The following is a 454,621-nucleotide window of genomic DNA, read 5'->3' on the forward strand; positions in this document are numbered from 1 at the left end:
TTCGTCTTTCCGACCGACCCCGGAGACGAGTTTCCGCACAACGATCTGGCGAAGGTCCTGCTGACCTACGATCCCGACATGCCGACGGAACTCATGAACGGCCTCTATTACATCGACGAGGCCGCCTCGGATGAAACCCTCGAATGGCTGCTTGAACGCGCAGCCGAGGAGGGAATCGCGATCTCGCCCACCGCCAAGCCGACGACTGCCGATGTGGCAGTGCAGATCCACCTCGCACGGCCCGGCGTCCTGGAGGCAAGAACCGTCCGGGCGATCGCCTTCAACAAGTCGGCGTTCCAGTACTATCCCGGCAGGCATGGCGACGGTCGCGAGCTTCCGGATGTTACGGAAACGCATCTGGCGCACATGACGGAGATCATGAACCCTTGGTTCGACGAACGCCTGAAGGGTCGCGGCGTGCGCGCCTTCGTCTTCCGGCGGGAACAGAAGTTCTGGCTGGTAATTCGGCACGGCAAGGCGGCAGTCCGTGAAGGCAAGCACGAGGAGGATGGCGAGTCCGGCGCCGCCTTCTACCGCCCGCAGAAGCATGACGTCCTCATCTACGACGCTGCGCTGGATCTGCTTGGCATCAACGCGGAGACCAAGGGCGAGCGCGACGTCTACCGCAAGACACTCGGCCAACTGGTATTCGGGCGGGTCAACTATTTCGGAGAGGGCGATGTGTTCACCCTTGCGCCGATCAGGACGGTCGGCCCCGACATCCTCAAATGCGGCGATGTCGACGGCGTGACCCGCGTCCGGCTTCTGGAAGTCGTGCGCGTGATCCCGGGCGACCCTCCTCAGATCGACATCAGGCGCTCGTCGCACCTTTACCAGTCTCTCGGCACGCATTGGCAGGAAGCACTGTCACGCGGCAAGATCACCTCGGCCAAGTTCGGCTTCCTGTTCGAAGACTCGAGCCGTGAACGCGGCGTTCACATCCGGCTCGACTCCGCGCGTTATGACCGCGATTCGGATGCGGAACGGGTCGAGGCCTGGCTCCGCGAGCGCGGGTTCTTCGACATCAACCGCGAAATGGACGTGATCGATGAGGACGAGCCGGTTCTGGCAAGCGCTTGAAACCCTTGGCGGCGCGGCTCCTCAGCGTGACTGGGTGCAGGTCCTTGGCGACGATTGGGCGATCGCCGGGGCATTGCTGCACAGGACCGGCGACCTTGCCGAAGATCTCGTCTGCCCAAGGTCGAGCGAAAACGGGTGCCTCCGGCAACTGGTGCGGATGCCTGATGGCCGGTACCGCGCAGAATGCGGCGATGTTCCGCGCCGCTGCGATACCTTCCGACTCGAGAAGGACGAAGTCCGGATCCTCGCGCTTCACCATGGCAGGCTCGTCGCCGCCCTGATCCGCGCCTTCGACTTGCAGGATACGACGCCTGGATCAGCTCCGGCATTCGTGCAGCCGCTCGGGCGCTACGATGTGCGATCAGGCGTCGGGTTCGCCCTGTTTCTCGGCCTCGCGGAGCGGGAAAATCCGCTTCGCTTTGTCGACCTCGCGCCCGTCTTTCGCACGCCGGGCCCGAAAGCGGTGCTGATCCCGCATGCGTCGGCCGTTGATCCCGACCTGGCATCGCGGCTGGCAGAAGCAGAGGCGCGTGTTTTCCTTCTTGACGATGTCGTTGTCTGGGATCAGCGAACCACGCTCACAGCACGATTCGATCCCAAGGTAATCTTCAGAGACCTGATCGCGAAACTGCCGGGCTCCGACGATGACGAAACGGCGCCGCCGGCAGTGGCGCTGCCCTCTGGCACACATTGGTCGTCGATCCAGATCGCGTTCGAGAATGACGAGCTGTTCAATCTGAGCGCGCCAGGCGTCCAGCGGGCGGTTGCGCCTGCGGACATCGGCATGGCGGACAAGCGTACAGGAAAGGCGCGGCTTCCGTGGGAGTGGCTACGCAGTTTCGCGCTTCATAACGGCCGAATGCCGGTGGGCAAGAGCAGCGCGCAGAAGCACAAGCAGTTCGTTAGCGAGCGACTCTCGGCTTTCACAGGGATCGCTGAGGATCCGATCGAGGATGATTCCGGCCATTACCTCGCGAAGTTCCGCATCGATGGCGGGGGGCTGAGGCAGGGCGTCGCCGGACGGTCCCGACGAAATTTCGTCGACGACAACTGACCCTTCCCGAACTTTTTTCGCCCCACTCAACCCCATGAAACCGCAAGGTTTCGTGGGGTTTTCCGTTTTACGATCACCCTGATTTCGAGGCCCTCCAACGAATTTTCGCCGGTGCCAGGCACTCGGGCCGCGTGCCCGTCCACCTGGACGAAGGCGAAACTTCATGGAGCGTTTCCACCCCATTTGCGACGCGCGCTCGCGCGTCTCCCGCAACATCACCATTCGCGCCGAACGGCTGGCCCGCTCGGGCTCCGTCCCCGGAATGGATGCCGAGGACATCAAGCAGGATCTGCGGCTGCATCTCTATCGCCGGGACGAGAAGTTCGACCCGGCTCGCGGTCAGTATGACACCTTCGCCGACCGCGTGCTGGCGAACCGCATCGCCACGCTGGCCGCGCCGACCGAACGGCTGCGGGCCGAGCGGGCTTGGATCGACTTCGACAGTCCCGCCGAGGGGCGCGGTGATGACGAGATGCTGCCGCTCGCGGAAACGCTGCCCGACAGCGCGATGCCGCATGCCGCCGTCACACGCGCAACGGACGAGGCGTTCGGCCTGGTGCGAGATGTCCAGCGGCTCCTCGCTGGCCTGACCCCGACCTGCCGCGCCCTTGCGCTGGCCCTGATCGACATGTCGCCGACGGAAGCGGCCGAAGCCCTCGGGATCCATCGCAGCACAGTCTACGCCCGGCTTACCATGATCCGGAAGGCCGCCGAGGCGCTTGATCTCGCGGCATATCTCGGCACCGCCCCGACAGTCTCGGAGGCTCGCCGGTAGGTGACAACAGGACCGGCGATGACCCGGTCCCCCAGTTTCATGCCGGGCCCTCGGAGGAATGCAACACCCCCACGCGGGGAAACACTCCGACCGCAAGCTCCAGGGCGGCGTCAGGCCCGGCAGCAGTCTTCCCGACGACCCCTGGACAGCAACCGACGACAACACGGAGCGTCACCATGTTCAAGAATACCCCTCTGAAGCGCCTGCGCGAACTGCGCTGGCTGGAAATGCTTCCCGACAACATCGACGTCCCGGCGGTTTTCGACAGGCCGGACCAGGTCGTGCCGATCGAACGCGCCACGGTTGACGAGATCGAGTTTGCCCTTGTCGCTCTGGCACGGCAGCAATCCGATCTCTACCGCCTGACCGGCGCTCTGGGTGACGTGCTGAAGATGGCGCGCCGCCAGGGCGCCTGTGGTGCCGACATCGCCATCTCGGCCGCGGCGCGCGATCTGGAGGGCGGCAAGTGAGCGCCCCCTTCGGCGCCGGGCCGCTCCGGATCATCACCGCCGACGAACGCCTGCGCGAAGCGCGCGGCATCAAGGGGGTGCTCACGGGCACCTCCGGTATCGGCAAGACCACGCAACTGCTGACCCTCGATCCGCAGCGCACGCTGTTTCTGAACCTCGAGGCGGGCGAACTGGCCGTGCAGGGCTGGCCCGGCGACGAAATCCGCATCCGTGACTGGGAGGTCGCCCGCGATCTCGCTGCCTGGATCGGCGGCGCCAACCCGGCCATGCGGGACGACCAGTCCTATGGGCCGGGGCATTTCGCGCGGGTCTGCGCGGCCTTCGGCCCGGCCACCCAGCTCGACAAGTACGACACCGTCTTCGTCGACAGCATCTCGGTTGCCTCGCGTATCTGTATGCAGTGGTGCAAGGGCCAGTCCCAGGCGCAGTCCGACCGGACCGGCAAGCCCGATCTGCGGGCCACCTACGGGTTGCTCGGCCAGGAGATGATCGGCTGGTTGACGCATCTGCAGCACACGCCCGCCAAGAACATCTGGCTGGTCGGGTTGCTGGACCGCAAGCTCGACGATTTCGGCAAGCCCTTCTTCTCGATGCAGATCGAGGGCTCGAAGACCGGGCTCGAACTGCCCGGCATCGTCGACGAGGTCATCACCCTGACCGAGCTGCGCCCCGAGAAGGGCGAGGCGTTCCGCGCCTTCATCTGCACCACCATCAACGATTTCGGCCTGCCTGCGAAGGATCGCAGCGGGCGGCTGTCGATGATCGAGCCCGCCCATCTCGGACGGGTCATGGCGAAGATCCGCGGTCCGCGTCCCGAGGGCGCCGCCCGTCTGAACTTCGACCTGCCGGCGGCCGCGACCGCACCCAATCCCCTGACGACGCAAGGAGCATGACCATGGTGAGCGACATGGATTTCAACGGCGCGGACACGCAGGACGCCGCGTTCGACCTCATCCCAGCCAACACGCTGGTCAAGGTCTGCCTGACCATCCGCCCCGGTGGCGCGGGGCCCGAGGGCTGGCTCACCCAGAGCAAGACCAGCCCGGCGCTCTACCTCAACACCGAGGCGGTGGTGATGGAGGGGCCCTTCGCGCGGCGTCGCGTCTACACGCGCATCGGGTTTCGCGGGAAGGCGGCGGGCGGTCCGGGCGACGACACTTACGGCAATCGCGGCCGCGCCATGATCCGCGGCATCCTCGAATCCGCCCGGGGCGTGCGCGCCGACGACCAGTCGAACGCTGCCCGGGCGGCGCGGATGATCCGCAGCCTCGGCGAGTTGAACGGGCTCGAGTTCGTGGCCCGCATCGGCATCGAGCGCGACAAGGACAAGCCCGAGGACAGCGGCCGCAACGTCATCAAGGCGGCCATCGGCGCCGACCATGCCGAATATGCGCGCCTGATGGGCAGCGTGCCGCAGCCGCCGCAACAGGTTCAGTTCACCGCGACGGGCGCCCATCTGTCGAACACCGGCATGGGCCAGTCCGGCGCGCCGTCCTCCGGCTCCGCGCCCTTCTGGGCGCGCTGAGGAGGACGGTCATGATCCCACGCGATTATCAGAGGGCGGCAGTCGATGCCGCCCGCGACCGCACCACCACCCACGGCAACACCATGCTGGTCCTGCCGACCGGGGCGGGCAAGACGGCCATCGCCGGTTTCTACATCGGTGAGGAACTGGAACACCGGCGACACGACCGCGTCCTGGTGCTGCAGCACACCGACGAGTTGATCGATCAGAACCGGACCTCCATCGGGGCAGTAACCGGAATGACCACCTCGGTGGTCAAGGCCGAGCAGGACGATTGGAGCGGCCGCATCGTCTTCGGCAGCGTCCAGACGCTCGCCCGCGCCAACCGGCGCGAACGCATGGCGCCAGTCTCGCATCTCGTCATCGACGAATGCCACCGTTCGGCCGCGCAGAGCTATCAGGCTGTTATCGACGCCGCACGGGAACTCAACCCCGAGATCAGGCTGCTCGGGCTTTCGGCCACGCCGGGTCGTGGCGACGGGCGCAGCCTGCGCCGCACCTTCAGCAATGTCGGCTATCACCTGAAGATCGGCACCCTGATCGGGCGCGGTCTCCTGGTGCCGCCGCGCACCTATACCATCGATCTCGGCGTCGAGGACGAACTGGCCGGGCTGGAGGCCACTGCGGGCGATTACGACATGCGCGCCGCCGACAAGGTGCTGAACCGCTCGGTGCTGAACGAGGCGGTGGTCGAGCACTGGCAGGCGAAGGCGGCGGACCGGCGCAGCATCTTCTTCTGCGCCACGGTCGGCCATGCCGATGCGGTGGCAGAAGCCTTCCGCGCCGCCGGCGTCACGGCCGAGACGATCTCGGGCGACATGCCCTCGCGGGTGCGCGCCGATCTTATCGCCCGGTTCGACCGGGGCGAAGTGCAGGTGCTGACGAACTGCATGGTCCTGACCGAAGGCTTCGACAGCCAGCCGGTTGGCTGCATCGGCATCCTGCGCCCGATGCTGCACAAGGGCACCTTCATCCAGGCGGTGGGGCGCGGCCTGCGCCGTGTCGATCCCGCGCGTTTCCCGGGCGTCGTGAAGACCGACTGCATCGTGCTCGATTTCGCGGGCGCCGCGCTCCGGCACGGGTCGCTCGAACAGGAGATCGACCTCGACGAGGACGATCCCGAGCCCGGCCAGGCCCCGTGGAAACTCTGCCCGACCTGCGAGGCGGAACTGCCGCTCGGCGCCTCGGTCTGCGATTTCTGCGGACATGTCTTCACGCGCGAGCGTGGCGAGGCCCGGCTGCTCACCGCCTTCGACATGATGGAGATCGACCTGCTGGAACGGTCGCCATTCGCCTGGTGCGACCTGCATGGCGACGGCCAGGCGATGATGGCGAGCGGGTTCAATGGCTGGGCCGGCGTGTTCCACGACGGCACGCTCTGGCATGCCCTCGGACAACCGAGGAGCAAACCGATCCGACCGCTCGCCATCGGCACCCGGGTGCAGGCGCTCGCCGCCGCCGACGACTTCCTGCGCGCCACTGAGACCGGCACCGCCTCGATCAAGAGCCGCCGCTGGCTGAACGATCCTGCCACGATGAAACAGATGGCGCTGCTGCAGCGCGCGGGGCACGAGGCGGACGGGCTGGATTTCAGCCTGTCGAAATACGCCGCCAACTGTCATCTGAACTTCCGCTGGAACCGTGGGGCGATCACCGCCGCGGTTCTGGGCCGGGCGGAGCGGTCGGCCGCATGAAACGCCCCAATCCGCTGCCGCCCGACCTGATGACGCCCGCCGAGCGCCGCACCGAGCTGTGCGGCCTGCTGGCACTGGGGCTGGTCCGGCTGCGGATGCGGGAGGCGGGCGAAGTATCTGACGATACAGGAGAAAGTTGCCTACACTATCCACCCGACCAATGCCGTCATGCAACTCCAACGCACCGGAGAACCGCATGACGACCCACGATCCCATCCCCGCGCGCCTGGCCGCGCTGAAATCCACCCCGACGCCCGAGCTGAAAGCGCAGTGGCGCGATCTGTTCGACAGCGAGCCGCCGCCGTTCAATCGCCGCTACCTTGAATCCCGTCTGGCCTACCGCATTCAGGAACTGGCCTATGGCGGGCTGAAGCCGGAGACGATCCGGCGGCTGGAGCGGCTGGGCGAGGAACTGGATGGCGGCGACCGGGCGAAGCGCAGCATCCGCGCCGACCGCGACCGCCCTATCACCGGCACGCGCCTCCTGCGTGAATGGCAGGGCGTCGAGCAGGTGGTCACCGTCACCGCCGACGGCTTCGAGTGGCAGGGGCGGCCCTACAAGTCGCTGTCCGCCATCGCGCGAGCCATCACCGGCACGCGCTGGAACGGCTGGGTCTTCTTCGGACTCAGGAACTACAGGGGGAGGAGATGACGAAGCCGCCCGAAAAGTCCAAGGTCGTCCGCAAGCTGCGGTGTGCCGTCTACACCCGGAAGTCCTCCGAGGAAGGGCTGGAGCAGGAGTTCAACTCGCTCCACGCCCAACGCGAGGCCTGCGAAGCCTATATCGCCAGCCAGCGGTCCGAGGGCTGGGTTCTTGTCCGCGATCAATATGACGACGGCGGCATCTCGGGCGGCACGTTGGAGCGCCCCGGCCTGAAGCGGTTGCTGGAGGATATCGAGGACGGGCTGGTCGACGTGGTCGTGGTCTACAAGATCGACCGCCTCAGCCGCTCGCTCGCCGACTTCGCCAAGTTGGTCGAGGTCTTCGACCGGAACGGCGTGACGTTTGTTTCCGTGACCCAGTCCTTCAACACGACCACGTCGATGGGGCGGCTGACGCTGAACATCCTGCTGTCCTTCGCCCAGTTCGAGCGCGAGGTGACGGCCGAGCGCATCCGCGACAAGGTCGCCGCGAGCCGGAAGAAGGGTATGTGGATGGGGGGCGTGCCGCCCTACGGCTACCGGGTGGAAAACCGCAAACTGCTGGTGGACGAGGAAGCCGCCGCGCACGTCCGCTGGATCTTTGCCCACTTCCTCGAGATCGGGTCGGGCACGGAGCTGGCGAGAGAGATCACGAAACGCGGCATCCGAACGCCGCGCGGCAACCGGATCGACAAGAAATACATCTACCGGATGCTGAGCAACCGCGCCTACATCGGCGAGGCGGTGCACAAGGGCGACAGCTACCCCGGCGAGCACGACGCCATCATCGACAGCGAGACATGGGACCGTGTCCACGCCATCCTGCAGGAGAGCCCGCGCAAGCGCGCCGCGCGGACCCGCGCCGAGACGCCCGCGCTGCTGAAGGGGCTGCTGTTCGGGCCCGATGGCGCGGCCTTCTCGCCAACGCACACCCGCAAGGGCGACAGGCTTTACCGCTACTACGTCAGCCAGACCGTGCTGAAGCACGGGGCCGGATCATGCCCGGTCGGTCGCGTGCCGGCGGGGGAGATCGAGGCCGCGGTCATCGACCAACTCCGTGTCGTGTTCCGACAGCCAGAGATTGTTGCGGGGACTTGGAAGGCGGCGCGTGCCCACGCCGACGGCGTCTCCGAGGCCGACGCACGCGCGGCATTGCAGCAGCTCGACCCGCTGTGGGACGAACTCTTCCCTGCCGAGCAGGCACGCATCGTGACATTGCTGGTCGAGCGTGTCGACATCGGCACAGGCGGGTTAAACGTCCGGCTCCGGATTGACGGCCTCGGAGGGCTCGCGCGCGAGATGCTATCTGGCAGCATCGGAGCAGCGGCATGACCCGCGCGACGGCGGTCCCCGAGACGGTGACAATCCACGTGCCATTCCGCATCGTGAAGCGCGGCGGGCGCAAGGAGATGCAGCGACCCTCAGACACCCAAGCGCGCGGGCGGCCGGACGATACGCTCATCAAGGCGCTTGCGCGCGCGTTCCGCTGGAAAAGCATGCTCGACAACGGTGACTTTGCCACGGTAGCCGACCTCGCCGCACAGGAAGGCATTGCTGTCTCCTACCTCACGCGCGTGCTTCGGCTGACGCAGCTTGCACCCGATCTCGTCGAGGCGATACTCGACGCACGGCATCCACCGGGCCTGACGCTTCAGTCGCTGCGAGTGCAGATCCCTGATGACTGGTCGAGGCAGCGCGAGTCCTTGCTGCCAGGGACGGAATAAGGCTTGCGGCATCAGTCGGCCACGCTGTAGCTTCTCCGAGCCGTTGTCAGGCGAAAGAGCTGCCAAACCAAAGAATTGCGCGTTGATCTGAGCCGAGTTCTTTGACAAGCCGTTTGCTGCGCGATGGCATGTCGAAACCGGGCGAAGTAGATTGCGCATGAACGAAGCCGATACCTGCAGAAAGTTCGTCGTCCCGAAACTGCAGGAAGCAGGCTGGGATGATCGCCCGCACGCGATAAACGAGCAGAGAACTTTCACCGACGGCCGGGTCGTGTTTGTCGGTGGCAAGGCTCGCCGCGGAAAACAGAAGCGTTCAGACTATCTTCTCCGATATAATCCGGATTTCCCGATCGCCGTCGTTGAGGCCAAATCCCGCTACCGGCACGCCGCGGAGGGGCTCCAACAAGCCAAGGAATATGCGGAAATACTTGGTCTTCAATTCGCGTATTCGACCAACGGGATCGAGATCGTCGAGTTTGACTACACGACCGGCATCGAGCGAACCATTGCTGATTTCCCAGCGCCTGATGACCTCTGGGCTCGGCTCCGCCGTGCCGAGGGCATTGTCGACGACCAGGTGGCCGAACGGCTGCTGACGCCCACCTTTCCAGACCGAGCCAAACCGCTTCGCTACTATCAGGAGATCGCCGTGAACCGCGCCGTACAGGCGGCGCTTCAGGGCAGGAAGCGGGCATTGCTCACACTGTGCACCGGAGCGGGCAAGACTGCCGTCGCCTTCCAGATCTGCTGGAAGCTGTGGTCGGCACGCTGGAATTCCAAAGGGGTGAACCGGAACCCGAAGATCCTGTTTCTCGCTGATCGCAACGTCCTGGTCGACGATCCGATGGCAAAGGATTTCGGCCCGTTTGGCGACGCCCGTCACAAGGTAGCTGGCGGCGTGGCGGTCAAGAGCCGCGACATGTATTTCGCGATCTACCAGTCCATCGCGCGTGACGAGAACCGTCCCGGCCTCTACCGAGAGTATGCGCGCGACTTCTTCGATCTCATCATCATTGACGAATGCCATCGCGGCAGTGCGCGCGACGACAGCAACTGGCGGGAAATTCTCGAGTGGTTCGAGCCCGCAACGCAGATCGGGATGACAGCGACGCCGCGGCGAGAGGACAACGTCGACACCTACAACTATTTCGGCGATCCGCTCTATGAGTACAGCCTCGCGCAGGGCATCGCTGACGGCTTCCTGGCCCCGTATCGCGTCCATCGCGTCATATCGGACTACGACGCTGCCGGCTGGCGTCCAACGCGGGGTGAACTTGATCGCTATGGTCGCGAGATCCCCGACGCCGAATACTCGACGCGGGACTTCGAGCGGGTCGTGGCGCTGCGTGCACGAACGCAGGCCATTGCGAGACATCTGGCGGGCTTTATGGCCGAGACCGACCGCTTCGCCAAGACCATCGTCTTCTGCGTCGACCAGGAACACGCGCTCGAGATGCGGCAGGCGCTCGCCGCCCTGAACACCGATCTCGTGAAGGACCATCCCGACTACGTCTGCCGTGTGACGTCCGACGAAGGCGATGTGGGAAGCGCGCACAGGGCGAAGTTTCAGGACGTCGAGACCCAGACGCCGGTCATTCTCACCACGTCGCAGCTTCTCACGACCGGAGTGGACGCCCCGACCTGCAAGAATGTCGTGCTCGCGCGGGTCGTGGGCTCGATGCCCGAGTTCAAGCAGATCATCGGACGGGGCACCCGCCTCAGGCCCGACTACGGCAAGCTCGCCTTCAACATCATCGACTACACCGGAACCGCGACGCGCATGTTCGCCGATCCCGCCTTTGACGGCAATCCCGTCCGCGAGGACGAAGCAGTCATCAATGCCGACGGCGACATCGTGGAAGAGCGCGAGATCGAAGACGTGGCGCCGGATCCGGACGATCTTCCTGAAGGACCCGATATCCCGGATGGACCCGTCGAGTTGGGGGACGAAGGCGAGAACGGGCCCCGCAAGTTCTATGTCGACGGCGGCGAGGTAGCGATTGTCCGGCACCTCGTGTACGAACTCGATTCCGATGGGCGGCAGCTCGCCTGCCGCCAGCTTACCGATTACACCGGCGACAAGGTTCGCACGCTCTATCCCAATGCGTCGGAACTGCGCACGGACTGGCTTGACCCCGAACGCCGGGCGGAAATCGTCGAGCGGCTCGAGGAGAAGGGCATCGACCTAGACTCATTGGCTGATGCAGTCGGAAAGCCGGAGGCCGATCCGTTCGATCTCCTTTGCCATCTGGCATATAACGCGCCGCTGCGAACCCGGCGCGAGCGCGCAGACCGTCTGCTGAGAGAGCAGGACGAGTTTCTGGACCGCTTCGGGCCGGATGCCCGCGAGGTCTTGGATGCCGTGCTTGAAAAGTATGCCGAACATGGCAGTGCCCAGTTCAAGCTACCCGACATCCTCGAAGTGCCCCCGTTCAACGAGTGGGGCAACGTCATCGAAATCGCCGCCCGCTTCGGCGGGGGCAAGGAGCTGCGCAGCGCCGTCACCGAGCTGCAGCGTCTGCTCTACACCGCTTGAATTGAAGGAGATCCAACTTGGCCAAAACCGCCCGTAAGAAGGCTGAGCCGAAGCAACTGACCACTGCCCAGCGTCTCGACAGCATCATCAAGTCCGCCCGCAAGATCATGCGGAAGGACAAGGGGCTGAACGGCGACCTCGATCGGTTGCCGATGCTCACCTGGATCATGTTCCTGAAGTTCCTCGACGACATGGAGCGGATCGAGGAGGGACGCGCGGAGCTCGCAGGCAAGGACTATCGCCCGATCATCGAGGCTCCTTATCGCTGGCGCGACTGGGCTGCGGATGCGGATGGCATCACAGGCCCGGACCTCCTGTCGTTTCTCGTTTCCGAGATGACGGAGCGTCCGGACGGCACCCGCGGCCCGGGACTCTTCGCCTATCTCCGAGGCTTGCGCGGCGACAATGGGCGGCGAGAGCGGCGCGACGTGATCGCCACGGTCTTCCAGGGCTTCGCCAACCGCATGGAAAGCGGCTACCTGCTGCGCGACGTGGTCAACCTGATCGACGGCATCCATTTCGACTCTTCGGAGGAAGTCCATACCCTTGGCCGCCTCTACGAGACGCTGCTGCGAGAGATGCGCGACGCGGCGGGGGACTCGGGCGAGTTCTACACGCCCCGCCCGGTCGTGCGGTTCATGGTTGAGGTGACCGATCCCAAACTGGGCGAGACCATCCTCGACCCGGCATGCGGAACCGGGGGATTTCTGACCGAGGCCTTCCAGCATCTCGAGCGCCAGGCAGACACGGTCGAGAAGCGGCGCATCCTGCAGGAAGACAGCTTCTTCGGTGGCGAGGCCAAGTCGCTGCCGTTCCTGCTGTCCCAGCTCAACCTCCTGCTGCACGGCCTGCACGCCCCGCGCATCGACCCCGGCAACGCCCTTCGTTTCCGCCTGGCCGAGATCGGCGAGGATCAGCGGGTCAATGTCATCCTGACCAATCCGCCATTCGGCGGCGAGGAGGAGGCAGGCATCCTCAACAACTTCCCCGAGGACCGGCGCACGGCCGAAACGGCGCTGCTGTTCCTGCAACTGATCATGCGGCGGCTGAAGCGGGCCGGGCGCGGGCGGGCCGCGGTCGTCGTTCCGCATGGCACGCTGTTCGGCGATGGCATCTCGGCGCGGATCAAGGCGGATCTGCTCGAGAAGTTCAACCTGCACACGGTGGTCCGGCTGCGTGAGGGGGTGTTCGCGCCCTATACGGACATCCCGGCCAACCTGATCTTCTTCGACACGACCGGACCGACGAAGGACATCTGGTACTACGAGATGCCGCTGCCTGAGGGCCGCAAGAAGTACTCGAAAACTGCGCCCATGGCCTATGAGGAGTTTGCGGACTGCCTCGCCTGGTGGAAGAAGCGCGAGCCGAACGAGCGCGCCTGGAAGGTCTCGGCCGCTGACCTGGTCCAGCGAGATGCGCAGGATCGCATTGTCGCCTGCAATCTGGACATCAAGAACCCGCATTCCGCAGAGGTCGTAGATCACCGTGCGCCGGCGGAGATCGCGGATGCGATCATCGCACAGGAGCAGCGGATCATCGAAATTATGGACGAGATCAAGGCCGTGCTAGCGGAGCGAGTGTGATGCGCGACAAGAGTGTTCCGCTGTCCGAAGTTCTGCGGCTTGATATAGATGCAGTCGATATTGATGCGACAACAACTTACGAAATGTCTGGCGTCTACGGCTTTGGGCGAGGGCTTTTCCATCGTGAGCCGCTGCGCGGATCGGAGACAACCTACAAGCGTTTTCACCAGCTTTCGGTCGGGCAGGTCGTCTTAAGCCAGCTCAAGGGCTGGGAAGGTGCGATCGCCGTCGTTGACCCAGAAAATTCTGGACGCTTTCTCTCGACCCAGTTCCCCACATTCCGGTGCGACGAGGAACGGGCAATTATCGCCTATGTGGGATGGTTCCTTAAGTACGCTCCCAATTGGCATGCACTACGTCGGAAGTCTCGCGGTATGGGCGCGCGCCGCGACACTATTTCTCCAGAAAAGTTCCTGTCGCTAGAGATCCCGCTGCCGTCCCTCGACGATCAGCGCCGCATCGTCGAAAAGCTCGACAGGGTCGCGGCACTGGTGGACGAACGCCGCAACGCCATCGAGGAGGCCGAGCGCGAAACGCAGGCGCTGCTGCTGAAAGCCTTCCAGCGCGCCATCGATGGCGCCCCCCTGCGCCCCATGGCCGAGGTCGCGCCGCTGGTGCGCAGGCCGGTCGAGATCGATCTTGACGCGAGCTATCCCGAGCTCGGCGTCCGTTCGTTCGGCCGCGGTACTTTTCACAAGCCCGATCTGCTGGGCGCGGACCTGAGCTGGCAAAAGCTCTTCCTTGTTCAGCAAGGCGACCTCGTGTTCAGCAACATCAAGGCTTGGGAGGGGGCGTTCGCGGTGGCTGGCCCCGACGACCATGGGCGGGTCGGCTCGCACCGCTACCTGACATGCGTTCCCACTCAGGGGCTCGCGACAGCCGATTTCATCTGGTTCTACCTCCAGACCTCTGAAGGTCTCGGTAAGGTCCAATCCGCATCGCCTGGAAGTGCCGACAGAAACCGCACTCTGGGGCAAGGAGCGCTGGAGGCGATCACTGTCCCGACGCCACCGATCGGCCGCCAGCAATGGTTCGACCGTCTTCATGCGAAGGCGCACGAAGCCCGCACCATCCGCGCCAACACCGCGCAGGATGTGGAGGCCCTGATCCCGGCCATGCTGCACGAGACATTTGGGAGGCAGCATCAGGCGGCGTGAAAATCAGCCGGCCTATTTGTCCGACGCCGTTCCGGTCCAGAGTCTTGTATCTGGGCTCGGCGTCCGTTTGCCATTTGGGAGGTCGAAACGCAGCAAGCCGGCCTTTCGGTTAGTCGTCGCGATCTTGTTGAGATGTGTGGTCCGCACCGGCACTAGCTCCATCACCTCACTGGCAAGTGGCCCGAACGCGATCCCCGGTCTCTGTGACACCGTCTGCAACAGGAGTTCGGTCGCCCAACCGACATGAGCAGAGCATCCGACCCCGTCGCGATCGGTCTCGAACGCGATGATCTGGTCCTCTGGAAACAGCTGCGACTGCCTGCTTTCCTCGGTCTGGATGGCGTGGCGCGTGCGGACAGCTTCCTTCTCCACCTTTTCTTGAACGGTCCGGAAAACCTCGACGCCGATCCCACTATGAGTGCCAAGTATGAGCCGCATCTTGATGCGATCCTCACGCGGCTTTCGGATAGCCATATCGGTCAGGTAGGTGGCGACCCGGGCCTCCTTCATCTTGGCCTTCAGGAGCTGCAGGATCTTGGTCTCGTTCGAGCCCTCCGGCATCGCCTCGAATGCATCCTTCCAAGCAGGATCCGCTAGGAAACGACCGACGGATGCCGCAACTCCATCCCAGCCAGCGTGCCTGTTCACCTCTTCAGCCATGAAGTTGAAAAGGAATTCGCCGTTCAGGCTCCGCAGGAACTCAAAAACCTTGGCGGATTCAACATTCCAGCCGGTTGGATCGATGAATGTGAAGGTGAAGCCGTCCCGGCAGGCAGTGCGTATGCCGTCGAGGTTGTCTTCGAACTGGCCTGAGAACACCTGAATGTCGAACTCCGGCTTCTGGGCTGCGAACTCCCGCAATTTCGCGACGGATACAGGGTTCCGTTCGCAGAACCGAAAACGGACCTTGAGGCCGGGACGTCCCATATCGAGCAAAGATCGCCGAACCGTTTCCAATGTTTCGATGGCCTGAGAAAACGAGGCGTCGGAATACCTGTTAGTGTCAGATACCCGCCAAGGGCCCGCGAAGGCGTCCACGAAGTTGAAGACCGGCGATCTGCCTTGGAACAGCTTGTAGGCTGCGGACTCGAGATAATTGTTGAGAAACAGATGCTTGATGAAGGACTGCTCGCGCCCGTGATAGTTTTCTATCCTGGGCGGCATCAGGCATCCTCGGGCTGCAGGGCGCGAATGATAGGTTCGGGAACGATCTGCCAGGGAAAACCATTCCACTCTTCACCGTCGAGAAGGCGCCCGCCGGATTTCGGTCTTGCACCGCCCCACTGCTTGAAGAAGAACGCCACATCGTCACGGTCACAGATGTCCCGTATCTGGCGGGCCCAGCTTTCGTCCATGGGCCGAGCCCGGGGCCCGCTCTCCCCCCCGACGATGGCCCAAGCGACGCCCTGCAGATCGACATCCCCGACCGGTCCGAGCAGCGGCTCGAACGAGATGAAGCGCGCGTCGGAATTGATCTGCTTCAGGTGCTCGATCCGGCTCGCGTGCGCGGCGTCCTCGACAGAAACGCCGAGCCAGATGTGCCGAGGGATCGGCCCTCCATCATACCGCTTCCGAACGTAGTTGCGCATGAGCGAGCTGCGCTTGGTCAGCACCTGGTAGACGTGCCAGTCCGCCAGCTCCATGGCGTCGAACACCGCGTCGATGAATGTACGGTCGATGTCCTTGTGGAACAGGTCGCTCATCGAGTTCACGAAGATCATCCGCGGCTTTTTCCAGAGCACGGGCTGCTTCAGCCTCGACGGCCAGAGTGTCAGGTCAAAGCCCTGCTCGTAGGGGTGTCCAGGGATTCCACGCCAGCGCTCTGCGAACCGCTCGGCGTAACAGTTGTCACAACCGGGACCGACCTTGGTGCAGCCCGTCACCGGGTTCCACGTCGCGTCCGTCCATTCGATGTCTGACTTCTGGGCCAACTGCTCGCCTCACACTTTTTCACAACGGTAACACGCGGTTGACTCAGCACAAAGCACGAACAGCGGCTGAGGTGAGATTGGTCCCAGCCGCAGCCGAACCAGCGCGCAACGGGCGGCGTTCGATCTCTGTTCCATCCGCCATCCAGATGAATTTTCCAAATCGCGTGCATCACGGACTTCGAAAGATCAATTGAAAGCAATGATTTAAAGCTGTTCACCGAAAGCGCGGCGGTTAACAGGTCCGGAGAATATCGGCCCGGAGAGAACGCGTGGCCGCCCTTCGGGGCGTAGGCCGGTTAACAGCCCCTCCTGCATAACCTTCGAAAACAACGGAAAAATCCGGCGGCAGCCGGATGGGGAGAACGCTTTCGCAGGGGCAAGTGGCGGAGGCGGTGGGATTCGAACCCACGGTGGGCGTTGACCCACGTCGGTTTTCAAGACCGGTGCAATCAACCACTCTGCCACGCCTCCGACGGGTGTCGCTTATCTGTTGCGCGAAATTGGCGCAAGGGGCGGGCAGGGGGTGGCATCTTGCGTGCTGCCGGGCGCAGGATCGGCGGCATTTCCTCGCGCGCCTTTCCGCGCTTGCCCGTGCCTCGGGTTTTGCCTAATCCGGACCCATGTTCGAGTGGATCAGCGATCACAGCACGTTCGTGCAGGCCTCGGTCGGTATCGTGACCGCGCTGGTCTGGGTGATCTATCTGCATATTCTGGTCTCGGGGCTGCGGCGGCAGCGGCGGTCCGAGATCCTGATCACGCTGGCGGGGGCGCGCGATCTGTCGGGGCGGATCCTGGTCAGCAATCTGGGCTTCGAGCCGATCTATATCCTCGACATCCTGCTGCGCAGCCGGGCGGAGGCGGATGAGCGGACCGTATCGGTCGCCGAGCGCACCGAGGTGAGGTTCGAGGATCGCACCTCGTCCGATCAGGTGACGTTGCAGATGCCTTTGAAATCGGGGGATTTCGTCGATATCGGCCAGTTCGAGACGCTGTTGCGGCGGGCGCGTCCGTCAGCGTCGCAGCATGGGGATGCCAGCGATCTGACGCATGTGGAAATCACCGTCGTCGCGGTCACGGCGGCCACGACCAGTATCGTCGCGGCGCGGCGCGGGTTCGGGATCGAGCGTTCCGGAAAGGATAGGATCAGCCTTCGCGCCGACAGCCTGTATGCGCGGCAGATCAGGCGCCGGCGGGAACGCCGCCGCATCGAGCGGCAGCTGGAAGACCTGCTTTGAATGTGCGGGGACGCAAAAAACCCGGCCCATGGGGGCCGGGTTGTTTGGGTCAGGTCGGGGCGGTGTTTCTGCCCCGCAGTCGAGTCTCAGTTCTCGTATTCGGGAAGCTGTTCCATCTCTTCCTTCGTCATACCGACATAGGCGCGCACATCGCCACCCTCATCGCGCATGATCTGAAGATCCTCGACCGGCAGGGCGACGCGCTTGGCGCCGATGCCCAGGAAGCCGCCGACATCGACGATGGCCTGCGAGACGGTGGTGCCGTCCTCGTTGAGGACCAGGTCCTCGATTTCGGCAATGCTTTCGTCGTTGGCACCATAGAGCGACGCACCGGTCAGATCCTCGGCGGTCAGGTCTTCCAACGCCACGGCGGTATAGCCTTCGCGCGGGGTGACCATGGTGTTGTCGGCATCGGCCTGTTCGGCCGCAGGAACCGGTGCGACGGCCGGATCGGTCGTGGCCGTATCATTGGTTACGACGGTGGCGTTGTCGGTTGCCGTGTCATTGGTGACGACGGTGGCGTTGTCGGTTGCCGCCGCGTCGGTCGCGGCTGCCTCGGTCTGCTCATCCATATAAGCGGGCGCCTGCTCCAGCGCCTCGCGGGACGAGGGCAGGACGATGAAATAGTCGTCCGGATCTTCGGTGCCTTCGTCGGTCATGAACTTCAGCTGGTCCATGTTCACGGCCACGCGCTTTTCGCCCATGCCCAGGAAGCCGCCGATGTCCAGCAGGACGGAACTGACCGAGCCGTCGCGCGACAGCACAAGGTCGTTCACCTCGCCCAAATCTTCCCAATCGGCCTGTGCGCCATCGACAGCGTCCATGTCGGCCGCGGTTTCGGCCTCGGAGGTGTAGATGCGCGATCCGATGAATTCGCTGGCCAGAAGGTCATTGGCATCCATCGTGCGATAGGCGTTGCCCGCATCCTGCGCCAGGACGGGGGCGGCGGTCAGCATCAGGGCGGCAATAGAAGTTGTCAAACGCATGTCGAAGCATCTCCGTATTGTGTTTCGGTGTCGGGGTCTAAACGCGGTCGGGTGACAGAGGTTCCTTGGATTTCGCAGTCTCGTGGAGGGGGGAAGCAGGAACTTGTGTCATCGTCGCGATCGGCAGGTTTTGCCGGCGCGCGCGGTTGCACCGGCGTCGGTCAGTCGGGCGCAGCGGACCCTTCGGAACGGTCGGCGCCCGTTGCGGGCAATTCCTGCGTCAACGTGCGGTTCACGGCGATCAGACGCCAGGCGTCGTCCTCGCCGCCAATCCGGCGTGCCTGATCCTCGGGCAGGGCGCGTCCGGAATCTGGCTCGACGCTGGCGCGGACGAAGCGGCCAGTCTCGCGGATCTTGACGGTCATGCCGGATGCGTTCCGTTCCAGATGCTGTCCAAGACGGTCCACCAGGGGGTGAATGTCGGGGCTGTCCAGCTTGCGCGGCGCGCCGTCCAGCAGTTCCGCGACCGAGATGCGCATGGCGCGCAGCCCGTCGCGCAGGATGTCGATGGCGATGAAGCCCGCCGCGGCCGCGTCGGCCCACCAGAAGCCGAACCCGATCCCCACGATCCCGGCGATGCCGGCCGCGCCCGTCTTCCAGTCGGCGGCGTTCATCTGGGCGTCGGTGTGCAGGATCTTGTCCATGGCCTTGTGCGCGAGCGGCAGCTTCTTGTGGCCCAGGATCACGGGCGGGATGATGGAATAAATCAGCGCGGCGATCATCAGCCAGCCCAGCCAGACATCCAGTCCCAGGAACTGCACATTGCCGATGGTCGGGTGTTCGCGCAGCAGCAGCGCCGAGCCGGAATCGTAGATCAGGAACGCGCCCATCCCGCTAAGCGCCGTCGCCGACAGAAAGAACCCCAACGAGCCGACCCGGTGAAACCCATAGGGATAGAACCGCGTCGGCGGTTTCGTTTCGATCTTGCGGGTGATCAGGAACAGGATGGGCGGGATCAGGCTCAGCGTGTCCTCGATCCAGGCGGTCTTCATCGCCTGGCTGGACCCCATCGCGAAGTACATGACGACGATGATGCTCAGCAGGAAACCAAGGCTCCACCATTCCAGACGTTCGGCGCGGTCCAGCGTCTTGCGGATGTCGTCGGGGATATCCTTCATGGTGCGACCTCTTGCAGCGCGCGGTTCACGGTGACCAGAAACGCGTTCTCGCCCCGGCGCAGCGCCAGGACCTGCTGTTTCGTCTTGCCGTTCAGGGTCAGCGTGCCGACCGGATCGCTTAGCGCGACGGAGTGGCGGAACGGCGTATCTTCGGGAATCTGGCCTGCGACGATGTGCAGCCGACCCTGTTCCAGAAGGACGAACAGGCGGTGCGGATCATCCTGCACGACCTGCAATTCGGCATCGAAGGCGCGGGCGATCTGGTCGATGGCGCCTTTGTCCGCATCCTGCAACTGCGTCAGCGCCCCGACCTTCAGCACGGCACCGCGCACCTCGTCGCTGGTTCCTTCGGGATCGGCGGGGAATTTGCACGCCGCCAGCGACAGCAGCAGCAGAAACGTCAACAGTCTGGATGTTCCGCGCATCGCCGCCTTCCCGTGCCGTGGTCCTGCCCACAACCTTGGAAGCCGCGAACGGTTGCACCGGCCGCGCAAGAAAAAGCCGGGAACCCAAGGGGATGTCAGCCGTTGGCGATCAGGGCAGGCGCAACCGGCCTGCATATTGAAGGGAGAATCCGACCATGCACAGCATCATCTATATCGTCGGCCTTGTGGTCATCGTTCTGGCAATCGTGGGCTTTGTTCTGTGAGCGGAAGACAGTTTCACGTCATAAGCGCCCCGTGACGGGCAAAGACTGAAAAAAGGTGCTGCGCAGCGCGTTTTCCCCAGAATGACAACCTCGCCGGACAAGATGTGTCGTCCGGCGAGATTGAATTACTGAAGAATGGCAGCGCGCAGGGCGTCAGACGATCTGCATGCTGTGCGAGATGTTCTTGACGATCATGTAGTTGTCCAGACCCTCGATCCCGCCTTCGCGGCCATAGCCGCTGGACTTGACGCCGCCGAACGGGGTTTCGGGCAACGACGCCTCAAGCGTGTTGAACGAGACATTGCCCGCCTCGATCTCGTCGGTCATGCGGTCGATATAGTCGGCGCGGTTGGTGAACCCATAGGCGGCCAGACCGAAGGGCGTCGAGTTCGCCTTGGCAATGGCTTCGTCCAGCGACGAGACGGGGTTGATCACGGCAAGCGGGCCGAACGGTTCTTCCTGCATCACCCGCGCATCGTCGGGGACGTTGACCAGCACTGTGGGTTCGAAGAAATAGCCCTTGTTGCCGATCCGCCCGCCGCCGGTGCGGACCTCGGCGCCCTTGGCCCGCGCATCCTCGACCAGATCGGACAGCGCCGGCACGCGGCGTTCATTGGCCAGCGGACCCATTTCGATCCCGGCTTCCATGCCGTTGCCGACCGTGGTCGCGGCGGCGCGTTTCACGAAATTCTCGGCATATTGGTCGAAGATGCTGTCATGCACGAAAAAGCGCGTGGGCGAGGTGCAGACCTGCCCGGCATTGCGATATTTGCGCACGGCGCTGGTGATCGCCGCGCGTTCCACATCGGTATCCTCGCAGACGATCACGGGCGCATGGCCGCCCAGCTCCATCAGCACGCGGGTCATGTTTTCCGATGCCAGCGTGGTCAGGTGGCGACCCACGGCGGTCGAGCCGGTGAAGGCCACAAGGCGCACCGGGTCCTGCCGGATCAGGTGATCCGAAATCGTCGCCGGCGTGCCGAAGACCAAATTCAGCACCCCCGGCGGCAGCCCGGCATCGTGAAAGGCGCGCACGATGTGCAGCGCGCCGGCAGGGGTTTCCTCGGCCGCCTTGAGGATGATCGAACAGCCGGTCGCAAGCGCGCCCGCGATCTTGCGGCAAGGCTGGCTCATCGGGAAATTCCAGGGCGACAGGCCCAGCACCACGCCGATCGGCTGGTGATGCACGACATAGCGGACGCCGGGCGCGGACGGGATCACGCGGCCATAGGTGCGCACCGCCTCGCCCGCGTCCCATTCGATGAACTCGCTGCCCCGGATCACCTCCAGCCGCGCCTGCGTCAGCGGCTTACCGTGTTCGGCGGTGATGGACCGCGCAATCTCTTCCTGCCGTTCGCGCAGAAGGGCGGCGGCCTTCAGCATGACATTCGCCCGGTCGCGCGGGGCGGTGTTGCGCCAGATGCGGAACCCGTCCTCGGCGGCGGCCAGCGCATCGTCGAGATCCGCGATCTCGGCGTGGGGCAGGCGTCCGATCTCTTCTTCCGTGGCGGGGTTCACGACCGGAAGATGGTTTTCCGTGTCACGCCATTCGCCCCCGATATAAAGCTTCAGATCCGGATAGGAGGTCATGTCAATCTCGCTTGCCCAAATGTTCTGTCGGACCGATGACACATGCTGGCGGGCTTGCGATCAAGTGAATTGGCGAAATACAGATATCGGCTTGCGTTATACCGCGTGGGATATCGGGCTATTCGCGTTGCTGCGCGGTCGATCTGAGAAGGTCCAGAAACGCCATCCCCGCCGGCGACAGGCTGTCTTCGCCGCGATGGGACACCCCCACCGGACCCGCGCCAAAAGGCACCGTCCAGTTGATCTGCGCCAGCAGCCCGGCTGCGACATCCAGCGCCGCGACATCGGCGGGCATCAGGCCCAGAACCTCGTTTCGTCGCAGCAAGGCCCGATTGGTCAGGAACGAGACCGATTCGATTGTCAGCTTCGGCGCCGATTTCCCCTGCCGGATGAAGAACTGATCGACCTGACGCCGCAACGTTGTCTCGTTCGGGGGCAGGATCCAGCCGAATTCGTTGATCTCGTCGGGGGTGACCACCGGCTTGCCGGCCAGCGCGTGATCGGGGCCGGCCACCATCACCACGCGTTCATCGAAGAATTTTTCCTGCACGACGGTCGAGCGGTGGCGATAGACGGGCAGGCGGCCCACGACCATGTCGATCTCGCCCGAGATCAGCGCGGGCATCAGGATCTCGTTGGTGCCCTCGACGATCTTGATGGCGACGTTCGGCCGCTCGGCCAGCAGACGCGCCACCGCCACCGGCAGCAGCGACGGCGAGGCCGCAAGCAAGGTGCCGATCACCACCCGCCCGCTGCTGCCTTCGTTCAGATCGTCCAGTTCCTGTGCCGCGTTCGACACCTGCGCAAAGATCAGCTTGCCGTGCCGGATCAGTGCCTCGCCCGAGACGGTCGGGATGACGCCGCGATTGGTGCGGCGCAGCAATTCGACCTCGAAATCCAGTTCCAGATCCTGGATCATCTTGGTGGCCGCGGGCTGCGATATGCCCAGCTCCTGCGCGGCGTTGCGGATGTTTCCGTGGCGGCCCACCGCCACCAGCAGCCGCAACTGCCGCAGTTTCAGCCGGGTCAGCGCGCGCTCGACGATGCGGGATTGCGGCGAGGCCATCGGCGCGCCCCTCAGATGACGATCGTGGCGCGTTGCCGTTCGATGGCGGCCACCACGCTCATCGCGGCCAGGGCCGAGCTGCGCGGACTGTCGGGCAGGGGGGTTCCCTCGATGCGGAACGAAAAGCGGCCAAAGGCACCCGAGGCGTGAATCTCGTGGATGTTCGCGCTGATGCCGGGGTCGGCGATCAGGCGCACCTGGGTGGCGTCGAACCCGGTGCCCGCCAGCGCCACCGCCGCCGCCACATTGGCGTTCTTGGGGTATTCGGTGGCGGCCCTGCGCGCGTCGCCCGCGAAATGTTCGGCGGCTTTGGTCAGACCATCCAGGTCCAGCGCCGTTTCGGCCGGCGATCCCTTCCATCCCGCCGGCGGCTTGCGCCCGATATAGGTCACCTCATCCAGCCCGCCGATCCGCGCGGCCTGAAGACAGTCCAGCGCGCCGATGGCGCCGCTGGCCAGATGCAGCCGCGCACCGCCCTGCTGCGCCGCGTCTTCCAGCCTGTCGTGCAGGTCGCGATCCGCCAGCGCCCCAAGCGAGACGCTGACAAGGTCGATCCCCGCCGCAAGGATCGCGGGCCCATGCGCGGCAAGCCCGGCGTGCCCGGCGCAATCCACCATCAGATCGAGTCCCTCCGGCAGATCCCGCGCCTCCGTCACCTGCATCGCATCCGCGTCCTGCCCGTCCAGCGCGCGCCGTGTGCGCATCAGGAACACGGCCGGCCGAATGCCCCGCGATCCAAGCTGCGCCGACACATATCCGGCGATGGCACCGTGTCCGATCAGGCCAATCTTCATCCTCGCCTCCCTTTTCCCACCATCCTTTCATCACCGCGAAAACCGCAAAAGGCAAATCTTCCGCGCTCCGGTATGCATTTTTTCGATACCGACTTCGTCGCAGAACATTTGGCTTCGACGCCAAGTCCTGACTGAATGCCCGCAAACCCGACCTGCCGTCCCGACAGGTCCGACCGATGCAATCGAACAGGAAGGCGGCTGCCATGAACTATGCCAAGCACGAAGCCAAGGCCCATGCGCGCGAGACCATGCGCGGAATCTGGGCCGCCGCGCTGAACCCCTTCGATGCGGATCTGCAACTGGATGAGGCCGGGCTGCGCAGCAATATCCGCCACTGGATCGACGATCTGGGGATTCAGGGGCTGTTCATCGCCGGCAAGCAGGGCGAATTCTGGTCGATGTCGCTTGACGAACGCAAGCGCAACATGACCCTTGCGGTCGAGGAATGTGCCGGCAAGGCGGGCACGATCATGTCGATCTCGGACCAGAACGTGGACACGGTGCTGGAACTGGGCCGTCATGCCCAGGATTGCGGGGCCGATTATGTCGTGGTCCATGCCCCGATGCTGAGCTTCTGCACCGAGCGCGACGAGGTGCTGTACAACTATTACAAGCATCTCTGCGACCGGCTGGATATCGGCATCGCCATGTGGAGCCATCCCGACAGCGGCTATCTGATGGAACCCGAAACCTGCGCCCGCATTGCCGAGTTGCCCAACATCATGGCGATCAAATATTCCGTCCCCAGAGAGATGTATGCCCGCCTGACCCGGATGGTCGGAGACAAGATCCTGGTCTCGACCTCGTCCGAGGTCGAATGGCTGGACAATATCGAGGAGCTGGGCTGGCAGCTGTATCTGTGCTCGTCCCCGCCCTATCAGTTGCAGACCAAGAACGACCGGCGGATGCACGAATATACCGAACTGGCCTTTGCCGGCAAATTCGACGAGGCGCGGCGCGTCCGCGACAGCCTGAACCCCGTGCGCGAGGCGATCCACCGGACGAAACCCGGCGGCAAGCCCACCGCGCATGGCAAATACTGGCAGGAATTGCTGGGTCAGGTCGGCGGACGGGTGCGCCATCCGATGCTGGAACTGACCGAGGCGGAAAAGGCCGCGACCAGCGCCGCGTTCGAGGATTGCGGCCTGACGCTGTAACTCCGCCGCGGCGGGGGACGAAAGGGTGACCGGCGAGATTTTCGCCCTGCTGGCGGCAATGGCCTATGGCATCGCCGGCGTCACCATTGTCAAGGGCCAGGCGACGGCGCGCGGCGATAACGGCCTGTTCCTGTCGGTCATGGCCACCGCCCTGCTGACATGGACGCTGTGGCTGGGCTGGGGCGAGGTGCCGCTGCACCGCCTGTCCGAGCCGGGCCATCTGCGCGCGCTGGCGATCTTTGCCTTGGCCGGTCTGTTCTCGACCGTGCTGGGCCGGCTGACCATGTATCGCGCGACCGAACGCATCGGCGCGGTGCGCGCCAGCCTGCTGCGGCGGCTGACGCCGGTTTTCGCGCTGTTCTGCGCCTTTCTGCTGCTGGCCGAGATCCCCGATGGCCCGACGCTGGCCGGCGGCGCGATCATCATGGTCGGCGTGCTGTGGTATTGGCGGTCGCCGGCGGGCAAGTCCGCGCGGCTGTTCGATGCGGGGATGGTGCTGGGCACCGCCTCGGCCTTCTTCTATGCCTTTGCCTATACGCTGCGCAGCCTTGGCCTTGACACGCTGCCCGATGCCGCCCTGGGCACACTGACCGGCGCGATTGTCGGTGGCGTGTGGTTTCTTGCGGCCGCGTTCGTGCGGCGCGGTGCGGTGGCCGGTATGCGGTATCTGCTGCGCGATTGCGGCGTCTGGCACGCAGCCACCGCCGTGGCGCTGAGCGTGGGGCAGACGCTGCAGTTCTTTGCGCTGAAATTCACCTCGGTCACCGTCGTCGCCGTTCTGGGCACGCTGGAGGTCTTTTTCTCGGCGGTCCTTGTCCTTGCCTTCTTTCCGGGCGAGACGATCCCGCGCCGGCGTCTGGTCCTTGCGGGCACCGCCGCCGCCATCGGCACCGCGATCCTGTTCGCCTGACGTTTGGGTATCAGCAATCGTGATATCCATTTTCGGCGAATCCCCTTATTCTTATCGCCCCGCCTGACCTAGGCTGGGCGTTGCGGGATATCGGAACGCGCGCCCGCCCAACTGATCCAAGGGAGGCTTCGATGGCTGATCATCCGACACTGAAACCGTTCAATTTCCAGAAATGGGTCGCCGAGAACGAGGACAAGCTGAAACCGCCGGTCGGCAACCAGCTTCTTCACAAGGAAGGCGACATGATCGTCATGGTCGTCGGCGGGCCGAACACCCGCGTCGATTTCCACGACGACCCGGTCGAGGAGTGGTTCTTCCAGCTGAAGGGCGACATGATGCTGAAGATCGCCGATGGCGGCAAGATCTATGACGTGCCGATCCGCGAGGGCGAGGTGTTCCTGATGCCGCCCCACACCCGCCACGCGCCGCAGCGGCCGCAGGAAAACTCGCTTGGCATCGTGGTCGAGGCGCCGCGCCAGCCGGGAATGGTCGAAGGCTTCGAATGGTATTGCTTCGAATGCGGCGGACGGGTGCACCGCGAAGAGGTCACGCTGGACGGGGCCGAAGGGATCGTCAGCGCGCTGCCCAAGATCTATGACGCCTTCCACAACAGCGAAGAGGCCCGCACCTGCCCGAATTGCGGCACCGTGCATCCCGGCAAGGGCAAGCCGCCCGAAGGCTGGGTCCAGCTTTGATCGCCGCCAAGACGCGCTTGTGCGACAGGCAAACCATCGCAGGGGGAACAAGATGAAACACTTTGCCACCGGACTGAAATACTGCGTCGTCGCCCTGGCGTTCGGCGCGACCGCAAGCGTTGCGGCTGCGAATGATTTCAGGCTTGGTCTGATCACGCCGCCGCCGCATATCTGGACCAAGGCCGCCCAAAGCTTTGCCGAGGACTTGGCCGAGGAAAGCGGCGGTGCGCACAGCGTCACCGTCTTTCCGGCCAGCCAGCTTGGCAACGAGGCCGAGATGCTGCAACAGCTTCAGACCGGCGCGCTGGACATGGCGTTCATGACCGTGGCCGAAGTGTCGAACCGGGCGCCCGATCTTGGCGCCTTCTATGCGCCCTTCCTGGCGCAAGATGTCGGCCACGCCGGACGCATCCTGCGCAGCGACGTGGCGAAAGACCTGCTGGAACAGTTGCCCGGCAAGGTCGGGGCGGTCGGCACGGCCTTCGGCATGGGCGGTCTGCGCCAGATCGTCAGCCGGGGCGAGGTGAACTCGGTGCAGGATCTGGCCGGATCGAAGACGCGGATCACGCCATTCGCCCCGATCCTGGATTTCTACAACGCGATCGGCGCGGCTCCGACGCCGATGCCGCTGCCCGATGTCTATGACGCGCTGGCCAACGGCCAGGTCGATGCCATCGACATGGACGCCGAACTTATCTGGGCGCTGAAATACTATGAACACGCCGACACGATCCTGCAATCGGACCACATGATGTTCCCGATGGTCGGTCTGGTATCGGGCCGGGTCTGGGCCGACCTGTCGGAAGAGGACCGCACCATGATCGCCGAGCTGATGGCCCGGCACGTGGACAGCACCATCGACACCTATGTCGAGGCCGAACCCGTCTGGCTGGAGGATCTGAAAGGCACCGGCAAGACCTACAAGATCGTGGACGAGGAGTTCTTTGCCGATGCGGTCCAGAAATGGAACGAGATCTGGTCGCAGAAATCCGCGGCCCTCGACGATCTGCGCAACGTGTCCCGGGAAACCGCGAACTGACACCGCGACCGACGGCGGCAATCGCGCCGCCGTTTCGGCCGGGCCTGCAGGGAGAACCCGATGCTGGGGAAACTGTCCGCCGGTTGGGCGCGGATCGAGCTTGGCGCGGCGGCCATTCTGGCCGTCGCGATCACCATCCTGATCCTGCTGAACGTCGTCACGCGCAGCCTTGGCGCGGCGCTGTTCTGGACCGATGAGCTGGCCATCTATGCGATGGTCTGGATGACCTTTCTGGGCGCCTCCGCCGCGGTCCATCACGGCAGCGCCGTGGCCGTCACCATCGTGACCGACGCCCTGTCGCCGGGCCTGCGCAAGATCGCCGTCAGGCTGGTCGATCTGATCGTGCTGGGCTTTGCGCTGATGATGATCTGGTTCTGCTGGCAGTGGTTCGCGCCCGACATGCTGCTGCGCAGCGGCTTTGACATCGGCGCGTTCCAAAGCGAGACGTTCAAGTTCATCTATTCGGAACCGACCACGACACTGGGCATCCGCAAGGTCTGGGTCTGGATCGTGGTGTGGCTGTTCTCGGCCGGTGCGACGCTGCATGCGGTGGCAAACCTGTCGCGGCCGGCCGACCGCGTCAACGTGGAAGCAAGCTGATGACCCCTGTCCTTTTCCTGGTGCTGCTGCTGCTGTCGGTCCCGGTCGCGCTGGTTCTTGCGCTGACCGCCATCGGATATATCTGGGCCAGCGGAAACACGGTCCTGTATGACAGCTTCGCGCAGAAGATGTTCGCCGGGATCGAGAATTACGGCCTGCTGGCGATTCCGCTGTTCATGCTGGCGGGTGAGTTGATGAACGAGGGCGGGATGACGCGCCGCCTGATCAACGCGGCGCGGGTCTTTGTCGGCGGATTTCGCGGCGGGCTGGCCTATATCAACCTGCTGGCCAACATGTTCATGGCGGCCATCATCGGCTCGGCCACCGCCCAGATCGCCGTCATGGCGCAGGCGATGGTCCCGCAGATGGAACAGGAAGGCTATGATCGCGGGTTCGCGGCCGCGACCACGGCGGCGGGCGGGCTGCTGGCCCCGATCATCCCGCCGTCGATGATGTTCGTCATCTTCGGCGTCCTGGCCCAGATCCCCATCGGCGACATGTTCCTGGCTGGCATCCTGCCCGGCCTGATCCTGGCATTCGCAGTGGTGTGCGTCATCGCCACGATCGGTTTCGTGCAGGGGTTTCCGAAGGGCGAATGGTTCACCGCGTCCGAGGCGGCCTCGGCGCTGCTGTATTGCCTTCCCGCCACGCTGATCCCCATTGCCATCGTGGGCGGCATCCTGCTGGGCATCGCGACGCCCACCGAATCCGCCGCCGTCGCATCGCTGATCGCGTTTCTGGTCGGCTGGCTGGTCTATCGCGAGTTGAAACCGTCCGCGCTGTTCGGCGTGTTCCGGCGCACGGCGGTGAACGCGTCGATGATCATCTTCATGATCGCTGCGGCCAATGTCTTTGGCTGGGTCATCATCTACGAGGCGCTGCCGCAGAAGCTGGCCGCCTATATCACCTCGGTCACCAGCGATCCGTTCGTGTTCCTGCTGATCATCAACGTGATGCTGCTGTTCGTGGGCATGCTGATCGACGGCATTGCCGCGCTGATCCTGCTGACCCCGATCCTGCTGCCCATCGCCATCGCGCATTACGGCATCAGCCCGTTCCATTTCGGCGTCGTCGTCTGCCTGAACCTGGCTCTGGGCCTGCTGACCCCGCCGGTCGGCGTCGGCCTGTATATCGCGGCGGCGATGAGCAAGACGAACCCCGGACAGGTCCTGAAATCGCTGTGGCCGTTCCTTGTGGCCGTCGCGGCGGTGCTGCTGCTGCTGAGCCGGTTCCCGGTGTTGTCGACGGCGTTGATCTGACGGCGGCGGGGCCGGGCGGTCCGGACGGCGCGTCGTCAGCGGGCCTTCGGGCCACCGGCCGGCGCGCCTGCCGTCACGCGATCACTCCGCGCTTTCCGCGTGCTTTTTCCACGCCGACCGCAGGCTCATCACCAGGATGCCTATGATGGCCAGCACCAGCACCGCCGAGATCGGGCGGTCGAAGAAGTCCATCGGCGACTGGATGCGCGCCATGGCGCTGCGGAACTTGGCCTCCATGATGCCGCCAAGCACCATCCCCAGAATGATCGGCACGATGGGCACGTTCAGACGCTTCAGGATCGCGCCGAACAGGCCGAACGCCGTCGCGATCAGGCAGTCGGTGATCGAGTTGCGCAGCGAATAGACGCCCACGAAGGAAAACATCAGCACCAGAACGCCGATGATCCGGTTCGGGATGCTGATCACGCGGACCAGCAGCCTGGTGGACATCAGCAGGAACGCCAGCGCGAAGATGTTCAGCACCAGCAGCGCGATATACAGCGCAATGACGAAATCCATCCGTTCCGCCAGAAGCTGCGGGCCGGGGACGACGTTGTGGACATAGAACACGGCCAGCATCATCGCCGTCAGCGCCTCGCCCGGCACGCCAAGCGCCAGCAGAGGGATCAGCGCCGCAGCCGGCACCGAATTGTTCGCCGATTCCGACGCGATCAGCCCTTCGGGCGATCCGTCGCCGAACTGTTCGGGCGTTTTCGAGGTTCTCTGGGCATAGGAATAGGCCAGGAACTGCGACACGAACTCGCCCACGCCGGGGATGATGCCGACGCCGACGCCGAAGGCCGACGACACGCCCGCAATGCGCTTGTGCTGCCAGACCTCGCGCATGGCGCTGAAGACGCTGCCGCGGACCTTCTGCGGTTCCACATGATCGTCCGACCCCGACAGCAAAAGGAACGCCTGGCTCAGCGCGAACAGCCCCAGCACCACGACCACCAGATTGACCCCGGAACTGAGCCAGGACTGGCCGAACGTGAACCGCTGCGTATAGTTGATCGGCTCCATCCCGACGGTGTTCAGCAGGATGCCAAAACAGGCCATCATCCCGGCGGCAAAGACCTGACCGCGATGCGACAGGATCACCAGGATGACCCCGAACAGCGCAGCAAGGAAAATCTCGCGCGAGCCGAACATCGGCGCGACCTTTGTCAGCACCGGCATCAGCACGACAAGGCTGACGATGGACACCATCGCCCCGAAAAAGGACGCCGAATAGGCCAGGCCAAGCGCCCGTTGCGCCTGCCCCCGGCGCGTCATCGGATAACCGTCATAGGTCGTCAGCGCATTGACGGCCGTGCCGGGCGTGTTCATCAGGATCGCCGGAATCGCGCCGCCATACATCGACGAGCCGTAGATCCCCAGCAAAAGCGAAAGCCCGACCAGCGGATCGAAGATGAACGTGGTCGGCAGCAGGATCGCGATGGCGACCGCGGGTCCCACGCCGGGGATCGCGCCGATGACGACGCCGCCGACGGACCCCACCAGCAACGCGACCAGCACGGCCGGTTGCAACAAAAGCCCCAGGGCTGGCAGCACTTGGTCCACGGCTGTCCCCTTACAGATAAACGATGAAGAAATTGCGCCAAGCGGGCGGCAAAAGCTCGTAGATCGCGCCGCCCGGCACGTTCACCCGCAGACCGACCTTGAACAGCAAGACGATCAGGATGCCCGACAGCGCCGCAAGCAACAGCATGCGCGGGCTGCGGTAACCGCTGCGCCAGAACAGCCCGACCGCGATCAGGATGCTTGACGGAAGATAGCCCAGTTGCGGCACCAGCAGCACGAAGGCCAGAAACCACGCCGCATATTCCACGAATCCCAGCCAGACCCGCAATTCTGCCAGCCGCCCCGGAATCCGCGGCGACAGGACCGAGCCAAGCAGGTTGAAGGCGGCGAAAACGACCATGCCGAACACGCCGACCGCCGGCCACAGCGTCGGCTGCGCAGACCACACCGTCCCTTCGGCCGGCGTGGTCTGAAAGGGAAAGCTGACAAGCAGGAAAAGCGAGAAGAGAAGCATCGCCGTGGCGAAGACGAAATCGCCCCGCCGCCTTTCGCGGCGGAAAAACTTCAGGAACCCGGTGGCGTTGCTGGGCATGACGTCTTCTCCTCCCCCAAGGCCGCGTTACTGCAGCAGCTTCTCGATCGTGGCCAGCGCCGCCTTGTCCGACGCGATCTGGGCATCGGCCTCTTCCTTCGTCTTCCAGCGGATCAGCGCGCCGGTCTGTTCGGCAATGTCCTGCATCCGCTGCGATTCGACGGCTTTCTTGCCCACCTCGGTGATCTTGTCGCGGATGTCCTGCGGCGTGTCCTTGTGCACGAACAGACCGTTCCACAGCGACAGGTTCAGGTCCGGCACGATCTCCGCGACCGCCGGGGCGTCGGGGGCGACGGGCAGGCGGGTATCGCCGAACGCCGCCAGCACATTCACGCTGTCGATGCAGGGCAGGATCGTCTGGACGGTCACCGTCATCACATCGACATCACCCGAGGCAAGCGTGTTGCAATCCAGCGCATCGAACGCCGCGTTCGAGGCGAATTCGATGCCCGTCGTCGCGGCCAGCGCGAATGTCGCCCGCGTCGGCAGAAGTTTCGATCCGAAATGCCCGAACACGACCGGATTTTCCTGCGAATATTCCGCCAACCCCTCGACCGAATCGAAGGGCAGGTCGCCGCGCGAGGCAATCACGAACGGATAGGTCAGATAGATGCCAAGCGGCTCGAACGGGTTGGGGTTCAGCTGCGGAATCCCGACCTGGTCGCCAAAGGCCGGGATCGCGTTGACCAGCGCGCCGATCGTATAGCCATCGGCGGGTTGCTGGGCGAAATAGACCGCGCCGGGGAACGGCCCGCCGCCGCCGCCGGGCTTGTTCAGCACCGCCGAGGCCACGCCGTAGGTCGCCTGAAACTCATCGGCGATGATCCGGGTGGTGATGTCGGCCAGATCGCCCGGCGGCCAGGGCACGACGAACGAGACGGGTTTTTCGGGATATTCCGCCTGTGCCGACAGCGGCGCAAGCAGCGCGATGGCGGCGGTGGCCACCGTTCCAAGGATATGCAGTTTCATGGTTCCTCCCAGTTTTCTGCGAATGGTCGTTACTCCGTCAGGACCTGCCTTTCGGGGATTTCATGGCGCGTTCGACATCCTGTTCGTCCCAGAAACCGATCCAGATGCCTTCATCCTTCTCGATCTCGGTCAGCTGATCGACGCGCGCATCCGTCATCGTGGTGCGGGTGCGCAACTGCTCCATCCATCGGAACAGCCGCTTTTCCAGCCGGTCGCGCAAACCGCGCGACGCCGGGTCGTTTCCGATATCGACGAATTCCTGCGGATCGGCCTGAAGATCGAACAGCATCGGCCGGTGGCCCGTGACGTGGACCAGCTTGTAGCGTCCATCGAAGACCATCACCGCCCGGCAGTCGGAAATATCGCGGCCAAGAAGGGTCCGGGCCTCGCGAAAGGCGAAATCGTATTCGGAAATCGCCGCGTCCCGCGGCCATTCCGTCGCTCCATGCACAAGCGGCAAAAGCGAACGCCCCTCAAGGATGTGGTCGGGCACCTCGCCGCCCGCCGCCTCGATGAAGGTCGGCACAAGATCTATCGCTTCGACCAGATCGGCGTTGACCCGGCCGCGGGTCGCGTCGGCGCGGGCGTCCGGATCGACGACGATCAGCGGAACGCGGACCGACTGTTCGTGAAACAGTTCCTTTTCGCCAAGCCAATGATCGCCAAGATAGTCGCCGTGGTCCGAGGTGAAGACGATCAGCGTCTCATCAAGGCGGCCCGTCGCCTCAAGATGCCGCATCAACTCGCCGATCTGGTCGTCGATCTGGGTGATCAGCCCCATATAGACCGGGATGACCGTCCGGCGCACATCGTCGCGCGACATGCATTTCGACGTGCGGTGCGCCTGATACGCCGCCAGCAGCGGATGGGGGTCCACACGCTCGGCCCGGTCGCGTATCGCGTCAGGCACATCCTCGGCCGAATACATGTCGTGATAGGGCGCCGGCGCGATATAGGGCCAGTGCGGCTTGATATAGCTGAGATGCAGACACCAAGGCGTGTCGCCGGCCTTGTCGATGAATTCCATCGCGCGGCGGGTGGTATAGTTCGTCTCGGAATCCTCCAGCCGGACGCGCGCGGGATGTCTGGCGTTCTTCATCAGCCAGCCCGACAGAAGGGTGCCGTCCGCGTCCTCGGCGGCGGCCGCCCAGTCCTGCCACGGGTTTTCACCCTCATACCCTTCGTCGGCCAGATAGCGGTTGTAATGCGACGGCATCTTGCCGCCGGTCGGATGCACACCGTCCAGCCGGTCCCAAACCTCGAACCCGCACTCGGACAGCAGCGCGCCGATGCCTTCCGTCTTCGACAGCCCCAGCCGCTGCATCCCCTCAAGATCGGCGGTCATGTGGGTCTTGCCGCACAGCGCCGTGCGCAGGCCCAGGGGGCGCAGATATTCGCCCATCGTCCGCTCACCCACCTTCAGGGGCACCATATTCCAGGTCGAGCCGTGGCTGCGGACATAGCGCCCGGTGTAAAAGCTCATCCGGCTGGGGCCGCAGATCGGCGATTGCACATAGGCCCGGTCGAAGCGCAGCCCGCGCGCGGCCAGCGCGTCGATATTGGGCGTGCGGATCGACGGATGGCCGGTGCAGCCCAGATAATCCCATCTGAGCTGATCGCACATGATGAACAGGATGTTCCGCGCAGTCATGTCACCAGCGAGCGTTTCTGGAACCGTTCCTCTTTCCAGCGTTCTTCCTTCAGGATGCGCTCCAGCGTGTCCACGGCACCCATGATGTCATCCTCGCCGATGAACAGGGGCGTGATGCCGAAGCGCATGACATCGGGGGCGCGGAAATCGCCGATGACGTTTTCGGCGATCAGGGCCTGCATGCAGGCATAGCCCTGGCCGAAGGCGAAGGACACGTGGCTGCCGCGCGCCTGCGGGTCGCGCGGGCTGACAAGACGCAGATCGGGGCAGCGGGATTCGACCTCGCGGATGAACAGTTCCGACAGTTCGACCGAACGGCGATGCAGCGCGTCCATGTCCACCTGGTCCCAGATATCAAGCGCCGCCGACAGCAGCGCAAAGGCGGCAATCGAGGGCGTGCCGATCCGCATCCGTTCGATCCGGCCCGGCATCGGACGGTAATTGACATCGAAGGCGAACGGCGCCTCGTGACCGTACCAGCCGGACAGGAACGGCTCGACCGTCTCAAGCAGCCGTGGCGCGACATGGATGAAGCCGGGCGCGCCCGGACCGCCATTGAGGTATTTATAGGTGCAGCCGACGGCGAAATCCGTGTCCAGCCCGCCGACATCGACCGGCACCGCGCCGGCCGAATGGGCCAGGTCCCAGACCACCACCGCGCCCACCGAATGGGCCTTGTCGATGATCGCCTTCATGTCGTGGCGACGGCCGGTGCGGTAATCCACCTCGGTGATCATCACCACCGCGACCTCTTCGGTGATGTTGTCCAGCACCGCTTCGGGATCGGGGGTGCGCAGCTGGTATCCCGCATCTTTCAGCCGGATCAGCCCCTCGACCATGTAAAGATCGGTCGGGAAATTGCCGTTGTCGGACAGGATGACCTTGCGGTCGGGCACCAGCGCCATGCCGGCAGCCACCGCCTGAAAGACCTTGATCGACAGCGTGTCGCCCACCACCGTCGTGCCCGGCTGGGCGCCGATCAGACGCCCGATCCGATCGCCAAGCGTGTTGGTCTGCATGAACCAGTTCTTGGTGTTCCAGCCCTTGATCAGCTCGGTCCGCCATTCGTCGTTCAGAAAGCGCGTCATCGCCTCGACCGACGCGGACGGCATGGGACCAAGGGAATTGCCGTTCAGATAGATCATGCCCTCGGGCAGGTCGAACTGGCGTCGTGTTTGTGAGAAATCGGACAAGTTACGCTCCTCGCTTCGCAATGTCGTTTCGGACCTCGGCCCGTCATCCGGTTCGCCGCGGCGCATGCCGGATCGTCGCCATTGATCCGCCACGCCCGGGCGGCGGTCAATCGACGATCGCAGTCCTGCGGATGTCGCGTGTCGCAGCCGGTTCGGTCCTTTACCTTCTTTTCTACGCAAGGCAGACGCGCCGCGCGACAGATCATCCGCGAACTGGACATTCGAAAAACCGATAGCGGGCGTGTTGGCGTTTGCTTTGTAGCGAATTTGAGAGCGCGCCATCGCCGACATTTTCCCCCGATTTCAGGGATTGTTCGTCGCCAGCCGCCGATCATATCCTGCCGCTCAGGCCAAGGTGGGGCATCCTGGAAATGCTCGGCAATCAGGGAAAGCTTTAGGGAGAAGTAACCATGTCTTTCAGTTTTGTGCGCCGGTCGCTGATCCTGACAAGCTGTCTTTGCGCGACCGCCGCGCTGGCCGAGGGGCAGGGCGGCGCGGCTGATCCCGCCGATATCCGCGACCCGATCCTTCAGCGCTGGTTCGACCTCACGCCGCACAATCCTCCGGCCTCGCCGGAACCGGGCGTCGATTACGGCATGATCGGGCAGGGCGGCGCTTTCGTTGCGCCCACCGCCTCGCCGCTGTCGGACTCCGCCCCCGGCTTTCCCGGCCAGCTTGCGGGGTGGGACCAGAATTCCTATGCCAAGAATGTCGATGTGCTGGCCTTCTATCCGACCGTCACATCGCCCTGGCACGCCTGGGCCAATGTGGTCGACATGGACGGCAAGCGGTATCTTTACGCCCATGACCGCGATTACATGCGCATCCTTGACATCACCGACCCGGCCCACGCGGTCGAGGTCTACAGCCAGGGCGGCGTCTGGGGGCCGGACGGCTCCAGCGAGGAGTTCGACAGCACGAACGTAACCGACTATTTCGGCGGAATGACGGTCGCCTGGCGCGAGGATCTGCAAAAACACGTGCTGGTCGCCTCGTACGAGGTCGGGCGTTTCGGCGTGATGGGCCGCAAGACCGAGGATCCCGACGGGGTCGATCTGGTGCGCAACTACACCTCGCTGAAGGGATTTCGGGTCTATCAGATGGACGGCCCGACCCCGGACGACTGGACCCTGATCGCCGAGCGGACGACCGACCTGACCGATCCGGATGCGCCCGTCGGCCGACAGCAGGGATCGGGCTCTCTGGATGCGCCGGCATGGACCGGGGGGCGATACATGATCCTGTCCGCCGCGCCGGACGACAGCTTCGCGCTGACGGAATATCCCGATTACCTGCACTCACCCGGTTTCCAGATCTGGGATATGAGCGATCCGTCCGACCCCATATTCGTCAGCCAGCTTTCGGTGCCGGGCCAGGACATCGACGATCCGCAGGACGTGGCGGCCTATCTGGAAAATCCGCGCGCGGGTAACCGGACGTCGTGGATGGGCTCGCGCAACCCGCTTGCCCTGCCGACCCCCATCGAGGATGGCGGCAGGATCGGTTTCGGCGGCATGGGCGGTCTTGGGTTCTGGACCTTCGATGTCAGCGATCCGACCGATCCGGTCGTGCTGGGCGATCTTCAGGTCGCGCCCAGCTTTGCCGGGACCGAGTTCGACAATGTCGATGTCAGCCAGTATGCGCGCACGCGGCACGTCTTCTCGAACGGCTATCCGATGAACTCGAACTGTTACGAGCCCTACAAGGACATCTTTTCGATCGATGTCAGCGATCCCGAAAATCCGGTCGTCGCGGCCACGTTCCCGCGCCCGACCCCGCCCGCAGAGGCGTCATTTTCGGATTATTGCCAGCGGCGCGGCAGTTTCGGTCCGAAGCGATCCGGAGGGATGGACCAGCCCGGACGCGGACGCGACGGGATCGCGGTCTATGCCTTCTACAACGCGGGCATCCAGATCTTCGACGTCGCCGACCCGGCCAACCCCACCATCGCCGGCTATTACGTTCCGGGCTTTCCGTCGCCCGACGAGGTGCCGGAATGGGTAAACGATAACGCTGTCTTTGCCGTCTTCGTCGAATACGACCGCAACATCATCTGGGCCTTTGCCATCAACGGGGTCTATGCGCTGACGTCCCCCTTGCTGGGCGAACCGGCGACCGGGCTGCCCGACACGCCATGGCCGCCCCGCAACGGATGACGCGGGGCACGGGGCGCGGACCGGGGCGCGGCTGGAAATGTCGGTAATCACAAGGGAACGCGCAGGCGCTGCGGCGCGGGGTTTTTCGGGGCACCGAAACAGATCTATTGCGGGCATCGCTGCCACGCGGCAAGCCGGCGCATCCGCCATCCCAAGCCCTGCCCGGTCTGCGGCGTCACCTTCATGCGTATCTGACGGTTCAGGTGACATGCTCACCGTCCTGCGCAACCGGGCTGTCACGGGCGAAGCTGAAGGGCTGAGACGCGCAACCCGTTCCCCCAGCGTTCCCCCAAAAAGAAAAAGGACCTGGCGAGCGTACGCCAAGTCCTTGAAATTGATGGCTCCGGCGGTAGGGATCGAACCTACGACCAATTGATTAACAGTCAACTGCTCTACCGCTGAGCTACGCCGGAACACGCGGCCCATATAGCAATGCGTCCGGGAGGCGTCCAGAGGCATTGCCAGGATTTTTTCACAAAGCCTCGAAGCGGCTCTGGGCCGTGAATTCGCCCGCCGGGCGGACCGCGCCGAGCGTCGCCAAGGCTATCAGATGGGCCAGCACGTTGCGGGCGGCGGCCGGAAGAAGGTGGGGCGGGATGTCATAGATCCGGCGCGCAAGTCCCGCGGCGTCGTCGGGCGCGGCGCGCAGCGCGGCAAGGATCTGGGCGGTGCGGGCGCGCCGATGGGCTGCCAGTTCCTCGATGCGCTGCATGGGGTGCTCGACCGGCTCTCCGTGCGCGGGCAGCAGCCGGCGGTGCGACAACGCGGCGATACGGTCCAGCGATCTGAAATAATCGGCCAGATCTCCGTCCGGCGGCGAGATGATCGTGCTGGACCAGCCCATGACGATGTCGCCGCAGAACAGCTGGTCGTCCCACAGAAAACACAGATGGCCGCCGCAATGGCCGGGCGTGTGCAGGGCGATCAGACGCCAGTCGGGCCCCTCGATCAGATCGCCGTCGCGCAGAAGGCGGTCGGGACGGAACTGCATGTCCAGCCCCTCGCCGCCGCCCACAAGCCCGCCTTCGGCCAGACGCGTCATCACGGCCGAACGTCCCGACAGCGCGTCGCCGAAGGCCAGGACCGGCGCGCCCGTCATCCGCGACAGGGTCGCGGCGCCGGCGCTGTGGTCGCGATGGGCGTGGGTGACAAGGATATGGCTGATCGTGCCCTCGGCCGCCTCGACCAGCGCGGCCAGATGCGCCGGATCGTCCGGGCCGGGGTCGATCACCGCGACCTCGTCCGTGCCGATGAGAAAGCTGTTGGTGCCCGCACCGGTCAGTGGCGACGGGTTCGGGGCCAAGATGCGACGGGGCTCTTTCGTCGGGGTGCTCATGCCGCTAGCCTAAGGGGCGGCAAGCAGGGTTTCCATGTCCAACGGCGGCGATGCGACTTTTCCCAGATGGCTGTTGCCGCGCGGCCTTTACGGCCGCGCGGCGCTGATCCTGTTCCTGCCGGTTGTGGTCGTGACGCTGGTCGTCAGCGTGATGTTCCTGCAGCGCCATTTCGAGGGCGTCACGCGGCAGATGACCGCCAGCATGGCGCGCGAGCTGAGCTTTGTCGCGCAGCAGATGGAACAGGCCGAGACGCCGGGCGCGGCGTTGTCGGCGGGGCAGGCGGTTGCCGTCCCCCTTGGTCTGACGCTGCGGTTGCCGGCGCCGGCGCAGGCGGGCGATCGGCGGCTGTTTTACGATTTTTCCGGCCGCGTGGTGATCGAGGAACTGCGCGAGTCGCTGCCGGCGGTGACCGCCATCGACCTTGCGACCGACGACAAGCGCGTGGCGGTGACGATGGCGGGCCGTCACGGCCCCTATTCGCTGGCGTTCGAGCGCAGGCGGGTCAGCGCGTCGAACCCGCATCAGCTGCTGGTGCTGATGGCCTTTACCTCGCTGCTGATGACCGGCATCGCGACGGTCTTTCTGCGCAACCAGCTGCGGCCCATCCGCCGGCTTGCCCACGCGGCCGAGGAATACGGCAAGGGCCGGATGATCCCCTATCGCCCCGGCGGCGCCATCGAGGTGCGCAGCGCCGGCACCGCGTTTCTGGACATGCGCAACCGGCTGGAGCGGCAGAACGAGCAGCGCAAGATGATGATGTCGGGCATCAGCCACGATCTGCGCACACCGCTGACGCGGCTGCGGCTGGGGCTGTCGATGATGACGCCCGACATGCCGCCCGACGCCGAGGAAATCGCCGCGATGGAGGCCGACATCGCCGAGATGAACCGGATGGTGGACGGGTTTCTGGACTATGCGCGCGACGACGCCGCCGACAGCCCGCCCCAGTCGGTGCCGGTGATGGGCTTTCTGCAAGGCATCGTCGCGGACGCACAGCGCGCGGGCCAGGCGGTGTCGATCGTCCGGCTGGAGGGTGAGCGGGATGGACACGCGACCTTCCGCCCCGACATGTTCCGCCGCGCCGTCGAAAACCTGATCGGCAATGCCGTGCGCTATGGCAGCCGCGCGGAGCTGGACGCCACGTTGGGGCCGCGCAGCCTGCGCGTGGGGATCGAGGATGACGGACCCGGCATCCCGGACGACGGGCTTGAGACCGCGATGCGGCCCTTTACCCGGCTTGATCCGGCGCGCAACCGCAACAGCGGGCAGGGGACGGGGCTGGGGCTGGCGATCGCGGCCGATGTCGTGCGCGCGCATGGCGGCCAGCTGCGCCTTGGCCGAGGCCCGCGTCTGGGCGGATTGCGCGCCGAAATCGTGATCCCGCGCTAGGCCGCCGGTACCGTCTTTGGTGCCGGTCCGGCAAGGCGATGAAATATGTGGTATTATCCGGGTCGTATTGAATGCGCACGTCCGCGCCCCTAGATTGACGCGACGCAGGGGCCGTGCGTCGCCATGACGGGGCCACGGCTTCGGGCAGGAAAGGAACGCAAAGCATGAACGAATTCGCTTCTCAGACCTATCCGGTGCTGCCTTTGCGCGACATCGTGGTGTTTCCGCACATGATCGTGCCGCTTTTCGTGGGGCGCGACAGGTCGGTGCGCGCGCTTGAGGCCGTGATGGAATCGGACGGCCCGATTCTGCTGGCCGCGCAGATGGACGCATCGGTGGACGAACCCGCCGAGGAAGGCATTTACCGCACCGGCGTGCTGGCCAATGTCCTGCAGCTTCTGAAGCTGCCCGATGGCACCGTCAAGGTGCTGGTCGAGGGCCGCGAGCGTGTCGAGATCACGGGCTTCGTGCCCAATGAGGACCATTTCGAGGCCACCGCCATCGTGCTGGAGGAAAGCGCCGGCGACGAGGCCACGATCACCGCACTGGTCCGCACCGTCGCCGAAGAGTTCGAGCGTTACGTGAAGGTGCGCAAGAACATCCCCGAAGAGGTGGTCGCCGCCGTTGCCGAGGCGAAAGAGCCGGGCAAGCTGGCCGATCTGGTCGCGGGCCATATGGGGATCGAGCTGGACCGGAAACAGGATCTTCTGGACACGCTGGACGTCTCGGCCCGGCTGGAAAAGGTCTATTCCCACATGCAGGGCGAAATGTCGGTCCTGCAGGTCGAGAAAAAGATCAAGTCGCGCGTCAAGACCCAGATGGAGAAGACGCAGCGCGAATACTATCTGAATGAGCAGATGAAGGCCATTCAGAAGGAACTGGGCGACGGCGAGGATCAGAACGAGATCGCCGAACTGGAAGAACGGATCGAACAGACCAAGTTCAGCAAGGAAGCCCGCGAAAAGGCTGAATCCGAACTGAAGAAGCTGAAGTCGATGTCGCCGATGTCGGCCGAGGCCACGGTCAGCCGCAACTATCTGGACTGGCTGCTGGCGCTGCCCTGGGGCGTGAAGTCGCGCACCAGGAAGGATCTGGGCCGCGCCGAACAGGTTCTGGACGCCGATCATTACGGTCTGGAAAAGGTCAAGGAACGGATCGTCGAATATCTGGCGGTGCAGTCGCGCAGCCAGAAGCTGAAAGGCCCGATCCTGTGCCTGGTCGGACCTCCGGGCGTGGGCAAGACCTCGCTTGGGCGGTCGGTCGCGCGCGCGACGGGTCGGGAATTCATCCGCATCAGCCTGGGCGGCGTGCGCGACGAGTCCGAGATCCGGGGCCACCGTCGGACCTATATCGGCAGCATGCCCGGCAAGATCATCCAGGCGCTGAAGAAGGCCAAGACCACGAACCCGCTGATCCTGCTGGATGAAATCGACAAGATGGGGCAGGATTTCCGCGGCGACCCGGCCAGCGCGATGCTGGAGGTGCTGGACCCCGAACAGAACTCGACCTTCGTGGACCACTATCTCGAGGTGGAATACGATCTGTCGAACGTGATGTTCGTGACCACGGCCAACAGCTATAACATGCCCGGACCGCTGCTGGACCGGATGGAGATCATTCCGCTGGCCGGCTACACCGAGGATGAAAAGCGCGAGATCGCCAAGCAGCATTTGCTGCCCAAGCAGATCAAGGCCAATGGCCTCAGGAAGGGCGAGTTCAGCATCACCGACGAGGCGCTGACCCATGTGATCCGCTATTACACCCGCGAGGCGGGGGTGCGGTCGCTGGAACGTGAAATCGCCAAGCTGGCGCGCAAGGCGGTGACCGAGATCCTCAAGGGCAAGGTTCAGTCCGTCGAGGTGACGCCCGAAAAGGCCGAGGAATATCTGGGCGTGCGCAGGCATCGCTATGGCCTGGCCGAGAAAGAGGATCAGGTCGGCGTGGTGACGGGTCTGGCCTGGACCTCGGTTGGCGGCGATCTGTTGCAGATCGAGGCGTTGCGCCTGCCCGGCAAGGGTCGGATGAAGACCACCGGCAAGCTGGGCGACGTGATGAAGGAGTCGATCGACGCGGCCTCCAGCTTCGTCCGCTCGGTCGCGCCCGAAATCGGGGTGAAACCGCCCGAATTCGACAAGCGCGACATCCACGTCCACGTCCCCGAAGGGGCGACGCCCAAGGACGGGCCGTCGGCGGGGATTGCCATGGTGACTTCGGTCGTATCGGTGATGACCGGCATCCCGGTACGCAAGGACGTCGCCATGACCGGCGAGGTCACGCTGCGCGGCAACGTGCTGGCCATCGGCGGGCTGAAGGAAAAGCTGCTGGCCGCGCTGCGCGGCGGCATCAAGACGGTGCTGATCCCGGCCGATAACGAGAAGGATCTGGCCGAGATTCCGGACACGGTGAAAACCGGGCTGAAAATCATCCCGGTCGGCAATGTCCGCGAGGTGCTGAAACACGCGCTGGTGCGGATGCCCGAACCCGTCGAATGGGACGAGGCCGCCGAGGAGGCCGCCGAAGCCGCGCGCGTGGCGGCAAGGCAGTCTGCCGGATCGGGCGGCAGCGCCGTGGCGCATTAAACCGCGCGGGCGCAGCCCGACACCGATATGAACGACTCGACCGAACCCGACTCGCTCCGGTTCGGTCTTTTATTTGGCGATTGCATGCCGATTTATGGTTGACGCAACGTCATTAGGGTTTCACCCTTAACTAATGTTAACAAATTGGTTGGGGGAAAAGCCATGAAGATCCGGTCTGCGGACAATGCCCGCGGCAACGCCAGATCCGACGGCCGCTCGGCCGACCCGCAGCCGGCGCAGGTGGTCCAGAAAAAGGAATTCGTCGACCGCGTGGTGGCCGCGACCGGTGCCCGCAAATCCGATGCGCGCCCGATCATCGAAGCCACGCTTCAGCAACTGGGCGAGGCGCTGTCCGCCGGCCATACGCTGGCCGTGCCGCCATTGGGCCGCGCGCGGGTCAATCTGGAAAAGGACATGCGCGGCGGCGACGTGATCACCCTGCGGCTGCGGCGCAAGCGCGCAGCGCTGAGCGGATCGGGCCAGACCCTTCCCGATGCCGGGAAATAGCCGATTTGGCCTTGCATCGCCGCGCGGCTGACGCTAGAAGCCCGTCCACCGGGTGATTAGCTCAGCGGTAGAGCGCTTCGTTCACATCGAAGATGTCAGCGGTTCAAATCCGTTATCACCCACCATCATTCACCGACGCGCGCGTCGCGCCTTCGCATCGGGCCGCCCCTGACTGGCGGACCCGTTGCAAACCGGGCCGGATCGCGCGCAGGATCTCGGCATGTTTCCCGATCTTTACCTGATGCGTCACGGAGAGACCGCCTGGAACGCGGAAGGACGGTTGCAGGGGCGGCTCGATTCCCCTCTGACGCAGCTTGGATACAGGCAGGCCGCCATGCAGGCGGACTTGCTGAGCGGCGTCGAAGGGCTGCGCGTCAGCAGTCCGCAGGGCCGCGCGTTGCAGACGGCGCGTATCGTCTTTGGGGATCGGCCCTTCCGCACCGATGACAGGCTGGCCGAGATAGACATCGGCACATTCTCGGGCCAGCTTCTGACCGATCTGCGCGACCGCGAACCGTCAATTTTCAGCGGCGGGCGGCTGGCATGGTATGATCGCGCGCCGCAGGGCGAACGTCTTGAGGGTCTGCTGCGGCGTGCCGGCTCGTTTCTGGCCGAGCTTCGCGGCCCGACCCTGATCGTCACCCATGGCATCACCCTGCGCATGTTGCGGCTGATCGCGCTGGATCTGCCGCTGGACCGGCTGGCCGAAATGCCGGTCGAGCAGGGCGCGATCCATCTTGTCCGGCAGGGAACCCATCGCATCCTGCGCGGTCATGCACCATGCTGTCCCGAAAGGGCTGGACAACCGGACCCGAGCGGATAGAAACGCCGACGAACGGGCGGTTAGCTCAGCTGGTAGAGCGCTTCGTTTACACCGAAGATGCCGGGGGTTCGAATCCCTCACCGCCCACCAGATATTCAATATCATCAGGTCTGAGATTGCGCGGATTTTTGAGTTTGGCCGCTGTCGACGGCAAAATTGTATGCTCGTTTATTTCGATTTTTCATCAATAACATTTAATTCGCATTCGCGCGGCGTCGGCCAAAAGTTATTCTAAGAGAACCCATCGACCAATTGATCAGAGCAGGTTTTTCGAATTCGTGAAGTCATGGATCCATGGGTCAAGGCTTGGTTCGGCACCCGACCGCAGATCCCGCCACCGCCCCGGCCATGCCCGATTCGCAAGCAGCAAAGATGACGCTGCGGCAGGTCTTGTTCCGCGCGGGAATTCACATTCGTTTATTCACGCGCAAATAGACCATAACCATCCAGACTAATCGAGCTTATAGGTCGATTTTGGCAGATGGCTGCCGGCACGCGGCGGCGAACGGTGAAAAATCGCCTATCTGGGGGATGTGAAATGCCCCGCCCTTGCATCGTATCGCGGCCGTCTCATAGGTTGCCCGCCGACGGTTTGGCGCTCTGTTACCATTAGCATGATCTTAAGATGTTCCGGTCAGACATGACGGCGTCGAGCAACAATGCAATCGACCGATTCGCGGCCGTTCGGCCCGGATTGACAAGCCTGTTTTGGGAAGGTCGCGGACAATGGCAAGGGACGAGATGACGACATCGAACACTGGCGGGGCAGGGGCGTCGCACTATGAGACGGGTCTGTTGGGAGAGTTCTTCAAGGGCGGTTCATTCCGCAGCCTCTTCGACGCGCTGGACAGGATGCAGGGGCGCGCCGACGCCGTGTTCGTGTCCGACGGGATCGACTATGAGCAGATGGGCGGGACGCTGCGCGACTTTCTGGGCGCAGATGCCGACACGCTGAGCGACGCGGATGCCGCGGAGGTCGAGGACCAGTTCGCCCTGCGTCTGTCGGGCGAGGTCTATCTTGAGGCCGGATCGCACCGGTTCTACGCGATGACGGATGACGGCTTTCGCCTGACCATCGACGGGCAGGTCGTGACGGAATACGAAGGTGCGCGCGCCTCGGACGTCAGCCAGGGGACGATTCGGATCGCCGAATCCGGATGGTATTCGATCAATGTCGATTATTTCGAGGCCTGGGGTCACTCGGAACTGCGGGTGGGCCACAGCGTCAATGGCGGTCCGTTGGGATATATCGACGAAGGCGCGCTGCGCCACAGCGTCGGCACCGATGTGGAAGAGCCGTCCAACGCGGCGCCGCAGGCGAACGATGACGGCGGGTTGACGGTCGCGGCCGGTCAGGTGCTGACGATCCGGATCGCCGATCTGCTGGCCAATGACAGCGACGCGGATGGCGATGCGCTGTCGCTGGTGCGGTTGACCGACGTGACCAACGGCACCGCCGAAATCGTGGGGGATGAGATCCGCTTTGCGGCCGGCGCGGAGGGCAGCGGCGGTTTCCGCTACGCGGTGTCGGACGGGCAGGGCGGCCGGGACAGCGCCAATGTCTCGATTGCGGTGACGGATGCCGGCGATCCCCCGACCGAGCCTGCGCCGAACGCCGCCCCGCGTGCGCGCAACGATCAGCGCACGATGGAACAGGGCGGCACGCTGCGCATCGATGCGCTGGCCAATGACAGCGATCCGGACGGCGACACGTTGACCATCTCTCGGCTTGGACGGGCCGAGCATGGCAGTGTCCGGCTGAACGACGACGGGACGGTGACCTATGTGCCGGATGCCGGTTTCTCGGGTCAGGACAGCTTCGTCTATACCGCCAGCGACGGGAACGGCGGACGGAATTCGGCCCGCGTGACCATCGATGTGAATGGTGGCAACATGTCGCCCGAGGCCGTCGATGACGGCGGCTTTTCCGCGATCGAGGGGCAGGCGCTGATCATCCCCATCGCCGATCTGCTGGCCAATGACAGCGATCCCGACGGCGGCAGCCTGTCGATCGAGCGGCTGACCAATGTCCAGAACGGCACCGCGCAGATCGTGGGCGACCAGATCCGGTTTACCGGCGACGACGACGGGGCGGCAAGCTTTGACTATGTGCTGTCGGACGGGCAGGGCGGAACCGCACGCGCGACCGTCTCGCTTGAAGTGACCGAAGCCGAGGATGACGGCGACGACGATCAGGAACCGGGTCCGGGACCCGACACCGGCGGCAGCGACGGCGAGGGCGGTGATGGTGGACACGGTCACGGCTCGTTCGAGCCGATCGACCCGCCGCAGACGCCCGCCGAGATCGCCCGGTTCGTCGAGACAGTGATGAACATGCCGGAAGCCGAAATGTCCGGCCCGCCCGAGGCGATGGCGGGACACATGGCCGCGCTGAACCTGGTGGATCGCGGCGAATCGACCCATGTTGCTGTCAGTCACGGCGACTGGAACGACGCTTCCACCTGGCATAACGGCGAAATCCCCGGCGAGGGCGCGCGGGTTTTGATCCCCGAGGGCATCTCGGTCGGCTACAGCGCCGAAAACGACGCCTCGATCTTTACCGTGCGTGTGGACGGCGAACTTCACTTTGCCACCGATCAGGACAGCCGCCTGCTGGTCGACACTCTGGTCGTGTCGCCCACCGGCCGGCTTGAGATCGGCACCGCCGATCATCCGGTCGAGGCCGGCACCAATGTCGATATCGTCTTTGCGGATAACGGCGACATCAATGTCGGATGGGATCAGGCGCTGCTGTCGCGCGGGATGATCGCCTTTGGCGAGGTCGATATTGCCGGGCAGGAAAAAAGCTCGCACCTGAAGGTTCAAGTCGATGCCATGGCCGGCGATACCGCGCTGACCCTGGCCGAGGAGCCAAGCGGCTGGCAGGTCGGCGACAAGCTTGTCCTGACCGGCACCTATCAGCAGGGTTTCTACTGGAACAACGACACCCGGGCGATGGACTTTGCCGAAAGCCAGGATGAAGAGGTCACCATCACCGCCATCGACGGCAACACCGTCACGCTGAACCGGCCGCTGATTTTCGATCACGATACGCCGCGTGACGATCTGAAGGCCTATGTCGCGAACATGACGCGAAACGTCACCTTCTCAAGCGAGGGGGGAGACGATCTGCCGGTGCATCAGCGCGGTCATGTGATGTTCATGCATAATGACGACGTGGACGTGCGGTATGCGGGCTTCGACGATCTGGGCCGCACCGACAAGGCGGAATTCGCCGGTCCGCCCAGTGCGTTCGGCGGGGTCGGCAATCTGTCGCCCGACACCAATCTGGAAGCGCGCTATCCGTTCCATATCCACGAGGCCGGACTGGACGACATCGAAAATCCCGCCATTGCGATCGGCAACGTGGTCGATGGCTCTCCGGGGTGGGGGTTCGTGCAGCATTCGTCCAATGCCAACCTGACCAACAACGTCGCCTTCGATGCCTGGGGTGCAGCCTTTGTCGCCGAAGACGGCAACGAAACCGGGACCTGGCTGCGCAACATCGCCATCAAAAGCCAAGGCTGGTCCTATGGTGACTGGGCGGTCAAGGAAAGCCCGATCGACGGCAACTCCGCACGAACGGGCGACGGGTTCTGGTTCGGCGGCCGGCTGGTCGAGGCCGCCGAGAATGTAGCGGCAAACACCACCAACGGCTTCGTCTGGCTGCAACGTGGTGACCGCGACAATATCGATCCCGCAACGACCCACCGTCCCGAGATCGGCTATGGTCAGGATGAACTGCGTCCGGACAAGCATCCGATCCAGGGATTCCGGGACAACGAGGCTTTCGGCACCAATACCGGGCTGATCGTCGTCAAGGCCTCGCCCGATCAGGGCCATGACGTTCGCAGCGTGTTCGACGGTTTCCTGAACTGGGAAACCCGCGAAGGTGCCGCCGTCAGCTATACCAGCCATTACACGTTCCTCGATTTCGATCTGGTCGGACAGCGCCCCGAATCCGGTCTTGGCTGGGATTATGCCTATCACGGTGTTACCCTCGGCACGAACGCCATCGACATGGTCTTCAACGGCATTCGCATCGAGGGGTTCGACCACGCCTTCAACCTGGCCGACAACATTGATGTGGAGACGCGCAGGGCGGGCGATTTCCACAACACCGTCATCGACGGGGATTTCCGCAACATCCGCAACGAGGATATCAGGCAGGAGTTTGACGGTCAGTTGCAGTTGCTGCAGGGATCCGATTTGACCGAGGGACGGATGCAGTTCCGTCTGACCGCGGATCGGATCATCTCGGATGCCGACCACATGTTCTTCAACGGCATCAAGACGGATTCCATCGGTGAGATTGAACGATCCTTCGTTCTGGAGGAACAGGGTCTGTGGGGCTGGGACAAGGAGCATTATCTGAATACCAACGGCTTCTGGCGCCTGCCCGACGGAACGCCTGTCGCCCTGGTCGAGGATTTCGTCGCGGACCGCGCCACGGGCGAGTTGACCAAGCAGATGCTGGTGTTCGAACTGGATTATTCGGACCGCGGGCTGGAAAGCCGCTATCCGTTCAACGGTGTGGTCGATCTGGGCGGGCCGGCGGTGACGGCGCGCGACGACAGCGCCACGACGATGATGAACACGGATATCCGCATCGACCTGACCGCCAATGACAGCGATCCCGATGGCGGTCGCGTGGTTGTCAACGGTCTGGTCAATCCCGTTCATGGCGATGTCTTCATGCAGGATGACGGGACGGTTCTGTATCGCCCCAACGAGGGCTTTACCGGTGTCGACAGGTTCTCGTACTGGGCGGCCGACGAGGAAGGAAACTTCAGCCGCGCCGACGCCGTGGTGACGGTAGAACCCGGCAACGACCTGCTGCATCAGGCGATGCAGAGCGACATGTTCGACCTCTGACCATCGCGAAATCTGTTGTGACAGGGCCCGGCGCGCGTGATGTGCGCCGGGCCTTGCCGTTGATGCGTCCACAAACCGGCTTCGGCAAGCCGCACGGCACCCGCGCGGCGTGATCGTCAGTTCAGCCGGCTGCCATCCTGTGGCGAGAAATACGAAACCTTCGACAGATCGAAGGCCAGCGGAAAGCTGCGCTTGGCCGCGACCGCGCTTTCGGCGCGCAGGCGTACGGTCACCGGCGTTCCGCCCAGATGGGTTACGGCATAGGTGTCCGCGCCTGCCGGTTCGACCACGTCGATCATCACCTCGCCGCCCGCGCCGTGCAGATCCTGGGGCAGATGCGCCTGTCCGGTCGCCTCGTGGATATCCTCGGGGCGGACGCCCAGGATGATCTGCGAAGGCAGGTCGCGGGCGATCGGATCGGTGATCACCAGCGGGTCGGACCCGTCGCGGTCGATCTCGATCCGGGTCGTTCCGTCCTCGGTCCGGGCGCGCGCCGGGATCAGGTTCATTGCCGGGCTGCCCATGAAGTCGGCCACGAACATGTTCGCGGGCCGGTTATAGATCTGGGACGGTGTGCCGACCTGCTGGATCGTGCCGGCCTTCATCACCACAATGCGCGTCGCCAGCGTCATCGCCTCGATCTGGTCGTGGGTGACATAGACGATCGAGGCGTTCAGATCCTGATGCAGCTTCTTGATCTCGGTGCGCATGCTGACGCGCAGCTTGGCGTCCAGGTTCGACAGCGGCTCGTCGAACAGGAACAGCCGCGGGTCGCGCACCAGCGCGCGGCCCATCGCCACGCGCTGACGCTGTCCGCCGGACAGTTGCGCGGGCTTGCGGTTCAGCAACGGCTCGATCTGCAACTGTCCCGCGACCTCGGCCAGTTTGCGCGCCTGCGTTTCCTTGTCGACACCGCGCACCTGCATGCCGAAGGTAATGTTTCTGGCCACGCTCATCGTCGGGTACAGCGCATAGGACTGGAACACCATGGCGATATCGCGATCCTTGGGCGATACGCCGGTCACGTCGCGCCCGCCGATGCGGATGGTGCCGCCGCTGATCGGCTCCAGCCCGGCGATGCAGTTCAGCAGCGTGGATTTGCCGCATCCGGACGGGCCGACCAGAACCAGAAAATCGCCCTCGTCGATGCTGACATTGATGTCGTGCAGGACGCGGGTGTCGCCATAGGATTTGTGCAGATGGTCGATTTCAAGAACCGGCATGGGATCAGCCTTTCACGGAACCGGCGGTCAGACCGCGGATGAAGTATTTTCCGGCGACGACATAGACCAGCAGCGTGGGCAGGGCGGCGATGATCGCCGCGGCCATGTCCACGTTGTAGGCTTTCACGCCGGTGGTCGAATTGACGATGTTGTTCAGCGCCACGGTCACGGGCTGGCTGCCCGGCCCGCTGAAGCTGACCCCGAACAGGAAGTCGTTCCAGATCTGGGTGAACTGCCAGATCACCGACACGGTGACGATCGGCAGCGACAAGGGCAGGAAGATGGCAACGAAGATGCGAAAGAACCCGGCGCCGTCGACCTTGGCCGCGCGCACCAGCTCTTGCGGGATGGTGACGTAATAGTTGCGGAAGAACAGCGTGGTAAAGCCGATCCCATAGATGACATGGACAAGGATCAGCCCCGGAATCGTGCCGGCCAGACCCAGCAGCCCCAGCATCCGCGCCATCGGCATCAGCACGACCTGGAACGGAATGAAGCATCCGAACAGGATCGCCGCAAAGAACAGGTTCGCGCCCGGAAAGCGCCACTGGGCGAAGACATAGCCGTTCAGCGCGCCGATCGCGGTCGAGATGACCACCGCCGGAACCGCCATCAGGACGCTGTTCCAGAAAAACGGGCGCAGGCCCTGGCACTGGGTGCCGGCGCAGGTGCTGGACCACGCCTCGATCCAGGGCTGGAAGGTCAGCGCGCGCGGCAGCGCCAGCAGGCTGCCGGTGCGGATTTCCTCGAGGCTTTTCAGCGAGGTGGTCACCATCACGAACAGCGGCATCAGATAGAACAGCGCGAACAGGATCAGGATCGCATAAAGGCTCCAGCGCAGCATGATGTCAGTTTTCACGGCGCGGCCTCAATTCGCTGTAAAGATAGGGCACGACGATGGCGAAGATGACCATCATCATGATCATGGCGCTGGCCGCCGCCTGCCCCAGATCGCCGCGCGAGAACGCCATCGCATACATGTAGGTCGCCGGCAGGTCCGTGGCATAGCCCGGCCCGCCATTGGTCAGCGCGATGACCAGATCGAACGCCTTGATGGCCAGATGCGCCAGCACGATGAAGGCTGACAGAAAGATCGGCGCCATCGTCGGGATGATGATCGCGGTATAGATGCGCCGGGTCGGGATGCCGTCGACCTGTGCGGCGCGGATGATCTCGGTATCGACGGATCGCAGCCCGGCCAGAAACAGCGCCATTACAAACCCCGATGCCTGCCAGACGGCCGCGATCACGATGGTATAGATCGCCATCTCGGGGCGGATCAGCCAGTCGAAGGAAAAGTTCTGGAACCCCCACCCGCGCACCATTTCCTGGATGCCGAGGCCGGGGTTCAGGATCCATTTCCACGCCGTTCCGGTCACGATCAGCGACAGCGCCATCGGATACAGATAGATGGTGCGCAGCACGCCCTCGGCCCGGATCTTCTGGTCCAGAAAGATCGCCAGCATCAGCCCGATCAGCATCGAGATCGCGATGAACAGGCCGCCAAAGATGAACAGGTTGTTCATCGCCACATCCCATCTGGGCGAGGCGAACAGCCGCGCATACTGGCCAAAACCGTCGATCTCGTATCGCGGCATCAGCCGGGATCGGGTCAGGCTGACCCACGCCGTCCAGCCGATAAACCCATAGACGAAGATCAGGATCGCGACGAAGGACGGCGCAAGCACCAGCTTGGGCATGTTGCGTTCAAGCCATTCCATGTCCGAAATTTCCTTGGGAAATGCCTGCGGCGGCGCATCGCCGCAGGCGGTTGTCGGTGATTACATCTGCGACGCGGCGACGGCGTCGGCCAACTGCTGCACCGCGTCCTCCGACGACATGTCGCTGTTGAAGAAGTTCGTCACCACATCGGTGACGGCCCCCGCCTGCGCCCCGCGCAGCGCCATGCCATGAGCATAGGACGGCAGAAGAGAGCCGTCCTGCGCGTCCTCGGTCATGTCCTTGCTGGACTGCTTGGCGCACTCGTCGAACTCGTCCAGCGCGACGTCGGTGCGGGCGGGAATCGAGCCCTTGTTGAGGTTGAAGGTCTTCTGGAACTCGGGGCCCATGATCAGCTTGGCCAGCAGTTTCTGGCCCTGCTGCCGGTCCTCGCCATCGACGTTGAAGAAGGCAAAGCTGTCCACGTTGTAAAGGAACCCCTGACCCGGCGTCGGCCAGCAGACGAAATCGACGCCCGGCTGCTTGCCGGCCGCCAGGAATTCGCCCTTGGCCCAGTCGCCCATGATCTGGAACGCGGCCTCTCCGTTCATCACCATCGCGGTCGCCAGGTTCCAGTCGCGGCCCGAGAAATTGTCATCGACATATCCGCGCAGCGTCCGCAACTCGTCGAAGACGGCCTTCATCGTGTCCGATGTCAGCGCCTCGGGGTCCAGATCGATCAGCGCCTTGCGATAGAAATCCGGCCCCTGCGCCAGCACGATGGTTTCGAACACGGTCGCGTCCTGCCAGTTCTGGCCGCCATGGGCCAGCGGCGTGATGCCGGCCTGCTGCAGCTTTTCGGCGGCGGCGTTGAACTCGTCCCAGGTGGTCGGCATCTCGATGCCGTTATCGTCCAGGATCTGCTTGTTGCCCCAGATCCAGTTGACGCGGTGGACGTTCACCGGCGCGGCGCACCACTGGCCTTCGCATTTCATGTGCTGGGCGATCTGGTCGGGCAGCGCCGCGGCCCAGTCGTTTTCCTCGGCCACGTCGGAAATGTCGGCAAGGCCGGTTTCCTCATACCATTCCTGGATCGCCGGCCCTTTCAGCTGGACGGCGGTGGGGGCGTTGCCCGACAGCACCCGCGCGCGCAGGGCGGTCATGGCCGCATCGCCCGCGCCGCCCGCCACCGGCATGTCGGTCCAGGTGCCGCCTTCGGCCTTGAACTGATCCTGCAGGACGGCGACGGATTTTGCCTCGCCGCCCGAGGTCCACCAGTGCAGGACCTCGGCCGTGGGCTCTGCCGCGACAGGGCCTGCAAGCATCAGGGCGGTCGAGGCCGCCAGAACGGATTTCATGTACATGGATCCTCCCAGATCGTTGTTGCACGGACATTGGCTGTCCGCGTCGCGGCCATCATGCCAAATTCGACGCCTCGACCACAACGCGGATCAGCGATGTGCAGCACAGTTTTCCGCCCGCGCGTGGCGATCGGCCGCGAAAACAGGGATCTTGGGGTTGTTTGTCAGGAGGATTTGCTGTTGCGCAGCACCAGTTCCAGGTAATCGCGCAACACCACCGCATTGTTGTGGTCGCGGTCCCGGGCCGCGAACAACAGCGTGACCGTGCCCTTGCGGACCCAGTCCAGACATTCATCGACCGCGTCGCGATTGTCCTTCAGCTCGGACATATAGCGGTTGCGGAACTCGGCCCATTTGTCGGGGTCGTGGTTGAACCATCGTCTCAGCTTGTCGCTTGGCGCGACCTCTTTCACCCACGCGTCCAGCGCCAGATCGTCCTTGCTGATCCCGCGCGGCCAGATGTGATCGACCAGCAGGCGCGCGCCGTGAAAGTTGCCGGCGTCGTCATAGGGGCGGGCCAGATGGATGTTGTGGTCAGAGCCTGTCATCGATCCTCCTGCAATGTCGTGGGGTGCGCGGGCCGATCCGGTGGCAAGGAAAACGCGGCCGGGCATTTATCAGATGCAAATCTTCTGCTAATAGGTATTCTGTATACCGATTCAGATCAACGGTGCGGCGATGCGGCTGACCTCTTTCACCGATTACGGATTGCGCATCCTGATGCGTCTGGCCGCGCAATCGGGGCAGGTGCTGTCGACCGCCGAACTGGCCAGCGACCTGCATCTGTCGCGCAACCACCTGTCGAAGATCGTGCAGCACCTGTCCCGCCACGGCATCGTCGTCACGCAGCGTGGCGGCGGCGGCGGTGCGGCGCTGGCGCTTCCGGCGGATCAGGTGCGGCTTGGCGATGTCGTCAGGCTGCTGGAAGACGGACAACCGCTTGTCGAATGTTTCGCGGCAGGTGGCGGGGAGTGTTCGCTGGACGGATGCTGCCGGCTGAAATCGCGGCTGCGCCACGCCGAGGCCCGGTTTCTGGACGATCTGAACCGATCCACCATGGCCGATATCGCGCTGAAGAAAACGGAGATGGCATGACCCGCGCCGAAACCAACCCGCCACCCGTCCGGATCGCCTTCGACAACGGATCGCCGGTCGTCGATGCGGACGCGATCGCGCCCTTGCTGGGGATCGAGGTGGACGAGTTGCGCCGCGGCCTGCAGCAGGGCCAGATCACCACCGGGGTCGAACGGGGCGAGGCCGAGGATGAGGGCCGGTTCCGGCTGACATTCGTATCGGCACAGTGGCGGCTGCGGCTGACCTGCGACGCGGACGGCAATGTTCTGTCGGTGTCGCGCGTGCAGCGCGGGGCACCGACTCGGTTGACCCCGCACGATTGAGAGGACAGGATGCAATCGACCTGTTCATGCAGCAGCAAGCCTGCAACCAGACGGCGAATGACGAGCGGAGGGTGACTGGATGGGTGTTCTCGTCTTTCTGATCCCGGTGACGATCGCGATGGGTCTTATCGGGCTGTTCGCGTTCTTCTGGAGCCTGCGCAGCGGGCAATACAACGATCTCGACGGCGATGCCACGCGCATCCTGAACCCCGATGAGGACCGGCCGCTGGTCCCGACCTCGCCTGCACCACCCAAGGAGAAGCAGTCATGATCGCCAATCTGACCCGCAACGAGCGTCAGGGCGCGCTGATGATCTCGATCTCGGTCCTGATCGTGGGGCTGGCGATGGCCGCGCTTGGCGCCGGCGATCTGATGGGGATGCAGGGCTGGGTGGTGATCCTGTTCGCCGCCGTCATGTGCACCATCGTGCTGCGCGGGCTGGACGCAGACGAGCCGACCGAGGATCGCGCCGCCAGCTATTACGACGATCCGACCAAGGTGGGGATCGTGATCTCGCTGATCTGGGCGGTGATCGGGATGGGAGTCGGGGTCTGGGTCGCCTCGATGCTGGCCTGGCCCAATCTGCGCTTCGACGCCGCCTGGTCCAGCTTTGGCCGGGTGCGCCCGGTGCACACGTCGGGGGTGATCTTCGGCTTTGGCGGCAATGCGCTGATCGCCACCTCGTTCCACATCATGCAGCGGACGTCGCGGGCGCGGATGCCCAATCAGGTGCTGCCGTGGTTCGTGCTGTTCGGCTTCAACCTGTTCTGCATCGTCGCCGCCAGCGGCTATCTGATGGGGATCACCCAGTCCAAGGAATATGCCGAGCCGGAATGGTATGCCGATATCTGGCTGGTCGTGGTCTGGGTGGCGTATTTCGTGCTGTATATCCGCACGCTGGCCCGCCGGAACGAGCCGCATATCTATGTGGCGAACTGGTATTACATGGCCTTCATCCTGGTCATGGCGGTGCTGCACATCGTCAACAACCTTGCCGTCCCGGCCAGCTTGACCGGGGCCAAAAGCTATTCCGCGTTTTCGGGCGTTCAGGACGCGATGACGCAATGGTGGTACGGCCACAACGCGGTGGCGTTCTTCCTGACCTCGGGCTTTCTGGGGATGCTGTATTATTTCCTGCCCAAGCGCGCGGGACGGCCGATCTATTCCTATCGCCTGTCGATCCTGTCCTTCTGGGGCATCGTGTTCTTCTATATCTGGGTCGGCTCGCACCACCTGCATTACACGGCGCTGCCGCATTGGGTGCAGACGCTTGGGATGACGTTCTCGGTCATGCTGCTGGTGCCGTCATGGGCGTCGGCGGGCAACGCGCTGATGACGCTGAACGGGGCCTGGCACAAGGTGCGCGACGACGCCACGCTGCGCTTCATGATGGTCGCGGCGGTGTTCTATGGCCTGTCCACGTTCGAGGGGTCGTTCATGGCGATCCGTCCCGTGAACGGCCTGTCCCATTACACCGACTGGACCGTGGGTCACGTTCATGCCGGCGCGATGGGGTGGGTTGCGCTGATCACGTTCGGGTCGATCTATGCGCTGGCGCCGCTGCTGTGGCGGCGCGAAAGCATGTATTCCTGGAAGGCGGTCGAATGGCATTTCTGGCTGGCTCTGGCCGGGACGGTGATCTACGTCTTCGCGATGTGGAACAGCGGCATCATCCAGGGGCTGATGTGGCGCACCTATTCGGAAAGCGGCACGCTGCGCTACTCCTTCGTCGATTCGCTGGTCGCGATGCATCCCTATTACATGGCGCGGGCCTTTGGCGGGCTGCTGTTCCTGATCGGCGCCGTCATCGGGCTGTGGAACGTGGTCATGACCATCCGGCACGTCCCGCGCCGGACGCCCGAGCTGGATTATCCCACCGGTTCCGAGGCGAACGAACCAGCCGTCCCGGCGGAGTGACAAGACCATGAACCGCGTTCTGAAAACACTTCTTCGGCCCTTCGCCCGCTTTTTCGAGTTTCACGCCCGCACCCATTACCGGGCCGAGCGTCATTCGATGGCGCTGACCGCGGGGATCATCGCCGCCGCCGGCGTCGGCGGCTTTGTCGAGATCGCGCCGCTGTTCACGATTGCCGACACGGTGGAGACCGCGCCCGACATGCGGCTGTATACGCCGCTGGAACAGGCGGGGCGCGACATCTATATCCGCGAAGGCTGCTATCTGTGCCACAGCCAGATGATCCGCACCCTGCGCGACGAGGTCGAGCGATACGGTCCCTATTCGCTGGCCGTCGAAAGCAAATACGATCACCCGATGCTGTGGGGGTCGAAGCGAACCGGCCCCGATCTGGCCCGGCTTGGCGACAAGTTCTCGGATGACTGGCATGTGCGGCATCTGATCGACCCGCGCGATCTGGTGCCGGAATCGGTGATGCCGCAATATGCGTTCCTGCAGAACGCCACGCTGCAAACGCGCGATCTGCCGGACCGTCTGGCCGCGCTGCGCGCCGTGGGCGTGCCCTATACCGACGAGATGATCGCGGCCGCCTCGGCCGACGCCAGCGGACAGGCCCGCCCCGATACCGAGGGCGCGGACGGGGTTCTGGAACGCTATGGCGAGGAGACCGCGATCCGCGTGTTCGACGGCCGGCCCGAACTGGTGACCGAGATGGACGCGCTGGTCGCCTATCTTCAGGTGCTGGGCAAGCTGACCGATCTGGCCCACGAAACCCAACCCGTCGCAGAGGAGTAGGCCATGCAGATCTCGCACGAGTTGCTGGTGGGCATCGCCAAGTCGTTCGGCCTGTTCTATCTGATCGCGCTGTCGATCGGGATCACGGTCTATGCCTTCTGGCCGTCCTTGGGCAAACGCTTTGACCGGGCGGCGAAAAGCATTCTGGACGATGAGGACGGGCCATGTCGGTAAAGGATCGCGACCCGCTGACCGGCCACAAGACGACCGGGCACGAATGGAACGGCATCACCGAACTGAATACGCGCGTGCCCCGCTCGATCTGGTTCTTTGTGATCGTCACCCATCTGTGGGCGCTGATCGTCTGGATCCTGCTGCCGACCTGGCCTCTGGTGACGACCTATACCAAGGGCATTCTGGGCGTCGATCAGCGGCAGGAGGTCGAGGAAGCCGTGATCGCGGCCAATCAGGCGCGGTCGGACTGGGCACAACAGATCGACGAGCTGGATGCCGAACAGATCATGGCCGAACCGGCGCTGTCGGCGCGGGTGCGGGCGACCGGGCACCAGCTGTTCGGCGACAACTGTGCCGGCTGTCACGGCCGCGACGCGGCAGGCGGGCCGGGCTTTCCCAGCCTGATCGACGATGCGTGGCTGTGGGGCGGCGACACCGACACGATCATGGAAACGCTGCGGGTGGGCATCAACGCGCCCCATCCCGAAACCCGTTACGCCGAGATGATGGCCTTCGGCCGCAACGGCATTCTGGACCGCGAGCAGATCCGCGTCGTGGCCGATTACGTCCAAAGCCTGTCGGGCGCGCAGGTCGCGCCGGCCCGGCTGGAACAGGGCGCCCAGATTTTCGCCGACAACTGCGCAAGCTGTCATGGCGAGGACGGGACGGGCAGCACCGATCTGGGCGCCCCGAACCTGACCGACGATTTCTGGATCTATGGCGGCGACGACCAGTCGCTGTTCACCACCATCCATGACGGCCGCGCCGGCTGGATGCCCGCATGGGAAGGCCGGCTGACCCTGACCGAACGCAAGATCCTTGCCGTCTATCTTCAGCAACTGCATCAGGAGGCGCGACAGTGACCCAAGGCGTGAAACCGCGCGGCTTCGCACCTTCGCGCGCCGTGGCGCTGACGGCGGCGTTTCTGGTCGCGGTGGTGTTCGTGGCCGCCAATGCCCATCTGGTCCTTGTCTCTGTCCGTTCGCAACCCGAATGCGCCCTGCAACCCCTTCAGGAAGGCGCCGCCAGCTATCGTGCGGCGAAACCATCATGCTAGGTGACCGCGACGACGCCCCGCCCCCGCCCGACAACCCGGACGCCCACGGCGCGATCCCCAAGGTCGTCCCGCCGCTGCCGCGCGAGAACAAGCGGGCGCGCAACCTGCCCTGGCAGACCGCGTTCCACTGGCTGCGCGCCGGGTGGTCGGATCTGTGGCACAACCCGGTGCCCAGCCTGCTTTACGGGATCGCCGTGTTCGTCGTCTCGGCGCTGATCGTGTGGCTGCTGTTCCGGTTCGATCTGGAATACGCGCTGCTGCCCGCTTTGGCCGGTTTTCTGGTCGTCGGTCCGCTGGTCGCCAACGGGCTTTACGAAAAAAGCCGTCAGCTGGAACAGGGGGACGACGTCACCTTTACCCAAATGCTGTTCGTCAAGCCCGCGGCAGGTCACGCGGCACTGTTCATGGGGGTGCTGCTGCTGGGGCTGTTCATGCTGTGGCTGCGGGCGGCGGTGCTGATCTGGGCGCTGTTTTTCGGCATCGCACCCTTTCCCGGCATGGACGAGATCATCTCGACCCTGTTCCTGACCCCGACGGGCTGGGGGCTGCTGCTGGTCGGCGGGGCCGTGGGGGCGCTGTTCGCGGCCTTCGCCTTTGCGATCAGCGTCTTTGCAGTGCCGATGCTGCTGGTCGAACGGACCGATGCGATGTCCGCCCTGGGCATCAGCATGGCGATGGTCTGGAACAACCGCGCGGTGATGATCGCGTGGGGCGCCATCGTGATGGTGCTGTTCGGGATCGCCATCGTGACCGCCCTGGTCGGTCTGATCCTGATCTTCCCGGTGCTGGGCCACGCGACCTGGCACGCCTATCGCGCGATCCGCGCCGACGACCGGCAGGAGGGCGAGACCGAGCGGATGTTCGTCCGCCCCGCCTGACGCCAGCCCCGCCTGATTCCTGCCCCGATCGGCGGCGCGATGACGGATCAGCGTTCCAGAACCAGCAGATCGCCCTCGAAACTGACGCGGGCGAAGGTCCGCAAATAGGACATGCCCAGAAGCGAGCCGCTCAGATCCGCGCCGATCACCCACGCCCGGACATTGCGGTCCACGATATCGCCGATGGCCAGTTCGTCGATGGTGACGGGGGCGGTCTCGACCTCGCCATTGGCGGTCATGGCCCGGCCGATATAGGCCAACGAGTCGGGGTCGATCCCGATGCGGCGCGCGTCGGGCGGCGCCAGGGCGATGCTGGATGCGCCCGTATCCACCAGGAATCGCACATCGACGCCGTTCAGCTGCGCGGTCAGATGGAAATGCCCGTCGCGGCCGACCGGAATCTCGATCCGTCCGCCCTGCACGATCTGCTGGCGCGTGCCGCCGTCCAGCCACAGATTGGCGGCAAAGATCGCGCCGGCGAAGATGACGACCCACAGCACCAGTTGCCGCAGCGCCTGACCCCCGCGGCCCGACAGCTCGAACAGCATCGCGCCGCCGATGACCACCAGCAGCAGGACGTAATAGGCAAGCTGCATCCCCTCGTCGCCGCCCATCAGAACAGACCCGATCCCTTCAGCCCGTCGATGACGAACTGGACCGACAGCGCCGCAAGCAGCATCCCCAGAAGGCGGGTGACGACCATCGTCCCGGTCCGCCCCAGCACGCCCGCGATGGGCGTTGCCAGATGGAACAGCACGATGGCGATGGCCAGCACCGACAGCATCACCAGATGGATCATCACCAGATGCGCCCAGCCCGGCTGCTGCCCGGCCAGCAGGATCATCGTGGCCAGCGACCCCGGCCCCGCCAGAAGCGGCGTGGCCAGCGGAAAGACCGACGGATCGTCGTCGACGGTGTCGTCATGGGCCTGCCCCTCGCGCCGCTCGGTCCGGCGTTCGAACAGCATGTCCAGCGCGGTCAGCAGCAACAGGATGCCGCCCGCGATCCGGAAGGCCGAGATCGAGATGCCGATGCCGTGCAGGATCGCCTCGCCGGCCAGCCCGAACAGGGTCAGCAGGATCGCGGCGATGACGACCGCGCGCAGCCCGATCCGGTTGCGCTGCACGGCCGTGCGACCGGGGGTCAGCGCGATGAAGATCGGCGCAAGGCCGATCGGGTCGATCACCACGAACAGCGTCACGAAGGCGGTGATATAGGGGGCCATGTCCATCCGGCCCTTATCGCCCGGTCCGCGGGCGCTGCCAAGACAAACGGCGGAAGCGGGCCGAAAACGCTTGCGTGATCGGACATTCGGGCTTTGCAATCCGCGCGGCGACGTCCTAAATCTGTCGCGCGGACGGTGGTTCCGTCCGGCAAGGGAGTTTCGCATGCTGAACAATATCGGCCTTCCCGGCCTTCTTCTGATCGCAATCGTCGTGCTGGTCCTGTTCGGACGCGGCAAGATCTCGTCGCTGATGGGCGAGGTCGGCAAGGGCATCACCGCGTTCAAAAGGGGCGTCAAGGACGGCACCGAGGAAATCGAAAGCGCGGTCGACGACGACGACACGCGCAACGTGCCCGGCGAAAAGGCGCGCGACGTGACGCCGCACAGCACCGACCGCAGCTGACCGGACAAGGGCGCCGCGCATCATGTTGGATATCGGCTGGACCGAGCTGCTGCTGATCGGCATCGTGGCGCTGATCGTCGTCGGTCCCAAGGATCTGCCGCATCTGTTCCATGCGTTGGGCCGGTTCACCGCCAAGGCGCGCGGCATGGCGCGCGAATTCACCTCGGCGATGGAGGATGCGGCCAAGGGATCGGGGCTGGACGAGGCATCCAACAGCATCCGCGACCTGAAATCGCTGACCTCGAAGAAATCCCTGGGGCTGGATGCGCTGGACCGCGCCGCCGAGCGGTTCGAGAAATGGGACCCCAAGGTTCCTGACGCGCGCACCAAGCCGGTCAGGGACCCCGCCGCCCCGGCCAAGCCTGCCGCAGATGGAGAAACCCCGGCCAGCCCGACGCCCACCAGCCCGACCCCTGCCAGCACGACGCCCGACAGTCAGACATCTTCCGGCGCGACGCCAGACGCCGGCGATGCGGCGGCGCTGCCGCAGGGTGCGGTGGGCGACGAGGCTGCGGTCGCGCCCGCATCGGCGCCGGGCACACGGCGTCTGCGCGCGGTGCGTCGCAGCGACATGAAGGACGATTGAATTGGCCAGCCATATCCCCCAGGACGACGATCTCGACGACAGCTCGGCCCCGCTGATCGAACATCTGGCGGAGCTGCGCACCCGGATCATCTGGTCGCTGCTGGCGTTCATCGTCGCGATGGTGCTGTGCTATACCGTCTGGAATCCGATCTACAATTTCCTGACCCGGCCGATCTGCCACGCGCTGGAACTGCGCGGGCAGGAATGCGGCCTGATCCTGCTGAAATTGCAGGAGGGTTTCTTCGTCGCCATCCGCATCTCGCTGCTTGGCGGCTTTGCGCTGGCCTTTCCGATCATCGCCTTCCAGATGTGGCGCTTCGTGGCGCCCGGCCTGTATCGCAACGAGAAAAGCGCCTTTCTGCCGTTCCTGATCGCCTCGCCCGCGATGTTCTTTCTGGGCGCGGCCTTTGCCTATTACGTCATTCTGCCGATGGCCTATGATTTCTTCCTGGGCTTTCAGCAGGGTCCGCTGACGCTGCCCGACGACGGCACGGGGGCCGAGGCGCCGCCGGTGGACGATCCGATGGCCGCGATCGTCTTTCAGGGCTCGGTCGATGAATACCTGTCGCTGACGACCAAGTTCATCCTGGCGTTCGGCCTCAGCTTTCAGTTGCCGGTGCTGCTGACGCTGATGGGCAAGGCCGGGCTGGTCACGGCCGAGGGGCTGGCGTCGGTGCGCAAATACGCGGTCGTCGCGATCCTGATGCTGGCCGCTGTCGCCACCCCGCCCGACGTGGTCAGCCAGGTGGTGCTGTTCGTCGTGGTCTACGGCCTTTACGAGATTTCGATCCAGCTGGTCCGCCGCATCCAGAAACGCCGCGAGGCCGAGCTGCGGGCACAGGGGCTGTGGGTCGATGACGATGTCGAGGAAAAGGATGACCTATGACGCGCCGCGCATGAAGGACCGCGCTGATCCTGACGATGCGCTGGCCCGGATCGCGGAGGCGCTGGAACGTCTGGCCCCGCCGCCCGCGCCGGTGCCCAGCTTTACCGAGGCCACGGCCTATGTCTGGCATCCCGATCCCGACCGCCTGCACCCGGTCCGGTCCGTCAACCGCGTCGATCTGGTGCAGCTGATCGGCATCGACCGGGCCAGGGACACGCTGCTGACCAACACGCTGCAATTCGCGCGCGGATACGGGGCCAACAACGCGCTTTTGTGGGGCGCGCGGGGGATGGGCAAATCCTCGCTGGTCAAGGCCGTGCATGCCGAGGCGGTGTCGCAGGGATTGCCGCTGGTTCTGGTCGAGATCGCGCGCGAGGATCTGGCTTCGGTCGGACGGCTGCTGGACATTCTGGGCCGCGCGACGGACCGGCGGTTCCTGCTGTTTGCCGACGATCTGTCCTTCAGCCATGACGACACGCAGTACAAATCGCTCAAGGCGGTGCTGGACGGCGGCATCAGCGGCCGCCCGCCCAACGTGATCCTGTATGCCACCTCGAACCGGCGCCACCTGATGCCGCGCGACATGATCGACAACGAACGCTCGACCGCGATCCAGCCCGGCGAGGCGGTCGAGGAGAAGGTGTCGTTGTCGGATCGCTTTGGCCTGTGGCTGGGATTTCATCCCTGCTCGCAGGATGAATATCTGGCGATGGTGCAGGGTTATTGCGCGGCCCACGATCTGGACATCCCGGCCGAGGAATTGCGCGCCCAAGCCATCGAGTGGCAGGCCACGCGCGGCGGCCGGTCGGGCCGCGTGGCGTGGCAGTTCTTTACCGATCTGGCCGGGCGGTACGGCATCGCGGTCTGAACCCCGACGCGCGGCTTGCCTTGCCGCACCGCGCGGGCTTTGATCGCGATCATGACTCAGCGTGGCGCCACTCATGTCCTGACCGGAACCCGGATCCGCGAACGCCGTCTGGCGCTGTCGCGGCGGCAGGCCGATGTCGCGCGCGCGGCCGGGATCTCGCCGGCCTATCTGAACCTGATCGAACATAACCGCCGGCCCGTGGGCACCGATCTGGTCCGGCGTCTGGCCGAGGTGCTTGAGGTTCCGTCCGAGGAACTGGCCGAGGGCCGCGAAGAGGCGCGCATCGCCGCGCTGCGCGAGGCCGCGGCCCGGCTGCCGCAGGCCGCGCCCGGACCGCCGCCCGAACTTGACCAGGCACCGGAATTTCTGGCCCGCTTTCCGGGCTGGGCCGAGGCGCTGATCGCGCTGTCGCGGCGGTCCGAGGCGCTGGAACGGCAACTGGTGACGCTGTCAGACCGGATGCGGCAGGACCCCTATCTGCTGACCACGCTGCACGAAATCCTGTCGGCGGTGACCTCGGTCCGCTCGACCGCGTCGATTTTGGCCGAGGAACGCGACATCCCCGATGACTGGCGGGGCCGGTTTCACGGCAATCTGGATCAGGACAGCCAGCGCCTGTCGGCCACCGCGCAGGCGCTTGTCGCTTATCTGGACAGTTTCGAGGCCGAAGACCCGATCTTCACCCCCCAGGAAGAGGTCGAGGCGTGGATCGCCGCCGGCGCGCCGCCCATCGACGAGGCCGGCGATCTGGCCTCGGACGCGGCGCGGCTGCTGGCCGGCGCGCATCTGGCCCGGATCGAGGAAGACCGTGCCCGTCTGCCGGATGCGGACTTGACCGCCGCGTCGGCCGCGACGTCCGATCCGATGCAGATGGCCGCCGGTCTGGGCCAGCCGCTGGATCTGGTCATGCGGCGACTGGCGCAGCTGCGCCCGCCGGGGTTTCAGCGTGCGGGCCTGCTGGTCTGCGACGGCTCCGGCGCGCTGACGCTGCGGCGGCCGGCGCCGGGCTTTCCGCTGCCGCGCCCCGGCGATGCCTGTCCGCTGTGGCCGCTGTATCAGGCGCTGGCCGCGCCCCAGACCGCGATGTCGCATGTCGTCGTCGCACCGGAAGGGCGGCGGTTCGCCACGCTCAGCTTTGCCACGCGCAGCCAGCCCGGCGGGACGGCGGGGCCGGTTCTCAGCCGGGCGCAGATGCTGATCCTGCCGGCCGACGGCGCGCCCTCCGGGGTGGCGGTGCCCGAAATCGCCATCGGCCCGTCCTGCCGCATCTGTCCCCGCACCGATTGCGCGGCGCGGCGCGAACCCTCGATCCTGCTGGCACGCTAGCGGGCGGTGCCGCGCGACGGGGCAATGTTTCTTTGACAGCCACGCCGAATCCGGCACATCATCCATGTCAATCCGCAAAGGGGGGAGGCGGGGCAGGACGATGCTGGACATCCTGATGATCGAGGACGAACCGAACATCGCCGAGGCCGTGCGCTTCATCCTCGGCCGCGACGGCTGGAACCTGTCGCTGCACGCCGACGGTCAGGGCGGGATCGAGGCGATCCGCCGCCATCGTCCGCGGCTGGTGATCCTTGATCTGATGCTGCCGCACCGGTCCGGCGCCGAGATCCTGGCCGATCTGCGGCAAGAGGACGATGCCGGGCTGGCCGCGACGCCGGTCCTGATGCTGACCGCGCGCGGGCAGACGACCGACGGCGCGGCGCAGGCGGATGCGGTGCTGGCCAAGCCGTTTGCCAATGACGAACTGCGCGCGGTCGTGCGCCGGATGCTGGCGTGAGGCAGATGCCCGCGCGGCGGGGCGTGGCGTTGGGAATCAATGCGGCAAGGAGGCACCTGATGGCCCAACAGCCGCTGTTTCTGGAACGCGCGTCCTTTCGCCGCCGGCGTCTTGGCGATGCCGCCCGCGTCCTGCCGGTCGCCGCGCTTCTGGCCGTGCTGCTGCCGGTCTGGTGGATCCCGGCCGAGGTCAGCTTTGCCGCCGGTGCGGCGTGGTTCTTTGGGCTTTGGGCATTGCTGATCGTCGCGATCTGGGCCTTGCACCGCGCCCTTCTGCGCGCCGAGGCGGCCACCGCGCGGGCCGAGGCGCAGGCGGCCGAGGCAGGCGCCGCCCCCGCCGCCGCGCCGGAGGGGCGCGACGATGCCGTTTAGGGCGCTGGTCGCGGGCTGCATCGCCTATGCGGTGCTGATGTTCGCGGTCGCCTATGCGGCCGACCGCGCGGCCGCGCGGGGGCGCGTGCGCTGGCTGGATCATCCGCTGATCTATACGCTGTCGCTGTCGGTCTATTGCTCGGCCTGGACGTTTTACGGCGCGGTCGGTTATGCGACCCGGTCCGGGCTGGAATTCGCGACGATCTATCTGGGACCGACGGTCGTGTTCGCGGGCGCGTGGTGGCTGCTGCGCCGGCTGGTGCGGCTGGCGCGGATGCATCACGTGACCTCGATCGCGGATCTGATCTCGGCCCGGTTCGGCAAGTCGAACCCGCTGGCCGCGCTGATCACCCTGATCTCGGTCATCGCGGCCACGCCCTATATCGCGCTGCAACTGCAATCGGTCAGCCTGTCCTTTCAGGTCTTCGCGACCGAGGCCGCCGATGGCGCCGCGTTGCAGGCCGGGTCGGGCGCCACCGCGCTTGGCGTGGCGGCGGGGCTGGCGCTGTTCACGATCCTGTTCGGCACCCGCAACCTGGCGGCGGACGAACGTCACCACGGCGTCGTCACCGCCATCGCGCTTGAGGCGGTGGTCAAGCTGCTGGCCTTTCTGGCGTTGGGCGTGTTCGTCGTCTGGGGGCTGGCCGACGGGCCGGCCGACATGCTGGCGCGGATCGCGCGCTCGGCCGAGGACCCGGCCATCGCCGAAGGCTGGCGGTTGCGTCCCGACCGCTGGACCGCGCTGATCGTCGTGTCTGGCGCGGCCGTCGTCACCCTGCCGCGCATGTTCCAGGTGATGGTCGTCGAGGCGGCGGACGCGCAGCGCCTGCACGTCGCGGGCTGGGCGTTTCCGGCCTATCTGTTCGCCATGTCGCTGTTCGTGCTGCCGATCGCGGTGATGGGCCGCGAGTTGCTGCCCGCCGACGCCAACCCCGATTTGTTCGTGCTGACGCTGCCTGCATCTGCCGATCAGGGTTTGCTTGCATTTCTGGTGTTTCTGGGCGGTTTCTCAGCCGCCACATCAATGGTCGTGGTCTGCGCCATCGCGCTGTCCACGATGATCTCGAACCACTGGATCGTGCCGGGTTGGCTGGCGCTGCGGCGGCGACCGTCGGGCGAAGAGACCGAGAATCTGCGCGGCTTCGTGCTGAACGCGCGCCGGCTGTCGATCCTGGCCGTGGTCGGCGCGGGATGGGTGTATCACGAGGCATCGGGGGGCGCGGCGGCGCTGGCCTCGATGGGGCTGGTGGCGTTCACGGGCATGGCGCAGGTGCTGCCGGCGATGCTGGGCGGGCTGTTGTGGCGCGGCGCCAATCGCGGCGGCGCGTATGCCGGGTTCGGGGCGGGGTTCGCCTTGTGGATGATCCTGATCTTCCTGCCCTCCATCGGCGTCGGGAACCCGCCCACTGTGTCGCCGCAGGTGGATTCGCTGGCTTTCAGCATTTTCGTATCCTTGACCGCCAATACGCTGATCTTCATAGGATTTTCGATCTTTGCCTTTCCCGACCCGGTCGAACGTCTTCAAGGCCTGACCTTCGTCAGCGCGGTCGAGCCGATCCGCCACAGCCGCACCATGCGGGGCGAGGATCGGGCCGAACCCCTGCTGGCCATGACCCGCCGCGTCTGGGGCAGCGACGCGGCGCTGCGCTTTTTCCAGGCCGAGGCTGCGGCGCAGGGGAAATCCGGGTATCTGCCCGATCTGACGATGGATTTCGTGACCCGGCTGGAACGCCGGCTTGCCGGTTCCATTGGCGCGGCCACGGCCCATGCGATGGTCGAACGGGTCGCGGGGGGCGGGGCGCTGACCGTGTCGGACCTGTTGCAGGTCGCCGACGAGGCGCAGCGCGCCAAGCAAGAGGCGCAGCGCCTGGAATCCGCCACGACCGAACTGGCCCGCACCGCCACGCAGCTGCGCGAGGCGAATGACAAGCTGACCGCGCTGTCGGTGCAGAAGGACGCGTTTCTCAGCCAGATCAGCCATGAATTGCGCACGCCCATGACCTCGGTCCGCGCGTTCTCCGAGATTCTGATGACGCCGGATCTGTCGGAACAGGATCGCGCGCGGTTCGCCGGCATCATCGCGACCGAGGCGGGCCGGCTGACCCGGTTGCTGGACGATCTGCTGGACCTGTCCGTGCTGGAAAGCGGGCGCGCGCAGCTGAGCGTGTCGGTGGCCAATCTTCACGACCTGATTTCGCGCGCGCTGGACGCGGCCTCTGCCACCCGGCCGGAACGGGTCTTCACCATAGACCGCGACATGCCGGCCGAACATGTCCCGGTGATGACCGATACCGACCGGCTGTTGCAGGTCCTGATCAACGTGATCACCAATTCGCGCAAATACTGCGACGCAGCCCGTCCGGCCCTGAAGATCCGTGTGCAGCGACCGGCCTCGGGCGGCGCGCAGATCGACATCATCGACAACGGCAGCGGGATCGAGGGGTCGCGGCAGGCGCTGATCTTCGAGAAATTCTCGCGCCTGAACGATCCGTCCCGCGCGGGCGGCGCCGGGCTGGGCCTGGCCATCTGCCGCGAGATCATGGAGGTTCTGGGCGGCGGCATCACCTATCTGCCGGGTCAGGGCGGGGCGGCATTCCGCATCACCCTGCCGCGCAGACCGCCCGCCGGGGCCGCCGTCGCGCAGGATCAGGCGCAGCCGTAAGGGTTTCGTAAACCTGTCTTTGCCAGATTGGTCCGCGCAGAAGGCGATTCGGATCGGGCATGGCACAGGACGGCACAGCGGCGGCAGGCAGGGACACAGGGCCGGGGGGCGGCGTGCTGCGCCGGATGCTTGCCGCACGCCGTGAGGATCGGGACAGGCAGGGCCGCGCGCCGCAGATGCCGCAACCGGTGCCGCCGACGCCCGCGCGTGCGGCGGCGACCGCCGTGGGGCGGGCCGCCGACCGCCTGTACGGGCTTGGCGTGCAGCCCATTTCGGTCACGCCGGGGGCGCTGACGCTGGCGGAGCTGCCCGAACTTCTGCCCGCACCGGCGCTGCTGGTGGTGTTGCAGGGGCAGGGCGATCTGGTGGGCGCGATGGCCCTGTGTCCGCAGGCCGTGACCGCGCTGATCGAGATCCAGACCCTGGGCCGGATCACCGCCCGCCCGGTCGAGGCGCGCCGCCCGACGCGCAGCGACGCGATGCTGTGCGCCGATTTCATCAACGCGCTGATGTCCGAACTGGCGTCCGAGATGGCCGGCCTCGACGGGTTCGAGGGGATCGCGGGATACCGCTATGCCAGCTATCTGGACGACCCGCGGCCCCTTGCGCTGATGCTGGAGGACAGGCCCTATCGCAGTCTGTGCTTCAAGCTTCGTCTGGGCGGGGCAGAGACGCGCGAGGCCGCGATCTTCCTTGCCCTGCCGCAGCCTTCGGCGCCCGAACGGACGGTGCCGGCCAGCCGCGACCCGGATGCGGGGCGCACGGAAGCGCCTGCCGCCGCAACCGCGCAACCGCCCGCGCCGGACGTGCAAGCGGTCGCACTGGGCGCGACGGTCGGCGATGCGCCGGTCGATCTGGTCGGCGTGCTGTGCCGCCGCCGCATCACGCTTGGCGAACTTCGCGGCTTGGTGGACGGCAAGCTGCTGCATCTGCCCCGCGTCAGCCTGTCCGAGGCCCGGATCGAGACGCCGGGCGGGCAGTTGCTGGCCGTGGGCAAGTTCGGCGAGGCCGAGGGTTGTCACGCGATCCGCCTGCGCGACCCTGCCGCGCCGGTGTCGCAGACTGCGCCATCCGGACCGGCGGCCACCGCCGCGCCGCCCCCACCGCCGACCGGACCAACGACCGGACCCGAGCCGCCGATGGACGATCTTGATGGGCCGGACTTGTTCAGACATGATGACCCGCATGAGGGCGCCGGACGCGACGGGACGGCGCCCTGATCGGCCCCACAGTGTCAAAAGCGTCGCACCCCACCGGGCAGAGGCGCTTTTCCCTTGAAATCGCCGGCTTTGAGACGCATCTAACCACCGTCCCGAATCCTGCGGGGCGATTGCAACGGAGTGACCATGGCCAAGGAAGAAATGCTCGAATTTCCCGGCGTCGTGAAGGAACTCCTGCCCAACGCGACGTTCAAGGTCGAGCTTGAAAACGGTCATGAGATCATCGCGCATATGGCAGGAAAGATGCGAAAGAACCGCATCCGCGTTCTGGCCGGCGACAAGGTTCAGGTCGAGATGAATACCTATGACCTGACGAAAGGGCGGATCAATTACCGCTTCAAGTGACCCGGCGGACGCTTCGCCGGGACAGACGATGACGCTGGACCCATTTCCACCGTCGCTTGTATTGGGATCGGCCAGCCCGCGCCGGCTGGATCTGCTGGCGCAGATCGGGATCGTTCCCGCCGCATCGCGCCCAGCCCATATCGACGAAACCCCGCGCAAAGGCGAATTGCCGCGCGACTATATCCGGCGGATGGCGCTGGAAAAGGCCGAGGCGGTGGCCATCGGCGCGCACGAGGCGCTGCTGACGGCGGACACGACTGTATCGGTCGGGCGGCGGATTCTGGGAAAACCCGAAGATCGTGACGAGGCTGCGCGTTTCATGCGGCTGATGTCGGGTCGGCGGCATGTCGTGCTGACCGCCGTCGCCCTGCGCCATGGCGGGCGGACGCGGTGCCGTCTGGTGCAGACGACGGTGCGCATGCGGTCGCTGTCGCAGGCGGATCTGTACCGTTATCTGGATGCCGGCGACTGGCGCGGCAAGGCAGGCGGATACGCCATCCAGGGTGCCGCCGCCGCGTTCATCCCGTGGATACAGGGGTCGTTTTCGGCGGTCGTCGGCCTGCCGCTGGCAGAAACCGCCGCCATGCTGGCCGCCATCGGCGTCCTGCCGGATCACGTCAAGGGGTCCCCATGCTAGGCCGGCAAGTCGTTCTGGGCCGACTTTTCGATGCGCCCGCCGCCGCGCTGATGGTCGATGGTCAACTGGTCGATCTGAACGTCGATCCCGGCGCCGTGACCCCATTGGCGCCCGGCGCGATCTGCCGCGGCGTAACCGAGCGGCTGATGAAGGGGCAGGGCGGCGTCTTCGTGCGGCTTCCGGGCGAGCAGCGCGGATATCTGCGCGGCCGGTCCGGCCTGCGCGAGGGGCAGCCCATCCTGGTGCAGATCGCCGGGGTGGCCGAGGACGGCAAGGCTATCCCGCTGACGCGCCGGGTCCTGTTCCGGGGTCGTTTCGGGCTGGTGACGCCGGATGCGCCGGGCATCAACGTCTCGCGCCGGATCCGCGACGACGATCTGCGCGGCCAGTTGCAGACGATCGGTCAGAACGCGCTGAAAGGCCGCGCATACGGGTTGATCCTGCGCAGCGCCGCCGCGTCGGCCGAAGCCGCGGCGATCGAGGACGAGCTTGCCACGATGCTGGATCTTGCCGACCGGATCATGGCTGAGACCGCCGGCCCGCCCGAATTGCTGCTGGACGCCCCGGACCCGTGGGAACAGGCTTGGCTGGACTGGGCCGAGCCAGAGCCGGACACGGTCGAACAGGGCGATGACAGTTTCGACACGTTCGGCGTCAGCGAGGCCGTCGACCGCATCCTGTCCGACCGGGTCGAGCTGCCCGCCGGCGCCAGCGCCTTCATCCAGCCGACGCGCGCGCTTGTCGCCGTCGATGTCAATACCGGCCGCGACACCACTCCGGCCGCCGCGCTGAAGGCCAATATCGCACTGGTGCGCGACCTGCCGCGCCAGCTGCGCCTGCGTGGACTTGGCGGCCAGATCGCGGTCGACTTCGCGCCGATGCCCAAACGCGACCGCGCCACGCTGGATCAGATCCTGCGCGCGGCCTTCCGGGGCGACGCGACCGAAACCACATTGATCGGATGGACGTCCATGGGTCTTTACGAAATCAGCCGCAAGCGCGACCGGATTCCCCTGGCGCAACTGGCCGGGCAGGGGGTGCGCTGATGGCTGCGTGTCCGATCTGCGGCAAGGACAGCGTGCCCGCCTATCGTCCGTTCTGTTCCAAACGCTGCGCCGATGTCGATCTGGCGCGCTGGCTGCGCGGCGACTATGTCATTCCCGGCCCGCCCTTGGACGATGTCCCGGCGGACGACGATGAACGGGGCTGAAAAATCCGCGTTTTGGGTCTGGACAGGCCGCATCGTCAGCCGTAAACACCGCCCCATGCACGACATCCTTTGGACGTCACGTGTGCCCGGATAGCTCAGTTGGTAGAGCAGCGGATTGAAAATCCGCGTGTCGGTGGTTCGAATCCGCCTCCGGGCACCACTCAAGTCTTCGAAGTTAGAGGGCTTTATCGACGAATACGTCGCAGAGGACACCCCCCATTCGCCGTTTATAAAGGTCAGGGTCACGAAAGCGCTTGTCTCTTTCAGCGCCTCACCCGTTCCCTCATGTTCCATACCAGATCGCTGCGAAGTTCCCGGCCGATGGGATGGCCGCCGATGGGATGCCCCACGTGGTCCTGGTTGCTCATCCTGCAGTGCGCATCCAGCGCGTCCTCGACCGAGCGGACCAAGGCCCAGCCGAAGCCCTGCGCCTTCACCATGTTCCGAAATGCTCCTGCACCAGGCTGGTGCGCTTTTCACTTCTGGCGTTGCCGGCCGCCTTGCCGCCGCTGCCGATCCCATTAGCGGATGGTGGATGACGGCATCGCGCGGCAGCACGACGCGCAGGGTGGAAGCGATGGCGCGCTGGACATCGGCCCTGGGGGTGCGGCGGGTCATCCGGGTCGGCCCGGCCTCGGACCCGGCCAGCGACATGGGCACGCAGATCGACAAGGGCAATGTCGAGCGGATCGACCGCATCGTCGAGGACGCCATTGCCAAGGGCGCAAAGTCCATCGTGCGCGGCGGCCCGGCGACCGAGGGCGATCTGGCCAAGGGCGCCTTCTATCAGCCCGCATGAACGGTCTGGCGGTGATGGACGACTTCGTCGAAGACAAGCACATTACCCTGTCCCAGGGTGTGATGTTCCCGCCAGAGGACAGGCCCAGGGGCCGTATCCAGATCTCTGTGGGCGACGGGTGCGGCCGCGGTCGAATGGACGATGTCCAGCACCGGCCTTTAATAGAAAGGCGCTCCAAACATTATCTTGTCACGGAAAATTTCAGAATGTTATGGTTTTTTCGTAACGGAGCGCCGGCCTGCGCGCCCTGCGAACAGGAGAAAGAAATGCACGGATTCATCAAGATTGGCATCGCGGCATCGGCTGTGGCTCTAACGGCAAACGATGTGGCGGCGCAGGAGTATACGCTTCGCCTGCACCACTTTCTTGGCGCACAGTCCTCTGCTCAGACGAGGATGATCGAGCCGTGGGTCGAGGCCGTAGAAGCGAACTCGGACGGACGTGTAGAGATCGAGATCTTTCCGTCCATGACCCTGGGCGGTCGGCCGCCGGAACTGGTCAGCCAGGCGCGCGACGGCATCGTCGACATTATCTGGGCGATCAACGGTCAGACCCCTGGCCTCTTTCCGCGCACCTAGGTGATCGAGCTGCCGACGGTCTACGAGAACGACCCGGTGGCTGCAAATCTCGCCATGTACGACATGTTCGACGATTATCTGGCAGACGATTACCGCGGCCTTGAGGTAATGTTTCTTCATGTCCATGCCGGCCAGGGTATTCATATGGCCGACACAGAGGTGCGCCGGCCGGAGGACATGGCGGATGCCAGTCTGAGAATTCCGTCCCGCACCGGCGCCTGGGTGATCGAGGCGCTGGGGGCCAACCCGGTGGCCATGCCCGTGACCGAGTTGCCGCAAGCCCTGTCCAAGGGCGTCGTCGACGGCGCGCTCATCCCGTGGGAGATCATCCCGGCGCTGAGCATCCAGGATCAGACCCAGTACCAGATCGAAGGGGCCAACCAGACCCGCTTCGGCACCAGCACCTTTCAGCTGTCGATGAACCAGGCCCGGTGGGACTCCTTCCCGGACGACATCAAGCAGGCCTTCCGCGACGCGTCTGACCGAGAATGGGTCGGCGAGATGGGTCGGGTCTGGCGCGAGGTCGACGATCTCGGGATCCAGGTCGCCATCGATGCCGGCAACACGCATGTCGTCCTGTCCGAGGAAGAGACTGCGGCCTTCGCCGATCGGCTCTCCACCGTGGTCGATCGCTGGACAGAGGACGTCAGCGGCGATGGCATCGACGGGGCGGCCCTGGTTGAGGCGGCCCGCGAGGCCATCGCGCGGAACACGGATAAGTGAGCGGGGAGGGCGCGCCGATACGCCGGGTCGGACCTCTCGGGTTGGTTGAAAGGCTGATCGACGGCTGGGCGCTCGTCGGAGGGCTCGTACTGCTGGCTGTGATCATCATCAACCTTGCCGCCGTCATCGGCGCCGCGATCGGGCGGCCCCTGCCGGGCGATTTCGAGCTGACCGAGATGGGGGTCGCGATCGCTGTCTTCGCCTTCCTTCCCTATTGCCAGTTGCGGGACGCCAACGTGACAGCCGACATCTTCACCATGGGCGCGGGTCCGCAGCTTATCGCTGTGCTGAAGGCCTTCGCAGCACTGGTGGCTTCCGGGTTCGCGGTGATCCTGCTCTGGCGCATGTCGGCCGGACTCGTCGATATGCGCGAGTACGGCTACGCTACGGCGATCCTTCAGGTGCCGATCTGGCTCGCCTTCGTGCCGATCCTCGTCTCGCTGGCCCTTCTCACGGCGGCCGCGCTGATCACGCTATTCGATTCAGTATCGACGGTGCGGGAGGGTTCGCATGCCTGATCCAATCACCCTTGGCTTCATCGCGCTGGCACTTCTCGTCGTGTTGATCGCGCTTCGGATGCCGATCGCCTATGCTATGATTATCGTCGGCGGCGGCGGCATTGCCGTAGTCAACGGGCTGTCGCTGCTCTTGAGCCAGCTCAAGACATTGGCATACGGCCAGTTCTCGGTATACGACCTGACAGTCGTACCGATGTTCATTCTGATGGGCGAACTGGCGGTGGTGGCGGGACTTAGCCAGGCACTGTTCCGCGGCGCGAACGCGTGGCTCGGATGGATGCGTGGCGGCACAGCAATGGCGGCGATTGCGGGCTGCGCAGGCTTTGGGGCGGTGTGCGGTTCCTCGCTTGCGACCGCCTCGACGATGGGCAAGGTCGCCTTGCCCGAGTTGAAGCGCTACAACTACTCCGGTGCCCTCGCCACTAGCACCCTGGCTGCGGGAGGTGTCCTTGGCATTCTGATCCCTCCCTCGGTTATTCTGATTATCTATGCCATCATCGTTGAAGCGAACATCGTGACGATGTTTGCGGCGGCACTTCTACCCGGCATCCTCGCAGTGCTGCTATTCCTCGCCACCATCGCGATCTACGTCGCGATCTGGCCGGGTGCTGGTCCCAAGGGCGGCGCCGCCGACCGGGCCGAGTTCCGTGCTGCTACGCTAGGCCTCCTGCCGGTGGTGGGCATATTCGGAATCGTGCTGGGCGGCATCTATGGGGGTCTGTTCAATCCGACGCCCGCCGCCGCCGTCGGCGTCGCGCTGGTCACGATCTACGGACTGGCGCGCGGTCGGATCCGGCTCGCCACGATGAAAGCCGCGCTCTTCGCAACTGCCGCGACCTCGGGGATGATCTACCTGATCTTGCTCGGCGCGGAGCTGATGAAGATTTTTATGAGCCGCATAGGGTTGCCCCAGCAGGCCGCCGCATGGATCATAGAATCCGGCCTCGCGCCGATGATGGTGCTGGTGCTGATCCTTGTGGTTCTGATCGCTCTCGGCTGCCTGCTGGACAGCCTGTCGATGATCCTTCTCGTTATCCCCTTCTTCTGGCCGATGCTGATGGAGATCAACGGCGGGCTCTATCAGGGCGCGGAAGGCGCGGGCTTCGGAATGTCGACCGACGACCTGAAGATATGGTTCGGAATACTGGCACTGATCGTGGTTGAGCTGGGGCTGATCACGCCGCCCGTCGGGATGAACGTTTTCGTCATCTCGGCACTGGCAAAGGACACGCCGATGATCGAGACCTTCAAGGGGGTCGCACCATTCTTCCTGGCAGAAATCCTGCGCGTTATCCTCCTTCTTTCCTTCCCCGTCATTTCTCTGTGGCTGCCGCACTTGCTTGGAGGCTGAGAAGCTTATTTATGTCAGTCCTTCCGCAGGTGGTCTGCGCACCGTTCGATCCGGAGGAACAGCGGGGCGACCTCAAGATTGACTGCATCATACCGGATTTCGGGACGTCCGGCCTGGCCCCCGGAACGCTGGCACCGGATATCGACCTCGACGGCCGCGATCCGGTGCTTGGGACGGGCACCATTTAACCCCGGTGTCTCCCGCTCGCTTATGCAGGTTCGGCGCGGATGTCGTCGCGACGACAGCGGCTTACGCATCTGTGTTCCGCCGGCAGGGACTCGCGACCGAAACACGGCCGCAAATCCCCGCCCTAATCGGTTCAGCGCCCCTGCCGACGGGCGATGAAGGCCAGCTTCTCGAACAGCGCCACGTCCTGCTCGTTCTTCAGCAACGCCCCGTGCAGGCGCGGCAGCATTTCTGCGGGGTCGCGCTTCAGATCCTCGGGGTCCAGATCCTCGGCCAGGATCAGTTTCAGCCAGTCCAGCAATTCGCTGGTCGACGGCTTCTTCTTAAGGCCGGGCGTTTCGCGCAATTCGAAGAACTGGGTCAGCGCAGTGTCCAGAAGCCGCGGTTTCAGACCCGGATAGTGAACGTCGACGATGGCTTTCAGGGTCTGCGCGTCCGGAAACCGGATATAGTGGAAAAAGCACCGCCGCAGGAACGCATCGGGCAGTTCCTTTTCGTTGTTCGAGGTGATGATCACGACCGGTCGATGGCGCGCGCGGACGGTTTCGCCGGTCTCGTAGACGTGAAACTCCATCCGGTCCAGTTCCTGCAACAGATCGTTGGGAAACTCGATATCGGCCTTGTCGATCTCGTCGATCAGCAGGACGATCCGGCGTTCGGCGTCGAACGCCTGCCACAGCTTGCCCTTGCGGATATAGTTGCTGACGTCGTGCACGCGGCTGTCGCCCAACTGGCTGTCGCGCAGCCGGCTGACGGCGTCGTATTCATACAACCCCTGCTGCGCCTTTGTCGTGGATTTCACGTGCCATTCGATGATCGGCATGTCCAGGCTGGCGGCGACCTGCCGGGCCAGTTCGGTCTTGCCGGTCCCCGGCTCGCCCTTGACCAGCAGCGGCCGTTGCAGGGTGATGGCGGCGTTCACCGCGATCGCCAGTTCGGGCGGCGCGACATAGTCGTCGGTCCCCGTGAATTGCATGAAAACTCTCCTTATCCGCGAAAAGCTTGGCGGACATTCACTCTCAGGCTTGTATCGCGGTTTGGTTATCGGTCAAACGCAGAAATAGCGTGTTCTGCCCTAGTGACAAGCCTCACATCATACTTTAAGGGGGCCGCAAGGTGCCGGATCCATGACCCCGCCCGGCGCCGCCGGAGGACCCATGAAAACGCAGACCTTCCTTCCCCAGGACTATCGACCCGCCGAAAGCGAGCCGTTCATGAACGAACGGCAGCTTGAATATTTCCGACGGAAGCTTGAGGTCTGGAAGCAGGAATTGCTGGATCAGTCGGCCGAAACGCTGGAGGGGTTGCAGGACAGTGCCCGCGCCGTTCCCGATCTGGCCGACCGCGCCAGCGAGGAAACAGACCGCGCGCTGGAACTGCGCACCCGCGACCGCCAGCGCAAGCTGGTCAGCAAGATCGACGCGGCGCTGCGCCGGATCGAGACCGGCGAATACGGCTATTGCGAACGGACGGGCGAGCCGATCAGCCTCAGGCGGCTGGACGCACGGCCGATTGCCACGATGACGCTGGAGGCGCAGGAAAAGCACGAACGCCGTGAACGCGTGCATCGCGACGACTGATCGCGCGGGCGCCCGCGTATTGTCGCAGGGGCGGGCGCGACCGTGACGGCGGCGCTGCGGGGTCGCACGATCGTGATCGTGGGCGCGGGCATCGCCGGGCTGACCGCGGCCATCGCCCTGGCGCGGCGCGGCGCGCAGGTCACCGTGCTGGAACGCGCGGCGGCGATCCGCGAGGTCGGGGCAGGCTTGCAGCTCTCGCCCAACGCGATGCGCGTTCTGGATGCGCTTGAGCTTGGCCCGGACGTGGCGCGCGTGTCGCTGCGCAGCCAGGCGGTCGTGCTGCGCGACGCGTCCGGAGCGCGGGTCGCGCGTCTGGATCTGATCCGGCATCGCCCGGACGCCCAGTTCCGCCTGATCCACCGCGCAAGGCTGATCGAGCTTCTGGCCGCAGCCGCGCGCCGTGCGGGGGTGCGGATCGCCACGGATCACGCCGTCACCGACCGACCCGACGCGCCGCTGGCGATCGGCGCGGATGGGCTGCGCAGCGTCATCCGCCCCTTGCTGAACGGGCGCGAGGTGCCGTTCTTCACCCACCAGACCGCATGGCGCGCCGTGATCCCCGACCATGGCGCCGCGCCCGAGGCGCAGGTCTTCATGGGCCCGCGCCGCCATCTGGTCAGCTATCCGCTGGCCGGACAGCTGCGCAACATCGTCGCCGTGCAGGAACGCCATGACTGGCACGACGAAGGCTGGTCGCATGCGGACGATCCGCGGAACCTGCGCGCCGCCTTCGCAGATTTCGGCGGACCGGTTCCCGGCTGGCTTGCAGCCATCGACAAGGTGCATGTGTGGGGCCTGTTCCGCCACCGCGTCGCCGAAGGCTGGCAGGACGGGCAGAGCGCGCTGATCGGGGACGCGGCACATCCGACGCTGCCGTTCCTCGCCCAAGGCGCGGCAATGGCGATCGAGGATGCGTGGACGCTGGCCGCCTGCCTCGATGCGGACCCGGATCAGCAGGCCGCGCTGGCCCGGTACGAGGGCCTGCGCAAACCGCGCGCCACCCAGATCGTCGCGGCGGCCAACGCCAATGCCAAAAATTATCACCTGACCGGGCCGAAACGCCTGGCCGCCCACGCGCTGCTGCGCACCGCCGACCGGCTTGCGCCGCAGCGTCTTCTGGCGCGCCTCGACTGGCTCTACGACCACGACCCGACCGCCGTGCTGGCCTAGGCGCGCCCGTCCTCGCCCTCTTTCCAAATACCTTGCAGGGGGTCCGGGGGACGCAAAGTCCCCCGGCGGTCGCGGGACGCAAAGACACCGCCAACCGGACGCACCGACGCGAAAGGGTCAGGCGGCCTTTTCGACCGCGGCGACGATGTCCTCGACCACCTCGCGCAGCACCGTCTCGTCCTCGGCTTCGGCCATCACGCGGATCAGCGGCTCGGTGCCGGATTTGCGGATTAGGACGCGTCCCGACCCGGCCAGCCGCGCCTCGGCCCCCGCGATGACCGCGCGGACGGCATCGGCCGACAGCGGATCGGCGCCCGCCGCATAGCGCACGTTCTTCAGCAGTTGCGGGACCGGCTCGAACTGGCTGGACAGCCGGCTGGCCTTGTCGCCGGTCTCGGCCATCGCCGCCAGGAACTGCATCGCCGCGATCAGCCCGTCGCCGGTCGTGGCGTAATCGGTCATCACGATATGGCCGGATTGTTCGCCGCCCAGGTTGAACCCCGCCTCGCGCATCTTTTCGACCACATAGCGGTCGCCGACCCGCGTCCGTTCCAGCCGCAGGCCGCGCCCGTGCAGGAAATGCTCAAGCCCCAGATTCGACATCACCGTCGCCACCAGCGCCTCGCCCCGCAGCCGCCCCTGCGCCGCCCAACGCGCGGCCAGCAGCGCCATGATCTGGTCGCCATCGGCCATGCGTCCGGTCTCGTCGATGATCAGGACACGGTCGGCATCGCCGTCAAGGCTGATGCCCAGATGCGCGCCGTGTTCCAGGACGGCGGCGGCGCAGGCCTCGGGGTGGGTCGATCCGACGCCGTCATTGATGTTGAAGCCGTTCGGCTCGACGCCGATGGCGATCACCTCGGCGCCCAGTTCCCACAGCACCTCGGGCGCCGCGCGATAGGCCGCGCCATGCGCGCAATCCACCACGACCTTCAGCCCGTCCAGCCGCTGGCCGGCCGGGAACGTGGTCTTTGCGTACTCGACATATCGGCCGCGCCCGTCGTCGATCCGCTTGGCGCGGCCGATATTGTCGGGCTGCGCCGGCTCGATCTCGCCGGCCACGATGGCCTCGATCTCGGTTTCGGCGTGATCGGACAGCTTGAACCCGTCGGGGCCGAAGAACTTGATGCCGTTATCCTCGGCCGGGTTGTGGCTGGCCGAGATCATGATTCCCAGATCCGCCCGCATCGAGCGGGTCAGATAGCCCACTGCCGGGGTCGGCACCGGCCCCAGCAACAGCACGTTCATGCCGGTGCTGGTCAGCCCCGCCGTCAGCGCGTTTTCCAGCATATAGCCCGACAGCCGCGTGTCCTTGCCGATCACGACACGGTGCCGGTTGCGCCCGTCGCGGCGAAAGAACCGCCCCGCCGCCGCCCCCAGGCGCAGCGCCATCTCGGCGGTCATGGGATGGAAATTGGCGCGCCCGCGCACGCCGTCGGTTCCGAAAAGCTTCCTGCTCATCTGTCTGCCTCGTCGTTTCTGTTGACGGCCTGCCACAGCCGCAATCCCTGCGCGATCTGCGCGACGTCGTGAACCCGGTGGATCTGCACCCCCTGCGCCACCGCAGCCAGCGTCAGCGCCAGCGAGCCGGGCACCCGGTCGGGCGGGGCGTCGGCCCCGCCGATCGTGCCCACGAACCGCTTGCGCGACACGCCCAGAAGGATCGGGCAGCCCAGCCCGTGATACAGCGAGATCCGCCGCAGGATCGCCAGATTATGCGCCAGCGTCTTGCCAAATCCGATGCCCGGATCGATCACGATTTGTGACCGCGCGATCCCCGCCGCCTCGGCCCGCGCGATCCGCGCCGCCAGCGCGTCATAGACATCCAGCAGCACGTCGTCATAGCGCGGATGGTCCTGCATCGTCCGGGGCAGGCCCTGCGCGTGCATCAGGCAGACCGGCACGCCGGCCGCGGCCACCACGCCGCCCAGATCGGGGTCGAAATCGAAACCGGACACGTCGTTGATCATGCCCGCCCCGGCACGCAGCGCCGCCCGCGCGACCTGTGCCTTGCGCGTATCGACCGACACCGGCACGCGCCCGACCGCGCCGCGCAGCACCGGACGGATGCGGGCGATTTCCTCGGCCGCACCGATCTCGGCCGCGCCGGGCCGGGTGGATTCGCCGCCGATATCGAGAATGTCCGCGCCGGCCCCGACCAGCATGTCGGCTTGTGCGTGCGGGTCATAGCTGCCGCCGTCGGAAAAGCTGTCCGGCGTCGCATTGACAATCCCCATCAGACGCGGCCGGTCCAGATCAAGCCCCATCAGCGGCGCGCGCGGCGCGGTCAGCGCGGACAGCACCGCGGGCGGGGCATCCGCGACCGGTTCCGCGGTCTGGCCGCGCCGCAGCATCTCGAATTCGGAAAACCGGATGGCCCCCCCGGCCAGCCGCCATCGTCCGCCTTCCAGGCGCGGGACGGGGCGGTAATAGACGTCCGGTTCCATCATCGGCGCGGGACTTTTCATGCGCGGGTCACGGTGGCGGTGAGTGCCGCAGGCGCGGCGGGCAGGGTTTCGCCCGGGGGCAGCGCGAAGGCGATCCGGCGCACCGGCATCCATCCGGCCAGCCAGAAGGCCAGCGCCGCAGGCGTCTCACCTGCGTCGGGTGCGTCGGCGGCCAGTCGGGCGGGCGCCCAGATGACGGGACGGGCGTCGCGGGCGGCGGCCTCAAGCTCGGTCCGCGTCTCGGCGATGTCCAGCCCCAGCCGGTCGGCCAGCGCCCATGCCGACTGGTCCAGCGCCAGCAAGGCGATGCGGCGCTGCGCGACTGTCTGCGGTGCAGGGGCTCCGGAGGATGTCGCGGGCACCACGACCAGCGCACCGTCGGGCAGGGCGGCGGGCGCGCCCCAGACCAGAATCTCGAGCGGCAGATCGGGGGGCTGCGCGGGCACACGCGCCGACCTGCGGCTGATGGTGATGCCAAGCGCGCCGGGGCCGCGATCCAGCTTTTCGACCGTCACCTCGATCCGGGCGGCGGCGGGGTGGGCCAGAACCTCGGCGGCGATGCGTTCGGCCAGCGTCTCGACCAGGGCATAGCGTCGGTCGGCCAGTGCCGTCTCGACCGCCTGCGTCAGCACGTCATAGGACAGGATGCGGTCGACCTGATCCTCGCTGTCGCTGACAGGATGGCGCAGATCGACCGTCAGCCCAAAGCGCAGCCGCTGCTGGCGGCCGCGTTCCGACGGGAAGGCGCCGATATCGGCGCTGACGACATGATCGCGCAGGTGGATGCGGTCTGGCTGGTCCATGACCGCCATTCACCCCAAATCCGTCCGGCAGGCAAGACCGTGCGGCGCGGCGCGCCCTTCAGTTCGAGGCGACCCGCTGTCCGCGACGATAGAAGATGTGGCGACCGATCTGCACCGTACGCTGGAAACGGCTGGACCAGGCCGGGCGCACCGCCGGCGTGTGGAAATAGGTCGCGCCGCCGGTCAGCACGCGCGGCGCGCCCGACAGCGCAGCCTCGGCGATGTTGCGGGCGCGCATATAGGCGCCCTTGTTGCGGATCGATTTGCGCCCGCCGATCGTATAGCTGAACTGGCTGGGCTGGTTCACGACGCCGCAGACGGTCGGCGGAAAGGCGCGGCTGTCCACGCGGTTCAGAATCACCTCGGCCACGGCGGCCTGACCCTTCTGACCTTCGCCCCGCGCCTCGTGATACAGCGCCTCCGCCAGGCAGTTGACGTCATCGGCGGAAAATTGCGGCGTCGAGCGTGCAAGAAATACCTGTTCCGGCCCGTTTTCGATCTTCACAGGTTCGGCACCCGCGTATAGAAGCGGCTTCGGACGCGGCAGTTTCATCGGATGCGCGGCTGCGCCGAACATGGCGGCCTCGGCCGAAAACAAGGACCCGTTCCCCCCGGCGGCGGCCTTGTCGGACATAAAAGCGGTGGCGGCGGCGGCGCACAGGCAGATGGGCACCAGCCGCGAAAGCAGCGTGTTCATGGTCATTCCTATAAACGGATCACGTTGACAGGTCGTGAACGGCACCCAAACCGCGAGCAGATGGCCTGGCACCGAAGGACAGGGGTGTGTTTAGGTTTTCCGGGAACCGTTGCGCTACGGGACTTGTCCGTGATCGGACGGTTCAGGCCGTTTGACCCCGTTTCCGGCAGGATCTTGCCGAGGGTTTCGGCGCGAACCGGCGAAATTCGGCGGCCCGCCCGTGGAAAAGGTCCGGTTCGGACCTGAAATCAACAACTTGCAGTTGCGAAAAAATGCTGCACTGCGCGAATCGCCCGGCGCGGCGAGGCCGGGCTCAGTCGGCCGGGCTTCGGTCGCCCTGACGTGACCGGATCGCGGCCTGCGCCCCGGCCAGCCGCGCGACCGGCACGCGGAACGGCGAGCACGAGACGTAATCGAACCCGGCCTTGTGGCAGAAGGCGATCGATTCTGGGTTGCCGCCATGTTCGCCGCAGACCGAGATGGTGATGCCGGGGCTTTGTTCGCGCGCCCGCTGCGCCCCGATCAGCAGCAATTCACCGACCCCGTCCTGATCCAGGATATGGAACGGGTCCTCGGCATAGACGCCCTGACCGACATAGATGCCCATGAACCGCCCCGCATCGTCGCGCGACAGGCCATAGGTCATCTGCGTCAGGTCGTTGGTGCCGAAGGACAGGAAGGCCGAATGGGCGGCGATGTCGCCGGCCCGCAAGGCGGCGCGCGGCGTTTCGACCATCACCCCCAGGCGATAGGTGAAATCGCTGTGGCGTTCGTTGCGCACGGCGGCGGCGACCGCATCGACGCGGTTCTTGACCAGTTCGACCTCGCGCATGGCGCTGACCAGCGGGATCATGATCTCGGGCACGACGGGCGCGCCGGTGCGGCTGGCATCCACCGTCGCCTCGAAGATGGCGCGGGCCTGCATGTCATAGATTTCGGGAACGGTGATCCCCAGCCTGACCCCGCGCATCCCCAGCATCGGGTTGAATTCGGACAAGGCATCGACCCGGCGGGTCACGTCCGACAGCGGCAGGTCCAGCGATTCCGCCAGCTCGTGCAGCCCTTCGCGATCATGCGGCAGGAATTCGTGCAGCGGCGGATCGAACAGCCGGATGGTGACCGGCAGCCCCGCCATGGCCTGAAACAGCGCCGCCAGATCCTTGCGCTGCATCGGCAGGATGCGTTCCAGCGCCAGACGCCGATCCTCGGGCGTGTCGGCAAAGATCATCTCGCGCATGGCCGGCAGGCGGTCGTCGTCGAAGAACATGTGTTCGGTCCGGCACAGCCCGATCCCCTGGGCGTGGAACCGGCGCGCGGTCCGCGCATCCTCGACCGTGTCGGCATTGGCCCGCACGCCGATGCCGCCGGCCTCGCCGGCCCATTCCATCAGCTGCGCAAAGGCGTCGTCCAGCGCCGGTTCCAGCAGCGAGGCCGCGCCCGCCAGAACCTCGCCCGAGGTGCCGTCGATGGTGATCTCGTCGCCCTCGCGCAGCGTCCGGCCGCCGACCTGCATGATCCGGCGCCGGCTGTCGATGCCCAACCCGGTCGAGCCGACGATGCAGGGCAGGCCCAGCCCGCGCGCGATGACCGCCGCGTGGCTGGTGGTGCCGCCGCGTTCGGTCAGCACCGCGACCGAGGCGTGCATGCCGCGAATATCCTCGGGCACGGTTTCGCGCCGGACCAGCACGCAGGCCTCGCCGCGCGACGCCGCGGCCTGCGCGGTGGCCGAGTTGAAAACGATCCGTCCGGTCGCGGCACCGGGGCTGGCATTGATGCCGCGCGCGACGACCTCGCGCGGGGCGCGCGGATCGACCTGATAATGCAGCAGATCGCTGAGCGCGCGCGGCTCGACCCGCATCAGCGCCTCGTCGGGGGGGATGATCCCCTCGCGCGCAAGGGCGACGGCGATGCGGACGCTGGCGCGCGAACTGCGCTGCACCCGCGCGGCGTCGATGATCGAGATGCGGCCCTCGGTCACCACGAACTCGATCTTCATCTCTTCGCGCAGGCGTTCGCGGGCGGCGACGCCGAAGCGCACCAGATCGGCAAAGATGTCGGGCGCCGCATTTTCAAGCGAGGGGCCGCGATCGTCGCAGGTCAGATACAGCGTCTCGGCCCCCTTGCCGACGGCGCCGCCGTGATGCTGGCCGCGGAACCGGCCGGTCACGCGCGGCATGCCGGTGACCGAATCGATGAACTGGATCGTGCCCGACCCCGACAGACCCGGCCCCATCGCCAAAGCCATTTCCTGCACCACCAGCCCAAGCGACGCCGCGGCCGGGGCACCCTTGGCCTGACGCAGCAGCCGCGCCGTAGGCCCGTCCCACGCCCGCGCCATCGAGCGCAGCACCTCGGCCAGTTGCCGGTAGGGGTCCTGGGGAAAATCCTCGTCCATCTCGTCGCGATAACAGCGCAGCGCGTCGGCCAGCGCGTTCTCGCCGTGCTGGGCGAACATGTCGGGGTCCAGCCGCGCGATATTGGTCGCATAGCTTTGAACGAAATGCAGATAGATCGCATCGGCATTGTCGCGGCCGATGCGCTTGGCCAGCCGGGCGTGCACCTGATCGTTGATGCCCACGTTCAGCACCGTGCCCGGACCGCCCCATTCCGGGCTGACCGCCGAGGGTCGCACGCTGACCAGCCCGTCGCGGCTGTCGAACAGGCCTTTCAGCGACGCCGTCGGCACCTGCTGGCCGGCCGCGATGGCCTGCACCGCCTGGACCGATATGGCGTGGCTGCGCGGCACCGGCAGGTCCATGCGGATCAGCCGTTGCAGGCATTTCGCGCGCCAGCCATGTCGCGACGTGTCGATTCCGGCCGAAGGCGTGATTTCGGTGACGTCGCTGGCGTTCTGCATGTCCATGGGGGCGCAGGATAGGCGCGCGCGGCGTCTTGCCGCAAGTGCGAAAAAGGGGCCGCGCGGGCCCCTTTTGCCGTCTTTCCGACAGGTTGCCGCGACGTCTATTCCTCGATCATGACCTTGGCCATGTAATCGGGTGCCTCGACCGCGCCGTTCTGGTCTTCCGCGCCCGTCTTGATCGACGTCAGCACGTCCCACCCGTCGATCAGCTGGCCCACGACGGTATATTGTCCGTCAAGGAAGGTGGCCGGGGCAAGGTCGATGAAGAACTGGCTGTTGGCGCTGTTGGGGTCCTGCGACCGGGCCATGCCGACGGTGCCGGGCTGGAACGGAATGTCGCTGAACTCGGCCTTCAGGTCGGGCAGGTCGGACCCGCCCATCCCGGCCATCGCCGTGTCGCCGCCCTGCTTGCCATACTGGACATCGCCGGTCTGGGCCATGAAGCCGTCGATCACGCGGTGGAACACCACCCCGTCATAGGCGCCCGACTTCGCCAGCTCGACCAGCCGCTCGACATGGTTCGGCGCCCGGTCGGCCAGCAGATCCAGCGTGATCGTGCCCTTGTCGTTGCCCTCGGCGTCGGCGACCTGGATGACCATGTTCGGCCCCGGCCCGTCCTCGTGCTGGGGCGCGGGAACCTGTGCGTGGGCGGTGACCCCGCCGAACGCGGCGAATGTGGAAATCAGGACCAGCTTACGCATCGGCGGCCACCTTGACCGAGATCATCCGGTCCGGAGAGGCGGGCGGTTCGCCCCGCGCGATCTTGTCGACATGTTCCATCCCGTCGATCACCCGCCCATAGACGGTGTACTGCCCGTTCAGGAAATGATTGTCCTTGAAGTTGATGAAGAACTGGCTGTTGGCGCTGTCGGGGTTCTGCGACCGCGCCGCGCCCAGGGTGCCGCGATCGTGCGGCAGCTTGGAAAACTCGGCCGGAAGGTCGGGCAGGTCGGACCCGCCGGTGCCCGCGCGGCCGGGATTGTAGTCCTTTTCCATGTTCGCGTGTTCGACATCGCCGGTCTGCGCCATGAACCCGTCGATCACACGGTGAAACGCCACGTTGTCGTATTTGCCGGCGCGGGCCAGTTCCTTCATCCGTTCGGCGTGCTTGGGCGCCACGTCGGACAGCAGCTCGACGACGACGGGGCCGTCCTTCAGCTGGATGATGACAGTGTTCTCGGGATCCTTGATCTCGGCCATACGGCCCTCCTTTGCCACGTTTGCCCAAGGTCTAGGGGGTCTTGCGCCCAAGGGCAACGCGCAACCGCCCCGCTGCCGGATCACGCCATCGTCAGCGCAGGGTCGGCACGAGGTCGGCACGGGGGCGGCTGTTGACGAAGCCCGCGCCATGCGGGACAAGCGCCGGGCGATGCCCCCCTCAGCCCGAAAGGACGCGACATGGCCCAGTTCAAGACAATCGACGACATGGATCTGGACGGGAAGGTCGTGCTGACCCGCGTCGATCTGAACGTCCCGGTCGAGGACGGGCGCGTGACCGATGCGACGCGGATCGAAAAGATCGTGCCGACGATCCGCGACATCCAGCAAAAGGGCGGCATCCCGGTGCTGCTGGCCCATTTCGACCGGCCCAAGGGACAGCGCGTGGACCGCATGAGCCTGAAGCAGGTGGTCCCGGCGCTGGAGCAGGCATTGGGACAGGACGTGGTCTTTGCCGATGACTGCATCGGCGGACCGGCCAAGCGCGCCGTGGCCGCCTTGCAGCCGGGCGATGTCGCGCTGCTGGAAAACACCCGCTTTCACGCCGGGGAAGAGGCGAACGATCCGACCTTTGCCGCCTCGATGGCCGCCTTGGGCGGCGCCTATGTCAACGATGCATTCTCGGCCGCCCATCGCGCCCATGCCTCGACCGAGGGGCTGGCGCGGCTGTTGCCGGCCGGCGCAGGGCGGCTGATGGAGGCCGAGCTGAAGGCGCTGGACGCGGCCCTGGGCACGCCGCAGCGGCCGGTGATGGCGGTGGTGGGCGGGGCCAAGGTCTCGACCAAGCTGGACCTGCTGACGAACCTGATCGAGAAGGTCGACCATCTGGTGATCGGCGGCGGCATGGCCAACACCTTTCTTGCCGCCAGGGGGATCGAGATCGGCACCTCGCTGGCCGAACGCGACATGGCCGACACCGCCCGCGCGATCATGGACAAGGCCGACGCGCGCGGCTGCGCGATCCATCTGCCGCTGGACATCGTGGTGGCCCGGCAGTTCAAGGCCGGTGCGGAAAGCCAGGTGCTGCCGGTCGATCAATGTCCTGCCGACGCCATGATCCTGGATGCCGGCCCCGATACGGTCGCGGCCATCGAGGGCGCGATGGAGGCGTGCCGGACCCTGATCTGGAACGGCCCGCTTGGCGCGTTCGAGATCGAACCCTTCGACCGTGCGACCAACGCCGCCGCGCAGGCCGCAGCCCGGCTGACGCGCGAGGAACAGCTGGTCTCGGTCGCGGGGGGCGGCGACACGGTCGCGGCGCTGAACCGCGCCGGCGTGGCGGGCGATTTCACCTTCATCTCGACCGCGGGCGGCGCCTTTCTGGAATGGATGGAGGGCAAGGACCTGCCGGGCGTTTCGGTGCTGCTGGAATAGGCGGGTCGCACGACCCTTGCGACGCGGCGCGGCTGTTAGCGTCACCAGCGTTGTCACCGGCCCTGCGCATGCTATTCAGCCGGCATCACAAAGGAGATGTTGTCATGCAGATGACCGATACGGTGCGGCGGATTCTGGCCAATTACGAGGGCGAGACGCCGGGTGTGAAGGCGCAGCTGGCGCGCATGCTGATGACCGGCAAGCTGGCCGGCACCGGCAAGATGATCATCCTGCCGGTCGATCAGGGCTTCGAACACGGCCCGGCCCGCAGCTTTGCCCCCAATCCGGCCGGCTATGACCCGCATTACCATTACCAGCTTGCCATCGACGCGGGGCTGAACGCCTTTGCCGCGCCGCTTGGCATGATCGAGGCGGGCGCCGACAGCTTTGCCGGTCAGATCCCGACCATCCTCAAGGTCAACAGCGCCAACAGCCTGATGTCGGACAGCGCCGGCAAGAACCAGGCGATCACCGCCAGCGTGGACGACGCGCTGCGTCTGGGCTGCGCCGCCATCGGCTTTACCATCTATCCGGGCAGCGACATGGCGCTGGAGATGTTCGAGGAGATCGTCGAGATGCGCCGCGAGGCCGCGGCCAAGGGCGTGGCGACCGTGATCTGGTCCTATCCGCGCGGCGAGGCGATCACAAAGGACGGCGAGACCGCCATCGACATCGCGGCCTATGCCGCCCAGATCGCGGCGCTGATCGGCGCGCATATCATCAAGATCAAGCTGTCCACCGACCACCTGATGCTGCCCGAGGCGAAAAAGGTCTATGAGGACAAGCAGATCGACGTCTCGACCCAGGCAAAACGCGTCGAACATTGCATGCAGGCGGCCTTTGCGGGTCGCCGGATCGTGGTGTTCTCGGGCGGGGCGGCCAAGGGCGCGGATGCGGTCTATGACGATGCCCGCGCGATCCGCGACGGCGGCGGCAATGGCAGCATCATCGGACGCAACAGCTTTCAGCGGTCGCGCGAGGATGCGCTGGACATGCTGGGCAAGCTGGTCGACATCTACAAGGGTGCCTGATCCGGCGGACGCGCCCTCAAGGGCGCGACGCGACATGCGCCTTACGGCGCGGTGACAGGGGGCGCGTGCGCCCCCTTTTGCGTCCGTGCGCACGCAATTCACCCCCATGGGTATCGGGACAAGCAAGAAGGTCGGTTTCGCGCCTCGGTGCGGCGCTTTGCGTGTGTTGGCGACGGGCGGGGACGCGGTAAGCCGGGCAGGCAGCAACGAGGTCAGCCATGGCGGACGAACCCCTTGTCATCTTCACGCCCTCGGGCAAGCGCGGGCGCGTGCCCTCGGGCACCCCGGTTCTTGAGGCGGCGCGGCGTCTGGGCGTCGATCTGGATTCGGTGTGCGGCGGGCGCGGGATCTGTTCCAGATGCCAGATCGACCCCGGCCGGGGCGCCTTTCCCAAGCATGGCGTCACCGTGACCGAACAGGCATTGTCGCCCTTCAACGAGGTCGAGGCGCGATACGACCGGATTCGCGGCCTGAAGCCGGGGCGGCGACTGGGGTGTCAGGCGCGCATCCTGTCGGATGCCGTGATCGACGTGCCGCCCGAAAGCCAGCTGCACCGCCAGGTCATCCGCAAATCCGCGGCCGAGCGGGTGATGGCGATGGACCCGGTCGTGCGGCCGTTCTTTGTCGAGGTGCCCGAGCCCGATCTGGCCGATCCCACCGGCGATTTCCAGCGCCTGTCGCAGGCCCTGTCGGCGCAATGGGGGATCGAGGGTCTGCGCGCCGATCTGCCGGTTCTGGCCCGCATCCAGCAGGTGCTGCGCAAGGCGGGCTGGAAGGCGACGGCGGTGGTGCGCCAGGACGGGCAGGGCGCGCCGCTGCTGATCGACCTGCTGCCGGGATTGCTGGAGGGGCCGCTGTTCGGGCTGGCCATCGACCTGGGATCGACGACGATAGCGGGGCATCTGGTGGCGCTGGATGACGGGCGGGTTCTGGCCTCATCAGGGCTGATGAACCCGCAGATCCGCTTTGGCGAGGATCTGATGAGCCGCGTCAGCTATGCCATGATGAACGAGGGCGGGGCGGCCGAGATGACGGACGCCGTGCGCGCGGGGCTGGGCCAGCTGGCGCAGACGCTGGCCGATGAGGCGGCGGTCGCGCCGGCGCGGATCGTCGATGCGGTGATCGTCTGCAACCCGGTCATGCATCACCTGATGCTGGGGATCGACCCGGTCGAGCTGGGGCAGGCGCCGTTCGCGCCGGCGACCTCGGATTCGATGACCGTGCCTGCGCCCGACATCGGGCTGGGGATCGCCGCAGCCGCCCGCGCCTATGTGCTGCCGATTATCGCCGGCCATGTCGGCGCGGACGCGGCCGCAGTGGTGCTGTCCGAACAGCCGCAGAACGCGGACGCGCCGGTGCTGATCGTCGATGTAGGCACCAATGCAGAGATCGTGCTGGGCGACCGCAGCCGGGTTCTGGCCTGTTCCTCGCCCACCGGCCCGGCATTCGAGGGCGCGCAGATCAGTGCCGGCCAGCGCGCCGCGCCCGGCGCGATCGAACGGGTGCGGATCGACCCGGCGACGAAGGAACCGCGCATCCGCATCATCGGCGTCGATCTGTGGTCCGATGAGCCGGGCTTTGCCCAGGCCGCCGCGACGACCGGCATCACCGGCATCTGCGGGTCGGGGATCATCGAGGCGGTGGCCGAGATGCGGATGGCGGGCATCGTCGATGCCAGCGGGCTGATCGGCGCGGCCGACCGGACCGGCACGGCGCGCTGCGTGCCGCAGGGGCGCACCCATGCCTATGTGCTGCATGACGCGACCGATTCGGGCGGGTCCCTGATCGCGGTCACGCAGGGCGATATCCGGGCGATCCAGCTAGCGAAATCGGCGCTGCATGGGGGGGCGCGGCTGCTGATGGATGAATTCGGCATCGACCGGCCCGACCGGATCGTGCTGGCCGGCGCGTTCGGGGCCCATATCTCTCCGCTGCACGCGCTGGTTCTGGGGATGATTCCGGATTGCCCGCCGGACCGGGTGACCAGTGCGGGCAACGCGGCCGGGACAGGCGCGCGGATCGCGCTGTGTTCGCGGGCAGCACGCGCCGAGATCGAGGATCAGGTGACCCGCATCACCCGGGTCGAAACCGCGATCGCGCCGCGCTTTCAGGAACATTTCGTCGCGGCGAACGCCATTCCGCACGCGACCGACCCGTTCGCGGCGCTGGCCGAAACCGTGACCCTGCCCGATGTCGCCTTCAATTCCGGGGCCACAGCCGACCGCCCACGTCGCCGCCGACGCTAGCGGCGCAGCCCGGTCCGCTTCAGCAATCCCTTGCGCTTCGCCTCGTAATAGTAGCCGCGCGCATACCACCCGACCGCATCGTCCGGATCGCCCTCGGCCACCAGCCACGCGCCGCGCAGATATTTGACGCCAAAGCGCAGATTGGTGTCGGCATCCAGAAGCCCCGCGGCCGGGCCGCGATAGCCCATCGTCTGCGCGGTCTGCGGCAGGATCTGCATCAGGCCGTAATAGGGACCGTTGCGCGCCTGGGGCCGGTGGCGCGATTCGCGGATCACGACGCGCTGGATCAGCGTGACCGGAACGTCATACTGCCCGGCCCAGAAATTGATGCGCGATCGCAGATAGGGCGTCTCGTTCGGATACAGCCCCGTGGCGGCCGGGCTTTCCGCACGCTTGCCGCCCGCGCCGCAGGCCGCAACCGCCAGCGTCGCCAGCAACGCGCCGCGCCGGCCCATCTTCGGTGTCGAAATATCCCGGGGGCGCGGGGGCAGCGCCCCCGCATCCGTGTCAGACATGGATCGCGCCGTCGCCGCAGGCCAGTGCCGCCTCGCGCACAGCCTCGGACGTGGTCGGATGGGCGTGGCAGGTCAGCGCCACATCCTCGGCCGAGGCGCCGAATTCCATTGCCACGCAGACCTCGTGGATCATGTCGCCGGCATTGGGTCCGATGATGTGGCAGCCCAGGATACGGTCGGTCTCGGCATCCGCGATCAGCTTGACGAAACCGTCGGCCTGCAACATCGCCTTGGCGCGCGCGTTGCCCATGAACGGGAATTTGCCGATCCGCAGCTTGCGGCCCGACTCCTTCGCAGCCTCTTCGGTCAGGCCCACGCTGGCGACTTCGGGGGTGGTGTAGATCACGCTAGGAATGACGTCATAGTTGACGTGCCCGTGCTTGCCGGCGATCACCTCGGCCACCGCCATCCCCTCATCCTCGGCCTTGTGGGCCAGCATCGGGCCGGGCACGCAATCGCCGATGGCATGGATACCGGGCACGCTGGTGGACCAGTCCTTGCCGATCTTCACGAAGCCACGCTCGGTCGTCTCGACGCCCAGCTCTTTCAGGCCCAGCCCCTCGACCGTCGGCAGCCGGCCGGTCGCGACCAGCACGCAATCGGCAGTGATCTGGTGTTCGCTGTCGTCCTTCTTCAGCGTATGCGTGACCGTCGCCTTGCCGCGCGACACCGAGGCACCCTTGACCGCCGCGCCAAGGACGAATTTCAGACCCTGCTTGGACAGGATCTTCTGGAACTGCTTTTGCACCTCGCCGTCCATGCCGGGGGTGATGGTGTCCAGATACTCGACCACCGTCACCTCGGTCCCCAGCCGCGCATAGACCGAGCCCAGTTCCAGCCCGATCACGCCGGCGCCGATCACGACCATGGTCTTGGGGATCTTCGGCAGCGTCAGCACGCCGGTGGAATCGACGATCACGCCGCTGCCGTTATCGACCTCGACCCCCTTCAGGGGCGCCGGGACCGAGCCGGTGGCGATCACGATATGCCTGGTTTCGTGAACCTCGTCGCCGATCTTGACCTTGCCCGCCTCGGGGATGCTGGCCCAGCCTTTCAGCCAGTCGATCTTGTTCTTCTTGAACAGGAATTCGATGCCCTTGGTGTTGCCGGCCACGGTTTCCGCCTTGTAGCCCTGCATCTTGGTCCAGTCGACCTTGACCCGGCCGCCGGTCAGGCCCATCCGATCGAAATTGTGGCTGCTTTCGTGCAAAAGGTGGGTGGCATGCAACAGCGCCTTGGACGGGATGCAGCCCACGTTCAGGCAGGTTCCGCCAAGCGTGTCGCGGCCGTCGACACAGGCGACCTTCAGGCCAAGCTGCGCGGCGCGGATGGCGCAGACATAGCCGCCCGGTCCGGCGCCGATCACGATCAGATCATAGGTGGACATCGCATTCTCCTTCTTGTCCCTCGGGTTCCCGCGGCCTGCGCCGCCTTACGTCTCGCCCGGTCGAATTTCCGTCGCCGCACCGCCCGGATCAGACCAGGGCGGCCAGCAGCATCAGCAGCGTGGCGGCAAAGCCCACCGCCCAGATCAGCGAACGCCACGGCGTCCATCCCAGCACATAGGCCGGGACATAGACGATGCGCGCGATCAGGTAGGCCCAGGCGCAGGCGGCCGTGAACCCGGTCGATTGGGCGCTGACGGCGATGATCAGCGCGGCCGGTGCGAACAGGGTCAACCCCTCGAAATGGTTCAGAAAAGCGCGGCGCAGACGACCGGCGCTGACCGACAATTCGCGCGGCGGATCGGTGTCGCGCGGGCTGGCCATGTAGTCGGTGCCGATCTGCATGTTCGCGGGGATCGCGATCGACACGAACTGCGCGCATTGCAGCAGGCAGGCCAGCGCCAGGACGGTCAGTTCCGGGGTCATCACGCGGTTTCCACAAAGTGAAAGCTGGTGTCGGTCACGCCGGCCTGGCTGTTGAACACGCCGGCCGCGCCATTCAGATAATCGCGCGCCGCGGCGGGGTTGCCGATATTGAACAGCGCCCAGGCGCTGGTGCCGCTTTCGCGCCAAAGTTGCAGCAAGGACAGGCCGTTATGGCCGCGATCCTCGGCATCTTCGTCGAAGGCGGTCTTGAAGGTCGCATAGTCCTTGACGGTGTAGTGGGCGATCATCTGCATGGGATCTTCCTCTGGTTCAGGACGGGGTTGTCATGGCGTCGCGGATGATGCGGTCATTCGTGGCCGCGCTGCAACAGCGGCGTGCGTTGCGTGATGCGCGGCGTCGGGGGCCGCAGGCGAAACCGCCAGCAAATGCGGGGTTTCGGGCCGCACGAACCATGCACCGGGGCGGCGCGGGATGTGCACAGGGCGTACACAGCCTGCGGGCGTTGCGCGGCATTGCGCGCCAAAGGACCGGCGGCATCCGCGATGCGCATCACCTCCGCGGACGGTCGCCCCCGGACGCATTTTCGCGCTGTCGATTCGGGACCCCTCATGGACGATATGCCCTCGATCGTGGAATGGCCGCCGACCCGGACACGCGGACCGGGTCGGCGGCCAGCCCGGATCACAGATCCATCAGCAGGCGGCGCGGGTCTTCCAGCGCCTCTTTCACGCGGACGAGGAAGGTCACCGCGCCCTTGCCGTCCACGACCCGGTGGTCATAGCTGAGCGCCAGATACATCATCGGCCGGATGACGATCTCGCCGCCGACGACCACGGGGCGGTCCTGGATCTTGTGCATGCCAAGGATCCCCGATTGCGGCGGGTTCAGGATCGGCGAGGACATCAGCGAGCCATAGACGCCGCCATTCGAGATGGTGAACGTGCCGCCCTGCATGTCGTCCATCGACAGCTTGCCGTCGCGGGCGCGGGTGCCCAGATCGCCGATCTCCTGCTCGATCTCGGCAAAGCTGCGGGCGTCGGCATCCTTGACGACCGGCACGACAAGGCCCTGCGGCGTGCCCACCGCGACGCCCATGTTGACATAGTTCTTGTAGACGACATCGGTGCCGTCGATCTCGGCGTTGACCTCGGGCACCTCGCGCAGGGCGTGGCAGCACGCCTTCACGAAGAAGGACATGAAGCCCAGCTTGACCTTGTGCTTCTTTTCGAACGCATCCTTGTATTCGCTGCGCAGCGCCATGATGGCCGACATGTCGGCCTCGTTATAGGTGGTCAGCATCGCGGCGGTGTTCTGCGCGTCCTTCAGCCGGCGGGCGATGGTCTGGCGCAGGCGGGTCATGCGCACCCGTTCCTCGCGGTCGGCCTGATCGGCCGAGGCGGGGGCGGCGGGGGCGCGTGCGGGCGTGTCGTCGCCGGATTTGGCCTTGGCCACATCCTCTTTCATCACGCGGCCGTCGCGGCCCGATCCCTGCACCTGATCGCGGTCGATGCCCTTTTCGGCCATCGCCTTGCGGGCGGCGGGCGAATCCTCGATATCTTCGCGTTCCTTGCGCTGGTCTTCCTCGCTGCGCGGCTTCATTTCCTCGGGGCCGGCATTCTTGGCCTTTTCCTCGGGGGCGGCGGGGCGGGGCGCGTCGCCGCTTGCGCCTTCGGCGATGACGGCGAGCTTTGCGTTGGCCTCGACCGTCGCGCCTTCTTCGGCGACGATTTCGGACAGAACGCCCGCGGCCGGTGCCGGAACCTCGACCGAGACCTTGTCGGTTTCCAGTTCGCACAGCATCTCGTCGGCCTCGACCTGATCGCCGACCTTCTTGAACCATGTCGCCACGGTCGCCTCGGTCACGCTTTCGCCAAGCGCCGGCACCATCACGTCAACGGATTTCCCGCTCATGTCCTTCTGTCCCTCCGGGCTTTTGTCGGCCTTCTGGTCGGCCTGCGGTTTTTCGGTGGCTTTCGGCGCGTCGCCGCCGGTTTTTTCCTGGGCGTTGTCGTCGTCGGCCTCGTCGTCGGCGGATTTGCCGCCGCCGGAGGTGTCGCCGGTGGCCTTGCCGGTTTCGTCGATCTGGGCCAGCAGCGCATCGACGCCGACCGTCTCGCCCTCGGCCGCGACGATCTCGGCCAGGGTGCCGGCGGCGGGGCTGGGAACCTCGACCGTGACCTTGTCGGTTTCCAGCTCGCACAGCATTTCATCGACCTCGACGGCATCGCCCGGCTTCTTGAACCAGGTGGCGATGGTAGCCTCGGTGACGGATTCGCCCAATGCGGGCACGCGGACTTCGGTGGTCATCGGATCATCCTTCGATATCGAGGGCTTCGTTCACCAGCGCCTCTTGTTCGGATTTGTGGCGCGAGGCGAGGCCGGTGGCGGGCGAGGCCGCGGCGTTGCGGCCGACATAGCGGGCGCGGCGATGTTTCGCGTCAAGCCGTTCCAGCACCCATTCCAGATAGGGTTCGACAAAGGTCCAGCCGCCCTGGTTGCGCGGTTCTTCCTGGCACCACACCATCTCGGCCTGGGTGAAGCGGCCCAGCTCTTCCAGCATCGCCTGGGCGGGGAACGGGTAGAACTGTTCCAGACGCAGCAGGTAGATGTCGGTGATGCCGGCCTCGTCGCGCGCCTTCAGCAGGTCGAAATAGACCTTGCCCGAACAGATCACCACGCGCCTGATCTTGTCGTCGGCGACCAGGTCGGTGTCGGAATTGCCGCGCTGCGCGTCGTCCCACAGCAGCCGGTGGAAGGTGCTGCCGGTCTGGAAGTCTTCGGCCCGGCTGACGGCCAGCGGGTGGCGCAGCAGCGATTTGGGCGTCATCAGCACCAACGGCTTGCGGAAGCCGCGATGGATCTGGCGGCGCAGGATGTGGAAATAGTTGGCCGGCGTCGTGCAGTTGGCGACGATCCAGTTGTCTTCGGCGCACATCTGCAGGAACCGTTCCAGGCGGGCCGAGGAATGTTCCGGGCCCTGACCCTCGTAGCCGTGGGGCAGCAGCATCACCAGACCCGACATGCGCAGCCATTTCTTTTCGCCCGAGGAAATGAACTGGTCGAACATGATCTGGGCGCCGTTGGCGAAGTCGCCGAACTGCGCCTCCCACAGGGTCAGGGTGTTCGGCTCGGCCAGCGAATAGCCGTATTCGAAGCCCAAGACCGCGTATTCCGACAGCATCGAGTCGATCACCTCATAGCGGGCCTGACCCTCGGCGATGTTGTTCAGCGGGTAATAGCGATCCTCGGTCTTCTGGTCGATGATGGCGGAATGACGCTGGCTGAACGTGCCGCGGATGCTGTCCTGTCCCGACAGGCGGACGCCGTGGCCCTCGATCAGCAAGCCGCCGAAGGCCAGCGCCTCGCCGGTGGCCCAGTCGAACCCCTCGCCGGTTTCGAACATCTTCTTCTTGGCTTCCAGCAGGCGGCCCACGGTCTTGTGCAGGTTCACGCCGTCGGGAATCTGGGTCAGCGCCCGGCCGATCCGGGTCATGTCCTCAGGCGGCAGGCCGGTTTCGCCGCGGATATATTCCGCGCCCTCGCGTTCGAAGCCCGACCATTTGCCGTCCAGCCAGTCGGCCTTGTTCGGGCGGAAATCCTTGCCCAGCTCGAACTCTTCGTTCAGGTGGGCCTGGAAGGCGGCCTTCATGTCGTCGATCTCGCCCTCGGGCATCAGCCCGTCATTGACCAGACGTTCGGTATAAAGTTGCAGCGTCGTTTTGTGCGACTTGATGCGGTGATACATCGCCGGGTTGGTGAACATCGGCTCGTCGCCCTCGTTGTGACCGAAGCGGCGATAGCAGAAAATGTCCAGCACCACGTCCTTGTGGAATTTCTGGCGGAACTCGGTGGCGACGCGGGCGGCATGCACCACCGCCTCGGGGTCGTCGCCGTTGACGTGGAAGATCGGCGCCTCGACCATCAGCGCGATGTCGGTCGGATAGGGCGAGGTGCGGCTGAAATGCGGCGCGGTGGTGAAGCCGATCTGGTTGTTCACCACGATATGGATGGTGCCGCCGGTGCGGTGGCCGCGGATGCCCGACAGTTGCAGACACTCGGCCACGACGCCCTGGCCGGCAAAGGCCGCGTCGCCGTGCAGCAGCACCGGCAGGACCGAGGTGCGTTCGACCATGTCGCCCAGCTGGTCGCCCTTGGCGCGGGCCTTGCCCAGCACGACCGGGTTCACGGCTTCGAGGTGGCTGGGGTTGGCGGTCAGCGACAGGTGCACGATGTTGCCGTCGAATTCGCGGTCGGAGCTGGCGCCCAGGTGATATTTCACGTCGCCCGACCCGTCCACGTCCTCGGGCTTGAAGCTGCCGCCCTGAAATTCGTGGAAGATCGCGCGATAGGGCTTGCCCAGCACGTTGGCCAGCACCGACAGCCGGCCGCGATGGGGCATGCCGATGGCGATGTCCTGCACGCCCAGGGCGCCGCCGCGCTTGATGATCTGTTCCATCGCCGGGATCAGCGCCTCGCCCCCGTCAAGGCCGAACCGCTTGGTGCCCATATACTTGACGTGCAGGAACTTTTCGAACCCCTCGGCCTCGACCAGCTTGTTCAGGATCGCGCGGCGTCCGTTCTTCGTGAACTGGATCTCCTTGCCGTAACCCTCGATCCGTTCCTTCAGCCACGCGGCTTCCTCGGGGTTCGAGATATGCATGTATTGCAGCGCGAAGGTGCCGCAATAGGTGCGGTCCATCAATTCGCAGATCTGGCGGATCGTGGCGACCTCGAGGCCCAGCACGTTGTCGATGAAGATCGGCCGGTCCAGATCGTCGGGCCCGAACCCGTAGGTCGCGGGGTTCAGCTCGCCGTGATCGGGCACGTCGCGCAGGCCAAGCGGGTCCAGATCGGCGTGCAGATGGCCGCGGATGCGGAAGGCGCGGATCAGCATCAGCGCGCGGATGCTGTCCAGCACCGCCTGACGCATCTGGCCGGTCGACATCTCGACGCCCTTGTCGCCCGCCTTGCGGGCGATCTTGCGCATCGCGGCGTCGGCCTCGGCCTTGCTGGATTGCGGCCATTCGCCGGTCAGCGCGGCCAGATTGTCGTCCGACGGCATCGGCGGCCAGTCGGCGCGCGCCCAGCTGGGACCCTCGGCCTCGCGCAGGGCATCGTCCTGGGAATCGCCCAACGACCGGAAAAACCGGTCCCAGGCCTGATCCACCGCCTCGGGGTCCTTTGCCCATTGGCCGTGAAGCTGTTCGATCCAGGCGGCGTTATGGCCCTGAAGGAAGGACGAATCGTGGAAATCTGCGTTCTTGGGTTGCTCGGTCATGGGCTTATCCCCCGGTTCAGGGTCAAGATGAGGTCAGGCACAAATGATGTCGATGATGGCGGCGCCGGGATCGGCGGCGGGATCGAGGCGGGGCACGCGGTCGATGCGGGCGACGGCGCGGCTTTCCAGACCGCACAGCGCGCGCGCGGCGCCCCGATCGGCATTGGCGGGCGCGCGCGCCGGGTGATAGATCACGCGCCAGCCGAAATCGCGGCGCGCGACGGTGCGGACGGATTCGGGCGGCAGGGTGCTGGCCTGATGCAGGTCGGTGGTGGCGGGGATGCCGCCGCGCAGCACCAGTTCCGATGAACGGTCGCCGCACGCGCCGAGGGTCAGCAGCGCGGCCAGCGACAGGGGCGCGGCGCCGCCGCAGCCGCGCGCCGGTCGCGCCTGGGCGCCGGGGGCCGGATCGGTCGGGGGGTGCTGCTGAGCCAATTCCTGCCTCGCGCGAAGGGGGGTTCCGCGCCCCATATTCTGGCCGGGGGCGCGGGGTGTCAAATCATCAGCCGTCGATCGCCTTCAGAACGGCCTCGCCCAGACCCGCCGGGCTGTCGGCCACCACGATTCCGGCCTTCTTCATCGCCTCGATCTTGGATTCCGCGTCGCCCTTGCCGCCCGAGACGATGGCGCCCGCATGGCCCATGCGCCGTCCCGGAGGCGCGGTGCGGCCGGCGATGAAGCCTGCGGTGGGTTTCCATCTGCCCTTCTTCTTCTGGTCGGCCAGAAATTCCGCCGCCTCTTCCTCGGCCGAGCCGCCGATCTCGCCGATCATGATGATCGATTCGGTCTCGTCGTCGTCCAGGAACATGCGCAGCACGTCGATATGTTCCATGCCCTTGATCGGGTCGCCGCCGATGCCCACGGCGCTGGACTGGCCCAGCCCGACATCGGTGGTCTGCTTCACCGCCTCATAGGTCAGCGTGCCCGACCGCGAGACGACGCCGACGCTGCCGCGCCGGAAGATGTTGCCGGGCATGATGCCGATCTTGCATTCGTCGGGCGTCATGATGCCGGGGCAGTTCGGCCCGATCAGGCGGCTTTTGGTGCCCTGCAGCGCGCGTTTGACGCGCATCATGTCCAGAACCGGGATGCCTTCGGTGATGCAGACGATCAGCGGGATTTCTGCGTCGATGGCCTCGAGGATCGAATCGGCGGCGAAGGGGGGCGGGACATAGATCGCGCTGGCGGTCGCGCCGGTCTTTTCCACCGCCTCGTGGACGCTGTTGAAGACGGGCAGGTCCAGATGTTCGGTGCCGCCCTTGCCGGGCGTCACGCCGCCGACCATCTGCGTGCCGTAGGCGATCGCCTGTTCGGTGTGGAAGGTGCCCTGAGATCCGGTGATCCCCTGGCAGATGACTTTGGTGTCTTTGTTAACGAGAACGGCCATTAACCCAAATCCTTATCTGTTTTCGGCTGCAAGCAGCATGGTGCCGCGCATGAAGCCCAAGTCTTGATCGGGGAGCACCGCAATCCGAACGGGGGTGCCCTTGAATATTCCATCCCAAGCCACGCCTGCGCGCATCGCCGTATTTTCCAGCGGAATCTGATCCGCTTGGGTGGCTTGCAGCCAAGGCTGGGCCAGTTGCACACCTTGATCCGCCGTCATGTTCTTGAAAGAGACGCCGCAACCTGTGTGGCGCGAGGCTGGTGTCGTCGCGAAGGCAATGAGGTGCCGATTATCCTTGCTAAGGATACGATAGCCCGAAGCCATTCCTTCAAACCTGTAGCCTTTCTCTTTCAGACCATCCTGAAAAGCCTTGCTGTCAGGCATCGTGGCTTGGCAAAGCCGGACCACCTCGGACGCGCTTGTCATCAGCGACATGCTCTCATCCGCCTGTCCAGATAACGCCGAAGTTGTATTCGCGGTGGGACTGGAGACGGATGCAGACTGCGACGGAGTGCTATCGCACGCGGCCAACAAGACGGCGCAGGTCGATGCAGTAAATATGACGGACAGCTTCACCCCCGCACCGCCTTCACGATCTTTTCCGCCGCGTCCGACAGATCGTCGGCCGAGGTGACGTTCAGGCCGCTGCTTGCGATGATCTCCTTGCCCTTGTCGACATTCGTGCCTTCCAGCCGCACGACCAGCGGAACCTGCAATCCCACCTCTTTCACCGCGGCGACGATGCCTTCGGCGATGATGTCGCAGCGCATGATGCCGCCGAAGATGTTGACCAGGATGCCTTTGACGTTGTCGTCGCTGGTGATGATCTTGAACGCCTCGGTCACCTTTTCCTTGGTCGCGCCGCCGCCCACGTCCAGGAAGTTGGCGGGTTCGGCGCCGTAAAGCTTGATGATGTCCATCGTGGCCATCGCCAGACCCGCGCCGTTGACCATGCAGCCGATCTCGCCGTCCAGCGCGATATAGTTCAGGTCGAACTTGGACGCGGCCAGTTCCTTGGAATCCTCCTCGGTCTCGTCGCGCAGGGCCATGATGTCGGACTGGCGATACAGCGCGTTGTTGTCGAAACCCATCTTGGCGTCGAGGCATTTGAGGTTGCCGTCGGTGGTCACGATCAGCGGGTTGATCTCCAGCATCTCCATGTCCTTTTCGATGAACATGCGATACAGGTTGCGCACCAGCGCCACGCATTGCTTGACCTGCTGGCCCTTCAGGCCAAGCGCGAAGGCCACGCGGCGGCCGTGGAAATCGGACAGGCCCGACGCCGGATCGACGCTGAAGCTGACGATCTTTTCGGGGGTGGTGGAAGCCACCTCCTCGATGTCCATGCCGCCTTCGGTCGAGGCCACGAAGCTGACGCGGCTTGTGCCGCGATCGACCAGCAGGGCCAGATACAGCTCACGCTCGATATCCGAGCCGTCCTCGATATAGATGCGGTTGACCTGCTTGCCGGCGGGGCCGGTCTGGTGCGTGACCAGGGTGCGGCCCAGCATCTGGCGGGTCAGTTCCTCGGCCTCGGCCACGGATCTGGCCAGCCGGACGCCGCCCTTTTCGCCGGCGGCGGCTTCGGTGAAGTGGCCCTTGCCGCGGCCGCCGGCGTGGATCTGCGCCTTGACCACCCACAGCGGACCGTCCAGTTCGCCCGCCGCCGACTTGGCCTCGTCGGCCTTGGTCACCACCCGGCCGTCGCTGACCGGTGCGCCATACTGACGCAGCAGCGCCTTGGCCTGATATTCGTGAATGTTCATCGCGACCCCCTTGTTCGGTTCGACAGATCTGGCCGTGTCTTGGCACACTCCGCCATGGTGGAGAAACGTTTTCCCGGTAAAATCGTCAAAACAGGCGCGAACTCGCGCAATGTGATCACAGTCTGAAAATCCGTGATCACGAACCGCGCGGCCCGGGTGCGGGCCGCTTGATTCGCCCGACGGGCGCGGCGCGGCAACGCAAACGGCGCGCCGGAATCCGGCGCGCCTGGCGGTGTTTCGGGCCGAAGACCGATCAGTTCAGCGAGTTGTCGATGCCCTTGCAGGCCTCGACAAGTCCCTTCACGGCCTCGATGGACTTGTCCATCATCGCCTGTTCGTCCTTGTCCAGCTTGATGTCGATGACCTTCTCGATCCCGCCGGCGCCGATCACCGTCGGCACGCCGACATAGGTGCCCTTCAGCCCGTAGGCGCCGTCGACATGGGCGGCGCAGGGCAGAACGCGCTTCTGGTCCTTCAGATAGGCCTCGGCCATCTCGATCGCGGCGGTGGCGGGGGCGTAGAAAGCCGAGCCGGTCTTCAGCAGGCCGACGATCTCGGCCCCGCCGTCGCGGGTGCGCTGCACGATGGCGTCCAGGCGGTCCTGCGTGGTCCAGCCCATCTTGACCAGATCGGGCAGCGGGATGCCGGCCACGGTCGAATAGCGGGTCAGCGGCACCATCGTGTCGCCATGTCCGCCCAGCACGAAGGCGGTCACGTCCTTCATCGAGACGTCGAATTCCAGGCTGAGGAAATGGCGGAAACGGGCCGAATCCAGCACGCCGGCCATGCCGCAGACCTTGGCGGCGGGCAGGCCCGAGAATTTCTGCAACGCCCAGACCATCGCGTCCAGCGGGTTGGTGATGCAGATGACGAACGCGTCGGGGGCGTGCTTGGCGATGCCCTCGCCCACGGATTTCATCACCTTCAGGTTGATGCCCAGCAGGTCGTCGCGGCTCATCCCCGGCTTGCGCGGCACGCCGGCGGTGACGATGCAGACATCGGCGCCCGCGATGTCGGCGTAATCGTTCGTGCCTTTCAGCGCGGCGTCGAACCCTTCGGCAGGGCCGGATTCCGCGATGTCCAGCGCCTTGCCCTGCGGCGTGCCTTCGGCGATGTCGAACAGGACGACGTCGCCCAGCTCCTTCATCGCGGCCAGATGTGCCAGCGTGCCGCCGATCTGCCCCGCACCGATCAGTGCGATTTTGGGTCGGGCCATGGGTAACCTCCGATTGCGTGGCTTGAATGTTGCGCGGTGGTTAGAACTTCGCGCAACGAATCGCAAGCCTTCCGCGATGTGCGGAAACATCCGGCGCGCCGGGATCGGCAAACAGGTCGCAGATCGGGCGATGCCGCAGCGCGGCGAAAACCCTCTTGCCATTTCTGGCGCGGCGCGGCAGCTTCGCGCAAGAAAATTGCCCGGAGGTTGTCATGGCCCGCCCATATCGGTCCGTCCTTTACATTCCCGCCGCCAATGAACGCGCCATGGAGAAGGCGCGGACGCTGCAAGCCGATGCGATCATCTTCGATCTCGAGGATGCCGTCGCCCCGTCCGAAAAGGCCACGGCGCGCGACGCGCTGGCCCGCGCGCTGAAATCCGATTACGGCCCGCGCGCCCGGATCGTGCGCATCAACGCGCTGGACAGCGACTGGGGACGCCAGGATGCGGCGGCCTGCGCGGGATTCGCCGGGCAGGTCGATGCGGTCCTGGTGCCCAAGGTGGACGGCGCCGCCGGGCTGGACCGGATCGCGGCGCTGCTGCCCGACACGCCCTTGTGGGCGATGATGGAGACGCCGCAGGCCATGCTGAACGCGGCCGAGATTGCCGCCCATCCGCGGCTGGCCGGGATGGTGATGGGCACCAACGATCTGGCCAAGGAACTGAACAGCCGCTTTCGCGCCGACCGGCTGCCGATGCAGGCGGGGCTGGGCCTGTGCCTGCTGGCCGCGCGCGCGCATGGCAAGGTGATCGTGGACGGCGTCTTCAACGCGTTCCGCGACGAGCACGGGCTGCGGGCGGAATGCGAACAGGGCCGCGACATGGGGTTCGACGGCAAGACGCTGATCCATCCCGCGCAGCTGGCCACGGCAAACGAGGTCTTTGCCCCGACCGACGCCGAAATCGAGATGGCGCGCCGCCAGATCGAGGCGTTCGAACAGGCCGCCGCCGAAGGCAAGGGCGTGGCCGTGGTGGATGGCCGGATCGTCGAGAACCTGCATGTCGCCACCGCGCGCGCCACGCTGGACCGCGCGCAGGCGATTGCGGCCATGGCGGGATAAGGGCAGGGTGGGGCCGGTCGGCCCGACAGCCCCTCACCCCGATCGAAAGGAAGTCCGATGCTGATCCTGATCCTTGGCGTTGCCCTGTGGTGGGCGCCGCATCTGTGGAAACGCGCCGCACCCGCGCAGCGCGCGCAATTCGGCGACAAGGGCAAGGGGCTGGTCACCGGTGCCCTGATCCTGTCGGTCCTGCTGATGATCTGGGGCTACAGGATCGCCGATGGACCGGTCTGGTGGGGGCCGTCGCCGGCGCTGGTCGGCATCAACAACCTGCTGATCCTGATCGCGTTCTATCTGTTCGCCGCCAGCGGCATGAAGACGCGCGTGACCGCGTGGACGCGGCATCCGCAGCTGATCGGGTTTTCGCTGTGGGCGTTCGCGCATCTGCTGGTCAACGGCGATCTGCCGTCGCTGGTGCTGTTCGGCGGGCTGCTGGTCTGGGCGCTGGTCGAGATGGCGGTGATCAACCGTACGCCATGGACGCCGCCCGCAGGCCCGTTCCCGGTGCGCAAGGAGATCATGGCCGCCGCCGGCGCGATCATCGTGACGCTGATCGTGGGTGTGATCCACGGCTGGCTGGGCCCGTGGCCGTTCGGGGGCTGACATGACCACGATCTATCGCTGCATCACCGACGACGACACCTCGAGCTTCTGCCACCGGGTCAGCGAGGCGCTGTCGCGCGGATGGAGGCTGCATGGCAGCCCCTCGATGGCCTTCGATCCGGTCAAGGGCGTGATGCGGATGGCGCAGGCCGTCACCAAGGACATTCAGGCCGAATACCATCCCGACATGAAACTGGGCCAGCAATAGGGGGCCGCCATGACCAAGACCAATCCCGGCCGCTTCTTCGAGGATTACAGCATCGGCCAGGTGATCCGCCACGCCGTGCCCCGGACGGTCGCGGAAGGCGAACGGGCGCTGTATCACGCGCTGTATCCGGCGCGGCACGCGCTGTATTCCAGCGACGATTTCGCGGGCCGCTGCGGGCTGGAGGGCAGCCCGATGGACGACCTGATCGCGTTTCATGTCGTCTTCGGCAAGACGGTGCCCGATATCAGCCTGAACGCGGTCGCGAATCTGGGCTATGCCGAGGGGCGGTGGCTGCGTCCGGTCTGGCCGGGCGACACGCTGCGGTCGGAATCCGAGGTGATCGGGCTGAAGCAGAACAGCAACGGCAGATCGGGCGTGGTCTGGGTGCGCACGCGCGGGCTGAACCAGATGGATCAGACGGTGCTGGACTATGTCCGTTGGGTGATGGTGCGCAAGCGCGACGCGGACGCCCCGGCGCCCGAAACCGTGGTGCCGGAACTGGCCTCGGCGGTGGACCCCGCGGATCTGGTGGTGCCGGAGGGGATGAACTTTGAGTCCTATGACTTTGATCTTGCGGGCGAGAAACATCGTTGGGGCGATTATCGGACCGGCGAGCGGATCGACCATGTGGACGGCATCACCATCGAAGAGGCCGAACACATGCTGGCCACGCGATTGTGGCAGAACACCGCCAAGGTACATTTCGACGCCACCAACCGCGAGGATGGCAGGCGGCTGATCTATGGCGGTCATGTCATCAGCATGGCGCGCGCGCTGTCCTTCAACGGGCTGGCCAATGCGCAGATGATCGTGGCGCTGAACGGCGGGGCGCACGCCAATCCGTGCTTTGCCGGCGACACGGTGCGCGCCTGGTCCGAGGTGCTGGACAAGGCGGAAACCGGCGCTCCGGGCGTCGGCGCGCTGCGCCTGCGGCTGGTCGCGACCAAGGGCGACAGCGGCGCATTTCCGCTGCGCGGCGAGGATGGCAAATACCTGCCCGAGGTTCTTCTGGATCTGGATTACTGGGCGCTGATGCCGCTGTAGGCGGGCCGGCGGCTGCGGTCGCGAATCGGGACCGCCACGGCGGGCGGGGTGGATCGTGGCGGAACCGCAAATGGCGCATGGGTTGGGCCGGTTCGCGGACCGTCGCAACCCCGCGGCGGATGTGATCACGGCTGGCAGTCGCGTGATCACAAAAGGCGAAATCCGGCTGTTTTGCATCTGGGGACTGGTAACTGCCGGTGACAGGTGGCACAAAAGCCGCCAGAAGATGCGCCAATCGCCAGCCCGCGAGGCCAGCCCAACAGCCTCCGGGTCGCGTCAGAACCGACAAAGGAGGGCCGCATTATGGCCGATGTGAACCGGGGTGACCGGCCGCTTTCCCCCCATCTTCAGGCCTACAGGCTGCCGATCCCGGCCATAGCCTCGATCATGACGCGGATCACCGGTCATGCGCTGGTCGTGGGCATCCTGCTGATCGTGTGGTGGCTGATCGCCGCCGTCACCGGCCCGCGCGCCTTTGCCGCCGCCGATTGGGTGGTGCGGTCCTGGCTGGGCTTTCTGATCCTGACGGGATCGGCCTGGGCGCTGTGGTTCCACACGCTTTCGGGCATCCGGCACCTGTTCTACGATGCCGGCTACGGGCTTGAGATCGACGAGGCGAAAACCGGCTCGTGGGTGATCATCATCGGGTCGGTCGTGCTGACGCTGCTGACCCTGATCCTGTTCTTCATCGGCTGAGGCGAGTGACCGACATGCGCTTTATCACCCCCCGTAAAGCCGCCGCAGGTCTGGGCAGCGCCCACAGCGGCACGATGCATCACTGGGCCATGACCGTCACCGCCTGCGCGCTGATCCTGCTGACGCCGGCGTTCCTGCTGGTCGTCGGCAGCGCCATCGGCCTGCCGCGCGAGGCGGTCGTGGTCTATTTCGGCCGCCCCTATCCGGGCATCGTCACCGCGCTGTTCGTGATCGTGGGCATGGTCCATTTCATCAAGGGCACGCGGATCATGATCGACGACTATTTCCGCGGCACGGCGCGCAAGGGCGCGATCATCATTTCGGTCATCTTCGGCTGGGCCGTGATCGCGGTCGCGGTCTTCGCGCTGGCGAAGATGGCCTTCATCACCATCGCGATCTGAGGGAAACATGGCTGCTTACGAAATTCAGACGCATGATTATGATGTCGTGGTGGTGGGTGCCGGCGGCGCCGGGCTGCGCGCGACACTGGGGATGGCGGAACAGGGGCTGCGCACGGCCTGCGTGACCAAGGTGTTCCCGACCCGCAGCCACACCGTCGCGGCGCAGGGCGGCATCGCCGCCTCGCTGTCGAACATGGGGCCGGACAACTGGCAGTGGCACATGTACGACACCGTCAAGGGCAGCGACTGGCTGGGCGACACCGACGCCATGGAATACCTGGCGCGCGAGGCGCCCAAGGCGGTCTATGAGCTGGAACATTACGGCGTCCCGTTCTCGCGCACCGAGGAAGGCACGATCTATCAGCGACCGTTCGGCGGCCACACGACCGAGTTCGGCGAAGGCCCGCCCGTGCAGCGCACCTGCGCCGCCGCCGACCGCACCGGCCACGCGATCCTGCACACGCTGTACGGCCAAAGCCTGAAGCACAACGCCGAATTCTTCATCGAATATTTCGCGCTGGACCTGATCCTCACCGACGGACGCTGCACCGGCGTCGTCTGCTGGAAACTGGATGACGGCAGCATCCACGTGTTCAACGCCAAGACGACCGTGCTGGCCACCGGCGGCTATGGCCGCGCCTATTTCAGCGCCACATCGGCCCATACCTGCACCGGCGACGGCGGCGGCATGGTCGCGCGCGCGGGCCTGCCCCTGCAGGACATGGAATTCGTGCAGTTCCATCCCACCGGCATCTACGGCTCGGGCTGCCTGATCACCGAGGGCGCGCGCGGCGAGGGCGGGTATCTGACCAACAGCGAGGGCGAACGCTTCATGGAGCGTTATGCGCCGACCTACAAGGACCTGGCCAGCCGCGACGTGGTCAGCCGCTGCATCACCATCGAGATCCGCGAGGGGCGCGGCGTGGGCGAGGACAGCGACCACATGCACCTGAACCTGATGCACCTGCCGCCCGAGGCGCTGCACGAACGCCTGCCCGGCATCAGCGAATCGGCCAGGATCTTTGCCGGCGTCGATGTCACCAAGGACCCGATTCCGATCTTGCCGACGGTTCACTACAACATGGGCGGCATCCCGACGAATTACTGGGGCGAGGTTCTGAACCCGACCCAGGACGATCCGGACGCGGTCTTTCCCGGCCTGATGGCCGTGGGCGAGGCCGGCTGCGCCAGCGTGCACGGCGCCAACAGGCTGGGATCGAACAGCCTGATCGACCTGGTGGTGTTCGGCCGCGCGGCGGCGATCCGCGCCGGGCAGGTCGTGGACCGCGAGGGCGGCGTTCCCGCCACCAACCAGGCCGAGGTCGACCGCGCGCTGGACCGGTTCGACAGGTTCCGCCACGCCGATGGCGGCACCCCCACGGCCGATTTGCGCGACCAGATGCAGCGCACGATGCAGCAGGATGCCGCCGTGTTCCGCACCGACGAGACGCTGGCCGACGGGGTCGAGAAGATGCGCGCCATCGCCGCCAAGCTGGACGATCTGCACGTCACCGACCGCAGCCTGATCTGGAACTCGGACCTGATGGAAACGCTGGAGCTGACCAACCTGATGCCCAACGCGCTGGCCACCATCTTTGCCGCCGAGGCGCGCAAGGAAAGCCGGGGCGCCCACGCCCACGAGGACTACCCCGAGCGGGATGACGCCAACTGGCGCAAGCATTCGCTTGCCTGGGTCGAGGGGAACGAGGTTAAACTGGACTATCGCCCCGTCCATGTGGACCCGTTGACGACACAAGACGAGGGCGGGATCGACATGACCAAGATTGCTCCGAAAAAGAGGGTTTACTGATGCGTTTGAACAAGACTGCCGTTTTCGCGGCCGGGCTGCTGGCATTGGCCGGCTGCGTGGCGCCGATGCCCGTGACCGCGCCGGTTCCGACCGCGCCCGGCGCGACCCCGGCGCCGACGGTGCTGGATGCCGCCTCGCGGCAGGTGGCGCGCGGCGTCATCAATTCCGAGATGCAGAAACGTCTGCCCGGCGTGAATGTCGCGCCCTATACCGATTGCGTGGTGAACAACGCCACCACCGCCGAGATGATCGACATCGCCCAGATGTCGCGTTCGGGCGCGACCGGCACCGCCGACAGCGTGGCGGCCATCGTTTCGCGTCCGGCCACCACCCAGTGCATCGCCGGCGCGGCGCAGTCCGCCTGATCCGGTGCGCGCGCGGGCAACCCTGCTGGTGCTGCTGCCGCTGATCGCGGCGGTGCCGGCCTGCGGACCGGTTCCGGTCGCGCAGGCCGAGGCCAGTTGCCTGCGCGACGCCGAACTGGCCGCAAGGCCGCGCGGCAGCGTCACGATGGGCGTGGGCGCGGGGCGGGGCGGGTTCACCGGCGGTTTCGGTCGGGTCGAGGTGGACATCTCGTCCGACTATGTCGCCGGGCGCGATCCGTCGGACGTGTTCAACCGCTGCGTCGTGCGGCGGTCGGGCCAGATCCCGACGCGGCCGCTTTACGACCAGCCCGGCTGGCGGGGCTGACATGGCGGCGGTTCAGGACAGGGTTGGGGCGCAAGGCAGGGGGGCGCGTCGGATCATCGTGCATCCGGGCGTCCACAAGACCGGCAGCACCGCGATCCAGCGGCATCTGCAACGCAACGCCGATCTGCTTGCCGGCCGGCTGATCGTGCGCACCCCGCAAGAGGGGACGCCGATGCGGCCCCTGGGCCGCGCGGCGCTGGCCTTCAGCCTGTCGCCGTCGGCCGACACCGAAACCGCGCTGCGCGTCGCCTTCGAGGACGTGCTGGAGACGCTGCCGCCCGGCGATGTCCCCGCCATCGTCAGCCACGAGAATCTGGCCGGCGCGATGCCGGGCAAGGGCGGCGAGACGGGTCTGTATCCGGCGCTGCCGCGTATTGCCCGCGCCATCCTGAGCGCGGCGGGGCGCAACCGGGTCGAGTTCGTCTGCTATGTCCGCGAGATGGCCGAGTGGCGTCCCAGTGTCTGGGCGCAGGTAGTGCGGACCGAAGGGTATCCGCGCGGCTATCGCGCCTTCACCCAAGAAATCGCCGGCCTGCCGGGCTGGGGCGATCTGCAACGCCGGCTGACCGAGGCGGTCGGGGCCGACCGGCTGATTATTTGCGCCACGGCGGATGAGACCGACCGGGCCCGCCCCGGCCGCCAGCTGTTGTCCCATGCCGGGCTGTCGGCGGCCGAGATCGACGCGCTGCGCCCGCTGGAGGGGCCGGCGAACGAGAGGCTTTCATCGTCCGCGACCGAGTTCGTGCGCCGGCTGAACACGCTGGAGATCCATCCGCATGCGCGGCGCCTTGTCTCGGACCTGGTCGCGCGCAGCCAGAACCTGTTTGCGGCCGACGCGCCGCGCGAAGGCACTTCCTGAAAGGAGCACCCCATGGTCCAGTTCACCCTGCCCAAGAACAGCCAGATCCGGGTCGGCAAGACCTGGCCCCGGCCCGAAGGCGCCACCAACGTGAAGAAATTCCAGATCTATCGGTGGGACCCCGACACGGGCGACAATCCGCGGATGGACACGTATTTCATCGATCTGGACAAATGCGGCCCGATGGTCCTGGACGCGCTGATCAAGATCAAGAACGAGATCGACCCGACCCTGACCTTCCGCCGGTCCTGCCGCGAGGGGATTTGCGGGTCCTGCGCGATGAATATCGGCGGCGGCAACCATCTGGCCTGCATCTATGGCATCGACGAGATCGAGGGCGACATCGCCATCTATCCGATGCCGCATATGCCGGTGGTCAAGGACCTGATCCCCGATCTGACGCATTGGTATGCCCAGCATGCCAGCATCAAGCCGTGGCTGATCACCAAATCGCCGACGCCCGGCAAGGAATGGAAACAGTCGATCGAGGATCGCAAGAAGCTGGACGGGCTGTATGAATGCGTCATGTGCGCGTCCTGTTCGACCGCCTGCCCGTCCTATTGGTGGAACGGCGACCGGTATCTGGGGCCGGCCACGCTGCTGCACGCCTATCGCTGGATCATCGATTCGCGCGACGAGGCGACCGGAGAGCGGCTGGACGATCTGGAGGATCCGTTCAAGCTGTATCGCTGCCACACGATCATGAACTGCACCAACACCTGCCCCAAGGGGCTGAACCCGGCCCGGGCCATCGCCTCGATCAAGCATATGCTGGTGGAACGGTCGGTCTGACATTCGGCGGGGCGTTGCGTCCCGCGACCGCCGGGGGGCTGTCTGCCCCCCGGACCCCCCGAAGGTATTTGGAAAGAGGGCGAGGGCCGGTGGTCCTTGCCCTTGTTGCGCGGCGGTGTTCGCGCGTCAGCCTTCGATCCGGCTGAAATCGGCGATCCGGCGGCCGGCCTCGCGGATGCGCGACAGCAGGTTCAGGCGGTTGCGGCGCAGGATCTGGTTGTCGGCATTGACCTGCACGGTGTCGAAGAACGCGTCGATGGGGGCGCGCAGGCGTGCGATGGCCGACATGGCGGCGGGGAAATCCTCGTCCGCGATGGCCTGGCGGATCGCCGGTTCGGCGGTGTCGAGCGCGGCGAACAGGGCGCGTTCCGCGTCGGTTTCGGCGAATTTCGGATCGGCGCCGAAGCTGTATTCGACGCCGTCCTTCTCCTCGGCTTGCGCCAGGATATTGCCGACGCGCTTGAGTCCCTGGGTCAGGTTCTGCCCGTCCTCGGTCGCCAGCATGTCGTTCAGCGCGGTGGCGCGGTTGGTGACGAGCACCAGATCGTCATTGCCGGGCTGTGCGAGAACCGCGTCGATGATGTCGTGGCGGATGCCCTGGTCGCGGAGATGGACCTTGAGGCGGTCGTGGAGGAAGGAGAGGAGATCCCAGCTCAGTTTATCGAAGCGAATGATTTTATCTTCATCTAGTATAAAACCTTCCACTGCATCTACATCGTCAACCCAAGCGATATGATGATGCGATATTATGTGCTTACATTCCTGTAGATCTAAGATAATGCGTTCACTCGGATCGTAACGTCCCTCGCTGACCTCCTCGTAAGTTGGTGAGCGATTAAATTCTTTCCAACTCTCGACCTTTAGCGATTGCCCGTCAACGTCGGTCTCGTAGTAATCGAGGTAGAGCAACTCGTTTGCCGCTGCGCGATCCGCAAAGACATTTTTAAAGGCGTTCTCAAACTGCGAGCATAAGTTTAGGTTTGCTTTGAGATCCGTCAGCAAGCGAATAACCCCCAACGCCGCCCGCCGCAGCGCATAGGGGTCCTTCGATCCGGTGGGCCTTTCGTCGATTGCCCAGAACCCGGTCAGCGTGTCGATCTTGTCGGCCAGCGCGACGGCGACCGAGACGGGGGCGGTCGGCACCGCGTCCGAAGGTCCAAGTGGCGAATAATGATCGCGGGCGGCGTCGGCCACCGTTTCGGGGTACCCGGCGGCCAGCGCGTAGTATCGGCCCATGATGCCTTGCAGTTCCGGAAACTCGCCGACCATGGCGCTTTGCAGGTCGAGTTTCGCGATGCGGGCGGCCTGTTCGGCCTGATCGGGATCGGCGCCGACCAGTGGGGCGATTTCGCGCGCCAGCGCCGCGATGCGTTCGATGCGTTCGGCCTGGCTGCCCAGCTTGTTGTGGAAGGTCACGGACTTCAGGCCCTCGGCCCAGCTTTCCATCCCCGCCTTTGCCTCGCGCAGGTCGTTTTCCCAGAAGAACGCCGCGTCCGACAGGCGGGCGGCCAGAACGCGCTGGTTGCCGGCAAGGATCGCGCGGCCGTCGTCGGGCGTCTCGATATTGGCGACGGTCACGAACCCCTCGATCCGGCCGGTTTTCGGATTGCGGGCCGAGAAGAATTTCTGGTGTTCCTTCATCGAGGTTTGCAGCACCTCGGGCGGCAGGTCCAGAAAGCGGTTTTCGATCACGCCCATCAGCGGCACGGGCCATTCGACCAGCCCCGCCACCTCGGACAGCAGCGCATCGTCGGGCACGATCTGCCAGCCGCGGGCAAAGGCCAGGCTGTCGGCCTCTTGCCGGATGGCGTCGCGCCGCTCGGTTGCGTCCAGCATCACGCGGGCGCGGCGAAGCCTGGTCGCGTAGTCGTCGAAGCCGGTCACGCCGAACGCATCGGGGGCCATGAAGCGGTGCCCGCGCGTGGTGTCGCCCGCCCGGATGCCGTCCACGGTCAGCGGCACGATATCCGTGCCGGAGTCGTCGGTCAGTATGCACAGGATGTGATGCAGCGGGCGGACCCACCGCAGCGATCCCGCGCCCCAGCGCATGGATTTCGGCCACGGGAAATTGCGGATGGTCGCGTCCAGCACCTCGGCCACGATGTCGGCGGCGGGGCGGCCGGGTTTCTCGATCAGCGCGAACCAGACCTGCCCCTTCTTGTCGTCGCGCGCCTCGAGCCGGTCGCGGGTCAGCCCGGTCGCGCGCAGAAAGCCTTGCAGCGCCTTTTCGGGCGCGTCGGTGCGCGGCCCCTTGCGTTCCTCGCGCGTGGTGGGGCTGTGGGCGGTCAGCTCCTCGACCGTCAGGGTCAGGCGGCGCGGCGTGCTGAACGCGCCCGCGCTGGCATAGGTCAGGCCCGCCTCGACCAGCCCGTCGGTCATCAGCCGTTTCAGATCGTCGGCGGCGCGGGCCTGCATCCGGGCGGGAATCTCCTCGGAAAACAGTTCGATCAGCAAATCGGGCATCAGTCCATCACTCCGCGTTCCGGGGTCTTGTCGTTGAATTGGTGCCAGCCATAGGCGCGCCCGTCGGGATAGATCGCCAGCACCCGGTCCACGTCGGGACGGATCTCGGGCTGGGCCAGCACGGCGCGTGCGGCGCCGCGTTCCAGATCGGCGCCGATGCGGGCGGCGTCATAGCAGTCGAACCAGCCCGGACCGTTCAGCGGCGTGGCGTCCGCGAACGGAACCGCGTCGGCGGGCAGATTGCCTTGCAGGCGGAAACAGGCGCGCCAGCGGATGGGCGAGCTGTCGGCGTCGATGCCCTCGAACCCGATCATGTCCAGCGGCACCGAGCCGTCCGCGGTCCGGATCGAGACGGCGGCGGCGGGGCTGGCCGGGTCGATGCGGTCGTAAAACCCGTATTGCTGCGCATACCAGACGCCCGCGCCGGTCGCGACGCCGGCCAGCAGCAGCGCGATGACGGCGATCCTGCCCCGGTTCACGCCAGCGCCCCCGCCGCATCGGTGGTCAGGAACAGATCCGCGCAGCCCTTGGCCAGCGCCCGGACCCGGCCGATATAGGCCTGGCGTTCGGTCACGCTGATGACGCCGCGCGCATCCAGCAGGTTGAAGATATGGCTGGCCTTGATCGCCTGGTCATAGGCGGGATGGGCCATCGGGATGCGGCGTCCGGCGCTGTCGGTGTCGGCGGCGTCAAGGATGCGGGCGCATTCGGCCTCGGCGTCCTGAAAGTGCCGGAACAGCGTGTCGGTGTCGGCCTGATCGAAGTTCCAGCGCGAATATTCCTGTTCGGTCTGGCGAAAGACATCGCCATAGCTGAGCGGGATCGGCGCGTCGGGATCGTTGAAGGGCATGTCCATGACATGTTCGACGCCCAGCACATACATCGCCAGCCGTTCCAGCCCATAGGTCAGCTCGCCCGAGACGGGGCGGCAGTCATGGCCGCCGACCTGCTGGAAATAGGTGAACTGGCTGACCTCCATCCCGTCGCACCAGACCTCCCACCCAAGGCCCCAGGCGCCCAGTGTCGGGCTTTCCCAGTCGTCTTCCACGAAGCGCACATCATGGGTCAGCGGGTCCAGCCCGATGGCCCGCAGGCTGCCCAGATACAGGTCCTGCAGATCGGGGGGCGAGGGTTTGATGATCACCTGATACTGGTAATAATGCTGCAACCGGTTCGGGTTCTCGCCATAGCGGCCATCGGTGGGGCGGCGCGAGGGCTGGACATACGCCGCGGCCCATGGCCGCGCGCCCAGGGCGCGCAGCGTGGTGGCGGGGTGAAAGGTGCCCGCGCCCACCTCCATGTCATAGGGTTGCAGGATCGCGCAGCCCTGTTCCGCCCAATAGGTTTGCAGGCGCAGGATCACCTCCTGAAAGCTGCGGGGTCGGTTGGGGCTGGTCATCGGGCCATCCTTTTGCATAGATCGGGCACAGCGTTGGCGCCTTCTAGGCGCGGCATGGGACAGGGTCAATAAAGGCCCGCGGGACAGGACCGGCGGACGGGCCGGGAAAGGGTGTGGAATGCGGCGTTTCGGTATCATGGTTCTGGCGGCGATCCTGCCGGTTCAGGGGCTTGCGCAGGACGCCGTGATCCGGATCGAGGCCAAGCGCGGTGCCGAGGCCGCCCGTCAGGCGGCGGCGGGCTGGGGCGCACGGTTCGACGATGTGGTGACGTTTCCACTGGCCGGCGGATGGGTGGCCATCGGTCTTGGCCCGCTGGACCCGGACGAGGCGCAGGCGCGGCTGGCGCGGCTGAAGGCGTCGGGCATGGTGCCGGCCGACAGTTTCGTTGCCACGGCGCCGGGTTTGTCTGCGCCGACGCCGTTCGAGGCCGGGGCCGCCGCAGAGGCGAGCGGCGATGCGGCCGATGCGCCGGAGGACGAGGGCGAGGCGGCGCAGGCGGCGCCCGATGCGGCGGCGCCGGGCAGCTATCTGCGCCTGCAATCGCTGCAATCGCGGTCCGAGGCCGAGACGGCGTTGCAGGAATGGCGTGCCGATTTTCCTGAGGCGGGGCTGTGGTCGCTGCCCGGCGGCTGGTTCGCGATCGCGCTTGGTCCGCTTGATCCGGCGGCGGCGCAGGACTGGCTGGCCGCGTTCAAGGCCAGCGGCGATCTGCCGGGCGATGCCTTCACCTCGGACGCGGCCCGGATGGGCACGGCCATCGACGCCGGGAAGGCGCCGGATCTGCCCGCCGGTCCGGCCCGGCCCGCGCCGCTGCCGCCGCTGGATCAGGTGCAGCGCGCGCTGCGATGGGCGGGCCACTATGACGGGGCCATCGACGGCAAGGACGGGCCGAAAACGCGCGAGGCCATCGCCGCCGAGGTGGCGGCGCTGCGCGTCTCGCCCGATGCGGGAACGGCCATGCAGGCGCTGATCGACCGGCGCGAGGCGTGGCGGCGCGAGATGGGGCTGAGCACGCTGAAGGACGAGGCGACGGGCCTGTCGGTCAACGCGCCCATGGACCGGCTGCAATTCGACCGGGCCGAACGGGCGCTGTCGATCTATGGCCCCAAGGACGGGTCGGGCGCGGCGCTGATCCTGTTCAGCCAGCCCGGCGGGCAGCAGGAATTGCTGGATCTGTCGGGGCTGGTCACGGCCCTGGGCTGGGTGCCCCAGCCCGAGCGGACGATCGAAAACGGTCATGTGCTGCTGGAGGGTGCCAACGACAACCATCGCAGCCGCGCCGAAGGCTGGGTGCGCAACGGACGGGCCGAAGGTTTCGTGCTGATCTGGCCCGCAGCGCAGGCCGAGGATCAGGCCCGCCTGGCGGCCGAGTTGTCGGACAGTTTCGAACGCTTCGCGCCGGCGGCCAACGATGCGGCGGCCACCGCGCCGGCGACGCCCACCGAACCCTGATGGGGGGCGCGGATGCGAACCCGCCGCCTCAGCCGCGCCAGAAGCGGGGCAGCAGCAGGACCAGCACCGAGACCAGTTCCAGCCGCCCCAGAAACATCCCGAAGCTCATCATCCACTTGGCGGCGGCGGGAAACTCGGCGACCGATCCGTTGGCGGTGATCTCGGGTCCCCAGGCGGGGCCGACATTGGCGATGGCCGTCCACGCGCCGGTCAGCGCCGTTCTGGGGTGCAGCCCGGTCAGCGACAGCCCCACGATCAGCAGCCCGAAGGTCAGCATGAACAGCGTGAAGAAGGCCATCACCGAATCCACGACATCCTTGTTCAGGGGCCGCCCCTCGTATCGCAGCGGATAGACGCGATGGGGCGAGTGCATGCGGCGCACCTGCGCGCGCACCGCCTCGAACAGCACCAGATAGCGGAACACCTTGACCGAACACCCGGTCGATCCGGTGCAGCCGCCGATCAGCCCGCACACGATCAGCAGCGCGAAGGGCAGATGTCCCCAGGCCAGCATGTCGGTCGAGGCATAGCCGGTGCCCGAGAAGGTCGAGATCGTGTTGAACACCGTCTCGCGCACGACCTCGAGCGGATGCATGTCCTGATGCATGTAAAGCAGGCGATAGATGATGATGATCGTGCAGGCATAGAAGATCCAGCGCAGATAGGCGCGGATCTGCGTGTCCTGCCACATCGGCACGAAATTGCCCTGCATCGCCTGAACCATGCGGATGAACGGGATCGAGGCCAGCACCATGAAGACCGAGGCGGCCCATTCCGGCGCGCCCAGATAGGTTCCGAAACTGGCGTCATAGTTGGAAAACCCGCCGGTCGAACAGGTGGTCAGCGCGTGGACCACCGCGTCGAACCCGTTCATGCCCAGCATGATATAGGTCACGATGCAGGCGCCCGTCAGCAGCAGATAGACGCGCGTCATCTCGGCCGCGATCTCTCCGGCGCGGGGCAGGACCTTGCCAAGCGTGTCGAAACCTTCGGACCGAAAGAACTGCATGCCGCCGACCTTCATCACCGGCAGGAACACCATGGCGACGACGACGATCCCCAGCCCGCCCGACCATTGCAGGATCGCGCGCCACAGATGCGTGCCGCGCGGCAGGCTGTCCAGATCGGGAAAGGCCGTGGTGCCGGTGGTGGTCACGCCCGACATCGCCTCGAAATAGGCATCGGTGATGGTGGCGTGCGGCTGACCCAGCACGAAGGGCAGGGCGCCGAACACCGGCAGCACCGCCCACAGCCCCGAGGTCAGCAGAAACGCCTGCTGGATGTTCAGCGAATCGTATCTGCCGCGCGTCGCCACCGCCATCAGCAGCCCGATCACCACGGTCAGCATGCCGGTTTCCAGGAACACGAACCAGTGCGGGTCGTCGTGCCACCAATCCACCAGCATCGGCAGCGCCATCCCCGCGCCCATGGCGGCGACGATCTTTCCAATCGGGTGAACTACCGGGCGCAAGTCGATCATTGCGCCTGCTTGCCGTGCGGTCCGGCAAGCGTCAAGCGCGCGCGTGGTCCGGGCGCGGTTCGCGATGCCGCTGTTGCCGCGATGCCGGGCGAATCCGCGCCCCGCGACGCGACGGCGCATTGACGCCAGAGGCGGGGGGCGCAAGACATCGCGGATGACCTCGCCCCGCCAGACCGAAGCAACGCTGTCGGCGCTGACCGCGCCGCCGCGCCGCCGCCTGCGCCGGGCGGCGGCCGCCGCGGTGCTGGCCGAGGCGTTGTGGCTGCCGCAGGCCGCGCTGCTGGCATGGGCGCTGGCGGCGATGGCGACAGGGGCCGCGCTGCAGACCGGCTGGGCGATCCTGGGGGTCGCGGGTCTGGGCTGCGCGCGCGCGGGCCTGGGCATGGCCGGCGCGGCGCAGGCCGAGATTGCGGCCGATGCGGTGATCGGGGCGGCGCGGGCCGAATGTCTGGAACGCGCCGACCGGCGCGCGCCCGAGGCGGACGCGCCCTCTTCGGCGGCGACGGCGGCGCTGATCGTGGACAAGCTGGCGATGCTGCGGCCCTGGCTGCTGCGCTGGCATCCGGCGCGGGCGCGGGTTGCGGTCGTGCCGCTGCTGATCCTTGCCGTCAGCTTTGCGATCTCGTGGATTGCGGGGCTGATCCTGGCCATCAGCGGGCCGCTGATCCCGGTCTTCATGGCGCTGATCGGGCTGGCGGCGCGCGATGCCTCGGCCCGGCAGATGGACGAGATCACCAGCCTGAACGCGCTGCTGGTGGACCGCCTTGGCGCACTGGTCGATATTCGCCTGCTTGAGGCGCGCGAGGCGATGCTGGAAGATTTCCGCGCCCGCGCCGACCGGTTGCGCGCCCGCACCATGCGGGTGCTGCGGATCGCGTTCCTGTCCAGCGCGGTGCTGGAGCTGTTCGCCGCGCTTGGGGTCGCCATGATGGCCGTCTATGTCGGGTTCTCGTTGCTGGGCGCGCTGAATTTCGGCGCCTGGGGCGCGCCCATGACGATGGGCGAGGGGATCTTTCTGCTGCTGCTGGCGCCGGCGTTTTTCCAGCCGCTGCGCGATGTGGCCGCCGCCTGGCACGACCGGATCGCGGCGCAGGCGGTGGCGGCCGATCTGCTGGCCGACCGGGCCGTGCCGGTCGCCCGCATCCTCGGTCAGGGCGGACCGGCCCTGCCGCTGTCGGGCACGATCACGGTGCGGGGTCTGGCGATACGGGACCTCCGCTTTCCCGATCTGGACATCGCGCCGGGCGAGGCCGTGGCGCTGACCGGCCCGTCGGGGGCGGGCAAGACGACGCTGCTGCTGGCGCTGGCCGGCATGATCCCGTCGCATGGCGCGATCCGCGTGGGCGACGTGGCGCTGACCGACGCCACCGCCGACAGGTGGCGCGCGGGCATGGCGATGATTCCGCAGCGGGTCCATTTCCTGGATTTCACGCTGCGCGAGAACCTGTCGGCCGACGCCCCTGACGACCGGATCGCCGCCGCGCTGGATCTGGCGCAGGCGGCACCCATCGTGGCCCGCCTGCCGCAGGGTCTGGGCACCCGGCTTGGCGAGCAGGGCGCCGGCGTCTCGGGCGGCGAGGCGCGGCGGCTGACCATCGCCCGCGCGGCGCTGCGCGCGCCCGCCGTGATCCTTGCGGATGAGCCGACCGCCGATCTGGACGACGCGACCGCCGCGCAGGTGATCGCGGGGCTGCGCCGCCTGCACCGGCAGGGCGCCACGCTGATCGTCGCCTCGCACGACCCGCGCCTGATCGCCGAACTGCCCCGCCGGATCGAGGTGCGGGGATGATCGCGCTGCGGCACATCCTGTCCCTGATCTGGACCGAACAGCGTCGCGCGATGCGCCGCGGGCTGGCGCTGTCGGTGCTGGTGACGCTGTTCGGGGTCGGCCTGCTGGCGCTGTCGGGCTGGTTCATCGTCGCGGCGGGCATCGCCGGGCTGGCCGGGATGGGCGCGACATTCGACGTGTTCCGCCCCTCGGCCGGGGTGCGGTTCCTGGCGATGGCGCGCACCGCCGGACGTTACGGCGAACGGCTGCTGACGCATGACGCGACGCTGAAGGCGCTGACCAGCCTGCGGGTGCGGCTGCTGGACGGGTTGTCGGGCGCGGAGTTCGGCCTGCTGTCGCGGCTGCGCGGCGGGCAGGCGCTGAACCGGCTGACGCTGGATGTCGATGCGCTGGACGGGCTGGCGATCCGGCTGGTCTTTCCGGCGCTGGCCGGCGTCATCTCGGCCCTTGTCGCGCTGATCGCGCTGTGGTGGCTCGTCGCGCCGCCGATCGCGCTATGGGTGGTGGGCGCGCCGGTTCTGGGCGGGCTGGCGGTGCTGGGCCTGTCGGCACGGGCCGCGCTGCCGCACTCGGTCCGGGCCGAGACGCGTCAGCAGGATCTGCGCGCGGGCGTGATCGACCATTTGCGCGGGCGTGCGGTGCTGGCCGTGTCGGGCCGTCTGCCCTCTGCGCGCGCCGCCCTGCTGGACCTCGACCGCGACGCCCGCAGCGCCGCGATGGCGCAATCGCGGATCGAATGGCGGGCGGCGGCGATCCTGCAGGCGGTGACGGCCGTGGCGTTGTCCGGCACGCTGCTGATCTGCGCCCGGCATGTCGCATCGGGTCGGATCGGTGCGGCGCAGGCGGCACTTGCGCTGTTCGCGACGCTGTCGCTGGCCGAGCTTTCGGCGGGGCTTCTGCGCGGGGCGGTGGAACTGGGCCGGATGCGCGATGCGGCGCGCCGGGTGGTCCCGCTGCTGGCAGCCACCGCGCCGCCGCCAGCGCCGCCCGCGCGTCCGGGCGCGGGGGTGCAGGCCACATCGCTGTCGGTCGCGGCGCAGCCCGGTCTTGCGCCGCTGATCGCGGATCTGGATCTGCATGTGCGCCCCGGCGAGACGGTGGCGATCACCGGCGCCAGCGGGCGGGGCAAGACGGCGCTGCTGAACACGCTTGCGGGGCTGGTGCCGCCGTCTGCGGGCCTTGTGCGGATCGGCGGCAGGCTGGGCTATCTGACGCAGCGACCGGCGCTGATCGCCGGATCGGTTCGTGACACGCTGGCGCTGGCCGCGCCGCAGGCGGGGGATGCGACCCTGCGGCAGGTGCTGGATCTGTGCGCGCTGGACGTGGCGCTGGACCGGCAACTGGGCGAGGGCGGCAGCGGCCTGTCGGGCGGTCAGGCGCGGCGTCTGGCAATGGCGCGGGTGCTGATCCGGCGTCCGGATGTCCTGCTGCTGGACGAACCGACCGAGGGGCTGGACCGCGCCGCCGCGGCGCGGATGATGGCGGGGATGCGCCGCTGGCTGCCCGACGCCGCGGTGCTGATCGCCGCGCATCGCGATCTGGACCTGGCGGCGGCCGACCGGACCCTGCGGCTTTAGCCTGACGGCGCTGGCGCCGGCGCGGGTCCGGCCACCCGCCTCTCAGCGTTTTTCGTAGAAGGCGTTGCCGCCCGCGACCAGCACATAGTGCATGTTGTCATAGGGAAAGCGCAGCCCGGCGGTGTGGAAGAACTGGGCGTTGGCGATGCGCGGATGGCGTTCGCCGCGCAGCACCGCGAGGGCGGCCTGACGGACCAGCGGCCGCGAGCGGTCGTTCATCTTGCGGCTCATCACGCCGGGGGCGAACTGGTTCTTCTGGGCAACGACCCCGCAGACCGAGTTCGGAAAGCGGCTGGACCGGACCCGGTTCATCACCACGTTGCCGACCGCGATCATGCCTGCGCGGTCGGAGCGATTGGCCTCGAAATAGATCGCGCGTTCCATGCATTCCAGTTCGGAATGACGGCCGCCCGTGCCGCAGCCTGTCAGCATTGCCAGCGCCACCGCGCACAGCGCCGCGCGCCGTCCCGTTATCGGAAATCCCATCTGCCTGCCCCTTGTTGCCGCCATTCGCGGCGTTCTTGTTGCCCGTGGATACAAGACTAGCAAAGCCGGGGGGCCGGCCGCAACGGCGGCCTGCGCCGGCAGGCAGGGGTCACGCCACCAGCGAGGGGGGCCGGGCCTGTTCGTCGTCGCCGCTGCCGTCGTCGGGCAGCCCCTCGCGCGACAGCAGGACGGCGACCGGGCGCAGCCAGGGGATATGGGCGCAGACGATCATCAGCGCGACCATGATCGGGACCGCCAGGAACATCCCCGGCACGCCCCAGACCGCGCCCCAGAAGGCAAGGCTGAGGATGATGCCGAAGCTGGACAGGCGCAGCGTCTGGCCCAGAAGCATCGGGTCCAGCACGTTGCCGATCACGAACTGCACCAGCGTGCAGGCGATCCCGACCAGCAGCGTCAGCGTCGTGTCGCCGCTGAGCACGAAGACCAGGATCGCGGCGATGGCCGTGGCGACGATCGAGCCGACCGAGGGGATGAAGTTCAGGATGAACGTCATCAGCGCGACCGCGCCGGCCAGTTCAAGCCCGGCAAGCCGGAAGATCACCCAGACCGCGCTGGCCGTCACCGCGCTGACGCCGGTCTTGACGACCAGATAGCGGTTCACCCGGTGCATGATCGACGAGATGATGCGCCGCACCTGCGCCGCCTGCGCCGGATCGCCGGTCAGCCGCTCGATCTTGGCCGGAAACCAGACCTGTTCGGCGAACATGAAGCCGACGAACAGGATCACCAGCACGCTGCCCGACAGCACGCCCGACGCCTGACCCGCCAGCGACCGCATCCAGCCGGTGATGTTGAAATTGGCCAGCGCGGTCATCATCCGTTCCTGCGCGTCCGGCCCCAGCCATTCGGTCAGCGTGGGCAGCGCCGCCTGCGCCTGTTCGGCATAGGCGATGGCGGTAAAGACGACCTCGTTCACCTGGGTGACGATGGTGGTCGAGACCCATAACAGCCCCAGCGCGATGGCGATCAGCGCCAGCGTCGTGGCCAGCCAGTTCGGCACCCGCAGCCGCGACGAGATCGCGAAGATCGCGTCCGAGGTCAGCGAGAACAGGATGATCGCGATGGCCAGCGAGATCAGGATGAAGCGCGCCTGCACCAGCATGAACAGCAGCAGTGCAAACGCGATGATGCCCAGAAACCCGGTCTGAAGCCGTTCGCGCAGTACCGCATCGCCTGACTGGTGATCCAAAGGTTTCCCCGTCGCTTTCACCCGATTCGGGGCGGCGCGGATCGTCGTCCGGCCGCCCGTCGATTGATCCTAACCGTCCGTGCCGTCGCTGTCGCCGATTTCGGCATTCGCCTGTTCGGCGATCCGGGCCACGGACACGACCACCTCGCCGTTGGCGGTATTGAACACCCGCACGCCGCCGGCGCTGCGCGAACGGAAGCTGATACCCTCGACCGGCACCCGAATCGACTGGCCGGTGGACGTCGCCAGCATGATCTGGTCGTCCATCTCGACCGGGAAGCTGGCCACCAGCGGACCGCCGCGCATGGCCCGGTCCATCGCCATCACGCCCTGGCCGCCGCGCCCGCGCACCGGATAGTCGTGGCTGCTGCTGATCTTGCCCGCGCCCTTGGCGGTGATGGTCAGGATCAGGTCCTCGGCCGCCGACATCTGCGCATAGCGTTCCTGCGAGATGCTGCCCTCGGCCACCGCCTCCTCGTCCTCGTCGGCCTCGGCGCCGTCGTCCAGCGCACCGGCCACTGCCCGGCGCATCTTCAGATAGGCGGCACGCTCGGCCGGATCGGCGTTGAAATGGCGGATCACCGACATGCTGACCACCTTGTCGCCGCTGGCCAGCCGGATGCCGCGCACCCCGGTCGAGCCGCGGCTTTGGAACACGCGCACCGCCGTCGTCGGAAAGCGGATCGCGCGTCCCTGCGAGGTGAACATCATCACGTCGTCATCCTCGGTCGCCATGCGCACGCCGATCAGGCTGACGCCCTCGGGCAGCTTCATCGCGATCTTGCCGTTGCGCATGATGTTGGTGAAATCCGACAGCGCGTTGCGCCGCACATCGCCCTGATCGGTCGCGAAGATGACCTGATAATTGTCCCACTCCGCCTCGGGCGCGTCCATCGGCAGCAGCGCCGCGATCGAGACGCCGGGTTCGATCGGCAGGATGTTCACGATCGCCTTGCCCTTGGCGGTCCGCCCGCCAAGCGGCAGACGCCACGTCTTCAGCCGATAGACCATGCCGTCGGTGGTGAAGAACAGCAGTTCGGTATGGGTGTTGGCGACGAACAGCGTGGTGACGACATCGTCTTCCTTGGTCGCCATGCTGGACAGACCCTTGCCGCCGCGCCGCTGCGCGCGGAATTCGGCCAGCGCGGTGCGCTTGATATAGCCGCCCGAGGTGATCGTCACGACCATGTCCTCACGCTCGATCAGGTCCTCGTCCATCATGTCGCCGGACCATTCGGTGATCTCGGTCCGGCGCGGCACCGCGAACAGTTCGCGCACCTCGCGCAGCTCGTCCGAGATGATCGCCAGAATGCGTTCGCGCGAGGCGAGGATCGCCAGATAGTCGCGGATGGCGTCGGCCAGGGTCTGCAACTCGTCCGTGACCTCCTTGACGCCAAGCTGGGTCAGGCGTTGCAGGCGCAGTTCCAGGATGGCGCGGGCCTGGGTTTCGGACAGGTTATAGGTGCCGTCGTCGTTGACCGGATGCAGCGGATCGTCGATCAGGCGCAGATATTCGACGATGTCGTGGGCGGGCCAGCGCCGTTCCATCAGCCGCTGCCGCGCCTCGGCGGCATCGACCGAGCTGCGGATCGTCGCCACGACCTCATCGACATTGCTGACCGCGACGGCCAGACCGCACAGCACATGGCTGCGTTCCCGGGCGCGGCGCAATTCATGCGCGGTGCGGCGGGCCACCACCTCTTCGCGGAAGCTGATGAAGTAGGTCAGGAAATCGCGCAGCGTCAGCTGTTCGGGCTTGCCGCCGTTCAGCGCCAGCATGTTGCAGCCGAAATGGGTCTGCATCTGGGTAAAGCGGAACAGCTGGTTCAGCACCACCTCGGGCGTGGCGTCGCGTTTCAGTTCGATCACCACGCGCACGCCTTGACGGTCGGTCTCGTCCTGCACACCCGAGATGCCCTCGATCCGCTTTTCCTTGGCCAGTTCCGCGATCCGTTCGATCATCGTGGACTTGTTCACCTGATAGGGAATCTCGTCGATGACGATGGCGAAACGGTCCTTGCGCGGCTCCTCGATATGGGTGCGGGCGCGGATGATGACGCTGCCGCGCCCTTCCAGATAGGCCTTGCGCGCGCCCGACCGGCCAAGGATCAGCGCGCCGGTGGGAAAGTCGGGGCCCGGAATGATCTCCATGATCCGCTCGGACGTCAGGTCGGGGTTCTCGATCAGGGCCAGCGTGGCGTCGATGACCTCGCCCAGATTATGCGGCGGAATGTTCGTGGCCATGCCGACGGCGATGCCGCCCGCGCCGTTGACCAGCATGTTCGGAAACCGCGCCGGCAGCACCGTCGGTTCGCGGTCCTTGCCGTCGTAATTGTCCTGGAAATCGACCGTGTCCTTGTCGATATCGGCCAGCAGGAAATTCGCCGGCTTGTCCATCCGCACTTCGGTATAGCGCATCGCGGCGGGCGGATCGCCGTCCATGGAGCCGAAATTTCCCTGCCCGTCCAGAAGCGGCAGCGACATCGAAAAATCCTGCGCCATCCGCACCAGCGCGTCATAGATCGCGGCATCGCCGTGCGGGTGATACTTGCCCATCACGTCGCCCACCGGCCGGGCCGATTTGCGATAGGGTTTGTCGGCGGTGTTGCCGGTCTCGTTCATCGCGTACAGGATGCGGCGATGCACCGGCTTCAGCCCGTCGCGCAGATCGGGGATCGCGCGGCTGACGATCACCGACATGGCGTAATCCAGATACGAGGTGCGCATCTCGGACGAAATGTCGATGACGGGCCCGTCGTGATGCATCACGACGCGGGCCGTCCCCCCGCTTCCGTCATCGGGATCGGGGGTTTCGGGCAGATCGTCTTCGGGGGTGTCAGCCACGGGATTTCCTCAACATCTTGTTGGGCTTCGGTATAGCCGACAGGGATGCTGGGGGCAATCTTGCGCCCGGCTTTTTACGCCTTGCGCGGCCCGTCCGCGGCGCGTGTGGCGGCCAGTCCCCAGATCACGGCCAGCGCCGCCGAAAAGACCGCGTTCCAGCCCGCCATCGACAGCCCCAGAAACGACCACGCCACCTCGTCGCAGCGCACGACGGCGGTGCCTTGCAGCCGTTCCAGCGCGGCGCGCGGCGACAGTTGCGCGATGTCGCCGACCCCGCCGGAACAATGCGCGGGCCCGGCCCACCACCCGATCTCGACCCCGGTGTGATAGAATGCCAGCCCCGCCGCCACCGCCGCCGCGACCATTCCCAGAACCGCGAACAGCCGCACCCGGCCGGTCAGCCACAGCAGCACCGCGATGGCCACGGCGGCCACATGCGGCCAGCGTTGCAGGATGCACAATTCGCAGGGCACATAGCCCGCCGCCTGAAACCCCAATGCGCCGATCAGCAGCGCCGCCGATCCGGCCCCGGCAAGAACGCCGTATTCACGTCCCGTCATAGATACCTCAAAGCGATGAAACCCCCGATCAGGGCAACCATGAACAGGGTGAAGACCAGGCCCAGCCGCTCCTCGATGAAGATGCGGATGGGCGGGCCGAACCGCCACAGCAGACCGGCGACGATGAAGAACCGCCCCGCCCGCCCCAGCACCGAGGTCAGCAGAAACAGCGGCAGCGGCAGCCCGACCGCGCCCGAAAAGATCGTGATGACCTTGAACGGGAACGGCGTCAGCGCCGCGAACAGCACCGCCCAGCCGCCATATTCGGCAAATCTGGCCGCCAGATCCTGCCATGCCGCCTGCTTGCCATAGGCGGTCAGCACCCATTGCCCGACCGTATCCATCAGCGCAGCGCCGATCCAGTATCCCAGAAGCGCGCCCAGCACCGACCCGGCGGTTGCGACCAGCGCGATCGCCATGGCACGCGCCCGCTGCGCCAGCACCATCGGGATCATCAGCACATCGGGCGGGATCGGAAAGACCGAGCTTTCGATGAAACTGACCCCGAACAGGGCCGCCATGGCATGACGATGGGCCGCAAGTCCCATGGTCCAGTCGTAAAGCCTGCGCAGCATGGGCGTCCCTTCCTGTTCCCGTCGCCGTGGATGGACCGGCCTTGGCACGCGGTCAAGCGCCTGACGCGGGCTTCGCGCGGCCGTGAACGGCGCGGCCCCGCCACCAAGGCGGGAACCGGGCGCGGTTTCGCCGTGTTTGCCTGAAGACCGGCGCCTTCGGCGCGGACAGGACAAGGGTGCTGACGGCATGCAGTGGCGAGGCAGACGCGGAAGCGGCAATATCGAGGATCGGCGCGGCATGGGCCGGGCCGGGGCCGGGGGGATCGGCATTGCGGGGATGCTGGCCGTGCTGGCCTTCGGCTATTTCTTCGGCATCGACATCACGCCGGTGGTGCGGGGCATCGACGGCAACCGGCCGCCAGAGAACGCGCCGCTGTCGGAACGCGACCGGCAATACGGCGATTTCGTGTCGGTCGTCCTGGCCGACACCGAAGAGGTCTGGAGCGCGGTTTTGCCGCAACAGGCCGGGCGCGACTATGTCGATCCGACGCTGGTGCTTTACAGCGGCGTGGTGCAATCGGCCTGCGGCGGGGCATCCTCGGCCATGGGTCCGTTCTACTGCCCGAACGATCAGAAGGTCTATCTGGACACCGATTTCTTCGATCTGATGGCGCAGAAGATGGGGGCAGGCGGTGATTTCGCCTATGCCTATGTGATCGCCCACGAAATCGGCCACCACGTCCAAAACCTGACCGGCACGCTGCAACAGGTGAACGCCGCCCGCAGCCGCGCAAGCGAGACGGATTCGAACCGCCTGTCCGTGCTGACCGAGCTTCAGGCCGACTGCTATGCCGGGATCTGGGCGCGGCAGGCCGATCAGCGATTTGGCACGCTGGAAGAGGGCGATCTGCAAGAGGCCATCGCCGCCGCGCAGGCGGTCGGCGACGATGTGATCCATTCAAGCGCCGGTCGCACCCCGATGCCCGACAGTTTCACCCATGGCAGCGCGGCGCAGCGGCAGGAATGGCTGATGCGCGGCTTCCGCTCGGCCGATATGGCGCAATGCGACACGTTCGGTCGGGCGCGCGGATGATCCGGCCCTGACCGGCCTGAAACGGAGGATGAGATGATGACCGTTCTGTTCCTGCTGACGATCCTGATGGCCGCCGCCGTGGCCCTTGCGGCACCGGCGCGGCGGCCGCACCGGGTCACCGCGCGCCCGCCCCGCGCCTGAGTTGCATCAGCGCGGCAGACGCATGCCGCGCCCGTGATCCAGCGTGGCCCATTCCGGCCACCAGCCCAGTTTTTCCAGCACCACCAGCCCGATCGCGAAGGCCACGATCGCCAACACCAGCCTGACCATCCGCGCGCTTGGCGGATGGCGGGCCCATTTCGAGGCGCGAATCAGCCAGATCAGGTTGTTCATTGCCCGCTTGCCCTGCTATCCAGTCGCGGCAACAGACAACGCCATGCGCCGAAACTCAAGAGCCCCCCTTGCCCCATCACCAGGACAGCCGCGATCTTCCCTATTCAGCCCGGCAGATGCATGACCTTGTCGCGGATGTCGAACGATATCCCGAATTCCTGCCGTGGAACAGCGCGGCGCGAATCCGGTCGGACACGGTGCGCCCGGATGGCGCGCGCGAAATCGCCGCCGATCTGGTCATCAGCTTCAAGGTCTTTCGCGAACGCTTCGGCAGCCGTGTGGTGCTGTGGCCGGCCGACCCCGAGACCGGCGCGCTGAAGATCGACACCGAATATCTGGACGGCCCGTTCAGATACATGCGCAGCGGCTGGACCTTCACCGACGGGCCCGGGGGCGGCTGCCATGTCGAGTTCTTCGTGGATTTCGAATTCCGCAACGCGATCCTGCAAAAGCTGATCGGCGTCGTCTTTCACGAGGCGATGTCCCGTATCGTCCGCGCGTTCGAGGAACGCGCCCGCGCCCTCTATGGCCGTCCCTGACCCCGGAAAGGAACCCCGATGTCCCTCACCGACCCGCAACCCGCGCCCGATCTGACACCCGCCAAGATCGTTTACGGGCTTTACGCCGTGGGCTATGCCGTGGCGATCACGGCGCTGGCCGGCGTCGTCTATGCCTATCTGTCGCGGGGCAGGGACGCGCTGCTGGACAGCCATCTGACCTTCCAGATCCGCACCTTCTGGATCAGCCTGGCCATCGCGCTTCTGGCGATGGTGACGATGATCGTCGGGATCGGGTTCCTGATCTGGGCGTTTCTGGCGGTCTGGGGCCTGATCCGGGTAATCTCGGGCTTTCTTCTGGCCAATGACGGCAAGCCGGTCAGCGGCACGAAATACTGGGGCATGATGGCGTATTGACGCGCCCGCGCCTCGCCCTCTTTGACAAATACCTCGGGGGGCGTCGCGGAACGCGACGGGGGACAGCGCCCCCCTTCTTCGCCTCAGCCCAGGGCCGACCGCAGCGCCTCGGCCCGGTCGGTGCGTTCCCAGCTGAACGCCGTCGCACCCGCCAGCGCATAGGGGTCGCGCCCGAAATGGCCATAGCTGGCGGTCGGGCGATAGATCGGGTGCAGCAGGTCCAGATCGCGGATGATCGCGAAGGGGCGCAGGTCGAACACCTCGCGCACCGCCGCCACGATCCGGTCGTGATCGACCGTCTCCGTGCCGAACGTGTTGAGGCTGATCGAGGTCGGCCGCGCCTCGCCGATGGCATAGCTGACCTGGATCTCGCAGCGTCGGGCCAGACCGGCGGCGACGATGTTCTTGGCAACCCACCGCCCGGCATAGGCGGCCGAACGGTCCACCTTGGACGGGTCCTTGCCCGAAAATGCGCCGCCGCCATGCCGCGCCATGCCGCCATAGCTGTCGACGATGATCTTGCGCCCGGTCAGGCCGCAATCGCCGACCGGGCCGCCGATGACGAACTTGCCGGTTGGGTTGATGAAGTATTTCGTGTCCGCCGACAGCCATTCGCCGGGCAGCACCGGCTTGATGATCTCCTCGATCACCGCCTCGCGCAGATCGGCCAGCGCGATTTCGGGGTTGTGCTGGGTGGACAGCACGACCGCGTCGATGGCCTCGGGCCGGCCGTCGCCGCCATAGCGCAGCGTCACTTGCGATTTCGCATCCGGGCGCAGCCATGGCAGCGTGCCGTCGCGCCGCACCCGGGCCTGACGTTCGACCAGACGATGCGCATAGGTGATCGGGGCGGGCATCAGCACGTCGGTTTCGTCGCTGGCATAGCCGAACATCAGCCCCTGATCGCCCGCGCCCTGATTTTCCAGCGTGTCGCGGTCGACGCCCTGATTGATCTCGGGCGATTGCTTGCCGATGATGTTGATGACCGAACAGGTCGCCCCGTCAAAGCCGACATCGGACGAGGTATAGCCGATATCGTTGATGACCCCGCGCACGATGGATTCCAGATCCACCCAGGCCGATGTCGTGATCTCGCCCGAGATGATGGCGACGCCCGTCTTGACCATCGTTTCGCAGGCAACGCGGGCGCGCGGGTCCTCGGCCAGGATGGCGTCAAGGATGGCGTCGCTGATCTGGTCGGCGATCTTGTCGGGATGGCCCTCGGACACGGATTCCGAGGTGAACAGCGAATATTCGGTCATGGGATCAATACCGGTAATGATCTGATTTGAAAGGCCCGTCCTGCGCCACGCCGATATAGTCGGCCTGCTCGCGCGACAGTTGTGTCAGCTTGACCCCGATCTTGTCCAGATGCAGACGTGCGACCTTTTCGTCCAGCGCCTTGGGCAGGATATAGACGCCGGGCTTGTAGTCGTCGCCGTTCGCCCACAGCTCGATCTGCGCCAGCACCTGGTTGGTGAAGCTGGCCGACATCACGAAGGACGGATGCCCGGTGGCGTTGCCCAGATTCAGCAGCCGTCCCTGCGACAGCAGGATGATCCGGTTGCCCGACGGCATCTGGATCATGTCTACCTGGTCCTTGATGTTGGTCCATTTGTGGTTGCGCAGGGCGGCAACCTGAATCTCGTTGTCGAAATGGCCGATATTGCCGACGATGGCCATGTCCTTCATCGCCCGCATATGTTCCAGACGGATCACGTCCTTGTTGCCGGTAGTGGTGATGAAGATGTCGGCGCTGTCGGCCACATCCTCCAGCGTCACCACCTCGAACCCGTCCATCGCGGCTTGCAGCGCGCAGATCGGATCGACCTCGGTCACCTTCACCCGCGCGCCCGCGCCGCGCAAGCTGGCCGCGCTGCCCTTGCCCACGTCGCCATAGCCGCAGACGACCGCGACCTTGCCGGCCATCATCACGTCGGTGGCGCGGCGGATGCCGTCGACCAGCGATTCCTTGCAGCCGTATTTGTTGTCGAACTTGGACTTGGTGACGCTGTCGTTGACGTTGATCGCGGGGAAGGGCAGCAGCCCCTTCTTGTGCAGATCATAGAGGCGGTGCACGCCGGTGGTGGTTTCCTCGGACACGCCGCGGATCGCGTCGCGCTGGCGGGTGAACCAGCCGGGGCTTTGGGCCAGACGTTTGCGGATCTGGGCGAACAGCGCCTCTTCCTCTTCGCTTTGGGGGGTGGCGATCAGGTCTTTCTCGCCATTCTCGACCCGCGCGCCCAGAAGGACATACAGCGTCGCGTCACCGCCATCGTCCAGGATCATGTTGGCGGTGCCGTCCGCCTCCCCGTCGCCCGCGAAGCGGAAGATGCGGTCGGTATAGGACCAGTATTCCTCAAGCGTCTCGCCCTTGACGGCAAAGACCGGCACGCCGGTTTCGGCAATGGCCGCCGCGGCGTGGTCCTGGGTGGAATAGATGTTGCACGAGGCCCACCGCACCTGCGCGCCAAGCGCCGTCAGCGTCTCGATCAGCACGGCGGTCTGAACGGTCATGTGCAGGCTGCCGGCGATGCGCGCGCCCGACAGCGGCTTGCTGTCGCAGTATTCCTCGCGCAGGGCCATCAGCCCCGGCATTTCGGTTTCGGCAATATCCAGCTCCTTGCGGCCATAGGCGGCAAGGTTGATGTCTCGGATGATGTAATCGGTCACGGAATCCGGTCTTTCGTCGTTCTGGGGTCGGACCGGTGATAGCCCAAGCGATATGAAACGGAAAGTGCGTTCGGGATCGCCAGATTCTGCGCCATCGTGACAGGATCGAAACGGCCTGTCGCGGGGTCGATGAAGCTGCGGCAGGACCCCAGACCTGCCGCAGCCCGGAAAGCCGACCAGGCGGGCCGTCTTTCCAACCGTCGCGTCCCTTTCGCCTTGCCGGCCGGCGGTCAGGGCCGCGGATCGGGGCGGCGGATCGAGCCTCTGGCGATCCGCCGGACGAAATCGTGCAGGGCCAGTTTCGCGGCCTCCATCGGCGGCAATTCGGGATACCACTCGCCCATGCGCTGATCGACCACCATGCGCGCCAGCCCATAGGCAAAGGTCCGCGACGACAGGACCATCAGGCGGATATCCTCATCCGGGGGCAGATGCCCGGCATCCTGCGCGCGTTCCAGCATCCGCGTCATCAGTTCCGACAGCGAGTTCAGATAGCGGCGCAGCTGCGGGGTGCCAAGCGTGTCCAGAATGTTCTGGTCCGACAGCATCTTGAACTGCATCGCATAGGTGTCGGCCCATTCGATATATGCCTCGCCCAGAGAACAGAACTGCCCGACCGCATCTTCGGGGTCCACCTTGACGACCGATTTGACGCAGGTGTCCATCAGCCGCACCAGCGCAAGCTCTCCGGCGGCGATCAGCACCGCCTCGGCATCGGGAAAGATCTTGGCGACATTCTCGACCGGCTCGTCCAATGCGGCGGCGATCTCGTCCATCCGGGGCCGAACGGCCTGCCGTTCGCGCAGCAGGTCCAGCGCCGCGGCGATGGTCCGTCCGTGAAGCCCGACACCTTCGCTGGCGTCGTGATGCGGGGTCACTGCGCGCGGCCCGTCAGGGCGCGCAATGCCATCCGTCTCCGCAGGCGCGGCGATCGGCATGGGAAATCCTTTCGTGAAGTTCTGCAGTCGGCCGCCATCCGGACAAGAGGAACGTCCCGCCGCGACAGGATCGCGGGCACGAGGATCGCAAGCGGGCGCGCTGCGCGCCGGCGACATGGCGGACCGGACAGGCGCAGACAGCCGCGCGCGGGTTGCGCGCGGACGTCGTTCGGCCGGTCTGTCAGCGGGGTCATCGAACGCTGCTCCGTCATGGGTGGCATGACGACGTTAGCACGAAGAAGAACCGCGGCGAAACGAGACAATCGGTCAGGCGGGATTTTTTCCGCCTGAACCGGTCGGTCTTGCCACTTCCGGGGCTCAGTCCCCGGCGCGGGCCTGCCGCTTGCGTTCATGCGGGTCCAGAAAGCGTTTGCGCAGGCGGATGTTGCGCGGCGTCACCTCGACCAGCTCGTCGTCGTTGACATAGGCGATGGCCACCTCCAGCGACAGCCGCACCGGCGGGGTCAGGCGCACCGCCTCGTCCGTGCCCGAGGCGCGCACGTTGGTCAGCTTCTTGCCCTTCAGCGGGTTCACTTCCAGATCGTTGTCGCGGCTGTGTTCGCCGATGATCATGCCCTGATACACCTGTTCCTGCGCGCCGATGAACATCTTGCCACGCTCTTCCAGGTTCCACAGCGCATAGGCGACGCTGACGCCGTCCTCCATGCTGATCAGCACGCCCTGCCGGCGGCCCTGGATCGGCCCCTTGTAGGGCGCCCAGCCATGAAAGATGCGGTTCAGCACGCCGTTGCCGCGCGTGTCGGTCATGAATTCGCCGTGATAACCGATCAGCCCGCGCGACGGGACATGGGCGACGATCCGGGTCTTGCCGACGCCGGCCGGCCGCATGTCCACCATCTCGCCCTTGCGGTCGCCCGTCAGCTTTTCGATCACCACGCCGGTATAGTCGTCGTCGACGTCGATGATGACCTCTTCGACCGGCTCCATCCGCTGGCCGTCGCGGTCCTGAAAGATCACGCGCGGGCGGCTGATCGACAATTCGAACCCCTCGCGGCGCATGTTCTCGATCAGGACGCCCATCTGCAATTCGCCGCGCCCCGACACCACGAAGGCGTCGCCGCCCGGCGTGTCCTCGACCTTGATGGCGACGTTCGATTCCGCCTCTTTCATCAGCCTTTCGCGGATGACGCGCGACTGCACCTTGCTGCCGTCGCGCCCGGCCAGGGGCGAATCGTTGATGCCGAAGGTGACGCTGATCGTGGGCGGGTCGATGGGCTGCGAGGGCAGGGCGGTTTCGACCTCGGGGGCGCAGATCGTGTCGGCGACGGTCGCCTTGGCCATGCCGGCCAGGGTCACGATATCGCCCGCCTCGGCCAGGTCGATGGATTGCTGGGTCAGGCCGCGAAACGCCAGGATCTTGCTGATGCGGAACTGTTCGATCCGCTGGCCGTCGCGCGACAGCGCCTTGACGGTGTCGCCGGCGCGGGCGCGCCCGGCCTCGACCCGTCCGGTCAGCAGACGGCCCAGGAAATTGTCGGCGCCAAGCGTCGTGGCCAGCATCTGGAACGGCTCGTCCACACGCGCGATCTGGGCGGGCGGCGGGACGTGGCGCAGGATCATGTCGAACAGCGCCGACATGTCCTTGCGCGGGCCGTCCAGTTCCGTATCCGCCCAGCCCCCGATGCCCGAGGCGTAAAGATGCGGGAAATCAAGCTGTTCGTCGCTGGCGTCCAGATTGGCGAACAGGTCGAACACGTCGTTCAGCGCGTGATCGGGTTCGGCGGCGGGCTTGTCGACCTTGTTCAGCACCACGATGGGCCGCAGCCCAAGCGCCAGCGCCTTCGAGGTGACGAACTTGGTCTGCGGCATCGGGCCTTCGGCGGCATCGACCAGCAGGCAGACGCCATCGACCATCGACAGGATGCGTTCGACCTCGCCGCCGAAATCGGCGTGACCGGGCGTGTCCACGATGTTGATGCGGGTGCCTTTCCATTCCACGCTGGTCGCCTTGGCCAGAATGGTGATGCCGCGTTCGCGTTCGATGTCGTTGCTGTCCATGGCGCGTTCGGCCACGGCCTGATTTTCGCGGAAAGAGCCGGATTGCCGCAGCAGCTGATCCACCAGCGTCGTCTTGCCGTGGTCAACATGGGCGATGATGGCGATGTTGCGAGTATCCATGAAACCTTCCGTGCATTTCGCGGCTGCCCTAACGAAGTGACGGCGGAATGACCAGACGCAATCGCGTGCGCCGACCCGGCAGGGCCATGCGACGCAGCGACGGGTCGTGTTGTCGGCTTCGCCTTCAGCCGAAGACCGACCAGCCCATGTGTTGCGCCAGCCTTTCGGCCGCCAGCGTCGCCATCTGCGAGTTGCCATAGACGTTCAGCCCCGGCGACCAGATCGCGACCGAGGCGCGCCGGGGCGCGATCAGCAGGATGCCGCCGCCGACCCCGGACTTGCCCGGCAGGCCGACGCGGAACGCGAAATCGCCCGAGCCGTCGTAATGGCCGCACAGCATCATCAGCGCGTTCAGCCGCCGCGCCTTGGCGGGCGCGATCACCGACGGCGCGCCGGGCAGCCCGGCGATCGCGCGGCCGGCGCGGGCCAGTTGCACACAGGTCATCTCGATGGCGCAATGGTGGATATAGGTGCCCAACGTCTCTTCCGGCGCATTCTTCAGATTGCCGAAGGATTTGAGATAGTTGACGAGTGCCGCGTTGCGCCAGCCGGTCTCGGTCTCGGACTGGGCCACGGTCTTGTCGATATGGATGTCGTCGTCTTCCGCGGCGGCGCGCAAGAAATTGATGATTTCGGACAGGGTGTCGCGCGGCGTCCGCCCGGTCAGCAGCTCATCGGTGGTGACAAGCGCGCCGGCGTTGATGAAGGGGTTGCGCGGGCGGCCATGTTCCCGCTCCAGCAGCAGGATCGAATCGAAACGCGCGCCCGAGGATTCCCGCCCGACGCGCGTCCAGATCTGTTCGCCGATGCGGCCCAGAACGCAGGCCAGCGAAAACACCTTCGAGATGGACTGGATCGAGAAACGCTTGTCCGCATCGCCCGCCGTCACCACCGATCCGTCCGCCAGGGCCACGGCGATGCCGAACTGGGCCGGGTCGATCCGCGCCAGTTCGGGGATGTAGTCGGCCGGCGCGCCCCAATCGCCGTCGGCACGGATTTCGCGGTCCAGCCGGATTAGGAATCGCCCCAGATCGGTCGTCATGTCGCCTCGTCCCCTGCGCAGCCGCGCGCGGCAGGCTTTCGCCGGCGGGGCGCGCAAGGGCGGGGTCGGACGCCGCTCAGCGCAGACCCAGGAAGGACAGGATGAACAGCACGACCACGATCAGGCCGACGATATAGATGATGGAATTCATGGAAGATTCTCCTTGCTGGTATGGTCCGGCGATCGCGGCCGACATCTTGTGGATGGACAACGATCTGATCCGGGTCCGGTTCCCGCCGCAGGATCGTGCCGCGCGTCAAGGTCGCGGCAGCCAGTCCAGCCCGGTCTCGGTATGGCGGGCGGGGTTGTATTCGGCGCTGATCCAGCCGCGATACCCGCCATCCTCCAGCGCCGCGAAAAACGCCGGATAGTCGATGTCGCCCATCGAAGGTTCGTGCCGGCCGGGCCAGCCGGCGATCTGGACATGGCGGACCAGCGGCGCGACGCGCTGCCATGCGGCCATCACGTCGCCCTCGATCATCCGGGCGTGATAGGCGTCGAATTGCAGCCCCAGATTGGGCGCGTCGATCTGCGCGATGATGTCCGCCGCCAGATCGAAATCCGACAGGAAGTAGCCGGGAAAATCGGTCCGGTTGATCGGCTCGATGGTCAGGCTGGCATGGGGGGCGCGCTGCACTGCCCAGGCCAGATTGGCGATCAGCGTCGCGCGGGCCTGCGCGCCTTCGGCGACGCCCGACATCACATGGATATGGCGCGCCCGCAAAGCCTGCGCAAAGCGCAGCGCGCGGTCGAAATCGTGGCGGAACCGGTCTTCCTGACCGGGCTGGGCGGCGAACCCGCGCGGCCCGCCGGCCCAGTTCGGCGGCGGCGTGTTGATCAACACCATCTCCAGCCCGGCCGAGACCGCGGCCCGCGACAGTTCCCGCGCCGGGATGTCATAGGGAAACAAGATCTCGACGCCCTGAAACCCCGCGTCGGCTGCGGCCGCGAACCGGTCCAGCATCGGCAGTTCGGTGAACAGCATCGTCAGATTGGCTGCAAATCGCGCCATTGCCCCTGTCAGACCTCCAGCGGAAAGAACTGGCCGCAGGACCGGACGCCCGCGCGCCCGTCCGGGCCTTCGTCGGCGGCGGCGGCCAGACGGTAAAATGTCTTGCGGTCGATCAGCGCCTCAAGCCCGGCGCGGACATGGACATAGGGGCGGGGGCGGTCCGCATCGCCGCGCACGACGATGGGATGGTCCGCGTCCGCCACCACCTCGTCGCCCACATTGGTGACGAAGGTGATCCGGTCCGCGTCAATTTGGGCATCGGTGGCGATGAAGGGCGCGTCCTCAACCCGGATGCCGACCTTTTCGACGGGCGTGACCAGGAAGAACCTGTCACCCTCGCGCTTCAGGATTGTGGAAAACAGCCGCACCATCGCCGGGCGCCCGATGGGCGTGCCCTGATAGAACCATGTGCCGTCGGCGCGGATCTGCATGTCCAGATCGCCGCAGAAGGGCGGGTCCCACAGATGCACCGGCGGCAATCCCCCCTCTTTCGCGGCCTTGCCGGCCGCCCGGGCGATGCCCTCGGCACTCACGCTTTTGTCACTGTGATCGGCCATTCTGTGTGGTCGCCCCCTGCCGAGTTCCTTATGCTTCGGTGTAAAGCAGCAGAAGGGCATTGTCATGGCTTCGGATGAAAATCTGGTGCACGAGGTCGAGGCGCTGGCCGGACGGCTGGCAGACGCGCGCGCCAGCATCGAGGGACGTTTTGTCGGCCAGCACGCGGTGGTCGAACAGGCGCTGGCCGCGATCCTGTCGGGCGGACATGCGTTGCTGGTGGGTCAACCGGGACTGGGCAAGACGCTGCTGGTCGATGTGCTGGCCACCGTCATGGGGCTGGACAGCCAGCGCATCCAGTTCACGCCCGATCTGATGCCCGCCGATATCCTCGGTTCCGAGGTGCTGGACGTGCTGGCCGACGGCACCCGCGCCTTCCGCTTTATCGAGGGGCCGGTCTTCACCCAGCTTCTGATGGCCGACGAGATCAACCGCGCCAGCCCGCGCACCCAATCGGCGCTGTTGCAGGCGATGCAGGAACGCGAGGTCACCGTCAGCGGCCAGCACCGGCCATTGGGCCGCCCGTTCCACGTGCTGGCCACGCAGAACCCGATCGAGCAAGAGGGCACCTATCCGCTGCCCGAGGCGCAGCTGGACCGGTTCCTGTTGCAGATCGACGTCGATTATCCCGACCGCCAGACCGAACGCGACATCCTGCTGGCCACGACCGGGATCGAGGACGGCGCCGCGCACGCCATTTTCGACGCCGGCGAGCTGATCGCCGCGCAGCGGCTGATCCGGCAGATGCCGGTGGGCGCCACGGTGGTCGAATCGATCCTGGATCTGGTGCGATCCTTCCGCCCCGGCGCGGACGAGGCGTCGGGTCTGGTCGCCGATACGCTGGTCTGGGGGCCGGGGCCGCGCGCGGCGCAGGCGCTGATGCTGGTCACGCGCGCGCGCGCCGTGCTGAACGGCCGTTTCGCGCCCACGCTTGAGGATGTCGAGGCGATGGCCGCGCCGGTCCTGCGGCACCGCATGGCGCTGTCCTTCGCCGCCCGCGCGCGCGGCGAGACCGTCGATGCCGTCATCGACCGCGTCGCGGCCGAGCGTTCCGGCAGCCGGCAGGCCGCATGAGGTCATCTTGAGGTCCAGCCCCGCCGAACTTCGCGCCCGCGCCGACGCCGCCAGCGCCCATCTGCCGGGGCTGGTGCTGTCGGCCGAACGGCTGGCCGCGATGGTCGCGCCGGGCGCGCATGGGCTGCGCCGCGCCGGTCCGGGCGAGGATTTCTGGCAGTATCGTCCCGCCCATCCCGGCGACACCGCGCGCAGCATCGACTGGCGCCGCTCGGCCCGGTCGGATGCGCAGTTCGTCCGCGACCGCGAGGCGCAGACTGCGCAGGCGGTGGCGCTGTGGGTCTCGGCCGGGCAGGGCATGGATTACAGCGGCGCGCCCGACCGCCCGTCCAAGCGGCACCGCGCCGATCTGCTGGCGCTGGCGCTGGCGATGGTGCTGCTGCGCGGGGGCGAAAAGGTCGGGCTGCTGGATCAGCCGCCGCGCGCGGGCCGGGCGCAGGCCGACCGCATCGCGCAGGGGCTGACCATGGCCGCCGCCGCGCCCGACGACAGCGACGCGCCCTCGGCCGATCTGCTGCGCCCGAACCGGCGGGTGGTGATCCTGTCGGATTTCCTGACCGATCCGGCATGGGTGCAGACGCTGCTGGCGCGCGCCGGCGCGCTGGGGGTGCGGGGGGTGCTGATGCAGGTGCTGGACCCGGATGAGGAGAACTTCCCCTATTCCGGTGCGGTGCTGTTCCGGTCGCTGACCGGGCGCGTGCGCCATGACAGCCGCGATGCGGCGGGGCTGCGCGACGCCTATCTGGCGCGGCTGGCCGAACGCCGCGACTGGCTGCGGGCGCAGGCGCAGGGCGCGGGCTGGACGTTTGGGCACCACGCCACCGACCATGCCCCGGCGCTTGCGCTGGGCTGGCTGTATCAGGTTCTGGGGGGCTGATGCTGGTTCTGGGTCCGCTTGGCTTTGCCGCGCCCTGGGTGCTGACCGCGCTGGCCGTCCTGCCGCTGCTGTGGCTGATCCTGCGGGCGATGCCGCCCAGCCCGCGCCGCGTTTCCTTTCCCGGCGTCGCGCTGCTGCTGGGGCTGTCCGACCGTACGCCCGAGGCGCGGCGCACGCCGTGGTGGCTGCTGTTGCTGCGGCTGCTGGCGGTCGCGGCGCTGATTTTGGCCTTCGCCGGGCCGGTGTGGAAACCGGTGGTGCGGGAACGGGCGGACGGGCCGCTGCTGGTGGTGATGGATGCGGGCTGGGCGGCGGCACCCGGCTGGGCCGCGCGCCAGACCCGCGCCGAACGCGCCCTGTCCGAGGCCGCGGCGCAGGGCCGGCCGGCCGCGCTGCTGCTGGCCGACGGGCAGGGCGGGCCCGGACCGCTGCGCTTTGCCGCCGCCGACACGTTGCTGGCGGGGCTGCGCGCCGCGCGCCCGGTGGCGTGGCCCACCGCGCTGCCCGACGATCCGCAGGCGGCGCTGGCGGAACTGCCCGACGGTCGGCTGTCCACCCTGTGGATCGCGGACGGGCTGGATCACCCCGGCCGGGCAGAATGGCTGTCGGCGCTGCGCGACCGCGGGGCCGTCACCGTCGTGCCGCCCGCCCGCGCCCTGCGCACGCTGAGCCTGGATGAGGGCGACACGCCGTCGCTGACATTGCGCACGACCGACGACGCGGCGGCGGCGATCTTGGCGATCGGCCCGGACCCGCAGGGCATCGAACGCGATCTGGCCCGGCTGGTCCCCGGCGCGGCGCGGACCGAGGGCGGGATCGCGACCCGGCCCGTCGCGCTGGACCTGCCGCCCGAACTGCGCAACCGCGTCACCCGCTTCCAGATCGAGGCCGAGGATCATGCCGGCGCCGTCGTGCTGGCCGACGACCGGGTCAGGCGGCGCAAGGTCGGGCTGGTGGGCGATCCCGACCGTCAGGCCGAAGGCCAACAGCTTCTGTCGCCGCTGTATTACCTGCGCCGGGCGCTGGCCCCGACCACCGATCTGGTGGAAGGGGGGCTGGGCGACGTGCAGAACGCCGCGCCCGATGTCATCGTCGTCGCCGATCAGGTCGAGATGGCCGAGATCGGCGAACTGGCCGAATGGGTGAACGAGGGCGGTCTGCTGATCCGCTTTGCCGGCCCGCGCATGGCCGGATTCGACGGCCTCATTGACGAGCCGCTGCTGCCCGTGGCCCTGCGGCAGGGCGGGCGCGATATCGGCGGCGCGCTGAGCTGGGGCGATCCGCGCGGGCTGGCGCCCTTTGACGGCGACGGCATCTTCGCCGGGCTCAGCGCGCCCGAGGATGTGGCGATCCGCGCGCAGCTGATGGCGCAACCCGCGCCCGAACTGGCCGAACGCACCATCGCCGCCCTGTCTGATCGCACGCCGCTGGTGACGCGCGACCGGCTGGGGCAGGGGCAGATCGTGCTGTTCCACGTCACCGCGAACGCCGAATGGTCGAACCTGCCGCTGTCGGGCCTGTTCGTCGAGATGCTGGACCGGCTGATCGCCACCGCCCGGGTCTCGGCCGTGGATGAGGCGGCGGACGACCGCGAACAGCCGTTCTGGACGCCCGAAATCGTGCTGGACGGGTTCGGACGCGCCGCCCCCGCGCAGGGGCTGGCGCCGCTGCCCCAGGCCGATCTGGCGCTTGGGCCGGGGGTGGGGCGGCCGGCGGGCATCTATGCCGCGGGCGAACGGCGCGTCGCGCTGAACGCCGGGGGCGACTTCACGCTGGCCGAATGGCCGGGGGCAACGGTGGAAAGCGCCGCGCAGGCGCCCGGCCGCGATCTGAAGGGCGTGCTGATCGCCGCCGCCGCGCTGATCCTTGCGCTGGATGCGTTGGGATCGGCGGCGCTGGCGCGGGGCGGGCGGGTCGCGGCGGTGCTGCTGGTGGCGCTGATGGGCATGACCGGCGGATCGCGCGCGATGGCGCAGGATCTGAACCCCGAACTGATCCGCGCGGCCGACGAGGTCGCGCTGGCCTATGTCGAGACCGGGGACGAGGAGGTGGACCAGATCTCGTACGAGGGGCTGCGGGGGCTGTCGCTGTCGCTGCGCCAGCGCACCTCGGTCGAGCCCGGCGCGCCGGTGGCGATCGACCTGGACCGCGACGATCTGTCGGTGCTGACCTTCCTCTACTGGCCCGTCACCGCCGACCAGCCCGCGCCGTCGCCGCAGGCCTATCTGCGGCTGAACCATTTCCTGCGCTCGGGCGGGATGATCCTGTTCGACACCCGCGACGGCGACGTGGCCGGGGTCGGCGGGCCGGACATGTCCGACGCGCTGCGCCGTCTGGCCGCCCCGCTGGAGGTTCCGCCGCTGGCGCCGGTGCCCGACGATCACGTCCTGACCCGCAGCTTTTACCTGCTGGCGGATTTTCCGGGCCGCTGGAAGGGCAATCCGGTCTGGGTCGAGGCGCCCCCCGCCGGGGCCGAGGCCATCGAGGGCGTGCCGTTCCGGCAGCTGAACGACGGCGTCAGCCCGGTCGTGATCGGTGCCAACAGCTGGGCCGAGGCCTGGGCGGTCGATGACAACGGCTTTCCGACCTTTCCCGTCGGCCGCGGGTGGGAGGGAGAACAGCAGCGCGAGATGGCGTTTCGTTTCGGCATCAACCTGGTGATGTATGTGCTGACCGGAAACTACAAATCCGATCAGGTCCACGTGCCCGCGCTGCTGGACCGTCTGCGCGTGGAAGAGGAGCTTGGCCCATGATCGCCGACGCCGCCGCGCTGCGCTTCGATCCGTTCCTGCCATGGTGGGTGGTGATCGCGCTGGCGGGGCTTGCCCTGCTGGTCGCGGGGTTCGCGCTGTGGCGGGGTCTGCGCGGATGGGCGTGGCGCGGTCTTGCCGGGCTGGCCGCGGCGCTGGCGCTGGCCGGCCCCGCGCTGGAAATCGGCAGCCGCGCCGGGCTGAGCGATATCGTGGTGCTGGTGGACGACCGCTCGGCCAGCCAGAACCTGCCGGAACGCGCCGGCCAGACCGACGCCGCCATCGACGCCCTGTCGCGGCAGATCGCGGATCTTCCCGACACCGAACTGCGCCGCGTGACGGTGGGCGACGATCCGGACGGCACGTTGCTGGCCACCGCCATCGCCCGCGCCGTCGCCGCCGAACCCGACGCAAGGCTGGCCGGGGTAATCGCGGTGACGGACGGGCAGATCCACGACCCCGCCATGCTGCCCGCCGCGCTGCCCGCGCCCTTCCACGTCCTGCTGACCGGGCGTCCGCAGGACTGGGACCGCCGGCTGGTGATCGAGGAAGCCCCGGCCTTCGGCCTGATCGACCAGCAGGTCCAGATCCGCCTGCGGATCGAGGATCAGGGCGCCGTGCCGCCCGCGATGCAGGGCCGGTCGGTCAATCTGCGCATCACCGTCGATGGCGAGGATGAACAGGTCTTCGCGGTCCCGGTGGGTCAGCCGCTGACCCTGCCGCTGACCCTGGCCCATGCCGGGCAGAACGTCGTCCAGATCGCCCTTGACGCGCCCGATCCCGGCGATGGCGAGGACGAGTTGACCGACCGCAACAACAGCGCGGCCATCAGTATCAACGGCGTGCGCGACCGGCTGCGCGTCCTGCTGGTCTCGGGCGAGCCGCATGCCGGCGAACGGACCTGGCGCAACCTGCTGAAATCGGATGCGGCGGTGGATCTGATCCATTTCACCATCCTGCGCCCGCCCGACAAGTCGGACGGCGTGCCGGTGAACGAATTGTCGCTGATCGCCTTTCCCACGCGCGAACTGTTCCTGCAACGGATCGACGATTTCGACCTGATCATCTTCGACCGCTATCGCGTGCGCGGCATCCTGCCGCCGGATTATTTCCAGAACATCGTCCGCTATGTCCGCGATGGCGGCGCGATCCTGGTCGCCGCCGGACCCGAGATGGCCAGCGTCGAAAGCCTGAACCTGTCGCCCTTGGGTCCGGTCCTGCCCGCGCGGCCGACCGGGCGGATCATCGACGACCCCTTCACGCCGCAACTGACGCAGGACGGGCGCCGGCATCCCGTGACCGCCGGCCTGCCCGACGCCCCGGATGACGAGGGGGAGGGCGGATGGGGCCGCTGGCTGCGCATGGCCGAGGTCGACCCCGATCCGGCAGCGCAGGTGGCGATGACCGGAGCCGAGGGCAAGCCGCTGCTGATCCTGAAACGCGAGGGCGAGGGGCGGGTCGCGCTGCTGACCTCGGATCAGGTCTGGCTGTGGGGTCGCGGCTTTGAAGGCGGCGGCCCGCAGCTGGAAATGCTGCGCCGCATCGCGCATTGGTCGATGAAGGAACCCGAGCTTGAGGAAGAGGCGCTGCTGGCCGATGTCTCGGGCGGGATGGATGTCCGCTTTACCCGCCGCACCATGCAGGACAGCGCCGGACCGCTGGTGATCACCCGCCCGGACGGCGAGACCGAGGAACTGGCCCTGACGCAGGCGGGGCCGGGCCGGTTCGCGGCCGACTGGACCGCGCCGGAACCGGGGCTGTACCGGTTGCAGGACGGCGATCTGCGCCGGGTGCTGGCGCTTGGCCCCGCCGCGCCGCGCGAGTTCGAACAGACCGTGGCCAGCGGCGAGGCGCTGTCGCCGCTGGTCGAGGCGACGGGCGGCGCGGTCGTGCGGCTGTCGGATGGCGTGCCCGATCTACGCACCGTGTCCGCGGGCCGCAGCGCGCATGGGCGCGGCGTCGCCCGCGACTGGATCGCGATCACCCCGCGCGAGGCCGCGACCGTCACCGGGCTGGAACGCCGCCCGCTGCTGCCGGGCTGGGCCTGGCTTGTCCTGATCGCCGGGCTGATCCTGACCGGCTGGCTGTCCGAGGGACGCGCCGGACGCCGCAATACGGGCAGCGGCGCGCCGCCGAACCCCGCGCCCGGGCCGCAGGCGGGCGGCTGACAAGCTTGCCAAGCCGGGGCGGCATTGCTAACCCGACGAAAATCGCCGAAGGATCGCACATGGCCGACGCAACGCGCACCCCCGCCCCTTATACCGAGGCCGATCTGGCGCTGATCAAGCGGATCATCCCTCATCGCTATCCGTTCCTGTTCATCGACAGGGTCCGCGACATCGTCCCGCACGAGGGCGGGATCGGGATCAAGAACGTCACCTGCAACGAGCCGCATTTCCAGGGCCATTTCCCCGACGAGCCGGTGATGCCCGGCGTCACCATCATCGAGGCGATGGCCCAGACCTCGGCCGTGGTGGTGGGCATCAGCATGAACATCATCGACAAGCCGCTGGCGACCTATTTCATGGGCATCGACAAGTGCAAGTTCCGGCGCATGGTGGTGCCCGGCGACGTGCTTGAACTGCACTGCAAAGCGGTGCGCGGCGGCGGCAAGATCTGGAAGTTCGAGGGCCGGGCGCTGGTCGGCGGCCAGCTTTGCGCCTCGGCCGAGTTCACGGCGATGATGGCGCTGAAGGCCGATGACTGACACCCGCATCCACGCCAGCGCGGTTGTCGAGGCGGGCGCCCGCATCGGCGCGGGCGTCGAGATCGGACCGTTCTGCGTGGTCGGCCCGCAGGTCAGCCTGGGCGACGGCGTGGTGCTGAAATCGCATGTGGTCGTCACCGGCGACACGCTGATCGGCGACGGCACGACGATCTTTCCCTTCGCCTCGATCGGAGAGGTTCCGCAGGACCTGAAATTCCGCGGCGAACATGTGCGGCTGGAAATCGGGGCGCGCAATCGAATTCGCGAATATGTCAGCATGAATCCGGGGACCGAGGGCGGCGGCGGCGTCACCCGGATCGGCGATGACGGGCTGTTCATGGCGGGCAGCCATGTGGCCCATGATTGTCAGGTCGGCGACCGGGTCATTCTGGTCAACAACGCCTCGGTCGCGGGCCATTGTCATCTGGGCGACGACGTGATCGTGGGCGGGCTGTCGGGCGTGCATCAATGGGTGCGGATCGGACGCGGCGCGATGATCGGCGCGGTGACGATGGTGACCGCCGACGTGATCCCCTACGGGCTGGTGCAGGGGCCGCGCGGCCATCTGGACGGGCTGAACCTGATCGGGCTGAAACGCCGCGGCGCCAGCCGGGCCGACATCGCCGCGCTGCGCGGCCTGCTGGCGCGTCTGGGGCAGGGCTCGTTCCGCGACGCCGCCCGCGACTGCGCCGGCGCTGACGTGACTGCGATGGAACGCGACGTGCTGGATTTCATCCTCGGCCCGTCCGACCGTTCCTTCCTTGCGCCGAGGCCGGCATGAGCCGGATCGCCGTGATCGCGGGGCAGGGGCGGCTTGCGCCCGCCGTGATCGCCGCGCTGGACGATCCGCTGGTCTATGCGCTGGACGGGTTTGCGCCGCCCGAGATCGCCGCGACCCCCTTCCGGCTGGAACGGCTGGTGCCCTTCATCGACGATCTGCTGGCGGCGGGCGTGGGCCGGGTGGTCTTTGCCGGCGCGGTCCGGCGTCCGCGCCTTGACCCCGAGGCGTTCGATCCGCGCACGGCGCAGCTGGTCCCGCGGATTCTGGGCGCCATGCAGTCGGGCGACGACGCCGCGCTGCGCGAGGTGCTGAAGGTGTTCGAGGAAAGCGATCTGGCCATCTGCGGCGTGGGCGAGGTGATCCCCGACCTGATCCCCGAACCCGGCGTTCTGGCCGGCGATCCGACCGGGGCCGACCGGCGCGACGCCGCGCGCGGGGCCGAGATCCTGTCAGGCACCGGACATTTCGACATCGGACAGGGCGTCGTCGTGGCGCAGGGGCTGTGCCTGGCCATCGAGACGCTGCCGGGCACCGAGGCGATGCTGGATTTCGCCCGCCTCCATGCCGGGCTGCGCCCCGATCCGAACGGCGCGCGCGGCGTGTTTTTCAAGGCGCCCAAGCCCGGTCAGGACCGCCGGGTCGATCTGCCCACCATCGGCCCCGACACCATTGCGCAGGTCGCCGCGGCCGGGCTTGCGGGCATCGCCTGGCAGGCCGGCGGCGTGATCGTTCTGGACCGGGACGAGACCGTTCGCCGCGCCGAGGCGGCAGGGGTGTTTCTGTGGGCACGGGAATGATCCTGCCTGCGTGGCGGCAAGAAATGCTGGCGTCTTGCGCCCCGGTCACATACCCATAGGGCGACGCAGCAACCGGAAGGCGAGCATGAAGTTCTTCCTGATCGCGGGCGAACCGTCGGGCGACCAGTTGGGCGCGGCGCTGATGGCCGGGCTGCGGACGCTGTCGGCCGATGTGGAATTCTGCGGCATCGGCGGTCCGCTGATGCAGGCGCAGGGCATGGACAGCCTGTTCCCCATGGACGAGCTGAGCCTGATGGGCATCTGGGAGGTGATCCCGAAATACCGGCACCTGAAACGGCGCATCGCCCAGACCGCGCAGGCGGTGACGAAAGCCGCGCCCGACGCGCTGATCACCATCGACAGCCCCGATTTCTGCCTGCGCGTGGCCCGCGCGGCGCGGGCGCAGGACCCCGATCTGCGCACGATCCACTATGTCGCGCCCTCGGTCTGGGCGTGGCGCGCGGGGCGGGCGCTGAAAATGGCGCAGGTGATCGACCATGTGCTGGCGATCCTGCCGTTCGAGCCGCCCTATATGCAGGCGGCGGGGATGAGCTGCGATTTCGTCGGCCATCCGGTGGCCACCGCCCCGATCGGCGGCCCGAACGAGGCCGGGCTGTTCCGCGCCGCACACGGCATCGCCGCCGATGCGCCGGTGGTGCTGTGCCTGCCCGGATCGCGCAAATCCGAGGTCGAACGGCTGGCCGGCCGCTTTGACGAGGCACTGATGCGGCTGCGCGACCGCGTCCCCGAGATCCGGGTGGTGCTGCCGACGGTGCCGGGGGTGGCGCATATGGTGCGCGACATGGCGCGGCGCTGGCCGTGGACGCCGGTCGTGGTCGAAGAGCCGGACGAAAAGATCGCGGCCTTCGCGGCGGCCGATCTGGCGCTGGCGGCCTCGGGCACGGTCAGCCTGGAACTGGCGGCCAACCGGATCCCGATGGTGATCGGCTATGACATGGCGCCGATCAGCCGGCTGCTGGTGCGGCTGCTGCTGAAGACCGATACGGTGACGCTGGTCAATCTGGTCAGCGACACCCGCGCCGTGCCCGAGTTTCTGGGCCGCGATTGTCAGCCGGGACCATTGGCCCACGCGTTGCAGAACGCGCTTGAGGACATGACCGCGCGCAAGGCGCAGCTTGACGCGATGGACCTGACCATGGACCGGCTTGGCAAGGGCGGCGAGGCGCCGGGGCTGCGCGCCGCACGTTCGGTCCTGGGGGCGGTCAGAGAACCGCGGTCACCATGATCTCGACCTTGTAATCCGGGGTGGCCAGCTTCGCCTCGCCGGTGGCGCGGGCCGGGGCATGGCCGGGTGCGACCCATGCGTCCCAAACCTTGTTCATGGCCGCGAACTCGGCGGCGATGTCGGACAGCCAGATCTGGACCGAAACGATGCGCGTCTTGTCGGTGCCGGCCTTTCGCAACAGCGTGTCGATCTGCGACAGGATCGCGCGGGTCTGATCCTCGGCCGGCTTGCCCGGCGCGCCCGTCTGTCCGGCCAGCCAGACCATGCCGCCGGCGACGACCGCCTGGCTCATCCTCTGGCCCGATTCGATGCGTTTGATGTCGGTCATGTCGTCATACTCCGTTGAACAGGCGCCAGAAGAAGATCGCCGTCATCCCGAACCCGACCCCCGCGATCAGCAGGCGCAGCGCGTGGCGCGGAATCCGGCGGGCAAGCGGCGCCCCGGCATAGCCGCCGGTGATGGTTCCCGCCGCCATGATCGCGGCGGACACCCACACGATCTTGCCACCGATGGCGAAGACTGCAAAGGCGATCACCGACAGCGCGAAGGACAGCCAGCTTTTCAGCCCGTTCATCTGGTGCAGATCGCTCATCCCCCACATGGCGAAGACGGCCAGCATGATGATCCCCAGACCGCCGTTGAAATAGCCGCCATAGATCGACATCGGCAGCAGCGTGCCCAGCCCGAACGGCGTGACCACCGACCGCCAGCGCGAGGCATAGGTGCGGATCGGCCCGGACCAGTAGAAGACCACCGTGGCGACCAGCAGCAGGAACGGCACCAGCACCGAGAACGCCGCGTTCGAACTGACCAGCAGCAGCCCGCAGCCCACGGTCCCGCCGATCACGGTCCACACCGTGAGCTTCAGCATCGGCGCATCCTGGATCGCCGCGATGTCGCGGCGAAACCCAAGCGTTGCGGCCAGATAGCCGGGCAGGGCGGCCACGGTCGAGGTCGCGTTCGCGGCCACCGGCGGCACGCCCAGAAAGACCAGCATGGGAAAGGTGATGAAGGTCCCGCCGCCGGCGATCGTGTTCAGGATGCCGCCCAGCACCCCGGCGAAGAAAAGCAGGGCGATTTCAAGCATCCGGACCTTCCGAACTGGCAGGAGAGTGGAGCGGGTGAAGGGAATCGAACCCTCGTCGTAAGCTTGGGAAGCTTCTGCTCTGCCATTGAGCTACACCCGCGACGGGGATGTGATTACTGCGTCATCGGGCAAGCTGCAAGGCCAAAGCGATGCGGCAGGGGCGCGTCACGATGTGCGGGCGCGCATCCCGGCGCGGTGAAGCCCCTTGTTCGATATGCGCGGCGCGGTCTATCCTGCGCGCCGGCAGAAGGAGATTTCCATGGACACCCCGATTTCCGGCGAACCGCGTCTGACCTCGCTGTCGCATGGCGGCGGCTGCGGCTGCAAGATCGCGCCGGGCGTGCTGGCCGGTCTGCTGCGCGGCACCTCGATGCTGCCGGTGCCCGAGGCGCTGATCGTCGGCATCGAAACCTCGGACGACGCCGCGGTCTATCGGCTGAACGACGATCAGGCGCTGGTGGCGACGACCGACTTCTTCATGCCCATCGTGGACGATCCGCTGGATTTCGGACGGATTGCCGCCACCAACGCGATCAGCGACGTCTATGCCATGGGCGCGGTGCCGATCATGGCGCTGTCGCTGGTCGGGATGCCCATCGACGTGCTGTCGCCCGAAACCATCGCCCGGATTCTGGAGGGCGGGGCCGCCGCCTGCCGCGACGCGGGCATCCCCATCGCCGGCGGCCACACCATAGATTCGGTCGAGGCGATCTATGGCCTGGTGGCGATGGGTCTGGTGCACCCCGATCGCGTCAAGCGCAATTCGGGGGCAAGGCCGGGCGATGTGCTGATCCTTGGCAAGCCGCTTGGCGTGGGCGTGATGTCGGCGGCGCTGAAGAAGGGGGTTCTGAGCCAGGACGGCTATCGCGCGATGATCGCGGCCACCACGCGGCTGAACACGCCGGGGCCGGACCTGGCGCAGATCGACGATGTCCATGCGATGACCGACGTGACCGGGTTCGGGCTGGCCGGACACGCGCTGGAAATGGCGCGCGGATCGGGCTGCGACATCCGGCTGGACTGGGGGTCGGTGCCGCTGCTGGCGGGGGCGCGCGATCTGGCGGCGCAGGGCCATGTCACCGGCGCCTCGGGCCGCAACTGGGTCAGCTATGGCAACGACGTGTCGCTGCCCGACGGGTTCGCCCGGATCGAGCGCGCCCTGCTGTCGGACCCGCAGACCAGCGGCGGACTGCTGGTAGCCTGCGCGCCCGGCAGCGCCGACCGGGTTCTGCGCGTCTTTCGCGATCATGGCTTCGCCGAGGCCGCCGTCATCGGCGAGGCGGTCGAGGGCGCGGGGCGGCTGGTGCTGTCCTGACCCGGACCGCCCGCGCGGGCGGCGGCGGTGGAGGGGTATTTGGGCAAAGAAGAAGCCGTCAGCGATAGCCCTGCGCCTGCAATTCGAACAATTCGCGATAGCGGCCGTCGCGGGCGACAAGCTGGTCATGCGTGCCCTGATCCTGCACCCGTCCCTGTTCGATCACGATGATCCGGTCGGCCATCCGGACGCTGGAAAACCGGTGCGAGATCAGCAGGGCGGTGCGGCCGCTGGACAGATCGCCGAAGCGCTGGAACACCTCGAACTCGGCGCGGGCGTCCAGCGCGGCCGTCGGCTCGTCAAGGATCAGGATCTGCGCGTCGCGCATATAGGCGCGCGCGATGGCCAGTTTCTGCCATTCGCCGCCCGACAGATCCAGCCCGTGGGCAAAGCGTTTGCCGACCATCTGGTCATAGCCTGCCGGCAAGGTGGCGATTACCCGATCGGCCAGCGCCCGTTCGGCGGCGGATTCGATGCGGGGCCGGTCGTCGCGCGCCTCGATCCGGCCGGCGGCGATGTTGTCGGCCGCCGACATGGCATAGCGCACGAAATCCTGAAAGATCACCCCCACCGCCGCGCGCAGCTGATCCAGGTCGTAGTCGCGCAGATCGCGCCCATCCAGCAGCACCCGCCCCTCGGTCGGGTCGTAAAGCCTTGCCAGCAGCTTGACGATGGTGGTCTTGCCCGCGCCGTTTTCGCCCACCAGCGCGACCGTCTCTCCGGCGGTCAAGTGGAACGACAGATGGCGCACGGCCCACCGTTCCGCCCCCGGATAGCGGAACCCGACCCCATCGAAGGTGATGCCCTGCGTGATCGGCTGCGGCACCGGCCGCGCATCGGGGCGCGAGGCGATGGCGGGCCGTTCGTCGAAAAAGCGATACAGATCGTCCAGATACAGCGCCTGCGCCGCCATGTTCGAGAATGAGGACAGCAACCCCTCGATCAGCCCGCGCAGCCGCAGGAAGCTGCCCGACAGGAACGTCAGATCGCCAAGCGACAGCGTGCCGGTCAGCGTGCGCCCCAGGATCCACAGATAGGCCCCGTAATAGCACAGCGTGCCGATTCCGGTCAGCGCCGCCATCGCCACCAGTTGCCGCCGGTTGATCGCGCGGTTCTCGGCGTAAAAGCGTTCGGCCAGTTCCAGATAGCGGTCGCGCAGAAACGCGTTCAGGCCGAAGATCTTGACCTCCTTGGCGGAATCCGAGGTGGCGCCGATCATCCGCAGATAGTCGCGTTCGCGCCGTTCGGGCGCACGACGCCAGTTCATCTGGTATAGTTCGGCGTTGAAATGCATCTGCCCGATCAGCGTCGGGATCAGCGCCGCCAGCAGCAGGGCGACCAGCCACGGGTTATAGGCGATCAGCCCCGCGCCGAAGGTGATGACGGTCAGGCTGTCCTGCAATTGCTGCATCACCTGATTGACCAGCGGGATGCGGCCCATCGTCTGGCGGCGCGCCCGGTCCAGCCGGTCCTGAAACCCCGCATCCTCGAAACTGGCCAGATCCAGCGCGGCGGAATGATCCATCAGCCGGATCGACAGCGAGATGACCAGCCGTTCCTGCAACAGGCTGTCGGCATAGGTCACCAGCCGGCCGAGCAGATCGGATGCCAGCGCCAGCCCCAGCTCGGCCAGGACCAGCAGCGTCAGGGGGTGCACCAGACCCGATTCCCACCATCCGGCCAGCGTGTCGGGGCGGGCATCCAGCGCGATCAGGCGCACGACCTCGTCGATGATCAGCTTGCCGATCCACAGCATCGCGACCGGCATCACCGCGCGCACCAGCCGCAGCGCGATCATCGTGCCGGCCAGCACCGGGCTGGCCCGCCAGACCATCGCAAGGAACGGCGGGATGTTCTTCAGCGCCGCCCAACGCGCGGCATAATCGGGCGCGTCGGGACGGGCCATCGTCAGGCGGTTTCGGTCTGGCGGGCGCGGGCGATTTCGGCCTCGGTCAGCGGGCCGGGGAAATGGCACGCCGTCTTGCGGTCCGCGCCTTGCAGCGCCGGCACCTGTTCGGCGCACAGGGACTGGGCGCGCGGGCAGCGGGTGCGAAAGACGCAGCCCGACGGCGGGTTCAGCGGCGAGGGCAGATCGCCCGACAGCGGCACCACCGTCGCCGCCGGGTCATGGGCGGGATCGGGCACCGGCACCGCCGACAACAGCGCCTGCGTATAGGGGTGCTGCGGATCGGCATACAGCGTGTCGGTCGGGCCGACCTCCATCACCTTGCCCAGATACAGCACCATCACCCGGTCGCTGATATGTTTCACCACCGACAAATCATGGGCGATGAAGATCAGCGCAAGCCCCAGTTCGCGTTGCAGCCGGATCAGCAGATTGATCACCTGCGCCTGGATCGAGACATCCAGCGCGCTGACCGGCTCGTCGCAGATGATCAGCCGGGGTTCCACGATCAGCGCGCGGGCGATGCCGATGCGCTGGCACTGGCCGCCGCTGAATTCGTGCGGATAGCGGTTGATCTGGTTGGGCAGCAGCCCGACCTTTTCCATCATCGCCTTGACGCGATCCTTCACCTCGGCCGATTTCAGGCCGGGGTGATGGGTCTTCAGCGGCTCGGCGATGATCTGGCCCACCGTCATGCGCGGGTTCAGCGAGGCCAGCGGGTCCTGAAACACCATCTGGATCTCGCGCCGATATTTCATCATCTGCCGGGGCGACAGCCCGACCAGATCGCGCCCGTCGATCCATTCGGCCCGCCCCCGCGCCGGGACCAGCCCGATCAGGGCGCGCGCCAGCGTGGATTTGCCGCACCCCGATTCGCCCACGACGCCCAGTGTCTCGCCGGGGTTCAGGCTGAAATCGACGCCGCCCACGGCATGCAGGTTTCGCGGCGCGGACCACGGCATCGCCCCGTCGCGCCCGATCTGAAAGGTGACGCGCAGGTCCCGCACGTCCAGCAGCGGCTTAGTCATGGTCATCCACCTTGGCTGGGGTTCCGGCCATGCCGGCACCGGCGACGGCGGCACGTGGAATGGCCTGATCGATGGTCTGGTCCGACACGGCGGGTTCGACATCCGTCAGCGGCCGGGTCTGGCGCCGGGCCCGCACATCCTCCAGCGGCGCAAAGCAGGCGCGGGCGCGTTCGGGGGCGAACCCTTCCAGCGGCGGACGTTCGGTCGCGCATTCCGGCCGGCGATAGGGGCAGCGCGGCTCGAACGCGCAGCCGGCGGGCGGGCGCGTCATGTTGGGGGGCGAGCCGGGGATGGCGGACAATTCGTCGCCCTTCTGGTCGATCCGCGGGATCGCGTGCAGCAGGCCCTGGGTATAGGGATGCGCGGGATCGTGAAACAGCGGCCCGGCCGGTCCCGTCTCGCGGATGCGGCCGCCATACATCACGGCCACGCGTTCGCACGACCCGGCGACCACGCCCAGATCATGCGTGATCAGGATCATCGCCATGCCGAATTCCGATTGCAGATCGGCCAGCAGCGCCATGATCTGCGCCTGCACCGTCACGTCCAGCGCGGTCGTCGGCTCATCCGCGATCAGCACCTGCGGACGGCACAGCAGCGCCATCGCGATCATCACCCGCTGGCGCATGCCGCCGCTGAACTCGTGCGGATACAGCCGGATGCGGCCTTTCGCGTCGGGGATCTTGACCGCATCCAGCATCCGCACCGATTCGGCCACCGCCTCGCGACGTGACATGCCCTTGTGCAGGGTCAGAACCTCGGCCATCTGGTCGGCCACCCGCATGTATGGGTTCAGCGAGGTCATCGGGTCCTGAAAGATCATCGCGATCTTCTCGGCCCGGATGCGGTTCAGGACGCGGGCCGGGGCGTTCAGGATCTGCTGGCCGTCGAACCGGACGCTGCCGGTGGCGCGGCCGTTCTTGGCCAGAAGCCCCATGACCGCAAAGGACAGCTGCGATTTGCCGCTGCCCGATTCGCCGACGATGCCGACGGTTTCACCCGGATCGACGGACAGCGACACACGGTTGGCCGCCTGCACCTCGCCGTCATTGGTGGCAAAGCGGACGGACAGATCGTCGATTTCCAGCAACGCCATCTTAACGGTCCTTCGGGTCAAGTGCGTCGCGCAGGCCATCGCCCACGAAGAAAAAGCCGAACAGCGTGATCACGAAGAAGAACAGCGGAAAGGCCAGCTGCCACAGCGTGCCGTAATTCATCGTCCCCGCCCCTTCCGAGATCAGCGCCCCCCACGAGGTCAGCGGTTCCTGCACGCCAAGACCCAGGAAGCTGATGAAGCTTTCGGTCAGGATCATCAGCGGCACCAGCAGCGTGGCATAGACGGCGACCACGCCCAGCAGGTTCGGGACGATATGGCGCAGGATGATCTTCCACGCGGGAACGCCGGTGGCGCGCGCCGCCTCGATGAATTCGCGGTTCTTCAGCGACAGGGTCTGGCCGCGCACGATGCGCGACATGTCCAGCCAGGAAATCAGGCCGATGCCCAGAAACAGCATCGCAATGGATCGCCCGAACATCACCAGCAGCAGGATCAGCACGAACATGTAGGGGATCGACATCAGGATATCGACGGCGCGCATCATGACCTGATCGGTGCGCCCGCCCACATATCCCGCCGTCGCCCCGTAAAGCGTGCCCACGATCACCGCGATGGTCGCGCCCACGATCCCGACCATCAGGCTGATCTGGGTGCCCTGCACGGTGCGCGCGAACAGGTCGCGGCCCAGATCGTCGGTGCCGAAATAATGGCCGTTCTGGATCGAGGGCTGGCCCATCGTGGCGACCTGACCCATGACGTTGAAATCCAGATCCTCGTTCGACCAGACCGCAAGCTGGTCGCCGAACAGCGCAAACAGCGCCACCAGAACCAGGATCACCATGCCCGCCATCGCGGCCTTGTTGCGCAGGAAACGCTTGCGCGCATCGGCCCATGGGCTGCGGCCCTTGACCTCGTCCTGCGACATGCGCGCGGCCAGCGATTGCATCTTCTGCTGTTCGATCACCATGGCTTAATACCGGATTTTCGGGTCGATCCACGCATAGAGGATATCGACGACAAGGTTGAACAGGATGGTCAGCGCCCCGACCAGGATCGTCACGCCCATCATCACCGCATAGTCGCGGTTCAGCGCCGAATCGACGAAGGCCTTGCCGATCCCGCCGGTCGAGAAATAGATGTCGATGACGACCGATCCGGTGATCATCGACACGAAGACTGGACCCAAATAGCTGATCACCGGCAGCATCGCCGGTTTCAGCGCGTGGCGCATGATGACGCGGCGTTCGGGCATCCCCTTGGCGCGGGCGGTGCGGATATGGTTGCTGCCCAGCACCTCCAGCATCGAGGATCGGGTGATCCGCGCGATCGAGGCCATATAGCTTGTGCCCAAGGCGATCACCGGCATGACCCAGAAGCTGGGATCGTTGAACGACCAGCCGCCGCCGGGCAGCAGCCGGTACCACAGCGTGAAGATCAGCACCAGGATCGGCGCCATCACGAAATTCGGCAGCACCTGCGCCCCGATCGAGACGCCGACGGCCATGTAGTCCCAGAAGCTGTTGTGCCGGATCGCGGCGATCACCCCCAGGGCGACGCCGATCAGCACGGCAAGCGCGAAGGACAGCGTGCCATAGGTCAGCGTGACCGGAAATCCGGCGGCGATCAGCTGATTCACCGTCCGGTCGGGATAGACGAAGCTGGGGCCGAAATCGAAATGCACGACGATGCCGTAAAGATAGTTCCAGATCTGCCGCCACAGCGGCTGATCCAGCCCGTATTTCGCGTTCAGGTTCGCCAGAACCTGCGCGGGCAGTTCGCGTTCCTGCGTGAACGGCCCTCCGGGCGCCATGTGCATCAGGAGGAAGGAAAAGACGATCAGCAGCAGCAACGTAGGAATCGCCACGGCCAGCCTTCGCACGATGTATGCCAACATCGGGTACAGCCTTTCTGTGCAGGATACGGGGGCGGCCGGCCTGTCGGGATGCCGGAAGGGACGGACCCTTCCGGCAGGACAGGGCGCGGCCTTATTCGGCGGTGCGATACATGTCCTTGGCGTACCAGGTGTTCATCACGTTCTCCAGCGGCACGCCCTTCAGCGTGGGCTTGAACATCTGCGCCTTGGCATAGTGATAGACCGGCACAAGTCCCATGTCCCCGATCAGGATCTGCTCGGCCTGACGGTACAGTTCGGCCGGGTTTTCGGCGGTGGCCGATTCGGACAGAAGCCGGTCGTAATCGGCGTTCGACCACTTGCCGTTATTGTAGCCATCGGTGCGGAAGTAATCGAGATAGGTCGAGGGTTCGTTGTAATCCGCGCACCACGCATAGCGGGCCACCTCGAAATCCTGGTTCTGCAAACGGTCGGTGTGCACCTTCCATTCATAATTGGCCAGCGACGCCTGAACGCCGATCGCCTTCCAGAACTGCTGCACGGCGACGGCCAGCTTCTTGTGATCCTCGGACGTGTTGTACTGGATCGTCAGCTTCAGCGGGTTGTCCGGGCCATACCCTGCCTCGGCCAGCAGTGCCTTGGCCTTCTCGATCCGCTCGGGCTGGGTCCAGTGCGACATCTCGATATCGGGGGCCTCGAAACCCTCGGTCGCCCAGTGGGTCCAGTAATAGGCCGGTTCCTGCCCGCCCTGCAGGATCTTGTCCACGATAATGTCGCGATCCACGCCATAGGCAAGCGCCTGACGGACCTTCAGATCCTTCAGCGCCTCGGGGCCCTTGTCGGACAGGTTGAACAGATAGGCATAGGAACATGACCACGGCACCGTCACGGTCTGGTCGGGATATTCCTCCTTCAGGCGCGGAAACTGGCCGGCGGGCAGCGAATCCATCCAGTCAAGCTCGCCCGCGAGATAACGGGTCAGGCCGATATTCTGGTCGTTCACGGTGACGAATTTCACCGTCTCGATGATGGTGTTGTCGGCGTCCCAGTACTGGTCGTTCTTCACCGCCGTCGCCACGACGCCAAGATCGTGGTCCTGCAGCACATAGGCGCCGTTGCCGACCATCTTGCCGGGCTGGGTCCAGTTGTCGCCCTCGGCCTCGATCACCTTCTGGGGGACCGGATAGGTGGTGGCGTGCGACAGCGTCTTCAGGAAATAGGGCGTCGGCTTGGACAGCGTCACTTCCAGCGTCTTGTCATCGACGGCCTTCACGCCAAGTTCTTCGGGCGACTTGTCGCCCTTCACCACGTCAGAGGCGTTGGCGATGTTCATCAGTTCGATGAACCACGCATATTCGCTGGCCGTGGCCGGATCGGCGGCGCGGCGCCACGCATAGACGAAATCGCCCGCCGTGACCGGGTCGCCGTTCGACCAGTTCGCATCGCGGAGATGGAAGGTATAGGTCAGCCCATCCTCGCTGACCTCGTGGCTTTCGGCGGCGCCGGGGATCATCGCGCCGGCCTCGTCCTCGTTCATCAGGCCTTCGAAAAGCTGCCGGATCATGTCCGAATCCGTACGTGTCGTGGTCAGCTGCGGGTCCAGCGACTTGATCGCGTCCAGGATCCAGTAGTTCAGGCCCTGCTGATCGGCCAGGTTCTCGCCCTCTGCGGGCTGCGCGGCAAAGGCGGGCGCGGCCAGCGCGGCGGCCAATGCGGTCGTCACGATGAATTTTCTCATCGTCAACTCCTCCAGGTTGAATGTCGGCGTCTTGTGCACCGGAATGGGGCGAAGTTAGCCAAACTGCGGCCGAGGTAAAGACGGATTGCCGCTTTCCTCGCCTGCCGGCTTGTGGAACAGATGCCGGCGATGAGCCGGGATGGACATATCACGCTGGTGACGGGCGGGGCGCGGTCGGGCAAATCGGCGCTGGCCGAAAGGCTGGCGGCGCGGCACGGCACGGCGCGGATCTATGTGGCCACGGCGCAGCCGGGCGATGCCGAGATGGCCGAACGGATCGCCCGGCATCGCCGCCGCCGCGGCGCAGGCTGGCGGACCGTCGAGGAACCGGTCGATCTGGCCCGCGCGCTGCGCGAGACGGACGGGCAGGGGGTGCGGCTGGTCGATTGCCTGACGCTGTGGCTGTCGAACTGTCTGGGGTCCGAAGATATCGACGCGCTGATCGCCACCCTGCGCGCGCAGGCGTCGCCCGTCGTGCTGGTCACGAACGAGCTGGGGCAGGGGATCGTGCCCGACAACGCGCTGGCGCGCCGGTTCCGCGACCGCCACGGCTGGATGAACCAGGCAGTGGCCGATGCCGCCGACGAGGTCTGGATCTCCATCAGCGGCCAGCCGCTGCGCCTGAAACCTGCACGAGGGAACGAGGATGACGGAATTTGACCCGACGGCGGCCCAGGCCGCACGCGAACGTCAGGACAGCCTGACGAAACCGCCCGGATCGCTTGGCCGGCTTGAGGATCTGGCGATCTTCATGGCCGGCTGGCAGGGGCAGGCGCGGCCCCGGCTGGACCGCGCGCAGGCGCTGGTCTTTGCCGGTAATCACGGCGTCGTGGCCCAAGGGGTCAACCCGTTCCCGGCCGAGGTCACGGCGCTGATGGTGCGCAACTTCGCGGCGGGCGGGGCGGCGATCAACCAGCTTTGCAAGATCGCCGGCGCCAGCCTGTCGGTCGTGCCGCTGGATCTGGACCGGCCGACCGACGATTTCACGCAAGGCGCGGCGATGTCGCCCGACGAGGTCGCGGCGGCGATGCATGCGGGGGCCGATGCGGTGGACAAAGACGCCGACATCCTGATCCTGGGCGAGATGGGGATCGGCAATTCGACCGTGGCGGCGGCGCTGGCGGCGTCGGTCTTTGGCGGCCGGGCCGAGGATTGGGTCGGCCCCGGCACCGGCGCCGAGGGCGAGGTGCTGGACAACAAGCGTCGCGCCGTCGCAGCCGGGCTGGCGCGTCACGAACCGGTATCGGCCCGCACGACGCTGGCCGCCTTCGGCGGGCGCGAACAGGCCGCGATCTGCGGCGCGGTGCTGCGCGCGCGCGAGTTGGGCCTGCCGGTGATCCTGGACGGCTTCATCTGCACCGCCGCGGCGGGCGTGCTGATCCGCGACGACGCGGACGCGCTGGCCCATTGCCTGATCGGCCATGAAAGCGCCGAACCCGGTCATCGCCGGCTGATCGCCTCGCTGGGGATGCAGCCGGTGCTGTCCCTGGACATGCGGCTGGGCGAGGGGACGGGAGCGGCGGTCGCGCTGATGGTGCTGCGGGGCGCGATTGCCTGTCACGACGGCATGGCCACCTTCGCCGAGGCCGGCATTGCCTGAGCGCGCGGCGCAGCTGCTGCTGGCGCTGGTGTTTCTGACGCGGGTTCCGCTGGCGCATCTGCTGCCGGCGCGCCGGCTGCGCCTGTCAGGCAGCGCATGGGCCTTTCCAATCGTGGGCGCGGCGGTCGGCGGGCTGGCCGCGCTGCCGCTGCTGTGGTCCGGCCCGCCTTTGCTGATGGCGGTGCTGTCGGTGGCGCTGTCCGTCTGGCTGACCGGCGCGCTGCACGAGGATGCGCTGGCCGATCTGGCCGATGCGGCGGGCGGGCGCGATGCCGAATCCCGGCTGGCGATCATGCGCGATTCGCGGATCGGCAGCTTCGGCACGATGACGCTGCTGCTGGTCACCGCCGCACGAATCGCGTCGCTGAGCGTGCTTGGCCCGTGGCACCTGATCGCCGCCTCCGCCGGCGGGCGCGCGGGTATCGTGCTGGCGATGGCGCGGCTGGCGCCTGCGCGGCGCAACGGGCTGGGCCGGGATGCGGGCAGGCCGGGCACGCGCAGCGTCGCCGCAGCCGGGCTGATCGCGCTGTTGCTACTGTTTCCCGCGGGACCGGCTGCGTGGGCCGCGCTGGCGGCGGGGCTGACAGCCAGCCTGCTGGTGATGCGCCGGGCGCGGATCTGGCTGGGCGGCCAGACCGGCGACGTTCTGGGCGCAACCTCGGTCCTGACGGAAACCGCGATGCTGGTGGCGTTCGCGACATTCGGCGCACGCTGAGACCGGATTTTGTTGACGCAGCACCCGCCTTTCGCGCATACCCGCGGCGGATAAAAGACCGGCCGGCGCGGCCGGCAAGGCGCGACCCCGCGCGCCGTGATCGAGGGAGGATCTCATGGGCGGCCTTCTGGCCCTGTCTCGCGGCATCGACCGTATCAACACCGTCATCGGTCGCAGCGCGTCGTGGCTGATCCTGCTGGCGATCTTCGTCAGCGCGACCAACGCGGTCATCCGCAAGATCTTCAGCATCTCGTCGAATGCCTGGCTTGAGTTGCAGTGGTATCTGTATGGCGGGGCGTTTCTGCTGGCCGCCGCCTATACGCTGCTGGAGAACGAACATATCCGGATCGACATCCTGTATGGCACGCTCAAACGCCGGACCCAGCACTGGATCGACCTTCTGGGCACGATCTTTCTGCTGATGCCGGTGGTGATGGTGACGCTGTGGTTCGTCTGGCCATGGCTGCTGCGCAGCATCAATTCGGGCGAGATGTCGATGAACGCAGGCGGCCTGATCCTGTGGCCGGCCAAGACGCTGCTGTTCGTGGGGTTCCTGCTGCTGTTTCTTCAGGGCATTTCCGAAATCATCAAGAAGATCGCGGTGATGCGCGGGTTGATCGACGATCCGCACCCGCCGACCAGCCATCACGCCCCGATCGAGGTGGACGAGAATCTGCGGGCGCTGACCGGCTTCGACTATGACGAACAGGCGCCCGAAACGCGGCGCGACGACCTGCGCAAGGATGACCGCACATGATGGAACTCATTGCGCAGAACATGGCGCCGATCATGTTCGTCTCGCTGATCGTCTTCCTGCTGCTGGGCTATCCGGTCGCCTTCGCCCTGGGGGCCAACGGGCTCTTGTTCTTCGTGATCGGGGTCGAACTGGCGCCGCTGTCGAACGGGTCGATCAATCTCAGCTGGCCGCTGCTGCGCGCGATCCCCGACCGGTTCTTCGGAGGGGTCGTCGCCAACGAGACATTGCTGGCCGTGCCGTTCTTCACCTTCATGGGCATCGTGCTGGAGAAATCCGGCATGGCCGAGGATCTGCTGGACACGATCGGCCAGCTTTTCGGCCCGGTGCGCGGCGGTCTGGCCTATGCCGTCATCATCGTCGGCGCGCTGCTGGCGGCGACGACCGGCGTGGTCGCGGCCTCGGTCATCGCGATGGGGCTGATCTCGTTGCCGATCATGCTGCGCTATGGCTATGACAGGCGGGTGGCGGCGGGGGCGATCACCGCGTCGGGAACGCTGGCGCAGATCATTCCGCCGTCGCTGGTGCTGATCGTGCTGGCCGACCAGCTTGGCCGTTCGGTCGGCGACATGTACAAAGGCGCGCTGATCCCCGGCCTGATCCTGACCGGGATCTATCTGGGCTATATCTTCGTGCTGTCCATCGTGCGGCCCGATTCCGTTCCCGCCCTGCCCAAGGAGGCGCGGACCCTGGGGTCGGGTCTGACCTCGCTGCTGGTGGCGCTGGCGGCGGGTGTCGGGGTGTTCTGGCTGTCCTGGAGATGGCTGTATCCCACGCAGGGCAACGATGCCGACATTCTGGCCGCGGCAATCGCGGTGATCGCGGTCTATCTGGTGGCGCTTGCCGACCGGTCGCTGAAGATCGGGCTGATGTCGCGCCTGGCGCAGCAGGTGGTGATCGTGCTGATCCCGCCGCTTGCGCTGATCTTTCTGGTGCTGGGCACGATCTTTCTGGGCGTCGCCACCCCGACCGAGGGGGGCGCGATGGGCGCGGTCGGCGCGCTGGCCCTGGCCGGCGTCAAGCGGCGGCTGAATCTGGGCGTGATCAGTTCGGCGCTGGCCTCGACCACGCGGCTGTCGGCCTTCGTCATGTTCATCCTGATCGGCGCGCGGATCTTTTCGCTGACCTTCTATGGCGTGAACGGCCATCTGTGGGTGGAACATCTGCTGACATCGCTGCCGGGCGGCGAATACGGCTTTCTGGTCGCTGTGTCGCTGCTGGTGTTCCTGCTGGCGTTCTTCCTCGACTTCTTCGAGCTTGCGTTCATCATCGTGCCGCTGCTGGCCCCCGCGGCCGAGACGCTTGGGATCGACCTGATCTGGTTCGGCGTCATTCTGGGCGTGAACATGCAGACCAGCTTCATGCATCCGCCCTTCGGCTTTGCGCTGTTCTATCTGCGATCCGTGGCGCCGCAGGCCCCCTATACGGACCGCGTCACCGGCCAGACGATGCAGCCCGTGAAGACCAGCCAGATCTATTGGGGCGCGGTGCCGTTCGTGTTCATCCAGATCGTGATGATCGCGGTGGTGATCACCTTCCCGCAGCTGGTCATGCACTACAAGGGCGCGCCGATCGAGGCGTCGGGCGCCCGCATCCAGATCCCCTCCGGGGGTGAGGGCGGACTTGGCGGGCTGGGCGGCTTTGGCGGGTTGGGCGGCTCGCCCTTCGGTCAGGCGCCGGCGGGCGGCGAGCAGGGCGGCACCGGGGCGACCCCCGACATCGGCCTGGGCGGCTTGGGCGGTCTACCCAATTTCGGCGCGCCGGCCGACGGACCCGCCGAACCCGCGCCCGGAACCCAGGCCGCGCCGGCGGGCGAAGCCGAGGGTGCATCCTCCGGCAATTCCGGCGGGCTGGGCCTTGACGGTCCCCCGCCCGGACTTGGCGGCGGCAACTGACGACGACAGGGCGCAGCCTGCGCGTCGAAAGAAAACGGCCGCCGCGATCCCTCGCGGCGGCCTTTCTGCATCCGGCGGGCGCGCCTTACTGGCTGCCGCCCGGTTCCAGCTTGCCGTTGCGCTGCTGGATCATCATGAACGTGTCGAACGTGTATTCCGCCGTCTGGGCATAGAGATACCAGTCGTTGCGATAGGGCAGCATCGCCTCGTACTGTTTCTTGAACCACTCGTTCTCGTTCGACAGTTCGGCATAGACCTCGTTCGCGGCCTCGAACGCGGCGTTCATCACATCCTCGCTGAAGGACCGCAGCTGCGCGCCGGCGCCGACCAGTTCCTTCAGCGCGGTCGGGTTCTTCATGTCGTATTCGGCCAGCATGTTCTGGTCGACCGCCTGACAGCAGGACCGCAGCAGCGACTTGTAGGTGTCGGGCAATTCGTCCCACTTGGCCTTGTTGATGAAGAAGCTGACCGACGGTCCGCCCTCCCAGAAGCCGGGGTAATAGTAATACGGCGCAACCTTCTGGAATCCCAGCTTGTTGTCGTCATAGGGACCGACCCATTCGGCGGCGTCGATGGTGCCCTTCTCCAGCGAGGGATAGACGTCCCCGCCGGCCAGTTGCTGCGGCACGACGCCCAGCTTTTCGACCACCCGGCCGGCCAGCCCGGAAATCCGCATCTTCAGCCCCTGAAGATCGGCCAGCGTGTTGATTTCCTTGCGATACCAGCCGCCCATCTGCACGCCGGTATTGCCGCCCGGAAACGCGATCAGGCTGTATTGTTCCAGAAATTCGTTGTAATTCTCGATCCCGCCGCCGTGATAGTTGTAGGCCGCCTTGGCGCGGGCCGAGAAGGTGAAGGGCAGATCGGCGCCGCAGGCGAAGGCCGGGTCCTTGCCCCAGTTGTAATAGCCCACCGAATGCGCGCATTCGACGGTGCCGTCGGTGGCGGCGTTGATCGCGTCCAGCCCCGGCACGATTTCGCCCGCGGCGAATACCTGGATGTTGAACTTGCCGTCGGTGGCTTCCTTCAGCCTAATCGACAACTCGTCTCCGCCGCCGAAGATCGTGTCCAGCGATTTCGGAAAGGACGAGGCCAGTCGCCAGTTGATCGTCGGCGACTCCTGCGCGATGGCAGGCGCGGCCAGGGCCGTGCCGGCCGCCGCCGCCGCCCCGCCGACCGAGGCGCGGGTCAGAAAGGAACGCCGATCCAGGCTTTTGGAATCTTTCATGTAATCTCCTCCAAGCGGGTCGGATGGGGCGTGTGCCCCGACGATTTTCCGCCCTGCATGGCGCCGCAGTTTAGCCACTGTTCGACATCTGTCGAGGGGGCAGCGCGGTCAGAGTTTCCGCTTTTTCACCTGCCTTCACGTCACCCGGGCGCAACGCGGTCCCGGTCCCGACGCAGGACAGGCGCCGGGGCCGGACCTTTCAGCGCAGGATCGACCGGCCGGCGTATTCGGCCGTCTCGCCCAGCATTTCCTCGATCCGGATCAGCTGGTTGTATTTCGCCAGCCGGTCCGACCGCGCCAGGCTGCCGGTCTTGATCTGGCCGCAATTCGTGGCGACCGCCAGATCCGCGATGGTGGCGTCCTCGGTCTCGCCCGAACGATGGCTCATCACGCTGGTAAAGCCCGCGCGATCGGCCATGCGCACCGCGTCCAGCGTTTCCGACAGCGTGCCGATCTGGTTGACCTTCACCAGCAGGCTGTTGCCGCAGCCCCGCGCGATGCCGTCGGCCAGACGCGCCGGGTTGGTCACGAACAGATCGTCGCCGACCAGCTGCACCCGGTCGCCAAGCCGGTCGGTCAGCAGCTTCCAGCCGTCCCAGTCATCCTCGGCGCAGCCATCCTCGATCGACAGGATCGGATAGTCGCCGCACAGCCCCGCCAGATACTCGACGTTCTCGGCCGGCGACAGCGATCTGCCCTCGCCCGTCATCTCGTATGTGCCGTTCCTGAAATATTCGGTCGCGGCGCAGTCCAGCGCCAGCATGATGTCGTCGCCGGGCCGGAAGCCCGCCTTTTCGACCGCCCGCAGGATGAAATCCAGCGCGTCGCGGGTGCTGGACAGGTTCGGCGCAAAGCCGCCCTCGTCGCCGATGCCGGTCGACAGACCCGCCGCCGACAATTCCTTCTTCAGCGTGTGGAAGATCTCGGACCCCATGCGCACGGCCTCGCGGATGTTCTCCGCCGCGACCGGCATGATCATGAATTCCTGGATGTCGATGGGGTTGTCGGCATGTTCGCCGCCATTGATGATGTTCATCATCGGCACCGGCAGGATGCGCGCCGCCGTGCCGCCGACATAGCGATACAGCGGCTGCATGCAGTCCTCCGCCGCAGCCTTCGCCACCGCCAGCGACACGCCGAGGATGGCGTTCGCGCCCAGGCGGGCCTTGTTCGGAGTGCCGTCCAGATCGCACATCAGCGCGTCGATGGCGCGCTGTTCGGTGGCATCCTCGCCGATCAGGTTTTCCGCGATCTCGCCGTTCACGGAGGCCACCGCCTCCAGCACGCCCTTGCCCAGGTAACGCGCCGCATCGCCATCCCGCTTTTCGACCGCCTCGTGCGCGCCGGTGGACGCGCCCGAGGGCACGGCCGCGCGGCCCATCGTGCCATCCTCCAGCGTCACATCGACCTCGACTGTCGGATTGCCGCGACTGTCCAGAATCTCGCGGGCGAAAATGTCGATAATGGCGCTCATCGGGTCCTCCGTTGCCTTGGGTCAGCGCCTACATAGCGGCGCGCCGCACAGGCCGAAAGCCGCAATCTGTCAGGGCACCACGATCTCGGCCCAGATCGGCAGGTGGTCCGACGCCTCGCGCGCGCCGGCGCCGGTGAATACGCCGTGGCGGCGCAGGGTCAGGTGCTGCGACATGGCGATCCGGTCCAGACGAAAGCGCGGCATCGGCGCGGGGTACGAGGGGCCGGGCGCGATCACCCGGAACCCGGCCAGCGATTCAAGCCCGCGATCGTCGCGCCATTCGTTGAAATCGCCCAGCAGGACGATGTTGTCGTCGGCGATCCGCGACGCCTGCGCCGTGATCCGTGCCAGCTGCGCCCGGCGCGACGACCGCGCCAGCCCCAGATGAACCCCGATGACGGTCAGCGTCGGAAACCGCAGAACCAGCGCGCCGCGCGGCTCGATCCCAGGCAGGGGCAGGCGCCGGACCACCGCCTCGTCGGCCAGATCGGGTCGCATCAGGATGGTCTGCCCGTGCCAGCCAAGCGAGTTCGCGCCGGTGCGCCCGGTGATGTCGGCGGGCACCAGCCCGGTGGTCCGCGCGATCAGCGCGCGTGGCAGCGCCTCGGGCCGCGCGCCATAGCGGAAATCGACCTCTTGCAGCGCGATGATGTCGGGCTTCAGCGCGGCGATGACGGCCAGATTGCGTTCGGGCGCGTGCGGGCCGGTCAGCCCGCGACATTTGTGCAGGTTATAGCTTGCAATTCGCAGCACCGTCATCGCCCCGTCCGCCTCGCACTCTTTCAAAATACCTTGGGGGGAATCCTCTGCAAGAGGATGGGGGGCAACGCCCCCCTTTGCCTCGGTCCCGGCCGGAATTGCGGCCTCAGGTGCCGCAGAAGGTCTGGCGGACCGCCTCGTCGGGGCGCGGGGCGCGGGCCAGGTCGCGCCACTCGGGGCGATCCTCGCGCGGATGGGTGACCGCCTCGAACAGGCGCTGGAAGGGCGCAAGATCGCCGTCGACGGCGGCGCCGATTGCCTCTTCCACGCGGTGGTTGCGCGGGATGCGGCGCGGGTTGGCATGTGCCATCAGCGCCGGGTCGGGGTCCTGCGCCTGCCAGTCCTGCGCCCACAGGTCGAACGCCTCGCGGTCGCTGAACTCGTCGCGCGCGGTGCCGTCGGCAAGCCCCGCGAAGACGCGGGTGAAATCCGCCCGCTGGGCGGCCATCATCGACAGCAGGCGTTCGGCCAGATCCTGGACCGGCGCGGCCTCGGTCAGGCCCAGCTTTTCCCCGAACAGCCGCAGCCACGCCGCCTGATACAGCGGCGCGAAGGCGTGGACGGACCGGGTCGCCGCCTCGACCGCCGCCTCACGCTCGCCCATCAGCGGAATCAGGCAGGTGGCGAACTGCGCCAGGTTCCAGACCGCGATCTGCGGCTGCTGCGCCCAGGCATAGCGGCCCATCTGGTCGATGGACGAGAACACGGTATCGGGATGATACACATCCATGATTGCGCAGGGACCATAGTCGATGGTCTCGCCCGAAATGGCCATGTTGTCGGTGTTCATCACCCCGTGGATGAAGCCAAGCGCCATCCAGCGCGCAATCGTCTCGGCCTGCCGCGTCACGACATGATCCAGCAGCGACAGCGGCCCGGTCGCCTGCGGATAATGGCGTGCGATGACGTGATCGGTCAGCGCGGCCAGCGCGTCCTCGTTTCCGCGCACGGCGAAATACTGGAAGGTGCCCACGCGGATATGGCTGGACGCAACGCGGGTCAGCACCGCACCGGGCAGGCCGTCATCGCGCCAGACCGTCTCGCCGGTGGTCACGGCGGCCAGGGCGCGGGTCGTGGGCACGCCCATCGCGTGCATGAATTCGCTGACGACATATTCGCGCAGCACCGGACCCAGCCACGCGCGCCCGTCCCCGCGCCGCGAGAACGGCGTCTTGCCGCTGCCCTTCAGCTGGATGTCGAAACGCGCCCCGTCCGGTGCGACCACCTCGCCCAGCAACACCGCGCGCCCGTCGCCAAGCTGCGGCACGAAGCCGCCGAACTGATGGCCGGCATAGGCCTGCGCGATGGGCTCGGCCCCTTCGGGCATGGTGTTGCCGGCAAACATCGCCACGCCCGCCGGACCTTGCAGCCAGTCGGCGTCAAGCCCCAGACGCCGGGCCAGATCGGCGTTCAGGGCCAGCAACGCGGGCTGGCTGACCGGCGTCGGCCGGACGCGGGCGAAAAAGCCGTCGGGCAGGCGGGCATAGCTGTTGTCGAAATGGATCATGGCGGCCTCCTGCCTTTCATCTAGGCACCGGGCGCGTCCACGAAAAGGGCCGGCTGCGCGGAAGGCGGGGCGAATGCGGGACCATGCGCGCCCGCCGCGGCACTTGCACGATCATCTTCGCGCGCGTATCGCATCCCCCTGAACAGGAGCTGCGCCATGAAATTTCTCGACCTCGCCAAAGTCCATATCCGTTCCGGCGGCGGCGGCGCGGGCTGCGTGTCGTTCCGGCGCGAGAAGTTCATCGAATATGGCGGCCCCGACGGCGGCGATGGCGGGCGCGGCGGCGATGTCTGGGCCGAAGCCGTCGAGGGGCTGAACACGCTGATCGATTTCCGCTATCAGCAGCATTTCTTCGCCAAGTCCGGCCAGCACGGCATGGGCAGCCAGATGACCGGCAGATCGGGCGACGACATCGTGCTGAAGGTGCCGGTGGGCACCGAGATCCTGGAAGAGGACGAACAGACGGTGATCGCCGATCTGACCGAAGCCGGCCAACGCGTCCTGCTGGCCCGCGGCGGCAACGGGGGCTGGGGCAATCTGCATTTCAAGACCTCGACCAACCGCGCGCCGCGCACCGCCAATCCCGGCCAGCCGGGGGTCGAACGCACCATCTGGCTGCGGCTGAAGCTGATCGCGGATGCGGGGCTGGTCGGGCTGCCTAATGCCGGCAAATCGACCTTTCTGGCGGCGGTGTCGAACGCAAGGCCGCGCATCGCGGATTATCCCTTCACCACGCTGCATCCCAATCTGGGCGTCGTCGGCATCGACGGGCGCGAATTCGTCATGGCCGACATTCCCGGCCTGATCGAAGGCGCCAGCGAGGGGCGCGGCCTGGGCGATCAGTTTCTGGGCCATGTCGAACGCAGCAACGTGCTGCTGCACCTGGTCGATGGCACGTCCGAGGATGTGGCGGGCGATGCCCGCACGATCCTGACCGAACTTGCCGCCTATTCCCCGGTGCTGATGGACAAGCCGCGGGTCACGGCGCTGAACAAGATCGACGCGCTGGACGATGCGACCATCGCCGAACGCAAGGCCGCGCTGGAGGCCGAGATCGGCGGCCCGGTCCACGCGATGTCTGGCGTGGCGAAGCTGGGCGTGCCCGAGGTTCTGCGCGCCCTGTGGTCGCGCATCGCGCCGACCCGCGTCCAGGACGACGGCCAGGCCGAGGCGACATGGCAGCCCTAGCCCCGTCGCTTGCCACCGCCCGAAGGCTGGTGATCAAGATCGGCTCGGCCCTGTTGGTCGGGGCGGACGGGCTGAATGCCGTCTGGCTGCGCGGGCTGTGCGACGATGTGGCCGACTGGCGGCGGCGGGGCGTCGATGTGGTGCTGGTCTCGTCCGGATCGATCGCGCTTGGGCGGCGGGTGCTGGATCTGGGGCCGGGCGCGCTGCCGCTGGAACAGGCGCAGGCGGCGGCGGCGGTCGGGCAGATCCGGCTGGCCCGCGCCTATGAGGACGCGCTCGCGCCGCACGGGGTCAAGACCGCGCAGATCCTGCTGACGCTGGAGGACAGCGCCGACCGGCGGCGCTATCTGAACAGCCGCGCGACCTTGCAGACGCTGCTGATGCTGGGCGTCGTGCCCATCGTGAACGAAAACGACACCGTCGCCACCGACGAGATCCGCTATGGCGACAACGACCGGCTGGCCGCGCAGATCGCCGTGACCTGCGGCGCCGATCAGCTGCTGCTGCTGTCGGATGTGGACGGGCTGTATACCGCGAACCCCAAGACCGACCCGGACGCGCGCCACCTGCCGGTGATCGAACATCTGACGGCCGAGATCGTGGCGATGGGCGGCGATCCGGTCTCGGGCCTGTCGCGCGGCGGCATGAAAACCAAGCTGATGGCCGCGCGCACGGCCATTGCCGGCGGCTGCGCGATGGCGATTGCCGAAGGGTCGGTCATGCGGCCGCTGTCGGCGGTGGCGGGTGGCGCGCGTGCCAGCTGGTTCTTGCCCGACGGCGATCCGCAGGCGGCGCGCAAACGCTGGATCGCGGCGATGAAGCCCAAGGGCACGCTGATCGTGGATGACGGCGCGGCCCGCGCCCTGCGCAGCGGCAAGTCGCTGTTGCCTGCGGGGGTGCGCGACATCATCGGCGAATTCGGGCGCGGCGATCCGGTGGCCATCGCCGCGCCGTCCGGCGAGACGCTTGGCCTTGGCCTGACCCGTTACACCGGCGACGAGGCGCGGCGGATCGCCGGCCACCACTCGGCCGAGATCGAGGCGATCCTGGGCTATCCCGGCCGCGCCGCATTGATTCACCGCGACGACATGGCGATCTGATGGCACATCTGGAAATCACCTATTGCATCGGCTGCAACTGGCTTCTGCGCGCCGGCTGGTATGCGCAGGAATGTCTGTCCACCTTCGGCACCGGGCTGCGCGTGACGCTGATCGCCGATGATACCGGCGGCGTCTTTCGCATCGCGCTGGACGGCCAGCAGATCTGGGACCGCAAGGCCGATGGCGGGTTTCCCGAGATCAAGGCGCTGAAGCAGGCGATCCGCGACCGCATCGACCCTGAGCGGTCCCTGGGTCACAGCGACACCAGATAAGGCGGCCCGCGCCGGCGCGCGCTGCGGCCCGGTTCAGGATCGCGCCACGCTGTTTGCGCCCCGTGACTGCCGCGCGTGGGCACCGTCGCGCGCCAGCACGGCCGCGTCGGGCCCGGGCGGGGGCAGGGACAGGACCGCGTCGCGCAGCTGCGCAATCGCCGCATCGCTGTTGCGCGACAGGGTGGCGGGGTCGATGGGGCGGCCCACGGTGATGCGATAGGGCTGACGCGCCTTGTTCAGCACCTCGTTGAACAGGGTCACGTCGCGCAGCGTCGGGTGCAGCCGGTCCAGCAGATAGAACAGCGCCGAGTTGCGCGCCCGGATCCGCAGCGGAATGACCGGCACGCCGAACTTGCGCGCGATCATCGCCGCGCTGGCCATCCAGGGCCGTTCGTGCAGCGTCAGGCCGCGCCGCTTGGCCAGCCGGCCCGAGGGAAAGATCAGCCCGATCCGCCCGGCGGCCAGCGCGGTGCGGGTGTAATCCATCGTCGCCTTGGTCTTGGCATGGCTGCGCTTTTCCTGCCGCCATTCGACGCCGGCGATCAGCTCCTCGGTCTGGGGCAGGACGCGGATCATGTCGTGATTGGCATAGATGAACAGATCGTCGCGCAGCGGCGCCATGACGGCGTGCATCACGATCCCGTCCGCGATCCCGGTCGGATGGTTCGACACGATCAGCGCGGGGCCGGTCGCCGGGATGTGCTGCATCCCCTGAACCCTCACATCGCGCACGATCAGGTCGGACATGCGGCGCATGATCTCGGGCATGGGCAGGTCGCGGAACTCGGCCGCAAGCTCGATCGTGCGGGGATAGCGCAACAGCCGCAGCATCACCTGCCGCGCCGCGCGGTGATGGGCGCGGTCCGAATACAGCCACGGCGCCCGCTCGGCGATCAGCGGGTCCAGACGGGCCTGCATCTCGGCCCTTGCGTCGGCGTATCGGTCACTCATCCCGCCCATCCTGCCTTGCGCCGCGCAGCCCCGCAAGCCGCGCCGTGCGCGCGCCTCATGCGGCGTCCCTGTCGCCGGCGGCGATCATGCGCGACACCATTTCGCGCAGATTGCGGCTGATGTCGGGCATGGCCGCGATGCGCTGCAACGCCGACAGCGCCCGGTCGCGCCGCCCCTTGTCGTAGCGCGGCCAGGTTTCGAACGCGGTGGACATGCGCGCGGCGATCTGCGGATTGGCGCCGTCCATCTTCATCAGCCAGTCGGCGGTAAAGTCGTAGCCCGATCCGTCGGCGGCGTGAAAACCGGCATGGTTCGCCGCCAGCCCGCCCAGCAACGCGCGGAACCGGTTCGGGTTCTTCCAGTCGAAATCGCGCCGCGCGGCCAGTTGCGTCGCCACCGCGACCGCATCCTGGGGCGGGGCGGCCATCACCTGGACCGAGAACCACTTGTCCATCACCAGCCGGTTGTCGCCGAACCGGTCGTGCAGCGCCTGCAACGCGGCCTGCCCGCGTCCGCGCCGGATCAGGCAATTCAGCGCCGCCATGCGTTCGGTCATGTTCCCGGCGGTGCCGAACAGAACCTCGGCCCGGTCGCCCCGGTCGATCCGGTTCAGCAGCCCAAGCGCCGCGATCCGCAGCGACCGCCGCGCGGCCGCGTCCGCATCGGGCGAATAGGGACCGGGCACCTCCATGGCGTCGTAAAGGCGGGCCAGCAGGTCGGCATGGGCTTCAGCCACGCGCCGGGCCAGATCCTCGCGCGCGGCGTGGATGGCGTCGGGATCGGGCGTGGCGCCGCGCGCGGCAAGCGCGGTTGCGATCTCTTCCTCGCCGGGCAGCATCAGGCACAGCGCCCGGAACGCGGGATCGGCGTCCCGGTCGGCGGCCAGACGACCGATGGCGTCGATGAAATCCGCACCGGCATCGCCCCCCTGCGCCAGCGACATCAGCGCCGACATCGCCAGATCGCGCCCCGCCTCCCACCTCGCGAAGGGATCGGTGTCGTGGGCCAGCAGAAAGGCGCGGTTGCGGTCGTCGATCGGGCGATCCAGAATCACCGGCGCCGAAAATCCGCGCAGCGCCGACACCACCGGCCGCGCGCCCAGCCCGTCGAAGGTAAAGCTCTGCCGCGCCTCGGTCATCTCCAGCATCCGGGTCGGCTGAACCTCGTCGCCGTTCGGGCCGATCAGCCCGACCGCAATCGGGATCACGCGCGGCGGCTTGTCGTCCTGTCCGGGCGTCGGCGGCGTATGCTGGGTGAAATTCAGCGTCAGGCGACCGCCCCTGTCGCCCGCGTCCCAGTCCTCGGTCATCGTCAGATGCGGGGTGCCGGCATCGGTGTACCAGCGTTTGAACTGGGTCAGATCGCGGCCGGTCGCATCCTGAAACACGGCCAGCCAGTCCTCGATCGTGGCGGCCTCGCCGTCGTGGCGGTCGAAATACAGATCCAGCGCGCTGGCATAGCCGTCATCGCCGACCAGCCGTTTCAGCATCCCGATCAGTTCGGCGCCCTTTTCATAGACGGTGGCGGTGTAGAAATTGTTGATTTCCTCATACCGCTCGGGCCGGACCGGATGGGCCAGCGGCCCCTGATCCTCGCGGAACTGGCGGGCGCGCAGGGTGTGCACATCCTCGATCCGCTTGACCGGGGCGCTGCGCATGTCGGCGGTGAACTGCTGGTCGCGAAAGACCGTCAGCCCCTCTTTCAGGCACAGCTGGAACCAGTCGCGGCAGGTGATCCGGTTGCCGGTCCAGTTGTGGAAATATTCATGCGCGATCACCGCCTCGATCCGTTCGTAATCGGCATCGGTCGCGGTTTCCGGGCTGGCCAGAACCAGTTTCGAGTTGAAGATGTTCAACCCCTTGTTTTCCATGGCCCCCATGTTGAAATCGTCGACCGCGACCATGTTGAACACGTCCAGATCGTATTCGCGGCCATAGACATCCTCGTCCCATCGCATCGACTTGATCAGGGACTGCATGGCGAAACCGGCGCGGTCCTGATCGCCCGGACGCACCCAGACATTCAGATCGACCCGGCGTCCGGATCGCGTCGTGAACCGGTCGCTGACCGCCACCAGATCGCCCGCGACCAGCGCGAACAGATAGGCGGGCTTGGGCCAGGGGTCGTTCCATTCGGCAAACCCGTCGCGGATCGCGACCGGGTTGCCGTTCGACAGCAGCACGGGCTTGTCCGACCTGATCGTCACGCGGAACGGTGCCATCACGTCGGGACGGTCGGGATAGAAGGTGATGTGCCGGAACCCTTCGGCTTCGCACTGGGTGCAGAAGATCCCGCCCGAGATATACAGCCCCTCGAACGCGGTGTTCGCGGACGGGTCGATCCGGACCCGCGTGGTCAGCGCGAAGGGCGCATCGGGCAGGGCAGCGGCGGCAATGGTCAGCGATTCGCCGTCGCGGCGGACATGGGCGGGGTCGGGCGCGCGACCGTCGATGTCCAGCGACAGCAATTCGACCCCGCGCCCGCCGTCCAGAACCAGATCCTCGACCGCCTCGCGCGGACGCAGCGACAGGGTCGCCGTCACCTCGGTCGCGTCGGGCGACAGCGCGAAATCCAGCACCGTCTGGTCGAGGATGAAGGGATAGGGGCGGTAATCGGCAAGATATTGCGCATTCGCGGCTTGGGTCGACGACATGACACCCTCGGGCTGAAAAAGCGGTATGGCGGACGGAACCTGATCCGTGCAGCCTGTGTTAGTCGCCTGACAGCCGGGTCGCAAGACAGGCCGTGTTTCGTCTAAGCGATTGACAGGAACGCCGGGCTGCACCAAGGGATGGAACGCTAACCCGGTGTTCTCAAAAGTCTTTATGGAGGCCAGCTATGACCTATGACCCCAACGACCCCAAACGCACCAATCCGGTGGACAGCGATCCGGCCGCGCCCAAGGAAACCTATGTCGAACCGGTCGAGCGGCGGTCGTCGCCCTTGCCGCTGATCATCGGCGTGCTGTTGGCGCTGGCGCTGGCGTATTTCGTGCTGCAACGCTTCATGACCGACGATCCGGTCACGGTCGAAGGTGACACCACCACCGTCACCACCACGGAAGAGGCCGACACCGACGCGACCGATCCGGCCACCGTCACCACGACGGAAGAGGCCGACACCGCCGCGACCGAGCCGGCCACCGACGATGCGGTGGTGATCGAGGAATCGATCGAGACCATCGACACCACCGGTGACGACGCGGCCGCCGAGGCCGATGCCGCCGCGACGGACGCGGAAGCTGCCGCCGACGACGCCGCAGCCGAGGCCGAGGATGCAGCAGACAGCGCCGCGACCGCGACCGAGGATGCCGCCGACGACGCGGCCGCCGCGACCGAGGATGCGGCCAGCGACGCCGCAGCCGCAGCCGACGACGCCGCCGACAGTGCCGCAGCCGCAGCCGATGACGCGGCCGACGCGACGGGCGAGGCGCTGGACGACGCGGGTCAGGCGATCGAGGAAACTGCATCCGATGCGGCGACTGCGGCCGACAACGCGGCCGAGGATGCCTCGGAGGCGCTGGACGATGCCACGACCGAGGAACCTGCCCCGGCAGCGGACGATGCGGCGACCGAATCGACCACCACGAACTGAGGGACAGGGCCGGAGATCTGGCCAGGTCGGGCCGCGCGAGATCATCGCGCGGCCCCTTTTCATGCCGGGCGCGTTCAGGCCGATCCTGGCCTGCATCCGGGATATGATCGCGCGCCGCAACGCGGTCTTGTGAAAGATTGTTGCGCGGTGCTATGCAGACACAACCGCGAACAGAAGACATGGGGGGCATTCACGCCATGAAGATTGGCGCATTGAAGGAAAGTTCCGAAGGCGAGGCACGGGTGGCGATCACGCCGTCCTCTGCGACGCATCTTCAGAAACTGGGTCACGAGGTCTTCGTGCAAAGCCATGCCGGATCGGCTGCCGGCTTTTCGGACGAGGATTATCGCAAGGCCGGCGTGACCATCAAGGACAGCGCCGCGGATCTGATCGGGACCGTCGATGTCGTGGCCAAGGTGCGCCAGCCATCCGACGGCGAGATCGAACAGATGCGCGAGGGGCAGACCCTGATCTCGTTCTTCTATCCGGCGCAGAATGCCGATCTGCTGGAAAAGGCCCGCCAGCAGGGCATCACCGCCATCGCCATGGACATGGTGCCCCGCATCAGCCGGGCGCAGAAGATGGACGCGCTGTCGTCCATGGCCAATATCGCCGGCTATCGCTCGGTCATCGAGGCGGCGAACAATTTCGGCCGCTTCTTTACCGGGCAGGTGACGGCGGCGGGCAAGGTGCCGCCGGCGAAGATCCTGGTGGTGGGCGCGGGCGTCGCCGGGCTGGCCGCCATCGGCACCGCGACCAGCCTCGGTGCGCGCGTCTATGCCTTCGACGTGCGCCCCGAAGTGGCCGAGCAGATCGAATCGATGGGCGCAGAATTCGTCTATCTCGATTTCGAGCAGCAGACGACCGACGGCGCCGAGACGGGCGGCTACGCCGCGCCCTCCAGCCCCGAGTTCCGCGAAGCGCAGCTGAAGAAATTCCGCGAGCTTGCGCCCGACATGGACGTGGTCATCACCACCGCGCTGATCCCCGGGCGGGACGCGCCGGTCCTGTGGACCCGCGACATGGTCGAGGCGATGAAGCCCGGCAGCGTGATCGTCGATCTTGCCGCCGAAAAGGGCGGCAACTGCGAACTGACCGTCGCCGACGAACGCATCGTGACCGAAAACGGCGTGATCGTCATCGGCTATACCGACTTTGCCAGCCGGATGGGCGCCCAGGCGTCCGAGCTTTACGGCAACAATGTCCGTCACTTCCTGACCGATCTGACGCCGAAGAAAGACGGCGTGATCGACCACAACATGGATGATGACGTGATCCGCGGCGCCACCGTGACCCACGATCACGACATCACCTATCCACCGCCCAAACCCAAGGTCGCGGCCATCGCCGCGCAGAAGCCCAAGGAAAAGAAACGCGAACTGACCCCCGACCAGCGCCGCGCACAGGAAGTCGCGGCCTTCAAGGCGGAAACCAGATCGCAGGTGACGATGCTGGTGGCGGGCGCGGTCGTGCTGATGCTGATCGGCCTTGTGGCTCCGGCCAGCTTCATGTCGCATTTCATCGTCTTCGTGCTGGCCTGTTTCGTCGGCTTCCGCGTCGTCTGGAACGTCGCCCATTCGCTGCACACCCCGCTGATGGCGGTGACGAACGCGATCAGTTCGATCATCGTGCTGGGCGCGCTGATGCAGATCGGATCGGGGTCGGCCTGGGTCGTGATCCTTGCCACGCTGGCGGTGCTGATGGCGGGGGTGAACATCTTCGGCGGCTTCCTTGTCACCCGGCGCATGCTTGCCATGTTCCAGAAATCGTAAGGGAGAGGACGTATGGAATACGGATTCACCACCGCCGTCTATGTGGTCGCCGCGATCCTGTTCATCCTCTCGCTTGGGGGATTGTCGGGACAGGAAAGCGCCAAGCGCGCGATCTGGTACGGCATCGTCGGCATGGCGCTGGCGGTGCTGGCAACCCTGTTCGGGCCGGGCGCGGGCAACTGGTTTCTGTCGATCCTGATGCTGGCCATCGGCGGCGCGGTCGGATGGGTGATCGCCAAGCGCGTCCAGATGACCGAGATGCCGCAGCTTGTCGCCGCGATGCATTCGCTGGTCGGTCTGGCCGCGGTCTTTGTCGGCTTCAACGCCCAGATCGAGATGGGCCGCGTCGTGCGCGCCCGCGCCGACGGCCTGACGCATGAATTCATCGGCTTTGCCGCCGCGCTGGCCGACAAGACCCCGGCCGAGATCGCGATGCTGAAGATCGAGGTGTTTCTTGGCATCTTCATCGGCGCGGTGACCTTCACCGGGTCGGTCGTGGCCTTCGGCAAGCTGGCCGGCCGTCTGGATGGCAAGCCGAAAAAGCTGCCCGGCGGGCACATGCTGAACGCCGGTGCGGTGGCATTGTCGCTGATCTTCGGCCTTCTCTACTTCACCGGCGTCGGGCCGGCCGTCTTCTGGCTGATCCTGATCACGCTCTTGGCCTTCTTCGTCGGCTATCACCTGATCATGGGCATCGGCGGGGCGGACATGCCGGTCGTGGTGTCGATGCTGAACAGCTATTCCGGCTGGGCGGCGGCGATGATCGGCTTTACCCTGTCGAACGATCTGCTGATCGTCACCGGCGCGCTTGTCGGCTCGTCCGGTGCGATCCTCAGCTATATCATGTGCAAGGCGATGAACCGCAATTTCGTCAGCGTGATCCTGGGCGGCTTTGGCGGTGAGACCGGACCCGCCGCCCAGATCGAGGGCGAACAGGTCGCCATCGACGCCGATGGCGTGGCCGCCGCGCTGAACGATGCCGACAGCGTGGTGATCGTGCCGGGTTACGGCATGGCGGTGGCGCAGGCCCAGTCGGCCGTTAGCGAGCTGGTGCGCAAGCTGCGCGCGGCCGGCAAGCAGGTGCGTTTCGCCATCCACCCGGTCGCGGGGCGGCTGCCCGGCCACATGAACGTGCTGCTGGCCGAGGCCAAGGTGCCCTATGACATCGTGCTGGAGATGGACGAGATCAACGACGATTTCCCCAACACCGATGCGGTCATCATCATCGGCAGCAACGACATCGTGAATCCGGCCGCGCAGGACGATCCGAACAGCCCCATCGCCGGGATGCCGGTGCTTGAGGTGTGGAAGGCCAAGCAAGTCTTCGTGTCCAAGCGCGGGCAGGGCACCGGCTATTCCGGGATCGAGAACCCGCTGTTCTTCAAAGAGAACACGCGCATGTTCTATGGCGATGCCAAGGATTCGGTGAACAAGCTGCTGCCGCTGCTGGATTGACATGCGCGCAGGGGGCGCGTTCCGGCGTCCCCTGCGCATCCCGCTTTCCCTTCTTCCAAGGTTGATTCATGCGCCTGACCCTGACCATCGCCGCCCTGCTGACCCTGTCGGCCTGCGGCGTGCCCTTCGTTCCGTTCATCTGAAGTCCGGGGATTGCCGCCATGTGGAAGACGCTGACGATGTTCGGCCTCGGCCATTGCTCGACCTGCCAGAAGGCGCAGGCCGCGTTGCAGGAACATGGCTGGAGCGTCGATTTCCGCGATGTCGCCAGGGACCCGCTGTCCGACACGGAGCGCGCAACGCTGGTCGAGGAATTCGGCGACAAGATCGTCAACCGCGCCAGCCTGACCTGGCGCGCCATGTCGGATCAGGAACGCGCCGCCGATCCGGTCCGGATGATGGCCGACAAGCCCAGTGTGATGAAACGTCCGGCCATCGTCGCCGGCGATCTGCGCCTGCTGGGCTGGACGGCGAATGTGAAACGGGCGCTGGACGTGCCGGTCTGACCTGCCCGCCGGATCAGCCCTTGCGGCTGGCCAGCGACGCCAGCAAGGGCTGAACCGGGCTCAGGTCATAGCCGGCATCGGCGGCGATTTGCAGGATTTCGGCCTCCGGCCGCTTGCCCGCCTGACTCAGCGCCCACAGGACGGTGCTGCGATGCCCCGACCGGCAATAGGCGACAACCGGACCCCGCCCGCCCGCGGCCTCGGTGAAATCGGTGATCAATTGCGGCGTGATCTGGCCGGGATGAAACGGCAGGTAATGATAGCTCATGCCCGCCTCCAGGGCCGCCTTTTCCATGGCGTCGTGATCGGTTTCGGCATCGACCTCCTGATCGGGGCGGTTGTTGATCAGGATCCGAAATCCGGCCGCCGCCAGCTCGGCCACCTCATCGGGCCGGATCTGCGCCGAGACGGCGATGGACGGGCTGAGCTGTCGCAGATCCATGACGGGCCTTTCGCTGACGGACGCTGTGCCCCGATTGCAGCGTTCTCACGCGATTTGTCAAGTTTGCAGGGGTGGTTCTGCTGCGGCGGATGCGGCAAGCTGCGGGCGCCGACCGGGGATCAGGTGCAGTGAAAGAAGGGGGTGGCGGAGACGAAGGGATTCGAACCCTCGAGGCGGTTTCCCGCCTGCACCCTTAGCAGGGGTGTGCCTTCGACCACTCGGCCACGTCTCCGCCGATCCGTATAGGGAACGGGTTCGGGGGAGGCAAGGGGTTTTGAAAGCGGCAGGGGCGTGTGCGTTTTCGGGCGCCGAGGCGGCGGATTGGCTGAAATATCTGTCGGCGCCGCGACCGCCCGCGCTTGATGGAACACGGCCCTCCTCGAGTATCAAACCTGCCCCTCTTGCGAATGATTGGCAGTTGCAATTCCTGTCGGACCTACTATTCATGTTGCAAATGACTCGCAACAAGATGGGACTGGCACGGCGATGGATGGAGGGAGAAAGGTCATGGGCGCGATTGTCAGGAAGGGCCTGCGGGGCGCGGGACTGGCGCTTGCGCTGGCGTTGATGGCGGGGCCTGCGGGCGCGGCAGAGGAACGGATGAAGGTCGTGACCACGTTCACGGTGCTGGCGGACATGGCGCAGAACGTGGCGGGTGAGGCTGCCGATGTCGTGTCGGTGACGAAGCCGGGGGCCGAGATTCACGGATATGAACCCACGCCGCGCGACATCGTGCGGGCGCATGATGCCGATCTGATCCTGTGGAACGGGCTGGATCTTGAACTGTGGTTCGAACAGTTCCTGTCCAATCTGCGCGATGTGCCGTCGGTGACACTGACCGACGGCATCGATCCGATCCCGATCGCGGCGGGCGCCTATGAGGGCAAGCCCAATCCGCATGCCTGGATGGGCCTGGGCAACGCGCTGATCTATATCGACAACATCGCCGCAGCCTTTGCGCAGCACGACCCTGGGAATGCGGCCGTGTATGCGGACAATGCCGCATCCTACAAGGATCGGTTGCGCGCGACGCTGGAACCCCTGCGCCAGCGCATCGCCGCCATCCCCGAGGGGCAACGCTGGCTGGTGACCTGCGAGGGGGCGTTCAGCTATCTGGCGCGGGATTTCGGCATGAAGGAACTGTATCTGTGGCCGATGAACGCCGATCAGATGGGAACGCCGCAACAGGTGCGGGCGGTGATCGACGGCGTCCGGAACAACGACATTCCGGTGGTGTTCTGCGAAAGCACGGTCAACACCGCGCCCGCCGAACAGGTCGCCCGCGAAACCGGCGCGCGGTTCGGGGGCGTGCTGTATGTGGACAGCCTGTCCGAACCCGACGGCCCGGTGCCCAGCTATCTGGATCTTCTGCGGGTGACGGCGCAGACCATAGCCCACGGGCTTGCGGGCGACGGGGAATAGGCAGACATCATGGGGCAGGGGACGACCCTGCCACGCCGGGAATGTCCGGCAGAAAGTTCGCGATGAAAGATTACGACCAGAGGGCGATGGCGACTGAACCGGGCGGCAGCGACAAGGCCGACGGGATCGAGGCGGTGGATGTGACCGTCACCTATCGCAACGGCTATACCGCGCTGCGCAACGCCACGTTCGCGATCCCGCGCGGCACGATCACCGCCCTTGTCGGCGTGAACGGCGCCGGCAAATCGACGCTGTTCAAGGCGATCATGGGTTTCGTGCCGGCGGCCAGAGGAACGATCCGCCTTCTGGGGCTGGAGGTGAAAGAGGCGCTGAAACGCAACCTGGTCTCCTATGTCCCGCAGGCCGAAGAGGTCGACTGGACCTTTCCGGTGCTGGTCGAGGACGTGGTGATGATGGGGCGCTATGGCCATATGGGCTTTCTGCGCCGCCCGTCGCGCACCGACCGCGCGGCGGTGGATGTCGCGCTGGAACGCGTCGGCATGCAGGATTATCGCAAGCGCCAGATCGGCGAATTGTCGGGCGGGCAGAAAAAGCGTGTCTTTCTGGCCCGCGCGCTGGCGCAGGACGGGCAGGTCATCCTGCTGGACGAACCCTTCACCGGCGTCGATGTGAAGACCGAGGAACAGATCGTCGCCCTGCTGCGCGATCTGCGCGAAGAGGGGCGGGTGATGCTGGTATCGACCCATAATCTGGGCACCGTGCCGGAATTCTGCGACCGCACCGTGCTGGTCAAGGGCACGGTTCTGGCCTATGGCCCGACCGAGACCACGTTCACGCGCGAGAATCTTGAACTGGCCTTTGGCGGCGTGCTGCGGCATTTCACCCTTGGCGGCGCGGATCTGCACGACGACGACGACGCGCGCAAGCTGTCGATCCTCAGCGATGATGAACGCCCCTTCGTTCAATACGGCAACGAGACGCGCATCACCGAGGAGCGGAAATGACCCTGCTTCTGGAACCCTTCACCTATGGTTACATGACCACGGCGATGTGGGTGTCGGCGCTTGTGGGCGCGGTCTGCGCCTTCCTGTCCGCCTATCTGATGCTGAAGGGCTGGTCGCTGATCGGGGACGCGCTGTCGCATTCCGTCGTGCCGGGCGTCGCCGGGGCGTATATCCTTGGGCTGCCCTTTGCCCTGGGTGCGTTCATTTCAGGCGGGCTGGCGGCGGCGGCGATGCTGTTTCTGTCCGACCGGTCGGGGCTGAAGGTGGATGTGGTGATCGGCATCATCTTCACCTCGTTTTTCGGGCTGGGGCTGTTCATGGCCTCGGTCAACCCGATGGCGGTCTCCATCCAGACGATCACCATGGGCAATATCCTGGCCATCACGCCGGAAGATACGCTGCAACTGGCGATCATCGGCGTGGTCTCGCTGGCGGTGCTGCTGCTGAAATGGAAGGATCTGATGGTCGTGTTCTTCGATGAAAGCCATGCGCGGTCCATCGGGCTGCGGCCCGGCCTGCTGAAGGCGGTGTTCTTCGTGCTGCTGTCGGCCAGCGTCGTCGCGGCCATGCAGACCGTGGGCGCGTTTCTGGTGATCGCGATGGTGGTGACGCCCGGTGCCACGGCCTATCTGCTGTGCGACCGGTTTCCGCGGCTTCTGATCACCTCGGTCGCGATCGGGGCGGTGACAAGCTTCGTGGGCGCCTATGCCAGCTATTTTCTGGACGGCGCGACCGGCGGGATCATCGTGCTGTTGCAGACGCTGATCTTCGGGGCGACCTTCATCCTGGCGCCCAAGCACGGTCTGCTGGCGGCGCGGCGCAAGGCGGCGGCCGCGCTGCGGCAGGAGGTGGCGCCATGATCGAGGCGGCGCTGGTCCCGTTCCAGTTCGGCTTCATGCAGAACGCGTTTCTGATCGCGGTGATCGTGTCGATCCCGACCGCGCTGCTGTCCTGCTTTCTGGTGCTGAAAGGCTGGGCGCTGATGGGCGATGCGGTCAGCCACGCGGTGCTGCCGGGGATCGTGCTGGCCTATATCGCCGGCATCCCGCTGATCGTCGGTGCCTTCATCGCGGGGATGCTGACCGCGGTGGCCACGGGATATCTGGCCGAAAACAGCCGGATCAAGCAGGACACGGTGATGGGCGTCGTCTTTTCGGGCATGTTCGCCCTGGGGATCGTGATCTATGTCTCGATCCAGACGAATGTGCATCTGGATCATATCCTGTTCGGCAACATGCTGGGGGTCGAGCCGCAGGATTTGTGGACGGCGGGCAGCGTGTCGGTTCTTGTGTCCGCGGCGCTGATCCTGAAATGGAAGGACTTCCTGTTCCATGCCTTCGATCCCGCGCAGGCGCGGGTGTCGGGCCTGTCGGTCAACCTGCTGCATTACGGCTTGCTGGGCATCCTGTCGCTGACCATCGTGGCGACGCTGTCGGCCACGGGACTGATTCTGGCGGTGGGGCTGCTGATCACGCCGGGGGCGGTCGCGTTCCTGCTGGTGCGCAGCTTTGCCGCCATGTTGCTGGTCGCGGTGATCGTCTGCATGGGGTCGATGCTCGCCGGGGTCTATCTCAGCTTTTTCCTCGACAGCGCGCCGGCGCCGACCATCGTTCTTCTGCTGACGCTGATCTTCGTGCTGGCGCTTGTCCGCAAATCCCTGCGCACCCGGCGCGCCTCGGCCACGGTCTGACCAAACGCGCGCGCGATCCGGCCGGTGCGGACCGCTTAACCCATTCGGTAAACCGCGTGCCATTTCGCCGGCAAAGCCTTTGCCAAGCTTCCGGATTGCGGTTACAAGCTGACAAAACTCAAGACAGAGGCAGTCCGACATGGCAGAGGACATCGAAATAGACATCGACGATCTTGAACGTCGCATGAAGGGCGCGATGGAAAGCATGCGACACGAATTCGCGTCGCTGCGCACCGGCCGCGCCTCCGCCTCGATGGTCGAGCCGGTGCAGGTCGAGGCGTATGGCCAGATGACCCCGATCAACCAGCTTGGCACCGTCAACGTCCCCGAGCCGCGCATGGTCACGATCAACATCTGGGACAAGGCGATGGTCGGCAAGGCCGAGAAGGCGCTGCGCGAAAGCGGTCTGGGCATCAACCCGCAGACCAACGGCACGATCATCATGCTGCCGATCCCCGAACTGAACGAGGAACGGCGCAAGGAACTGACCAAGGTCGCCGCCCAATACGCCGAAAGCGCGCGGGTTGCGATCCGCAACGTCCGGCGCGACGGCATGGATCAGGTGAAGAAGGCCAAGGCCGACGGCATGTCCGAGGATGACCAGAAATTCTGGGAAACCGCCGTGCAGGAGCTGACCGACCGGATGATCGCCAATGTCGATGCCGCGCTTGAAGCCAAGCAGGCCGAGATCATGCAGGTCTGAGAGGGATGATGCCCGCCGAAACCGCACAGGCCCTGACGACGGGCGGCACCGAACAGCGGCCGCGACATGTCGCGATCATCATGGACGGCAATGGACGATGGGCGACCGAACGCGGCTGGCCGCGTCTGGTCGGGCATCGGCGCGGCGCCGAGCGCGTCAAGCAGATTGTCCGCGCCTGTCCCGATCTGGGCGTGAACTGGCTGACCGTCTATGCGTTCTCGACCGAGAACTGGAAACGCTCGACCGAAGAGGTGCTGGGTCTCATGAAGATCTTCCGCCGCTATATCGAGCGTGAGGCCGAGGGTTTGTCGGCCGAGGGTGTGCGGCTGCGCTTTATCGGCGGTCGCGACCGGCTGGACCCCAAATTGCAGGCGCTGATGACCTCGATCGAGGCGCGCACGGCCGGCAATTCGCGCCTGAACCTGACCGTCGCGATCAATTACGGCGGCCGGGACGAGTTGACCCGCGCCGCCCTGCGCCTTGCCCAGAAGATCGCCCGCGACGAGATCGCGCAGCCCGGCCAGGACGATCTGTCCGCCTGTCTGGACACGGCCGGACAACCCGATCCCGATCTGGTGATCCGCACCTCGGGCGAGACGCGGACATCGAATTTCCTGCCCTGGCAGGCGGCCTATGCCGAATACGAGTTCACGCCGACGCTGTGGCCCGATTTCACGCCCGATCATCTGGCCGAGATCCTGGACCGTTTCGGACTGCGCGAGCGACGCTTCGGGGGCACATGACGCCGCGCCCGTCAGTTCCCCCCGCATCGGCGGGCAAATGGGCGGATCTGTCGCGGCGCGTCGCCTCCACGGTGGTCCTGCTGGGAATCGGCGTTCTGCTGGCCTTTGCCTCGGGGATCTGGCTGCGCTTGGGCATGTCGCTGATCGCGGCGGTGACGTTCTGGGAACTGGCCGCGATGACCGGCTGGCGCCACCCGGAAATGCATCTGACCGCGTTCGGCCGCTGGCGTCCGATCATGCTGGCGCTGATCGCGGGGCTGGCGCAGTTTTCGGCGCTGGTGTCGTTTCACCCGTTGGGCATCGTCCTGCTTGTCCTGCCGATCCTGGCGGGTCTGCCGGGCGCTGCGGCGCGCGACCGGGTCGTCTATACGCTGTTCGGGATCGCGATCCAGCTTGTCGCCTATGGTCTGGTCGGCTTCCGCGAAGAGTTCGGCCTTGCCTTCGTGCTGTGGCTGATGGGGATCGTGATCGTGTCCGACACCGCCGGCTATTTCTTTGGCCGGATGCTGGGCGGCCCGAAATTCTGGCCCTCGCTGAGCCCGAAGAAGACCTGGTCCGGCACCGTGGCCGGCTGGATCGGGGCGGCGATCCTGGGCACGCTGTTGTGGCTGTCGGATCACGGCGAAGTCGCGCTGATCTGGATTTCGCCGCTGGTCTGCTTTGCCGGGCAGATGGGCGATATCGCCGAAAGCTGGCTGAAGCGGCGGGCCGGGGTCAAGGACAGCTCGAACCTGATTCCGGGGCATGGCGGGTTCATGGACCGGTTCGACGCGGTGACGGGGGCGGTGCTGGCGACGATGCTGATCGGGCTGCTGACCAGATTGCCGGTGGTGAACTGAGACATGCGCAGGATTTCGATCTTCGGGGCGACCGGATCGGTCGGGGCGAACGGCGTCGATCTGATCCGTCGTGCGGGTGGACCTGACGCCTATCGCACGGTCGCGCTGACCGGCGGGCGCAACATTGCTCGTCTGGCCGCGATGGCGCGCGATCTGCGGGCCGAGATCGCGGTGACCGCCCATGACGAGTTGCTGGACGATCTGCGCACGGCGCTGGCCGGCAGCGATGTGCAGGCCGCAGCCGGGGCGCAGGCGCTGCGCGAGGCTGCGTCGCGTCCGGCTGATTGGGTTCTGTCGGCAATCGTCGGATCGGCCGGGCTGATGCCGGGTCTGGTCGCCCTGTCGCAGGGCGGCGTCCTGGCCCTTGCCAACAAGGAATCGCTGGTCTGCGCCGGCCCTTTGATCCGTCGCGCGGCCGTGCAGGGCGGGGCCACGATCCTGCCGGTCGATTCAGAACATTCCGCGATTTTTCAGGCGCTTGGGTCCGAACCTCTCGACGCGGTCAAGGATGTGACCATCACCGCGTCCGGCGGGGCGTTCCGCGACTGGCCGCTGGAACGGCTGGCGGCGGCCACCGTCGCGCAGGCCTCGACCCATCCCAACTGGGCGATGGGCCAGCGGATCACCATCGACAGCGCGTCAATGTTCAACAAGGCGATGGAAGTCATAGAAACGAAAGAGTTTTTCGGCCTTCGTCAGGACCAGATCGCGGTCCTGATCCACCCGGAATCCATCGTTCACGCCATGGTGAACCATGTCGATGGCGGCAGCATCGCGCATCTTGGCGCGCCCGACATGCGCCACGCCATCGGCTATGCGCTGAACTGGCCCGACCGCGCGCCGCTGCCGGTTGCGCCGCTGGATCTGGCGCGCATCGGCAGCCTGACCTTCCGCGCGCCCGACGAAACGCGCTGGCCGGCGCTGCGTCTTGCTCGCGAGGTGATGGCGGCGGGCGGGATGGCCGGCGCGGTGTTCAACGCCGCCAAGGAACAGGCGCTGGACGATTTCATCGCCGGTCGCATCGGGTTCACGCAGATGGCGCCGCGCGTCGAACAGACGCTTGAGGCCCTGTCCGGCCGCGACGGCTTTGCCCGCGCGCCCGAGGATCTTCAGACGGTGCTTGACTGGGACGCCGCAGCACGACAAGAGGCCGCCGCATGACCGATCTGATCCCGCAATTCGGCGGCACGCTGTATACGCTGGCAGCCTTTCTTGTGGCGCTGGCGGTGATCGTGACCGTGCACGAATACGGACATTACATCGTCGGCCGCTGGTCGGGCATCCGGGCCGAGGTGTTCTCGGTCGGGTTCGGGCCGCAACTGGCGGCCCGCCGCGACCGGCGCGGCACGCTGTGGCAGATCGCCGCGATCCCCCTGGGCGGCTATGTCCGCTTCATGGGCGACGCCAACGCGGCCAGCGCCGGCACCGGCCGGCCGGTCGATCCCGCGCATCGCCGGCAGACGCTGGCCGGCGCGCCGTTATGGGCGCGGTTCTCGACCTTGCTGGCGGGGCCGGTGTTCAACTTCATCCTGTCGATCCTGATCTTCGGCGGCTTTGCCATGGTTCAGGGCCTGCCGACCGACCGCGTCGAGGTGGGGCGCATCGCGCCCTCGCCGCCGGGCATCGTCAACGAACTGCAACCGGGCGACCGCATCCTGGCCATCGGCGATCAGCCGGTCGACACCTGGGCCGATATCGGACGCGCCGCGCAGAACCTGCCCGTCGCGCCGCAGCAGGAATGGCGCGTGCAGCGCGGCGGCGACGATCTGGTGGTGCAGGGCCCCGATCCGATGCCCGCGCGGATCAGCGGCGTCGCCCCGCGCGGCGCGGCCGCCGATGCCGGGCTGATGGCCGGCGATGTCGTGATCGCCATCGAGGATCGGCCGATCACCCGGTTCAGCCAGATGCGCGATCTGGTCGAGGCCGCGCAGGGCCAGCCCCTGCTGCTGCAGGTGTGGCGGCCCGGCCAGGGCGTGGCCAGCTATACGCTGGTTCCCAAGGAACAGGACCTGCCGGCGGCGGATGGCGGATACGAGAAACGCTGGCTGATCGGGGTGACGGGGGGCGAAAGCTTTTTCGCGCCCGCCACCCGCCGCGCCGGCCCGGCCGAGGCGCTGTGGCTGGGCGCGGCGCAGACCTGGGACATCATCGCCTCGTCGCTGTCGGGGCTGTGGGCGATGATCACCGGCCAGATCGGCAGCTGCAATCTGGGCGGTGCGATCAGCATCGCCGAAAGCACCGGACAGGCGGCCAGCGCCGGCGGCGCCAGCTTTCTGTGGTGGATCGCGGTGCTGTCGGCGGCGATCGGATTCCTGAACCTTCTGCCGATCCCGGTTCTGGATGGCGGCCATCTGATGTTTTATACATGGGAGGCCGTGACCGGGCGCCCGCCATCGGACCGGGCGCTGAATCTGCTGACCGCAATCGGCATGGCCGCCGTGCTGACGCTGATGATTTTCGGGCTCACCAACGATCTTTTCTGCCCCTGAGGCGCGATGCGCTTTTGACAGGACAGGCAGATTGAGGCACAAGATTGACGCAAAAGAACGCGCCCAAAGGGCGCCACAGGCTGGAACATAAAAGGGGCGGCAATGACACGCAAACTGGGCAAGGGCGCGGTGGCGCTGATGACGGCGCTGACGATCTCGGTGCCGGCGGGGCTGCTGATGCCGCAGCTTGCGGCAGCCTACGTCTTCAACGACGTGCGGATCGAGGGGGCGCAGCGGATCGAGCCGGCGACGATCCTGTCCTACGCCGATATCGCGCGCGGACAGGACGTGTCGGCGGGCGAGCTGAACGACGCCGTGCAGCGCCTGCAGGGGTCGGGCCTGTTCGAGACGGTCGAAATCGTGCCGCAGGGCGGTCTGCTGATCATCCGGGTCAGCGAATATCCGACGATCAACCAGATCAGCTTCGAGGGCAATCGCCGCATGAATGACGCGGATCTGGCCCAGATCGCGCAAAGCCAGTCGCGCCGCGTCTATCAGCCCAGCCTTGCCATCACCGATGCCCGGAACATCGCCCAGGCCTATGCCACGCAGGGCCGTCTGGCCGCCCGCGTCGATCCCAAGATCATCCGCCGCAGCGACAACCGGGTCGATCTGGTGTTCGAGATCCGGGAAGGCGACGTGACCGAGATCGAGCGGATCAGCTTTACCGGCAACCGCGCCTTCAGCGACCGGCGGCTGCGCCAGGTGCTTGAGACGAAACAGGCCGGCATCCTGCGGACCTTCATCCGCGCCGACACCTTCGCGCCCGAACGCATCCCGCTGGACGAACAGCTGCTGACCGATTTCTATCGCTCGCGCGGCTATGCCGATTTCAGGGTGCAGGCCATCGCCCCCGAAATCGCCCGCGAACGCGATGCGTTCTATATCACCTTCAACATCCAGGAAGGTCCGCGCTATCGCTTTGGCCGGGTCACCACGATCTCGGAAATCGCCGGCGTCGATGCCTCGGCCTTTGCGGCGCAGAACCGGGTGGATCGCGGCGATGTCTATAACCCCGCCGCCATCGACAACACCATCCGCCGGATGGAAACAGTGGCCATCCAGCAGGGGCTGAACTTCGTCAATATCGAACCGCGCGTCACCCGCAACCCGTCGAACCAGACGCTGGACCTGACCTTCGCGCTGACCCGCGGCCCGCGCATCTTCGTCGAACGCATCGACATCGAGGGCAACACCACGACGCTTGACCAGGTCATCCGCCGCCAGTTCACCGTCGTCGAGGGCGATCCGTTCAACCCGCGCGAGATCCGCAACGCGGCCGAGCGGATCCGGGCACTGGGATATTTCGCGGACGCCCAGGTGAACAGCCGGCAGGGCAGCAGCGAGGAACAGGTGATCGTCGACGTCAATGTCGAGGAACAGCCGACCGGGTCGCTGTCCTTCGGCGCATCGTATGGCGTCAATGCGGGCATCGGCGTGAACGCGTCGCTGAACGAGACGAACTTTCTGGGGCGCGGCCAGACACTGGGCTTGCAGATCTCGACCGCCGAAGGCGACCGGGCGGGCAGCATCAACTTTGTCGAGCCGTTCTTTCTGGGCCGCGACCTCAGGTTCGGCTTTCGCGCCGGATACCAGGAAACCGAAAGCCTGAATTCGGATTACGACACCCGGTCGATCAACCTGCGGCCGTCGATCGAATTTCCCATCTCGGCGAATGGCCGGCTGGAACTGCGCTACAGCCTGGCGCAGGACCGGCTGTCCAATGTCGAGGAAGACAGCTCGGTCCTGTTGCAGGACGAAGAAGGTGAGCGTGTGACCTCGGCCCTTGGCTACAGCTATACCTGGGACACGCGGCTGACCGGGCTTGATCCGCTGACCAGCTACAAGCTGCGTTTCGCGCAGGATTTCGCGGGCGTGGGCGGCGACACCAAGACCGTCACCACGGCGGCGCTGGCGGGCCTGGAAAGCAACGCCTGGCGCGAAGAGGTGACGCTGCGCGCCGAGATCGAGGCGGGGGCGATCACCGCCTATGACGATTATTCGACCTGGATCCTCGACCGGTATCGCGGCGGCACCAAGATCCGCGGGTTCGAGCCCAACGGCATCGGTCCGCGCGACCTGTCGGCGGTGAACCAGGACGGGCTGGGCGGCAACTACTTCTGGGCCGCGCGCGCCGAGGCGCAGTTCCCCGTCGGCCTGCCTGAGGAATACGGCATCACCGGCGGTCTTTTCGCCGATATCGGTTCGGTCTGGGGGCTGGACAACACCACCGGCAGCGACGGAAGCGAGGTCGATGACAGCATGTATGTCCGCGCCGCGGTCGGGGCCTCGATCTTCTGGACCACGCCCATCGGTCCGCTGCGGTTCAACTTTTCAAAGGCGATCCGTAAGGAAGATTACGACGAGGATCAGAACTTCGATCTGACGATCTCGACGCGGTTCTGATGGCGCGGCCGGGGCTGTCTGCCGTTTCCCTGCTGTTGCTGGCGGCCGCACCCTTCGCGGCCCCCGCGCAGCAGCCCGGCGCGCCGCCCGTGGTGCCCGATCTGGCCGAACCGGGCGCCGATGCGTCGCCCGACCGGCAGGCGCCGCCGTTCCGCCCGAACCGGCAGCCGCAGGCGCAACCGTCCGATGCGATGCCGATGCGGACCATCGAAAGCGCCGAGGATGCGCCGCGCTATGTCATCGCGCCGGTGCTGACGGTCGATCAGGAACGCCTTTTCGCCGAATCGGCCTGGGGCCAGCGGGCGCAACGTCAGGTCGAGGCGGCGGGCCAGAAAATCTCGGACGACAACGAACGCCTCGCCGCACAGCTGTCCGCCGAAGAGGCGCAGCTGACCGAACGCCGCGCGACGCTGGACGCGGCCGAGTTCCGCCGTCTGGCCGAGGCGTTCGATGCCCGCGCAACCGCCGTGCGCCGGGAACGCGCGCAGGCGGTGACGGACCTGAACGCCCGCGCCGACGCCGACCGCACGGCATTTTACAAGGCCGCCCTGCCCATCATGGGCGACATGATGCAGCAGCGCGGCGCGGTCGCGGTGCTGGATCGGCGCACGGTATTTGTGTCGCTGGATGCCATCGACATCACCCCCGATCTGATCACCCGGCTGGACGAGACACTGGGCGACGGCGCCGATCTTCCCACCGCCGTCCTCGCCCCCGACACCGATACCGGCAGGCCCGCGCCCGACGCGCCGCAGGACGATACGCCCGCCGCGGGGGACTAGGGCAGGCGCGCGATCCGCTCGTGCATCAGGGCGAACAGGCCGTCGCGATCCAGATTTCGGATGAACAGCGCATTCGCCGGCCGGTCGGTGACGCGCCACCAGTCGGCCACGGTCATGCCGGTGGTGAACTCTCCCTGCGTCTCGATCTCGACATTGATCTGGCGCCCCTCGAACAGATCGGGGCGGATCAGCCACGCGACCGCGCAGGGATCGTGCAGCGGCGCGCCGAGACTGCCGTATTTTTCCCTGTCGAACCGCTCGAAGAAATCGGTCCAGCTTGCCACCGCCGGGCCGCAGCGGCCGGGCAGGGCGCGCATCGCCTCGACCCACGCGCGGTCGGTCAGCGCCTGATGCGTCGCATCCAGCGGCAGCACCACCAGCGGCACGCCGGAGGCAAAGACGATCCGCGCCGCCTCGGGATCGACATAGATGTTGAACTCGGCCGCCGGGGTGATGTTGCCCACCTCGAAATAGGCGCCGCCCATCAGCACGATCCGCCGGATACGGGCGGCGATGTCGGGCGCGCGTTGCAGCGCCGTGGCGATGTTCGTCAGCGGCCCGATCGGCACCAGCGTGACGGTGCCTTCGGGCTGGGCGCGCAGCGTCTCGACGATGAAATCGACGGCGTGGCGCGGTTGCAGTTGCAGGCGCGGTGCGGGCAGCGCGATGCCGTCCAGACCGGTTTTCCCGTGCACATGTTCCGCCGTCACCAGGGGACGCGACAGCGGCGCGTCGCAGCCGGCAAAGACCGGCACCTCGGTGCGGCCAGACAGCGCGACGATCTGGCGCGCGTTCCGTTCCGTCAGCGCCAGCGGCACGTTGCCGGCGACGGCGGTGATGCCCAGAACCTCAAGCTCGGGGCTGGCCAGCGCCAGCAGGATCGCCACGGCGTCGTCCTGGCCCGGATCGGTGTCGATGATGATCTTGTCGGCCATGCGCGCCCCCCCTCTGTCCTGTCCGTCGTTCTGCGACGCCTGCAAAAAGGGCGCAAGCCGAAAGCCCGCGCCCTTCTTCTTTGTCCAAATACCCCGGGGGAATCGCCGTCAGGCGATGGGGGCCGCGCCCCCGGCCCCCATCCCCGCCAGGCTCAGCCGTCGAAATTCACCTCTTCGATCAGCGTCAGCGCCTGCGGACGCAGTTCCGAAATCTCGCTCAGCGCGACGTTGTCCGGCGTGAACTCGCCCCAGCTTTTGACCAGTTCGGACCGCTCGACATGATCGGAGACCGGGAATTCATAGTTGGTTTCGGCATAGATCCGCTGCGCCTCGTCGCTGACCAGAAACTCCATCAGCTGCAGCGCGGCCTCCTTGTTCGGCGCGGCCTTGGTCATCGCCACGCCCGAGACGTTCACATGCGTTCCGCCATCCTCGAAGGTGGGGAACACGATCCGCACCGATTCCGCCCATTCCTTCTGTTCGGGGTCTTCCAGCATCTTGCCCATGTAATAGGTGTTGCCCAGGCTGATGTCGCATTCCCCGGCCCAGATCGACTTGACCTGAGCGCGGTCGCTGCCCTCGGGCTTCTTCGCCAGATTGCTCTTGATGCCTTGCAGCCATTCCTTCGTCTCTTCCTCGCCGTGATGGGCCAGATAGGCGGCGGTCAGCGCGACGTTGTAATCGTCCGAGAAGGGGCGGGTGCAGATGCGGCCCTGCCATTTCGGATCGGCCAGATCCTCATAGGTCGTGACCTCGCCATCGGCCACGCGTTCCTTGCTGGCATAGACGATGCGGGCGCGGGTCGTCAGACCGAACCAGTGGTTGTCCGCGTCGCGCAGTTCTTCGGGAACGACCTGCATCGCCTCGTCCTCGACCGGCTGCGTGACGCCGGCGTCCTTCACCTCGCCCAGACGGGCGACATCGACGGTCATGATCAGGTCGGCCGGGCTGCGATCTCCCTCGGCCTGCAACCGTTCGACCATGCCCTTGTCCACGAAGGCGGTGTTGACGGTGATGCCGGTCGCTTCGGTGAAGGCGTCGGTCAGCGGCTTCAGCAATTCGGGCTGGCGGTGGGAATAGATGTTCACGTCTTGCGCAAGCGCCGGCAGCGCGGTGGCACCAAGCAGCGAGGCGAGGATGATCGAACGCATAGTTGACTCCTTCGGTCAGAATTTCAGGGGTTTTGTGCCAGCCCGTCACGGCGCGGTCAATATCCGACAGAAAAAATCAGGCTGGGGCAAGATTGACCGGACCGGCCCGGCAGGATACGGGCGCAGCCATGGCACGCGCACCCCTTCTTCAATTGACAGATATTTCGCTGACCTTCGGCGGCAACCCGGTTTTCGACGATCTGTCGCTGACCTTGCAGCAGGGCGACCGGGTCGCCTTGGTCGGTCGCAACGGGTCGGGCAAATCGACGCTGATGAAGGTGATGGCCGGCTTGGTCGAGCCCGATCGCGGAGAGGTGGTGCTGACCGCCGGCGCGCATGCCGGCTATATGGAACAGGACCCCGACCTGTCGGGGCACCGGACGCTTGGCGATTTCGCGCGCGCCGGGCTGGACGAGGCCGAGGGATACCGCGTCGAGATCGCGGCCGAGGGTCTCAAATTCGATCCCGACCGCCCCGTCGCGACCGCGTCCGGAGGAGAGCGTCGGCGCGCCGCACTGGCGCGGCTGCTGGCCGAGGCGCCGGAACTGATGCTGCTGGACGAGCCGACCAACCATCTGGACATCGAGGCGATCGGCTGGCTGGAAGACCAGCTGAACCAGACCCGCGCCGCCTATGTCATCATCAGCCACGACCGCGCCTTCCTGCGCCGCCTGACGCGGGCGACGCTGTGGATCGACCGGGGCGAGGTGCGCCGCCAGGAACGCGGTTTCGAACATTTCGAGGATTGGCGCGAAGCCGTCTGGTCGGCCGAGGACGACGCCCGCCACAAGCTGGATCGCAAGATCAGGGCCGAGGCGAGATGGGCCGTCGAAGGCATCAGCGCCCGGCGCAAGCGCAATCAGGGCCGGGTGCGCGCGCTGGCCGCGCTGCGCGCCGAACGCCGCGCGCAGCGTGCCCGTCAGGGCGTGGCGGCGATGGCGCTGGATTCGGGTGCGCAATCGGGCAAGCGCGTGATCGAGGCCACCGGCATAGCGAAGTCCTTCGGGGATCGCGTGATCCTGAAGCCGTTCGATCTGCGCGTGCAGCGCGGGGACCGGGTGGCCTTCGTGGGGCCGAACGGCGTCGGCAAGACGACCCTGATCCGGATGCTGATCGGCGAGGTTCCGCCCGATCAGGGCACCGTCAGACTGGGCACCAATCTGGACATCGCGGTCTTCGATCAGGCGCGCGCGGCGCTGAATCAGGATCAAACCCTGTGGGAGGCGCTGACCGGCGATTCCGAGATGCGCGTATCGGGCCGCGCCGATCAGGTGATGGTGCGCGGCCAGCCCCGGCACGTGGTCGGCTATCTCAAGGATTTCCTGTTCGACGAATCGCAGGCCCGCGCCCCGGTCCGCAGCCTGTCGGGCGGCGAAAAGGCGCGGCTGCTGCTGGCGCGGCTGATGGCCAGACCGTCGAATCTGCTGGTTCTGGACGAGCCGACCAACGATCTGGATGTCGAGACGCTGGATCTGTTGCAAGACCTGCTGGGCGATTACGACGGCACGGTGCTGCTGGTCAGCCATGACCGCGATTTCATCGACCGGGTGGCGGACACCACCGTCGCGATGGAAGGCGATGGCCGCGCCGTCGTCTATGCCGGCGGGTGGAGCGATTATCGCGCGCAGCGCGGCGAGGCGTCGCCGCCCGCCCCGGCCCCTGCGCCGACCCGGCCCGCAGCGGCGAAGGAATCGCCCGCGTCCGCCAAACCTGCCCGCGCCGGTCTCAGCTTTACCGAACGGCACCGGCTGGAGGAATTGCCCGACCTTATCGACCGGCTTGAAGCCGAGATCGCGAAGCTGTCGGAATTCCTGGCCCAGCCCGACCTGTATCAGACCGCGCCCGACAGGTTCCGCAAGGCGACCGAGGCGCTGGCCGAACGTCAGGCGGCGCTGGACGCCGCGGAAGAGGAATGGCTGACGCTGGCGGACAAGGCCGGCTGACGCCCGCGCTGCGGTTCAGATCGCGCGCGCGGCATGGTTTTTCAGCCAGCCATGGGCAAAGGCCATCTTCCTGCGGATGGGCGGCGTCAGCACAAAGGGATACAGATCGTTATTGTCCAGCGCGCGGTTGATGCCGTTGATGGCGATGGCGACCTGCGCGGCGATGGTCAGCAGATATTCGGCATCGTCGTCGGCATAGGCCGAATAATCCGCCGGCACGCCGTCCATCGACAGACCCGCGCTGACGAAGCTGTCGGTGAAATCGACCATGTGCAGCAGATGCGCCACCGTCTCGGCCCAGTCCTCGTGCGGGTGGGCGGTCGCGTATGCGGTGATGAAATCCTGGCCCGGGTCCTGCGGCGCGGCATAATGGCGCTGCAAGGCGGCGGCATAGTCGGCGCGTTCGTCCCCGAACAGGCGGCGGAACGCGTCGCAGAAACCGGGGCAGCGCGACAGCCGGTCGAACAGGAAATGCGCCAGTTCGTGCCGGAAATGCCCGACCATCGACCGGTATTGCTCGCCCATCTGGTGCCGGCGCTGGACCCGGATCAGCTCATCCGCCTCGGTCACGTTGATGGTGATGTCGCCGCCGGCATGGCCCATGACGATCTGCGCGGCCCGCTGCCCGCCGGTGTTTTCGGACAGCATCAGAAAGCGCGGACGCCCGCCGGGATCGGCGTCGGTGAACCAGCCCCAGTTGGACAGATTGGCCAGCACCCATCGCTTGGCGCGCTCGGCCCGCGCCAGCAGCATGCGGTTGTCGCCGATGGCCAGCGCCGGCACGATCTGCGACATCCGGCACGACCGGCACAAGGGCGTGCCCGGATCGGTCGCCCAGTTGCACTGGATGCTGTCGCGGTTGGCACATGACAGGGCGTCCCCTACCATCTTGCGCGCTTCGGGATCGTAATGCAGCGCCGCGCCGCAGGCGCAGGACAGATTGTCGAAATAGACCTGGTTGCCGCAGGTCGGACAGGTGAAGTTCTGCACGCGGACGTCCTTGCATGTCGCGGCAGGGAATGATCGGCAGACAGGTCCGGTTCCGCCTGATGCGGCGAAAAGCGGGGGCGGGTGGACAACGCCTGTCTTGACTTGTCCGCACCGATCCGCCATATCCACGCGACCGGCCGGGCAGACGCCCTTGGCCGGTGTATCATTTCAATGACATCCCGGTCCGCGGGATGCGCTGTCCGAAGGCGGGGTCGCCCCGAAACGCCGGTGAAAGCCGGGGCCGAAGGACGCGGAAAGCGAAGGAAGACGAAGCGATGTTCGCGGTTCTGAAGACTGGCGGCAAGCAATACAAGGTTCAGGCCGGCGACGTCCTGCGCGTTGAAAAGCTGAATGCCGCGGCTGGCGATAAGGTCCAGTTCAACGAGATTCTGATGGTGGGCTCGACCCTGGGCGCGCCGCTGGTCGAGGGGGCCTGCGTGCAGGCCGAGGTGATCGACCAGATCAAGGCCGACAAGGTGATCACCTTCGTCAAGCGTCGCCGCAAGCACGGCTCGCAGCGCACCCGTGGCCACCGCCAGCAGCTGACCCTGCTGCGGGTGACCGATGTTCTGGAAAAGGGCGCGGACCAGACCGGCGTCAAGGTCGCCGCCGGCGCCCGGTCCAAAGTCGAAGCCGAAGCGTAAGGAGGCTGAACCATGGCACATAAGAAAGCAGGCGGTTCGTCCCGCAACGGTCGCGATTCCGCCGGCCGCCGTCTTGGCGTGAAGCTGTTCGGCGGTCAGGAGGCGATCGCGGGCAACATCATCGTGCGGCAGCGCGGCACCAAATGGTGGCCCGGCCAGAATGTCGGCATGGGCAAGGATCACACCCTGTTCGCGCTGACCGACGGTCACGTGACCTTTTCCAAGGGTCTGAAGGGTCGCACCTTCATCTCCGTGATTCCAGCGAGCCTGGAGGCCGCCGAGTAACCCGGAATTAACATTTCGATGTTAGCAGGGGGACCGGCGGAAGCCGGTCCCCCGATCTGTTTCAAAGTCCTGTTTTCCGGGGAGGGAAAATGGTCATGTCTGCACCCATGCGGGAGGGAACGCGCCTGGACGATCTGAAGATCGATTCCGGCATCCTCAATCAACCCGTGATCGAAACCGAACGCTTCGTCCTTCGCCCGCTGCGTCCGTCCGATGCCGGCATGATCGCGCATTACACCTCGGATCGGCGCGTGGCCGAGGGCACGCGCGCCATTCCCCATCCGTTGCCGCCGGGCGCGTCCGAAGGATTCGTGGCGCGCGCCCTGTCCGCCGACCGGACCGAGGATGTGTGGGCGATCGACGGCACCGGGCATCAGCTGGCCGAATTGCTGGGCGTGATCTCGTTGACCCGGATGGAGGGCGATCAGTCCGAGCTGGGGTTCTGGATCGGGGCCGGTTTCTGGAATACCGGCTTTGCGACCGAGGCGGTCGAGGCGCTGGTGGCGGCGAACCCGCACGGATCGCGCACCCTGTTTGCCGAGGCGTTTCAGGACAATCCCGGCTCGGCCCGGGTGCTGACGAATTGCGGTTTCGTCTATCTGGGCGATGCGGAAAGCTGGTCGGTGGCACGCGAGGCGCGTGTGCCGACCTGGACCTATCTGCGCAAGATGGGCTGAGCGCGCCGGACGCGAAGAAAAAGGGGGCTGTCTGCCCCCTCTTGGCCTGCGGCCAATTCACCCCCGAGGATATTTGCGCACCGAAGAGGTGCGGGGGCGGAAATTCGCGGCGCGTCGATTGCATTCGGCCGCCGACTGCCTAACTGGGATGCATGAGCATTCCCTATTCCGTTCTTGATCTTGCGCCGGTTCCCGAGGGTTTCGAGGCCGGCGATGCGATCCGCAACACGCTGGATCTGGCCCGTCACGCCGAGGACTGGGGCTATCACCGCTATTGGATGGCCGAACATCACAACATGCCGGGCATCGCCAGTTCCGCGACCGCCGTGCTGATCGGGCTGGTGGCGCAGGCCACGCGCCGGATCCGGGTGGGCGCTGGCGGCATCATGTTGCCCAACCACGCGCCGCTGACCGTGGCCGAGGCGTTCGGAACGCTGGCGACGGTCTTTCCCGATCGGATCGATCTGGGGCTGGGTCGCGCGCCGGGCGGCGACGGTGCCGTCATCCGGGCGTTGCGCCGCGATCCGATGGCCGACAGCTTTCCCGACGACGTGGTCGAATTGCTGGACTATCTGGGTCCCCCGCGCCCGGGCGCGGCGGTGCGGGCCTTGCCGGGCGAAGGCACGCAGGTTCCGGTCTGGATCCTGGGCAGCAGCCTGTTCGGCGCGCAGTTGGCCGCGCATCTGGGGCTGCCCTATGCCTTTGCCAGCCATTTTGCGCCGGGCGATCTGGCGCAGGCGCTGACGCTGTATCGCGACCGGTTCCGCCCCTCGCCCTGGGCCGCGCAGCCGGTGACGATGATGGCCGTGAACGTGTTCGCCGCCGACGATGCCGACGAGGCCCGGTTCCTGCGCACCACCATGCAGCTTGCCTTTGCGCGGCTGCGGACGGGGATGCCGGGCAAGCTGCCCCGGCCGACGCGCGATCTTGACGCCGAGATCGGCCCCCAGATGCGCCGCGCGGTGGATCAGGCGCTGCGGATCAGTGCGGTCGGCGACAAGGCGCAGGTGCGCGACCAGCTTGGCGCGCTGATCGACAGCCACAGACCGGACGAGGTGATCCTGACCGGCCAGATCCACGATCATCAGGCACGGCTGCGCAGTTTCCGGATCGCGGCCGAGGCGATGAAGCAGCTTTAGGGCAGCAGCACCCGCGTCAGGATCGGGAAGGCCGCGATCACGAACAGGCCGATCACGCTGGTCAGCAGAAAGGGCAGGGCCCCGCGCGCGACCTTTTCCAGCGGCAGGCGGGTGATATTGGCCGCGACGTAAAGATTGATGCCCACGGGCGGCGTGATCAGGCCGATGGCAAGGTTGACCATGACCAGCACCCCGAACCAGACCGGGTCCCAGTTCAGTTCGCGCATCACCGGCAGGAAGATCGGCAGGCAGATGAACATGATCGTCACCGCGTCCATGAACATGCCGGCGATCAGCACGACCAGCATGATCACCGCAAGGATCACCCACTGGTTCGAGGAGAGGCCCAGAAGCGCGCCGGAATAATGGCCGATCAGGTCGTCGACGGTGACCACCCACCCGAACAGCCCGGCATAGGCCACGACCAGCATGACCACCGACGATCCCGCGGCGCTGTCGGCAAGACATTCGTAAAGTCCGCGCAGCGACAGCGTCCGATAGATCACGCCGCCCACGGCGAGGGCATAGACCGAGGCGACGATGGCGGCTTCGGTCGGGGTGAAGATGCCGGAATAGATCCCGCCCAGGATCACCACCGGCGTCATCAGGCCCCAGAAACTGTCGATGAAGGACCGGCCCAGTGCATGCGCGTATCCCAGACCGGGATAGGGTTCGGGGCTGAGGGCGCGGGTCGCCGTCGCCTCGCGCACGCGGCCGAACGGCAGCGCACACAGCATCAGCGCACCGCACAGGATGCCGGGCAGGATCGCCGCGATGAACAGATCGGCGATGGAGGTTTCGGCCAGCACGCCATAGATCACCAGCCCGATCGAGGGTGGAATCACGATCGACATCGCAGCCCCGGTGCAGACCAGCCCGGCGGCAAAGGCGCGGCTGTAGCCGTCCTCTTCCATCGAACGGATGATCATCGGGCCGATGGCCGCGACCGATGCCGGGCCCGATCCGCTGACCGCGCCCCAGAACAGGCACACGACAGTGCCCACAAGCCCCATCCCGCCGGGCAAACCGCCGACCAGCACCCGAAAGAAGCGGATCATGCGGTCGGCGATGCCCAGCCGTCCCATCAGATTGCCGGCGAGGATGAAGAACGGGATCGCCAGCAGCGAGAACTTGCCGATGGCGGCGGTCAGCAGATCGCCCACCAGATCGAGGCCGAAGCCCAACTGCCACATCGCCGCCAGCGCGGACAGCCCAAGCGCAAAGGCGACCGGCACGCGCAGGACCAGAAACAGGAAGAACAGTCCGACCATCAGGCTGCCGGCGCCGATGTCAGCCATCGACGCCCCGCAGCGCCGCCTGCAGGAACCGGATCAGCACCAGCGCGAAACCAAAGGGCAGGGCGGCCGAATACCACCACAGCGGCATACCCAGCCCATAGCTGCGCATGCCGGTGCCCATCTGGTTCGCGACAAGCTGCCAGCAGAACCAGACCGAGGCCGCCAGCAGGATCGTCGACAACAGCGTGGCGGTGACGATCACCGCCCGCCGCAGGACGGCGGGCAGCATGTCGGTAATCAGTTCGACGGCCAGATGCTGCCCCCGCCGCGCCGCGATGGCCGCACCGAACACTGTCAGCAGCACGAAGCCGCCGGTCAGCAATTCCTCGGTCGCCGCCAGCGAGCGGTTGGTGCCATAGCGCACGACCACATTGGCAAAGCCAAGCGTCGTCATGGCCAGCAGCAGCAGCGAACAGACGATCTTCTCGAACTGATCCAGAAAGCGCATCTACTGCGCGTTCACTTCGTCGGTGAACAGTTTCACGATATCGGCGCCGATCTGGTCGGACCATTTGTCGAAGCTGGGCTTGGTCGCCTCGCGGAAGGCGGCCAGTTCGTCCGGGGACAGCTCATACACCTCCATCCCCTGTTCCTTCAGGAATTCCAGCCCGTCTGCGGTCGCCTCGCGGCTGATGCGGATCTGATATTCCATCGCCTCGTCGGCAGCTTTCTGGAAACTGGCCTGCGTCGCCTCGTCAAGCCCGTCCCATTTCGCCTTGCTGATGCCCAGAAACAGCGGGTCATAGCTGTAATGCCAGGGCGTGATGTATTTCTGCACCTCGTAGACGCGCTGCGGGATGATGACCGCGCCAATCGGGTTTTCCTGCCCGTCCACCACGCCCTGTTGCAGCGCGGGGAAGGTTTCGGACCATTGCATCTGCTGCGGATTGGCGCCCAGATCGTTCATTACGTCGATATACATCGGACCGGCCACACGCATCTTCAGGCCCTTCATGTCGTCGGGCGATGTGATCGGACGCTTGGAATTGGTGACTTCGCGAAAGCCGTTTTCGCCCCAGGCCAGGACATGGATGCCGTGGCTTTCCATGATCTCTTCCATCCGCTCGCCGGCGGCGCCCTGCGTGGTGCGATCGACCGCGTCATAGTCGGGATACAGATAGGGCAGCGAAAAGGCCGCCATCTCGGGCGCAAGCGGCGTCACGTTGATGGCCGAGGTCAGCACCATGTCGATGGCGCCGCGACCGGTCATCTCGGCCTGTTTCATCTGATCGCCGCCCGACAGCTGCGCGTTGGGAAAGACGCGGACGTCATAGGCGTCGCCGGTTTCCGCCTTCAGCAGTTCCGCGAATTTCTCGGCCCCCTGCTGCCAGGTCGTCGTGTCGCCGGTATTGTGCGACAGGCGCAGCGTTTCGGCGGCGGCGGGCAGGGTCAGCGCAAGCGCGGTTGTCAGCCCCAGGGCCAGCTTCAAGAACATGGATCCTCCTCCCATTCCACGATGCGGCACTGTGGCCGCTTTGGTCGGGTGCATGTTTACGGATGAAGCAAAGCCATGCAATAAGATTCGACGGTTTGTCCGGCAGGAACACGGCGAGAGTCTTCCACATCATGGAAACCCCAATTGAACAGGGAACCCAAAGCATCGGCCGCGCGGTCGCGGTCTGGCGCCGGATTGGGCAGGCTGCGCAGTCCGGTCTGTCCTTGGGCGAACTGGCGGCTGCGACGGGCCTCGCCAAGCCGACGGTGCGGCGGATGCTGGTCGCGCTGATCCGCGAGGGGTTGATCGAACAGGACAGCGACAGCCGCAGGTATTTTCCGGGTCCCGAAACCTATGTCGCGGGGATGCTGGCCGCGCCGCGTTTCGGGCTGATGCGGATTGCCCAGCCCGCGCTGATCCGGCTGGCGCGCGCCAGCGGCGACACCTGTTTTCTGACCGCGCGGCGCGGTCTGTATTCGGTCTGCCTGCTGCGCGAAGAGGGCAGCTATCCGGTGCGCACCCATGCGTTGCAACCCGGCGACGAACATCCGCTGGGGATCGGGGCCGGCTCGCTGGCAATCCTTGCGGCGCTGCCCGATGACGAAATCGACGCGGTCCTGCCGCAACTGGTGCCGCTGCTGGCCGCGCCACGCTATGCCGCCCATGACGCGTCGATGCTGCGGCAGGCCGTCGCGCAGGCGCGCCAACGGGGATTTGCCCTGAACCCGGGCCTTGTCGTGGCGGGCAGTTGGGGCATCGGCGTGGCGATCCGCCACCCGATGGGCCACATCGCCGGGGCCTTGTCGCTGGCCGCCATCGACCAGCGGCTGACGCCCGACCGTCAGGCCGAGATGGCGGCCCTGCTGCGGGCCGAGGCTGCGCGCGCCGAAACCGACCTGAACGATCTGCTTGCGAGGAAAACATGACCGATCTGCCCCCCGCGCCGCAAGGACGCATCATCGGCTGGGCGCATACGCGTTTCGGCAAATCCGACGCCCCCGATGTCGAGACGCTGATGGCCCAGGTGACGGGGGCGGCGCTGGACCATGCCGGCATACCCGCAGACCGGATTGACGGGATCTTCGCCGGCGTCTTCAACGGCGGTTTTCAGAAACAGGGCTTTGCCGGTGCGCTGGTCGCGCTGGGCCATGACGGGCTGGCCCATGTGCCCGCCGTGCGGCTGGAAAATGCCTGCGCCACAGGATCGGCCGCGATCACCGCCGCACTGGATTTCATCGGGTCCGGCAGGGGGCGGGTCGCGCTGGTCGTGGGGGCCGAGAAGATGACCGCGACGCCCGGAGGCGAGATCGGCGACATCCTCTTGGGCGCCAGCTATCGCGCCGAAGAAGGCTGCACACCGGGCGGCTTTGCGGGCGTGTTCGGCCGAATCGCGGGCAGCTATTTCCAGCGCCATGGCGATGTGTCGCGCGAACTGGCGATGATCGCGGCCAAGAACCACGCCAATGGCGCGCTGAATCCGTTTGCGCATATTCGCAAGGATCTGGGTTTCGATTTCTGCAACACGATCAGCGACCGCAATCCGCGTGCGGCCGGTCCGCTGCGGCGGACCGATTGTTCGCTGGTGTCCGACGGGGCCGCGGCGCTGGTGATCGCCCATCCCGACACGGACGCGCCGCGCGCCATCGGGTTCCGGGCACAGCGTCAGGCCAACGACTACCTGCCGATCTCGCGCCGCGACATCCTGGAATTTGCGGGCGCGCGGCGGGCCTGGGCACAGGCGCTGGAACAGGCGGGGATCACGCTGGACGATCTGTCGCTGGTCGAGACGCATGACTGCTTCACCATCGCGGAATTGCTGGAATACGAGGCAATGGGCCTGACCCGGCGCGGCCAGGGCGGCCGCGCCATCGCCGAGGGTGTGACCGCGCGCGGCGGAAGCCTGCCGGTGAACCCCTCGGGCGGGCTGAAATCGCGCGGCCATCCGATCGGGGCAACCGGCGTGTCGCAGCATGTCATGGCGGCGATGCAGCTGACGGACGAGGCCGGCGGGATGCAGGTTCCGGGCGCGGCGCTGGCCGGGGTGTTCAACATGGGCGGTGCGGCGGTGGCCAATTACGTCTCGATCCTCGAGAGGGTGAAATGACGCCCTATTCGACGCGCACGATGAACCTGGGTCATCTGGTGGACCAGACCGCGCGCCGGCTGCCCGACCGTCCGGCGATGATCCGGGGCGACCGGCGGTGGTGCTGGGCGCAGATGCGGGCGCGGGTCGATGCGATGGGCCGGATGCTGGCGCGCGACCATGGGATCGGCAAGGGCGACCGGGTGCTGGTTCAGTCGCCCAATAATCACCAGATGTGGGAAAGCCTGTGGGCTTGCCTGAAGCTGGGGGCGATCTGGGTTCCGGCGAATTTTCGCGGCACGCCCGACGATCTGCGTTGGATGGCGGAACTGTCCCGGCCCCGCCTGCTGATCTGCGAGGCGGCGTTTCCCGACCACGCCGCGATCTGCGATCTGCCGGCATTGGCCATCGGGCAGGCCGCGTTCGGACCGGATATCGACGCGGCGCTGTCCGGTCACGACGATTCGCCCCTGCGCCCGGCCGATATCGACCGCGACGATCCGGCATGGCTGTTCTTTACCTCGGGATCGACGGGCAGGCCCAAGGCGGCGATCCTGACGCACGGCCAGATGGGCTTTGTCATCGCCAACCACCTTGCCGATCTGATCCCCGGCACGACCGAAGACGACGCCTCGCTGGTGGTCGCGCCGCTGAGCCATGGGGCGGGGGTGCACCAGATGCTGCAGGTCGCGCGCGGTGCGGCGACGATCCTGCCCGAAGGCGCGTTCGAGCCGTCAGAGATCTGGCGGCTGGTCGAGCGGCACCGGGTCAGCAACATGTTCACCGTGCCCACCATCGTGAAGCTGCTGACCGAAGATCCCTCCATCGACCGGCACGATCGCTCCAGCCTGCGCCATGTCATCTATGCCGGCGCGCCGATGTACCGGGCCGACCAGATCCGCGCGCTGGAACGGCTGGGGCCGGTGCTGGTCCAGTATTTCGGTCTGGGCGAGGTGACGGGGTGCATCACCGTCCTGCCCGCGCGGCTGCACGACGCGGCCGAGGGCTGGGCGTTGCAGGGATCGTGCGGCTTTCCGCGCACCGGCATCCAAGTCGAAATCCAGGACGAGAGCGGACACCCGCTGCCGCCCGGCCAGACCGGAGAACTCTGCGTGACCGGCGGCGCGGTCTTTGCCGGATACTGGAACAACCCGGCGGCCAATGCCGCGTCCTTCCGCGATGGCTGGTTCCGCACCGGCGATCTGGGTCACATGGACGAGCGCGGATTTTTCTATCTGACCGGGCGCGAAAGCGACATGTTCATCTCGGGCGGGTCGAACATCCATCCGCGCGAGATCGAGGAAAAGCTGCTGCTGCACCCCGACGTCGCGGAATGTGCGGTGGTGGGCATGCCCGATCCGACATGGGGCGAGATCGGCGTGGCGATCTGCGTCACGCGCGACGGGTCCAGCCCCGATCTGGCGGCATGGCTGGCGCCGAGGATCGCACGCTACAAGCTGCCCAAGCGGTTTCTGTTCTGGGACGGTCTGCCGAAATCGGGCTATGGCAAGATCACCAAGAAGCTGGTGCGCGAGGAATTGACGCGCCGAGAGGCGGCGACCGGCGATGGCTGACACGCTGCGCCATCCCGGACCGCCGGCCGAGCCACGGCTGATGCTGTCGCCGACGCGGGCCGAATGGCGTCGCATCACCTTGCCGGCCGACATGCCGATGGACCGCGCCATCGCGCAGGCCCTGGCTGGCGCCGACAGCGCCTGGATCAGTTTTCAGGACGCGCAGGGCGATCTGCGCTTTGTCTGGCCGGAACGCGCCAGCGACGGCCTGCATGCGGCGTGGTATTCGACGCCGCGCGCGTTGACCGGGGCGCGGATCGCGCGGGCCGGGATCGTCTGGGGGTTGCGCGACGGCCAAGGGTTTGGGCATTGCCACGGGTGCTGGGGCGACACGATGGGGCATCTTCTGCTGGATGCCTCGGTTCTGGCACGTCCGGTGCAGGCCGAGGCATGGATCTTTCGCGATGCGCGGTTCAAAGCAGGCGACGATGCGGAAACTGCATTCACCCTGTTCAAGCCGCATGGCGGATGCGACGGCATGGCGCAGGCAGCCTTGCTGCGGCTTGCGCCGCATGTCGAGCTGGTTCCTGCGCTGATGACGGCCCTGACCCGGCTTGGCTGGGACAGCGCGCAGGCGATGGGGCTGGGCAGCCTGAATGTGGCGCGGTTTTCCGACGGCACGGTGCTGGACAGCCACGCAACCGAATTCCTGATCCGGCCGGGCCGCATCAGCGTATCCGCGCCGTCGGTGGCGGTGGATATCGTCGGCATCGGCGGGGTGCGCGCGGCGGGCGTGCTGGCCGAGACCGGCAACCGGATCTGCGTGACCGCCGAGTTGATCCTGATCGATCAGCGGGAGTGATTGCGTCCCGCGACGACTGGGGGACTTTGCGTCCCCCAGACCCCCTGCAAGGTATTTGGAAAGAGGGCGAGGACGGGGCAGCGGCGGTCCCTGAACGACCGGCGCGGCAGCCTTGCTTTGGCGAGGAACCCCGACTGGACAGAAACACAACGGCCGGCAGGGCGCTGCCTGCCGGCCGTCTGTTGTGTCACGATCCGGGTCCTAGATCAGCTTTCCCATCGCCACCGCCGTGTCCGACATGCGGTTCGAGAAGCCCCATTCGTTGTCGTACCAGGTCAGGATGCGGCACAGCCTGCCTTCCATCACCTTGGTCTGGTCCATGTGGAAGACCGAGCTGTGGGGGTCGTGGTTGAAGTCGACCGAGACCAGTTTCTCGTCGGTATAGCCAAGGATGCCCGACAGCCTGCCGTCGGCGGCGCTGCGGATCGCCTGGTTGATTTCCTCGACCGAGGTGTCGCGGCTGGCCTCGAACACCAGATCGACGACCGAGACGTTGGGCGTCGGCACGCGGATGGCGACGCCGTCCAGACGGCCTTTCAGTTCGGGCAGGACCAGACCCACCGCCTTGGCGGCGCCGGTCGAGGTCGGAATCATCGACAGGGCGGCGGCGCGGGCGCGATACAGGTCCTTGTGCATCGTATCCAGCGTCGGCTGATCGCCGGTATAGCTGTGGATCGTGGTCATGAAGCCGCGGTCGATCCCGATGGCCTCGTTCAGGACCTGCGCCACGGGTGCGAGACAGTTGGTGGTGCAGCTTGCGTTCGAGACCACCACATCCTCGGCGGTCAGCGTGTCGTCGTTCACGCCGAAGACGATGGTCTTGTCGGCATTCTCGCCCGGGGCCGAGATCAGCACCCGCTTGGCGCCGGTGTCCAGATGCGGCTGGCATTTCTCCTTCGAGGTGAAAAGCCCGGTGCATTCCAGAATGACATCGACATCGCCCCAGGGCAGTTCGGCCGGGTTGCGGATCGCGCTGACCTTGATCGGGCCGCGGCCGACATCGATGCTGGAGTCCGCGACCTTCACCTCGGCCGGAAAGCGGCCATGCACGCTGTCATAGCGCAGCAGATGGGCGTTGGTCTCGACCGGACCCAGATCGTTGATCGCGACCACCTCGATATCGGTGCGGCCCGATTCGACGATGGCCCGCAGCACGTTGCGCCCGATGCGACCGAAACCGTTGATGGCGACTTTGACAGCCATGGTTATCTCTCCCGACCAGATGACGTTGCGCCTTCCTCTAGCGTGGCCTTGGGTCCGATGCAAATGCCTGTTCCGGCGGGGCGCGCAATTCGCCGGTCCTTGTGCCGTGCTGCCCCACGCGGCGCGCGCGCGGGGCTCGGCTTAGCGCCAGAAGCTGAGATATTCGACCGAGCGGTCCAGCGCCCGGCCGGCCAGCACCGGCAAGTCCAGATGCAGCCAGAACCGGTCCGCCGCCAGCAGCAGGACGATCAGCACGGCGATGGCGATGGCGATGCGGTTGGTCATGGCACCTCTTTGCGGCATTTATCCCGCAGCGCCGGGCGGCAGGCAAGATGCCCGACGCCGGATCAGTCATCGGCCTCGTCGTCGACGGGCTGGATCAGCGTCAGATCGCCCGCCTCTTCCAGCCGGCGGATGGCTGCGACGATGTCGGTCTTGGCATCCTCGATCTCGCGCGGGCGCAGCCGGCCCAGTGCTTCCATCTCTTCGCGCAACCCGTCGGCCATGCGTTGCGACAGGCCCGACAGGATGAACTGCGCGGCAGCCGCGTCGGCCGGATCGGGGGCCGATAAAGCGCGCAGCAGCACCGGCTGTTCGATGTCGCGCACGATGCGGGCGATGTCGCGGTTCTGGACCCGGTCGGGGATGTGGCTGAAGATGAAGATCGCGCGGCGGACGCCGCCGGCAAAGCCTGCATCCTGTTGGTCCAGCGTGTCCAGCACATCGTCGCGCAGATCGGCGGTGGCGAAATTCAGGATCGCGCCGACGCGGTCGGCGGCGGGCGTGTCGATGGCGGGGCGGGGCAGGCTGTCGGCCGCCTGCAACAGCACCAGCCCGACACGGTGCAGCGCCTGCGGCGTCACATCCGCGGTCAGCGCCATCGCCCGCGCCACCGCGCGCGCCCGGTCGCGGGTCAGCGCGCCAAACATCTCGGACGCGCGGCCGACCGGCAGTTTCGACAGCATCAGGGCCACGATCTCGACCGATTCCGATCCGGCCAGAGCGTGCAGGCTGTCCTTGGGCAGGGCGGCGACGCGCGGCCACGGATCGCCGCGCCCCGACATGGCCGCCAGACGCCGTAGGCGATCGGTGCTGTCCTCGGACAGCTTGCCGCCCAGCATCGCCAGCGTGCCGTCCAGATCGCCGGGAAAGATGACGCCCACCGCCTCAAGCCCGTCGCAGAATTCGGCGATGACCGCGTCGCGGGTCTGCCGGTCGACCAGTTCCATGCCGGCCATTTCCTCGGCCAGCAGGGTCTGCGCGTCGCTGTTCAGCCGCGACAGGCTGACGGCGTCGTCATCGTCCAGCAGAAGGCGGACGATCACCGCCGCCTTCTGCCGCTGGCTGAGCGCGGTCTGCCCGGGCATCCTGTGTCCTCCGATCGCCGTAGCGTTCTTGTCGCCGGCAATCTGGCAGAACTTTGCTAATGCGACGTTACCTGGGCTGACGATTTCCCAGGAGGGAATTCAAAGCGGATCGGATTCGAAGACCCGCGCGAAGATCCGGTCGACATGGCGCGTGTGATAGCCAAGGTCGAACTGCTCTTCGATGCGGGCCGGCTCAAGCACCGACGTCACCTCGGGATCGGCCAGCAGTTCCTGTTTGAAATCCTTGCCTTCCTCCCAGACCTTCATGGCGTTTCGCTGCACCAGGCGATAGGCATCCTCGCGCGAGACGCCGGCCTGCGTCAGCGCCAGCAGCACGCGCTGGCTCATCACCAGACCCTTGAAGCGGTTCATGTTGGCCAGCATGTTTTCGGGATAGATCACCAGCTTGTCGATCACCCCCGCCAGCCGGTTCAGCGCAAAATCCAGCGTGATCGTCGCGTCGGGCGCGATGCCGCGTTCGACCGAGGAATGGCTGATGTCGCGTTCGTGCCACAGCGCCACATTCTCCATCGCCGGGATCACGGCCATGCGGATCAGGCGGGCCAGCCCGGTCAGGTTCTCGGTCAGGACCGGGTTGCGCTTGTGCGGCATTGCCGAACTGCCCTTCTGGCCGGGGCTGAAGAATTCCTCGGCCTCCAGCACCTCCGTGCGCTGCATGTGGCGGATCTCGATGGCGATGTTCTCGATGCTGCTGGCGATCACGCCAAGCGTGGCGAAGAACATGGCGTGACGGTCGCGCGGGATGATCTGGGTGCTGATCGGTTCCGGCCGCAGCCCCATCCGTGCGCAGACATGTTCCTCGACCGCCGGGTCGATATTGGCGAAGGTGCCGACCGCGCCAGAAATCGCGCCGGTCGCAACCTCGTGCCTTGCGCGTTCCAGCCGCGCGCGACCGCGCGCCATTTCGGCGTAGAACCGGGCAAAGGTCAGGCCCATCGTCGTCGGTTCGGCGTGGATGCCGTGGCTGCGGCCGATGCGGACCGTGTCCTTGTGTTCATGGGCGCGTCGCTTCAGCGCATCCAGAACCTTGTCCATATCGGCCAGAAGAATGTCGGCGGCGCGCACAAGCTGCACGTTCAGCGTGGTGTCCAGAACGTCGCTGCTGGTCATGCCCTGATGGACGAAGCGGGCCTGATCGCTGCCGATATGTTCGGCCAGATGGGTCAGGAAGGCGATCACGTCGTGCCGGGTCACCGCCTCGATCTCGTCGATGCGGGCGACGTCGAACCGGACATCTTTGGCCTTCCACACCGCCTCGGCATTCTCGCGCGGGATGACGCCCAGATCGGCCTGCGCGTCGCAGGCATGCGCCTCGATCTCGAACCAGATGCGGAACCGGGTTTCGGGCGACCAGATCGCGGTCATCTCGGGGCGGGCATAGCGAGGGATCATGGCAGGCTCCTTGTCGTTGGCGCGGGCATAGCCGTGCTGCGGCGCAGGGGCAAGATTTCATCCCGGCAGGCGGTCCGCGCGCGGAACATTCCCTTGCGTTGGCGGGTTTGTCGCGTGACAGATACGCCAAAGCCGGAGGCGAGACAGATGCATTCCACCGATGACGACATTCACAACCTGACCGAGGCCGACCGCACCAGCCATACAAGGTTCGGACCGCGCCCGGTGCCCAAGGGCCACAAGACCGCCAGCCCCTATCCGCATCGCCCGATGCGATCCAGTCGGATCATCCCTTCGGCTCCGATGTCGCCCGACGGGCGCGAGGCCTATCCCGCGCCGGGGCTGAGCGCCAAGATCATCGTGTGGGGCGGTGTGGCGCTTGGCGTGGCCGGGCTGACGGCGGGCGGGCTGATGGCCGCGCGCAAGCTGGCCGGGTCAGACGACGAGGACCGCACACGGCGGCACGATTATCGCCGCCGCGATACCGCGCTGGCACCGCAATTCGCCGAACTGGACGAAGACGATCAGGAACGCCTGCGCCGCCGCGTCCGGGCGCGTGCGCGCGACGAGGATCGCCGCGCCGCGAAGATGCGGGCCGGTGCCGCCGGGCGCCGTTCGGCATCGCAGGGCAATATCGCGCGCGAGTTGACCGATACCGCCAACGACCTGTCCGGCAGCCTGAACAACGTCGCGCAATCGCTGGTCGCCGCCTTCCACGGGTTTCGCAGCGTTGCCGCGCAAGCCAATGGCATCGTGTCGGAATTCGTGGCGACCGCCGATCAGCTGCGCAACCTGATGGATCGCGGCCGCCCGTCCGAACCCGATGCGGCATCGCCGCCACGGGATGGCAGGGAACACCGGACCCACCGGTTGTAGGCGGGAAATCCGACGCGCTAACCTGCGCGTCGAACCACAGGCGAGAGAATTCAGAATGGCGGAAAACAACGCTCCGGGCGTCTATCGGGCGCTGTTCGGAGAGCTTGACGACGACACGAGGCGCCGATTTGGCCTGCCGGTGCCCGACCGCACGTCCGCGAGGGACGAACAGACGATGTCGCGGGACCCGAAACGGAAAAAGCCCGTGTCGCTGTGGCAGTTGCGCGGCGGCGATGTGGTCGCCATCGTCAAGTCCACCGTGCAGCAGATCGGCGAGGATCGGGTGACGGCGGTCGCCGGGGGCGTGACCTTTTTCGGGCTTCTGTCGCTGTTCCCGGCGATCACCGCCTTCGTGTCGATCTATGGTCTGGCCGCCGACCCGGCGACGATCACGCGCCATCTGGACATGCTGGACAAGCTTCTGCCGCAGGGGGCGCTGGACATCATCCGCACGCAGGTCGAATCCATCGCATCCTCGCCCGACGCGGCGCTGTCGATGGCCGGGATCGTGGGCCTGCTGGTCGCGATCTATTCCGCCAATGGCGGGATGAAGGCGCTGCTGTCGGCCCTGAACGTGGCGTTCTTCCAGACCGAGACCCGGGGGTTCCTGCGTCTGAACCTCGTGGCCATGGGGTTCACCCTTGGCGGGCTGGTGATGCTGGCGCTGATGCTGGGCGTGGTCGCGGTCATCCCGATCCTGTTGCAGTGGATTCCGCTGCCCGAGGACAGCCGGAACCTGGTGTCGCTGCTGCGCTGGCCGATCCTGTTCGTGGTGCTGCTGCTGGCGCTGGCGGCCGTCTATCGGTGGGGGCCGGCGGTGCCCAACTCGCGCTGGCGCTGGATCTCGCCCGGTGCGCTGTTCGCGGGGGTGGCGCTGGTCGTCGCGTCGATGCTGTTCAGCTGGTATGCATCGAATTTTGCCAATTACAACGAAACCTATGGCTCGCTTGGCGCGGCGATCGGCCTGATGATGTGGCTGTGGCTGAGCGCCACGATCATCCTGATCGGGGCCGAACTGAATTCCGAGATCGAACGCCACATGCGCCGCATGGCCGGCGTCGAATCGCCCGGACCCAGGGACGCCGTGAGCGGGGGAGGCGCATGACCGGTTCGCCCTATATCCCGCTGATTCTGGCAATCGCGCTGGAGGTGGTGGGAACCTCGTTTCTGCAAAGATCGGCGCAGTTCACCCGTCTGTGGCCGACCGTCGGGATGGCGGTGTGCTATCTGGGCAGCTTCTATCTGCTGTCGCTGACGCTGCGGATGCTGCCTTTGGGCGTCGCCTATGCGATCTGGAGCGCGTTGGGCATCGTGCTGGTCGCGCTGATCGGGCTGCTGATGTTCGGGCAGCGGCTGGATCTGCCTGCGGTGATCGGGCTGGCGCTGATCGTGGCCGGGGTGGTCGTGATAAACCTGTTTTCGAAGACCATCGGACATTAAGACCGTCGGCCATTAAGACCGTCGGCATTAACGCTCGGTCAGTTTCAGTTCGATCCGGCGGTTCTGCGCGCGACCCTCGGCAGTGTCGCCCTCGGCCACGGGGCGGGTGTCGGCGAAACCCGCCGCGGCCAGACGGTTGGCGGGAAAGCCCAGCTCGTCGATCATGTAGCGCACGACCGCCAGCGCGCGACCCTGGCTGAGTTCCCAGTTGTCGCGATACCGGCCCGTTCCCGACAGGGGCGTGCTGTCGGTGTGCCCGTCCACGCGGATGATCCAGTCGATGTCCTGCGGGATGTCATCCGCAATTTCGGACAGCATCCGGGCGACGCCGGCGATCTGGTCGCGCCCGGCCGGCGACAGCGTCGCCTCGCCCGGTGCGAACAGCACTTCGGACTGGAACACAAAGCGGTCGCCCACGATCTGCACGCCTTCGCGTCCCGACAGGATTTGCGAAAGCCGACCGAAGAATTCCGACCGGTATCGCGCCAGATCGCGCGCCTCTTCCTCGGCCTTCAGGCGCGCCTCTTCCTCCAGCGCCAGGCGGCGGTCCTTTTCCTCGGCGGCGCGCAACAGCGCGGCGTTCAGTTGCTGACCCAGATCCTCGACCCGCAATTCCGCCTCGCGCTGGTCCTCGCCTGCGGTTTCCAGCAGCGCCTGAAGCGATCCCAGCTGCGCGGTCAGCGAGGCGACCTGTTCGTTCAGCAGCGTGACGCGGCGCTGGCTGTCTTCCGACAGATCCTGCTGTTCGGCAAGCCGTTCACGCGCGGCGGCCAGCAGCGCCGCCTGACGCTCGGCCTCGGTGGCGCTGGCGGCGGCTTCGTCTGACAATTCGTCGCGGGCGGTTTCGGCTGCGGCCAGCAGGGTCAGCGTTTCCTCGGCCTTCCGGCGGCTTTCCTCCAGCGCCAGCGTCATCGCCGTCAATTCGCTGTCGGCGCGTTCCAGACGGTCGCGCAGGGTCCGCGCCGCCTCGGCCTCGGCCAGCCGTGCGGCTTCGGCCTCGGTCAGTTGCGACTGCGCCTGCGCCAGATCCGATTCCAGCGTGGCGATCTGTTGGCCTGCCCCTTCGTTGCGGGCCTGCAAATCCGCGATCAGCGCCTGCAACGCCTCGCGCCGCGCGGCGGCCAGTCGGGCCTGTTCGGCCTGGGCGTCGATCTCTTCGCGGGCCGAGGCCACCGCCAGTTCGGCGGCCGAGGCGCGGTCGCGCTGTGCGTCCAGTTCGCTCTGCAAGCTCTGTGCCTGCGCCTCGGCCCGCTCGCGGTCGGCGGCGCGCGCGGCCATTAAAGCGGCCACCCCGGCCTCGAAATCGGTCAACCGGGACCGGGCCCGTTCCAACTGGTCGCGGTTGGCCTCAAGCTGGTTGTTCAGCCGGATGATGCGGGCGGCGCGGTCGCGGGCCTCGGCCTCGGTCTGGGCCAGCGCCTCTTCGGCAGAACGCGCGCGGATGGCCTGATCGGCAAGCCGGTCTTGCAGGTCTTCCTCGCGCCCCTCGGACGCGGTCAGGGCATCGCCAAGTGCTGCGACCTGTCGGCCCAGATCGCGCAATTGCCGTTCCTGACGCGAGATGGTCGTGTCCTGATCGGCAATCGTGTCGTCCTTGGTGCTGATCTGTTCGCGCAGCACCGACTGCACGATCATGAAGATCGTCAGGACGAACATCAGCACCATCAGCAGGGCCGTCATCGCATCGACGAAACCCGGCCAGATCGTGGACGAGAAACGGTTTCCCGACGAGGCGCGGTGCAACGCCATCCTAGCGCCGGTCCCGCGCGATCAACGGGTCTTGCAGCAGATCGTCGCGGAACGGATCGCCGAACCGCGCGGCCCGGACCGCCCGCGTCAGGACAAGGATGTCCGAGCGCAATTCGGCCACCATCTCGTCGCGGCCCTCGTTCAGATCGGCGACCAGACGGGACAGCGCGGCCTCGATCCCCGACAGGTCGGGCGGGGGCGCGGCGGGCTGATCGGCGCGCAGCCGCGCCAGTTCCAGCAACCTGTCCTGCCCGTCGGCCATGCGGTTGATGCCTTCGGTCAGCGTGGCGATCCGGGCGACCGACGCATCGCCCTCGGCCTCGACCCGATGCGCCAGCGCCTGGATCGCCTCGGCCATGACCACCACACGCTCATCCGCCATCGCGGCGGAGTCGTCGCGCGCCTGATCGCGTTCGGCGTGGAACTGCTGCAGACGGTCCATCTGCGCGCCCATCTGCTCCAGAAACCCTGTCAGCGCCACCTGATCAACCGCGTCGCTGTCCGGTCCTGCCAGGCTGATGCGGGTGAATCCCGACATCCATTCCTCAAGCTCGCGATAGAAGCGATTCTGCCCGTGGGTGACGAACAGCTCCAGCAGCCCCACCACCAGCGATCCGGCCAGACCCAACAGCGAGGACGAGAACGCCGTCGCCATGCCGCCAAGCTGCGCCTCCAGCCCCGACATCAGCTTTTCGAACACGTCGATGCCGGATTCGCCGCTTTGCGGCGCCAGCGCGCGTATCGTGTCGACCACCGCCGGAACGGTCGTGGCGAGGCCATAGAACGTGCCCAGAAGACCAAGGAAAATCAACAGGTTCGCGAGGTATCGCGTGATATCGCGCAACTCCTCGATCCGGGTCGCGACCGAATCGAGGATCGAGCGGGCCGAGCCGGTCGAGATCACGCCGCCCGCCGGACCGCGCGTTCCCAACAGCGCGGCCAGCGGTGCCAGCAGCCGGGGCGGAACGTCGCTGTCGGCCGCGCCGCGCGCGGCGACCCCCTTTTCCACCGCGTTGCGGCGTCGCCCGGCAAAGCGTTCGATCCAGCTGACCGAGCGGACCAGCTGCGCCACCTGCCAGAAACAGGCCAGGATCCCCAGGGCAAAGACCGTCAGGATCAACCCGTTCAGCCAGCGATTGGCCATGAAGATCGGCAGGATGCGGCCATAGGCCACGATTCCGCCCGCCAGAACCAGCGCCAGCACGGTCAGCATCAGCAGGATCTGCCGCACAGGTTGCGAGAAATGCAGCGCCGCCGGGGGCGGTGCGCCGGCGCCGGCGCGCGTGGCCCTGATCCGCCGCGTCGGCAGATGCAGCCGTCCCTGCGGTGTGCGTGTCGTGCCGTCGCGGTCGTCCGGCTGCTGGTCGCTGTCTGGATCGCTCAAACGTCCGGGTCCCGTGATCGTGGCCGACATCGTGATGGGCCGAGTGTAGGGTGCGGCTTGCCGCTTGCCAAGCGATCCGGACCCCTAGCTTGCCGCGTTCTGGTGCCGCTGCGCAAGCAGCCTGCGCACGTCGTCGGACAGCTGGTCCAGCATCTGGTCGGCCAGACCTATTTCGGCCAGATGGCGGGCGGTATTGAACAGGTAATCGGCGTTCGGGCCGCGGCCGCCGGCGGCGTGCGCAATGATGCGCGCCTGTTCGTTGACGCACAGCGCACCGGCATATTGCCAGTGATCGCGCCGCATCACATAGGCGACGGCCTGAACCTGCCGCCCGTCCTCAAGCGACAGCGGCAGGGTCATCTCGCGATAGGCGTCGGTGTCCAGTTCGCGGTCGCGCAGATACGCCATCACCTCGTCATGGCTGTCGTCGGGAATGCGCAGCGCAAGGCCGCTGCAGATCGCGCCGCGTTCGCGGTCCAGACCCAGCACCAGACCCGGCGCCTCCTCGGTGCCGCGATAGCGGGTCGAGCGCAGGCAGAACTTGCGGGCATAGCCGGTCAGCCGCGCCTTGACCGTTTCGGCCGGTTTGAAACCGGGGTCCCACATCAGCGAGCCGTACCCGAAAACCCAGATCGTCCTGTCCATCGCCGCCAAACCTTTCCTCGGGCCGGAAACTAGGACACCGGCCGGGCAGAGAAAAGCCCCCGCGTGACGCCGCATGCAGGCCGGGCGCGAATCGTGCGGCGGCGGCGTGCGACAGGGGCGGCGGGTCAGGGCTTGGGGGTCATGGCCACGCGGCCGAAATCGGGGGCCTCGGTGTCCTGTCCGGCCTCGATGATGCCGCGACGGATCGCCCGCGTGCGGGTGAAATAGTCGAACAGCTGCTGGCCGTCCTCCATCCGGATGGCGCGTTGCAGCATGAACAGCTCCTCGGTGAAGCGGCCCAGAATGTCCAGCGTGGCGTCGCGGTTGTGCAGGAAAACGTCGCGCCACATGGTCGGATCGCTGGCCGCGATCCGGGTAAAGTCGCGAAACCCGGCGGCGGAATACTGGATCACCTCTTCATCGGTGACGCGGCGCAGGTGATCGGCTACCCCGACCATCGTATAGGCGATCAGATGCGGCGCGTGGCTGGTCACCGCCAGGACCAGATCGTGATGACCCGCCTCCATCGTGTCGGTCTTGGCGCCCATCGCACGGACCAGACCCGACAGCCGCGCGACGGCCTCGGGATCGCTGTCGGGCAGGGGGGTCAGCAGCCACCAGCGGTTACGAAACAGCGTCGCAAAGCCCGAGCGGGGGCCGGAATGTTCGGTTCCGGCAAGCGGATGACCGGGGATGAAATGCACGCCCTGCGGGATATGCGGGCCGACCGCGTCGATGACCGACTGCTTGACCGAGCCGACATCGGTGATCGTCGCCCCCGTCTTCAGATGCGGACTGATCGCCGCCGCGACATCGCCCATCGCGCCCACCGGCACGGCCAGCACCACCAGATCCGCACCCGCGACCGCCGCCTCGGCGCTGTCCTCGATCCGGTCGCACAGGCCGATCTCGCGCGCGATGTCGCGCGTCTCCGCGCTGCGGGCAAAGCCCACGATCTCACGGGCAAGCCCGCCCTCGCGCATCGCATGGGCCATCGAACCGGCGATCAGCCCCAGCCCGATCAGCGCGACGCGATCATAGATCACGCTCATCCGTCCCTCCGATCCGCCATGAAGCGGCCAAGGCAGTCAAGCACGCGGCCGCAGCCGTCGGGATCGCCCACGGTGATGCGCAGCGCGTTGGGCAAGCCGTAGCCGCCCACGCGGCGCACAAGGATGCCGTCATGTCTCAGCGCGGCGTCGGCAGCCTCGGCCTGGGCCGCGTCCGCGAAACGCGCCAGCACGAAATTGGTGAAGCTTTCGTCGCAGGCGATGCCCATTGCGATCAGCCCCTGACGCATCCTGTCGCGCATCCTTGCGTTCAGATCGGCGCAATCGGCGATGAAACCGGTGTCGCGGATGGCGGCCTCGGCGGCGGCAAGCTGCGCGTTCGACAGGTTGAAGGGCTGGCGTATGCGGTTCAGCACGTCGATGATGTCGCGCTGCGCATAGCCCCATCCGATCCGCAGCCCGCCCAGCCCGTGGATCTTAGAGAAGGTGCGGGTCATGACGACGTTCGGATGCCGGTCGACCAGCGACGCGCCCCCATCCGCATCGCCCGAAAATTCCGTATAGGCGCCGTCATGGACCAGGATCACATGGGCGGGCAGACCGTCCACCAGGTGCTGCAATTCATCCTGGCCCAGCATGGTGCCGGTGGGGTTCGCGGGGTTGGCGATGAACACGATCCGGGTCCGGTCGGTCACGGCGGCAAGGATCGCGCCCACGTCGATGCGGCGGTCGGTTTCGGGCACGGTGACGGGTTCGGCGCCGACCATCCGCGCCAGAATCGGATACATCGAGAATCCGTGCCGCGTGGTGATGACCTGATCGCCCACCCCGGCATAGGCATGGGTGACGAATTGCAGCACCTCGTCCGATCCGACGCCGCAGACGATCCGGTCGGGGTCCAGCCCGTGCACCTCGCCGATCGCGCGGCGCAGGCCTGCATGATCGGTCGCGGGATAGCGGTGCAGATCCGCGGCGGCCGCCACAAACGCCGCCCGCGCCCGTTCGCTGCATCCAAGCGGATTTTCGTTCGACGACAGTTTCAGCACCCGGTCATGTCCCGCCAGGCTGCTCTCGCCGCTGACGTAAAGCGCGATCTGCATGATGCCGGGCTGCGGGGTAATCTGGGTCATTGGGCCTATCCTTCGGTCGGCGCCGGTCTAATCGGCGCGCCCGTTCATTGGAAGTGGCGAATTTCTTTGCCCTCGCCCGCCGGCTGTCCGATAAGACCCGCGTCACGAGTTGGTGGATCGCATGATCGACATCTATCGCAACGCGATGCGCACCGGCTGAGCGCGATCCTGTCGTGACCGGCCGTTCCACCGGGCCTGCGGTCACGCTGGACGGTTGACCGCGCCGCCCGGCTTGGCTATCAGCGCGCGGTGCCCGAAAGGGCGACGATTCAGTGAAAGAGAATGCCGTGGCCATCCTGTCTCGCTTCGGGGATGTGTCCGGCCAAGGAGAAGCGACATGAAACTGCACGAAATTCACGACAACGAAGGCGCGAACCGCAAGAAAAAGCGGGTGGCGCGCGGCCCCGGCTCGGGCAAGGGCAAGACCGCCGGCCGCGGCATCAAGGGTCAGAAATCGCGTTCGGGCGTGGCCCTGGGCGGATACGAAGGCGGCCAGATGCCGCTGTATCGCCGCCTGCCCAAGCGCGGCTTTACCGCACCGAACGCGAAATCCTTTGCGGTCATCAATCTGGGTCAGCTGCAAGGCTTCGTCGATGCCGGCCGGCTGGACGCCAATGCCGACGTGACCGAAGATGCGCTGGTCGAGGCGGGCATCGTCCGCCGCAAGCTGGACGGTGTGCGGCTGCTGGCCAAGGGCGAGCTGAAGGCGGCGCTGAACATCTCGGTCACCGGCGCCTCGAAGGCGGCGGTCGAGGCGGTCGAGAAGGCGGGCGGCAAGGTGACGCTGCCGGCGGCACCCGCGGCGGCGGAATAAGCTGTTGAACGGGGCGCCCGCGCCCCATAGATAGCGAACAGGATTTTCCAGGCGCCGCCGGTCCCCGGAAACGGGTCGGCGGCGCTGTCATGACACGGGACGGATTTACATGGCGTCAGCCGCAGAACAGATGGCCGCGAACCTCTCCTGGGGGGCTTTGGGCAAGGCCACGGAACTTCGCCAGCGTATCTGGTTCACGATCGGCCTGCTGATCATCTATCGCCTGGGCACCTATATCCCGGTTCCGGGCATCGACGGTGCGGCGCTGCGCAACTTCATGGAACAGGCCCAGTCGGGCATCGGCGGCATCCTGTCGATGTTCACCGGCGGCGCGCTGGGGCGGATGGGCGTCTTCGCGCTGGGGATCATGCCCTATATCTCGGCCTCGATCATCGTCCAGCTGCTGGCCTCGATGGTGCCGTCGCTGGAACAGCTGAAGAAAGAGGGCGAACAGGGCCGCAAGAAGATCAACCAGTATACCCGCTACGCGACCGTCGCGCTGGCGCTGTTCCAGGCTTACGGCCTTGCCCGCAGCCTCGAGGCGGGCGGGCTGGCGAATGCGCCGGGGCCGTTCTTCCAGGCATCGGTGGTGATCACGCTGGTCGGCGGGACCATGTTCCTGATGTGGCTGGGCGAACAGATCACCGCGCGCGGCATCGGCAACGGCATCAGCCTGATCATCTTCGTGGGCATCGTGGCTGAGATCCCGGCGGCGCTGGCGAATTTCTTTGCGCAGGGCCGGTCGGGCGCCATCTCGACCCCGGTGATCCTGGGCGTGGTGGTGATGGTGATCGCCGTCATCGCCTTCGTGGTGTTCATGGAGCGCGCGCTGCGCAAGCTGCGCATCCAGTATCCGCGGCGTCAGGTCGGCATGAAGATCTATGACGGGCAGTCGTCGCACCTGCCGATCAAGGTGAACCCCGCGGGCGTGATCCCGGCGATCTTCGCCAGTTCGCTGCTGCTGCTGCCGATCACGATCTCGACCTTCTCGGGCAACCAGACCGGGCCGATCATGTCCACGGTCCTGGCCTATTTCGGGCCGGGCCAGCCGCTTTACCTGCTGTTCTTCGCGGCGATGATCGTGTTCTTCACCTATTTCTACACCCAGAACGTGTCGTTCAAATCGGACGATGTGGCTGACAACCTGAAGAATCAGGGCGGCTTCATTCCGGGCATCCGTCCGGGCAAGCGGACCGAGGAATATCTGGACTATGTCGTCAACCGCGTGCTGGTGATCGGGTCGGCCTATCTGGCGGGGGTCTGCCTGCTGCCGGAAATCATCCGGCATCAATGGTCGGTGCCGTTCTATTTCGGCGGCACCTCGGTCCTGATCGTGGTTTCGGTGACGATGGACACCATCAACCAGGTGCAAAGCCACCTTCTGGCGCATCAATATGAGGGGCTGATTGAGAAATCGCAGCTTCGTGGTAAACGCAAGGCGGGAACCGCAAAACCGCGTCGCGCGCCGTCGCGTCGCTGAACCGGACTGACCGACAGCCAGCCGAGGGGGACAGGCTTCAATGACGATCAACATCATTCTTCTGGGGCCTCCGGGGGCCGGCAAGGGAACGCAGGCGCGCAGGCTGGTGGATGAGCGCGGGATGGTGCAGCTGTCCACCGGCGACATGCTGCGCGAGGCCCGCACCTCGGGCACCGAGATGGGCCAGCGCGTGGCCGAGGTCATGGATCGCGGCGAGCTTGTCACCGACGAGATCGTCATCGGCCTGATCCGCGAAAAACTGGCCGAGGGCGCGAAGGGGTTCATCTTCGACGGCTTTCCGCGCACGCTGGCGCAGGCCGATGCGCTGGGCGCGCTGCTGGACGAAACCGGCATGACGCTGGATGCGGTGATCGAGATGCGGGTCGATGACGAGGCGCTGGTGCGTCGCATCACCGGCCGCTTCACCTGCGGCAATTGCGGCGAGGTCTATCACGACGAAACCCGGCCGCCGGCGAAGGAAGGTGTCTGCGATGTCTGCGGCTCGACCGATCTGCGGCGGCGCGCCGACGACAACGAGGAAAGCCTCAAGACCCGGCTGCTGGAATACTACAAGAAAACCTCGCCGCTGATCGGCTATTACTATGCCAAGGACAAGCTGACATCGGTGGACGGCCTGGCCGAGATCGACGAGGTCGCACAGCGGATTTCAGCCGCGCTGGACGGCGCATAAACCGGGCGGTGCCGCGCTTTCGCCTGTTGTCAAGTCTTTTGGACCCACGCCCTTGACGGGGCGTGGGTCTGCCTTTAGATCACGGCATCTCGCAAGAGAATCATCCGGCACTCCGGATGGACCATAGACTGGCCCGAAGGCACGGCTTTCGGGCCTTGTGTTGTGAAAAAAGGTTCCGGTGCTACGGAACCGCAACTGGAAAAGGATAACGCGTGGCTCGTATTGCTGGCGTCAACATTCCGACGGGGAAACGTGTCCCCATCGCCCTGACCTATATCCACGGAATCGGCCCGATGTTTGCCGATCAGATCTGCGAGGCCGTCGGCATCGACCGGTCGCGTCGCATCAATGAATTGTCGGACGCCGAAGTTCTTCAGATCCGCGAATATATCGACGCCAACCTGACCGTCGAGGGCGATCTTCGCCGCGAGGTGCAGATGAACGTCAAGCGCATGATGGATCTGGGCTCGTATCGCGGCCTGCGTCACCGCCGCGGCCTGCCGGTCCGCGGACAGCGCACCCACACCAATGCCCGCACCCGCAAGGGCCCGGCCAAGCCGATCGCCGGCAAGAAGAAGTAAGGGGGACGGACAATGGCACGCGACAAGACTCGGACGAAGCGCAAGGAACGCAAGAACATCGCCACAGGTGTGGCGCATGTGAATTCCAGCTTCAACAACACCAAGATCCTGATCTCGGATGTGCAGGGCAACGCGATCTCGTGGTCGTCGGCCGGCACGATGGGCTTCAAGGGCAGCCGCAAATCGACCCCCTACGCCGCGCAGATGGCCGCCGAGGACGCCGGCCGCAAGGCACAGGAACACGGCGTGAAGACGCTGGAGATCGAGGTGCAGGGCCCCGGCTCGGGCCGCGAATCGGCGCTGCGCGCGCTGGCCGCTGTCGGCTTCAACATCACGGCGATCCGCGATGTGACCCCGATTGCGCATAACGGCTGCCGCCCGCCCAAGCGTCGCCGCGTCTGATCCTGGATTACAGCTGCAGGAACGCGCGCGACCCGCGCGCTTCTGTCATTTCGCATTCAACCTCGGGCGTTTCCGGCCTTGGTCATGGGCCGGAGACAAGTATGGAGGCAAATCCATGATCCACAAGAACTGGGCGGAGCTGATCAAGCCGACGCAGCTGGTCGTCAAGCCGGGCGCCGACGCCACGCGGACCGCGACCCTGGTCGCCGAACCGCTGGAGCGGGGCTTTGGCCTGACACTTGGCAACGCGCTGCGCCGCGTGCTGATGTCGTCGCTGCAGGGCGGGGCGATCACGTCGGTGCAGATCGACAACGTGCTGCATGAGTTCAGCAGCGTTGCCGGCGTCCGCGAGGACGTGACCGACATCGTGCTGAACCTGAAGGGCGTCACGCTGAAGATGGATGTCGAGGGTCCCAAGCGGCTGTCGCTGACCGCCAAGGGCCCGGGCGAGGTCAAGGCCGCCGACATTCAGGAAACCGCCGGCATCACCGTGCTGAACCGCGACCACGTCATCTGCCATCTGGACGAGGGCGCCGAGCTGAACATGGAACTGACGGTCGCGACCGGCAAGGGCTATGTCGCCGCCGACAAGAACCGTCCCGACGACGCGCCCATCGGGCTGATCCCGATCGACGCGATCTTTTCGCCCGTCAAGCGCGTCAGCTATGAGGTCACGCCGACCCGCGAGGGGCAGGTGCTGGACTATGACAAGCTGACGATGAAGATCGAGACCGACGGATCGCTGACGCCCGAGGATGCGGTGGCCTATGCCGCGCGCATCGTGCAGGACCAGCTTTCCGTGTTCGTGAACTTCGACGAGCCGGAATCGTCCAGCCGTCAGGACAGCGACGACGGGCTGGAATTCGATCCGCGCCTGCTGAAGAAGGTGGACGAGCTGGAACTGTCGGTCCGGTCGGCCAACTGCCTGAAGAACGACAATATCGTCTATATCGGCGATCTGATCCAGAAGACCGAGGCCGAGATGCTGCGGACCCCCAACTTTGGCCGCAAATCCCTGAACGAGATCAAGGAAGTGCTGTCGGGCATGGGTCTGCATCTGGGCATGGATGTCGTGGACTGGCCGCCGGAAAATATCGAGGATCTGGCCAAGCGGTTCGACGATCAGTTCTGACCGCTTCGAAAGACAGGCGCGGGGTTCGCCCCTCGCCACACCGGGCATCGCGCCCCAAGGAGAGTGGCCCGCACGCATGGGTCGCCGGACAAAGCAAAAGACGACATAGGAGATCATCATGCGTCACGCCAGCGGCTATCGCCGCCTCAACCGCACCCATGAACACCGCAAGGCGCTGTTCGCCAACATGGCCGGCAGCCTGATCGAGCACGAGCAGATCAAGACGACGCTGCCCAAGGCCAAGGAACTGCGTCCCATTGTGGAAAAGCTGATCACGCTGGCCAAGCGCGGCGATCTGCACGCGCGCCGTCAGGCCGCCTCGCAGCTGAAGCAGGACCAGCACGTCGCCAAGCTTTTCGACGAGTTGGGCGGCCGCTACAAGGATCGGCAGGGCGGCTATGTCCGCGTGCTGAAGGCCGGTTTCCGCTATGGCGACATGGCCCCGATGGCGATCATCGAACTGGTGGATCGCGATCCTTCGGCCAAGGGTGCGGCCGACCGCGCCCGGACCGAGGCAGAGGCCGGCACTGACGACTGATCGCAATCACAGGCGCGCATCCTTTGGGTGCGCGCCCGGCGAATCAGATGCCCCGCTGCTGCACAAGTGGCGGGGCATTTCTGTTGCCGGATGAGGGTTTAGGCGGTTCCGGAGGTTTCTGGACATGCTGCAAAACTGCCGCAGCGACCTGCCGCGCCTCGTCGCTGTCCAACTGCCCGCCGACCTGCAATGCCAGCAATTGCATGCGCAAATTGGCGGGCAGGGCGGCGACGGGATCGCGTTCGGTCACGGCAAATACTCCCGCCGATTAACAGACTAGCAACTATATTCGTCCATGAGTACTTTGTACGTTGACGGTTCCTAACGCAATTTGTCTAAAAAGTCATGTCATCACGCGCAGATATCAACGCCGGCTTGCGGAAACTGGGCAAATCTGCCCCATCGGGCTATTTTGTCGGCCTGCATATCCGCTTTGCCGCGCCGCTTATGCAATTTCAGACATATTCCGAGAAATGGGCGGAATTCTATTCCCAGAACGGCTATGCGCTGCGGGACCCCACGATCGCGTGGGGATTCTCGACCACCGGGGCGTGCCGATGGTCCAGCCTGCCCATTCCCGATCCTTTCAACATCCTCAAGGATGCGGCCGATCACGGTCTGACCTACGGGCTGACCGTCTCGCACGGCCCGATCAGTTCCCGCACCATTGCCAGCTTCGCGCGCGATGATCGCGAGTTCACGGATGACGAGATCGTCGAGATCTCGGCCACGGTACGACGGCTTCACGACATCACGGAGCCGCCGGCGAGCCTGACAAAGGCTCAGAAAGAAGCCCTTCGTTGCATCGCGGAGGGCGATCGTCACGCAGCAGCGGCTGCCAAACTTGGCATTACCGAAAGCGCGTTCAAGGCAAGGTTGATCTCGGTCCGCGAAAGACTGAAGGCACGAACCACGGCCGAGGCGCTGCAGAGGGCCAAGGAATACCGTCTGTTGTAGGCGTTCGCCCAGGGGAACCGTGAGGCAGTGTGGGGTCCCTCACACCCCAGGAGTACGTAAAATGCAGACGACCACCCTTTCATTCTCGAACCTCCACAATCACGGAGAGCTGTTCGCCAACCTGTTCCGGGCGCGCAAGCAAAGCTTCATCATCCAGAAGAACTGGGATCTTCCCGAAGCGGATGACATGGAGTTCGACCAGTATGACACGCCGCAAAGCCGCTGGATCGCGATCCACGACAAGGGCGAGGTGATGGCCGGTATCCGGCTGACCCCCACGACCGCGCGCTGCGGCATCTACAGCTATATGATCCGCGATGCGCAGAAGGGTATCCTGGGCGGCTCGATCCCGCAGGATCTGCTGTATGAAGAGGCGCCGGTCGAGGAACAGACCTGGGAATGCTCGCGCGTGTTCGTCAGCCACTCGATCCCGCAGATGTATCGCCGCCGGGTCCACTTCAAGATGGTCGAGGCGATGACCGGATCGGCGCGCGAACTGGGGGCGACCCGGCTGATCGCGCTGACCGGCGCCAACTGGCCGCGCTGGTATGGCCGCTGCGGGCTGGACGCGCAGGCCATCGGTCCCGAGATGTGGATCGACGACGGCAACTTCCAGTGCGTGTCGATCAACCTGGCAGGCAAGATGCACTGATCCTGCCGCACGCCGGAAGGGGGCTGGTCGGCCCCCTTCGGCGGACATAGGATGGCGCCGCCATGCCCGATCTGTTCGACACCAGCCCGCCTGACGGTTCCCCGCCCCCGACGCCGGTGCGGCCGTTGGCCGACCGCATCCGGCCGGCGCGGATGGGCGACGTGATCGGACAGGACCGGGTGCTGGGGCCCGACGGCCCGTTGGGGTCGATGCTGGCGGGGGGCAGCCTGTCCTCGCTGATCCTGTGGGGGCCGCCCGGTGTCGGCAAGACCACCATCGCGCGGCTTCTGGCCGATGAAACCGATCTGGCCTTCGTGCAGATCAGCGCGATCTTCACCGGCGTGCCCGATCTGCGAAAGGTGTTCGATTCCGCCCGGCTGCGCCGCCAGCAGGGGCGCGGCACGCTGCTGTTCGTGGATGAGATTCACCGCTTCAACAAGGCGCAGCAGGACAGCTTTCTGCCGCATATGGAGGACGGCACGATCCTGCTGGTTGGGGCGACGACCGAGAATCCGTCCTTCGAACTGAACGCGGCGCTGATGTCGCGGGCGCAGGTGATCGTCCTGGAACGGCTGAGCCTTGCCGATCTGGAACGGCTTGCCCAACGCGCCGAGAAAGAGCTGGGCCGCAAGCTGCCGCTGACCGCCCCGGCGCGCGAGGCGCTGCTTGAGATGGCCGACGGCGACGGGCGGGCGGCGCTGAACCTGATCGAACAGGTGGCGGCGTGGAAGACCGACGGGCCGGTCGATCAGCAGGCGATGGCGCAGCGCCTGATGCGGCGGGCGGCGAAATACGACAAGTCGGGCGACGAACATTTCAACCTGATCTCGGCGCTGCACAAATCGGTGCGCGGCAGCGATCCCGACGCGGCGCTGTACTGGTTCGGCCGGATGCTGGAAGGGGGCGAGGACCCGCGCTATCTGGCGCGCCGCATCGCGCGCATGGCGATCGAGGATATCGGCCTGGCCGACCCGGCGGCGGCGCGTCACTGTCTGGATGCCTGGGCGATGTATGAACGGCTTGGCAGTCCCGAGGGCGAACTGGCGCTGGCGCAGGCGGTGATCTATCTGGCGCTGGCGCCGAAATCGAATGCCGGCTATGTCGCCTACAAGGCCGCCCGGGCCGAGGCCCGGCGCACGGGCAGCCTGATGCCGCCCGCCCATATCCTCAACGCGCCGACGAAGATGATGAAGGAACAGGGCTATGGGGCCGGATACGCCTATGACCACGATGCCGAGGACGCGTTCAGCGGCCAGTCCTATTTCCCCGACGGAATGAAGCGTCCGGTGCTTTACACCCCGGTCGAACGGGGCTTCGAGCGCGAGTTGAAAAAGCGGCTGGACTGGTTCGTCAGCCAGCGCCTGAAGCGCGGCGGTTGACTTTGCCCGGCTTCCGGCACAGGACCACGCCATGATGGTTCCCTTTCTTCAGGTCGCGTTGGGCGGCGCCGCGGGCGCGACCGCGCGCTATGCCGTCTATCGCGCGATCCCCTGGCACGGGCCGGGTTTTCCGGTCGCCACGGGCGTCGTGAACGTGGCCGGCAGCCTGCTGATGGGGCTGCTGGCGGCGTTCATGGCGCATCGCTGGAACAGCCATTACGCGCCCTTGCTGCTGACCGGGGTGCTGGGCGGGTTCACGACCTTCTCGGCCTTTTCGCTGGACGCCTTCACCCTGTATGAACGGGGGCAGACAGGGGCCGCGCTGGTCTATGTCGTGGCGTCGGTGGTGCTGTCGCTGACGGCGCTTGTGGCCGGGCTGGCGCTTGGCCGGGGGCTGTGGGCATGAGCGGCGTGCAGACGGTCCAGATCGGGCGGGACGAGGGCGATCAGCGTCTTGATCGCTGGCTGAAGAAGAAATTTCCGCAGCTGACCCAGGGCGCGGTCGAAAAGCTGTGCCGCACCGGCCAGTTGCGCGTCGATGGCGGCAGGGTCAAGGCCAACACGCGGATCGAGGCCGGCCAGCAGGTGCGCATCCCGCCTCTGCCCGACGACACGGCCGCGCCGCGCGCCGATACCCCGCGTGTCCCCGACAGCGATCAGCAGATGATCCGGCAGGCCGTGCTGTGGAAGGACGATCATATCATTGCGCTGAACAAGCCGCCCGGCCTGCCGTCGCAGGGCGGCAGCGGGCAGGGCAACCGGCATGTGGACGGGCTGACCGGCGCGCTGATGTTCGGCTTCAAGGACCGGCCGAAGCTGGTGCACCGGCTGGACAAGGACACGTCGGGCGTACTGCTGCTGGCGCGGACCGACCGCATCGCCCGCGCCCTGTCGCAGGCGTTCCGGCTGCGCAGCACGCGCAAGATCTACTGGGCCGCCGTTGCCGGCGTGCCGACGCCGCGCATGGGCACGATCCGTTATGGCCTGGTCAAGGCGCCGGGGCATGGCCGCGGCGGAGAGGGCGAGAAGATGATCGCCGTCCACCCGCGCGACATCGACGCGACCGAGGGCGCCAAGCGCGCCACCACCGACTACGCGGTCCTGGATGCGCTTGGCACGCGGACAAGCTGGTGCGCGCTGGTGCCGATCACCGGCCGGACCCATCAGCTGCGCGCGCATATGGCCGAACTGGGCCATCCGATCGTGGGCGACGGCAAATATGGCGGCTCGGGTCAGGAAAATCAGGGCGACGGATGGGGCGCGCAACTGGGCGGAGAGATCAGCCGCAAGCTGCATCTGCACGCCCGCAGCCTGTCCTTCGATCACCCGATCACCGGGCAGCGGATCACCCTGACCGCCCCCTTGCCCGATCACATGCGCCGGACGTGGAAGACGTTGGGATGGCACGAAAATGACGTGCCCGACGACCCCTTTGCGGAGGATGCATGAAGCTGGTCATCTTCGACGTCGACGGCACGCTTGTCGACAGCCAGCAGCTGATCTTCACCTCGATGGGGCGCGGCTTCGATGCGGCCGGGCTGACACCCCCCGCGCGCGACCGGGTCCTGTCGCGCGTCGGGCTGTCGCTGGACCGGGCGGTGTCCGAACTTGCCCCCGCGGCGGGCGACGACGCGCATCGCCGGATCGTCGCCGGCTATCGCTCGGCCTATGCATTCGGGCGCCTGACCCAGCATCCGCCGTTATATCCCGGCGCGCGGGATTGTCTTGCGCGGCTGACCGCGCGCCGCGATCTGCTGCTGGCCATCGCGACCGGCATGTCGCGGCGCGGCGTCACGGCGATGATCGAGGCTTACGGGCTGGAAGGCGTGTTCGTCAGCCAGCAGACGGCGGACGACCACCCGTCAAAGCCCGCGCCCGACATGATCCTTGCGGCGCTGTCGGATACCGGCGTCGCGGCGGCGGAGTCGGTGATGATCGGCGATACCGAATACGACATGCAGATGGCGCGCAGCGCCGGCGTGACCGCATTCGGCGTCACCTGGGGCTATCACGCGGCCGAGGCGTTGCGGGCAGGCGGCGCGGCACAGGTGCTGCCCGATTTCGCGGCGCTGACCGACGCGATCGAGGAGTGGGCGGCATGACCGAATGGAAGGCGCGGCGATTCTGGCAACATGCGGGCGTGCGGTCCGAGGGCGACGGATGGCAGATCTTTCTGGACGACCGGCCGCTGCGGACCCCCGGCAAGCTGCCGCTGGCGGTGCCGACGCGGGCCTTGGCGCAGGCGATCGCCGATGAATGGGACGCGCAGACCGACGTGATCGCGCCGCACACGATGCCGCTGACCCGCGCGGCCAATTCGGCCATCGAAAAGGTCACGCCGCAATTCGATGCCGTCGCCGGGATGCTGACGGAATACGGCGCCACCGATCTTCTGTCCTATCGCGCCGAACGGCCCGAGGAACTGGTGCGCTTGCAGGCCGAAAACTGGGACCCGCTGATCGACTGGGCCGCCGATCATCTGCGCGCCCCGCTGCGGGTCACGCAGGGCATTCTGCCCGTGCCGCAGGACCCGCAGGTGATGGCCCGGCTGGATGCCCGTGTCCGGTCGCTGGATGCGTTCGGCCTGACCGCGCTGCACGATCTTGTGACCCTGCCCGGATCGCTGGTGATCGGTCTGGCGGTGCTGCACGGGCGGATCGACGCCGAGGATGCGCACCGGCTGTCGCGCATCGACGAAGAATACCAGATTGCCCAGTGGGGACGGGACGAAGAGGCCATGCAGGCGGCCGAAAATCGGCGTCAGGCGATCCTGTCGGCTGCACGGTTCTGGTCGCTGGCACGTCAGGGTTGAAGCGATCACGATGCCATGGGTCGGCTTGACCTGACCGCTCGTATCGGCACAATATCGCCCAGCGGAATCCCGCCGCCACAAGGCGGGATCCGGCCGGATCGAGGGGCAAGGGGCGGGCAGGGACGCATCCACCAGGGCCCGAAAAGGGGCAAGCATGATTGGAAGGGCGATACTCGGCGCGCTGGTCGCAACCGGGTTTTTTGAAACGACCGCCATGGCGGACGTGCTGGACGACATCCGCGAGCGTGACGAGCTGAGCTGTGGCGTCAATGCCGGGCTGGCGGGTTTCGCGGCGCCGGATGCGAACGGCAACTGGACCGGGTTCGACGTGGCGTTCTGCAAGGCCGTCGCCGCCGCCGTCCTCGGCGATCCGTCGAAGGCCAGATTCGTGCCCACCGATCTGGACACGCGGTTTCAGCTGTTGAAGGACGGGCAGGTCGATCTGCTGGTGCGGAACTCGACCTGGACGTTTTCGCGCGACACCGCGCTGGAACTGGAATTTGCCGGCGTCAATTACTATGACGGACAGGGGTTCATGGTTCGCAAGGATCTGGGCGCGACCTCGGTCAAGGAACTGGATGACCTGCCGATCTGCGTGCAGGCCGGTTCGACCAGCGCGCAGAACCTGAACGATTATTTCCGCGCCCACAACATGACCCTGCGCCCGGTCGAGGTGGTCAGCGACGCCGAGGGCGAGCGCCGATATACCGCCGGCGAATGCGCGGCCTATACCACCGATGCCTCGGGTCTGGCGGCGACGCGCGCGGCCTTTGCCGATCCCGAGAACCACATCGTCCTGCCCGAGATCATCTCGAAAGAGCCGCTTGGGCCGGTGGTGAACCAGAACGAAAGCCGGTGGGCCGATGTCGTGCGCTGGACGCTGTTCGCGCTGATCGCGGCCGAGGAATACGGCGTGACCTCGAAGAATATCGAGGAGTTGGTCAAATCCTCGACCAACCCCGAGGTGCAGCGGCTTCTGGGCGTCAGCGACGATCTGGGCGCGATGATCGGGCTGGACCGCGAATGGGCCAGGCGCGCGATCCAGGCCAGCGGCAATTACGGAGAGATCTTTGCCGCCAATATCGGCGAACAGACCCCGATCGGGCTGGCGCGCGGGCTGAACGCGCAATGGACCCAGGGCGGGCTGATGTATGCGCCGTCGTTTCGGTAAAGGCGGCGTCTTGGCGCAGAAATAAGTCTGACCCCCGCAAGGTCGCATCGCCGTCGCGCGTGTCAGTCGCGCCCGTCCAGCCGCACGAAATCCATCACGCTTCCCGCGCCCGGTTCGACCTCGGACCAGTTGTCGATCTGGAAATCGACGACCAGCGTCGCCGCGGTCGGATAGCGGCGGAAATCGGGGCTGAGCGGCGGCTGCGCCGGCAGCATCGCCGCAAATTCGGAAATGCCCGGATTGTGGCCCAGCATCATCACCGTCGGATGGGTGGCGGTGCGCAGGATCGTCAGCATCTTGCCGGCGCTGGCGTGATACAGCCCCGGTTCATGCCGGATCAGCGGTCGCACCTCCAACGCGGCGCTGGCGACCACCTCCCATGTTTCCTGGGTGCGGCGGGCGGATGAGCACAACACTTCTTCGGGTTCATAGCCGCGGCTGACCATCCAGTCGCCAAGCGCGAGGGCGGAACGGCGCCCGCGATCGTTCAGCGGCCGGTCGTGATCCGACACGGCCGGATCGTCCCATGCCGATTTGGCGTGGCGCGTCAGGATCAGCCGTCGATGTCCAGGAGGGGTCATGTGGAAACTGCCTCATATGCCATGCCGATTGTTCCGGCAGCCTGCCACACCGCCTGCTGATCGGGCAAGCGCATCGGGCATCGCGGCGGAGATTAAGATGCGGCCGGGGCCGGCGCCCATACTCTCAGCGGTCGGCCGCGTCCTCGGGCAACCCGCGCGGGCGCACGCGCGGGTCGGTGGACCGGATCAGGCTGCCCGCGCCGTGTTCGGTGAACAGTTCCAGCAGGCAGGCATTGGGCACCCGGCCATCCAGAATCACCACCGCGCGGACCCCGTCCTCGATCGCCTTCAGCGCGGTTTCGGTCTTGGGGATCATCCCGCCGCTGATGCGCCCGTCCGCGATCATCTCGCGGACCTGGTCGGGGTGCATCTGCGTCACCACCTTGCCGGACGGGTCCTTGACGCCGGCCACGTCGGTCAGCAGCAGCAGCCTGTCGGCCCGCAGCGCGCCGGCAATGGCGCCCGCCGCCGTGTCGCCATTGACGTTGAACGTCTCGTTATCGGCCATGCCGGTCGCCACCGGTGCGCAGACCGGGATCATGCCGGCGGTATAGAGGTCGCGGATGATCTGGATGTTCATCTCGACCGGGCGGCCGACAAAGCCCAGTTCCGGGTCGTCGGCCTCGCACACCATCATGTCGTCGTCCTTGCCGCTGATGCCCACGGCGCGCCCGCCCGCGTCGTTGATCGCCTGCACGATGCGCTTGTTGACCAGCCCGGACAGCACCATCTCGACCACTTCGACGGTTTCCTTGGTGGTCACGCGCTTGCCGCGCACGAAGCGGCTTTCGATGCCCAGCCTGGCCAGCAGATCGTTGATCATCGGGCCGCCGCCGTGACAGACGATCGGGTTCATCCCGACCTGTTTCATCAGCACGATGTCGCGGGCAAATTCGGCCATCGCGGCCTCGTCGCCCATGGCGTTGCCGCCGAACTTCACCACGACGACGGCGCCGGAATAGCGTTGCAGATAGGGCAGGGCCTCTGACAGGGTGCGAGCGGTGGCGATCCAGTCCCGGTTCATGTTCTGCGTTCTCATCCTTGCGGCCCCTATGCGACGGCCCGGACCCTAGGACGCATCGCGCGGTCAGTCCAGACCGGCGATGATCGCGCGCAGCGTGGCGATGCCCGCGCCCTTGTCGGACGAGGTGACGACCAGCTGCGGAAAGGCTGCGGGATGTTTCTGCAACTCTGTCTCGACCTGCTCCAGCACCGCGCCGATGGCGTTCGGACCCAGCTTGTCGGCCTTGGTCAGCACCACCTGGAACGGCACCGCGGATCGGTCCAGAAGCGTCATGATCTCGTGATCGACGGGCTTCACGCCGTGGCGGGCGTCGATCAGGCAGAAGGCGCGGCGCAGATTGGCGCGACCGGCAAGATAGGATTTCAGCAGCGCCTGCCATTTCGCGACCACCGGCACCGGCGCCTTGGCAAAGCCATAGCCGGGCAGATCGACCAGATAGCCATGATCGCCCAAGGTGAAATAGTTGATTTCCTGCGTGCGCCCGGGTGTGTTCGACGCCCGCGCCAGCCCCTTGCGGCCGGTCAGCGCGTTGATCAGGCTGGATTTGCCGACATTGCTGCGGCCGGCAAAGCAGACCTCGGGGCGGTCGGCGGGCGGCAGCCCGTCCATGGCGACCACGCCCTTGAGGAAATCGACCGGCCCGGCGAACAGCTGGCGCGCGGCCTCGGCCTGTTCGGGGTCCGGATCGTCGGCGACGGGAAAGGCGACTTTCATGCGGCGATCCGATCCCCGACGGCGATGTCCCCGCCGGTCACGATCTCGGCGTAGATGCCGAAATCGGTGCGGCCATGCAGGCGCTGCAGCGTCGCCACCATGTCAAGATCGCGGGTGCCGGTGTCGGTATCCGCGCTGACGGCGTCGCAGCGCCCGATCCGGTCGGTGACGCGCAATTCGACCCCGCCGATGTGCAGGATCTGTCCGATCAGGTCGCGTTCCGCGAATGGCGTCCAGCCCCCGATCCACAGATTGCCGCGCCAGCGATGGATGCCAAGCCCGTGCCCGATATCGGCTTCCAGCGCCGCAAGGCTGGACAGCGACAGGATCGAGATCCACGGCCATTTGCTGTCGGTCCAGATCGCCGCGCCCTGCACCAGCCGAGAGACGGCCGGTTCGCGCGCCGGCCACAGCGGGCGCAGCCAGTCGATCAGCCGGTCTTGCTGGGTCTGCGGATCGAAGACCAGATCCGGCTGCGTGGGGTGGGACAGGGCCAGCCGGCCGTCTTGCCAGCCGCCGGCGATCGCCTGCACCGCGGGCGATACGGCTCCGCGCACGAAGCAGGATTTGGGCAGCCACCGGTCAGGCTCGTTTTGCGTCTGGCTGGCGCGCGCATGGCGTTCGCCAGCCTCGGTCAGGACGGCATATTCGCGATCGCCGGGCAGGCGGCGGGCGGCGGTCAGTGCAACGCGGTCCAGCCCCTCGCTGCCGACCGACTTGATCGGGTGGCGGCGGATATGGGCCAGATGCGCCGTCACTTGCCCTTGCCCTTGCCCTCGGCCTTGGCGTCCTTGGCGGAACTCAGCCGTCGCTTGGGGATCGACGCCTTGATGTTGCCGAACAGGTCGGGCCGGTGGCCGTGCATGGACATGATCGAATATTGCTGAATGATCGTGATCGTGTTGTTGGTGATCCAGTACAGCACCAGCCCCGAGGCAAAGCCGCCCAGCATGAACATGAACACCCACGGCATCCAGGCAAAGATCATCTTCTGCGCCGGATCGGTGGGGGTCGGGTTCAGCCGCTGCTGCATCCACATGCTGATCCCCAACGCGATGGCCAGCGCCGGCAGCGACAGCGAATGCAACAACGTGCCCTGCGCCGGCGGCGAAAACGGCAGCAGCCCGAACAGGTTCAGCAGGCTTGAGGGATCGGGCGCCGACAGGTCGCGAATCCAGCCGATCCAGGGCGCGTGGCGCAGCTCGATCGTGACGAAGATCACCTTGTAGAGCGAGAAGAAGATCGGGATCTGCAACAGGACCGGAAGGCAGCCCGCCGCCGGGTTCACCTTCTGGCTCTTGTAGAGTTCCATCACCTCTTTCTGGTATTTCATCCGGTCGTCGCCGGTGCGCTCCTTGATCGCCTCCATCTGCGGCTGCAGTTCCTTCATCTTCGCCATCGAGATGTAGGATTTCCGGGCCAGCGGGAAGACCAGCAGCTTGAGGATGAAGGTCAGCGCGATGATCGACCAGCCCATGTTGCCGATATGCGTGTTCAGCCAGTGCAGCAGGCTGAAGATCGGCTTGGTCAGGAAATAGAACCAGCCCCAGTCGATGGAATCGAGGAAACGCTGGATGCCCGGATCACGCTCATACCCGCGGATGATGTCGGTCACCTTTGCGCCGGCGAACAGATACCCGGTCGAGGTCAGCTGCGTCCCCGGCTGCACCGTCTGCATCGGATAGCGGGCCTCGGCCTGATAGATATCGGCGTTTTCAGCGTATTTGACGACCGACGTAAAGGCCTGACCGGGCGCGGGCGCCAGCGTTGTCATCCAGTATTTGTCGGTAAAGCCGATCCAGCCATTCTCGTTGACCTCGATGACGTCGGCGCGCCCCTCGCGCGCGACCGGGTCAAGATCCGCGATCTTCTTGTATTTCAGTTCCAGCAATTCGCCGTCATGCATGCCGACGGCACCTTCGTGCAGCACGAAGAAGTTCTGCGTATCGGGCCGGCCGTGACGCGCGATGATGCCATAGGGGGCGGCGCTGAACGCGGCATCGCCGTTGTTCTGGACGCTTTGGCTGACGGTGAACAGATAGTTGTCGTCCAGTTCGAACCGGCGGGTAAAGACCTGTCCGGCACCGTTGTCCCAGGTCAGCGTGACGGGCTGGCCCGGCGCCAGCGCCTCGCCCGAGGCGACCGTCCAGACGGTGCCGGGGCCGGGAACCGCGGCGGGATCGACGCCCGGTCCGGGCGTCCAGCCATAGACGGCGTAATAGGGTTTCGATCCGGTCGTGTCGATGCTGGTTTCGGCCGTGGCAGAGGAGGGTGCCAGCAGCCTGACATCGGGAGAGTCGGGGTCCAGCGTTTCCTGGTATCGGGTCAGCAGAAGATCGTCGATCCGTCCCCCCACCAGCGAGATCGAGCCCTTCAGCGACGGCGACTCGATGGCCACCCGGCCGGCCCGCGTGCCGGGTCCTGCGTCGGCAAGTTCCGCAGTGGGCGTCTCGGCGGCCGGCGCGGCCGGCGTCACCGCCGTTCCGCCTGCGGCCTGTTCCGCGGATTGTCCGGCGACGGGCCGCTCGGCTGTCTGATCGACCGGCGGTTCGGGTGCGAAGACGGTGTACCATATCAGGATCACCAGAAACGACAGCACCGTCGCCAGGATCAGATTGCGGTTGTTGTCTTCCATTCCGTCACCACTGTCATCGCGTCAGTCGCGCCGGTTCAACAGAAGGGGGGATCAAAGGTCAAGCGTATTTGCCCGGAACCGGCTTCCGCGCGCCAGAAAAAGCGGGGCGGCGGATGGCGGGTGGCCCGGCGGTGTCGCCGGGTCATGTGCAACGGGGACGATCCTGCGATGATGCGTCGGGCGGATCATCCGGCGTTGCGCCGCGGCACGCCCGGCAGGTCGCTGGTCCGGCGCAGATGCCGGGCCAGAAATTCGCCCGTTTCCTCGACCGGCATGGGACGGGCGATCGCGTATCCCTGCACCTCGTCGCAGCCGATCTGCGCCAGAAACCCGTGCTCGGCCGCGGTCTCGACCCCTTCGGCCAGAACGGCGATGTCCAGCCTGCGCGCCAGCGCCAGAATCGCCAGGATCATCCGCTGCTGACCCGCATCCAGATCGCAGCCCATCACGAAGCTGCGGTCGATCTTGATGCGGTGGATGCCGAACTGCCGGATCACGTCCAGGCTGGCATAGCCGGTGCCGAAATCGTCCAGATCCAGCCGGCAGCCCGCCTGCGCCAGTCGCGACAGGTTCTGCCCGGCCTCGGCGCTGCTGGTGACCGGGGCGACATTCTCCAGCACCTCGAGGACCAGCCGTTCGGGGCGCACATCCTGCCGGTCCAGTTCCCACAGCAGGCCGGTCGCGAAATCGGGATCGGACAATTCGCAGTTCGAGATGTTGACCGACACCGTCGGCACCTGCCAGCCGGCCCGGTCCCACGCTTTCAGCGCGGCCATGGACTGGCGCAGCATGGACAGGGTCAGGGCGCGGTGATCGGCCTCGGCCATCCGCGGCAGGAAGGTGCCGGGCAACAGCAGGCCGCGCGTCGGATGCTGCCAGCGGGCCAGTGCCTCGAACCCGGTGACACGGCCGGAATTGCAGCACAGCTGCGGCTGGAAATGGGCGACGATCTGGCCGGCCTGCGCGGCGTCGGCCACGGTGGCGGGCAGCTTGCCGCAGCCGGCCCTTGCGTCGTGCGCAAACAGCGTCACCTCGCCCAGCATCTCGGCCCCGGCATCGTCCAGCCGGCTGCGCGCATCGTCGATCATGTCGCCCGGATCGGGCCTTTCGGGCGCGTCGGCATGGATCAGCACCCCGGTCAGCACCGGCCGGACGGACTGGCCCGCGACCGCCAGCGGCCTGCCGGCCTGATCCAGCAGCCGTCGCGCAACCTGCATCGCCTGATCCTCGCGCCTGCCCGTCAGGATGACGGCGAAGATGCCGGGATCGGGGATCTGCACCGGGTCCTCGGGGCGCAGCGCCCGCCCAAGCCGGACCGACAGGCTGACCAGCAGATGGTTCAGCCCCGCCTTGCCCAGATGCCTTGCCAGAACGTCCAGATTTTCCAGACGCAGCAACAGCACGCTTTTGTGGTCGGCCGCAGGCGGTATCGGCCATGCCGTCCCCGCCCGTCGCCACAACGCCCGTCCAAGGTCGATCAATCCCGTCAGCATCGCGGCCCTTTCCGGCAAACCTTGCGGATCGGTCTAGGGCAGAAAGCTTGTTGTTCGGTTAATGTTCGCGCGTTGGGTCACGACCCGATTGCGTCGCATTTGATCCATCGGCACACAGCGCCGCGAAATCGAACAGCGCAGGGTCCAGCAGATGCGACGGGCGCACATTCATCAGCGCCCGGAACATGACTTGCCGGCGGCCGGGGGTCCGCGCCTCCCATTCGTCCAGCATCTTCTTGACCTGAACGCGCTGCAAACCGTCCTGGCTGCCGCACAGATCGCAGGGGATGATCGGATAGTTCAGGGCGCGCGCAAAGCGGTCGCAATCCTCCTCGGCGACATAGGCAAGCGGGCGCAGCACGGTCAGGTCGCCCTCTTCGTTCAGCAGCTTGGGCGGCATCGTCGCCAGCCGTCCGCCGTGGAACAGGTTCATGAAGAACGTCTCGAGAATATCGTCGCGGTGATGGCCCAGCACGACCGCCGAACAGCCTTCCTCGCGGGCGATGCGATACAGATTGCCGCGCCGCAGCCGCGAACACAGCGCGCAGAACGTCCGGCCCTGCGGGATCTTGTCGGTGACGATGGAATAGGTGTCGCGATATTCGATGCGATGGGGCACGCCGCGCGCGGCCAGGAACTGCGGCAGCACGGTCGCGGGAAAGCCCGGCTGACCCTGATCCAGATTGCAGGCCAGCAGATTGATCGGCAGCAGGCCGCGCCATTTCAGCTCGTGCAGGATGGCCAGCAGCGTATAGCTGTCCTTGCCGCCCGACAGGCAGACCAGCCAGCGATCGCCCGTGCGGATCATGCCGTAATCGTCGATGGCGGCACGCATCTGGCGCACAAGGCGCTTGCGCAGCTTGCGAAACTGGGTCGAGGCGGGCGCGCCCGCGAACAGCGGATGGATCTCGGTGTCGTCGGTGTCATCCAGCATCGGCATGTCCTTCGTGATCGGGATCGGTGCCCGGAACCGGATCATAGCCATGACCGCCCCAAGGGTGGCAACGCGCGATGCGGCGCAGCGACAGCCAGCCGCCGCGAAACGCGCCGTGCCGTTCCAGCGCCTGCAGCGCATAGGCCGAACAGGTCGGCTGGAACCGGCATCCATGCCCGACCCACGGCGAGGCCAGCAGGCGATAGGCGCGCACCGGCAGCGCCACGATCCGGGCCAGCGGGCTCATGGATGGACCTTGCGCAGCGCGCGCCGCAGATCGTCGCACAGCGCCGCGAAATCGCGGCTGACGGTGGTTTCGGGGCGGCCGACCAGCACGTAATCCCACCCGTCGCGGCCCAGGTCGGGCAGGCACAGCCGCGCGACCTCGCGCAGGCGGCGCTTGGCGCGGTTGCGGGTCACGGCGTTGCCCAGCTTGCGCGAACAGGTAAAGCCCACGCGCGGCGGCCCATCGTCGTCGCGCCGGCGTGCCTGCAACAGGAACCCCGGCGTGCCTTGACGCCGCGCGCGGGACGCCGCCAGAAAATCGGCGCGCTGCGTCAGCACGGCAGGCATCCGACGCCGGGCGGCGGGCATGCGAAATGCCGCCGTGCCGTCATCCGCAAGCCGATTGTCAGCGTCGGGATGGGGCGAGGGCGGCATGTCCACGGCCTTGATGTTCAGGGCCTTGCGTCGGCGGGCGGACCCGCCGGACGGAATCAGGCCGACAGGCGCTTGCGGCCCTTGGCGCGGCGGGCGTTCAGCACGCGACGGCCGCCCTTGGTGGCCATGCGGGCACGAAAGCCGTGACGACGCGCACGAACGAGGTTCGAGGGTTGGAAAGTGCGCTTCATGGTCAGGTCTCCGGATCGGTGCTTGCGATGGGCGGGCGGACGGGCGGGACAAATCGTCCCCGACCCGCCCGCGAACGCGCCGGTTGTTCGAGGCCCGCTGGATAGTGCAACGAAGGGGTGGCGTCAACCGCCAAGACCTGCCTTTATGTGGGCCAGCTTTCCCTGTCGCGGCCGGAACCTTGCCGCGATCACTTTCGTTTGATGTGCGACTGCCGCCTTGCCCGGCCAAAGCGGGTGCCACGACGTTACGACCCGGACAAGATGCGACTGAACACGATCTCTGGCCGATTCGCCGCACTGACGATCATTTTCGTCGTGCTGGCCGAAGTCTTCATCTTGCTGCCCGCGATGGCCAGCTTTCGGCTGGACTATCTCGAATCGCGGCTGGAACGGGCGCAGATCGCCAGTCTCGCGCTGCTTGCCACCACCGACGAGGCGCTGGCGAGCGATCTGGAATCCGAGCTGTTGCAGAACGCCGGCGTCTATAACGTGGTGCTGCGGCGCGACGATATCCGTCAGCTTGTGCTGTCCTCGCAGCTTCCCGGCGCGGTGTCGGCCACCTATGACCTGCGCGACGAGGGCGTGATCCAGACCATCGACGATGCGGTGGCGACGCTGCTGGACGAAGAGGATCGGGTGATCCGCGTGATCGGCGCGCCGGTCAATCAGGCCGGACAGTTCATCGAGATCACGATGGCGACCGCCCCCCTGCGCGCGGCGATGATCGATTACGGTCTGCGGCTGCTGGCGCTGTCGGCGGCGTTCTCGATCCTGACGGCGATCCTGCTGAACCTTGCGGCGCAGCGGATGATCCTGGTGCCCATTCGCCGGGTGATCAGCCATCTGTCCAGCTATGCCGCCGCGCCCGAGGATCCGCGCCACATCATCACCCCCGATGCACGGCTGGTCGAACTGCGCGAGGCCGAAGCGGCGCTGGCGGCGATGCAGAAGACCGTGACCTCGTCGCTGAAGCACAAGGACCGGATGGCCGGGCTGGGGCAGGCGGTCGCCAAGATCAGCCACGATCTGCGCAACATCCTGACCACCGCCCAGATCTTCGCCGACCGGCTGGAGGACAGCGCCGATCCCAAGGTCAGACGCGCCGCGCCGAAGCTGGTCAATTCCATCACCCGCGCCGTCAACCTGTGCGAGACGACCCTGGCCTTCGGCAAGGCCGAAGAGCCCGCGCCGACCCTGTCGCGATTCAACCTGTCGCATCTGGTCGCGGACCTGATCGAGGCCGAATCGCTGGCCGGCGAAAGCACCGGGCAGGGCCGGGTCGAGTTTCTCAGCGATCTTCCCCCGACCCTGACCATCCGCGCGGACCGCGACCAGCTGTATCGCGTCCTGACCAACCTGGTCCGCAACGCCAGACAGGCGATCGAGGGCACCGGCCAGCCCGGCACGGTCGAGATCGGCGCCGGAGAGACCGATGCCGAATGGTGGATCCGGATCGGCGATACCGGGCCGGGCCTGCCCGACAAGGCGCGCGAGTTTCTGTTCAAGCCCTTCACCGGCAGCGCGCGCAAGGGCGGCACCGGGCTGGGGCTGACCATCGCCGCCGATTTGGTGCGGGGTCACGGCGGCAGGCTGGAACTGGTGCGCAGCGACGCCGACGGCAGCGAATTCATGATCCACCTGCCGCGCGATCTGGCGATCCAGCCGTCGCGCAACCTGGAATCCGCGCGCTGAGCGTGTCGCTTGCGCAAGATCGGTTTTTTCATCCGACCCCCTTGCATCCCGCCCAACCGGCGGATAGATCACCGCCCTACGACGGACCCGTAGCTCAGCTGGATAGAGCACCAGACTACGAATCTGGGGGTCGGGCGTTCGAATCGCTCCGGGTCCGCCATTGCCTCTTCAGTATATGCGCTTCGCTTGCTGATGCTGGTCATCTCGCATGATCGAACTTTGAACTGAAAATTTCCGACAACAGCTTGGTGCAAGCGCCCGAACGACCAGTCGGCCGATACCAGCAGGCGTACCCGATTGAGCTCCGGGTCTTCTGACGATAATCAGCAGCGGCATCAATCGTCGTGGAGCTGCCGATGAACGCCGTCACAGAGAATACTGCAAGTCCGGCCACCGCACACGTCTACACTTCTGTCTCTGACATGCCTGTTTGCACGGCAGGGCTGGTGGACGGGCAATATGTCTGGAAAGGCGAGGACGCGTCGCGTGTTTTTATTTTCTTCACTGGCGCGGTCGCTCCTGCGGCATTGCCGCTGTCGCCCGTATTTCAGCGTTGGAAGTGGTTACACAAGTTCAGCAATCCTGTAGTGATAGCCCGAGACCCTCTGATACAGCGAACCGGCAATCTGCAGCTTGCCTGGTATGCTGGCACTCAGAATGGCCCAACCTTCGATGATATTGTCGCCGGTCCTTTACGCGTAGCGCGTGAACTCTCGAATGGTGAGATCTGCGCATTCGGATCGTCAGGAGGAGGATTTGCCGCGCTTATGGCCGCAGTCCGAAACCATGTAGACAGCTCAATGGCTATTAATCCTCAGACGAACGTTCTTCGTTATGTGCCGCAGATGCGGGACAAATTTTTGCAATTATACACTGGGGGCGCGTGCGAACTAAATCAAACAGACAAAGAGCGCTTGTCTGTTTGCGAGTCTCTCTGGCGCTATCATGACAAGTGCCGAACACACGTGATCATCAATATCAAGGACCTGCTTCATTATCATTCTCACGTTCTTCCATTGCACCGAATGTCAAAGCTTATGAACTATGAAAGTATGACGTTCAGCTGCTACGACGATGCGGCTAATGGACACAATCCTCCTTCGCAAGGCCACACTCTCTGGCTGATGCAGAAATGGTGGCCGAAATGCATTGCGGCATCACACCGAAAAGAATTGCTTGGGATGCGTTCTATCAGGGATCTTGAAACCGCATAGTCCGCAGTTTTCAAGACTCAAACACAGAAACGGCCGCGGCTGTCTGCTTGCGCGGACAGCGGTTGACACCCGCCGCAACCCGTCTATAAGCGCGCACTTCATTGGTGTTGGTGGCCCCCGCAAGGGGATGCCTGTCGGGCCTTTGCCAAAGGACAACGCCCTTTTGATTTGACGAAAGGAGATCAGCCGTGACCAAACGCACGTCTGCCAAGTACAAGATCGACCGCCGCATGGGCGAAAACATCTGGGGCCGCGCCAAATCCCCGGTGAACCGCCGCGAATACGGCCCCGGCCAGCACGGCCAGCGCCGCAAGCAGAAACTGTCCGATTTCGGCACGCAGCTGCGCGCCAAGCAGAAGCTGAAGGGCTATTACGGCGATCTGACCGAAAAGCAGTTCCGCCGCATCTATGCCCAGGCCGAGCGTGTGCGCGGCGATACCGGCGAGAACCTGATCGGCCTGCTGGAGCGTCGTCTGGACGCCGTCGTCTATCGCGCAAAGTTCGTGCCGACCGTCTTTGCCGCGCGCCAGTTCGTGAACCACGGCCATGTCGAGGTGAACGGCAAGCGCGTCAACATTCCCTCGTACCGCGTGAACGAAGGCGATGTCATCTCGATCCGCGAACGGTCGCGGCAACTGGCCATCGTTCTGGAGGCCGTCGGCCTGCCCGAACGTGACGTGCCCGACTATCTGGACGTGGACCACAACAAGATGACCGCGACCTTCGTGCGCACGCCGGCCTTGGGCGATGTGCCCTATGCCGTGCAGATGGAGCCGAACCTGGTGGTCGAATTCTACGCGAAGAACTGATCTTCGCGCCTGTCACACAATCCGGGGTCGCATCGCAGGGTGCGGCCCTTTTCCTATGCGGGGTTCACCGGCACCGCCGCCAGTCGGCCCTCAGCGGTCGGGGGGCGTCCAGTCCTTCTCCATCCCCGCGCCGCGGCGGTGCAGCCGCAGGGCAAGACCGGCGGACACGCCGACGCCGATGGCAATGGTCAGATCGGCGAACACGGTCAGCAGCAGCGTCAGCACCAGCAGAACCCGATCCGACATCCGCGCCTGCATATAGCCGCGCCATTTGTGCGGCTCGCTCATGTTCCAGGCGGTCACCATCAGCAGCCCGGCCAGCGCCGGCATCGCAAGATAGCCCGCCAGCGGTGCCGCCAGCAGCATCACCAGCAGGATGGTCAGCGCGTGCACGACGCCGGCCACCGGTGTCTTGCCGCCGGCGCGCACATTGGTCGCGGTGCGCGCGATGGCGCCGGTCGCCGGAAGGCCGCCGAACAGGGCCGAGCCGATATTGGCGAAACCCTGGGCCAGAACCTCGGCGTTGGGACGGTGACGGCCGCCGATCATCCGGTCGGCCACCAGTGCCGAAAGCAGCGATTCGATGCTGGCCAGAAACGCGATGACAAGGGACGACGGCAGCAATTCGAACATTCGTTCGACGCTGATCGCCGGCAGGGCGGGCGCGGGCAGCGTACGGGGCAGGGGTCCGAAACGCGACAGGATCGTATCGACCGGCAAGGCAGCCCAGGCCACCGCCAGCGATGTCAGCCCGACCGCGACGATCAGCCCCGGAAACCGCGGCGCCCATCGCCGCATCGCGACGATCAGCACCACCGTCGCCAGCCCAAGCCCCAGTGCCAGCGGGCTGAGGCTGTCGCGCGCCGACCACAGCGCCGCGATCTTGGGCAGGAACGCGGCCGGCACCTGCGACACCGACAGCCCAAGCAGATCGTGGATCTGGCTGGCGGCAATGATGATCGCGATGCCGATGGTAAAGCCGTTGATCACCGGTTCGGGCACATAGGCGACAAGGTTGCCCGCCCGCAGATAGCCGGCGGCCAGCATGATGAAGCCGGCCATGAAAGTCGCCAGAACCAGCCCGTCATATCCGTATTTCGCGATGACGCCATAGACGACCACGATGAACGCGCCGGTCGGACCGCCGATCTGCACCCGGCTGCCGCCGATCAGCGAAATCAGCAGCCCGGCGACGATGGCCGTCACCAGCCCCTTTTCGGGTCCTGCGCCCGAGGCGATGGCGATGGCCAGGCTGAGGGGCAGGGCGACCATCGCCACGGTGACGCCCGCGATCACGTCGCTGGTGAATTGCCGGCGATCATAGCTTGCAAGTGTGGTCAGGATCTTCGGTTTCATGGGTGATCTGTTCTTGCCGGAATGACAGGCTGCGGCCGCCATGCCAGATATCGGCCTTTCGACGGGACATGCGCAATGGCGATCTTGGCGCACGGATGCGGACGCCGCCATGGAACCGCAATCGGTGGCGGCGATGCAAGCCCCGCCCGTCGCAGTCCGGTTGACACGCCGCGCGTTCGCCCGATTGTAAGGGCCGACAGAGATGGAGGATCACAAGATGATGAACTGGCAGCGGGCGGCGTTCGCCGGCGCGATGATTCTGGCGGCGGGCAGTGTGCAGGCCGAAACCCGCCTGACCTACAAATCCGCCAAGACGGGCACGTCCTATTACCAGATGGGGGTCGAGCTGTCCGAGGCGGTGAAATCCGCGACCGAGGGCGACATCACCATGACGGTCGAGGAAAGTCAGGGCTCGGTCCAGAACGTGATGGAGGTGCGGGCGCGGGGCGGCGATTACGTGTTCACCGCGCCGCCTTCGCTTGTCTCGGCGGCCGAGGCCGGAACCGGGCCGTTCGAGGGCAAGGGCGACGCGAAATTCTCGCAGATCCGGGCGCTGTTCCCGATCCCGTCCCTGACCATGCATTTCGTGCTTGCGGGCAGCGACGGGCCGACCGCGCTTGAGGCGCTGGAGGGCAAGAAGATCCTGTTGGGCAAGGGCAGCTTCGGCGCGACCGAGGGGCAGAAATATCTGGACCTGTTCGGGCTGACTGACAAGGTCAGCATCGCCGATGCGGAACTGTCGAATGCGGGCGACGCGCTGAAGAACGGCCAGATCGACGGCTTCGTGACCGCCGGCAGCTATCCCGCGCCGAACGTGGTCGAGGCCGCAGCAAGCCAGGGCGTGCGCATCCTGTCGATGAGCGATGAGCAGATCGACGAGACAGGACAGGCAAAGGTGATCATTCCGGCGGGCACCTATCCGGGTCAGGACGCGGATATTGCCACCACCGGCCTGCCGGTCGTGGCCTTCGCCACCACCGAGATGCAGGACGACACCGCCTACGCGCTGACCAGGGCGTTCTGGACGCAGCGCGACCGGATGGCCCAGACCGCGCCGTGGTGGGGCGGGGTCAGCACAGATCAGGTGGCGGACCTTGGCACGCTGCATCCCGGTGCCGCGCGCTACTACGACGAGGCGGGCGTGGCCACCGCCGAATGACGATGCCGCGCGCGGCAGCTGCGCGGCGGATGGCGATGCTGTCCGCCGCGATCCTGCTGGTCGGCTTCCATCTGGGGCTGATCTTTTCCGGTATCGTTCCCAACCTTGTCGCGCGGCCGCTGCATCTGGCGCTGATCCTGCCGTGGATCTTCGTCTTTGCCGAACCGCGCGGGCGGCTGGCCGATCTGTCGGGCGCGGTGCTGGCGTTTGCGGGGATGGCGGCCTCGGTCTGGATCGCGCTGAACGCCGACCGGCTGGCCGATCAATACGGATTTGTCGAGACCGGCTTTCAATACGGGGTCGGCGCGGTCCTGCTGCTGGCGGTGCTGGAGGCGGCGCGCCGCGCCATCGGCTGGCCGCTGCCGTCGATCGCTTTCGTCGCGCTGCTTTACGCGGCGTTCGGGCAACATGTTCCGGGCGAATTCGGCCATGCGCCCCTGCCGGCGGCCAGCCTGATGGGCACGCTGACCCTGGCCGAGGGCGGGATCTTCGGGCAGCTGACCGGGGTGTCGGTCGGGGTCGTCGCCATCTTCGTCATCTTCGGGGCGGTGCTGAACGCGGGCGAGGCGGGGCAGGGCTTCATGAACCTTGCGGCGGCGGCGGCGGGGCGGCTGCGCGGCGGGGCGGGCAAGGTCTCGGTCATCGCATCGGCCTTGTTCGGGTCGATCTCGGGATCGGCCTCGGCCAATGTCGCCTCGACCGGGGCGGTGACGATCCCGGCGATGATCCGGCTTGGCTATCCGCGCCGGATCGCGGCGGCGGTCGAGGCGGTGGCATCCTCGGGCGGGCAGATCATGCCGCCCTTGATGGGGGCCGGGGCCTTCGTCATGGTCGAACTGACCGGCACGCCCTATACCGACATCATCGCGGCGGCGCTGCTGCCCGCGATCCTGTATTTCCTTGTCGTCTGGTTCGGGATCGACGCCTATGCGCGGCGTTTCGATCTGGGCGCGCTGCCGCCCGATGAGCGACCGGGCGGACGCGAGGTCGCGATCACCTCGGCCTTCTTCGCGGTGCCGTTCGCGGTGCTTCTGGGGGGCATGTTCCGCATCGGATACACGCCGCAATATTCCGCCGCGCTGGCGATCGTCGCCGGCACGCTGCTGCTGACGGTCGGGGCGGATATGCGGCTTGATCTGCGCCGCGCGGCGATGCGGGCGGAAACCGCGCTGATCGGCGCGTCGCGACAGGTGGCGCTGATCGGCGCGATCATCATCTGCGCCTCGATCATCATCGGGGTGCTGGCGATCACCGGGCTGGGCGTCAAGATCACCTCGCTGATCCTGTCGGCCTCGAACGGCCAGATCTGGCCCTCGCTGATCCTGACCGCGCTGGCCTGTCTGGTTCTGGGGATGGAGGTGCCGACGACGGCGGCCTATGTCATCTGCATCTCGGTCGCGGGACCGGCCTTGATCTCGCTGGGGTTGGAGCCGTTGCAGGCGCATCTGTTCGTCTTCTGGTTCGCGCTGCTGTCCACGATCACGCCGCCGGTCTGCGGTGCGGTCTTCATCGCCGCGGGCATGGCGCAGGAAAGCTGGGTGCGGGTCGCGGCGACGGCGATGGCGCTGGGCGTCGGGCTGTATCTGATCCCCCTGGGGATGATCGCGTGGCCGGACCTGATCCGGCTGGCCGACAGGCCGCTGCCGGCGCTGGCGGCCGCGCTGCTGGTCGGGACGGGCTGCGTGATCGTGTCCTACGCGCTGATCGGCGTTCGACACCGCTGGAAGACGCTGTCGGGCATCATGGCGGGGCTTGCGATCCTGTTTCTGCTGCCGATGATCGTGCAGGCGTCGTGACATCGCCCGGTGTGCGGCCCGATCACAGCACGCAGGTTTCCTTCACATGCGTCTCGAAGAAATCCGAAAACGTCGCCACCCGCGGCGGCAGCCGGTCATAGGGCGGATAATACAGCGTCAGCCAGACATCGGGGGCGGACCAGTCCGGCAACACCTGAACCAGGCGCCCCGCGTCCAGATCGTCCGCCACGATGAAACGCGGCAGCAGCGCGATCCCCTCGCCATTCAGCACAAGCTGCGCCAGAAGATCGCCGTTATTGGCGCGAAAGGGTCCGCGCGCCTTGTGGCTGCGCCGGCCGGGGCCGCGCGACAGATCCCACATCTCGGCGCGCGCATCGGCGCCATACCCGAGACAGTCGAAACGCGCCAGATCCTCGGGCGTCTGCGGCGCGCCCCGGGCCGTCACAAGGTCGGACGAGGCGACCAGCACGCGCGGCACCTTGCAGATCTTGCGCCAGATGGTGGACTTGTCGGTGGGCGGACCCGAGACGCGGATGGCAAGGTCGTAATCCTCTTCGACGATATCGACGAAACTGTCCGACAGGCTGACCGAAACCTGCGTCTGCGGATGCAGCGTCGCGAATTGCGACAGCACCGTGGGCAACACCTTCAGCCCCAGGGACATGGGCGCGCTGATGCGGATACGCCCGGCGGTCAGGCCCTGCGCCTCGCGCGTCTCCTCGGACGCCTGCGCCAGGGCCTGCGCCAGCGGCGCCACCCGCGCGGCATAGACCGCACCGGCCGAGGTCAGCGACACCTTGCGCGTCGTCCGCACCAGCAGCTGAAGGCCCATCCGCTCCTCCAGCGCCGCGACGGTGCGCGTGACCGATGCGGGCGTCAGCCCAAGCTGACGGGCCGCGGCGGCAAAGCCTTGCTGTTCGGCGACGGCCAGAAAGACGCGAATGGATTCCAGTTCACCCATGCCCCACCATTACGCCAACCGCAACAATCAATGCAACATTATCCCTGTTCCGCCGCGGGTCGCGGGGCTCTATCTTCCGCCTCAAGCAAGATCGTTCAGGAAGGAGCCTGTCATGCTCGACCAGATCAAGGGCCTGCACCATGTCACCTCGATGGCCTCGGATGCGCAGGAGAACAACGATTTCTTCACCCGAGTGCTCGGCCTGCGCCGGGTCAAGAAGACGGTGAATTTCGACGCCCCCGATGTCTATCACCTCTATTACGGCGACCGCGTCGGCACGCCGGGATCGGTGATGACCTATTTCCCGTTCCCGCATATCGCCCAAGGCCGTCGCGGCACCGGCGCGGTGTCGGAAACCGCCTTTGCGGTGCCCCAAGGGTCGCTGGATTACTGGCGCGACCGGCTGGCGGATGCCGGCGCGGGCGAGGTGCAGGATGACACCCGCTTCGGCGAGAAGCGCCTGCGCTTTGCCGGTCCCGACGGCGACGGCTTTGCGCTGGTCGAGGTGGCGGACGATCCGCGCGCGGCCTTTGCCGAGGGTCCGGTGCCGGCCGATCGCGGCATCCACGGCTTTCGCGGCGTGACCATGCGCCTGCGCGATGGCGCCGCCACGGCCGAGTTGCTGAAATTCATGGGCTATCGCGAACTGGGCCGCGAAGGCGCGCTGATCCGGCTGGGGATCGAGGGCGGCAACGGCGCCGATATCGTCGATCTCGAGGTGCTGCCCGATGCCGACCGGGCGCGCGAGGGGGCGGGCTCGGTCCACCACGTGGCTTTCGCGGTCGAGAACCGCGAGGCGCAGGCCGAGGTTCGCCGCGCGCTGCTGCAGGCCGGCGCCCATGTCACGCCGGTGATCGACCGCGACTATTTCTGGGCGATCTATTTCCGCACCCCCGGCGGCGTTCTGTTCGAGATCGCCACCAACGAGCCGGGCTTCGACCGCGACGAGGATGTGGCGCATCTGGGCGAGGCGCTGAAACTGCCCGACCAGCACGCCCATCTGCGCGCGCGGCTGGAAAAGACCCTGGCCCCGATCGCCGGCTGACCGACCGCAAGAAAAAAAGGAGAGACATCATGGACACCCACCACCTTGAAACCGTCTGGGCGCCGCGCATGCTCAGCGTGCTGCGGATCATGGCCGCGCTGATCTTTTTCGCCCATGGCACCGACAAGATCCTGGGCTTTCCCGATACCGGCGGCACGCCCCCCGCCTGGTCGCTGGGCTGGATCGCCGGGATCATCGAGCTGTTCGGCGGCGCGCTGCTGATCGTGGGGCTGTTCACCCGCCCGGTCGCGTTTTTGACCTCGGGCATGGCGGCGGCGGCCTATTTCATCGGACACGCGCCGGAAAGCTTCTATCCCGTGATCAACCGCGGCGATGCGGCGATCCTCTACTGCTTCGTGTTCCTGTACCTGGTCTTCGCCGGCCCCGGCCCGTGGAGCCTGGACGCGCTGCGCGCCGAACGCAGCCGCGCCTGATCCGTCACCGATTTCAACCCTGACCCCTGAAGGAGGCAAAATGTCCGTCAAACTCGCCATCATCTATTATTCGACCTATGGCACCAACCACCAGATGGCCTCGATCGCGGCCGAGGCCGCAAAGGCCGCCGGGGCCGAGGTGCGGCTGCTGAAGGCGCCCGAGACCGCGCCCGAGGCGGCAATCAACAGCCAGGACGCCTGGAAGGCCCAGGCCGAAAAGACCGCCGACATCCCCGAGGCGACGGCCGAGGACATGGAATGGGCCAACGCCTATCTGATCTCGGCGCCGACGCGGTTCGGCGTGATGGCCAGCCAGATGCGCGCCTTCATCGACACGCTGGGCGGCATCTGGGCCAAGGGCGGACTGGCCGGCAAGCCGGTCTCGGCCATGACCTCGGCCCAGAACCCGCATGGCGGGCAGGAAACGACGCTGGTGTCCTTCTATACCACGGTGATGCACTGGGGCGGGTTCGTGGTGGCGCCGGGCTATACCGACGAGGTGATCTTCAAGACCGGCGGCAACCCCTATGGCTACAGCCACTCGCAGGGGGCCGAGTTCACCGACGAGGTCAAATCCGCCATCGGCCACCAGACCCGCCGCCTGGTCGAGGTCGCGGGCAAGCTGGGCTGAGCGTGACACACCTGCCGGCGGGCAAGACCCGTCGGCAGGGGGTTGCGGATGTTTCCATCGGCAGCGGCGCAGGATATGCCGCCTGCCAGGACATATCGTCACGGAGGACCACATGGACAGCGAGATCGAGATCACCGTCGAGGAAAACGAGACCAAGGGGCGTTATCGCGCCGTGGTCGATGGCCATGAAGCCGAGATGACCTATTCGCGCGCCGGCGACACGACCATCATCATCGACCATACCCATGTGCCGGACGCGCTGCGCGGCCGCGGCGTCGGTCAGGCGCTGGTCCGCCGCGGCGTCGAGGATGCGCGCGCGCAAGGCCGCAAGATCGTGCCGTTGTGCCCCTTTGCCAAGGCGCAGATCGACCGGCACCCGGAATGGCAGGACGTGCTGAAAGGCTGATCGGGACGCGCAAGCCGGCAGCAGCCGCGCAACGGGCGAAGCGCTCGACCTCGGCCTGCACAGGATAGCGACGACCTGCTGCGCAAGACGCGTCAGCCGGGCTGACCTTCACGCCGCACCGCCTCGCCTGCGGCCTGGGCCGAGGCCCACGCCCACTGGAAATTGTACCCGCCCAGCCAGCCGGTGACATCGACGCATTCGCCGATGAAATGCAGACCCCGAACCTGACGCGCCTGCATGCTGCGCGCGTCCAGATCGCGCGTGTCGATGCCGCCAAGCGTGACCTCGGCCGTGCGATACCCTTCGGTGCCGACCGGCCGGATCTGCCAGCGATTGACGCGCGATCCGATCGTCTGCAACAGCGCGTTGGTCTGGTCGGCCAGCCGCCGATCCGCCACGTCTTCATCGCGCGCGATGCTGTCGGCCAGGCGCTGCGGCAGGAACTGGGCCAGCGCCGTGGCCATTGTCATCCGGCCCGCCTTGCTGCGCTGCGCCTTCAACGCCTGCGCCACGTCGATGTCCGGCGCCAGGTCGATTTCCAGCATCTCGCCCGGCTGCCAGAAGCTTGAGATCTGCAGGATGACCGGCCCGCTGAGGCCGCGATGGGTGAACAGAAGCGCGTCGCGGAAATCGCCGCCGCGATGCCTGATCCGCGCCTCGACCGACAGCCCCGCCAGCGGGCGGCAGCGGGCCAGATCCTGTTCCGCAAAGGTCAGCGGCACCAACCCGGCGCGCGTCTCGGTCACGCGCAGGCCGAAGGTCCGGGCGATGTCATAGGCAAAGCCGGTCGCGCCCATCTTCGGGATCGACTTTCCCCCCGTCGCCACCACCACGCGCGCCGCCGACAGGGTGCCGTCGCCGGTCTGAACCTCGAACCGGCCGCCCGCCGCGCGCACCGCCGTCACCGCAGTGCCCAGCCGCAGTTCCGCACCCCGCATCCGGGCAAGCAGCATGTCGGTGATCTGGGTCGCGCGCCCGTCGCAAAACAACTGTCCCTGCGTCTTCTCGTGCCACGCGATCCCGGCGCGATCGACCAGGGCCACGAACGCTTCGGGGCGGTAGCGCGACAGCGCGCTGGCCGCGAATCTGGGGTTCTGCGACAGGAACCGGTCGCGCGACGTAGCAAGATTGGTAAAATTGCATCTTCCGCCGCCGGAGATGCGGATCTTTTCCGCCGGCTTGGCGGCATGGTCGATCACCACGACCCGCAGGCCGGGCGCCAAAGCCGTTCCCGCACAGAACAGCCCGGCCGCACCGGCACCCAGAATGACAAGATCCGCGTGCTCCATCGCGGTGCCATATCGGCAGCTTCGGGGCAGGGCAAGTTTCGCGAATTTTCGACTTGAACACCCTCAGCGTCTTGGCTATTCACCGCCGCACGTTGGGGCGTAGCCAAGTGGTAAGGCAGCGGTTTTTGGTACCGTGTACCGTAGGTTCGAATCCTACCGCCCCAGCCATTCCGACACATTCTCGTTCGTTCGCGGCTGCGCCGGCGATGGCTGCCCGGATCGTCATGCCGATGGTAATCGAGCGCGGACATCGCATGGCAGGCTGGCAACGCGGCAATCATGGCAGGCATGCGCGGCAGGCGATGACACAATCCCGAACGATCCGGGGCGAAGGCGAACCGCTTCAACGACTTGTCATCGATGGCAGGTCACATCATCCATTACAGGACCAACGAATATAGGGCTTGGCATCACTGCAGGCGGCGCTAGGTTGAAGATCGCTCTTGTATACACCCCGATTTCAGCCCTCTCATCACGGAGCCTTCGATCATGCGACCTCACCTTTTCATTGCCGCCGCAGGCCTTTCCGCCTCAATCGCCGCCGGTGCGGCTGCCGACATCACGGTTTCGTCCAAGATCGATACCGAGGGCGGGCTGCTGGGCAATATCATCGCCCTGGCTCTTGAGGACGCCCGGCTGCCGGTGGAACGTCGCCTGCAACTTGGCGGCACGCAGGTCGTTCGTGAGGCACTGTTGTCCGGCCAGATCGATATCTATCCCGAATATACCGGCAACGCGGCGTTCTTCTTCAATGAAGCCGACAGCGACGTCTGGAAAGACCGTGCCGCGGCCCATGCGCGCGCGGCTGAGCTGGACAGTGAGCAGAACAACATCGTGTGGCTGGATTCCGCGCCCGCCAACAACACATGGGCCATCGCAGTGACGGGTGACGTCGCCTCCGGGAATGAGCTGCAGACCATGTCCGAATTCGGAGCCTGGGTTGCCGATGGCGGCGAGGTCAAGCTGGCGGCCTCCACCGAGTTCGTCTCGTCTCCGGCGGTCCTGCCGGCCATGCAGGACACGTATGGCTTCAGCCTGTCGCCCGATCAGACGGTGATCCTGTCGGGCGGTGACACGGCGGCAACGATTCAGGCCGCGGCGCGCGGCACATCAGGCGTCAACGCGGCAATGGTGTATGGCACCGACGGCGGTGTCGGCGCGACCGGCCTTGTCGTGATGGAGGACGACAAGGGTGTGCAGCCGGTCTATGAGCCGGCCCCGATCGTGCGCGCGGATGTGCTGGAGGAATATCCTGCCATCGCCGATGTCCTGAACCCGATCTTTGGCGGTCTGGACATGGCAACGCTGCAGAAGCTGAACGGTCGCATCCAGGTCGGCGGTGAGCCCGCCGAGGCCGTGGCGCGCGAATACCTGACCGAGACGGGTGTTCTGGACTGATCGCGGGGAACGCACCCGTGAAGGGGAGCAGGGCACAACTGTCGGCGCCGGGATTGCTGTTTGCAATTCTGGGGCTGATCACATTGCTGGCGCCCTTCATGACAGTCGCGGCCAACCGGATCGTCGCGGGTGAGGGCGTCATGGCGTGGCGTGTCGCGGCGCCATCGGTCGTCGCCCCCGGGCTGGTCGCCGTGATCCTCGGCTTGGCGATGGGTCTTCCCGCCGGCTGGACGCGAGTGCGCGTTTCGGGTGCCGTGATAGGTCTGGCCGGTCTGCTCTGGCTGCTGACCCAAGGCTCGGCGGCGCTTCTTTCGCAAGCCGGAGAATATGCGCGCACATCGCCGGCAGCGGGCTTCTGGTGTCTGCTTGCCGTATTCTTGCTGCTCATGGCCGATGCGTTGGCGGCCATGAAGCCGGGGCCGTTGATGCGTGGCGCATTGCTGGCGATGGTCCTTGGCGCATTGGCCGTTATCCTGTGGTCGGGCATGCTGTCCAACCTGTCGGTTCTTCAGGAATTTTCCGGCCGTCGCGATGTGTTCTTCCGCGAGTTTGTTCGGCATCTGGGTCTGGCTTTCGGTTCGCTTGCGGCGGCGGCGGTGATCGGCTTTCCGCTGGGCATCCTGTGTCACAATCGCGCGAAACTGCGGAGCGCGACACTGCCGGTGCTCAGCTTCCTGCAGACCATCCCGTCGCTTGCCATGTTCGGATTGATGATCCCGATCCTCGGCTGGGTCGGCAACACGGTGCCGGGCGCGCAGGCAATCGGCATCGCGGGGATCGGCTTTGCCCCCGCATTCCTTGCCCTGTTGCTTTATTCACTGCTGCCGGTGGTGGGCAATACGGTTGCGGGGCTTGCGTCCACGCCGCCCGCCGCGCTCGAGGCGGCGCGCGGCATGGGAATGACGCCGGCGCAGCGTCTGTTGCGTGTCGAATTGCCGCTTGGTCTGCCGATCATCCTGACGGGTCTGCGCATCGTGCTGGTGCAGAATATCGGCCTTGCCGTCATTGCCGGACTGATCGGGGGCGGCGGGTTCGGCACGTTCGTGTTTCAGGGGCTGAACCAGACGGCGACCGACCTGATCCTGCTGGGGGCGCTGCCCACAGTCGTGCTGGCTCTGACCGCGGCGATCGTGATGGATATCCTGGTCGAACTTACCCGACGCACACCCGAGGCGACACGATGATCGAGATCGACAGCATCACCAAGACCTATGGCACGGTAAACGCGGTCGACGCGGTGTCGATGACGGTTGAAACCGGGACGATCACCGTGATTGTCGGAACCTCGGGTTCTGGCAAGACCACGCTGTTGCGCATGATCAACCGGCTTGAAGAGCCGACATCGGGCGAAGTGCGCATCAACGGCACATCCACCCTGTCGGTCCGGCCGCACATCCTGCGGCGGCGGATCGGCTATGCCATTCAGGGGCACGGCCTGTTTCCTCACCATACGGTGGCGCGCAATATCGGCGCGGTGCCCGAACTGCTGAAATGGTCGAAGGACAAGATCAGTGCGCGCGTCGACGAACTGCTTTTGCTGTTTTCAATGGACCCCGCCCGGTTTCGCGACCGCTTTCCGGCCGAATTGTCGGGTGGCCAGCAACAGCGTGTCGGGGTGGCGCGCGCGCTGGCCTCGCGGCCCGATCTGTTGCTGATGGATGAACCGTTCGGCGCATTGGACCCGATCATCAGAACGCGCGCGCAAGAGGACCTGCGCCACATCCAGCGCCGGCTGGGCTCGACCATCATGCTGGTGACGCACGACATGGAGGAGGCCATCCGTCTGGGTGACCGCGTGGCGGTGATGGACGCTGGCAAGCTGGTGCAATACGCCCCGCCCGCCGAGATCATCGCCCGCCCTGCCACGGACTTCGTGGCAGACATGGTCGGAGATGTCGAACGTCCGTTGCGGCTGCTGTCGCTGATCGCCGTGTCGGAGGTCACCGAGCCGGGCGAGGCCGAGGGAGAGGCTATTGCGGAAACCGCAAGCCTGCGGAACGCGCTTTCTGCATGCCTGTGGACCGGCCGCACCGCACTTCCCGTGACCAGGGATGGCGCGCCTGTCGGGCGGGTCACGCTTGCGGCGATCCGCGCCCGGGCCGGGGCCCACGCATGAAGATCGGGCTGTTCCTTCGCCCCGTGCTGATCGCGCTTCTGCTGGCACTGGTTCTGCGGCCCGAATGGTTCATCCCTGCCTTTGCGCCCTTCGCACCCGAGGGCGGACCGGTGATCTATCAGCGGGCTTCGCTGCTGTCCCTGTCGCTCAGTCACCTTGTTCTTGTGGCGGTTGCCTCGGCCGCTGCGACGATCGTGGCTGTGACGCTTGCCATTCTCGTGACGCGCCCGGCCGGTGCGGCGTTCCGGCCGCTGTCGCGCACGATCACCAACATGGGTCAGACCTTTCCTCCGGTCGCCGTTCTGGCGCTGGCGGTGCCGGCCTTGGGCTTTGGTGCCAAGCCGACGCTGGTCGCGCTGTTCCTGTACGGCTTGCTGCCGATTTTCGAAAACGCGGTCACTGCGCTGACAAACCTGCCGCGCGCCACGATGGAGGCCGCACGCGGCATCGGTCTCAGCCGCTGGCAACGCCTCTTGCGGGTCGAACTGCCGCTGGCGTTGCCGGTGACGCTGACGGGCATACGCCTGTCTGTCGTCATTGCACTGGGCACGGCCACCATCGGCTCGACCGTCGCGGCCCGAACTCTGGGAGAGGTGATCATCGCCGGACTTCTGACCAACAACACCGCTTACGTCCTGCAGGGCGGATTGATCGTCGGGCTTTTCGCCGTGCTGATCTATGACGGTCTCGTCCAGCTTGAATTGCACCTTGCCCGGCGGATGGGTGGATAAGGCATTCTCTCGGGCTGCGGCAACACGGCATGTCCGGCGGCGTTCGTCGCGGGGGCTTGTCGCGCCAGGCCGGCGATGCCGCGCGGATCTTCATCGGGCATACCGCGCATCTCGGCGCGCCGCTCGGGTGACAGGTCAGCGTCCTGGATCGTCAGCACGTCTGTCGGTTCGAAATCTGCGTCGTCGGAGGTTTCGGACGAGCGTTCGGGACCAGAGGTTGAGCGTCGCGTGACGCGCAGCGCGTATCTGGTCTCGGGCGGATTGAAGAACCCGGCTTCCGTGAAGGGGATGATCGCCCATTTTCGAGCCTCTCTGGCAAAGCTTATCCGGCGACCGGGACGCACCCGGTCGTTCGTTCTTGGACGAGACGGAAAGTGGAAGAGGGGTAGCCGCTTGGCTGGGATGCGGACTCATAATGTCTGGTCCAGAGGCGTGTGCAGGCCATGAGTACGGCGGCGAGGTAGTTTCTTGCCGACTTCTCGTATCGCGTTGCGATCTTGCGGAAGTGTTTGAGCTTGTTGAAGAACCGCTCGACGAGGTTGCGCTGGCGGTAGATTGCGGGATCAACCGAGCGCTGTATCTTGCGGTCGCGCTGGGTAGGGATATGGCTGCGCCCGCCATGGGCCGCGATCAGATCGAGGATGGCTCGGGCGTCGTAGCCCCTGTCGGCCACGACATCGCCAGGTGTCGGATGGGTGGCAAGAAGCTTCGCCACGGCTGCCTTGTCAGAGGCCTGCCCCGGCGACAGGGTGATCGCCAGCGGCAAGCCACGATGGTCGACCATGGCATTGATCTTGGTGCTCCGTCCGCCACGAGAACGGCCAAGGGTGTGATCCGCCCCCCTTTTTGCGCCGCTGCCTGCTGGTGCGCGCGAATGATGGAACTGTCGATGAATTGCATGCTGTCGGGGGATTTTTCCGAAAAGGCTTCAAACACCTGCACCCATACCCCCGCCTTGGCCCAGCGGTTGAAGCGGTTGTAGACCGTCGTGTAAGGGCCGTAGCGCTCGGACAGATCGCGCCAGGGCGAGCCGGTTCTCAGCACCCAGAAAATGCCATGCAGAACCCGCCGATCATCCACCCGCGCCATATTGGGAAGAAGTGGCTGGATCAGCCCCCACTCGAAATCCGTCAGATCGAACCGTGCCATCACCATCTCCGTTCATGGAGAACGTGAATCATAAACAGTCACACAAGGGAATCCTATTAGTGAGTACGGAACCTAGACGCGGTGGCCATGCCTACAAACATCCCAGGCTCCTGATCCTGACGGAGCAGGCGGGGCAGGGACCTGATTGCGACGTCTGGTCGCCCTGATGCTGCTCATCTCAGTTCCTTCCGGCAGTGTCCTGTGGCTGGAATTGGGTGGCTTGAAGCTGAAGAGACGTCAACCAGGGCAGGATCTGCGGAGCGAGCCCGCGATGATTGGCCAGCCGGCGCCAGCAGAAAAAGACTAAGTTTTTGAAATCATTGTGTTGGAAGCCTGGCGCCCGGCATGGATGGTCATCAATCATGTGTATAATGGTCAAAAAAGCCCGAAAATGGTCATTTATTAAGGGGTCGGACAGAACCCACCAATTCTACACCAATTGTTGTCACCAAGTTAAAATGTCGCGTTGCCAGCCATTTAGAGATGTCGCTACCGGCGCGAAGAGGCGATGAGCCGGCCCCGGCCCGCTCTCTCCACAAAGGGCCGTAGGTACGGGGCCGGCGGCGGTCACGATGATGCGCGAAGGTCAGCAATGCGGACCTTCCAGACCTTCGCTGCAAGTGCGCCAAAATGTGACCTTCACCGTCCTATGGCGTTTTTCCTATGGCGCTATGTGACGTTATTAGGGCGAGTTCAGGGCTTGCCCTGGCTCAAACCTGCTCTGACTTGATGACGGTCAGCTGTGTGGTCCGGCAGCACTCGGCCAATCTGCAGTTCTACAGAAGCTCGATCACCCGTAGGTGCGCATTTTGGGATGCTCCTTACCGGGCAGGAACTCATTCTATTTACTGGCTCAACTCCACGCTACGTTGCCGTGCCGCGTCGACTGACCTCCGCATGAGATCATTCAAGGCCCCTGTCGTACGCAGAGGACCGAGCCCTGCGGCAGTTGTTCCACCCTTGGATGTCACGGCTTTGCGCAGAGCGGTCGCATCGGCGCCGGGGCGTCCGAGCATCGCTCCGGCCCCGGCCACCGTCTGCAAGGCCAGCACACGGGCCAAATCGGCCGGTATTCCCAACTGCGTTCCTGCCTCGGCAAGCGCCTCCGCCACGGCAAAGACGTAGGCGGGACCAGATCCTGAAAGGCCCGTTACCACATGCAGCAAGTCTTCTTCCGGCAGGTCCACCACCGTTCCCACGGTTTCGAACAGGTCACGGACCAACCTGATCGGGTCGGCGTCTGTCGCGGCGTTCGCAAACAGCGCTGTCACCCCCGCGCCCACGGCAGCAGGCTGGTTTGGCATGACCCGAACAACTGGCGTCTCCGTCCCTAAATGCGTCTCGAACAGGCTGACAGGCGCACCGGCGGCAATAGACACGACTACCGTCTGGCCGTTGCCGAACTGCGTCAGATCGGGCAGCACGCGGTCCAGGATTTGCGGCTTTGTCGCAATCACGAGCGCAGCAAGGTCGGTGGGGAAATCCGCGTTCAGGTTTAAATCGTCCCGCGCACGCAGCCAATCGGAGGGGTTCGGATCGCGCACGAAAATGCTGTCAGAGGCGATGCCCCTTGCCATCCATCCCTCCAGCAATGCCTTGCCCATGAACCCGCAGCTGACAAGGCCCAAACCGCGCTTATCGAACGGCTGCATTACGCGTCACTCGTAGTGCGTTTTATGAGGTCCTTGTAGAATTGGCGCAACTTGCGGGTCATCGGGCGGTCGCCATTGCCGATGGGCTTCCCGTCGATGCTGGCCACCGGTGTTTGCGCACCGAAGGTGCCGGTGAGAAACGCCTCGTCCGCTCCATAAGCCTCGTAGAGGGAATAGTTCTTTTCGAAGACAGGAATACCGTTCTCGCGGCACAGGTCGATCACCTTTTGCCGCGTGACCCCGTTCATGCAGTAGTCCCCGGTCGACGTCCAGACCTCGCCCCGGCGCACGATGAAGAAGTTGCAGGCATTGGTGGTGTTCACGAACCCGTGCGGGTCCAGCATCAATGCCTCATCCGCACCCGCTTCTTCCGCCTGAAGGCAGGCTATGATGCAGTTGAGTTTGGAATGGCTGTTCAACTTGGCATCCTGGCTCATCGGCAGACCGCGGACCTGCGGCACCGTTGCCAGCCGGATGCCCTTGCTGCTCAGGCTGTCGACCGGTTTGGAATGTTCCATGATCAGCACCAATGTCGGACCCGACCGGCTGAGGCTGGGATGCTGGAACGGCTTGTCCTTGATCCCGCGCGTCAGCATCAGTCGACAATGCACGTCGTCTGTCATCCCGTTCGCAGCGGCGGTTCGATTGAGCGCATCCAGCATCTCATCCTTGGTCATGCCGACGTCGATGGACACCGTTTTGCAGGAGTTGAAAAAGCGGTCCATGTGTTCTTCGAAGAACGCCCATTTCCCGTTGTAGAGCCGCAATCCTTCCCACATCCCGTCGCCCAGCATGAATCCGGCATCGTAGACCGACACCTTTGCGTCATCGCGATGCACGATCTCGCCGTTGATGTAGATCTTGACGTCCTTGTTACGGGCGTCCTGTTCGGCATCGTGAGTTGTGTGGCTTTCTTTTTCCGAATTCATGGGGCTGGACCTTGATCAATGACATGGGTAGCCGCACCGAATCGCCGGTGCGGCCTACATCCAGCCGCGCTCCTTGTAATAGCGGATCGCCCCTTCGTGCAGCGGTGCAATGATCCCGTTCGAGATCATGTCCTCTTCCTTGAGGTTCGCGAATGCAGGATGCAGACCCTTGAAGCGATCGAAGTTGTCGAACAGCGCCTTGACCACCGCATAGACCGCATCGTCGCTTGTATTCGCCGAGGTGACCAACGTGGCCAGAGGACCATAGCTCTGGATCTCGTCGGGCTGACCCTTGTACAGACCGGCGGGAATGGTCGCTTTGGAATAAAAGACGGTCTCGTCCACTAGCTTGTCCACCTCGGGCCCATCCACCTGAAGAAAGACGGTGTCGCACGACACGGTTGCTTCGGTGATATTGCCGACAGGGTGCCCCGCCGAGAACATGATTGCGTCGACCTTATTGTCGCACAATGCCGCCGATTGCTCGGCCGATTTCAGTTCCGATGCCAGTGCCAATTCGCTGACCTTGATCCCGATCGCGTCCAGCAACACCTCGGCCGTGGCGCGCGACCCTGACCCGGGATTGCCGATGTTCACCCTTTTGCCACGCAGGTCCTGCATCGTTTCGATATCCGCATCCACGCGGGCAAGGATTGTCACCACGTCGGCATGGGCCGACAGCACCGACCGCAGTTCCTCGTTGGGACCACTGTCGGCAAACGTGCTGGTCCCGTTCAGCGCGTGAAACTGCCAATCGGATTGGACGATCCCGAAATCCAGGTCGCCGGCCCGAATGCCATTGAGATTTGCGATCGAACCGCCGGTTGCGGGGGCGGTGCATTTGAAACCGTTTTCGGCGCTCTCTCGATTGACCAACTGGCATAACGATTGGCCGACGACGTAATAGACGCCCGTCTGGCCTGCGGTTCCGATGGCTATGAATTCCTGAGCTTGAGCGCCGGGGGCAGTAAGCCCCATCAATCCGAAACCGGCGATTGCAGCGATCCGCGGGATGATTGTCATGGTTTCCTCCAGTTGGTCGGTTTGTTTTGCAGCGCAGCGACACGGCCGCGGCAGCTTTTGCGGTTAGCCGCATCAATTCGGCAAACGAGACGCTTGTGATTCTCGTATAAACTTGTCCTGTAGGATTGACAACAATCCGACAATAAGTTGTAAGCTTGCCGATTGCTGTCAGTCTCGTCTGCACAGCCGAAAGGAACCCGCATTGGCACTCGTCTCAAATACCGAACTGCGCCCCCTCGATGACGGCACTGTCCGCCGCCGGGTCGTACAGTTGCTGACGGACCATATCGTCAGAGGGGATTTCGCTCCGGGCCAGCGCCTGACCGAACAACAGCTTGCCAACGCGCTCAACGTCAGTCGGGGTCCGCTGCGCGAAGCCATTCGCGAACTGGCCGAAATTGGTTTGCTGGTGAGCTTGCCCTACAAAGGGCTGTATGTTCGGTCAGTCACCCACAAGGACCTTGAAGAGCTCTACTCGCTCCGCACGGCACTCGAGACCTTTGCCTTCGAGCGATGCTGGGACAAGCGGACGGATGCGGCCAAGGCCGATTTACGGCAAAGGAGCGCCGATCTCAAAGCCACCATCGACATCGGCCTCGACGGCGCGCGCGCCATCGAACAGGAACTTCATCTTCACTCCTGGTGCTTTGAGTTAAGTGAGCACAGCCTTTTGATGAAAAGCTGGAAGTCCATGCGCGTTAACGTGTATTTCTACTTCTCGCTGCACCAGCAGGCCCTTAACCGAAAGGGTCCGCTACGTCAGTCTCACGATCAGTATGTCGACCGCGCCTGCGGCGACAGCCTCTCCCTCATGCTTGCGCATCTGAAGGGTCACATGCGTCAAGGGCTTGAGACAACGGTCAACGCCCTGTCAGAAGAGCTTTTTGCATGAACGCACCGACGTCCCCGCTGCTGGCATCCATGGACCAAGGGTGCCGCGCGATACTGGACGGCTGCTTTCGGGGCAAGAAAAGAACGTGCGCCTGCTTTCCATGCACAGCAGGGGTGCGACAATTATCAAGACGAGGGGATGACTAATGTCTCTGTAACGGATAGAATAATAAAGAAAATGGCTACTTTCGGATGAGCTAAAATATTCAGTAGCCCGTCATTACGGTTGTTGCCTGGACGATCTGGTATCAGAATGGTTTTGTCGGATTCGATTTTAACAAAGCCAGCGGGATCACCCTTTGGCGGTACATCAAGGTTGATCCCGTCCGAGGTCGCTAGCACGAGAAAAGTGGCGTGTTCGATGAATTGGCGACAGTGCTTGTCAAAATGTGAGAATGCTTTTGCTGCCGCGTGCGGTGAGGCACTGCCATAGATAGCTCTGAGCTTCTCTGGGGTCAAAACCTGAACTCCTCTTTGTCGCTTCATATCCAGAAGGCGCATGCCAGCAAACTCCGCACAGCTGACGATGTGACCCTTACCTGTCTCCCCTCAGGTTTTCCCCGAAGACCTCAGCCGGCGTGCGGAAACCCAAGCACTTGCGCGGCGTCGCGTTCATTTGTGCCGAAAGGTCTGCGAGATCACGGCGCGGCAGGTTCAGCAGCACGGTATCGCGCGGCAGCCAGCGCCGGATGCGGCGATTGGTGTTCTCGACGGTCGGATTTTGCCAGGCGCCTGCGGGTCGCAGAACCAGGCTTGCGCGCCAAGCCCCTTTTCCAGCTCGCGCCATGACACGAATTCCAGGCCGCAATCGAATGCCTCGCGCTTCCAGACGACTTCCGGCCGGTGTCTGATCATGCAACGCTCCGGGAACACGAGGCTTCGAGGCTTTCTTGTGAAGCGCGGCTTCCGCTTGCGGCGGCGTTCGGGGAGGTGGCGTCCCAGCTCCCGGGCCCGGCCTTCGGCAGAATAGACATAGCTGTAGATCGTTTCGTGACAGACGCTCTGGCCGTGGGCCTCCAGCCGCAGTCGCTCGGCAATCTGTTCCGGAGACCAGCCTGCCTTGAGCCGGTCGATCACAGCCCGGCGCAGGGCGCCATACCGGATCAGCTTGCGCTGCCGGATGCGCCGGGTACCGGCGAGGTGCTGGGCGCTGACCGGCCAGTATTCCGCAGCCATCGGAACTTCGGGATCGTGCCGGAAATTGCGCCGGATCTCGCGGTGGATGGTCGACCGGTGGCGGCCGAGATGCAGGGCGATCTTGGCAACGCTCGTCTTGCGATGCAGCATTGTGGCGATGATCCGGCGCTCGTCCAAGCTGAGATGTGCCGCCATCGGCCAAACTCCTCGAATTGCAACTGCCTCAATTCATAGCGCGTCGCATTTCAGGATAGAACCCACCGGCCTGCATCCGTGTTGTCACCAAGTTAAAATGTCGCGTTGCCAGCCATTTAGAAACGTCGCTACCGGCGCGAAGAAGCGATGAGCCGGCCCCGGCCCGCTCTCTCCACAAAGGGCCGTAGGGACGGGGCCGGCGGCGGTCACGATGATGCGCGACGGTCGGCAGTGCGGACTTTGTTGCCGTTCGCGGCAGATGCTCAGTTCTTACCGCACGAGCGAGGGCCTCAGCGCGCCGGGCGGAAAGCCGACTTTCTCCGCAGATGCGAAAGGAGCTTCCCTGAGCCACAAAAGCGGACGCGATCAAATGCCAAGAGGCTAATTTGATGAGCGAAGCTGATTGAGTTCCAAGAGACGCGCCAGTGCGTCGTCCTCGGAGATGTCCTCGGACCAGCCATAAGCGGCAGCAACAGCTGCATCGAGGCGACGATGCAGCCCGTCGAGCCAAGCGGGGCGGGCGTTGTAAAGATTGGTGAGGGTGCGCTTTTTCAGCACTGCCTCAGCAGCTGCATCGACGGGCAGCAGGCGGTCTGGATAGCCTGCGACGATCTCTGGCTCGCGACGGACAAGATCCGGCGGATTCAACCAGGCCTCGCGCTTTTCGTTAAGGTCGCGGGCGGCCGCAGCGATGGCCTGAGCACGAGGGTCGTCCGCGTAATGGGAGGAGGGGATGTCGGGGGTCAGGCCTTCGGGGAAGGGAAAGGTTTCGAATGACTTTGTAGGTGTATATTGCGGATCGTTTCCAACCCCATGCCAACCACCAGTCGCGAGCGACCATGCTTCATGGAAGCGAGAATGAAGGACGCCGAAGGTCGTGTCGTCGTCGCAGGCGATGGCGGCGACTCGAGCATCTGGACATGCCGAAGCCAATACCCAGACAAACACGCGGTGCTTAGCAACGCGAGGCGTCAAAATCATCCGCTCAAGTGGACCAACTGCCTTAAACAGATCAGCACCAGACCGTCCTAAGCGCCACCAATTTTCTCGCCTCTGACGGTCTCGATTGCGATCCCGTTCGGGCTTCACGTTTTCCAGAACGTATTGAAAAGGGCCTTCGTAATAGCTCGCATCGGATTGGGTCATCTCGCCGAAGTTGATAATCCACCGTCTGCTCGGCCGCCGGACGATATCGCTGCCATTCCAGAGCGGTTGGAGAACATCGAAATTCGACCTGCCATTTACGTTTTTCGGCGACGAAAGCCATCTGAGTGCAGTCCTTTCGTCTATGTCGAATGAGCCGACTTTTACCGGACCCTGAAACGCAAATCCTCTATTCTCCTTCAGCCTATCCACGCTCGTCAAATCCAACCCCGCCGTCAGGTCCGCAGCGATCCGCTCCACCTCCACGCCATCCAGCCGCGGTAGCTCCTTCGCCTCGCCAAACATCACCATCGACACCCGTACCGCCGCGCCCGCGACCGTCCACGGCTCGTCCGACCAAGCCTCGAAGATCGCGCCTGCCTCGGCCGGTTCCGTCAGGACCGAGCGGTTTGCACCGCTCCGGATCGAGTTGGTCTTAACCAGCCCCACGCGGCGCGCCCGCCCGACCTCGACCGCGAGCCACGCCGTCGCGACCCAATAGGCCACCAGGTCCACGCCGCCGGGCACACCGGGCCACGCCGCGCGCAGGTCGCGGGCGTAATCCTCGCCCAGTTCGCCCACCATCCGCTTGTTGCCCAAGAACGGAGGATTGCCGATGATGAACTCCGCCTCGGGCCATTCCGCCGCCTTGCCGTCCGACGCCAGCACCGCGTCGCGGCACTCAATCGTGCCGAGCGGCTTCAGGATCGGATCGCGCGAGGCCTCGAATCCGTTGCGGCGCATCCACTGGATTTCCGCGATCCAGGTCGAGACGCGGGCGAGTTCGGCGGCGTAGGGGTTCAGCTCGATCCCCAGCACGCATTCCGGACCGACCGACGGCGCGGGACGGGGCAAGCCGAGGGCCTCGGCATCGAGATTCGCCCGGTGTTCAAGGTCCTTCAGCGCCGTGAGAGCAAGGTTGAGGAAGTTGCCCGACCCGCAGGCGGGATCGAGCACGCGCACATTCCGCAGGCGTTCTAGAAAGCCCAGATGCGCCTTCACCGCAGTCTCGTGCGCGCGGTTCGCCCGCCGCGTCAACGCGCCGGCCTTAGCAGCAGCCGGCGTCCGCGCCGCTTCGGCTTTGGCCTGGCGTTCCTCATCCAGTGACGTCTCGATTGTTGTGCGTGCCGTATCCCATTCGGCCTTGAGCGGGCGCAGGACCACAGGTTCGACAATCTGCATGATCTTGGCCGCGTCGGTGTAATGTGCGCCAAGCTGGCTGCGCTTGCCCGGGTCAAGGCCGCGTTCGAATAGCGTGCCGAGAAGCGAAGCGTCGATCTGGCTCCAGTCCATCTTGGCCGCCTTGCGCAGCATCGCAATGTCATTGGTATCGACGGGCAGTGCGGTGTCGTCGTCGAACAGCCCGCCGTTGAACCAGGGGATCGGCGTGAATCCCACGCGGCCCCCTTGCCGTGCCATGGCGGCGAAGAGCGCGCGGCAGTTTTCTTCAAAGCTTTCCGGGTTCGAGGCGAAGACCATCTTCTCGAACATGTGCTCAGGCAGCAGGCGGACGTCCTCGGCGAACATACAGAAGACCAACCGGTTCACGAAATGCGCCACATCCTTTGCGTCGTGCCCCGCCTGACGCAGCCGCAGGGCGAGATCGGCGAAGGTGGCTGCCGCGTCCTCGGTCAAATCGGCGCGCGTTCGGCGCGGGCGGAAGCTGCGCGGCTCGTCAAAGGCGCGTCGTAGCAGGTCGCGCGCGGCTGCATCACGCAGTTCCTCGATCACGATGGCGTGCCGTTCCTGCACGGCGCCGGTGAAGGCAGTCCGGATGACGATAGACTGTGTGTCCGAAACGATCAGTAGCGGCGGGTTGTCGAGCGCCGGTGCATAGCGCTGCACCTGGGCATAGGCCGCGTCGAGATTGGCCTTGGACTTCTTGTATTCCCAGGCGAATGCGTCCTTCAGCCAGACGTCGGCCCAGCCGTCGCCACCTGTAGTCTTGGCCGCGCCTTTCTCGAACTCAAAGGTTCCAGCAGTGAGGGGGGAGGGTGGCGCGATCCCGAGCAGGATGCAGAGGTCGCGGAAATGCGATTGTGCCGAGGCCCGCTCCGACAGCGGATTGCCGACCAAGTACGGATGAAGTCGTGCGGAGTCACAGGCGGTCCTTCAGGCGATTCACCAGGTCCATCCGCTCATGGAGGATGGCGAGGATGATGGGCCGGTCGCTGCTGAGCCAGAAGAGGTAATGATGCTCGCAACGATAGACCCGGACGTCGTCGGGTAACGCATCGCGGGCTTTCGAGCGCGCTTGGTCGTTACCAATTGCCTCACAACAGGCCTCGATCTGGTCGAGATATCTATCGGCCTGATCGATTCCCCAAGTCTCGCAGCTGTATTCCCAGATGCCCCGCAGATCCTCTTCTGCCGCGCGGGTAAGGTCGTAGCTTTTCATCCGACGAACTATCGTCCCGTTTGCTCACGGGCCTCGCGACGGATGTCGGCAACCGACTTCGTGGACAGCTCCCCCCGCCGCGCCTGATCGATCCGCGGTTTCAGGAACTCGGCCAGAGCGCTGAACGCTTCTTCCTCGCTCATCGCATCAAGCGTAGGGGCATCGCCAAGCGCGCGCTTCAGGACGAACTCCTTGATGCTCTGGCCTTTAAGGGCGGCGATGGCTTTGAGCTTTTGGTGCTCTTCTGGGGTGATATCGATAGATAGTCTGGGCATGATCGGATTGTAACGCAGCCCGACAAACAAAACAACATTTGTTGTCCATGCTGCAGCAGTGTATGGGTTGGCTATGCTGCAAGAAATCAGATTCATTCAGAGCATCGGGCGCTTTGAGGAAGCCAAGCCGCTGCAGAGCGCCCGTCTCGGTCCATGCACGTTGATCTTCGGGGAGAACGGCTGGGGCAAATCCACCCTCGCCGACATTCTCCGTTCGCTGAGCACGAACAACCCTTCCATACTGGCAGGCCGCACGACACTTGACGTGACGGCTCCGCAGAAGGCAATCCTTCACGTTTCCGGGCAGAATGCAGTCTTTCAGAACGGCGCATGGAGCGGCCCCCGTCCGCCGGTTGCCGTTTATGACAGCTCTTTCATCAACGACAATGTGTATTCCGGCGATATTGTCTCGACCGAGCACCTGAAGAACCAATACGGCCTTGTCGTCGGTGAGGAAGGGGTGAGCCGTGTCCGCAGCATAGTGGATCTGGACGGCGACAACCGCGACAACAATAAGGCGATCACCGATACAGAGAACGAGCTGAAAGCGCTCATGCGCGTAGTTGCTCCGCCTGCCATGCAGCTTGATTCCTTCCTCGCCCTGCCGCCTCGCGACGACATCGACGAGGCAATTGCCGCGCTGGACCTCAAGGTGCAGCAGGCGCGTCGGGCCAAGGAGCTGAAAGCGGCGGCGGAGCCCACCGCCTACCCGGTGCCGACCAAAACCGATAAACTTAGCGCCTTGCTGCACGGTTCGATCGACGATGTTACCGCCGATGCTGTTACCAGGGTGCGAGCCCACATTGCCGCGCATCAGCACCATATCGGCGAAGCCGCCATCCCTCATGAAGGCTGGCTTGAGGCGGGCATGGCCTTCACCGGCGGCGAAGACTGCCCCTTCTGCGGTCAGCGTCTCGCCGACCGCACATTGATCGACGCTTACAGGGATATATTCAGCGAAACCTACAAGCAGCTCGGCCAGGCTGTGCAGCGCGTCGTCGCCACCCTCACCAGGTACAAGAACGGTGACTTTCGGCAGGCTGCGGCCAAAACCGAAGAGCAGAACGGTCACCAGTTTCGGTATTGGCAAGAGGCAGGCCAGTTCACGCCGCCTGATTTTGAAGCGGCAAGCGGGGCAATCACGCGCATGGAACAGGCGGCGGCAGCTCTGCTTGATCTGTTCGCTGAGAAGCAGGCGAACCTCACTGCTGGTATCGTTGCCGAGCGCACGGCCCAGGCTATTGCCGATTGGGATACTGGCAAGGGGTATTTTGCCGACACCAATGCTGAGATCGACGGGTTCAACAGCAAGGTTCGAGCTCTCAAGGACTCCATCGACCCCGCCACCCTTCCCGGTCTTGAAAACGAACTGAAAGCACTACAGGCGCAGAAGAAGCGGCACAATGCCGAAACCTGTGACGCTGCAGGCCGCCTCAAAGGTTTCAAGCAAAAAAAGAAGGACATCGCTGTCAAAAAGGGACATATCCGCAAGGAGCTGGACGACCACGGCCGAACAATCACGGCAGAGCTCGGGACGGCGATCAACAGCTACCTCAAACGCCTAAACGCCGGATTCCGCATCGACTACCGCGAGCCGGATTATCGCGGTACAAAGCCCTCAGCCAGCTACAGCATCCTCATCCGCGAAGTACCCGTCGCGCCTAGAAGCGGGGCGGGGGAAATCGACAAGCCCTGCTTCCGCAACACGCTCAGCGCGGGTGACAAGTCTACGCTCGCGCTTGCGTTCTTCCTCGCCAAGGCCAACGCCGAGCCGAACCTGGCCCAGATGATTGTTGTGCTCGACGATCCTTTCACCAGCCTTGATCACTTCCGCCGCGAGTTCACCGCCAACGAAATCAGGAAGCTCTGTAGCAAGGCGCTGCAGGTCATCGTGCTCTCGCACGAGAAGACCTTCCTGCGGCTGCTTTGGGACAAGATTGACCACAACAAGATTACGTCCGTCGCGCTGCAGTCCGGTGCGCCAGGCATCACCGCCATCGCGCCGTTCGACATCGAGACGGCAACACAGCCCCGGCACGTTACCGAGCGCAACCAGATTGAAGAGTTTGCAGAAGGTGAACAGCACGAGCCGAAATACATCAGGACACGGCTGCGCACCGTCTGCGAAGACTTCTACCGCAAGGGTGATCCGGGGCTGTTCCGGCAAGCCGCCAGTTTGGAGGAGATCATCCGCGTTCTCGAAGCGGCTCCCGCCGATCATGTTTACAAAGGCGCGCTCGATGATCTCAAATCGGTCAACGAGTACTCGCGCGGGGACCATCATGCCGCTCTGCCCGACAATCCATCCGAAGGACTCAGCGTGGAAGAGCTGAAGCAGTTTTGTCGGTTAGTGCTTGAACTGACGTGCGGCATATAGGCTCTTTCATCGGTAGAAACGCACGGACCAGAAAGGTCTGCTTGGTCGGGCTGCGCCGCAGCACTGCAAGATAATCGCGGAAGGCCGCTTTGGCCGCCCCTACTAAAACCTTCGTTCTGCGACTGCGATATGCTGCTCTAGCGTCACAAAGTAGTGTCTGCGCCATGAGCCTTCGCATTCTTTGCGTAGGGCTGGAGCTTGGCCAGCGGCCAGGTCTCGATCCGCTCGGGGGCGAAGCTCAGCGTCATGGGCGGGTGGTTTACCTAATCATCACGCTCATCTTCGTTTACCGAGGTTTCTGGGGCTGTCCAGCTTGCAGTTCTTAAATCGGCATGAGTGAGAAAGATTTGCCTGACCAACTGCAAAGGGCGGCTAGAGCAGCGCGATGGTGCGTATTATCGGGTTCCAGCGGGCCGACCGCCATGGCAGCCCTTACCGATCCTTTCAGTAGCTTCTCAAGCCACTTTTCTTTAAACTTCAGGAAATAAGAGACCTGAGGAACCTTGGGGAGGCTTGCCGATATGCTTTCTTTGATTGATGCGGCATCGCACGCGCAGTGGTTCGGCGCGGCAGAGGTGTATTGGGGCGCGGAGCCCGTGCGCCTCGGCTTCGGTCCGACCAGTGTCCCGGCTGCGCGCGACGGGGTCGTCGCGCGCAGCCGGGATTTGGATAGCTTGCTGGAGAACTGGAGCGACGCGTCCTACCTTCATACTCACCCGGCCTGGCAGCGTCGCGGAAAGATCGTCGGACTTTATCCGCCCTATCGGGTTTCGGAGGGCGACACGTTCAGTGCGCAAGTCGGGTTTGTGTCCGGGGCGCGCGGCAGCGATGGGGTCGTCTTCATCTTTGGGATCATTCCAGATTCGGAGCGCCCGCCGGAGACGAAGGATTTCTTCGAGCGGGGAAACACGGCGCGCCTTCGCGAGCGCTTCATCGAGCTCGCCCGCATAGACAAGGTTTATGACGGAAGATTGCGGGAGATGTCGGTCGGTCTTGCGAGATTTGCTGGCCAGACGGTGCGTCCGGTGCTGATTGTTGAGGCTGGCGAGTCGTCGGGTCAGGACTGGGCGGCCTGGTCGCAGCCCACCATCGACGCGCGGCGCGAGATCGCGTTCACAGGCTTTCAGTGCAATCTTGAATCGACCTCCGGCCGGTCGGACTTCCGCCGTCGCCGTCGCCGTCGCCGGTCATGGAATTCGGACGAGTTCGCCCTTCTGGTGCAGGTCCTGGGCTTCAACGAAAGAAGTGACGAGCAACGCTACGAGGGCGCGCAGTTCCGCGCCACGACCTCGGTAGACAGTGGTGAATCGTTCTCCTTTTCACCGATGGTGTTCGGCTTCGCGCCGTCGGAGGTGAGCCATCTCGAAGTGCGCATGGTCGGGCTCGAAATCGATGGCGCGGGCGAGACGGAATATCTCGCCGACTACGCATTAAGTTTCTGGGCCGGCACCACGTTCCTGACGTCGGACGGCTCGCGGAGTTCGTTCAATTCAGCATACAACCCTGGCCCGCGTTCCGGGAACGTTCACAACCTGCTCGCGACTGATTACTGGCGGGTGGACACGAGCCGAATGCTGTCGGGCGGGGTGGAGCCCTCGGGGATCCACGTGGGAGGCAGCTCGCCGGGAAGCGTCGATGAGTATCTGGGCGAGCAAGGCATCATCCGTACGATCATTCGGGCGTCCTTCGAGGACCTTACGATGGAAAGCCGACGATATCAGAGCAGTTCGCACTACAGCGATTATGTCATCAACATCAGCTATCGGTAAGTTCAGCGCGATCGGTGACGGCTCGGTCGCTCGTCCGCTTTTTCCACTCGACACACGCGATTTTTCAATCCATCCATCCTATACGGGGGCATGGACCGTCCGGAACCGGACACGGGAACGGTTGCGCGAGACCTTGGGCAAGGACCGGGGGACCGAACGGGAGGCTGGCGTGGATGACGGTGGGAAGCCGTCGATCCGCGAAAGGTTGGACGCGGTGCTGAACAAGCCGCGTGAACGGCTGGACATAGTGGACGAGCGGGAGCGCGAACTGGAGAAGGCTAAGGAGATCGAGAGGGCGCGTGATCTGGACCGGGGACCGACGCATGGCCTTTGGCCTATTTCCCGCCGATTAGCCTTCATTCCGCCTCTTCTATCCGGGCGAGTGTCGCCAGATCGTTGCGCAGCTTGTCTGCACCGTCCTCGAAATGCACGGCGATTCTCGCGTGGGTCGCTTCCCAAATGGGTGCAGCAGTTTTCAGGAGCTGTTCTCCCGCTGGGGTGAGTGACAGACGGCGGGTGCGGCGATCCTCTTCATCGGCCGACACACGCACAAGCCCGCGTTTTTCGAGGGGCTTGAGATTGGCCGTCAATGTCGTGCGGTCCATTCCGAGCACTGTGGCGACCTCGCCGATGGAGGGTGGCGCGGGGCGGTTGAGCGACATCAGCAACGAAAACTGCCCGCTCTTCAGGCCCACGGGCCGCAGCGCATCATCGAATATCCGCGCCAAGCGTCGCGCCGCCCGCTGCGTATGCAGGCATAGACAATGATCGCGGACCTTTATTGTGGTCTGGAATGGAACCAAAGGCCGTTCGGGTTGGTTTGACATGAACATTATGTGTTGATATCAACCTTAATTGTCAAGCCCGGCTTAGCATCGGCCGGAGGGGCCGGTCCGGCTGTTCAAAAACAGGAGACGCAAACCCATGAAGATCAACCACACCTTCATCAGCATTAACGCCGCCGATTTTTCCGCCCAATCCGATTGGTGGGCGAAATTTATCGGCCGTCACTGGGACCGCGAACCGATGCCGTCCTGCCATGAATGGTCCTTGACCGATAACATCCTGTTTCAGGTGCTCGACAGTGCCGAAGGACAAGGCACCACAACTGTCACCCTCCACGTCCCGGACCTCGGCACCGAGATCGAACGGCTCAAGAACGCGGGAATCAACGTGCCAGAGCCGGTCAAGGTCGAGGGTTTCGACACGTTGCACTACGCGGGGTTTGCCGATCCCGAGGGCAACACAGTCGGTCTACTGGACGGTAGCTAACACGGTGGTCGTCATCAGACAGCGGCACCGGGCTGACACTGAAGCACGAAAACCTTCCGGCCGAGGACATCGAGAGCCATAGCGCCGGTTGGACGGGTTGGATCGGCGAGTTGCAAACTTACATCAAGGATACAAAATGAGTGAACTGGTTATCTGGACTCTGGATTGGGTGCCTATGCCCGATGGACCCGCAGGATTTGTCAGGGATTTACGGTTAAGATGGGCCTGTGAGGAAGCCGGGTTTGACTACTCTGTGAAAACTGTTCCTCTCGACGGCAAAGGCCCGGATCATCTGGCCCGTCAGCCATTTGGACAAGTCCCATTCCTGGATGATGGTGATCTGAAACTATTCGAGAGCGGCGCTTGCCTGCTGCATCTGGCGGGCAAGAGCGAAAAGCTGATGCCGCATGATCCTGCCGGTGCAGCCGAAACGCTGCAATGGACGATTGCCGCACTTAACTCGGTCGAAATGGCTTCGGTGCCTTGGTGGTTTCTGGAAGTGACTGGTGCGAAGGAGAACGGCTTGACTGATTTGTTGGAAAGCCGACTGGACGGTCTGGAAGCAGTCTTGAAGGAGCGGGAATGGCTGGCCGCCGACCGCTTCACTGTCGCTGATTTGCTGATGGCGGACGTGCTACGCGTAAAAAAAATCCGCGAATTTGGGGACCGCCCTGCGTCGGAATCCTTTGTCAAACGGATCACGGAGCGACCAGCCTTCAAGAAGGCCTATGCTGACCAAATGTCCCACTTCAAAGCAGCGGATAAGGCTAAGAATAAAGGCTAAGCCTGTCACTTATTCCCGGTGGTGCAAACCTGAGTTCTGTTATTCTATGTTGCCTGGTCAACCTTAGCGGCTTCGACCTGTTCAACAGCCACTGGCCCATTGCATTTCGTGCAACATAAACAGAGGCGCACGTGGCCTCCGCATTCCTTGTGCATGAACTCTACCGGTCCAGGAGAGACCCATTTGTCTCCCCACTCGGTCAACGCGATGATCGCGGGCATCAGATCGCGGCCCTTCTCGGTCAAATGATATTCCCGATGACCTTTATGACCAGCCGGAGCGTCTGGCTGGCGACGCGCCTCATCGCTGTGAGATACTGGACGGTCGAAAGCAGCCACTGATCATGAGCGTAGCATCCGTCACTTTGGGTTCTTTGCAGTCATTCGGCTGGCGGTGACGCCGAGGCCTGCGCCTCGGCCGCGCGCCGTTCGGCACGCCGCTCGACCCAGCCCTTGTTGCCGCGGCGGGGCGCGCCCGTCGGTGTATAGCGGCTGCGCTGCTTGCCCACCGGACCGATCTTGGGAGGTTCAGCGTCCTGCTGCGCCTTGATGAAGGCCAGCACGTCGCCGAGACGCTTGTTCTCGGTGATCGCGGCATGTGTCACGCGTTGCTGGCGGGGATCGAAGATCCGATAGGGCAGCAGGACGCCTTTCCAGCGGATCTCGAAGGGTCTGTCTGCATAGGCATAGGTCTCGACATAGCGGCCGATCGCGCTGCGCGCATGTTCGCTGTCATCGAGGATGAACTTCCGGCGCTCGTAATGCACGACGAGGTTGGTGCCAAGCTGCCGCTGATCGCGCACACAGAGAATATCGGTCAGGCGTTCTGGGCCTGTGGATCGCCGAGAACGAGGGTGCCAAATTCTGGCTGTCGGTGATGAACGAGCTAAAGAACCGGGGCGTGCAGGACATCCTGATCGCGGTCGTGGACGGGCTCAAGGGCTTTCCCGATGCCATCACGGCGGCCTTTCCGGACGCCATGGTTCAGACCTGCATCGTGCATTTGGTGCGCCACAGCCTGAACTTCTGTTCCTGGAAGGATCGCAAGGCCGTGGCTGCCGACCTGCGCCGGATTTACAGCGCCCCGACCGCCGATCTGGCTGAGGCCGAACTCGATGCTTTCGAGGAAAAGTGGGCGGGAAAGTATGCCTCCATCGCTCCGGCCTGGCGCCGGGCCTGGCAGGAGCTGACCCCGTTCTTTGCCTTCGATCCGGCGATCCGCAAGATCATCTACACCACGAACGCCATCGAGAGCCTGAACCGCGTGATCCGGAAATCCATCAAGACGCGAGGCTCATTCCCGACCGACGAGGCTGCGACCAAGCTGATCTATCTCGCCATTCGACGGTTCGAGAAAGACGGTCGCAATGTCCGAGAATGGTTTGCGGCCCGCAATCAGTTCGCCATAATGTTCGGCGAGCGCTTCGACGCTTGAGTATCTGAAACCGCATGGGCCGGTCCGGATACACAAAGTTAAGGACACTCCCCCTTTATCCTGCACCTTGCGAACCAGCCGCTGCACCTGGCGCTGGCTCAGACGCAATACACGCGCCGCCGTGGCCGTGCGCAGGCTGCCATCCAGCACCTGCGCCAGCACCTCGATCTTCTGAATCTCTCGCTCGCTCATCAGCACAACCCCCATGACGCTGTCCCTCGTTGCCGGTTTCCTGGTGACGCCAGCGTCATCCGTCAGGGCAGAGGCGACAAATCAACTTTGCCGGTTCGCGACAATTCTACTTTGGTTTGCGAGTTCAAGTCGGAACCCGACACAGGCGCCGAGGTAGCCTGATCCGGGCGGGCGGAGACATCCGCCATCGCAGGCCGGCTGGATCGGGCGCGGAAGAAAGACGGAAGAAAGACGGAAACGGCAGCTTGAGCCCAGAATGACCGATGCTGCGTCACGCATGAACGGCTGCTTTCGGTTGTCCCAGAATCTCTTGAAGGTTATTTTCACTCATGAAGAATCGCAAACGTATTGCCCTTTCCAGCGATCACGCGGCCATTGACCTACGTCAGACCATCGCTCGCTATCTAGCCGAGCAGGGTCTTGAGGTAGTAGACATCGGGCCAACAACGCCTGAGAGCACGCACTATCCTAAACATGGTGAAGCAGCGGCGAGGCTCGTCGCCTCCAATGATTGTCAACTTGGCGTTATATTATGCGGTACCGGCCAAGGCATCATGATGGCGGCCAAAAAGGTAAAGGGCATCCGGTGTGGTGTTTGTGCAGACGCATTCTCTGCTCGCATGATCCGCCAGCACAACGATGCCAACATGCTGGCTTTGGGTGCGCGAGTGGTGGGCGAAGGCTTGGCACTCGATATCGTGGAGGCATTCGTGAACGCCGACTTTGAGAGCGGTCGACATGCTGTGCGAGTGGAAATGATTAACGCGCTGGAAGGCTAAAGCAGTCACCGGGGCTCGATCAGTGAACGGCAACTTCGTCCGCACAGCTGACGATGTGGCCCTTACCGGTCTCCCCTCAGGTTTTCCCCGAAGACCTCAGCCGGCGTGCGAAAATTCAAGCACTTGCGCGGCGTCGCGTTCATTCGTGCCGAAAGGTCTGCGAGATCACGGCGCGGCAGGTTCAGCAGCACGGTATCGCGCGGCAGCCAGCGCCGGATGCGGCGGTTGGTGTTCTCGACGGTCGGCTTTTGCCAGGGCGCCTGCGGGTCGCAGAACCAGGCTTGCGCGCCAAGCCCCTTTTCCAGCTCGCGCCACGAAACGAATTCCAGCCCGCGATCGAAGGTCAGGCTCTGACGGGCATGTCGGGGCAGGGGAGCGAACAGGTCAATCAGCCTGTTCATGATCGGTTTCGATCTGCGATCATTGTTCCGGAACAGCACCGTATAGCGGCTGACACGCTCGACCGCCGTCGCGATATTGGCCGGTCCGTGTTCCCGCCGGAAGATCATCAGATCAACCTCCCAATGACCGAATGCCTCGCGCTTCCAGACGACTTCCGGCCGGTGTCTGATCATGCAACGCTCGGGGAACACGAGGCTTCGAGGTTTTCTTGTGAAGCGCGGCTTCCGCTTGCGGCGGCGTTCGGGGAGGTGGCGTCCCAGCTCCCAGCTCCCGGGCCCGGCCTTCGGCAGAATAGACATAGCTGTAGATCGTTTCGTGACAGACGCTCTGGCCGTGGGCCTCCAGCCGCAGTCGCTCGGCAATCTGTTCCGGAGACCAGCCTGCCTTGAGCCGGTCGATCACAGCCCGGCGCAGTGCGCCATACCGGATCAGCTTGCGCTGCCGGATGCGCCGGGCAGCGGCGAGGTGCTGGGCGCTGACCGGCCAGTATTCCGCAGCCATCGGAACTTCGGGATCGTGCCGGAAATTGCGCCGGATCTCGCGGTGGATGGTCGACCGGTGGCGGCCGAGATGCAGGGCGATCTTGGCAACGCTCGTCTTGCGATGCAGCATTGTGGCGATGTTCGGGCGCTCGTCCAGGCTGAGATGTGCCGCCATCTGCCAAACTCCTCGAATTGCAACTGCCTGAAATCATGGCGTGTCGCATTTCAGGATAGAACCCACCCGGCCTGCATCCGTTTAGATGATAATCAGTATTATGGAACATTAGGCTTGCCGTCTCGGTGCGGATTTCCCAGACTGGGCGCCACAGTGAGCAAGGAGATCATGATGCCCGTTTCGCCGCCTGTCTGCGATTTCGGTGCGCCTTGGCACGAATTCACCCTGCCGGGCACGGATGGCCGGACTTACAATCTTGAGGATATTCGCGGCCCGAACGGGACGCTGGTGATGTTCATCTGTAATCATTGCCCCTATGTGCAATCGGTGATCGACCGGATCGTGCGCGATGCGGCCAGATTGCAGGATGCGGGTATCGGCGTTGTCGCAATCTCGGCCAACGATGTCACTGAGTACCCGCAGGACGGCCCCGACCAGATGAAGATCGTGGCCGAACGGCACGGATTCACCTTTCCTTATCTCTATGACGCATCGCAGGCGGTCGCACGTGCCTATGGTGCAGAATGCACGCCCGATTTCTTCGGCTATAACGCGGCTGGCGAGTTGCAGTATCGCGGCCGGCTGGATTCCTCGACCCGGACGGCCGGACCTGCCGATGCAAGGCGCGAATTGCTGGAGGCGATGTTGCAGATTGCAGAAACCGGAAAAGGCCCCGAAAAACAAATCCCTTCGATGGGATGCTCGATCAAGTGGAAGACCGGATGAGCGTGTGTCTGGCGCCCTGCCCGGTCGTCTTCGATCTTGACGGCACGCTGATCGACAGTGCGCCCGATATCCATGCCTGCGTGAACGCGGTCCTGCGCGAGAACGGCATCGCCCCGCTTGGCCTCGATCGGGTGCGCAGCTTCATCGGCGGCGGTGTCGAGCTGTTGTGGAGCCGGGTGATCGCCGCGACCGGCATCGATCCGGCCGCGCAGCGCGATCTGGTCGCGTCCTTCATGACCCGTTATCACCGGGCGACCGGGCTGACGCGGCTGTATCCGGGCGTTCCCGAGGCGTTGGGGGTCCTGGCGGATCGTGGCTATCCGATGGGGATCTGCACCAACAAGCCGATGGGCCCGACGCAGGCGGTTCTGGATCATGTCGGTATCGCCCATCTGTTCGGGGCGGTGATCGGCGGCGATTCGATGCCGCAGAAAAAGCCCGATCCCGCGCCGCTGCGCGCGGCCTTCGGCGCGCTTGGCGCCGATCCGGCCGCGCCGCGCGCGATTTTTGTCGGCGACAGCGAGTTCGATGCGACCTGCGCCGCGGCGGTGCCGGTTCCGTTCCTGCTGTTCAGCCGCGGCTATCGCCGGTCCCGGCTGGAGGATCTGACGCGGCGCGCCACCTTCGACGATTTCGCCGCCCTGCCCGGTCTGGTGGAAAGCGTGGCGATGGCCTGACGGGCCGGTCGGGTCCGGCCGTGGTTCCGCACCGGCCGGGGCCAAGGAACCTTTGCGCGCAGACATTGTTTTCATGCGGCAGCGATTGCCGCTGAGAAAGGCGATACGGCACCGCGCCATGTCGGCCCTCAGCGATCCGAAGAAAGGAAAATCTATTCATGACAACGCTTTACACGATGCCCGGAACCTGTTCGCTTGCGCCCAATATCGCCGTGGCGTGGCTGGATGCGCCGGTCGAGATCCACAACATGGCCTATGGCGATCACAAGAAGGACGATTATCTGGCCATCAACCCCAAGGGCAAGGTGCCCGCGCTGCGCTTTGACGATGGCGACGTCCTGACCGAGGCGGCGGCGATCCTGGCGTGGCTTGGCGCCGAGCACGGCAAGGGCGGCTATGGGCGCGACACGGTGCTGGGCCGGAAAGAGGCCGAGGCGCTGTCCTATATGACGTCCGAGGTGCATGCGACCTATGGCGGCCATTTCGGGCCGCAGAACCTGGCCGAGACCAAGGAAGGTCAGGAAGAGGTCAAGCGCAAGACCTATGAAACCCTGGCCGGCCAATACACGCGGATGGACGAGATCCTGCGCGAGAATGGCGGCGACTGGTATCTTGGCAAACGATCCTTTGCGGACACGTTTCTTTACGTGCTGACGCGGTGGATCGAACAGACGCCCTTGTCCATCGCCGATTATCCGGCGCTGAAGCAGCATCGCGCGCGGATGGAAGCCGATGACGGCGTGCGGCGCGCGTTGCAGCGGCAGGATATGGACCCGATCGGATGACGGATGCGGCCGACGCCTCCGGCTGGCCCAGCCTGCCTTATGCCGAATGGGCCGAGACCTGCACCGCGCTGCATCTGTGGTGCCAGATCATCGGCAAATACCGGCTGGCGCACACGCCATGGGTCAACCATTCCTGGCACGCGACGCTGTATGTCACGCCGCGCGGTCTGACCACCGGCCCGGTGCACGAGGCCGGGGGCTGCCTTACGCTCAGCCTCGATTTCGTGGATCACCGGCTGATCGCCGAGGCGGATGGCGGCGCGCGGCAGGGTTTCGCGCTGGAACGGATGAGCGTGGCCGAATTTCTGCGCAAGATCCGCGATGCGGTGCAGGCGGTCGGCGGCACGTTCGACATTCACGACATGCCGAACGAACTGCCCGATGCGGTGCCCTTTGCCCAGGATACGGCCACGCGCCCCTATGATGCCGCGGCGGTGACGCGCTTTCACGGCGCGCTGTTGCGCATCGTGCCGGTATTCGAACGGTTTCGCACCGGGTTTCTGGGCAAGGTGTCGCCCGTGCATCTGTTCTGGGGGTCGTTCGATCTGGCGGTGACGCGGTTTTCCGGCCGACGGGCGCCGCTGCATCCCGCAGGCATCCCGAACCTGCCCGATAACGTGGCGCAGGAAGCCTATAGTCACGAGGTGTCCTCGGCCGGGTTCTGGCCCGGCGGTGCGGGTGTGGATGAGGCGATGTTCTATTCCTATGCCTATCCCGCGCCGGATGGGTTCGACACCTACCCGGTCGCGCCCGATGCCGCCCGGTTCGACACCTCGCTTGGCGAATTCGTGCTGCCGTATGAGGCGGTGCGGACAAGTGCCTCGCCCGACCGGACGCTGATGCAGTTCCTGCAATCGACCTATCGCGCGGCGGCCGAACTGGCCCGGTGGGACCGGTCGGCGCTTGAATGCGAACTGGGCGTCCCGCAGGTCCCGCGTGCCGTGCATCGCTGAACCCGCCCGGCTTGCATGTCGTTTTCCGCGTCCCTATCGTGACCGCGACGCCTGCACATGCACGCAGCCGATCCTGCGCACGCCGCGATCCACGATCATCCTTCAAGGAGTTTCCCCATGAGTTGGACCCCCTGCCCTGACCCGATCCTCGGGGACCCCGACGGCGTCAACGCCATCGAGACGCTGATCGTGCCGCGCGCCGTCGATCTGGGCGAGATGGAGGTGCGCCGCGCCCTGCCCTCGACCAAGCGGCAGATGGTCGGGCCGTTCATCTTCTTCGACCAGATGGGCCCGGCCGAGTTTCTGACCGATCAGGGCATCGACGTCCGCCCGCACCCCCATATCAACCTGGCCACCCTGACCTATCTGTTCGAGGGTGAAATCCTGCACCGCGATTCCCTGGGCACCGAACAGGCGATCCGGCCGGGCGCGGTCAACTGGATGAAGGCCGGACAGGGCATCGTTCATTCGGAACGCACCTCGGAAGATCGCCGCCGCAACGGACAGCGCCTGTTCGGCATCCAGACCTGGGTCGCCCTGCCCGAGGACCAGGAGGAATCCGCCCCCGAATTCATCCATTACGGGTCCGACGATCTGCCCATCATCGATGCCGACGGCATCAGGGCGCGCATCATGGCGGGCGAGGCGTTCGGCCAGACATCCTCTCTGCGGACCGCGTCCGAGACGCTTTACGGCGACATCGAGATGCAGGCGGGACGCCAGATTCCCATCGACGCCACCTATGAGGAACGGGCGCTGTACACCATCTCGGGCGAGATCGAGATCGCGGGCGACAGGTTTGAACCCGGACAGTTGCTGATCCTGCGACCCGGCGACGCGATCACTGTGCGCGCCAGATCGGCTGCGCGCTTCATGCTGTTCGGCGGCGCGCCGATGGGCGGGCCGCGCTATATCTGGTGGAACTTCGTCTCGTCGCGCCCCGAACGGATCGAGGCGGCAAAGCAGGAATGGGCCAGGGGCCGGTTCGACACAGTGCCGGGCGACGAGGAAGATTTCATCCCGCTGCCCGAAAACCACGGCAAGCCGCGCCGCGCGATGGGCGGCGTCTTCTATCCCTGACGCGCCCGCCCCAGCACAGGAAAGCTTTTTTCATGCCGCAAACGATCCCCGGCCTGCACCATGTCACCGCGATTTCCGGCCCGCCCCAGGGCAATGTCGATTTCTATGTCGGCACGATGCTGCAACGGCTGGTCAAGAAGACGGTGAATTTCGACGCGCCGGACACCTATCACCTCTATTACGGCAACGACCGCGCCGAACCCGGCACGATCCTGACCTTCTTTCCCTTCGTCGATGCCGGGCCGGGTCGTGCGGGTCCGGGCATGGCCAGCGCGGTGGCCTATGCCGTGCCGCCCGGCGGGCTGGATGCGTGGATGATGGCGCTGGCCGGGGCTGCCGTGGATTTCGACGGTCCGGCCGAGCGGTTCGGCGAACGGATGATCGCGCTGACCGATCCCGACGGGCTGCGGGTCGAACTGATCGAGACGGATCGCGGCACGGCGGGGATCGCGGCAGCCGATGACCGGCCCGTGGATGGCGGGTTTCACTCCGTCACCCTGTGGCTGGACAATCCCGACGGCACCGCGCGGCTGCTGACGGATCTGTTCGGCTATGACAGCGCGGGCGAGGACTCGCACGGCGCGGAAAAACGGTATCGGTTCGTCGCGAAGGATCAGGGGCGCGGAGCGGTCGTCGATCTGGTCACCTCGGACGCGCGCTCGATCGGGCGGCAGGGCGCGGGGACGATCCATCACGTCGCCTTTCGCGCCGAGAACGACGAGGTGCAGAACGCATGGCAAGACACCCTGCGCAGCCAGGGGTTTGAGGTGACGCCGCAGATCGACCGCCAGTATTTCAACGCGATCTATTTCCGCGAACCGGGCGGTGTGCTGTTCGAGATCGCCACCGATCCGCCGGGCTTTGCCACCGACGAGCCGATGGACACCCTGGGCCACGACCTGAAACTGCCGCCACAGCACGAACCGCTGCGCGCCCAGATCGAACGCGTCCTGCCACCGATTACCATTCCCAGAAGGCCCACCAGATGAAAAACGACCCCCACGCCGGAAACCGCATCCTATCGGGCGGCGCGCCCCTGTCGCGCGCACGTCTGGCGATGATCATGGTGCATGGGCGCGGCGGCGCGCCCGAGGACATGATGGGACTGGCCGATTATCTGGGCCTGCCCGACATCGCGATCCGCGCCCCCGAAGCGGCCGGCAATTCGTGGTGGCCCGACAGTTTTCTGGCGCCCCTTGCCCGGAACGAGCCCGGCCTGTCCTCGGCCCTGGGCGTGATGGCCCGGCTTTCGGACGAGCTGGCCGAACAGGGATTCGGACCCGACCGCACCGTCGTTCTGGGTTTCAGCCAGGGTGCGTGTCTGGCGCTGGAACACGCGGCGCGCGCGGGCCGGAAACTGGCCGGCGTGGCAGGGCTTTCCGGCGGTCTGGTCGGAACCGCAGACGGCGACGGGGCGCCGCAGCCGGAACTGTATAACCATGTCGAGAAGAAATTTGCCTATGACGGCCGGCTGGACGGCACGCCCGTTCTTCTGGGTTGTCACGAACGCGATCCTCATATCCCGCTGGCCCGCGTCAGAACCACCGAAAAGCTGTTTCAGGATATGGGCGCGACGGTGACGACGCAGATCTATCCCGGCGCGGGCCACGGAGTCGTGGAAGAGGAAATCCGCGCCCTGCGCGCCATGCTGAACGGATAGGGCAAGGCTGCCGCGATCGGCTTGGCCCCGCCGCTCAGTCACCCTCTGCGGCAGCGTCACGCCTGATCGGTTCGGGAACGATCGCGGCCACGATGGCGTCGCGATCCTGCGCATCGCGGGCGGCCAGCGTCTGTTCGGCCAGCCGCGCCTCGTCCCGCAGCCGGACCTGCCTGACCGTCTCGCTGGCATCGCTGTCGGAATATCCCAACGCGCGCAGCGTGCGCTCACCCAGGGACAGCGCCGAAAGCTGCGTCTCGCGCATGATCGCGTCGGTGGGCACGCCCGCACAGGCCAGCCGCACGGCGTGGATGCGATCATGGGCGCGCACGATCAGCGCGGCGTTCGGGAACTGACGTCGGACGAGGGCGACGATGCGCAGCGTCGTGTCGGGATCGTCGGTCGCCACGACAATGGCCGCGGCCCGCCCCGCGCCAGCGGCCTGCAACACCTCGGGCCGTGTGCCATCGCCGAAATGGACCCGCGCGCCGAAACGCCCGGCCTCGCGGATGCGGTCGGCGTCGTGATCCAGCAGGGTGACGGCAATATCGCGCGCGACAAGCGGCTGCGCGACCAGCTGGCCGACGCGGCCGAAACCGACCACCAGCACCGCGCCGCCGGCGTCGGAATAATCCTCGTCGATGGTTTCGCGCGCGCGCCTGCCGGCGATCAGCCGATAGACGCGGTCGGATTGCGATGACAGCGCCATCGACAGCGTCACGATCGTCACCGCGATCGAGGCCACGTCGCCCGGCAGGATCATCGCCGCGCCGGCCGCGGCAAACAGCACAAAGCCGAATTCGCCGTGCTGCGACATCGCGAAGGCGATGCGCAGCGCGACCTGATGCGTGCTGCCGAAAAGCCGGTTGACCGCATAGACGGTCGCACTTTTCAGAACCACCAGCAGCGGCACGGCCAGCACGATGATCAGCCAGTTGCGCGCCACCGCGTTCAGGTCAAGCGACAGCCCGACGGCGATGAAGAACAGGCCCATGAACAGGCCGCGAAACGGCTCGATATCCGCCTCAACCTCGTGGCGATAGGACGATTCGGCCAGCATGACGCCGGCGATGAAAGCGCCCATCGCATAGGACAGGCCGGCCGCCGCCATGACCAGCGCCGCGAACACGACGACGCCAAGCGCGGCCGCGGTCATCAGTTCCGGCGTGCGGGTGCGCGCGATGGCGCCGAAGATCGGGTCCAGCGCAAAGCGGCCAACGACGATCAGCAGCAGGATCGCGCCCAGACCCAGCCCGAGGGCGCGGGCGTTGTCGGTCCATGCCGCGTCCACCCCCGATGGCGCCAGCACCGCGATCAGCAGCAAAAGCGGGACGATGGCCAGATCCTCGAACAGCAGGACCGCAATCGCCGTCTGCCCGAAGGCGGTGTTGCGCTGACCCTTTTCGTCGATCTCGCGCATCACCAGCGCGGTCGAGGACAGCGCCAGCCCCAGCCCCACGATCATCGCCGCGCGCCAGTCCAGCCCATAGATCAGCGCCGGCACCGACAGCACCGCCCCGCAGGCCAGGACCTGCGCCAGCCCGCGCCCGAAAATCGTGCCGCGCATCTCCCACAATCTGGCGGGCCGAAACTCCAGCCCGATGACGAACAGGAACAGCACGACGCCGAATTCGGCGAAATGCAGCAATTCGGCGGGTTCTTCGGTAAAGGACAGCGACAGCGCACTGCCGGCGACGACCCCGGCCACCAGATAGCCGATCACCGTGCCCAGCCCCAGGGCGCGCGACACCGGCACGAACAGACAGGCCAGCGCGATCAGCGCCAGCGCGGCCAGAAACGCGATCTCAAGCCCGGCAAGGCCTAACACCGTGGACTGACCCGCAGGCTCGGCCGCCAGGGCGGCGGAAGCCGATGTCAGCGCCAGCGCGCCCGACAGGACGGCGCGTCGGGCCATCGCCCGGACGCGGGGTCGGACAATCGGCGCCGCGCTGGGCATCGGCTTTCGCGGCATGCCGGGAGGTCGCAGCGTCAGGTCCATGCCCGCAAGCGTCCGGTGGCGGCGCGACAGCATATCGCGCATCATGCGCCGGTCGGTTCGGCCTTGGCCAGCGCGTCGAACCGCATCAGGCTGGCGATCAGCGCCGGCATCCGGTCCAGCGGGATCATGTTGGGTCCGTCCGAGGGCGCGTTGTCCGGGTCTTCATGCGTCTCGATGAAAACGCCGGCCACGCCGATGGACACGGCGGCCCGCGCCATCACCGGCGCGAATTCGCGCTGACCGCCGGACGAGGCGCCCTGCCCGCCCGGCTGCTGGACCGAATGTGTCGCATCCATGATCACCGGATATCCCGTCCGCGCCATGATCGGCAGCGACCGCATGTCCGCGACAAGCGTGTTATAGCCAAAGCTGACGCCGCGTTCGGTCAGCAGGATGTTGCCGTTCCCGGTCGAGGCGACCTTGTCCGCGACGTTCTGCATGTCCCACGGCGCCAGGAACTGACCCTTCTTCACGTTCACGACCGCCCCGGTCCGGCCGGCGGCCAGCAGCAGATCGGTCTGTCGGCTCAGGAAGGCCGGGATCTGGATCACATCCACGGATTTCGCCGCCAGAACCGCCTGCTCTGCGTCGTGGACGTCGGTCAGCACCGGACAGCCCACCTGTTCGCGCACCGTCGCCAGCATCTGCAACCCTTCGTCGATGCCGACGCCGCGCCTGCCCTTCAGCGAGGTGCGGTTCGCCTTGTCATAGCTGGCCTTGAACACATACCCGGCCCCGGAAGCGGCGCAGGCATCCGCCATCGTCCGGGCGATATGCAGCGCGTGATCCAGCGTTTCCAGCTGGCAGGGTCCGGCGATCACCGTCAGCGGCAGATCGTTGCCGCAGGACAGATCGCCGATCCGGATATGTCGTTGTTCGTTCATGTCGATACCTGTTCGCGCAAGATGGAAGCGGTCAGCGATAGCATGAGGTAGATGCCCGAGAAAATCAAAAACGCGACCATCGTGTTCTGGAACGCCTTGGGATAGGTCGCCTCGTCGGGCGCGGTCGGCGCCACCGACAGCGACAGATAGCGGACCTGCTTGTTCGCCTCGATCCGCGCGACCTCCATCTGTTCGGCGGCGGCGGCCAGCAGTGCCTGACGCGTTTCAAGATCGCTTTCCGCGATGCGCAATTCGCCGGTGATCGCGGCCAGCGAGGTGCGGTTGTCGCTGCCTTGGGTCAGTTGCGACCGGGTGTCCGAGATCATCTGTTGCAGACGCGCGATGTCGCCGCGCACGGCCGAGACCCGGCTTTGCTGCGGCTGCGGATTGGCCAGAAGCTGGCCCAGCTCCAGCTGCTTCTCGGTCAGCTGGTTTTCAAGCGCGGCGATCTGGTTCATCACCACCGTCCCTTCGGCGGCCGGGTCCAGCACGCCCAGTCGCTGTTGCAGATCCTGCACCCGGCGCTGCGCGGCCAGCACCTTGTCCTCGGCGGCCTCATAGTTGCGGATCGCCCCCTCCATCTGGTCGGACCGCAGGCGGGCGGTCAGGTTGTCCACCTGTTCCTCGGCATAGCCGATCAGCGCCAGCGAAAATTCCTGGCTTTGGGCGGGATCGGGGGCGATCACCTCCATGTCGATCATCCCCTCGGTCGGATCGTAGGAAATCTTGACCGAGTTGCGATAGACCTTGTAGGTGGCCTCGTTCGTCGCATCGGGGGCCAGCCGCTTGACCGGATCGACGGACGGGTCCTGAAACGCCTCGCGAAAGCCCTTGTCGGCATCCAGGCGCAGCATCGCGTCGCGCGATGAAAGATAGCTTTGAACGGCAACCGCGTCGGTGTTCGCCTGCAACCCGGCCAGCGGATTGCCCGACTGGCTGAGCCCCGATGCTTCGGCAAACTGGATCTGGAACTGCGAGATTGTCGCGTAAAGCGGCGTCGCCACGCGAAAATAATACCACCCCGCCAGCGCCGTCGGCAGCGCCACGAAGAACAGCAGGCGCAGCGTCAGCATCAGCATGCGCCGCCGCCGGCGCCGGGCGATGTCGCGCTGGATGCGATAGATGTCGGCGGCGCGCTGATCCTCGGCCAGCGCCTCGCGCGATGGCAGGGTCGGGCGGGCGGGGCCGACTTGGGTGCTGCGCGATTGCGCCGGAACCACGGCCGGGGCGTTGCGGACGGGCGCGGCCTGCGCGCGCGAGCCTTCAGCGGCCAGAATGCGGCTCAGCGCGGCGCGGTGCGACGGGTCGATGCCGCGTTCGCGCAAGCGCAGCACGGCCTCTTCATCCGAACCCACCTCGATCTGGTGCAGCGTCGCGATGCGGCGGGCGATCCGCAATTGCCGTTCGGTCTGTTTTTCGTCGCGGATGGCCTGAAGTTTCGCCTCCAGCGACGCCTGACCCGAGGTCGCATCATCCTGCGCAGGCTGCGCGGCGCTGGCGGTCCGGTCATCGGGAAAGCCGTCGCTGGCCGGCTCGAACAGGTTCGCGGGGTCGTGACTGGTCTTCGGGTCGGGCACCGCCGCGACCGGGGGACGACTGGCCGAGGCCGGTCCCCCGGACTTCTTGCGCAACTCGATCCGCACATCGCCCGCGCGGCTGTCGGATTTGTCCGCCCCCTGCCCCGCTCCTTGGCCCGACGCCGCGGCGGGACGCACCGATTCCGAGGGCGAGATGTGAAAGCTGCGGGCCTTAGGCGGTGTAGTCATAATACTGCTTGGCCTCGTCGAGGGTTTCGAACAGATACAGCTTGCCGTGGCGCAGGATCGCCGCGTTCCGGCAGAATTTCTCGATCGTCTGGGGCTGATGCGACACGATCACCACCGTCGAATTGCGCAGCCGGTCGAACAGCACCTGACCGGCGCGGCGGTTGAATTCCACATCGGTCGTCTGCGGCATCCCCTCATCGATCAGATAGATGTCGAATTCCAGCGCCAGCAGCAGCGAAAAGGTGAAACGCTGGCGCATCCCGGCGGAATAGGTGCCGACCGGCATGTCGAAATATTCGTGGATATCGGCCAGCCAGCGCGTGAAGGCCGACACGTAGTCGGGATCGAGACCATAGATGCGGGCGATGTAGCGCGCATTTTCGCTGCCCGAATGGCGGCCGACCACCCCGCCCATGAACCCAAGCGGAAACGAGATCCGGCAGCCGCGCCTGACCCTTCCCTCATCGGGTTTTTCCAGCCCGCACATCATGTTGATCAGCGTCGTCTTGCCCGTGCCGTTCGGCGCCAGGATGCCAAGCGATCTTCCCAGCTCGACCCGGAAAGAGGCCCGGTCCAGGATGACCTTGCGCTGTGTCCCGGTCCAGAAGGATTTCGAGACATTGTCGAATTCCAGCATCGCTGTTCGTCACCACCCGTCACGCACTGCCCGGTTCGCCATGCCGGGGTCCGACAGAAGCTGCCGGACCATAGGCACGGCCCCGTCCACTGTCCAGTTTCTACCCTGATGCCTGAAAAAACGTAAACATGGCACCCTTCTTTCGCGCAGCATTTTCACTAGATGTCAGACATGTCCGCCATCGCCGACCAGATCACCGCCTGCCGCCTGTGCGCATCGCGTTTCGCCGCGACCGCCACCGCCCACCGCCCCCGGCCCGTCGTGTGGTTCCGGCCCGGCGCGCGCATGCTGGTCGTCGGTCAGGCCCCCGGCGCGCGCGTGCATGACAGCGGCCGCCCCTTTACCGACCGGTCGGGCGACAGGCTGCGCGAATGGATGGGGGTGGACGAGGCGACGTTCTATGATCGCGACCGCGTGGCCATCGTGCCCATGGCGTTCTGTTTTCCGGGCTACGACGCCAAGGGCGCCGATTTGCCGCCGCCGCCGATCTGCGCGCAGACATGGCGCGACCGGGTCATGACGCTGTTGCAGCCGCGGCTGACGCTGCTGGTGGGCGGTCATGCGCTGCGCTGGCATCTGGGCGCGCGCAACGTCACCGACGCCGTGGCCGGCTGGCGCGATCATGCGCCGGGGGTCTTCGCCCTGCCCCATCCATCCTGGCGCAACACCGCCTGGCTGCGCCGCAATCCCTGGTTCGAGACCGACCTGCTGCCGGCCTTGCGCGCGGCTGTGGCCCGCGAACTGGCACGTGGGCCGGATCAGGGCGCGGGCCGCGACTGAAGCTCGGCCGCGACATCGTCATCCAGCGGCACATCGAGGCTGTTGGCGATGAAGCCCAGCACCGAATAAAACCCCACCGTCGCCATCAGATCGAACATGCCCTCGGGTCCGATCAGCCGGATGACATCGCGGCGCGTGCTGGCCAGCAGGCGCGCATCCTCGACCAGCTCATCCACCGCGCGGGCAAGGATGCGATCCTCGGGTGCCATACCCTCAAGCGGGCCGGCCAGCGAGGCGATGCGTTCCTCGCTCATGCCCACGGCGCGGCCGCGGCTGACGTGATGGGCCCATTCATAGGACGACTGCATGTGGTAGCCGGTGCGCAGGATCACCGCCTCGCTTTGCTGGTCCGACATCGCGCGCTGCCGCACGACATGTTCGCGCAGCGGCGCCCACGCCGCCAGCAGCGCCGGATGATGCGCCATCGTGCGATAGACGTTCAGCCGGCCGGCAAAGCCCTCGCGCAGCGCGGCCACCGATTGCGGCCATTCGGTGTCGTTCAGGGGTTTCAACTCGACGTCCATCGGGACATCCTTTCTTGACCAGAGACTCAGGAATATCGTCATGTCGCATGTCTTCCCCCGCCATTGCCACACCCAACCGCCGATTGCTGTCGGGGGCGAGGGTGTGTTTCTGATCGATTCCGAGGGGAAACGCTATCTGGACGGGTCGGGCGGGGCCGCGGTCAGCTGTCTGGGCCATGGCGACAAGGAGGTGACCGAGGCGATCAAGGCGCAGCTTGACCGGCTGGCCTTTGCCCATACCGGCTTTCTGACCAGCGAACCGGCCGAGGCGCTGGCCGATCTGCTGATCGAACATGCGCCGGGCGATCTGGACCGGGTCTATTTCGTCAGCGGCGGTTCCGAGGCGACCGAGGCGGCGATCAAGCTGGCCCGGCAATACTGGGTCGAAAAAGGGCAGCCGCAGCGCTCGCGCCTGATCGCACGACGCCAAAGCTATCACGGCAACACCATCGGCGCGCTGTCGGCGGGCGGCAACGAATGGCGGCGCCAGCAATTCGGGCCGCTGCTGCTGGATGTCAGCCATATCGCACCCTGTTACGAATATCGCGAACGCGGCGAGGACGAGACGGCCGAGGAATACGGCCTGCGCGCGGCCAATGCGCTGCGCGACGAGATCGAACGCCTCGGCCCGGACACGGTGATGGCGTTCATGGCCGAACCGGTGGTCGGCGCGACCTCGGGCGCGGTGCCGCCCGCGCCGGGATATTTCCGCCGCATCCGCCAGATCTGCGACGAATACGGCATCCTGCTGATCCTGGACGAGGTGATGTGCGGCATGGGACGGACCGGCACGCTGTTTGCCTGCGAACAGGACGGCATCGCGCCCGATATCCTGTGCATCGCCAAGGGGTTGGGCGCGGGTTATCAACCTATCGGCGCGATGCTGTGCAGCAAGGAAATCTATGACGCCATCGCGCAGGGCAGCGGGTTTTTCCAGCACGGCCACACCTATATCGGCCACCCGGTCGCGACCGCCGCGGGGCTTGCGGTGGTCCGCGCCATTCTGGATCGCGACTTGCTGGTGCAGGTGCAACGCAAGGGCCGGGCGCTGCAATCGGCGCTGGAATCGCGTTTCGGCCAACACCCCCATGTCGGCGACATTCGCGGGCGCGGGTTGTTCCGGGGGATCGAACTGGTCGCCGACCGCGCGAGCAAGGCGCCGTTCGATCCGTCGCTGCGGATCGCGGCGCGCCTGAAGAAGGCGGCCTTCGTGCGCGGATTGATCTGTTATCCGATGTCGGGCACCATCGACGGCAAGCATGGCGATCACGTTCTTCTGGCGCCGCCCTTCATCATCTCGGACGCTGAGATGGGGATGCTGGTCGATCGTCTGGCGGATGCGGTCGAGGAGGTTCTGGGTCACGGCGGCTGAGCCGCGCACGCCGCATTTTCAGCGTTTTTCCCGGCGCGCCCCGCTGCGCCGCACGATCATGGATACGGTCTAAGGCACGGAAGTCCTAGGCATTTCTACAGATGCACGGCATTAGGGATTGCCAAACCGGCTGACTGCGCTACCGTGTCGGTAACCTGCGTGACGCAGGGTGGGTTCAATAGAGACCAGGAACACGACAAGGGAGAATGCTTTATGAGCAAGTTCAAACCGATTCTGTGGGGCGCCGCAGCCCTGGCCATGGGCGCAACCGTCGCCTCGGCCCAGGAAGAGCGTTTCATCACCATCGGCACCGGCGGACAGACCGGCGTCTATTACGTCGTCGGCCAGTCGATCTGCCGGCTCGTCAACCGCAACACCGAACAGACCGGGATCAAGTGCACCGCACCGTCCACCGGCGGGTCCATCGCCAATATCAACGCGATCCAGGCCGGCGACATGACCATGGGCGTCGCGCAGTCCGACTGGCAGTATCACGCCTATGAGGGCGATACCGAGGAGTTCAGCGGCGACAAGAAATTCGACAAGGAACGGGCGATCTTCTCGGTTCATCCCGAACCCTTCACCGTCGTCGCCCGCGCCGATTCCGGCATCGAGACGTTCGAGGATCTCAAGGGCAAGCGCGTCAATGTCGGCAATCCCGGTTCCGGTCAGCGCGCCACGATGGAGGTCGTGCTGGATTCGCTTGGCTGGTCGATGTCCGATTTCGCGCTGGCCTCGGAACTGAAGCCAGCCGAGCAGTCGGCGGCCTTGGGCGACAACAAGGTGGATGCGATCATCTATACGGTCGGCCATCCGAACGGCTCGATCCAGGAGGCGACATCGACGGTGGATGCAAGGCTGGTGCCGGTCACCGGCGAGGCCATCGACAAGCTGGTCGAGGAAAACCCCTATTACGCCAAGGCGACGATTCCGGGCGGCATGTATGCCGGCAACCCCGACGATGTCGAGACGTTCGGCGTCAAGGCGACCTTCGTGACCTCGGCCGATGTGGCCGATGACGTGGTTTATGAGGTCGTGAAGGCGGTGTTCGACAATTTCGACCGCTTCAAGGGCCTGCACCCGGCCTTCGCCGATCTGGAACCCGAAGCGATGGTGACTGAGGGCAACAGCGCCCCGCTGCATCCGGGCGCCGAGAAGTATTACAGGGAACAAGGCTGGATCGAATAATCCGGTTGACACAAAAGGGCGGCCCCACGGGCCGCCCTTCGCGCGTGAACAAAAGACAATAAGACCCATCAACAGGGGGACGCGATGAGCGAGAAGGACAAGAAACACCCGCGCGACGATCAGCAATTCGAAGCCAGCGCCGTCGAGATGGAGGCCGCCGGACATGGCGGGCTGACCCAGGCGGAACTGGATGCGCTGGTCGCCTCGTCCGACACGGGCGCGCGCACGCCGCCCGGCATGGTCGGAAAACTGCTTCTGGTCACGGCGCTGTGCTGGTCGCTGTTCCAGCTGTGGATCGCCTCGCCCATCCCCTTCATCGTCGGTTTCGGAGTCATGAACGACACCGAGACCCGGTCCATCCACCTCGCCTTCGCGCTGTTTCTGGCCTATATGGCCTATCCCGCCGAGCGCACCCCGTTCCAGCTGGTGCTGGGGGTCGGCGTCCCCGTCCTGATGACCGTATTGTTCATCATCGGATCGAAGGCCGGGGTTCCGATCTGGTGGATTCCGATCATCGGCGCCGCGGTGATCGCGGCCATCCTGCTGGGCAGTCCGAAAGCCTGGGTGCCGCCCTGGGAATGGGCGCTGGCCATCGTCGCGGCGTTGTCGGCGCTGTATATCTATTTCTTCTATGACGGGATCAGCACCCGCGTCGGCGCGCCGATCATGCAGGATTACGTGGTCGCGGTGATCGGCCTGCTGCTGCTGCTGGAGGCCACGCGCCGCAGCCTTGGGCCGGCGCTGATGATCGTGGCGACGGTCTTTCTGGCCTATACTTTCCTTGGGCCCTACATGCCCGGCATCATCGCGCACAAGGGCAACTCGCTGGCCGAGGTGGTCAACCACCAGTGGATCACGACCGAGGGCGTGTTCGGCATCGCCCTGGGCGTCTCGACCAGCTTCGTGTTCCTGTTCGTGCTGTTCGGCGCATTGCTGGACAAGGCCGGTGCGGGCAACTATTTCATCCAGGTCGCCTTTTCGCTGATGGGCCACATGCGCGGCGGTCCCGCCAAGGCGGCTGTCGTCAGTTCGGCCATGACCGGGCTGATTTCCGGATCGTCCATCGCCAATGTCGTCACCACCGGCACCTTCACCATCCCGCTGATGAAGAAGGTCGGCTTCAGTTCCGAAAAGGCCGGCGCGGTCGAGGTTGCATCCTCGGTCAACGGCCAGATCATGCCGCCGGTCATGGGGGCCGCGGCCTTCCTGATGGTCGAATATGTCGGCATCCCCTATTTCGACGTGGTCAAGCACGCCTTCGTGCCGGCCACGATCAGCTATATCGCGCTGGTCTATATCGTCCATCTCGAGGCGATGAAGGCCGGGATGGAGGGTCTGCCCCGCGCCTATGTGCCCGGCCCGCTGATCCGTCGCGTGATCGGCTTCCTGTTCGGCATCGTCGTGATCGGCGTGCTGGCCTTCCTGCTGAAGTTCACGATGGGCTGGATCCGTCCCACATTCGGCCAATCGGCCATCTGGGTCGTGTTCGCGCTGCTGACGGCCGCCTATCTGGCCCTGCTTTACGTCGCCTCGCGCGAGGAGCCGCTGGAACTGGACGATCCCAGTGCCCCGGTGACGCAGTTGCCCCTGCCCGGCCCCACCGTCCGGTCGGGTCTGCATTTCCTGCTGCCGATCGTCGTGCTGGTCTGGGCGCTGATGGTCGACCGGCTGTCGCCGGGCCTGTCGGCGTTCTGGGCGACGGCCTTCATGATCTTCATTCTGCTGACGCAACGGCCCCTGCTGGTGCTGATGCGCGGCAAGGACCGGACCGGCAATTCCGGCGTCGCCCGCGCGTTCCGCACCGGCATTGACGATCTGGTGGACGGCCTGATTTCCGGTGCGCGCAACATGATCGGCATCGGCATCGCGACCGCGACCGCCGGCATCATCGTCGGCGCGGTCAGCCAGACCGGGGTCGGATCGGCACTGGCCGACGTGGTCGAGGTGCTGTCGGGCGGCAATCTGCTGGCGATCCTGTTCCTGACCGCGATCCTGTCGCTGATCCTGGGCATGGGCTTGCCGACGACCGCGAACTATATCGTCGTCTCGGCCCTGCTGGCGCCGGTGATCGTTACCCTGGGCCAGCAGAACGGACTGATCGTGCCGCTGATCGCGGTGCATCTGTTCGTGTTCTATTTCGGCATCATGGCCGATGTGACGCCGCCGGTGGGTCTTGCCTCCTTCGCCGCGGCCGCCGTGTCTGGCGGGGATCCGATCCGCACGGGCGTGGTCGCGTTCTTCTACAGCCTGCGCACGGCCGCCCTGCCCTTCCTGTTCATCTTCAATACCGATCTGCTGCTGATCGACGTGGACTGGATACACGGCATCTTCGTCTTCATCACCGCGACACTGGCGATGCTGCTGTTCGCGGCGGCGACGCAGGGCTGGTTCCTGACCCGCAACCGGATCTGGGAAACCGTGCTGCTGCTGGTGGTGGCCTTCGCGATCTTCCGACCCGGCTTCTTCATGGACTATATCTATCCCCCCTATGACGATCTGCCGCCGACGCAGTTCGAACAGGCGCTGGCAGACTCCACGCCGGGAGAGCCGCTGCGGCTGCGCATCGCCGGGCTGAACGATGTGGGCGAGCCGGTCGAGTTCACATCGCTGCTTGAGGTGCCCGAAGGTGCGGACGGCGCGGAACGGATGCAGGCGCTGGGGATCGAGACGGTCCAGAACGGGGATCAGGTCGTGATCGACAACGTCGCCTTCGACAGCCCGGCGCAGGCAGCGGGGCTGGACTGGGATCAGACGATCCTGCTGGTCCGCGCGCCCGCGCCCGCACCGTCGAAATACTGGATCTATATCCCGGCGGCGCTGATCCTGGCGCTGGTCGTCTGGCTGCAACGGCGGCGGGCCGGTCCCGGCGAGGGTCAGGCGCGCCGCGAAGAGAAAGGGCTGAGCCATGCATAGGAACGTCCTGCTTCCCCTGGACCTGTCACAGGAGGCCAGCTGGACCAAGGCGCTGCCCGAGGCGCGCGCCCTGGCCGGCGATGGCGGCACGGTCCATCTGCTGGGCATCGTCCCCGATATCGGCAGTTCGATGGTCGCCACGTTCCTGCCCAAAGGCTTCGAGGCAAAGGCCCTGGGCGAGATGAAGGCGGCGCTGGACCGGCTGGCGGCGTCCGAGTTCGGCTCGGGCCCCGACGTGGCGGTGCATGTCGGGCACGGCCATGTCTCGGAAACGATCCTGAGGGTCGCGTCCGAGATCGGCGCCGATGTGATCGTGATGGCCAGCCAGCAGCCCGACGAGCTGCGCAGCATCCTGCTGAGCAGCCATGCCAATTCGGTCGTGCGTCATTCGCCGATTTCGGTGATGGTGGTGCGCTAGAAATGGCTTCGGCATGACCTGCGCCGACAGCTTGCGCACGCCCTTGGCATGATGACCGATATCCAGATCGCGCGGCAGGCGGTGAAACTGCCGATTGCCGAGGTCGCCGCCGGGCTGGGGCTGAGCCCTGCCGATATCCTGCCCTATGGTCACGACAAGGCCAAGATCACCCACGCCGCCATCGCCGCCTTGCAGGGGCGTGCGCCGGGCCGGCTGGTGCTGGTAACCGCGATCAACCCCACGCCAGCGGGCGAAGGCAAGACCACGACCACCGTGGGCTTGGGCGATGCGCTGAACCGGATCGGCAAGCGCACGACGATCTGCATCCGCGAGGCCAGCCTTGGCCCGAATTTCGGGATGAAGGGCGGCGCGGCGGGTGGCGGGCGGGCGCAGATCGTGCCGATGGAAGACATGAACCTGCATTTCACCGGGGATTTTCACGCGATCACCAGCGCCCACAACCTGCTGGCCGCGATGATCGACAACCACATCTACTGGGGCAACGAACTGAACATCGACAGCCGCCGCATCGCATGGCGGCGGGTGATGGACATGAACGACCGCGCCCTGCGCGACGTTGCCCTGGGGCTTGGCGGGGTGGCGAACGGTTTTCCGCGCCAGTCGGGTTTCGACATCACCGTGGCCTCCGAGGTGATGGCGATCCTGTGTCTGGCCCGCGATCTGGCCGATCTGCAGGATCGGTTGGGCCGCATCGTGATCGGCTATACGCGCGACCGGACCCCGATCACCGCCCGCGATCTGCAGGCCGATGGGGCGATGACCGTCCTGCTGAAGGATGCGTTGCAGCCGAATCTGGTGCAGACGCTGGAAAACAACCCGGCGCTGGTGCATGGCGGCCCGTTCGGGAACATCGCGCATGGCTGCAACAGCGTGATCGCCACGCGCGCGGCGCTGGCCATGTCCGACTATGTCGTGACCGAGGCGGGTTTCGGCGCCGATCTGGGGGCCGAGAAGTTTCTGGACATCAAGTGCCGCATGGCGGGACTGACGCCCTCGGTCGCGGTGCTGGTCGCCACGATCCGCGCGCTGAAGATGAATGGCGGCACGGCCCGCGCCGATCTGGGCCATCAGGACGCCGCCGCCGTCACGCGCGGCTGCGCCAATCTGGGCCGGCATATCGAGAACCTGCACGGGTTCGGCCTGCCGGTCGTCGTGGCGCTGAACCATTTCGACGGCGACAGCCCGGCCGAGATCGCGGCATTGCAGGATTGTTGCGCCGCCCACGGCGTCAAGGCCATCCTGGCCCGCCACTGGGCCGAAGGCGGCGCGGGTGCCGAGGACCTGGCCCGCGAGGTCACCGCGCTGGTCGAGGGGAACAGCGTCGATTTCCACAAACTCTATCCCGACACGATGCCGTTATGGCAGAAGATCGAGACGATCTGCACCCGCATCTATCGCGCCGCCCACGCCGAGGCCGCGCCCGGCGTGCGCGAACAGCTGGCCCGGTGGGAAGAGGCCGGGCACGCGAAAATGCCGGTCTGCATCGCCAAGACCCAGTATTCGTTCACGACCGATCCGGCGATCCGGGGCGCGCCCGAAGGCCACATCATCCCGGTGCGCGAAGTCAGGCTGAACGCCGGCGCGGGCTTTGTCGTCGCGATCTGCGGAGAGATCATGACCATGCCCGGCCTGCCAAGCCGCCCCGCGGCGCAGACCATCACGCTGGACGCCGAAGGCCAGGTCGAGGGTCTGTTCTGACCCCGGGCCAGGCTGGCTTCGGCATCTCGGTGTCGGGTTCGAACAGCTGCGCCATGCGGCTGAGCCGCCCCAGATACGCGGCCGCCGCCGTCAACGTCAGATCGTCGGGCCGCCTGCTGGCCATCATCGCGTCGCGCGCATGCCGCCGCGCCGCCTGCCGCAGGTCGGGGTCAGGCGCGACCGGCTGGCATTGCAGAAGATCGACGCACACCGCATCGAAACCTGCCGCATCGCCGGTCCTTGCGGGAAACTGGCGCATCGTTGGTCCCGGGGGTTTCAGCACCACCGCCGCTCCGCGCAGCCACCGCAGCTGCGCATCACCCCGCCATGCTGCGGGCAGCGCAGTCAGAACAAGCGTGCTGCGCGCCTGACTTGCGGCATGGGCGTCCCCGAATATCTCGGCCGCCAGCACCCGCACAGCGTCTTCTGCCGGCGCGACGCCCTGCAACCCGCAGCGCATAAACCAGTTCTCGCCGGTCGCGCGGGTCATGGCAGCGACGATCCTCAGAACATCGTTCAGCGGATACTCGGCACACCAGTCCTCGATCCGGTCGCGGATCGCGGCGGCGAACAGGGTTCGGCACCGATGCAGCGGACGATCTGGACGATCCGGCATCGCGGCGCGCACGCCGCTGTAACCCCGCCACCCTACGATGTGCAGCGCGGCCAGCGCCACCAGGGTCGGCTTGACCGCCTCTTCAAGACGTTGATCCCGCGTGGAAAATCCAGCATGTGCGGGAAACGATCCGTCGGGACGCTGGCTGCCGATCATTTCCGACATCAGGTCCGACAAATCGTGTCCGGGGTCGATCAGCCGCAGGCAGAACGCCATCTGCGCCATCGCCGTGACATGTTTCCGGCGTCGCGCCCAATCGGCAAAGCGCATCGCATTCGCATGTGCCGCGCCATAGCTGCGCGCATCCGCAAATCGCGGACGACCCGCGCCAAGGCGATAAAGCTGCGCCAGCACGCCGGCAAAACGATCTATCCGCGCGGCATTCACCGCCTCGGCCGGAACGGGCGTCGCCACCAGCCTTTCCGCCGCGCCCAGCACATCCGGATCGTGCGTTCCGGCGGCCAGCCGATCCGCTATCGGCAGATCGCCGTCTTCGGCAAGCGTCAGCATCGCCATCCGCCACAGCGGATCGTCGCCCGCCACCAGACCGCCGGCGAGGACCAGACGGCGCTGACTGCCGGTCGCCCTGCCCGTCAGCACCGCATCTGCGGCATCGCCGATTATTTGCCCGGACAGGCGGCGCCGGACGATATCCTCCAACGGGGACCGGTGTCCGCGCAGCCCCGACAAGACCGGCGCCAGACGCGCGGTCTGCGCCAGCGCCTCGACCGCATCGTGACCGGTCGGGACCGGATCGGGCAGGTCCATGATCCTTTGGCGCAGAAATTCAAGTCCACGGGCCGACAACAGCCGCATCAGGCGTTCATAGCTGGCATCACAGGACATGCGGATTCGTTTTCCGAAATAGGTTTGCAGCTTGCATAAAGCCCTTGTTCACGTTTCGGAATTCTGGCCGTTTCGCCAAAGAATTCAAACGCGATCCGCAAACAATTTTAATCCAGATTTGGGATCGCATGAGAACATGATATGTCCGATTTGCCGATGGCCTGCGGCGGACTGACCGGCCCCCGCATCCGCGCGCCGCAACGCGCAGATTGCGCCGGTCGGGCAGGCGCGCTACATGCGCGGGCATGAGCAACCGCCCCGACCTTCCCCCTGAAATCGCCCGCCGCCGCACCTTTGCGATCATCTCGCATCCGGATGCCGGCAAGACCACGCTGACCGAGAAATTCCTGCTGTATGGCGGCGCCATCCAGATGGCCGGGCAGGTCCGCGCCAAGGGCGAGGCACGCCGCACCCGGTCCGACTTCATGAAGATGGAGCAGGAGCGCGGGATCTCGGTCTCGGCCTCGGCCATGTCGTTCGACTATGACGGGCACCGCTTCAACCTGGTCGACACGCCCGGCCACAGCGATTTTTCCGAAGATACCTATCGCACGCTGACGGCGGTCGATGCGGCGATCATGGTCATCGACGGGGCCAAGGGCGTGGAAAGCCAGACGCGCAAGCTGTTCGAGGTGTGCCGGCTGCGCGATCTGCCGATCCTGACCTTCTGCAACAAGATGGATCGCGAAAGCCGCGACACGTTCGAGATCATCGACGAAATTCAGGAAAACCTGGCCATCGACGTCGCGCCGGCAAGCTGGCCCATCGGCATGGGCCGCGATTTCATCGGCTGCTACGACCTGCTGAACGACCGGCTGGACCTGATGGACCGCGCCGACCGCAACCGCGTCGCGCAATCCATCCGGCTGACCGGGCTGGACGATCCGGGGCTGGCGCAGCATGTCCCCGCCGAACAGCTTGCGCAACTGCGCGACGAGGTCGAGATGGCGCGCGAATTGCTGCCAGCCTTCGATCCGCAGTCGTTTCTTGAGGGACATCTGACCCCGATCTGGTTCGGCAGCGCCATCAACAGTTTCGGCGTGCGCGAGCTGATGACCGGGATCCGGCTGTTCGGCCCGCCACCGCAGCCGCAGAACACCGCCGGGCGCCAGGTTGCGCCCGAAGAGCCGTCGGTCAGCGGCTTCGTCTTCAAGGTGCAGGCGAACATGGACCCCAAGCATCGCGACCGCGTGGCCTTTGTCCGCCTTGCGTCCGGCCATTTCGAACGCGGCACGAAACTGACCCATGTGCGGACGAAAAAGCAGATGGCGGTCGGCAATCCGGTGCTGTTTCTGGCCGCCGACCGCGAACTGGCGGACGAGGCGTGGGCGGGCGACATCATCGGCATTCCCAATCACGGCCAGCTGCGCATCGGCGACGCCCTGACCGAGGGCGAGGCGCTGCGCTTCACCGGCATCCCCTCTTTCGCGCCCGAGCTGCTGCAATCGGTGCGCGCCACCGATCCGATGAAGGCCAAGCATCTGGAAAAGGCGCTGATGCAGTTCGCCGAGGAAGGGGCGGCCAAGGTCTTCAAGCCGATGATCGGATCGGGCTTCATCGTGGGCGTCGTCGGCGCGCTGCAATTCGAGGTTCTGGCCAGCCGGATCGAGCTGGAATACGGAATCCCCGTGCGTTTCGAACAGTCGCAATTCACCAGCGCGCGATGGGTGACGGGACCCGAGGACCGCGTCGATGCCTTCGCCAGCGTCAACAAGGGACATCTGGCGCAGGATCACGACGGCGATCTGGTCTATCTGACCCGGCTGCAATGGGACATCGACCGGATCGAGCGCGATCATCCCGACCTGACCCTGTCGGCCACGAAGGAAATGATGGTCTGAGGGCGCGGCCCAGGCTGCGGAACGACGCGCGGTCAGACAGCGCCTCAGCCCGTCATGTACACATGCGACAGACCCGCCAGCTGCTTGATTTCTTGTAATGCTGGCGGGCACCAATCGCGCGCAGCGCCGATGACAGGAACTGCCCGATTACCAGCGTCATCTCGCCCAGTCGGACTTGGCGCAGCGCCTGTTCGATGTTGGCGACACGGACCCGCCGACCCCCGCAGCGCCCTTTGGGTGATGCTGGTGCCGGACAGGAAGGACCATGTGAATCTCATCGGCGGATTGCGTCCTCGATCAGGCGGGCCAGTTTTCCGGCCTCGCGATCCACGTCATGGCGCATCAGGACACGGTCGCGCCCCGCCTGCCCCATCTGCGCCAGCCGGTCGGTGGATGCGCCCGCGGCGTCGCGGACGGCATCGGCCAGCGCGCCTGTGCTGCCGGCAGGGACCAGCCAGCCGGTGTGCCCGTCTTGCACCAGTTCCGGCGTACCGGCGATCCAGGTGGCGATGACGGCGCGGCCCGCGGCCATCGCCTCCATCACCACCATCGGCAGGCCCTCGGCAAAGCTGGGCATGATCAGCGCGTGGCTTTCGGCCAGAACACGGCGCACGCCGGCCTCGTCCAGCCAGCCGGTCAGCGTGACCGCATGGCCCAGATCGTGTGCGGCGATGGCGGCCTCGATCTGCGGGCGCATCGGCCCGTCGCCGACCAGCGTCAGGTGAATGTCGGCGCCGTGCGCGCGCGCCTGTGCCAGCGCCTCGGGCAGCAGCAATTGGCCTTTCTGTTCGGAAAAGCGTCCGATGGCCGCCAGCCGCAGCGGCGCGCCCTGCGGCATCGGCGCAGGATCGGCAAAGCGCGTGGGGTCGATCCCGCAATGGACAACGTGGATGCGCGGCCAATCCGCGTGGTCGGCCCACCGGCAAAGCTGGCTGCGCCCATGCGCAGAGATCGCCACGGCGAAACGCGAGGCGGCGATCTTTTCGCCCAGGCTCAGCGCAACCGGGCTGTCGAATTCTTCGGGGCCGTGAACGGTAAAGCTGAACCCCGGCCCGCCCAGATCGCCCACCAGCGCCGCGACCATGGCCGGATTGGTGCCGAAATGGGCGTGCAGATGCACCAGCCGCAGCGATGCGGCGCGCCGGGTGACATAAGCCGCCTCGGCCAGATAGATCAGGTGGCGCAGCCGTCCCTGCCCCGAGCGACCGCCCATCCGCCACGCCCGCGCCAGCGCGCGGCCAAAGCCGCCGGGCCGCAGGACCGCCAGCCGCAGACTGTCCATCAGCAGCCGGCCGGCGCCCGCCTTCAGCACCAGTTCGGTGCGGTCGTATTCCTCAAGATCGGCGGGATCGACCAGCGAATCGCGGTCGCTGCGCATGGCAATACGGTGAACCTGGATGCCGCGACGTTCCAGCCCCCGGATCTCGCGCCGGATGAAGGTGACACTGGGCTGAGGATAGGTGTTCAGCAGATACCCGATACGCAAGACAATCCTACCTCATGCCGCGACGGGCGGCGCGTTCCGCCTAGCGCATTCCGCGTGGCGACAAAAGCCATTCCGGACAGACATCGACCCCAATCCTAACGTCCACGAATCCAGGCACCGGACCGCCCGCGATTCATGCGGACCACGGCCGAGACGGCGGCATAGACCGCAAACCCCGCCGGATCGCGCAACGCCAGACGCGCGGCCCCGGCCGGACCCAGGGCAGGCTTGCCCTCGTTCCGCATCAGGTCGGGCCAGCGTTCGGCAATCTCGCGCACCCCCTCGTCCTGCCGGCGCCGGACCCGGACCAGGCGCGCCCATCCCTCGACCATCGGCCAGACATAGGTGGCGCGCACCCCGATCCGTTCGTGCGGCGCGAATTGCAGCCGCACGAAGGTGTCGTCCGAGATGATGGGCGGAAACCGGTCCCACCGGGCGCGTCCGGCGGCGTTGACGGCGAACAGCCCGAACCCCGGCGCGCTGTCCTGCGCGAATGGCAGGCGCTGCCACAGGCGGGCATAGGCGCGCGTGACCGCGCTGCGGGCGGGCGGCACGATGGCCGTTCCGCTGGCATAGGCCGCGCCCGTCGCAGCTTTCAGCGCGCCGACCAGTTCGGCCATCAGCGGCGGGCTGACCACCACATCGGCGTCCAGATAGGCGCGCAGATCGCCAGAGGCGGCAAGATCGCCCGCGTTCAGCGCACCCATCTTGCTGCCCTCCTCACGCTCGATCACCTGCATTTTCCAGCCGGCGCGGCCTGCTGCGGGCACAAGGCTGCGCGCGATCCCGGCGGTCCGGTCGCGACAGCCATTGGCCACGACGATCACCTCGGCGCCGCTTGGCACCGGATCGCTGGCCAGCAGCGCGGTCAGGCATGCGCCGATATAATCCTGTTCGTTGCTGGCAGGCAGGATGACGCTTAGCGCCGGGGGCGTATCCACCCTCTCGTGCGGGGACGCCCCCGCATCCATGTCCGCGTCGCCGCCGATCATGCAGCCACCCCGGTCAGCGGATCGGTCGACACCACGCGCCAGACCAGCCGCTGCACGCGCGCCGCCGTCCGGGGCTGAAACGCCTGCGCGGCGCTGCCATCGGCGCGGTTCAGCTGCGCGGGCAAACCTTGCGGATCGCGCTGATACAGAACCGCGTAATGCGTCAGGGCGATCACGTAACTGCCCAGATCGCCCAGATGGATGGTATCGGTCTGGCCCTCGGGCGTTTGGGCGAAAAGACCCTCGCGCCGGTCCAGCCCGGGCAGATCGCCGGCTTCGGCCGCGCGCGCGACGGCGGCCAGCGCAGGCCCGCCCGGCACACGATAGATCGCCCCGACGCCTTGGGCACTCATGGCGCGGCGCATGACCTGATCCTGCCACAGCGTCACCGCATCTTCGTCGATGCGTTCCAGCCAGCCGGCCTCATCGTCCAGCGAATGCCAGGTCTCGTACAGATAGATGCGGATATCGGGGCGCGCACGGCGCGCAAACCGGGCCCATTCGGCCAGGTAATTGCCGCTGGCGTGCCATTTGATCGCATCGCGCAGCTCGACCATCTCGGTCAGGACCAGCGCGTCGTAATCGCCGCTTGCAAGGGCGTCGCGCACCGGGCGGTGGGCGGGATGGGCGTTTTCCTGATCGAATCCGGGAACCTCGTCGGGGCCGGACCAATGCGCCCGCAGCGTCGCCCCCCAGCCCAGCTGAGAGGCATATTCATGCCCCGGCGGCGCAAGCTGCGCCAGCATCGCGGGCATGTCGCGCCCGACAAGGCTGTGCCCCAGATGAAACACGCGCAGCGCGGAATCGGGCGCGGGCAACGCCGGATGCGCGGCCGCGAAATCCGCATCAGACATCTGCGGCAGCGGGTCCGGACCCGCCGCGCGCTGCCGGCGTATCATCAGCCCCGCCGCGCCAAGCCCGGCAAGCCCCAATGCGGCCAAGCCGCCGAAAAGACCCAGACGTCGATTCATCGCTGTCCTCCTTGGCTTTCTAATTGACTGCGCGCGCGCCGGGTCGGCAGAACCCCGCGACGATCTGACCGCCCGTCAGCGCGAAGCGGCCCTGCAATGCATCGCCCTTGGCGAATGGAGGGATCGCGCGCGTGAATCGGGCCACCAGCGCGTTGTGCGCCGTGTCGACCTGCACGCTCATCCCGTCGAAGCCGAAGATCGTTGCGCTGGCCGGATACTGGCACTTGAACGCGGCCTCTTTCGCAACAAAGATCACGCGCGCCCATCGCAGCGGCTGCACCTGCCCGGCGATCCAGGCGCATTCGTCGCCGTCGCAGATCTCGGACAGGACGTCGCCCGGCAGGGGCGCGTCGGGTTCCATGTCCAGCCCCAGACCCCGTGCCACGGCCTGCGGCGCGGCGACCGCCAGCGCGACATCGGCGGCATGGGTGATGCTGCCGACGACCCCGGCGGGCCAGACCGGCGCGCGATCCGCGGCCATCGGGATCGCGGCGGGCATCAGCCCCGCCGCCGTCATCGCCGCCCGCGCCGCCGCCCGGCCTGCGGCAAATTCGCGCCGGCGATGCGGCACGGCATTCGCCATCGCCCCGGCCTCATCGGGCCACGCGTCAGATGCCGCGCCGATGGCCATGACGGCCACGCCGACGCCATCCGGGAACAGTCCGCCCACCGCTTTCGCCAGTATCGACATGCCCTAGCTTCGGTCGCGGCCGGCGCGCAGCGCGCGGCGGCGCGACATGGCATCGGCGCGCGCCGCAGCCCTGTCCTCGGCCGATCCGCCATCGCCGCCGCCGGAATCCGGCTCCGCCGCCAGGTTCGCCGCATCCTCGGCGCCCAGATGGCCGGCCAGCCCCTCAAGCGTCGGAAACTGGAAGATGTCGGTGATCGACAGCTTGACCCCGCCGCCAAGCGCCTGCCGAATTTCGCGATGCGCCTGCACCGCCAGCAGCGAATGGCCGCCAAGCGCAAAGAAATTGTCCCTGGCGCCGATCTGCGGCCGGTTCAGGATGCGCGACCAGACCTGCGCGATGGTGGCCTGCACGCCCATGGACGGCGCGACATAGCTTTGCGCCGCCTGCGTGATCGCATCGGCCGGGGCCGGCAGCGCCTTGCGGTCCACCTTGCGGTTCGGGGTCAACGGAAACTCGGGCAGCTTGACCACATGCGCGGGCACCATATGCGCCGGCAGCACCTGCGCCAGATGATCGCGCAGCGCGTCGGTCGACAGCCAGCTGTCGCCGGTCACATAGGCCACCAGCCGCATGTCGCCCGGCCGATCCTCTCGCGCCAAGACCACGGCCTGCCGGACCCCGGCGAACCCCTCGGACACCGCCTCGATCTCGCCCAGCTCGATGCGATAGCCGCGCATCTTGACCTGATGATCGGCGCGGCCCAGAAACTCCAGCCGGCCATCGGTCTGCCAGCGCACCAGATCGCCGGTCCGGTACATGCGCCCGTCGTGGAACGGATTAGGCTTGAACCGATCCTGGGTCAGATCGTCGCGCTGCCAGTATCCGCGCGCGACCCCGGCGCCGCCGATCCACAACTCGCCCGGCGCGCCGACCGGCACCGGCTGCATCGCGTCGTCCAGCACATAGATCTGGGTGTTGGCGATGGGCGTGCCGATGCTGGCGACGGGCTGGGCCGCGTCGGCGGTGGCGGTGGTGGACCAGACCGTCGTTTCGGTCGGCCCGTACATGTTCTCGATGCTGGCATCGCTGGCCTTGTTCAGATCCGCGACCAGCGACCCCGACAACGCCTCGCCGCCGATCAGCAGGTGCCGGACCCGCCCCAACGCCGCGCGCGCATCGTCGTTCATCGCGATCATCCGCGCCATCGACGGCGTGCATTGCAGATGCGTCACATCGTGGCGGCGGATCTGCGCCGCGATCGAGAAATCGTCATCCGCCGGCGCCGTGCCGGCATTCGCGCGCGCCAGCAATTCGGCCAAGGGCTTCAGCCCTTCCAGCACCTGCGCGCGCGGGATGCCGTAATCGATCAGCGCCGCAATTTCGGTGACGCCGATATTCTTCAGCTGCTCGACCCGCGGCAGCAATTCGTCGACCGTGCCAAACAGGCCCGAATCCTCGAAATAGCGGTGGAAGGCGAATTCCAGGATCGCGTCGTTTTCTTCCTCGCTGAGACTGCCCAGATCGATCTCCATCGGGTTGGACACGCCCTGCGGCTTCTTGAAGGCCGGGAACGCCCAGGCATATTGCTTGACCAGCGCCGCGGCCGAGGCGAGGTAATCCTTCATCGGCTGGCGCGCGACCTCGCGCGCGGTATCGCGGTCCTGCGCCAGATAGCTGTGCAGCATCAGCGTCACGCGATATTTCGCCGGATCGCGGCCGCTGTCGCGCAACGCCTTGTGATAGATCGCGATCTTCTCGCCCACCTCGTCGATCGACTGGCCAAGCAGGTGGGTCAGCACATGCGCGCCCAACTCGCCCGCCTCTTTCCAGGTCTGCGGATTGCCGGCGGTGGTCACCCAGATATTGATCTCGTCCGACACCGGACGGGGCTGGGTCAGCACATCGACCATCTTGCCGCCGGCCATCGGGAACGCCACCTTTTCGCCGCGCCACAACCGGCGCAGGATGTCGATGGATTTGTACATCGCGGGCTTGTTCTCGGGCGGCGCGTTCTCGGCGCGCAGCACGAAATCCTCGGGGTGCCAGCCGGACGCGATGGCCAGCCCGGTGCGGCCGTTGGTCAGGTTGTCGATGACCGCCCATTCCTCGGCGATGCGGATCGGGTGGTGCAGCGGCGCGACACACGACCCTGCCCGCACCTCCAGGTTCTTCGTCACCGCCGCCACCGCCGCACCGGTGACGGACGGGTTGGGATAGGGGCCGCCGAACGCGTGGAAATGCCGTTCCGGCGTCCAGACCGCGCAGAATCCGTGCTGATCGGCAAAGCGCGCGCCATCCAGCAGCAGCTGGTATTTCTCGCGCCCGATCCCGTCGTCATTGCCCCAGTAGAACAGGCTGAAATCCATCGGTCTGGCGCTGACGGACGCGCCGCCCGACACCAGCGCGCGTTCTGTGTCGCCCATCAGCACCACGCGGAAACCGCGCGCCAGCGTGTAGAACAGTTCCAGCACCGAAATATCGAAGGACAGCGAGGTGACGGCCAGCCAGACCCCGCCCGCATCGTGCTGCACGCGACCGTCCATGCCGGCAAAGAAATTCGCCACGTTGCGATGTTCCAGCATGACGCCCTTGGGCCGCCCGGTCGAACCGGAGGTATAGATCAGATAGGCCAGATCGCCGGTCGTCACGCCGCTGTCGGGGTTCTCGGTCGCCGCCGCGCCGATGCGGCTGTCCTGATCCAGCACCAGCAATTCGGCGCCATGCGCGGGCAGGTTCTGCGACAGCGCGGCTTCGGTCACGATCACCGTGCAGCCGCTGTCCTCGATATACAGCGCGATCCGATCGGCCGGATAGGCCGGGTCCAGCGGCACATAGGCGCCGCCGGCCTTCATGATCGCCAGCGTGCCGATCAGCAGATGCTCGCTGCGGCCGGTATGGACGCCGACCAGCGCGCCGGGTTCGACCCCCATCTGGCGCAGCACATGGGCGGCGCGGTTGGCGCGTTCGTTCAACTGGGCATAGGTCAGGTCGCGATCCTCGACCGTCAGCGCGATGGCGTCGGGTGTCCGCGCCGCCTGCGCCTCGAAGGCGTGGTGGACGCAGATATCGTCGAACGCGACCTCGGTCGCGTTCCAGTCGTTCAGAACCCGATCCCGTTCCGCCTTGGGCATCGGTGCGATGTCGCCCACGCGCCCGCCCTGCGCCAGTCCCGCCGCCAGATGCGACAGTCGCGCCGCCAGAAGCTGCGCCGACGCCGCGTCGAGGCGCGAGGCGTCGTGGTAAAGCCGCCCGCTTTCGGGTGCCAGAGAGATCACGGTTCCAGCCACCGGCGCATCGCCGGCCGCCGCAACGCCGATCTGCGGTCGCTGCGGCATTTCGATGGCCGGATCGCGCAGCGGCAGGTCCAGCGCGAAGGCCGGATAGCGGCGCGCGCGGTCCAGCGCCGCGGCCATGCGCGCGCGCAACGCATCGGCGGTTTCCGCCGGATCGGCGACGGCGCGCAGCGGCACCCAGTCCGACAGATACCCCGGCGCACGGGGCGCGGCCGGATCGTGCAGCGCCAGATCGACCGCCTCGCCGCCTGACAGCCCGGTGGCCAGCATCGCGGCGGCGGCCAGCAGATCGTCCGCCCCGCCCTCGACCGGCAGCGCCTGCCAGTCGCCCTGCGATTCGTCGCCGTTCGCCAGCGGAACCAGCGCCGCCGCGAATGATTTCAACGCGCTGCGCCAATAACCTTCGCCCGGCGCCACGGCCTTCATTGCGTCGGTCAACGCCGCGTCATCGCCGCCAGAGGCCAGCGTCGTGCCCTGAAGGCGTGCCGGATCGAATTCCGACCCGTCCAGCGCCGCCAACCCGGTCAGCCGCAACGCGCCGTCGGCAAACATCACCGTCGCACCCTGTTCGTCGGCGGCAATGACCGTGCCCGGTGCGCCGGAACCTTCGGCCGGTTCGACATGGGACACGGCGATCACGCGCCCCTCCACCTCGAACTTGGCCAGTGCCAGCGGGTTGGCGTAATCGCCGTGATCCAGACCCCGGATCAGACGCGATGCAGCCTCGCGCGGGGCGTTGAAATCCAGCCGCGCCGCTCCCTCGGGGCGGTCCGCGCGGGCGTGATAGAAGCGCTGCGACAGATCCTGCTTTTGCCGTCGCAGCCCGTTTTCCACCTGTCCGATCACCGCGCCGAAACTGTCGATGGCCGCCTCGAAGGCGCGGGTGTTCAGGGTCAGCGTCGTGTCGTCGGGGGCGATGTCGAACAGGCGCTGTTCCAGGATGTCGCCCTCATCAAGGCCGCCTTCGATCAGATGCCAGGTGATGCCGTGCTGCGTGTCGCCCTGCAGGATTGCCCACGCGGGCGTGTTCAGACCCGCGCGGCGCGGCAGCGGCCCGTCATGGAAGTTGATCGCCCCCTTCGCGGCGCGGTCCAGCAGCGCGTCGGGAACCAGCGACAGGTTGGCGATGCTGAACAACCAGTCATAGTGCAGATCGCCCGGCTCGCGCGTGTCCGGCTGCGGCAGCACGCTGATGCCCTGATCCTCGGCCCAGTCGCGGATCGCCGGATCGCGGGTCAGCACGGCGGCGACGGAATGGCCACGGTCGCGCCACTGGGTGGCGCACTGGATCAGCAGGGATTCGTTGCCGATGAAAAGGGCGGATTGCGTCATGTCGTCCTCTCGGTGGCGGAAGCCTTGTCAGTATGAACGGAAGCGGGCCGGATGCCGGTCGTCAGCGCGCGAATGTCGTGGGCCAGCAGATCGCGCATGAAGCCGCGCGACCCGCTGCGGCGCGAACTGCCAAGCGCCACCCGCAGCCGGTTGATCGCCAGCCCCGCCGTCTGCGCCAGCGTCGCGGCCACCGCCGTCGCCAGCCCGTGATTCTTGCGGAAATATCGCCAGCGGCTGTCGAACCAGTAGTCCGGCGTGCGCGCCCATTCCTTCATCCCGGTCGAGACCGATCCGATATGCGCGACGCGGCTGGCCGGCACGTAATCGGTCTGCCATCCGGCCCGCGCCGCACGCAGGCACAGATCGGTTTCCTCGAAATACAGGAAATATTCCTCGTCGAACGCGCCGATCCGGTCCAGCATGTCCTGCCGCATCATCAGGCTGGCGCCCGCGACCCAGTCCATGCGCGCGACCTGTTCGGGGATCGGCTGCGGGATGACCGCGTGGCGCAGGAGGCGGCTGATGGGGCCGGTCTGGGCCGCGCCCTCGAACTCGGACGCGACCGAGGGAAAGCGGAAACAGGTGACATGCGGCGCATCGTCGGTGCCGTGGATATAGCTGCCGGCCAGTCCGGTCTGTTTATGGTCTTGCAGATGATCGCGCAGCACACGGATCGCATCCGGCGCGGGAAAGGCGTCCGAGTTCAGAAGATAGACGTAATCGGGCCGCGCCCCGTCCGCCAGACCGGTGCGGATACCGGCATTGTTGCCCGCCCCGAAACCGCCGTTGCGGCCTGACTGGACGACCCGCACGCGCGACCAGCCGCTATCCGCGACCGCCGCGCGCAGTCTTTCCTCGGACCCGTCGCCGCTGTCGTTGTCGACGATGACGATCCCGCCCGCAACGCCCTCCATCGCCGCGATTGCCGCCTCGGCGGCGCGGATGGTCATGTCTGGCGTGCGCCAGTTCAGGATGATAGTCAGAACGCGTGCCATGCCCTACTCCGCCGCCTGCGCCATCGGCGTGTCGATATCGGCCTCGGCCTCGGCGATCACCTCGCGCATGCGCGCCGCCATCACCCTGACATTGGGTTCCAGCACCATGCTGTCATGATCGCCCGGCACCTCGATCACCTGAAGATCGGGCGCAAAGCGCGTCAGATCGTTGTCGGCGAAAACATACTCCCTGGCGCGGCTGACCCATTTCCCGCCCGAGACCTGCCAGTGCAGATCCAGCGGCGGGCGGATCAGCACCACGCGCCCGTCGCGAGGCTGCATGTCGTAATCGGGCAGCGCGGCCCGGAACGCCGCCTCGATGGCGGTGTTGTGGAACTGGTTCGCGGCCTCGGGCGCGGCATTGGCGCGGTCGGCCTGCTGGCGTTTCCAGTCGGCGCGCGCCTTGAACCACTCCACCAGATAACCCGGCCCCTTGCGGCGCAGTTCCGCCAGCTTGATCAGCGCCTTGTCCTGCCGCGACAGATGCGGGCGCATCGGCAGCGGCGTGTCCAGCAGCACGGTCAGCGCGACCTGATCGCCCTGCGCCTCAAGCTGGCGCGCCATTTCCCACGCGATCAGGCCGCCGCCCGAGAAGCCGCCCAGAAGATACGGGCCAGATGGCTGAACCTGCTTCAATTCCGCGATGTAATCCCTTGCGGCATCGACGAAATTGTCGTGCGGCTGATCCTCTCCGAACAGGCCGCGGGCCTGCATCCCATAAAAGGGCCGGTCACCGCCCAGAAGCTGCGCCAGGTGCCGCAGGTTCAGCACATTGCCGAACATGCCCGCGACCAGGAAGAACGGACGCCGCGGCCCGCCCTCGCCCTGATGCATCGGCACCAGATGGGTGAAACGCCGGGCCGGGGTCTTTTTCGGCGCGTCGGAGGCGGCGCTGTCCTGCGGGCCGATGCGATCCTCGATCAGGGCGGCGCAGGCGGCGATGGTCGGCGCCTCGAACAGGACCGAGATCGGGAAATCGACCGAATAGGTCTTGCGGATCGTCGCGAACAGCCGCACCGCGATCAGCGAATGGCCGCCCAGATCGAAGAAGCTGTCCTCGACCCCGACCTGTTCGACGCCCAGCAATTCCTGCCAGAAGCCGACCAGCGTGCGTTCGATGCCGTTGCGCGGTTCGACATAGTCGCTGTCAAGCTGCGGACGTTCAAAGCCCTGGCGCTGTTCGACATCCTCGGCGCCCTGCCCGGCCTGCGCGATCAGATCCGGCAGCGGAATCGAGGACACGACGACCTGCGACCTGCCGGTGTCCAGCGCGCGCAGGAACGCCTCTGCCCCCTCATCGGGCCGGATGCCCTGCGACAGGTTGTGCTGCAGCCGTTCCTCGGCCGGCGACAGCCTGCGACCGTCCTGACCCGCATCCGCAAACACGATGTCGCGCTGCCCGCCCGATGCGCCGAATTCCAGCGCGCCTTCAAGCCGGTGGATGATGAAGTTCGTAATCTCGATCAACACGCGGCCATCGGGATCGGTCAGCGTGATGTCGAACCGGGCGAACGGGTTTGCGGCGCGATTGTCGCCGGCGTTGCGCACCCAACTGCGGATCTCGGGTGTCAGCGGCGCATGCACGCGGACCGAGCCATAGCTGACCGGCACCCAAAGGTGATCGGGCCGGTAGCCGTCGATCAGCCCCATCGCCCAGCCCGTCGCCAGATCCATCAGCGCGGGATGGATCGGCCAGCCCTGCGCCGGTTCGCCGCGGAAGGCATCCGGCAGCGCCAGCTCGGCCAGCCCCTCACCCTCGCCATAGGCGCGACGCCGCAGCACCCGCCAGCGCGGCCCGAACCGCAGATGCGCCTCTTGCGGGCTGACAAGACCGTTCGGATCGGCCTCGACATCGCGTGAACAGCGCGCTGAAATGGCATTGAGATCAACAGGTTCGGCAGAACCTGCGCCAAACCCGATCTGCGCCTGTGCGTTCAGTTCGAACCCGGCGCGCCCGTCCGCGACGGCGTCGCTGCGGATCTGGACGCCATAGCCTTCCTCGTTGCGCGACAGCGTCAGGCGCAGCTGACGAGGGGTCTCGTCATCGACCGCCAGGGGGCGGAAGAAATACAGATCGCGGATCTCGAACCCGCCCTGTTCGCCGTTCGCGCGCAGGGCCTGGGCGATCAGATCCAGATAGCCGGTTCCCGGCACAAGGGATTGTCCGTCCCGCGTCCGGTGGCCGTCCAGCAGCCAGTGCCGGGTCGTCAGTTCGGTGGTGAAGACGCGATTGCCGTCGCTGTCGAAACTGGCCTTCTCCAGCATCGGCGTGCCCGCATCGGTCACCGGCGCGGGTTCGGGATCGGCCAGCGCCTCGGCCGCCATGCCGACGCCGGTCCAGATGCCCCAGTTGATTGCGGTCACCACCGTCTTGCCGCCGGCGCGCGATTTCGCCCAGGCGTTCAGAAACTCGTTCGCGGCCACGTAATCGACCTGCCCGGCGGGCGCCGTCGCGGTCGAGGTCGAGCTGAACACCACCATCCGCCCGACCGATCCGTCGGGAAACACCTTGTCCAGCACCTCGGTCCCGTGAACCTTGGGGGCGAAGACGTTTTCCACGTGACCGGGCGTCTTTGCCAGGATCGGCGCGTCGTCGATCACCCCGGCGCCATGGATCACCGCATCGATGCGGCCGAATCGCTGCACGGTCAGGTCGCGCGCGGCCTGCATGTCCTGAAGGTTGCAGACATCGGCGGTCAGGCAGATCACCTCGGCCCCGGCCGCTTCCAGCGCCTGCACCCCGCGGATGCGGGTGGCGATGGTGTCGTTCGGCGCGGCGCTGCGCAGGATGCGGTCCCATTGATCGCGGGCGGGCAGCGCGCGACGCCCGACCAGCGCGATCCGCGCCCCGTGATCGCGGGCCAGACGTTCGGCGACGGTCAGCCCGATGCCGCCATAACCGCCGGTCAGCAGCACGACCGCACCCTGCGGCAGCCCGCCGGTCGCCTCGGCCAGTTGCAGTTGCCGCCAGCCCAACTCGTATCGCCGGTCGCCGCGCAGCGCGGCCGACAGGTCCGCCGGCTGGGCCAGCATCTCTTCCAGCACATGATCGGTCAGCCCGTCCCACGCCGCCTCGTTCCGCCGCCCCTCGGGCAGGGTCAGATCCAGCGAGGAGCAGGTCACGCCCGGCAATTCGCGCGGCATCACCCGCAGCGGGCCGGCGATCGTGGCCTTTTCGGGATGCGGCAGCGCCTCGGACCTGATCTGCGCCGCGCCGTTCGTCACGGCCAGCAGATGGACCGGGCGCGGCAGGTTTTCCTCTTCCATCGCCTGGGCCAGGAACATCAGGCTGTAGAAGCCCTGTTCCTGATTGCGGTGGAAGAAGCTGGAACCGGGGCGGAACGTCTGTCCCGCCGTCACCAGCCAGAAATGCGCGATCCGCTGCGGGGCCAGCCCCGCCGCGACCAGATCGTGGATCAGCCGGTCGTAATCCTCGCGCCCGCGTTCGGGCGAGATGGTAAAGACATCCTCGCCGGTGCGGGCAAAGACGTCGCCCGCCCGAACCTCGATCACGCGCTGGCCGGCATCGCGCAGCCGGCGGATCGCGCGCGCGGCCAGCCCGGCCTCGTCGGCAAAGACCAGCCATGTGCGTGGGTCGGCCTGGTCCAGCTCATCCGCCTCGACCTCGCATTCGGCGGCGCGCGGGCGCCAATGCGGCTGCCAGCCCCAGTTCTCGACCCCCTCGACCCGTTCGATCAGCGCATCCTCGGCCTCGGCGCTGGCGCGCCCCGGTTCGATGAAATAGCTGGCGCGCTGGAACGGATAGGTCGGCAGCGGCACCCGGTTGCGCCGCGCCTCGCCCCAGATCGGGGTCCAGTCCACGGGCAGGCCAAGCGCCCACAGCCGGCCGACGGTCGCGATGAAGAATTCGTCGTCCGCCACGTCCTGCTGCGGATGGCGCAGCGCCGGCACGACCTGATTGGCCGGAACGCCGTTGGCCTGCGCCAGCGATGACAGGGCGCGGCCCGGTCCCATCTCGATATAGACGCGGCATTTGCGGTCCGTCAGATGCGCGATGCCGTCGGCGAAATTGACCGTATTGCGCAGATGCGCGACCCAGTAATCCGGGCTGGTCGCCTCGGCCTCGGTCAGCGGTTTGCCGGTCCGGTTGGAGATCACCGGCAGGCGCGGCGCGGTCAGGTCGATGGACCGCAGATAGTCGCCGAACCGGGTCAGGATCGGTTCCAGCATGCGACTGTGGGCGGCAATGTCGATCTGGATCCGCTGCGCCTCGATCTCATCGCCCGCCAGCCGCGATTCCAGCGCGTCCAGCGCCGATTGCGGGCCCGACACGACGCACAGATCGGGCGCGTTCACCGACGCCATGTCCAGATCGTCGGCCCAATAGGGTTGCAGATCCTGCTGCGACAGCGGCACCGACAACATGCCGCCCGGCGCGATGGTGTCGAACAGCTGGCCGCGCAGATGCACAAGGCCGATGCAGTCCTCAAACGACATCACGCCGGCCAGGCAGGCGGCCGTATTCTCGCCCATCGAATGGCCGATCAGCGCGGCGGGCCGGACGCCCCAATCCATCCACAGCTGCGCCAGCGCATATTCGGTGATCATGATCAGCGGCAGCTGGACCGAGGGTTTCTTCAACCGCTCGACCGCGTCGGCCCTGCCGTCCGCATCGGGCAGCCACAGCGCGCGCAGATCGTAGTCCAGGCTGGGGGCCAGATGATCCAGCCCCTTGTCCATCCATTCGCGGAACACCGGCTCGGTCTCGTAAAGATCGCGGGCCATGCCGGCGAATTGCGCGCCGCCGCCGGGGAACATGAACACCGCCTCGGGACGTTCGGGCAGTTCCTGATGGGTGAAGACCGTGCGGGGATCGGCCTCGTCCAGCTTTTCGGCGGCGTCTTCGTGGCTGCCGGCCACCAGCACGCGCCGATATTCGAACGCGCGGCGGCCTTCCTTCAGGGTCCAGGCCACGTCGGCCAGATCCTGTTCGGGATGGGCGCGCAGATGCGCGGCCAGGTTCCGGCTGGCCTGATCCAGCGCGGTCTTGCTGCGCGCCGACAGGACCAGCAACTGGAACGGCCAGTCGCTTTCCTCAGACGGGGCGCGTTCCGGCGCCTCCTCGACGATGGCGTGGGCGTTGGTGCCGCCGACGCCAAGGCTGTTCACGCCGGCGCGACGCGGTGCGCCCTTCAGCCGCGGGAAATCGTTCAGCCGGTCGTTCACCCGGAACGGAGAATTGTCAAAGTCGATGGCCGGATTCGGCGCCTCGTATCCAAGCGAGGGCGGGATCTGGCCGTGATGCAGCGCCATGCTGACCTTGATCAGGCTGGCCACGCCTGCGGCGGTATCCGTGTGGCCGATATTCGTCTTGACGCTGCCGATCCCGCAAAATCCGCGATCCTGCGTCGTTTCCTCGAATGCCTGCGTCAGGGCCGCAACCTCGATCGGGTCGCCCAGATAGGTGCCGGTGCCGTGACATTCGACATAGCCGATCGTGTCGGCGCTGACCCCGGCGATGCCATGCGCCTCGGCAATGGCGCGGGCCTGCCCCTCGACCGAGGGGGCCAGATAGCCGGCCTTGGCCGCGCCGTCATTGTTGATCGCCGTGCCGCGCAGCACCGCCCAGATGTGATCGCCGTCGGCCAGCGCATCCTCCAGCCGGCGCAGCACGACGCAAGCGGCGCCGGACCCGAAGACGGTTCCCTGCGCGCGGTGATCAAAAGCGTGGCAATGCCCGTCGGGCGACAGGATCTCGCCTTCTTCGAACAGATAGCCGCGCGCATGCGGCAATTCGATGGTGACACCGCCCGCCAGCGCCATGTCGCATTCGCCGTTCAGCAGCGATTGCGCCGCCTGATGCACCGCCACCAGCGAGGTCGAACACGCCGTCTGGATCGACAGGCTGGGACCCTTCAGGTCGAAGATGTGGCTGACGCGGGTGGACAGGAAATCCTTGTCGTTGCCGGTATGGCGCAGCAGGAACATGCCGGTATTGCGAACCAGATCCGGGTTCGAGCAGACGTTGAAATAGAAATAGCTGCCCATCCCGCAGCCCGCGAACACGCCGATGGGGCCGTCGAAGCCTTCGGGCGTGTGGCCCGAATCCTCCAACGCTTCCCACGCGCATTCCAGGAACTGGCGATGCTGGGGGTCCATGATCGCCGCCTCCTTGGGCGACAACCCGAAGAACTCGGCGTCGAACTTTTCGAAATCCTGCAGGACCGAGGCTGCGGGCACGTAATTCTTTTGCCGCATCCGCGCCGGGCTTTCGCCGCTTTCGGTCAGTTCCTCGACCGACAGGCGCCGGATGGATTCGATCCCGTCGCGCAGATTGGCCCAGAAGCGCGCCACATCGGGCGCGTCGGGCAGATGCGCGGCCATGCCGGTAATGGCGATCGCGCCTTCGGGAATCGGTGCAGACATGTTCTGACCAGTCATCGCGCCACCTGTTTCCAAATCCATTGCCGCGCAGCCACTGCCTGCGGCGCGCGAATCGACCCGACCGGTCCAGACAATGCTGCGGTGATTGCACCCGCGTCAAACGCGTCAAAATGAGGCATTTTCGACAAATGCCCCAAGGACGCGACAAACGCCGCCTTCATCTTCATGTCACACACCACGCCAACCTATACACGCAGACATAACAGGTAATTCGCTTTGGATGGCAATTGAACCTGCCGCTTTGGACAGGTCCGCACGCCGCCGAGCCCGCCTTCGCGCATAAGTCTAGCACGAACCGGCCCCCGGGTACGACCAAAACCGTGGCTGACATGCCGCGCAGCCCAAGGCTAGACCAGCGTGCGCGGCCCCGCAACGGGCTGGCCGACCAGCCCGGAAAAGCGCGGCCGCGCGCTTGCCGGCACCGCCGCAGCCGGGGCCGTCCCCGTGCCCACCTCGCCCCGTCGCAGGTTTTCCAGGTATCCCAGCATCGCGCCGGAAAACAGCCATGTGACCGGCGTGATGGTGGCGTTCGGCAGCAGATCGACCAGGTTGACGGCCAGCACGACCGCCACCCCTGCGGCAAACACCGAGACCTCTTGTCCGGTTCGCCGATAGGCACCGGTCAGCATGAAGATCGGCAGCAGCAGCAAGCCGAACTGCCCGATGAACCCGGCATAGCCGCCATATCCCATCGCGATGATCCACAACCCGTCGGTGGTCGAGATGTTCTCGCCCGTCTGCGGATCATAGACGCTGTTGCGCCCCCATCCGCCCCAGCCGAACAGGGGCCGCTGCATGGCGCGCGACAGCAGCATATCTTCGTTGACGAAGCGGAATTCCAGCGATTGCGCCCGTTCGGCGGAATACTCGGCCGCCGTCTCGACCAGGCTGTCGGTGGGGATCACGTCAAAGCTGCGCAAAAGCGGATAGGTCAGCACCAGCACGCCCATCAGCATCGCGATCTGCGCCAGCCGACGCCCGCTGAACAGCAGCAGCATGGGCATCAGCAGCACCGCGTAGAGAAGCGCCGCAATGCTTTTGCACAGGACCAGCACGATCAGCAGATAAAAAGCCGCCGCATACCAGCGCAGCTTGCGCCCCGGTGCCGCATCGCGGGCCAGAACCACGGCCAGCATCACCGCCATGGATGTCAGGATTGCGATCCACAACCCGTGCTCCAGAAACACGATGGGCCGGAACCCGCCCTGACGCATCATCTGCTGGAAGCTATGCGGGAAGAAGCCGTAGATCTGCGTATGAAGCTGCGGCGACATCCGCACCTCGTACAGCATCGGCAGCGAATACCACAGGAACGCGATCACGAATGCCGTGACCAGTTGCCGCAATGCGGTGCGGTCCGACAGAACCTCGCGTGACAACGCCCAGATGCTGAGAAACCCGAACTGGTTAACGATCATCGAGGCGGCGTCATAGGGCCGCAAACCGGGAAGAACCGTGTCGTTGCCGATATAGACCGGGTCGCCGTTGGTGACGACGGTGAAGACCGGCCCCAGCAGCAGCAGCCCCACCAGGATCCGACCGGCCAGGCTTTTCGGCACCAGCGGGATCAGCCGCCCCAGCATCGCGCTGGCGAAGAAATAGCCGAAGACGGCCGGGACGTTCTGCTTGGTCATCCCGGGTACCCCCGGCAGATCCAGCGTCATGCCGGCGGGCAGCAGCAGATAACCCGCCAGAATCGACCAGATCACCGCCGTGCGCGCGGGCAGCAGCAGATACATGGCCAGCGTCACGAACGGCCACAGCGTCATCGTCAGAAAGGCAAGGCTGTTGGGCATCTGGCAGGAATCGCACGCGCTTCAACCGGGAACCGTCAATGGATTAGCACAAACCGCGCCGGCCACAAAGCCTCGGCGATTGTGGCGCCGCGTCAAAAGTGCCACAGAACGCGAAGAATGCCGCCGATCCCCGATTTCGGCGCGTGTCGTGGAGGCTGCGCGATGAACTTCAGCTATGGCGATCAAACGATCCGCGTGAACATGCCCGACCGGGCCGCGCTGATGGCGGAACTGACCCGCCGGTTTCGCGCCCGCACCGGGTTCGCGCTGGCGACCATCAATCTGGATCATCTGGTCAAGCTGCGCGCTGATCCGCGCTTTCGCGATGCCTATGCCGCGCAGGATCTGGTGGTTGCGGACGGTAACCCCGTGGTCTGGCTGTCGCGGCTGGCGGGCCGGCCGGTCCAGCTTGTGCCCGGGTCGGATCTGGTGATGCCGCTGGTGCGTCTGGCAGCAGCCCAGGATGTTGCCATCGCCCTTGTCGGGTCCACCGATGATGCGCTGAAGGCCGCCGCCCAAAGGATCGTGACCGAGGAACCCGGCGCCAGAATCGTGCTGCGCATCGCCCCCCCGATGGGATTCGATCCAAAATCCAAGGCGGCGGGCGCGTTGCTGCGCCAGATCGCGGACAGCGGCGCCGGATTATGCTTTATCGCGCTTGGCGCGCCGAAACAGGAACAGCTTGCCGCGCGCGGCCGGATCGAGGCGCCTGAGGTTGGCTTTGCCTCGGTCGGGGCGGGCTTGGATTTTCTGGCCGGCGACCAGCAGCGCGCGCCGGCCTGGGTGCGCCGGATCGCGATGGAATGGGCCTGGCGGATGCTGTCGGCACCGCGCCGGCTGGTGCCGCGCTATGCCAGATGCGCCGCGATCCTGCCCGGCGAGGCGATCAACGCGATGCGCCAGCGCCGGGACGGATAGTCATTTGTATTCGATCAGCCCGCCACGCCGTCCGCGCAGCCGGTTCAGCCAGAAGGACAGCACGCCCTGCGCCTCGGCGAACTTGCCAAGGACGTTGAAGAAGGCGATTTCCCACGATGCGCGCCGAGAGATTCCGCGCCGCGCCGCAAGCCGCAGGATCTGCGCCGGATAGGCCAGCGCCAGCAACGCCGCCAGCGCCGGTGCCAGCACCGACAGGATCAAGATCAGCACCGGCAGGACCGCACCCCACAGGATGCCGCGCCGCGTCTCGGTCACCCAGTGGCGGTCCGGCGGCGCGCCGTGGAGCGCCGCGCCCTCGGCAAAGGCATGTCCGGCGCGTCGCGTCCGGCGCCACCATTGTGAAAACCGCGTCATCGCCGCATCGTGCAGCGTCATTTCGGCGTCCAGCCGCCAGATCCGGCCGCCGTCGCGTCGCAGGCGCAGGCACAGCTCGGGCTCTTCGCCGGCGATCAGATCGTCGCGAAAGCCGCCGACCCGTTCCAGTGCCGCGACCCGCATCAGCGCGTCGCCGCCGCAGGCCCGCGCCTCGCCCACCGGCGTATTCCATTCGGCATCGCACAGCCGGTTGTAGACGGTGGCGTGTGCATAACGCTCTCGCCGGCGGCCGCAGACTGCAACCACCTGCGGATGCGCGTCCAGAAACGCGCGCGCCTGCGCAAGCCAGCCGGCTTGCAGCACGCAATCGCCGTCGATGAAATGCACGTATTCGGGCGGATCGTCCTGCGCCACGATCCGGGCCAGCCCCGCATTGCGCGCCCGCGCGGCGGTGAACGGACGGTCCATGTCCAGCGCGACGATCTGCGCGCCCGCAGCCTCGGCCGCCAGAACGCTGCCATCGGTCGAGCCGCTGTCGACATAGACGATCCGGCGCATCCCCGCGCGCTGCAACGAGGCCAGACATTCGACCAGCCGCCGCCCTTCGTTCCGGCCGATGGCAATCGCATCGACCGCGCCGGGCACCGGCGTTGTCCCTTTTGCGGGTTGGTTCCTGTTCACAATCCGACTACCTCTGATCGCCTTACGGGCGTATCATCAGTAAACATGTCGCCAAACTTGTTCTATTGTATAAATTGATTCCTGCACATGATCTGCTAGGCAGGCGCGGTATTCGCCACTCTGCTTGGCAGTGTAACGATCGGGTAACGAGTGATGACCTCTGAGACGCCGCGACACGCGCAGACTCAGGCGCCTGCGGCCCGGCAGGCGCCGGTCAAGGTCGCGCGTCTGCGGCTGGATCGCAGCAGGCCCGACGCGGCCCCCGACAAGGCCGCCGAAAGCCCGGTTTCGTGGACCGACCTGCGACGCCTGAACAGCGACGCGGCGACCATGCGCCGCCACCGGCTTTACGTCGAAAGCCGCGGCGACGACATCACCCGCCGCTTCGATCTGCTGCGCACCCTGCTTGCGGATGCAATCGACGAACACGGCATCCTGCGTCTGGGCGTCACCGCCCCCACAACGGGGGCCGGAACCTCGTTCGTGGCCGCCAATCTTGCGCTGGCGATGGCGCGGCGGCCCAGTGCGCGCGTGCTGCTGACCGACCTGAACCTGCGCCGCCCCGGATTGGCGCGCATGTTCGGTGCCAATGCCCCCGCCCCTCTGTCCGAGATGCTGACCGGCGCGCAGCGCGCGCCGACCCAGCTTCGGCTGTTCAGTGACAATCTGGCGGTGCTGCTGAATTCGCAACCCATCAAGGGCAGCGCCGAATTGCTGCAGGAACCGTCGGCGGCGCAGGCGCTGCGCGAGATGCGGCAGCAATTCATGCCCACGCAAGAGATCTATGATCTGCCGCCGGTGCTGGGACGCGACGATCTGCTGTCCTGCCTGCCGCATCTGGACGGGGTGCTGATGGTCGCGGACGGCACAGGCAACACCGCCCGTCAGCTGCGCGACGCCGAAGAGCTGCTGAGCGGGCGCACCCGGCTGGTCGCGGTGGTGCTGAACCGCGGAGAGATCCGCAAACCGTTTCACGAGCTCGTTCGCGACATCCGCAACCGGTTTTCCGGCAGCGGGCGCGACAAGGATGGCAGACATGACTAGTCTTGGGTCGATCAGCGACATTCTTTCGATGATGTGGCGCCGCCGCTGGATTCTGGGCACCACGATCCTGGCCGGGGCCGCGATCAGCTATCAGGTGGCGATCACCCAGCCGCACAGCTATTCCGCCTCGGCGGTTCTGCAGATCGAAACGCCGCGTTCGCTGTCCGAAGGTCCGCGCAGCGCCGGCAGCGGCGGGATTCCGGCCGGCTACTGGTTGCAGCTTGTCCAGGCCCGGCTGATGGTGCGCGACAATATCCAGACGCTGATCGACAAGTTCGGCCTGTTCGAGGATTCGCCCGAAATAACCGAGGCGTTGCAGGTCGAGATCGTGCGCCGCGCATTTCGGATCGAACCGATCACCAGCGGCCAGTTCTATGGCAACAGCGAACAATGGCCGGGCGTGCTGCGCGTGACCGCGACGATGGGCACGCCCGAACTGGCCGCCGACATGGCCAACGAGATGGCGGAAAGCGTGCTGGAACTGAACGCCAGCACTCAGACCGAACGGACGCAAGAGACGTTGCAGTTCTACAGCAGCGAGGAATCGCGGATCGCCAACCAGATCGACGCGGTCGAAAACGAGATGGCGGCGTTCCGCAACGAACATCTGGACGTGCTGCCCACCAGCATGCTGGACAACCGCCCCGATGAGATGCGCACCATCGACACCGAACTGAACACGATCGGCGGCGATCTGCTGGAGGCGCGCGGCAAGCGCGAGGAACTGGTGTCGCGCGGCAATCTCAGCACCGTGGAACAGCGCGAGGTCAGCCGGCTGGACAGCCAGATCGACTTTCTGACCACCCGCCAGCAGCAATTGCAGGAACGGATGAGCGAGATCCGCGCATCCGGACGCCGCAGCGTCAATGCCGAGGCGCAGATGGAAGCGTATCAGAGGCGGCTGGTGCAACTGCGCGAACAGCAGGCCGAGATGAGCGCGCGCCGCGCCGCCGCCGAAACCGCACAGCGTCTGAACGCCGAACAGCAAAGCGAACAGTTCATCCTGCTGGAACGCGCGGTCGAGCCGGACTATCCGCTTTCCTCGGGCCGCAAGAAGATCATGGTATTCGGGCTGGCCGGGTCGATCGTGCTGGCGCTGGCCATCGCGATCCTGCTGGAAATTCTCAGGCCGGTGGTGCGCTCGGCCGGGCAGATGGAACGAAGCTCGGGCCTGCGGCCGGTCATGACCCTTCCGCAGATCGGCGGAAAGCGCCGCGGCTAGGCGTGCAGCCGTTCCAGGCTCTGCACCCGCCCGCTGCCCTGCGATCCACCTTCATATACAAAGCAGAACGGCCGCCCATTCGGGCGGCCGGTTCCTTATCATACAGGTGTCATCAGCCGATGGCGGCGGACCCTAGCAGCCGGTGGCGCGCAGCACCACGCCGAAGGTGCGCACCAGGATCGACACGTCGCTGGTCAGCGACAGATGCCGCTCATACCGGTCGTCATACCAGGCCCGCGCCGCGAAAGAGGTCGAGTTGCGGCCCGAGGTCTGCCAGAAGCCGGTGATCCCCGGACGCAGATCGTAATAACCCGAACCCTCATACATCGCCTGCTGTTCAGGCAGCATCGGGCGCGGACCGACCAGGCTCATATCGCCTTTCAGGACGTTCCAAAGCTGGGGCAGTTCGTCCAGAGAGCTGCTGCGCAGCACCCGGCCGAACCGGGTCACGCGCGGATCGTCGCGCAGCTTCTGGGTTTCGTCCCATTCCCGCTTTGCCTCGGCATTCTCATCCAGATAGGCGGCAAGCCGCGCATCCGCATCCACGACCATGCTGCGCAGTTTCCACATGCGATAACGGCTGCCATTCCGGCCGATCCGCGCCTGCGAATAGAACGGGTTACCGCCGTCGCGCAGCACCATGACCGCCAGCAGGATAATCAGCGGAACCACGAATGGTGCGCTCAAAACAACCAGCAACACGTCAAGCGGACGTTTGAAACACTTTCTGTAAAGCCAGGGCCGGGTCTTTCCGACAGTCTTGACGCCCGACACCGATACCAAGGCAACCATTTGATCTTCCATCGCCATCATGCCCACAATTCTAAACACGCAAACCAGCTACGCCACACAAGCGAGCCTGTGACAGGCCGCGTCCGAACACCGAAAAAAGGGAACAGGTGATCGTTCGGAACAGGCCCTCGTACTGCGCAGACAATAGCATTTCGGCGTCTTTTCGCCCATCGTTAAAACTTTAATAAGCGGAAAAATGACCTGCCCTTTAGGACAGGTCGGGGGCCTGAAAACATCTCAACGGCGTTATGAAACGGGAAATGCAATCTAAAGTTGTTTTTCAGACCATTCGGTTTTGCGTATCGTGCACAATCTGCGGATGTTCGATTCGGGCCACGGCGAATCTGCGCAGGGCAAATAACTTATGTTATTTCAACGAAGCGGGATTGGGACGGCGCCGCGTGCAGCCTTGCCCGTCGCAAGCCCCGTTCCGCGGGACAAGCGCAGCCGGCGCAGACCGCGCCGGCAATCATAGCGTGTTCAGATGAAGCTTGCGGCCGGTCCTAGATCTGGCGTTCGGGCATCTGCACGGTCAGGCCGTCCAGCTCGTCCGTCACCTTGATCTGGCAGGTCAGCCGAGAGCGTTCGGGGTCAGGCTCATAGGCGAAATCCAGCATGTCCTCTTCCATCGGATCGCGCGGCGGAAGCTTGTCGATCCAGTCGGGATCGACATAGACATGACAGGTCGAACAGGCGCAGGCGCCGCCGCAATCGGCGTCGATGCCGGGGATGCCGTTGTCGCGCGCACCCTCCATGACGGTCATGCCGGGTTTCACGTCAACCTCGTGGCGGGTGCCGTTATGCTCGATATAGGTGATCTTGGCCATGGTCCGTCTTTCCTTGATGCGCGCCAGATAGGCCATCGACGCGGCAATGAAAAGGGGCGGACCGTGCGGCCCGCCCCTGTCCGGCTAGCTGCCGTGGCGCGTGTGGATCACTCTGCCTCGTCGATGGGCAGGGCCACGAAGCGCGGCTCTCCGGCGCGGCGGATCAGCACCAGGATCGACTTGCGGCCGGCCTCGCGCGCCTCGTCGATACGGGCGGACAGCTCTGACAGGCTGGTGACCGGCTGCTGCCCCGCTTCGGTGATGATGTCGCCCGAGGCAAGACCCTTCTCGGCGGCCACGCCTTCGGGATCGACCGACTGCACGACCAGGCCCCGCATGTCCGACGACACGCCCAGCTCGGCCGCCAGTTCAGGCGTCAGCGTGGCCAGCGTCATGTCCAGCATCTCGGACTGGCTCGGCGTCTGCGGGGCGGCCTCGTGGGCATTGCCCTCGGCCAGTTCGCGCCGTCCCAGCGTCACGCTCAGCGTGCGCGGTTCGCCGTCGCGCTGCACGACCACGTCGACCGGCTCGCCGGCCGGTGCCTCGGCCACGCGGCGGACAAGGCCGCGCGTATCCTCGACCTCGGCGCCGTCAAAGCTGGTGATCACGTCGCCGGCCTTCATGCCGGCATCCTTGGCGGGTCCGTCGGGAACGTCGGTGACCATGGCCCCCGCATCGGCCGACAGGCCCAGCGCCTCGGCCATGTCCGGGGTGACGTCCTGGATCTTCACGCCCAGCCAGCCGCGCCGCGTCTCGCCATATTCCTGCAACTGGTTGACGACCTTGCTGACCACGTTCGACGCCATCGAGAAGCCGATGCCGATCGAGCCGCCATTGGGCGACAGGATCGCGGTGTTCACGCCGATCACCTCGCCGTCCATGTTGAACAGCGGGCCGCCCGAATTGCCGCGATTGATGGCCGCATCGGTCTGAAGATAGTCGTCATAGGTGCCCGACAATTCGCGGTTGCGCGCCGACACGATCCCGGTCGAGGCGGAAAACCCCTGCCCCAGCGGGTTGCCCAGCGCCAGCACCCAGTCGCCCACGCGGGCATCGTCGGAATCCCCGAAGGTGACGAACGGCACCGGATCGTCGCTGTCCACCTTCAGCAGCGCGACATCGGTGTTGGGATCGGTGCCGACCACCTCGGCCGGCAGGGTCATGCCGGAATAGAACTCGATCTCGATCTCGTCGGCGCCGTCGATGACGTGGTTGTTCGTGACGATATATCCGTCCGCCGAGATCACGAAGCCCGAGCCGAGCGCGTTCGACCGCTGCGGTGCGCGCGGGCGCTGTCCGTCGGGGCCGGGCATGCCCGGCATTCCGGGAAATCCGAAATCGCGGAACAGGTCCGAAAACGGGCTGCCGTCGGGGAACATCGGCCCCGGCCCACCGGCGGGTTGCGACACGACCGAGGTGGTGGTGATGTTCACGACGGCGGGAGAAACCTTTTCGACCAGATCGGCAAAGCTGTCATGCGCCGCATCCGGGTCGCGACCCTCGGTCACGTTCGACCCCAGCGGCTGGTTGTTCTTCGCGGCTTCCTGAGCCTGCTGGCTGGCTTCGGGTGACACGTCCGTGGTCGCCTGCTGGGCGCCCGCGAAGCCGAGGCCGAGTGTTACGGCAAGCACCGACGCGGTCAGGAGATGCCGAGGAGAAAGCGTCTTCATGCTGGATGTCCTCATCTTTCGGATTGTGTCGCGGGGCGAAACCGCCCCAAAGACGGGTGTGATATGAACGGAATATGGCCCCACGTTGCAAATAAACCACGCTCTCGCAGAATGAACTGATCGTGACTTTTGTTGCAACGCAACTCAGGGGCGGTCAGATCCGACGCGGCGTCGGAACGCCAATGGCCGCAAAGCCGGACCGGGCCGGCAAGGTGCGGCGGGGGCGGCGGCCTTCGCATCCGCCCCCGCTGGCGATCAGTTGGACGCCGCGGCCGTATCGTCGGTCTGCGCGTCGGTGGCGTCTTCGGCGGCATCGTCCGCCGCCGCCGCTTCGCCAGAGGTATCCGCGGGCGCAGCGGTTTCATCGTCGGCCGGCGCGTCGGCCGCCTCAGCGCCACTTTCGGCCGGTTGGGCGGCCTCGTCCGGCGACGCCCCGTCGGGCTGGTCCTCCGCCAGCGGCGCTGCGGGCACGACCGAGGTCGAGCTTTGCGGCGGAGTCGCCAGGCTTTCAGGCACCGGCGTCAGCTTCACCCCGGCGGATTCGCCCAGCGGGTTGCCTTCGCGGTCCGTCACCTCGGGCGTGACCAGTTCCTCGTCCGAGACGCTGGCCTGCGGCGTCGTCGCGCCCGCAGACGAGCCCGGCGGCACCGGCGTCGGCGCCGGATTGGCGCGGCTGGAGCCGTCGTCGCGCAGATAGCTGAAGAACTCGCCGTCCGGCTGAATCACCAGGCTGCTGTTGCTGCCCTTCAGCGCGCGTTCATACGAGGTCATCGACCGGGTGAATGCGAAGAATTCCGGATCGCGGCCGAAAGCGTCGGCATAGATGGCGTTGCGTTCGGCATCGGCCTCGCCCCGGATCACCTCGGCGCGCTTGCCGGCCTCCGAGGTCAGTTCCACCACCGTCCGGTCCGCCGCCGCGCGGACGCGCTGCGCCGCCTCGCCGCCGCGGGCGATCTCGTCCGCCGCCTCGCGCTGGCGTTCGGCGCGCATCCGGGCATAGGTCGCGGTCAGGTTCTGTTCGGGCAGATCGGTCCGGGTCAGGCGCACGTCGATGATCTCGACCCCCAGCCCGGCCGAGTTCCTGCGCGCCTCGTCGCGGATCTGGTTCATCAGCCCGGTCCGGTCGTCCGACAGCACGCTGGTCGAGGGAACCGAACCCAGAACCTCGCGGATGGCGGTGTTCACGATCGGCTCAAGCCGGCCAAGGGCGGTCTGGATGCCGCCGGTGCCGACCGCCTGACGAAAGCGCACCGGATCGGTGATCCGCCAGCGTGCGAAGGCATCGACCACAAGACGACGGTCGTCCAGCGGCGTGACCTCCAGCGGACTGGTCGGCAGGCCCAGGATGCGGTCGTCATATTTCACGACATTGTCCAGAAACGGCACCTTCACGCCGAGGCCGGGGGCTTCCTGCACATCGACGACGCGGCCAAGACGCAGGACAAGCGCCTTTTCGCGTTCATCCACGATGAACAACGACGCCATGACGACCACGGCCACGACGATCAGCGCCGGAATCGCCAGCGCGGACAGTTTCAGTCTGCGGGCCATCAGTTGGTCCCTCCTGCGGTGGCACTGGTGCGGTTGGGGTTGGTGCGGTTGGTGTTGTCGGCGGCGCTGTCGTCCGCTCCGGACGAACTGCGCAGACGGTCAAGCGGAAGATAGGGCACCACGCCCGACCCGCCCTGCCCGGTCGTGCCTTCGCCCAGGATCACCTTCTCCACGTCTCCCAGGACCTTCTCCATCGTTTCCAGATACATGCGACGCCGCGTCACCTCGGGCGCCTTCACATATTCCTCGTAGATCGAATTGAACCGCGCGGCCTCACCCTGCGCGTTGTTCACCGCCTCGGCGCGATAGCCTTCGGCCTGTTCCAGCGTCGCCGCCGCGTCGCCGCGGGCCTGCGCCAGAACGCGGTTGGCATAGGCATCGGCCTCTTTCTCAAGCCGGTCGCGTTCCTGCTGGGCTGCCTGCACCTCGCGGAAGGCGTCGATCACCTCGGCCGGCGGGTCGGCGCGGTCAAGGTTGACCCGCACCACGTTGATCCCCGACTGATAGGCGTCCAGCGTGCGCTGGACCGCGTCGCTCAGATCGTTGGCGATGGCGCCCCGGTCGCGGTTCAGGATCGGTGCCAGTTCGGACCGCGCGATGATGTCGCGCATCGCGGATTCGGCGACGGCGCGGATCGTGTCGGCCGGATCGGCCAGGTTGAACAGGTATTTTTCGGGGTCCGAGATGTTCCAGACGACCTGATATTCCATGTCCACGATGTTCTGGTCGCGGGTCAGCATCAGCCCGCTGTCCATCGGGCCCGACCGGCCGGTGCCGATCTCGGTCACGCGTTCGTTGGTGACCGGCACGACCTCGGCGGTCACGAAGGGCCAGGGCGCAAAGTTCAGACCCTCGCTGCCCACGGCCACCGCGCGGCCGAACAGGAACTCGACGCTTTTTTCGTTGGTCTGCACGCGATAGAAGCTGGCAAAACCCCACAGGGCGACCGCGACCAGCCCGGCAATGGCCAGGGTCGAACGGTTCAGGCCGAAACCCGGCCCCGACGGGCCGCGCCCGCCGCCGCCGGTGCCGTTCCCGCCGCCGCGCCCGCCCATCAGCACGCGCAGCCGCTCCTGGCCCTTTTTCATCAGCTCTTCGATCTCGGGCATCTGCTCGCCCGGTCCGGGCCTGCGCGGGCCTCCGCGCGGGGGCTGCTGGTCGCCCCAGGGGCGATTGGACGGACGCTTGCCGCGGTCGTCGTCATCGTCCCCACCACCATTGCCACCACCGCCCCAAGGGCCCTGATTTGCCATATGCTCGACCTTCTTTCCCTGATTATTCCGTTCGTTGCAAACTGGGGTTCGGGTGGCGGATGTGCAACCCTGCCGGCCCCGCAATCAACCCCTGCCCGCCCCGATCACGCGACTTTCGCGGCATCGTGACGCCGTGTGGGATGCCGCATCGTCACCAGTTCCTCGGCCGCGGTCGGATGGACCGCCATCGTCGCATCGAAATCCGCCTTGGTGCAGCCCATCGTGATCGGGATCGCCGCGATCTGGATCATCTCGCCGGCCTCGGGCCCGAAAATGTGGCAGCCAAGCACCCGGTCGGTCTCGGGCTCGACCAGCAGCTTCATCAGCGTACGCGCGTTCGATCCTGCAAACATCGACCGCATCGGCCGGAACACCGCCGAATAGACATCGACCGGGCCGCGCCCGCGCGCCTCTTCCTCGGTCAGCCCGATCGAGCCCAGCTCGCCCGGCCGCAGATAGACCGCGCTGGCGACCAGATCGTGCCGGACCTTGCGCGGCCGGGCACCGAAGATGGTGTCGGCAAAGGCATGACCCTCGCGAATGGCAACGGGCGTCAGGTTCACCCGGTCGGTGACATCGCCCACGGCAAAGATCGACGGGACCGAGCTTTGCGACCATTCATCGACTTCGATCGCGCCGGTGGGACGCAGCCTGACGCCGGTATTCTCAAGCCCCAGACCCCCGGTATAGGGGCTGCGCCCGGTGGCGAAGAACACCGCGTCGAAATGATCGGTGCTGCCGTCGCTGAACTGCACCGCGATCCGCCCCGCCTCCTTCGACAGCCGCACCGGGGTCAGGCCCAGACGCAGATCGACGCCGATATCGGTCAGTTGCTGGGTGGCCATCTCGCGCGCCTCAAGATCGAAGCCGCGCAGCACCATATCGCCGCGATAGGCCTGGGACGTATCGACGCCCATGCCGTTCAGGATCGTCGCGTATTCGCAGGCGATGAAGCCGCCGCCGACCAGCAGCGCGCGCCGGGGCAATTCGTCCATCAGGAACAGATCGTCCGAGACAAGCGCGTGTTCGTCGCCCGGAATCCCGATCCGCGCCGGCCGGCCGCCGACGGCGATCAGGATATGCTTGGCGGATTTGCGCGTGCCGTCGGCCAGTTCGACCGTGTGGTGATCGGCCAGACGCGCGCGCTGGTGGAATATCTGCACACCCGCGCGTTCGGCGTTGCGGGTATAGGCGTTCTCAAGCCGGGTCAGCTCCTCGTCCAGCTTGCCGCGAAAGGCGGTCCAGTCGAAGTGGCCGGTCTGCGCCTGTTGCCAGCCATATCCCCGCATCTCTTCGGCCAGCAGCGGGGCCTGGCTGGCGAAGATCATCAGCTTCTTGGGCACGCAGCCCCGGATGACGCAGGTGCCGCCCATCCGGCTTTCCTCGGCCAGACCGACGCGGGCGCCGTGTTCGCCCGCCGCGATCCGGGCCGCGCGCACCCCGCCCGAGCCGCCGCCGATGACGAACAGATCATAATCGAAGGTCATAGTTCCCGGCCTCCCTCGCCCGCCAGCAGGTCGGCGTCGATCCCTGCCTCTCGATTCAGTTCCACGACCGACCCGTCGGCCTTGCCGATGATCGCCAGATCGCACATTCCCAGAAACAGCCCGTGTTCGACCACACCCGGAATCGCGGCCAGCGCATGGGCCAGCGCGACCGGATCGTGGATCACCTCAAGATGCAGGTCCAGGATCAGGTTGCCTTCGTCCGTGACCCAGGGATCGCTGTCCTTCAGGCGCTGCATCACGTCATGGCCTTCCATGTCCAGCGCGGCCAGCGCGCGCCGGATCAGCGTGCGCGTGGTCTCGAAGCCGAACTGCAACACCTCGACCGGCAGCGGAAATGCGCCAAGCTGATCGACGATCTTGCCCGGATCGGCGATGACCACCATCCGGTCGCTGGCCGCCGCGACGATCTTTTCCCGCAGATGCGCGCCGCCGCCGCCCTTGATCAGATGCAGGTCCGGATCGACCTCGTCGGCGCCGTCGATGGTCAGGTCCAGCCAGCGGACCTCGTCCAGCGTCTCGACCTTCAGGCCCAGATCGCAGGCCAGATCGGCCGTCGCCTTCGACGTCGCCGCACAGCGCAGCGACAGGTTCTCGGCGCGGGCGCGGTCGGCCAGTTCCCGCACCATGATGCTGGCGGTCGAGCCGGTGCCAAGCCCCAGCTTCATCCCGTCCTCGACCAGCGCGACGGCGGCACGCGCCGCCGCCAGCTTGGCCGGATCGGGCTGAGAAGATTGCGACATCGAACACTCCTCTGTGTCGGGTTGGGGGCGGTTATAGGCGATGCGGCCGCCAAGCGCGAGAGGTCAGCCCGCCGCACCGGATCGCGCCCCGATCACAGCCTTTTCAGCGTTTCGGGCAGAATCACGGTGACGGTCGTGCCCGCGCCGCGCTGGCTGTCGATCTTCAGGCGGCCGCGATGACGGTTGACGATATGCTTGACGATGGCCAGCCCCAGCCCGGTGCCGCCCTGCGCCCGCGACCGGTGCGCATCGACGCGATAGAACCGTTCCGTCAGGCGCGGCAGGTGCAGCCCGTCGATGCCGTCGCCGCGATCCGCGATCTCGACCGCCCAGCCCGGACCGCGCAGCAGCGGTTCGCGGTCGATCCGCGCCAGCCGCACGCCCAGCCAGCCGCCCGATCCGCCGTATTTCAGCGCGTTGTCGACAAGGTTCTGGAACACCTGAACCAGCTGGTCGGCATCGCCCGGCACGCGAATCGTGCCGTCCAGACCGTCGGATTCGATATGGACGCCGGCGGCGTGCGCGGCCGGTCCCATCGTCGCCAGCACCTCGCGCAGCAGCATGGCCAGATCGACATGCTGCGCCGGACGGCTGCGTTCACCGGCCTGCACCCGGCTCAGGCACAGCAGATCGGCGATCAGCCGGTTCATCCGCGCAGCCTCGGAGTCCATGATATCCAGAAAACGGTCGCGCGCGGCGGGATCGTCGCGGGCCGGACCGCGCAGCGTCTGGATAAAGCCGGTCATCGCGGTCAGCGGCGTTTTCAACTCGTGGCTGACATTGGCGACGAAATCGCGGCGCAGCTGTTCGGCCTCCTCGGCCGCCGAGCGGTCGATGATCGCCACCGTCGCGCCGCGCCCCAGCGCGGGCGGCAAGGGCGCCACGGTGATCTCGGCCGCGACCAGTCGCCCGTCGGCCGCGATCTGGGCGCGCAACCGTGCCGGCCCGTCCTGCGGCGCGTGTCGTTGCGCATCCGGCCCAAGCTGCGGCCCAAGCTGCGGCCCGGGCGGTGTCGGCGATTCCGGGTCTAGCGCCCGATCCAGCGCCGCGATCACATCCGGGTGGCGCAGGATGGTGACGAAGGGCCGGTTCAGCAGATCCGGGCCGAACAGCGCCTCTGCCGCGCGGTTCGCGGCAATGGTGCGGGCCTGCCCGTCGACGGCCAGCATCGGGATCGGAACGCCGTCCAGCAGGCCCGCCACACGGCGCCGCCCGTCCCGCCTCATTCCACCCGCCGCAGCCCGGACCGGAACCGCGCCGCGTTGGCGCGATAGCGTTCGGCCGATTGACGCAGCGCCGCCTGCGCCGCATCGTCCAGCATCCGCACCACCTTGCCCGGCGCGCCCATCACCAGCGCACCGGCGGGAATCTTTTTGCCCTCGGCGATCAGGGCGCCGGCCCCGATCAGCGCACCGGCGCCGATCTTCGCGCCGTTCAGGATCGTGGCGCCCATGCCGACCAGCGCGCCGTCGCCGATGGTGCAGCCATGCAGGATCGCGCGATGCCCGATGGTGCAATCCGCGCCGATGATCAGCGGATGGCCGGGATCGGTGTGACAGACGCACAGATCCTGCACGTTGCTGCCGGGACCCACGCGGATCTCCTCGTTATCGCCGCGCAGCACCGCGCCCCACCAGACCGATGCCCCGTCCTGCAACACGACGCGGCCCATCAGCTGCGCATCGGCGGCGACCCATGCGTCCTTGGCGATCTGCGGCGCGATTCCGTCCAGTTCCCAGATCATGCGCTTTCCTCCTCCATCAATCGCTTGACGAACGCGCCCAGCCCGCCCTGCCGGTCGCGGCGCAGCCGTTCGGCGGTGAGGATGGCGCGCAGCCGCGCGTCGGTTTCGTCCAGATCGTCGTTGATCAGCACGTAATCGTATTCGGCCCAGTGGCTGATCTCGGCCCGGCTTTTCAGCATCCGGCCGGCGATGACCGCATCGCTGTCCTGCCCGCGCCCGCGCAGCCGCCGTTCCAGTTCCGGCAGCGACGGCGGCAGCACGAAGATCGACACCACGTGACCGCCCAGGGGCGAGGCGCGGATCTGCTGGCCGCCCTGCCAGTCGACATCGAACAGCGTGTCGCGGCCTTCCTCCATCGCGGCCTCGACCGGCGCGCGCGGAGAGCCGTAGAGATTGCCGAACACCTCGGCATGTTCCAGCATCTGCCCCTGCGCGACCAGCGCGCGGAAATCCTCATGGGTGGTGAAATAGTAATGCTGCCCGTCCACCTCGCCCGGACGCGGGGGCCGGGTCGTGGCCGACACGGAAAAGCGCAGACTGGGGTCCCAGTCCATCAGCCGCCGTGCCAGGGTGGACTTGCCCGCGCCCGAGGGCGAAGACAGGATGATCAGCAACCCGGTGCGGTCCATCGGCATTTTCCCCAAGCGTCAGCGTCGTTTGACGGGGATGGACCAGCGGCGGCAGGGGGTCAAGTGCCGACGCCGGGCCGGCGCGCACGGGCGTGTCGCCGAGGGTGCGGTCGCGCGATTGTCTTAACCATTCGTCAGGAAAGATCTGGGCGGCGCGGCGCGCGATGCGATATGCTGGCGCGAACGGCAGGGGCGGATCAGCATCCGCGTGGCCGGAAAATGGATCAAACGGGGTTGTCGAACGTGCCCGACGGTCAAGACGATGACAGCACGGCGCACGGCCCGCCACAGAAGGCCACCGGCCGGCTTTTGCGGCTGGCCGATTTCGACCGCGACCGGCCGGCCCGCATCGCCGCCGGGATGCGCGCTTATTGGCAGGAACTGCGCCAGGGTCGCGCCGTGCCGGCCCGGTCCGATATCCAGCCCCACGGCATCCATCGCGCGCTGGATTACGCGTTCATCCTGGAACGGATCGCGCCGGGGGCAGCGCGGTTCAGGCTGGCCGGCCGCCATCTGATCGACCTGATGGGGATGGAGGTGCGCGGCATGCCGCTGTGCGCGTTTCTGAACCCGGCCTCGCGCGGGCGGCTGTCGGATGTGCTGGAAAGCGTGTTCAAGGCACCGCAGATTGCGGAGTTGCGCCTGCATGCCGCGCCCGATTATGCCCGCCCCGAACTGACCGCGCTGATGCTGCTGCTGCCCCTGCGCTCGGATCTGGGCGACGTGACGCGGGCCTTGGGCTGCCTGATCGCCGAGGGCGAAACCGGGTTCGCCCCGCGCCGGTTCGATCTGGTCGAGGATCGCGTCCTGCCGATCATCGAGGGCGGCAAGGTGATGGCCCCCTCACCCTCGGCGTCGGGTTTTGCCGAGGACGAAACGTCCTTTCGCCGCCCCGACAGGTCGCGCAAGCGCCCGCCGCACCGTGCCCCCGACGACCCAACCGGCCCGCAGCCCAGGATTTCAGACATAGCCGAGACGCCTGAACAGCGCCGCGCCCGCTTCAGGGTGATCCCGACCGGGGAAACGTGACCGATGGCCCGCTTTTAATCCGCCGGCACGACCCGAACCGTGCCGCCCCGCGCCGACAGGGCGATTTCGCCCGCCGCCAGCCGCAGCGCATCGTGGCCGAACACCTCGGCGCGCCAGCCTTGCAGCGTCGGCAGGTCGCGTTCGCCGGTCGCGATGGCGTCCAGATCGGCCGAGGACGCGATCAGCTTGGGCGCGACGCCCGCCGCATCGGCCTTGGCCTTCAGCAACACGCGCAGCAGATCCGACAGCGCGGCATTGCCGGGCCGGCCCGGTTCGTCCTTGCGCGGTTGCGGCGGATCCTTGGCCTCCAGCCCGGCCTTGACCGAGGCCAGGATGCCCGCCGCGATGTCGCCCTTGCGCGCATCGCGCAGCAGCAGGCGCGACCGGCCCAGATCCTCTTCCGAGGCAGGTTTGGTCGAGGCAAGCTCGATCATCGCGTCGTCCTTGAAGACCCGGCTGCGCGGGATGTCGCGTTCCTGCGCATAGGCTTCGCGAAACCGCGCCAATTCGCGCAGGATGGCCAGAAAGCGCGGCGAATTGGTGCGGGTGCGAACCTTCATCCACGCCTCTTCGGGACGGTTGATATAGGTTTCGGGGTCCTTCAGCACGGCCATCTCTTCGGCCAGCCAGCTTTCGCGCCCGTTCCGGCGCAGTTCGGCCGCAAGGAATTCATAGATCGCGCGAAGATGGGTGACGTCGGCCAGCGCATAGGCTTTCTGCGCATCCGACAGCGGCCGCCGCGACCAGTCGGTGAAACGCGACGACTTGTCCAGGCTGGCCTTGGCGATCTTGCGGACCAGCGTTTCATAGCCGGCCTGCTCGCCAAAGCCGCAGACCATCGCGGCCACCTGCGTGTCGAACAGCGGTTCGGGAAACACGCCCGCGTCGTGATGAAAGATCTCAAGATCCTGACGCGCGGCGTGGAACACCTTGACCGTGTCGCGATGGCCGAACAGGTCGTAAAGCGGTTGCAGCGACAGCCCGCCTGCAAGCGGATCGACCAGCACCGCCTGTCCGCCCTGCCCGCCTTCGGTCGAGGCCGGCGGCAGCGCCATCTGGATCAGGCACAATCGCGACCAATAGGTCCGTTCGCGCAGGAACTCGGTGTCCAGCGTGACATAGGGCGCGGCTTTCGCCGCCTCGCAAAAGCGGGCAAGATCTTCGGTGCGGGTGATGGTGGTGATGGTCTGGCTCATTCGGCGCTTTCTGTCGGGCGGGTCGTCCGCCGGTGCGCCGACGCATAATCGCAGCCGCGGCGGATGAAAAGACCCGCAAGATCGGCGGCCACGCCTTCGCGCCGATCCGCCTGCCGCCTGTCGCGCCGCGCCGCAGCTTACAGCGGCGGAATATCCCCCGCCGCGCGGAGCGCGTGGAAATCGCGCACGAAATCGTCCAGCCGCCCCTCGTCGATGGCTGCGCGCAAACCCGCCATCAGGTCCTGATAATAATGCAGGTTGTGCCAGGTCAGCAGCATCCCGCTGATCATCTCGCCCGCGCGGAAGACGTGATGCAGATAGGCGCGGGAATAGCTGCGGCAGGCCGGGCAGCCGCATGCCTCATCCAGCGGGCGCGGATCGTCCTGATGGCGGGCGTTCTTGATGTTCACTTGGCCGTGGCGGGTCCAGGCCTGCCCGGTGCGCCCCGACCGCGACGGCAGGACGCAATCCATCATGTCGATGCCGCGAACGACCGCGCCCACGATGTCGTCGGGCTTGCCCACCCCCATCAGATAGCGCGGCTTGTCCGAGGGCAGGAAACCGGGCGCGTAATCCAGCACGCCGAACATCGCCTCCTGCCCCTCGCCCACGGCCAACCCGCCGATGGCATAGCCGTCAAAGCCGATGCCGGTCAGCGAGCGCGCGGATTCCTCGCGCAGATCGCGCGTCACGCCGCCCTGCATGATCCCGAACAGCGCGTGTCCCGGCCGCTCGCCGAACGCGTCGCGCGACCGCTGCGCCCACCGCATCGACAGGCGCATGGATCTGGCCACCTCGTCCTCGGTCGCGGGCAGCGCGGGACATTCGTCGAAAGCCATGACGATATCGCTGCCCAGAAGACGCTGGATCTGCATGCTGCGTTCGGGCGTCAGGTGATGCTTGCTGCCGTCGATATGGCTGGCAAAGGTCACGCCGTCCTCGGTCAGCTTGCGCAAGGGGCCCAGGCTCATGACCTGAAACCCGCCCGAATCGGTCAGGATCGGCCGGTCCCAGTTCATGAACCGGTGCAGCCCGCCCAACCGCGCGATCCGTTCCGCGCCCGGCCGCAGCATCAGGTGATAGGTGTTGCCCAGCAGGATGTCGGCGCCCGTCGCGCGCACCGATTCGGGCAACATCGCCTTGACCGTCGCGGCGGTGCCCACCGGCATGAAGGCCGGCGTGCGGATCTCGCCGCGCGGGGTGCGGATGACGCCGCTGCGCGCGCGCCCGTCGGCGGCGTTCAGCGTGAATGAGAAACGGTCGGACATCTGCAAACGGGCGCCTGTGGGGAAAACGCTGGCTGCATATCCGCTTTGCCCCTGTTTCGCAACGCGGCCTGCGGGGTAGACCCGGGGCGCGCAGTCACTTATATAATTGGTCGGAATTGACAGGAACACGCCATGACCGAACCGATGATGGAAGGCGCCCCTCTGATCGCCCCCTCAACCACGGACCACCCGCTTTACGAGCCCGTGGTCGAGGCCTGCAAGACGGTGTACGACCCCGAGATCCCGGTGAACATCTACGATCTGGGCCTGATCTATACGATCGACATCAACGACGTGAACGAGGTGCGCGTCACCATGACGCTGACCGCGCCCGGCTGTCCGGTGGCGGGCGAAATGCCGGGCTGGGTCGCCGACGCGATCGAACCGCTGCCCGGCGTGAAGCAGGTCGATGTCGAGATGACGTTCCAGCCGCAATGGGGCATGGACATGATGTCCGACGAGGCGCGGCTGGAACTGGGCTTCATGTGACGCGGGGTTGAGACGGGGCGGCACAGCCCCTATCTTTGTTCCGTGTCGCAACGAAAGGGTTTCGCCATGTTCGCCATTCCCGGCGCCTCGCCCGTGACCATCACCCCGGCAGCCGAGCGTCAGATCGCCCGGCTGATGTCGGGCAAGAACGCCCTTGGCCTGCGCATCGGGCTGAAAAAGGGCGGCTGTGCGGGCATGGAATACACGATGGAACTGGCCGAAACCCGCGAGGCGAACGAAGAGGTCGTCGAACAGGGCGATGCGCGGGTGATGATTTCGCCCATGGCGCAGATGTTCCTGTTCGGGACCGAGATCGACTATGAAACCGGGTTGCTGGAATCCGGCTTCCGGTTCCGCAATCCCAATGTCACCGACGCCTGCGGATGCGGCGAATCGGTCCGCTTCGAACCGCTTGAGGGCAGCCGCGCCGAAGGCAACTGACGCCGCCCCTTTTCCACACGCTTTTCCGTCCCTGTTGCGGCGCTATCATGATTGCGCCTTCGGTCCCGCTTGCTTAGTCCGGACCCAACCCGAAGGAGATGGATCATGGCACCACGCAAGCTGGCCGCAGGCAACTGGAAGATGAACGGCGATCTGGCCGCGCTGGAACAGGTGGATGCGCTGTGCGCAGCCCATCCAGGCCCACGCTGCGAGGTGCTGATCTGCCCGCCCGCCCTGCTGGTGCATCCGATGGTATCGCGGATCGGTGCCGGTCCGGTCGCCGTGGGCGGGCAGGATTGTCACGCCGAAATGTCGGGCGCGCATACCGGCGACATCTCGGCGGCGCAACTGAAGGATGCCGGAGCAACCCATGTGATCGTCGGCCATTCCGAACGCCGGGCCGATCACGGCGAAACCGATGCCGATGTTGCGGCCAAGGCGGCGGCGGCGCATCAGGCCGGACTGGTCGCGATCGTCTGCGTCGGCGAGACCGAGGCGCAGCGCGACGCGGGCCAGACGCTGGACGTGATCGCCGCGCAGCTGGCCGGGTCGGTGCCGCCGGGATCGGATGCCGCCAACACCGTCATCGCCTACGAGCCGGTCTGGGCCATCGGCACCGGCCGCACCCCCAGCAACGACCAGATCGCCGAGGTTCACGCCCTGCTGCGCGAACGTCTGGGCGGCGCGGTCCGCGACGGCGCGGATATGCGGCTGCTTTATGGCGGCAGCGTCAAGCCCGACAATGCCGCCACCATCTTTGCCATCGCGAATGTCGATGGCGCGCTGGTCGGCGGGGCCAGCCTGAAGGCGGACGATTTCGGCGCCATCATCGCCGCGCTGGATGCCGCCGGCTGAGGCGCTTTCGGGCATCGGCCCACGCGGGAAAAAGGCCGACCCTGCGGGGTCGGCCTTGTGCGTCGGATTGCGGAAACCCGTCGCGGCTTATCGCGACGGCTGTCCAAGGGGACGGAATTCGCCCTTGGCCTCGGTCATCATGCTGACGATCACGATGGCCAGGGCAGAGGCGATGAAGCCCGGAATGATCTCATAGACGCCCGGCCCGCCCATGAAGCTGGCATTCAGCCCGGCCCAGATCCAGACCATCACCGTCACCGCGCCCACGACCAGCCCCGCGACCGCGCCGCGCCCGGTCATGCGCGACCAGGTCAGCGACAGGATGATCAGCGGCCCGAACGCCGCGCCGAAGCCCGCCCAGGCATGCGAGACCAGCGACAGCACGTTCGAATCCGGGTCGCGGGCGATGAAGGCCGCGACGATCCCGACCGCCAGAACCGCCAGCCGGCCAACCAGCACCAGCGTCTTGTCGCTGGCGTCGCGATTGAGGAACAGGCGATAGAAATCCTCGGTCAGCGAGGATGACGAAACCAGCAACTGGCTGCTGACCGTGCTCATGATCGCGGCCAGCAGGGCCGCGAACAGGAAGCCCGTGACCAGCGGGTGGAACAGCAGTTCGGACAGCACGATGAAGATCGTCTCGGGGTCCTCGATGCTGAGACCGTTGCGTTCGACATAGGCGCGTCCGAACACGCCGACCCCGATGGCCCCGATCAGCGAGATCGCCATCCACGCCATGCCGATATTTCGCGCGGTCGGCACCTCTTCGACCCGGCGCACGGCCATGAAGCGGACGATGATATGGGGCTGCCCGAAATAGCCCAGACCCCAAGTGACGGCGGACAGAAACCCCACCACCGTCAGGCCGCGCGTCAGCGACATGAAGTTAGGATCGACCTCGGCCAGGGTCTGGCGGGCCTGATCGAATCCGCCGCCGCCCGGACCCATCAGCACGACCAGCGGCATGATGATCAGCGCCAGCATCATGATGCAGCCCTGCACGAAATCGGTCAGGCTGACGGCCAGAAAGCCGCCGACGACCGTATAGGCCATCACCACGCCCAGGGTCAGCCAGACGCCGGCCTGATAGCTGCCGTCGAAGGCGCTGGCGAACAGCTTGCCCCCGCCGACGAGGCCCGAGGCGGTATAGACCGCAAAGAACACCACGATCACCACCGCCGAGATCACGCGCAGCGGCAGCGCCCGCGTCGGGAACCGGTTCGCAAGAAAGCCGGGAATGGTCAGCGAGTTGTCGTAACGCTCGGTCTGTTCGCGCAGCCGCGGCGCCACGATGATCCAGTTCAGCAACGCCCCCACGAACAGGCCGATCCCGATCCAGGCCTCGACCAGACCGGCGGCATAGAGCGCGCCCGGCAGACCCAGAAGCAGCCAGCCGCTCATGTCCGAGGCGCCGGCCGACAGGGCCGCGACGGCGGGGTGCAGGTTTCGACCGCCAAGGATGTATTCCTCGGAGTTCGAGGTTGATTTTCGCCACGCATAGACGCCGATGGCCAGCATCAGCAGGAAATAGAGGATCAGGCTGATCCAGACTCCGATTGCCATGATTTTGCCTTTCTGACTCGCGACCTCGTGATCGGCAAAGCGTGACAGATCACGGGCCCGTGTGCAAATCCCGGGCGCGTCAGGCAGGACAAATCGGCGCGGCAGGCCTTCAGAGGTGATAGATCCGGGCGAATTTCTCTTCCAGATAGCTCAGCAGCGGTTCGGGACCGATGGGGCCGCCGGTCGCATCCTCGATCAGGCGCCGCGCCGGGATCAGGCTGCCGTGGCGATGGACATTCTCGCGCAGCCACTCGGCACCCGGTGCGGCATCGCCTTCGGCCAGCGCGTCGTCAAGATCGGGCACCGCGGCGCGCATCGCGGCATTGAGGCAGCCGGCATAGACATTGCCCAAAGCATAGGTCGGGAAATAGCCGAACAGCCCGACCGCCCAGTGCACGTCCTGCAGGACGCCGTTCGAGGGGCGATCGACGGCCACGCCGAAATCCTTCAGGAACCGGGCGTTCCACGCCTCGACCAGATCGTCGGTGTCCAGCCTGCCGGTGATCAGGTCGCGTTCCAGATCGAAGCGCATCATGATGTGCAGATTATACTGCACCTCGTCGGATTCGGTGCGGATATAGCCCGGCGTGACCCGGTTGACGGTGCCATAGAACGCCTCGGGGTCGGCGATGTTCAGCCCGTCGAAGGCGTCCGACATGCGATTGAACAGCCAGCCGGTGAACGCCCGGCCCCGCCCCATCTGGTTTTCATAGAGGCGGCTTTGGCTTTCATGCACGCCCATCGACACGCCCCGGCCCAGCGGCGTGAAGGCATAGTCCGAATCGATCCCCAGCTCATAGCTGGAATGCCCGACCTCGTGGATCGTCGAATAAAGGCAGTTGAACGGCTCGGGCTCGACCACGCGGGTGGTGATGCGGCTGTCCTGCCAGCGCCCGGAGCTGAACGGGTGCACCGCCACGTCCATGCGCCCGCGCGTCCAGTCATAGCCGAAGGCGGTCGCGCAGATCCGCGCCAGCCGAAGCTGGGTCTTCTGCGGAAAATGCCCGGTCAAGGGCTGGGGCTGGAAATCGGCGCCCAGCACGTCGTCGCGCAGGCCCACCAGACGCGGCCGCATGATGTCGAAGACCTGCGCGATCTGGGCCGCCGTGGTGTCGGGTTCGTATTCCTCAAGCAGCGCGTCATACGGGTCGCCGCCATCGGCCAGCGCCGCGGCTTCCTCGCGCTTCAGCATGATGACGTGATCCAGCGTCGGCAGGAAATCCTCGGGCGTTTCGTTCGCGCGCGCCTCGGCCCAGATGCCCTGCGCCAGCGAGGTCGTCTTGGCCAGTTCGCTGGCCAGCCGCGCCGGCACCCGGCTGGCGCGGGAAAAGTCGCGGGCGATCAGATCGACGATGCGCGCCCCCACCTCGTCCTGCGGCTCGGCCGCGGCCAGCCATTCGCCCAGACGCGGATCGGTGCGGCGGTCGTGGATCACGCTCTCCATCGCGGCCATTTCCTCGGCCCGCTGTTCGACCGCGCCGCGCGGCATCACCGTTTCCTGGTCCCATCCCAGCCGTTCGGCCACCGATGACAGCGCCTCGGTCTGGCGCTGAAAGGCGAGAAGATCGTTGAAAACGCTCATCTGATGGTCCCCCTGACCGATGTTTCATGCGGGAAGCGGGCATACGCGCGGGCGCGGATGACCAGAATGAACAGCGCCACCGCACCGACCTGATGGGCCAGCGCCAGAACCAGCGGCGAGGCGTGGATCACGTTCATGATGCCCAGCCCGATCTGCACCGCGACCATGACGATCATCGCCGTGAACGCCCCGCGCGTCAGCCGGTGCGGCGACCGGCGCGCGCGCAGCCACACGACGACCGCGAAGATCGCCAGAAGATAGCCGGTCATGCGGTGGATGAACTGCACCAACGCCGGGTTCTCGAAGAAGTTGCGCCAGCCCAGCGCACCGTCCCAGATGGCGGCGGGAATCCATTCGCCCCCCATCGTGGGCCAGCCGGTATAGGTGCGGCCGGCGTCGATCCCCGCGACCAGCGCGCCGATCAGGATCTGCACGAAGGCAAGATGCATCAGCCCGGTCGTCATCGAGAACAGTTTGGGCTCGCCCGCCCGGCGGGCGCGGATCAGCGCCGCCTCGGACCGGCCCAGCAGCAGGACATACCACGCGATCAGCCCAAGGATCAGGAACGCGATGCCCAGATGCGTGGCCAGTCGATACGACGCCACCCGCGTCATGCCGTCGACCAGACCGGAACTGACCATCCACCAGCCGATCGCGCCCTGAACGCCGCCCAGCACGCCGATGCCCAGCAGGCGCGGCGTCCAGCCGGCGGGAATCCGGCGCGTGACCAGAAAGCCCAGGAACCCGGCCGCCCAGACCAGCCCGATCAGCCGCCCCAGCAGGCGATGCGACCATTCCCACCAATAGATCCGCTTGAACCCCGCCAGGTCCATGTCGGGATTGACCTGCGCGAATTGCGGGATCTGGCGATAGGCGTCGAATTCCGCCTGCCAGTCGGCCTGCGACATCGGCGGCAGGCTGCCCGTGACCGGCGCCCATTCGGTGATCGACAGCCCCGATCCGGTCAGCCGCGTCGCCCCGCCCAGCGCGATCATCGCCGCGACCGTCGCGAACAGAACGATCAGCCACAGCCGGATCGCCCGGCGCGCACCTTTCGGCGCGGCGTCGATCATGCCGGTCCGGGTGACGGGGCGGCTGGCGGTCTGGTCGGACACTTCCTCGAAAACGGGACGCTTGGCCAATTTCGGCTCCTTCTGGGGTCGGCGGAGGTTAGGTCGCGTCTATCTGCGGGTCAATTGCCGCAGGACGCCGTGCAGGATGCGGACATCGCCGCGCGTCAGGGTCAGGCGCGACCACATGTTGCGCAGGTTCAGCCGCATCGATTCGGCCTTGGTTTCGGGAAAGAAGAATCCCGCCTCGGCCAGCCTGTCCTGATAATGATCGCCCAGACGCTCGATCTCGATCCGGTCGGCCAGCAATTCGGCATCGGCCTTGCGCGCATGCGGCGCGGGTTCGGGCGGCAGGGTCCTGCGGCCCCATTCATAACCCATCAGCAGCACCGCCTGCGCCAGGTTCAGCGACGGGAAATCCGGGTTGACCGGGACCGTCACGATGGCGTTGGCGCGGGCGACGTCGCCGTTTTCAAGCCCGGCCCGTTCCGGCCCGAAGATGATGGCCGATTGGCCGTCATGGGCACGCGCCGCGTCCATGGCGGTCGCGGGCGTGAAGACCGGCTTCGACAATTCGCGCCCCCGCGCCGTGGTGGCAAGGGCAAAGGTGATCCCCGCCATCGCGTCGGCCAGCGTCGGATAGACGCGCGCCCGGTCCAACACCCGCCCCGCCGCGCCCGAGGCCATCGCGACCGCCTTCGGGTTGGGCCAGCCGTCGCGCGGTTCGACCAGCCGCATCTGCGTCAGCCCGAAATTCAGCATCGCGCGGGCGGCTGCGCCGATATTCTCGCCCATCTGCGGGCGGACCAGGATCACGACGGGCGGGCTTCTGTCTTGCATGGCCGCCCGCATAGTCCGTCTGGCAGCGGGCGGCAAGCTGCGCTATCTGCGGACAAGATCAAGGAGAACCCCATGTCCGACGTCCCGCAGCTTTACCTGATGACCCCCGCCGGCGCGCAGGCATCCGCACTGGCGCCGATGCTGACCGAGGTGATGGACCGGTTCCAAGTGGCCTGCCTGCGCATCCGCGGCGGCACCGAAGAGGATGAGCTGGGGCGCCTGGCCGACCTGACGCGCGAGATTGCCCATGCCCGCGACGTGGCGGTGGTGATCGACGATCATGTCAGGCTGGCGCAGCGCCACGGGCTGGACGGGGTGCATCTGAGCGACGGCGCCCGCGGCGTCCGGGCCGCGCGCAAGGAGCTGGGCGACGACGCCATCATCGGCGCCTTCTGCGGATCATCCCGCCACGAAGGCATCACGGCGGGCGAGGCCGGGGCGGATTACGTCAGCTTCGGCCCGGTCGGCGACAGCGTTCTGGGACGGGGCGAGCCGGCGCCGCTGGACCTGTTCCAGTGGTGGTCCGAGATGATCGAGGTGCCGGTCGTGGCCGAGGGCGCGATCACGCGCGAGTTGATCACCGCCCTGTCGCCCGCCTGCGACTTCATCGCCATCGGCCCCGAGATCTGGGCCGGCGACGACCCGACCGAGGCGCTGTCGGCCCTGTGGGGATAGGGTCGCGGCCCGCCGCCTACAGCAGGACCGGCGTCCGGTCGCCCGCCGCGAACCGTCTGAGAACGGCGGGATAGAGGCGGTGTTCCTGCACCAGCACGCGCGCGGCCAGTGTCTGGACGGTGTCGTCCGGATGCACCGGCACCCGCGCCTGCCCCAGGATCGGGCCCGAATCCAGATCCGATGTGACCTGATGCACGGTGGCGCCCGCCTGCGCGTCACCGGCGGCGATGGCGCGGGCATGGGTGTTCAGGCCGGGGTATTTGGGCAAAAGAGAAGGATGGATGTTCAGCATTCTGCCGGCGAAACGCTGCACGAAATCCGGCGTCAGGATGCGCATGAAGCCGGCCAGGCAGATGATGTCGGGCCGCGCGGCCAGCAGCGGTTGCAGCAGCGCGGCCTCGAACCCCGCGCGGTCGCGGGGAAAGTCGCGGTGATCGACCGCCGCCGTCGCGATCCCCAGCGAGGCGGCGCGGCCCAGCCCCGCTGCCTGCGGATCGTTCGAGGCGACCAGCACCGGCCGCGCCGGGTGATCGCCGGTCATGTCCTCGACCAGCCGCAGCATGTTCGAGCCGCCGCCGGAAATCAGGATCGCGACCCGCTTCACCCAAGCGTCCCGCTGTAGCGGATCCCGGCCCCCGGCGTCACCTGCCCGATGCGATGCACGGTTTCGCCTTCGGCGGTCAGCAGACCGGCCACGGCCCCGGCACGGTCGGCGGCGACGGTCAGGATCATCCCCAGACCGCTGTTGAAGGTCTTCAGCATCTCGGCCTGTCCGATCCCGCCTTCCTGCGCCAGCCAGCCGAAGACGGGCGGCAGGGTCCATGCGTCAAGGTCGATATCGGCGCCCAGATCGCCGGGCAGGATGCGCGGCAGGTTTTCGGTGATGCCGCCGCCGGTGATATGGGCCAGCCCGCGAACCCCGCCCGCGCGGATCGCCGCCAGCGCCGGGCGGACATAAAGCCGCGTCGGCGTCAGCAGCGCCCGCCCCAGCGCCGCATCGGCGAAGGGCGCCGGATCGTTCCAGCCCAGCCCGGCGCGATGGACCACCTTGCGCACCAGCGAAAAGCCGTTCGAATGCACCCCGTCCGATTCCAGCCCCAGCAGCACATCGCCGCTTTCGACCCCGTGCGGCAGCGCCGAACCGCGCTGCATCGCGCCCACGGCAAAGCCTGCCAGATCGAAATCGCCGTCGCGATACATGCCCGGCATCTCGGCCGTCTCGCCGCCGATCAGGGCGCAGCCGGCATCCTTGCAGCCGCGTGCGATGCCTTCGATGACCCGCGCGCCCTGGTCCACCGACAGCTTGCCGGTGGCGAAATAGTCCAGAAAGAACAGCGGCTCGGCGCCCTGGCAGACCAAATCGTTGACGCACATCGCGACCAGATCCTGCCCGATCCCGTCCAGATGCCCGGTGTCGATGGCGATGCGCAGCTTGGTGCCGACCCCGTCGGTCGCCGCAACCAGAACCGGATCGTCGAACCCCGCGGCCTTGGGATCGAACAGCGCCCCGAACCCGCCCAGCGCGTCCATCACGCCCGGACGCGCGGTCGCGGCGGCGGCGGGCTTGATCCGTTCGACCAGCGCGTTTCCCGCGTCGATATCGACGCCCGCGTCGCGATAGCTGATCCCGTTGCTGGTCATGGCGGCCCCCGGCTGAGTTCAGCGCCCCCGATAGCCCAAGCCCGCGGGCGGGGCAACGGTCAAGACCTGCGCCGGACATGCCGGATCGCTTGACCCGCGCGGCGGGGCGGATTAGGCAGTCTGCGCTGCGTGGGCCTGTAGCTCAATTGGTCAGAGCAGGGCGCTCATAACGCCTTGGTTGGGGGTTCAAGTCCCTCCGGGCCTACCATCCCCCCTTCGCACCGGCTGCATTGTTGAACGTCACGTAAGGCCGAACAGCGGCTTGACGAATCAACCCTGACGTGTATTCTGCCGGCCAGAAATCGGTACGACCGGTTCGCTTCCGGCTGGTCATATGCGGCAGGCTGGGGCAAGCTGTTCTGGTATCGCCAACGCAACCCTTTGGATCGGTCACATTCATGCACCCGGCAGCAAGCATGGCCAGACGCCCCGACACCCCGCACGATCGCGCCGCCGCGATCGGCGGCGATGTCCGCGCGAATGCCTGTCGCAGGAGGGTCCGATGACGCTGCTGCCCGCCCTTCTGGTGGCCGTGCTGGCCGGTCTGCTTGGCGCGCTGCTGACGCTGCTCAGCGGCCATGGCTGGGTCGCGGCGCTGATCGTCTACTGGCTCAGCGGCAATCTGGGGATGGTCGCGATGCTGGTGCCGCTGGTGCTGTGCCGGCGACGCAGCGGCTGCGACAAGCCTGCGGCAAACCTGCCGCGGCTGTCGGCACGGCCCATGGTCTGGGCGATGTGCTGGATCATGCTGGGCCTTGGCCTGATCTTCTGGCAGGTGTTCGCCTCCGCTGACCCGCCTTCGGCGCCGGCGAAATCGGCGCGATGGTGGGACTGGCGCACGAGACGCGGCCGGCCGGCACGCATTACCAGATCGCCGCCCGATTGCCCGAGCAGATACGCTTTCTGGCCGATCTGGTCCTGGGCCTGCCGCTGTGGCTGATGGGTCTGGTGGTCTATTTCCTGGGCGTCGCGCGGCTGCTGTCCGCGGCGTCCACCCGCATGCACGCAGCCGATCACGATTGACCGTCTTGCGGGTCGCCCGAGGCGCGACCCTGGGCGGGTGACCCGGCGGCAACGGTCCCGCCACCTCAGGACGGCCCGCGCGAGTCCAGCCCGGTTTCGCGCAGGTAATGGCGCACGGCATCCGCGACGTGCCGGAACCGGTCGCCGCCCAGATGCTTGCCGCCATACCAGCGCGTCACCACCACGACATGATCGCGCACATCCGCCCGCTGCAGCATCTGCAACATCAACGCGCCCGCTCCGGCCTCTCCATCGTCGTCCTTGACCGGCTCGCCCGACAGGATCGCGGCCCAGCTGTTATGGGTGGCGCGGGCGAAACGCCGCGACCGTTTCAGCCCCGCCAGCAGCGCCGCCACCTCGTCGCGCGTCGCGGCCGGCCCGCCCGACACGGCATAGCGCGACCCGCGATCCGCGATGATCCTGTCGAAGACCCGCATCCTCGCCCTCTTTCCCAAATACCTCGGGGGGTGTCGCGCAGCGCGCGACGGGGGGCAGCGCCCCCTGCCCGGCCCGCCCCCGATCACTCGGCTTCCAGAAATGCGCGGATCCGTTCGCCCGCCTGGGCGATGTTCAGAACGCCGTCCAGATGGCCGCGCGTGCCTTCGATCTCGACGATCTCGACCGGGGTGCGGTCGGATTTGATGATCGCGCCGGTCTCGCGCACGGCGTCGCCCGGAAAGACCAGATCCTCGTTCGAATGGATCAGCATCACCGGCACGTCGATATCCAGCAGCCCCTGATACAGACCTTCGTCGGGGTGGCCCGCGACGAACAGCTGGTTGGCCTTGACCAGATACAGGAAGTGGTTGGCGTCCGACGTCTTGGCCCGCGCCTCGCCCGCCGCGTTCAGCGCCGCGACCACGGCGAATTCGTTGTCCCAGCTTGCGGCCGGGTCCTTGCCCTCGTCGGCCCAGTCGCGGCCGAAGGTGCCGTTCGACCATTCCGCCGACTGGGCGTGCAGGGTCAGGATCTTCAGCGCCTGCGCCAACCCGGCCTGCGGCGCCTCGCCGTCGTAATAGGCGCCGCCGTTCCAGTTCGGGTCCAGCCGGATGGGCGCGGCCCAGATATCCAGCCACGCGATCAGATCGGCATCCGCCCACCCCGACGCGATCACCGGGATCACCCGTTCCAGCCGGTCGGGATAGCGCGCGGCCCATTCATAGCTTTGCAGACCGCCCATCGACGCGCCCATGACCGCGTGCCAGGTCTGGATTCCAAGCTGGTCCATCAGCCCTTTCTGCGTATCGACGAAATCGCCGATGGTCAGGATCGGGAAATCCATTCCCCACGGCTTGCCGGTGGCGGGATTTTCCGTCGCCGGGCCGGTGGTGATGACATTGGGATCGCCCGTCGCAAGATTGACCGGCGTGTCGACCGAGACGACGAACCAGGTGTCGGTGTCGATGGGCTTGCCCGAACCGATGATCGCGTCCCAATATCCCGGCGCGGCATCGTCTTCGGCGTATCTCCCGGCCGCATGGCTGGTGCCGCTGAAATAATGCGGGATCAGGATCGCGTTGTCGCGCGCCTCGTTCAGCGTGCCATAGGTTTCATAGCCCAGCCGCATCTGCGGAATCGTCTCGCCGCTGCGCGTGGTGAAGTCGGTCAGGGTGAATTCCTGCTTTTCGACCAGCGGCTCATAGGCGGCGGCGGGTCCCGCCAGCAGCGCGGCGATCAGGATGGCATGGCGCATGTCGTCTCTCCCTCGTTCATGGGCGCATCGAACATGGCCTGCAAAGGGAAGTCCAGCCGTGCTAGCGCGCCCGGCGCACGTAAAGCTCCAGCCGGTGATGGACGATCTCGTATCCCATCTCGGCCGCGATCTCGGCCTGCAGACGCTCGATCCGGTCGCTGGTGAACTCGACCACGGCGCCCGTCTCGACGTCGATCATGTGATCGTGGTGATGCTGGTCGGCCGCCTCCCACCGCGCGGGCTGATCCTGAAATTCCAGCTTTTCGATCACGCCCTGCGCCTGCAAGGTCGTCAGCGTGCGATAGACCGTGGCCAGCGACACGCCCGCGCCCGCCCGTTCGGCGCGCGCGTGCAGTTCGGCCGCGTCCGGATGATCCTCGCTGGCGGCGATGATCCGCAACAGGGCCGCGCGTTGCCGGGTGACCCGCACCCCTGCCTCGCGCAGCGCGTTTTCCAGTTGGGTGGCGCGTGTTTCGCTCATGTTCCATGAAATGCCCCAGAACGCGCCCAGTTGCAACTGGATCGGGCGCGGGCAAGGTCGCGCATCCTTGGCGTCCGCTGGCGCGGCGCGGATGTCAGCCCGCCAGCCGTTCCCACACCGGATGCGATCCGTGAAACCGCGCCAGCCGCCTGCGCTGCCGCCCGTCGCGATCCAGCCCCAACCAGCGTCTTGCATTTTCGCCCATGATGGCCTGCGTGGCGGCGCGATCCTGCCCGACCAGCGTGCCGACAAAGCCCTGCAAGCCGGCCAGATAGGCCGGATGGCTTTCAAGCCGCGCGATCATCGACCAGTCGCTGCCATACAGCATGCGGCGACCTGCCAGCGGTTCCTGCGCAAAAAGCCGCCGCGTCTGGGCCAGCGCCGCGGGGCGGGTGCGCGCGCCCGCCATCGCCTCGGTCCAGAAGCCGGTGTCGAAATACAGGTTCGCAAACGCATCCAGCATCGCGATCAGCTGGTCTTCCCATTGCGGATTGCCGTGACCGCCAAAGCCGCCGAAATGCGCCAGGTTGACCCGCAGGCCCGGAAACTCGCGCAGCACCGGACGCCACAGCCAGGGTGCCGAATATTCGGCGGTGCCCGGCCCCGCCCCCATGCTGGCCGAGGCGTGGGCGGCGATGGGCACATCGTTGTCCTGACACCAGCCGTAAAGCCTGCGCAATTCGCGATCCAGCGCCGCGCCCCCGCCGGCGGGCCGGTTCTGCGGCCTGACATGCCCAAAGCCTACATCCAAGTTCAGCAGCGGGCGGAACCCCATCGGCGGATACAGCTTGATGCCGGCAAATCCCTGCCGTTCGACTGCGTCCTGCACGCGGCGGTGGACCGCCTCGCCCTCGATGGCGGCGCGCAGCGGACAGAACCCGACGAAATTCAGGATCAGCACGTCGCGGCGGCGCGCCGAAATCTGCGCGAACAGCGCGATCAGATCGTCGGGGTCGCTTTGGCGCACCTCATCGGCGCGCAGCCAGCGGCCAAGGTCCAGCAGATGGTTGCAGAAGACCCGAACCTCGTCCTGCCGCCCATACAGGCTGACGGCCTGCTGGACGATCTGCGCCCGCGGTCGCGTCATCAGTTCCGCCCACTGGATCATTCCCGCCAGCGTCTGTTCCAGCGGATCGCCGCGCTGTTTTTGCGGGTCGAACAGCCCTTCGGCGATCCGGCGCGCCGTGGGGGCGGGCATGGGCTGCGGCGGCGCGCGGCGCATCGGCGCGCGCGCGATGGACGGGGCGTCGTCCGCCACAAGGGGTTCGGCCAGCACCTCGGCAGGCGGGACGCCGGCGGCGGCGGCCAGATCCGCAAACAGTTGCCGATCCTCGGTCAAACGCTGCTGCCGGTCGGGGCTGTCGGCCGGCAACAGGTCCATGACGCCCGCATCGTCGGCCCCGACCAGCACCGCCGCCTGATAGCGTTCCAGAAAGCCGGCCAGCCGGTCCACGCCGGCGCTGCGCATCCGTGGGGCATCGGGGCGCGGCAGGCGTTGCGGCAGGCGCTGCAATTCCTGCCCCGCGGTCGGGGTCACGCTGGCCAGAAAGCTGACGATCAGGCGGATCAGCGGCGATTTGGTGATGTCGGGCAGGCTGCCGCCCGTCTCGGCCGTGAAATCGACCTGCGTCAGCCAGCCGATCACCGGCACGTCGGCGCCGTTGAACAGGTGCATATGCGCGTCGATGGGCACGCCCGACAGCACCGCCGGCGGTCCCGGACGGATCGCGCCCGAGATGCCGCAGCCGCCAAGCGCGGTCGTTCCCAGGGCAATCGAGACAAAGCGGCGGCGGCTGAGCATCAGCGTCCCTTAAGGCGGTCGGGGTCCGCCCGATCCTAGCACGGATCACGACGCCGTGATATGCCCCTGACGCGCATCGGCCAGGATCATGTCGGATGCCTTTTCCGCGATCATCGTCACCGGTGCCTGGGTGTTTCCGGACACGATCGTGGGCATGATCCCGGCATCCGCCACCCGCAGCCCCTGGATGCCCACGACCCGCAGTTCCGGATCGACCACCGCCTGCGGATCGCGGCCCATCCGCGTGGTCCCGACCGGATGAAAGATCGTCGTGCCGACATCGCCTGCCGCCCGCGCCAGATCCTCGTCGCTTTGCAGATGTGCGCCGGGTTTCAGCTCCTGCGGCGAAAATTCGGCCATGCGCCGGGTCTGCATCAGCCGGCGGGCATGGCGCAGGCTGTCCACTGCCACCTGCCGGTCGCCCGGCGTCGTCAGGTAACGCGGCGCGATGGCCGGTGCGGCGGACGGATCGGCGCTGGTGATATGGCTGTGCCCCGTGCTTTCGGGCCGCAGGTTGCAGACCGAAATGGTCAGCGCCGGAAAATCGTGCAGCGGATCGCCGAATTTTTCCAGCGACAGCGGCTGGACGTGATATTCGATATTCGCCGTCTCATAGGCGTCGGATGTCCTGGCGAAGATGCCAAGCTGGCTGGGCGCCATCGACATCGGGCCTGACCGACGCCACGCATATTCCAGCGCGATTCCGGCCTTGCCCCAGATGCTGCGCGCCCGGTCGTTCAGGGTGCGCGTGCCCTGAATCCGGAAGACGGTGCGCAGTTGCAGGTGATCCTGCAGATTCTCGCCCACGCCCTGCGCGTCCAGCAGCGTCGGGATGCCCAGATCGGCAAGCCGTTCGGCCTGCCCGATCCCGCTGAGTTCAAGGATCGCAGGCGAATTGATCGCGCCGGCGGCCAGCACGATCTCGGCCCGCGCGCGGGCGTGCATCTGCCGTCCGCCGTGCATGAAGACCACGCCGGTCGCGCGCGTGCCCTGAAATGTCAGCCGGCTGACCTGCGCATGTGTCTGGATGCGCAGATTGGCGCGACCCCGCGCGGGGTTCAGGAACGCCTTGCGGGCGTTCCAGCGCAGCCCGCCGCGCTGCGTCACCGGGAAATAGCCGACGCCCTCGTTGTCGCCGCAGTTGAAATCCTCGCAGACCGGCAGACCCAGCTCCTGCGCGGCCTCGGACACGGCATCCAGGATCGGCCAGCTGAGCCGCTGACGCTCGACCCGCAATTCGCCCTGATCGCCGTGCAGATCGCAGGCCGGGCCGTAATGGCGTTCGGACCGGCGGAAATAGGGCAGCACATCGTCCCAGCCCCAGCCCGGATTGCCCGCTTGCCGCCAGCGGTCGTAATCGGCCGCCTGCCCGCGCATATAGATCATGCCGTTGATCGACGAACACCCGCCCAGCACCCGGCCGCGCGGATAGTTCAGGCTTCGGCCGTTCAGCCCCGGTTCGGGCTGGGTCTGGTAACACCAGTCCAGCGACGGATCGCCCATCGCGTAAAGATATCCCACGGGCACATGCACCCACAGGCGGTTGTCGCTGCCCCCCGCCTCAAGCAGCAGGACGCGGTTGCGTTCATCGGCCGACAGCCGGTTGGCCAGCACGCAGCCGGCCGATCCGGCCCCCACCACGATGTAATCGTATTCGCCGAAATCTTGCATCTTCTTTCCCGTTCGACCGAGGGACGGATGTCGCCTCGAAATTCGCGATTGCGCGCCCGGCACCTGCCGCCGGACACCGCGTGGCACCTGCCGTCTATTCGGCCGCCGCCAGCAGCGAGGCGTTGCCGCCCGAGGCGGTCGTGTCGATGCACAGATGGCGTTCCAGGATCGCGTAGGCGGCCAGTTCCGCCGACGCGACCAGCGGCACGATCGCGCCATCGCGCGCGGCCAGCGCCTGCCGGTAATGGCGGGCCTGATCCTCGGAGCCGTCATAGGCCACCACCGCCATGCCCGACAGGGTCTTCAGCGCGTTCGCGTCCAGATGGCCGTCGACCGCCACCGCCGCGCAGCCCTGCGAGGCGGCGATTGCCGCCTGTTCCTGCGCGTTCGGGCCCAGACACAGCACCGTGCCGCGCGCATGGGTGGTTAGCCGGTTCGATTCGCCCGTCGGGCCGGGCAGCACCACCGTCTCGCGCGGGGTCGCGCTGTCGGTCAGGGCGTCGTCCAGATCCTTCTGGATCGCCACCGGATCGGCCTGCGGCGCGGTCACGGCGGGCCTGCGCGTGATCGGCACGGCGCGAAAGCGCGGCACGTAATGCGGCCCGCCCGCCTTGGGGCCGGTGCCCGAAAGCCCCTCGCCGCCAAACGGCTGGCTGCCGACGATGGCGCCGATCTGGTTGCGGTTCACATACAGGTTGCCCACGTTCAGGCGGCTGTCCACATGCTGCACCCGGTCGTCGATCCGCGTGTGCAGCCCGAATGTCAGCCCATAGCCCGAGGCGTTGACCGCCCCCAGAACCCGGTCCAGTTCGCTGGCGTCGAACCGCGCGACATGCAGGACCGGGCCGAAGATCTCTTTCTCGATCTCTTCGACGCCGCCGACGCGGATCGTGACCGGCGCGACGTAATGGCCGCGCCCCGGCGTCTTCAGCCGGTGCAGGATGCGCCCCTCGCTGCGGGCCCGGGCGATGTGATCCTCGATCCCCTGCTTGGCGGCCTCCGAGATGACCGGGCCGACATCGGTTTCCAGATGCCACGGATCGCCCATGCGCAATTCGTCCATGGCCCCGTGCAGCATGGTCAGGATACGGTCCTCGACATCCTCCTGCACATACAGGACCCGCAGCGCCGAACAGCGCTGGCCGGCCGACTGGAAGGCGCTGGCCAGGATGTCGCGCACCGCCTGTTCGGGCAGCGCGGTGGAATCGACGATCATCGCGTTCAGCCCGCCGGTTTCGGCGATCAGCGGCGCATCGGGCGACAGGTTCGCGGCCATGGCGCGGTTGATCGCCTGCGCCGTCGGCAACGAGCCGGTAAAGCACACGCCCGCGACGCGCGGATCGCTGGACAGCGCGGTGCCGACCACCCGCCCCTCGCCCGGCAGCAATTGCAGCGCGTGGCGCGGCACGCCGGCCTCGTGCAGCAACTGCGTCGCGCGCCACGCGATCAGGCTGGTCGTCTCGGCCGGTTTCGCCAGAACGCCGTTGCCGGCGGCCAGCGCGGCCGCGATCTGGCCGGTGAAGATCGCCAGCGGAAAGTTCCAGGGCGAGATGCAGGTGAACACGCCGCGTGGCGCGTCGGCGGTCGCGAATGTCGCGTAATACCGCAGGAAATCCACCGCCTCGCGCAGTTCCGCGACCGCGTCGAACATCGACTTGCCGGCCTCGCGCCCGATCAGGGCGAACAATTCGCCGTAATGATCCTCGTAAAGATCGGCGGCCCGGCGCAGCACCTCGGCCCGGCGTTCGGGCGCATCCTGCCACGGACCTGCCGCGTCCAGCGCCGCCGCGATGTCGTCGCCCGAGGCGAACCGGACCGTTCCCACCCGGTCGTTCGGCCGCGCGGGATTGACCTGTTCGACGCTGTCGCGTGAACCGTCGTCTCGGTCAGCGGCCAGCAGCGGTCCGCCCTGCCAGCGATGATCGGCCCAGGGCGCGCGCGCCTGTTCGACCTGCGCAAGTTCCATCGGATCGCGCAGATCGAAGCCGCGCGAATTGTCGCGCGCGGGGGCGAACAACTCATGCGGGCGGATCACGCCGGGCGCGGGCGTGCCGGCCACCGCCTGCCATTCGTCGAACGGATCGGGGGCCACGTCCTCGGGCGGGATATCCTCGTCCACGATGCGGTTCACGAAGCTGGAATTGGCGCCGTTCTCAAGCAGGCGCCGGACCAGATAGGCCAGCAGATCCTCGTGCGCGCCGACCGGGGCATAGATGCGGCAGCGCGTGCCGTGCCGCGACTTGACGATGTCGTGCAGCGCCTCGCCCATGCCGTGCAGGCGCTGAAACTCGAAATTGCGATCCTCGCCGGCCAGACGCAGGATGGTGGCGACCGAATGGGCGTTGTGGGTCGCGAATTGCGGATAGATGCGCGGGCTGGCCAGCATCTTGCGCGCGCAACAGATCCACGCCACATCGGTCGCGGCCTTGTGGGTCCAGACCGGGAAACCCGGCAACCCCTCGACCTGATAGCGTTTGATCTCGGTGTCCCAATAGGCGCCCTTGACCAGCCGCACCATGATCCGGCGATCCAGCTTTTCGGCCAGCGCCTCAAGCCAGTCGATCACCGGCGCCGCGCGCTTGCCATAGGCCTGCACGACGACCCCGAACCCGTCCCAGCCCGCCAGCGAAGGGTCCGACAGCACCGCCTGGATCACGTCCAGCGACAGATCCAGCCGGTCGGCCTCTTCGGCGTCGATGTTCAGCCCCATCCCGGCCTGTTTCGCCATCCGCGACAGGCGCAGCACCACCGGCACCAGTTCGGCCATCACCCGGTCGCGCTGCGGTTCCTCATAGCGCGGATGCAGCGCCGACAGCTTTATCGAGATGCCGGGATTGTCGCGGATGTCGTCCTTGGTCGCCTCGGACGCCAGCGCGGTGATCGCGCCTTCATAGGCGGTCTGATAGGCGCGGGCGTCGCGGTCGGTCCGGGCCGCCTCGCCCAGCATGTCATAGCTGTAGGTATAGCCTTGCTGGACCCGCTCGCGGCCGCGCCTTATGGCGGATTTCACCGTCTCGCCCAGCACGAATTGCTGGCCCATTTCGCGCATGGCACGATGCACGGCGGTGCGGATCACCGGCTCGCCCAGCCGCCGGACGGCGTTGCGCAGATGGCCCGCGATGCCCGGCTGCCGGTCGTCGCGCAGCACCCGGCCGGTCAGCATCAGCGCCCAGGTCGAGGCGTTGACCAGCGACGAGGACGACTTGCCCATGTGCTGACCCCACTCCGAGGGCGCGATCTTGTCCTCGATCAGCTCGTCCATGGTCTCGGCGTCGGGCACGCGCAGCAGCGCCTCGGCCAGACACATCAGCGCCACGCCCTCATCGGTGGACAGGCCGTATTCGGCCAGAAACACCTCCATCAGGCCGGGCTTGCGGTCGGACCGGATGGCGCGGACCAGATCGGCGGCGTCGGCGGCGATGCGCGCGCGGGTCGCCGGATCGGGCGCATGGGCCTGGATCAGCCTGCCGATCTCGGCCTGCTGGTCGGCCAGATGCAGTTCGCGGATCTTGCGGCGGATATCGTCAAGTTCGGTCATCGCGCTTCCCCTGTCGGATCTGTGTCGGCCGCGCGGACGAATCGGCACCCGGTTGCGCGGTGTGGCCTCACGGTCTATCTGCTGGGACGAAAGATCAACCGAGGCCCGTCATGATCGTCATCGCATCCCTTGTCATCGGCGCCCTTCTGGGCTGGCGGCGCGCCGGTCAACTGGGTGGAAACACCCGCGACCGGCTGCAATACGCGGCGGGATTTGCGCTGGCCTTTTCGGTGATCGGGCTGTTTCTGACCGTCCTGCTGGACCGGTTCATCTGATGTTCATTCCCTTCCTCGACAGTCTGCGCCGGCACGGGGTCCCGGCCTCGCTGCGGGAATGGCTGGACCTGCTGGCGGGGATGCAGGAAGGCGTCGCGGGCTGGTCGGTGGACGGCTTCTACCATCTTGCGCGTCTGGTGCTGGTCAAGGACGAACGCCATCTGGACCGCTTCGATCGCGCCTTTTCCGAAAGCTTCGCGGGTCTGGAACATGTCCCGGTCGAGGCGCTGGTCCACGAACAGGCGATCCCGCGCGAATGGCTGGAAAAGCTGGCCGAGAAATTCCTGACCGAGGCGGAAAAGGCCCAGATCGAGGGCACCGGCAGTTTCGAGAAGCTGATGGAAAAGCTGCGCGAAAGGCTGGCCGAACAGCAGGGCCGCCATGAGGGCGGCAACAAATGGGTGGGCACCGCCGGCACCTCGCCCTTCGGCGCCTATGGCTATAACCCCGAAGGGGTGCGGATCGGGCAGCACGAAAGCCGGCACCGGCGCGCGGTCAAGGTCTGGGACAAGCGCGAGTTCCGCGATTTCGACGACAGCGTCGAGCTGGGCACCCGCAACATCAAGGTCGCGCTGAAACGCCTGCGGCAATGGGCGCGCCACGGCGCGGCCGAGGAGCTGGACCTGCCCGCCACCATCCGCGCCACCGCCGAACACGGCTATATCGACGTGCAGACCCGGCCCGAACGCCACAACGCGGTCAAGGTCCTGCTGTTTCTGGATGTCGGCGGCTCGATGGACGATCACACCCGGCTGGTGGACGAATTGTTTTCGGCCGCGCGAACCGAATTCAAGCACATGGAACATTTCTACTTCCACAACTGCCTTTACGAAGGCGTGTGGACCGACAATCACCGCCGCTGGACCGATCAGATCCCGACCTGGGATCTGCTGCACCGGTTCGGCCGCGACTATAAATGCATCTTCGTCGGCGACGCCTCGATGTCGCCCTATGAGATCGCGATGCCGGGCGGGGCGAACGAACACTGGAACCAGGAGGCGGGCGAGGTCTGGCTGCGCCGGGCCTGCGAAACATGGCCCGATCATGTCTGGCTGAACCCGGTGCCGCCGCAGCACTGGCGATACACCCAGTCCATCGCCATGATCCAGCGCATCTTCGAGAACCGGATGATGCCCCTGACGCTGGAGGGGTTGACGCAGGCCATGCGCGTGCTGCGCTGACGCGGCATCTGCGGGCGCGGCAATCGCGACGATCCGCTGCGATTGATCCCGGCCGTCCCGCGCCCCACATAGAAAGCCATGCTGAAATTCACCCCGATCCTGCTGCTGTTTCTGTATCTGGCCGCGATGTGGTTTTTTTCCGCATGGCGTCTGAAGCACGATCTGAACGAGAAATCGACGCCCTTGCAGCATCCGCGCCTGACGCCGATGCTGAAACGCCTGGGCGATGCGATGGACCTGCCCCCGGTCAAGGCCCATATTTACGAGGTCGAGCCGGTCAACGGGCTTGCCGCGCCCGACGGGCGGATCTTCCTGACCCGCGGCTTCATCTGCAAGCTGGATGCCTGCGAGGTCACGCCCGAAGAACTTGCCAGCGTCATCGCGCACGAGTTGGGCCATGTCGCGCATGGCCACGCCCGCCGCCGGATGATCGACTTTGCCGGGCAGAACGCGATCCGGATGGCGCTGACCGGGATTCTGGGCCGCTTTCTGCCGGGCATCGGCGCCTGGATCGCGGCGATGGTCGCGAACGCCGTGGCCGCCCGCCTGTCGCGACAGGACGAGTTCGAGGCCGACCGCTTTGCCAGCGCGCTGATGATCCGGGCGGGCTTGGGGACCGAACCGCAAAAGGCCCTGTTCCGCAAGCTGGACCGCCTGTCGGGCGGCGCGGGCGCGGGCACGCCCGCTTGGCTGCTGTCGCATCCGCCGACCCCGCGCCGCATCGCCGCGATCGAGGCGCACGAGAAGCGCTGGACCGACGGCTGACGGGTTGCCGCCGGGCCGATTTGTCCTATTCTGCCGCGCGTCAGTGAGGCTTTCGATGACGCGCCCATTCCGCCGCCGCATCCTGTATATTCCCGGCTTCGACCCGATCCCGCCGCGCCGCTATCGCGAATTGTATCGGCGCGAGGCTGCACGGCAGGCCGCCATCTCGGGCTATCGCATCGCGATGGTGCCCCACCGCGTATCGGGCGGGTTCGGCTGGCGCGCCGAGGGCGCGTTTCCCGAAGGCCAGGGCGAGGCGCGGTTCGAGGTGCTGGTCTGGGACGATCTGGTGCAGGCCTCGATGCGGCGCGGAATCGCCGGCACCTATCGCCAGCTTGTCGCGACGGCGTGGGCCTATATCGGGTCGGGTGCGCTGTTCCGGCTGATGCGGTTGCGGCGCGGGCCGGTGCTGGCGGCGCTGTATCCCATCGCGGTGCTGCTGGCGCAGGCCATCGCCGCGCTGCTGGTGGCCGTCGCGACCGGTTGGCTGTCATGGCGACTTGCCGGGCCGTGGCTGGCCCTGCCGCTGGCGGCGCTGGCGGGCTGGGCGGTGCTGGCCGGCTTCCGGCGCATCGACAACCGCATCTTCGCCTACTACCTGATGCACGATTACGCCTTCACGGCCCAGCATGGCGGTGCCTATCCCGACGCGCTTGAAACCCGTCTGGCGCAGTTCGCGGACCGGCTGGCCGCGGCGCTGGCCGACGACGTGGACGAGGTGCTGGTCACAGGCCATTCCTCGGGCGCGTATCTGGCGGTGTCGCTGCTGGCCGATCTGATCCGCGCGGGCCGCCTGCCGGCAAATGGCCCGGCGCTGGCGCTGCTGAGCCTGGGCCATGTGGTGCCGATGGCGTCCTTCCTTCCGCGCGCGGACCGGCTGCGCGCCGATCTGGCCTATCTGTCGGAACGTCCCGACATCTTCTGGCTGGACGTGACCGCGCCGGGCGATGCCTGCTGTTTCGGCCTGTGCGACCCTGTCGCCGTGACCGGCGTGGCCGGCCCTTATCAGCGCTGGCCGCTGGTCGTCTCGGCCGCGTTCACGCAGACCCTGTCGCCCGAAACGCGCCGCAGCCTGAAAGGGCGCTGGTTCCGCCTGCATTTCCAGTATCTGTGCGCCTTCGACCGGCCCGGCGATTACGATTATTTCGCGATCACCACCGGCCCGGTGCCGCTGTCGCGGCGCTTTGCCGGGCGCGCACATTCGCCCGGTCGCATCGCGCGCCCGGTCGGGCCGGGCACGGCGCCATGATCCCGCCCAAACCCGCTGCGACCGAGGGGCGCGGATCGGTGCTGCGGCTGGCGCGCGGGTTTCGCCGCGATCTGCTGTCCTCCCTGCCCGCCCGCCTTTATCGCGCCTGGATGGCCGAGTTCCGCAGCCCGCTGATCCACAGCTTCGTCTGCAACGATCCCGCGCTGGTCCGGCTGATCCTGCGCGACCGGCCCGGCGATTTCCCCAAATCGAACCGCCTGCGCGAGGGGCTGGCCCCGTTGCTGGGCAATTCGGTCTTCGTGACCAACGGCGCGGTCTGGGCGCATCAGCGCCGCATCATCGACCCCGCCTTCGAGGGCGGGCGCCTGCGCGACATCTTTCCCGCGATCCGGCAGGCCACCGACGCCGCCGTCGCGCGGTTGCGGCCCGGCGAGATCGACATCGAGCCGCAGGCCAGCCATGCCGCCGCCGACGTGATCTTCCGCGTCCTGTTCTCATTGCCCATCGAACACCGGATCGCGGCGCAGGTCTTCGACGCCTTTCGCGCCCATCAGGACGCCCAGCCCATCGTCAATCTGGCCGCCCTGGTGCCGCTGCCGTCCTGGGTGCCGCGCTGGCACGCGCGGCGCACGCGCGCCACGGCGACGCTGATCCGCGGGCTGATCCGCGATCTGGTCGCGCACCGCCTGGATGCCATCGCCGACGGAACCGCGCCCGACGATCTGGCGACCAAGATCATGACGACGCCCGATCCCGAAACCGGCCGCTGCTTTGACCGAGGCGAGATGGTCGATCAGGTGGCGATCTTCTTTCTGGCCGGGCATGAAACCAGCGCCTCGGCCCTTGCGTGGGCGCTGTGGCTGCTGGCGGCGCACCCCGACTGGCAGGACCGCGTCGCCGCCGAGGGTCGCACGCTTGGCGGCGATTTCGCAGAGGTCGCCCGCCTGCGCGCCACCCGTGCGGTCTTCCGCGAAGCCTTGCGGCTGTATCCGCCGGTGCCGATGATGGTGCGCGAGGCGACACGCCCCGAAATCTTTCGCGGCCGCGCCGTTCCACCGGGCGCGCAGCTTGTCCTGTCGCCCTGGCACCTGCATCGCCACGAACGGCTGTGGGACCGGCCCGACACCTTCGACCCCGCGCGATGGGACACGGATGACGGCAAGGCCAGCGCGCGCGACGCCTTTATCCCGTTCTCGGCCGGCCAGCGGGTCTGCCCCGGCGCGGGACTGGCGATGGTCGAGGGGGTGGTGATGCTGGCCCGGATCGTCGCGGCCTTCCGCCTGTCGCCGGGACGGGTCGCGCCGGTGCCGGTCGCGCGATTGACCGTGCGCGGCCGCGACGGCATCCTGATCCGGCTGGAACGCCGAAAGACGCCATGAGTCGCCAGATCGTCAACCGCATCGCCGCCGCGCTGCCCGGCGCCGAAAACAGCGACCCCTGGGGCGGCGGTCACGATTGCTGGAAAGTGGGCGGCAAGATCTTCGCCGTGATCGGTGCGGTGAACCGGGCGGTCGCGGTCAAGACCGACGGCATCGACACCGCCGAGATGCTGATTGCGGCCGGCCCCGCGCGCCGCGCGCCCTATTTCCACAAAAGCTGGGTCGAACTGCCGCTGGACTGCGCCGAGGACGAGCTGCGCCACAGGATCGAGACCAGCTATCGCATCATCCTCAACGGCTTGCCGAAAAAGGTTCAAGCGACGCTGAAGGAGGGCTAGGCCGGCGGAACCACCCGCATCAGCGCGGTCAGGATCGCCAGCGCGGCCACGATCATGCTCGCGGCAGTGGCTTTGGTTGAAACCCGGTTAACGGAACAGCACCAGCGATCCCGGCGACCAGGCCAGCCGGGTCCGGGTTCCGACCTCCTGCACGTCGCGGCCAAAGACGTTGCGCATGGAAATCCGCACCGTCCGCGCCTTGCCGTCCAGCCGGGCCGAGCCGTCCAGCCGCAGGTCGTAATAGGTCATGTCGCCGTAATAGACGACCTCGTCGATGGTCGCGCCGGTCTCGCGCGCCTGCTGGCGTGGCTGGCCGGGGCCCAGAAGGGTCATCGTCTCGGGGCGAAAGCCGATCATCGGGCCGGTATCGCCCGGATCGGAATTGCTGATCTGGCTGGCCGGCAGCTCGACCACGCCCAGCCCCGGCACATCGACCGTCACGATGCCCGCCGATTCGGACATCACCTGCGCCGGCAGAAAGTTCATCACGCCGATGAAATCGGCGACGCGGCGGCTAACCGGGCGGGCATACAGCGCCTCGGGGCCGTCAAGCTGGGCGATCTCGCCCTCGAACATGACGGCGATGCGGTCGGACATGACCAGCGCCTCTTCCTGATCGTGCGTGACCAGCACGAAGGTGATGCCCACCTGACGCTGCAGCTTGATCAGTTCGACCTGCATCTGTTCGCGCATCTTGCGGTCCAGCGCCGACAGCGGCTCGTCCAGCAGCAGCACCTTGGGTTTCAGGATCAGCGCGCGCGCCAGCGCAACCCGCTGTCGCTGCCCGCCCGACAGGGCGTGCGCGGCCCGTCCGCCGTAACCGCCCAGACCGACCATGCCTAACGCCTCGTCCACCAGACGCGCCTTTTCGTCCTTGCCGCGCGGATCGCGGCGCAGACCGAAGGCCACGTTCTGCGCCACCGTCAGATGCGGAAAGATCGCATAGGACTGGAACACCATGTTGGTGGGCCGCTTGTTGGCCGGCACATCCTCCATCCGCTTGCTGTCGATCAGCACCGCCCCTGACGAGATATCCTCGAACCCCGCGATGGTGCGCAGCAGCGTGGTCTTGCCGCAGCCCGACGGGCCGAGCAGCGAAAAGAACTCGCCCGCGCGGATGGTCAGGTCGATGCCGCGCAGGGCGTGATAATCGCCGTAATATTTGTGGACATCCTGACATTCGATCATCGGCGTGGGGTCGGTCAAAGAAAGCCTCCGGTATCCTTGCCGCCGATCCTTGCGATGCCGCGGCGGCGGAAATACTCGCCGACCGCCAGCAGGACGATCGACAGCGCGACCAGCACCGTCCCAAGCGCCATGATCGTGGGCACCTGTTTGGGAAAACGCAGCTGGCTGAAGATATAGGTGGGCAGCGTGGGTTCGTTGCCCGACAAAAAGAACGCGATGATGAATTCGTCCAGGCTGATCGTGAACGAGATCAGCAGGGACGAGATGATCCCCGGCATCACCAGAGGCAGCGTCACCAGCCGGAACGCGCCCCATTTCGTCTCGCCCAGATCATAGGCCGCCTCTTCCAGCGACCGGTCGAGGCTGGAAAACGCCGTCGACAGGATCGCGATGCCATAGGGCATGCAGATCAACGTGTGGCCGACGATCACCGTCAGCACCGACAGCTGGATGCCCACACCCAGCAACACGACCAGCAGCGACATGGCCACGATGATCTCGGGCAGGACCATCGGCACCATGATCAGCCCCATGATGCCGCGCTTGGCCGGGAACCGGAACCGGGTCGAGGCGCGGGCGGCGAAGATGCCGAAACAGGTCGCCAGGATCGAGGCCGACACCGCGATCGTCAGCGAATTGGCCAGCGACCGGCGCAGCGTGGCGTTTTCCCACATCTGCGCGAACCAGTCGGTGGTAAAGCCCTGCAACGGAAAGGCGATGATCGTGCCGGAATTGAAGGCGAAGATCGGCAGCAGCGCGATGGGCGCATACAGAAACAGCAGATACAGGATCGTATACAGGCGCAGCCCGCCGCCGTTCAATGTCCGCCCGCTCATGGCCGCACCTTCAGGAAGCGGCGGTTGAGGAACAGGAACACGACGCTGACCACCGCCACGATCAGCATGGCCGTCACCGCCAGCGCCGAGCCCAGGGGGCGGTTGTCCAGCGCCAGCATCTGCACCTGGATCAGGTTCGCGATCATCGGGATCTTGCCGCCGCCGATCACCTCGGGCGTCACGTAATCGCCGATGGTGGGGATGAACACGATCAGCGTGGCCGCGATCACGCCGGGCATCGCCAGGGGCAGCGTCACCCGCCAGAAGGTCATGGCCCGGCTTTCGCCCAGATCGCGCCCCGCCTCCAGCAGCGAGCGGTCGATCTTTTCCAGCGCCACGAATATCGGCAGGATCGCGAAGGGCGCATAGGCATGGGCCAGCGTCAGCACCATCGCGTTGACGTTATACAGGATGAAGGTCAGCGGCTGGTCGATGATGCCCAGCCCCGTCAGGGTCGAGTTGATGACCCCGTTATAGCCCAGGATCACCTTCCACAGGAACACCCGGATCAGATAGCTGGTCCAGAACGGAATGGTGATCAGAAACAGCCACATCGACTTGCGTTCCGGCCGCACCATGAAGCTGACGTAATAGGCCACCGGAAAGGCCAGAACGACCGTGGCCAGCGTCACCAGCCCCGACACGAACAACGACCGCAGCATGACGGTGCGCACGATCGGGTCGGTGAAGACCTGAACATAGTTCGACCAGGTGAATTCCGCGATCACCTCGAGATAGCCGTCCTTGAGGAAACTGTAGGTCAGGATGGTCAGCACCGGCGCGGCCAGCACCGCCAGCGCATACAGAAACGGCGGCGCGATCAGGGTCAGGCCCTGTTTCGCCTCGGCATCCAGTCCGCGTTTCGCCATCCCTGCTTCCCCGTTCGCCCGCCTGCGGCAGTGTTCTTGCCCGATTTGTTCCACAGCGGCACCGGCTTGGAAAGGGGGTTCGGCCCGCCCCTCAGCGCCACCATCGCCCGGTCAGCGCCAGCCGCGCCAGCGAGGCGCGGCGCTGGAACGGCGAAATCTCGGGCGTTTCGGTGAAACAGTCGATATTGCCGCGCTGCACCTCCAGCAGAAAGCGGGGGACGCGCGGGCCGGGATACAGCGCCGCCGCCGCCGATGCGGGCACGGCGCGATATGCGCGCGCGGCGCGGCGCAGGGATTCGCGGGCGATCCCGGCCAGACGCTGCGCATCCTCGATTCGCGCGCCTTCCAGACCCAGCCCCAGCCTTTGCAGACGCGGCAGCGCGCGCAGCCACGCGGCCAGACCGGCCCCCAAGGCATGATCCGCGACCACGCCGCGCGCGGGCATCGGCGCGCCCAGACGCCGCGCCGCCAGCCACATCAGCGTGCCCGCGGTCGCATCGACATAGCTGACGACCGCCTCGACCCCGGCCAAGGGCTCGCGGGCGCAGTCGCGCCGCCGCGCCTCGGCCAGGGGCAGCAGATCGGCCGCGCCCTTGCCCCATGCCGCCCAAAGGGGCGTCAGCACGTCATGCAGCGGCGGGGCGGTGCCGCCCCCCATCTCGGCCAGCCGGTCGGCCCACCATTGCAGCCGCATCTCGGCCAGCATCGGTTCGGACGACTGGAACGGCGCGCGGGCCAGTTCGAGGTTCAGCGTATACAGCGCCAGCAGCGCGGGCCGATCCTCGGGCGCGGCGGCCAGCACGGCGCCGAAACGGTCGGGATCCTGCTGGCGCAGGATCTCGGTGCAGGCCTCAAGGGTCACGCGCGAACCGTGCGCGCCAGATCGGCCAGACGCGCCGCGTCAAAGCCCGGCGACAGCGACCATTCCGCCCCCGCCGCCGTGTCCTTGACCTCGACCCCCGCCGCCTTGAACCCGTCGCGGATCGCGTCGGCGCGGGCGAAATCCTTCGCCTTCCGCGCCTCGGCCCGCGCCGTCAGCAGCGCCTCGATTAGCGCGGCGGCATCCTCGCCCGCCTCGGCCCACGCGCCCATCTGCGGCAGCAGCAGCCCCAGCATCCGGGCCGAGGCCAGCAGCGCCGCCGCATCGCCCTGACCCGCCAGATCGTGCAGCGCCGCAATCGCGCCGGCGGTGTTCAGATCGTCGGCCAGCGCCTCGATCACGGCGGGCGCGGGGTCGGCGGCCGGTTCGACGCCGTCCACAAGCTGGTGCCAGCGGCGCAGCACCGCCTCGGCCTCCTGCGCCTTGCGGTCGGTCCAGTCCATCGGCTTGCGGTAATGCGTGGACAGCATGACAAAGCGGATCACCTCGCCCGGCACGCCGCGGTCCAGCAGGTCGCGGACGGTAAAGAAATTGCCAAGCGATTTGGACATCTTCCTGCCCTCGACCTGCAACATCTCGTTATGCAGCCAGACCCGGGCGAAATCGGCATCGGGATGGGCGCAGCAGCTTTGCGCGACCTCGTTCTCGTGATGCGGGAATTGCAGGTCGATGCCGCCGCCATGGATGTCGAAGCTGGGCCCCAGCAACGCCGCCGACATGGCCGAACACTCGATATGCCAGCCCGGCCGTCCCCTGCCCCACGGGCTGTCCCAGCCCGGCTGTTCCGCGTCCGAGGGTTTCCACAGCACGAAATCCATCGGATCGCGCTTGAACGGCGCGACCTCGACGCGCGCGCCGGCGATCATGTCGTCGACCGAGCGTCCCGAGAGGCGGCCATAATCGGCGAATGACCGCACATCGAACAGCACATGGCCTTCGGCGACATAGGCGTGGCGGCGCGCGATCAGCGTCTCGATCATCGCGATCATCTGGTCGATATAATCGGTCGCGCGCGGTTCGTGATCGGGGCGGATCGCGCCCAGGGCGTCCATGTCGTCGCGATACCAGCCGATGGTTTCGGCGGTGATGTCGCGGATCGGCCGGCCCGAGGCCGCGGCGCGCGCGTTGATCTTGTCATCGACATCGGTGATGTTGCGGACATAGGTGACGCGATCGGCGCCATAGACATGGCGCAGCAGCCGCACCAGCACGTCAAAGACCAGCACCGGCCGCGCATTGCCCAGATGCGCGCGGTCATAGACGGTCGGCCCGCACAGATACAGCCGGACATTGCGCGGGTCCAGCGGCTCAAACGCCTCTTTCCGCCGGGTTCTTGTGTTCGTCAGCCGGATCTCGACCATCTTCGCGCCTCGCCTGTCCAGGCGCGGTTTCTAGCGCATCGGCGCAAGGCTTTCCACCCATTCGATCTGGCGCGGCAGGCTGTGGCGGTGCAGGTCATAGCCGTCCAGGATCGTCTGGCGCGCGGCCGTGCGCAGCCGGTCGGCATCCGCATCGCCCTGCAGCCCGCGGATCAGGGCCGCCGACAGGGCGGGCACGTCGAAGAACGGCACCAGCCGCCCGTTGCGGCCGTCCGCGATCACCTCGCGCACCGGGGCCGTGTCCGAGGCGACGACATAGGCGCCCGCCGACATCGCCTCGGTCAGCGACCAGGACAGCACGAACGGATAGCTGAGATAGCAATGCACCCGCGCCAGCCGGATCAGCGAAAGAAAATCGGGATAGCGCAGCCGGCCGGTGAAATGCACGCGGTCCAGATCCAGCCGGCCGTCCAGTTCGGCCAGCATCGCATCCTTCCAGCTTTTGCCGTCGCGCGGCGGGCTGCCATAGCTGATGCCGTCGCCGCCCACGATCACCACCTGCGCGTCGGGACGCGCGGCCAGCACGGCGGGCAGTGCGCGCATGAAGACGTGAAAGCCGCGATAGGGTTCCAGCGAGCGTGACACGAAGCTGATGACCTCATCGCCGCAATCCAGCCGCTGTCCGCCGGGCAGTTCCAGCCACGCCCCGGGATCGGGACGCACCCGCGCGGTGTCGATGCCGTCATGGACGACGGTGATCTTGCCGCGCAGCTCGGGCGGGAAACTGTCGGCCTGATAGCGTGTCGGCGCAATCGCCGCATCGGCCTGCACGATGCCCTGGATCAGATGCGCCGAGCGGGCAACCGTGGCAAAGCGCGCCTCGTCGCTGTCGGGATGCATCTCGGCATCGAAGCCGACATCGTGGCCGCGCGTGCGATACATCAGCTCGGCATAGACCAGCAGCCTCGCGTCGGGCCAGATTTCGCGCAGAAACAGCGTCTCGCCCCAGCCCGTATGACCCAGGATCACGTCGGGGCTGAATCCGTGCCGGTCGCGCAGCGCCCGCGCCCCGCGCGCCGCCAGCAGGCCGCGTTCGGTATGGGTGGCATAGCTGCGCCCCAGCACGCTGTCGGTGCGGACAGGTTCCGGCGCCTTGTAGCGCAGGGTGCGGATCGGGCCGGGGCGGTCGTTGCGTTCATCGGTCAGCGCCAGCACCGTGTGGCCGCGCCGTTCCAGCGCCGGCGCAAGATGCGCGAACTGGCCCGGAAAGTTCTGGTGAACGAACAGGATCTTCATGCCCGGTCCGGAAACGCCGCCTTCAGCAGGGTCCGCGTATACTCGCTTTCGGGTTCCTCGAAGATGCGCCGGGCTGGGCCCTGTTCGACCACCTCGCCCGCCCGCATCACCATGATCTGGTGCGACATGGCGCGCACGACCCGCAGATCGTGGCTGATGAACAGGAAGGCCAAACCGTATTTGCGCTGCAATCCCCGCAGAAGCTGGACGATCTGGACCTGCACGGTCATGTCCAGCGCGCTGGTCGGCTCGTCCAGCACCACCACCTTGGGGCGCAGGATCATGGCGCGGGCGATGGCGATGCGCTGTCGCTGCCCGCCGCTGAATTCGTGCGGATAGCGGTGCATCGTCTGCGGCCGCAGGCCGACCTCTTCCATGATGTCGGCGACCAGCTTGCGGCGGTCGGCGGTCTTGTCGATGCCATGCACGCCCAGACCTTCGGCGATGATCTGTTCGACCGTCATGCGCGGCGACAGGCTGCCGTAGGGGTCCTGAAACACGATCTGCATGTCGCGGCGCAGCCGGCGCAGCTGCTTGCCGCCCCAGGCCGAGATATCCTGACCCATGAACAGGATCGGCCCGTCGCTGGCGATCAGCCGCATGATCGCCAGCGCCAGCGTCGTCTTGCCCGATCCGGATTCGCCGACGATGCCCAGGGTCTCGCCCGCGCGCACGCTCATCGTGGCGCCGTTCACCGCCTTGATATGCCCGACCGTCCGGCGCAGCAGGCCGCGCTGGACGGGGAACCAGACCTTCAGATCGTCGGTCCGGACCATCGTCTCGGCATCTTCGGGAACGGGATCGGCCAGACCCGTCGGCTCGGCCGCCAGCAGCTTCTTCGTATAGTCGTGCTGCGGGTCCGAAAAGATCGCCTCGACCGGGCCCTGTTCGACGATGTCACCGTCCTTCATCACGCAGACCCGGTCGGCGATGCGCCGCACGATGCGCAGATCGTGGCTGATGAACAGCATCGACAGGCCCTCGGCCTCTTTCAACTGCGCCAGCAGGTCCAGGATCTGCGCCTGAATGGTCACGTCCAGCGCCGTCGTCGGCTCGTCCGCGATCAGCAGCTCGGGGCCGTTGGCCAGCGCCATGGCGATCATCACCCGCTGCCGCTGGCCGCCCGACAACTGGTGCGGATAATCGGCCAGCCGGCTTTCGGGATCGCGGATGCCCACCCGGTCCAGCAATTCCACGATCCGCGTCCGGGCCTTGGCGCCGGTCAGCCCCTGATGCAGCGCGAGGCTTTCGGACAGTTGCTTTTCCAGCGTGTGCAGCGGGTTCAGCGAGGTCATCGGCTCTTGAAAGATGAAGCTGATATCGTTGCCGCGAATGTCGCGCAGCACGCGATCGGCCGCGCCGACCATCTCGCGCCCGGCATATTTCACCGATCCCTCGACCTGCGCGGAATCGCCCAGAAGCCGCACCGTGGACAGCGCCGTGACCGACTTGCCCGACCCGGATTCGCCCACCAGCGCCACCGTCTCGCCACGGCCGATGTGAAAGCTGACGCCCTTCACGGCCGCGACGATCTGGCCTTCCTGCGCGAAACCGATGTTCAGGTCGCGCACCGCAAGCACCGCATCGGACGGCGGCGCGGGTGCGGCGCGACCTTGCGGGCCGCCGCCGGGCATCCCGCGCGACGGATCGTCGGTCTCGGCCACCGCCGCGGCGCTGCCGATGCCGGGACGGGTCGGGTGCAGTTCGGCCTCGTCGTCGCGCGCACTCATCGGAACGTCTTTCGGGGGTCGAACGCATCGCGCACGCCTTCGAAGATGAAGACCAGCAGCGACAGCATGATGGCAAAGGTGAAAAACGCGGTAAAGGCCAGCCACGGCGCCTGCAGGTTCTGCTTGGCCTGCAACGCCAGCTCGCCCAGAGACGGGGCCGAGGCCGGCAGCCCATAGCCCAGGTAATCCAGCGCCGCCAGCCCGCTGATCGTGCCCGTGACGACAAAGGGCAGCATGGTCAGCGTGGCGACCATCGCGTTGGGCAGGATGTGGCGGAACATGATCTTGCGGTCGCTGACGCCCAAGGCGCGGGCGGCGCGGACATATTCGAAATTGCGCGCGCGCAGGAACTCGGCCCGGACCACACCGACCAGCGCGGGCCAGCCGAACAGGATCGTGACGAACACCAGCAGCCAGAAACTTCGCCCCAGGATCGCGAACAGGATGATGATGACGTAAAGCCCCGGCGTCGAGGCCCAGATTTCCAGCACGCGCTGAAAGATCAGGTCGGTCCGCCCGCCGAAATAGCCCTGGATCGCGCCGGCGGCGATGCCGATGGTCGAGGCGATCACCGTCACGATCAGCGTGAACAGGATCGAGATGCGGAACCCATAGATCACGCGCGCCAGCACGTCGCGCGCGGTGTCGTCGGTGCCCAGCCAATGCGTGCCGTCCGGCGCGCTTGGTGCGGTGCCCACGTTGTTGATGGTCTTGAAATGGAACGGCACCGGCGGCCAGATCATCCAGCCCTGCTGATCCTGCGGCACGTCGCTGGTGCCCTGATCCACGGCCGCGATCAGTTCGTCCGGCGTATCCCAGCATTCCTGACGCCCGCCGGTCACGATCAGGCATTGCACCGCCTCGTCGCGATAGATCGCCTCGGTCCCGAAATCGCCGCCGAAGGCGGTTTCGGGATAGAATTTGTAGGCGGGGAAATACAGATCGCCCCGAAAGCTGACGACGATGGGCTTGTCGTTGGCGACCACCTCGGCCAGCATCGCGACCACGAACAGGATGGTGAACACCACCAGCGACCAGAACGCCCGGCCGTTGCGGCGGAAATTGCGCCAGCGGCGGCGGTTCAGTTCGGACAGCGCCATCAGCCGGCCCTCGATTCAAAGTCGATGCGCGGGTCCACGAAGACATACATCAGGTCCGACAGGATGCCGACGATCAGGCTCATCAGGCCAAAGACGTAAAGCGTGCCGAAGATCACCGGATAGTCGCGCTGCACCGCCGCCTCGAACCCCAGCCGGCCCAGACCGTCCAGCGAGAAGATCGTCTCGATCAGGATCGACGCGCCGAAGAACACGCCCAGAAACATCGCCGGAAACCCCGCGATCACGATCAGCATCGCGTTGCGGAACACATGGCCATACAGCACCCGCCGTTCGGCCAGCCCCTTGGCGCGGGCGGTGATGACATATTGCTTGTTGATCTCGTCCAGAAAGCTGTTCTTGGTCAGCAGGGTCAGCGTGGCAAAGCTGGAAATGGACGAGGCGACGACCGGCAGGGTGATGTGCCACAGATAGTCCTTGATCTTGCCCAGCGTGGACAGGTCGGCGAAATTGTCGCTGACCAGACCGCGCAGCGGAAAGATGCGCCAATAGCTGCCGCCCGCGAACAGCACCATCAGCAGCACCGCGAACAGAAAGGCCGGGATTGCGTAACCCATGATGATGACGCCCGAGGTCCAGGTGTCGAACCGGCTGCCGTCGCGCACCGCCTTGCGGATGCCCAGCGGGATCGAGATGACATAGGCCAGCAGCGTCGACCACAGCCCCAGCGTGATCGACACCGGCATCTTCTCGATCACCAGGTCGATGACGCTGATCGACCGGAACCAGCTGGTGCCGAAATCGAACCGAAGATAGTTCCACAACATCGACAGGAACCGTTGCACCGGCGGCTTGTCGAAGCCGAATTCCTTTTCAAGCTGGGCGATGAATTCGGGCGGCAGGCCGCGTGCGCCCTCGTACTGGCCTTCGGTCGCGCCGGTATCGCCGCCGCTGCCCCCGCCCGAGATGTTGCGGAATACGTCGCCCTCGCCCTGCACCTGGGCTGCGATCTGTTCGATGGGTCCGCCGGGGACGAATTGCGTCAGCGTGAAATTGACCAGCATGATGCCGATCAGCGTGGGGATGATCAGCAGCAGCCGCCGCAGGATATAGGCACCCATCAGCCTGTCCTTCTGCCCGCCCCTCGGGTCGATGCGGGCCTTGCCGGCCCTGTTCCGTCGTGACGCCTTGTCGTCAATCCGCCCCCGGAAATCAAGCGCGCGATGTCAGCGCAGCGCGCCGCTTTCGCGCAACTCGGCCGCCCGGTCGGCATCGGCCCACCAGAAATCCAGAACGCCCAAGGCATAGGGCGGCATCTGTTCGGGGTGGCGATACATGTCGTAATAGGCCAGCGTGTAATCGGCCTTGAACCATTGCGGCACCCAGAACCGCAGGCTGCGCAGCGCGCGGTCCAGCGCGTGGATGGCGGTGACGTTCGCGTCCTTGTCCGTGATCGTCTGGCCGTGTTCGATCAGCGCATCGATTGCCGGATTGGCCAGCCCCATCGGGTTGAACACATCGCCCACATTGTCCGAGCCGAAGACCTGTTCGGTGCCGCCCCCGATGGCATAGGACTGGCCCAGATCATCCTCGACGATGTCGAAATTCTTGGCGCGGGTGCGCTGTTCCATCTCGGCGTTGTCCACGCGCCGGTTGACCGCGTCGATGCCGATGGCGCGCAGGTTCTGCACGAACGGGTTGATGATGCGGTCGTTGCCGACATCGTCGTTCAGGAACTCGACCTGCAAGGTCTGGCCCTGGGCGTTGCGGCGCATGCCGTCGTCGCCGACGGTCCAGCCCGCCTCGTCCAGCAGCGCCACCGCCTTGCGCATGTTGCCGCGGTCAAGCTGGCGGTCGCCGGAGACGGGCTGCACGACCGCCGGTTCGGTCAGTATGCCTTCGGGCAGATCGGCGGTCAGCGGCTCCAGCAACGCCACCTCGGCGGGCGAGGGCGGCCCTTCGGCGGCGAATTCGCTGTTGTCCCAGAAGGAATTGAGCCGCGTTTCAAGCCCGTAAAGCAGCGTCTGGTTGGTCCATTCGAAGTTGAACATCAGCTGGATCGCGTGGCGCACGCGGATGTCCTGGAACTTTTCGCGCCGCAGGTTGAACACCCATGCTTTGCCGTTCGCGATCGTGCCGTCAGGCAGCGTCTCGCGCACGACGGCACCGTTGCGCAGCGCCGGAAAATCATAGCGCGTCGCCCAGTGCAGCGACGATGTCTCGTTGCGGAAGGTGTATTCGCCGGCCTTGAACGCCTCGAACGCGGTGTCGAAATCGCCGAACATCTCGTAACGGATGCGGTCGAAATTGTGCCGCCCCCGGTTCAGCGGCAGGTCCTTGCCCCAGTAATCGGGATCGCGCCTGACGACCATCGTGCGCCCCATGTCGGCGCGGTCGAACATATAGGGGCCGGACCCGATGAAGGGCGTGTCGCTGCCCTGTTCAAGATCGCGGTCGTTGTCCAGGAAATCCTTGCGCGAGAACACGATCTGATAGCCCATCTGGCTGATCACGTCACGGCGCGGATAATCGTCGGTGAAGGTGAACTTGATGCGGTGATCGTCCAGCACCTCGGCCTTGGCCACCATCTGCTGCATGGCGGTGCGGAACGACGACAGCCCCTTGTCGCGCAACGTCTCGAACGAGAACAGCACGTCATGGGCGGTCAGCGGCGTGCCGTCGGAAAAATGCGCCTCGGGGCGCAGGTTGAAGATCACCCAGTCCTTGCTTTCGGGATATTCGACCGTCTCGCACAGCAGGCAGTAATCCACCCCCAGCTCATCCGCCGGGCTCTCCATCAGCCGCTCAAGCTGGATCACCGACAGCGCGATGGCCCGCCCCCGGAAAGTGAACGGGTTATAGCTGTCGAACCCGCCGACCGCGCCAAAGGAAATCTCGCCCCCCTTGGGCGCGGCGGGATTGACATAACGCAGATGGTCGAAATCGGCCGGCAGTTCCGGCTCTCCGAACAGGGCGATGGCGTGGGTCTTGATGATCTTCGGCTCGCCCGCATCGTCCGCCGTGCCCGTCTCTTGCGAAAAGGCAGGCAGGGCGGCCGTGGCAAGGGACAGGGCAAGGGTCAGGGCGATATGGCGCATCGGCAGGCTCCGGCAGAGGTTATGTCACGACACGCTAGGCCAGCGCGGCGCGGCGGATCAAGCCGCGTTTTCGTGAGGCCGCGCGAGATCGCGCATGAAAAAGGCGCGGCAGATGCCGCGCCCTGTCCGCCGCTTCCGTCCGCCGATCTTATTGCTGGGTTTCCAGATAGGCGATCAGATCGGCGCGATCCTCAGGGCTTTTCAGCCCGGCGAAGGCCATCTTGGTCCCGCTGACGACGCCCCTGGGGTCGGTCAGGAACACCTGCAACGCCTCGGGCGTCCATTCGGGGGCCTCGTCGGCATGGGCGACCATCGCGTCGGAATAGGCGAACCCGTCGATTGAGGCCACCGGCCGGCCGACCACGCCGTTCAGATGCGGGCCGACGCCGTCGCTGCCGTCCAGCTTGTGACATGCCTTGCACTTGCCGAAATCCTTTTCGCCCTGGGCGGGATCGGCGCTTTCCATCAGCGCGGCGAAGTCGATCTGTTCTTCCTCCTCGGCCTCGCCGCCATCGCCGCCCTCCTCGACCGGGATCGAATAGGCCTGCGCATGCTCTTCCCCCTCGCCGCCGTGGCCGGCGGGACCGACATGATACAGCCCGCTTGCCGCCCAGTTGGCCAGCAGCAGGAACAGAAGCGCACCGATCAGCGCGCCGGCGGCCTTGGTCACGGTCATGGTATTGAACATCGCGTGCGGTCCCCGATTGGTAAGCTCGTCAATTCGCACGGTATCTATCCGCTTTCGCTTTCCGGGATCAAGGTATAGTTACCGCGCCGACGATCAAAATTCGGACAATGCGACCTATGACCACGAACCGAATCGCGTTTCAGGGCGAACCCGGCGCCTACAGCCACGAAGCCTGCCGCACGGCGCGGCCCGACCTGATGGCGCTGCCCTGCCGCACATTCGAGGACGTGGTCGAGGCGGTCCGGTCGGGCGAGGCCGATCTGGCGATGCTGCCGGTCGAGAATTCGACCTATGGCCGGGTCGCGGACATCCATCACCTGCTGCCCGAATCCGGCCTGCACATCATCGACGAGGCGTTCGTGCGCGTCCATATCAGCCTGCTGGCGGTGCCCGGCACCCGGCTGGATCAGGTGCGCGAGGCGATGAGCCACACGGTTCTTCTGGGCCAGTGCCGCAATTTCATGCGCAAACACGGCATCCACGCGGTCACCGGCGCCGATACCGCCGGATCGGCCAAGGAGGTGGCGGCGCGCAACACCCCGGCGCTGGCGGCGCTGGCGGCGCCCCTGGCGGGCGAGATCTATGGGCTGGAGCGGCTGGCCGACCGGATCGAGGATCGGCAGAACAACACGACCCGCTTTCTGATCATGGCGCGCGAACCCGACCTGGCGCGGCGCGCCGACCGGATGCTGACCAGCTTTGTCTTTCGGGTGCGCAACATTCCCGCCGCGCTGTACAAGGCGATGGGCGGGTTCGCGACCAACGGCGTCAACATGACCAAGCTGGAAAGCTATATGGTCGGGGGCGTGTTCACCGCCACCCAGTTCTATGCCGATATCGAGGGCCACCCCGAGGACGCGAACGTGCAGCTTGCGCTGGAGGAGCTGCGCTATTTCACGTCGATGCTGGACATTCTGGGGGTCTATCCGGCCGATCCGCTGCGCGAAGCACAGCGCAACGTCCGTTAGGCGTCGGACAGGCGGGGCTGCGGCGTCAGGCCGCGTCCTTCATGTCGGACAGGAACTCTCCGATCCGGCGGTCGAACTTGCGATCCAGCTGCGGCTTGGCCAGCTTCGCCGTTTGCAGCATCAGACGCGCCTTCATGTTCCGGGGGCGGACATCCGCCTCGAACAGCAGACGCGACCGGGACCGGCTGAGTGCGATCACGGTCGCGTCTATGTTGATATCCAGCGCGTCCGAGGTTCCGGCCATGGACAGCCTTTCGGGCCGGTCATAGCGCGTCACATCGAGGCGCAGACAGCGGGGCCGCCCGCGCCAGTCGAAACCGATCCGCCACCCCATTCCGGTGCCGGGGTCCTGCGCCGGGTCGATCCGGGTGACGCTGGCGCCGCGGCGCATCAGCATCCGTTCGATCCGGCCAAAATCGCCGATCACGCCGAACAGGTCTTCGGCGGTGCTGTCGGTATCGTATCGCGTGGAAAACTTCATCTCAAACAATCTGCCCGTGATGCCGACGCCCATCCGGCCATGCGGCGCGCCGACGCGCTCATAGTCCAGACCCACATCACTGTTCAACCACGTCGTCAGCATAGCAAGCACCCACTCTTTACCGGGGTCATTGATGCCAGAAACCCGCAAAACCGGAAGTTGTCCTTTTGGTCAATTTGTTCGGAAATTGGGACAAACTGAAGATTCCGCAGCGAATACAATCAGCAGTTGTGGCGTCGCCGCAAACTTCATAACGTGATCCGCGGCACCCCGCCGGGGCGTTCGTCTGGCCGAACCACCGGTCGGACCGGTGGCGACGGAGACCTTGATGCCCGACGGCAGAGGCGACACAGCAGGAGCGGCAAGCCTGGCCGGAGGGGCCGATTCGTGCGTTTCGCTGCGCCTGCTGGCCACCACCGACATGCACATGAAAGTGTTGCCTTACAACTACTTCGCGGATCGCCCCTGCGACCAGGGCGGGCTGTCGCGCATCGCGTCGCTGATCGCGCGACGGCGGGCCGAGGCGGCGAACTGCCTGCTGCTGGACAATGGCGATTTCCTGCAGGGCACGCCGATGGGCGATGTCGCGGCGCAGGCATTGCAGACCGCGCCCCGCCGCCTGCACCCGGCCATCGCGGCGATGAACGCGATGCGATATGACGCTGCGGCACTTGGCAATCACGATTTCAGTTTCGGGCTGCCCTTCCTGCGGAACGTGACCGCGCGCGCCGCCTTTCCGTTCCTTGCGGCGAATCTTCGCCTGCGCCGCGGCCCCGGATTTCCCGGCCATACCATCCTGCGGCGACGGGTCACCGACCGGCAGGGGCGCGACGTGCCCATCGCCATCGGCATCATAGGCTTCGTGCCGCCGCAGACGGCGGATTGGGATTGCGACCTGTCGGAGCAGATGGAATGCGCCGACATCGTCCAGACGGCGATGCGGCTGATCCCCGAAATCAGGGCCGGGGGCGCGCAGATCGTCGTCGCGCTGGCCCATAGCGGCATCGGCAGCCTGCCTGCGCGGCCCGGCATGGAAAACGCCGCCGCCGCCTTGTCGGCGGTTCAGGGCATCGACGCCGTCATCGCCGGCCACACGCACGAGGTCTTTCCCGGCCCCGGTATCCCGGCCGCGCCCGGTATCGACCCGGTCGCGGGCACGCTGTCGGGCAAGCCTGCGGTGATGGCGGGGTTCGGCGGCTCGCATCTGGGGATCATCGACCTGGAATTGCAGCCGGACGGTCGCGGCGGCTGGTTCGCAGCCGGTTTCCGCAGCCGCGCCGAGCCCGTCGATCCGGCGCTGCCCGACTGCCCGCGCGTGGCGCAGCCGGTGATCGGCGTCCACCGCCAGACGCTGCGCGATCTGCGCCGGCGTGTCGGCCGCACATCGACCCCGCTGAACAGCTATTTTGCGCCCATCGGCCACGATCCCGGTCTGCGGCTGGTGAACATGGCGCAACGATGGCATGTGCGCCAACGGCTGAAGACCACGCGATGGGCGGGCGTGCCGGTCCTGACCGCCTCGGCCCCGTTTCGCGCGGGTGGCCGCGGCGGGCCGGACAACTATACCGATGTCCCGCCCGGGCCGCTGAGCCTGCGCAATCTTGCCGATCTCTATCTCTTTCCCAATCGGATCTGCGCCATCGAGATGACCGGCGCGCAGATTGCCGGCTGGCTGGAACGGTCGGCCAGCATGTTTTGTCAGGTCCGGCCCGGCCAGACGGATTGCCCGCTGATCGACCCGCGCTTTCCCTGCTATAATTTCGACGTGATCGACGGCGTGACGTGGCAGGTCGATCTGTCGCAGCCGCCCCGCTTCGCGCCCGACGGCCGCCTGCTGAACCCCGATTCGCGGCGCATCCGCCAGCTGCGCTGGCAGGGTCGCGGCATCGAGGCGGCGCAGCGTTTCGTGCTGGCGACCAATTCCTATCGGCTGGCGACCTGCGGTCTGTTCAGCCCGCTGGTGACGGGCAATCCGGTCGCGCTGAAGGGGCAGGAGCTGACGCGCGACGTGCTGCGCCGATATGTCCGCCGGCGCCGGCGCATCGCCATCGACCCAAGGCCGCACTGGCAATTCGCGCCCCTGCCCGGCAGTTCGGTGCTGTTCGACACCGGCGCGGGCGCCCTGCCGCACCTGGACGGGGTTGCCGCGCAGCGCCCGACCCGGCTGGAACATGCCGGGCGGGACGAGGCCGGGTTCGTGCAGCTGCGCCTGTTTCTGTGACGCCGCAACGGGGGTTGCATCGCCCCTGCCGCTTGACTATCTCACCGGGTGAGAGGTTGGCGCGGGCAGGCGCCTCGCCAACTCGGTCAGGTCCGGAAGGAAGCAGCCGTAACGAGCCCCGCCTGGGTCGCTGTCCAGCCTCTCACCTCCGCCTTTCGCGCCACATTTCGTCTTGCGCGATGCCGCCGCAGGCATCATCCTTGCAGACATGAACAGCCGCACCCTTGCCCTGTCCGCCCTGCTGATCGCGCCCTTCTGCGCGGCGCAGCCCGTTCTAGCGCAGCAGGCCTATACGCCGCCGCTGGCCGATGAGACGCCGGGCGAACAACGCGCGCCGGATGAGGGGGCAGACGGGGCGACCGACGGTCTGGGCATGATCGAACGCGGCATGGGCAGGCTGTTTCAGGATTTCTGGACCGATGTGGAACCCGATCTGAACCGTCTGGGCGATGACATGGCGGGTGCGCTGTCGCGCATGGGGCCGGTGCTGAAGGATCTGTCGGTTCTGGTGGACGATCTGGGCAACTATCAGGCCCCGCAGCGGCTGGAAAACGGCGATATCCTGATTGCGCGAAAACCGGGCGCCCCGCCGCCGCCGCCTATCGGCGACAATTTGCAGGATCTGACGGACCCCGATCAGGACGAGTCCGCGCCCGACTCCCCGCCCGCCGTGCCGCGCGACCCGGACGCCCCCGAAATCGAGCTTTGAACGCCGCGCGCGGTGACCGGCAGATTGGCATCCTCGATCAGCCTGGCGTGACGCCGGCCCTCGGCCACCGCCTCCTCGAACAGGGCGATGCCCTTGGCCTCCAGTGCGGGGATCAGTTGCAGGAACGCCTTGGCCGTGGCCAGCGTGTCGCCCATGGCGGTGTGCCGGTCCTCGGGCGGGATGTCGATGCCCAGACGTTCGGTCAGCGCATCCAGCGTGTGCGGAACCGACCCGCCCCAGACCAGCGCCGACAGCAGGACCGTGTCCAGAACGCGATTGTCGAACATCGCCCCCGTCTCGGCGGCGGCGCGGCGCAGCATGCCCATGTCGAACGGCGCATTATGCGCGATCAGCACCGCATCCTCGGCAAAGTGATGAAACGCGGTCAGCGCGGCGGTCATGTCGGGCGCGTCGGCCACCATCTCGTCGGTGATGCGATGGATCGCGGTCGAGGCGGGCGGAATCGGACGGCCCGGATTGACCAGCGTCTCGAACCGCTCGCCGGTCAGGCGGCCGCGCGCGATCCGGACGCCGGCGATCTGCACGATCCGGTCGGTGGGCGACAGGCCGGTGGTTTCGGTGTCGAAGACCACGCAGGTCAGATCGGACAGCCGCGAAGAGGCCGCACCCCGGCCCGCCAGCGCGAAATCATAGGTCAGCCCGGTCCCCCCCGCCTGCCCCGGCGCCAGATGCAGCGGCAGGACCAGACGCGCCAGCGCGTCGCCCCTTTCCGGCCAGATGCCGGTGCCGTGGGTGGCAAGGATCTCGGTTCCCGACAGGTCGGGCTGCGCGGGATCGGGGGGCTGGGCCAGCCAGTCCTCAAGCCGGTCCATCGGCACCGCCGCGCCGTCCCATTCCAGCAGCAGACGCGCCTCGTCGGGGTCTTCCATCACCATCCGCAGACGCGGCTGAACCCCGTCCTCGCGCAGCCGGCCATCCAGCATCCGCAGCAGCCCGTTCATCGGTCCGGCCTCGGCCAGCAGCAGGATGCGCGGCAGATCCATGGCCACGTCCAGCCCCGCCGCCAGTTCCGCCGGCAGCGCCCGCCCGGTCGAGGCGTCGGCCGACATGATCTCGGACAGGCGGCGCGTGGCCTTGGCCAGCCCGTGCCCCTCGTCCCGGATCGCCTGGGCCAGCGCCGGCGGGATCGGGCCTTCCAGCGCGTCCAGCATCGGCACCAGCGTGGCGGCGTGGCGGCGCAGCGCCTCCATCGTGTCGCGGGGGGCGGGACGCTGCGGCAGCCGGTCGCGCAGGATCAGCAGCGTGCCGTCGTCGATGCGCCGCATCCGGCCCGACAGCCTTGCCCCTTCGGTCGTCAGACAGACCAGATCGGTGGCCTCGACCCCCGCCGCGATCCGCGCCGCCGCCGCCTCCAGCGCGCCCGACAGGATGTGCCGGTCCAGCGGCCGGTCCAGCGCCAGCCGCGGCAGCAGCCGCGCGGCCGAGGCGTTGTAGAAGACCACCCTGCCCTTGGCATCGGTCATCACCGCGCCCGATCCGAAATCGGCCAGGATCGATTCCAGCGTCGCCTTTTCGCGCGCCAGTTCGGCGGCGTGTTCCTGCACCGCCTCGGCCAGCGCCTCGGCGGTCCGTGCCCGCGCCTCGGCCGCATCGCGCGCCGCCGGGCCCAGATCCGCCAGATAGCGGGCATCGCTGACATCGGGGGCCTGTCCGGTCCGCAGCCCGCCGGCCAGCGCCTCGATCGGGCGGGCGACGTTGCGGTCGAACAGGAACCAGACCCCGGTGATCAGCCCCACCGAGGCGAAACCGGCGATCAGCCCGGCCTGAAGCATCGGGTCCAGCGACCGGTCCAGCCCCACCCCCGCCGCGTCCAGACGCCGCGCGCCCACCCACAGCCCCAGCACCAGCGTCGCCAGAACCGTCGCCGCCAGCCCGGCAAAGATCAGCAGCACGCGCAGACGCAGGGACAGCCGTTGCAGCATCACGTATCCAGCAGACGTGCCATCTCGGCGCGCAGCTCGTCCAGCTCGAATGGCTTGGCGATAAAGCCGTCGGCGCCCAGTGCCAGCCCCTTGCGCCGTTCCACGACCGAGCCGCGCGCCGTCATCATCAGCACCCGCACATCCTTCAGCGCCGGATCGGCGCGCACGTCCTGCACGATCTGATAGCCCGACACGTCGGGCAGCATCACGTCCAGCAGCACCAGATCGGGCTGCGTCTCGCGGATGCGCGCGACCGCGCCCTCGCCGGTTGCCAGCCTTGCGTGGCTGTGGCCGTCGCGCGTCAGCAGGAAATCCAGCGCGACGGCAATATTGTCCTCATCCTCGATCACCAGTATCTCGGCCATCCTCCCCCTCCCCATCGCAGACCAGGGCAAAGGCCGGATCATCCGCCCCCGCCGGTGTCCATTCGCCGTGCGCGGGCCGGATCCTGCCCTCGGCGCAGTCGAATTGCTGCGGCACGACCAGCGTCTGTCCCCGACGCTCGACCAGCATGATCCGGGCCTGTCTTATGCCCGACACCTCGTCGCTGATCGTCGCCGGGTCCAGCGCGGCAAAGCGCACCGCGACCGGCGCCAGATAGGTCCAGGGCGCCCAGGGCTGGCTGTCGCGCCCGATCAGCAGCATCCGCGTATCCTCGGGCAGCCGGCCCTGGGCGCGGGCAAGCCACGCATAATCGTTCCAGACCGAATATCCGATCATCGCCAGCCCGACGCCGGCCGGCAGCAGCCACAGCGGCAGGACCACACCCGCCTTGCGCAGCGCGTGCATGCCTGCATACAGCACCGCCGCCATCCCGACGCCCACCGCGATCACGCCCAGCAATTCGACGCCGACACCCGTCATCCCAGCATGCCCTTTCCGTGTCCCACCGCCGACTGCATCCCGCGCACGACGACAAAGGCGTCGCGCAGATGGCTGCGCTCGAAATCCGGCAGATCGGCGGGCGACAGATAGTTGTCGGGTTTGCGGCCGGTGTTGACCTCGTGCGCCTGGCTGTCCAGCCGCATGGTCTGGATCAGATCATAGGCCGCGATCAGATCGCGCGCGCCGCTGCCCGAGATCACGCCCTTCGCCTCGGCCTCCTGCAACCTTGCGCGGGTGTTCACCGGCGTCAGCCGCCCCTGCAACGCATAGACGCGGGCCAGATCGGTGACCGGCACGACGCCGTTATGCTTCATGTCGATATGGTGCCGATGCTCGCCCGAGCGGATCGTGGCGAAGCCGCCGATCAGCCCCAGCGGCGGGCGATGCTTCAACGCGTTCGAAATCATGTGCGCCACGAAGATCGAGTTTTTCGAGGCCATCTGCAACGTGTCCTGCTGCAACCCCGCCAGCAGCGTGGCATCGCCGCCGATGGCGCGCAGGTCGAACATGACGCTGGCCAGCATCTGCGCCTCGGGGCTGGGACGGTCGATCCAGTCGCGGAAATAGCGTTCCCAGACATTGCGCGGCTGGCGCCAGCGCGGGTTTGTGGCCATCATGTCGCCGGGACAATAGACATAGCCGCATTCGTGCAGCCCGTCGCTGACAAAGCGGGCCAGCTCGTCGAAATAGGGGTGCGCCGGGTCGGTGCCCTCGGCCAGGATCAGGCAGTTGTCCTGATCCGACACGCCGGTCTGTTCCTGCCGCCCCTGCGATCCGCACGCCGCCCACAGCCACGCGGCCGGCGCCGGGCCAAGCCGGTCCTGCGCCATGTCCAGCAGCCGCCGTGTCACCGCGTCGGCGATATCGGTGATCATGCGGGTGATGACCTCGTGACGCTGGCGCGCGCGCACCAGCTGCGTCAGCAGGCGCGGGATGCGCGCCGTCGTCTGCGCCATCTGGGCGACGGTCTCTGCCTCGGCCAGGTCGCGGATCACGGCCGAGGCGGTGATCGCCTGGAACCGGGTCAGGTCGGTCTGGCTGATCATGCCGATGAAGCGCCCGTCCTCGATCACCGGCAGATGGCCGATATGGGATTCCAGCATGATGTTCAGCACATCGTATCCCAGCGCCGTGGGCGGCAGGGTGATCGGGTCGGTCGTCATCACCTCGCCCACCGGGCGGTTCAGGTCGCGGCCCTCGGCGACCACGCGGTTCGACATGTCGCGGATCGTGACCAGCCCGGTCAGCCTGCCGTCGCGGGTGATGCCCAGGCTGCTGATATTGGCCTCGCGCATGATCCGGGCGGCCTCGATGATCGGCGTCTCGGCGGGACAGCTTTGCGGATCGCGGGTCAGCAGATCGCCCACTTTCAGCATCGCGATGTCGGGCGCACGTTCCGACAGGGTCCGGCCCCGGTCGAAGAACCGCGCCACCGCCCGGTGGGCGCCGATCAGGCGCATCACCTCGGCCCGCGGCAGCATCAGCACCACCGATTCCTCGGCCGCGCGTGCCGATGTGACCGCCGCGCCGTCGCGCAGCAGCCCGCGTTCACCGAAGGAATTGCCCGGACCCAGTTCCGACACCGAATCGCCGTTGCAATCGGTGACCGAGACGCGGCCCGACCGGATCAGATACAGCCCGGACAGCGAATCGCCGGCGTCATAGATCGCCTCGTCGGCGGCATAGGTCCTGCGGCTGAAGGAACCGGCGACACGCGCCAGCTCGTCCTGCGGCAGGCTGTCATAGGGGTGGACCGTGGCGATGAAGTCGGCCGTGTTGGACATCCCGGACATTCCCAGCAAAAAGGTTGAGGATGCCGCGCCCCCGGCAAAAGGGGCGCGGCGGTCTTGTCAGTGTGCCTGGGCCTGGCCGGCGCCGCGCGGAACGCGGATCGATTCGACCAGTTCCTGGATCTCGACCGGCGGCTCTTCGGTCGCGTTCGAGACCACATAGGCGACCACGAAGTTGATGATCGCGCCGACCACCCCGAACGAGGCGGGCGAGATGCCAAGCACCCATTCCGCAGGGACGTCGTTCAGCGAGTTCGTCCCCGAGATGAAGAACCATCCCTTGTAAAGGAAGATATAGACCAGCGTGGACAGGATACCGGCCAGCATCCCCGCGATCGCACCCTGCTTGTTGATGCGCTTGCTGAAGATGCCCATCATCAGGACAGGGAAGATTGAGCTTGCGGCAAGGCCGAAGGCCAGCGCCACGGTCTGCGCCGCAAAGCCCGGCGGGTTCAGCCCCAAGATCGTGGCAACCAGGATCGAGACCGCCATCGACACGCGTGCCGTCAGCAATTCGCCCCTTTCGCTGATACCGGGATTGAGCGAGCCCTTGATCAGGTCGTGACTGACCGCCCCCGAGATCGCCAGCAGCAGCCCCGCCGCCGTGGACAAAGCGGCCGCCAGACCGCCCGCCGCGACGATGGCGATCACCCAGCCCGGCAGGTTGGCGATTTCCGGGTTGGCCAGCACCATGATGTCGTTGTTCACGGTGGTCAGCTCGTTGCCTTGCAGGTTCTGCTCGGCAACCAGCGCCGCGACCTGTTCGTCATCGGTGGCCGCGTCGTTATAGTACTGGATCTGGCCGTCGCCGTTCTTGTCTTCCCAGTCCAGAAGACCGGTGACCTGCCAGTTGCGCATCCACTGCTTGTCCGGGTCGTTCTGGATCGATTCCAGCGAGACGGCCGGCTGGCTGAACGTGTCGCCCGCGCGCGCGCCCGGCCACATGGTCGTGGTCAGGTTGAAGCGCGACATCGAGCCCACGGCCGGCGCCACGGTATAAAGCAGCGCGATGAACACCAGTGCCCACCCCGCCGATTTGCGCGCATCCGACACTTTCGGCACGGTGAAGAAACGGATGATGACATGCGGCAGACCTGCGGTGCCGATCATCAGCGCCAGCGTGAACAGCACCATGTTCAGCGTGGTGCCGTGATGGCCGGTATAGGACCTGAAGCCCAGATCGGTCACCACCTGGTCCAGCTTGACCAGGAACTTGGTGTCGCTTCCGCTCAGCGTGCCGAACATGCCCGTCTGCGGCAGCACGTGCCCGGTCAGTTGCAGCGCGATGAACACCGCCGGGATCGTATAGGCGATGATCAGCACGATATACTGCGCCACTTGCGTATAGGTGATGCCCTTCATGCCGCCCAGAACCGAATAGGCGAACACCATCGCCGCACCGATCCACAGCCCGGTCGAATTCGACACTTCCAGATAGCGCGAGAAGGTGACGCCCACGCCGGTCATCTGCCCGATCACATAGGTGATCGAGATGATCAGCAGACAGATCACGCCGATGATGCGCGCGGTCTTGGAATAGAACCGGTCGCCGATGAATTCCGGCACGGTGAACTTGCCGAACTTGCGCAGATACGGCGCCAGCAGCATCGCCAGCAGGACATAGCCGCCGGTCCAGCCCATCAGATAGGTCGAGTTGTCATAGCCGGTGAAGGCGATCAGACCCGCCATCGAGATGAACGAGGCCGCCGACATCCAGTCGGCCGCCGTCGCCATGCCGTTCATGACCGGGCTGACGCCGCGGTTGGCGGCATAGAATTCCGCCGTCGATCCCGCACGGGCCCAGATCGCGATGCCGATATAGATCGCGAAGCTGATGCCGATGAAGATCAGGTTAAGTGTGAACTGGCTCATGTTTGTTCCCCCTCACTCGTCCACGCCGTGGTCGCGGTCGAGTGTGTTCATCCGCCACGCATAGAAGAAAATCAGCACGATGAAGACCAGGATCGAGCCTTGCTGCGCGAACCAGAAGCCCAGATCGGTGCCGCCGATCCTGATGCCCGACAGCATCGGCCGCAGGATGATCGCAAATCCATAGGACACCAGCGCCCAGATCGCGATGCAGATATAGATGATCTTCAGATTGGCCTGCCAATAGGCGTTCGATGATTGTCTGTCACTCATGTCCTTCGGACCCTCCCTGTTCAGACACGTCCCTCAGTTCCGCCCTTTCCGTATGCACAGCACGCCGGTTCCCGGCGAAAAGGCCGGCGCGCAGAAACGGGGCCGGCGCGCGGCCCCGCAATCGGTTTTCGGGATCAGCCCCGGTTCATCCGGTTCTCGATCAGATCGTCCACGACCTCGGGCTCGGCCAGGGTCGAGATGTCGCCCAGCGCGCCGTAATCGTTTTCGGCGATCTTGCGCAGGATGCGGCGCATGATCTTGCCAGACCGAGTCTTGGGCATGCCCGGCGCCCACTGGATCAGATCCGGCTTGGCGATCGGGCCGATTTCGGTGCGCACCCATTTTTCCAGCTCGGCGCGCAACTCGTCGGTCGGCTCCACACCGTTCATCAGCGTCACATAGGCATAGATGCCCTGCCCCTTGACCGGATGCGGATAGCCGACCACCGCCGCCTCGGCGACCTTCTGATGGGCGACCAGCGCGCTTTCGACCTCGGCCGTGCCCATGCGGTGGCCCGACACGTTGATCACGTCATCGACGCGACCGGTGATCCAGTAATATCCGTCCTCGTCCCGGCGGCAGCCGTCGCCGGTGAAGTAATAGCCGGGATATTGCTGGAAATACGTCTCCATGAAACGCTGATGATCGCCCCAGACGGTGCGCATCTGGCCGGGCCAGCTGTCGGCGATGCACAGAACGCCCTCGGCCGGATTGCCCTCGATCACCTCGGCGGTGGTCGGGTCCAGCACGGCGGGTTTGACGCCGAAGAACGGCACCGTGGCCGATCCGGGCTTGGTTTCGGTCGCGCCCGGCAGCGGCGTGATCATGTGTCCGCCGGTCTCGGTCTGCCACCAGGTATCGACGATCGGGCATTTGCCCTTGCCGACATTGTCGTTGTACCAGTTCCAGGCTTCGGGGTTGATCGGCTCGCCCACCGTGCCCAGCAGGCGCAGGCTGGACAGGTCGTGCTTTTCCACGAACCCGGTGCCCTTGGCCATCAGTGCGCGGATCGCGGTCGGCGCGGTGTAGAACTGGTTGACCTTGTGCTTGGCGCACACCTCCCAGAACCGGCCGGCATCGGGCCAGGTCGGCACACCCTCGAACATAACGGTGGTGGCGCCGTTGGCCAGCGGACCATAGATGATATAGCTGTGACCGGTCACCCAGCCCACATCGGCCGTGCACCAGAACACGTCGCCGTCCTTGTAGTCGAAGACGTATTCATGGGTCATCGCCGCAAAGACCAGATAGCCGCCGGTCGAATGAACCACGCCCTTCGGCTTGCCGGTGGACCCCGAGGTGTAAAGCACGAACAGCGGATCCTCGGCGTTCACGGGCCGCGCCGGGCAGTCCGGGCTGACATGCTTCATCTGTTCCTTGACGTCGACATCGCGCCCCTCGACCCAGGTGGTCTGGTCGCCGGTGTGCTTGACGACAAGGCAGCGCACCTTGTCCGAACAATGCAGCAGCGCCGCATCGGTATTCGACTTCAACCCGGTCCGGCGGCCGCCGCGCGGCGCGGTGTCGGCGGTGATCACGACCTTGGCGCCCGAATCGTTGATCCGGTTGGACAGCGCGTCGGGCGAAAACCCGGCAAAGACGATGGAATGAATGGCCCCGATCCGCGCGCAGGCCAGCATAGCATAGGCCGCCTCGGGGATCATCGGCAGATAGATCACGACGCGGTCGCCGCGCATGACGCCCTGGCTCAGCAGGACATTCGCCATCCGGTTCACGTTGTCGGACAGCTGGTTATAGGTGATGTGCTGGGCCTCGGCCGCGGGGTCGTCGGGCTCGAAGATGATCGCGGTCTGATCGCCGCGCGTCTCCAGATGCCGGTCGACGCAGTTCACGCAGGCGTTCAGAACACCGTCCTCGAACCACTTGATGCTGACCTGCCCGAAAGTGAAATCGGTGTTCTTGACCTTGGTATAGGGCTTGATCCAGTCCAGCCGCTGCCCCTCGCGCCGCCAGAACCCCTCGGGATCCTCAATCGATTCGGCATAGAGACGGCGATACTCTTCGGGCCCGGCATGGGCGTTCTCGAACCCCGGCGGAATGGCCTGTTTTTCAACGGTTTCAGTGCTCATGTAATCCCCTCCTCGAAGCTGTGTCCCGGCCTGCGGATCGGGCCGGAAAACCGGCGCGGCGGGGACACTTGGCAAACCCGAGGGAATGTTAATCACATGATGGGTAGAATGTTAAGTATTTTTTAAATAAGGATTTTTCTGTAAATTTATTCACGGAATCCTGATGCAAATTGTAAATGCTTCACAACCCCGTCATCGGTCGCGGCTTGCACGCGCAGCGCCCGCCGCAATAGCAAACGCCGCCGCGGGACCTGACCCGCGACGGCGCCCCTGCCCGATGCCGGGCGCGTCAGGTCGCCCTGTCCATCCGCGCGTACACGCAGACCTTGCCCTTGACCCGCGTGCTCCAGTTCAGGCGCAACTGCCGCTTGCTGGTTCCCACGAACCCCTGCACCCACGGCATGGCATCGACGGTCTTGCCCGAGGCGTCGGTGATCGGCCCCTCCAGCACCACCGATTCCACCGACTTGGCCCAGCCCTGGAACGGCAGGCCCTGGATGACCGGCAGCGTCCACGCGTTCGAGGCCGAATTCTGGCTGTGCTGGATCATCAGCGGGTTCGATACGTAATGCGTGATGCCGTTGAACGTGTTCCCCTCGAACTGGATGTTGCGCATGTTCAGGTAATCCAGGTCCGCGATCGAGGTATCGACGCGCTCGATCCTGTCGATGCGGTTGACCAGCGACTTGAAGACGTTTCCCACGACGCTGAGGCCGTGAATGTAATGCCCCGCACCATAGGGCTTCACCGTCAGCCAGGTGAACCACGGCACCGTGCGGCTGCACAGGCAGGTGTTGCCGGTCAGGGTCAGCCCGCCAAAGCTGTATTCGTTGCCGTCGAAATCGGGACGCGCGCTGTGTTCGTTCGTCCACTCGATCGAGGCGTTGTCGATATAGTTGCCCGACACCGTCGTCTGCACATTGGTCTGGGTCAGCACCAGCCCGGCAAAGCGCAGCCCGTCGCCGCTGCCGTCGCCCTGAAACCAGTGATTGCCGCTGATGATATGGCCCCCGCCCGCGGCGACCATGAAATGCGCGAACCGGACAAAGCGGTTGTTGCGCATCTTCACGTCGTTGGCGTTGACGTTGATGGCGATGGTCTTGCGCTGCTGCGCAGGCAGGCTCATCTCGTTGGACAGGAACTGGCAGCGGTCGATCAGCATGTCCTGACAGCCCCGCCCGATCGAGGTGATCGCCCGGTCCCGCGGCCTCGTCAGATAGCAGTCGCGCACCGCAATCATCTCGCCATCCGCCGGCAGCATGATCGCGCTGCCGACGCCCTGACACACCAAGTCCAGATCGACGAAATTCAGCCGGTCCAGCCGGTCCAGCCCCGAAAAATCGAACATATAGCGATAACGCTCGAAGCTAAAGCTGCGCCGGCCCGCCCCGCCATACAGCGGCTGCGACAGGTTCAGCCAGCCCTCGCCGACATTCTTGCCGTTGACATAGACCTCGCGCCCGACGCCGTTGCCGCTGATCCGGCTGCCGACCTCGATCGCGGCGACATTGGTCACGTTCGTCAGCCGCGTCGGGCGGGCCGGGTCATAGCTGCCCGAACTGGTCCAGGTGCCGGTTTTCCAGGCCGGCCCGTCCACCAGCACGATACTGCCGTTGCAGATCACGCGGCGGTTGGAAAACCCCGACAGATCGGGGGCGACATGGGTGATCACCATGGGTTCGGTCAGTTCGATCCGCCGGCCGCGCAGATCCAGCGAGACATGGTCGGTATAGCCGAACAGCGCCTGCAACGCCTTTTTCAGGCCAAGCGTTTCATCGGCGAACGCATCGGCATAGGTCGGAAAATCGAAGCTTTCCAGAAACGAGACCCGCGTCGCATCGGGCGTGGTCAGCCGGCCCTTGAACCGGATCGGACTGCGGATGCCGATATCGCCCGAAATGAAGAAATTCCCCTCGGGCACAAGGATCCAGCCACCATTGGCGGCGTTGTCGGCGGCGATGAACGCCGCCCGGTCATTGGTGACGCCATCGCCCACCGCGCCGAAATCGCGCACATCGACCCAGTCGATCAGGCTGGGCACGAACGCGGCCGTGACATCCTCGATCCGGATCGACTCGATGCGGATCGCGCCGCCATTGGGTCCGATCAGATCAAGCCCGAAATGCCCGAAGACCGGTTTCGTGCCCCACGCCATGTCCACGCCGCCGCGCGCGCCGACCCCGACGATGGCGCTGACCTCGACCACATCGCCGAAATGGCGCAGCTGCACCGTCGGGCCGGTCTCGGTCAGGCCGGTGACGTGGTTGCGCCCGCCATCGCCCGCCCAGCCCGCGATGCGCACGCCGCACAGCGCGCCGGCCACCGCCTTCACGCGGGCCGAGACGCGCAGATAGACGCCGGGGATCATCGGCGTCTCGCCCATGAACCGGACGCTGGTCGTCGTCTGCTGCTTCAGGATTTCCAGGCAGGGGCCGAAAACCTGATCCGACGGATGGATGGACGCGTTGTCCGCATTCGCCCATGTCGCCGAGCCCGATCTGCCGTCGCTGCGCGACCACGCGTTCAGACCCGCGCGGAAGGCCGGGGGCATCAGCAAAAGGCCGTTCGTGATCGCAATGTTCATCTGCTGTCTCCTCAGGACGGTTCGCAGGCGGGCTCGACGCGCGGGACCCGGCTGATGCCTGAAGACATAGTTGATGAAAGCTTAACGACGGGTGAAGCCGGCGCGCGATGCAACGCGGAAACCGGCAACGGCGCGGCCGGCAAGGGGGCTTTCACCCCCCTCTCGCCGCCGCGCGGATCAGGCCGGCGCGTCCAGCAATTCGCCCGCCAGCGCGCGTTCGATCAGCGCGCGCGTCTCGTCGATGCCGTAAAGCGCGATGAAGCCGCCAAAGCGCGGCCCCTGATCGGCGCCCAGCAACACCTGATACAGCGTTGCGAACCAGTCGCGCAGCGGCTCGAACCCGTGTTCGCGCCCGACCGCAAAGACCATGGATTGCAACGCCTCGGGGTCTGCGGGCTGATCCCATGCCGCCAGCCGCCCCGCCAGATCCTCCAGCGCGCGTCGTTCGATTTCCGTCGGCGCACGGAACGTCCGCGCCGGTGCCACGAAATCCTCGAAATAACGCAGCGCGAAACCGGCCGCCTGATCCAGACCCGGATGGGTTTCGGGGCTGGCCTCGGGCGCATAGCGGCGGATAAAGCCCCACAACCCGTCCTTGCCGCTGGCGCCCGCGACCGAGGCGAGGTTCAGAAGCATCTGGAACGGCACGACCATGTCCGAGGCGGGAACGTCGCCGCCATGAATATGCCAGACCGGGTTGGCCGCCTGCTGTTCGGGCGTCTGATCGGGAAAGGCGCGCAATTGCTGATGGTATTCGTCCACCGCCTTCGGAATCACGTCGAAATGCATCCGCTTGGCCGATTTCGGCTTCTGATACATGAAATAGGACAGGCTTTCGGTCGCGGCATAGGTCAGCCATTCGTCGATCGACAGGCCGTTGCCCTTGGATTTGCTGATCTTCTGGCCGTCCTGGTCCAGAAACAGCTCATAGATGAAATGTTCGGGCGCGCGCCCGCCCAGGATCTCGCAGATGCGGTCATAGATCGGCGTGTTGGTGCTGTGGTCCTTGCCATACATCTCGAAATCCACGTCCAGCGCGGCCCATCGCGCGCCGAAATCCGGCTTCCATTGCAGCTTGACCTGCCCGCCGGTGACCGGCAGCGTCAGTTCCTGTCCATCCTCGTCGAAGGTGACGGTGCCGTTCTTCGCATCGACATGCTTGATCGGCACATACAGAACCCGGCCCGTGGTCGGGCTGATCGGCAGGAAACAGCTATAGGTCTGCTGCCGTTCCTCGCGCAGGCTGGCCAGCATCACCTCCATGATCGCGTCATAGCGTTCCGCCGCGCGCAGAAGCGTGTCGTCGAACCGGCCCGAGCGGTAGAAATCGGTCGCGCTGATGAACTCGTATTCGAACCCGAACGTGTCCAGGAACCTGCGCAGCATGGCGTTGTTGTGGGCGCCGAAACTGTCATGCTCGCCGAACGGATCGGGCACGCTGGTCAGCGGCTTTTGCAGATGCTCGCGCAGCATGTCCTGTCGGGGCACGTTGTCGGGCACCTTGCGCATGCCGTCCATGTCGTCCGAAAAGCAGATCAGCCGCGTCGGAATGTCGCTGATGACCTCGAAGGCGCGGCGGATCATCGTGGTCCGCGCCACCTCTCCGAACGTGCCGATATGGGGCAGGCCGGACGGGCCGTAACCCGTCTCGAACAGCACGAACCCCTTTTCGGGGTCCTTCTTCTCATAGCGTTTCAGCACCCGGCGCGCCTCTTCGAACGGCCAGGCCTTCGATGTCATCGCGGCGTCGCGCAGGGTGGTCATGATCGCTGCTCCTGTTGCAAGGCTCCGACGGCTTATTGAAAGCCCGCGACATCGTCAATAATTTGCACCGGTGAACCAGATGGAGTCGCCAGGATGACCGCCGAACTGCCCTCTTTCTCGCCATGCGATGCGCTGGTCGCGGTGATGGTGGCCGTTTCGGCCTCGGACCAGACGATGCGGACCTCGGAACTGGTCGCGATCCAGCGCAATGTCGATCACGCGCCGGCCTTTGCCGAATACGACGATTCCCGCATCCGCGCGGTCAGCCAGACGGTGATCTCGCTGTTCGAGGAAGAGGACGGGCTTGACGCGCTGTTCGGACTGGTGCGCGAGGCATTGCCCGCGAAACTGCACGAAACCGCCTATGCGCTGGCCTGCGACGTGGCCGCCGCCGACGGCCGGCTGTATGAGGGCGAGATCGAGATGCTGGCCGAAATCCGCGACCAGCTCAGCATCGCGCGCCTGCACGCCGCCGCGATCGAGCTGTCCGCACAGGTGCGCCACCGCGTCCTGTAAGCTACAGCCAGCGTTGCGCCCATCCGGCCAGCAATTGCCCTTGCAGCGTCTTGGCCTCGTGCGTCCATCCGCGCACGCCCGCGGGCAGTTCCTGACCGGTGGTCGCCGTATGACGCGCGCCATCGGCGCACAGGATCGCAAAGACGGCGTGTCCGCCATCCGCGCGCAGATGCCCCGACAGGTTCGACACGAAATTCAGCGTGCCGGTCTTGGCGGCGACCTGGAAACCGCGGTCGGGCAACGCGCCCAGATCGTCCGCCAGCGGATCGCGCTTCAGCAGCGGCGCCAGATCGGCCGCGCCCTCGGCCGACAGTATCGCGCGGGCCAGCCCCAGGGCAGTGACGCGACTTTCGCCGGACAGTCCCGAATGATCGTGCAGGCGGAACCCCTGACCAAGCCCCTGCGCGTGCAACCAGTTCTGCATCGCCGCCGCCGATGCCGCGGGATCGGATGCGCCGCTGGCGTGCAGCCCCACCACCTCGGCCGTCAGGTTGGTCGAGAAGTACAGCATGTCGCGCAGGATCTGCCGCAACGGCTGGCTGTCCAGCGACGCGACCTCGTCTCCCTCCGGCAGCGTGTCGATGATTTCCGGCGTGGGCAGCACCAGCCCCCTGGCCCGGCACAGCGTCTGGAAGACATCGCCCGCATACAGTTCCGGCTTGCGCACCGGCAACCAGCGGCTGCCCGGCCGGGTCACGGCCGAACGCGCGACGGTCCAGCGTTCGTGCAGCGGGTCGGCGTGATAGGCGAACAGGGCGCGATGATCGCCCGGCTCGACCGTGATCGTATAGGCGCGCGGAGAATTTGCCGCCGCCCGCGCCTCAAGCCGCATCTGCACGGCGCCGCCCGCGGTGCGCCAGCCCAGATGTACGCGATTGAAATTCAGGATCATCCCCGACAGCGCCGGATTATAGGCCAGATGATCGGCCTGATCGGGCACGATCCGCGCCAGCCGGGGCAACGCGCCGCCCCAGACGGCAAAGCGCGGCGGCGATGTCTGCCCGCTTGCCACCAGATCGGCGGCCAGTCGCGCCAGATCGTCGGTGGACAGCACCGGATCGCCGCCGCCGGCCAGAACCAGCATGTCGCCCGCCCGCAGCACCCGCGTGCGGAACCGGTGCGCCGGGCCCAGCCGCGCCAGCGCATACAGCGCGGTCAGCGCCTTCATCGTGCTGGCCGGCGGCAGCGCGGCCATCGCGCCGCCGCTGTCCAGAACCCGCCCATCATCGGCGTCCAGCAGCGCATATCCCACCGTCCCGGACAGGCCGGACCGTGCCACGATCCGGGCCGCATCCGGCGCCGGGCGCAGCGGCGGCCGCTGCGCCAGCCCCGTCACCTGCGGCCAGGCCGCCGAGGCCGGCAGCGCCAGCGCCCCCGCAAGCAGGCCGCGTCGTGTCAGCCGGGTCATCCTGCCCCCTCCTTTTCAATCAGGTTCTGCCGCGCCGCGCGGATCGCGGTCGAGGATTGCGCCGACATCGGCAGATTGATCAGCACCCAGGCCGGCGGCGTGCGCAGCGCCAGCGTGCCGGCCTGCGACGGCGGCAGGCGCCAGGGCTGCATGATCCGCGCCGCCCGCGAATGCCGCGCCGCGATCCGCGTACCGGGCCGCGCCAGAACGCCGATGGGCACCATCCGGGCGATGTCCTGCCAGCGATCCCATCGGTCGAACTGCACCAGATTGTCCGACCCCATCAGCCAGACAAAGCGCACGCCGGGATAAAGCGCGCGCAGTGCCGCGACCGTGTCCACCGTCAGGCGCATGTCCAGCCGCGCCTCGAGATCGGTCACCACGATATCAGGATCGCGCAGCATCCGCCGTGCGGTGCGGATGCGTTCTGCAAGCGGGGCCGGGCCGCGGGATTTCAGCGGATTGCCGGGCGAGACCAGCCACCAGACCCGGTCCAGCCGGAACCGGCGCTTGGCGATGCGGCTGACATGGACATGGCCTTCATGGGCGGGATCGAACGATCCGCCCAGAAGCCCGATGCACATGCCCGGCTGTGCGATGGGAAATCCCGGTGCCATGCCCAACGGATTAGAGCATCGGATGCGGCAAGCCAACACGAGCCGTCATCCGCCGGACGCCGCGCGCAGCCGGCCCTGTCCGCCGCCCCGCACCACGCATTTCAATCGCTGCCGTCCGTCGGCCGGTCCAGGATCGTGACCCGCCCCCTGCCCTCGCGCTTGGACCGATACAGCGCGGCGTCGGCATCCGACAGCATGCGTTCGGCCGACACATCCCGGTAAAAGCGCGACATGACGATGCCGACACTGGCCGAGACGCGGCAGATGTCGGGACGATCCACCAGCGCCGCCTCGATCTCCGCGATGATCCGCCGGGCCAGCCGGTCCAGCTTCGCCCCATCCTGCAACCCCCTGAGGATCAGCACGAACTCGTCGCCGCCGACACGTGCGGCGGTGTCGTCGCGGCGCGTCACCTGCCGCAGCACATCGGCGACATGGCACAGCAGCCGGTCGCCCTCGGCATGACCCATGCGGTCGTTGACCTGCTTGAAATGATCCAGGTCCAGATGCGCCAGCGCGAAGCCCGCATCCGGGTCCGACGCCATGTTCCCGCGCGCGGTCCGCATCGCGCGGGCCAGCGCCGCCTCCAGCCCGCGCCGGTTGCACAGCCCGGTCAGCGGGTCGGTATGGGCCTGGATCTCGGCGGCCTCGCGCGCGGCCTCAAGCTGGTTGTTGAACCGCGACAACTCGGCCATCACGCCCCCCATGGCCTCGCGCATGAACAGCAGCTCCATCGCCAGCTCTGGGGGTGCGAAATCGCGGTCGGTGAGATGCGCGGCGCGCACCGCGTCGTGCAAGCCGATGCCGAAGCCCAGATTCAACAGCAGCGAATCGTCCTGCGCCGCGACCGCGTGGCCGCGCAGGTTCAGATGCGGCGCGGCGCGCATCCGCAGAAACAGACGCTCCTCGCGACCCGCGCACTGGCGGATCAGTGACACAAGATCGTCCGCGGCGCCCGCGCGCCCGTTCTGGAATGCCTCATGAAGATGGCCGTGACCCGTGCCGATCAGCTTGCGCAAGGTGGGTCCGGCGGACAGGATCGCGCCCGCCCCGTTCAGCCAAAGATGCATGGGCAGCAGCCGGTCCAGCGCAGGCGCCGGCAAGGCGGGCGGAACGCACCCGTGCGTCCGCGCGCTCATGCCGGCAGGTCCCCTTCGCGCGGCAAGGCCTGGCCAAGCCGGAATTCGCGCGGCGCGGCGAAGGCGTCGTCCGAGATGCTGACGATCACGCAGCTTCCCTCGACCTCGATCACGCTCAGCGCGCCGTAATCGTCGGCCATCACCCGCACCAACCCGGCAAACAGCGACGTCCAGCCCATCGCAGACGGCGCCAGCACAAGCCGCAGCGTCCGGCCGGGTTCGTGCACCACGTCGATGCGCGGCATCCGCAGATCGGGCATCACAAACCGCGCGCGCCCCGGCAGTTCCTCAAGGCTGATGACGAAATCCTCGAAATCGCGGCCCGAGAATCGCATCAGCCGGCGGATCGGCTCTCGGCGGGCAAGCCATGCGCCCATGTCTTCCAGCAACTCGGCCACGGGCTTGTCCAGCCGCGAAGCCGCCATCGGGATCAGCCGTTCGGAGCGGTCGCGCGACACGGACAAGGCTTCGGGCGAAGCCTGCTGGTTGGCCGATTCGGCCTCGCAGCCGGCAAGAACCTGGGCCCACACCGCGTCACCATAGGTGTCGCAAAGAAATTCCTCGACCGCCCGGAACACAAGCCTGTGCATCTGTCCACCTCTCTGGCGGATCACCCTAGCGGCCGGAGGTGAAGAAATCGCAAATGCGGACGGATGCCGAGGCCCGCGATCTAATCCGCCTCCCAGCCATAGCTGCCCGGCCCCGCCATCACGACGCGCGCCGACAGGAAATCCTGCGGCCGCACATCCAGTTCATTGGCAGCGTCCAGAACCCGCGAATCGTCCTCAAGCAGGAAATCGAGGACGTGCAGGCTCATCTCGGGCTGGCCTGCCATCTCGCGCAGATCCTGCACCTGCAGGCCGGTCGCGCCCAGAAATGTCGCCGCCAGTTCCGGTCGTTCGACGATATAGATCAGCCCGGCCATCGCCAGGTCCTGCGCGCTGTCGGCACTCTGCGCCATCTTGTGTCCTTTCATTCCGTCGGCGGAAATCGGCCGATCCGATTCACGTCGAAACCGTTTGTTAAGAAGTTGGTGACAGGGTCCGTCCTCAGACACGGCAAGTAAAGGGACGACCCGTCCGATGACAGCACGCATCCTGGTGGCAGATGGGATGGCGACGATGCGCATCACGCTGAAGGTGCGCCTTGCCTCTGCCTGCTATGACGTCTTGACGGCGGCGACGGCCTGCCAGTTGCTGCAACAGGCCCGCGACGGCCGCCCCGATCTGATCGTGCTGGGCAGCGGGTTTGCCGGCCGCACCCAGGCCGAGATCTGCCGCGACCTTGCGCGCGACCGCGACTGCACGGCGATCCCGGTCCTGATGCTGGCCGGCGGCGAAACCCGGCTTCAGGCGTTGCAGGCCGGCGCGACCGCCGTTCTGGACCCGGCGGTGGACGAACAGATGCTGCTGGCGCGCATTCGCGGCCTGCTGCGCGACGCCGGATCGGGGATCGAGCCGCAGCGGTCGATGGCCGAGGCGCCCGCGGCCTTCGCCGGGCCGGCGCCCACGCGGCAGGTGGCGCTTGTCGCGGACGATGCCGCGCGCGCGCTGCGATGGCGGCATCTGTTGCAACGCCGGCTGGCCTGCCGGTTCTCGGTCTTCACCCCGGAAGAGGCGCTTGGCGCGGCGGCGGGCGGACGCGCCGCCGACCTGTATCTGATCGCCGCCGATATCGAGGGGCGCGGCGACGGTCTGCGCCTGCTGTCCGAACTGCGGTCGCGCACCGGATCGCGCGACGCGGCCTTCGTGATCGCCACCGCGCCCGACCGGGCGGAATTGTCGGCCATCGCGCTGGATCTGGGCGCGGGCGAGGTGCTGCCGCTGGATCTGGGCGGCGATGCGGGCATCGAGATCGCGACGCTGGCCCTGCAGATGCAGCTGGCGCGCAAGCAGCAGGGCGACAGGCGCCGGGCCGAGGCGCGGCGCAACATGCTGTGGGCGATGACCGACCCGCTGACCGGACTTTACAACCGGCGCTATGCCCTGCCGCGCCTGACGGAAATCGCGCGCGATTCGCTGCGCGACGATGCGCCCTTTGCGGTGATGGCGCTGGATCTGGACCGCTTCAAGCGGATTAACGACAGTCACGGACACGCCGCGGGCGATGCGGTCCTGCGCGATGTCGCCCACCGGCTGGAAACCGCAATGGCGGGCGACGGCATCACCGCCCGGCTTGGCGGGGAAGAGTTTCTGGCCGTGCTGCCCGCCACCGACGAGGCGCAGGCATGGCGGCGGGCCGAGGATCTGCGCCGCGCGGTCGAGGCGCGCCCCATCGCGCTGCCGGATCTGTCGGGCGGCGGACAGGTGGCCATCACCCTCTCCATCGGCGTGGCGATCGGCCATTCCCGAAACCCCGCCGCCGCGCCCGACCGGCTGGCCGAAACCTCGCTGGAACGCGCCGACCGTGCGCTGATGTCGGCCAAGACGCTTGGCCGCAACCGCGTCATGCTGGCGCAGGCCGAACGCGCGGCCTAGGCTGCCGGGGGGCTGGCGAAACGGCGGCCAAGACCCTACATTGGGGGCGTCGGTCGCGCCCGCGCGACCCCTCAGCGATACGGAGCCGCCCGTCATGCAACCCCAGGTCCAGATCACCCCCTCTGCCCCGGTCGAAAGCCAACGTCCGCTTCGCCCGGCCATGCTGCGCGCAATGCGCGGCCGCTGCCCGGCCTGCGGCAACGGAAGGCTGTTTCGCGGCTATCTGAAGGTCGCCGATCAGTGTCCCGAATGCCACGAGGCGCTGCACCATCAGCGCGCCGATGACGGGCCGGCCTATCTGACGATCCTTCTGGTGTCGCATCTGGGCGCGCCGCTGCTGCTGATCAGCTATGTCCTGTGGCGTCCGTCGGCGATGACGATGCTTCTGTCATTCGGCCTGGGCGCGGTGATCCTGTCGCTGCTGCTGCTGCCGCTGATCAAGGGCGCGTTCATCGGCCTGCAATGGTCGCAGCGAATGCACGGCTTTGGCGGCGCGGAACCCGCATCCACATGACCGCCGCGCCCGGCGATCAGCCGATCCGCGACGCGGCCACGATGATCCTGCTGCGCAGGACCGCCCGCGAATCGTCGGTGCTGATGGGAATGCGCGGTGCCAGCGCGGTCTTCATGCCGTCGAAATACGTGTTTCCCGGCGGGGCTGTCGATGCCGCGGATGCCGCGGCGCCGCTGGCCAGTCCGCTGGACGGGCTGCACCGCGACCGCCTGCTGAAAGAGCCGCGGGATGTCAGCCCCGTCCCCCACGCCATCGCCGCCGCCGCGTTGCGCGAACTGGCCGAGGAAACCGGCCTGCTGATCGGGCGAAAGGATGGGCCGGCCAGCACATGGCCCGGCTATGCCGAAACCGGCCTCAGCCCAAGCGCATCGGCGCTGCAATACGTATTTCGCGCCATCACCCCGCCCGGCCGCCCGCGCCGGTTCGACGCCTATTTCTTCGTCGCCGATGCCGCCGAAATCTGCGGCGACCCGGATGATTTCGGGCGCGCCTGCGACGAATTGTCGCATCTGCACTGGGTGCCCCTGCACCAGGCGCGCGCGCTGGATCTGCCTTTCATCACCGAGGTGGTGCTGGCCGAGATTGCCGAACTGGCCGGCGCGGTCAGCCACGACACCCCGCTGCCGCAGCCGGACACGGTGCCGTTCTTCGACAATCGCGGCCACGCCCCCCGCTTTGCCCAGATCGCCTAGCGGCCGGTGAAGGCCGGTTTGCGCTTTTCCAGAAACGCCGCGACGCCTTCGCGGAAATCGGCGCTGCGCCCGGCCTTGCCCTGCAACCGCGCCTCCAGTTGCAGCTGTTCTTCCAGATCGTTGTCAAGGCTTTCCGCCACCGCCTGCCGGATCGACAGAAAGGCCGAGGTCGGACCCTGCGACAGCTGACGGGCGCGCGCGGCCACGCCTTCGGCGAATTCGGAATCGGGCAGCGCCTCCCAGATCAGGCCCCAATCGGCGGCCTGACGCGCGGGAACGGGGTCCGCGAACAGCATCATGCCCATGGCGCGCGCCGCGCCCACCGCGCGCGGAATGGCCCAGGTTCCGCCGGCATCGGGCACCAGCCCGATCCGCGTGAACGCCTGGATGAAACTGGCGCTTTCCGCCGCGATCACGATGTCGGCGACCAGCGCCAGATTGGCGCCCGCCCCCGCCGCCACCCCGTTCACCGCCGCGATGACGGGCGCGGGGCAGTTCCGGACGGCGTGCAGCATCGGTTCGTATTCGTCGCGCAGGGTCTTTTCCAGATCGCGCGCGGCCTCGGTATCGGTCAGATCCTGACCGGAACAGAACGCCTTGCCCGACCCGGTGATGACCGCGCAGCGCACGCCTGCGGGCAAGCGGGTCAGCGCCTCGGTGATCTCGGCCCGCATCTGCCGGTTCAAGGCGTTCATCACCTGCGGCCGGTTCAGGATCAGCGTGGCGATGTCGTCGCTGACGTTGAACTGTATGGTCTGAAAATTCATGCATGCCCCCAAGCTATTCGCGGCCATGATGCCGCAATCCGCGCGCAGGGAAAGGCGGACCCCGCGTCAGTCGCGCATGATTTTCCGCAAACGCGCCTTTTCCTCGCCGGACAGCTCCGCCGGATCGGGCGCCGGACGCGACCGCGCGCGCATGAAGCGCGCCGCGACCAGCAGCGCGATCAGCGCCATGACCGGCCCCGCCAGCCACAGCACCAGATTGCCGCCGCGGGCGCGCGGCTCGAACAGGACGAACTCTCCGAAACGGTCCACCACGGCGTCGATCACCTGGTCGTCGCTGTCCCCGGCCACCAGCCTTTCGCGCACGTAAAGCCGCAGATCGCGGCTGATGGCGGCGTTCGATTCGTCGATATTCTCGCCCTGACAGATCGGACAGCGCAGCTTTTGCGAGATGTCGCGCGCCCGCGCCTCCAGCGCCGGGTTCGCCAGCACCTCGTCGGGCTGCACCGCCAGCGCGGCGCAGGGCAGGCTCAGCAGCAGGGTCAGGATCAGGACCAGCCGTCTCATTCCGCCGGCACCGCGCGGGCCGGGCTGCGTCGCGCCCCGGCGGCGACGCGATAGCGGCGATCAGACAGGCTGACGACGCCGCCAAGCGCCATCAGGATCGCGCCGGCCCAGATCCAGTTGGCGAACGGCTTGATATAGCTGCGCACCGCCCAGCCCCCGTCCGCCTGCGCATCCCCGATCACCAGATAGATGTCGCGGAAGATGCCGTTGTCGATCGCAGCCTCGGTCGTGGGCATCGCCTGCACCGGATAGACCCGCTTTTCGGGGTGCATCACCGCGACCTGCCGCCCGTTCCGGGTCACCTGCATCGTCGCCATGGTCGACAGATAGTTCGGCCCCTGAACCTCATCCACGCCCGTCAGGATGATCCGGTATCCCGACAGATCGAACGGCTCGCCGATCCGGGCCACGCGGATGTCCTCGGTCTGCCATGCGGTCAGCAGGCCGACGCCGATGAAGGTAACGCCCAGCCCCGAATGGGCCAGCGCCTTGCCCCAATCCGCGCGCGGCAGCCGGATCAGGCGCGACAGGCCCGATTTGCCGGTGCGGTGGACCAGTTCGGCCACCGCCCCCGCGATCAGCCAAGCGCCCAGCCCCGCCCCGATCACCGCAATCGCGCTGCGCCCGGTCGAGACCGCCCAGACCAGCAGCATCACCGCGACCGCCAGGATCAGCGCGCCCCTCAGCGGTCTGATGGCGCGCGACAGCGTGGCGCGTTTCCACGGCATGATCGCCCCCAGGGGCAGGACGATGGCCAGCACGATCATGAAGGGCGTGAACGCCTTGTTGAAGAACGGCGCTCCGACCGACAGCTTGCGATCCCACATCAGTTCGGCGAACAGCGGCCACATCGTGCCGACGAAGACGACGAAGGCCGCGACCGCCAGCAGGACGTTGTTCAGGACCAGCGCCCCTTCGCGCGAAAAGGTCGAAAACACGCCTTTCGCCGTCATCTCGCCCGCGCGCGCGGCATACAGCGTCAGCCCGCCGCCGACGAACACCGCAAGGATCGCCAGGATGAACACGCCCCGCGCCGGATCGCTGGCAAAGCTGTGGACCGAGGTGATGACCCCCGACCGGACGATGAAGGTGCCGATCATCGAAAACCCGAAGGCCATGATCGCCAGCAGGATCGTCCAGCTTTTCAGCGCCTCGCGCTTTTCCACGACGATGGCCGAATGCAGCAGCGCGGCGGCCAGCAGCCAGGGCATGAAGCTGGCATTCTCGACCGGGTCCCAGAACCAGAACCCGCCCCAGCCCAGCTCGTAATAGGCCCACCAGGACCCCAATGCGATGCCCACGGTCAGAAACATCCACGCCGCCAGCGTCCAGGGCCGGACCCACCGCGCCCAGGCGGCGTCCACCCGCCCCTCGATCAGCGCGGCGATGGCAAAGCTGAACGCCATCGAAAGCCCGACATAGCCCAGATACAGAAACGGCGGATGAAACGCGAGGCCCGGGTCCTGCAACAGCGGGTTCAGGTCGCGCCCGTCGAACGGCGGATTGGCCAGCCGCAGGAACGGGTTCGAGGTGAAGATGATAAAGGCATAGAACGCCGCCCCGATCGCCGCCTGCACACCCAGGACGCGGGCGCGCAGGCTGGGCGGCAGATTGCCCCCGAACGCCGCGGCCGCCGCCCCGAACAGCGACAGGATCAGCACCCACAGCAGCATCGAGCCCTCGTGATTGCCCCACACGCCGCTGATCTTGTACAGCATCGGCTTGGCGGTGTGCGAATTCTCATAGACCAGCTTCAGCGAGAAATCCGAGGTCACGAACGAAACGGTCAGCGCCGCAAAGGCCAGCCCTGTCAACCCGAACTGCGCCATCGCGGCCGGGCGCGCGCTGTCCATCCACCCGGTCCAGCCCCTGGCCGCCCCGATCATCGGGACGATCATCTGATACAGCGCCACCGCGAAGGCAAGCGTCAGGGCGAAATGGCCGATTTCAGCGATCATGCGGGCGGTCCTTTGTTGCCGCCAGCATAGGGATACGAAAAAAGGGGGGAAAGCCCCCCCTTTGTCGATGGTCTTCAGTTTTGCGTGCGACCTATTCGCGCAAGCCCGCCGCCCAGTCGCGCAGCGCGGCATTGTCGGCGAAATCGTCGTCGGTCCGGACCGCCACGAGGGGTTGCGGGGACGCGCCTTCGACCTCGGTGCGCGTCACCTGGCTGGTGGGCCAGACCCGGTGGCGGAAATAATGCGCCTCGCGCGCGCCGAAATAGAAGCCGACAATCGCCCCCAGCAACCACCACAGCGGCTCGGGCACCTGTTGCAGACCCTGCATCCGCAGACCGAACCCCACCGGCTCGACCATCGAATAGACGAACAGCCCCATCGTTCCCAGTGCCAGCAACGGCCGTGGCAGCCGGTTCAGCCCGTTGACGAGACTGTCGAAGAACCCCGCCCGCGCGATCTCGAATTCCTGTCCCAACTGGGTGATCGCGCGCGCATAGGCCTCTTCCTCCAGTTCCATCTTGCGCGTGGCGTTCTGCGTGAACACCTCGGCCATGCCGGTGGCGGCGCTGCCCAGGGCGCTGACGCCGGGGCCAAGCCCAAGGAAACGGTCGATCATGCCCATCTTGCGGTCCTTTCGCGATGTTCGGCGTCGGTCAGGTGGTATCGGGGCGCGATGAAGGTCTCGGCACGGGTGATCCAGCCGCCCTTTCCGCCGGCGCGGGTGCGGGCGTATTTGCGGCTGGCGGGCCGCTGATCGGCCAGCGCGTAGTAATAGTTTCGCCGCGCGATCCCATAGGCATCCGCGATATGCAGCGGCGCGGCCTCGGCCGCCTCGGACGCCGCCGCGATGGTGCGCGGGCCGACCACGCCGTCCGCTGCGGCGGAAAACCCCATTCGCGACACCAGCCGTTGCAGGATCTTGACCGCGTTCGCGCCGGCATTGACATACATGTCGAAGACGCTGGCCTGCACCGGGTCCGGCAGATCTGCCAGACGCGGCTTGCGGAAATAATGTTCGACGAAGATCCGTTCGGCCTGCGCCCGCGTCAGCGCGCGGACATCGGCGGTGTCGACCTTGCCGTCGCCGGTCAGGTCCAGCCCCAACGACCGCATCGTGCCGATGGTGACCCCGAAATTCGTGGCTCCGCCCGGATCGTCCTTGTCGTTCACAAAGCCGCCCTCGCGGGCGACAATCTCTCGTGCAATGTCTTCGACGCTCGGCATTCCAGTCCCCTTCGGTCTGCCGCCCCCTCGGCGGACGCCAGAAAACTGGAACAGGCCGGTTAATCCTCCGTTAACCCGCCGCGCGTTGCTTCTTCTTTGTCCAAATACCCATCGACGCCCGCCACGGGCGCCACCGTCAGGAATTGGGGTCCTGATAGACCCCGCTTTCCTTCAGCGTGTCCACGACCTCGCGCGGCATATAGGTCTCGTCATGCTTGGCCAGCAGGCTTTCCGCCTCGAACCGCCCGTCGCGGTAATACCCCTTGGCGATGGTGCCCTGGCCTTCGGTGAACAGATCCGGTCGCGGATCGTGTCCGACATAGCTGACCGGGATCTCGACCGCGCCATCGGTGATGACGAAATCGAACTCGACCCCGTCGCGATTGACGATCGAGCCGTCCTTGACCAGCCCGCCAAGCTGGAAATATTCGTCGGGCGAGGGTGCCGCCGCGCTGATCTGCGTGGGCGAGCGGTAAAGATTGATGCCGTCGCGAAAGCCGTATCCGATCAGCACCACGGCAATCAGCAACGCCCCGGCCGCAGCCATCAGCACTTGCGCGCGGCGACGTTTCTTCAACGATTTCAGACCGGCCATCGCGCCCTCCTCATGCGGCCTCGAAACGGATCGAACGGCGCAGGAACTGCGTCGCCTTGCCCGAGACGCGCACCGGATCGCCCGTCGTCAGGAATTTCGACGGCGTGCCGCCGCCCTGATATTCGGGCCGACGCTGAAGATAGTCCGCAAGGCTGTCGGCCACCAGCCCCGCCTGAGAATAGACCCGCACATGCGGGCCCAATGCGCGCTGAAACGCGCCTTCGACCAGCGGGTAATGCGTGCAGCCCAGGATCGCGGCCTCGGGCTGCGGCATCCGGCGCAGCAGCGCCTCGACATGGCTGGTCACCAGCGCCTCGGCCAGGATTTCGTCCCCCATTTCAATGGCATCCACGACGCCGCCGCAAGGCTGGGCTTCGACGTCGACGCCCACGGCGCGGAACGCCAGTTCGCGCTGAAAGGCGCGGCTGGCGACCGTGGCCGGCGTTGCGAACAGCGCCACCTGATTGACCGCGACCGGGCGGGGCGACGAATTGTCGCCCCATTGCCGTTCGGTCAGCGCCTCGATCATCGGGACGAAGACCCCAAGGACGCGCTTGCCGGGCGGCAGCCAGGTTTCCTGCATCCGGCGAAGTGCCGCGGCGCTGGCGGTGTTGCACGCCAGAATCACCAGATCGCACCCGTCCTGCCACAGCCTTTCGACCCCCGCGCAGGTCAGATCGAAGATGTCGTCGGCGGTGCGCACGCCATAGGGCGCATGGGCGTTGTCGCCCAGATAGATCAGCGGCAGATCGGGCAGACGGGCGGCAATCGCCTGATGAACCGTCAGCCCGCCAAGCCCCGAATCGAAAACGCCGACCGCCATGTCGCTTACCCCTTTGCCGCGCGCCGTTCTAGGACGCCGCGCGGCGTTTGGGAATGACCGATCTCACTCGGCCGCCTGCCGCATCGGCGCCCCGCCCGCGCGGAACTGATCCAGCAATTCCCGGCGCCGGATGGCGGCCGCGTCGGCGGCCGCGTCCTTGATCGGGCCAAAGCCGCGCACGCTCAGCGGCAGTTCGGCCAACTCAACGGCAACCGGCATGGTCGCATCGTCCACCTTGGCCAGAACCTCGCGCATGTCCGTCTCGTATTCGCGGATCATGGCGCGTTCGCGACGCCTCTCGGCGGCATAGCCGAACGGGTCGAACGGCGTGCCGCGCAGACCCTTCATCGCCGCCAGCACCCGGAACGCCTTCATCATCCAGGGCCCGAACTCGCGCTTTTTCGGCCGTCCGTCCGCATCGGTTCCGGGCAGGGTCGGCGGGGCCAGATGGAAGGACAGGGTCGTCTCGCCCTCCCAGATCCGGGCGATCTGGTCGGCGGTGGTCAGATGCAGCCGCGCAACCTCGTATTCGTCCTTGTAGGCCAGCAGCTTGAAATAGCCGCGCGCCACGCTTTCGCGCAGTTGGGCGGGCGCGGCATCGACCAGCTTGCGGAACTTTCGTGCCAGCTTCCTGCCCTGGTATTCGACCAGACGCGCCTCGCGATAGGCGACGGGATCAACGGGCATTTCAGACACTTCCGCCGGCTTCTTCATCAGATCCGGGAAGACCATGGCACACCGCCCGATGTCGAAGGCACGCAGGTTCTCATCGACCTTGGCGCCGTTCAGCCGGATCGCGGTGCGGATCGCATCCTCGCTCAGCGGGATCAGGCCCTGCTGCCAGCAGGCGCCCAGAACCAGCATGTTGGAATAGATCGAATCGCCCAGCATCCGCAGCGCCAGATCGTTGGCGTCGAAGAACGCCACCTTCTCGCCCAGACGCGCCTGCAACGACATCTTCAGCCGGTCCGAGGGCACCTGGAAATCGCGGAACCGGGTGAACTCGCCGGTGATGATCTCGTGATCGTTGACCACCGCGCCCGTCCGGTCCTTCGTCATCAGACCGATGGTCTTTGCGCCGGCCGTCACCACCAGATCGCCGCCGATCACGCAATCGGCCTCGCCCGTGGCCACGCGGATGGCGCTGATATCCTCGGGGCGGTCGGCCAGACGCAGATGGATGTGGACCGCGCCGCCCTTCTGGGCCAGCCCGGCCATTTCCATCATGCCCGCGCCCTTGCCGTCGACATGGGCGGCCTGCGCCAGCACCGCGCCGATGGTGACGACGCCGGTGCCGCCGACGCCGGTGATGACGACGTTATGGGTGCCGTCGATCGCCGGCAGCGACGGGGCGGGCAGATCGGGAATGTCGAACCCCTCGGCCTTGGGCTTGCGCAGCTTTCCGCCCTTGACGGTGACGAAGCTGGGGCAGAACCCCTTGAGGCACGAATAGTCCTTGTTGCAGCTGGACTGGTCGATCTGGCGCTTGCGGCCCAGTTCGGTGTCCAGCGGCACGACCGACACGCAGTTCGACTGGACCGAACAGTCGCCGCACCCCTCGCAGACATCGGGGTTGATCCACACGCGGCGGTCGGGGTCCGGAAACTGGCCCTTCTTGCGGCGGCGGCGCTTTTCGGCGGCGCAGGTCTGGATATACAGGATCGCGCTGACGCCCTTGGCGTTTTCCAGTTCGCGCTGGACGTTCATCATCTCGTCGCGTTCCTCGAACCGCATGCCGGTCGGGAACTGCTTGCGGTCCACGTCTTCCTTTTCATCATAGACCACGACCACCGGATCGACGCCCATCGCGGTCAGTTCGCGCGCGATCTGCGGGGCGTCCAGATCGCCCTCGTTCGGCTGCCCGCCGGTCATGGCGACGGCGTCGTTATACAGGATCTTGTAGGTGATGTTGGTCTTGGCAGCGATGGCCGCGCGGATCGCCAGCGACCCGGAATGGTTATAGGTTCCGTCGCCAAGGTTCTGGAACACATGCTTTCTGGTGCTGAAGGGCGCCTCGCCGACCCAGTTCACGCCCTCGCCGCCCATATGGGTGAAGCCGGTCGTCTCGCGGCCCATCCACTGGACCATATAGTGACAGCCGATCCCGGCATAGGCGCGGCTGCCTTCGGGCAGACGGGTCGAGGTGTTGTGCGGACAGCCCGAACAGAACCACGGCGTGCGCGTGGCGATTTCGGGGGCGTTGTCGTTGCGGCGCACCTCGGTCAGCCGTTCCAGCCCGGCCTTGATATGTTCGGTGCCGCGGCCTTCCTCGATCAGGATGCCGCCGATCTTCTGCGCGATCATCACCGGGTCCAGCGCGTAGCGGGTCGGAAACAGTTCCTCGTGGGTGCGGTCGTGTTTCCAGCCATGCACGCGGCGGCCGTGGCGATTGTCGAAGATCGCCTCTTTCAGCTGCACCTCGATCAGCTTGCGCTTTTCCTCGACGCAGACGACCAGGTCCAGATCTTCGGACCATTCCTGCATGGATTTCATGTCCAAGGGCCAGGTCTGCCCGACCTTGTAGGTGGTCAGGCCCAGACGCTCGGCTTCGGCCTCGTCGATGCCCAGCAACGACAGGGCGTGAACCAGATCCAGCCAGTTCTTGCCGGCAGCGACAAAGCCGATCTTGGCGCCGGGCTTGCCCCAGTGCTTGCGGTCGATGCGGTTGGCACGCGAAAACGCCTCGGCCGCCCACCGCTTGTAGTCGATCATCCGGGCTTCCTGCGCGACCGGCGTGTCGCCCAGACGGATGTTCAGACCGCCCTCGGGCATGTCGAAATCGGGAATGACGAATTTCAGCCGGTCGGGATCGCCGTTGACGACGGCCGTCGCCTCGACCGTGTCCTTCATCGTCTTCAGCCCGGTCCACACCCCCGCGAACCGCGACAGGGCAAAACCGTAAAGCCCGTAATCCAGGATTTCCTGCACACCCGCCGGCGACAGCACCGGGATATAGGCGTCGATCATCGCCCAGTCCGACTGATGCAGCACGGTCGAGCTTTCGCCGGTATGGTCGTCGCCCATCGCCATGACGACGCCGCCATGTTTCGACGAGCCCGCCATGTTGGCGTGACGCATCACGTCGCCGGTGCGGTCCACGCCCGGCCCCTTGCCGTACCACAGCGCAAAGACGCCGTCATGCTTGCCCTCGCCGCGCAATTCGGCCTGCTGACTGCCCCAGATGGCGGTCGCCGCCAGATCCTCGTTCAACCCCGGCTGGAACAGGACATTGGCTTCCGCCAGCCGCTTGCCCTCGCGCATCATCTGCAGATCGACGCCGCCCAGGGGCGATCCGCGATAGCCGGTGACATAACCGGCCGTATCCAGCCCCGCCGCCCTGTCGCGCGCCGCCTGCATCAGCATCAGCCGCACCAGCGCCTGCGTGCCGTTCAGCAACACATGCGACTTCGACAGATCGAACCGGTCGGCTAGCGAGAATTCCTGCTTGCTCATCCTGCGTCTCCTCCAGTGCCCGAAGGCGTTGGGCCCGATTATAGGTCAGAAATGCTGACTGATGAAGAAAAAAATCGGTGCTTGACGCAGCCGTGAGGGACGGGCAGAGGGAAATGCGATTTGCAAAAAATGCATGGCAGACCACGCAGGATTGTAACAGCAATGGACTGGGACAAGCTAAGAATATTCCACGCGGTTGCCGATGCAGGCAGCCTGACACATGCGGGGGACGTTCTTCAACTGTCGCAATCGGCGGTCAGCCGGCAGGTCCGCGCGCTGGAAGAGATGCTGGGGACCACGCTGTTTCACCGTCACGCACGCGGACTGATTCTGACCGAACAGGGCGAATTGCTGTTCGACGCGACCTCGGCCATGTCGCGCAAGCTTGAGGGGGCGTCGGCGCGCATCCGCGACAGTGAGGAAAACGTCATGGGCGAATTGAAGGTGACCACGACGGTCGGCTTCGGTTCGCTGTGGCTGGCGCCGCGACTGGTCAAGTTGTATGAGAAATTCCCCGATCTCAAGATCGACCTGATGCTTGAGGAACGGGTTCTGGACCTGCCCATGCGCGAGGCGGATGTCGCCATCCGCATGAAGGAACCCAGCCAGTCCGACCTGATCCGCCGCCGCCTGCTGAATATCCGCATGCGGCTTTACGCCACGCAGGCCTATCTGGACAAGGCGGGCATCCCCTCCAGCATGGATGACCTGTCGCGTCACCGGCTGGTGTGCCAGAAGGCCGATCAGCCCCAGGTCGCCGCCGGCGCGCGCCTGATCCAAGAGATCATGGCCCAGAACATCTGCTCGACCCTGACGGTCAACAACTATTTCGGCGTGTTGCAGGGGGTGCTGGCCAATGTCGGCATCGGCGTTCTGCCCGATTACCTGATCGTCGATCATCAGGGTCTGGTCCGCGTGCTGCCCGAGATCGAGTCGGGCGAGGTGCCGGTCTTTCTGGCCTATCCCGAGGAATTGCGTCAGACCCGGCGGGTTGCCGCCTTCCGCGATTTTGTTCTGGAAGAGATCCAGTCCTATCGCCGGCAAAAGATCGACGCCTTGGCCCCCTGATCGCGCCAAAGCGTCGAAATTCAATCGGATATTGCGCAGATCTTCAGCTAGCCGCAGGCGAATCTACAACTTTCGCGTGTAGCTATTCGGCAACTGCATGCCGGTTATGCTGCGGGTGCAGCATGATTAGACTTGATCCGTTAACGCCCTGCCTCTAAATCTGGCTGCGAAGGCGATGGTCTGCTTCATCGCGCATCACCTTCTACCTCCCTGTTGGACTTAGGCCGGGCCTTGTGCCCGGCTCTTTTTTTTCGGTCGGGCCGCCTTTGCCCGGCGGTGCCGCCCTTCCCAAGTCCGCCGTCTCGTCCTACAAGCCGCGTGAACCCACGGGCAGGAAGGGCCGGATATGCAGGAACCGACGATCACCCCCGATCTGATCGCCGCGCACGGGCTGAAGCCCGACGAGTATGACCGCATCCTGGACATCATCGGCCGCGAACCGACCTTTACCGAACTTGGCATCTTCAGCGCCATGTGGAACGAACATTGTTCCTACAAATCCTCGAAGAAATGGCTGCGCACCCTGCCCACGGACGGCCCGCAGGTCATCTGCGGACCGGGCGAGAATGCCGGCGTCGTCGATATCGGCGACGGTCAGGCCGTGGTCTTCAAGATGGAAAGCCACAACCACCCCAGCTATATCGAGCCGCATCAGGGTGCGGCGACCGGCGTGGGCGGCATCCTGCGCGATGTCTTCACCATGGGCGCCCGCCCCATCGCGGCGATGGATTCGCTGTCCTTCGGGCGGCCCGAACATCCCCGCACCGCGCATCTGGTCAAAGGCGTGGTCGAGGGGATCGGCGCCTATGGCAACGCCTTCGGCGTGCCCAATGTCGGCGGCGAGGTGCGGTTTCATGCCTCCTATGACGGCAACTGCCTTGTGAACGCCTTTGCCGCGGGTCTGGCGGATGCCGACCGCATCTTCTATTCCGCCGCCTCGGGCGTGGGCATGCCGGTCGTGTATCTGGGCGCCAAGACCGGCCGCGACGGCGTGGGCGGCGCGACCATGGCCAGCGCCGAATTCGACGACACGATCGAGGAAAAGCGCCCCACCGTTCAGGTCGGCGATCCCTTTACCGAAAAATGCCTGCTGGAGGCGTGTCTGGAACTGATGGCTTCGGACGCGGTGATTTCCATTCAGGACATGGGCGCTGCGGGTCTGACCTGCTCGGCGGTCGAGATGGGCGACAAGGGCGGGTTGGGCATCAAGCTGCGGCTGGACGCGGTGCCGCAGCGCGAAACCGGCATGACCGCGTACGAGATGATGCTGTCGGAAAGCCAGGAACGGATGCTGATGGTGCTGAAGCCCGAAAAAGAGGCCGAGGCGCGCGAGATTTTCGAGAAATGGGATCTGGATTTCGCCATTGTCGGGGAAACCATCGCCGAAGACCGCTTTCTGATCCTGCACGGCAACGACGTGAAGGCCGATCTGCCGCTGTCGAAACTGTCCTCGGCCGCGCCCGAATACGACCGTCCGTGGGTGGAGACCCCCGCGCCCGGCGACGCCCCCGCCCTGCCCGCGATCCGGCCCGTGGCGGCGCTGCGCGCGCTGATCGGGTCGCCCAATTACGCCCACAAGGGATGGGTCTGGGAACAATATGACAGCCAGGTCGGCGCCGACACGATCCGCGGCCCCGGACTGGGCGCGGGCGTGGTGCGCGTGCACGGAACCGACAAGGCGCTGGCGTTCACCGCCGATGTGACGCCGCGCTATGTCAAGGCGAACCCGGTTCAGGGCGGACGGCAGGCCGTGGCCGAGGCCTATCGCAATTTGTGCGCCGTGGGGGCGACGCCGCTGGCGACGACCGACAACCTGAATTTTGGCAATCCCGAAAAGCCCGAGATCATGGGCCAGTTCGTCGGCGCGATCCAGGGCATCGGTCAGGCCTGCCGGGCGCTGGACTTTCCCATCGTGTCGGGCAACGTGTCGCTGTATAACGAGACCGACGGCAAGGCTATCCTGCCCACGCCCACGATCGGCGGGGTCGGCCTGCTGGAAGACCTGTCGCATCTGATCGGCGGCCTGCCCGGCGACGGCGATCTGGCACTGGTGATCGGCACGACGCAGGGTCATCTGGCGCAATCTGCGCTGGCGCACGAGGCGTTCGGGATCGAGACGGGCGATGCGCCGCATGTCGATCTGGATGCGGAACGCCGCCACGGAGAATTCCTGCGCGCCAATCGCAGCCATCTGCGCGCCGCGACCGATCTCTCCGATGGCGGTCTTGCGCTGGCGGCGTTCGAGATGGCCGAGGCCGCGGGCATCGGCGTGCGTCTGGACAGCGACGACATCGCGCAACTGTTCGGCGAGGATCAGGCCCGCTATCTGGTGGCCTGCGAGGCAGACGGCGCCAATGCGCTGCTGCAAGCCGCCGAACGGGCCGGCATCCCCGTCGCGCAGGTCGGCATCTTTGGCGGAATGTCGATCCAGATGGGCGAGGACGCCGGCGATCTGGCGCAACTGTCGCGTCTTTACCGCACGGCTTTCGCGGCCGCGATCAAGGGCGACACGCCCGATCACGCATGAGCCTGAACGCGCCCGCAGGCTTTGCCGCCATCGTCACGGCGGCCGGTCGCGGCAGCCGCGCGGGCGCGGGCGATCCCAAGCAATGGCGTCCGCTGGCCGGGGTGCCGGTCCTGGCCCGCGCGCTTGCGCCCTTTGCCGGGTTCGAGCGGATCGTGCTGGTCGTCCATCCCGACGACATGGGCCGCGCCATCGACCTGTTCGCGGGCAGCGTCACCATCGTCGCAGGCGGCGAGACGCGGGCCGCAAGCGTGCGCCACGGCCTGTTGTCGCTGCGCGACAGCGCCATCACCCATGTCCTGATCCACGACGGCGCCCGGCCGCTGGTCAGCGACGAGGTCATCGGCGGCGTGATCGCGGCGTTGCAGAACGGCGCGCAGGCCGCAGCCCCCGCCCTGCCGGTCAGCGATGCGCTGTGGCGCGGCGAGGGCGGCAGGGTCACCGGCACCGCCCCCCGCGACGGGCTGTTTCGCGCGCAGACGCCGCAGGGCTTTGCGTTCCAGCCGATCCTGGCCGCGCATCTGGCGCATCCGCACGACGCCGCGGACGACGTGGAACTGGCGCGTCTGGCCGGGCTTCACGTCGCCATCACCACGGGCAGCGAAGACAATCTGAAGATCACCTTCCCGGCCGATTTCGCCCGGGCCGAACGTATTCTGGGGGCAGGAATGGATATCCGACTTGGCAATGGCTATGACGTGCACGCGTTCGGACCGGGCGATCATGTCTGGCTGTGCGGGGTGCGGGTGCCGCACGATGCCGGGCTGGTCGGACATTCGGACGCCGATGTGGGGATGCACGCGCTGACCGACGCGATCTATGGCGCGCTGGCCCAGGGCGATATCGGCCGGCATTTCCCGCCCTCGGACCCGCAATGGAAAGGCGCTGACAGCACAATCTTTCTGCGCCACGCCGCCGATCTGGCCCGCAGCCGAGGGTTTTCGTTCGGCAATTGCGATGTCACCCTGATCTGCGAGGCGCCCCGGATCGGCCCGCACGCCGCCGCCATGCAGGCGCGTCTGGCCGAGATCATGGACGTTCCGCAGGATCGCGTCAGCGTCAAGGCGACCACCTCCGAAAGGCTGGGCTTTACCGGCCGCGGCGAAGGGATCGCGGCCATCGCCACCGCCGCATTGCTGAAGGGATAGATCATGGACCGGCTTCTTTGCATCTGGTTCGGGGCGGGGCTGCTGCGGCCCGCGCCGGGCACCTGGGGCTCGGCCGTGGCGGTGGCCCTGGGGTTGCTGATCCACCGGATCGGCCATTTCCCCTTGCTGGCCGTGGCGACGGGCGCGGTGACGCTGATCGGCCTTCGGGCCGTCCGCCGCTATACCGCCGGGATGGCGGACCCCGACCGCAGCGAGATCGTCATCGACGAGGTTGCGGGCCAGTGGCTTGCGCTGTGCTTTCCCTCGGCCGGGTTCTTTCTTGCGGGGCTGCCGGCCAGCACCTTCCCCTATCCGGGCTGGATTGCGGCGTTCCTGTTCTTTCGGCTGTTCGACATCTGGAAACCCTGGCTGGTGGGCCGCGCCGACCGGCAGGGCGGCGTGGACGGGGTGATGAAGGACGATCTGTGGGCCGGGCTGTTTGCGGGCATCGCCACGATGATTTCCGCCGCCGTCGCGCATCTGGTGGTGATGTGAGCCTGGCCGAACAGGTGCTGGACGCCGCCCGCGCCCGCAACATCCTGATCGCCACCGCCGAAAGCTGCACCGGCGGTCTGATCGCCGCGACGCTGACCCGGATTCCCGGATCGTCCGACGTCGTGGATCGCGGTTTCGTCACCTATTCCAACCGCGCCAAGGAACAGATGCTGGGCGTCCACGCCGACACGCTGGACGCTGCGGGCGCGGTCAGCGAGGCGGTGGCCGAACAGATGGCCGCGGGCGCGCTGTCGCGGTCGGATGCGACCTTGTCGGTGTCCGTGACCGGCATTGCCGGGCCGGGCGGGTCCGAACGCAAGCCCGAAGGCCGGGTCTGCTTTGGCATCGCCGGCCCCGACGGCGTTCGGACCGAAACCGTCGATTTCGGCGCCATCGGGCGTCAGGCCGTGCGCGAGGCCAGCGTGGAACACGCGCTGACCCTGCTGCTGCGCGCGCTGTCCGATCGGGTCTAAGTCAACGCAGCAAGCCGATCAGCCGGTCGACATCGTCCTCGGGCGTGTCCCACGAGGTGACGAAGCGCACCGGCACCGGGTCCAGCCCCTGGGCCGAACGGTCCGGCCACAGATGATAGATCGCACCGGCGGCGCGCGCCCGTTCATGTGCCTCGGCCGGGATCGTGGCAAAGACCGCGTTCGACTGCACCGGCGCCAGCAGCCCGCCGCCGGCATCGCGCACGCCCTGGGCCAGTCGCGCCGCCAGCGCGTTGGCGCGCGCGGCCAACCGCAGCCACAACCCGTCCTCGATCAGCGCCAGCATCTGCGCCGCCAGAAAGCGTTGCTTGGAAAACACATGACCCGACTGCTTGCGGCGGTAATCGAACCCCTCGGCCAGCGCGGGATCGAAGAACACCACGGCCTCGGCCGCCATGGCACCGTTCTTGGTGCCGCCGAAACACAGGACATCGACGCCCGCGCGCCATGTCAGATCGGCGGCCGACCGGCTGCCCGAGGCGACGGCATTGGCGAAACGCGCCCCGTCCATGTGCACCGGCACCTTGAAACGGTGCGCCACGTCGGCCAGCGCGGCAATCCGGTCGGCGTCGTAGACGGTGCCCCATTCGGTCGCGTTGGTGATCGACACCATCGCGTTGCGCCCGCCGTTCAGCCCCGCACCGGCCCCGATCCGCAGCGCGTTTTCCAGCCGGTCCGCGTCGATCCGGCCGCAATCGCCGGGCAGCGTGACCAGCTTGGCGCCGTGGGAAAAGAACTCGGGCGCGCCGCATTCGCTGGTCTGGATATGCGCACCTTCGTGGCAATAGATGCGCCCGCCCACCGGGCACAGCTGCGCGCAGACCAGCGCATTGGCGGCGGTGCCGGTGGACACGAACCGGATCGCTGCCTCGGGCGCGTCCAGCGCGTCGCGGATGGCGGCTTCGGCGCGCGCGGTGACCGGGTCGGCGCCATACCCCATCATCGCGCCGCCATTGCACTCGGCCAGCGCCCGCAGGACATCCGGATGCGCGCCATAGGCGTTGTCCGAGGCGAAGTTCACGACAGATCCTCGATGATGTGCTGGTCCCAGTCTTCCTCGTCCACCTCGACCTCGCTGATGGTCCAGTCGCGGACGCTGACGCCTGCGCGATGCACCGCCTCGGGATCGCCCGACAGCAGATGATGCCACGGATAAAGGCTGCGCCCCTCGGCCCGCAGACGATAGGCGCAGGTGGCGGGCAGCCACCACGCGATCTCTTTCAGCTTGGCGGGGGTCAGCACCACGCATTCGGGCACGTAATCGTGCCGGTTGGGATACGAGCTGCACCGGCAGGCATGACCGTCCAGCAGCTTGCAGGCGACGCGGGTGAAGGCCAGCTCGCCCGTATCCTCGTATTCGATCTTGTTCAGGCAGCATTTGCCGCAGCCGTCGCACAGCGCCTCCCATTCGGGGCGGGTCAGCCGGTCCAGCGGCAATTCCCAGAACCTGTCACGCATCACGCGCCCGTCAGGACCTGGCGCGCCTGACGCGCATCGGCCGCAATCTGCGCGATCAGCGCATCAACGCTGTCGAATTTTTCTTCGTCGCGCAGGAATTCGACCAGCGCCACCGACAGGTGCTGGCCATAGAGATCGCCGTCGAAATCGAACAGATGCACCTCGAGGTTGGGCGCGTTGCGGCCGAACATCGGGCGCACGCCAAGGCTTGCGACGCCCTGGCAGGACGTCCGGTCGGGACCGGTCAGCACATCCACCAGCACCGCATAGACGCCCAGACGCGGCAGATGCAGCCCGTCGAGACGCAGATTCGCGGTCGGCCAGCCGAGATCGCGGCCGCGCTTTTCGCCGTGCACGACCTCGCCCTCGATCCGGTGCCAGTGGCCCAGCATGCGTTCGGCGTCGCGCACCCGCCCCTTGCTCAGCGCGATGCGGATCGCGGTCGAGCTGTAATCCTGCGTGCCGTTGCCGATCAGTTTGACGGCGGTCACGCCAAACCCCAGGGCCGCGCCCAGGTCGGCCAGCGTCTGCGCATCGCCCGCGCGTTTGCGGCCAAAGCGGAAATCGGCGCCCACCGTCATGTGCCGCACGCCCAGCCCGCCCACCAGCACGTCGCGCGCGAAGGCCTCGGGGGTCAGCCCGGCCAGAACCGGGCCGAAGGGCAGCTGATACAGATGATCGACGCCCAGACGCGCCAGCCGGTTGGCGCGCGATTCCGCGTTCATCAGCCGAAAGGGCGGCGCATCGGGATTGAAGAATTCGCGGGGATGCGGCTCGAATGTCAGGATGCCAAGGGGGGCGTCTGTGGCGCGTCCCGCCGCCTCGATCACCGCACGGTGGCCCAGATGCACGCCATCGAAATTGCCCATTGCGACGGTGGCCCCGCGTGCGTCGGGGGGTAATCCGCTCCAGTCGTCGTGGATGTGCAATGGGCCCCCAGTCGAGGCGCCTGTTGCCCCGTCAGTCGAACTTGCGGCTTGGGGCCAGCACGACCGCCTCGCCTTTCAGCACGACCGTATCGCCTACCAGACAACGGGTTGCAAGCGTCACCCGGCGTTTCGCGTGGTCGATCGTCTCGACCGTGACCTCGGCCCGGACGGTGTCGCCCGGGCGCACCGGCGCCATGAATTTCAGCGTCTGTCCCAGATAGACGGTGCCGTGTCCGGGCAACTGTTCGCCGATCACCGCCGAGATCAACCCGGCGGTCAGCATGCCGTGGGCGATGCGGCCCTCGAAGATGGTGTCCTGGGCATATTCCTCATCCAGATGGACCGGGTTTCTGTCGGTCGAGACCTCGGCGAACAGGTCGATATCGCGATCCGTCACCTGTTTTTGCAGATGCCGGGTCATGCCGACCTCAAGATCCTCGATAACGATCGTGCCGCGGGGGAAGTTGTCGAACATGGTGTCGTCCATCGCAAAAGCCGCTTTCAACGCTTGATGCTGCATAGCAGCATTTTCGGCGCGGCGCAATAAAATAACCGAACTGTCGCGCGTTCTATCTATTTGTTACGCAGCCACCGCCTGCCCGACTGGACATGAAAACGCCCGCGCCACGAATGGCGCGGGCGGTCAGTGTTTCGTTCGGCCCGGTTACCGCAGCCGGCCGATGGCGAATTCCGGCTGCTGATGGTGATGGGCCAGCCATTCGCGCAGCAATTCGGGCTGGGGATTTTCGACATCGGGTCCGAACGCCTGCGCCGCCAGTCCGCCGGTGATGAACAGCGCGTCGATCCCTTCCTGCCGCGCGCCGCGGATATCGGTGTTGATGCCGTCCCCGATCGCCAGGATCCGGGCATCGTCGCCCAATTCCATCTGCCGCCGCGCCCGTTCGTAGATGGGCGGATGCGGCTTGCCGAAATAAAGCGCCGTTCCGCCTAGATCCTCATAGAATTCGGCCAGCGCACCGGCGCAATAGATCCGCCTTTCGCCCATGTCGACGACCACGTCCGGGTTGGCGCACAGCATCTTCAGCCCGCGCTGCTGCGCCGCCATCAGCCGTGACCGGTAATCGTCCGGCGCCTCGTTATCCTCATCGAACGGGCCGGTCGCCACGATTCCCTCGGCCTCTTCCAGCGGGACGCGCGTGATCGGCGGGGCGTCGGTCCATTCGGGCGGGATGTCGTCGAAGAACCCGTCATCCTTCACCGTGCCGATATGCCAGACCCTGCGGCCGACCGCGCCCGCAAACATCGCCTGCTGCGCGGCGTCGCCCGAACTGATCACCAGATCCCAGGCATCGCGCGGCACGCCCATGCGGTCCAGCTGCGCGATCACATAGGGGTGCGGGCGCGGCGCGTTGGTCATCAGCACCACGCCGCCGCCCCCGCGGCGATAGTCCTGCAACGCAGCCACCGCCGCCGGATAGGGCTGTTTCCCGTTATGCAGACAGCCCCACAGATCGCAGAACAGCGCGTCGTAATCCGCGCCGATCTGCGACAGACGCTCGATGATGCGGGTCATCAGACGGTCAGGAACGGGATGATCTGCTTCTTGCGGCTCATGACGCCGGGCAGAACGACGGTGTCGCCGGTGACGGTGACGCCAAAGCTTTTTTCGGCGATCTGCCTGACGAAATCATTGGGGACCAGCAGCGTCGCCTCTTCCTTCAGGATATCGACGATGAACAACAGAACCTCGTCGGCGCTGTCGGCTGCGGCCACGGCGGGCATCGCGGCGACCAGCGCATCCTTGCGCGCCAGCAGGGTCTGCGGCGCGGTGGTTTCCAGCACCGAGACGCGCAGTTGCTTGCCGTCCAGCCTGTATTCCTTGCTGTCCATGCGCAGCAGCGCGTCATCGGTGAAGGCGCTGACATCGGATTTCGCGGCGAACATCTCGTTGGCGTAATCGGTGATGTTCAGCCCCAGATCGGCGGCCAGCTTTTCGGCCACGGCGCGGTCATGCGCGGTGGTGGTGGGGCTGCGGAATTCCAGCGTGTCCGACAGGATGCAGGTCAGCATCGCGGCCTTGACGCCCTGGGGCGCGCGCGCCATGTCGTCGCCGATCAGGTCGTGCATGATCGTCGCCGTGCAGGCCAGCGGCCGGATGGTGATGTTGATCGGCGTCTTCGTCCGGATCCCGCCGGCCAGCAGATGATGGTCGATGATCTCGATCACGTCGGCATCGTTGATGCCGGCCGGCAGTTCGGCGGGGTTGTTCGTGTCCACGATCACGCAGGTATCGCCCTTGCCGACATCCGCGACGATCTCGGGCTTGTCGAGGTTCCAGCGGCTCAGCATCCATGCGGCTTCGGTGTTGGGTTCGCCTTGCAGGATCGCCTTGGCCGGGGTCTTGCGGACCTCGTTCAGATACCACGCCCAGATGATGGGCGAGCCGGTCGAGTCGGTGTCGGGAGAGGTGTGGCCGAAAACCTTGATCATGTTGCACCTTTGCGGGTTCGGATTTTGCGCGCCTTATAGGTGCGAAACCGGGCGATGTCCACGCGGCCCGGCAGCCGGGTCCGGACTGACGGTTCAGCGGGTCCGCACGCCGCGTTTCACGCATGAAAAAGGCGCCCCTCACCGGGGGCGCCTTTCGCGCAATCGGGGCGGCGTCATCCGGGCGGCGTCAGGCCGCGCGCGACACCAGCACGTCTTCGACGCGCTTCTGCGCGGCGCCTTCGTCCAGCCCGCTGACCGCCGCGACCTCGCGCGTCAGCCGGTCAAGCGCGGCTTCGTAAAGCTGACGCTCGGAATAGGATTGCTCGCGCTGATCGTCGTTGCGATGCAGGTCGCGGACCACCTCGGCGATCGACATCAGATCGCCCGAGTTGATCTTCTGGTCGTATTCCTGCGCGCGGCGCGACCACATGGCGCGCTTGACGCGCGCCTTGCCCTTCAGCGTTTCCAGCGCACGGTCGATCAGGTCGGGCGTCGACAGGCCGCGCATGCCGATCTCGGTGGCGCGGGCGGTCGGGACGCGCAGCGTCATCTTGTCCTTGTCGAACGAGATGACGAACATTTCCAGCCGCAATCCGGCGACTTCCTGTTCTTCGATGGACACGATCCGGCCGACGCCATGCGCGGGATAAACCACGAAATCATCGGGGCGGAATTCGTTCTTCTTGGTCTTGGACATATGGGTTCCTCTGGGTGGTGCCGTTTTCCCGGCACAAAGGACCGCAAGCGGCGGCTGCCGCCTTCGGTCCGTCTTGATCCTGTCATTGCCCCCTGCACGCAGAATGCAGGGGGACACAGCGGGGGCGCGCATCCGTCGGCCTCTGATTTCCACCAGATGCGAAATGATAATTGAACATACCATAAATAAGGCGCTAAAAAAAGCGCCGCGATTCTGTCAGGAAATCGGGCCGCGGCAAAGGAATATCGCCGCGATGCCAATGGGTTGGGCTATGTTCGCCCAAAATAGCGCGGCCGTGCGGGGCGCGAATCACCCCCGCAGCGGCGGCCCGGTTCGGGGCGTCAATCCCCCTCGCCGGGCGCTTCCGAGAAATACTTGTCCAGCTTGCCATCGACGCCGTCCATCTCTTCGGCGGTGGGCAAGGGATCCTTCTTCTGGGTAATCACCGGCCATTGTTCCGAATATTTCCGGTTGAACTCGACCCATTTCTCCATGTCCGGTTCGGTATCGGGGCGGATCGCGTCGGCGGGACATTCCGGCTCGCACACGCCGCAGTCGATGCATTCGTCCGGATGGATGACCAATGTATTCTCGCCTTCGTAGAAGCAGTCCACCGGGCATACTTCGACGCAATCGGTATATTTGCACATGATGCAATTATCGGTGACGACGTAGGTCATGGCACGCTCCCATCCGGTCAGCGGCTAGGTACTCCCGGCAGCGGCATCATTCAAGGCCGGGGCCGGGGAAAAGACCGGCGTTCCGGCCTTTGCGCGGTTCCCGGACGCGCGTTCCACGCCCGGCCCGGCGCGGCGAATACCGTCTTGGCCGATCATTCCCCCTCGCCGATTTCGGCATACAGGGTCTGCGCCTCGCTGGCCGGGCCGCGCCGTGTGCCAAGCGCCAGGACCGTCAGGCTGCGCACCCGACCGTGGGCCGAGACGACCAGCCGGTCGCCCGGCTTCACGCTGCGGCCGGGTTTGCGGCAGGGTTGTCCGTTCAGACGCACTCCGCCGCCCTCGATCCGTTCGGCCGCGAGGCCGCGCGACCTGAACAGCCGGGCGTGAAACAGCCACTTGTCCAGCCGCAGCGCGCCGCCAGCCTCGGTCACTTCTTGTCTTTAAGCGCCGCCAGAACCGCGAACGGGCTGTCCGGGTCCATCTTCTTCTCGGGGCGCGAACTGAAGGTCTTGGGCGCCTGTTTCGGCGGCTTGCCACCCTTGCGCGGACCCTTGCCCCGCGGCTTGCCGCCGTCGCGTTCAGGTTTGCCGCCGTCGCGGGCGGGCTTGTCCCCTGCGTCCGCCGCGCGCCGTTCGCCGCGCGGCTGCTGCGGACCCGCATCCTTGCGCGGGCCGCGACGCCCCTGCCCTTCGGCCTGCGGGCGCCGGTTGCCGCGCGGACGCGGCGACCAACGGAAGGTATAGAACACCTCGATTTCAGGCTCGGCCTCGGCCTCGGCCGGCGCTTGATCGGCGCTGTCCGCTTCCCCCGCGGCGTCCCCGGTCGCATCCGCGGATGCTGCACCGCCCGCCTCGCCTGCCGCCTCGGCCTCGGCGCGGCGCTTTTCGGCCTGCTCGGCCTCCCACCGGGCGCGGGTTTCGGCGGCCAGCACGCTTTCCTCTTCGGTCAGGGGCGCGTCCGACGGCTCCCCCTCGGGCGCGGGTTCGGGTGCCGGCGCCTCGGCGGTCTTGACCTTCTCGCGCTCGCCCTTTTCGGCGGCATAGCCCAGCCCCTGCATCAGCCCGGCGAACTGTTCCAGCGTCATGCCGGTGATCGACAGCATGTCGGGATTGGCCTCGAACCCGCCGCGCGTGTCCTGCGCGCGCAGCAGATCGGCCAGCCGTTCCAGCATGTCGATGCGGATCGCGCGTTCGCCGGCGGGGCGATAGCCCGACAGCGTGTAATACCCGTCCGGCACCTCGGCGATATGGGGGATCGTCACCAGACCCGGCGGCGGGCTTTCGGGAAACTCGTCCAGCCCCTCGGCCAGCGACCACAGCACCAGCCGCAGCCGCGTCGGCGCGGGTTTCAGCAGCGCCGGCATGAAGATCGTGAACTGGCCGAACCGGACGCCGTGCTTGCGCAGCGCGCCGCGTGATTCCTGATCCAGTTCCTTGACCTCGGCGGCCACGCCCTCGCGCGGCAGCACGCCAAGCGCCTCGATCAGACGGAACGCAAAGCCGCGCGCCAGCCCGGTCAGCGTCTCGTCCTTCTGCATGGCGATCAGCGGCTCGAACGCCGCCGCCACCTTGCGGTCGATGAAATGCTGCAACCGGCGGCGGACCTTTTCCGCAATCTCTTCGCCCGCCTCTTCGTCGACAAAGACCTGCACGCCGGGATGCAGCGCGTCCGGCCCCTTGACCAGCTTGCCCACGGCCGAGCCGCCCCACATCAGGCCGCCCTGTTCGGTAAAGTCCAGTTCGGTGTCGGGGGCGTTGTAGAACCGGTCCGCGCGCAGGTGAAACTCGGGCTTCAGGGCTTCGTGGCTGGCGCGGTTCAGCGTCCGGGCCTCGTCCGCCGATCCGGTCTGGTCGGGGCGAAAGCGGAATCCCTCCAGACGGCCGGCGAATTCGCCCTCGACCGTCACTTCGCCCTTGTCGTTCACTTCGGCCACAAGGCTCTCCTTCTGCTTGAGCCGGCGCAGCAGCACCGAGGTGCGCCGGTCCACGAATCTCTGCGTCAGCGCCGCGTGCAGCGCGTCCGACAGGCGATCTTCTACAGCGCGAGTCTCGCCGCGCCAATGACTTTCGTCCTCGACCCAGCCCGTGCGCTGCGCCACATAGGTCCATGTGCGGATATACGCCAGCCGCTTGGACAACGCGTCGATGTCGCCATGGGTCCGGTCGATGCGCGCGATGGCGCGGGCCAGCCAGTCCGATGGGATCGTGCCCTCTTGCAGGAACCCGAAGATGCTGGCCAGCAGCCCGGTATGTTCGGCCGGGGAAATGCCGCGGAAATCCGGCACCCGGCACACCTCCCACAGCAGCCGCACATCGCGGCCGCCGCGCACCCGGTCGCGGATCTCGGGCATGTCACGCAGCGATTTCAGCGCGTGCAGATCGTCGGCCTCGCGCCCGCGGGCCAGGATCTCGTGCGCGGGGGCGGTTTCCAGGCTTTCGACCAGCCGGTCGGGCGTGCCGAATTCCAGCGCGGTGTTGCGCCACATCAGGCGGCTGATCGGCTGAAAGCGGTGATTCTCGATCGCCTCGACCAGACCGTCCTCCAGCGCCCGCGCCTCGCCGGTGACGCCGAACGTGCCGGGTTCGGTGTGACGCCCGGCGCGGCCCGCGATCTGGCCCAACTCGTGCGGGAACAGCGGCCGGACCCGGCGGCCGTCGAATTTATGCGTGGCGCTGAAGGCGACGTGGCGGATGTCCAGGTTCAGCCCCATGCCGATGGCGTCGGTGGCGACCAGATAATCCACCTCGCCGGCCTGATACATCGCCACCTGCGCGTTGCGCGTGCGCGGCGACAGCGCGCCCATCACCACCGCACAGCCGCCCTTCTGCCGCCGGATCAGTTCGGCGATGGCATAGACGTCATCGACGCTGAAGCCGACGATGGCCGACCGCGCGGGCATGCGCGACAGCTTTTTCGACCCTGCCCAGCTGAGGGTCGAGAACCTCTCGCGCCGCTGGACCTGCACGCCGGGCACCAGCGCGGCGATGGCAGGCCGCATCGTGTCGCTGCCCAGAAACAGCGTCTCGTGCAGGCCGCGCATATGCAGCAGGCGGTCGGTGAAGACATGGCCGCGTTCGGGATCGGCGCAAAGCTGGATCTCGTCGATGGCGACGAAATCGGCGCCGATCTCGGGCATCGCCTCGGTCGTGGCGACCCAGTATTGCACCCGGTCGGGCACGATCCGTTCCTCGCCCGTGACCAGGGCCACCACCGAAGGCCCGCGCGCCTTCACGATCCGGTCATAGACCTCGCGCGCCAGCAGCCGCAGCGGCAGGCCGATGACCCCGGTGCGGTGCGCCAGCATCCGTTCGATGGCGTAATGGGTCTTGCCGGTGTTCGTGGGCCCGAGAACGGCAGTCACCCGGCCCCTGTCATGCATGTTCATGGCGTCAGATATCTGTGCCCTGATCGTCGCGTTCCAGACGCCGGACCCCGTCAAGCGCCTCTTGCTGATGGGGATGGATGGCAAGGCTTTCGCGATAGGCGGTCAGCGCGCCCTCGGTGTCGCCGATCTCTTCCAGCATCGCGCCAAGCTGGGTCAGCGCGGCAAAATGCCGCGGCTCAAGCTGCAGGGTGCGGGCCAGATCGGCCGCAGCCGGCCCGAACTGGCCGATCGTCGCAAAGGCCGCCGCGCGCGCCTGCCAGCCGGCGGCGAAATCGGGGGCGTGGTCGGTCAGCGCGGTCAGATGGCCGATGGCTTCCTGCGCGTCGCCGCGGTCCAGCGCCTCCTCCCCGCGCTTCAGCAGCAGATCCATCGACGCCGACCCGGATCTGGACCAGGCGCGCAGGATGTCCGATTCGGCGATGCGCCAGCCCTCGCCCTCGGGTTCGGCCAGCGTGTCGAACAGCGCGTCCATGTCCGGCGCGTCCTGCGCGATGGCTGCGGACGGCCCGCCCAAAGCCATTGCCAGAACGAACAAAATCGTAATCATTCGGGCGCAGCTTGCCGCTACGGCGGGGTGGTAATGGGGGCGTTCCGGGCGCATAACCGACATGTAACCCAGCCCGCATGGCGGGCGCCAGCCACAGCGCGTTGAAGAGGACCGAAATGAGCAAAGTTGTGAACGCCGCCGTCGAGAAGCTGAACGAAAAGATCGGCAGCTTCGAATCGACCGCGAAATTCGTGATCGAGGACGAAGGCTCGATCATGATCGACGAAAGCGGGGCGCGCGCGGCCGACGACGAGGCCGAGGTCACGCTGCATGCCAGCCGCGACACGTTCGAGGGCATCCTTGACGGCAGCGTCAATCCGGCGACCGCCTTCATGACCGGCAAGCTGAAGATCGACGGCGACATGGGCACGGCGATGAAGCTGGGTCAGGCCCTGTCCTGATCGCCCGGCCTTGACCCAGACCGCACCCTTTCACCAGTTGCCGGGCGACATGTCGCGCCCGGCCGATGCCTTCTTCGTCACGGCCGAGGATGGCGTCAGGCTGCGCCTGGGGCTGTGGCGCGGCGATGCCGACCGGGTCGCGGGGACCGTGCTGCTGTTTCCCGGCCGCACCGAATATATCGAGAAATATGCCCCCGTCGCGCACCGCCTGAACGCCGAAGGCTATGATGTGCTGGCCATCGACTGGCGCGGACAGGGGATGTCGGATCGCCTGCAGGACGATCCGCGCCCCGGCCATGTGCGCGACTTCACGGATTATCAGCTTGACGTGGTCGAGATGATTGTGACCGCGACCGATCTGGACCTGCCGCAGCCTTGGCATCTTCTGGCGCATTCGATGGGCGGCTGCATCGGGCTGGCGGCCCTGCATGACGATCTGCCGGTGGCCAGCGCGGTGTTCTCGGCGCCGATGTGGGGGATCAACCTGCGCCGGATGCCGCAGCGCATCGCCCTGGGCCTTGCCTCGCTGGCCGCGCGTCTGGGCCGCGCCGGGCGGTCGGCACCGGGCAGCGGCTCGGGCATCACCTATCTGGTGGATGAGGCGTTCGGGTCCAACCTGCTGACCAACGATGTCGATAACTGGTGCCGGCTGCTGCGCGAGGCGGCATCATGGCCCGACCTGACCATCGGCGGCGCAAGCTATCAATGGGTGTCGGGGGCGCTGCGGGAATGTTCGCGGCTGGCGGCGATGGACTCGCCCGATCTGCCGGTCACCGTCTCGCTTGGCACGGACGAAAACGTGGTCTCACACGCCGCCATCCGAGACCGGATCGACCGCTGGCCCGGCGCCCGGCTGCTGGAGATCGAGGGCGCCCGGCACGAGGTGCTGATGGACACGCCCGATCTGCAACAGCAATTCTACGACGCCGCGCTGGCGCGGTTCAAAGGCGTTTAAGGCTTAATCCGCCGTCCCGGTTCCGGCCTTTGCGGCGGCCACGGGCCGGCTTGCCGCCACCGCCTGGGGCGAGCGCAGGCGGACACGCTTGATGCGGCGGGGATCGGCCTCGACCACCTCGAACTCGGCGCCCGAATCGTGGCTGATCACCTCGCCGCGCAGCGGGACGCGCCCGGTCAGCATGAAGATCAGCCCGCCGATCGTGTCCACCTCGCTGTCCTCGTCGTCGCTGGACAGGTTCAGGCCGGTCTCGGCCTCGACATCGCTCAGCGCGGCGCGGGCCTGGATCAGCCACTGGCCGGGCTTTTCGCTGACCCACAACCCGCCATCGGCCTCGTCGTGTTCGTCCTCGATCTCGCCGATGACCTGTTCGATCAGATCCTCGATCGTGACCAGCCCGTCCACGCCGCCATATTCGTCGATCACCAGCGCCATATGCGTGCGCTTCTGCTGCATCTGCTGCAACAGCACGCCGATGGGCATCGAGGGCGGCACGTAAAGCAGCGGCCGCAGCATCGGGCGCAGCGTGAACTTGCCGCCCTTGCCGAAGCCGTGCTTCAGCGCCAGATCCTTGAGATGGATCAGCCCAAGCGGGCTGTCCAGCGTGCCGCGAAAGACGGGAACGCGCGAAAACCCGTGTTCGCGGAACATCTCGACCAGATCGTTCAGCGTCACGTTCAGCGGCGCGGCGACGATCTCGACCTTGGGAATGGCCACGTCATCGACCCGCATCCGCCGCAGATTGACCATGCCCGGCGCGGGCGAGGCAGGCGGACGGTGGCTGTTGGCCTCTTGCCGCTCCTCCTCGTCCGATCCGGTCAGCGCATCGAAGAAGCGCCCGAAAAATCCGCGCGATCCGGGCAGGTCGCGCCCGTCTCCGCCTATTCCGTCGGCGGGGCCGGCGGCGTCGTCGCCAAGGGTGTTGTCGGGTAATCGGGATTCGGAGTTCATCGGACCTTCTCGTGATAGGGGTCGGGCGCGTGATAGGGGTCGGGAATATCCAGCGTTTGCAGGATCGAACGCTCGACCGTCTCCATGGTTTCGGCGTCCGCGTCGTCAAGGTGATCGTAGCCCAGCAGATGCAGCGTTGCATGCACCAGCAGATGGGTCACGTGATCGGCAAGGAGCTTGTCCTGCGCGCGCGCCTCGGCGGCGCAGGTGTCGAAGGCGATGGCGATATCGCCCAGCTCATCCTGATCGGGCAGATCGGGGCGCGCGCCCGGTTCGTGCGGCACATGCTCGACCGCGGGCCAGGACAGCACGTTCGTCGCCTGCGGCTTGCCGCGGAAATCGGCATTCAGCGCGGCGATGCGGGCATCGTCGCAGCCCATCACCACCACGTCGCCGCCGATTCCGTGCCAGCCAAGCGCGGCGGCGACGGCCCGTTCAGCCAGCGCCGGAAGGCCGGCGGTCTGCCATCGGTCGTCCTCGATCACGCAGTCGGTTTCGGTCTCGTCAGGCATTGTCTCGTCGCATCGGCCGCCTTGGCACATACTGCCCGCGCGTCCCGTCGGTGTCGCCGCGCGCCATCGCCGCGGCATCGTCGGCGTCATAGGCGTCGATGATCCGCGCCACAAGCGCGTGCCGCACGACATCCCTGGCGGTGAAATAGTTGAACGTGATCCCCTTGACGCCATCGAGGATCCGTTCCGCATCGACCAGCCCCGACGCCATGCCGCGCGGCAGGTCGATCTGGCTGCGATCGCCGGTCACCACCATGCGCGAACCTTCGCCCAGGCGGGTCAGGAACATCTTCATCTGCATCTGCGTGGCGTTCTGCGCCTCGTCCAGCACCACGAAGGCATTCGACAGGGTGCGGCCGCGCATGAAGGCCAGCGGCGCGATCTCGATCCGCTTTTCCTCGATCAGCTTCTGCAATTGCTTTCCGGGCAGGAAATCGTTCAGCGCGTCGTAAAGCGGCTGCATGTAGGGGTCGATCTTTTCCTTCATGTCGCCGGGCAGAAAGCCCAGACGCTCGCCCGCCTCGACCGCAGGGCGCGACAGGATGATGCGGTCCACCTGCCCGTTGATCAGCATGGTGACGCCGACCGCGACGGCGAGATAGGTCTTGCCGGTGCCGGCCGGGCCGATCCCGAAGGCCAGCTCATGTTCGAACAGCGCGCGCACATAGGCTTTCTGCGCATCCGTGCGCGGCTCCACCGATTTCTTGCGGGTGCGTAACTCATAGCTGCCGGCGCTGAACATCTCGATCTGTTCGGCCGGGGTGGTGTCGGCCGTGTGCTCGACCCCCATGCGCAACCCCGCCTCGACCTCGGGCAGGCCCACCGCCTTGCCCTGTTCCAGCCGCGCATAGAGACCGCGCAGCAACTGCGCCGCCTCGGCCTGCGCTTCGGGGTCGCCGACCACCGCCAGCTGGTTGCCGCGGCGCAGGATATGGATGCCAAGCGCCTCCTCGATCCGCGCAAGGTGCCGGTCATTGGCGCCGCACAGATCGATCAGCAGGCGGTTGTCGGGAAATTCCAGCAGGGTTTCGGCGGGATGGGTCGCGACGGGGGGCGTTGGGGTCAGGCCCAAATTGTTCTCCAGCTCAGTCATCTGTCCTTATGGTGGCAATCCGAAGGGATTCGCACAAGGTCATGTCCGCAGTTTGTGCTGCATACCGGCCATTCCCTGCGCACACCTTGCGCCAGATCAATCCGGCGCGCCGGGCGCAGCGCCCTGTTGCTGGCGACGGTCCGGCACCCGGCCCAGAAACGCGGCCATGGGGGCGGCATCCTGCATCGCCTCGGTCGTCCCCTGCCAGCGGATGCGACCGTCCTGCAACAGCGCCACCCGGTCCCCGACCGCGCGGACCGAATCCATGTCGTGCGTGATCGTGATCGCGGTCGCGCCGGTTTCGCGCACGATGCCGCGGATCAGGTCGTCGATGCGGCGTGCGCGGATCGGGTCCAGCCCGGTCGTCGGCTCGTCGAAGAAGATCACCGCCGGATCGTCGGCGATGGCGCGCGCCAGACCGACGCGCCGGGCCATGCCCCCCGACAGCTGCGCCGGCATCAGATCGGCGGTCTCGGGCGCAAGGCCGACCCGCGCCAGCTTGTCCACGGCAATCGCGCGGGCGCGGCCATCGGGCATCCGCTGACGCAGGCGAAAGGCGACGTTCTGCCAGACGCTGAGGCTGTCGAACAGCGCCCCGCCCTGAAACAGCATCCCGAAACCGCGCAGGAATCCCGGCCGCGTCGTGCGGTCCAGCGGCCGGCCCTGCCACAGCACCTGTCCCGCATCGGGCGCGATCAGGCCCAAGATGCACTTCAGCAGCACCGATTTGCCGGTGCCCGACTGCCCGATCACGCACAGGCTTTCGCCCTGCGCCACGCTCAGATCGACACCGGCCAGCACCTGTGTGGGGCCGAAGGATCTGGTCAGGCCGCGCGTCTCGATCATGCCGGACCCGATCATTCGAAAAACAGCCCGGTCAGGACGAAATTCGCGGCCAGGATGGCCACGGCGGCGGCCACGACGGCGGATTTGGTGGCCCGTCCCACGCCCTCGGCGCCGCGTCCGGATCGCATCCCGAACCAGCATCCGGCGACCGTCACGATCAGCCCGAACGCCGCGCCCTTGATCAGCCCCGAGATCACGTCCCAGCTTTCAAGATAGGCGCGGCTGTTGGCCAGATACGCGGCCGAGTTGAACCCCAGAGAGTTGGTGCCCACCAGCCAGCCGCCCATGATCCCGATGATGTCGCCCACCCCCACCAGAATCGGCACGGTCAGCAGCCCGGCCCACAGGCGCGGCGTGACCAGCCAGCGCATCGGATCGGTGGACAGGGTGACAAGCGCGTCGATCTGTTCGGTCACGCGCATCGTCCCGATCTCGGCGGCGATGGAACTGGCGACGCGCGCGGCCACCATCAACCCGCCCAGCACCGGCCCAAGCTCTCGCACCATGCCGATGGCGACGATGGCGGGCACCACGTCGCTGGCCTGAAACCGCGCGCCGCCGGAATGGATCTGCAAGGCCAGCGCCGCGCCGGTGAACAGCGCCGTCAGCCCCACCACCGGCAGCGACAGCCAGCCGATCTGCACAAGCTGCGTGGCGAACGCACCGGGATAGAACGGCCGCAGCCGGAACAGCCCGCGCAGCGTGAACAGCGCCACCGCCCCCGTCGCGCGCAGCGCGTGCAGCGCGACGCGGCCGATCCGGCGGACAAACGTCACAGATAGGACCGTTCATAGCGCTGGCGCAGCGCCGTCAGGATCTCGTATCCGATGGTGCCGGCATGATCGGCCAGCCTGTCGATCGGCTGTTCGGGACAGATCAGGTCCAGATGATCGGGCACCTCTGGCAGATCGGTGACATCGGCGGTGATCAGGTCCATCGACACCCGCCCGACGATGGGACAGGCCACGCCACCGGCGTAAAGACTGGCCCCGCTGGACGACAGCGCCCGCAGGATGCCGTCGGCATAGCCCGCAGCGACAGTCGCGATCCGGCCGGGCCGAGGGGCGGTCCAGGTCGCGCCGTATCCGACGAATTCGCCCGCAGCGACCGGGCGCGTCTGGATCACCGGCAGCGACAGGCGCACGACCGGGCTTGCATCGGCAAAGGGCAGGCCGCCGTAAAGACCGATGCCGGGCCGCACCAGATCGAAATGATATTCCGGCCCCAGCAGAATCCCCCCCGTCGCGGCCAGCGACAGGGGCACGTCCACGCCCTGGGTCATGTCGCGAAAGGCGCGCAGCTGCGCGGCATTGGCGGGGTGGCCGGGCTCGTCCGCGCAGGCCAGATGCGACATGATGAAATCGGGTTTTGCGGCCAGCGCCTCATCGCGCAGGCCGGCCCATTCGGCCGCCTCCATCCCCAGGCGGTTCATGCCGCTGTCCAGCTGGATCGCAAAGCGCCTGCCGGGGCGCATGGTGCGGTCGCGAAAGAACTGCTCGGCGCTGTTCAGCACCGGGACCAGCCCGTCCAGATCCGCCCCCTCCATGTGGCCGGACAGCACGTTGATCGTCGCGTCGTCGGGCAGGTGCGGGCGGATCGCCCTGCCCTCCTTGGCCAGCGCCACGAAGAAGTCGCGCGCGCCGGCCCGATACAGCGCCGGCACGATCCGCGCCGCGCCGCAGCCATAGCCGTCGGCCTTGACCACCGCCGCCGTGCGTGCCCCCGGCGCCCTGGCCGCCAGCGCCTTCCAGTTGGCCACGATGGCCGATATGTCGATCTGCAATCCCATATCCGCTGGCTTGCCCGCGCCCTTGCGCAAGGTCAAGGGGCATCGACCGCGGCCGCCTTCGCAGATTTGCAGTTTGCCCGCGCAGCCGGTCGCATAGTTTGCAAATTTTCCCGTTTTGTCTTTTCCGTCCCCGCAACCCAAGCTAACTTGCCGCAACCCAACCCGGAGGCCTGCGATGAAGGACATTCTGCAAGAGCTTGAGCGTCGTCGCGACGAAGCCCGTCTGGGCGGCGGCCAGCGCCGGATCGACGCCCAGCACAAGCGCGGCAAGCTGACCGCGCGCGAACGGCTCGATCTGCTGCTGGACGAGGGCAGCTTCGAGGAATTCGACATGTTCGTCGCCCATCGCAGCACCGATTTCGGGATGGAGCAGGAACGCCCCTATGGCGACGGGGTGGTGACCGGCTGGGGCACGATCAACGGCCGCATGGTCTATGTCTTTTCGCAGGATTTCACCGTCTTCGGCGGATCGCTGTCCGAAACCCACGCCCAGAAGATCTGCAAGATCATGGACATGGCGATGCAGAACGGGGCGCCGGTGATCGGGCTGAACGATTCGGGCGGCGCGCGCATCCAGGAAGGCGTGGCCAGCCTTGCCGGCTATGCCGACGTGTTCCAGCGCAACATCATGGCCTCGGGCGTGATCCCGCAGATCAGCGTCATCATGGGCCCCTGCGCGGGCGGCGCGGTCTATTCGCCCGCCATGACCGACTTCATCTTCATGGTGAAGGACACCAGCTATATGTTCGTGACCGGCCCCGACGTGGTGAAGACCGTCACCAACGAGGTCGTGACCGCCGAACAGCTGGGCGGTGCATCGACCCATACCCGCAAATCCTCGGTCGCGGATGGCGCGTTCGAGGACGATGTGGAAACCCTGTCCGAGATTCGCCGGCTGTTCGATTTCCTGCCGATGAACAATCGCGGCACCGTGCCGGTCCGCCCGTTCTTCGACGATCCCCGCCGGATCGAGGACAGTCTGGACACGCTGATCCCCGACAACCCGAACCAGCCCTATGACATGAAAGAGCTGATCGTGAAGGTCGCGGACGAAGGCGATTTCTATGAGATCCAGAAGGATTTCGCCGGCAACATCCTGACCGGCTTCATCCGGCTGGAAGGGCGCACCGTGGGCGTCGTCGCCAACCAGCCGATGGTGCTGGCCGGTTGTCTGGACATCGACAGTTCGCGCAAGGCCGCGCGCTTCGTGCGGTTCTGCGACGCGTTCGAGATTCCGATCCTGACCTTCGTCGATGTGCCGGGCTTTCTGCCGGGAACGGGTCAGGAATACGGTGGCGTCATCAAGCACGGCGCGAAACTGCTGTTCGCCTATGGCGAGGCGACGGTGCCGAAGGTCACCGTCATCACCCGCAAGGCCTATGGCGGGGCCTATGACGTCATGGCGTCCAAGCATCTGCGCGGCGATTTCAACTATGCCTGGCCCACGGCCGAGATCGCGGTGATGGGCGCCAAGGGCGCGGTCGAGATCCTGTATCGCAGCGAACTGGGCGACGCGGGCAAGATCGCCGCGCGCACCAGCGATTACGAGGATCGTTTCGCCAATCCGTTCGTCGCCGCCGAAAAGGGCTTCATCGACGAGGTGATCCAGCCGCATTCGACCCGGCTGCGCGTGACCCGCGCCTTTGCCAGCCTGCGCAACAAGAAGCTGGCGAACCCGTGGAAGAAACACGACAACATCCCCCTGTAAGCCGCGGATTTCCATGACGATGCAATTTCGCGTGAATGATGCAGCACCGCCACAGAGCGGCAAGGTTGTGCCGATGCCCCTGCCCTGTGGCTGTCTGCTGCAGGTTTCGGCGGCTATCATCGCGGGCAGGCCGGCGCATCAAGACGCCGGCCCGAACCCGAGCAGCCGGGCGCCGCGGCGCCCGCATTACAGGAGCACGTCATCATGTCGAAGAAGATCATCCTCGGCCTCGTTCTGGTTTCGGCTTTCGCCGCCTGTCAGCGGCCCGAACCCCAGGTCGATGTCTATACCCCGACCGCAAACCCGGTCACGACCGAGCCTGTCTATCAGGGCAAATACGGCGCCAACTGAGGCAAGGGACAGCGCGCGCGGGCGGCAGGGCTGCCCGCGCGGACCCCGCGCATCCGTCGCCACGCGCGCGATTGCCACGCGCGCGATCCGGGGGGCGACATGCTGAAACATCGCGGCTTTCCCGGTCGCCTTCCCGGCACCGATTTCCAGTTCGTCATCCGGCGCGAGAACAAGAAGGGCGCGACGCCCATCACGCGGCGCGAGCGTTTCCGCGACCGCAGGCCCGCCGACCGGCGCGCCGATGCGGGGTTCCTGGCCGCGCTGATCCAGCATTTCGGCGACGCCCCGTTCGAGCGCGGCAATCTGGACGCCGGCCGGCTGTCCTGGCTGATCGGCCGCGAGGTCAGGGCGGTGGGACCGTTCGACCCGACCGATTATGCCCAGTTGCTGCAGATCGACATGGCCGCCGCCGAAGCCTCGTTCCCCGAAATCTTCGCCGCCGGCGCGCAGCCGGGCGGCGCGGACGACGACGGGGACGACGACCGGGGCGACGACGGAGAGGAGCGGTGATGCGCGAATTGCCGCTAGGCCGGTCCGGGTCACACCCATGTCAGTTTGACTACGCGCACGGCTGTGCGATATTGCCGTGGCTTCATCCACCGGCCCGCGAAAGGGCCCTTAATACAGGCAAGACACCATGCAGATTTCGCTTTTCACCCGGATCGGCGCCAGCGCCGCTCTTCTTCTGGCGGTCGCCGCCTGCGATCAGGGCTATGGCACCGGAACCGGCCTGTCGCCGGACGCGCAGCGCGCCGCGGGCGGTGCGGTTGCGGGCGCCGTCATCGCCAAGGCCCTTGACGAGGATATCGCGACCGGCGCGGCCCTGGGCGGCGCGGCCGGCGCATTGTGCGACGACGCGGGCGTCTGCCAGCGTCGCTACTGATCACGACATTCCGGTCGAACCGGTCCGTGCGCCTGCGCATCGCGATGCGGCGACCGAAGGAAAAGGAATAACTCCATGTCCAAGCTTATTGCGATTGCCGCACTTGTCGGCGCCACTGCCGTGGCCGGTTGCACCCAGGGGATCAACCCGACCGATGTCGACCGCGCCGCGATCGGCGCCGCCACCGGCGCCGTCATCGGCAAGGTGGGCGGCAAGAAGGAAAGCGATATCTATAAATACGCGGCGGTCGGTGCGGCCGGCGGCGCGCTGTGCGACGACGTGCGGCTGTGCCAGTGATATCCTGACCGGCGCGCAGACCGCGCGTTCCGAAACCTTTGCAGCCGTCCGGGACCTTGCGGTCGCGGGCGGCTTTTTCGTGTCTGCTGACCGGGGGTGCCCTGCATGTTCAAGAAAATCCTGATCGCCAACCGGGGCGAGATCGCCTGCCGCGTCATCAAGACCGCCCGCAAGATGGGGATCGGGACGGTCGCGGTCTATTCCGACGCCGACCGCAACGCCCTGCATGTCCGGATGGCCGATGAGGCGGTCCATATCGGCCCCTCGCCCGCGAACCAGTCCTATATCGTGATCGACAGGATCATGGACGCGATCCGCCAGACCGGGGCCGAGGCCGTGCATCCCGGCTATGGCTTCCTGTCCGAGAACCGCAAATTCGCCGAGGCGCTGGAGGCCGAGGGCGTCGCCTTTATCGGCCCGCCCGCCAGCGCGATCGAGGCGATGGGCGACAAGATCACCTCGAAGAAGCTGGCGCAGGAGGCGGGCGTCAGCACGGTGCCGGGCTATATGGGCCTGATCGCGGATGAAGACGAGGCGGTGAAGATTTCGGGCCAGATCGGCTATCCGGTGATGATCAAGGCCAGCGCCGGCGGCGGCGGCAAGGGCATGCGCATCGCCTGGACCGACGAGGAGGCGCGCGAAGGCTTTGCCTCGTCGAAGAACGAGGCCGCCAACAGCTTTGGCGACGACCGCATCTTCATCGAGAAATTCGTGACGCAGCCGCGCCATATCGAGATTCAGGTTCTGGCCGACAGCCACGGCAACGCCGTCTATCTGCACGAGCGGGAATGTTCGATCCAGCGCCGCAACCAGAAGGTCATTGAAGAGGCCCCCTCGCCCTTCCTGGATGCGGCGACGCGCAAGGCGATGGGCGAACAGGCCGTCGCGCTGGCCAAGGCGGTCGATTATGCCAGCGCGGGCACCGTCGAATTCATCGTCGATGGCGAGCGGAATTTCTATTTCCTCGAAATGAACACCCGTCTTCAGGTGGAACATCCCGTCACCGAACTGATCACCGGCGTCGATCTGGTCGAACAGATGATCCGCGTGGCGGCGGGCGAGAAGCTGCCCTTCGCGCAATCCGATCTGAAGATCGACGGCTGGGCCATCGAAAGCCGGCTTTACGCCGAAGACCCCTATCGCGGGTTCCTGCCCTCGATCGGGCGGCTGACGCGGTATCGCCCGCCGGCCGAGGTGGCGGCGGGGCCGCTGAAGCGATCGGGCAACTGGGTCAATGACAGCGAGGGCGGCGACAGCCCCGTCGCCGTCAGGAACGATACCGGCGTCTTCGAGGGGGGCGAGATCAGCATGTTCTATGACCCGATGATTGCCAAATTGTGCACCTGGGCCACCTCGCGCGCCGAGGCGATCGAGGCGATGCGCATCGCCCTGGACGAGTTCGAGGTCGAGGGCATCGGACACAACCTGCCCTTCCTGTCGGCGGTGATGGACCATCCGAAATTCATCGCGGGCGAGATGACCACCGCCTTCATCGCCGAGGAATATCCCGACGGATTCAGCGGCGTCACGCCGGGCGACGATCAGATCGTGCGCATCGCCGCCGCCGCCGCCGCCATGCACCGGATCGCCGAGATCCGCCGCAGCCGCATCAGCGGGCGGCTGGACAACCACGAACGCCATGTGGGCGAGAACTGGGTGGTCTTCGTGGGCGACCGGGATCTGCCGGTGCGCATCCAGGCAGATCGCCAGGGCTCGACCGTCCGTATCGGCGATCAGGATCTGCGGGTCGAAAGCGACTGGAAGCCGGGTCAGTCGCTGGCGCGTCTGACGGTCGATGGCGCGCCGCTGGTGATGAAGGTCGATCCGGTCGCCGCCGGGTTCCGGCTGCGGACGCGGGGCGCCGATCTGCACGTCCATGTCCGCCGCCCGCGCGCCGCCGAACTGGTCCGGCTGATGCCCGAGAAGATCGCGCCCGACACCTCGAAACTGCTGCTGTGCCCGATGCCGGGGCTGGTGGTGAAGATCAATGTCGATGCCGGAGACGAGGTGCAGGAGGGTCAGGCGCTGGCCACGGTCGAGGCGATGAAGATGGAAAACATCCTGCGCGCCGAACGCAAGGGCGTGGTGAAATCCGTCAACGCCGAACCCGGCCAAAGCCTGAAGGTGGACGACGTCATCATGGAATTCGAATAGGGCCGCGTCCGGGCCGCACGCAGGAGCGGACGACACGCAGGACCGGCGCCGCATAAGGCGGGCGGCGGTGCCGGTGCCGCAACAGAAGGGAAAGGGGTGCAGGCAGTTGGACTGGCAGGCGCTTTTGCTGAACGACCGGGTCGCCGCCGCCCTTGTCACCGCGCTTGTGGGCGGTGGCGTGGTGGCGGCGGGCTGGTTCTGGACGCACGCCCTGTCCCGGCGGCGCGACAGGGTTCTGCGCGTCGAACAGGTGTCGGACATTCAGCGCGCGCTGCTGGCCGAAATCCGTGCCCATGTCGCCTCGCTGGAACATCAGAAGGCCGCCGACAACCGCGCGGCCAGCATGGCGCTGCGCGAAAGGCTGCTTGGCGATCAGCACGTGCCGATCCTGCCCCATGACGCCAATGACCGCATCTTCCGCGCCGTGGTCGAACAGGTGCATATCCTGCCCCAGCACGTGATCGACCCGGTCGTGCGCTATTACCGGCTGATCGCGGTCCGGGTGGCGCTGGCGCAGGATATCCGCCGCAGCGCGCGGGCGCAGCCGGAACGCGCGGGCGAGATGCTGGACGATTATCTCAGCCTGACGGATGAGACGTTGCAGGCGGGAAATGTCGCGATGATGTTGCTGGGGGCAAGCCTGAAAGGCGGGGCGCCGGCGGTCCGGGCGCTGCTGAAGGCGTTGCAGGAACAGGAACGCGACGACGCGAATGCGGGGCCGGCCGATGGCCGCCCCGTCGATCCTAGTAGAACACCTTCGGACCGGAGATCCCCTTGATGGGCGGAAGACCGATCACCGCCGCAATCTCGTTCGAGTTGCTGGCTTTCAGCAGCCGCCGCACCAATTCGTCGGTGGCGTCGGCCACCGCATCGCGCGGGCCGCGCGCCGGCCGGACGACGGGTTCGGGCGTGTCGATCTTGCGAAGTGCGGACTGCTTGGCCATCGTTTCACCTTTCGACGTGACGGGAAGCCCCGAGGGCGTCCCTGCAATGAAGATAGGGCCTGACACGGGGTTTCGCAACAGAAACGACCGGCCAGCCAGCGGGTTCCGCCGCATCTATTCGCCCAGATCGGCGCGCCCGATCTCTTGCCGGCGCAGCGGAAACTTGTCGATGGCCCGGCTGATTTCGCGCACGTCCCACGGAAACGGCTTGCGCAGCTTGACCTGCCCGTCCTTGTCCATGATGACCAGCGAGAAGCCGCGCGGATGCAGCCGACGCCGCCACGCGCTGGCCGCCTCGGGGTCGGCATCGGTGATCACCACAACGTCGCGGTCGGCCAGCATCCGCGGCTGTTCGCGCAGCACCCGCATCTGCTGGCGGAAGGCCGGGTCTTCGGGCGTGTCCGAGAACACCACGATCGGGCGCGAGGTCCACAGGAAATCCTCGGGCTGGACCTCGCCCGCGCCATATACCAGCAATTCGGGGCGCGCGGGTGCGGGCGCGGACGGCGCGGGCATCTCTTCGGGGCTGACGGGGCGGGATTGCGGCACCTGGGGCGCGGTGGGCGGCGGCGCGTCGCGGGCCGGTCCCATGGCCGCAAGCGCCACCGCGAGAAACAGGAAATTCAACTTCATGGGCACCTCATCCTGATCTGAATATAGGATGGCGCGGCCTTTGGGAAAGGACGGATCATGACAAAACCGACGCTGGAGGATTGGCGCAAGCTGGCCCGGAAGGAACTGAAGGGCCGCGATCCCGACAGTCTGACATGGGACACGCTGGAAGGCATCGCGGTCAAGCCGCTTTATACGCGCGAGGATATGGCCGGGCTCGACCATCTGGACGGGCTGCCGGGCTTTGGCCCCTTCACCCGCGGGCCGCGCGCCACGATGTATGCGGGAAGGCCCTGGACGATCCGGCAATATGCCGGCTTCTCGACCGCCGAGGAATCGAACGCCTTCTATCGCCGCAACCTTGCCGCCGGCCAGCAGGGCGTGTCCGTCGCCTTCGACCTGGCCACCCATCGCGGCTATGACAGCGACCATCCGCGGGTCGAGGGCGATGTGGGCAAGGCCGGCGTCGCCATCGACAGCGTCGAGGACATGAAGATCCTGTTCGACGGCATCCCGCTGGATCAGGTCAGCGTCAGCATGACCATGAACGGCGCGGTGATCCCGATCCTGGCGAATTTCATCGTCGCGGGCGAGGAACAGGGCCATGACAGATCGGCGCTGTCCGGCACGATCCAGAACGACATCCTGAAAGAGTTCATGGTGCGGAATACCTATATCTATCCGCCCGAACCCAGCATGCGGATCATCTCGGACATCATCGAATACACGTCGAACCAGATGCCGCGCTTCAACAGCATCTCGATCTCGGGCTATCACATGCAGGAGGCCGGGGCGAACCTGGTGCAGGAGCTGGCCTATACGCTGGCCGACGGGCGCGAATATGTGCGCGCGGCGATTGCGGCGGGCATGGATGTCGATGCGTTCGCCGGGCGGCTGTCGTTCTTCTTCGCCATCGGCATGAATTTCTTCATGGAAATCGCGAAACTGCGGGCGGCGCGGCTGCTGTGGCACCGGATCATGTCCGAATTCGGCGCAAAGAAGCCCGGCAGCCTGATGCTGCGCACGCATTGCCAGACCTCGGGCGTCAGCTTGCAGGAACAGGACCCCTACAACAACGTCATCCGCACCGCGTATGAGGCGATGTCGGCAGCGCTTGGCGGCACGCAGTCGCTGCACACCAACGCGCTGGACGAGGCCATCGCCCTGCCCACCGATTTCAGCGCCCGGATCGCCCGCAACACGCAGCTGATCCTGCAGGAGGAAACCGGCATCACCCATGTCGTCGATCCGCTGGCCGGGTCCTATTACATCGAAAGCCTGACCGCCGAGCTGGCCGACAAGGCGTGGCAGCTGATCGAGGAGGTCGAGGAGATGGGCGGCATGACCAAGGCCGTCGCCGGCGGCATGCCGAAACTGCGCATCGAAGAGACGGCGGCGCGGCGTCAGGCCCTGATCGACCGGGGCGAGGATGTGATCGTCGGCGTCAACAAGTATCGCAAGGATCGCGAGGACCCGATCGACATTCTGGATGTGGACAACGTCAAGGTCAGGGACAGCCAGATCGCGCGGCTGGAAAAGATCCGCGCCAGCCGCGACGAGACGGCCTGTCAGGCGGCGCTGGACGAGCTGACGCGGCGCGCGGCCGAGGGCGGGAACCTGCTGGAGGCCGCGGTCGAGGCCGCCCGCGCCCGCGCAACCGTAGGAGAGATCAGCATGGCGATGGAAAAGCAATTCGGCCGTCACCGCGCCGAGGTGAAGACGCTGGCCGGCGTCTATGGCGCCGCCTATGAGGGCGACGAGGGGTTCGCGCAGATCCAGAAGGACGTGGAGAGCTTCGCCGAGGAAGAAGGCCGCCGGCCGCGGATGCTGGTCGTCAAGATGGGCCAGGACGGGCATGATCGCGGCGCCAAGGTGATCGCCACCGCCTTTGCCGATATCGGCTTCGATGTCGATGTGGGTCCGCTGTTCCAGACGCCGGACGAGGCGGCGCAGGACGCGGTGGACAACGACGTGCATGTGGTGGGCATCAGTTCGCAGGCGGCCGGCCACAAGACGCTGGCACCCAAGCTGATCGAGGCGCTGAAGGCGCAGGGTGCGGGCGATATCCTGGTGATCTGCGGCGGCGTCATTCCGCAGCAGGATTACGATTTCCTGAAGAAGGCGGGCGTGAAGGCGATTTTCGGTCCGGGCACCAACATCCCCGCCGCCGCCGCCGACATCCTGCGGCTGATCCGCGAGACGCGGGCGGCCTGAGCCGGTTGCGTCCCGCGAAAGCCGGGGGGCTGTCTGCCCCCCGGCCCCCCCGAGGATATTTGTCCCAAGGCAAAGGGCATCGGGTGGGATTGCGGGGCTGCCTCAGACCTCTTCGATGCGCAGTTCGACCGGGTCGCTGACCAGAACCCCGGTGCGGGGCAGCGTCTGGATCGCATAGTCGATCGCCTCGGGCGTGGTCTTGTGGGTGACGACCAGCACCGGCACGCTGGTGTCGCTGTGCTGTCCGTATTGCCGCATCCGGTCGATCGAGATGCCGGCATCGCCCAGCACCGAGGCGACCTTGGCCAGCGCGCCGGGCTTGTCCTGCAATTCCAGCCGCATGTAATAGGCTGCGGGCACCGCCGTCCGGGCGGGACGCGCGGTCTTCAGCCTCGATGCGGGCTGGCCGAACATCGCCATGCGGACGCCGCGCGCGATTTCCACGATGTCGGACAGCACCGCGCTGGCGGTCGGGCCTTCGCCCGCCCCTGCCCCGCGCAGCACGATCTGGCCGACGCTGTCGCCTTCCAGCACCACCATGTTGGTGCCGCCGACCAGTTGCCCAAGCGGGCTGTCGGCGGGCACGAGGCAGGGCGACATGCGCTGTTCCAGCCCGCGCGCGGTCATCTGCGCGACCCCCAGAAGCTTGATGCGATAGCCCATGTCGGCGGCGCGGCGGATATCGTCGATGCTGACACGCTCGATCCCCTCGATCTCGACGGCGTCGAAATCGACCTGGGTGCCGAACGCGATGGCGGACAGGATCGCCAGCTTGTGGCTGGCGTCGATGCCGCCCACGTCAAGCTGCGGATCAGCCTCGAGATAGCCAAGCTGGCGGGCCTCTTCGAACACCGCCTCATAGGGCAGGCCGGCGCTTTCCATCCGCGTCAGGATATAGTTGCAGGTGCCGTTCATCACCCCCATGACGCGGCCGATATCGTTGCCGGCCAGCGATTCCGTCATCGTCTTGATCACCGGGATGCCCCCGGCCACCGCAGCCTCGAACCGGATGACGCGGCCCAGATCCTCGGCCAGCAGCGCCAGATCCTGCCCGTGCATGGCCAGCAGCGCCTTGTTGGCGGTGACCACGTCCTTGCCGGCGCGCAACGCCGCCTGAATACTGTCGCGGGCGATGCCGTTATCGCCGCCGATCAGTTCGACATAAAGATCGACGTCGTCGGCCGTCGCCACCGCCATAGGGTCGTCTTCCCACCGATAGGCGGACAGATCGGCGTCGCGGTTCTTCATCCGGTCGCGCGCGCTGACCGCGGTGATCGCAACCTCGCGCCCCGACCGCATCGCCAGCAGACCGGCATGTTTCTGAACGATCTTGACGACACCGATCCCGACGGTGCCAAGCCCGGCGATGCCCAAGCGGAGGGGGGACGACATGAAGGCCTCTTTTCTGCGATTGCGCGGGGTGTTAGCGCGGCGGGGCCGATGTTGCAACGACGAAGGCGCGCCGGCTGGGGACGGGGCGGCGCGCGCCCTCAGCCGTCGTCGCCGTGGCCGACCGCATTGCATGCACCGGGGCCGCCCACGTCACCGTCGGACCGGGCCGCGAAAACGTCATTGAAGCCATGCCCGCCGCGCGACTAGGCTGCGCGCAACCCAGACGGAGAGGACCATGACCCAAGATCTCGATTTCGACACGCTGACCATCCACGCCGGCAGCGCGCCCGACCCCGCCACCGGCGCGCGGCAGACGCCGATCTATCAGACCACCTCGTATCAGTTCCGCGATGCCGAACATGCCGCGCGCCTGTTCGGCCTGCAGGAGGTCGGCTATATCTATTCGCGGCTGACGAACCCGACGGTCGCGGCGCTGCAAAGCCGTGTCGCCGCGCTGGAGGGCGGGGCGGGCGCGGTCTGCTGTTCCTCGGGTCACGCCGCGCAGATCCTGGCGCTGTTTCCGCTGATGGGTCCAGGCAAGAACATCATCGCCTCGACCCGGCTTTACGGCGGCACCGTGACCCAGTTCAGCCATACGATCCAGCGTTTCGGCTGGTCGGCGAAATTCGTCGATCTGGACGATCTGGATGCGCTGCGCGCGGCCATCGACGACGACACCCGCGCGATCTTCTGCGAATCGATCAGCAATCCGGGCGGATACGTGACCGATATTCCGGCGGTCGCCGAAATCGCCGATGCGGCGGGTATTCCGCTGATCGTGGACAACACGCTGGCCACGCCCTATCTGTGTCGCCCGATCGAGATGGGCGCGACGCTGGTCGTGCACAGCCTGACCAAGTTCATGACCGGCAACGGCACCGTGACCGGCGGCGCGGTGATCGACAGCGGCAAGTTCGACTGGTCGGCCAGCGACAAATTCCCGTCGCTGGCGGCGCCCGAACCGGCCTATCACGGGCTGAAATTCCACGAGACCTTCGGCGAGCTGGCCTTTACCTTCCACGGCATCGCCATCGGTTTGCGCGATCTGGGCATGACGATGAACCCGCAGGGCGCGCATTACACGCTGATGGGGATCGAGACGTTGGGCCTGCGGATGCCGCGCCATGTCGAGAACGCCCAGAAGGTCGCCGAATGGCTGGAAAACGACCCGCGCGTGCAGTCGGTGACCTATGCCGGGCTCGCCTCGTCGCCGTGGAACGAGACGGCAAAGCGGCTGTATCCCAAGGGCGCGGGCGGCCTGTTCACGTTCGAGATCAAGGGCGGCTATGACGCGGCGGTGAAGCTGGTGGGCGCGCTGGAACTGTTCAGCCATGTCGCCAATCTGGGCGACGCGCGCTCGCTGGTGATCCATTCGGCATCGACGACGCACAGCCAGCTGACCGAAGAACAGCAGCGCGCCGCCGGCGCCGGGCCCGAGGTGGTGCGCCTGTCGGTCGGGATCGAGAACCCCGACGACCTGATCGCCGACCTGGATCAGGCGCTGGCCAAGGCGACGGCCTGAGACGGACGTAAAAAAAGGGGGCACGGCGCCCCCTTTTTCATTTCGGTTCAATGATTTGCCGGCGTCAGTTCGAAGGCGTTTCCGCCTCGACGTCAGACTGTTCTGCGTCAGATTCTTCCGCGCCTGACGGTGCCGGCTGTTCCGCGTCCGGCTGCTGCCCCTCAGGTTCATCCGCCTCGGGCGTCGCCGGTGCCGTATCGGCGGGTTGCGGCGCGGCCGTGTCGGCACCGTCCGCAGGGATCGGCGGATGACCCTCGGGCAGTTCGATGTCCGGTTGCGGCGCGATGTCTTGCTGCGCTGCCTCCGGGTTCGGCGCGTCCGTGTCATCCTGCGACGCCGCCCCGTCCTGCGGCTGGGCGCGATCCTGCGGCGCGGTTCTCTCTTGCGCATCGGCGCCGCGGTCGCCGCGCTTTCCGCCCTGGCCGGGCTTTCCGCGCATGTCATGGTGCTTGCCGCGCATCTCGTCGCGGCAATCATTCCTGCCGCCCATCAGCGCGTATTCCATCTGCACGCTGGCGTTCATCGACAGTTGGCCGGCGGCGACCGGGGCACCCTCGGTCGCGGCATCGGCGGCCATGCGCATCATCGGGCGCGGCCCGTCGCTGATCTGGCTGTCGCGCAGAACCATCACCGGCCCCAGTCTCAGACCGGCGGCCTTGGCCAGCACCTGGGCCTTGTGGCGGGCATCGGCGACGGCGGCGCGGCGGGCACGGTCCTGCGCGCCCATGCCATTTTCGCGGCTGAACTCGATGCCGCTGATCTCGTTGGCGCCGGCCGCCACGATCGCATCCAGCACCGAGCCCAGCTCGCCGATCTCGCTGACGCGCACGGTGACGCGGTTGCTGGCCTGGTATCCGGTGACGCGCGGGGCGCGGTTTTCGCCGTAATCCATCAGCGGGTTCAGGTTCAGGCCCGATGTGCGGATGTCGGTTTCGGGGATGCCGGCCCGTGACAGCGCCTCGATCACCTCGCGTTGCTGGGTCGAGGTCTGGGACATCGCCTCGGCCGCGCTGTCGGCCTGGCTGGTCACGCCCAGCTGGATCGTGGCCAGGTCGGGGGCGACCCGGGCCTCGCCCTCGCCGGTGACGGTCAGGCGACGCGCGCCTGCGCCCGCCTGCATCATGCAGTGATGCGGCATCGCGCGATGGCCCCTGTCGCCCTTGCCGGGTGCGGCGGCGACGGGACCGGCCAGGGCAATTCCCAGCCCCGTGGCGGTGATCAGGACCGAGCGGGTGATGACGCGGGATGGATCGATCATGTGATGTCCTCTTTCTTCGTTCATGCGACCTGTGTCGCAACGATGGATGATAGCGCCGGGTTCAGCGAAAAGGGTTCACAGATGCGCCAGATTCGCTTTTCTCACCACATGATTTGGGGTAGATCAGGTTAGGCCCCACCAGATCGCGGCATTTCAGAATCGCGACGTATTTCGAGCAGTGACAGAAACATGAACCAGCACGCGCGCGCCCCCGAATTCGCCATGAGCTTCACGCAGGAGGCGGTCCTGCTGGAACGCCATGACGGCCATGACTGGAAAACCTTGGGCGAGGCGCGGTTTGCCGGCCGCGATGTGGCCGCAAGGCTGAACGCGCTGCGGCAAGAGGCCGGCGATGCCGTCGGTTCCGCCGATGCCGTGCTGGTCATTCCGGACGATCAGATCCTGTATACCGTGCTGACGGTCCCCGCCGGGGCGGACATCCCGGCTGCGGTGGCGCGCGCGCTTGAGGGGATGACGCCCTACAAGGCGTCCGATCTGGCGTTCGACTGGTGCCCGTCCGAGTCCGGCGATATCGAGACGCTGCGCGTCGCCGCCGTCGCCCGCCGGACCCTGGAAGAGGCCGAGGATTTCGCCCGCGCGCAGGGATTCCGCGCCTCGGGCTTCGTCGCCCGTCCGGGCGATGCGCGTTTCGACGGTCAGCCCGATTTCGGGACCAGCCGCGCCTTTGCCGAGGATGCCGCGCGCCCGCCCTTCAGCGAACCCGACCTGACGCAGGCCCGCATCACCGCCGCGGCGATCGAGGATGCGCCAGCCCTGCCGGCGGCCGACGCGCCCAAAGCCGATTTCATCTCGCGCATCACGCCGCATCATGTCGCACCCGTTCTGACGACGGACGCGGCCCCTGATGCCCCCGCCCAAGGCGAGGCGGCCGCGGATGCCGCGCCTGCGCCGGACCCGTCGGCGCAGATGCCGGCGGCGGGCGACGCGCCGCCCGTGACGGTGGCATCGGGCGACAAGACGCCCGTCGCGGCCCCGCCCGTAATCCGCCACGGCGAGGCGAAAGGCGTGTCCGCCCCGCGCCTGTCGCCGCGCGCCGCCGCCGTGCATGATCGCGCCGCCGAGGCCCGCGCCCGCCGCGATGAAACCCCTGCCCCGACCCCCGGTCGGCGCGCGGCGCTGATGGCGCGTCTGCGCGATCTGGACCCGGCGCGCCTGCCGGTGATGATGGGCGTCCTGGTCGTCGCGCTGGTCGCCGTCCTGCTGTTGTTCGGAAACCGCGAGGACACAGACCCGAGCGCCGACACCGACAGCATCACAGCAATCCCGGCACAGACCGAAACGGCAATCGCGCCACAAGAGACGGCCGAGGTGACCGAGACGCCCCAGCCTGCGCCGACGGCAGACACGGCGCCGCTTACCCCCGCGCCCGTCGATCCGGGCAACGCCACGGCCGATCGGGCCGACCCCGCCACGGACGCGCCGCAGGCTTCCGCGACCCAGCCCGAGGCGACAACGGCAGCGATCCCGGCCGCGGAGGATGCCGGACCGGCAGAGGACAACACCGCGCTTTCCGCCGACACCGTCAGCCCGGCCGAGACTGCCGAGACAACGGCGGAAGCACCCCCCGCGCCTGCGCCGGCCGCGACCGCGACCCAAGATGCTGCGACCCCCGATCCCGCGACCGAAGACGATCCGCTGACCCGCGCGCTGTCCGAGGCGATCTCGGGCCGCGTGGCGGAAAACGACGCGGCGCGCGCGCAACCCTCCGCGCCGAACGCCGCGCCTGAAACTGCCGCGCCTGCAAGCGACGCGGACGCCGCACAGGGCCAGACCCCGCCTGTACAGACCCCGCCGGCACCGGCATCGACCGCGCCATCGGATACGGCGGCGGCGCAGGCTTCGGCGGCGGCCAGTTCGCTGCGCCTGTCCAGATCCGCCCGTCCCGGTACGCCGCCGGCGCGCGCGGAAACCCCTGCGGCACCGGATTCCCGTCCGGCTGTTCCGGCCAATCCGCAGCCTTTCGATCGGCGCGCCGAACGGCAGGCACCGCAACTGACCGGCATCCGCCCGCCCGGCCGCCCGGCCCGCGCCGCGACGACGCCCGGTCCGGCTGCCGACCAGCCCGCGCCGCAGACCGTTCCGGCCGCCTCGCCCGCGCCGGCCCCGTCCGCGCAGCCGCCCGGTTCGTCCCGCCGGCCGCCGCAGCGCCCCGAAAACCTGACCCTGCTGGAAGAGGGCAGCGTGAACGAGGATGCGGCGCCGACCCGCCTGACACGCGCGGAACAGGTGTTTCTGCACGGGCTGCTGCGCGATCTGAGAACCGCGCAGGCCGGCGCATCCGGCGTCAGCGAGGATGAGCGCCGGGTGCTGATCCGGCTGGCCGATGCCCGTCCGGTCCGCAAGCCGGTGTCGGTGTCCGGGCCGTCGGAAAACGCCGTGCGCGCCGCCGTGGCGCAGGCGGTCGCCGCATCGGATCGACCGCAGCCGCGCAGCGAGGCCGAGACGGCAGCGCCCCCCGCATCCGCCGCCGCGCCCGCGCAACCCTCTGCCGCGACGGGCGCGCGGCTCAGCCGGTCGCTGCGCCCCAGCCCGCGGCCGGGGGCGGGAGGCAACACCGGACCCGGCAATGCCAGCCTGTCGGGCAAGGCGGTCGAGAACGCCATCGCCGCCGCCGTCGCCAGCAGTTCCGCCCCGCCGGGCGCGGTCGCGCTGACGGCGCTGACCGCCTCGGCCCTGCCGCCCCGGCGCAGCAGCGCCCGCGCCGCCGCCAGTGCGGCGGCGTCCTCGCTTGCGCCCTCGACCCCGGCCGCCGCGCCCTCGGCCGACGATCTGCGCGCCGCCGCAGCCGCGCAGGAACGCGACGCGGCCCTGGCCGAACAGCGCCGCATGGACGCCGAGCTTCAGGCCCAGGCCGAGGCGCGCGCCCGCGCCCGCGCCGCCGCCGACCAGCAGGCCGAGGCGCGCGCCCGTGCGCAGGCCGAAGCCCGCGCCCGCGCGCAGGCCGAGGCCGAGGCCCGCGCCGCCGCCGCCCGCAAACAGGCCTATACCCCGCCCGAGGCCGAGAACGAGCCCGAGGTCGCGGCCAAGGTGCCGGCCGGCCGCGCCCAGGGCAGCGCCGCCGCCACCGCCACGATCAAGGACGGCATCACCCTGAACCGCACCCAGATCATCGGCACGATCGGCGCCGGCAAGGCCAGCCGCGCGCTGGTCCGGCTTTCCAACGGCCGGGTGCTGACCCTGCGCCTTGGCGACCGGATCAACGGCGGCACGATCACCGATATCGGCAACAGCCGGATCACCTATGTCAAAGGCGGGCGCCCGCAAGAGCTGTCGGTCCTGAACGGACAGTAGAAGGGAGGCGATGGAAAACTTTCTCCTCCTCGCCACCGTCTATCTGGTGACGATGGTGATCGCCGTGCCGATCTCGGCCCGGCTGGGGCTGGGATCGGTTCTGGGCTATCTGATCTGCGGCATCCTGATCGGGCCGGTCCTGAACCTGACCGGCAACCAGATGTCCGATCTTCAGCATTTCGCCGAATTCGGGGTGGTGATGATGCTGTTCCTGATCGGTCTGGAACTGGAACCCCGCAATCTGTGGAACATGCGCCACCGGCTGATCGGGCTGGGCGGCGCGCAGGTGCTGCTGTCCATCGGTGCCGTGGCCGGTGTGGCGCTGCTGTTCGGGCTGGACTGGCCGGCGGCGCTGGCCCTGGGGATGGTGCTGTCGCTCAGCTCGACCGCGATCGTGTTGCAGACCCTGTCGGAAAAGGGGCTGATGCAGACGACCGGCGGGCGGTCGGCCTTTTCGGTGCTGCTGACGCAGGACATCGCGGTGATCCCGATGATCGCGCTGATGCCGCTGCTGGCGCCGTTCGGCAATCGCGGCGAGGCGGGACACGAGCAGGATCACATCGGCGAGATGATGATGGCCTGGCTGCCCGCCTGGGGCGCCACTCTGGTCACGCTGGCGGCGGTGGCGGCGGTCATTCTTCTGGGCCAGTACCTGATCCGTCCCGTCTTTCGCTTCGTGATCGCCTCGCGCCTGCCCGAGATGGAGACCGCGATGGCGCTGCTGATCGTGGTCGGCATCGCGTCGCTGATGATCCTTGTGGGTCTGTCGCCCGCGCTTGGAACGTTCCTGGCCGGGGTGATGCTGGCCGGGTCCGAGTTCCGGCACGAGCTGGAATCGCAGATCGGGCCGTTCAAGGGGCTGCTTCTGGGCCTGTTCTTCATCACCGTGGGCGCGGGGATGGATCTGGCCGTGCTGGCCGAACAGCCGATCCCGATCCTGACGGCGACGGCGGCGCTGATCTCGACCAAGGCCGCGATCCTGCTGCTGATCGCGCGCTGGACCAAGATGAAGCACCGGGACCGGTCGCTGTTCACCCTGTCTCTGGCGCAGGCGGGCGAATTCGGGTTCGTGCTGCTGTCCTATACCGTGACGCTGGCGATCCTGCCGGCGGAACTGGCCAAATCGGTCCTGCTGGTGATCGCGCTGACCATGCTGGCCACGCCGCTTCTGTTCATCCTGCACGAACAGGTGACGCGGCGGCTGACCGAAACCGCGGCCGCCGACGCGCCCGACGATATCGAGGAACAGCAGCCGATCATCATCGCAGGCGTCGGGCGTTTCGGTCAGGTGATCAACCGCATGGTCACCATGTCGGGCTTTCAGACCACGGTGCTGGACCACGACCTGAAGCTGATCCAGCTGATGCGGCGCTTTGGCTTCAAGGGGTATTTCGGCGATCCGACCCGCCCCGAGATCCTGATGGCGGCGGGGCTGGACAAGGCCCGCATCCTGGTCGCCGCGCTGGACGATCCCGACGCCAATCTGAAGCTGATCCGCTATGCCCGCGAACGCCGCCCCGATCTGCACATCATCGCGCGCGCCCGCGACCGGGTGAATGTCTATCAGCTTTACCGCTCGGGCGCGGACGACATCGTGCGCGAAACCTTTGACAGCTCGCTGCGGGCGGCGCGCTATGTTCTGGAAAATACCGGGCTTTCGGAATACGAGGCGGCCGAGTTGGAACGGATCTTCTACCGCCTGGACCGCGCCTCGCTGCGCGAACTGGCCGAGGTGTGGAAACCCGGCGTGCCGCTGGACGAAAATCCCGACTATGTGCAGCTGAGCCGCGAGCTGAACCGCAATCTGGAAAACGCGCTGATGGAGCGATTCTCGCACGGGCCAAGCGCGGCCCCGATGGCCGAGGAACATGACGAGGAAGAACCCGAACACGGGCTGGGCCGGCCCGAGACGGGCGAACACCGCCCCGGCGGACGATCCTGACGCATCCCGCCGCGCGCCCGTTCCCGCCGCACCTGGACCGGCACCCGGACCGGCCGGCGCGGCTGACGCGGAGCTACAGCGGCGTCTGCTGGTGCGCGATCAGTTTCCAGCCGTCGGCGCGCATCAGCCAGGTGCTGGAACACAGCGCCCGGTGGTCTTTTCCGTCACGCCGCGCGGTTGCCCGATAGGCCAGCACCACCACCTCGTCGGTGCGGGTGGCGTGGCGCTCGGTCATCGCCACCTCGCTCCAGCGTGGGGCGTCGCGCAGGGTGGGGGCGATGGCATCGCCCTGAAGGATGCCGGTCGGCCCGAACACCATGATCGCCGCGTCGTCCAGATCGCGCAGCGCCTCGGCCGCGCTGGCGGTCCAGAACGCCTGTTCCCGTGCCCATATTCCCTCGATCATCGGTCCAGCCTTTCGATGTTCCATCCGCGCTTTTCCAGCAGCCGCAACACGCCGTTCTCGCCCGGCAGATGCAGCGCGCCGAACCCGGCGACGATGCCCCTGCCCTGTTGCGCGGCCTCCTCGGCGCCCCGGATCAACTTGCCGATCCAGCTTTGGTTTCGCGCATCCATCAGCTGCGCCTGCGCAAGCTGCATCTGTTCGTCCACCTGTGCGCGGGTCAGGTCGGAATTGCGATAGGCGTCCAGACGGCCGAATTCCCAGATCTGCCAGACATCGCCGGCGAAATAGGCATCGGTCAGCGTCACCGCGTAATCGTCGGCATGGGACGCGGCGGGCAGCGAGGCGCGGATCATGTCGATTTCCTGCGCCGGCGTCATGTCCCCGAACAGCGTGAAGACGGTGTCCCACGGCTCCAGCGCGCGGACGGGGACGTCCAGATCCTCGGCCCGCTGAACCAGCAGCCGATCCAGCCCGGCGGCGCCGTTGTCGCCCGCCTGCTGCATCATGCAGGGCGACACGCCCAGCATCATCGCCACATACCACGGCCGCAGCTTGGCGGCGATGACGGCGGGCGTGCCGCGATCCTCCATCGCGCGCGCCAGCGCCTGCCATTCCGTATCCGACAGGCGTTCGGGCAGGGTCGGGCCATCGACATTGACCATCAGATCGGGGTCTTCGACCAGCGCCCTTGTCAGCCGCCGTTCCTCCTCGGGGCCGGCCTCGACATACAGGGCGGCGGCGTCCTGCAACGGTTCGGCCAGACGATCCAGCATCCGGCGGTGACGCGGATCGCCGAAATGATAGGTGCCGACCAGGGTCATGCGCGCATCGCCCTTCGTCGCGCGCCACAGGATGCCCCGGTGATAGGGCACGTCGCGGACCGCATCGTCCAGGCGCGCGCGCTGATCCTGCGGCAGCGCCTCGATCAGGTTCACGCCCACGCATTCCGACGCAAGGCCGATCCCGGCCAGAACCGTCCACATCGCCGCCGCCGCCCAGATCCGCCGCATCGCCGCCCCCTGCCTTGTCGTTCCTGCCGTCTTGCGCGCGCATTCCGCGCTGCGCGACAGACGCTTGCACATATTCCCCCGGCCAGCCAGACGCACCCCGAAAAATCGCCCCGCCACGGCGTTGACACGGTTCCAAACTTTGCCTAGATCACCGGCATTGGCACTCGCCTTGGGTGAGTGCCAACAACAACACTGTAACCTGAAACACGGAGTGTTCACCCATGGCATTCAAACCGCTGCATGACCGCGTGCTGGTTCGCCGCGTTGAATCGGAAGAAAAGACCAAGGGCGGTCTGATCATCCCCGACAGCGCCAAGGAAAAGCCCGCGGAAGGCGAGGTCGTCTCGGTCGGCGAAGGCGCGCGCAAGGATTCGGGCGAACTGATCGCGCCCGCCGTCAAGACCGGCGACCGGGTGCTGTTCGGCAAATGGTCGGGCACCGAAGTCACGCTTGATGGCGAAGAGCTGCTGATCATGAAGGAAAGCGACATTCTGGGCATCATCGGCTGATCGGCCACCCCGGAACACGCAACTTCACGATAGAAAATTCAGGAGATTCAAATGGCTGGTAAAGAAGTCAAATTTGGCACCGACGCCCGCGACCGGATGCTGAAAGGCGTCAACGTCCTGGCGGACGCCGTCAAGGTCACGCTTGGCCCCAAGGGCCGCAACGTCGTCATCGACAAATCCTTCGGCGCGCCGCGCATTACCAAGGACGGCGTCACCGTCGCCAAGGAGATCGAGCTGTCCGACAAGTTCGAGAACATGGGCGCGCAGATGGTCCGCGAAGTCGCGGCCCGCACCAATGACGAGGCCGGCGACGGCACCACCACCGCGACGGTTCTGGCCCAGTCCATCGTCAAGGAAGGCATGAAGGCCGTCGCCGCCGGCATGAACCCGATGGACCTCAAGCGCGGTATCGACCTGGCCACCACCAAGGTCGTCGAGGCGATCAAGGCCGCCTCGCGCCCGGTGAACGACAGCGACGAAGTCGCGCAGGTCGGCACCATCTCGGCCAACGGCGAAGCCTCGATCGGCCGTCAGATCGCCGACGCGATGCAGAAGGTCGGCAACGAGGGTGTGATCACCGTCGAAGAGAACAAGGGGATGGAAACCGAGGTCGAGGTCGTCGAAGGCATGCAGTTCGACCGCGGCTATCTGTCGCCCTATTTCGTGACCAACCCCGACAAGATGGTCGCGGATCTGGAAGACTGCTACATCCTGCTGCACGAAAAGAAACTGTCGTCGCTGCAGCCCATGGTTCCGCTGCTGGAATCGGTGATCCAGTCGCAGAAACCGCTGCTGATCATCGCCGAGGATGTCGAGGGCGAGGCGCTGGCCACGCTGGTCGTCAACAAGCTGCGCGGCGGTCTGAAGATCGCGGCCGTCAAGGCACCCGGCTTCGGCGATCGCCGCAAGGCGATGCTGCAGGACATCGCGATCCTGACCGGCGGTCAGGTCATCAGCGAAGATCTGGGCATGAAGCTGGAAAACGTGACCATCGACATGCTGGGCACGGCCAAGAAGATCACGATCAACAAGGACACCACCACCATCGTCGACGGCGCCGGTGAGAAGTCCGAGATCGAGGCCCGCGTCAGCCAGATCCGCCAGCAGATCGAGGAAACCACCTCGGACTATGACAAGGAAAAGCTGCAGGAACGCGTGGCCAAGCTGGCCGGCGGCGTCGCGGTCATCCGCGTCGGCGGGATGAGCGAAATCGAGGTCAAAGAGCGCAAGGACCGCGTCGATGACGCGCTGAACGCGACCCGCGCGGCGGTTCAGGAAGGCGTGGTCGTCGGCGGCGGCGTCGCGCTGCTTCAGGGCGGCAAGGCGCTGGACGGCATCAAGGGCGAGAACTCGGACCAGGAAGCCGGCGTCGCCATCGTGCGCCGCGCGCTGGAGGCTCCGATGCGCCAGATCGCCGAGAATGCCGGCGTTGACGGTGCGGTGGTCGCGGGCAAGATCCGCGAATCGAACGACAAGGCGTTCGGCTTCAACGCGCAGACCGAAGAATATGGCGACATGTTCAAGTTCGGCGTCATCGACCCGGCCAAGGTCGTGCGCACCGCGCTGGAAGACGCGGCCTCGGTCGCCGGTCTGCTGATCACCACCGAAGCCATGATCGCCGAAAAGCCCGAGCCGAAGGGCCAGGGCGGCGGCGGCATGCCCGACATGGGCGGCATGGGTGGCATGGGCGGCATGATGTAATCAGCCCCCTGCCCCACGGCAGAACGGGAAAAGGGCGCCTTCGGGCGCCCTTTTTTTGCTGTTCGCGATCCCGGCCGGTGGCATCCCACGGGCCGGCCCCGCCGGATCGTGTCAGTCGCTGACCACCGCCTCGACCCCCATCGAGCTGCACAGCGACCGGAACCGCGAATGTGCGACCTCGCCCATCAGGCTGCGGCCGGTCTTCGTCAGGGTCAGGCGCAGCCGCGTGCCCTTGTCCGTCAGCTTCAGCGCGCCCGCATCGGCCGGGTCCTCGATGGCGAACATCGCGCCGAACCGCATCGCCTTGCCAAGCGTCTCGGCATCGCGGACTTCATCGTCGGACAGCAGCGCGAACAGCCGCGCCATCGGCGATTCCGAGCGGTTGTTCTTGTAACGATGCAGCAGCGCCAGACCCAGGAATACCCGTTCCGAATGGCTCAGCGCGGCCATGTTGGCGCGGGTGACATTGTCGAAACAGGCCTCGGCCCGGTAATCGGGATGAGCGCGCCAGGTCGTGTCGTGCAGCAGGCAGGCGGCGCGGATCAGGCGTTCGCGTTCGGGCGGGGCATCGGCGAAGATCGGGTGCAGGAACTGATACAGCTTCTTGCCGAAGCCGGGCATCCGCGCCATCTGCCGTTCGGTGAAGCGCGCGGCCTCGATCAGCGGGTCGCGGCGGCGCAGGCTGTCGGTCATGTGTTCGTATAACAAGCCCTCGCGGATGCCATAGCTGCTGACCGCCAGCTCGGCCGGCGCGAACGTCCCGACCAGTTCCGACAGCACCTGCGCGGCCAGCGGCACAAGCTCCATCCGCGAGGAGGAGATGCTGACCCGCGCGCGCAGATCGGCCAGCGGGGTCGCTGCGATCCAGCCCACCGTCTCGGCCACCGCCTCGGGCGTCATGCGGTATTCGTGCAGCACCGTCATCGGATATTGGCGGCGTTCCATGTCCAGCCGGGCGATGGCGCGCCATGACCCACCGACCAGATAGACCCGTTCGTGTTCGGTGCCCATCCGGTCGGCCAGATCGGCCATGATCGCGCGGATATGGTCGCGCAGCCCGTCCGCCCCGCCCTTGACCTGCTGCAAGCGGAACGGACCCAATGGCGCGCTGACCCGGCGGCCGACCTTGCCCCCCTCGACCTCGGCCAGTTCCAGAGAGTTGCCGCCGATGTCGCAGACCAGCCCCTTGGCATCCGGCCAGCCCAGCAACACGCCCTGCGCCGACAGCCGCGCCTCTTCCTCGCCGTCGATGACCAGCATGCGGATGCCGGTCTCGCGTTCGACCCGTTCCTGGAACTCGGGCCCGTCGGCGGCCTCGCGCACGGCGGCGGTGGCCACGCAGGTCAACGGCTCGATCTGCATGCTGCGGGCCAGCGTGGCGAACCGGCGCAGCGCCGCAAAGCCGCGTTCGATCCCGGCCGGGTTCAGCCGCCCCGTCGCGGCCATCTCCGCGCCCAGGCCCGCCATCACCTTTTCGTTGTAGAAATAGGCCGGCGATCGCGCGGCCCCGTCGAACACGACCAGCCGGATCGAGTTCGATCCCACATCGACCACGCCCACCCGCGTCAGCGCCCGCTTGGGCAGCTTTGCAAACATCTTGCCCAGAGGCTCGATCTTCTTGCCGGTGGCTGTCCGCACGCCGTTCATTGCAAAGCCTCCTGCTTGCGCATCGGTCCGTTAATGGCGTGTCGGGTCCGCCGGGTCAATCCGGCGAATGGGTCAGCGCCGGCACATCGCGCGCCCCCGCCGTGCCGCGCCCCGACAGCGAGGGGTTTTCCATGAAGAAGCGGTGACAGTCGAACAGATCGTCGCGCCCATCGGGCAGATAGCGGACGAAACGCCCGTCCGGATGCAGAAGCCAGCTTTG

Annotated in this window: 420 protein-coding genes, 10 tRNA genes, 1 other RNA gene and 6 pseudogenes (2 of these 437 cut by a window edge); 218 read left to right on the plus strand and 219 right to left on the minus strand. The window is 66.4% G+C overall.

The window, feature by feature from the left end:
• From JHW45_RS06880 to JHW45_RS06940, 13 genes are all read left to right on the plus strand, one after another.
• On the plus strand, window positions 1-1,080 hold the 3' portion of the coding sequence (locus tag JHW45_RS06880) for a hypothetical protein (RefSeq protein WP_272860148.1). The gene continues 267 nt to the left of window position 1, outside the view; the window shows 1,080 of its 1,347 coding nt (coding positions 268-1,347); the start codon falls outside the window, past its left edge; it ends in the stop codon at window positions 1,078-1,080.
• Entirely contained in the window at window positions 1,049-2,134 is a 1,086-nt protein-coding gene (locus tag JHW45_RS06885) for a hypothetical protein (protein WP_272860149.1), read from the plus strand. Before JHW45_RS06880 ends, JHW45_RS06885 begins: the two co-directional genes overlap by 32 nt.
• A gap of 163 nt (window positions 2,135-2,297) precedes the next feature.
• Complete coding sequence (locus JHW45_RS06890; RefSeq protein ID WP_272860150.1) at window positions 2,298-2,909, plus strand: sigma-70 family RNA polymerase sigma factor; 612 nt, start codon at window positions 2,298-2,300, stop codon at window positions 2,907-2,909.
• Window positions 2,910-3,085: 176 nt separating this feature from the next.
• The gene (locus tag JHW45_RS06895) at window positions 3,086-3,379 is read left to right on the plus strand and encodes a hypothetical protein (protein WP_272860151.1); all 294 of its coding nucleotides are present in this window, start codon (window positions 3,086-3,088) and stop codon (window positions 3,377-3,379) included.
• Window positions 3,376-4,272 carry an ATP-binding protein gene (locus JHW45_RS06900; RefSeq protein WP_272860152.1) on the plus strand — a complete coding sequence of 299 codons (897 nt, stop codon included), beginning with the start codon at window positions 3,376-3,378 and terminating at the stop codon, window positions 4,270-4,272. Before JHW45_RS06895 ends, JHW45_RS06900 begins: the two co-directional genes overlap by 4 nt.
• A gap of 5 nt (window positions 4,273-4,277) precedes the next feature.
• Entirely contained in the window at window positions 4,278-4,904 is a 627-nt protein-coding gene (locus tag JHW45_RS06905; RefSeq protein ID WP_272860153.1) for a hypothetical protein, read from the plus strand.
• Between the two features lie 11 nt (window positions 4,905-4,915).
• Window positions 4,916-6,598, plus strand: coding sequence for a DEAD/DEAH box helicase (locus JHW45_RS06910; protein WP_272860154.1), 1,683 nt, complete (start codon window positions 4,916-4,918; stop codon window positions 6,596-6,598).
• Between the two features lie 196 nt (window positions 6,599-6,794).
• A complete protein-coding gene (locus JHW45_RS06915; protein WP_272860155.1) occupies window positions 6,795-7,250 on the plus strand; it encodes a DUF2924 domain-containing protein in 456 nt (151 codons plus the stop codon).
• Complete coding sequence (locus tag JHW45_RS06920; RefSeq protein ID WP_272860156.1) at window positions 7,247-8,572, plus strand: recombinase family protein; 1,326 nt, start codon at window positions 7,247-7,249, stop codon at window positions 8,570-8,572. Before JHW45_RS06915 ends, JHW45_RS06920 begins: the two co-directional genes overlap by 4 nt.
• Complete coding sequence (locus JHW45_RS06925; RefSeq protein ID WP_101498952.1) at window positions 8,569-8,964, plus strand: hypothetical protein; 396 nt, start codon at window positions 8,569-8,571, stop codon at window positions 8,962-8,964. Before JHW45_RS06920 ends, JHW45_RS06925 begins: the two co-directional genes overlap by 4 nt.
• A 157-nt stretch (window positions 8,965-9,121) precedes the next feature.
• Complete coding sequence (hsdR, locus tag JHW45_RS06930) at window positions 9,122-11,500, plus strand: EcoAI/FtnUII family type I restriction enzme subunit R (protein ID WP_272860157.1); 2,379 nt, start codon at window positions 9,122-9,124, stop codon at window positions 11,498-11,500.
• Between the two features lie 17 nt (window positions 11,501-11,517).
• Window positions 11,518-13,083 (plus strand): class I SAM-dependent DNA methyltransferase, encoded by a 1,566-nt coding sequence (locus tag JHW45_RS06935; RefSeq protein ID WP_272860158.1) that lies wholly within the window; start codon window positions 11,518-11,520, stop codon window positions 13,081-13,083.
• A complete protein-coding gene (locus JHW45_RS06940; protein WP_272860159.1) occupies window positions 13,083-14,240 on the plus strand; it encodes a restriction endonuclease subunit S in 1,158 nt (385 codons plus the stop codon). The genes JHW45_RS06935 and JHW45_RS06940 overlap by 1 nt, the downstream gene beginning before the upstream one ends.
• Window positions 14,241-14,252: 12 nt before the next feature.
• On the opposite strand, the gene tcmP is transcribed toward JHW45_RS06940, so the two are convergent.
• The 3 genes from tcmP to JHW45_RS06955 all read right to left on the minus strand — a co-directional run bounded on the left by tcmP (window position 14,253) and on the right by JHW45_RS06955 (window position 16,642).
• Complete coding sequence (gene tcmP, locus JHW45_RS06945) at window positions 14,253-15,404, minus strand: three-Cys-motif partner protein TcmP (protein ID WP_272860160.1); 1,152 nt, start codon at window positions 15,402-15,404, stop codon at window positions 14,253-14,255.
• A complete protein-coding gene (locus JHW45_RS06950) occupies window positions 15,404-16,171 on the minus strand; it encodes a DUF5131 family protein (RefSeq protein ID WP_272860161.1) in 768 nt (255 codons plus the stop codon). Before JHW45_RS06950 ends, tcmP begins: the two co-directional genes overlap by 1 nt.
• 381 nt (window positions 16,172-16,552) lie before the next feature.
• Window positions 16,553-16,642: transfer RNA gene (locus JHW45_RS06955), tRNA-Ser, on the minus strand.
• A 149-nt stretch (window positions 16,643-16,791) separates the two neighbouring features.
• On the opposite strand from JHW45_RS06955, the gene JHW45_RS06960 reads away from it, so the two are divergent.
• The gene (locus JHW45_RS06960; protein WP_272860162.1) at window positions 16,792-17,406 is read left to right on the plus strand and encodes a hypothetical protein; all 615 of its coding nucleotides are present in this window, start codon (window positions 16,792-16,794) and stop codon (window positions 17,404-17,406) included.
• Between the two features lie 86 nt (window positions 17,407-17,492).
• On the opposite strand, the gene JHW45_RS06965 is transcribed toward JHW45_RS06960, so the two are convergent.
• From JHW45_RS06965 to JHW45_RS06990, 6 genes are all read right to left on the minus strand, one after another.
• Window positions 17,493-18,392, minus strand: coding sequence for a PRC-barrel domain-containing protein (locus JHW45_RS06965; protein WP_272860163.1), 900 nt, complete (start codon window positions 18,390-18,392; stop codon window positions 17,493-17,495).
• A 161-nt stretch (window positions 18,393-18,553) separates the two neighbouring features.
• The gene (locus JHW45_RS06970) at window positions 18,554-19,510 is read right to left on the minus strand and encodes a cation efflux transmembrane domain-containing protein (RefSeq protein WP_272860164.1); all 957 of its coding nucleotides are present in this window, start codon (window positions 19,508-19,510) and stop codon (window positions 18,554-18,556) included.
• Window positions 19,507-19,914 (minus strand): enoyl-CoA hydratase, encoded by a 408-nt coding sequence (locus JHW45_RS06975; protein WP_272860165.1) that lies wholly within the window; start codon window positions 19,912-19,914, stop codon window positions 19,507-19,509. The genes JHW45_RS06970 and JHW45_RS06975 overlap by 4 nt, the downstream gene beginning before the upstream one ends.
• Window positions 19,915-20,312: 398 nt before the next feature.
• Entirely contained in the window at window positions 20,313-21,749 is a 1,437-nt protein-coding gene (locus tag JHW45_RS06980; RefSeq protein ID WP_272860166.1) for an NAD-dependent succinate-semialdehyde dehydrogenase, read from the minus strand.
• 118 nt (window positions 21,750-21,867) lie between these two features.
• Window positions 21,868-22,815 carry a LysR family transcriptional regulator gene (locus JHW45_RS06985; RefSeq protein ID WP_272860167.1) on the minus strand — a complete coding sequence of 316 codons (948 nt, stop codon included), beginning with the start codon at window positions 22,813-22,815 and terminating at the stop codon, window positions 21,868-21,870.
• 11 nt (window positions 22,816-22,826) lie between these two features.
• Window positions 22,827-23,609: an aspartate dehydrogenase gene (locus JHW45_RS06990; protein WP_272860168.1), complete on the minus strand. Its 783-nt coding sequence runs from the start codon at window positions 23,607-23,609 to the stop codon at window positions 22,827-22,829.
• Between the two features lie 203 nt (window positions 23,610-23,812).
• On the opposite strand from JHW45_RS06990, the gene JHW45_RS06995 reads away from it, so the two are divergent.
• The 6 genes from JHW45_RS06995 (at window position 23,813) to JHW45_RS07020 (ending at window position 29,269) form a co-directional block, all read left to right on the plus strand.
• The gene (locus JHW45_RS06995; protein WP_272860169.1) at window positions 23,813-24,766 is read left to right on the plus strand and encodes a dihydrodipicolinate synthase family protein; all 954 of its coding nucleotides are present in this window, start codon (window positions 23,813-23,815) and stop codon (window positions 24,764-24,766) included.
• Window positions 24,767-24,791: 25 nt separating this feature from the next.
• Window positions 24,792-25,676, plus strand: a complete 885-nt coding sequence (locus JHW45_RS07000) for a DMT family transporter (protein WP_272860170.1) — start codon at window positions 24,792-24,794, stop codon at window positions 25,674-25,676.
• A 131-nt stretch (window positions 25,677-25,807) separates the two neighbouring features.
• Window positions 25,808-26,371: a 3-hydroxyanthranilate 3,4-dioxygenase gene (locus tag JHW45_RS07005; RefSeq protein WP_272860171.1), complete on the plus strand. Its 564-nt coding sequence runs from the start codon at window positions 25,808-25,810 to the stop codon at window positions 26,369-26,371.
• A gap of 52 nt (window positions 26,372-26,423) precedes the next feature.
• Window positions 26,424-27,410 carry a TRAP transporter substrate-binding protein gene (locus JHW45_RS07010; RefSeq protein WP_272860172.1) on the plus strand — a complete coding sequence of 329 codons (987 nt, stop codon included), beginning with the start codon at window positions 26,424-26,426 and terminating at the stop codon, window positions 27,408-27,410.
• A 60-nt stretch (window positions 27,411-27,470) separates the two neighbouring features.
• Window positions 27,471-28,010, plus strand: a complete 540-nt coding sequence (locus JHW45_RS07015) for a TRAP transporter small permease (protein ID WP_272860173.1) — start codon at window positions 27,471-27,473, stop codon at window positions 28,008-28,010.
• Complete coding sequence (locus JHW45_RS07020; protein WP_272860174.1) at window positions 28,010-29,269, plus strand: TRAP transporter large permease; 1,260 nt, start codon at window positions 28,010-28,012, stop codon at window positions 29,267-29,269. Before JHW45_RS07015 ends, JHW45_RS07020 begins: the two co-directional genes overlap by 1 nt.
• An 81-nt stretch (window positions 29,270-29,350) precedes the next feature.
• Here the strand turns inward: JHW45_RS07020 and JHW45_RS07025 are convergent, their stop codons facing one another.
• Genes JHW45_RS07025 through kynU form a run of 5 tightly spaced genes read right to left on the minus strand, consistent with a single transcriptional unit; the run spans window position 29,351 to window position 35,198 of the window.
• Window positions 29,351-30,832: a tripartite tricarboxylate transporter permease gene (locus tag JHW45_RS07025; protein WP_272860175.1), complete on the minus strand. Its 1,482-nt coding sequence runs from the start codon at window positions 30,830-30,832 to the stop codon at window positions 29,351-29,353.
• Between the two features lie 10 nt (window positions 30,833-30,842).
• Window positions 30,843-31,385: a tripartite tricarboxylate transporter TctB family protein gene (locus tag JHW45_RS07030; protein WP_272860176.1), complete on the minus strand. Its 543-nt coding sequence runs from the start codon at window positions 31,383-31,385 to the stop codon at window positions 30,843-30,845.
• A 27-nt stretch (window positions 31,386-31,412) separates the two neighbouring features.
• On the minus strand, window positions 31,413-32,354 hold the full coding sequence (locus JHW45_RS07035; RefSeq protein WP_272860177.1) for a Bug family tripartite tricarboxylate transporter substrate binding protein: 942 nt from the start codon (window positions 32,352-32,354) through the stop codon (window positions 31,413-31,415).
• Between the two features lie 37 nt (window positions 32,355-32,391).
• Window positions 32,392-34,005 (minus strand): alkaline phosphatase family protein, encoded by a 1,614-nt coding sequence (locus JHW45_RS07040; RefSeq protein WP_272860178.1) that lies wholly within the window; start codon window positions 34,003-34,005, stop codon window positions 32,392-32,394.
• Window positions 34,002-35,198, minus strand: coding sequence for a kynureninase (gene kynU / locus JHW45_RS07045; protein WP_272860179.1), 1,197 nt, complete (start codon window positions 35,196-35,198; stop codon window positions 34,002-34,004). The genes JHW45_RS07040 and kynU overlap by 4 nt, the downstream gene beginning before the upstream one ends.
• 410 nt (window positions 35,199-35,608) lie before the next feature.
• On the opposite strand from kynU, the gene JHW45_RS07050 reads away from it, so the two are divergent.
• Complete coding sequence (locus JHW45_RS07050) at window positions 35,609-37,354, plus strand: LVIVD repeat-containing protein (protein ID WP_272860180.1); 1,746 nt, start codon at window positions 35,609-35,611, stop codon at window positions 37,352-37,354.
• Window positions 37,355-37,692: 338 nt separating this feature from the next.
• Here JHW45_RS07050 and JHW45_RS07055 read toward each other — a convergent pair.
• A tRNA-Asn gene (locus tag JHW45_RS07055) sits at window positions 37,693-37,767 on the minus strand.
• 59 nt (window positions 37,768-37,826) lie between these two features.
• Window positions 37,827-38,690: an MBL fold metallo-hydrolase gene (locus JHW45_RS07060; protein WP_272860181.1), complete on the minus strand. Its 864-nt coding sequence runs from the start codon at window positions 38,688-38,690 to the stop codon at window positions 37,827-37,829.
• A gap of 34 nt (window positions 38,691-38,724) precedes the next feature.
• On the opposite strand from JHW45_RS07060, the gene JHW45_RS07065 reads away from it, so the two are divergent.
• From JHW45_RS07065 to JHW45_RS07095, 7 genes are all read left to right on the plus strand, one after another.
• A complete protein-coding gene (locus JHW45_RS07065; protein ID WP_272860182.1) occupies window positions 38,725-40,080 on the plus strand; it encodes an ATP-binding protein in 1,356 nt (451 codons plus the stop codon).
• 164 nt (window positions 40,081-40,244) lie between these two features.
• A complete protein-coding gene (gene lon / locus JHW45_RS07070; protein ID WP_272860183.1) occupies window positions 40,245-42,659 on the plus strand; it encodes an endopeptidase La in 2,415 nt (804 codons plus the stop codon).
• Window positions 42,660-42,821: 162 nt separating this feature from the next.
• Complete coding sequence (locus tag JHW45_RS07075; RefSeq protein ID WP_272860184.1) at window positions 42,822-43,166, plus strand: HU family DNA-binding protein; 345 nt, start codon at window positions 42,822-42,824, stop codon at window positions 43,164-43,166.
• A 50-nt stretch (window positions 43,167-43,216) separates the two neighbouring features.
• Window positions 43,217-43,291: transfer RNA gene (locus tag JHW45_RS07080), tRNA-Val, on the plus strand.
• A 95-nt stretch (window positions 43,292-43,386) separates the two neighbouring features.
• Window positions 43,387-43,989, plus strand: coding sequence for a histidine phosphatase family protein (locus JHW45_RS07085; RefSeq protein ID WP_272860185.1), 603 nt, complete (start codon window positions 43,387-43,389; stop codon window positions 43,987-43,989).
• A gap of 14 nt (window positions 43,990-44,003) precedes the next feature.
• Window positions 44,004-44,079, plus strand: a tRNA-Val gene (locus tag JHW45_RS07090).
• 651 nt (window positions 44,080-44,730) lie between these two features.
• Window positions 44,731-48,864: an Ig-like domain-containing protein gene (locus tag JHW45_RS07095; protein ID WP_272860186.1), complete on the plus strand. Its 4,134-nt coding sequence runs from the start codon at window positions 44,731-44,733 to the stop codon at window positions 48,862-48,864.
• Window positions 48,865-48,980: 116 nt separating this feature from the next.
• On the opposite strand, the gene JHW45_RS07100 is transcribed toward JHW45_RS07095, so the two are convergent.
• From JHW45_RS07100 to JHW45_RS07120, 5 genes are all read right to left on the minus strand, one after another.
• The gene (locus tag JHW45_RS07100; protein WP_272860187.1) at window positions 48,981-50,087 is read right to left on the minus strand and encodes an ABC transporter ATP-binding protein; all 1,107 of its coding nucleotides are present in this window, start codon (window positions 50,085-50,087) and stop codon (window positions 48,981-48,983) included.
• 4 nt (window positions 50,088-50,091) lie between these two features.
• Window positions 50,092-50,931: a carbohydrate ABC transporter permease gene (locus tag JHW45_RS07105; RefSeq protein WP_272860562.1), complete on the minus strand. Its 840-nt coding sequence runs from the start codon at window positions 50,929-50,931 to the stop codon at window positions 50,092-50,094.
• 4 nt (window positions 50,932-50,935) lie between these two features.
• Window positions 50,936-51,808: a carbohydrate ABC transporter permease gene (locus JHW45_RS07110; RefSeq protein ID WP_272860188.1), complete on the minus strand. Its 873-nt coding sequence runs from the start codon at window positions 51,806-51,808 to the stop codon at window positions 50,936-50,938.
• 60 nt (window positions 51,809-51,868) lie between these two features.
• Entirely contained in the window at window positions 51,869-53,110 is a 1,242-nt protein-coding gene (locus tag JHW45_RS07115; RefSeq protein ID WP_419181838.1) for an ABC transporter substrate-binding protein, read from the minus strand.
• 161 nt (window positions 53,111-53,271) lie between these two features.
• Complete coding sequence (locus JHW45_RS07120; RefSeq protein ID WP_272860190.1) at window positions 53,272-53,655, minus strand: DUF488 domain-containing protein; 384 nt, start codon at window positions 53,653-53,655, stop codon at window positions 53,272-53,274.
• Window positions 53,656-53,785: 130 nt separating this feature from the next.
• On the opposite strand from JHW45_RS07120, the gene JHW45_RS07125 reads away from it, so the two are divergent.
• From JHW45_RS07125 to JHW45_RS07165, 9 genes are all read left to right on the plus strand, one after another.
• A complete protein-coding gene (locus JHW45_RS07125; protein ID WP_272860191.1) occupies window positions 53,786-54,202 on the plus strand; it encodes an RrF2 family transcriptional regulator in 417 nt (138 codons plus the stop codon).
• Window positions 54,199-54,504, plus strand: a complete 306-nt coding sequence (locus JHW45_RS07130; protein WP_272860192.1) for a DUF6522 family protein — start codon at window positions 54,199-54,201, stop codon at window positions 54,502-54,504. Before JHW45_RS07125 ends, JHW45_RS07130 begins: the two co-directional genes overlap by 4 nt.
• A 79-nt stretch (window positions 54,505-54,583) precedes the next feature.
• Complete coding sequence (gene ccoS, locus JHW45_RS07135; RefSeq protein ID WP_272860193.1) at window positions 54,584-54,775, plus strand: cbb3-type cytochrome oxidase assembly protein CcoS; 192 nt, start codon at window positions 54,584-54,586, stop codon at window positions 54,773-54,775.
• Complete coding sequence (ccoN, locus tag JHW45_RS07140; RefSeq protein WP_272860194.1) at window positions 54,772-56,421, plus strand: cytochrome-c oxidase, cbb3-type subunit I; 1,650 nt, start codon at window positions 54,772-54,774, stop codon at window positions 56,419-56,421. Before ccoS ends, ccoN begins: the two co-directional genes overlap by 4 nt.
• A 7-nt stretch (window positions 56,422-56,428) precedes the next feature.
• Window positions 56,429-57,214: a cytochrome-c oxidase, cbb3-type subunit II gene (gene ccoO, locus JHW45_RS07145; RefSeq protein ID WP_419181839.1), complete on the plus strand. Its 786-nt coding sequence runs from the start codon at window positions 56,429-56,431 to the stop codon at window positions 57,212-57,214.
• A gap of 3 nt (window positions 57,215-57,217) precedes the next feature.
• Window positions 57,218-57,388, plus strand: coding sequence for a cbb3-type cytochrome c oxidase subunit 3 (locus JHW45_RS07150; protein WP_272860195.1), 171 nt, complete (start codon window positions 57,218-57,220; stop codon window positions 57,386-57,388).
• Window positions 57,379-58,251, plus strand: coding sequence for a cytochrome-c oxidase, cbb3-type subunit III (gene ccoP, locus JHW45_RS07155; RefSeq protein ID WP_272860196.1), 873 nt, complete (start codon window positions 57,379-57,381; stop codon window positions 58,249-58,251). The genes JHW45_RS07150 and ccoP overlap by 10 nt, the downstream gene beginning before the upstream one ends.
• Window positions 58,248-58,445: a hypothetical protein gene (locus tag JHW45_RS07160; protein ID WP_272860197.1), complete on the plus strand. Its 198-nt coding sequence runs from the start codon at window positions 58,248-58,250 to the stop codon at window positions 58,443-58,445. The genes ccoP and JHW45_RS07160 overlap by 4 nt, the downstream gene beginning before the upstream one ends.
• The gene (locus JHW45_RS07165; RefSeq protein WP_272860198.1) at window positions 58,439-59,323 is read left to right on the plus strand and encodes a DUF2189 domain-containing protein; all 885 of its coding nucleotides are present in this window, start codon (window positions 58,439-58,441) and stop codon (window positions 59,321-59,323) included. The genes JHW45_RS07160 and JHW45_RS07165 overlap by 7 nt, the downstream gene beginning before the upstream one ends.
• A 47-nt stretch (window positions 59,324-59,370) precedes the next feature.
• On the opposite strand, the gene JHW45_RS07170 is transcribed toward JHW45_RS07165, so the two are convergent.
• Together JHW45_RS07170 and JHW45_RS07175 are read right to left on the minus strand one after the other, a co-directional pair.
• On the minus strand, window positions 59,371-59,937 hold the full coding sequence (locus JHW45_RS07170; protein ID WP_272860199.1) for a retropepsin-like aspartic protease family protein: 567 nt from the start codon (window positions 59,935-59,937) through the stop codon (window positions 59,371-59,373).
• Complete coding sequence (locus JHW45_RS07175) at window positions 59,937-60,554, minus strand: MarC family protein (RefSeq protein ID WP_272860200.1); 618 nt, start codon at window positions 60,552-60,554, stop codon at window positions 59,937-59,939. Before JHW45_RS07175 ends, JHW45_RS07170 begins: the two co-directional genes overlap by 1 nt.
• Before the next feature lie 157 nt (window positions 60,555-60,711).
• On the opposite strand from JHW45_RS07175, the gene JHW45_RS07180 reads away from it, so the two are divergent.
• The 14 genes from JHW45_RS07180 (at window position 60,712) to JHW45_RS07245 (ending at window position 71,679) form a co-directional block, all read left to right on the plus strand.
• The gene (locus JHW45_RS07180; RefSeq protein WP_272860201.1) at window positions 60,712-60,951 is read left to right on the plus strand and encodes a twin-arginine translocase TatA/TatE family subunit; all 240 of its coding nucleotides are present in this window, start codon (window positions 60,712-60,714) and stop codon (window positions 60,949-60,951) included.
• Window positions 60,952-60,973: 22 nt separating this feature from the next.
• Window positions 60,974-61,537, plus strand: a complete 564-nt coding sequence (gene tatB / locus JHW45_RS07185; RefSeq protein ID WP_272860202.1) for a Sec-independent protein translocase protein TatB — start codon at window positions 60,974-60,976, stop codon at window positions 61,535-61,537.
• Window position 61,538: 1 nt separating this feature from the next.
• Window positions 61,539-62,423 (plus strand): twin-arginine translocase subunit TatC, encoded by an 885-nt coding sequence (tatC, locus tag JHW45_RS07190; protein WP_272860203.1) that lies wholly within the window; start codon window positions 61,539-61,541, stop codon window positions 62,421-62,423.
• Window positions 62,413-63,291 (plus strand): ATP-binding protein, encoded by an 879-nt coding sequence (locus JHW45_RS07195; protein WP_272860204.1) that lies wholly within the window; start codon window positions 62,413-62,415, stop codon window positions 63,289-63,291. Before tatC ends, JHW45_RS07195 begins: the two co-directional genes overlap by 11 nt.
• 51 nt (window positions 63,292-63,342) lie before the next feature.
• Window positions 63,343-64,617, plus strand: a complete 1,275-nt coding sequence (locus JHW45_RS07200) for a helix-turn-helix transcriptional regulator (RefSeq protein ID WP_272860205.1) — start codon at window positions 63,343-63,345, stop codon at window positions 64,615-64,617.
• 100 nt (window positions 64,618-64,717) lie between these two features.
• Complete coding sequence (locus JHW45_RS07205) at window positions 64,718-65,074, plus strand: response regulator transcription factor (RefSeq protein WP_272860206.1); 357 nt, start codon at window positions 64,718-64,720, stop codon at window positions 65,072-65,074.
• A gap of 59 nt (window positions 65,075-65,133) precedes the next feature.
• Window positions 65,134-65,445: a hypothetical protein gene (locus tag JHW45_RS07210; protein WP_272860207.1), complete on the plus strand. Its 312-nt coding sequence runs from the start codon at window positions 65,134-65,136 to the stop codon at window positions 65,443-65,445.
• Entirely contained in the window at window positions 65,435-68,107 is a 2,673-nt protein-coding gene (locus tag JHW45_RS07215) for an ATP-binding protein (protein ID WP_272860208.1), read from the plus strand. The genes JHW45_RS07210 and JHW45_RS07215 overlap by 11 nt, the downstream gene beginning before the upstream one ends.
• A gap of 59 nt (window positions 68,108-68,166) precedes the next feature.
• Window positions 68,167-69,327 (plus strand): FliM/FliN family flagellar motor C-terminal domain-containing protein, encoded by a 1,161-nt coding sequence (locus tag JHW45_RS07220; protein ID WP_272860209.1) that lies wholly within the window; start codon window positions 68,167-68,169, stop codon window positions 69,325-69,327.
• 126 nt (window positions 69,328-69,453) lie between these two features.
• Complete coding sequence (gene infA / locus JHW45_RS07225; protein ID WP_036716789.1) at window positions 69,454-69,672, plus strand: translation initiation factor IF-1; 219 nt, start codon at window positions 69,454-69,456, stop codon at window positions 69,670-69,672.
• A 28-nt stretch (window positions 69,673-69,700) separates the two neighbouring features.
• A complete protein-coding gene (locus JHW45_RS07230; protein ID WP_272860210.1) occupies window positions 69,701-70,309 on the plus strand; it encodes a Maf family protein in 609 nt (202 codons plus the stop codon).
• Complete coding sequence (locus JHW45_RS07235) at window positions 70,303-71,355, plus strand: ribonuclease E/G (protein WP_272860211.1); 1,053 nt, start codon at window positions 70,303-70,305, stop codon at window positions 71,353-71,355. Before JHW45_RS07230 ends, JHW45_RS07235 begins: the two co-directional genes overlap by 7 nt.
• Complete coding sequence (locus JHW45_RS07240; protein ID WP_272860212.1) at window positions 71,355-71,519, plus strand: DNA gyrase inhibitor YacG; 165 nt, start codon at window positions 71,355-71,357, stop codon at window positions 71,517-71,519. Before JHW45_RS07235 ends, JHW45_RS07240 begins: the two co-directional genes overlap by 1 nt.
• A gap of 84 nt (window positions 71,520-71,603) precedes the next feature.
• Window positions 71,604-71,679, plus strand: a tRNA-Phe gene (locus JHW45_RS07245).
• Between the two features lie 103 nt (window positions 71,680-71,782).
• Here the strand turns inward: JHW45_RS07245 and JHW45_RS17905 are convergent.
• Complete coding sequence (locus JHW45_RS17905) at window positions 71,783-71,959, minus strand: hypothetical protein (protein ID WP_336385807.1); 177 nt, start codon at window positions 71,957-71,959, stop codon at window positions 71,783-71,785.
• A gap of 95 nt (window positions 71,960-72,054) precedes the next feature.
• On the opposite strand from JHW45_RS17905, the gene JHW45_RS07255 reads away from it, so the two are divergent.
• From JHW45_RS07255 to JHW45_RS07275, 5 genes and pseudogenes are all read left to right on the plus strand, one after another.
• Complete coding sequence (locus JHW45_RS07255; RefSeq protein ID WP_272860213.1) at window positions 72,055-72,318, plus strand: aldehyde dehydrogenase family protein; 264 nt, start codon at window positions 72,055-72,057, stop codon at window positions 72,316-72,318.
• Window positions 72,319-72,584: 266 nt separating this feature from the next.
• Window positions 72,585-73,619, plus strand: a pseudogene (locus JHW45_RS07260) (TRAP transporter substrate-binding protein).
• A 41-nt stretch (window positions 73,620-73,660) separates the two neighbouring features.
• A complete protein-coding gene (locus JHW45_RS07265; protein ID WP_272860214.1) occupies window positions 73,661-74,137 on the plus strand; it encodes a TRAP transporter small permease in 477 nt (158 codons plus the stop codon).
• Window positions 74,130-75,488, plus strand: a complete 1,359-nt coding sequence (locus JHW45_RS07270; RefSeq protein ID WP_272860215.1) for a TRAP transporter large permease — start codon at window positions 74,130-74,132, stop codon at window positions 75,486-75,488. The genes JHW45_RS07265 and JHW45_RS07270 overlap by 8 nt, the downstream gene beginning before the upstream one ends.
• A gap of 11 nt (window positions 75,489-75,499) precedes the next feature.
• Window positions 75,500-75,676, plus strand: a complete 177-nt coding sequence (locus JHW45_RS07275) for a hypothetical protein (RefSeq protein WP_272860216.1) — start codon at window positions 75,500-75,502, stop codon at window positions 75,674-75,676.
• Window positions 75,677-75,807: 131 nt separating this feature from the next.
• On the opposite strand, the gene JHW45_RS07280 is transcribed toward JHW45_RS07275, so the two are convergent.
• Window positions 75,808-76,650, minus strand: coding sequence for an AAA family ATPase (locus tag JHW45_RS07280; protein ID WP_272860217.1), 843 nt, complete (start codon window positions 76,648-76,650; stop codon window positions 75,808-75,810).
• A 181-nt stretch (window positions 76,651-76,831) separates the two neighbouring features.
• Here JHW45_RS07280 and dksA point away from each other — a divergent pair, with 181 nt between their 5' ends.
• On the plus strand, window positions 76,832-77,254 hold the full coding sequence (dksA, locus tag JHW45_RS07285; RefSeq protein ID WP_272860218.1) for an RNA polymerase-binding protein DksA: 423 nt from the start codon (window positions 76,832-76,834) through the stop codon (window positions 77,252-77,254).
• A gap of 42 nt (window positions 77,255-77,296) precedes the next feature.
• The gene (locus JHW45_RS07290) at window positions 77,297-78,424 is read left to right on the plus strand and encodes an FAD-dependent oxidoreductase (protein ID WP_272860219.1); all 1,128 of its coding nucleotides are present in this window, start codon (window positions 77,297-77,299) and stop codon (window positions 78,422-78,424) included.
• Between the two features lie 117 nt (window positions 78,425-78,541).
• Here JHW45_RS07290 and glmM read toward each other — a convergent pair whose 3' ends face one another.
• The 7 genes from glmM to JHW45_RS07325 all read right to left on the minus strand — a co-directional run bounded on the left by glmM (window position 78,542) and on the right by JHW45_RS07325 (window position 86,431).
• The gene (glmM, locus tag JHW45_RS07295) at window positions 78,542-79,885 is read right to left on the minus strand and encodes a phosphoglucosamine mutase (protein ID WP_272860220.1); all 1,344 of its coding nucleotides are present in this window, start codon (window positions 79,883-79,885) and stop codon (window positions 78,542-78,544) included.
• A complete protein-coding gene (gene folP / locus JHW45_RS07300; protein WP_419181840.1) occupies window positions 79,882-80,892 on the minus strand; it encodes a dihydropteroate synthase in 1,011 nt (336 codons plus the stop codon). The genes glmM and folP overlap by 4 nt, the downstream gene beginning before the upstream one ends.
• Window positions 80,889-81,683: a dihydroneopterin aldolase gene (locus tag JHW45_RS07305; protein ID WP_272860221.1), complete on the minus strand. Its 795-nt coding sequence runs from the start codon at window positions 81,681-81,683 to the stop codon at window positions 80,889-80,891. Before JHW45_RS07305 ends, folP begins: the two co-directional genes overlap by 4 nt.
• Before the next feature lie 49 nt (window positions 81,684-81,732).
• Window positions 81,733-82,371: a cell wall hydrolase gene (locus JHW45_RS07310; protein WP_272860222.1), complete on the minus strand. Its 639-nt coding sequence runs from the start codon at window positions 82,369-82,371 to the stop codon at window positions 81,733-81,735.
• 313 nt (window positions 82,372-82,684) lie between these two features.
• On the minus strand, window positions 82,685-85,234 hold the full coding sequence (locus tag JHW45_RS07315) for a putative PEP-binding protein (RefSeq protein ID WP_419181841.1): 2,550 nt from the start codon (window positions 85,232-85,234) through the stop codon (window positions 82,685-82,687).
• Window positions 85,235-85,332: 98 nt separating this feature from the next.
• The gene (locus JHW45_RS07320) at window positions 85,333-85,932 is read right to left on the minus strand and encodes a peptidylprolyl isomerase (RefSeq protein WP_419181842.1); all 600 of its coding nucleotides are present in this window, start codon (window positions 85,930-85,932) and stop codon (window positions 85,333-85,335) included.
• Window positions 85,925-86,431: a peptidylprolyl isomerase gene (locus JHW45_RS07325; protein WP_272860223.1), complete on the minus strand. Its 507-nt coding sequence runs from the start codon at window positions 86,429-86,431 to the stop codon at window positions 85,925-85,927. Before JHW45_RS07325 ends, JHW45_RS07320 begins: the two co-directional genes overlap by 8 nt.
• A 198-nt stretch (window positions 86,432-86,629) precedes the next feature.
• Between JHW45_RS07325 and JHW45_RS07330 the strand changes: the two genes are divergently transcribed.
• The 3 genes from JHW45_RS07330 (at window position 86,630) to JHW45_RS07340 (ending at window position 91,100) form a co-directional block, all read left to right on the plus strand.
• On the plus strand, window positions 86,630-87,823 hold the full coding sequence (locus JHW45_RS07330; protein WP_272860224.1) for a phosphoglycerate kinase: 1,194 nt from the start codon (window positions 86,630-86,632) through the stop codon (window positions 87,821-87,823).
• Window positions 87,824-87,927: 104 nt separating this feature from the next.
• Window positions 87,928-88,854 carry a class I fructose-bisphosphate aldolase gene (locus JHW45_RS07335; RefSeq protein ID WP_272860225.1) on the plus strand — a complete coding sequence of 309 codons (927 nt, stop codon included), beginning with the start codon at window positions 87,928-87,930 and terminating at the stop codon, window positions 88,852-88,854.
• 218 nt (window positions 88,855-89,072) lie between these two features.
• Window positions 89,073-91,100: an ASKHA domain-containing protein gene (locus JHW45_RS07340; protein ID WP_272860226.1), complete on the plus strand. Its 2,028-nt coding sequence runs from the start codon at window positions 89,073-89,075 to the stop codon at window positions 91,098-91,100.
• Here JHW45_RS07340 and JHW45_RS07345 read toward each other — a convergent pair.
• The 11 genes from JHW45_RS07345 to mdh form a co-directional block, all read right to left on the minus strand.
• Window positions 91,097-91,555, minus strand: coding sequence for a lytic transglycosylase domain-containing protein (locus JHW45_RS07345; RefSeq protein ID WP_473087557.1), 459 nt, complete (start codon window positions 91,553-91,555; stop codon window positions 91,097-91,099). The two genes, JHW45_RS07340 and JHW45_RS07345, sit on opposite strands and share 4 nt — an antisense overlap.
• 52 nt (window positions 91,556-91,607) lie before the next feature.
• Window positions 91,608-93,002: a dihydrolipoyl dehydrogenase gene (gene lpdA / locus JHW45_RS07350; protein ID WP_272860228.1), complete on the minus strand. Its 1,395-nt coding sequence runs from the start codon at window positions 93,000-93,002 to the stop codon at window positions 91,608-91,610.
• An 88-nt stretch (window positions 93,003-93,090) separates the two neighbouring features.
• A complete protein-coding gene (locus JHW45_RS07355; protein WP_272860229.1) occupies window positions 93,091-93,486 on the minus strand; it encodes an MAPEG family protein in 396 nt (131 codons plus the stop codon).
• Window positions 93,486-93,740, minus strand: a complete 255-nt coding sequence (locus JHW45_RS07360; protein WP_272860230.1) for a hypothetical protein — start codon at window positions 93,738-93,740, stop codon at window positions 93,486-93,488. The genes JHW45_RS07355 and JHW45_RS07360 overlap by 1 nt, the downstream gene beginning before the upstream one ends.
• A gap of 388 nt (window positions 93,741-94,128) precedes the next feature.
• A complete protein-coding gene (odhB, locus tag JHW45_RS07365; RefSeq protein WP_272860231.1) occupies window positions 94,129-95,754 on the minus strand; it encodes a 2-oxoglutarate dehydrogenase complex dihydrolipoyllysine-residue succinyltransferase in 1,626 nt (541 codons plus the stop codon).
• Window positions 95,755-95,758: 4 nt separating this feature from the next.
• Window positions 95,759-98,725 carry a 2-oxoglutarate dehydrogenase E1 component gene (locus JHW45_RS07370; protein ID WP_272860232.1) on the minus strand — a complete coding sequence of 989 codons (2,967 nt, stop codon included), beginning with the start codon at window positions 98,723-98,725 and terminating at the stop codon, window positions 95,759-95,761.
• Window positions 98,726-98,758: 33 nt separating this feature from the next.
• Window positions 98,759-99,160, minus strand: a complete 402-nt coding sequence (locus tag JHW45_RS07375; protein ID WP_272860233.1) for a hypothetical protein — start codon at window positions 99,158-99,160, stop codon at window positions 98,759-98,761.
• 67 nt (window positions 99,161-99,227) lie between these two features.
• Window positions 99,228-100,112 (minus strand): succinate--CoA ligase subunit alpha, encoded by an 885-nt coding sequence (sucD, locus tag JHW45_RS07380; protein WP_272860234.1) that lies wholly within the window; start codon window positions 100,110-100,112, stop codon window positions 99,228-99,230.
• Between the two features lie 12 nt (window positions 100,113-100,124).
• Entirely contained in the window at window positions 100,125-100,547 is a 423-nt protein-coding gene (locus JHW45_RS07385) for a hypothetical protein (RefSeq protein ID WP_272860235.1), read from the minus strand.
• A gap of 137 nt (window positions 100,548-100,684) precedes the next feature.
• Window positions 100,685-101,878, minus strand: coding sequence for an ADP-forming succinate--CoA ligase subunit beta (gene sucC / locus JHW45_RS07390; RefSeq protein WP_272860236.1), 1,194 nt, complete (start codon window positions 101,876-101,878; stop codon window positions 100,685-100,687).
• Window positions 101,879-102,131: 253 nt separating this feature from the next.
• Window positions 102,132-103,094, minus strand: a complete 963-nt coding sequence (gene mdh / locus JHW45_RS07395) for a malate dehydrogenase (RefSeq protein WP_272860237.1) — start codon at window positions 103,092-103,094, stop codon at window positions 102,132-102,134.
• A 212-nt stretch (window positions 103,095-103,306) separates the two neighbouring features.
• Between mdh and JHW45_RS07400 the strand changes: the two genes are divergently transcribed.
• From JHW45_RS07400 to JHW45_RS07450, 11 genes are all read left to right on the plus strand, one after another.
• Window positions 103,307-104,155: an HpcH/HpaI aldolase/citrate lyase family protein gene (locus JHW45_RS07400; RefSeq protein ID WP_272860238.1), complete on the plus strand. Its 849-nt coding sequence runs from the start codon at window positions 103,307-103,309 to the stop codon at window positions 104,153-104,155.
• A 57-nt stretch (window positions 104,156-104,212) separates the two neighbouring features.
• On the plus strand, window positions 104,213-104,758 hold the full coding sequence (locus JHW45_RS07405) for an NnrU family protein (RefSeq protein WP_272860239.1): 546 nt from the start codon (window positions 104,213-104,215) through the stop codon (window positions 104,756-104,758).
• A gap of 1 nt (window position 104,759) precedes the next feature.
• Window positions 104,760-104,966 (plus strand): DUF1737 domain-containing protein, encoded by a 207-nt coding sequence (locus tag JHW45_RS07410; RefSeq protein WP_272860240.1) that lies wholly within the window; start codon window positions 104,760-104,762, stop codon window positions 104,964-104,966.
• A gap of 9 nt (window positions 104,967-104,975) precedes the next feature.
• Window positions 104,976-106,010 carry a MaoC family dehydratase gene (locus tag JHW45_RS07415; protein WP_272860241.1) on the plus strand — a complete coding sequence of 345 codons (1,035 nt, stop codon included), beginning with the start codon at window positions 104,976-104,978 and terminating at the stop codon, window positions 106,008-106,010.
• Window positions 106,011-106,313: 303 nt separating this feature from the next.
• A complete protein-coding gene (gene sdhC / locus JHW45_RS07420; protein WP_272860242.1) occupies window positions 106,314-106,706 on the plus strand; it encodes a succinate dehydrogenase, cytochrome b556 subunit in 393 nt (130 codons plus the stop codon).
• A 14-nt stretch (window positions 106,707-106,720) separates the two neighbouring features.
• On the plus strand, window positions 106,721-107,107 hold the full coding sequence (locus JHW45_RS07425; RefSeq protein ID WP_272860243.1) for a succinate dehydrogenase, hydrophobic membrane anchor protein: 387 nt from the start codon (window positions 106,721-106,723) through the stop codon (window positions 107,105-107,107).
• Between the two features lie 7 nt (window positions 107,108-107,114).
• Window positions 107,115-108,917, plus strand: coding sequence for a succinate dehydrogenase flavoprotein subunit (gene sdhA / locus JHW45_RS07430; RefSeq protein ID WP_272860244.1), 1,803 nt, complete (start codon window positions 107,115-107,117; stop codon window positions 108,915-108,917).
• Complete coding sequence (locus JHW45_RS07435) at window positions 108,917-109,282, plus strand: hypothetical protein (RefSeq protein WP_272860245.1); 366 nt, start codon at window positions 108,917-108,919, stop codon at window positions 109,280-109,282. Before sdhA ends, JHW45_RS07435 begins: the two co-directional genes overlap by 1 nt.
• Before the next feature lie 4 nt (window positions 109,283-109,286).
• Window positions 109,287-109,607, plus strand: coding sequence for a hypothetical protein (locus tag JHW45_RS07440; protein ID WP_272860246.1), 321 nt, complete (start codon window positions 109,287-109,289; stop codon window positions 109,605-109,607).
• Window position 109,608: 1 nt separating this feature from the next.
• Window positions 109,609-110,466, plus strand: a complete 858-nt coding sequence (locus JHW45_RS07445; protein WP_272860247.1) for a hypothetical protein — start codon at window positions 109,609-109,611, stop codon at window positions 110,464-110,466.
• Between the two features lie 12 nt (window positions 110,467-110,478).
• Window positions 110,479-111,258, plus strand: coding sequence for a succinate dehydrogenase iron-sulfur subunit (locus JHW45_RS07450; RefSeq protein ID WP_272860248.1), 780 nt, complete (start codon window positions 110,479-110,481; stop codon window positions 111,256-111,258).
• Window positions 111,259-111,384: 126 nt separating this feature from the next.
• Here JHW45_RS07450 and glyS read toward each other — a convergent pair whose 3' ends face one another.
• Genes glyS through JHW45_RS07465 form a run of 3 tightly spaced genes read right to left on the minus strand, consistent with a single transcriptional unit; the run spans window position 111,385 to window position 115,120 of the window.
• Complete coding sequence (gene glyS / locus JHW45_RS07455) at window positions 111,385-113,721, minus strand: glycine--tRNA ligase subunit beta (protein ID WP_272860249.1); 2,337 nt, start codon at window positions 113,719-113,721, stop codon at window positions 111,385-111,387.
• Complete coding sequence (locus JHW45_RS07460) at window positions 113,721-114,200, minus strand: DUF6446 family protein (RefSeq protein ID WP_272860250.1); 480 nt, start codon at window positions 114,198-114,200, stop codon at window positions 113,721-113,723. The genes glyS and JHW45_RS07460 overlap by 1 nt, the downstream gene beginning before the upstream one ends.
• Complete coding sequence (locus JHW45_RS07465) at window positions 114,197-115,120, minus strand: glycine--tRNA ligase subunit alpha (RefSeq protein ID WP_272860251.1); 924 nt, start codon at window positions 115,118-115,120, stop codon at window positions 114,197-114,199. The genes JHW45_RS07460 and JHW45_RS07465 overlap by 4 nt, the downstream gene beginning before the upstream one ends.
• A gap of 118 nt (window positions 115,121-115,238) precedes the next feature.
• On the opposite strand from JHW45_RS07465, the gene JHW45_RS07470 reads away from it, so the two are divergent.
• The gene (locus tag JHW45_RS07470; RefSeq protein ID WP_272860252.1) at window positions 115,239-116,573 is read left to right on the plus strand and encodes a peptidoglycan-binding domain-containing protein; all 1,335 of its coding nucleotides are present in this window, start codon (window positions 115,239-115,241) and stop codon (window positions 116,571-116,573) included.
• A 28-nt stretch (window positions 116,574-116,601) separates the two neighbouring features.
• Here JHW45_RS07470 and JHW45_RS07475 read toward each other — a convergent pair whose 3' ends face one another.
• Complete coding sequence (locus JHW45_RS07475; RefSeq protein ID WP_272860253.1) at window positions 116,602-118,053, minus strand: TrkH family potassium uptake protein; 1,452 nt, start codon at window positions 118,051-118,053, stop codon at window positions 116,602-116,604.
• A gap of 154 nt (window positions 118,054-118,207) precedes the next feature.
• Between JHW45_RS07475 and JHW45_RS07480 the strand changes: the two genes are divergently transcribed.
• Together JHW45_RS07480 and JHW45_RS07485 are read left to right on the plus strand one after the other, a co-directional pair.
• Entirely contained in the window at window positions 118,208-119,842 is a 1,635-nt protein-coding gene (locus tag JHW45_RS07480; protein ID WP_272860254.1) for an ABC transporter ATP-binding protein/permease, read from the plus strand.
• The gene (locus JHW45_RS07485) at window positions 119,839-121,419 is read left to right on the plus strand and encodes an amino acid ABC transporter ATP-binding/permease protein (RefSeq protein WP_272860255.1); all 1,581 of its coding nucleotides are present in this window, start codon (window positions 119,839-119,841) and stop codon (window positions 121,417-121,419) included. The genes JHW45_RS07480 and JHW45_RS07485 overlap by 4 nt, the downstream gene beginning before the upstream one ends.
• A 42-nt stretch (window positions 121,420-121,461) precedes the next feature.
• On the opposite strand, the gene JHW45_RS07490 is transcribed toward JHW45_RS07485, so the two are convergent.
• From JHW45_RS07490 to JHW45_RS07510, 5 genes are all read right to left on the minus strand, one after another.
• On the minus strand, window positions 121,462-121,905 hold the full coding sequence (locus JHW45_RS07490) for a cell wall hydrolase (RefSeq protein ID WP_419181843.1): 444 nt from the start codon (window positions 121,903-121,905) through the stop codon (window positions 121,462-121,464).
• Window positions 121,906-122,014: 109 nt separating this feature from the next.
• A complete protein-coding gene (locus JHW45_RS07495) occupies window positions 122,015-123,115 on the minus strand; it encodes an AI-2E family transporter (protein ID WP_272860256.1) in 1,101 nt (366 codons plus the stop codon).
• A 69-nt stretch (window positions 123,116-123,184) separates the two neighbouring features.
• Complete coding sequence (gene gyrA, locus JHW45_RS07500) at window positions 123,185-125,881, minus strand: DNA gyrase subunit A (protein ID WP_272860568.1); 2,697 nt, start codon at window positions 125,879-125,881, stop codon at window positions 123,185-123,187.
• A gap of 152 nt (window positions 125,882-126,033) precedes the next feature.
• The gene (locus JHW45_RS07505; RefSeq protein ID WP_272860257.1) at window positions 126,034-126,519 is read right to left on the minus strand and encodes a disulfide bond formation protein B; all 486 of its coding nucleotides are present in this window, start codon (window positions 126,517-126,519) and stop codon (window positions 126,034-126,036) included.
• On the minus strand, window positions 126,516-127,094 hold the full coding sequence (locus JHW45_RS07510; RefSeq protein WP_272860258.1) for a YqaA family protein: 579 nt from the start codon (window positions 127,092-127,094) through the stop codon (window positions 126,516-126,518). Before JHW45_RS07510 ends, JHW45_RS07505 begins: the two co-directional genes overlap by 4 nt.
• A gap of 187 nt (window positions 127,095-127,281) precedes the next feature.
• On the opposite strand from JHW45_RS07510, the gene ypfJ reads away from it, so the two are divergent.
• Window positions 127,282-128,127, plus strand: a complete 846-nt coding sequence (gene ypfJ, locus JHW45_RS07515; RefSeq protein ID WP_272860259.1) for a KPN_02809 family neutral zinc metallopeptidase — start codon at window positions 127,282-127,284, stop codon at window positions 128,125-128,127.
• 147 nt (window positions 128,128-128,274) lie between these two features.
• On the opposite strand, the gene JHW45_RS07520 is transcribed toward ypfJ, so the two are convergent.
• A complete protein-coding gene (locus tag JHW45_RS07520) occupies window positions 128,275-128,460 on the minus strand; it encodes a hypothetical protein (RefSeq protein WP_272860260.1) in 186 nt (61 codons plus the stop codon).
• A 68-nt stretch (window positions 128,461-128,528) separates the two neighbouring features.
• Between JHW45_RS07520 and JHW45_RS07525 the strand changes: the two genes are divergently transcribed.
• Together JHW45_RS07525 and JHW45_RS07530 are read left to right on the plus strand one after the other, a co-directional pair.
• Window positions 128,529-128,999 (plus strand): type II toxin-antitoxin system RatA family toxin, encoded by a 471-nt coding sequence (locus JHW45_RS07525; protein WP_272860261.1) that lies wholly within the window; start codon window positions 128,529-128,531, stop codon window positions 128,997-128,999.
• Window positions 129,000-129,017: 18 nt separating this feature from the next.
• Window positions 129,018-129,374 (plus strand): DUF4870 family protein, encoded by a 357-nt coding sequence (locus JHW45_RS07530; protein ID WP_272860262.1) that lies wholly within the window; start codon window positions 129,018-129,020, stop codon window positions 129,372-129,374.
• Between the two features lie 83 nt (window positions 129,375-129,457).
• Here JHW45_RS07530 and metK read toward each other — a convergent pair whose 3' ends face one another.
• The 8 genes from metK to JHW45_RS07570 form a co-directional block, all read right to left on the minus strand.
• Window positions 129,458-130,636, minus strand: coding sequence for a methionine adenosyltransferase (gene metK, locus JHW45_RS07535; protein WP_272860263.1), 1,179 nt, complete (start codon window positions 130,634-130,636; stop codon window positions 129,458-129,460).
• 4 nt (window positions 130,637-130,640) lie between these two features.
• Complete coding sequence (gene ahcY / locus JHW45_RS07540; RefSeq protein WP_272860264.1) at window positions 130,641-132,047, minus strand: adenosylhomocysteinase; 1,407 nt, start codon at window positions 132,045-132,047, stop codon at window positions 130,641-130,643.
• A gap of 230 nt (window positions 132,048-132,277) precedes the next feature.
• Complete coding sequence (locus JHW45_RS07545) at window positions 132,278-132,985, minus strand: hypothetical protein (protein ID WP_272860265.1); 708 nt, start codon at window positions 132,983-132,985, stop codon at window positions 132,278-132,280.
• Window positions 132,986-133,303: 318 nt separating this feature from the next.
• Complete coding sequence (gene typA, locus JHW45_RS07550; RefSeq protein WP_272860266.1) at window positions 133,304-135,124, minus strand: translational GTPase TypA; 1,821 nt, start codon at window positions 135,122-135,124, stop codon at window positions 133,304-133,306.
• Between the two features lie 124 nt (window positions 135,125-135,248).
• The gene (locus JHW45_RS07555) at window positions 135,249-136,166 is read right to left on the minus strand and encodes a glutaminase (protein ID WP_272860267.1); all 918 of its coding nucleotides are present in this window, start codon (window positions 136,164-136,166) and stop codon (window positions 135,249-135,251) included.
• Between the two features lie 76 nt (window positions 136,167-136,242).
• Window positions 136,243-136,377, minus strand: a complete 135-nt coding sequence (locus tag JHW45_RS07560) for a hypothetical protein (RefSeq protein ID WP_272860268.1) — start codon at window positions 136,375-136,377, stop codon at window positions 136,243-136,245.
• Window positions 136,378-136,422: 45 nt separating this feature from the next.
• On the minus strand, window positions 136,423-137,178 hold the full coding sequence (locus tag JHW45_RS07565) for a hydroxypyruvate isomerase family protein (protein WP_272860269.1): 756 nt from the start codon (window positions 137,176-137,178) through the stop codon (window positions 136,423-136,425).
• A gap of 8 nt (window positions 137,179-137,186) precedes the next feature.
• On the minus strand, window positions 137,187-137,735 hold the full coding sequence (locus tag JHW45_RS07570) for a DUF1285 domain-containing protein (protein ID WP_272860270.1): 549 nt from the start codon (window positions 137,733-137,735) through the stop codon (window positions 137,187-137,189).
• Between the two features lie 64 nt (window positions 137,736-137,799).
• Here JHW45_RS07570 and JHW45_RS07575 point away from each other — a divergent pair, with 64 nt between their 5' ends.
• From JHW45_RS07575 to lpxB, 8 genes are all read left to right on the plus strand, one after another.
• Window positions 137,800-138,807, plus strand: coding sequence for an AAA family ATPase (locus JHW45_RS07575; protein ID WP_272860271.1), 1,008 nt, complete (start codon window positions 137,800-137,802; stop codon window positions 138,805-138,807).
• A 7-nt stretch (window positions 138,808-138,814) separates the two neighbouring features.
• Complete coding sequence (locus JHW45_RS07580) at window positions 138,815-139,684, plus strand: DUF58 domain-containing protein (RefSeq protein ID WP_272860272.1); 870 nt, start codon at window positions 138,815-138,817, stop codon at window positions 139,682-139,684.
• Window positions 139,684-142,437 (plus strand): DUF4159 domain-containing protein, encoded by a 2,754-nt coding sequence (locus tag JHW45_RS07585; protein WP_272860273.1) that lies wholly within the window; start codon window positions 139,684-139,686, stop codon window positions 142,435-142,437. Before JHW45_RS07580 ends, JHW45_RS07585 begins: the two co-directional genes overlap by 1 nt.
• On the plus strand, window positions 142,434-144,602 hold the full coding sequence (locus JHW45_RS07590; RefSeq protein ID WP_272860274.1) for a hypothetical protein: 2,169 nt from the start codon (window positions 142,434-142,436) through the stop codon (window positions 144,600-144,602). Before JHW45_RS07585 ends, JHW45_RS07590 begins: the two co-directional genes overlap by 4 nt.
• 59 nt (window positions 144,603-144,661) lie before the next feature.
• Window positions 144,662-145,141, plus strand: coding sequence for a 3-hydroxyacyl-ACP dehydratase FabZ (gene fabZ, locus JHW45_RS07595; RefSeq protein ID WP_272860275.1), 480 nt, complete (start codon window positions 144,662-144,664; stop codon window positions 145,139-145,141).
• Entirely contained in the window at window positions 145,134-145,922 is a 789-nt protein-coding gene (gene lpxA / locus JHW45_RS07600; RefSeq protein ID WP_272860276.1) for an acyl-ACP--UDP-N-acetylglucosamine O-acyltransferase, read from the plus strand. Before fabZ ends, lpxA begins: the two co-directional genes overlap by 8 nt.
• The gene (locus tag JHW45_RS07605; RefSeq protein WP_272860277.1) at window positions 145,919-146,719 is read left to right on the plus strand and encodes an LpxI family protein; all 801 of its coding nucleotides are present in this window, start codon (window positions 145,919-145,921) and stop codon (window positions 146,717-146,719) included. The genes lpxA and JHW45_RS07605 overlap by 4 nt, the downstream gene beginning before the upstream one ends.
• An 85-nt stretch (window positions 146,720-146,804) precedes the next feature.
• The gene (gene lpxB / locus JHW45_RS07610) at window positions 146,805-147,965 is read left to right on the plus strand and encodes a lipid-A-disaccharide synthase (protein WP_272860278.1); all 1,161 of its coding nucleotides are present in this window, start codon (window positions 146,805-146,807) and stop codon (window positions 147,963-147,965) included.
• Here the strand turns inward: lpxB and JHW45_RS07615 are convergent.
• From JHW45_RS07615 to JHW45_RS07625, 3 genes are all read right to left on the minus strand, one after another.
• The gene (locus tag JHW45_RS07615) at window positions 147,943-148,293 is read right to left on the minus strand and encodes a RidA family protein (RefSeq protein WP_272860279.1); all 351 of its coding nucleotides are present in this window, start codon (window positions 148,291-148,293) and stop codon (window positions 147,943-147,945) included. The two genes, lpxB and JHW45_RS07615, sit on opposite strands and share 23 nt — an antisense overlap.
• 4 nt (window positions 148,294-148,297) lie before the next feature.
• Complete coding sequence (locus JHW45_RS07620; RefSeq protein ID WP_272860280.1) at window positions 148,298-149,053, minus strand: sulfite exporter TauE/SafE family protein; 756 nt, start codon at window positions 149,051-149,053, stop codon at window positions 148,298-148,300.
• A 26-nt stretch (window positions 149,054-149,079) separates the two neighbouring features.
• Window positions 149,080-149,153 (minus strand) — tRNA-Gly (locus JHW45_RS07625).
• A gap of 159 nt (window positions 149,154-149,312) precedes the next feature.
• On the opposite strand from JHW45_RS07625, the gene selD reads away from it, so the two are divergent.
• Window positions 149,313-150,368 carry a selenide, water dikinase SelD gene (selD, locus tag JHW45_RS07630; RefSeq protein WP_272860281.1) on the plus strand — a complete coding sequence of 352 codons (1,056 nt, stop codon included), beginning with the start codon at window positions 149,313-149,315 and terminating at the stop codon, window positions 150,366-150,368.
• Window positions 150,369-150,426: 58 nt separating this feature from the next.
• Here the strand turns inward: selD and JHW45_RS07635 are convergent, their stop codons facing one another.
• The 6 genes from JHW45_RS07635 to JHW45_RS07660 form a co-directional block, all read right to left on the minus strand.
• Window positions 150,427-152,274: an ABC transporter ATP-binding protein gene (locus JHW45_RS07635; RefSeq protein WP_272860282.1), complete on the minus strand. Its 1,848-nt coding sequence runs from the start codon at window positions 152,272-152,274 to the stop codon at window positions 150,427-150,429.
• Between the two features lie 2 nt (window positions 152,275-152,276).
• A complete protein-coding gene (locus JHW45_RS07640; protein ID WP_272860283.1) occupies window positions 152,277-153,302 on the minus strand; it encodes an oligopeptide/dipeptide ABC transporter ATP-binding protein in 1,026 nt (341 codons plus the stop codon).
• Complete coding sequence (locus tag JHW45_RS07645) at window positions 153,295-154,398, minus strand: oligopeptide/dipeptide ABC transporter ATP-binding protein (protein WP_272860284.1); 1,104 nt, start codon at window positions 154,396-154,398, stop codon at window positions 153,295-153,297. The genes JHW45_RS07640 and JHW45_RS07645 overlap by 8 nt, the downstream gene beginning before the upstream one ends.
• Before the next feature lies 1 nt (window position 154,399).
• Window positions 154,400-155,326 carry an ABC transporter permease subunit gene (locus JHW45_RS07650; protein WP_272860285.1) on the minus strand — a complete coding sequence of 309 codons (927 nt, stop codon included), beginning with the start codon at window positions 155,324-155,326 and terminating at the stop codon, window positions 154,400-154,402.
• Window positions 155,327-155,329: 3 nt separating this feature from the next.
• Window positions 155,330-156,253 (minus strand): oligopeptide ABC transporter permease OppB, encoded by a 924-nt coding sequence (gene oppB / locus JHW45_RS07655; protein WP_272860286.1) that lies wholly within the window; start codon window positions 156,251-156,253, stop codon window positions 155,330-155,332.
• 91 nt (window positions 156,254-156,344) lie between these two features.
• Window positions 156,345-157,949: a peptide ABC transporter substrate-binding protein gene (locus JHW45_RS07660; RefSeq protein ID WP_272860287.1), complete on the minus strand. Its 1,605-nt coding sequence runs from the start codon at window positions 157,947-157,949 to the stop codon at window positions 156,345-156,347.
• 129 nt (window positions 157,950-158,078) lie between these two features.
• On the opposite strand from JHW45_RS07660, the gene cobU reads away from it, so the two are divergent.
• The 5 genes from cobU (at window position 158,079) to JHW45_RS07685 (ending at window position 162,913) form a co-directional block, all read left to right on the plus strand.
• Window positions 158,079-158,609, plus strand: coding sequence for a bifunctional adenosylcobinamide kinase/adenosylcobinamide-phosphate guanylyltransferase (gene cobU / locus JHW45_RS07665; RefSeq protein WP_272860288.1), 531 nt, complete (start codon window positions 158,079-158,081; stop codon window positions 158,607-158,609).
• Window positions 158,596-159,549, plus strand: a complete 954-nt coding sequence (cobT, locus tag JHW45_RS07670) for a nicotinate-nucleotide--dimethylbenzimidazole phosphoribosyltransferase (RefSeq protein WP_272860289.1) — start codon at window positions 158,596-158,598, stop codon at window positions 159,547-159,549. Before cobU ends, cobT begins: the two co-directional genes overlap by 14 nt.
• The gene (locus tag JHW45_RS07675; RefSeq protein WP_272860290.1) at window positions 159,542-160,264 is read left to right on the plus strand and encodes an adenosylcobinamide-GDP ribazoletransferase; all 723 of its coding nucleotides are present in this window, start codon (window positions 159,542-159,544) and stop codon (window positions 160,262-160,264) included. The genes cobT and JHW45_RS07675 overlap by 8 nt, the downstream gene beginning before the upstream one ends.
• A 115-nt stretch (window positions 160,265-160,379) precedes the next feature.
• The gene (locus tag JHW45_RS07680) at window positions 160,380-161,021 is read left to right on the plus strand and encodes a TRAP transporter small permease subunit (protein WP_272860291.1); all 642 of its coding nucleotides are present in this window, start codon (window positions 160,380-160,382) and stop codon (window positions 161,019-161,021) included.
• Entirely contained in the window at window positions 161,018-162,913 is a 1,896-nt protein-coding gene (locus JHW45_RS07685) for a TRAP transporter large permease (RefSeq protein ID WP_272860292.1), read from the plus strand. Before JHW45_RS07680 ends, JHW45_RS07685 begins: the two co-directional genes overlap by 4 nt.
• Window positions 162,914-162,998: 85 nt before the next feature.
• Here the strand turns inward: JHW45_RS07685 and JHW45_RS07690 are convergent, their stop codons facing one another.
• The 4 genes from JHW45_RS07690 to JHW45_RS07705 all read right to left on the minus strand — a co-directional run bounded on the left by JHW45_RS07690 (window position 162,999) and on the right by JHW45_RS07705 (window position 167,881).
• Window positions 162,999-164,123: a TRAP transporter substrate-binding protein gene (locus JHW45_RS07690; protein WP_272860569.1), complete on the minus strand. Its 1,125-nt coding sequence runs from the start codon at window positions 164,121-164,123 to the stop codon at window positions 162,999-163,001.
• A gap of 217 nt (window positions 164,124-164,340) precedes the next feature.
• On the minus strand, window positions 164,341-165,615 hold the full coding sequence (gene eno, locus JHW45_RS07695; protein WP_272860293.1) for a phosphopyruvate hydratase: 1,275 nt from the start codon (window positions 165,613-165,615) through the stop codon (window positions 164,341-164,343).
• Window positions 165,616-165,684: 69 nt separating this feature from the next.
• Window positions 165,685-166,374 (minus strand): endonuclease/exonuclease/phosphatase family protein, encoded by a 690-nt coding sequence (locus JHW45_RS07700; RefSeq protein ID WP_272860294.1) that lies wholly within the window; start codon window positions 166,372-166,374, stop codon window positions 165,685-165,687.
• A 106-nt stretch (window positions 166,375-166,480) separates the two neighbouring features.
• A complete protein-coding gene (locus tag JHW45_RS07705; protein ID WP_272860295.1) occupies window positions 166,481-167,881 on the minus strand; it encodes a protein adenylyltransferase SelO in 1,401 nt (466 codons plus the stop codon).
• A gap of 156 nt (window positions 167,882-168,037) precedes the next feature.
• Here JHW45_RS07705 and obgE point away from each other — a divergent pair, with 156 nt between their 5' ends.
• The 3 genes from obgE to JHW45_RS07720 are packed head-to-tail and all read left to right on the plus strand — an operon-like array spanning window position 168,038 to window position 170,441.
• Window positions 168,038-169,069 (plus strand): GTPase ObgE, encoded by a 1,032-nt coding sequence (gene obgE, locus JHW45_RS07710; protein WP_272860296.1) that lies wholly within the window; start codon window positions 168,038-168,040, stop codon window positions 169,067-169,069.
• A complete protein-coding gene (gene proB, locus JHW45_RS07715) occupies window positions 169,057-170,169 on the plus strand; it encodes a glutamate 5-kinase (RefSeq protein ID WP_272860297.1) in 1,113 nt (370 codons plus the stop codon). The genes obgE and proB overlap by 13 nt, the downstream gene beginning before the upstream one ends.
• Window positions 170,169-170,441 (plus strand): Rdx family protein, encoded by a 273-nt coding sequence (locus JHW45_RS07720; RefSeq protein WP_272860298.1) that lies wholly within the window; start codon window positions 170,169-170,171, stop codon window positions 170,439-170,441. The genes proB and JHW45_RS07720 overlap by 1 nt, the downstream gene beginning before the upstream one ends.
• 33 nt (window positions 170,442-170,474) lie before the next feature.
• Here the strand turns inward: JHW45_RS07720 and JHW45_RS07725 are convergent, their stop codons facing one another.
• On the minus strand, window positions 170,475-171,392 hold the full coding sequence (locus JHW45_RS07725; RefSeq protein WP_272860299.1) for a 1-acyl-sn-glycerol-3-phosphate acyltransferase: 918 nt from the start codon (window positions 171,390-171,392) through the stop codon (window positions 170,475-170,477).
• A 55-nt stretch (window positions 171,393-171,447) separates the two neighbouring features.
• The gene (gene pepN / locus JHW45_RS07730; RefSeq protein ID WP_272860300.1) at window positions 171,448-174,045 is read right to left on the minus strand and encodes an aminopeptidase N; all 2,598 of its coding nucleotides are present in this window, start codon (window positions 174,043-174,045) and stop codon (window positions 171,448-171,450) included.
• A gap of 185 nt (window positions 174,046-174,230) precedes the next feature.
• On the opposite strand from pepN, the gene JHW45_RS07735 reads away from it, so the two are divergent.
• The 4 genes from JHW45_RS07735 to JHW45_RS07750 all read left to right on the plus strand — a co-directional run bounded on the left by JHW45_RS07735 (window position 174,231) and on the right by JHW45_RS07750 (window position 178,719).
• Window positions 174,231-174,986: a hypothetical protein gene (locus tag JHW45_RS07735; RefSeq protein ID WP_272860301.1), complete on the plus strand. Its 756-nt coding sequence runs from the start codon at window positions 174,231-174,233 to the stop codon at window positions 174,984-174,986.
• Between the two features lie 197 nt (window positions 174,987-175,183).
• Complete coding sequence (locus tag JHW45_RS07740; protein WP_272860302.1) at window positions 175,184-176,758, plus strand: Re/Si-specific NAD(P)(+) transhydrogenase subunit alpha; 1,575 nt, start codon at window positions 175,184-175,186, stop codon at window positions 176,756-176,758.
• Window positions 176,759-176,770: 12 nt separating this feature from the next.
• Complete coding sequence (locus JHW45_RS07745; protein WP_272860303.1) at window positions 176,771-178,213, plus strand: NAD(P)(+) transhydrogenase (Re/Si-specific) subunit beta; 1,443 nt, start codon at window positions 176,771-176,773, stop codon at window positions 178,211-178,213.
• Between the two features lie 161 nt (window positions 178,214-178,374).
• On the plus strand, window positions 178,375-178,719 hold the full coding sequence (locus JHW45_RS07750) for an arsenate reductase family protein (protein WP_272860304.1): 345 nt from the start codon (window positions 178,375-178,377) through the stop codon (window positions 178,717-178,719).
• Window positions 178,720-178,732: 13 nt separating this feature from the next.
• Here the strand turns inward: JHW45_RS07750 and JHW45_RS07755 are convergent, their stop codons facing one another.
• Window positions 178,733-179,161, minus strand: coding sequence for a protein tyrosine phosphatase family protein (locus JHW45_RS07755; RefSeq protein ID WP_272860305.1), 429 nt, complete (start codon window positions 179,159-179,161; stop codon window positions 178,733-178,735).
• A 142-nt stretch (window positions 179,162-179,303) separates the two neighbouring features.
• Window positions 179,304-179,393 (minus strand) — tRNA-Ser (locus JHW45_RS07760).
• A 335-nt stretch (window positions 179,394-179,728) separates the two neighbouring features.
• Between JHW45_RS07760 and JHW45_RS07765 the strand changes: the two genes are divergently transcribed.
• The 11 genes from JHW45_RS07765 (at window position 179,729) to JHW45_RS07815 (ending at window position 191,200) form a co-directional block, all read left to right on the plus strand.
• Entirely contained in the window at window positions 179,729-180,583 is an 855-nt protein-coding gene (locus JHW45_RS07765; protein ID WP_272860570.1) for a metal ABC transporter substrate-binding protein, read from the plus strand.
• A 62-nt stretch (window positions 180,584-180,645) separates the two neighbouring features.
• Complete coding sequence (locus JHW45_RS07770; protein ID WP_272860306.1) at window positions 180,646-181,548, plus strand: manganese/iron ABC transporter ATP-binding protein; 903 nt, start codon at window positions 180,646-180,648, stop codon at window positions 181,546-181,548.
• On the plus strand, window positions 181,545-182,408 hold the full coding sequence (locus JHW45_RS07775; protein ID WP_272860307.1) for a metal ABC transporter permease: 864 nt from the start codon (window positions 181,545-181,547) through the stop codon (window positions 182,406-182,408). The genes JHW45_RS07770 and JHW45_RS07775 overlap by 4 nt, the downstream gene beginning before the upstream one ends.
• Window positions 182,405-183,238: a metal ABC transporter permease gene (locus JHW45_RS07780; RefSeq protein WP_272860308.1), complete on the plus strand. Its 834-nt coding sequence runs from the start codon at window positions 182,405-182,407 to the stop codon at window positions 183,236-183,238. Before JHW45_RS07775 ends, JHW45_RS07780 begins: the two co-directional genes overlap by 4 nt.
• Before the next feature lie 139 nt (window positions 183,239-183,377).
• On the plus strand, window positions 183,378-183,941 hold the full coding sequence (frr, locus tag JHW45_RS07785; protein WP_272860309.1) for a ribosome recycling factor: 564 nt from the start codon (window positions 183,378-183,380) through the stop codon (window positions 183,939-183,941).
• A 5-nt stretch (window positions 183,942-183,946) separates the two neighbouring features.
• Entirely contained in the window at window positions 183,947-184,684 is a 738-nt protein-coding gene (gene uppS, locus JHW45_RS07790) for a polyprenyl diphosphate synthase (RefSeq protein ID WP_419181844.1), read from the plus strand.
• Complete coding sequence (locus JHW45_RS07795) at window positions 184,681-185,523, plus strand: phosphatidate cytidylyltransferase (protein WP_272860310.1); 843 nt, start codon at window positions 184,681-184,683, stop codon at window positions 185,521-185,523. The genes uppS and JHW45_RS07795 overlap by 4 nt, the downstream gene beginning before the upstream one ends.
• A gap of 3 nt (window positions 185,524-185,526) precedes the next feature.
• The gene (gene dxr, locus JHW45_RS07800) at window positions 185,527-186,684 is read left to right on the plus strand and encodes a 1-deoxy-D-xylulose-5-phosphate reductoisomerase (RefSeq protein WP_272860311.1); all 1,158 of its coding nucleotides are present in this window, start codon (window positions 185,527-185,529) and stop codon (window positions 186,682-186,684) included.
• Entirely contained in the window at window positions 186,681-188,012 is a 1,332-nt protein-coding gene (gene rseP, locus JHW45_RS07805; RefSeq protein WP_272860312.1) for an RIP metalloprotease RseP, read from the plus strand. The genes dxr and rseP overlap by 4 nt, the downstream gene beginning before the upstream one ends.
• Before the next feature lie 102 nt (window positions 188,013-188,114).
• Window positions 188,115-190,418: an outer membrane protein assembly factor BamA gene (gene bamA, locus JHW45_RS07810; protein WP_272860313.1), complete on the plus strand. Its 2,304-nt coding sequence runs from the start codon at window positions 188,115-188,117 to the stop codon at window positions 190,416-190,418.
• On the plus strand, window positions 190,418-191,200 hold the full coding sequence (locus tag JHW45_RS07815) for an OmpH/Skp family outer membrane protein (protein ID WP_272860314.1): 783 nt from the start codon (window positions 190,418-190,420) through the stop codon (window positions 191,198-191,200). Before bamA ends, JHW45_RS07815 begins: the two co-directional genes overlap by 1 nt.
• On the opposite strand, the gene JHW45_RS07820 is transcribed toward JHW45_RS07815, so the two are convergent.
• Together JHW45_RS07820 and JHW45_RS07825 are read right to left on the minus strand one after the other, a co-directional pair.
• Window positions 191,197-192,135: a nucleoside hydrolase gene (locus JHW45_RS07820; RefSeq protein WP_272860315.1), complete on the minus strand. Its 939-nt coding sequence runs from the start codon at window positions 192,133-192,135 to the stop codon at window positions 191,197-191,199. The genes JHW45_RS07815 and JHW45_RS07820 overlap by 4 nt on opposite strands.
• Before the next feature lie 152 nt (window positions 192,136-192,287).
• A complete protein-coding gene (locus JHW45_RS07825; protein ID WP_272860316.1) occupies window positions 192,288-193,286 on the minus strand; it encodes a Fe(3+) ABC transporter substrate-binding protein in 999 nt (332 codons plus the stop codon).
• Between the two features lie 128 nt (window positions 193,287-193,414).
• On the opposite strand from JHW45_RS07825, the gene JHW45_RS07830 reads away from it, so the two are divergent.
• Complete coding sequence (locus JHW45_RS07830) at window positions 193,415-195,229, plus strand: ABC-F family ATP-binding cassette domain-containing protein (RefSeq protein WP_272860317.1); 1,815 nt, start codon at window positions 193,415-193,417, stop codon at window positions 195,227-195,229.
• A 15-nt stretch (window positions 195,230-195,244) separates the two neighbouring features.
• Here the strand turns inward: JHW45_RS07830 and JHW45_RS07835 are convergent, their stop codons facing one another.
• Complete coding sequence (locus tag JHW45_RS07835; protein ID WP_272860318.1) at window positions 195,245-196,219, minus strand: zinc-binding metallopeptidase family protein; 975 nt, start codon at window positions 196,217-196,219, stop codon at window positions 195,245-195,247.
• Between the two features lie 275 nt (window positions 196,220-196,494).
• Between JHW45_RS07835 and rplU the strand changes: the two genes are divergently transcribed.
• From rplU to JHW45_RS07855, 4 genes are all read left to right on the plus strand, one after another.
• Window positions 196,495-196,863, plus strand: a complete 369-nt coding sequence (rplU, locus tag JHW45_RS07840) for a 50S ribosomal protein L21 (RefSeq protein WP_272860319.1) — start codon at window positions 196,495-196,497, stop codon at window positions 196,861-196,863.
• 12 nt (window positions 196,864-196,875) lie between these two features.
• Window positions 196,876-197,148, plus strand: coding sequence for a 50S ribosomal protein L27 (gene rpmA, locus JHW45_RS07845; protein ID WP_272860320.1), 273 nt, complete (start codon window positions 196,876-196,878; stop codon window positions 197,146-197,148).
• Between the two features lie 95 nt (window positions 197,149-197,243).
• Window positions 197,244-197,825 carry a GNAT family N-acetyltransferase gene (locus tag JHW45_RS07850; protein ID WP_272860321.1) on the plus strand — a complete coding sequence of 194 codons (582 nt, stop codon included), beginning with the start codon at window positions 197,244-197,246 and terminating at the stop codon, window positions 197,823-197,825.
• A gap of 152 nt (window positions 197,826-197,977) precedes the next feature.
• Window positions 197,978-198,964: an LLM class flavin-dependent oxidoreductase gene (locus JHW45_RS07855; RefSeq protein WP_419181845.1), complete on the plus strand. Its 987-nt coding sequence runs from the start codon at window positions 197,978-197,980 to the stop codon at window positions 198,962-198,964.
• On the opposite strand, the gene JHW45_RS07860 is transcribed toward JHW45_RS07855, so the two are convergent.
• Genes JHW45_RS07860 through JHW45_RS07870 form a run of 3 tightly spaced genes read right to left on the minus strand, consistent with a single transcriptional unit; the run spans window position 198,961 to window position 201,697 of the window.
• Window positions 198,961-200,262: a TRAP transporter large permease gene (locus JHW45_RS07860; RefSeq protein WP_272860322.1), complete on the minus strand. Its 1,302-nt coding sequence runs from the start codon at window positions 200,260-200,262 to the stop codon at window positions 198,961-198,963. The genes JHW45_RS07855 and JHW45_RS07860 overlap by 4 nt on opposite strands.
• The gene (locus tag JHW45_RS07865) at window positions 200,255-200,710 is read right to left on the minus strand and encodes a TRAP transporter small permease (protein ID WP_272860323.1); all 456 of its coding nucleotides are present in this window, start codon (window positions 200,708-200,710) and stop codon (window positions 200,255-200,257) included. The genes JHW45_RS07860 and JHW45_RS07865 overlap by 8 nt, the downstream gene beginning before the upstream one ends.
• Window positions 200,711-201,697: a DctP family TRAP transporter solute-binding subunit gene (locus tag JHW45_RS07870; RefSeq protein WP_272860324.1), complete on the minus strand. Its 987-nt coding sequence runs from the start codon at window positions 201,695-201,697 to the stop codon at window positions 200,711-200,713. It abuts the gene before it with no gap.
• Window positions 201,698-201,828: 131 nt separating this feature from the next.
• Here JHW45_RS07870 and JHW45_RS07875 point away from each other — a divergent pair, with 131 nt between their 5' ends.
• The 4 genes from JHW45_RS07875 to JHW45_RS07890 are packed head-to-tail and all read left to right on the plus strand — an operon-like array spanning window position 201,829 to window position 206,156.
• Window positions 201,829-202,623, plus strand: a complete 795-nt coding sequence (locus JHW45_RS07875) for an IclR family transcriptional regulator (protein ID WP_272860325.1) — start codon at window positions 201,829-201,831, stop codon at window positions 202,621-202,623.
• Complete coding sequence (locus JHW45_RS07880) at window positions 202,620-203,801, plus strand: acetyl-CoA acetyltransferase (protein WP_272860326.1); 1,182 nt, start codon at window positions 202,620-202,622, stop codon at window positions 203,799-203,801. The genes JHW45_RS07875 and JHW45_RS07880 overlap by 4 nt, the downstream gene beginning before the upstream one ends.
• A complete protein-coding gene (locus JHW45_RS07885; protein ID WP_272860327.1) occupies window positions 203,798-205,354 on the plus strand; it encodes an acyl-CoA synthetase in 1,557 nt (518 codons plus the stop codon). Before JHW45_RS07880 ends, JHW45_RS07885 begins: the two co-directional genes overlap by 4 nt.
• A complete protein-coding gene (locus tag JHW45_RS07890; RefSeq protein WP_272860328.1) occupies window positions 205,347-206,156 on the plus strand; it encodes a hypothetical protein in 810 nt (269 codons plus the stop codon). The genes JHW45_RS07885 and JHW45_RS07890 overlap by 8 nt, the downstream gene beginning before the upstream one ends.
• Before the next feature lie 201 nt (window positions 206,157-206,357).
• Here JHW45_RS07890 and gap read toward each other — a convergent pair whose 3' ends face one another.
• From gap to purB, 4 genes are all read right to left on the minus strand, one after another.
• On the minus strand, window positions 206,358-207,359 hold the full coding sequence (gap, locus tag JHW45_RS07895; RefSeq protein WP_272860329.1) for a type I glyceraldehyde-3-phosphate dehydrogenase: 1,002 nt from the start codon (window positions 207,357-207,359) through the stop codon (window positions 206,358-206,360).
• A gap of 141 nt (window positions 207,360-207,500) precedes the next feature.
• Window positions 207,501-207,644 (minus strand): hypothetical protein, encoded by a 144-nt coding sequence (locus JHW45_RS07900; RefSeq protein ID WP_272860330.1) that lies wholly within the window; start codon window positions 207,642-207,644, stop codon window positions 207,501-207,503.
• Between the two features lie 62 nt (window positions 207,645-207,706).
• Complete coding sequence (locus JHW45_RS07905) at window positions 207,707-208,726, minus strand: FliG C-terminal domain-containing protein (RefSeq protein WP_272860331.1); 1,020 nt, start codon at window positions 208,724-208,726, stop codon at window positions 207,707-207,709.
• 99 nt (window positions 208,727-208,825) lie between these two features.
• Window positions 208,826-210,139: an adenylosuccinate lyase gene (gene purB / locus JHW45_RS07910; RefSeq protein ID WP_272860332.1), complete on the minus strand. Its 1,314-nt coding sequence runs from the start codon at window positions 210,137-210,139 to the stop codon at window positions 208,826-208,828.
• A 147-nt stretch (window positions 210,140-210,286) separates the two neighbouring features.
• On the opposite strand from purB, the gene JHW45_RS07915 reads away from it, so the two are divergent.
• The 3 genes from JHW45_RS07915 to JHW45_RS07925 are packed head-to-tail and all read left to right on the plus strand — an operon-like array spanning window position 210,287 to window position 212,455.
• On the plus strand, window positions 210,287-211,015 hold the full coding sequence (locus JHW45_RS07915; protein WP_272860333.1) for a hypothetical protein: 729 nt from the start codon (window positions 210,287-210,289) through the stop codon (window positions 211,013-211,015).
• A gap of 55 nt (window positions 211,016-211,070) precedes the next feature.
• On the plus strand, window positions 211,071-212,120 hold the full coding sequence (locus JHW45_RS07920; protein ID WP_272860334.1) for a YihY/virulence factor BrkB family protein: 1,050 nt from the start codon (window positions 211,071-211,073) through the stop codon (window positions 212,118-212,120).
• Window positions 212,117-212,455: an SMR family transporter gene (locus JHW45_RS07925; protein ID WP_272860335.1), complete on the plus strand. Its 339-nt coding sequence runs from the start codon at window positions 212,117-212,119 to the stop codon at window positions 212,453-212,455. The genes JHW45_RS07920 and JHW45_RS07925 overlap by 4 nt, the downstream gene beginning before the upstream one ends.
• 27 nt (window positions 212,456-212,482) lie before the next feature.
• Here JHW45_RS07925 and JHW45_RS07930 read toward each other — a convergent pair whose 3' ends face one another.
• From JHW45_RS07930 to hisC, 5 genes are all read right to left on the minus strand, one after another.
• On the minus strand, window positions 212,483-214,204 hold the full coding sequence (locus JHW45_RS07930; RefSeq protein WP_272860336.1) for a peptidoglycan -binding protein: 1,722 nt from the start codon (window positions 214,202-214,204) through the stop codon (window positions 212,483-212,485).
• Between the two features lies 1 nt (window position 214,205).
• Entirely contained in the window at window positions 214,206-215,453 is a 1,248-nt protein-coding gene (locus tag JHW45_RS07935; protein WP_419181859.1) for a biopolymer transporter ExbB, read from the minus strand.
• 219 nt (window positions 215,454-215,672) lie between these two features.
• Window positions 215,673-216,233 carry a gamma-glutamylcyclotransferase gene (locus JHW45_RS07940; protein ID WP_272860337.1) on the minus strand — a complete coding sequence of 187 codons (561 nt, stop codon included), beginning with the start codon at window positions 216,231-216,233 and terminating at the stop codon, window positions 215,673-215,675.
• Between the two features lie 125 nt (window positions 216,234-216,358).
• Window positions 216,359-217,285 (minus strand): prephenate/arogenate dehydrogenase family protein, encoded by a 927-nt coding sequence (locus JHW45_RS07945; protein WP_272860338.1) that lies wholly within the window; start codon window positions 217,283-217,285, stop codon window positions 216,359-216,361.
• On the minus strand, window positions 217,282-218,373 hold the full coding sequence (gene hisC, locus JHW45_RS07950) for a histidinol-phosphate transaminase (RefSeq protein WP_272860339.1): 1,092 nt from the start codon (window positions 218,371-218,373) through the stop codon (window positions 217,282-217,284). The genes JHW45_RS07945 and hisC overlap by 4 nt, the downstream gene beginning before the upstream one ends.
• Window positions 218,374-218,710: 337 nt before the next feature.
• Here hisC and rplO point away from each other — a divergent pair, with 337 nt between their 5' ends.
• The 7 genes from rplO (at window position 218,711) to rplQ (ending at window position 224,011) form a co-directional block, all read left to right on the plus strand.
• Window positions 218,711-219,187: a 50S ribosomal protein L15 gene (rplO, locus tag JHW45_RS07955; RefSeq protein WP_272860340.1), complete on the plus strand. Its 477-nt coding sequence runs from the start codon at window positions 218,711-218,713 to the stop codon at window positions 219,185-219,187.
• Between the two features lie 109 nt (window positions 219,188-219,296).
• Entirely contained in the window at window positions 219,297-220,667 is a 1,371-nt protein-coding gene (secY, locus tag JHW45_RS07960) for a preprotein translocase subunit SecY (protein WP_272860341.1), read from the plus strand.
• A 40-nt stretch (window positions 220,668-220,707) separates the two neighbouring features.
• Entirely contained in the window at window positions 220,708-221,358 is a 651-nt protein-coding gene (locus JHW45_RS07965; RefSeq protein WP_272860342.1) for an adenylate kinase, read from the plus strand.
• A gap of 212 nt (window positions 221,359-221,570) precedes the next feature.
• Entirely contained in the window at window positions 221,571-221,939 is a 369-nt protein-coding gene (rpsM, locus tag JHW45_RS07970; RefSeq protein ID WP_272860343.1) for a 30S ribosomal protein S13, read from the plus strand.
• Window positions 221,940-221,951: 12 nt separating this feature from the next.
• Entirely contained in the window at window positions 221,952-222,341 is a 390-nt protein-coding gene (rpsK, locus tag JHW45_RS07975) for a 30S ribosomal protein S11 (protein ID WP_272860344.1), read from the plus strand.
• A gap of 115 nt (window positions 222,342-222,456) precedes the next feature.
• Window positions 222,457-223,473: a DNA-directed RNA polymerase subunit alpha gene (locus JHW45_RS07980; protein ID WP_272860345.1), complete on the plus strand. Its 1,017-nt coding sequence runs from the start codon at window positions 222,457-222,459 to the stop codon at window positions 223,471-223,473.
• Between the two features lie 118 nt (window positions 223,474-223,591).
• Entirely contained in the window at window positions 223,592-224,011 is a 420-nt protein-coding gene (rplQ, locus tag JHW45_RS07985) for a 50S ribosomal protein L17 (RefSeq protein WP_272860346.1), read from the plus strand.
• A 43-nt stretch (window positions 224,012-224,054) separates the two neighbouring features.
• Here the strand turns inward: rplQ and JHW45_RS07990 are convergent, their stop codons facing one another.
• Window positions 224,055-224,261: a hypothetical protein gene (locus JHW45_RS07990; RefSeq protein ID WP_272860347.1), complete on the minus strand. Its 207-nt coding sequence runs from the start codon at window positions 224,259-224,261 to the stop codon at window positions 224,055-224,057.
• A 95-nt stretch (window positions 224,262-224,356) separates the two neighbouring features.
• Between JHW45_RS07990 and JHW45_RS07995 the strand changes: the two genes are divergently transcribed.
• The 8 genes from JHW45_RS07995 (at window position 224,357) to JHW45_RS08030 (ending at window position 230,982) form a co-directional block, all read left to right on the plus strand.
• Window positions 224,357-224,968, plus strand: coding sequence for a helix-turn-helix transcriptional regulator (locus JHW45_RS07995; protein WP_272860348.1), 612 nt, complete (start codon window positions 224,357-224,359; stop codon window positions 224,966-224,968).
• 61 nt (window positions 224,969-225,029) lie between these two features.
• Window positions 225,030-225,620, plus strand: coding sequence for an acyl-homoserine-lactone synthase (locus tag JHW45_RS08000; RefSeq protein ID WP_272860349.1), 591 nt, complete (start codon window positions 225,030-225,032; stop codon window positions 225,618-225,620).
• Between the two features lie 62 nt (window positions 225,621-225,682).
• Window positions 225,683-226,999 (plus strand): replication-associated recombination protein A, encoded by a 1,317-nt coding sequence (locus JHW45_RS08005; protein ID WP_272860350.1) that lies wholly within the window; start codon window positions 225,683-225,685, stop codon window positions 226,997-226,999.
• Between the two features lie 31 nt (window positions 227,000-227,030).
• Window positions 227,031-227,405 (plus strand): fluoride efflux transporter CrcB, encoded by a 375-nt coding sequence (gene crcB, locus JHW45_RS08010; RefSeq protein ID WP_272860351.1) that lies wholly within the window; start codon window positions 227,031-227,033, stop codon window positions 227,403-227,405.
• Window positions 227,402-228,448 (plus strand): RluA family pseudouridine synthase, encoded by a 1,047-nt coding sequence (locus JHW45_RS08015; RefSeq protein ID WP_272860352.1) that lies wholly within the window; start codon window positions 227,402-227,404, stop codon window positions 228,446-228,448. The genes crcB and JHW45_RS08015 overlap by 4 nt, the downstream gene beginning before the upstream one ends.
• Complete coding sequence (locus tag JHW45_RS08020; protein ID WP_272860353.1) at window positions 228,445-229,101, plus strand: HAD-IA family hydrolase; 657 nt, start codon at window positions 228,445-228,447, stop codon at window positions 229,099-229,101. Before JHW45_RS08015 ends, JHW45_RS08020 begins: the two co-directional genes overlap by 4 nt.
• The gene (locus tag JHW45_RS08025; RefSeq protein WP_272860354.1) at window positions 229,098-229,811 is read left to right on the plus strand and encodes an ATP12 family chaperone protein; all 714 of its coding nucleotides are present in this window, start codon (window positions 229,098-229,100) and stop codon (window positions 229,809-229,811) included. The genes JHW45_RS08020 and JHW45_RS08025 overlap by 4 nt, the downstream gene beginning before the upstream one ends.
• Window positions 229,812-229,965: 154 nt before the next feature.
• Window positions 229,966-230,982 carry an amino acid ABC transporter substrate-binding protein gene (locus JHW45_RS08030; protein WP_419181846.1) on the plus strand — a complete coding sequence of 339 codons (1,017 nt, stop codon included), beginning with the start codon at window positions 229,966-229,968 and terminating at the stop codon, window positions 230,980-230,982.
• 62 nt (window positions 230,983-231,044) lie between these two features.
• Here the strand turns inward: JHW45_RS08030 and JHW45_RS08035 are convergent, their stop codons facing one another.
• From JHW45_RS08035 to rpmH, 10 genes are all read right to left on the minus strand, one after another.
• A complete protein-coding gene (locus JHW45_RS08035; protein WP_272860355.1) occupies window positions 231,045-231,563 on the minus strand; it encodes a SixA phosphatase family protein in 519 nt (172 codons plus the stop codon).
• A gap of 124 nt (window positions 231,564-231,687) precedes the next feature.
• Window positions 231,688-232,587, minus strand: a complete 900-nt coding sequence (argB, locus tag JHW45_RS08040; protein WP_272860575.1) for an acetylglutamate kinase — start codon at window positions 232,585-232,587, stop codon at window positions 231,688-231,690.
• 63 nt (window positions 232,588-232,650) lie between these two features.
• Entirely contained in the window at window positions 232,651-233,301 is a 651-nt protein-coding gene (gene yihA, locus JHW45_RS08045; RefSeq protein WP_272860356.1) for a ribosome biogenesis GTP-binding protein YihA/YsxC, read from the minus strand.
• On the minus strand, window positions 233,298-234,059 hold the full coding sequence (locus JHW45_RS08050) for an MOSC domain-containing protein (RefSeq protein WP_272860357.1): 762 nt from the start codon (window positions 234,057-234,059) through the stop codon (window positions 233,298-233,300). Before JHW45_RS08050 ends, yihA begins: the two co-directional genes overlap by 4 nt.
• On the minus strand, window positions 234,056-235,936 hold the full coding sequence (gene yidC, locus JHW45_RS08055; RefSeq protein WP_272860358.1) for a membrane protein insertase YidC: 1,881 nt from the start codon (window positions 235,934-235,936) through the stop codon (window positions 234,056-234,058). The genes JHW45_RS08050 and yidC overlap by 4 nt, the downstream gene beginning before the upstream one ends.
• Before the next feature lie 185 nt (window positions 235,937-236,121).
• A complete protein-coding gene (locus JHW45_RS08060) occupies window positions 236,122-237,429 on the minus strand; it encodes a GGDEF domain-containing phosphodiesterase (protein ID WP_272860359.1) in 1,308 nt (435 codons plus the stop codon).
• A 58-nt stretch (window positions 237,430-237,487) separates the two neighbouring features.
• Complete coding sequence (gene ttcA / locus JHW45_RS08065) at window positions 237,488-238,363, minus strand: tRNA 2-thiocytidine(32) synthetase TtcA (RefSeq protein ID WP_272860360.1); 876 nt, start codon at window positions 238,361-238,363, stop codon at window positions 237,488-237,490.
• Entirely contained in the window at window positions 238,353-238,610 is a 258-nt protein-coding gene (yidD, locus tag JHW45_RS08070) for a membrane protein insertion efficiency factor YidD (RefSeq protein ID WP_272860361.1), read from the minus strand. The genes ttcA and yidD overlap by 11 nt, the downstream gene beginning before the upstream one ends.
• Window positions 238,607-238,957 (minus strand): ribonuclease P protein component, encoded by a 351-nt coding sequence (gene rnpA / locus JHW45_RS08075; protein WP_272860576.1) that lies wholly within the window; start codon window positions 238,955-238,957, stop codon window positions 238,607-238,609. Before rnpA ends, yidD begins: the two co-directional genes overlap by 4 nt.
• A gap of 122 nt (window positions 238,958-239,079) precedes the next feature.
• Window positions 239,080-239,214 carry a 50S ribosomal protein L34 gene (rpmH, locus tag JHW45_RS08080; RefSeq protein WP_028725980.1) on the minus strand — a complete coding sequence of 45 codons (135 nt, stop codon included), beginning with the start codon at window positions 239,212-239,214 and terminating at the stop codon, window positions 239,080-239,082.
• Window positions 239,215-239,475: 261 nt separating this feature from the next.
• Between rpmH and JHW45_RS08085 the strand changes: the two genes are divergently transcribed.
• The 4 genes from JHW45_RS08085 (at window position 239,476) to rpsD (ending at window position 242,929) form a co-directional block, all read left to right on the plus strand.
• Window positions 239,476-240,906 carry a sensor histidine kinase gene (locus tag JHW45_RS08085; protein WP_272860362.1) on the plus strand — a complete coding sequence of 477 codons (1,431 nt, stop codon included), beginning with the start codon at window positions 239,476-239,478 and terminating at the stop codon, window positions 240,904-240,906.
• An 83-nt stretch (window positions 240,907-240,989) separates the two neighbouring features.
• Window positions 240,990-241,066: transfer RNA gene (locus JHW45_RS08090), tRNA-Arg, on the plus strand.
• A gap of 196 nt (window positions 241,067-241,262) precedes the next feature.
• Window positions 241,263-242,120, plus strand: coding sequence for a hypothetical protein (locus JHW45_RS08095; RefSeq protein WP_272860363.1), 858 nt, complete (start codon window positions 241,263-241,265; stop codon window positions 242,118-242,120).
• A 188-nt stretch (window positions 242,121-242,308) separates the two neighbouring features.
• Complete coding sequence (rpsD, locus tag JHW45_RS08100) at window positions 242,309-242,929, plus strand: 30S ribosomal protein S4 (RefSeq protein ID WP_272860364.1); 621 nt, start codon at window positions 242,309-242,311, stop codon at window positions 242,927-242,929.
• 90 nt (window positions 242,930-243,019) lie between these two features.
• Here the strand turns inward: rpsD and JHW45_RS08105 are convergent, their stop codons facing one another.
• A complete protein-coding gene (locus JHW45_RS08105) occupies window positions 243,020-244,285 on the minus strand; it encodes a SulP family inorganic anion transporter (protein ID WP_272860365.1) in 1,266 nt (421 codons plus the stop codon).
• Between the two features lie 202 nt (window positions 244,286-244,487).
• Here JHW45_RS08105 and JHW45_RS08110 point away from each other — a divergent pair, with 202 nt between their 5' ends.
• Both JHW45_RS08110 and JHW45_RS08115 read left to right on the plus strand, forming a co-directional pair.
• Window positions 244,488-245,444, plus strand: coding sequence for a TAXI family TRAP transporter solute-binding subunit (locus tag JHW45_RS08110; RefSeq protein WP_272860366.1), 957 nt, complete (start codon window positions 244,488-244,490; stop codon window positions 245,442-245,444).
• A 29-nt stretch (window positions 245,445-245,473) separates the two neighbouring features.
• Complete coding sequence (locus JHW45_RS08115; protein WP_272860367.1) at window positions 245,474-247,240, plus strand: TRAP transporter permease; 1,767 nt, start codon at window positions 245,474-245,476, stop codon at window positions 247,238-247,240.
• Between the two features lie 22 nt (window positions 247,241-247,262).
• Here the strand turns inward: JHW45_RS08115 and JHW45_RS08120 are convergent, their stop codons facing one another.
• Window positions 247,263-248,162, minus strand: a complete 900-nt coding sequence (locus JHW45_RS08120; protein WP_272860368.1) for a LysR family transcriptional regulator — start codon at window positions 248,160-248,162, stop codon at window positions 247,263-247,265.
• A gap of 112 nt (window positions 248,163-248,274) precedes the next feature.
• Between JHW45_RS08120 and JHW45_RS08125 the strand changes: the two genes are divergently transcribed.
• The 4 genes from JHW45_RS08125 (at window position 248,275) to JHW45_RS08140 (ending at window position 250,678) form a co-directional block, all read left to right on the plus strand.
• Window positions 248,275-249,207, plus strand: a complete 933-nt coding sequence (locus JHW45_RS08125; protein ID WP_272860369.1) for a ring-cleaving dioxygenase — start codon at window positions 248,275-248,277, stop codon at window positions 249,205-249,207.
• A 29-nt stretch (window positions 249,208-249,236) separates the two neighbouring features.
• The gene (locus JHW45_RS08130) at window positions 249,237-249,641 is read left to right on the plus strand and encodes a DoxX family protein (protein WP_272858290.1); all 405 of its coding nucleotides are present in this window, start codon (window positions 249,237-249,239) and stop codon (window positions 249,639-249,641) included.
• Window positions 249,642-249,681: 40 nt separating this feature from the next.
• The gene (gene wrbA / locus JHW45_RS08135) at window positions 249,682-250,272 is read left to right on the plus strand and encodes an NAD(P)H:quinone oxidoreductase (protein WP_272858527.1); all 591 of its coding nucleotides are present in this window, start codon (window positions 249,682-249,684) and stop codon (window positions 250,270-250,272) included.
• Between the two features lie 112 nt (window positions 250,273-250,384).
• On the plus strand, window positions 250,385-250,678 hold the full coding sequence (locus JHW45_RS08140; RefSeq protein WP_272860370.1) for a GNAT family N-acetyltransferase: 294 nt from the start codon (window positions 250,385-250,387) through the stop codon (window positions 250,676-250,678).
• Window positions 250,679-250,770: 92 nt separating this feature from the next.
• Here the strand turns inward: JHW45_RS08140 and JHW45_RS08145 are convergent, their stop codons facing one another.
• Window positions 250,771-251,967, minus strand: coding sequence for a BaiN/RdsA family NAD(P)/FAD-dependent oxidoreductase (locus JHW45_RS08145; protein WP_272860371.1), 1,197 nt, complete (start codon window positions 251,965-251,967; stop codon window positions 250,771-250,773).
• A 93-nt stretch (window positions 251,968-252,060) separates the two neighbouring features.
• Here JHW45_RS08145 and JHW45_RS08150 point away from each other — a divergent pair.
• The 5 genes from JHW45_RS08150 (at window position 252,061) to JHW45_RS08170 (ending at window position 256,212) form a co-directional block, all read left to right on the plus strand.
• Window positions 252,061-252,135: transfer RNA gene (locus JHW45_RS08150), tRNA-Gln, on the plus strand.
• Window positions 252,136-252,456: 321 nt separating this feature from the next.
• Window positions 252,457-253,365 carry a glycine betaine ABC transporter substrate-binding protein OsmF gene (osmF, locus tag JHW45_RS08155; RefSeq protein WP_272860372.1) on the plus strand — a complete coding sequence of 303 codons (909 nt, stop codon included), beginning with the start codon at window positions 252,457-252,459 and terminating at the stop codon, window positions 253,363-253,365.
• 17 nt (window positions 253,366-253,382) lie between these two features.
• Entirely contained in the window at window positions 253,383-254,549 is a 1,167-nt protein-coding gene (locus JHW45_RS08160) for an ABC transporter permease (RefSeq protein WP_272860373.1), read from the plus strand.
• Window positions 254,546-255,481, plus strand: coding sequence for an ABC transporter ATP-binding protein (locus JHW45_RS08165; protein WP_272860374.1), 936 nt, complete (start codon window positions 254,546-254,548; stop codon window positions 255,479-255,481). Before JHW45_RS08160 ends, JHW45_RS08165 begins: the two co-directional genes overlap by 4 nt.
• Window positions 255,478-256,212 (plus strand): ABC transporter permease, encoded by a 735-nt coding sequence (locus JHW45_RS08170; protein WP_272860375.1) that lies wholly within the window; start codon window positions 255,478-255,480, stop codon window positions 256,210-256,212. Before JHW45_RS08165 ends, JHW45_RS08170 begins: the two co-directional genes overlap by 4 nt.
• A 400-nt stretch (window positions 256,213-256,612) precedes the next feature.
• Here JHW45_RS08170 and JHW45_RS08175 read toward each other — a convergent pair.
• The 4 genes and pseudogenes from JHW45_RS08175 to JHW45_RS08190 all read right to left on the minus strand — a co-directional run.
• Window positions 256,613-257,361: pseudogene (locus tag JHW45_RS08175) on the minus strand (IS5 family transposase); the annotation flags it as partial.
• An 845-nt stretch (window positions 257,362-258,206) separates the two neighbouring features.
• Window positions 258,207-259,013, minus strand: a complete 807-nt coding sequence (gene proC / locus JHW45_RS08180; protein WP_272860376.1) for a pyrroline-5-carboxylate reductase — start codon at window positions 259,011-259,013, stop codon at window positions 258,207-258,209.
• Window positions 259,013-259,942, minus strand: a complete 930-nt coding sequence (locus JHW45_RS08185) for a D-amino acid aminotransferase (protein ID WP_272860377.1) — start codon at window positions 259,940-259,942, stop codon at window positions 259,013-259,015. Before JHW45_RS08185 ends, proC begins: the two co-directional genes overlap by 1 nt.
• Window positions 259,943-259,996: 54 nt before the next feature.
• Complete coding sequence (locus tag JHW45_RS08190; protein ID WP_272860378.1) at window positions 259,997-260,965, minus strand: TAXI family TRAP transporter solute-binding subunit; 969 nt, start codon at window positions 260,963-260,965, stop codon at window positions 259,997-259,999.
• Window positions 260,966-261,167: 202 nt separating this feature from the next.
• On the opposite strand from JHW45_RS08190, the gene JHW45_RS08195 reads away from it, so the two are divergent.
• Window positions 261,168-261,857: a GntR family transcriptional regulator gene (locus JHW45_RS08195; protein ID WP_272860379.1), complete on the plus strand. Its 690-nt coding sequence runs from the start codon at window positions 261,168-261,170 to the stop codon at window positions 261,855-261,857.
• Window positions 261,858-261,982: 125 nt separating this feature from the next.
• On the opposite strand, the gene JHW45_RS08200 is transcribed toward JHW45_RS08195, so the two are convergent.
• From JHW45_RS08200 to JHW45_RS08220, 5 genes and pseudogenes are all read right to left on the minus strand, one after another.
• Window positions 261,983-262,357, minus strand: coding sequence for a pyridoxamine 5'-phosphate oxidase family protein (locus JHW45_RS08200; RefSeq protein ID WP_272860380.1), 375 nt, complete (start codon window positions 262,355-262,357; stop codon window positions 261,983-261,985).
• A 34-nt stretch (window positions 262,358-262,391) separates the two neighbouring features.
• A pseudogene (locus JHW45_RS08205) lies at window positions 262,392-263,188 on the minus strand (IS30 family transposase).
• 381 nt (window positions 263,189-263,569) lie between these two features.
• Window positions 263,570-266,407 (minus strand): class I SAM-dependent DNA methyltransferase, encoded by a 2,838-nt coding sequence (locus JHW45_RS08210; protein WP_272860381.1) that lies wholly within the window; start codon window positions 266,405-266,407, stop codon window positions 263,570-263,572.
• 22 nt (window positions 266,408-266,429) lie between these two features.
• On the minus strand, window positions 266,430-266,729 hold the full coding sequence (locus JHW45_RS08215) for a type II toxin-antitoxin system RelE/ParE family toxin (RefSeq protein ID WP_272860382.1): 300 nt from the start codon (window positions 266,727-266,729) through the stop codon (window positions 266,430-266,432).
• Window positions 266,730-266,737: 8 nt separating this feature from the next.
• A complete protein-coding gene (locus tag JHW45_RS08220) occupies window positions 266,738-267,100 on the minus strand; it encodes a type II toxin -antitoxin system TacA 1-like antitoxin (protein WP_272860383.1) in 363 nt (120 codons plus the stop codon).
• On the opposite strand from JHW45_RS08220, the gene JHW45_RS08225 reads away from it, so the two are divergent.
• Window positions 267,078-269,381 (plus strand): AAA family ATPase, encoded by a 2,304-nt coding sequence (locus tag JHW45_RS08225; RefSeq protein ID WP_272860384.1) that lies wholly within the window; start codon window positions 267,078-267,080, stop codon window positions 269,379-269,381. The two genes, JHW45_RS08220 and JHW45_RS08225, sit on opposite strands and share 23 nt — an antisense overlap.
• 521 nt (window positions 269,382-269,902) lie before the next feature.
• The gene (locus tag JHW45_RS08230; protein ID WP_272860385.1) at window positions 269,903-271,150 is read left to right on the plus strand and encodes a hypothetical protein; all 1,248 of its coding nucleotides are present in this window, start codon (window positions 269,903-269,905) and stop codon (window positions 271,148-271,150) included.
• Between the two features lie 356 nt (window positions 271,151-271,506).
• On the opposite strand, the gene JHW45_RS08235 is transcribed toward JHW45_RS08230, so the two are convergent.
• Complete coding sequence (locus JHW45_RS08235; protein WP_419181847.1) at window positions 271,507-271,878, minus strand: MarR family winged helix-turn-helix transcriptional regulator; 372 nt, start codon at window positions 271,876-271,878, stop codon at window positions 271,507-271,509.
• 196 nt (window positions 271,879-272,074) lie between these two features.
• On the opposite strand from JHW45_RS08235, the gene JHW45_RS08240 reads away from it, so the two are divergent.
• Window positions 272,075-272,422: a VOC family protein gene (locus JHW45_RS08240; protein WP_272860387.1), complete on the plus strand. Its 348-nt coding sequence runs from the start codon at window positions 272,075-272,077 to the stop codon at window positions 272,420-272,422.
• 136 nt (window positions 272,423-272,558) lie between these two features.
• On the plus strand, window positions 272,559-273,206 hold the full coding sequence (locus tag JHW45_RS08245; RefSeq protein ID WP_272860388.1) for a glutathione S-transferase family protein: 648 nt from the start codon (window positions 272,559-272,561) through the stop codon (window positions 273,204-273,206).
• A 44-nt stretch (window positions 273,207-273,250) separates the two neighbouring features.
• Here the strand turns inward: JHW45_RS08245 and JHW45_RS17950 are convergent, their stop codons facing one another.
• Both JHW45_RS17950 and JHW45_RS08250 read right to left on the minus strand, forming a co-directional pair.
• A complete protein-coding gene (locus tag JHW45_RS17950) occupies window positions 273,251-273,427 on the minus strand; it encodes a hypothetical protein (RefSeq protein ID WP_419181860.1) in 177 nt (58 codons plus the stop codon).
• A 158-nt stretch (window positions 273,428-273,585) separates the two neighbouring features.
• The gene (locus JHW45_RS08250) at window positions 273,586-274,008 is read right to left on the minus strand and encodes a hypothetical protein (RefSeq protein ID WP_272860389.1); all 423 of its coding nucleotides are present in this window, start codon (window positions 274,006-274,008) and stop codon (window positions 273,586-273,588) included.
• Between the two features lie 20 nt (window positions 274,009-274,028).
• Between JHW45_RS08250 and JHW45_RS08255 the strand changes: the two are divergent.
• A pseudogene (locus JHW45_RS08255) lies at window positions 274,029-274,640 on the plus strand (IS256 family transposase); the annotation flags it as partial.
• 521 nt (window positions 274,641-275,161) lie between these two features.
• Window positions 275,162-275,611 (plus strand): ribose 5-phosphate isomerase B, encoded by a 450-nt coding sequence (gene rpiB / locus JHW45_RS08260; RefSeq protein WP_272860390.1) that lies wholly within the window; start codon window positions 275,162-275,164, stop codon window positions 275,609-275,611.
• Window positions 275,612-275,673: 62 nt separating this feature from the next.
• On the opposite strand, the pseudogene JHW45_RS08265 reads toward rpiB, so the two are convergent.
• Window positions 275,674-276,670 (minus strand): annotated as a pseudogene (locus JHW45_RS08265) (IS30 family transposase).
• 171 nt (window positions 276,671-276,841) lie between these two features.
• On the opposite strand from JHW45_RS08265, the gene JHW45_RS08270 reads away from it, so the two are divergent.
• From JHW45_RS08270 to JHW45_RS08300, 7 genes are all read left to right on the plus strand, one after another.
• Window positions 276,842-277,396 carry a thioredoxin family protein gene (locus JHW45_RS08270; protein ID WP_272860577.1) on the plus strand — a complete coding sequence of 185 codons (555 nt, stop codon included), beginning with the start codon at window positions 276,842-276,844 and terminating at the stop codon, window positions 277,394-277,396.
• Entirely contained in the window at window positions 277,393-278,073 is a 681-nt protein-coding gene (gene gph / locus JHW45_RS08275) for a phosphoglycolate phosphatase (protein ID WP_272860391.1), read from the plus strand. The genes JHW45_RS08270 and gph overlap by 4 nt, the downstream gene beginning before the upstream one ends.
• 158 nt (window positions 278,074-278,231) lie before the next feature.
• Entirely contained in the window at window positions 278,232-278,858 is a 627-nt protein-coding gene (locus JHW45_RS08280; protein WP_272860392.1) for a glutathione S-transferase family protein, read from the plus strand.
• Window positions 278,855-279,811 carry a DUF5996 family protein gene (locus JHW45_RS08285; protein ID WP_272860393.1) on the plus strand — a complete coding sequence of 319 codons (957 nt, stop codon included), beginning with the start codon at window positions 278,855-278,857 and terminating at the stop codon, window positions 279,809-279,811. Before JHW45_RS08280 ends, JHW45_RS08285 begins: the two co-directional genes overlap by 4 nt.
• Before the next feature lie 117 nt (window positions 279,812-279,928).
• Entirely contained in the window at window positions 279,929-280,891 is a 963-nt protein-coding gene (locus JHW45_RS08290; protein ID WP_272860394.1) for a pirin family protein, read from the plus strand.
• Window positions 280,892-280,923: 32 nt separating this feature from the next.
• Window positions 280,924-281,880: a ring-cleaving dioxygenase gene (locus JHW45_RS08295; protein ID WP_272860395.1), complete on the plus strand. Its 957-nt coding sequence runs from the start codon at window positions 280,924-280,926 to the stop codon at window positions 281,878-281,880.
• The gene (locus JHW45_RS08300; protein WP_272860396.1) at window positions 281,877-282,551 is read left to right on the plus strand and encodes an alpha/beta hydrolase; all 675 of its coding nucleotides are present in this window, start codon (window positions 281,877-281,879) and stop codon (window positions 282,549-282,551) included. Before JHW45_RS08295 ends, JHW45_RS08300 begins: the two co-directional genes overlap by 4 nt.
• 34 nt (window positions 282,552-282,585) lie before the next feature.
• Here the strand turns inward: JHW45_RS08300 and JHW45_RS08305 are convergent, their stop codons facing one another.
• From JHW45_RS08305 to JHW45_RS08320, 4 genes are read right to left on the minus strand one after another with little or no spacing between them, the layout of a single operon-like run.
• Window positions 282,586-284,592 (minus strand): monovalent cation:proton antiporter-2 (CPA2) family protein, encoded by a 2,007-nt coding sequence (locus tag JHW45_RS08305; RefSeq protein ID WP_272860397.1) that lies wholly within the window; start codon window positions 284,590-284,592, stop codon window positions 282,586-282,588.
• Window positions 284,589-285,431, minus strand: a complete 843-nt coding sequence (gene kdsA / locus JHW45_RS08310) for a 3-deoxy-8-phosphooctulonate synthase (RefSeq protein WP_272860398.1) — start codon at window positions 285,429-285,431, stop codon at window positions 284,589-284,591. The genes JHW45_RS08305 and kdsA overlap by 4 nt, the downstream gene beginning before the upstream one ends.
• Window positions 285,428-287,197 carry a capsule biosynthesis protein gene (locus tag JHW45_RS08315; RefSeq protein WP_272860399.1) on the minus strand — a complete coding sequence of 590 codons (1,770 nt, stop codon included), beginning with the start codon at window positions 287,195-287,197 and terminating at the stop codon, window positions 285,428-285,430. Before JHW45_RS08315 ends, kdsA begins: the two co-directional genes overlap by 4 nt.
• Entirely contained in the window at window positions 287,181-287,834 is a 654-nt protein-coding gene (locus JHW45_RS08320; RefSeq protein ID WP_272860400.1) for an ABC transporter ATP-binding protein, read from the minus strand. The genes JHW45_RS08315 and JHW45_RS08320 overlap by 17 nt, the downstream gene beginning before the upstream one ends.
• A 171-nt stretch (window positions 287,835-288,005) precedes the next feature.
• Here JHW45_RS08320 and JHW45_RS08325 point away from each other — a divergent pair, with 171 nt between their 5' ends.
• Window positions 288,006-288,614: a uracil-DNA glycosylase family protein gene (locus JHW45_RS08325; RefSeq protein ID WP_272860578.1), complete on the plus strand. Its 609-nt coding sequence runs from the start codon at window positions 288,006-288,008 to the stop codon at window positions 288,612-288,614.
• On the opposite strand, the gene JHW45_RS08330 is transcribed toward JHW45_RS08325, so the two are convergent.
• Window positions 288,593-289,138, minus strand: coding sequence for a carboxymuconolactone decarboxylase family protein (locus tag JHW45_RS08330; RefSeq protein ID WP_272860401.1), 546 nt, complete (start codon window positions 289,136-289,138; stop codon window positions 288,593-288,595). The two genes, JHW45_RS08325 and JHW45_RS08330, sit on opposite strands and share 22 nt — an antisense overlap.
• A gap of 40 nt (window positions 289,139-289,178) precedes the next feature.
• Between JHW45_RS08330 and JHW45_RS08335 the strand changes: the two genes are divergently transcribed.
• The 5 genes from JHW45_RS08335 (at window position 289,179) to JHW45_RS08355 (ending at window position 296,748) form a co-directional block, all read left to right on the plus strand.
• Complete coding sequence (locus tag JHW45_RS08335; RefSeq protein ID WP_272860402.1) at window positions 289,179-290,510, plus strand: aspartate aminotransferase family protein; 1,332 nt, start codon at window positions 289,179-289,181, stop codon at window positions 290,508-290,510.
• A 213-nt stretch (window positions 290,511-290,723) separates the two neighbouring features.
• Window positions 290,724-291,698, plus strand: a complete 975-nt coding sequence (locus JHW45_RS08340) for a TAXI family TRAP transporter solute-binding subunit (RefSeq protein WP_272860403.1) — start codon at window positions 290,724-290,726, stop codon at window positions 291,696-291,698.
• A gap of 84 nt (window positions 291,699-291,782) precedes the next feature.
• Window positions 291,783-294,611, plus strand: coding sequence for a TRAP transporter permease (locus tag JHW45_RS08345; RefSeq protein WP_272860404.1), 2,829 nt, complete (start codon window positions 291,783-291,785; stop codon window positions 294,609-294,611).
• Window positions 294,604-295,029, plus strand: coding sequence for a universal stress protein (locus tag JHW45_RS08350; protein ID WP_272860405.1), 426 nt, complete (start codon window positions 294,604-294,606; stop codon window positions 295,027-295,029). Before JHW45_RS08345 ends, JHW45_RS08350 begins: the two co-directional genes overlap by 8 nt.
• 48 nt (window positions 295,030-295,077) lie before the next feature.
• Window positions 295,078-296,748, plus strand: coding sequence for a formate--tetrahydrofolate ligase (locus JHW45_RS08355; protein ID WP_272860406.1), 1,671 nt, complete (start codon window positions 295,078-295,080; stop codon window positions 296,746-296,748).
• On the opposite strand, the gene JHW45_RS08360 is transcribed toward JHW45_RS08355, so the two are convergent.
• Window positions 296,708-298,210, minus strand: coding sequence for a hypothetical protein (locus tag JHW45_RS08360; RefSeq protein ID WP_272860407.1), 1,503 nt, complete (start codon window positions 298,208-298,210; stop codon window positions 296,708-296,710). The genes JHW45_RS08355 and JHW45_RS08360 overlap by 41 nt on opposite strands.
• 245 nt (window positions 298,211-298,455) lie before the next feature.
• On the opposite strand from JHW45_RS08360, the gene JHW45_RS08365 reads away from it, so the two are divergent.
• Window positions 298,456-300,051 carry a peptide chain release factor 3 gene (locus JHW45_RS08365; protein ID WP_272860408.1) on the plus strand — a complete coding sequence of 532 codons (1,596 nt, stop codon included), beginning with the start codon at window positions 298,456-298,458 and terminating at the stop codon, window positions 300,049-300,051.
• Window positions 300,052-300,325: 274 nt separating this feature from the next.
• On the opposite strand, the gene JHW45_RS08370 is transcribed toward JHW45_RS08365, so the two are convergent.
• The 9 genes from JHW45_RS08370 to JHW45_RS08410 form a co-directional block, all read right to left on the minus strand.
• Window positions 300,326-301,537 (minus strand): glycosyltransferase family 4 protein, encoded by a 1,212-nt coding sequence (locus JHW45_RS08370; protein ID WP_272860409.1) that lies wholly within the window; start codon window positions 301,535-301,537, stop codon window positions 300,326-300,328.
• Between the two features lie 95 nt (window positions 301,538-301,632).
• Window positions 301,633-302,529, minus strand: a complete 897-nt coding sequence (locus JHW45_RS08375; protein WP_336385809.1) for a glycosyltransferase family 2 protein — start codon at window positions 302,527-302,529, stop codon at window positions 301,633-301,635.
• The gene (locus JHW45_RS08380; RefSeq protein ID WP_272860410.1) at window positions 302,526-303,500 is read right to left on the minus strand and encodes a hypothetical protein; all 975 of its coding nucleotides are present in this window, start codon (window positions 303,498-303,500) and stop codon (window positions 302,526-302,528) included. Before JHW45_RS08380 ends, JHW45_RS08375 begins: the two co-directional genes overlap by 4 nt.
• Before the next feature lie 19 nt (window positions 303,501-303,519).
• Window positions 303,520-304,191, minus strand: coding sequence for a 4'-phosphopantetheinyl transferase family protein (locus JHW45_RS08385; RefSeq protein WP_272860411.1), 672 nt, complete (start codon window positions 304,189-304,191; stop codon window positions 303,520-303,522).
• Window positions 304,192-304,194: 3 nt separating this feature from the next.
• Entirely contained in the window at window positions 304,195-308,757 is a 4,563-nt protein-coding gene (locus JHW45_RS08390) for a MupA/Atu3671 family FMN-dependent luciferase-like monooxygenase (RefSeq protein ID WP_272860412.1), read from the minus strand.
• On the minus strand, window positions 308,754-309,752 hold the full coding sequence (locus tag JHW45_RS08395) for a glycosyltransferase (protein WP_272860413.1): 999 nt from the start codon (window positions 309,750-309,752) through the stop codon (window positions 308,754-308,756). Before JHW45_RS08395 ends, JHW45_RS08390 begins: the two co-directional genes overlap by 4 nt.
• Before the next feature lie 3 nt (window positions 309,753-309,755).
• Window positions 309,756-316,139 (minus strand): type I polyketide synthase, encoded by a 6,384-nt coding sequence (locus JHW45_RS08400; protein WP_272860414.1) that lies wholly within the window; start codon window positions 316,137-316,139, stop codon window positions 309,756-309,758.
• Window positions 316,140-316,150: 11 nt separating this feature from the next.
• Complete coding sequence (locus JHW45_RS08405) at window positions 316,151-316,324, minus strand: hypothetical protein (protein WP_272860415.1); 174 nt, start codon at window positions 316,322-316,324, stop codon at window positions 316,151-316,153.
• A 180-nt stretch (window positions 316,325-316,504) separates the two neighbouring features.
• Complete coding sequence (locus JHW45_RS08410) at window positions 316,505-317,953, minus strand: hypothetical protein (protein WP_272860416.1); 1,449 nt, start codon at window positions 317,951-317,953, stop codon at window positions 316,505-316,507.
• Between the two features lie 162 nt (window positions 317,954-318,115).
• On the opposite strand from JHW45_RS08410, the gene JHW45_RS08415 reads away from it, so the two are divergent.
• A complete protein-coding gene (locus JHW45_RS08415) occupies window positions 318,116-318,871 on the plus strand; it encodes a WecB/TagA/CpsF family glycosyltransferase (RefSeq protein WP_272860417.1) in 756 nt (251 codons plus the stop codon).
• Here JHW45_RS08415 and JHW45_RS08420 read toward each other — a convergent pair whose 3' ends face one another.
• Window positions 318,872-319,852 (minus strand): glycosyltransferase family 2 protein, encoded by a 981-nt coding sequence (locus JHW45_RS08420; RefSeq protein ID WP_272860418.1) that lies wholly within the window; start codon window positions 319,850-319,852, stop codon window positions 318,872-318,874.
• 189 nt (window positions 319,853-320,041) lie between these two features.
• Here JHW45_RS08420 and JHW45_RS08425 point away from each other — a divergent pair, with 189 nt between their 5' ends.
• Together JHW45_RS08425 and JHW45_RS08430 are read left to right on the plus strand one after the other, a co-directional pair.
• A complete protein-coding gene (locus JHW45_RS08425; RefSeq protein WP_272860419.1) occupies window positions 320,042-320,932 on the plus strand; it encodes a CpsD/CapB family tyrosine-protein kinase in 891 nt (296 codons plus the stop codon).
• Window positions 320,925-322,154 carry a GumC family protein gene (locus JHW45_RS08430; protein WP_272860420.1) on the plus strand — a complete coding sequence of 410 codons (1,230 nt, stop codon included), beginning with the start codon at window positions 320,925-320,927 and terminating at the stop codon, window positions 322,152-322,154. The genes JHW45_RS08425 and JHW45_RS08430 overlap by 8 nt, the downstream gene beginning before the upstream one ends.
• Before the next feature lie 132 nt (window positions 322,155-322,286).
• Here JHW45_RS08430 and JHW45_RS08435 read toward each other — a convergent pair whose 3' ends face one another.
• The 10 genes and pseudogenes from JHW45_RS08435 to gmk all read right to left on the minus strand — a co-directional run bounded on the left by JHW45_RS08435 (window position 322,287) and on the right by gmk (window position 332,868).
• Window positions 322,287-322,826, minus strand: coding sequence for a sugar transferase (locus JHW45_RS08435; protein ID WP_272860421.1), 540 nt, complete (start codon window positions 322,824-322,826; stop codon window positions 322,287-322,289).
• Between the two features lie 623 nt (window positions 322,827-323,449).
• Entirely contained in the window at window positions 323,450-323,773 is a 324-nt protein-coding gene (locus JHW45_RS08440; protein WP_272860422.1) for a 2Fe-2S iron-sulfur cluster-binding protein, read from the minus strand.
• Between the two features lie 107 nt (window positions 323,774-323,880).
• On the minus strand, window positions 323,881-325,443 hold the full coding sequence (locus tag JHW45_RS08445; protein WP_272860423.1) for a DegQ family serine endoprotease: 1,563 nt from the start codon (window positions 325,441-325,443) through the stop codon (window positions 323,881-323,883).
• A gap of 450 nt (window positions 325,444-325,893) precedes the next feature.
• Window positions 325,894-326,982, minus strand: a pseudogene (hflC, locus tag JHW45_RS08450) (protease modulator HflC); the annotation flags it as partial.
• 11 nt (window positions 326,983-326,993) lie between these two features.
• Complete coding sequence (gene hflK / locus JHW45_RS08455) at window positions 326,994-328,247, minus strand: FtsH protease activity modulator HflK (protein ID WP_272860424.1); 1,254 nt, start codon at window positions 328,245-328,247, stop codon at window positions 326,994-326,996.
• 104 nt (window positions 328,248-328,351) lie between these two features.
• A complete protein-coding gene (gene gorA, locus JHW45_RS08460; RefSeq protein WP_272860425.1) occupies window positions 328,352-329,734 on the minus strand; it encodes a glutathione-disulfide reductase in 1,383 nt (460 codons plus the stop codon).
• Window positions 329,731-330,495 (minus strand): ribose-5-phosphate isomerase RpiA, encoded by a 765-nt coding sequence (rpiA, locus tag JHW45_RS08465; RefSeq protein WP_272860426.1) that lies wholly within the window; start codon window positions 330,493-330,495, stop codon window positions 329,731-329,733. Before rpiA ends, gorA begins: the two co-directional genes overlap by 4 nt.
• 92 nt (window positions 330,496-330,587) lie before the next feature.
• A complete protein-coding gene (locus JHW45_RS08470) occupies window positions 330,588-331,721 on the minus strand; it encodes a sensor histidine kinase (protein ID WP_272860427.1) in 1,134 nt (377 codons plus the stop codon).
• Window positions 331,718-332,239 (minus strand): gamma carbonic anhydrase family protein, encoded by a 522-nt coding sequence (locus JHW45_RS08475; RefSeq protein ID WP_272860428.1) that lies wholly within the window; start codon window positions 332,237-332,239, stop codon window positions 331,718-331,720. The genes JHW45_RS08470 and JHW45_RS08475 overlap by 4 nt, the downstream gene beginning before the upstream one ends.
• Entirely contained in the window at window positions 332,236-332,868 is a 633-nt protein-coding gene (gene gmk, locus JHW45_RS08480) for a guanylate kinase (protein WP_272860429.1), read from the minus strand. The genes JHW45_RS08475 and gmk overlap by 4 nt, the downstream gene beginning before the upstream one ends.
• Before the next feature lie 243 nt (window positions 332,869-333,111).
• Between gmk and JHW45_RS08485 the strand changes: the two genes are divergently transcribed.
• Complete coding sequence (locus JHW45_RS08485; protein ID WP_272860430.1) at window positions 333,112-333,897, plus strand: PAS domain-containing protein; 786 nt, start codon at window positions 333,112-333,114, stop codon at window positions 333,895-333,897.
• A gap of 14 nt (window positions 333,898-333,911) precedes the next feature.
• On the opposite strand, the gene rnd is transcribed toward JHW45_RS08485, so the two are convergent.
• Window positions 333,912-335,081 (minus strand): ribonuclease D, encoded by a 1,170-nt coding sequence (gene rnd, locus JHW45_RS08490; RefSeq protein ID WP_272860580.1) that lies wholly within the window; start codon window positions 335,079-335,081, stop codon window positions 333,912-333,914.
• A gap of 149 nt (window positions 335,082-335,230) precedes the next feature.
• A complete protein-coding gene (gene tgt / locus JHW45_RS08495) occupies window positions 335,231-336,361 on the minus strand; it encodes a tRNA guanosine(34) transglycosylase Tgt (RefSeq protein ID WP_272860431.1) in 1,131 nt (376 codons plus the stop codon).
• 132 nt (window positions 336,362-336,493) lie between these two features.
• Here tgt and JHW45_RS08500 point away from each other — a divergent pair, with 132 nt between their 5' ends.
• The 3 genes from JHW45_RS08500 to tpiA all read left to right on the plus strand — a co-directional run bounded on the left by JHW45_RS08500 (window position 336,494) and on the right by tpiA (window position 338,146).
• Entirely contained in the window at window positions 336,494-336,850 is a 357-nt protein-coding gene (locus JHW45_RS08500; RefSeq protein ID WP_272860432.1) for an SUF system Fe-S cluster assembly protein, read from the plus strand.
• A gap of 66 nt (window positions 336,851-336,916) precedes the next feature.
• Window positions 336,917-337,291, plus strand: coding sequence for a HesB/IscA family protein (locus JHW45_RS08505; protein WP_272860433.1), 375 nt, complete (start codon window positions 336,917-336,919; stop codon window positions 337,289-337,291).
• A gap of 105 nt (window positions 337,292-337,396) precedes the next feature.
• Window positions 337,397-338,146, plus strand: a complete 750-nt coding sequence (gene tpiA, locus JHW45_RS08510) for a triose-phosphate isomerase (protein WP_272860434.1) — start codon at window positions 337,397-337,399, stop codon at window positions 338,144-338,146.
• A gap of 87 nt (window positions 338,147-338,233) precedes the next feature.
• On the opposite strand, the gene putP is transcribed toward tpiA, so the two are convergent.
• The 4 genes from putP to JHW45_RS08530 all read right to left on the minus strand — a co-directional run bounded on the left by putP (window position 338,234) and on the right by JHW45_RS08530 (window position 343,201).
• Window positions 338,234-339,709 carry a sodium/proline symporter PutP gene (gene putP, locus JHW45_RS08515; protein ID WP_272860435.1) on the minus strand — a complete coding sequence of 492 codons (1,476 nt, stop codon included), beginning with the start codon at window positions 339,707-339,709 and terminating at the stop codon, window positions 338,234-338,236.
• Window positions 339,710-339,818: 109 nt separating this feature from the next.
• Window positions 339,819-341,291: a carboxypeptidase M32 gene (locus tag JHW45_RS08520; RefSeq protein ID WP_272860436.1), complete on the minus strand. Its 1,473-nt coding sequence runs from the start codon at window positions 341,289-341,291 to the stop codon at window positions 339,819-339,821.
• Window positions 341,288-342,433 (minus strand): heme A synthase, encoded by a 1,146-nt coding sequence (gene ctaA / locus JHW45_RS08525; RefSeq protein ID WP_272860437.1) that lies wholly within the window; start codon window positions 342,431-342,433, stop codon window positions 341,288-341,290. Before ctaA ends, JHW45_RS08520 begins: the two co-directional genes overlap by 4 nt.
• A gap of 39 nt (window positions 342,434-342,472) precedes the next feature.
• Complete coding sequence (locus JHW45_RS08530; protein ID WP_272860438.1) at window positions 342,473-343,201, minus strand: RNA methyltransferase; 729 nt, start codon at window positions 343,199-343,201, stop codon at window positions 342,473-342,475.
• 72 nt (window positions 343,202-343,273) lie between these two features.
• On the opposite strand from JHW45_RS08530, the gene JHW45_RS08535 reads away from it, so the two are divergent.
• Window positions 343,274-343,876 carry a thiamine phosphate synthase gene (locus JHW45_RS08535; RefSeq protein WP_272860439.1) on the plus strand — a complete coding sequence of 201 codons (603 nt, stop codon included), beginning with the start codon at window positions 343,274-343,276 and terminating at the stop codon, window positions 343,874-343,876.
• 16 nt (window positions 343,877-343,892) lie between these two features.
• On the opposite strand, the gene purN is transcribed toward JHW45_RS08535, so the two are convergent.
• Window positions 343,893-344,480, minus strand: a complete 588-nt coding sequence (gene purN, locus JHW45_RS08540; RefSeq protein ID WP_272860440.1) for a phosphoribosylglycinamide formyltransferase — start codon at window positions 344,478-344,480, stop codon at window positions 343,893-343,895.
• Window positions 344,477-345,517, minus strand: coding sequence for a phosphoribosylformylglycinamidine cyclo-ligase (gene purM, locus JHW45_RS08545; RefSeq protein WP_272860441.1), 1,041 nt, complete (start codon window positions 345,515-345,517; stop codon window positions 344,477-344,479). Before purM ends, purN begins: the two co-directional genes overlap by 4 nt.
• Before the next feature lie 131 nt (window positions 345,518-345,648).
• Between purM and JHW45_RS08550 the strand changes: the two genes are divergently transcribed.
• From JHW45_RS08550 to JHW45_RS08560, 3 genes are all read left to right on the plus strand, one after another.
• Window positions 345,649-345,725 (plus strand) — tRNA-Ile (locus JHW45_RS08550).
• Window positions 345,726-346,019: 294 nt separating this feature from the next.
• Entirely contained in the window at window positions 346,020-346,457 is a 438-nt protein-coding gene (locus tag JHW45_RS08555) for a hypothetical protein (protein WP_272860442.1), read from the plus strand.
• Window positions 346,400-346,540, plus strand: a complete 141-nt coding sequence (locus JHW45_RS08560; protein ID WP_272860443.1) for a hypothetical protein — start codon at window positions 346,400-346,402, stop codon at window positions 346,538-346,540. The genes JHW45_RS08555 and JHW45_RS08560 overlap by 58 nt, the downstream gene beginning before the upstream one ends.
• Before the next feature lie 65 nt (window positions 346,541-346,605).
• Here JHW45_RS08560 and JHW45_RS08565 read toward each other — a convergent pair whose 3' ends face one another.
• From JHW45_RS08565 to putA, 6 genes are all read right to left on the minus strand, one after another.
• Window positions 346,606-346,977, minus strand: a complete 372-nt coding sequence (locus JHW45_RS08565; RefSeq protein ID WP_272860444.1) for a YigZ family protein — start codon at window positions 346,975-346,977, stop codon at window positions 346,606-346,608.
• An 83-nt stretch (window positions 346,978-347,060) separates the two neighbouring features.
• Window positions 347,061-348,233, minus strand: a complete 1,173-nt coding sequence (locus JHW45_RS08570) for an E22 family MetX-like putative esterase (protein ID WP_272860445.1) — start codon at window positions 348,231-348,233, stop codon at window positions 347,061-347,063.
• A 61-nt stretch (window positions 348,234-348,294) separates the two neighbouring features.
• A complete protein-coding gene (locus JHW45_RS08575) occupies window positions 348,295-348,714 on the minus strand; it encodes a Fur family transcriptional regulator (RefSeq protein ID WP_272860446.1) in 420 nt (139 codons plus the stop codon).
• Window positions 348,715-348,808: 94 nt separating this feature from the next.
• Entirely contained in the window at window positions 348,809-350,515 is a 1,707-nt protein-coding gene (locus tag JHW45_RS08580; protein WP_272860447.1) for an amidohydrolase family protein, read from the minus strand.
• 45 nt (window positions 350,516-350,560) lie between these two features.
• A complete protein-coding gene (locus JHW45_RS08585) occupies window positions 350,561-352,186 on the minus strand; it encodes a GMC family oxidoreductase (RefSeq protein WP_272860448.1) in 1,626 nt (541 codons plus the stop codon).
• A gap of 94 nt (window positions 352,187-352,280) precedes the next feature.
• Complete coding sequence (gene putA / locus JHW45_RS08590) at window positions 352,281-355,724, minus strand: bifunctional proline dehydrogenase/L-glutamate gamma-semialdehyde dehydrogenase PutA (protein ID WP_272860449.1); 3,444 nt, start codon at window positions 355,722-355,724, stop codon at window positions 352,281-352,283.
• 110 nt (window positions 355,725-355,834) lie between these two features.
• Here putA and JHW45_RS08595 point away from each other — a divergent pair, with 110 nt between their 5' ends.
• The 6 genes from JHW45_RS08595 (at window position 355,835) to JHW45_RS08620 (ending at window position 360,872) form a co-directional block, all read left to right on the plus strand.
• On the plus strand, window positions 355,835-355,999 hold the full coding sequence (locus tag JHW45_RS08595; protein WP_272860450.1) for a hypothetical protein: 165 nt from the start codon (window positions 355,835-355,837) through the stop codon (window positions 355,997-355,999).
• Window positions 355,999-357,180: a vWA domain-containing protein gene (locus JHW45_RS08600; RefSeq protein WP_272860451.1), complete on the plus strand. Its 1,182-nt coding sequence runs from the start codon at window positions 355,999-356,001 to the stop codon at window positions 357,178-357,180. The genes JHW45_RS08595 and JHW45_RS08600 overlap by 1 nt, the downstream gene beginning before the upstream one ends.
• Window positions 357,181-357,258: 78 nt before the next feature.
• Window positions 357,259-357,945 (plus strand): M48 family metallopeptidase, encoded by a 687-nt coding sequence (locus tag JHW45_RS08605; RefSeq protein WP_272860452.1) that lies wholly within the window; start codon window positions 357,259-357,261, stop codon window positions 357,943-357,945.
• Window positions 357,946-358,000: 55 nt separating this feature from the next.
• Entirely contained in the window at window positions 358,001-359,194 is a 1,194-nt protein-coding gene (locus tag JHW45_RS08610; RefSeq protein ID WP_272860453.1) for a hypothetical protein, read from the plus strand.
• The gene (locus JHW45_RS08615) at window positions 359,191-360,534 is read left to right on the plus strand and encodes a cytochrome P450 (RefSeq protein WP_272860454.1); all 1,344 of its coding nucleotides are present in this window, start codon (window positions 359,191-359,193) and stop codon (window positions 360,532-360,534) included. Before JHW45_RS08610 ends, JHW45_RS08615 begins: the two co-directional genes overlap by 4 nt.
• The gene (locus JHW45_RS08620; RefSeq protein WP_272860455.1) at window positions 360,531-360,872 is read left to right on the plus strand and encodes an MmcQ/YjbR family DNA-binding protein; all 342 of its coding nucleotides are present in this window, start codon (window positions 360,531-360,533) and stop codon (window positions 360,870-360,872) included. The genes JHW45_RS08615 and JHW45_RS08620 overlap by 4 nt, the downstream gene beginning before the upstream one ends.
• 87 nt (window positions 360,873-360,959) lie before the next feature.
• Here the strand turns inward: JHW45_RS08620 and JHW45_RS08625 are convergent, their stop codons facing one another.
• From JHW45_RS08625 to JHW45_RS08675, 11 genes are all read right to left on the minus strand, one after another.
• Window positions 360,960-362,060 carry an ABC transporter ATP-binding protein gene (locus tag JHW45_RS08625; RefSeq protein ID WP_272860581.1) on the minus strand — a complete coding sequence of 367 codons (1,101 nt, stop codon included), beginning with the start codon at window positions 362,058-362,060 and terminating at the stop codon, window positions 360,960-360,962.
• Window positions 362,061-362,074: 14 nt separating this feature from the next.
• The gene (locus JHW45_RS08630; RefSeq protein WP_272860582.1) at window positions 362,075-362,881 is read right to left on the minus strand and encodes an ABC transporter permease; all 807 of its coding nucleotides are present in this window, start codon (window positions 362,879-362,881) and stop codon (window positions 362,075-362,077) included.
• A gap of 11 nt (window positions 362,882-362,892) precedes the next feature.
• A complete protein-coding gene (locus JHW45_RS08635) occupies window positions 362,893-363,765 on the minus strand; it encodes an ABC transporter permease (protein ID WP_272860456.1) in 873 nt (290 codons plus the stop codon).
• Between the two features lie 91 nt (window positions 363,766-363,856).
• On the minus strand, window positions 363,857-364,627 hold the full coding sequence (locus JHW45_RS08640; protein ID WP_272860457.1) for a squalene/phytoene synthase family protein: 771 nt from the start codon (window positions 364,625-364,627) through the stop codon (window positions 363,857-363,859).
• On the minus strand, window positions 364,624-366,006 hold the full coding sequence (cysS, locus tag JHW45_RS08645; protein ID WP_272860458.1) for a cysteine--tRNA ligase: 1,383 nt from the start codon (window positions 366,004-366,006) through the stop codon (window positions 364,624-364,626). The genes JHW45_RS08640 and cysS overlap by 4 nt, the downstream gene beginning before the upstream one ends.
• Window positions 366,007-366,036: 30 nt before the next feature.
• Window positions 366,037-367,260: a glycosyltransferase gene (locus JHW45_RS08650; RefSeq protein WP_272860459.1), complete on the minus strand. Its 1,224-nt coding sequence runs from the start codon at window positions 367,258-367,260 to the stop codon at window positions 366,037-366,039.
• Complete coding sequence (locus JHW45_RS08655; protein ID WP_272860583.1) at window positions 367,257-368,894, minus strand: ABC transporter ATP-binding protein; 1,638 nt, start codon at window positions 368,892-368,894, stop codon at window positions 367,257-367,259. The genes JHW45_RS08650 and JHW45_RS08655 overlap by 4 nt, the downstream gene beginning before the upstream one ends.
• A gap of 92 nt (window positions 368,895-368,986) precedes the next feature.
• Window positions 368,987-370,090: an ABC transporter permease gene (locus JHW45_RS08660; RefSeq protein WP_272860460.1), complete on the minus strand. Its 1,104-nt coding sequence runs from the start codon at window positions 370,088-370,090 to the stop codon at window positions 368,987-368,989.
• Window positions 370,090-371,169 (minus strand): microcin C ABC transporter permease YejB, encoded by a 1,080-nt coding sequence (locus tag JHW45_RS08665; protein WP_272860461.1) that lies wholly within the window; start codon window positions 371,167-371,169, stop codon window positions 370,090-370,092. Before JHW45_RS08665 ends, JHW45_RS08660 begins: the two co-directional genes overlap by 1 nt.
• 105 nt (window positions 371,170-371,274) lie before the next feature.
• Window positions 371,275-373,146, minus strand: coding sequence for an extracellular solute-binding protein (locus JHW45_RS08670; protein ID WP_272860462.1), 1,872 nt, complete (start codon window positions 373,144-373,146; stop codon window positions 371,275-371,277).
• Window positions 373,147-373,294: 148 nt separating this feature from the next.
• Window positions 373,295-373,834: a c-type cytochrome gene (locus JHW45_RS08675; protein WP_272860463.1), complete on the minus strand. Its 540-nt coding sequence runs from the start codon at window positions 373,832-373,834 to the stop codon at window positions 373,295-373,297.
• Between the two features lie 116 nt (window positions 373,835-373,950).
• Here JHW45_RS08675 and JHW45_RS08680 point away from each other — a divergent pair, with 116 nt between their 5' ends.
• Window positions 373,951-374,802 (plus strand): prephenate dehydratase, encoded by an 852-nt coding sequence (locus JHW45_RS08680; protein WP_272860464.1) that lies wholly within the window; start codon window positions 373,951-373,953, stop codon window positions 374,800-374,802.
• Between the two features lie 25 nt (window positions 374,803-374,827).
• On the opposite strand, the gene JHW45_RS08685 is transcribed toward JHW45_RS08680, so the two are convergent.
• Complete coding sequence (locus JHW45_RS08685; RefSeq protein ID WP_272860465.1) at window positions 374,828-375,385, minus strand: hypothetical protein; 558 nt, start codon at window positions 375,383-375,385, stop codon at window positions 374,828-374,830.
• A gap of 226 nt (window positions 375,386-375,611) precedes the next feature.
• Between JHW45_RS08685 and JHW45_RS08690 the strand changes: the two genes are divergently transcribed.
• From JHW45_RS08690 to JHW45_RS08700, 3 genes are all read left to right on the plus strand, one after another.
• Complete coding sequence (locus JHW45_RS08690; protein WP_272860466.1) at window positions 375,612-377,504, plus strand: bifunctional 2',3'-cyclic-nucleotide 2'-phosphodiesterase/3'-nucleotidase; 1,893 nt, start codon at window positions 375,612-375,614, stop codon at window positions 377,502-377,504.
• 50 nt (window positions 377,505-377,554) lie between these two features.
• Window positions 377,555-377,651, plus strand: an RNA gene (ffs, locus tag JHW45_RS08695) — signal recognition particle sRNA small type.
• A gap of 61 nt (window positions 377,652-377,712) precedes the next feature.
• On the plus strand, window positions 377,713-378,213 hold the full coding sequence (locus JHW45_RS08700; RefSeq protein ID WP_272860467.1) for a hypothetical protein: 501 nt from the start codon (window positions 377,713-377,715) through the stop codon (window positions 378,211-378,213).
• Here JHW45_RS08700 and JHW45_RS08705 read toward each other — a convergent pair.
• The 9 genes from JHW45_RS08705 to JHW45_RS08745 form a co-directional block, all read right to left on the minus strand.
• Window positions 378,141-380,156: a 3'-5' exonuclease gene (locus tag JHW45_RS08705; RefSeq protein ID WP_272860468.1), complete on the minus strand. Its 2,016-nt coding sequence runs from the start codon at window positions 380,154-380,156 to the stop codon at window positions 378,141-378,143. The genes JHW45_RS08700 and JHW45_RS08705 overlap by 73 nt on opposite strands.
• On the minus strand, window positions 380,156-380,521 hold the full coding sequence (locus JHW45_RS08710; protein ID WP_272860469.1) for a response regulator transcription factor: 366 nt from the start codon (window positions 380,519-380,521) through the stop codon (window positions 380,156-380,158). Before JHW45_RS08710 ends, JHW45_RS08705 begins: the two co-directional genes overlap by 1 nt.
• Window positions 380,493-381,020, minus strand: a complete 528-nt coding sequence (locus JHW45_RS08715) for a hypothetical protein (protein ID WP_272860470.1) — start codon at window positions 381,018-381,020, stop codon at window positions 380,493-380,495. Before JHW45_RS08715 ends, JHW45_RS08710 begins: the two co-directional genes overlap by 29 nt.
• Window positions 381,017-382,834 carry a DUF294 nucleotidyltransferase-like domain-containing protein gene (locus tag JHW45_RS08720; RefSeq protein ID WP_419181848.1) on the minus strand — a complete coding sequence of 606 codons (1,818 nt, stop codon included), beginning with the start codon at window positions 382,832-382,834 and terminating at the stop codon, window positions 381,017-381,019. The genes JHW45_RS08715 and JHW45_RS08720 overlap by 4 nt, the downstream gene beginning before the upstream one ends.
• Before the next feature lie 57 nt (window positions 382,835-382,891).
• Window positions 382,892-384,703, minus strand: a complete 1,812-nt coding sequence (locus JHW45_RS08725; RefSeq protein ID WP_272860472.1) for a sodium:solute symporter family protein — start codon at window positions 384,701-384,703, stop codon at window positions 382,892-382,894.
• 12 nt (window positions 384,704-384,715) lie between these two features.
• A complete protein-coding gene (locus tag JHW45_RS08730; protein WP_272860473.1) occupies window positions 384,716-384,973 on the minus strand; it encodes a DUF4212 domain-containing protein in 258 nt (85 codons plus the stop codon).
• A 134-nt stretch (window positions 384,974-385,107) separates the two neighbouring features.
• The gene (gene acs / locus JHW45_RS08735) at window positions 385,108-387,063 is read right to left on the minus strand and encodes an acetate--CoA ligase (RefSeq protein WP_272860474.1); all 1,956 of its coding nucleotides are present in this window, start codon (window positions 387,061-387,063) and stop codon (window positions 385,108-385,110) included.
• 289 nt (window positions 387,064-387,352) lie between these two features.
• Window positions 387,353-389,647 (minus strand): glycosyl hydrolase family 28-related protein, encoded by a 2,295-nt coding sequence (locus JHW45_RS08740; RefSeq protein ID WP_272860475.1) that lies wholly within the window; start codon window positions 389,645-389,647, stop codon window positions 387,353-387,355.
• Between the two features lie 177 nt (window positions 389,648-389,824).
• Window positions 389,825-391,411, minus strand: a complete 1,587-nt coding sequence (locus JHW45_RS08745; protein WP_272860476.1) for a lysine--tRNA ligase — start codon at window positions 391,409-391,411, stop codon at window positions 389,825-389,827.
• Between the two features lie 93 nt (window positions 391,412-391,504).
• Between JHW45_RS08745 and JHW45_RS08750 the strand changes: the two genes are divergently transcribed.
• Window positions 391,505-391,927, plus strand: a complete 423-nt coding sequence (locus JHW45_RS08750; RefSeq protein ID WP_272860477.1) for a tellurite resistance TerB family protein — start codon at window positions 391,505-391,507, stop codon at window positions 391,925-391,927.
• A gap of 1 nt (window position 391,928) precedes the next feature.
• Here JHW45_RS08750 and JHW45_RS08755 read toward each other — a convergent pair whose 3' ends face one another.
• The 5 genes from JHW45_RS08755 to JHW45_RS08775 form a co-directional block, all read right to left on the minus strand.
• Window positions 391,929-393,335, minus strand: a complete 1,407-nt coding sequence (locus JHW45_RS08755; protein ID WP_272860478.1) for a D-alanyl-D-alanine carboxypeptidase — start codon at window positions 393,333-393,335, stop codon at window positions 391,929-391,931.
• On the minus strand, window positions 393,332-393,952 hold the full coding sequence (locus tag JHW45_RS08760; RefSeq protein WP_272860479.1) for a nicotinate-nucleotide adenylyltransferase: 621 nt from the start codon (window positions 393,950-393,952) through the stop codon (window positions 393,332-393,334). The genes JHW45_RS08755 and JHW45_RS08760 overlap by 4 nt, the downstream gene beginning before the upstream one ends.
• A 101-nt stretch (window positions 393,953-394,053) precedes the next feature.
• Window positions 394,054-395,091, minus strand: coding sequence for a GGDEF domain-containing protein (locus tag JHW45_RS08765; RefSeq protein WP_272860480.1), 1,038 nt, complete (start codon window positions 395,089-395,091; stop codon window positions 394,054-394,056).
• Complete coding sequence (locus JHW45_RS08770) at window positions 395,088-395,681, minus strand: heme NO-binding domain-containing protein (RefSeq protein ID WP_272860481.1); 594 nt, start codon at window positions 395,679-395,681, stop codon at window positions 395,088-395,090. The genes JHW45_RS08765 and JHW45_RS08770 overlap by 4 nt, the downstream gene beginning before the upstream one ends.
• A gap of 80 nt (window positions 395,682-395,761) precedes the next feature.
• The gene (locus JHW45_RS08775; RefSeq protein WP_272860482.1) at window positions 395,762-396,052 is read right to left on the minus strand and encodes a DUF3572 domain-containing protein; all 291 of its coding nucleotides are present in this window, start codon (window positions 396,050-396,052) and stop codon (window positions 395,762-395,764) included.
• A gap of 121 nt (window positions 396,053-396,173) precedes the next feature.
• On the opposite strand from JHW45_RS08775, the gene JHW45_RS08780 reads away from it, so the two are divergent.
• From JHW45_RS08780 to JHW45_RS08790, 3 genes are all read left to right on the plus strand, one after another.
• Entirely contained in the window at window positions 396,174-397,568 is a 1,395-nt protein-coding gene (locus JHW45_RS08780; RefSeq protein WP_272860483.1) for a diguanylate cyclase, read from the plus strand.
• A gap of 94 nt (window positions 397,569-397,662) precedes the next feature.
• Window positions 397,663-398,082 carry a DUF983 domain-containing protein gene (locus JHW45_RS08785; protein WP_272860484.1) on the plus strand — a complete coding sequence of 140 codons (420 nt, stop codon included), beginning with the start codon at window positions 397,663-397,665 and terminating at the stop codon, window positions 398,080-398,082.
• Window positions 398,079-398,774 (plus strand): NUDIX hydrolase, encoded by a 696-nt coding sequence (locus JHW45_RS08790; protein WP_272860485.1) that lies wholly within the window; start codon window positions 398,079-398,081, stop codon window positions 398,772-398,774. Before JHW45_RS08785 ends, JHW45_RS08790 begins: the two co-directional genes overlap by 4 nt.
• On the opposite strand, the gene JHW45_RS08795 is transcribed toward JHW45_RS08790, so the two are convergent.
• The 8 genes from JHW45_RS08795 to JHW45_RS08830 all read right to left on the minus strand — a co-directional run bounded on the left by JHW45_RS08795 (window position 398,771) and on the right by JHW45_RS08830 (window position 408,119).
• Window positions 398,771-399,541, minus strand: coding sequence for an enoyl-CoA hydratase-related protein (locus JHW45_RS08795; protein WP_272860486.1), 771 nt, complete (start codon window positions 399,539-399,541; stop codon window positions 398,771-398,773). The genes JHW45_RS08790 and JHW45_RS08795 overlap by 4 nt on opposite strands.
• 66 nt (window positions 399,542-399,607) lie before the next feature.
• The gene (locus tag JHW45_RS08800) at window positions 399,608-400,066 is read right to left on the minus strand and encodes a cytochrome c-type biogenesis protein (RefSeq protein ID WP_272860487.1); all 459 of its coding nucleotides are present in this window, start codon (window positions 400,064-400,066) and stop codon (window positions 399,608-399,610) included.
• On the minus strand, window positions 400,063-402,024 hold the full coding sequence (locus JHW45_RS08805; protein WP_272860488.1) for a heme lyase CcmF/NrfE family subunit: 1,962 nt from the start codon (window positions 402,022-402,024) through the stop codon (window positions 400,063-400,065). Before JHW45_RS08805 ends, JHW45_RS08800 begins: the two co-directional genes overlap by 4 nt.
• A gap of 91 nt (window positions 402,025-402,115) precedes the next feature.
• Complete coding sequence (locus JHW45_RS08810) at window positions 402,116-402,646, minus strand: holin family protein (RefSeq protein ID WP_272860489.1); 531 nt, start codon at window positions 402,644-402,646, stop codon at window positions 402,116-402,118.
• Window positions 402,637-403,248 carry a holin-associated N-acetylmuramidase gene (locus tag JHW45_RS08815; protein ID WP_272860490.1) on the minus strand — a complete coding sequence of 204 codons (612 nt, stop codon included), beginning with the start codon at window positions 403,246-403,248 and terminating at the stop codon, window positions 402,637-402,639. The genes JHW45_RS08810 and JHW45_RS08815 overlap by 10 nt, the downstream gene beginning before the upstream one ends.
• Before the next feature lie 136 nt (window positions 403,249-403,384).
• The gene (gene ccmE, locus JHW45_RS08820) at window positions 403,385-403,843 is read right to left on the minus strand and encodes a cytochrome c maturation protein CcmE (RefSeq protein WP_272860491.1); all 459 of its coding nucleotides are present in this window, start codon (window positions 403,841-403,843) and stop codon (window positions 403,385-403,387) included.
• 10 nt (window positions 403,844-403,853) lie between these two features.
• Window positions 403,854-404,666, minus strand: a complete 813-nt coding sequence (locus tag JHW45_RS08825; protein WP_272860492.1) for a glutamate racemase — start codon at window positions 404,664-404,666, stop codon at window positions 403,854-403,856.
• A 63-nt stretch (window positions 404,667-404,729) separates the two neighbouring features.
• Complete coding sequence (locus JHW45_RS08830; protein WP_272860493.1) at window positions 404,730-408,119, minus strand: indolepyruvate ferredoxin oxidoreductase family protein; 3,390 nt, start codon at window positions 408,117-408,119, stop codon at window positions 404,730-404,732.
• A 162-nt stretch (window positions 408,120-408,281) separates the two neighbouring features.
• Between JHW45_RS08830 and JHW45_RS08835 the strand changes: the two genes are divergently transcribed.
• From JHW45_RS08835 to JHW45_RS08855, 5 genes are all read left to right on the plus strand, one after another.
• Window positions 408,282-409,187, plus strand: coding sequence for a LysR family transcriptional regulator (locus JHW45_RS08835; RefSeq protein ID WP_272860494.1), 906 nt, complete (start codon window positions 408,282-408,284; stop codon window positions 409,185-409,187).
• Window positions 409,188-409,533: 346 nt separating this feature from the next.
• Window positions 409,534-411,714 (plus strand): phosphoribosylformylglycinamidine synthase subunit PurL, encoded by a 2,181-nt coding sequence (gene purL, locus JHW45_RS08840; protein WP_272860495.1) that lies wholly within the window; start codon window positions 409,534-409,536, stop codon window positions 411,712-411,714.
• Window positions 411,711-412,859 carry a bifunctional 2-C-methyl-D-erythritol 4-phosphate cytidylyltransferase/2-C-methyl-D-erythritol 2,4-cyclodiphosphate synthase gene (locus JHW45_RS08845; protein ID WP_272860496.1) on the plus strand — a complete coding sequence of 383 codons (1,149 nt, stop codon included), beginning with the start codon at window positions 411,711-411,713 and terminating at the stop codon, window positions 412,857-412,859. Before purL ends, JHW45_RS08845 begins: the two co-directional genes overlap by 4 nt.
• Window positions 412,860-412,862: 3 nt before the next feature.
• Window positions 412,863-413,354, plus strand: a complete 492-nt coding sequence (locus tag JHW45_RS08850) for a phosphatidylglycerophosphatase A family protein (protein WP_272860497.1) — start codon at window positions 412,863-412,865, stop codon at window positions 413,352-413,354.
• Complete coding sequence (locus JHW45_RS08855; RefSeq protein WP_272860498.1) at window positions 413,351-413,827, plus strand: CinA family protein; 477 nt, start codon at window positions 413,351-413,353, stop codon at window positions 413,825-413,827. Before JHW45_RS08850 ends, JHW45_RS08855 begins: the two co-directional genes overlap by 4 nt.
• A gap of 1 nt (window position 413,828) precedes the next feature.
• On the opposite strand, the gene JHW45_RS08860 is transcribed toward JHW45_RS08855, so the two are convergent.
• From JHW45_RS08860 to JHW45_RS08910, 11 genes are all read right to left on the minus strand, one after another.
• A complete protein-coding gene (locus tag JHW45_RS08860; RefSeq protein WP_272860499.1) occupies window positions 413,829-414,866 on the minus strand; it encodes a threonine aldolase family protein in 1,038 nt (345 codons plus the stop codon).
• Entirely contained in the window at window positions 414,863-415,303 is a 441-nt protein-coding gene (locus tag JHW45_RS08865) for a YcgN family cysteine cluster protein (protein WP_272860500.1), read from the minus strand. The genes JHW45_RS08860 and JHW45_RS08865 overlap by 4 nt, the downstream gene beginning before the upstream one ends.
• The gene (locus JHW45_RS08870; RefSeq protein ID WP_272860501.1) at window positions 415,303-416,232 is read right to left on the minus strand and encodes a bifunctional riboflavin kinase/FAD synthetase; all 930 of its coding nucleotides are present in this window, start codon (window positions 416,230-416,232) and stop codon (window positions 415,303-415,305) included. Before JHW45_RS08870 ends, JHW45_RS08865 begins: the two co-directional genes overlap by 1 nt.
• Window positions 416,233-416,263: 31 nt before the next feature.
• Window positions 416,264-416,707 (minus strand): MaoC family dehydratase, encoded by a 444-nt coding sequence (locus JHW45_RS08875; protein WP_272857348.1) that lies wholly within the window; start codon window positions 416,705-416,707, stop codon window positions 416,264-416,266.
• A gap of 189 nt (window positions 416,708-416,896) precedes the next feature.
• Window positions 416,897-417,766 (minus strand): TIGR01459 family HAD-type hydrolase, encoded by an 870-nt coding sequence (locus JHW45_RS08880; RefSeq protein ID WP_272857349.1) that lies wholly within the window; start codon window positions 417,764-417,766, stop codon window positions 416,897-416,899.
• Window positions 417,766-418,683 carry a manganese-dependent inorganic pyrophosphatase gene (locus tag JHW45_RS08885; RefSeq protein ID WP_272857350.1) on the minus strand — a complete coding sequence of 306 codons (918 nt, stop codon included), beginning with the start codon at window positions 418,681-418,683 and terminating at the stop codon, window positions 417,766-417,768. Before JHW45_RS08885 ends, JHW45_RS08880 begins: the two co-directional genes overlap by 1 nt.
• A gap of 187 nt (window positions 418,684-418,870) precedes the next feature.
• Window positions 418,871-419,380: a CarD family transcriptional regulator gene (locus tag JHW45_RS08890; protein WP_272857351.1), complete on the minus strand. Its 510-nt coding sequence runs from the start codon at window positions 419,378-419,380 to the stop codon at window positions 418,871-418,873.
• Between the two features lie 341 nt (window positions 419,381-419,721).
• Window positions 419,722-420,060 (minus strand): ferredoxin FdxA, encoded by a 339-nt coding sequence (gene fdxA / locus JHW45_RS08895; RefSeq protein WP_209055876.1) that lies wholly within the window; start codon window positions 420,058-420,060, stop codon window positions 419,722-419,724.
• Between the two features lie 152 nt (window positions 420,061-420,212).
• Window positions 420,213-420,491: an RNA-binding S4 domain-containing protein gene (locus JHW45_RS08900; protein ID WP_272857352.1), complete on the minus strand. Its 279-nt coding sequence runs from the start codon at window positions 420,489-420,491 to the stop codon at window positions 420,213-420,215.
• Window positions 420,488-423,439, minus strand: a complete 2,952-nt coding sequence (locus tag JHW45_RS08905; RefSeq protein WP_272860584.1) for a helicase-related protein — start codon at window positions 423,437-423,439, stop codon at window positions 420,488-420,490. Before JHW45_RS08905 ends, JHW45_RS08900 begins: the two co-directional genes overlap by 4 nt.
• Before the next feature lie 10 nt (window positions 423,440-423,449).
• Window positions 423,450-423,992, minus strand: a complete 543-nt coding sequence (locus JHW45_RS08910) for a tetratricopeptide repeat protein (RefSeq protein ID WP_272857353.1) — start codon at window positions 423,990-423,992, stop codon at window positions 423,450-423,452.
• Between the two features lie 116 nt (window positions 423,993-424,108).
• Between JHW45_RS08910 and JHW45_RS08915 the strand changes: the two genes are divergently transcribed.
• Both JHW45_RS08915 and JHW45_RS08920 read left to right on the plus strand, forming a co-directional pair.
• The gene (locus JHW45_RS08915) at window positions 424,109-424,393 is read left to right on the plus strand and encodes an SCP2 sterol-binding domain-containing protein (RefSeq protein ID WP_272857354.1); all 285 of its coding nucleotides are present in this window, start codon (window positions 424,109-424,111) and stop codon (window positions 424,391-424,393) included.
• 10 nt (window positions 424,394-424,403) lie between these two features.
• Window positions 424,404-425,348: an alpha/beta fold hydrolase gene (locus tag JHW45_RS08920; RefSeq protein ID WP_272857355.1), complete on the plus strand. Its 945-nt coding sequence runs from the start codon at window positions 424,404-424,406 to the stop codon at window positions 425,346-425,348.
• 3 nt (window positions 425,349-425,351) lie between these two features.
• Here the strand turns inward: JHW45_RS08920 and JHW45_RS08925 are convergent, their stop codons facing one another.
• From JHW45_RS08925 to alr, 6 genes are all read right to left on the minus strand, one after another.
• Complete coding sequence (locus JHW45_RS08925) at window positions 425,352-426,299, minus strand: hemolysin family protein (RefSeq protein ID WP_272857356.1); 948 nt, start codon at window positions 426,297-426,299, stop codon at window positions 425,352-425,354.
• Window positions 426,296-426,811, minus strand: coding sequence for an rRNA maturation RNase YbeY (ybeY, locus tag JHW45_RS08930; protein ID WP_272857357.1), 516 nt, complete (start codon window positions 426,809-426,811; stop codon window positions 426,296-426,298). Before ybeY ends, JHW45_RS08925 begins: the two co-directional genes overlap by 4 nt.
• Entirely contained in the window at window positions 426,804-427,904 is a 1,101-nt protein-coding gene (locus tag JHW45_RS08935) for a PhoH family protein (RefSeq protein ID WP_272857358.1), read from the minus strand. The genes ybeY and JHW45_RS08935 overlap by 8 nt, the downstream gene beginning before the upstream one ends.
• Before the next feature lie 96 nt (window positions 427,905-428,000).
• Complete coding sequence (locus JHW45_RS08940) at window positions 428,001-428,750, minus strand: ABC transporter ATP-binding protein (protein ID WP_272857359.1); 750 nt, start codon at window positions 428,748-428,750, stop codon at window positions 428,001-428,003.
• 11 nt (window positions 428,751-428,761) lie between these two features.
• Window positions 428,762-429,526 carry an MlaE family ABC transporter permease gene (locus tag JHW45_RS08945; RefSeq protein ID WP_272857360.1) on the minus strand — a complete coding sequence of 255 codons (765 nt, stop codon included), beginning with the start codon at window positions 429,524-429,526 and terminating at the stop codon, window positions 428,762-428,764.
• Window positions 429,523-430,539: an alanine racemase gene (gene alr / locus JHW45_RS08950; RefSeq protein WP_272857361.1), complete on the minus strand. Its 1,017-nt coding sequence runs from the start codon at window positions 430,537-430,539 to the stop codon at window positions 429,523-429,525. The genes JHW45_RS08945 and alr overlap by 4 nt, the downstream gene beginning before the upstream one ends.
• A 175-nt stretch (window positions 430,540-430,714) precedes the next feature.
• Here alr and JHW45_RS08955 point away from each other — a divergent pair, with 175 nt between their 5' ends.
• From JHW45_RS08955 to JHW45_RS08985, 7 genes are all read left to right on the plus strand, one after another.
• Entirely contained in the window at window positions 430,715-432,247 is a 1,533-nt protein-coding gene (locus tag JHW45_RS08955; protein WP_272857362.1) for an acyl-CoA carboxylase subunit beta, read from the plus strand.
• Window positions 432,248-432,451: 204 nt separating this feature from the next.
• A complete protein-coding gene (locus JHW45_RS08960) occupies window positions 432,452-432,598 on the plus strand; it encodes a hypothetical protein (RefSeq protein ID WP_272857363.1) in 147 nt (48 codons plus the stop codon).
• Window positions 432,599-432,697: 99 nt separating this feature from the next.
• The gene (locus tag JHW45_RS08965; protein ID WP_272857364.1) at window positions 432,698-433,108 is read left to right on the plus strand and encodes a hypothetical protein; all 411 of its coding nucleotides are present in this window, start codon (window positions 432,698-432,700) and stop codon (window positions 433,106-433,108) included.
• A gap of 127 nt (window positions 433,109-433,235) precedes the next feature.
• Window positions 433,236-433,481 carry a hypothetical protein gene (locus tag JHW45_RS08970; protein WP_272857365.1) on the plus strand — a complete coding sequence of 82 codons (246 nt, stop codon included), beginning with the start codon at window positions 433,236-433,238 and terminating at the stop codon, window positions 433,479-433,481.
• Window positions 433,482-433,556: 75 nt separating this feature from the next.
• On the plus strand, window positions 433,557-433,778 hold the full coding sequence (locus JHW45_RS08975; protein ID WP_272857366.1) for a YMGG-like glycine zipper-containing protein: 222 nt from the start codon (window positions 433,557-433,559) through the stop codon (window positions 433,776-433,778).
• Window positions 433,779-433,883: 105 nt separating this feature from the next.
• Entirely contained in the window at window positions 433,884-435,932 is a 2,049-nt protein-coding gene (locus tag JHW45_RS08980) for an acetyl-CoA carboxylase biotin carboxylase subunit (protein ID WP_272857367.1), read from the plus strand.
• Between the two features lie 106 nt (window positions 435,933-436,038).
• The gene (locus tag JHW45_RS08985; protein WP_272857368.1) at window positions 436,039-436,710 is read left to right on the plus strand and encodes a hypothetical protein; all 672 of its coding nucleotides are present in this window, start codon (window positions 436,039-436,041) and stop codon (window positions 436,708-436,710) included.
• Here JHW45_RS08985 and JHW45_RS08990 read toward each other — a convergent pair.
• Both JHW45_RS08990 and JHW45_RS08995 read right to left on the minus strand, forming a co-directional pair.
• On the minus strand, window positions 436,676-436,876 hold the full coding sequence (locus JHW45_RS08990; protein WP_272857369.1) for a hypothetical protein: 201 nt from the start codon (window positions 436,874-436,876) through the stop codon (window positions 436,676-436,678). The two genes, JHW45_RS08985 and JHW45_RS08990, sit on opposite strands and share 35 nt — an antisense overlap.
• A 114-nt stretch (window positions 436,877-436,990) precedes the next feature.
• The gene (locus JHW45_RS08995) at window positions 436,991-437,509 is read right to left on the minus strand and encodes a DUF4174 domain-containing protein (protein ID WP_272857370.1); all 519 of its coding nucleotides are present in this window, start codon (window positions 437,507-437,509) and stop codon (window positions 436,991-436,993) included.
• A gap of 57 nt (window positions 437,510-437,566) precedes the next feature.
• Here JHW45_RS08995 and scpA point away from each other — a divergent pair, with 57 nt between their 5' ends.
• Window positions 437,567-439,702, plus strand: coding sequence for a methylmalonyl-CoA mutase (gene scpA / locus JHW45_RS09000; RefSeq protein WP_272857371.1), 2,136 nt, complete (start codon window positions 437,567-437,569; stop codon window positions 439,700-439,702).
• 102 nt (window positions 439,703-439,804) lie between these two features.
• Here the strand turns inward: scpA and JHW45_RS09005 are convergent, their stop codons facing one another.
• The gene (locus JHW45_RS09005) at window positions 439,805-441,094 is read right to left on the minus strand and encodes a homoserine dehydrogenase (protein WP_272857372.1); all 1,290 of its coding nucleotides are present in this window, start codon (window positions 441,092-441,094) and stop codon (window positions 439,805-439,807) included.
• A 235-nt stretch (window positions 441,095-441,329) separates the two neighbouring features.
• Here JHW45_RS09005 and JHW45_RS09010 point away from each other — a divergent pair, with 235 nt between their 5' ends.
• A complete protein-coding gene (locus JHW45_RS09010) occupies window positions 441,330-442,616 on the plus strand; it encodes an O-acetylhomoserine aminocarboxypropyltransferase/cysteine synthase family protein (RefSeq protein WP_272857373.1) in 1,287 nt (428 codons plus the stop codon).
• Between the two features lie 64 nt (window positions 442,617-442,680).
• Here the strand turns inward: JHW45_RS09010 and JHW45_RS09015 are convergent, their stop codons facing one another.
• On the minus strand, window positions 442,681-443,874 hold the full coding sequence (locus tag JHW45_RS09015) for an SIMPL domain-containing protein (protein ID WP_272857374.1): 1,194 nt from the start codon (window positions 443,872-443,874) through the stop codon (window positions 442,681-442,683).
• A gap of 189 nt (window positions 443,875-444,063) precedes the next feature.
• On the opposite strand from JHW45_RS09015, the gene JHW45_RS09020 reads away from it, so the two are divergent.
• Entirely contained in the window at window positions 444,064-447,186 is a 3,123-nt protein-coding gene (locus JHW45_RS09020; protein WP_272857375.1) for a hypothetical protein, read from the plus strand.
• Window positions 447,187-447,196: 10 nt separating this feature from the next.
• The gene (locus JHW45_RS09025; RefSeq protein ID WP_272857376.1) at window positions 447,197-449,128 is read left to right on the plus strand and encodes a monovalent cation:proton antiporter-2 (CPA2) family protein; all 1,932 of its coding nucleotides are present in this window, start codon (window positions 447,197-447,199) and stop codon (window positions 449,126-449,128) included.
• A gap of 73 nt (window positions 449,129-449,201) precedes the next feature.
• Here the strand turns inward: JHW45_RS09025 and JHW45_RS09030 are convergent, their stop codons facing one another.
• Window positions 449,202-449,534, minus strand: a complete 333-nt coding sequence (locus JHW45_RS09030; RefSeq protein WP_272857377.1) for a nuclear transport factor 2 family protein — start codon at window positions 449,532-449,534, stop codon at window positions 449,202-449,204.
• Window positions 449,531-450,544: a TraB/GumN family protein gene (locus JHW45_RS09035; RefSeq protein WP_272857378.1), complete on the minus strand. Its 1,014-nt coding sequence runs from the start codon at window positions 450,542-450,544 to the stop codon at window positions 449,531-449,533. Before JHW45_RS09035 ends, JHW45_RS09030 begins: the two co-directional genes overlap by 4 nt.
• 221 nt (window positions 450,545-450,765) lie before the next feature.
• On the opposite strand from JHW45_RS09035, the gene groES reads away from it, so the two are divergent.
• Complete coding sequence (groES, locus tag JHW45_RS09040) at window positions 450,766-451,053, plus strand: co-chaperone GroES (protein WP_272857379.1); 288 nt, start codon at window positions 450,766-450,768, stop codon at window positions 451,051-451,053.
• A gap of 51 nt (window positions 451,054-451,104) precedes the next feature.
• Window positions 451,105-452,754 (plus strand): chaperonin GroEL, encoded by a 1,650-nt coding sequence (gene groL, locus JHW45_RS09045; protein WP_272857380.1) that lies wholly within the window; start codon window positions 451,105-451,107, stop codon window positions 452,752-452,754.
• Between the two features lie 111 nt (window positions 452,755-452,865).
• Here the strand turns inward: groL and JHW45_RS09050 are convergent, their stop codons facing one another.
• The gene (locus tag JHW45_RS09050; protein ID WP_419181789.1) at window positions 452,866-454,401 is read right to left on the minus strand and encodes a Ppx/GppA family phosphatase; all 1,536 of its coding nucleotides are present in this window, start codon (window positions 454,399-454,401) and stop codon (window positions 452,866-452,868) included.
• A gap of 55 nt (window positions 454,402-454,456) precedes the next feature.
• Window positions 454,457-454,621: the end of an RNA degradosome polyphosphate kinase gene (locus tag JHW45_RS09055; protein WP_272857381.1), read on the minus strand. The gene runs 2,001 nt beyond the window's last position; 165 of the gene's 2,166 nt are visible here — the last part of the coding sequence; its start codon lies beyond the right edge, outside the window; its stop codon occupies window positions 454,457-454,459.

Origin of the sequence: Paracoccus stylophorae, from assembly GCF_028553765.1 — a bacterium.
Taxonomy (GTDB): domain Bacteria; phylum Pseudomonadota; class Alphaproteobacteria; order Rhodobacterales; family Rhodobacteraceae; genus Paracoccus; species Paracoccus stylophorae.

What these genes read in the sequence shown, in the direction of transcription:
- JHW45_RS08780 (WP_272860483.1), top strand. Translation starts at nt 396,174, where the DNA reads ATGACAGCACGCATCCTGGTGGCAGATGGGATGGCGACGATGCGCATC.
- JHW45_RS07740 (WP_272860302.1), top strand. Translation starts at nt 175,184, where the DNA reads ATGAAGATTGGCGCATTGAAGGAAAGTTCCGAAGGCGAGGCACGGGTG.
- JHW45_RS07315 (WP_419181841.1), bottom strand. Translation starts at nt 85,234, where the DNA reads ATGGACATGCAGAACGCCAGCGACGTCACCGAAATCACGCCTTCGGCC.
- JHW45_RS08230 (WP_272860385.1), top strand. Translation starts at nt 269,903, where the DNA reads ATGCTTTCTTTGATTGATGCGGCATCGCACGCGCAGTGGTTCGGCGCG.
- JHW45_RS08600 (WP_272860451.1), top strand. Translation starts at nt 355,999, where the DNA reads ATGTTCATTCCCTTCCTCGACAGTCTGCGCCGGCACGGGGTCCCGGCC.
- JHW45_RS07030 (WP_272860176.1), bottom strand. Translation starts at nt 31,385, where the DNA reads ATGCCCAGCAACGCCACCGGGTTCCTGAAGTTTTTCCGCCGCGAAAGG.
- JHW45_RS07195 (WP_272860204.1), top strand. Translation starts at nt 62,413, where the DNA reads ATGACCTATGACGCGCCGCGCATGAAGGACCGCGCTGATCCTGACGAT.
- hisC (WP_272860339.1), bottom strand. Translation starts at nt 218,373, where the DNA reads ATGACCCAGATTACCCCGCAGCCCGGCATCATGCAGATCGCGCTTTAC.
- JHW45_RS07180 (WP_272860201.1), top strand. Translation starts at nt 60,712, where the DNA reads ATGCTGAACAATATCGGCCTTCCCGGCCTTCTTCTGATCGCAATCGTC.
- JHW45_RS07615 (WP_272860279.1), bottom strand. Translation starts at nt 148,293, where the DNA reads ATGACCGACATCAAACGCATCGAATCGGGCCAGAGGATGAGCCAGGCG.
- JHW45_RS08035 (WP_272860355.1), bottom strand. Translation starts at nt 231,563, where the DNA reads ATGACCCCTCCTGGACATCGACGGCTGATCCTGACGCGCCACGCCAAA.
- JHW45_RS08240 (WP_272860387.1), top strand. Translation starts at nt 272,075, where the DNA reads ATGAAGATCAACCACACCTTCATCAGCATTAACGCCGCCGATTTTTCC.
- JHW45_RS07920 (WP_272860334.1), top strand. Translation starts at nt 211,071, where the DNA reads ATGGCGGAAAACAACGCTCCGGGCGTCTATCGGGCGCTGTTCGGAGAG.
- yidD (WP_272860361.1), bottom strand. Translation starts at nt 238,610, where the DNA reads ATGAGCCCGCTGGCCCGGATCGTGGCGCTGCCGGTGCGCGCCTATCGC.
- JHW45_RS07850 (WP_272860321.1), top strand. Translation starts at nt 197,244, where the DNA reads ATGTCTGCACCCATGCGGGAGGGAACGCGCCTGGACGATCTGAAGATC.
- sucC (WP_272860236.1), bottom strand. Translation starts at nt 101,878, where the DNA reads ATGAACATTCACGAATATCAGGCCAAGGCGCTGCTGCGTCAGTATGGC.
- JHW45_RS07930 (WP_272860336.1), bottom strand. Translation starts at nt 214,204, where the DNA reads ATGGCGTTGCACCGCGCCTCGTCGGGAAACCGTTTCTCGTCCACGATC.
- JHW45_RS08975 (WP_272857366.1), top strand. Translation starts at nt 433,557, where the DNA reads ATGTCCAAGCTTATTGCGATTGCCGCACTTGTCGGCGCCACTGCCGTG.
- JHW45_RS07565 (WP_272860269.1), bottom strand. Translation starts at nt 137,178, where the DNA reads ATGGCGCGATTTGCAGCCAATCTGACGATGCTGTTCACCGAACTGCCG.
- JHW45_RS07640 (WP_272860283.1), bottom strand. Translation starts at nt 153,302, where the DNA reads ATGACTAAGCCGCTGCTGGACGTGCGGGACCTGCGCGTCACCTTTCAG.
- JHW45_RS08620 (WP_272860455.1), top strand. Translation starts at nt 360,531, where the DNA reads ATGAGTCGCCAGATCGTCAACCGCATCGCCGCCGCGCTGCCCGGCGCC.
- JHW45_RS08785 (WP_272860484.1), top strand. Translation starts at nt 397,663, where the DNA reads ATGCAACCCCAGGTCCAGATCACCCCCTCTGCCCCGGTCGAAAGCCAA.
- JHW45_RS08280 (WP_272860392.1), top strand. Translation starts at nt 278,232, where the DNA reads ATGACAACGCTTTACACGATGCCCGGAACCTGTTCGCTTGCGCCCAAT.
- JHW45_RS08625 (WP_272860581.1), bottom strand. Translation starts at nt 362,060, where the DNA reads ATGATCGAATGTCAGGATGTCCACAAATATTACGGCGATTATCACGCC.
- lpxB (WP_272860278.1), top strand. Translation starts at nt 146,805, where the DNA reads ATGAAGTTCTTCCTGATCGCGGGCGAACCGTCGGGCGACCAGTTGGGC.
- JHW45_RS07755 (WP_272860305.1), bottom strand. Translation starts at nt 179,161, where the DNA reads ATGGATCTGCGACAGCTCAGCCCGTCCATCGCCGTCTCGGCGCAGATC.
- JHW45_RS07325 (WP_272860223.1), bottom strand. Translation starts at nt 86,431, where the DNA reads ATGGCCGAGATCAAGGATCCCGAGAACACTGTCATCATCCAGCTGAAG.
- JHW45_RS08830 (WP_272860493.1), bottom strand. Translation starts at nt 408,119, where the DNA reads ATGAGCAAGCAGGAATTCTCGCTAGCCGACCGGTTCGATCTGTCGAAG.
- ccoN (WP_272860194.1), top strand. Translation starts at nt 54,772, where the DNA reads ATGATCGCCAATCTGACCCGCAACGAGCGTCAGGGCGCGCTGATGATC.
- JHW45_RS07415 (WP_272860241.1), top strand. Translation starts at nt 104,976, where the DNA reads ATGACCAAGACCAATCCCGGCCGCTTCTTCGAGGATTACAGCATCGGC.
- JHW45_RS06960 (WP_272860162.1), top strand. Translation starts at nt 16,792, where the DNA reads ATGTTCGAGTGGATCAGCGATCACAGCACGTTCGTGCAGGCCTCGGTC.
- JHW45_RS06970 (WP_272860164.1), bottom strand. Translation starts at nt 19,510, where the DNA reads ATGAAGGATATCCCCGACGACATCCGCAAGACGCTGGACCGCGCCGAA.
- JHW45_RS07720 (WP_272860298.1), top strand. Translation starts at nt 170,169, where the DNA reads ATGGCACATCTGGAAATCACCTATTGCATCGGCTGCAACTGGCTTCTG.
- wrbA (WP_272858527.1), top strand. Translation starts at nt 249,682, where the DNA reads ATGTCCGTCAAACTCGCCATCATCTATTATTCGACCTATGGCACCAAC.
- JHW45_RS08425 (WP_272860419.1), top strand. Translation starts at nt 320,042, where the DNA reads ATGACCTCTGAGACGCCGCGACACGCGCAGACTCAGGCGCCTGCGGCC.
- lpxA (WP_272860276.1), top strand. Translation starts at nt 145,134, where the DNA reads ATGACTGACACCCGCATCCACGCCAGCGCGGTTGTCGAGGCGGGCGCC.
- JHW45_RS07995 (WP_272860348.1), top strand. Translation starts at nt 224,357, where the DNA reads ATGTCATCACGCGCAGATATCAACGCCGGCTTGCGGAAACTGGGCAAA.
- groES (WP_272857379.1), top strand. Translation starts at nt 450,766, where the DNA reads ATGGCATTCAAACCGCTGCATGACCGCGTGCTGGTTCGCCGCGTTGAA.
- JHW45_RS07425 (WP_272860243.1), top strand. Translation starts at nt 106,721, where the DNA reads ATGCGCTTTATCACCCCCCGTAAAGCCGCCGCAGGTCTGGGCAGCGCC.
- JHW45_RS06885 (WP_272860149.1), top strand. Translation starts at nt 1,049, where the DNA reads ATGAGGACGAGCCGGTTCTGGCAAGCGCTTGAAACCCTTGGCGGCGCG.
- gorA (WP_272860425.1), bottom strand. Translation starts at nt 329,734, where the DNA reads ATGACCTTCGATTATGATCTGTTCGTCATCGGCGGCGGCTCGGGCGGG.
- JHW45_RS07275 (WP_272860216.1), top strand. Translation starts at nt 75,500, where the DNA reads ATGTCAGTCCTTCCGCAGGTGGTCTGCGCACCGTTCGATCCGGAGGAA.
- JHW45_RS07165 (WP_272860198.1), top strand. Translation starts at nt 58,439, where the DNA reads ATGCTAGGTGACCGCGACGACGCCCCGCCCCCGCCCGACAACCCGGAC.
- putA (WP_272860449.1), bottom strand. Translation starts at nt 355,724, where the DNA reads ATGACCGAACTTGACGATATCCGCCGCAAGATCCGCGAACTGCATCTG.
- rpsK (WP_272860344.1), top strand. Translation starts at nt 221,952, where the DNA reads ATGGCACGCGACAAGACTCGGACGAAGCGCAAGGAACGCAAGAACATC.
- obgE (WP_272860296.1), top strand. Translation starts at nt 168,038, where the DNA reads ATGAAATTTCTCGACCTCGCCAAAGTCCATATCCGTTCCGGCGGCGGC.
- JHW45_RS08145 (WP_272860371.1), bottom strand. Translation starts at nt 251,967, where the DNA reads ATGGAGCACGCGGATCTTGTCATTCTGGGTGCCGGTGCGGCCGGGCTG.
- cysS (WP_272860458.1), bottom strand. Translation starts at nt 366,006, where the DNA reads ATGGTCGAGATCCGGCTGACGAACACAAGAACCCGGCGGAAAGAGGCG.
- JHW45_RS08320 (WP_272860400.1), bottom strand. Translation starts at nt 287,834, where the DNA reads ATGCTGGAATTCGACAATGTCTCGAAATCCTTCTGGACCGGGACACAG.
- JHW45_RS08585 (WP_272860448.1), bottom strand. Translation starts at nt 352,186, where the DNA reads ATGCAAGATTTCGGCGAATACGATTACATCGTGGTGGGGGCCGGATCG.
- JHW45_RS08935 (WP_272857358.1), bottom strand. Translation starts at nt 427,904, where the DNA reads ATGACTGAGCTGGAGAACAATTTGGGCCTGACCCCAACGCCCCCCGTC.
- gap (WP_272860329.1), bottom strand. Translation starts at nt 207,359, where the DNA reads ATGGCTGTCAAAGTCGCCATCAACGGTTTCGGTCGCATCGGGCGCAAC.
- gmk (WP_272860429.1), bottom strand. Translation starts at nt 332,868, where the DNA reads ATGGACCGCACCGGGTTGCTGATCATCCTGTCTTCGCCCTCGGGCGCG.
- JHW45_RS07040 (WP_272860178.1), bottom strand. Translation starts at nt 34,005, where the DNA reads ATGACTGCGCGGAACATCCTGTTCATCATGTGCGATCAGCTCAGATGG.
- selD (WP_272860281.1), top strand. Translation starts at nt 149,313, where the DNA reads ATGGACACCCCGATTTCCGGCGAACCGCGTCTGACCTCGCTGTCGCAT.
- JHW45_RS08810 (WP_272860489.1), bottom strand. Translation starts at nt 402,646, where the DNA reads ATGGGCATGATCGACCGTTTCCTTGGGCTTGGCCCCGGCGTCAGCGCC.
- JHW45_RS08915 (WP_272857354.1), top strand. Translation starts at nt 424,109, where the DNA reads ATGAGCAAAGTTGTGAACGCCGCCGTCGAGAAGCTGAACGAAAAGATC.
- JHW45_RS07485 (WP_272860255.1), top strand. Translation starts at nt 119,839, where the DNA reads ATGATCGCGCTGCGGCACATCCTGTCCCTGATCTGGACCGAACAGCGT.
- JHW45_RS08670 (WP_272860462.1), bottom strand. Translation starts at nt 373,146, where the DNA reads ATGCGCCATATCGCCCTGACCCTTGCCCTGTCCCTTGCCACGGCCGCC.
- JHW45_RS07815 (WP_272860314.1), top strand. Translation starts at nt 190,418, where the DNA reads ATGGCGCGGCCGGGGCTGTCTGCCGTTTCCCTGCTGTTGCTGGCGGCC.
- JHW45_RS07830 (WP_272860317.1), top strand. Translation starts at nt 193,415, where the DNA reads ATGGCACGCGCACCCCTTCTTCAATTGACAGATATTTCGCTGACCTTC.
- JHW45_RS07340 (WP_272860226.1), top strand. Translation starts at nt 89,073, where the DNA reads ATGGCGGACGAACCCCTTGTCATCTTCACGCCCTCGGGCAAGCGCGGG.
- JHW45_RS07705 (WP_272860295.1), bottom strand. Translation starts at nt 167,881, where the DNA reads ATGATCCATTTCGACAACAGCTATGCCCGCCTGCCCGACGGCTTTTTC.
- JHW45_RS07880 (WP_272860326.1), top strand. Translation starts at nt 202,620, where the DNA reads ATGACCGATCTGCCCCCCGCGCCGCAAGGACGCATCATCGGCTGGGCG.
- JHW45_RS06910 (WP_272860154.1), top strand. Translation starts at nt 4,916, where the DNA reads ATGATCCCACGCGATTATCAGAGGGCGGCAGTCGATGCCGCCCGCGAC.
- JHW45_RS08730 (WP_272860473.1), bottom strand. Translation starts at nt 384,973, where the DNA reads ATGAGTGACAGACAATCATCGAACGCCTATTGGCAGGCCAATCTGAAG.
- JHW45_RS07980 (WP_272860345.1), top strand. Translation starts at nt 222,457, where the DNA reads ATGATCCACAAGAACTGGGCGGAGCTGATCAAGCCGACGCAGCTGGTC.
- JHW45_RS08555 (WP_272860442.1), top strand. Translation starts at nt 346,020, where the DNA reads ATGACGCTGCTGCCCGCCCTTCTGGTGGCCGTGCTGGCCGGTCTGCTT.
- JHW45_RS08015 (WP_272860352.1), top strand. Translation starts at nt 227,402, where the DNA reads ATGAGCGGCGTGCAGACGGTCCAGATCGGGCGGGACGAGGGCGATCAG.
- JHW45_RS08815 (WP_272860490.1), bottom strand. Translation starts at nt 403,248, where the DNA reads ATGCCGAGCGTCGAAGACATTGCACGAGAGATTGTCGCCCGCGAGGGC.
- JHW45_RS08905 (WP_272860584.1), bottom strand. Translation starts at nt 423,439, where the DNA reads ATGCATGACAGGGGCCGGGTGACTGCCGTTCTCGGGCCCACGAACACC.
- JHW45_RS08980 (WP_272857367.1), top strand. Translation starts at nt 433,884, where the DNA reads ATGTTCAAGAAAATCCTGATCGCCAACCGGGGCGAGATCGCCTGCCGC.
- purL (WP_272860495.1), top strand. Translation starts at nt 409,534, where the DNA reads ATGCAGGAACCGACGATCACCCCCGATCTGATCGCCGCGCACGGGCTG.
- tgt (WP_272860431.1), bottom strand. Translation starts at nt 336,361, where the DNA reads ATGTCCGACCGTTTCTCATTCACGCTGAACGCCGCCGACGGGCGCGCG.
- JHW45_RS08130 (WP_272858290.1), top strand. Translation starts at nt 249,237, where the DNA reads ATGGACACCCACCACCTTGAAACCGTCTGGGCGCCGCGCATGCTCAGC.
- JHW45_RS07795 (WP_272860310.1), top strand. Translation starts at nt 184,681, where the DNA reads ATGACGCCGCGCCCGTCAGTTCCCCCCGCATCGGCGGGCAAATGGGCG.
- gph (WP_272860391.1), top strand. Translation starts at nt 277,393, where the DNA reads ATGAGCGTGTGTCTGGCGCCCTGCCCGGTCGTCTTCGATCTTGACGGC.
- JHW45_RS08805 (WP_272860488.1), bottom strand. Translation starts at nt 402,024, where the DNA reads ATGATCGCTGAAATCGGCCATTTCGCCCTGACGCTTGCCTTCGCGGTG.
- purB (WP_272860332.1), bottom strand. Translation starts at nt 210,139, where the DNA reads ATGATCCCTCGCTATGCCCGCCCCGAGATGACCGCGATCTGGTCGCCC.
- JHW45_RS08575 (WP_272860446.1), bottom strand. Translation starts at nt 348,714, where the DNA reads ATGAGCGAAACACGCGCCACCCAACTGGAAAACGCGCTGCGCGAGGCA.
- kdsA (WP_272860398.1), bottom strand. Translation starts at nt 285,431, where the DNA reads ATGAACGAACAACGACATATCCGGATCGGCGATCTGTCCTGCGGCAAC.
- rplQ (WP_272860346.1), top strand. Translation starts at nt 223,592, where the DNA reads ATGCGTCACGCCAGCGGCTATCGCCGCCTCAACCGCACCCATGAACAC.
- JHW45_RS09005 (WP_272857372.1), bottom strand. Translation starts at nt 441,094, where the DNA reads ATGTCGTCCCCCCTCCGCTTGGGCATCGCCGGGCTTGGCACCGTCGGG.
- JHW45_RS08760 (WP_272860479.1), bottom strand. Translation starts at nt 393,952, where the DNA reads ATGGCACCGGGATTTCCCATCGCACAGCCGGGCATGTGCATCGGGCTT.
- JHW45_RS07130 (WP_272860192.1), top strand. Translation starts at nt 54,199, where the DNA reads ATGACCCGCGCCGAAACCAACCCGCCACCCGTCCGGATCGCCTTCGAC.
- JHW45_RS08110 (WP_272860366.1), top strand. Translation starts at nt 244,488, where the DNA reads ATGGAGGATCACAAGATGATGAACTGGCAGCGGGCGGCGTTCGCCGGC.
- JHW45_RS07965 (WP_272860342.1), top strand. Translation starts at nt 220,708, where the DNA reads ATGACGATCAACATCATTCTTCTGGGGCCTCCGGGGGCCGGCAAGGGA.
- JHW45_RS08115 (WP_272860367.1), top strand. Translation starts at nt 245,474, where the DNA reads ATGGCGATGCTGTCCGCCGCGATCCTGCTGGTCGGCTTCCATCTGGGG.
- JHW45_RS08375 (WP_336385809.1), bottom strand. Translation starts at nt 302,529, where the DNA reads ATGATCGGCGGCGACGCGGACATGGATGCGGGGGCGTCCCCGCACGAG.
- sdhA (WP_272860244.1), top strand. Translation starts at nt 107,115, where the DNA reads ATGGCTGCTTACGAAATTCAGACGCATGATTATGATGTCGTGGTGGTG.
- JHW45_RS07585 (WP_272860273.1), top strand. Translation starts at nt 139,684, where the DNA reads ATGCTGGTTCTGGGTCCGCTTGGCTTTGCCGCGCCCTGGGTGCTGACC.
- JHW45_RS08765 (WP_272860480.1), bottom strand. Translation starts at nt 395,091, where the DNA reads ATGAGCGCGCGGACGCACGGGTGCGTTCCGCCCGCCTTGCCGGCGCCT.
- JHW45_RS08315 (WP_272860399.1), bottom strand. Translation starts at nt 287,197, where the DNA reads ATGACTACACCGCCTAAGGCCCGCAGCTTTCACATCTCGCCCTCGGAA.
- JHW45_RS08740 (WP_272860475.1), bottom strand. Translation starts at nt 389,647, where the DNA reads ATGAACATTGCGATCACGAACGGCCTTTTGCTGATGCCCCCGGCCTTC.
- JHW45_RS06995 (WP_272860169.1), top strand. Translation starts at nt 23,813, where the DNA reads ATGAACTATGCCAAGCACGAAGCCAAGGCCCATGCGCGCGAGACCATG.
- JHW45_RS08890 (WP_272857351.1), bottom strand. Translation starts at nt 419,380, where the DNA reads ATGTCCAAGACCAAGAAGAACGAATTCCGCCCCGATGATTTCGTGGTT.
- lpdA (WP_272860228.1), bottom strand. Translation starts at nt 93,002, where the DNA reads ATGTCCACCTATGATCTGATCGTGATCGGCGCCGGACCGGGCGGCTAT.
- JHW45_RS08505 (WP_272860433.1), top strand. Translation starts at nt 336,917, where the DNA reads ATGTTCGCCATTCCCGGCGCCTCGCCCGTGACCATCACCCCGGCAGCC.
- JHW45_RS07915 (WP_272860333.1), top strand. Translation starts at nt 210,287, where the DNA reads ATGCATTCCACCGATGACGACATTCACAACCTGACCGAGGCCGACCGC.
- JHW45_RS08410 (WP_272860416.1), bottom strand. Translation starts at nt 317,953, where the DNA reads ATGCCCAACAGCCTTGCCTTTCTGACGATGACGCTGTGGCCGTTCGTG.
- JHW45_RS08885 (WP_272857350.1), bottom strand. Translation starts at nt 418,683, where the DNA reads ATGATCAAGGTTTTCGGCCACACCTCTCCCGACACCGACTCGACCGGC.
- JHW45_RS07015 (WP_272860173.1), top strand. Translation starts at nt 27,471, where the DNA reads ATGCTGGGGAAACTGTCCGCCGGTTGGGCGCGGATCGAGCTTGGCGCG.
- JHW45_RS07510 (WP_272860258.1), bottom strand. Translation starts at nt 127,094, where the DNA reads ATGCTGCGCAGGCTTTACGACTGGACCATGGGACTTGCGGCCCATCGT.
- JHW45_RS07410 (WP_272860240.1), top strand. Translation starts at nt 104,760, where the DNA reads ATGACCACGATCTATCGCTGCATCACCGACGACGACACCTCGAGCTTC.
- JHW45_RS07685 (WP_272860292.1), top strand. Translation starts at nt 161,018, where the DNA reads ATGATGGAACTCATTGCGCAGAACATGGCGCCGATCATGTTCGTCTCG.
- JHW45_RS08470 (WP_272860427.1), bottom strand. Translation starts at nt 331,721, where the DNA reads ATGAGGCGGGACGGGCGGCGCCGTGTGGCGGGCCTGCTGGACGGCGTT.
- JHW45_RS06925 (WP_101498952.1), top strand. Translation starts at nt 8,569, where the DNA reads ATGACCCGCGCGACGGCGGTCCCCGAGACGGTGACAATCCACGTGCCA.
- JHW45_RS07590 (WP_272860274.1), top strand. Translation starts at nt 142,434, where the DNA reads ATGATCGCCGACGCCGCCGCGCTGCGCTTCGATCCGTTCCTGCCATGG.
- JHW45_RS08385 (WP_272860411.1), bottom strand. Translation starts at nt 304,191, where the DNA reads ATGTCGATACTGGCGAAAGCGGTGGGCGGACTGTTCCCGGATGGCGTC.
- JHW45_RS07175 (WP_272860200.1), bottom strand. Translation starts at nt 60,554, where the DNA reads ATGGACATGGCCCCCTATATCACCGCCTTCGTGACGCTGTTCGTGGTG.
- JHW45_RS08200 (WP_272860380.1), bottom strand. Translation starts at nt 262,357, where the DNA reads ATGCGCCTTCTGGATATGAAGCGACAAAGAGGAGTTCAGGTTTTGACC.
- JHW45_RS08570 (WP_272860445.1), bottom strand. Translation starts at nt 348,233, where the DNA reads ATGCGCCATGCCATCCTGATCGCCGCGCTGCTGGCGGGACCCGCCGCC.
- JHW45_RS07940 (WP_272860337.1), bottom strand. Translation starts at nt 216,233, where the DNA reads ATGGACAGGACGATCTGGGTTTTCGGGTACGGCTCGCTGATGTGGGAC.
- crcB (WP_272860351.1), top strand. Translation starts at nt 227,031, where the DNA reads ATGATGGTTCCCTTTCTTCAGGTCGCGTTGGGCGGCGCCGCGGGCGCG.
- JHW45_RS07650 (WP_272860285.1), bottom strand. Translation starts at nt 155,326, where the DNA reads ATGGTGATCGAACAGCAGAAGATGCAATCGCTGGCCGCGCGCATGTCG.
- JHW45_RS07060 (WP_272860181.1), bottom strand. Translation starts at nt 38,690, where the DNA reads ATGAGCACCCCGACGAAAGAGCCCCGTCGCATCTTGGCCCCGAACCCG.
- JHW45_RS08365 (WP_272860408.1), top strand. Translation starts at nt 298,456, where the DNA reads ATGAGCAACCGCCCCGACCTTCCCCCTGAAATCGCCCGCCGCCGCACC.
- acs (WP_272860474.1), bottom strand. Translation starts at nt 387,063, where the DNA reads ATGAGCACTGAAACCGTTGAAAAACAGGCCATTCCGCCGGGGTTCGAG.
- JHW45_RS08215 (WP_272860382.1), bottom strand. Translation starts at nt 266,729, where the DNA reads ATGAAAAGCTACGACCTTACCCGCGCGGCAGAAGAGGATCTGCGGGGC.
- JHW45_RS08995 (WP_272857370.1), bottom strand. Translation starts at nt 437,509, where the DNA reads ATGAAGTTGAATTTCCTGTTTCTCGCGGTGGCGCTTGCGGCCATGGGA.
- JHW45_RS07520 (WP_272860260.1), bottom strand. Translation starts at nt 128,460, where the DNA reads ATGAACAACCTGATCTGGCTGATTCGCGCCTCGAAATGGGCCCGCCAT.
- bamA (WP_272860313.1), top strand. Translation starts at nt 188,115, where the DNA reads ATGACACGCAAACTGGGCAAGGGCGCGGTGGCGCTGATGACGGCGCTG.
- JHW45_RS08400 (WP_272860414.1), bottom strand. Translation starts at nt 316,139, where the DNA reads ATGTCTGCACCGATTCCCGAAGGCGCGATCGCCATTACCGGCATGGCC.
- fabZ (WP_272860275.1), top strand. Translation starts at nt 144,662, where the DNA reads ATGGCCGACGCAACGCGCACCCCCGCCCCTTATACCGAGGCCGATCTG.
- JHW45_RS09030 (WP_272857377.1), bottom strand. Translation starts at nt 449,534, where the DNA reads ATGATCGAGGGAATATGGGCACGGGAACAGGCGTTCTGGACCGCCAGC.
- JHW45_RS07200 (WP_272860205.1), top strand. Translation starts at nt 63,343, where the DNA reads ATGACTCAGCGTGGCGCCACTCATGTCCTGACCGGAACCCGGATCCGC.
- JHW45_RS08700 (WP_272860467.1), top strand. Translation starts at nt 377,713, where the DNA reads ATGAACAGCCGCACCCTTGCCCTGTCCGCCCTGCTGATCGCGCCCTTC.
- JHW45_RS07335 (WP_272860225.1), top strand. Translation starts at nt 87,928, where the DNA reads ATGCAGATGACCGATACGGTGCGGCGGATTCTGGCCAATTACGAGGGC.
- JHW45_RS07605 (WP_272860277.1), top strand. Translation starts at nt 145,919, where the DNA reads ATGAGCCGGATCGCCGTGATCGCGGGGCAGGGGCGGCTTGCGCCCGCC.
- JHW45_RS07355 (WP_272860229.1), bottom strand. Translation starts at nt 93,486, where the DNA reads ATGACCCCGGAACTGACCGTCCTGGCGCTGGCCTGCCTGCTGCAATGC.
- JHW45_RS08685 (WP_272860465.1), bottom strand. Translation starts at nt 375,385, where the DNA reads ATGCTGACGACGTGGTTGAACAGTGATGTGGGTCTGGACTATGAGCGC.
- JHW45_RS07490 (WP_419181843.1), bottom strand. Translation starts at nt 121,905, where the DNA reads ATGGGATTTCCGATAACGGGACGGCGCGCGGCGCTGTGCGCGGTGGCG.
- JHW45_RS07870 (WP_272860324.1), bottom strand. Translation starts at nt 201,697, where the DNA reads ATGTTCTTGAAGCTGGCCCTGGGGCTGACAACCGCGCTTGCGCTGACC.
- JHW45_RS08845 (WP_272860496.1), top strand. Translation starts at nt 411,711, where the DNA reads ATGAGCCTGAACGCGCCCGCAGGCTTTGCCGCCATCGTCACGGCGGCC.
- JHW45_RS07450 (WP_272860248.1), top strand. Translation starts at nt 110,479, where the DNA reads ATGGTCCAGTTCACCCTGCCCAAGAACAGCCAGATCCGGGTCGGCAAG.
- JHW45_RS07230 (WP_272860210.1), top strand. Translation starts at nt 69,701, where the DNA reads ATGACGCTGGACCCATTTCCACCGTCGCTTGTATTGGGATCGGCCAGC.
- JHW45_RS08360 (WP_272860407.1), bottom strand. Translation starts at nt 298,210, where the DNA reads ATGTCCTGTGATGCCAGCTATGAACGCCTGATGCGGCTGTTGTCGGCC.
- JHW45_RS07105 (WP_272860562.1), bottom strand. Translation starts at nt 50,931, where the DNA reads ATGCTGCGCTGGAGCCTTTATGCGATCCTGATCCTGTTCGCGCTGTTC.
- JHW45_RS07005 (WP_272860171.1), top strand. Translation starts at nt 25,808, where the DNA reads ATGGCTGATCATCCGACACTGAAACCGTTCAATTTCCAGAAATGGGTC.
- JHW45_RS08850 (WP_272860497.1), top strand. Translation starts at nt 412,863, where the DNA reads ATGGACCGGCTTCTTTGCATCTGGTTCGGGGCGGGGCTGCTGCGGCCC.
- JHW45_RS07215 (WP_272860208.1), top strand. Translation starts at nt 65,435, where the DNA reads ATGCCGTTTAGGGCGCTGGTCGCGGGCTGCATCGCCTATGCGGTGCTG.
- JHW45_RS06890 (WP_272860150.1), top strand. Translation starts at nt 2,298, where the DNA reads ATGGAGCGTTTCCACCCCATTTGCGACGCGCGCTCGCGCGTCTCCCGC.
- JHW45_RS08345 (WP_272860404.1), top strand. Translation starts at nt 291,783, where the DNA reads ATGAGCGAGAAGGACAAGAAACACCCGCGCGACGATCAGCAATTCGAA.
- JHW45_RS08635 (WP_272860456.1), bottom strand. Translation starts at nt 363,765, where the DNA reads ATGGCGAAACGCGGACTGGATGCCGAGGCGAAACAGGGCCTGACCCTG.
- JHW45_RS07505 (WP_272860257.1), bottom strand. Translation starts at nt 126,519, where the DNA reads ATGACGGGACGTGAATACGGCGTTCTTGCCGGGGCCGGATCGGCGGCG.
- JHW45_RS09050 (WP_419181789.1), bottom strand. Translation starts at nt 454,401, where the DNA reads ATGAACGGCGTGCGGACAGCCACCGGCAAGAAGATCGAGCCTCTGGGC.
- JHW45_RS09020 (WP_272857375.1), top strand. Translation starts at nt 444,064, where the DNA reads ATGAACCAGCACGCGCGCGCCCCCGAATTCGCCATGAGCTTCACGCAG.
- proB (WP_272860297.1), top strand. Translation starts at nt 169,057, where the DNA reads ATGGCAGCCCTAGCCCCGTCGCTTGCCACCGCCCGAAGGCTGGTGATC.
- argB (WP_272860575.1), bottom strand. Translation starts at nt 232,587, where the DNA reads ATGAACCGGGACTGGATCGCCACCGCTCGCACCCTGTCAGAGGCCCTG.
- folP (WP_419181840.1), bottom strand. Translation starts at nt 80,892, where the DNA reads ATGAAAAGTCCCGCGCCGATGATGGAACCGGACGTCTATTACCGCCCC.
- JHW45_RS08340 (WP_272860403.1), top strand. Translation starts at nt 290,724, where the DNA reads ATGAGCAAGTTCAAACCGATTCTGTGGGGCGCCGCAGCCCTGGCCATG.
- proC (WP_272860376.1), bottom strand. Translation starts at nt 259,013, where the DNA reads ATGCAGCCGTTCGATAAGCGCGGTTTGGGCCTTGTCAGCTGCGGGTTC.
- JHW45_RS07035 (WP_272860177.1), bottom strand. Translation starts at nt 32,354, where the DNA reads ATGAAACTGCATATCCTTGGAACGGTGGCCACCGCCGCCATCGCGCTG.
- JHW45_RS08170 (WP_272860375.1), top strand. Translation starts at nt 255,478, where the DNA reads ATGAAGATCGGGCTGTTCCTTCGCCCCGTGCTGATCGCGCTTCTGCTG.
- JHW45_RS07270 (WP_272860215.1), top strand. Translation starts at nt 74,130, where the DNA reads ATGCCTGATCCAATCACCCTTGGCTTCATCGCGCTGGCACTTCTCGTC.
- JHW45_RS07385 (WP_272860235.1), bottom strand. Translation starts at nt 100,547, where the DNA reads ATGTCGCTGATGACAAGCGCGTCCGAGGTGGTCCGGCTTTGCCAAGCC.
- JHW45_RS08335 (WP_272860402.1), top strand. Translation starts at nt 289,179, where the DNA reads ATGTCGCATGTCTTCCCCCGCCATTGCCACACCCAACCGCCGATTGCT.
- JHW45_RS06920 (WP_272860156.1), top strand. Translation starts at nt 7,247, where the DNA reads ATGACGAAGCCGCCCGAAAAGTCCAAGGTCGTCCGCAAGCTGCGGTGT.
- JHW45_RS08355 (WP_272860406.1), top strand. Translation starts at nt 295,078, where the DNA reads ATGATGACCGATATCCAGATCGCGCGGCAGGCGGTGAAACTGCCGATT.
- JHW45_RS07220 (WP_272860209.1), top strand. Translation starts at nt 68,167, where the DNA reads ATGGCACAGGACGGCACAGCGGCGGCAGGCAGGGACACAGGGCCGGGG.
- JHW45_RS07435 (WP_272860245.1), top strand. Translation starts at nt 108,917, where the DNA reads ATGCGTTTGAACAAGACTGCCGTTTTCGCGGCCGGGCTGCTGGCATTG.
- osmF (WP_272860372.1), top strand. Translation starts at nt 252,457, where the DNA reads ATGCGACCTCACCTTTTCATTGCCGCCGCAGGCCTTTCCGCCTCAATC.
- JHW45_RS07465 (WP_272860251.1), bottom strand. Translation starts at nt 115,120, where the DNA reads ATGACCAGCCCCAACCGACCCCGCAGCTTTCAGGAGGTGATCCTGCGC.
- glyS (WP_272860249.1), bottom strand. Translation starts at nt 113,721, where the DNA reads ATGCCCGATTTGCTGATCGAACTGTTTTCCGAGGAGATTCCCGCCCGG.
- JHW45_RS07575 (WP_272860271.1), top strand. Translation starts at nt 137,800, where the DNA reads ATGGCTTCGGATGAAAATCTGGTGCACGAGGTCGAGGCGCTGGCCGGA.
- JHW45_RS08190 (WP_272860378.1), bottom strand. Translation starts at nt 260,965, where the DNA reads ATGACAATCATCCCGCGGATCGCTGCAATCGCCGGTTTCGGATTGATG.
- JHW45_RS06895 (WP_272860151.1), top strand. Translation starts at nt 3,086, where the DNA reads ATGTTCAAGAATACCCCTCTGAAGCGCCTGCGCGAACTGCGCTGGCTG.
- JHW45_RS08295 (WP_272860395.1), top strand. Translation starts at nt 280,924, where the DNA reads ATGCCGCAAACGATCCCCGGCCTGCACCATGTCACCGCGATTTCCGGC.
- JHW45_RS07205 (WP_272860206.1), top strand. Translation starts at nt 64,718, where the DNA reads ATGCTGGACATCCTGATGATCGAGGACGAACCGAACATCGCCGAGGCC.
- JHW45_RS08955 (WP_272857362.1), top strand. Translation starts at nt 430,715, where the DNA reads ATGAAGGACATTCTGCAAGAGCTTGAGCGTCGTCGCGACGAAGCCCGT.
- JHW45_RS08990 (WP_272857369.1), bottom strand. Translation starts at nt 436,876, where the DNA reads ATGGCCAAGCAGTCCGCACTTCGCAAGATCGACACGCCCGAACCCGTC.
- JHW45_RS08005 (WP_272860350.1), top strand. Translation starts at nt 225,683, where the DNA reads ATGCCCGATCTGTTCGACACCAGCCCGCCTGACGGTTCCCCGCCCCCG.
- JHW45_RS08795 (WP_272860486.1), bottom strand. Translation starts at nt 399,541, where the DNA reads ATGAATTTTCAGACCATACAGTTCAACGTCAGCGACGACATCGCCACG.
- JHW45_RS08430 (WP_272860420.1), top strand. Translation starts at nt 320,925, where the DNA reads ATGACTAGTCTTGGGTCGATCAGCGACATTCTTTCGATGATGTGGCGC.
- JHW45_RS08825 (WP_272860492.1), bottom strand. Translation starts at nt 404,666, where the DNA reads ATGGCGGTCGGCGTTTTCGATTCGGGGCTTGGCGGGCTGACGGTTCAT.
- JHW45_RS09010 (WP_272857373.1), top strand. Translation starts at nt 441,330, where the DNA reads ATGACCCAAGATCTCGATTTCGACACGCTGACCATCCACGCCGGCAGC.
- JHW45_RS07555 (WP_272860267.1), bottom strand. Translation starts at nt 136,166, where the DNA reads ATGACGACCGATCTGGGGCGATTCCTAATCCGGCTGGACCGCGAAATC.
- ccoO (WP_419181839.1), top strand. Translation starts at nt 56,429, where the DNA reads ATGAACCGCGTTCTGAAAACACTTCTTCGGCCCTTCGCCCGCTTTTTC.
- fdxA (WP_209055876.1), bottom strand. Translation starts at nt 420,060, where the DNA reads ATGACCTACGTCGTCACCGATAATTGCATCATGTGCAAATATACCGAT.
- cobU (WP_272860288.1), top strand. Translation starts at nt 158,079, where the DNA reads ATGAGCCGGGATGGACATATCACGCTGGTGACGGGCGGGGCGCGGTCG.
- JHW45_RS07115 (WP_419181838.1), bottom strand. Translation starts at nt 53,110, where the DNA reads ATGTACATGAAATCCGTTCTGGCGGCCTCGACCGCCCTGATGCTTGCA.
- JHW45_RS08790 (WP_272860485.1), top strand. Translation starts at nt 398,079, where the DNA reads ATGACCGCCGCGCCCGGCGATCAGCCGATCCGCGACGCGGCCACGATG.
- JHW45_RS08880 (WP_272857349.1), bottom strand. Translation starts at nt 417,766, where the DNA reads ATGACCCGCATCATCGAGCGTCTGTCGCAGATCGGCGCGGATTACGAC.
- dksA (WP_272860218.1), top strand. Translation starts at nt 76,832, where the DNA reads ATGAAAACGCAGACCTTCCTTCCCCAGGACTATCGACCCGCCGAAAGC.
- ybeY (WP_272857357.1), bottom strand. Translation starts at nt 426,811, where the DNA reads ATGCCTGACGAGACCGAAACCGACTGCGTGATCGAGGACGACCGATGG.
- JHW45_RS08000 (WP_272860349.1), top strand. Translation starts at nt 225,030, where the DNA reads ATGCAGACGACCACCCTTTCATTCTCGAACCTCCACAATCACGGAGAG.
- JHW45_RS06980 (WP_272860166.1), bottom strand. Translation starts at nt 21,749, where the DNA reads ATGACCTCCTATCCGGATCTGAAGCTTTATATCGGGGGCGAATGGCGT.
- JHW45_RS07780 (WP_272860308.1), top strand. Translation starts at nt 182,405, where the DNA reads ATGATCGAGGCGGCGCTGGTCCCGTTCCAGTTCGGCTTCATGCAGAAC.
- JHW45_RS08595 (WP_272860450.1), top strand. Translation starts at nt 355,835, where the DNA reads ATGATCGTCATCGCATCCCTTGTCATCGGCGCCCTTCTGGGCTGGCGG.
- JHW45_RS07050 (WP_272860180.1), top strand. Translation starts at nt 35,609, where the DNA reads ATGTCTTTCAGTTTTGTGCGCCGGTCGCTGATCCTGACAAGCTGTCTT.
- JHW45_RS07125 (WP_272860191.1), top strand. Translation starts at nt 53,786, where the DNA reads ATGCGGCTGACCTCTTTCACCGATTACGGATTGCGCATCCTGATGCGT.
- JHW45_RS07400 (WP_272860238.1), top strand. Translation starts at nt 103,307, where the DNA reads ATGGCCCGCCCATATCGGTCCGTCCTTTACATTCCCGCCGCCAATGAA.
- JHW45_RS08300 (WP_272860396.1), top strand. Translation starts at nt 281,877, where the DNA reads ATGAAAAACGACCCCCACGCCGGAAACCGCATCCTATCGGGCGGCGCG.
- purM (WP_272860441.1), bottom strand. Translation starts at nt 345,517, where the DNA reads ATGACCAGCAACGGGATCAGCTATCGCGACGCGGGCGTCGATATCGAC.
- JHW45_RS07405 (WP_272860239.1), top strand. Translation starts at nt 104,213, where the DNA reads ATGCTGATCCTGATCCTTGGCGTTGCCCTGTGGTGGGCGCCGCATCTG.
- JHW45_RS07370 (WP_272860232.1), bottom strand. Translation starts at nt 98,725, where the DNA reads ATGACCGAGCAACCCAAGAACGCAGATTTCCACGATTCGTCCTTCCTT.
- JHW45_RS08020 (WP_272860353.1), top strand. Translation starts at nt 228,445, where the DNA reads ATGAAGCTGGTCATCTTCGACGTCGACGGCACGCTTGTCGACAGCCAG.
- JHW45_RS08965 (WP_272857364.1), top strand. Translation starts at nt 432,698, where the DNA reads ATGCTGAAACATCGCGGCTTTCCCGGTCGCCTTCCCGGCACCGATTTC.
- hsdR (WP_272860157.1), top strand. Translation starts at nt 9,122, where the DNA reads ATGAACGAAGCCGATACCTGCAGAAAGTTCGTCGTCCCGAAACTGCAG.
- JHW45_RS07210 (WP_272860207.1), top strand. Translation starts at nt 65,134, where the DNA reads ATGGCCCAACAGCCGCTGTTTCTGGAACGCGCGTCCTTTCGCCGCCGG.
- yidC (WP_272860358.1), bottom strand. Translation starts at nt 235,936, where the DNA reads ATGGAAGACAACAACCGCAATCTGATCCTGGCGACGGTGCTGTCGTTT.
- JHW45_RS08750 (WP_272860477.1), top strand. Translation starts at nt 391,505, where the DNA reads ATGACCGCCGAACTGCCCTCTTTCTCGCCATGCGATGCGCTGGTCGCG.
- pepN (WP_272860300.1), bottom strand. Translation starts at nt 174,045, where the DNA reads ATGTCGTCGACCCAAGCCGCGAATGCGCAATATCTTGCCGATTACCGC.
- JHW45_RS08415 (WP_272860417.1), top strand. Translation starts at nt 318,116, where the DNA reads ATGAACTTCAGCTATGGCGATCAAACGATCCGCGTGAACATGCCCGAC.
- JHW45_RS07645 (WP_272860284.1), bottom strand. Translation starts at nt 154,398, where the DNA reads ATGGCGTTGCTGGAAATCGACGATCTGTCCGTCCGCTTTGCCACCAAT.
- JHW45_RS08660 (WP_272860460.1), bottom strand. Translation starts at nt 370,090, where the DNA reads ATGGCGCTGTCCGAACTGAACCGCCGCCGCTGGCGCAATTTCCGCCGC.
- groL (WP_272857380.1), top strand. Translation starts at nt 451,105, where the DNA reads ATGGCTGGTAAAGAAGTCAAATTTGGCACCGACGCCCGCGACCGGATG.
- eno (WP_272860293.1), bottom strand. Translation starts at nt 165,615, where the DNA reads ATGAGCGCCATTATCGACATTTTCGCCCGCGAGATTCTGGACAGTCGC.
- JHW45_RS07725 (WP_272860299.1), bottom strand. Translation starts at nt 171,392, where the DNA reads ATGAGTGACCGATACGCCGACGCAAGGGCCGAGATGCAGGCCCGTCTG.
- JHW45_RS07445 (WP_272860247.1), top strand. Translation starts at nt 109,609, where the DNA reads ATGGCGGCGGTTCAGGACAGGGTTGGGGCGCAAGGCAGGGGGGCGCGT.
- JHW45_RS08960 (WP_272857363.1), top strand. Translation starts at nt 432,452, where the DNA reads ATGTCGAAGAAGATCATCCTCGGCCTCGTTCTGGTTTCGGCTTTCGCC.
- JHW45_RS07820 (WP_272860315.1), bottom strand. Translation starts at nt 192,135, where the DNA reads ATGGCCGACAAGATCATCATCGACACCGATCCGGGCCAGGACGACGCC.
- rpmH (WP_028725980.1), bottom strand. Translation starts at nt 239,214, where the DNA reads ATGAAGCGCACTTTCCAACCCTCGAACCTCGTTCGTGCGCGTCGTCAC.
- JHW45_RS07765 (WP_272860570.1), top strand. Translation starts at nt 179,729, where the DNA reads ATGGCGGGGCCTGCGGGCGCGGCAGAGGAACGGATGAAGGTCGTGACC.
- JHW45_RS08605 (WP_272860452.1), top strand. Translation starts at nt 357,259, where the DNA reads ATGCTGAAATTCACCCCGATCCTGCTGCTGTTTCTGTATCTGGCCGCG.
- JHW45_RS08270 (WP_272860577.1), top strand. Translation starts at nt 276,842, where the DNA reads ATGCCCGTTTCGCCGCCTGTCTGCGATTTCGGTGCGCCTTGGCACGAA.
- JHW45_RS08940 (WP_272857359.1), bottom strand. Translation starts at nt 428,750, where the DNA reads ATGATCGAGACGCGCGGCCTGACCAGATCCTTCGGCCCCACACAGGTG.
- JHW45_RS07875 (WP_272860325.1), top strand. Translation starts at nt 201,829, where the DNA reads ATGGAAACCCCAATTGAACAGGGAACCCAAAGCATCGGCCGCGCGGTC.
- yihA (WP_272860356.1), bottom strand. Translation starts at nt 233,301, where the DNA reads ATGAAAGTCGCCTTTCCCGTCGCCGACGATCCGGACCCCGAACAGGCC.
- uppS (WP_419181844.1), top strand. Translation starts at nt 183,947, where the DNA reads ATGATGCCCGCCGAAACCGCACAGGCCCTGACGACGGGCGGCACCGAA.
- JHW45_RS08475 (WP_272860428.1), bottom strand. Translation starts at nt 332,239, where the DNA reads ATGATCTGGGAACTGGACGGAATCGCGCCGCAGATCGCCAAGGACGCA.
- JHW45_RS08185 (WP_272860377.1), bottom strand. Translation starts at nt 259,942, where the DNA reads ATGAATTCGGAAAAAGAAAGCCACACAACTCACGATGCCGAACAGGAC.
- JHW45_RS08445 (WP_272860423.1), bottom strand. Translation starts at nt 325,443, where the DNA reads ATGAAGACGCTTTCTCCTCGGCATCTCCTGACCGCGTCGGTGCTTGCC.
- JHW45_RS07905 (WP_272860331.1), bottom strand. Translation starts at nt 208,726, where the DNA reads ATGCCCGGGCAGACCGCGCTCAGCCAGCGGCAGAAGGCGGCGGTGATC.
- sdhC (WP_272860242.1), top strand. Translation starts at nt 106,314, where the DNA reads ATGGCCGATGTGAACCGGGGTGACCGGCCGCTTTCCCCCCATCTTCAG.
- JHW45_RS07925 (WP_272860335.1), top strand. Translation starts at nt 212,117, where the DNA reads ATGACCGGTTCGCCCTATATCCCGCTGATTCTGGCAATCGCGCTGGAG.
- JHW45_RS08405 (WP_272860415.1), bottom strand. Translation starts at nt 316,324, where the DNA reads ATGAAGATGAAGGCGGCGTTTGTCGCGTCCTTGGGGCATTTGTCGAAA.
- JHW45_RS08800 (WP_272860487.1), bottom strand. Translation starts at nt 400,066, where the DNA reads ATGAGACGGCTGGTCCTGATCCTGACCCTGCTGCTGAGCCTGCCCTGC.
- JHW45_RS08580 (WP_272860447.1), bottom strand. Translation starts at nt 350,515, where the DNA reads ATGCTCAGCCGCCGCCGCTTTGTCTCGATTGCCCTGGGAACGACCGCG.
- ccoP (WP_272860196.1), top strand. Translation starts at nt 57,379, where the DNA reads ATGTCGGTAAAGGATCGCGACCCGCTGACCGGCCACAAGACGACCGGG.
- JHW45_RS07530 (WP_272860262.1), top strand. Translation starts at nt 129,018, where the DNA reads ATGTCCCTCACCGACCCGCAACCCGCGCCCGATCTGACACCCGCCAAG.
- JHW45_RS08120 (WP_272860368.1), bottom strand. Translation starts at nt 248,162, where the DNA reads ATGGGTGAACTGGAATCCATTCGCGTCTTTCTGGCCGTCGCCGAACAG.
- JHW45_RS07010 (WP_272860172.1), top strand. Translation starts at nt 26,424, where the DNA reads ATGAAACACTTTGCCACCGGACTGAAATACTGCGTCGTCGCCCTGGCG.
- secY (WP_272860341.1), top strand. Translation starts at nt 219,297, where the DNA reads ATGGCGTCAGCCGCAGAACAGATGGCCGCGAACCTCTCCTGGGGGGCT.
- JHW45_RS08395 (WP_272860413.1), bottom strand. Translation starts at nt 309,752, where the DNA reads ATGGCACGCGTTCTGACTATCATCCTGAACTGGCGCACGCCAGACATG.
- JHW45_RS07075 (WP_272860184.1), top strand. Translation starts at nt 42,822, where the DNA reads ATGAAGATCCGGTCTGCGGACAATGCCCGCGGCAACGCCAGATCCGAC.
- JHW45_RS08970 (WP_272857365.1), top strand. Translation starts at nt 433,236, where the DNA reads ATGCAGATTTCGCTTTTCACCCGGATCGGCGCCAGCGCCGCTCTTCTT.
- JHW45_RS08650 (WP_272860459.1), bottom strand. Translation starts at nt 367,260, where the DNA reads ATGAAGATCCTGTTCGTTCACCAGAACTTTCCGGGCCAGTTCGCGCAT.
- JHW45_RS07545 (WP_272860265.1), bottom strand. Translation starts at nt 132,985, where the DNA reads ATGCCGATCGCCGCGCCTGCGGAGACGGATGGCATTGCGCGCCCTGAC.
- JHW45_RS08290 (WP_272860394.1), top strand. Translation starts at nt 279,929, where the DNA reads ATGAGTTGGACCCCCTGCCCTGACCCGATCCTCGGGGACCCCGACGGC.
- sucD (WP_272860234.1), bottom strand. Translation starts at nt 100,112, where the DNA reads ATGGCCGTTCTCGTTAACAAAGACACCAAAGTCATCTGCCAGGGGATC.
- JHW45_RS06990 (WP_272860168.1), bottom strand. Translation starts at nt 23,609, where the DNA reads ATGAAGATTGGCCTGATCGGACACGGTGCCATCGCCGGATATGTGTCG.
- JHW45_RS09035 (WP_272857378.1), bottom strand. Translation starts at nt 450,544, where the DNA reads ATGCGGCGGATCTGGGCGGCGGCGGCGATGTGGACGGTTCTGGCCGGG.
- JHW45_RS17905 (WP_336385807.1), bottom strand. Translation starts at nt 71,959, where the DNA reads ATGGTGAAGGCGCAGGGCTTCGGCTGGGCCTTGGTCCGCTCGGTCGAG.
- JHW45_RS08665 (WP_272860461.1), bottom strand. Translation starts at nt 371,169, where the DNA reads ATGGGTGCCTATATCCTGCGGCGGCTGCTGCTGATCATCCCCACGCTG.
- JHW45_RS07345 (WP_473087557.1), bottom strand. Translation starts at nt 91,555, where the DNA reads ATGGGCCGGCGCGGCGCGTTGCTGGCGACGCTGGCGGTTGCGGCCTGC.
- JHW45_RS08680 (WP_272860464.1), top strand. Translation starts at nt 373,951, where the DNA reads ATGACCACGAACCGAATCGCGTTTCAGGGCGAACCCGGCGCCTACAGC.
- JHW45_RS08865 (WP_272860500.1), bottom strand. Translation starts at nt 415,303, where the DNA reads ATGCGTGACAGGTTCTGGGAATTGCCGCTGGACCGGCTGACCCGCCCC.
- JHW45_RS07235 (WP_272860211.1), top strand. Translation starts at nt 70,303, where the DNA reads ATGCTAGGCCGGCAAGTCGTTCTGGGCCGACTTTTCGATGCGCCCGCC.
- JHW45_RS07900 (WP_272860330.1), bottom strand. Translation starts at nt 207,644, where the DNA reads ATGACCAACCGCATCGCCATCGCCATCGCCGTGCTGATCGTCCTGCTG.
- JHW45_RS08565 (WP_272860444.1), bottom strand. Translation starts at nt 346,977, where the DNA reads ATGCGGGTCTTCGACAGGATCATCGCGGATCGCGGGTCGCGCTATGCC.
- rpiA (WP_272860426.1), bottom strand. Translation starts at nt 330,495, where the DNA reads ATGTCGCAATCTTCTCAGCCCGATCCGGCCAAGCTGGCGGCGGCGCGT.
- JHW45_RS06985 (WP_272860167.1), bottom strand. Translation starts at nt 22,815, where the DNA reads ATGGCCTCGCCGCAATCCCGCATCGTCGAGCGCGCGCTGACCCGGCTG.
- JHW45_RS08875 (WP_272857348.1), bottom strand. Translation starts at nt 416,707, where the DNA reads ATGTTCGACAACTTCCCCCGCGGCACGATCGTTATCGAGGATCTTGAG.
- JHW45_RS07150 (WP_272860195.1), top strand. Translation starts at nt 57,218, where the DNA reads ATGCAGATCTCGCACGAGTTGCTGGTGGGCATCGCCAAGTCGTTCGGC.
- tatB (WP_272860202.1), top strand. Translation starts at nt 60,974, where the DNA reads ATGTTGGATATCGGCTGGACCGAGCTGCTGCTGATCGGCATCGTGGCG.
- JHW45_RS07360 (WP_272860230.1), bottom strand. Translation starts at nt 93,740, where the DNA reads ATGCAGATGATCGCCCACTACACCGTCAAGGACTATGCGACCTTCAAG.
- JHW45_RS08705 (WP_272860468.1), bottom strand. Translation starts at nt 380,156, where the DNA reads ATGCTGCAACGGCTGTCCCTGCGTCTGCGCGTGCTGCTGATCTTTGCC.
- putP (WP_272860435.1), bottom strand. Translation starts at nt 339,709, where the DNA reads ATGGCAATCGGAGTCTGGATCAGCCTGATCCTCTATTTCCTGCTGATG.
- oppB (WP_272860286.1), bottom strand. Translation starts at nt 156,253, where the DNA reads ATGTTGGCATACATCGTGCGAAGGCTGGCCGTGGCGATTCCTACGTTG.
- JHW45_RS08725 (WP_272860472.1), bottom strand. Translation starts at nt 384,703, where the DNA reads ATGAGCCAGTTCACACTTAACCTGATCTTCATCGGCATCAGCTTCGCG.
- JHW45_RS08910 (WP_272857353.1), bottom strand. Translation starts at nt 423,992, where the DNA reads ATGATTACGATTTTGTTCGTTCTGGCAATGGCTTTGGGCGGGCCGTCC.
- JHW45_RS09025 (WP_272857376.1), top strand. Translation starts at nt 447,197, where the DNA reads ATGGAAAACTTTCTCCTCCTCGCCACCGTCTATCTGGTGACGATGGTG.
- JHW45_RS08775 (WP_272860482.1), bottom strand. Translation starts at nt 396,052, where the DNA reads ATGGCGCAGAGTGCCGACAGCGCGCAGGACCTGGCGATGGCCGGGCTG.
- ypfJ (WP_272860259.1), top strand. Translation starts at nt 127,282, where the DNA reads ATGCAGTGGCGAGGCAGACGCGGAAGCGGCAATATCGAGGATCGGCGC.
- JHW45_RS08105 (WP_272860365.1), bottom strand. Translation starts at nt 244,285, where the DNA reads ATGAAACCGAAGATCCTGACCACACTTGCAAGCTATGATCGCCGGCAA.
- rpmA (WP_272860320.1), top strand. Translation starts at nt 196,876, where the DNA reads ATGGCACATAAGAAAGCAGGCGGTTCGTCCCGCAACGGTCGCGATTCC.
- JHW45_RS07855 (WP_419181845.1), top strand. Translation starts at nt 197,978, where the DNA reads ATGAGCATTCCCTATTCCGTTCTTGATCTTGCGCCGGTTCCCGAGGGT.
- tcmP (WP_272860160.1), bottom strand. Translation starts at nt 15,404, where the DNA reads ATGCCGCCCAGGATAGAAAACTATCACGGGCGCGAGCAGTCCTTCATC.
- rnpA (WP_272860576.1), bottom strand. Translation starts at nt 238,957, where the DNA reads ATGCCCGCCGCCCGGCGTCGGATGCCTGCCGTGCTGACGCAGCGCGCC.
- JHW45_RS07240 (WP_272860212.1), top strand. Translation starts at nt 71,355, where the DNA reads ATGGCTGCGTGTCCGATCTGCGGCAAGGACAGCGTGCCCGCCTATCGT.
- JHW45_RS08535 (WP_272860439.1), top strand. Translation starts at nt 343,274, where the DNA reads ATGTCCGACGTCCCGCAGCTTTACCTGATGACCCCCGCCGGCGCGCAG.
- lon (WP_272860183.1), top strand. Translation starts at nt 40,245, where the DNA reads ATGAACGAATTCGCTTCTCAGACCTATCCGGTGCTGCCTTTGCGCGAC.
- JHW45_RS08285 (WP_272860393.1), top strand. Translation starts at nt 278,855, where the DNA reads ATGACGGATGCGGCCGACGCCTCCGGCTGGCCCAGCCTGCCTTATGCC.
- gyrA (WP_272860568.1), bottom strand. Translation starts at nt 125,881, where the DNA reads ATGCATCACGACGGGCCCGTCATCGACATTTCGTCCGAGATGCGCACC.
- rplU (WP_272860319.1), top strand. Translation starts at nt 196,495, where the DNA reads ATGTTCGCGGTTCTGAAGACTGGCGGCAAGCAATACAAGGTTCAGGCC.
- JHW45_RS08835 (WP_272860494.1), top strand. Translation starts at nt 408,282, where the DNA reads ATGGACTGGGACAAGCTAAGAATATTCCACGCGGTTGCCGATGCAGGC.
- JHW45_RS08720 (WP_419181848.1), bottom strand. Translation starts at nt 382,834, where the DNA reads ATGTCCGGGATGTCCAACACGGCCGACTTCATCGCCACGGTCCACCCC.
- JHW45_RS08325 (WP_272860578.1), top strand. Translation starts at nt 288,006, where the DNA reads ATGTCCGCCATCGCCGACCAGATCACCGCCTGCCGCCTGTGCGCATCG.
- infA (WP_036716789.1), top strand. Translation starts at nt 69,454, where the DNA reads ATGGCCAAGGAAGAAATGCTCGAATTTCCCGGCGTCGTGAAGGAACTC.
- JHW45_RS07310 (WP_272860222.1), bottom strand. Translation starts at nt 82,371, where the DNA reads ATGAACACGCTGCTTTCGCGGCTGGTGCCCATCTGCCTGTGCGCCGCC.
- JHW45_RS08440 (WP_272860422.1), bottom strand. Translation starts at nt 323,773, where the DNA reads ATGGCCAAGATCACCTATATCGAGCATAACGGCACCCGCCACGAGGTT.
- ttcA (WP_272860360.1), bottom strand. Translation starts at nt 238,363, where the DNA reads ATGCTGGATGACACCGACGACACCGAGATCCATCCGCTGTTCGCGGGC.
- JHW45_RS07775 (WP_272860307.1), top strand. Translation starts at nt 181,545, where the DNA reads ATGACCCTGCTTCTGGAACCCTTCACCTATGGTTACATGACCACGGCG.
- JHW45_RS08245 (WP_272860388.1), top strand. Translation starts at nt 272,559, where the DNA reads ATGAGTGAACTGGTTATCTGGACTCTGGATTGGGTGCCTATGCCCGAT.
- JHW45_RS08085 (WP_272860362.1), top strand. Translation starts at nt 239,476, where the DNA reads ATGCGACTGAACACGATCTCTGGCCGATTCGCCGCACTGACGATCATT.
- JHW45_RS08520 (WP_272860436.1), bottom strand. Translation starts at nt 341,291, where the DNA reads ATGAGCGTTTTCAACGATCTTCTCGCCTTTCAGCGCCAGACCGAGGCG.
- JHW45_RS07110 (WP_272860188.1), bottom strand. Translation starts at nt 51,808, where the DNA reads ATGGAATGGCTTGAACGCAACATGCCCAAGCTGGTGCTTGCGCCGTCC.
- JHW45_RS08690 (WP_272860466.1), top strand. Translation starts at nt 375,612, where the DNA reads ATGCCCGACGGCAGAGGCGACACAGCAGGAGCGGCAAGCCTGGCCGGA.
- JHW45_RS07735 (WP_272860301.1), top strand. Translation starts at nt 174,231, where the DNA reads ATGACCTATGACCCCAACGACCCCAAACGCACCAATCCGGTGGACAGC.
- JHW45_RS07700 (WP_272860294.1), bottom strand. Translation starts at nt 166,374, where the DNA reads ATGACGGTGCTGCGAATTGCAAGCTATAACCTGCACAAATGTCGCGGG.
- JHW45_RS07885 (WP_272860327.1), top strand. Translation starts at nt 203,798, where the DNA reads ATGACGCCCTATTCGACGCGCACGATGAACCTGGGTCATCTGGTGGAC.
- JHW45_RS08770 (WP_272860481.1), bottom strand. Translation starts at nt 395,681, where the DNA reads ATGCACAGGCTTGTGTTCCGGGCGGTCGAGGAATTTCTTTGCGACACC.
- JHW45_RS08675 (WP_272860463.1), bottom strand. Translation starts at nt 373,834, where the DNA reads ATGTTCAATACCATGACCGTGACCAAGGCCGCCGGCGCGCTGATCGGT.
- JHW45_RS08030 (WP_419181846.1), top strand. Translation starts at nt 229,966, where the DNA reads ATGATTGGAAGGGCGATACTCGGCGCGCTGGTCGCAACCGGGTTTTTT.
- JHW45_RS08530 (WP_272860438.1), bottom strand. Translation starts at nt 343,201, where the DNA reads ATGCAAGACAGAAGCCCGCCCGTCGTGATCCTGGTCCGCCCGCAGATG.
- JHW45_RS08305 (WP_272860397.1), bottom strand. Translation starts at nt 284,592, where the DNA reads ATGATGCGCGATATGCTGTCGCGCCGCCACCGGACGCTTGCGGGCATG.
- JHW45_RS08060 (WP_272860359.1), bottom strand. Translation starts at nt 237,429, where the DNA reads ATGCTGACGGGATTGATCGACCTTGGACGGGCGTTGTGGCGACGGGCG.
- JHW45_RS07475 (WP_272860253.1), bottom strand. Translation starts at nt 118,053, where the DNA reads ATGATCGACTTGCGCCCGGTAGTTCACCCGATTGGAAAGATCGTCGCC.
- JHW45_RS07330 (WP_272860224.1), top strand. Translation starts at nt 86,630, where the DNA reads ATGGCCCAGTTCAAGACAATCGACGACATGGATCTGGACGGGAAGGTC.
- rpiB (WP_272860390.1), top strand. Translation starts at nt 275,162, where the DNA reads ATGAAGAATCGCAAACGTATTGCCCTTTCCAGCGATCACGCGGCCATT.
- JHW45_RS07570 (WP_272860270.1), bottom strand. Translation starts at nt 137,735, where the DNA reads ATGGCCGATCACAGTGACAAAAGCGTGAGTGCCGAGGGCATCGCCCGG.
- JHW45_RS08225 (WP_272860384.1), top strand. Translation starts at nt 267,078, where the DNA reads ATGCTGCAAGAAATCAGATTCATTCAGAGCATCGGGCGCTTTGAGGAA.
- JHW45_RS08925 (WP_272857356.1), bottom strand. Translation starts at nt 426,299, where the DNA reads ATGAACTCCGAATCCCGATTACCCGACAACACCCTTGGCGACGACGCC.
- JHW45_RS07890 (WP_272860328.1), top strand. Translation starts at nt 205,347, where the DNA reads ATGGCTGACACGCTGCGCCATCCCGGACCGCCGGCCGAGCCACGGCTG.
- JHW45_RS08745 (WP_272860476.1), bottom strand. Translation starts at nt 391,411, where the DNA reads ATGACCACCCTGCGCGACGCCGCGATGACATCGAAGGCCTGGCCGTTC.
- JHW45_RS08220 (WP_272860383.1), bottom strand. Translation starts at nt 267,100, where the DNA reads ATGAATCTGATTTCTTGCAGCATAGCCAACCCATACACTGCTGCAGCA.
- typA (WP_272860266.1), bottom strand. Translation starts at nt 135,124, where the DNA reads ATGGATACTCGCAACATCGCCATCATCGCCCATGTTGACCACGGCAAG.
- JHW45_RS08715 (WP_272860470.1), bottom strand. Translation starts at nt 381,020, where the DNA reads ATGACGGGTGTCGGCGTCGAATTGCTGGGCGTGATCGCGGTGGGCGTC.
- JHW45_RS07745 (WP_272860303.1), top strand. Translation starts at nt 176,771, where the DNA reads ATGGAATACGGATTCACCACCGCCGTCTATGTGGTCGCCGCGATCCTG.
- JHW45_RS07305 (WP_272860221.1), bottom strand. Translation starts at nt 81,683, where the DNA reads ATGGCGGTCATGGACCAGCCAGACCGCATCCACCTGCGCGATCATGTC.
- JHW45_RS07085 (WP_272860185.1), top strand. Translation starts at nt 43,387, where the DNA reads ATGTTTCCCGATCTTTACCTGATGCGTCACGGAGAGACCGCCTGGAAC.
- JHW45_RS07860 (WP_272860322.1), bottom strand. Translation starts at nt 200,262, where the DNA reads ATGGCTGACATCGGCGCCGGCAGCCTGATGGTCGGACTGTTCTTCCTG.
- JHW45_RS09015 (WP_272857374.1), bottom strand. Translation starts at nt 443,874, where the DNA reads ATGATCGATCCATCCCGCGTCATCACCCGCTCGGTCCTGATCACCGCC.
- JHW45_RS08610 (WP_272860453.1), top strand. Translation starts at nt 358,001, where the DNA reads ATGACGCGCCCATTCCGCCGCCGCATCCTGTATATTCCCGGCTTCGAC.
- glmM (WP_272860220.1), bottom strand. Translation starts at nt 79,885, where the DNA reads ATGAGCAGGAAGCTTTTCGGAACCGACGGCGTGCGCGGGCGCGCCAAT.
- JHW45_RS08350 (WP_272860405.1), top strand. Translation starts at nt 294,604, where the DNA reads ATGCATAGGAACGTCCTGCTTCCCCTGGACCTGTCACAGGAGGCCAGC.
- cobT (WP_272860289.1), top strand. Translation starts at nt 158,596, where the DNA reads ATGACGGAATTTGACCCGACGGCGGCCCAGGCCGCACGCGAACGTCAG.
- JHW45_RS08330 (WP_272860401.1), bottom strand. Translation starts at nt 289,138, where the DNA reads ATGGACGTCGAGTTGAAACCCCTGAACGACACCGAATGGCCGCAATCG.
- alr (WP_272857361.1), bottom strand. Translation starts at nt 430,539, where the DNA reads ATGGGATTGCAGATCGACATATCGGCCATCGTGGCCAACTGGAAGGCG.
- JHW45_RS08655 (WP_272860583.1), bottom strand. Translation starts at nt 368,894, where the DNA reads ATGCCCGGCGGCGGCCCGCAAGGTCGCGCCGCACCCGCGCCGCCGTCC.
- hflK (WP_272860424.1), bottom strand. Translation starts at nt 328,247, where the DNA reads ATGGCAAATCAGGGCCCTTGGGGCGGTGGTGGCAATGGTGGTGGGGAC.
- JHW45_RS07825 (WP_272860316.1), bottom strand. Translation starts at nt 193,286, where the DNA reads ATGCGTTCGATCATCCTCGCCTCGCTGCTTGGTGCCACCGCGCTGCCG.
- JHW45_RS07320 (WP_419181842.1), bottom strand. Translation starts at nt 85,932, where the DNA reads ATGCGTAAGCTGGTCCTGATTTCCACATTCGCCGCGTTCGGCGGGGTC.
- JHW45_RS07660 (WP_272860287.1), bottom strand. Translation starts at nt 157,949, where the DNA reads ATGAGAAAATTCATCGTGACGACCGCATTGGCCGCCGCGCTGGCCGCG.
- JHW45_RS08140 (WP_272860370.1), top strand. Translation starts at nt 250,385, where the DNA reads ATGGACAGCGAGATCGAGATCACCGTCGAGGAAAACGAGACCAAGGGG.
- rplO (WP_272860340.1), top strand. Translation starts at nt 218,711, where the DNA reads ATGAAACTGCACGAAATTCACGACAACGAAGGCGCGAACCGCAAGAAA.
- JHW45_RS08390 (WP_272860412.1), bottom strand. Translation starts at nt 308,757, where the DNA reads ATGACGCAATCCGCCCTTTTCATCGGCAACGAATCCCTGCTGATCCAG.
- dxr (WP_272860311.1), top strand. Translation starts at nt 185,527, where the DNA reads ATGCGCAGGATTTCGATCTTCGGGGCGACCGGATCGGTCGGGGCGAAC.
- JHW45_RS07620 (WP_272860280.1), bottom strand. Translation starts at nt 149,053, where the DNA reads ATGCTTGAAATCGCCCTGCTTTTCTTCGCCGGGGTGCTGGGCGGCATC.
- metK (WP_272860263.1), bottom strand. Translation starts at nt 130,636, where the DNA reads ATGACCGAATATTCGCTGTTCACCTCGGAATCCGTGTCCGAGGGCCAT.
- JHW45_RS07680 (WP_272860291.1), top strand. Translation starts at nt 160,380, where the DNA reads ATGGGCGGCCTTCTGGCCCTGTCTCGCGGCATCGACCGTATCAACACC.
- scpA (WP_272857371.1), top strand. Translation starts at nt 437,567, where the DNA reads ATGACAAAACCGACGCTGGAGGATTGGCGCAAGCTGGCCCGGAAGGAA.
- JHW45_RS07120 (WP_272860190.1), bottom strand. Translation starts at nt 53,655, where the DNA reads ATGACAGGCTCTGACCACAACATCCATCTGGCCCGCCCCTATGACGAC.
- JHW45_RS08615 (WP_272860454.1), top strand. Translation starts at nt 359,191, where the DNA reads ATGATCCCGCCCAAACCCGCTGCGACCGAGGGGCGCGGATCGGTGCTG.
- JHW45_RS07170 (WP_272860199.1), bottom strand. Translation starts at nt 59,937, where the DNA reads ATGGGCGGCGACGAGGGGATGCAGCTTGCCTATTACGTCCTGCTGCTG.
- frr (WP_272860309.1), top strand. Translation starts at nt 183,378, where the DNA reads ATGGCAGAGGACATCGAAATAGACATCGACGATCTTGAACGTCGCATG.
- JHW45_RS08025 (WP_272860354.1), top strand. Translation starts at nt 229,098, where the DNA reads ATGACCGAATGGAAGGCGCGGCGATTCTGGCAACATGCGGGCGTGCGG.
- JHW45_RS07865 (WP_272860323.1), bottom strand. Translation starts at nt 200,710, where the DNA reads ATGCGCTTTCTGGATCAGTTCGAGAAGATCGTCTGTTCGCTGCTGCTG.
- JHW45_RS07750 (WP_272860304.1), top strand. Translation starts at nt 178,375, where the DNA reads ATGTGGAAGACGCTGACGATGTTCGGCCTCGGCCATTGCTCGACCTGC.
- JHW45_RS07280 (WP_272860217.1), bottom strand. Translation starts at nt 76,650, where the DNA reads ATGCAATTCACGGGGACCGACGACTATGTCGCGCCGCCCGAACTGGCG.
- JHW45_RS08755 (WP_272860478.1), bottom strand. Translation starts at nt 393,335, where the DNA reads ATGACCCGGCTGACACGACGCGGCCTGCTTGCGGGGGCGCTGGCGCTG.
- JHW45_RS07065 (WP_272860182.1), top strand. Translation starts at nt 38,725, where the DNA reads ATGTCCAACGGCGGCGATGCGACTTTTCCCAGATGGCTGTTGCCGCGC.
- JHW45_RS17950 (WP_419181860.1), bottom strand. Translation starts at nt 273,427, where the DNA reads ATGCCCGCGATCATCGCGTTGACCGAGTGGGGAGACAAATGGGTCTCT.
- JHW45_RS08095 (WP_272860363.1), top strand. Translation starts at nt 241,263, where the DNA reads ATGAACGCCGTCACAGAGAATACTGCAAGTCCGGCCACCGCACACGTC.
- JHW45_RS08125 (WP_272860369.1), top strand. Translation starts at nt 248,275, where the DNA reads ATGCTCGACCAGATCAAGGGCCTGCACCATGTCACCTCGATGGCCTCG.
- JHW45_RS07255 (WP_272860213.1), top strand. Translation starts at nt 72,055, where the DNA reads ATGACGGCATCGCGCGGCAGCACGACGCGCAGGGTGGAAGCGATGGCG.
- rseP (WP_272860312.1), top strand. Translation starts at nt 186,681, where the DNA reads ATGACCGATCTGATCCCGCAATTCGGCGGCACGCTGTATACGCTGGCA.
- JHW45_RS08165 (WP_272860374.1), top strand. Translation starts at nt 254,546, where the DNA reads ATGATCGAGATCGACAGCATCACCAAGACCTATGGCACGGTAAACGCG.
- JHW45_RS06940 (WP_272860159.1), top strand. Translation starts at nt 13,083, where the DNA reads ATGCGCGACAAGAGTGTTCCGCTGTCCGAAGTTCTGCGGCTTGATATA.
- JHW45_RS07020 (WP_272860174.1), top strand. Translation starts at nt 28,010, where the DNA reads ATGACCCCTGTCCTTTTCCTGGTGCTGCTGCTGCTGTCGGTCCCGGTC.
- JHW45_RS08500 (WP_272860432.1), top strand. Translation starts at nt 336,494, where the DNA reads ATGACCGAACCGATGATGGAAGGCGCCCCTCTGATCGCCCCCTCAACC.
- JHW45_RS07100 (WP_272860187.1), bottom strand. Translation starts at nt 50,087, where the DNA reads ATGCCGGTTCTTGAAATCGACCATCTGCACAAATCCTATGGCGACACC.
- mdh (WP_272860237.1), bottom strand. Translation starts at nt 103,094, where the DNA reads ATGGCCCGACCCAAAATCGCACTGATCGGTGCGGGGCAGATCGGCGGC.
- JHW45_RS06965 (WP_272860163.1), bottom strand. Translation starts at nt 18,392, where the DNA reads ATGCGTTTGACAACTTCTATTGCCGCCCTGATGCTGACCGCCGCCCCC.
- JHW45_RS07770 (WP_272860306.1), top strand. Translation starts at nt 180,646, where the DNA reads ATGAAAGATTACGACCAGAGGGCGATGGCGACTGAACCGGGCGGCAGC.
- JHW45_RS07635 (WP_272860282.1), bottom strand. Translation starts at nt 152,274, where the DNA reads ATGGCCCGTCCCGACGCGCCCGATTATGCCGCGCGTTGGGCGGCGCTG.
- JHW45_RS06915 (WP_272860155.1), top strand. Translation starts at nt 6,795, where the DNA reads ATGACGACCCACGATCCCATCCCCGCGCGCCTGGCCGCGCTGAAATCC.
- tpiA (WP_272860434.1), top strand. Translation starts at nt 337,397, where the DNA reads ATGGCACCACGCAAGCTGGCCGCAGGCAACTGGAAGATGAACGGCGAT.
- JHW45_RS07095 (WP_272860186.1), top strand. Translation starts at nt 44,731, where the DNA reads ATGACGACATCGAACACTGGCGGGGCAGGGGCGTCGCACTATGAGACG.
- JHW45_RS07470 (WP_272860252.1), top strand. Translation starts at nt 115,239, where the DNA reads ATGCGGCGTTTCGGTATCATGGTTCTGGCGGCGATCCTGCCGGTTCAG.
- JHW45_RS08380 (WP_272860410.1), bottom strand. Translation starts at nt 303,500, where the DNA reads ATGAATCGACGTCTGGGTCTTTTCGGCGGCTTGGCCGCATTGGGGCTT.
- JHW45_RS08710 (WP_272860469.1), bottom strand. Translation starts at nt 380,521, where the DNA reads ATGGCCGAGATACTGGTGATCGAGGATGAGGACAATATTGCCGTCGCG.
- ccoS (WP_272860193.1), top strand. Translation starts at nt 54,584, where the DNA reads ATGGGTGTTCTCGTCTTTCTGATCCCGGTGACGATCGCGATGGGTCTT.
- JHW45_RS07945 (WP_272860338.1), bottom strand. Translation starts at nt 217,285, where the DNA reads ATGAGCGTGATCTATGATCGCGTCGCGCTGATCGGGCTGGGGCTGATC.
- ccmE (WP_272860491.1), bottom strand. Translation starts at nt 403,843, where the DNA reads ATGGCCGGTCTGAAATCGTTGAAGAAACGTCGCCGCGCGCAAGTGCTG.
- JHW45_RS07480 (WP_272860254.1), top strand. Translation starts at nt 118,208, where the DNA reads ATGACCTCGCCCCGCCAGACCGAAGCAACGCTGTCGGCGCTGACCGCG.
- odhB (WP_272860231.1), bottom strand. Translation starts at nt 95,754, where the DNA reads ATGACCACCGAAGTCCGCGTGCCCGCATTGGGCGAATCCGTCACCGAG.